This window comes from Endozoicomonas sp. ALD068 (assembly GCF_049310145.1).
GTDB lineage: Bacteria > Pseudomonadota > Gammaproteobacteria > Pseudomonadales > Endozoicomonadaceae > Endozoicomonas_A.
The window spans coordinates 1,038,087-1,499,459 of sequence record NZ_JBLYNU010000004.1; the positions used below are offsets into that span (position 1 = coordinate 1,038,087).

At 46.5% G+C, this 461,373-nt stretch carries 396 protein-coding genes, 4 tRNA genes, 1 other RNA gene and 8 pseudogenes (2 of these 409 running past the window's edge); 213 read left to right on the forward strand and 196 right to left on the reverse strand.

From position 1 onward, the window contains the following. From ACO6V5_RS03125 to ACO6V5_RS03135, 3 genes are all read left to right on the forward strand, one after another. Positions 1-1,503, forward strand: partial view of an F-box protein gene (locus tag ACO6V5_RS03125; RefSeq protein WP_422413349.1) — the 3' portion only. 303 nt of this gene lie to the left of the window's left edge; only the last 1,503 of its 1,806 coding nucleotides appear in the window; the start codon falls outside the window, past its left edge; it ends in the stop codon at positions 1,501-1,503. A 178-nt stretch (positions 1,504-1,681) separates the two neighbouring features. Beyond that, a complete protein-coding gene (locus tag ACO6V5_RS03130; RefSeq protein WP_422413347.1) occupies positions 1,682-3,520 on the forward strand; it encodes an F-box-like domain-containing protein in 1,839 nt (612 codons plus the stop codon). 152 nt (positions 3,521-3,672) lie between these two features. Continuing rightward, positions 3,673-5,562, forward strand: coding sequence for an F-box/WD repeat-containing protein (locus ACO6V5_RS03135; RefSeq protein ID WP_422413345.1), 1,890 nt, complete (start codon positions 3,673-3,675; stop codon positions 5,560-5,562). Here the strand turns inward: ACO6V5_RS03135 and ACO6V5_RS03140 are convergent. Genes ACO6V5_RS03140 through ACO6V5_RS03165 form a run of 6 tightly spaced genes read right to left on the reverse strand, consistent with a single transcriptional unit; the run spans position 5,537 to position 12,745 of the window. Beyond that, entirely contained in the window at positions 5,537-7,267 is a 1,731-nt protein-coding gene (locus tag ACO6V5_RS03140) for a BatD family protein (protein WP_422413343.1), read from the reverse strand. The genes ACO6V5_RS03135 and ACO6V5_RS03140 overlap by 26 nt on opposite strands. After that, on the reverse strand, positions 7,261-9,285 hold the full coding sequence (locus ACO6V5_RS03145; RefSeq protein WP_422441885.1) for a VWA domain-containing protein: 2,025 nt from the start codon (positions 9,283-9,285) through the stop codon (positions 7,261-7,263). The genes ACO6V5_RS03140 and ACO6V5_RS03145 overlap by 7 nt, the downstream gene beginning before the upstream one ends. Further along, the gene (locus ACO6V5_RS03150) at positions 9,282-10,316 is read right to left on the reverse strand and encodes a vWA domain-containing protein (protein ID WP_422134376.1); all 1,035 of its coding nucleotides are present in this window, start codon (positions 10,314-10,316) and stop codon (positions 9,282-9,284) included. The genes ACO6V5_RS03145 and ACO6V5_RS03150 overlap by 4 nt, the downstream gene beginning before the upstream one ends. Beyond that, positions 10,309-10,836, reverse strand: a complete 528-nt coding sequence (locus tag ACO6V5_RS03155; RefSeq protein WP_422134375.1) for a DUF4381 domain-containing protein — start codon at positions 10,834-10,836, stop codon at positions 10,309-10,311. Before ACO6V5_RS03155 ends, ACO6V5_RS03150 begins: the two co-directional genes overlap by 8 nt. Continuing rightward, positions 10,833-11,768 carry a DUF58 domain-containing protein gene (locus tag ACO6V5_RS03160; RefSeq protein WP_422413875.1) on the reverse strand — a complete coding sequence of 312 codons (936 nt, stop codon included), beginning with the start codon at positions 11,766-11,768 and terminating at the stop codon, positions 10,833-10,835. Before ACO6V5_RS03160 ends, ACO6V5_RS03155 begins: the two co-directional genes overlap by 4 nt. A gap of 14 nt (positions 11,769-11,782) precedes the next feature. After that, positions 11,783-12,745: an AAA family ATPase gene (locus tag ACO6V5_RS03165; protein WP_422134373.1), complete on the reverse strand. Its 963-nt coding sequence runs from the start codon at positions 12,743-12,745 to the stop codon at positions 11,783-11,785. Between the two features lie 954 nt (positions 12,746-13,699). Between ACO6V5_RS03165 and ACO6V5_RS03170 the strand changes: the two genes are divergently transcribed. The 3 genes from ACO6V5_RS03170 (at position 13,700) to ACO6V5_RS03180 (ending at position 24,154) form a co-directional block, all read left to right on the forward strand. Beyond that, on the forward strand, positions 13,700-18,529 hold the full coding sequence (locus tag ACO6V5_RS03170; RefSeq protein ID WP_422492055.1) for an NAD-glutamate dehydrogenase: 4,830 nt from the start codon (positions 13,700-13,702) through the stop codon (positions 18,527-18,529). Between the two features lie 88 nt (positions 18,530-18,617). Continuing rightward, positions 18,618-21,317, forward strand: coding sequence for a hypothetical protein (locus ACO6V5_RS03175; protein ID WP_422413381.1), 2,700 nt, complete (start codon positions 18,618-18,620; stop codon positions 21,315-21,317). A gap of 92 nt (positions 21,318-21,409) precedes the next feature. After that, positions 21,410-24,154, forward strand: a complete 2,745-nt coding sequence (locus tag ACO6V5_RS03180) for a hypothetical protein (protein WP_422413379.1) — start codon at positions 21,410-21,412, stop codon at positions 24,152-24,154. Here the strand turns inward: ACO6V5_RS03180 and ACO6V5_RS03185 are convergent. Continuing rightward, on the reverse strand, positions 24,147-28,130 hold the full coding sequence (locus ACO6V5_RS03185; RefSeq protein ID WP_422441883.1) for a hypothetical protein: 3,984 nt from the start codon (positions 28,128-28,130) through the stop codon (positions 24,147-24,149). The genes ACO6V5_RS03180 and ACO6V5_RS03185 overlap by 8 nt on opposite strands. A gap of 154 nt (positions 28,131-28,284) precedes the next feature. Here ACO6V5_RS03185 and ACO6V5_RS03190 point away from each other — a divergent pair, with 154 nt between their 5' ends. Further along, the gene (locus ACO6V5_RS03190; RefSeq protein WP_422134368.1) at positions 28,285-29,361 is read left to right on the forward strand and encodes a quinone-dependent dihydroorotate dehydrogenase; all 1,077 of its coding nucleotides are present in this window, start codon (positions 28,285-28,287) and stop codon (positions 29,359-29,361) included. 117 nt (positions 29,362-29,478) lie between these two features. On the opposite strand, the gene rmf is transcribed toward ACO6V5_RS03190, so the two are convergent. Continuing rightward, positions 29,479-29,691: a ribosome modulation factor gene (rmf, locus tag ACO6V5_RS03195; RefSeq protein ID WP_257281103.1), complete on the reverse strand. Its 213-nt coding sequence runs from the start codon at positions 29,689-29,691 to the stop codon at positions 29,479-29,481. A 272-nt stretch (positions 29,692-29,963) separates the two neighbouring features. Between rmf and rlmKL the strand changes: the two genes are divergently transcribed. From rlmKL to ACO6V5_RS03215, 4 genes are all read left to right on the forward strand, one after another. Further along, the gene (rlmKL, locus tag ACO6V5_RS03200) at positions 29,964-32,150 is read left to right on the forward strand and encodes a bifunctional 23S rRNA (guanine(2069)-N(7))-methyltransferase RlmK/23S rRNA (guanine(2445)-N(2))-methyltransferase RlmL (protein ID WP_422410266.1); all 2,187 of its coding nucleotides are present in this window, start codon (positions 29,964-29,966) and stop codon (positions 32,148-32,150) included. Between the two features lie 1,072 nt (positions 32,151-33,222). After that, entirely contained in the window at positions 33,223-33,492 is a 270-nt protein-coding gene (locus tag ACO6V5_RS03205) for a hypothetical protein (RefSeq protein WP_422410268.1), read from the forward strand. Between the two features lie 77 nt (positions 33,493-33,569). Continuing rightward, positions 33,570-33,791 (forward strand): hypothetical protein, encoded by a 222-nt coding sequence (locus ACO6V5_RS03210; RefSeq protein WP_422410270.1) that lies wholly within the window; start codon positions 33,570-33,572, stop codon positions 33,789-33,791. Beyond that, complete coding sequence (locus tag ACO6V5_RS03215; protein ID WP_422410313.1) at positions 33,791-34,108, forward strand: hypothetical protein; 318 nt, start codon at positions 33,791-33,793, stop codon at positions 34,106-34,108. The genes ACO6V5_RS03210 and ACO6V5_RS03215 overlap by 1 nt, the downstream gene beginning before the upstream one ends. 349 nt (positions 34,109-34,457) lie before the next feature. Here ACO6V5_RS03215 and ACO6V5_RS03220 read toward each other — a convergent pair whose 3' ends face one another. Next, complete coding sequence (locus tag ACO6V5_RS03220; RefSeq protein ID WP_422134364.1) at positions 34,458-34,829, reverse strand: hypothetical protein; 372 nt, start codon at positions 34,827-34,829, stop codon at positions 34,458-34,460. Positions 34,830-35,009: 180 nt separating this feature from the next. Here ACO6V5_RS03220 and ACO6V5_RS03225 point away from each other — a divergent pair, with 180 nt between their 5' ends. The 3 genes from ACO6V5_RS03225 to ACO6V5_RS03235 all read left to right on the forward strand — a co-directional run bounded on the left by ACO6V5_RS03225 (position 35,010) and on the right by ACO6V5_RS03235 (position 38,502). After that, on the forward strand, positions 35,010-36,254 hold the full coding sequence (locus tag ACO6V5_RS03225) for a lipoprotein-releasing ABC transporter permease subunit (protein ID WP_422138389.1): 1,245 nt from the start codon (positions 35,010-35,012) through the stop codon (positions 36,252-36,254). Continuing rightward, positions 36,247-36,942: an ABC transporter ATP-binding protein gene (locus ACO6V5_RS03230; RefSeq protein ID WP_422410272.1), complete on the forward strand. Its 696-nt coding sequence runs from the start codon at positions 36,247-36,249 to the stop codon at positions 36,940-36,942. Before ACO6V5_RS03225 ends, ACO6V5_RS03230 begins: the two co-directional genes overlap by 8 nt. Before the next feature lie 195 nt (positions 36,943-37,137). Then, on the forward strand, positions 37,138-38,502 hold the full coding sequence (locus ACO6V5_RS03235; RefSeq protein ID WP_422134361.1) for a leucyl aminopeptidase family protein: 1,365 nt from the start codon (positions 37,138-37,140) through the stop codon (positions 38,500-38,502). 302 nt (positions 38,503-38,804) lie between these two features. On the opposite strand, the gene ACO6V5_RS03240 is transcribed toward ACO6V5_RS03235, so the two are convergent. Beyond that, positions 38,805-39,431 (reverse strand): hypothetical protein, encoded by a 627-nt coding sequence (locus ACO6V5_RS03240; protein ID WP_422134360.1) that lies wholly within the window; start codon positions 39,429-39,431, stop codon positions 38,805-38,807. A gap of 200 nt (positions 39,432-39,631) precedes the next feature. Between ACO6V5_RS03240 and ACO6V5_RS03245 the strand changes: the two genes are divergently transcribed. The 3 genes from ACO6V5_RS03245 to ACO6V5_RS03255 all read left to right on the forward strand — a co-directional run bounded on the left by ACO6V5_RS03245 (position 39,632) and on the right by ACO6V5_RS03255 (position 40,733). Further along, positions 39,632-39,790, forward strand: a complete 159-nt coding sequence (locus ACO6V5_RS03245; RefSeq protein ID WP_422134359.1) for a hypothetical protein — start codon at positions 39,632-39,634, stop codon at positions 39,788-39,790. Positions 39,791-39,884: 94 nt separating this feature from the next. Continuing rightward, entirely contained in the window at positions 39,885-40,427 is a 543-nt protein-coding gene (locus ACO6V5_RS03250) for a hypothetical protein (RefSeq protein ID WP_422134358.1), read from the forward strand. 9 nt (positions 40,428-40,436) lie between these two features. After that, on the forward strand, positions 40,437-40,733 hold the full coding sequence (locus tag ACO6V5_RS03255; RefSeq protein WP_422410275.1) for a DUF6482 family protein: 297 nt from the start codon (positions 40,437-40,439) through the stop codon (positions 40,731-40,733). On the opposite strand, the gene ACO6V5_RS03260 is transcribed toward ACO6V5_RS03255, so the two are convergent. The 3 genes from ACO6V5_RS03260 to ACO6V5_RS03270 form a co-directional block, all read right to left on the reverse strand. Beyond that, a complete protein-coding gene (locus tag ACO6V5_RS03260) occupies positions 40,699-40,992 on the reverse strand; it encodes a hypothetical protein (protein WP_422441882.1) in 294 nt (97 codons plus the stop codon). The two genes, ACO6V5_RS03255 and ACO6V5_RS03260, sit on opposite strands and share 35 nt — an antisense overlap. 220 nt (positions 40,993-41,212) lie before the next feature. Continuing rightward, on the reverse strand, positions 41,213-42,544 hold the full coding sequence (locus ACO6V5_RS03265) for an acetyl-CoA hydrolase/transferase family protein (protein WP_422134355.1): 1,332 nt from the start codon (positions 42,542-42,544) through the stop codon (positions 41,213-41,215). A 195-nt stretch (positions 42,545-42,739) separates the two neighbouring features. Further along, the gene (locus ACO6V5_RS03270) at positions 42,740-43,786 is read right to left on the reverse strand and encodes a helix-turn-helix domain-containing protein (RefSeq protein ID WP_422138386.1); all 1,047 of its coding nucleotides are present in this window, start codon (positions 43,784-43,786) and stop codon (positions 42,740-42,742) included. A gap of 849 nt (positions 43,787-44,635) precedes the next feature. Between ACO6V5_RS03270 and sstT the strand changes: the two genes are divergently transcribed. Next, the gene (gene sstT / locus ACO6V5_RS03275; RefSeq protein WP_422134353.1) at positions 44,636-45,886 is read left to right on the forward strand and encodes a serine/threonine transporter SstT; all 1,251 of its coding nucleotides are present in this window, start codon (positions 44,636-44,638) and stop codon (positions 45,884-45,886) included. 72 nt (positions 45,887-45,958) lie between these two features. On the opposite strand, the gene katG is transcribed toward sstT, so the two are convergent. From katG to ACO6V5_RS03290, 3 genes are all read right to left on the reverse strand, one after another. Further along, on the reverse strand, positions 45,959-48,139 hold the full coding sequence (gene katG / locus ACO6V5_RS03280; RefSeq protein ID WP_422410276.1) for a catalase/peroxidase HPI: 2,181 nt from the start codon (positions 48,137-48,139) through the stop codon (positions 45,959-45,961). 503 nt (positions 48,140-48,642) lie between these two features. Continuing rightward, entirely contained in the window at positions 48,643-49,293 is a 651-nt protein-coding gene (locus ACO6V5_RS03285; protein WP_422410278.1) for a DJ-1/PfpI family protein, read from the reverse strand. 134 nt (positions 49,294-49,427) lie between these two features. Further along, on the reverse strand, positions 49,428-50,366 hold the full coding sequence (locus tag ACO6V5_RS03290; protein WP_422410280.1) for a hypothetical protein: 939 nt from the start codon (positions 50,364-50,366) through the stop codon (positions 49,428-49,430). Between the two features lie 426 nt (positions 50,367-50,792). On the opposite strand from ACO6V5_RS03290, the gene zigA reads away from it, so the two are divergent. The 3 genes from zigA to ACO6V5_RS03305 all read left to right on the forward strand — a co-directional run bounded on the left by zigA (position 50,793) and on the right by ACO6V5_RS03305 (position 52,938). Further along, the gene (zigA, locus tag ACO6V5_RS03295; RefSeq protein WP_422410282.1) at positions 50,793-51,992 is read left to right on the forward strand and encodes a zinc metallochaperone GTPase ZigA; all 1,200 of its coding nucleotides are present in this window, start codon (positions 50,793-50,795) and stop codon (positions 51,990-51,992) included. Next, positions 51,989-52,420, forward strand: coding sequence for a TraR/DksA family transcriptional regulator (locus ACO6V5_RS03300; RefSeq protein ID WP_422134348.1), 432 nt, complete (start codon positions 51,989-51,991; stop codon positions 52,418-52,420). The genes zigA and ACO6V5_RS03300 overlap by 4 nt, the downstream gene beginning before the upstream one ends. 149 nt (positions 52,421-52,569) lie before the next feature. Beyond that, a complete protein-coding gene (locus tag ACO6V5_RS03305) occupies positions 52,570-52,938 on the forward strand; it encodes an STAS/SEC14 domain-containing protein (RefSeq protein ID WP_422134347.1) in 369 nt (122 codons plus the stop codon). 64 nt (positions 52,939-53,002) lie between these two features. On the opposite strand, the gene ACO6V5_RS03310 is transcribed toward ACO6V5_RS03305, so the two are convergent. Both ACO6V5_RS03310 and ACO6V5_RS03315 read right to left on the reverse strand, forming a co-directional pair. Further along, the gene (locus ACO6V5_RS03310) at positions 53,003-53,290 is read right to left on the reverse strand and encodes an antibiotic biosynthesis monooxygenase family protein (RefSeq protein WP_422410285.1); all 288 of its coding nucleotides are present in this window, start codon (positions 53,288-53,290) and stop codon (positions 53,003-53,005) included. 250 nt (positions 53,291-53,540) lie between these two features. Further along, complete coding sequence (locus ACO6V5_RS03315; RefSeq protein WP_422410287.1) at positions 53,541-55,715, reverse strand: carboxy terminal-processing peptidase; 2,175 nt, start codon at positions 55,713-55,715, stop codon at positions 53,541-53,543. Positions 55,716-56,179: 464 nt separating this feature from the next. Here ACO6V5_RS03315 and ACO6V5_RS03320 point away from each other — a divergent pair, with 464 nt between their 5' ends. Continuing rightward, positions 56,180-57,157 carry an NAD(P)H-quinone oxidoreductase gene (locus tag ACO6V5_RS03320; RefSeq protein WP_422410289.1) on the forward strand — a complete coding sequence of 326 codons (978 nt, stop codon included), beginning with the start codon at positions 56,180-56,182 and terminating at the stop codon, positions 57,155-57,157. Positions 57,158-57,238: 81 nt separating this feature from the next. Here ACO6V5_RS03320 and ACO6V5_RS03325 read toward each other — a convergent pair whose 3' ends face one another. From ACO6V5_RS03325 to minC, 4 genes are all read right to left on the reverse strand, one after another. Further along, the gene (locus ACO6V5_RS03325; protein WP_422134341.1) at positions 57,239-57,415 is read right to left on the reverse strand and encodes a hypothetical protein; all 177 of its coding nucleotides are present in this window, start codon (positions 57,413-57,415) and stop codon (positions 57,239-57,241) included. Between the two features lie 426 nt (positions 57,416-57,841). After that, on the reverse strand, positions 57,842-58,099 hold the full coding sequence (gene minE / locus ACO6V5_RS03330; RefSeq protein ID WP_422134340.1) for a cell division topological specificity factor MinE: 258 nt from the start codon (positions 58,097-58,099) through the stop codon (positions 57,842-57,844). Beyond that, complete coding sequence (gene minD, locus ACO6V5_RS03335; RefSeq protein ID WP_317142193.1) at positions 58,096-58,911, reverse strand: septum site-determining protein MinD; 816 nt, start codon at positions 58,909-58,911, stop codon at positions 58,096-58,098. Before minD ends, minE begins: the two co-directional genes overlap by 4 nt. A 47-nt stretch (positions 58,912-58,958) precedes the next feature. Beyond that, complete coding sequence (minC, locus tag ACO6V5_RS03340) at positions 58,959-59,741, reverse strand: septum site-determining protein MinC (protein ID WP_422410292.1); 783 nt, start codon at positions 59,739-59,741, stop codon at positions 58,959-58,961. 275 nt (positions 59,742-60,016) lie between these two features. On the opposite strand from minC, the gene lpxL reads away from it, so the two are divergent. Both lpxL and ACO6V5_RS03350 read left to right on the forward strand, forming a co-directional pair. After that, positions 60,017-60,964, forward strand: a complete 948-nt coding sequence (lpxL, locus tag ACO6V5_RS03345) for an LpxL/LpxP family Kdo(2)-lipid IV(A) lauroyl/palmitoleoyl acyltransferase (RefSeq protein ID WP_422134338.1) — start codon at positions 60,017-60,019, stop codon at positions 60,962-60,964. Positions 60,965-61,069: 105 nt separating this feature from the next. Beyond that, the gene (locus tag ACO6V5_RS03350) at positions 61,070-61,294 is read left to right on the forward strand and encodes a CopG family ribbon-helix-helix protein (protein ID WP_422410294.1); all 225 of its coding nucleotides are present in this window, start codon (positions 61,070-61,072) and stop codon (positions 61,292-61,294) included. A gap of 217 nt (positions 61,295-61,511) precedes the next feature. Here ACO6V5_RS03350 and rapA read toward each other — a convergent pair whose 3' ends face one another. The 9 genes from rapA to ACO6V5_RS03395 form a co-directional block, all read right to left on the reverse strand. After that, positions 61,512-64,382 carry an RNA polymerase-associated protein RapA gene (rapA, locus tag ACO6V5_RS03355; protein WP_422410296.1) on the reverse strand — a complete coding sequence of 957 codons (2,871 nt, stop codon included), beginning with the start codon at positions 64,380-64,382 and terminating at the stop codon, positions 61,512-61,514. A 370-nt stretch (positions 64,383-64,752) separates the two neighbouring features. Beyond that, positions 64,753-65,040: a YebG family protein gene (locus ACO6V5_RS03360; RefSeq protein ID WP_422134334.1), complete on the reverse strand. Its 288-nt coding sequence runs from the start codon at positions 65,038-65,040 to the stop codon at positions 64,753-64,755. Positions 65,041-65,195: 155 nt separating this feature from the next. Then, positions 65,196-66,107 (reverse strand): 23S rRNA pseudouridine(2605) synthase RluB, encoded by a 912-nt coding sequence (gene rluB / locus ACO6V5_RS03365; RefSeq protein ID WP_422138369.1) that lies wholly within the window; start codon positions 66,105-66,107, stop codon positions 65,196-65,198. A gap of 117 nt (positions 66,108-66,224) precedes the next feature. After that, entirely contained in the window at positions 66,225-67,142 is a 918-nt protein-coding gene (scpB, locus tag ACO6V5_RS03370; RefSeq protein ID WP_422138368.1) for an SMC-Scp complex subunit ScpB, read from the reverse strand. Next, a complete protein-coding gene (locus tag ACO6V5_RS03375) occupies positions 67,142-68,005 on the reverse strand; it encodes a segregation and condensation protein A (RefSeq protein ID WP_422134331.1) in 864 nt (287 codons plus the stop codon). The genes scpB and ACO6V5_RS03375 overlap by 1 nt, the downstream gene beginning before the upstream one ends. Positions 68,006-68,147: 142 nt before the next feature. After that, positions 68,148-69,362, reverse strand: coding sequence for a tryptophan--tRNA ligase (locus ACO6V5_RS03380; protein ID WP_422134330.1), 1,215 nt, complete (start codon positions 69,360-69,362; stop codon positions 68,148-68,150). Positions 69,363-69,777: 415 nt separating this feature from the next. Next, positions 69,778-70,401, reverse strand: coding sequence for an L-threonylcarbamoyladenylate synthase (locus ACO6V5_RS03385; protein WP_422137123.1), 624 nt, complete (start codon positions 70,399-70,401; stop codon positions 69,778-69,780). A gap of 430 nt (positions 70,402-70,831) precedes the next feature. Next, positions 70,832-71,314 carry a hypothetical protein gene (locus ACO6V5_RS03390; RefSeq protein ID WP_422410300.1) on the reverse strand — a complete coding sequence of 161 codons (483 nt, stop codon included), beginning with the start codon at positions 71,312-71,314 and terminating at the stop codon, positions 70,832-70,834. Positions 71,315-71,748: 434 nt separating this feature from the next. Then, positions 71,749-72,378: a GNAT family N-acetyltransferase gene (locus ACO6V5_RS03395; protein ID WP_422134328.1), complete on the reverse strand. Its 630-nt coding sequence runs from the start codon at positions 72,376-72,378 to the stop codon at positions 71,749-71,751. Between the two features lie 784 nt (positions 72,379-73,162). On the opposite strand from ACO6V5_RS03395, the gene ACO6V5_RS03400 reads away from it, so the two are divergent. Then, positions 73,163-74,935: an RING finger domain-containing protein gene (locus ACO6V5_RS03400; protein WP_422410302.1), complete on the forward strand. Its 1,773-nt coding sequence runs from the start codon at positions 73,163-73,165 to the stop codon at positions 74,933-74,935. Positions 74,936-74,992: 57 nt separating this feature from the next. Here ACO6V5_RS03400 and ACO6V5_RS03405 read toward each other — a convergent pair whose 3' ends face one another. Further along, positions 74,993-75,913 (reverse strand): PHP domain-containing protein, encoded by a 921-nt coding sequence (locus ACO6V5_RS03405; RefSeq protein WP_422134326.1) that lies wholly within the window; start codon positions 75,911-75,913, stop codon positions 74,993-74,995. 180 nt (positions 75,914-76,093) lie between these two features. Between ACO6V5_RS03405 and ispZ the strand changes: the two genes are divergently transcribed. The 3 genes from ispZ to ACO6V5_RS03420 all read left to right on the forward strand — a co-directional run bounded on the left by ispZ (position 76,094) and on the right by ACO6V5_RS03420 (position 77,769). Continuing rightward, positions 76,094-76,669, forward strand: a complete 576-nt coding sequence (ispZ, locus tag ACO6V5_RS03410) for a septation protein IspZ (RefSeq protein WP_422134325.1) — start codon at positions 76,094-76,096, stop codon at positions 76,667-76,669. Then, entirely contained in the window at positions 76,670-76,969 is a 300-nt protein-coding gene (locus tag ACO6V5_RS03415) for a YciI family protein (RefSeq protein ID WP_422134324.1), read from the forward strand. A gap of 101 nt (positions 76,970-77,070) precedes the next feature. After that, positions 77,071-77,769, forward strand: coding sequence for a TIGR04211 family SH3 domain-containing protein (locus tag ACO6V5_RS03420; RefSeq protein WP_422410305.1), 699 nt, complete (start codon positions 77,071-77,073; stop codon positions 77,767-77,769). Positions 77,770-77,837: 68 nt separating this feature from the next. Here the strand turns inward: ACO6V5_RS03420 and ACO6V5_RS03425 are convergent, their stop codons facing one another. Further along, positions 77,838-78,116 carry a SelT/SelW/SelH family protein gene (locus tag ACO6V5_RS03425; RefSeq protein WP_422134322.1) on the reverse strand — a complete coding sequence of 93 codons (279 nt, stop codon included), beginning with the start codon at positions 78,114-78,116 and terminating at the stop codon, positions 77,838-77,840. A 207-nt stretch (positions 78,117-78,323) separates the two neighbouring features. Between ACO6V5_RS03425 and ACO6V5_RS03430 the strand changes: the two genes are divergently transcribed. Next, positions 78,324-78,959 (forward strand): O-methyltransferase, encoded by a 636-nt coding sequence (locus tag ACO6V5_RS03430; RefSeq protein WP_422134321.1) that lies wholly within the window; start codon positions 78,324-78,326, stop codon positions 78,957-78,959. Between the two features lie 174 nt (positions 78,960-79,133). Next, positions 79,134-79,754, forward strand: coding sequence for a phosphoadenosine phosphosulfate reductase family protein (locus tag ACO6V5_RS03435; RefSeq protein WP_422410308.1), 621 nt, complete (start codon positions 79,134-79,136; stop codon positions 79,752-79,754). 54 nt (positions 79,755-79,808) lie between these two features. Here the strand turns inward: ACO6V5_RS03435 and ACO6V5_RS03440 are convergent, their stop codons facing one another. The 4 genes from ACO6V5_RS03440 to ACO6V5_RS03455 form a co-directional block, all read right to left on the reverse strand. Beyond that, positions 79,809-80,495 (reverse strand): DUF3313 domain-containing protein, encoded by a 687-nt coding sequence (locus ACO6V5_RS03440; protein ID WP_422134319.1) that lies wholly within the window; start codon positions 80,493-80,495, stop codon positions 79,809-79,811. A 179-nt stretch (positions 80,496-80,674) separates the two neighbouring features. After that, positions 80,675-81,166, reverse strand: a complete 492-nt coding sequence (locus ACO6V5_RS03445; RefSeq protein ID WP_422138364.1) for a hypothetical protein — start codon at positions 81,164-81,166, stop codon at positions 80,675-80,677. A 57-nt stretch (positions 81,167-81,223) separates the two neighbouring features. Next, a complete protein-coding gene (locus tag ACO6V5_RS03450; RefSeq protein ID WP_422134317.1) occupies positions 81,224-81,538 on the reverse strand; it encodes a BolA family protein in 315 nt (104 codons plus the stop codon). Positions 81,539-81,632: 94 nt separating this feature from the next. After that, the gene (locus ACO6V5_RS03455; RefSeq protein WP_422410310.1) at positions 81,633-82,565 is read right to left on the reverse strand and encodes a 2Fe-2S iron-sulfur cluster-binding protein; all 933 of its coding nucleotides are present in this window, start codon (positions 82,563-82,565) and stop codon (positions 81,633-81,635) included. A 367-nt stretch (positions 82,566-82,932) separates the two neighbouring features. On the opposite strand from ACO6V5_RS03455, the gene ACO6V5_RS03460 reads away from it, so the two are divergent. After that, positions 82,933-83,133, forward strand: coding sequence for a hypothetical protein (locus tag ACO6V5_RS03460; RefSeq protein ID WP_422441880.1), 201 nt, complete (start codon positions 82,933-82,935; stop codon positions 83,131-83,133). 264 nt (positions 83,134-83,397) lie between these two features. On the opposite strand, the gene ACO6V5_RS03465 is transcribed toward ACO6V5_RS03460, so the two are convergent. Both ACO6V5_RS03465 and ACO6V5_RS03470 read right to left on the reverse strand, forming a co-directional pair. Further along, positions 83,398-84,225 (reverse strand): type II CAAX prenyl endopeptidase Rce1 family protein, encoded by an 828-nt coding sequence (locus tag ACO6V5_RS03465; protein ID WP_422414228.1) that lies wholly within the window; start codon positions 84,223-84,225, stop codon positions 83,398-83,400. A 502-nt stretch (positions 84,226-84,727) separates the two neighbouring features. Then, the gene (locus ACO6V5_RS03470) at positions 84,728-84,895 is read right to left on the reverse strand and encodes an RING finger domain-containing protein (protein ID WP_422492192.1); all 168 of its coding nucleotides are present in this window, start codon (positions 84,893-84,895) and stop codon (positions 84,728-84,730) included. A 39-nt stretch (positions 84,896-84,934) separates the two neighbouring features. Here ACO6V5_RS03470 and ACO6V5_RS03475 point away from each other — a divergent pair, with 39 nt between their 5' ends. Next, positions 84,935-86,452: an IS1182 family transposase gene (locus ACO6V5_RS03475; RefSeq protein WP_422132798.1), complete on the forward strand. Its 1,518-nt coding sequence runs from the start codon at positions 84,935-84,937 to the stop codon at positions 86,450-86,452. A 117-nt stretch (positions 86,453-86,569) separates the two neighbouring features. On the opposite strand, the gene ACO6V5_RS03480 is transcribed toward ACO6V5_RS03475, so the two are convergent. Continuing rightward, positions 86,570-87,538 carry a hypothetical protein gene (locus ACO6V5_RS03480; protein WP_422414026.1) on the reverse strand — a complete coding sequence of 323 codons (969 nt, stop codon included), beginning with the start codon at positions 87,536-87,538 and terminating at the stop codon, positions 86,570-86,572. A gap of 150 nt (positions 87,539-87,688) precedes the next feature. Continuing rightward, a complete protein-coding gene (locus ACO6V5_RS03485) occupies positions 87,689-88,366 on the reverse strand; it encodes a hypothetical protein (protein WP_422138360.1) in 678 nt (225 codons plus the stop codon). A gap of 222 nt (positions 88,367-88,588) precedes the next feature. Here ACO6V5_RS03485 and ACO6V5_RS03490 point away from each other — a divergent pair, with 222 nt between their 5' ends. The 3 genes from ACO6V5_RS03490 (at position 88,589) to ACO6V5_RS03500 (ending at position 91,401) form a co-directional block, all read left to right on the forward strand. After that, positions 88,589-89,812 (forward strand): hypothetical protein, encoded by a 1,224-nt coding sequence (locus ACO6V5_RS03490; protein WP_422414024.1) that lies wholly within the window; start codon positions 88,589-88,591, stop codon positions 89,810-89,812. 72 nt (positions 89,813-89,884) lie between these two features. Beyond that, the gene (locus tag ACO6V5_RS03495) at positions 89,885-90,094 is read left to right on the forward strand and encodes a hypothetical protein (RefSeq protein WP_422492056.1); all 210 of its coding nucleotides are present in this window, start codon (positions 89,885-89,887) and stop codon (positions 90,092-90,094) included. After that, entirely contained in the window at positions 90,094-91,401 is a 1,308-nt protein-coding gene (locus ACO6V5_RS03500; protein ID WP_422492193.1) for an IS1182 family transposase, read from the forward strand. The genes ACO6V5_RS03495 and ACO6V5_RS03500 overlap by 1 nt, the downstream gene beginning before the upstream one ends. A 236-nt stretch (positions 91,402-91,637) precedes the next feature. Here the strand turns inward: ACO6V5_RS03500 and ACO6V5_RS03505 are convergent, their stop codons facing one another. Then, positions 91,638-92,387, reverse strand: coding sequence for a hypothetical protein (locus ACO6V5_RS03505; RefSeq protein ID WP_422134311.1), 750 nt, complete (start codon positions 92,385-92,387; stop codon positions 91,638-91,640). Between the two features lie 942 nt (positions 92,388-93,329). Here ACO6V5_RS03505 and ACO6V5_RS03510 point away from each other — a divergent pair. Further along, positions 93,330-94,847: a fumarate hydratase gene (locus ACO6V5_RS03510; RefSeq protein WP_422134310.1), complete on the forward strand. Its 1,518-nt coding sequence runs from the start codon at positions 93,330-93,332 to the stop codon at positions 94,845-94,847. Positions 94,848-95,079: 232 nt separating this feature from the next. Next, a complete protein-coding gene (locus tag ACO6V5_RS03515; RefSeq protein WP_422134309.1) occupies positions 95,080-95,439 on the forward strand; it encodes a hypothetical protein in 360 nt (119 codons plus the stop codon). 303 nt (positions 95,440-95,742) lie between these two features. Here the strand turns inward: ACO6V5_RS03515 and ACO6V5_RS03520 are convergent, their stop codons facing one another. The 5 genes from ACO6V5_RS03520 to ACO6V5_RS03540 all read right to left on the reverse strand — a co-directional run bounded on the left by ACO6V5_RS03520 (position 95,743) and on the right by ACO6V5_RS03540 (position 101,643). After that, a complete protein-coding gene (locus ACO6V5_RS03520) occupies positions 95,743-98,598 on the reverse strand; it encodes a valine--tRNA ligase (protein ID WP_422413055.1) in 2,856 nt (951 codons plus the stop codon). A gap of 103 nt (positions 98,599-98,701) precedes the next feature. After that, positions 98,702-99,097 carry a hypothetical protein gene (locus ACO6V5_RS03525; protein ID WP_422134307.1) on the reverse strand — a complete coding sequence of 132 codons (396 nt, stop codon included), beginning with the start codon at positions 99,095-99,097 and terminating at the stop codon, positions 98,702-98,704. Between the two features lie 56 nt (positions 99,098-99,153). Continuing rightward, the gene (locus ACO6V5_RS03530) at positions 99,154-99,585 is read right to left on the reverse strand and encodes a DNA polymerase III subunit chi (protein ID WP_422134306.1); all 432 of its coding nucleotides are present in this window, start codon (positions 99,583-99,585) and stop codon (positions 99,154-99,156) included. Between the two features lie 136 nt (positions 99,586-99,721). After that, the gene (locus tag ACO6V5_RS03535) at positions 99,722-100,015 is read right to left on the reverse strand and encodes a hypothetical protein (protein WP_422413058.1); all 294 of its coding nucleotides are present in this window, start codon (positions 100,013-100,015) and stop codon (positions 99,722-99,724) included. A 146-nt stretch (positions 100,016-100,161) separates the two neighbouring features. After that, on the reverse strand, positions 100,162-101,643 hold the full coding sequence (locus ACO6V5_RS03540; RefSeq protein ID WP_422134304.1) for a leucyl aminopeptidase: 1,482 nt from the start codon (positions 101,641-101,643) through the stop codon (positions 100,162-100,164). A gap of 507 nt (positions 101,644-102,150) precedes the next feature. On the opposite strand from ACO6V5_RS03540, the gene lptF reads away from it, so the two are divergent. After that, complete coding sequence (gene lptF, locus ACO6V5_RS03545) at positions 102,151-103,260, forward strand: LPS export ABC transporter permease LptF (protein ID WP_422134303.1); 1,110 nt, start codon at positions 102,151-102,153, stop codon at positions 103,258-103,260. Beyond that, a complete protein-coding gene (gene lptG, locus ACO6V5_RS03550) occupies positions 103,253-104,311 on the forward strand; it encodes an LPS export ABC transporter permease LptG (RefSeq protein ID WP_422134302.1) in 1,059 nt (352 codons plus the stop codon). Before lptF ends, lptG begins: the two co-directional genes overlap by 8 nt. Positions 104,312-104,435: 124 nt before the next feature. On the opposite strand, the gene ACO6V5_RS03555 is transcribed toward lptG, so the two are convergent. The 3 genes from ACO6V5_RS03555 to ACO6V5_RS03565 all read right to left on the reverse strand — a co-directional run bounded on the left by ACO6V5_RS03555 (position 104,436) and on the right by ACO6V5_RS03565 (position 106,130). Beyond that, on the reverse strand, positions 104,436-104,918 hold the full coding sequence (locus ACO6V5_RS03555) for an RDD family protein (protein WP_422413060.1): 483 nt from the start codon (positions 104,916-104,918) through the stop codon (positions 104,436-104,438). Positions 104,919-105,006: 88 nt separating this feature from the next. Then, on the reverse strand, positions 105,007-105,555 hold the full coding sequence (locus ACO6V5_RS03560) for a GNAT family N-acetyltransferase (protein ID WP_422413062.1): 549 nt from the start codon (positions 105,553-105,555) through the stop codon (positions 105,007-105,009). Positions 105,556-105,596: 41 nt separating this feature from the next. Then, positions 105,597-106,130 (reverse strand): methylated-DNA--[protein]-cysteine S-methyltransferase, encoded by a 534-nt coding sequence (locus ACO6V5_RS03565; protein ID WP_422138353.1) that lies wholly within the window; start codon positions 106,128-106,130, stop codon positions 105,597-105,599. A gap of 530 nt (positions 106,131-106,660) precedes the next feature. Between ACO6V5_RS03565 and ACO6V5_RS03570 the strand changes: the two genes are divergently transcribed. From ACO6V5_RS03570 to ACO6V5_RS03580, 3 genes are all read left to right on the forward strand, one after another. Continuing rightward, the gene (locus ACO6V5_RS03570) at positions 106,661-107,674 is read left to right on the forward strand and encodes an IS110 family transposase (RefSeq protein WP_422132667.1); all 1,014 of its coding nucleotides are present in this window, start codon (positions 106,661-106,663) and stop codon (positions 107,672-107,674) included. 404 nt (positions 107,675-108,078) lie between these two features. Beyond that, positions 108,079-108,300 carry a DUF433 domain-containing protein gene (locus ACO6V5_RS03575; protein WP_422134298.1) on the forward strand — a complete coding sequence of 74 codons (222 nt, stop codon included), beginning with the start codon at positions 108,079-108,081 and terminating at the stop codon, positions 108,298-108,300. Next, a complete protein-coding gene (locus ACO6V5_RS03580; protein WP_422412551.1) occupies positions 108,300-108,629 on the forward strand; it encodes a DUF5615 family PIN-like protein in 330 nt (109 codons plus the stop codon). The genes ACO6V5_RS03575 and ACO6V5_RS03580 overlap by 1 nt, the downstream gene beginning before the upstream one ends. Positions 108,630-108,930: 301 nt before the next feature. Here the strand turns inward: ACO6V5_RS03580 and yghU are convergent, their stop codons facing one another. Next, the gene (gene yghU / locus ACO6V5_RS03585) at positions 108,931-109,770 is read right to left on the reverse strand and encodes a glutathione-dependent disulfide-bond oxidoreductase (RefSeq protein WP_422134296.1); all 840 of its coding nucleotides are present in this window, start codon (positions 109,768-109,770) and stop codon (positions 108,931-108,933) included. 196 nt (positions 109,771-109,966) lie between these two features. Between yghU and ACO6V5_RS03590 the strand changes: the two genes are divergently transcribed. From ACO6V5_RS03590 to ACO6V5_RS03605, 4 genes are all read left to right on the forward strand, one after another. Then, a complete protein-coding gene (locus tag ACO6V5_RS03590) occupies positions 109,967-113,044 on the forward strand; it encodes a hypothetical protein (protein ID WP_422412549.1) in 3,078 nt (1,025 codons plus the stop codon). A 129-nt stretch (positions 113,045-113,173) separates the two neighbouring features. Further along, the gene (locus ACO6V5_RS03595; RefSeq protein ID WP_422412547.1) at positions 113,174-113,323 is read left to right on the forward strand and encodes a hypothetical protein; all 150 of its coding nucleotides are present in this window, start codon (positions 113,174-113,176) and stop codon (positions 113,321-113,323) included. Positions 113,324-113,550: 227 nt separating this feature from the next. Then, positions 113,551-116,901: a hypothetical protein gene (locus ACO6V5_RS03600; RefSeq protein ID WP_422412545.1), complete on the forward strand. Its 3,351-nt coding sequence runs from the start codon at positions 113,551-113,553 to the stop codon at positions 116,899-116,901. 195 nt (positions 116,902-117,096) lie between these two features. Beyond that, positions 117,097-120,444 (forward strand): hypothetical protein, encoded by a 3,348-nt coding sequence (locus ACO6V5_RS03605; protein WP_422134293.1) that lies wholly within the window; start codon positions 117,097-117,099, stop codon positions 120,442-120,444. Between the two features lie 149 nt (positions 120,445-120,593). Here ACO6V5_RS03605 and ACO6V5_RS03610 read toward each other — a convergent pair whose 3' ends face one another. The 4 genes from ACO6V5_RS03610 to ACO6V5_RS03625 all read right to left on the reverse strand — a co-directional run bounded on the left by ACO6V5_RS03610 (position 120,594) and on the right by ACO6V5_RS03625 (position 123,637). Then, positions 120,594-121,136 (reverse strand): DUF3833 domain-containing protein, encoded by a 543-nt coding sequence (locus ACO6V5_RS03610; RefSeq protein WP_422138347.1) that lies wholly within the window; start codon positions 121,134-121,136, stop codon positions 120,594-120,596. Next, complete coding sequence (locus ACO6V5_RS03615; protein ID WP_422138346.1) at positions 121,123-121,872, reverse strand: hypothetical protein; 750 nt, start codon at positions 121,870-121,872, stop codon at positions 121,123-121,125. Before ACO6V5_RS03615 ends, ACO6V5_RS03610 begins: the two co-directional genes overlap by 14 nt. Beyond that, positions 121,866-122,384: a DUF2878 domain-containing protein gene (locus tag ACO6V5_RS03620; protein ID WP_422412542.1), complete on the reverse strand. Its 519-nt coding sequence runs from the start codon at positions 122,382-122,384 to the stop codon at positions 121,866-121,868. Before ACO6V5_RS03620 ends, ACO6V5_RS03615 begins: the two co-directional genes overlap by 7 nt. A gap of 293 nt (positions 122,385-122,677) precedes the next feature. Continuing rightward, positions 122,678-123,637, reverse strand: coding sequence for an integron integrase (locus tag ACO6V5_RS03625; RefSeq protein ID WP_422134289.1), 960 nt, complete (start codon positions 123,635-123,637; stop codon positions 122,678-122,680). A 277-nt stretch (positions 123,638-123,914) separates the two neighbouring features. Here ACO6V5_RS03625 and ACO6V5_RS03630 point away from each other — a divergent pair, with 277 nt between their 5' ends. The 5 genes from ACO6V5_RS03630 (at position 123,915) to ACO6V5_RS03650 (ending at position 126,717) form a co-directional block, all read left to right on the forward strand. Further along, positions 123,915-124,088, forward strand: a complete 174-nt coding sequence (locus tag ACO6V5_RS03630; protein ID WP_422412540.1) for a hypothetical protein — start codon at positions 123,915-123,917, stop codon at positions 124,086-124,088. Between the two features lie 111 nt (positions 124,089-124,199). Further along, complete coding sequence (locus ACO6V5_RS03635) at positions 124,200-124,589, forward strand: hypothetical protein (RefSeq protein WP_422412538.1); 390 nt, start codon at positions 124,200-124,202, stop codon at positions 124,587-124,589. Between the two features lie 100 nt (positions 124,590-124,689). Beyond that, a complete protein-coding gene (locus ACO6V5_RS03640) occupies positions 124,690-125,061 on the forward strand; it encodes a hypothetical protein (protein WP_422412536.1) in 372 nt (123 codons plus the stop codon). Positions 125,062-125,197: 136 nt separating this feature from the next. Beyond that, a complete protein-coding gene (locus ACO6V5_RS03645; protein WP_422134288.1) occupies positions 125,198-125,812 on the forward strand; it encodes a class I SAM-dependent DNA methyltransferase in 615 nt (204 codons plus the stop codon). Between the two features lie 566 nt (positions 125,813-126,378). Beyond that, positions 126,379-126,717: a hypothetical protein gene (locus ACO6V5_RS03650; protein WP_422412534.1), complete on the forward strand. Its 339-nt coding sequence runs from the start codon at positions 126,379-126,381 to the stop codon at positions 126,715-126,717. A gap of 52 nt (positions 126,718-126,769) precedes the next feature. Here the strand turns inward: ACO6V5_RS03650 and ACO6V5_RS03655 are convergent, their stop codons facing one another. Beyond that, a complete protein-coding gene (locus ACO6V5_RS03655) occupies positions 126,770-127,117 on the reverse strand; it encodes a phage protein NinX family protein (protein ID WP_422441879.1) in 348 nt (115 codons plus the stop codon). A 117-nt stretch (positions 127,118-127,234) separates the two neighbouring features. Here ACO6V5_RS03655 and ACO6V5_RS03660 point away from each other — a divergent pair, with 117 nt between their 5' ends. Continuing rightward, the gene (locus tag ACO6V5_RS03660) at positions 127,235-127,723 is read left to right on the forward strand and encodes a hypothetical protein (RefSeq protein WP_422492057.1); all 489 of its coding nucleotides are present in this window, start codon (positions 127,235-127,237) and stop codon (positions 127,721-127,723) included. 692 nt (positions 127,724-128,415) lie between these two features. On the opposite strand, the gene ACO6V5_RS03665 is transcribed toward ACO6V5_RS03660, so the two are convergent. Then, a protein-coding gene (locus ACO6V5_RS03665; RefSeq protein WP_422138110.1) for an IS3 family transposase occupies positions 128,416-129,977 on the reverse strand; the annotation gives its coding sequence in 2 pieces (ribosomal slippage) (positions 128,416-129,515 and positions 129,515-129,977; 1,563 coding nt in all). Between the two features lie 363 nt (positions 129,978-130,340). On the opposite strand from ACO6V5_RS03665, the gene ACO6V5_RS03670 reads away from it, so the two are divergent. From ACO6V5_RS03670 to ACO6V5_RS03680, 3 genes are all read left to right on the forward strand, one after another. Then, positions 130,341-130,754, forward strand: a complete 414-nt coding sequence (locus tag ACO6V5_RS03670) for a hypothetical protein (protein WP_422414034.1) — start codon at positions 130,341-130,343, stop codon at positions 130,752-130,754. A 124-nt stretch (positions 130,755-130,878) separates the two neighbouring features. Then, positions 130,879-131,154, forward strand: coding sequence for a hypothetical protein (locus tag ACO6V5_RS03675; protein ID WP_422133982.1), 276 nt, complete (start codon positions 130,879-130,881; stop codon positions 131,152-131,154). 99 nt (positions 131,155-131,253) lie between these two features. Beyond that, positions 131,254-131,793, forward strand: coding sequence for a GNAT family N-acetyltransferase (locus ACO6V5_RS03680; RefSeq protein ID WP_422414032.1), 540 nt, complete (start codon positions 131,254-131,256; stop codon positions 131,791-131,793). Between the two features lie 66 nt (positions 131,794-131,859). On the opposite strand, the gene ACO6V5_RS03685 is transcribed toward ACO6V5_RS03680, so the two are convergent. Beyond that, positions 131,860-132,144, reverse strand: a complete 285-nt coding sequence (locus ACO6V5_RS03685) for a hypothetical protein (protein ID WP_422414030.1) — start codon at positions 132,142-132,144, stop codon at positions 131,860-131,862. A gap of 117 nt (positions 132,145-132,261) precedes the next feature. On the opposite strand from ACO6V5_RS03685, the gene ACO6V5_RS03690 reads away from it, so the two are divergent. From ACO6V5_RS03690 to ACO6V5_RS03715, 6 genes are all read left to right on the forward strand, one after another. Continuing rightward, positions 132,262-133,425: a toll/interleukin-1 receptor domain-containing protein gene (locus ACO6V5_RS03690; protein WP_422414028.1), complete on the forward strand. Its 1,164-nt coding sequence runs from the start codon at positions 132,262-132,264 to the stop codon at positions 133,423-133,425. Positions 133,426-133,513: 88 nt separating this feature from the next. After that, the gene (locus ACO6V5_RS03695; protein ID WP_422492057.1) at positions 133,514-134,002 is read left to right on the forward strand and encodes a hypothetical protein; all 489 of its coding nucleotides are present in this window, start codon (positions 133,514-133,516) and stop codon (positions 134,000-134,002) included. Between the two features lie 554 nt (positions 134,003-134,556). Then, positions 134,557-135,477: a hypothetical protein gene (locus ACO6V5_RS03700; protein WP_422413983.1), complete on the forward strand. Its 921-nt coding sequence runs from the start codon at positions 134,557-134,559 to the stop codon at positions 135,475-135,477. A 106-nt stretch (positions 135,478-135,583) separates the two neighbouring features. Further along, positions 135,584-136,408 (forward strand): restriction endonuclease, encoded by an 825-nt coding sequence (locus ACO6V5_RS03705; RefSeq protein ID WP_422413981.1) that lies wholly within the window; start codon positions 135,584-135,586, stop codon positions 136,406-136,408. Between the two features lie 85 nt (positions 136,409-136,493). Beyond that, positions 136,494-136,733, forward strand: coding sequence for a hypothetical protein (locus ACO6V5_RS03710; protein ID WP_422413979.1), 240 nt, complete (start codon positions 136,494-136,496; stop codon positions 136,731-136,733). Positions 136,734-136,757: 24 nt separating this feature from the next. Then, a complete protein-coding gene (locus ACO6V5_RS03715; protein WP_422413977.1) occupies positions 136,758-137,252 on the forward strand; it encodes a hypothetical protein in 495 nt (164 codons plus the stop codon). A gap of 69 nt (positions 137,253-137,321) precedes the next feature. On the opposite strand, the pseudogene ltrA (ACO6V5_RS03720) reads toward ACO6V5_RS03715, so the two are convergent. Then, positions 137,322-138,524, reverse strand: a pseudogene (ltrA, locus tag ACO6V5_RS03720) (group II intron reverse transcriptase/maturase); the annotation flags it as partial. A gap of 921 nt (positions 138,525-139,445) precedes the next feature. Here ltrA (ACO6V5_RS03720) and ACO6V5_RS03725 point away from each other — a divergent pair. The 4 genes from ACO6V5_RS03725 (at position 139,446) to ACO6V5_RS03740 (ending at position 141,329) form a co-directional block, all read left to right on the forward strand. Further along, a complete protein-coding gene (locus ACO6V5_RS03725) occupies positions 139,446-139,946 on the forward strand; it encodes a hypothetical protein (RefSeq protein ID WP_422414170.1) in 501 nt (166 codons plus the stop codon). 115 nt (positions 139,947-140,061) lie between these two features. Continuing rightward, a complete protein-coding gene (locus ACO6V5_RS03730; protein ID WP_422414168.1) occupies positions 140,062-140,532 on the forward strand; it encodes a hypothetical protein in 471 nt (156 codons plus the stop codon). Positions 140,533-140,709: 177 nt separating this feature from the next. Beyond that, entirely contained in the window at positions 140,710-141,033 is a 324-nt protein-coding gene (locus ACO6V5_RS03735; RefSeq protein WP_422414166.1) for a type II toxin-antitoxin system RelE/ParE family toxin, read from the forward strand. After that, the gene (locus ACO6V5_RS03740; protein WP_422414164.1) at positions 141,030-141,329 is read left to right on the forward strand and encodes a helix-turn-helix domain-containing protein; all 300 of its coding nucleotides are present in this window, start codon (positions 141,030-141,032) and stop codon (positions 141,327-141,329) included. The genes ACO6V5_RS03735 and ACO6V5_RS03740 overlap by 4 nt, the downstream gene beginning before the upstream one ends. A 261-nt stretch (positions 141,330-141,590) precedes the next feature. On the opposite strand, the pseudogene ACO6V5_RS03745 reads toward ACO6V5_RS03740, so the two are convergent. The 4 genes and pseudogenes from ACO6V5_RS03745 to ACO6V5_RS03760 form a co-directional block, all read right to left on the reverse strand. Continuing rightward, positions 141,591-142,642, reverse strand: a pseudogene (locus tag ACO6V5_RS03745) (IS91 family transposase). Further along, positions 142,639-143,541, reverse strand: a complete 903-nt coding sequence (locus ACO6V5_RS03750; RefSeq protein WP_422413636.1) for a site-specific integrase — start codon at positions 143,539-143,541, stop codon at positions 142,639-142,641. Before ACO6V5_RS03750 ends, ACO6V5_RS03745 begins: the two are co-directional and overlap by 4 nt. Before the next feature lie 198 nt (positions 143,542-143,739). Further along, complete coding sequence (locus tag ACO6V5_RS03755; protein WP_422134271.1) at positions 143,740-144,267, reverse strand: hypothetical protein; 528 nt, start codon at positions 144,265-144,267, stop codon at positions 143,740-143,742. Positions 144,268-144,275: 8 nt separating this feature from the next. Then, a complete protein-coding gene (locus ACO6V5_RS03760) occupies positions 144,276-144,608 on the reverse strand; it encodes a site-specific integrase (protein WP_422138325.1) in 333 nt (110 codons plus the stop codon). 235 nt (positions 144,609-144,843) lie between these two features. Here ACO6V5_RS03760 and ACO6V5_RS03765 point away from each other — a divergent pair, with 235 nt between their 5' ends. Further along, a complete protein-coding gene (locus ACO6V5_RS03765; protein WP_422413633.1) occupies positions 144,844-145,356 on the forward strand; it encodes a hypothetical protein in 513 nt (170 codons plus the stop codon). 708 nt (positions 145,357-146,064) lie between these two features. Then, on the forward strand, positions 146,065-146,661 hold the full coding sequence (locus tag ACO6V5_RS03770; protein ID WP_422413631.1) for a glutathione S-transferase family protein: 597 nt from the start codon (positions 146,065-146,067) through the stop codon (positions 146,659-146,661). A gap of 670 nt (positions 146,662-147,331) precedes the next feature. Here ACO6V5_RS03770 and ACO6V5_RS03775 read toward each other — a convergent pair. Beyond that, a complete protein-coding gene (locus tag ACO6V5_RS03775; protein WP_422413629.1) occupies positions 147,332-147,616 on the reverse strand; it encodes a DUF2829 domain-containing protein in 285 nt (94 codons plus the stop codon). Between the two features lie 440 nt (positions 147,617-148,056). Here ACO6V5_RS03775 and ACO6V5_RS03780 point away from each other — a divergent pair, with 440 nt between their 5' ends. Then, on the forward strand, positions 148,057-148,434 hold the full coding sequence (locus ACO6V5_RS03780) for a hypothetical protein (RefSeq protein WP_422413627.1): 378 nt from the start codon (positions 148,057-148,059) through the stop codon (positions 148,432-148,434). Positions 148,435-148,545: 111 nt separating this feature from the next. Continuing rightward, the gene (locus tag ACO6V5_RS03785) at positions 148,546-149,337 is read left to right on the forward strand and encodes a restriction endonuclease (protein WP_422413625.1); all 792 of its coding nucleotides are present in this window, start codon (positions 148,546-148,548) and stop codon (positions 149,335-149,337) included. A gap of 422 nt (positions 149,338-149,759) precedes the next feature. On the opposite strand, the gene ACO6V5_RS03790 is transcribed toward ACO6V5_RS03785, so the two are convergent. Continuing rightward, a complete protein-coding gene (locus ACO6V5_RS03790; RefSeq protein WP_422413623.1) occupies positions 149,760-149,999 on the reverse strand; it encodes a hypothetical protein in 240 nt (79 codons plus the stop codon). A gap of 109 nt (positions 150,000-150,108) precedes the next feature. On the opposite strand from ACO6V5_RS03790, the gene ACO6V5_RS03795 reads away from it, so the two are divergent. Continuing rightward, entirely contained in the window at positions 150,109-150,546 is a 438-nt protein-coding gene (locus ACO6V5_RS03795) for a hypothetical protein (RefSeq protein WP_422413621.1), read from the forward strand. On the opposite strand, the gene ACO6V5_RS03800 is transcribed toward ACO6V5_RS03795, so the two are convergent. After that, positions 150,535-152,096 (reverse strand): IS3 family transposase gene (locus tag ACO6V5_RS03800; protein ID WP_422138110.1). Its coding sequence is split into 2 segments (ribosomal slippage): positions 150,535-151,634 and positions 151,634-152,096, totalling 1,563 coding nucleotides; the frame shifts between segments, so codons are not numbered across the junction. The genes ACO6V5_RS03795 and ACO6V5_RS03800 overlap by 12 nt on opposite strands. A gap of 152 nt (positions 152,097-152,248) precedes the next feature. Here ACO6V5_RS03800 and ACO6V5_RS03805 point away from each other — a divergent pair. The 4 genes and pseudogenes from ACO6V5_RS03805 to ACO6V5_RS03820 all read left to right on the forward strand — a co-directional run bounded on the left by ACO6V5_RS03805 (position 152,249) and on the right by ACO6V5_RS03820 (position 157,039). Then, positions 152,249-153,813: pseudogene (locus ACO6V5_RS03805) on the forward strand (IS3 family transposase). 21 nt (positions 153,814-153,834) lie between these two features. After that, complete coding sequence (gene istA / locus ACO6V5_RS03810) at positions 153,835-155,337, forward strand: IS21 family transposase (RefSeq protein ID WP_422492194.1); 1,503 nt, start codon at positions 153,835-153,837, stop codon at positions 155,335-155,337. Between the two features lie 10 nt (positions 155,338-155,347). Beyond that, positions 155,348-156,106, forward strand: coding sequence for an IS21-like element helper ATPase IstB (gene istB, locus ACO6V5_RS03815; protein ID WP_317146525.1), 759 nt, complete (start codon positions 155,348-155,350; stop codon positions 156,104-156,106). A 192-nt stretch (positions 156,107-156,298) separates the two neighbouring features. Next, complete coding sequence (locus ACO6V5_RS03820; protein WP_422414005.1) at positions 156,299-157,039, forward strand: carbon-nitrogen hydrolase family protein; 741 nt, start codon at positions 156,299-156,301, stop codon at positions 157,037-157,039. Between the two features lie 68 nt (positions 157,040-157,107). On the opposite strand, the gene ltrA (ACO6V5_RS03825) is transcribed toward ACO6V5_RS03820, so the two are convergent. Next, positions 157,108-158,370 (reverse strand): group II intron reverse transcriptase/maturase, encoded by a 1,263-nt coding sequence (gene ltrA / locus ACO6V5_RS03825; protein WP_422414007.1) that lies wholly within the window; start codon positions 158,368-158,370, stop codon positions 157,108-157,110. Between the two features lie 193 nt (positions 158,371-158,563). On the opposite strand from ltrA (ACO6V5_RS03825), the gene ACO6V5_RS03830 reads away from it, so the two are divergent. Further along, the gene (locus tag ACO6V5_RS03830) at positions 158,564-158,689 is read left to right on the forward strand and encodes a hypothetical protein (RefSeq protein WP_317142120.1); all 126 of its coding nucleotides are present in this window, start codon (positions 158,564-158,566) and stop codon (positions 158,687-158,689) included. Between the two features lie 269 nt (positions 158,690-158,958). Continuing rightward, complete coding sequence (locus tag ACO6V5_RS03835; protein WP_422414009.1) at positions 158,959-159,546, forward strand: arsinothricin resistance N-acetyltransferase ArsN1 family B; 588 nt, start codon at positions 158,959-158,961, stop codon at positions 159,544-159,546. Between the two features lie 261 nt (positions 159,547-159,807). Here the strand turns inward: ACO6V5_RS03835 and ACO6V5_RS03840 are convergent, their stop codons facing one another. The 5 genes from ACO6V5_RS03840 to ACO6V5_RS03860 form a co-directional block, all read right to left on the reverse strand. Beyond that, positions 159,808-160,860: an IS91 family transposase gene (locus tag ACO6V5_RS03840; RefSeq protein ID WP_422441873.1), complete on the reverse strand. Its 1,053-nt coding sequence runs from the start codon at positions 160,858-160,860 to the stop codon at positions 159,808-159,810. 233 nt (positions 160,861-161,093) lie between these two features. Beyond that, positions 161,094-161,621 (reverse strand): hypothetical protein, encoded by a 528-nt coding sequence (locus ACO6V5_RS03845; protein ID WP_422441871.1) that lies wholly within the window; start codon positions 161,619-161,621, stop codon positions 161,094-161,096. A gap of 8 nt (positions 161,622-161,629) precedes the next feature. Continuing rightward, positions 161,630-161,962 carry a site-specific integrase gene (locus ACO6V5_RS03850; protein ID WP_422441869.1) on the reverse strand — a complete coding sequence of 111 codons (333 nt, stop codon included), beginning with the start codon at positions 161,960-161,962 and terminating at the stop codon, positions 161,630-161,632. Positions 161,963-162,065: 103 nt separating this feature from the next. Continuing rightward, a complete protein-coding gene (locus ACO6V5_RS03855; RefSeq protein ID WP_422411672.1) occupies positions 162,066-162,839 on the reverse strand; it encodes a hypothetical protein in 774 nt (257 codons plus the stop codon). A gap of 1,101 nt (positions 162,840-163,940) precedes the next feature. Further along, complete coding sequence (locus ACO6V5_RS03860; protein ID WP_422411670.1) at positions 163,941-164,405, reverse strand: site-specific integrase; 465 nt, start codon at positions 164,403-164,405, stop codon at positions 163,941-163,943. 242 nt (positions 164,406-164,647) lie between these two features. On the opposite strand from ACO6V5_RS03860, the gene dhiT reads away from it, so the two are divergent. Both dhiT and ACO6V5_RS03870 read left to right on the forward strand, forming a co-directional pair. Next, positions 164,648-164,917, forward strand: coding sequence for a type II toxin-antitoxin system toxin DhiT (gene dhiT / locus ACO6V5_RS03865; protein WP_422134267.1), 270 nt, complete (start codon positions 164,648-164,650; stop codon positions 164,915-164,917). Positions 164,918-164,925: 8 nt separating this feature from the next. Beyond that, a complete protein-coding gene (locus ACO6V5_RS03870) occupies positions 164,926-165,183 on the forward strand; it encodes a DUF2442 domain-containing protein (protein ID WP_422134266.1) in 258 nt (85 codons plus the stop codon). 172 nt (positions 165,184-165,355) lie between these two features. On the opposite strand, the gene ACO6V5_RS03875 is transcribed toward ACO6V5_RS03870, so the two are convergent. Then, positions 165,356-165,688, reverse strand: coding sequence for a phage integrase N-terminal SAM-like domain-containing protein (locus ACO6V5_RS03875; protein ID WP_422134265.1), 333 nt, complete (start codon positions 165,686-165,688; stop codon positions 165,356-165,358). A gap of 950 nt (positions 165,689-166,638) precedes the next feature. Between ACO6V5_RS03875 and ACO6V5_RS03880 the strand changes: the two genes are divergently transcribed. Continuing rightward, the gene (locus ACO6V5_RS03880; RefSeq protein ID WP_422411667.1) at positions 166,639-166,962 is read left to right on the forward strand and encodes a hypothetical protein; all 324 of its coding nucleotides are present in this window, start codon (positions 166,639-166,641) and stop codon (positions 166,960-166,962) included. 29 nt (positions 166,963-166,991) lie between these two features. After that, positions 166,992-167,651, forward strand: a complete 660-nt coding sequence (locus ACO6V5_RS03885) for a hypothetical protein (protein ID WP_422411665.1) — start codon at positions 166,992-166,994, stop codon at positions 167,649-167,651. 393 nt (positions 167,652-168,044) lie between these two features. Here ACO6V5_RS03885 and ACO6V5_RS03890 read toward each other — a convergent pair whose 3' ends face one another. Beyond that, positions 168,045-169,052 carry a hypothetical protein gene (locus tag ACO6V5_RS03890; RefSeq protein ID WP_422138320.1) on the reverse strand — a complete coding sequence of 336 codons (1,008 nt, stop codon included), beginning with the start codon at positions 169,050-169,052 and terminating at the stop codon, positions 168,045-168,047. A 1,130-nt stretch (positions 169,053-170,182) separates the two neighbouring features. Between ACO6V5_RS03890 and ACO6V5_RS03895 the strand changes: the two genes are divergently transcribed. After that, positions 170,183-170,626: a hypothetical protein gene (locus ACO6V5_RS03895; RefSeq protein ID WP_422411663.1), complete on the forward strand. Its 444-nt coding sequence runs from the start codon at positions 170,183-170,185 to the stop codon at positions 170,624-170,626. 68 nt (positions 170,627-170,694) lie between these two features. Here the strand turns inward: ACO6V5_RS03895 and ACO6V5_RS03900 are convergent, their stop codons facing one another. Then, positions 170,695-171,225, reverse strand: coding sequence for a hypothetical protein (locus ACO6V5_RS03900; RefSeq protein WP_422134261.1), 531 nt, complete (start codon positions 171,223-171,225; stop codon positions 170,695-170,697). A gap of 716 nt (positions 171,226-171,941) precedes the next feature. Here ACO6V5_RS03900 and ACO6V5_RS03905 point away from each other — a divergent pair. Beyond that, positions 171,942-172,703, forward strand: a complete 762-nt coding sequence (locus ACO6V5_RS03905; RefSeq protein ID WP_422134260.1) for a DUF6309 family protein — start codon at positions 171,942-171,944, stop codon at positions 172,701-172,703. Positions 172,704-172,774: 71 nt separating this feature from the next. Here the strand turns inward: ACO6V5_RS03905 and ACO6V5_RS03910 are convergent, their stop codons facing one another. Next, on the reverse strand, positions 172,775-173,353 hold the full coding sequence (locus tag ACO6V5_RS03910) for a hypothetical protein (RefSeq protein ID WP_422138317.1): 579 nt from the start codon (positions 173,351-173,353) through the stop codon (positions 172,775-172,777). A gap of 597 nt (positions 173,354-173,950) precedes the next feature. Between ACO6V5_RS03910 and ACO6V5_RS03915 the strand changes: the two genes are divergently transcribed. Continuing rightward, entirely contained in the window at positions 173,951-174,643 is a 693-nt protein-coding gene (locus ACO6V5_RS03915) for a hypothetical protein (protein ID WP_422134258.1), read from the forward strand. 129 nt (positions 174,644-174,772) lie between these two features. Here the strand turns inward: ACO6V5_RS03915 and ACO6V5_RS03920 are convergent, their stop codons facing one another. The 8 genes from ACO6V5_RS03920 to ACO6V5_RS03955 form a co-directional block, all read right to left on the reverse strand. Next, on the reverse strand, positions 174,773-175,633 hold the full coding sequence (locus ACO6V5_RS03920) for a hypothetical protein (RefSeq protein WP_422134257.1): 861 nt from the start codon (positions 175,631-175,633) through the stop codon (positions 174,773-174,775). Between the two features lie 714 nt (positions 175,634-176,347). Next, the gene (locus ACO6V5_RS03925; RefSeq protein WP_422411658.1) at positions 176,348-177,523 is read right to left on the reverse strand and encodes a Wadjet anti-phage system protein JetD domain-containing protein; all 1,176 of its coding nucleotides are present in this window, start codon (positions 177,521-177,523) and stop codon (positions 176,348-176,350) included. Beyond that, positions 177,507-180,923 (reverse strand): ATP-binding protein, encoded by a 3,417-nt coding sequence (locus ACO6V5_RS03930; RefSeq protein WP_422411656.1) that lies wholly within the window; start codon positions 180,921-180,923, stop codon positions 177,507-177,509. Before ACO6V5_RS03930 ends, ACO6V5_RS03925 begins: the two co-directional genes overlap by 17 nt. A 3-nt stretch (positions 180,924-180,926) precedes the next feature. Continuing rightward, positions 180,927-181,673, reverse strand: a complete 747-nt coding sequence (locus ACO6V5_RS03935) for a DUF4194 domain-containing protein (RefSeq protein ID WP_422134254.1) — start codon at positions 181,671-181,673, stop codon at positions 180,927-180,929. 4 nt (positions 181,674-181,677) lie between these two features. After that, entirely contained in the window at positions 181,678-183,174 is a 1,497-nt protein-coding gene (locus tag ACO6V5_RS03940; protein ID WP_422411654.1) for a DUF3375 domain-containing protein, read from the reverse strand. Positions 183,175-183,438: 264 nt separating this feature from the next. Further along, complete coding sequence (locus ACO6V5_RS03945; protein ID WP_422134252.1) at positions 183,439-183,672, reverse strand: hypothetical protein; 234 nt, start codon at positions 183,670-183,672, stop codon at positions 183,439-183,441. 666 nt (positions 183,673-184,338) lie between these two features. Continuing rightward, complete coding sequence (locus ACO6V5_RS03950) at positions 184,339-184,719, reverse strand: hypothetical protein (protein ID WP_422411652.1); 381 nt, start codon at positions 184,717-184,719, stop codon at positions 184,339-184,341. Beyond that, the gene (locus ACO6V5_RS03955; RefSeq protein ID WP_422134250.1) at positions 184,716-185,210 is read right to left on the reverse strand and encodes a hypothetical protein; all 495 of its coding nucleotides are present in this window, start codon (positions 185,208-185,210) and stop codon (positions 184,716-184,718) included. Before ACO6V5_RS03955 ends, ACO6V5_RS03950 begins: the two co-directional genes overlap by 4 nt. Before the next feature lie 1,055 nt (positions 185,211-186,265). Here ACO6V5_RS03955 and ACO6V5_RS03960 point away from each other — a divergent pair. Together ACO6V5_RS03960 and ACO6V5_RS03965 are read left to right on the forward strand one after the other, a co-directional pair. Next, positions 186,266-186,688, forward strand: coding sequence for a hypothetical protein (locus ACO6V5_RS03960; RefSeq protein ID WP_422138307.1), 423 nt, complete (start codon positions 186,266-186,268; stop codon positions 186,686-186,688). A 136-nt stretch (positions 186,689-186,824) separates the two neighbouring features. Continuing rightward, positions 186,825-187,337: a hypothetical protein gene (locus ACO6V5_RS03965; RefSeq protein ID WP_422134248.1), complete on the forward strand. Its 513-nt coding sequence runs from the start codon at positions 186,825-186,827 to the stop codon at positions 187,335-187,337. A 13-nt stretch (positions 187,338-187,350) separates the two neighbouring features. Here the strand turns inward: ACO6V5_RS03965 and ACO6V5_RS03970 are convergent. Continuing rightward, positions 187,351-187,437: transfer RNA gene (locus ACO6V5_RS03970), tRNA-Leu, on the reverse strand. A 295-nt stretch (positions 187,438-187,732) separates the two neighbouring features. Here ACO6V5_RS03970 and queA point away from each other — a divergent pair. The 6 genes from queA to ACO6V5_RS04000 all read left to right on the forward strand — a co-directional run bounded on the left by queA (position 187,733) and on the right by ACO6V5_RS04000 (position 194,199). Continuing rightward, entirely contained in the window at positions 187,733-188,758 is a 1,026-nt protein-coding gene (gene queA / locus ACO6V5_RS03975) for a tRNA preQ1(34) S-adenosylmethionine ribosyltransferase-isomerase QueA (protein WP_422134247.1), read from the forward strand. A gap of 140 nt (positions 188,759-188,898) precedes the next feature. Next, on the forward strand, positions 188,899-190,011 hold the full coding sequence (tgt, locus tag ACO6V5_RS03980; protein ID WP_422137121.1) for a tRNA guanosine(34) transglycosylase Tgt: 1,113 nt from the start codon (positions 188,899-188,901) through the stop codon (positions 190,009-190,011). 67 nt (positions 190,012-190,078) lie between these two features. Next, positions 190,079-190,417: a preprotein translocase subunit YajC gene (gene yajC, locus ACO6V5_RS03985; RefSeq protein WP_422134246.1), complete on the forward strand. Its 339-nt coding sequence runs from the start codon at positions 190,079-190,081 to the stop codon at positions 190,415-190,417. A 219-nt stretch (positions 190,418-190,636) separates the two neighbouring features. Further along, a complete protein-coding gene (gene secD, locus ACO6V5_RS03990; RefSeq protein ID WP_422411649.1) occupies positions 190,637-192,499 on the forward strand; it encodes a protein translocase subunit SecD in 1,863 nt (620 codons plus the stop codon). 10 nt (positions 192,500-192,509) lie between these two features. Next, entirely contained in the window at positions 192,510-193,460 is a 951-nt protein-coding gene (secF, locus tag ACO6V5_RS03995; RefSeq protein WP_422134244.1) for a protein translocase subunit SecF, read from the forward strand. 199 nt (positions 193,461-193,659) lie between these two features. Beyond that, complete coding sequence (locus tag ACO6V5_RS04000) at positions 193,660-194,199, forward strand: hydrolase (protein WP_422134243.1); 540 nt, start codon at positions 193,660-193,662, stop codon at positions 194,197-194,199. Between the two features lie 212 nt (positions 194,200-194,411). Here ACO6V5_RS04000 and ACO6V5_RS04005 read toward each other — a convergent pair whose 3' ends face one another. Beyond that, positions 194,412-195,227, reverse strand: coding sequence for an inositol monophosphatase family protein (locus tag ACO6V5_RS04005; RefSeq protein ID WP_422134242.1), 816 nt, complete (start codon positions 195,225-195,227; stop codon positions 194,412-194,414). 411 nt (positions 195,228-195,638) lie between these two features. Between ACO6V5_RS04005 and trmJ the strand changes: the two genes are divergently transcribed. From trmJ to iscX, 10 genes are all read left to right on the forward strand, one after another. Continuing rightward, entirely contained in the window at positions 195,639-196,439 is an 801-nt protein-coding gene (gene trmJ / locus ACO6V5_RS04010) for a tRNA (cytosine(32)/uridine(32)-2'-O)-methyltransferase TrmJ (RefSeq protein WP_422413454.1), read from the forward strand. 55 nt (positions 196,440-196,494) lie between these two features. Continuing rightward, positions 196,495-197,301 carry a serine O-acetyltransferase gene (gene cysE, locus ACO6V5_RS04015; protein ID WP_422134240.1) on the forward strand — a complete coding sequence of 269 codons (807 nt, stop codon included), beginning with the start codon at positions 196,495-196,497 and terminating at the stop codon, positions 197,299-197,301. A 402-nt stretch (positions 197,302-197,703) separates the two neighbouring features. Next, positions 197,704-198,180 (forward strand): Fe-S cluster assembly transcriptional regulator IscR, encoded by a 477-nt coding sequence (gene iscR / locus ACO6V5_RS04020; RefSeq protein ID WP_422134239.1) that lies wholly within the window; start codon positions 197,704-197,706, stop codon positions 198,178-198,180. An 84-nt stretch (positions 198,181-198,264) separates the two neighbouring features. Beyond that, entirely contained in the window at positions 198,265-199,479 is a 1,215-nt protein-coding gene (locus ACO6V5_RS04025) for an IscS subfamily cysteine desulfurase (protein WP_422134238.1), read from the forward strand. 27 nt (positions 199,480-199,506) lie between these two features. Then, positions 199,507-199,893: a Fe-S cluster assembly scaffold IscU gene (gene iscU, locus ACO6V5_RS04030; RefSeq protein ID WP_422134237.1), complete on the forward strand. Its 387-nt coding sequence runs from the start codon at positions 199,507-199,509 to the stop codon at positions 199,891-199,893. A 54-nt stretch (positions 199,894-199,947) separates the two neighbouring features. After that, positions 199,948-200,271: an iron-sulfur cluster assembly protein IscA gene (iscA, locus tag ACO6V5_RS04035; RefSeq protein ID WP_317142071.1), complete on the forward strand. Its 324-nt coding sequence runs from the start codon at positions 199,948-199,950 to the stop codon at positions 200,269-200,271. 207 nt (positions 200,272-200,478) lie between these two features. Beyond that, entirely contained in the window at positions 200,479-201,021 is a 543-nt protein-coding gene (gene hscB / locus ACO6V5_RS04040; protein ID WP_422134236.1) for a Fe-S protein assembly co-chaperone HscB, read from the forward strand. A gap of 9 nt (positions 201,022-201,030) precedes the next feature. Next, the gene (hscA, locus tag ACO6V5_RS04045) at positions 201,031-202,896 is read left to right on the forward strand and encodes a Fe-S protein assembly chaperone HscA (RefSeq protein ID WP_422134235.1); all 1,866 of its coding nucleotides are present in this window, start codon (positions 201,031-201,033) and stop codon (positions 202,894-202,896) included. Positions 202,897-202,899: 3 nt separating this feature from the next. Further along, positions 202,900-203,238 carry an ISC system 2Fe-2S type ferredoxin gene (gene fdx, locus ACO6V5_RS04050; RefSeq protein ID WP_422134234.1) on the forward strand — a complete coding sequence of 113 codons (339 nt, stop codon included), beginning with the start codon at positions 202,900-202,902 and terminating at the stop codon, positions 203,236-203,238. A gap of 83 nt (positions 203,239-203,321) precedes the next feature. Then, positions 203,322-203,516, forward strand: a complete 195-nt coding sequence (gene iscX, locus ACO6V5_RS04055; protein WP_422413458.1) for a Fe-S cluster assembly protein IscX — start codon at positions 203,322-203,324, stop codon at positions 203,514-203,516. 46 nt (positions 203,517-203,562) lie between these two features. On the opposite strand, the gene ACO6V5_RS04060 is transcribed toward iscX, so the two are convergent. After that, a complete protein-coding gene (locus tag ACO6V5_RS04060; RefSeq protein WP_422413460.1) occupies positions 203,563-204,807 on the reverse strand; it encodes a serpin family protein in 1,245 nt (414 codons plus the stop codon). Between the two features lie 446 nt (positions 204,808-205,253). Here ACO6V5_RS04060 and ndk point away from each other — a divergent pair, with 446 nt between their 5' ends. The 12 genes from ndk (at position 205,254) to ACO6V5_RS04120 (ending at position 219,237) form a co-directional block, all read left to right on the forward strand. Further along, the gene (gene ndk, locus ACO6V5_RS04065; protein WP_422134231.1) at positions 205,254-205,685 is read left to right on the forward strand and encodes a nucleoside-diphosphate kinase; all 432 of its coding nucleotides are present in this window, start codon (positions 205,254-205,256) and stop codon (positions 205,683-205,685) included. Positions 205,686-205,974: 289 nt separating this feature from the next. Next, positions 205,975-207,123 (forward strand): 23S rRNA (adenine(2503)-C(2))-methyltransferase RlmN, encoded by a 1,149-nt coding sequence (gene rlmN, locus ACO6V5_RS04070; RefSeq protein ID WP_422134230.1) that lies wholly within the window; start codon positions 205,975-205,977, stop codon positions 207,121-207,123. A gap of 143 nt (positions 207,124-207,266) precedes the next feature. After that, positions 207,267-208,025, forward strand: a complete 759-nt coding sequence (pilW, locus tag ACO6V5_RS04075) for a type IV pilus biogenesis/stability protein PilW (RefSeq protein WP_422134229.1) — start codon at positions 207,267-207,269, stop codon at positions 208,023-208,025. After that, on the forward strand, positions 208,015-208,989 hold the full coding sequence (locus tag ACO6V5_RS04080; RefSeq protein ID WP_422134228.1) for a helix-turn-helix domain-containing protein: 975 nt from the start codon (positions 208,015-208,017) through the stop codon (positions 208,987-208,989). Before pilW ends, ACO6V5_RS04080 begins: the two co-directional genes overlap by 11 nt. A gap of 192 nt (positions 208,990-209,181) precedes the next feature. Beyond that, the gene (hisS, locus tag ACO6V5_RS04085; RefSeq protein WP_422138302.1) at positions 209,182-210,462 is read left to right on the forward strand and encodes a histidine--tRNA ligase; all 1,281 of its coding nucleotides are present in this window, start codon (positions 209,182-209,184) and stop codon (positions 210,460-210,462) included. A gap of 3 nt (positions 210,463-210,465) precedes the next feature. After that, the gene (locus tag ACO6V5_RS04090; RefSeq protein WP_422413284.1) at positions 210,466-211,131 is read left to right on the forward strand and encodes a YfgM family protein; all 666 of its coding nucleotides are present in this window, start codon (positions 210,466-210,468) and stop codon (positions 211,129-211,131) included. A gap of 3 nt (positions 211,132-211,134) precedes the next feature. Then, entirely contained in the window at positions 211,135-212,289 is a 1,155-nt protein-coding gene (bamB, locus tag ACO6V5_RS04095; RefSeq protein ID WP_422134225.1) for an outer membrane protein assembly factor BamB, read from the forward strand. A 224-nt stretch (positions 212,290-212,513) separates the two neighbouring features. Next, positions 212,514-213,980 (forward strand): ribosome biogenesis GTPase Der, encoded by a 1,467-nt coding sequence (gene der / locus ACO6V5_RS04100; RefSeq protein ID WP_422134224.1) that lies wholly within the window; start codon positions 212,514-212,516, stop codon positions 213,978-213,980. A gap of 215 nt (positions 213,981-214,195) precedes the next feature. Continuing rightward, positions 214,196-214,657, forward strand: coding sequence for a PaaI family thioesterase (locus tag ACO6V5_RS04105; protein WP_422134223.1), 462 nt, complete (start codon positions 214,196-214,198; stop codon positions 214,655-214,657). Then, a complete protein-coding gene (locus tag ACO6V5_RS04110) occupies positions 214,654-215,103 on the forward strand; it encodes a PaaI family thioesterase (protein ID WP_422134222.1) in 450 nt (149 codons plus the stop codon). The genes ACO6V5_RS04105 and ACO6V5_RS04110 overlap by 4 nt, the downstream gene beginning before the upstream one ends. Before the next feature lie 316 nt (positions 215,104-215,419). Next, the gene (locus tag ACO6V5_RS04115; RefSeq protein WP_422413287.1) at positions 215,420-216,427 is read left to right on the forward strand and encodes an Asd/ArgC dimerization domain-containing protein; all 1,008 of its coding nucleotides are present in this window, start codon (positions 215,420-215,422) and stop codon (positions 216,425-216,427) included. Between the two features lie 401 nt (positions 216,428-216,828). After that, positions 216,829-219,237, forward strand: a complete 2,409-nt coding sequence (locus tag ACO6V5_RS04120) for a FimV/HubP family polar landmark protein (RefSeq protein WP_422441866.1) — start codon at positions 216,829-216,831, stop codon at positions 219,235-219,237. Between the two features lie 246 nt (positions 219,238-219,483). Here ACO6V5_RS04120 and ACO6V5_RS04125 read toward each other — a convergent pair whose 3' ends face one another. Next, positions 219,484-220,743 (reverse strand): hypothetical protein, encoded by a 1,260-nt coding sequence (locus ACO6V5_RS04125; protein WP_422138298.1) that lies wholly within the window; start codon positions 220,741-220,743, stop codon positions 219,484-219,486. Between the two features lie 380 nt (positions 220,744-221,123). Here ACO6V5_RS04125 and truA point away from each other — a divergent pair, with 380 nt between their 5' ends. The 7 genes from truA to accD all read left to right on the forward strand — a co-directional run bounded on the left by truA (position 221,124) and on the right by accD (position 228,096). Further along, the gene (gene truA / locus ACO6V5_RS04130; RefSeq protein ID WP_422134218.1) at positions 221,124-221,927 is read left to right on the forward strand and encodes a tRNA pseudouridine(38-40) synthase TruA; all 804 of its coding nucleotides are present in this window, start codon (positions 221,124-221,126) and stop codon (positions 221,925-221,927) included. 472 nt (positions 221,928-222,399) lie between these two features. After that, positions 222,400-223,572: an RNA-guided endonuclease InsQ/TnpB family protein gene (locus ACO6V5_RS04135; protein WP_422412426.1), complete on the forward strand. Its 1,173-nt coding sequence runs from the start codon at positions 222,400-222,402 to the stop codon at positions 223,570-223,572. 458 nt (positions 223,573-224,030) lie between these two features. Continuing rightward, entirely contained in the window at positions 224,031-224,165 is a 135-nt protein-coding gene (locus ACO6V5_RS04140; protein WP_422412428.1) for a KTSC domain-containing protein, read from the forward strand. A 269-nt stretch (positions 224,166-224,434) separates the two neighbouring features. Then, positions 224,435-225,046, forward strand: coding sequence for a phosphoribosylanthranilate isomerase (locus ACO6V5_RS04145; protein WP_422412430.1), 612 nt, complete (start codon positions 224,435-224,437; stop codon positions 225,044-225,046). Next, positions 225,043-226,257 carry a tryptophan synthase subunit beta gene (gene trpB / locus ACO6V5_RS04150; RefSeq protein ID WP_422412432.1) on the forward strand — a complete coding sequence of 405 codons (1,215 nt, stop codon included), beginning with the start codon at positions 225,043-225,045 and terminating at the stop codon, positions 226,255-226,257. The genes ACO6V5_RS04145 and trpB overlap by 4 nt, the downstream gene beginning before the upstream one ends. A gap of 17 nt (positions 226,258-226,274) precedes the next feature. Then, positions 226,275-227,078: a tryptophan synthase subunit alpha gene (gene trpA, locus ACO6V5_RS04155; RefSeq protein ID WP_422412450.1), complete on the forward strand. Its 804-nt coding sequence runs from the start codon at positions 226,275-226,277 to the stop codon at positions 227,076-227,078. A gap of 88 nt (positions 227,079-227,166) precedes the next feature. Continuing rightward, positions 227,167-228,096, forward strand: a complete 930-nt coding sequence (accD, locus tag ACO6V5_RS04160; RefSeq protein ID WP_422412434.1) for an acetyl-CoA carboxylase, carboxyltransferase subunit beta — start codon at positions 227,167-227,169, stop codon at positions 228,094-228,096. Positions 228,097-228,171: 75 nt separating this feature from the next. Here accD and ACO6V5_RS04165 read toward each other — a convergent pair whose 3' ends face one another. Then, positions 228,172-228,606, reverse strand: coding sequence for a DUF29 domain-containing protein (locus ACO6V5_RS04165; protein ID WP_422412436.1), 435 nt, complete (start codon positions 228,604-228,606; stop codon positions 228,172-228,174). A 101-nt stretch (positions 228,607-228,707) separates the two neighbouring features. Between ACO6V5_RS04165 and folC the strand changes: the two genes are divergently transcribed. The 19 genes from folC to ACO6V5_RS04260 all read left to right on the forward strand — a co-directional run bounded on the left by folC (position 228,708) and on the right by ACO6V5_RS04260 (position 253,285). Further along, complete coding sequence (gene folC, locus ACO6V5_RS04170) at positions 228,708-230,006, forward strand: bifunctional tetrahydrofolate synthase/dihydrofolate synthase (protein WP_422412438.1); 1,299 nt, start codon at positions 228,708-228,710, stop codon at positions 230,004-230,006. Between the two features lie 820 nt (positions 230,007-230,826). After that, a protein-coding gene (locus tag ACO6V5_RS04175; RefSeq protein ID WP_422412440.1) for an ISNCY family transposase occupies positions 230,827-232,250 on the forward strand; the annotation gives its coding sequence in 2 pieces (ribosomal slippage) (positions 230,827-231,271 and positions 231,271-232,250; 1,425 coding nt in all). A gap of 266 nt (positions 232,251-232,516) precedes the next feature. Further along, positions 232,517-233,818: a flippase gene (locus ACO6V5_RS04180; RefSeq protein ID WP_422412442.1), complete on the forward strand. Its 1,302-nt coding sequence runs from the start codon at positions 232,517-232,519 to the stop codon at positions 233,816-233,818. 41 nt (positions 233,819-233,859) lie between these two features. After that, positions 233,860-234,672 (forward strand): phytanoyl-CoA dioxygenase family protein, encoded by an 813-nt coding sequence (locus ACO6V5_RS04185; protein WP_422412444.1) that lies wholly within the window; start codon positions 233,860-233,862, stop codon positions 234,670-234,672. After that, complete coding sequence (locus tag ACO6V5_RS04190) at positions 234,672-237,005, forward strand: polysaccharide pyruvyl transferase family protein (protein WP_422412446.1); 2,334 nt, start codon at positions 234,672-234,674, stop codon at positions 237,003-237,005. Before ACO6V5_RS04185 ends, ACO6V5_RS04190 begins: the two co-directional genes overlap by 1 nt. Further along, complete coding sequence (locus ACO6V5_RS04195; protein WP_422412448.1) at positions 237,002-238,234, forward strand: glycosyltransferase; 1,233 nt, start codon at positions 237,002-237,004, stop codon at positions 238,232-238,234. Before ACO6V5_RS04190 ends, ACO6V5_RS04195 begins: the two co-directional genes overlap by 4 nt. A 148-nt stretch (positions 238,235-238,382) precedes the next feature. After that, positions 238,383-239,900, forward strand: coding sequence for an IS1182 family transposase (locus ACO6V5_RS04200; protein WP_422137198.1), 1,518 nt, complete (start codon positions 238,383-238,385; stop codon positions 239,898-239,900). Positions 239,901-240,098: 198 nt separating this feature from the next. Further along, positions 240,099-240,932, forward strand: a complete 834-nt coding sequence (locus ACO6V5_RS04205) for a glycosyltransferase family 2 protein (RefSeq protein WP_422410476.1) — start codon at positions 240,099-240,101, stop codon at positions 240,930-240,932. Beyond that, entirely contained in the window at positions 240,929-242,137 is a 1,209-nt protein-coding gene (locus ACO6V5_RS04210; protein ID WP_422410478.1) for a hypothetical protein, read from the forward strand. The genes ACO6V5_RS04205 and ACO6V5_RS04210 overlap by 4 nt, the downstream gene beginning before the upstream one ends. A gap of 17 nt (positions 242,138-242,154) precedes the next feature. Next, on the forward strand, positions 242,155-243,222 hold the full coding sequence (locus ACO6V5_RS04215; protein WP_422410480.1) for a glycosyltransferase: 1,068 nt from the start codon (positions 242,155-242,157) through the stop codon (positions 243,220-243,222). Positions 243,223-243,385: 163 nt separating this feature from the next. Continuing rightward, entirely contained in the window at positions 243,386-244,507 is a 1,122-nt protein-coding gene (gene gmd / locus ACO6V5_RS04220; RefSeq protein WP_422410482.1) for a GDP-mannose 4,6-dehydratase, read from the forward strand. Between the two features lie 108 nt (positions 244,508-244,615). After that, positions 244,616-245,578, forward strand: coding sequence for a GDP-L-fucose synthase (fcl, locus tag ACO6V5_RS04225; protein ID WP_422410484.1), 963 nt, complete (start codon positions 244,616-244,618; stop codon positions 245,576-245,578). Positions 245,579-245,623: 45 nt separating this feature from the next. Then, on the forward strand, positions 245,624-247,057 hold the full coding sequence (locus ACO6V5_RS04230; RefSeq protein WP_422410486.1) for a mannose-1-phosphate guanylyltransferase/mannose-6-phosphate isomerase: 1,434 nt from the start codon (positions 245,624-245,626) through the stop codon (positions 247,055-247,057). 353 nt (positions 247,058-247,410) lie between these two features. After that, positions 247,411-247,725: a hypothetical protein gene (locus ACO6V5_RS04235; RefSeq protein WP_422410488.1), complete on the forward strand. Its 315-nt coding sequence runs from the start codon at positions 247,411-247,413 to the stop codon at positions 247,723-247,725. 123 nt (positions 247,726-247,848) lie between these two features. Then, entirely contained in the window at positions 247,849-248,607 is a 759-nt protein-coding gene (locus ACO6V5_RS04240) for a glycosyltransferase family 2 protein (protein WP_422410490.1), read from the forward strand. Positions 248,608-249,032: 425 nt separating this feature from the next. After that, positions 249,033-250,001 (forward strand): UDP-glucose 4-epimerase family protein, encoded by a 969-nt coding sequence (locus ACO6V5_RS04245; protein WP_422410492.1) that lies wholly within the window; start codon positions 249,033-249,035, stop codon positions 249,999-250,001. Position 250,002: 1 nt separating this feature from the next. Beyond that, positions 250,003-250,560 carry a sugar transferase gene (locus ACO6V5_RS04250; RefSeq protein ID WP_422410494.1) on the forward strand — a complete coding sequence of 186 codons (558 nt, stop codon included), beginning with the start codon at positions 250,003-250,005 and terminating at the stop codon, positions 250,558-250,560. Between the two features lie 133 nt (positions 250,561-250,693). After that, complete coding sequence (locus ACO6V5_RS04255) at positions 250,694-252,634, forward strand: polysaccharide biosynthesis protein (protein WP_422410496.1); 1,941 nt, start codon at positions 250,694-250,696, stop codon at positions 252,632-252,634. A 78-nt stretch (positions 252,635-252,712) separates the two neighbouring features. Next, positions 252,713-253,285: a Uma2 family endonuclease gene (locus ACO6V5_RS04260; protein WP_422138276.1), complete on the forward strand. Its 573-nt coding sequence runs from the start codon at positions 252,713-252,715 to the stop codon at positions 253,283-253,285. Here the strand turns inward: ACO6V5_RS04260 and ACO6V5_RS04265 are convergent. Further along, complete coding sequence (locus tag ACO6V5_RS04265; protein WP_422134184.1) at positions 253,282-253,716, reverse strand: DUF29 domain-containing protein; 435 nt, start codon at positions 253,714-253,716, stop codon at positions 253,282-253,284. The genes ACO6V5_RS04260 and ACO6V5_RS04265 overlap by 4 nt on opposite strands. Positions 253,717-253,785: 69 nt before the next feature. Next, positions 253,786-254,220: a DUF29 domain-containing protein gene (locus tag ACO6V5_RS04270; RefSeq protein WP_422134183.1), complete on the reverse strand. Its 435-nt coding sequence runs from the start codon at positions 254,218-254,220 to the stop codon at positions 253,786-253,788. A gap of 410 nt (positions 254,221-254,630) precedes the next feature. Here ACO6V5_RS04270 and ACO6V5_RS04275 point away from each other — a divergent pair, with 410 nt between their 5' ends. The 5 genes from ACO6V5_RS04275 to purF all read left to right on the forward strand — a co-directional run bounded on the left by ACO6V5_RS04275 (position 254,631) and on the right by purF (position 258,312). Next, complete coding sequence (locus tag ACO6V5_RS04275; protein WP_422134182.1) at positions 254,631-254,879, forward strand: type II toxin-antitoxin system HicA family toxin; 249 nt, start codon at positions 254,631-254,633, stop codon at positions 254,877-254,879. Continuing rightward, positions 254,876-255,265 carry a type II toxin-antitoxin system HicB family antitoxin gene (locus ACO6V5_RS04280; protein WP_422134181.1) on the forward strand — a complete coding sequence of 130 codons (390 nt, stop codon included), beginning with the start codon at positions 254,876-254,878 and terminating at the stop codon, positions 255,263-255,265. The genes ACO6V5_RS04275 and ACO6V5_RS04280 overlap by 4 nt, the downstream gene beginning before the upstream one ends. A 465-nt stretch (positions 255,266-255,730) precedes the next feature. Beyond that, entirely contained in the window at positions 255,731-256,015 is a 285-nt protein-coding gene (locus ACO6V5_RS04285; protein WP_422134180.1) for a ComEA family DNA-binding protein, read from the forward strand. 112 nt (positions 256,016-256,127) lie between these two features. After that, the gene (locus ACO6V5_RS04290; RefSeq protein ID WP_422134179.1) at positions 256,128-256,625 is read left to right on the forward strand and encodes a CvpA family protein; all 498 of its coding nucleotides are present in this window, start codon (positions 256,128-256,130) and stop codon (positions 256,623-256,625) included. Positions 256,626-256,800: 175 nt separating this feature from the next. Next, positions 256,801-258,312, forward strand: coding sequence for an amidophosphoribosyltransferase (purF, locus tag ACO6V5_RS04295; RefSeq protein ID WP_422410500.1), 1,512 nt, complete (start codon positions 256,801-256,803; stop codon positions 258,310-258,312). 60 nt (positions 258,313-258,372) lie between these two features. On the opposite strand, the gene ACO6V5_RS04300 is transcribed toward purF, so the two are convergent. Then, a complete protein-coding gene (locus ACO6V5_RS04300; RefSeq protein WP_422410504.1) occupies positions 258,373-259,161 on the reverse strand; it encodes a 5'-3' exonuclease H3TH domain-containing protein in 789 nt (262 codons plus the stop codon). Between the two features lie 368 nt (positions 259,162-259,529). Between ACO6V5_RS04300 and ACO6V5_RS04305 the strand changes: the two genes are divergently transcribed. The 4 genes from ACO6V5_RS04305 (at position 259,530) to ACO6V5_RS04320 (ending at position 264,731) form a co-directional block, all read left to right on the forward strand. Continuing rightward, positions 259,530-260,726 carry an O-succinylhomoserine sulfhydrylase gene (locus ACO6V5_RS04305; RefSeq protein ID WP_422410506.1) on the forward strand — a complete coding sequence of 399 codons (1,197 nt, stop codon included), beginning with the start codon at positions 259,530-259,532 and terminating at the stop codon, positions 260,724-260,726. A gap of 114 nt (positions 260,727-260,840) precedes the next feature. After that, positions 260,841-261,740, forward strand: coding sequence for an AAA family ATPase (locus tag ACO6V5_RS04310; protein WP_422410508.1), 900 nt, complete (start codon positions 260,841-260,843; stop codon positions 261,738-261,740). A 5-nt stretch (positions 261,741-261,745) separates the two neighbouring features. Continuing rightward, positions 261,746-262,738 carry a DUF58 domain-containing protein gene (locus ACO6V5_RS04315; protein WP_422410510.1) on the forward strand — a complete coding sequence of 331 codons (993 nt, stop codon included), beginning with the start codon at positions 261,746-261,748 and terminating at the stop codon, positions 262,736-262,738. Beyond that, positions 262,728-264,731 carry a transglutaminaseTgpA domain-containing protein gene (locus tag ACO6V5_RS04320; RefSeq protein WP_422410512.1) on the forward strand — a complete coding sequence of 668 codons (2,004 nt, stop codon included), beginning with the start codon at positions 262,728-262,730 and terminating at the stop codon, positions 264,729-264,731. Before ACO6V5_RS04315 ends, ACO6V5_RS04320 begins: the two co-directional genes overlap by 11 nt. Positions 264,732-264,733: 2 nt before the next feature. On the opposite strand, the gene ACO6V5_RS04325 is transcribed toward ACO6V5_RS04320, so the two are convergent. Then, positions 264,734-265,912 (reverse strand): macro domain-containing protein, encoded by a 1,179-nt coding sequence (locus ACO6V5_RS04325; RefSeq protein ID WP_422410514.1) that lies wholly within the window; start codon positions 265,910-265,912, stop codon positions 264,734-264,736. A gap of 249 nt (positions 265,913-266,161) precedes the next feature. Here ACO6V5_RS04325 and ACO6V5_RS04330 point away from each other — a divergent pair, with 249 nt between their 5' ends. Next, positions 266,162-266,416, forward strand: a complete 255-nt coding sequence (locus tag ACO6V5_RS04330) for a hypothetical protein (protein WP_422134171.1) — start codon at positions 266,162-266,164, stop codon at positions 266,414-266,416. A 32-nt stretch (positions 266,417-266,448) separates the two neighbouring features. On the opposite strand, the gene acnB is transcribed toward ACO6V5_RS04330, so the two are convergent. Then, entirely contained in the window at positions 266,449-269,040 is a 2,592-nt protein-coding gene (acnB, locus tag ACO6V5_RS04335) for a bifunctional aconitate hydratase 2/2-methylisocitrate dehydratase (RefSeq protein WP_422134170.1), read from the reverse strand. A gap of 563 nt (positions 269,041-269,603) precedes the next feature. On the opposite strand from acnB, the gene solA reads away from it, so the two are divergent. Continuing rightward, entirely contained in the window at positions 269,604-270,734 is a 1,131-nt protein-coding gene (gene solA, locus ACO6V5_RS04340; protein ID WP_422410519.1) for an N-methyl-L-tryptophan oxidase, read from the forward strand. Positions 270,735-270,782: 48 nt separating this feature from the next. Here the strand turns inward: solA and ACO6V5_RS04345 are convergent, their stop codons facing one another. Together ACO6V5_RS04345 and ACO6V5_RS04350 are read right to left on the reverse strand one after the other, a co-directional pair. Further along, positions 270,783-271,496, reverse strand: coding sequence for a hypothetical protein (locus ACO6V5_RS04345; protein ID WP_422410521.1), 714 nt, complete (start codon positions 271,494-271,496; stop codon positions 270,783-270,785). A gap of 222 nt (positions 271,497-271,718) precedes the next feature. Continuing rightward, entirely contained in the window at positions 271,719-272,126 is a 408-nt protein-coding gene (locus ACO6V5_RS04350; protein WP_422134167.1) for a hemerythrin domain-containing protein, read from the reverse strand. A gap of 223 nt (positions 272,127-272,349) precedes the next feature. Here ACO6V5_RS04350 and ACO6V5_RS04355 point away from each other — a divergent pair, with 223 nt between their 5' ends. Beyond that, positions 272,350-273,063: a Fic family protein gene (locus ACO6V5_RS04355; protein WP_422410523.1), complete on the forward strand. Its 714-nt coding sequence runs from the start codon at positions 272,350-272,352 to the stop codon at positions 273,061-273,063. A 273-nt stretch (positions 273,064-273,336) separates the two neighbouring features. On the opposite strand, the gene ppnN is transcribed toward ACO6V5_RS04355, so the two are convergent. Further along, on the reverse strand, positions 273,337-274,716 hold the full coding sequence (gene ppnN, locus ACO6V5_RS04360; RefSeq protein WP_422410525.1) for a nucleotide 5'-monophosphate nucleosidase PpnN: 1,380 nt from the start codon (positions 274,714-274,716) through the stop codon (positions 273,337-273,339). Positions 274,717-275,249: 533 nt separating this feature from the next. Here ppnN and yfcD point away from each other — a divergent pair. After that, positions 275,250-275,789, forward strand: a complete 540-nt coding sequence (gene yfcD, locus ACO6V5_RS04365) for an NUDIX hydrolase YfcD (protein ID WP_422134164.1) — start codon at positions 275,250-275,252, stop codon at positions 275,787-275,789. A 9-nt stretch (positions 275,790-275,798) separates the two neighbouring features. Here the strand turns inward: yfcD and ACO6V5_RS04370 are convergent, their stop codons facing one another. Both ACO6V5_RS04370 and lon read right to left on the reverse strand, forming a co-directional pair. Next, positions 275,799-279,158, reverse strand: coding sequence for a hypothetical protein (locus ACO6V5_RS04370; protein ID WP_422410527.1), 3,360 nt, complete (start codon positions 279,156-279,158; stop codon positions 275,799-275,801). Between the two features lie 402 nt (positions 279,159-279,560). After that, entirely contained in the window at positions 279,561-282,044 is a 2,484-nt protein-coding gene (gene lon, locus ACO6V5_RS04375) for an endopeptidase La (RefSeq protein WP_422134162.1), read from the reverse strand. 149 nt (positions 282,045-282,193) lie between these two features. On the opposite strand from lon, the gene ACO6V5_RS04380 reads away from it, so the two are divergent. The 6 genes from ACO6V5_RS04380 (at position 282,194) to ACO6V5_RS04405 (ending at position 287,460) form a co-directional block, all read left to right on the forward strand. Continuing rightward, a complete protein-coding gene (locus ACO6V5_RS04380; RefSeq protein ID WP_422134161.1) occupies positions 282,194-282,781 on the forward strand; it encodes a DUF924 family protein in 588 nt (195 codons plus the stop codon). Positions 282,782-282,874: 93 nt separating this feature from the next. After that, positions 282,875-283,450, forward strand: coding sequence for a chalcone isomerase family protein (locus ACO6V5_RS04385; protein ID WP_422134160.1), 576 nt, complete (start codon positions 282,875-282,877; stop codon positions 283,448-283,450). Positions 283,451-283,665: 215 nt separating this feature from the next. Further along, complete coding sequence (locus ACO6V5_RS04390; protein WP_422410530.1) at positions 283,666-283,944, forward strand: hypothetical protein; 279 nt, start codon at positions 283,666-283,668, stop codon at positions 283,942-283,944. 280 nt (positions 283,945-284,224) lie between these two features. Further along, positions 284,225-285,400, forward strand: a complete 1,176-nt coding sequence (locus ACO6V5_RS04395; RefSeq protein WP_422410532.1) for a thiolase family protein — start codon at positions 284,225-284,227, stop codon at positions 285,398-285,400. A 125-nt stretch (positions 285,401-285,525) separates the two neighbouring features. Continuing rightward, a complete protein-coding gene (locus tag ACO6V5_RS04400; RefSeq protein WP_422134157.1) occupies positions 285,526-286,683 on the forward strand; it encodes an acyl-CoA dehydrogenase family protein in 1,158 nt (385 codons plus the stop codon). Between the two features lie 3 nt (positions 286,684-286,686). Next, positions 286,687-287,460, forward strand: a complete 774-nt coding sequence (locus ACO6V5_RS04405; RefSeq protein WP_422134156.1) for an enoyl-CoA hydratase — start codon at positions 286,687-286,689, stop codon at positions 287,458-287,460. A gap of 36 nt (positions 287,461-287,496) precedes the next feature. On the opposite strand, the gene ACO6V5_RS04410 is transcribed toward ACO6V5_RS04405, so the two are convergent. From ACO6V5_RS04410 to ACO6V5_RS04430, 5 genes are all read right to left on the reverse strand, one after another. Continuing rightward, positions 287,497-287,778 carry a peptidylprolyl isomerase gene (locus ACO6V5_RS04410; RefSeq protein ID WP_422134155.1) on the reverse strand — a complete coding sequence of 94 codons (282 nt, stop codon included), beginning with the start codon at positions 287,776-287,778 and terminating at the stop codon, positions 287,497-287,499. Positions 287,779-287,782: 4 nt separating this feature from the next. Next, positions 287,783-288,298, reverse strand: coding sequence for a ProQ/FINO family protein (locus ACO6V5_RS04415; protein ID WP_422134154.1), 516 nt, complete (start codon positions 288,296-288,298; stop codon positions 287,783-287,785). A 102-nt stretch (positions 288,299-288,400) separates the two neighbouring features. Next, positions 288,401-288,784 (reverse strand): DUF2237 family protein, encoded by a 384-nt coding sequence (locus ACO6V5_RS04420; protein WP_422410536.1) that lies wholly within the window; start codon positions 288,782-288,784, stop codon positions 288,401-288,403. 332 nt (positions 288,785-289,116) lie between these two features. Beyond that, complete coding sequence (locus tag ACO6V5_RS04425) at positions 289,117-289,374, reverse strand: hypothetical protein (RefSeq protein ID WP_422409201.1); 258 nt, start codon at positions 289,372-289,374, stop codon at positions 289,117-289,119. Between the two features lie 369 nt (positions 289,375-289,743). Further along, complete coding sequence (locus ACO6V5_RS04430) at positions 289,744-289,908, reverse strand: hypothetical protein (RefSeq protein ID WP_422138255.1); 165 nt, start codon at positions 289,906-289,908, stop codon at positions 289,744-289,746. Here ACO6V5_RS04430 and ACO6V5_RS04435 point away from each other — a divergent pair. From ACO6V5_RS04435 to recR, 5 genes are all read left to right on the forward strand, one after another. Then, positions 289,903-291,264: a L,D-transpeptidase family protein gene (locus ACO6V5_RS04435; protein ID WP_422134151.1), complete on the forward strand. Its 1,362-nt coding sequence runs from the start codon at positions 289,903-289,905 to the stop codon at positions 291,262-291,264. The genes ACO6V5_RS04430 and ACO6V5_RS04435 overlap by 6 nt on opposite strands. 98 nt (positions 291,265-291,362) lie before the next feature. Then, an RNA gene (ffs, locus tag ACO6V5_RS04440) (signal recognition particle sRNA small type) lies at positions 291,363-291,459 on the forward strand. Between the two features lie 126 nt (positions 291,460-291,585). Further along, entirely contained in the window at positions 291,586-293,595 is a 2,010-nt protein-coding gene (dnaX, locus tag ACO6V5_RS04445) for a DNA polymerase III subunit gamma/tau (RefSeq protein WP_422409203.1), read from the forward strand. Positions 293,596-293,686: 91 nt separating this feature from the next. Beyond that, a complete protein-coding gene (locus ACO6V5_RS04450) occupies positions 293,687-294,013 on the forward strand; it encodes a YbaB/EbfC family nucleoid-associated protein (RefSeq protein WP_317146116.1) in 327 nt (108 codons plus the stop codon). 98 nt (positions 294,014-294,111) lie between these two features. Next, positions 294,112-294,711, forward strand: a complete 600-nt coding sequence (recR, locus tag ACO6V5_RS04455) for a recombination mediator RecR (RefSeq protein ID WP_422409206.1) — start codon at positions 294,112-294,114, stop codon at positions 294,709-294,711. A gap of 28 nt (positions 294,712-294,739) precedes the next feature. Here the strand turns inward: recR and ACO6V5_RS04460 are convergent, their stop codons facing one another. The 17 genes and pseudogenes from ACO6V5_RS04460 to ACO6V5_RS04540 all read right to left on the reverse strand — a co-directional run. After that, entirely contained in the window at positions 294,740-295,651 is a 912-nt protein-coding gene (locus ACO6V5_RS04460) for a hypothetical protein (protein WP_422409208.1), read from the reverse strand. Between the two features lie 68 nt (positions 295,652-295,719). Continuing rightward, the gene (locus tag ACO6V5_RS04465; protein WP_422134147.1) at positions 295,720-296,328 is read right to left on the reverse strand and encodes an acyloxyacyl hydrolase; all 609 of its coding nucleotides are present in this window, start codon (positions 296,326-296,328) and stop codon (positions 295,720-295,722) included. A 325-nt stretch (positions 296,329-296,653) separates the two neighbouring features. Next, the gene (locus tag ACO6V5_RS04470) at positions 296,654-297,943 is read right to left on the reverse strand and encodes a capsule biosynthesis protein (RefSeq protein ID WP_422134146.1); all 1,290 of its coding nucleotides are present in this window, start codon (positions 297,941-297,943) and stop codon (positions 296,654-296,656) included. A 149-nt stretch (positions 297,944-298,092) separates the two neighbouring features. Further along, a complete protein-coding gene (gene hepT, locus ACO6V5_RS04475; protein ID WP_422409211.1) occupies positions 298,093-298,620 on the reverse strand; it encodes a type VII toxin-antitoxin system HepT family RNase toxin in 528 nt (175 codons plus the stop codon). Positions 298,621-298,700: 80 nt separating this feature from the next. Beyond that, the gene (gene mntA / locus ACO6V5_RS04480) at positions 298,701-299,021 is read right to left on the reverse strand and encodes a type VII toxin-antitoxin system MntA family adenylyltransferase antitoxin (RefSeq protein WP_422409213.1); all 321 of its coding nucleotides are present in this window, start codon (positions 299,019-299,021) and stop codon (positions 298,701-298,703) included. Between the two features lie 694 nt (positions 299,022-299,715). After that, positions 299,716-299,958 (reverse strand): hypothetical protein, encoded by a 243-nt coding sequence (locus ACO6V5_RS04485; protein ID WP_422134142.1) that lies wholly within the window; start codon positions 299,956-299,958, stop codon positions 299,716-299,718. A gap of 265 nt (positions 299,959-300,223) precedes the next feature. Next, a complete protein-coding gene (locus tag ACO6V5_RS04490) occupies positions 300,224-302,221 on the reverse strand; it encodes a capsular polysaccharide biosynthesis protein (protein WP_422409215.1) in 1,998 nt (665 codons plus the stop codon). Between the two features lie 187 nt (positions 302,222-302,408). Further along, on the reverse strand, positions 302,409-302,711 hold the full coding sequence (locus ACO6V5_RS04495) for a nucleotidyltransferase domain-containing protein (RefSeq protein WP_422409217.1): 303 nt from the start codon (positions 302,709-302,711) through the stop codon (positions 302,409-302,411). Continuing rightward, positions 302,711-303,130 carry a nucleotidyltransferase substrate binding protein gene (locus ACO6V5_RS04500; protein WP_422409219.1) on the reverse strand — a complete coding sequence of 140 codons (420 nt, stop codon included), beginning with the start codon at positions 303,128-303,130 and terminating at the stop codon, positions 302,711-302,713. Before ACO6V5_RS04500 ends, ACO6V5_RS04495 begins: the two co-directional genes overlap by 1 nt. A 117-nt stretch (positions 303,131-303,247) precedes the next feature. Continuing rightward, positions 303,248-303,508 (reverse strand): adenylyl-sulfate kinase, encoded by a 261-nt coding sequence (locus tag ACO6V5_RS04505; protein WP_422409221.1) that lies wholly within the window; start codon positions 303,506-303,508, stop codon positions 303,248-303,250. Between the two features lie 248 nt (positions 303,509-303,756). Next, positions 303,757-304,071: a nucleotidyltransferase domain-containing protein gene (locus ACO6V5_RS04510; protein ID WP_422134137.1), complete on the reverse strand. Its 315-nt coding sequence runs from the start codon at positions 304,069-304,071 to the stop codon at positions 303,757-303,759. Then, complete coding sequence (locus ACO6V5_RS04515; protein WP_422138243.1) at positions 304,064-304,498, reverse strand: nucleotidyltransferase substrate binding protein; 435 nt, start codon at positions 304,496-304,498, stop codon at positions 304,064-304,066. The genes ACO6V5_RS04510 and ACO6V5_RS04515 overlap by 8 nt, the downstream gene beginning before the upstream one ends. 318 nt (positions 304,499-304,816) lie before the next feature. Further along, the gene (locus tag ACO6V5_RS04520; RefSeq protein WP_422409223.1) at positions 304,817-305,122 is read right to left on the reverse strand and encodes a HigA family addiction module antitoxin; all 306 of its coding nucleotides are present in this window, start codon (positions 305,120-305,122) and stop codon (positions 304,817-304,819) included. 156 nt (positions 305,123-305,278) lie between these two features. Further along, positions 305,279-305,545 (reverse strand): DUF2442 domain-containing protein, encoded by a 267-nt coding sequence (locus tag ACO6V5_RS04525; protein ID WP_422409225.1) that lies wholly within the window; start codon positions 305,543-305,545, stop codon positions 305,279-305,281. A gap of 43 nt (positions 305,546-305,588) precedes the next feature. Then, positions 305,589-305,711: pseudogene (locus tag ACO6V5_RS04530) on the reverse strand (DUF4160 domain-containing protein); the annotation flags it as partial. Positions 305,712-305,751: 40 nt separating this feature from the next. Then, on the reverse strand, positions 305,752-305,976 hold the full coding sequence (locus ACO6V5_RS04535; RefSeq protein ID WP_422409227.1) for a CopG family antitoxin: 225 nt from the start codon (positions 305,974-305,976) through the stop codon (positions 305,752-305,754). Next, positions 305,973-306,230 (reverse strand): annotated as a pseudogene (locus tag ACO6V5_RS04540) (BrnT family toxin); the annotation flags it as partial. The pseudogene ACO6V5_RS04540 and the gene ACO6V5_RS04535, both read right to left, overlap by 4 nt. A 456-nt stretch (positions 306,231-306,686) precedes the next feature. Between ACO6V5_RS04540 and ACO6V5_RS04545 the strand changes: the two are divergent. Continuing rightward, positions 306,687-306,851, forward strand: a complete 165-nt coding sequence (locus tag ACO6V5_RS04545; protein ID WP_422441862.1) for a hypothetical protein — start codon at positions 306,687-306,689, stop codon at positions 306,849-306,851. Between the two features lie 53 nt (positions 306,852-306,904). Here ACO6V5_RS04545 and ACO6V5_RS04550 read toward each other — a convergent pair whose 3' ends face one another. The 9 genes and pseudogenes from ACO6V5_RS04550 to ACO6V5_RS04590 form a co-directional block, all read right to left on the reverse strand. After that, entirely contained in the window at positions 306,905-307,930 is a 1,026-nt protein-coding gene (locus ACO6V5_RS04550; protein ID WP_422409229.1) for a hypothetical protein, read from the reverse strand. A gap of 81 nt (positions 307,931-308,011) precedes the next feature. Next, positions 308,012-308,794: a 3'(2'),5'-bisphosphate nucleotidase CysQ gene (gene cysQ / locus ACO6V5_RS04555; protein WP_422409231.1), complete on the reverse strand. Its 783-nt coding sequence runs from the start codon at positions 308,792-308,794 to the stop codon at positions 308,012-308,014. Between the two features lie 112 nt (positions 308,795-308,906). Further along, on the reverse strand, positions 308,907-309,527 hold the full coding sequence (gene cysC / locus ACO6V5_RS04560) for an adenylyl-sulfate kinase (protein ID WP_422409233.1): 621 nt from the start codon (positions 309,525-309,527) through the stop codon (positions 308,907-308,909). Between the two features lie 102 nt (positions 309,528-309,629). Continuing rightward, entirely contained in the window at positions 309,630-311,351 is a 1,722-nt protein-coding gene (locus ACO6V5_RS04565) for an SLC13 family permease (protein WP_422409235.1), read from the reverse strand. Positions 311,352-311,517: 166 nt separating this feature from the next. Beyond that, the gene (gene cysN, locus ACO6V5_RS04570) at positions 311,518-312,957 is read right to left on the reverse strand and encodes a sulfate adenylyltransferase subunit CysN (RefSeq protein ID WP_422409237.1); all 1,440 of its coding nucleotides are present in this window, start codon (positions 312,955-312,957) and stop codon (positions 311,518-311,520) included. 111 nt (positions 312,958-313,068) lie between these two features. Beyond that, entirely contained in the window at positions 313,069-313,524 is a 456-nt protein-coding gene (locus ACO6V5_RS04575; RefSeq protein ID WP_422409239.1) for a four helix bundle protein, read from the reverse strand. Between the two features lie 15 nt (positions 313,525-313,539). Continuing rightward, positions 313,540-314,457: pseudogene (gene cysD, locus ACO6V5_RS04580) on the reverse strand (sulfate adenylyltransferase subunit CysD); the annotation flags it as partial. A gap of 217 nt (positions 314,458-314,674) precedes the next feature. Further along, positions 314,675-315,556, reverse strand: a complete 882-nt coding sequence (gene galU / locus ACO6V5_RS04585) for a UTP--glucose-1-phosphate uridylyltransferase GalU (RefSeq protein ID WP_422409241.1) — start codon at positions 315,554-315,556, stop codon at positions 314,675-314,677. A gap of 39 nt (positions 315,557-315,595) precedes the next feature. Continuing rightward, positions 315,596-317,677 (reverse strand): glycosyltransferase, encoded by a 2,082-nt coding sequence (locus ACO6V5_RS04590; RefSeq protein WP_422409311.1) that lies wholly within the window; start codon positions 317,675-317,677, stop codon positions 315,596-315,598. A 566-nt stretch (positions 317,678-318,243) separates the two neighbouring features. Here ACO6V5_RS04590 and ACO6V5_RS04595 point away from each other — a divergent pair. Next, positions 318,244-318,462, forward strand: a pseudogene (locus tag ACO6V5_RS04595) (integrase core domain-containing protein); the annotation flags it as partial. A gap of 148 nt (positions 318,463-318,610) precedes the next feature. On the opposite strand, the gene ACO6V5_RS04600 reads toward ACO6V5_RS04595, so the two are convergent. The 14 genes from ACO6V5_RS04600 to ACO6V5_RS04665 all read right to left on the reverse strand — a co-directional run bounded on the left by ACO6V5_RS04600 (position 318,611) and on the right by ACO6V5_RS04665 (position 330,688). Then, a complete protein-coding gene (locus ACO6V5_RS04600) occupies positions 318,611-319,366 on the reverse strand; it encodes a sulfotransferase family 2 domain-containing protein (protein WP_422409243.1) in 756 nt (251 codons plus the stop codon). Further along, positions 319,366-320,082, reverse strand: coding sequence for a CatB-related O-acetyltransferase (locus tag ACO6V5_RS04605; RefSeq protein WP_422409245.1), 717 nt, complete (start codon positions 320,080-320,082; stop codon positions 319,366-319,368). The genes ACO6V5_RS04600 and ACO6V5_RS04605 overlap by 1 nt, the downstream gene beginning before the upstream one ends. 18 nt (positions 320,083-320,100) lie before the next feature. After that, on the reverse strand, positions 320,101-322,950 hold the full coding sequence (locus ACO6V5_RS04610) for a glycosyltransferase (protein WP_422409247.1): 2,850 nt from the start codon (positions 322,948-322,950) through the stop codon (positions 320,101-320,103). An 18-nt stretch (positions 322,951-322,968) separates the two neighbouring features. Further along, positions 322,969-324,078, reverse strand: a complete 1,110-nt coding sequence (gene rfbB / locus ACO6V5_RS04615) for a dTDP-glucose 4,6-dehydratase (RefSeq protein ID WP_422409249.1) — start codon at positions 324,076-324,078, stop codon at positions 322,969-322,971. A 90-nt stretch (positions 324,079-324,168) separates the two neighbouring features. Next, positions 324,169-325,056, reverse strand: a complete 888-nt coding sequence (rfbD, locus tag ACO6V5_RS04620) for a dTDP-4-dehydrorhamnose reductase (protein ID WP_422409251.1) — start codon at positions 325,054-325,056, stop codon at positions 324,169-324,171. Between the two features lie 2 nt (positions 325,057-325,058). Beyond that, positions 325,059-325,637 carry a dTDP-4-dehydrorhamnose 3,5-epimerase gene (rfbC, locus tag ACO6V5_RS04625; RefSeq protein WP_422409252.1) on the reverse strand — a complete coding sequence of 193 codons (579 nt, stop codon included), beginning with the start codon at positions 325,635-325,637 and terminating at the stop codon, positions 325,059-325,061. Positions 325,638-325,649: 12 nt separating this feature from the next. Next, a complete protein-coding gene (gene rfbA, locus ACO6V5_RS04630) occupies positions 325,650-326,573 on the reverse strand; it encodes a glucose-1-phosphate thymidylyltransferase RfbA (protein WP_422409254.1) in 924 nt (307 codons plus the stop codon). 232 nt (positions 326,574-326,805) lie between these two features. Next, positions 326,806-328,233 carry a mannose-1-phosphate guanylyltransferase/mannose-6-phosphate isomerase gene (locus tag ACO6V5_RS04635; RefSeq protein ID WP_422409256.1) on the reverse strand — a complete coding sequence of 476 codons (1,428 nt, stop codon included), beginning with the start codon at positions 328,231-328,233 and terminating at the stop codon, positions 326,806-326,808. A 133-nt stretch (positions 328,234-328,366) separates the two neighbouring features. Beyond that, positions 328,367-328,666 (reverse strand): nucleotidyltransferase domain-containing protein, encoded by a 300-nt coding sequence (locus ACO6V5_RS04640; RefSeq protein ID WP_422409258.1) that lies wholly within the window; start codon positions 328,664-328,666, stop codon positions 328,367-328,369. Further along, complete coding sequence (locus ACO6V5_RS04645; RefSeq protein WP_422409260.1) at positions 328,663-329,157, reverse strand: hypothetical protein; 495 nt, start codon at positions 329,155-329,157, stop codon at positions 328,663-328,665. Before ACO6V5_RS04645 ends, ACO6V5_RS04640 begins: the two co-directional genes overlap by 4 nt. Positions 329,158-329,255: 98 nt before the next feature. Further along, on the reverse strand, positions 329,256-329,540 hold the full coding sequence (locus ACO6V5_RS04650; RefSeq protein WP_422409313.1) for a nucleotidyltransferase domain-containing protein: 285 nt from the start codon (positions 329,538-329,540) through the stop codon (positions 329,256-329,258). A gap of 22 nt (positions 329,541-329,562) precedes the next feature. Then, complete coding sequence (locus tag ACO6V5_RS04655) at positions 329,563-329,988, reverse strand: nucleotidyltransferase substrate binding protein (RefSeq protein WP_422409262.1); 426 nt, start codon at positions 329,986-329,988, stop codon at positions 329,563-329,565. A gap of 9 nt (positions 329,989-329,997) precedes the next feature. Beyond that, positions 329,998-330,390 carry a PIN domain-containing protein gene (locus ACO6V5_RS04660; protein WP_422409264.1) on the reverse strand — a complete coding sequence of 131 codons (393 nt, stop codon included), beginning with the start codon at positions 330,388-330,390 and terminating at the stop codon, positions 329,998-330,000. After that, entirely contained in the window at positions 330,377-330,688 is a 312-nt protein-coding gene (locus ACO6V5_RS04665; protein WP_422409266.1) for an AbrB/MazE/SpoVT family DNA-binding domain-containing protein, read from the reverse strand. The genes ACO6V5_RS04660 and ACO6V5_RS04665 overlap by 14 nt, the downstream gene beginning before the upstream one ends. A gap of 380 nt (positions 330,689-331,068) precedes the next feature. Between ACO6V5_RS04665 and ACO6V5_RS04670 the strand changes: the two genes are divergently transcribed. Together ACO6V5_RS04670 and ACO6V5_RS04675 are read left to right on the forward strand one after the other, a co-directional pair. Next, positions 331,069-331,299 (forward strand): hypothetical protein, encoded by a 231-nt coding sequence (locus ACO6V5_RS04670; protein ID WP_422409268.1) that lies wholly within the window; start codon positions 331,069-331,071, stop codon positions 331,297-331,299. A gap of 27 nt (positions 331,300-331,326) precedes the next feature. After that, positions 331,327-331,764, forward strand: a complete 438-nt coding sequence (locus ACO6V5_RS04675; RefSeq protein ID WP_422409270.1) for a type II toxin-antitoxin system VapC family toxin — start codon at positions 331,327-331,329, stop codon at positions 331,762-331,764. Positions 331,765-331,925: 161 nt separating this feature from the next. On the opposite strand, the gene ACO6V5_RS04680 is transcribed toward ACO6V5_RS04675, so the two are convergent. The 6 genes from ACO6V5_RS04680 to ACO6V5_RS04705 form a co-directional block, all read right to left on the reverse strand. Beyond that, positions 331,926-333,527 carry a polysaccharide biosynthesis/export family protein gene (locus ACO6V5_RS04680; protein WP_422409272.1) on the reverse strand — a complete coding sequence of 534 codons (1,602 nt, stop codon included), beginning with the start codon at positions 333,525-333,527 and terminating at the stop codon, positions 331,926-331,928. Between the two features lie 94 nt (positions 333,528-333,621). Beyond that, positions 333,622-334,875 (reverse strand): hypothetical protein, encoded by a 1,254-nt coding sequence (locus ACO6V5_RS04685; protein ID WP_422134113.1) that lies wholly within the window; start codon positions 334,873-334,875, stop codon positions 333,622-333,624. A 20-nt stretch (positions 334,876-334,895) separates the two neighbouring features. Beyond that, positions 334,896-335,549, reverse strand: a complete 654-nt coding sequence (locus ACO6V5_RS04690; RefSeq protein WP_422138213.1) for an ABC transporter ATP-binding protein — start codon at positions 335,547-335,549, stop codon at positions 334,896-334,898. Further along, entirely contained in the window at positions 335,546-336,325 is a 780-nt protein-coding gene (locus ACO6V5_RS04695) for an ABC transporter permease (RefSeq protein ID WP_422409275.1), read from the reverse strand. Before ACO6V5_RS04695 ends, ACO6V5_RS04690 begins: the two co-directional genes overlap by 4 nt. 1,100 nt (positions 336,326-337,425) lie before the next feature. Beyond that, on the reverse strand, positions 337,426-337,869 hold the full coding sequence (locus ACO6V5_RS04700) for a helix-turn-helix domain-containing protein (protein WP_422409277.1): 444 nt from the start codon (positions 337,867-337,869) through the stop codon (positions 337,426-337,428). Between the two features lie 229 nt (positions 337,870-338,098). Further along, a tRNA-Pro gene (locus tag ACO6V5_RS04705) sits at positions 338,099-338,175 on the reverse strand. 215 nt (positions 338,176-338,390) lie between these two features. On the opposite strand from ACO6V5_RS04705, the gene ACO6V5_RS04710 reads away from it, so the two are divergent. The 3 genes from ACO6V5_RS04710 to ACO6V5_RS04720 are packed head-to-tail and all read left to right on the forward strand — an operon-like array spanning position 338,391 to position 342,189. Continuing rightward, a complete protein-coding gene (locus ACO6V5_RS04710) occupies positions 338,391-339,008 on the forward strand; it encodes a peptidylprolyl isomerase (RefSeq protein WP_422409279.1) in 618 nt (205 codons plus the stop codon). Between the two features lie 57 nt (positions 339,009-339,065). Next, the gene (locus ACO6V5_RS04715; protein WP_422409281.1) at positions 339,066-339,995 is read left to right on the forward strand and encodes a sulfurtransferase; all 930 of its coding nucleotides are present in this window, start codon (positions 339,066-339,068) and stop codon (positions 339,993-339,995) included. Then, entirely contained in the window at positions 339,988-342,189 is a 2,202-nt protein-coding gene (locus ACO6V5_RS04720; RefSeq protein ID WP_422409283.1) for a tRNA(Met) cytidine acetyltransferase TmcA, read from the forward strand. The genes ACO6V5_RS04715 and ACO6V5_RS04720 overlap by 8 nt, the downstream gene beginning before the upstream one ends. 4 nt (positions 342,190-342,193) lie before the next feature. Here ACO6V5_RS04720 and ACO6V5_RS04725 read toward each other — a convergent pair whose 3' ends face one another. Then, a complete protein-coding gene (locus tag ACO6V5_RS04725; RefSeq protein ID WP_422409285.1) occupies positions 342,194-342,436 on the reverse strand; it encodes a hypothetical protein in 243 nt (80 codons plus the stop codon). A 317-nt stretch (positions 342,437-342,753) separates the two neighbouring features. Between ACO6V5_RS04725 and ACO6V5_RS04730 the strand changes: the two genes are divergently transcribed. Continuing rightward, positions 342,754-343,011 carry a GrxA family glutaredoxin gene (locus tag ACO6V5_RS04730; protein WP_422134098.1) on the forward strand — a complete coding sequence of 86 codons (258 nt, stop codon included), beginning with the start codon at positions 342,754-342,756 and terminating at the stop codon, positions 343,009-343,011. A gap of 67 nt (positions 343,012-343,078) precedes the next feature. Here the strand turns inward: ACO6V5_RS04730 and ACO6V5_RS04735 are convergent, their stop codons facing one another. From ACO6V5_RS04735 to pdxH, 3 genes are all read right to left on the reverse strand, one after another. Further along, the gene (locus ACO6V5_RS04735) at positions 343,079-343,510 is read right to left on the reverse strand and encodes a hypothetical protein (protein ID WP_422134097.1); all 432 of its coding nucleotides are present in this window, start codon (positions 343,508-343,510) and stop codon (positions 343,079-343,081) included. A 162-nt stretch (positions 343,511-343,672) separates the two neighbouring features. Next, positions 343,673-344,569, reverse strand: coding sequence for a DNA replication terminus site-binding protein (locus ACO6V5_RS04740; protein WP_422134096.1), 897 nt, complete (start codon positions 344,567-344,569; stop codon positions 343,673-343,675). Beyond that, positions 344,566-345,201, reverse strand: coding sequence for a pyridoxamine 5'-phosphate oxidase (pdxH, locus tag ACO6V5_RS04745; protein ID WP_422134095.1), 636 nt, complete (start codon positions 345,199-345,201; stop codon positions 344,566-344,568). Before pdxH ends, ACO6V5_RS04740 begins: the two co-directional genes overlap by 4 nt. 683 nt (positions 345,202-345,884) lie before the next feature. Between pdxH and ACO6V5_RS04750 the strand changes: the two genes are divergently transcribed. The 7 genes and pseudogenes from ACO6V5_RS04750 (at position 345,885) to ACO6V5_RS04780 (ending at position 354,723) form a co-directional block, all read left to right on the forward strand. Then, positions 345,885-347,444, forward strand: a complete 1,560-nt coding sequence (locus tag ACO6V5_RS04750) for an AbgT family transporter (protein WP_422409288.1) — start codon at positions 345,885-345,887, stop codon at positions 347,442-347,444. A 552-nt stretch (positions 347,445-347,996) separates the two neighbouring features. Beyond that, a complete protein-coding gene (locus ACO6V5_RS04755; protein WP_422409290.1) occupies positions 347,997-350,798 on the forward strand; it encodes an insulinase family protein in 2,802 nt (933 codons plus the stop codon). 135 nt (positions 350,799-350,933) lie between these two features. After that, positions 350,934-351,167 (forward strand): CopG family ribbon-helix-helix protein, encoded by a 234-nt coding sequence (locus tag ACO6V5_RS04760; RefSeq protein ID WP_422134092.1) that lies wholly within the window; start codon positions 350,934-350,936, stop codon positions 351,165-351,167. Next, positions 351,157-351,447, forward strand: a complete 291-nt coding sequence (locus tag ACO6V5_RS04765; RefSeq protein WP_422134091.1) for a type II toxin-antitoxin system RelE/ParE family toxin — start codon at positions 351,157-351,159, stop codon at positions 351,445-351,447. Before ACO6V5_RS04760 ends, ACO6V5_RS04765 begins: the two co-directional genes overlap by 11 nt. A 143-nt stretch (positions 351,448-351,590) precedes the next feature. Then, positions 351,591-352,634: pseudogene (locus ACO6V5_RS04770) on the forward strand (2-hydroxycarboxylate transporter family protein); the annotation flags it as partial. 134 nt (positions 352,635-352,768) lie between these two features. Continuing rightward, positions 352,769-353,869, forward strand: a complete 1,101-nt coding sequence (locus ACO6V5_RS04775; RefSeq protein WP_422409292.1) for an enoyl-CoA hydratase/isomerase family protein — start codon at positions 352,769-352,771, stop codon at positions 353,867-353,869. Between the two features lie 122 nt (positions 353,870-353,991). Next, positions 353,992-354,723, forward strand: a complete 732-nt coding sequence (locus tag ACO6V5_RS04780) for an SDR family NAD(P)-dependent oxidoreductase (RefSeq protein WP_422134089.1) — start codon at positions 353,992-353,994, stop codon at positions 354,721-354,723. Positions 354,724-354,900: 177 nt separating this feature from the next. On the opposite strand, the gene ACO6V5_RS04785 is transcribed toward ACO6V5_RS04780, so the two are convergent. The 3 genes from ACO6V5_RS04785 to ACO6V5_RS04795 are packed head-to-tail and all read right to left on the reverse strand — an operon-like array spanning position 354,901 to position 357,783. After that, entirely contained in the window at positions 354,901-355,578 is a 678-nt protein-coding gene (locus tag ACO6V5_RS04785) for a type 1 glutamine amidotransferase domain-containing protein (RefSeq protein WP_422134088.1), read from the reverse strand. Between the two features lie 18 nt (positions 355,579-355,596). After that, the gene (locus ACO6V5_RS04790; protein ID WP_422134087.1) at positions 355,597-356,754 is read right to left on the reverse strand and encodes an iron-containing alcohol dehydrogenase; all 1,158 of its coding nucleotides are present in this window, start codon (positions 356,752-356,754) and stop codon (positions 355,597-355,599) included. Between the two features lie 18 nt (positions 356,755-356,772). Then, complete coding sequence (locus ACO6V5_RS04795; RefSeq protein ID WP_422409295.1) at positions 356,773-357,783, reverse strand: NADP-dependent oxidoreductase; 1,011 nt, start codon at positions 357,781-357,783, stop codon at positions 356,773-356,775. 98 nt (positions 357,784-357,881) lie between these two features. Here ACO6V5_RS04795 and ACO6V5_RS04800 point away from each other — a divergent pair, with 98 nt between their 5' ends. Together ACO6V5_RS04800 and ACO6V5_RS04805 are read left to right on the forward strand one after the other, a co-directional pair. Continuing rightward, positions 357,882-358,826 (forward strand): LysR family transcriptional regulator, encoded by a 945-nt coding sequence (locus ACO6V5_RS04800; RefSeq protein WP_422134085.1) that lies wholly within the window; start codon positions 357,882-357,884, stop codon positions 358,824-358,826. 102 nt (positions 358,827-358,928) lie between these two features. Continuing rightward, positions 358,929-359,243, forward strand: a complete 315-nt coding sequence (locus ACO6V5_RS04805; protein ID WP_422134084.1) for a hypothetical protein — start codon at positions 358,929-358,931, stop codon at positions 359,241-359,243. A gap of 159 nt (positions 359,244-359,402) precedes the next feature. Here the strand turns inward: ACO6V5_RS04805 and ACO6V5_RS04810 are convergent, their stop codons facing one another. Further along, entirely contained in the window at positions 359,403-359,867 is a 465-nt protein-coding gene (locus ACO6V5_RS04810; protein ID WP_422134083.1) for a hypothetical protein, read from the reverse strand. A gap of 212 nt (positions 359,868-360,079) precedes the next feature. Here ACO6V5_RS04810 and ACO6V5_RS04815 point away from each other — a divergent pair, with 212 nt between their 5' ends. Then, a complete protein-coding gene (locus tag ACO6V5_RS04815; protein ID WP_422441859.1) occupies positions 360,080-363,025 on the forward strand; it encodes a TatD family hydrolase in 2,946 nt (981 codons plus the stop codon). A gap of 122 nt (positions 363,026-363,147) precedes the next feature. Here ACO6V5_RS04815 and ACO6V5_RS04820 read toward each other — a convergent pair. Together ACO6V5_RS04820 and ACO6V5_RS04825 are read right to left on the reverse strand one after the other, a co-directional pair. Next, positions 363,148-363,238: transfer RNA gene (locus tag ACO6V5_RS04820), tRNA-Ser, on the reverse strand. Positions 363,239-363,322: 84 nt separating this feature from the next. Next, a tRNA-Ser gene (locus ACO6V5_RS04825) sits at positions 363,323-363,413 on the reverse strand. 238 nt (positions 363,414-363,651) lie between these two features. Here ACO6V5_RS04825 and ACO6V5_RS04830 point away from each other — a divergent pair. The 5 genes from ACO6V5_RS04830 (at position 363,652) to ACO6V5_RS04850 (ending at position 365,750) form a co-directional block, all read left to right on the forward strand. Continuing rightward, positions 363,652-364,323: a Bax inhibitor-1/YccA family protein gene (locus ACO6V5_RS04830; protein WP_317146175.1), complete on the forward strand. Its 672-nt coding sequence runs from the start codon at positions 363,652-363,654 to the stop codon at positions 364,321-364,323. 67 nt (positions 364,324-364,390) lie between these two features. Beyond that, positions 364,391-364,783: a sulfurtransferase complex subunit TusD gene (gene tusD, locus ACO6V5_RS04835; protein ID WP_422134081.1), complete on the forward strand. Its 393-nt coding sequence runs from the start codon at positions 364,391-364,393 to the stop codon at positions 364,781-364,783. Between the two features lie 2 nt (positions 364,784-364,785). Beyond that, positions 364,786-365,145 carry a sulfurtransferase complex subunit TusC gene (gene tusC / locus ACO6V5_RS04840; protein ID WP_422134080.1) on the forward strand — a complete coding sequence of 120 codons (360 nt, stop codon included), beginning with the start codon at positions 364,786-364,788 and terminating at the stop codon, positions 365,143-365,145. Continuing rightward, positions 365,145-365,432 (forward strand): sulfurtransferase complex subunit TusB, encoded by a 288-nt coding sequence (gene tusB / locus ACO6V5_RS04845; protein ID WP_422134079.1) that lies wholly within the window; start codon positions 365,145-365,147, stop codon positions 365,430-365,432. The genes tusC and tusB overlap by 1 nt, the downstream gene beginning before the upstream one ends. 3 nt (positions 365,433-365,435) lie before the next feature. Continuing rightward, the gene (locus ACO6V5_RS04850; RefSeq protein ID WP_422134078.1) at positions 365,436-365,750 is read left to right on the forward strand and encodes a TusE/DsrC/DsvC family sulfur relay protein; all 315 of its coding nucleotides are present in this window, start codon (positions 365,436-365,438) and stop codon (positions 365,748-365,750) included. 95 nt (positions 365,751-365,845) lie between these two features. Here the strand turns inward: ACO6V5_RS04850 and ACO6V5_RS04855 are convergent, their stop codons facing one another. From ACO6V5_RS04855 to ACO6V5_RS04895, 9 genes are all read right to left on the reverse strand, one after another. After that, on the reverse strand, positions 365,846-367,072 hold the full coding sequence (locus ACO6V5_RS04855) for a hypothetical protein (RefSeq protein WP_422409301.1): 1,227 nt from the start codon (positions 367,070-367,072) through the stop codon (positions 365,846-365,848). Between the two features lie 170 nt (positions 367,073-367,242). After that, positions 367,243-368,517: a hypothetical protein gene (locus ACO6V5_RS04860; protein WP_422409303.1), complete on the reverse strand. Its 1,275-nt coding sequence runs from the start codon at positions 368,515-368,517 to the stop codon at positions 367,243-367,245. Positions 368,518-368,668: 151 nt separating this feature from the next. Further along, the gene (locus tag ACO6V5_RS04865) at positions 368,669-370,150 is read right to left on the reverse strand and encodes a hypothetical protein (RefSeq protein WP_422134075.1); all 1,482 of its coding nucleotides are present in this window, start codon (positions 370,148-370,150) and stop codon (positions 368,669-368,671) included. 93 nt (positions 370,151-370,243) lie between these two features. Then, positions 370,244-371,521, reverse strand: coding sequence for a hypothetical protein (locus tag ACO6V5_RS04870; protein WP_422409305.1), 1,278 nt, complete (start codon positions 371,519-371,521; stop codon positions 370,244-370,246). A 96-nt stretch (positions 371,522-371,617) separates the two neighbouring features. After that, positions 371,618-373,186 carry a hypothetical protein gene (locus ACO6V5_RS04875; protein WP_422409307.1) on the reverse strand — a complete coding sequence of 523 codons (1,569 nt, stop codon included), beginning with the start codon at positions 373,184-373,186 and terminating at the stop codon, positions 371,618-371,620. Positions 373,187-373,356: 170 nt separating this feature from the next. Next, positions 373,357-374,835 carry a hypothetical protein gene (locus tag ACO6V5_RS04880; RefSeq protein WP_422441858.1) on the reverse strand — a complete coding sequence of 493 codons (1,479 nt, stop codon included), beginning with the start codon at positions 374,833-374,835 and terminating at the stop codon, positions 373,357-373,359. 190 nt (positions 374,836-375,025) lie between these two features. Then, a complete protein-coding gene (locus ACO6V5_RS04885) occupies positions 375,026-376,285 on the reverse strand; it encodes a hypothetical protein (protein WP_422413824.1) in 1,260 nt (419 codons plus the stop codon). Positions 376,286-376,477: 192 nt separating this feature from the next. Next, entirely contained in the window at positions 376,478-378,892 is a 2,415-nt protein-coding gene (locus tag ACO6V5_RS04890) for a hypothetical protein (protein WP_422413826.1), read from the reverse strand. A 264-nt stretch (positions 378,893-379,156) separates the two neighbouring features. After that, a complete protein-coding gene (locus tag ACO6V5_RS04895; protein WP_422441857.1) occupies positions 379,157-380,605 on the reverse strand; it encodes a hypothetical protein in 1,449 nt (482 codons plus the stop codon). Positions 380,606-380,888: 283 nt separating this feature from the next. Between ACO6V5_RS04895 and ACO6V5_RS04900 the strand changes: the two genes are divergently transcribed. Further along, complete coding sequence (locus ACO6V5_RS04900) at positions 380,889-384,143, forward strand: ankyrin repeat domain-containing protein (protein ID WP_422441856.1); 3,255 nt, start codon at positions 380,889-380,891, stop codon at positions 384,141-384,143. On the opposite strand, the gene ACO6V5_RS04905 is transcribed toward ACO6V5_RS04900, so the two are convergent. Next, entirely contained in the window at positions 384,030-384,437 is a 408-nt protein-coding gene (locus tag ACO6V5_RS04905) for a hypothetical protein (protein WP_422492058.1), read from the reverse strand. The two genes, ACO6V5_RS04900 and ACO6V5_RS04905, sit on opposite strands and share 114 nt — an antisense overlap. A gap of 251 nt (positions 384,438-384,688) precedes the next feature. Between ACO6V5_RS04905 and ACO6V5_RS04910 the strand changes: the two genes are divergently transcribed. From ACO6V5_RS04910 to ACO6V5_RS04930, 5 genes are all read left to right on the forward strand, one after another. Continuing rightward, positions 384,689-386,395: a mechanosensitive ion channel domain-containing protein gene (locus tag ACO6V5_RS04910; RefSeq protein WP_422412784.1), complete on the forward strand. Its 1,707-nt coding sequence runs from the start codon at positions 384,689-384,691 to the stop codon at positions 386,393-386,395. A gap of 529 nt (positions 386,396-386,924) precedes the next feature. Beyond that, positions 386,925-389,264, forward strand: coding sequence for an ATP-binding protein (locus ACO6V5_RS04915; protein ID WP_422134065.1), 2,340 nt, complete (start codon positions 386,925-386,927; stop codon positions 389,262-389,264). Between the two features lie 61 nt (positions 389,265-389,325). Further along, a complete protein-coding gene (locus ACO6V5_RS04920) occupies positions 389,326-390,036 on the forward strand; it encodes a TetR/AcrR family transcriptional regulator (protein ID WP_422134064.1) in 711 nt (236 codons plus the stop codon). A 174-nt stretch (positions 390,037-390,210) separates the two neighbouring features. After that, complete coding sequence (locus ACO6V5_RS04925; RefSeq protein ID WP_422134063.1) at positions 390,211-391,356, forward strand: efflux RND transporter periplasmic adaptor subunit; 1,146 nt, start codon at positions 390,211-390,213, stop codon at positions 391,354-391,356. Between the two features lie 2 nt (positions 391,357-391,358). Then, a complete protein-coding gene (locus ACO6V5_RS04930) occupies positions 391,359-394,415 on the forward strand; it encodes an efflux RND transporter permease subunit (protein WP_422412788.1) in 3,057 nt (1,018 codons plus the stop codon). A gap of 68 nt (positions 394,416-394,483) precedes the next feature. Here ACO6V5_RS04930 and ACO6V5_RS04935 read toward each other — a convergent pair whose 3' ends face one another. Further along, complete coding sequence (locus ACO6V5_RS04935; RefSeq protein WP_422412790.1) at positions 394,484-395,380, reverse strand: hypothetical protein; 897 nt, start codon at positions 395,378-395,380, stop codon at positions 394,484-394,486. 172 nt (positions 395,381-395,552) lie between these two features. On the opposite strand from ACO6V5_RS04935, the gene ACO6V5_RS04940 reads away from it, so the two are divergent. Beyond that, a complete protein-coding gene (locus ACO6V5_RS04940) occupies positions 395,553-395,960 on the forward strand; it encodes a hypothetical protein (protein ID WP_422412792.1) in 408 nt (135 codons plus the stop codon). A 285-nt stretch (positions 395,961-396,245) separates the two neighbouring features. On the opposite strand, the gene ACO6V5_RS04945 is transcribed toward ACO6V5_RS04940, so the two are convergent. Continuing rightward, complete coding sequence (locus tag ACO6V5_RS04945) at positions 396,246-396,551, reverse strand: RNA recognition motif domain-containing protein (protein ID WP_422134059.1); 306 nt, start codon at positions 396,549-396,551, stop codon at positions 396,246-396,248. An 87-nt stretch (positions 396,552-396,638) separates the two neighbouring features. Continuing rightward, positions 396,639-396,830 carry a hypothetical protein gene (locus ACO6V5_RS04950; protein WP_422138175.1) on the reverse strand — a complete coding sequence of 64 codons (192 nt, stop codon included), beginning with the start codon at positions 396,828-396,830 and terminating at the stop codon, positions 396,639-396,641. A 287-nt stretch (positions 396,831-397,117) separates the two neighbouring features. Here ACO6V5_RS04950 and ACO6V5_RS04955 point away from each other — a divergent pair, with 287 nt between their 5' ends. From ACO6V5_RS04955 to ACO6V5_RS04975, 5 genes are all read left to right on the forward strand, one after another. Then, complete coding sequence (locus ACO6V5_RS04955; protein WP_422492059.1) at positions 397,118-398,161, forward strand: C45 family autoproteolytic acyltransferase/hydolase; 1,044 nt, start codon at positions 397,118-397,120, stop codon at positions 398,159-398,161. A 113-nt stretch (positions 398,162-398,274) separates the two neighbouring features. Then, positions 398,275-400,707 (forward strand): DNA translocase FtsK, encoded by a 2,433-nt coding sequence (locus ACO6V5_RS04960; RefSeq protein WP_422412795.1) that lies wholly within the window; start codon positions 398,275-398,277, stop codon positions 400,705-400,707. 6 nt (positions 400,708-400,713) lie between these two features. Further along, positions 400,714-401,427, forward strand: a complete 714-nt coding sequence (gene lolA / locus ACO6V5_RS04965) for an outer membrane lipoprotein chaperone LolA (protein WP_422134055.1) — start codon at positions 400,714-400,716, stop codon at positions 401,425-401,427. A 62-nt stretch (positions 401,428-401,489) separates the two neighbouring features. Beyond that, positions 401,490-402,767 carry a replication-associated recombination protein A gene (locus ACO6V5_RS04970; protein WP_422137118.1) on the forward strand — a complete coding sequence of 426 codons (1,278 nt, stop codon included), beginning with the start codon at positions 401,490-401,492 and terminating at the stop codon, positions 402,765-402,767. Positions 402,768-402,874: 107 nt separating this feature from the next. Further along, complete coding sequence (locus tag ACO6V5_RS04975) at positions 402,875-403,189, forward strand: hypothetical protein (RefSeq protein WP_422134054.1); 315 nt, start codon at positions 402,875-402,877, stop codon at positions 403,187-403,189. A 3-nt stretch (positions 403,190-403,192) separates the two neighbouring features. Here ACO6V5_RS04975 and ACO6V5_RS04980 read toward each other — a convergent pair whose 3' ends face one another. Continuing rightward, on the reverse strand, positions 403,193-403,900 hold the full coding sequence (locus tag ACO6V5_RS04980; RefSeq protein ID WP_422134053.1) for a class I SAM-dependent methyltransferase: 708 nt from the start codon (positions 403,898-403,900) through the stop codon (positions 403,193-403,195). A gap of 30 nt (positions 403,901-403,930) precedes the next feature. Here ACO6V5_RS04980 and ACO6V5_RS04985 point away from each other — a divergent pair, with 30 nt between their 5' ends. Next, entirely contained in the window at positions 403,931-404,122 is a 192-nt protein-coding gene (locus ACO6V5_RS04985) for a hypothetical protein (protein ID WP_422134052.1), read from the forward strand. A 39-nt stretch (positions 404,123-404,161) separates the two neighbouring features. Here ACO6V5_RS04985 and ACO6V5_RS04990 read toward each other — a convergent pair whose 3' ends face one another. Then, positions 404,162-404,443, reverse strand: coding sequence for an addiction module antidote protein (locus tag ACO6V5_RS04990; RefSeq protein WP_317146204.1), 282 nt, complete (start codon positions 404,441-404,443; stop codon positions 404,162-404,164). Between the two features lie 257 nt (positions 404,444-404,700). Here ACO6V5_RS04990 and crcB point away from each other — a divergent pair, with 257 nt between their 5' ends. From crcB to serS, 9 genes are all read left to right on the forward strand, one after another. Next, positions 404,701-405,090, forward strand: a complete 390-nt coding sequence (gene crcB, locus ACO6V5_RS04995; protein ID WP_422134050.1) for a fluoride efflux transporter CrcB — start codon at positions 404,701-404,703, stop codon at positions 405,088-405,090. Positions 405,091-405,202: 112 nt separating this feature from the next. Beyond that, positions 405,203-406,666 carry a hypothetical protein gene (locus ACO6V5_RS05000; protein ID WP_422412837.1) on the forward strand — a complete coding sequence of 488 codons (1,464 nt, stop codon included), beginning with the start codon at positions 405,203-405,205 and terminating at the stop codon, positions 406,664-406,666. A gap of 191 nt (positions 406,667-406,857) precedes the next feature. After that, on the forward strand, positions 406,858-408,456 hold the full coding sequence (locus tag ACO6V5_RS05005; RefSeq protein WP_422412839.1) for a hypothetical protein: 1,599 nt from the start codon (positions 406,858-406,860) through the stop codon (positions 408,454-408,456). A gap of 118 nt (positions 408,457-408,574) precedes the next feature. Then, positions 408,575-409,681 (forward strand): hypothetical protein, encoded by a 1,107-nt coding sequence (locus ACO6V5_RS05010; protein ID WP_422492060.1) that lies wholly within the window; start codon positions 408,575-408,577, stop codon positions 409,679-409,681. A gap of 68 nt (positions 409,682-409,749) precedes the next feature. After that, positions 409,750-410,928, forward strand: coding sequence for a hypothetical protein (locus tag ACO6V5_RS05015; RefSeq protein ID WP_422412843.1), 1,179 nt, complete (start codon positions 409,750-409,752; stop codon positions 410,926-410,928). Between the two features lie 196 nt (positions 410,929-411,124). Next, the gene (locus ACO6V5_RS05020) at positions 411,125-412,174 is read left to right on the forward strand and encodes a hypothetical protein (protein WP_422412845.1); all 1,050 of its coding nucleotides are present in this window, start codon (positions 411,125-411,127) and stop codon (positions 412,172-412,174) included. 143 nt (positions 412,175-412,317) lie between these two features. Then, entirely contained in the window at positions 412,318-413,865 is a 1,548-nt protein-coding gene (locus ACO6V5_RS05025) for a hypothetical protein (RefSeq protein ID WP_422412847.1), read from the forward strand. Positions 413,866-414,011: 146 nt separating this feature from the next. Continuing rightward, positions 414,012-415,520 carry a hypothetical protein gene (locus ACO6V5_RS05030; protein WP_422441853.1) on the forward strand — a complete coding sequence of 503 codons (1,509 nt, stop codon included), beginning with the start codon at positions 414,012-414,014 and terminating at the stop codon, positions 415,518-415,520. Positions 415,521-415,697: 177 nt separating this feature from the next. After that, positions 415,698-416,981, forward strand: a complete 1,284-nt coding sequence (gene serS / locus ACO6V5_RS05035; RefSeq protein WP_422412851.1) for a serine--tRNA ligase — start codon at positions 415,698-415,700, stop codon at positions 416,979-416,981. A 34-nt stretch (positions 416,982-417,015) separates the two neighbouring features. Here the strand turns inward: serS and ACO6V5_RS05040 are convergent, their stop codons facing one another. Then, positions 417,016-418,407 (reverse strand): MATE family efflux transporter, encoded by a 1,392-nt coding sequence (locus ACO6V5_RS05040; RefSeq protein WP_422134041.1) that lies wholly within the window; start codon positions 418,405-418,407, stop codon positions 417,016-417,018. Between the two features lie 509 nt (positions 418,408-418,916). Here ACO6V5_RS05040 and cysG point away from each other — a divergent pair. Further along, entirely contained in the window at positions 418,917-420,305 is a 1,389-nt protein-coding gene (gene cysG, locus ACO6V5_RS05045) for a siroheme synthase CysG (RefSeq protein ID WP_422413989.1), read from the forward strand. A 59-nt stretch (positions 420,306-420,364) separates the two neighbouring features. Here the strand turns inward: cysG and ACO6V5_RS05050 are convergent, their stop codons facing one another. From ACO6V5_RS05050 to ACO6V5_RS05075, 6 genes are all read right to left on the reverse strand, one after another. Beyond that, positions 420,365-422,092, reverse strand: coding sequence for a hypothetical protein (locus ACO6V5_RS05050; RefSeq protein WP_422134039.1), 1,728 nt, complete (start codon positions 422,090-422,092; stop codon positions 420,365-420,367). A gap of 470 nt (positions 422,093-422,562) precedes the next feature. After that, entirely contained in the window at positions 422,563-423,831 is a 1,269-nt protein-coding gene (locus ACO6V5_RS05055) for a hypothetical protein (protein ID WP_422414070.1), read from the reverse strand. Between the two features lie 5 nt (positions 423,832-423,836). Then, entirely contained in the window at positions 423,837-424,292 is a 456-nt protein-coding gene (locus ACO6V5_RS05060) for a hypothetical protein (protein WP_422414068.1), read from the reverse strand. 418 nt (positions 424,293-424,710) lie between these two features. Then, positions 424,711-426,645, reverse strand: a complete 1,935-nt coding sequence (locus tag ACO6V5_RS05065) for a hypothetical protein (RefSeq protein ID WP_422492061.1) — start codon at positions 426,643-426,645, stop codon at positions 424,711-424,713. Positions 426,646-426,746: 101 nt separating this feature from the next. Beyond that, complete coding sequence (locus ACO6V5_RS05070; RefSeq protein ID WP_422492062.1) at positions 426,747-427,394, reverse strand: hypothetical protein; 648 nt, start codon at positions 427,392-427,394, stop codon at positions 426,747-426,749. Positions 427,395-427,776: 382 nt separating this feature from the next. After that, positions 427,777-429,114: a hypothetical protein gene (locus ACO6V5_RS05075; RefSeq protein ID WP_422441849.1), complete on the reverse strand. Its 1,338-nt coding sequence runs from the start codon at positions 429,112-429,114 to the stop codon at positions 427,777-427,779. 266 nt (positions 429,115-429,380) lie between these two features. Here ACO6V5_RS05075 and ACO6V5_RS05080 point away from each other — a divergent pair, with 266 nt between their 5' ends. After that, positions 429,381-430,538, forward strand: a complete 1,158-nt coding sequence (locus tag ACO6V5_RS05080) for a hypothetical protein (protein ID WP_422492063.1) — start codon at positions 429,381-429,383, stop codon at positions 430,536-430,538. 306 nt (positions 430,539-430,844) lie between these two features. Here the strand turns inward: ACO6V5_RS05080 and ACO6V5_RS05085 are convergent, their stop codons facing one another. The 9 genes from ACO6V5_RS05085 to ACO6V5_RS05125 form a co-directional block, all read right to left on the reverse strand. Next, positions 430,845-432,356, reverse strand: coding sequence for a hypothetical protein (locus ACO6V5_RS05085; RefSeq protein WP_422412907.1), 1,512 nt, complete (start codon positions 432,354-432,356; stop codon positions 430,845-430,847). A gap of 214 nt (positions 432,357-432,570) precedes the next feature. Next, the gene (locus ACO6V5_RS05090; RefSeq protein ID WP_422412905.1) at positions 432,571-434,070 is read right to left on the reverse strand and encodes a hypothetical protein; all 1,500 of its coding nucleotides are present in this window, start codon (positions 434,068-434,070) and stop codon (positions 432,571-432,573) included. Between the two features lie 164 nt (positions 434,071-434,234). Next, a complete protein-coding gene (locus ACO6V5_RS05095) occupies positions 434,235-435,761 on the reverse strand; it encodes a hypothetical protein (RefSeq protein WP_422412903.1) in 1,527 nt (508 codons plus the stop codon). Positions 435,762-435,849: 88 nt separating this feature from the next. Beyond that, positions 435,850-437,913 carry a hypothetical protein gene (locus tag ACO6V5_RS05100; RefSeq protein ID WP_422138152.1) on the reverse strand — a complete coding sequence of 688 codons (2,064 nt, stop codon included), beginning with the start codon at positions 437,911-437,913 and terminating at the stop codon, positions 435,850-435,852. A gap of 93 nt (positions 437,914-438,006) precedes the next feature. Then, entirely contained in the window at positions 438,007-439,500 is a 1,494-nt protein-coding gene (locus ACO6V5_RS05105) for a hypothetical protein (protein WP_422412901.1), read from the reverse strand. Positions 439,501-439,728: 228 nt separating this feature from the next. Then, complete coding sequence (locus ACO6V5_RS05110; protein ID WP_422412899.1) at positions 439,729-441,291, reverse strand: hypothetical protein; 1,563 nt, start codon at positions 441,289-441,291, stop codon at positions 439,729-439,731. A 220-nt stretch (positions 441,292-441,511) separates the two neighbouring features. Continuing rightward, complete coding sequence (locus tag ACO6V5_RS05115; RefSeq protein ID WP_422412897.1) at positions 441,512-443,122, reverse strand: hypothetical protein; 1,611 nt, start codon at positions 443,120-443,122, stop codon at positions 441,512-441,514. Positions 443,123-443,243: 121 nt separating this feature from the next. Then, a complete protein-coding gene (locus ACO6V5_RS05120; protein WP_422412895.1) occupies positions 443,244-445,010 on the reverse strand; it encodes a hypothetical protein in 1,767 nt (588 codons plus the stop codon). Positions 445,011-445,154: 144 nt separating this feature from the next. Next, entirely contained in the window at positions 445,155-446,759 is a 1,605-nt protein-coding gene (locus ACO6V5_RS05125; RefSeq protein WP_422412893.1) for a hypothetical protein, read from the reverse strand. An 883-nt stretch (positions 446,760-447,642) separates the two neighbouring features. Between ACO6V5_RS05125 and ACO6V5_RS05130 the strand changes: the two genes are divergently transcribed. Beyond that, positions 447,643-451,617, forward strand: a complete 3,975-nt coding sequence (locus ACO6V5_RS05130) for a hypothetical protein (RefSeq protein WP_422492064.1) — start codon at positions 447,643-447,645, stop codon at positions 451,615-451,617. 47 nt (positions 451,618-451,664) lie between these two features. Here ACO6V5_RS05130 and ACO6V5_RS05135 read toward each other — a convergent pair whose 3' ends face one another. Beyond that, entirely contained in the window at positions 451,665-452,711 is a 1,047-nt protein-coding gene (locus tag ACO6V5_RS05135) for a hypothetical protein (RefSeq protein WP_422134022.1), read from the reverse strand. A 118-nt stretch (positions 452,712-452,829) separates the two neighbouring features. Then, entirely contained in the window at positions 452,830-454,434 is a 1,605-nt protein-coding gene (locus ACO6V5_RS05140; protein WP_422411134.1) for a peptide ABC transporter substrate-binding protein, read from the reverse strand. A gap of 395 nt (positions 454,435-454,829) precedes the next feature. Here ACO6V5_RS05140 and ACO6V5_RS05145 point away from each other — a divergent pair, with 395 nt between their 5' ends. Then, the gene (locus tag ACO6V5_RS05145) at positions 454,830-456,425 is read left to right on the forward strand and encodes a hypothetical protein (protein WP_422411136.1); all 1,596 of its coding nucleotides are present in this window, start codon (positions 454,830-454,832) and stop codon (positions 456,423-456,425) included. Between the two features lie 27 nt (positions 456,426-456,452). Here the strand turns inward: ACO6V5_RS05145 and ACO6V5_RS05150 are convergent, their stop codons facing one another. Continuing rightward, positions 456,453-457,247 carry a DMT family transporter gene (locus ACO6V5_RS05150; RefSeq protein ID WP_422134019.1) on the reverse strand — a complete coding sequence of 265 codons (795 nt, stop codon included), beginning with the start codon at positions 457,245-457,247 and terminating at the stop codon, positions 456,453-456,455. A gap of 149 nt (positions 457,248-457,396) precedes the next feature. Beyond that, complete coding sequence (locus tag ACO6V5_RS05155; RefSeq protein ID WP_422411159.1) at positions 457,397-458,545, reverse strand: pyridoxal phosphate-dependent aminotransferase; 1,149 nt, start codon at positions 458,543-458,545, stop codon at positions 457,397-457,399. 356 nt (positions 458,546-458,901) lie between these two features. On the opposite strand from ACO6V5_RS05155, the gene uvrB reads away from it, so the two are divergent. Then, on the forward strand, positions 458,902-460,908 hold the full coding sequence (uvrB, locus tag ACO6V5_RS05160; RefSeq protein WP_422411139.1) for an excinuclease ABC subunit UvrB: 2,007 nt from the start codon (positions 458,902-458,904) through the stop codon (positions 460,906-460,908). 89 nt (positions 460,909-460,997) lie between these two features. On the opposite strand, the gene ACO6V5_RS05165 is transcribed toward uvrB, so the two are convergent. Beyond that, positions 460,998-461,373 carry the 3' portion of a hypothetical protein gene (locus tag ACO6V5_RS05165; RefSeq protein ID WP_422138143.1) on the reverse strand. The gene runs 374 nt beyond the window's last position, so 376 of the gene's 750 nt are visible here — the last part of the coding sequence; its start codon lies beyond the right edge, outside the window — the gene reads right to left on this strand; its stop codon occupies positions 460,998-461,000.

A 461,373-nucleotide genomic window follows, 5' to 3' on the forward strand; every position in this document is an offset into this window, starting at 1 on the left:
CAATATCAACTAAAGAAAATTCTACCTATAGAGGATAAAGAACAGCTCCGTAATTGGCTGCTACCTTTTACGAAGGATGAAGCGTTAGTCGAATCAACAATAGAACACCGAAGTTATGATTATTTTCCTGCTCTGTTTTATTTCACCAAAGCTCGACTGATGTCTCAATGTAAAACGTTTAGTGTTGATACAGAAGTTGTTGTTTACCATAGTCATTATGTCAACTCAGCTGCCTTTAACCCCGATAGCAGCTATTTGGTGACCGCCAGTGTCGATCAAACGGCAAAAATCTGTTGTCAGAAGGCTAATGGATTCTGGGTAGAACAAGCCAAAATTTCTCATGATAATTTTGTCGACTCGGCGACCTTCAGTGCCGACGGCTGTCATCTGATGACCGTCAGTTGGGATTATACGTTGAAAATTCATAGTCAGGACGATGATGGATCATGGCAAGAAAAAGCCACCATTCCCTATGATCCCTGGATCAACTTAGCCACCTTCAGCCCGGATAGCTGCTATCTGGTGACCGCTACCAGGGATAACAAGGCAAAAGTTTATGGCCAGGGAGTCGATGGGTCATGGAAAGAAAAACTCAGCATTTCCCATAATGACTCGGTCATCTCAGCCGCCTTCAGCGCCGATAGTCGCCATCTGGTGACCACCAGTTACGATAGCACGGCAAAAATCCATGGGCAGAAGACCGATGGATCATGGCAAGAAGAAACCACCATTTTCCATGATCGCTTTGTCAAGTCAGCCATCTTTAGCCCCGATGATCGCCATGTGTTGACCGTCGATGATGATTACAAGGCAAAAATCCACGGCCAGGAGGACGATGGATCATGGCAGCAAAAAGCCACCATTTGCCATAAGGGGGGAGTCAACTCAGCCACCTTCAGCGTCTCCGATGGTCGCCATGTGGTGACCGCCAGTAAAGATGGTACAGCGAAAATTTATGGTCAGAAGACCAATGGCTCATGGGAAGAAGAAGCCACCATTTACCACGATCACTGGGTCACCTCAGCCACCTTCAGCGCCAACGGCTTCCATGTGCTGACGGCCAGTGACGATAACACGGCAAAAATTTATGGCCAGAAGGGCGGTGGGGTATGGGAAGAAAAACTCATTATTTTCCATGATGGCGATGTCATCTCAGCCATCTTCAGCCCCGATGGCTGCCACGTGTTAACCTCCAGTAAAGATGGCACGGAGAAAATCTGTAGCAGGAAGGCTGATGGATCATGGACTGAAAAAGCCATCATTTCCCATAAAGATTGGCTCATGCCAGCCACTTTCAGTGCCGATGGTCGCTATGTGCTGACCACCTGTAAAGATGGAACGGCAAAAATCCATGGTCTGGAGCTTGATGGATCATGGGTCGAAAAAGTCATCATTTGCCATGATGATCCGATCATATCAGCCACCTTTAGTACTAATGGCCTCTATGTGGTGACGAGCTTTAGCAAACACGTGATTGTTAATAAACTTCAGATGCATCATTGACTGCCTTGTTGTGACAAATAAAAGAGAGACCATTCTGCATGGTCTGAAAGACAGAAGTTTCGATAACTGCAATTAACACCCTGTAATGAACTTTTATTTCCAAACCGACTCTAACTGGTCACATCAATTTTCCAACTTCTCTGTTAATTAAAATGGACTAACTCAGGAGCAGCCAGACGTGCATTCCAGTAATAACCTCGGAGTAATTGATTCACCCTTACGGCCACCTGTGAGCACTCCATTGGAGAGAGAACCATCGGGTGCCAGTGCCGGCAGGTCCATCACCATACCTGACAAAGAAGTCGGGAAGACAGCTTTATTGCAGGATTTGCCCGAGGAAATAACCATCAAAATTATTCGCTTGTTGGCGTTTCGGGATATTGTCCGTTTACAGCAGGTATCTACTCATTTACACGGGGTTATCAAAAGCGATCATGCTCTGGCGAAGGCCTGGTATCAACGCTTTTCTTTATCACATCAAAATCAACTAGAGAAAATTCTTCCTGCTGAAGATAAAGAACAACTTCGTCATTGGCTGCGACCGTTTACGAAGGATAAAGCGTTAGTCGAAGCAATCATAGAACGCCGGGATAGGCATTACTTTGCTGCTCTATTCTATTTCACCAAAGCTCGACTGATGTCTCAATGCAAAATATTTAACGTAGATACAGAACTCGTTATTGATCATGATTACTTTGTCAGTTCAGCCAGATTCAGCACCGATGGACGCTATATGGTGACCAGCAGTTTTGATAACACGGCAAAAATCTTTGGCCAGGAGGATGATGGATCATGGGATCAAAAAGCCATCATTGAACATGAAGGTTCAGTCGAGTCAGCGAGATTCAGCCCTGAGGGTAGCCATGTGGTGACCGCCAGCAATGATGGCACAGCGAAAATCTATGTCCAGAAGGACAATGGATTATGGGAAGAAACGATCACCATAACCCATGATGATCAGGTTGACTCAGCCATATTTAGTCCCGATGGGTGCCATGTGTTGACATTCGGTGACGATAACAAAGTAAAAATCTGCAGTCAGGGTTTCGGTGGTTCATGGGAAGAAAAACTTATCATTTCTCATGAAGCTAAAATCAACACAGTCAGATTCAGTCGCGATAGCCGTCGTGTGGTGACAGCCAGTGACGACTATGATGCGAAAATCTTCGCTCAGCAGGATGATAAATCATGGGAACTTCAAGCCACCATTTCTCATGATAACGATGTCAACTTTGCCAGGTTTATTGACGATGGCCGCCTTGTGCTGACCGTCACTGAAGATGATGAGGTGAAAATCCATGCCCAGGTGGCCGATGGGTTATGGGTAGAAAAAGTCACCATTTTCCACAGTGGTGCAGTCAACGCAGTGAGCACCGGTGATGGCCTTGTGGTGACGGCCAGTAGCGATAACACGGCGAAAATCTTCGGCCAGAAGAGCGATGGATCATGGGAACAAAAAGCGATCATTTCCCATGGTTGTCAAGTCAGGTCAGCCGATTTCAGTCCCGATGCCCGCCATGTGGTAACCGCCAGTTTTGACAACACGGCGAAAATCTATGGCCAGAAGGCCGATGGATCATGGGAAGAAAAAGTGACCATTCCCCATGATGACTGGGTTACAGAAGCCTCTTTCAGCCCCGATGGCCGTCATGTGGTGACGGCCAGTGTAGAGGGCGTATGCACACTCTTTGATAAGAATAAAGGCGGCACGGCGAAAATCTATGGTATCAAAGCTGATGGATCCTGGGTCGAAAAAGCCATTATTTTCCATAAGCTTTCGGTCACCTCAGCTACCTTCAGCGACGATGGCTGCCTTGTGCTGACCACCAGTAACGATGGAACGGCAAAAATCTATGGTCAGCAGACCGATGAATTATGGGTCGAAAAGGCGATCATTTCACATGAAGATCCAATCAAATTAGCCACCTTCAGCACCGATGGACACCATGTACTGACTACCAGTAGTGGTAATAAAGTGCGAATTAATAAATTGCAGATGAATGATTGTTTGCTGTGACAAATAAAGGGGATGCCCTTGTAAATGTGCTGAAAGGCAGAAACTTTGTTATTTGCGCTTAACAACATGTTATGAACTTTTATTTTAAAAACACTTCTAAGTTATGTATCAATTTTGAATTTCCTGAAATAGTCATTTAGGAGAAACCAGAAGTGGATTCTACAACTAATAAATCCGACATGGTTGGTTCATCCTTACCCCCAACCAAGCACGCACGATTGGGGGAAGAACCATCGGGTGCCAGTTTGGGTAGATCCATCGCTATACCTGATACCGAGATAAAGAAAACAGTCTTATTGCAGGATTTACCCGAGGAGTTAACCCTCAAAATTATTCGCTTGCTGGAGTTTCGGGATATTACCCGTTTACAGCAGGTATCTGCTTACTTACATAAGGTTGTTAAAAGCAATCATGCTCTGGCAGAGGCCTGGTATCACCGCTTTACTCCAGAGCACCGATATCAACTAAAGAAAGCGCTTCCTACAAAGGATGAAGAACAACTCCATAACAGGCTACGACCGTTCACGAAGGATGAAGCATTAGTCAAATCACTTATAGAACTCCGGGAGAGTGATCATTTTCCTGCACTATTCTATTTCACCAGAGCACGACTGATGTCTCAGTGTGAAACGTTTAATTTGGAGCCAAAAGCCACCATTGTTCATCGTCATTATGTTGTCTCAGCCAAATTCAGTGCCAATGTCCGCTATCTGCTGACGGCCAGTCTTGATGGAACGGCAAAAGTCTACGGTCAGAAGGCGGCTAATGGAATATGGGAAGAAAAACTCACCATTTCTCATGATGATGAGGTTCATTCAGCTACGTTCAGTCCCGATAGTCGTCATCTTGTGACCGCCAGTAGAGATAATACGGCGAAAATTTATAGTCAAAAGGCTGATGGATCATGGGACAAAAAAGCCGTCATTTCCCATAAAAGTACAGTCATCTCAGCCACCTTCAGCCCAGATAGTCGCTATGTGGTGACTGCCAGTAAAGGTGGCAAAGCGAAAATCTATGGCCAGAAGAGCAATGGCTCATGGGAAGAAGAAGCCATCATTCACCATCATCACTATGTCAACACCGCCACCTTCAGCTCCGATAGCCGTTATGTGATGACCTCCAGTAGTGATAAAACGGCAAAAATCTATGGCCAGAAGGACGATGGATCATGGGAAGAAAAAGTCACCATTTGCCATGAAGGCTGGGTGGCGTCAGCCATCTTTAGCCCCGATAACCGTTATCTGTTGACCATCGGTCTCGATAACAGGGTGAAAATCGTTTACGGATCATGGGAGTCAGAAGTCACCATTGATCATGATGACACTGTCAACACAGCCATCTTTAGTGCTGATAGTCGCCATGTGTTGACAGCCAGTGACGATAACACGGTGCAGATCTATGGTCGGAAGGACGATGGATCATGGGGAAAAGAAGACGAAGACAGCATTTCCCATGGTGACCATGTCAACGCAGCTGCCTTCAGCCCCAATGGCCGCTACCTGGTGACGGCCAGTGATGATGACATTGCGCTAATCTGTGGTCAGAAAGACGACGGATCATGGGAACTAGAGCGTACTATTAATCATGATGACGCTGTCATCTCAGCCATTTTCAGCCCCGATGGTCGCCATGTGGTGACGGGATGTGTGGATGGCTCGGTGAAAATCTATGGTCAGAAGGCTGATGGAGTATGGGTCGAAAAAGCCAACTTTTCCCATAAAGGTTCGATCATCTCAGCCACCTTCAGCCCCGATGGTTGCCATTTGGTAACCGCCAGTGATTACAGCAACATGGCGAGAATCTTTGGCCAGAAGGCTGATGGATCATGGGTTGAAAAAGCCACCATTCTCCATGAATTTGGGATCACTTTCGCCAGCTTCAGTGGTGATGGCAGCCATGTGGTAACCGTCTGTTGTGGTAACAAGGTCCAAATTAATAAACTTTGCATGAATGATTCATCTCTTTCACTCACTCGGCCAGAATCATCCGGCCGACAAGAGTTTTCAGAGCTCAGAATTACTGGCCCGGATAAAGACTGTTAAGGCCATTGTTTGGTTCGCTGCTCTTTTGCTCTTTACGCAGTTGCGTGCACACCATAATCAGCTCCCTTGTATCGAGCTTTTGTTCATGACCTGAATAGAGACTGGCTTCAAGCTGGTTGAACGAAGCCACTAATGGATCACTGTTGAGTTTTTTCAAACACCTGTCCATGGTCGACAATCCTGAGTTGCCAGACAGAGCTTGAACCCATTCAATAAAACATCGGCGGATCTGAATCAGGTCATCGGCATTGCAGGCATTTTCAAATTTTTGCCAGGCTTCTTTCTCATTGAATCCCTGAGGCTCAGTGGTGGCAGAAGACTCAATCGTCGGCTTTCGGGAAGACCTGCATCGCCATAATGCCAATAAAGTGATCAGCCAGAGTAATCCAAACAAGGCAGATAAAGAAGGCCAAAGCCAGCCTGGTCCTTGTGTGGTGAGATTGGCAACCACTGGTGGACAAACTGTTTCTTCATTCTTTTCGGTAGTCCGGGTTGGAATGTCTGGAGTCGTTGTTAATACTTCGCCGTTTTCCGACGGCAGCACGGTAATGGTTTTGGCAGGAATGGTAGCGACTTTCTCGGTCCGGGTTTTGGTATCAAACCATTGATAATGCAACGGAGGGAGTTCAATTTTTCCGGGACGGGTTGGAATCAGGGCGATGGCTTCTATTCGGCTGCCAATAACACCCGTGTCTGTCGCCTTGTCATCGGTCGCAGACTTGTCCGGGTAAGTGTTGATGCCCTCGAGTCTGGGCATAGTAATGGCAGGCAACTGAACACCGGTGAGTCCTTCAGCTTCCACAACAATGGTTCGAGTGATGGCGTCGCCCACTTTGACCTTGTCCAGAGGTGCACTCCAGCCATCGGTCAGGGTCAGTTTTCGAGCAGGCAGCCAGACCGGACCTTTAAAGCTGTCTGGTTGTGGCCGGACATTGAGGGTGATTTCAGCAGATCGGGCTGCAACGGGCTTGCCACTCATTGAAAAAATACTGCCAAAAGTATCCCGGCGGTCTGGCATGGTGGCTGAAAAAGTCAGGCCCGGAATGTCCATCGGACCTGGTTTTTGCGGATGAATCGAGAAGTTCAGTTCAAAGACACCGTATCGGGTACCGTCCATAACCGTATCATAGTTCCGGGTTTCCCCCAGTTGTTGCACAATAGCACCGTCGATATTTACGGGTGAAAGTCGACGGTCGTCGTAAAGCTGTTCCCGATAGTAAATCTTCAGGGTCAGGATCACTTCTTCCTGAACATAAGGTGTTTCATTACTGATTTCAGTTCGGATGAAAACCGGGCCGATCCCACCTGATCCGGCTTTTTGTTCAGTGGGCGTGTTGGATACTTCCAATCGAATAGCTTTTGAAGTCATACCTTCTAATTGCAGGCTGGGTATCAGCAAACGACCGGACTTTTTAGGTGACAGCGTGATAATCCAGTCACGCCAGGATTCATTTTTACCGTTAATAATTCGAACCTGACGACTTTGGCGGGTCCCCAGTATGTCAAAGTCATTTTCCAAGGGTGACAAATCGGGGGCAGCACTGGTATCACTGTCTGTTCTGAGGGTGAGTTCCAGAGTCTCGTATTCTGCCAGATGAGTCCGGTCAACAGAGGCAGTCAGTGCAGCCATCCCCTGTGCAGTGAGAAACAACCCTGTCAGCAGGATCAGTACTTTACTGAGTTTGAAAAAAATTGACTTCACCATGACTGCTCCTGTTGTCTTTTTTGCTCTCTCTGTTGTTGAAGGAATTTGCGCCTGAGTAGGCCACCGGGGTCGTCCGGTATGGTTTTTAACCAATTTTCAATGGCTTGCTGGTCCGGGCTGGTGGTTTGCTGTTCTTCAGGATATCGCAGTGCTTGCTGCGCCTGATCACCCTGTTCCTGAGGCTCTCCGGCACTGGCTTGTTGTTGCTTGCTCTCAGCTGGATTCTGTTGTTCAGACTCCTGATCCTGCTGACCAGAGTATGAGCGTTCTTTCTGATCTTCCTGTTGCTGTTGGCCTGGCTGGGATTGAGAAGATTGTTCTTGTTCCTTATTCTGTTGACCAGAGTTCTGCTGTTGCTGATTTTCCTGACCCTTGTCGGAACTTTGTTGTTGATTATCAGAGTTTTGTTGCGGGTTCTGTTGACTCTGACCCTGCTGGCTCTGATCTTTTTGCTGATTCTGCTGATTCTGCTGATTCTGCTGATTCTGCTGATTCTGCTGATTCTGCTGATTCTGCTGATTCTGCTGATTCTGCTGATTCTGCTGATTCTGCTGATTCTGCTGATTCTGCTGATTCTGCTGATTCTGCTGATTCTGTTGATTCTGTTGATTCTGTTGATTCTGCTGTTGGTTGTTGTTCTGGCCCTGTTGCTGTTGCTGCTTTATCAGTTCTTCAATCAGCTTTTTATTGGCGGCGGCATCTTCCATGGCAGGGTTTAGCTCAAGGGCTCTGTTGTAGGCTGCTACCGCTTCATCGAGTTTACCGGCTCGGGAAAGAGCATTGCCCTGATTGTAAAAGCCGTCAGCGGTATCGGAACGGGCAAACTCAGTGGCTGCTTCTTCGTACATACCTGCCTGATAGAGAGCTTCAGCTTTCCAGTCCGGTTGGGTGAATTTTTCAGCGGCCTGTTCGGGCTTTTTGTTGTTGAGTTCTTCCATAGCCTGTTGGTTGCTGTTTTGCCAGAGACTATGCCATTCCAAAGCTTGTGCCGGGGGCGAGGGGAGTATCGCTGCCACCAGAAAGATAGTTAACCAGCCTTTTCTGAAACCGGCCATTGCCAGAGGCAAAATCAGCAGTACTAACCAGAAGCCGACATCCTGCCATTGGTCAAACTGACTCTCAACTCTGACTGAGTTGTCATTCAGTCCCGCTTTTGGCAGAACGGCTTGCAAATCACTATCATCCAGAGTCATGTCGGCATAAACGCCACCCGTCGATTGTGCAAGCTGACGCAGTTGCTGACGTTCCTTCTTCGGAATAATAATGGTGCCTTGTTTGTCTTTAAGGAAGCCGCCTTCGGGCAGGCTGATGGGAGCGCCTTCCTCGCTGCCAATGCCCAGAATTGAGAGAGTGCTGCCGCTATCCTTCAGCAGTGAGCGTATCTCGCTGACCTGCGTATCTGGAACCTGGTCGGTAATCAGGAGGATATCGCCCGCTTCTCCTGCCCCCTGCTTGAGTAATTCAACGGCCTCCTCAAGGCCCTTCAGGGCATTATCTCCCTGTTCCGGCATGATCTGGGGGCTCAGCGCCGGAACCAGATTGGCTAAAGTACGATTGTCGTCTGTTAAGGGCGCCGCAGTGTGGGCTGAGCCTGCGTAGGCCACCAGAGCTGAAAGCCCGTCCTTACGCATTTTAAACAGGTCCAGCAGTTTGTAACGAACTCTGGAAAGTCGATTGGGTGTAACGTCTTTAGCAAACATTTTGTGGGACATATCCACCACGACTACCATGGGCTGAAGGCTCTTGTTGACAGGAGTGGGGATTTTTTGCCAGGTTGGGCCTGCCAGTGCCAGAACAGCCAGTGTCCAGCCTGCCAGAAGCAGGTAGACTGGGAGTCGGTTCTGTTTCTTATTGCGACCCTGCAAAAGGTGTTGCAACAGTTCAGGGGCGATAACCCGTTTCCAGTCTCCGGACTGCAGCTGTTGACGCCAGAGAGCGATCAGCAGAATCAGACACGGGATGAAGGCCAGCAACCACAGTGGGCGTAGAAAATGGAATTGACTGATAAACGCATTCACTGGCGATTCCTCCCTGTCTGGCTAATAGATGCTTCAGGAAAGACTCTCAGTGTTGCCATAATCAGGCTGAGAATCAGGGCCAGTGCCAGAGGCCAGAAAAACAGCGCTATGCTGGGCCTGAAGCGTTCTTTGTTCTGCTTTACAGGCTCCAGGTTGTCGAGTTCGTCGTATATTTTTTCAAGCCCTTCGGTATTTTTTGCCCGGAAATACTGTCCACCCGTGAGCTCTGCAATTTCTTTCAGGGTTTTTTCGTCCAGGTCTTCAGAAGGGTTGATTCGACGTGCGCCGATGGATGAACCAAAGAGGCCTGGCTGAATCATTTCATCCGCTCCCAGGCCAATGGTATAAATGCGAATGTTTTCTGAAGCGGCCAGCTTTGCAGCCTGAACAGGCGTAATCTCTCCAGCAGTGTTGGCACCATCGGTCATTAGTATGAGAATCCTGCTGTCCTGGGGGCGTTTACGAAGATGCTTTACTGCCAGACCCAGGGCATCACCAATGGCGGTTTTGTTGCCTGCCATGCCAATCGTAGATTCATCCATGAGAGTGCCAATGGTTTTCAGGTCAAAGGTAAGAGGTGCCTGCAGGTAGGCCTGGGTTCCAAATAGAATCAGCCCAAGTCGGTCCCCTTTGCGTTGGTCAATAAAGTCGTTGAGGACGTGTTTGGTCACCACCAGACGATTCACTGCCTGGCCATTCAGTTCCATGTCGGCGATTTCCATACTGCCGGAGAGGTCGACGGCGATCATCAAATCTCTTCCTGATCTCTCTATTTGAACCGTTTCTCCCAGCCAGACCGGTCTTGAAGCGGCGAGCACCAGCAGCATCCAGATCAGCCAGGGGGTCAGGCTCTGCCAACGCTTAAGTGTTTCCCGGTGCTCAGAATGCTCACCGGCAATATCGGCCAGATCTCGATAAAAAGGGACCCTTAAAGCTGCACCAGCGGCACGGGGGGCGGGGCTTACAAAACGATAAACCAGCCAGGGCAGGGGGGCGGCCAGTAACATCCAGGGCCATTGCAACTCAAGCATGGTGTTTCCTGATCCAGCGGACTGTCAGTTTATGGAGCTGGTTCACATCAACCTCTGATTTGTCTTTCGCGGTGGACGTTTCTTTTTCTGTGGACATTTCGTTTGCCACAGGCATTTTTTGAAAACGGGCGTCGCCCAGAGACTGTCCGGGTTCCCCGCTGAATGCAAGGATGCCACTCTTTCGGGAGAGAAACTCCAGCCAGGGGGTCCCGTGAAGAGAAGCAACCTTTTCGGCCGGGTAGGCATGCAGTGCTGTCTGTTTTAGTAAACGGTTGCAGTCGTTAGCAAACTGCAGTGAATTCTGGTGATTCTGATAGGCGCTGAAAATAATATGGGCCTGTTTGCGTGCCTGCCTGCGGTAACGATTTCGACGAATGTAGCGAACCACAAATAAGGTCGTCAGGGTGACAACCACTATTATCAAAACGGCGGATAGCCACCAGCCGGGAGCCAGCGGCCAGAAACTGACCGGGTCGGGTAGACGATTGGGTCGGAGTTGATCCAGAGGATTGGGTGTCATACCGACCTCCGGGGGGTTATACGGGAGCCAAACCAGGCTTGAAGTTGTGAGCCTGTATCCTGATCAGCCCCAAGCTCCAGTAGCGGCACCTTGAGACTGGCAAGCTGGTTTTTCAGAGAGTTCTGAAAACGATGATGCCGGGATCGGTATTCCTGGCGAAGGTGTCTGGAGCGGGTGTTGATGGTTTGCTGATGCATGCCATTGGTAATGTCGTAGCGTCCGGGTCTGGGTAACTCAGATTCCAGCGGATCTGTCACTTGTATGGCCATTAACTCACAATGCCCTGAAAGCCGGGAAAGATGGCGAAAGCCTTCTTCGTCAAGCTGCTGAAAATCACTGATTACGAAAATATGAGTACCCGGATGAGCCACCCTGCGAGCGTGTCGCAATGCTCTGCCCAGATAGTTGTCCTGTGGTTGGTGAGGGATGGTTTCAGCCTTCAGGCTTTTATTATGATGTTCAAGCTTGTTGAGCAGGTGCATCAGGGTTTTTTTGGAACGCTTGGGACGAATCTCACTGAGTCCCTGTTCATCAAAAATCAAACCTCCGATACGGTCACTGTGCTGGAGAGTGGCCCAGGCCAGCAGAGCACCGGCTTCGACAGCAGTGACAGACTTGAAGTTCAACTGACTGCCAAAAAACATCGAATGACTCTGGTCAACCAGAACCAGAACCGGGCGTTCTCGTTCTTCCCTGAAAAGTTTGGTATGAGGTTTCATCCTGCGTGCTGTGACGCGCCAGTCAATGGACCGGATGTCGTCACCAGGTTGATAAGCCCGCACTTCCTCAAAGTCGATTCCTCTGCCTTTGAAAGGCGAATAGCCTGTACCTGCCAGCAAACTGCGGGCGTGGCTTTGACGGAAAATGGCCAGTTCCCTGGCCTGAAAACGCAGGCCGACCAGTTCTTTTAGTTGCGAGTATGCTCCACTCATTCTTTGCTCCTGGCTCAGGCAACAGGAACCAGATTCAGTAACTGATCAATGATGTAATCAGCGTCTTTTCCTTCGGCCTCTGCCTCAAAACTCAGCAGAAGACGGTGCCGAAGGACATCGTGGGCAACCGCCTGTACGTCATCCGGGCTGACAAAATCCCTGTCGTTCAGCCAGGCTCTGGCGCGGGCACAGCGATCCAGGGCAATCGTACCACGGGGACTGGCACCGTAATCGAGGTATTCACCCAGACGATCATTGTAGAGGGCCGGGTGACGGGTGGCATTGATCAGCTGAACGATGTATTCCTCAACCACAGGCTCCATGTGAACGGCCAGGGTTTCCTGTCTCGCGGCCAGAACGTCAGCCTGGCTCACGGGCGTAACCGGTTTTACCGGAGACTGCTTCATGGCTTCACCGCGGGCGAGCCTGAGAATCTGCCGCTCGGACTCTACATCGGGGTAACTGACCCGGACGTGCATCAGGAAGCGGTCCAGCTGGGCTTCCGGTAGAGGGTAAGTACCTTCCTGTTCAATCGGGTTCTGAGTGGCCATAACCATGAATACTTTAGGGAGTGGATAGGTTTTTCGACCCACGCTGACCTGGCGCTCAGCCATGGCTTCCAGCAAAGCGGATTGGACTTTGGCCGGAGAGCGATTGATCTCATCGGCCAACACCAGATTCTGAAAGATAGGACCAGGCTGGAAGTGGAAGCTGCCGTCTTCAGGGGTATAAATATCGGTACCGGTAACGTCTGCCGGCAGCAGGTCCGGTGTGAACTGGATACGGTGGAATCCAGCCTCCAGACCGTCGGCCAGGGCCTTGACGGCCCGGGTTTTTGCCAGGCCCGGGGCGCCTTCGACCAACAAGTGTCCATCGGCCAGCAGGGTGATCAATAAACGGTCTACCAGATGCTCCTGTCCGATAATACTGTTACACAGGTACTGCCTGAGTTCATTCAATACTGAATTGTTAGACATAGAATCTTGAATCCCGGATAGCTTCTGGCGGCTGAGCGGTGGACATGCCTGACAGCTGCCTGTGATTATATGAGTTCGTTACCGTATCCGAACAGCGACAACAGATACCTTATTCATCTTGCTTTTATAAGATGCCTCTAGGAGCCTGACCGAGAATAGACTGCCCTACTGCGGCGGCAGCAAATTGGTCTGAAAATCCGCTTTTGTTCGTCAAATAGCTCGCTATTCTCCTCACAAAACCGAATTTTCATCCTCAATTTTCTGCCGTCCTCGCTACGGGCGCTATTCTCGGTCAGGCTCCTAGGAGGCTGACCGAGAATAGACTGCCCTACTGCGGCGGCAGCAAATTGGTCTGAAAATCCGCTTTTGTTCGTCAAATAGCTCGCTATTCTCCTCACAAAACCGAATTTTCATCCTCAATTTTCTGCCGTCCTCGCTACGGGCGCTATTCTCGGTCAGCCTCCTAGTAAGGCTTTGATAGTGTTAGCCGGTTCGGTTCACCCTGTTCTACCTGTTGCATTTGGTTTCATCGTTGGGTCCAGCCAGCATTCTCCATGTTGAAAGTCCGGTTGGGCAAAGCCCACGGTCTTTACCTACAGTCAGGTAGAGAATTTGTAATATAGGTTCAGTAGCCGCTCAGGTCTAGTCGTCCATGGGAAGCTGTCCGTTATCTGACAACTTCTTTTCGAATTCTGGACAGAGAGACTCAAGACTCTTTTATAAGAGTGCAAAGGCCGATAAGTTAGTAACAGGTCGGGTGAATTCACTTTAGACAGCGTCTTTCCCTGAAAAGTTTCCTTTCAGGCTATAAACCTGTTCATTGTGCTCATCCCTGCCAAAAGATTTCTCGAACGGAACCGCTATTATTCAGAAGCTGTTGACTTAGTCGTTTTCAGGCTGACAAGGATGTCAACGGGCCTTGGCAATACATTTTTCTTAACCGGAGATGCCAGCATGGGTCATCACGAGACTTTGGAACGAAAGGAGTATTTGGACAAAATTATTGAGGAGTTAAGCCCCCAGATACCCGAACAGCAGAAAGAACCTCTTCGTGAGTTTGTATATCAGTACTATTTCATGGATATCCGACGGGAGTTGAACAAATGTCGGCGTCGGGACCTTCTGGGCTCAACCCTTTCGTTCTGGAAGTTTATCCAGCACCATGATCCTGAGCGTCCGGAAATAGAGGTATTGAATCCGGATTATCCCCATCACGGCTGGCACTCAACCCATACCATACTCAGACTGATTCACCGGGATATGCCTTTCCTGGTGGACTCCCTCAGAATGAAATTGAATGAGCGTGGCCTGACCATACATAACCTGCGCAATACCGTCATTCATAACCGCAGGGACAGCCAGTTTAACCTGGTGTTCGATATGAACACCGAGGCCACGGTTCACAGGGAAGCGATTATCTTCGTAGAGATTGATCGCCAGGATAATGAAGAAGAACTGGAGGCTATTGCCGAGCAGGTGGCTGCGGTGATGGCTGATGTAGCCAGGGTGGTTGAAGACTACCGGTCCATGTCAAGTCGTGTCGAGCAGTTGGCAAGCTCTATGGTCGGGGGGCAGGCAGAGCAGGTTAAGGAGTTTCTGAACTGGCTGTTGAACAACAACTTCACGTTTCTCGGTTACGAAGAGCTCAAAGTGTCAGAAAGTGAAGGTCAGCGCCAGATTATTCGTCCTTCCGATTCATTGCTGGGACTTTTGAGAACCACCCACAAGGGGGAAATCGGTCAGCACGAACTGGAGCCTTTTATAGAAAAGGACTTCTTTGAGCAAAAAGACTGGCTTTCCTTCTCCAAGGCGGCTGTCCGATCCAGTGTTCATCGTCCCGCTTATCCCGATTTCATCACGGTAAGACAATTTGCAGAGGATGGCTCGGTGGTGGGTGAGACCAGAATTGTGGGTCTGTATACCTCTCCGGTTTATCGTCAGAGCCCTTTCTCGATTCCTTATATCAATCACAAGGCCCGGGAAGTGATTGAGCGTTCCGAGCTGGATCCCAAAAGTCACCATGGCAAGGATCTGGAACAGGTTCTGGAAGTTTTCCCCCGTGATGAACTGTTTCAGACACCCAGAGAGCAACTGTTCACCACGGCAATGTCTATCCTCAGGATTCAGGAGCGCAAGAAGATCCGGATCTATATCCGTCAGGATCCTTATGGCACTTTTTGTTCCGCACTGGTGTTTGTCCCCCGAGATGTCTATAGCACCAGCCTGCGGCTCAAGATGGAAGAGATTCTCTGCCAGCGGCTCTGTGCGGTTGACTCGGAGTTCACCACGTATTTTTCCGAGTCTGTTCTGGCCAGGGTGCATTTTATATTCAAGCTGCGTGGGCGAATTGAGTATGATCTGGAGGCGATCAATGATGAGCTGACCCTGGCCACCCGCTCCTGGATTGATGAGTTTCGTTCAGCGCTTCTGGAATCCAATGGCGAAGCCAAGGGCAATCAGCTGGTTGCCAGATATGCCTCAGGATTTTCTGCCGGTTACAAAGAGGCATTTTCGCCAGAGTCAGCGGTTGTTGATGTTGAACACTTTGAGCGCATCAATGAAAAATCATCACTGTCTATGGGATTCTACCGCTCTCTGGACGATGAGCCTGGCCGTATTCATTTCAAGCTGTATCACTATATCGAACCACTGCCACTGGCTGACCAGATCCCGATTATTGAGAACCTGGGGCTGAGGGTGCTGGCTGAGTATCCCTACCTGATTCGCAAGAGCGATGGTCAGCTCATCTGGATTCATGACTTTCTGTTGTGCTATGACCCACAAAAGTCGATGGATATCCAGAAAGTTGACAAGACCTTCAAGGAGGCATTTGAAAAGGTCTGGTTCGGGGAAGCTGAGAATGACCGGTTTAATCTGCTGGTGCTGGCCTGTGGTATGAGCTGGCGTCAGGTAGCCATGCTGCGATCCTATTCCCGGTACATCAAACAGATTCGGATGGGGTTCAGTCAAACTTACATTGCTGAAACCTTATGCAACAATATAGAAATTACTCGCATGCTGGTGGCGTTGTTCGAAACACGCTTTAACCCTGAGTTGTCTCTGTCCAACTCCCAGCGGCTTGGACGACAGCAGCAGATTCAGCAAGCGATTCTTGAGGCTCTGGATCAGGTGACGGTGCTCACTGAAGACCAGATTGTTCGCCGTTTTCAGAGTGTGATCATGGCCACCCTGAGAACCAATTTCTACCAGCTTGATTGTGATGGTAATACAAAGTCGTATATTTCCTATAAATTGTCACCACGGGAAATTCCTGATATTCCAAAGCCAGTGCCACTTTACGAAATTTTTGTTTACTCGCCCAGGGTAGAAGGTATCCATCTCCGGGGTGGCAAGGTCGCGCGGGGAGGGCTGCGATGGTCTGACCGGGTGGAAGATTACCGGACTGAGGTTCTGGGTCTGGTCAAGGCTCAGCAGGTCAAAAATGCCCTGATTGTTCCGGTGGGTGCCAAAGGAGGTTTTGTTGCCAAACAGCTGCCGGTAGATGGTCATCGCGAAGCCATCATGGAAGAAGGGGTGGCCTGTTATCAGACGTTTATTCGTGCTTTGTTGGATATCACTGATAATCTTTCTGAATCCGATGTTATCCATCCGAAGTCTGTCGTATTTTATGACGATGATGATACTTACCTGGTGGTGGCAGCTGATAAGGGAACCGCCACTTTCTCAGACGTTGCCAATGAGATTGCTCACGAATACGACTTCTGGCTGGGCGATGCTTTTGCCTCCGGAGGCAGTGTCGGTTATGACCATAAGAAAATGGGTATTACCGCCAAAGGGGCCTGGGTTTCGGTACAGCGTCATTTCCGTGAGCGGGGAGTGAATGTTCAGGAAGATCCCATCTCGGTCATTGGCGTCGGGGATATGTCCGGGGATGTTTTTGGTAACGGTATGCTCTCTTCTGAAACGTTGGAAATGGTCGCTGCCTTCAACCATCAACACATATTTGTGGATCCAAACCCTGATGTAAATCGCAGTTATCTTGAACGGCTGAGGTTATTTAATCTTCCCCGTTCCAGCTGGCAGGATTATGACAAGTCTCTGATTTCCAGGGGCGGTGGGATCTTCTCCCGCAACGCCAAGTCCGTAACCATTTCAAACGAAATGAAGGAGCGCTTTGATATCAAAGCAGGCCGAATGACGCCTAATGAATTGATACGTTCGCTGTTAAGGGCTCCCGTCGATTTGATCTGGAATGGTGGTATTGGCACCTATGTGAAAGCCATTAATGAAAGTCATGCCGATGTCGGTGACAAGGCCAATGACCCACTACGTATCAACGGCTGTGAGCTCAGGGCCAAAGTGGTAGGTGAAGGTGGTAATCTGGGTCTCAGCCAGTTGGGAAGGGTTGAGTATTCCCTGCAGGGTGGCGCACTGAATACAGACTTTATTGATAATTCTGGTGGGGTTGACTGCTCTGACCACGAAGTAAATATCAAGATTCTTCTCAACGATATTGTCGCCAGTGGTGACATGACTGTGAAACAGCGCAATGCATTACTGGAACGCATGACCGACGATGTTTCCAGACTGGTTCTTTCCAATAACTATCGCCAGACTCAGGCGCTCTCCCTGGCAGAATTAGAAGTCCGTAATCGCATGGATGAATACCGACGCTTCATGGAGTACCTGGAAGGGGAAGGCAAACTTGACCGGTCTATTGAGTTCCTGCCTGATAATGAAGCCCTTGCAGAACGGTTGTCAGCGGGTCAGGGGTTAACCCGTCCGGAATTGTCGTTGTTGATCTCATACAGTAAAGCGGACCTCAAGGAAGCACTGATCAGTTCGGATGTGATTGATGAGCCCTACATGACCCGTGAGTTGCATACCTCTTTCCCTGATACTCTGGTAGAAAAGTTTTCAGAACAGATTGATCAACACCGTCTGAGAAGGGAAATTGTAGCAACCCAGACAGCCAATCATATGATTGACATGATGGGGATCACTCACGTGCTCAGGGTTCATCAGACCACCGGTGCCAGTGCGGCGGAGATTGCCCGGGCCTTTATGGTCAGTCGGGAGGTTTTCGGTATCTCTGATTACTGGCAGGCCATCGAAAATATGGATAACCAGATTCCCAGCAGTCTGCAGCAGCAAATGATGGTGTCGCTGATCAAACTGACCCGTCGTGCCAGCCGCTGGTTTATCCAGCTCAAACGTCAGGATCTGGTAGCAGCAGAGTGTATTGAACATTTTGGTCCACTGATCAGTAGCTTTATCGAGTCGTTTACTGAATACCTCAGTGAGTCCGAGAGAGAAGAGCTGGATAGCAAAATGGCTGAGATGAACAGTCATCAGGTGCCAAAAAATCTGGCCAAAGTCGTTTGTAGCCTGAGACACCTGTTGAGTGCCCTGTCAATTATTCAGGCCGCCGATCAGACCGGGCAACCTATAGAAAAGGTCGCCCGGACTTACTTTGCAGTGGGTGAGCGGCTGGAGCTGAACTGGTACAGCGTACAGTTGGGCAATATAGAGGTGACCAATCACTGGCAGTCATTAGCCCGTAATAGTATTCGTGACGAGTTGACCTGGCAGCAGATCGCTTTGACGGTTGCATTACTCAATACCGGCAGTGAAGAGGAAGACCTTACTCTGAAGCTGGATGAATGGATGGTGCAGCACCAGGGGCTGGTGGCTCGCTGGCAGGCTATGTTATCCGAAATTCGTAATGCCAGTGTGCACGAAATGGTGATGTTTACTGTGGCCAATCGGGAGCTGATGGGGCTGGCTCAGGCCAGCAGCCTGCCGGTACAAACTATTAAGTGAATGATCTATCACTCAGGCACGGAGGCCAGGAGCAGTGAATATAGAAGGCACGGGTGGACCAGGATCGGGTTCTCAGTTCGCTGATTTAATGAAAAATGTCTCAGAGCTTGAGGCGATTCATAAAAAAGGAGGAGTGGGCCGGATTGAAGTGACTGAATGTCCTGAGACAACAGAGCAGGGCTCTTTGACGACTTTCAGAGGGAGAAAGGTTGTCAAGGTTAAACCCCGTAAGAACCTGTTCAAAAGGCTGCTTGACTTTTTTACTCTCAGAAAGTCAGTAAGAGAGATCAGAGCCATACAAAAAAGAGATGCCGAGGCTGTGTTGCACGACCAGGTCTTGATGGCGCTTCGTGACAAACATCTGGATACACAGGATAGAAACCGTCTTATCAATGCTGTTGCCACTGGTGTTATCCCCGGGTTCAGCCAAGAGGAGAGGCAAGGGATGAGAGAAAAAACTCTCAGCCACCTCGAAAGCCTCAACGTGTTTCAGGGACCTGAATCCATAGGAATGATGCTCAATGAGGCAGAAGACGGAGTAAAAGCCTTTCCAAAACTGATTGACACCATTTCGTCCGTCTCTCTCTATGATGCCCGCGAGGCTATTAAAGGTTATTACACGACTTTGCTCCTTGCCCCTGAGCGAATACCGGTTAACAGCAGACTGCATCAGGATATTGCCAAGCTGGAAGAGCATTTTAAAGTTACCCGCCAGTTAGATGGCTTTCGGCATTTGGTCAATGAGGTCATTGAGGAGGTTATACACTCTTTGCCTGAACGCCTGTCAGACGATGAATATTCGCAGTTATTGGCTAACTGGAGTCACTTTCCTGATACAAACCGTGACAGGGCCCTGGCTAGAGTTATCGATAAAACGTTCACTAATGTCACCCGCAAAGAACCTTCTATTCACGGCCACCCACGAGAGTTGGTGCAGGAGAAAACTGCTCGCTTTATTGACGCAATGCGCCGTGATCCTGAACTCGAATCGCGATTCGGTCTTGACAGGATTCAGCAGTTGATCATGCAGTTAGCTCAAGATAAAGCTCAGGTGACAGCGGAGCTGGAGCGTTTGAGTGATGAAGTAACCCGGTTAGATGTAGAAGCCATCAGAGAACGCTTGAAAGCTGGTGAGGCGTTGACCAGAGAAGAAAGAGAGCTGATAGCGGAATCAAGACGTGTACTGCTGGATATTCAGTTGACGGCGGGCAGGCGGTGGGACATGGCAATGCTCCTGCAGCCTGACATCTGGATAGCTCAGGAGGAGGAACACGAAAAACTATTGAAGATTCAGGAAATCGGTACTCTGAGGGGAGAAGAGGTTGATCTGGCGCAGCTCGACTGGCTGATCAGGCAGCATGATGAGGCCAGAACTCATCCTCGGGTAGCTATTGAAGGAGCCGGCCCCGCAGGGCTGACGTTGGCCTTGTCACAGTTCGAAGCCGGTGCCAATGTTGCCATCTTTGAGAAGAGAAGTACTGAATACGACAGAGTTCAGGTGGTCAGGCTGGACCCCAAATGGTTGGATATGCTGAAGTTTTATCTGGGTGAGCATTATTACGAGCTTTTTGGTGCAGGTGAAGAAAGCAAGGGCATCATTCGTCCCGATGGCTTTGGCGAGATAACCATTCATCGCTTGGAGGAAGCATTACACGACCGACTGACTGAGCTGATGGGCAGGAATTATGATAAGACCAGTGAGACTGACCAGCCTCTCAGTCTGGAAAGAATGGCTGCCTATGAGCTTGAAGAGGTAGAGTCGGGGGAGGAGGGTTTCAAAGTCAGGGCTCGTTATAATCCCGAATATGATGTGGCGCAACAGGGCAGGGCAAAAGATCACACTCCGGAGGAAGCGGTCAAGTATCGGCCTGTAGATATACTGATCTGTGCTGGAGGTAAAAACACCCAGCTGCGAGGCAAGTTCATGGAGGACAAAGTGCTTGTCCGTGCCGAGCCTTACGGTGTCTGTAGCTGGGAAGGTAAAAAAGGTGCAGAGTTACCCAGCCAGAAGCTGGACAGGTTTCAGGATTTCAGGGAGATGGTGGTTTTTGACAAGGAATTTCATGAGCACTTCAGGGAGAGCCTTTCCAAAGAGCTGCTTCTTTTATCAGAACCTGCTGACTCAATAAAGGGTGTCGTCGACCCTAAGGATCTGCTGGAGCTTGAGTTCAAGACTATGAATCGGGTTATGCAGACTCGCTGTTTTGAGAACAAGAATCTGGTTTACATTGGCATGGAGTTGCCAAAGTCCTTTGGTCAGTATTGTAAAAAACTGGAGGGGAAAATTAAGCGGAATCTGTCGGTCAGTGTGACTCCGGGATCGGGTATTATTAATCCGGAAGAGGCTAATAAACAGGCTGAGAAAAAAGCCAGAGAGGCTGTCAAGGCAGTTCAAAAAGCCTGGTTCCAGGCGGTTGCCCATTATTACGGAATCGACGACTCCAGATCACTGGGCGCTACATCGGACAAAATCAATCACAAGTTTGCTTCGGCCTTTTCGGTGCAGCAACACAGGGTTGAGAAAAGTGTTGTAACCAGGCAGGCAGACGGACATGAATTAACAGTAACAGTAGCCGGTGATGCCGCAGTCAGCCCTCATTTTATGAGTTACAGTGGGCTGACCGGAGCCAGAGAACATGTTTTGCAATTGCAGGAATTTACCCAAAAAACGGCCAATGATGTCAATCCTTCTGATAGGTTGCTGCACCGGGAAGAGCTTGAGCAAAGGCAGCGGAGAACCGCTGACTTTGTGATTCAGCGAGGCAAAGCGTTCCTGGGTCGCAACTGAAGACCTGATTTTGACGGTTGCATTGATCAATAACGGAATTATTTGTTCATCGTTGTATTTGTTTAATCACTCAGGCAGGGAGGCCTGTAACTATGAGCGTTGGAGGTGCAGGTGGACGAACGCTAGCGAGTTCTCAGTACGCTGATTTAATGGACAATGTTGGGAAGCTTGAGACGTTTTGCAGACAACGAAAAACAGCCCGGCTTGAAGTGATTAGCGAGTCGGGGGCACCAGGGCAGGACACTTCCGCTAGTTTCAGGGGGAGAAAGGTCATCAGTGTCAAACCCCGTGGAAACCTCTTCAAAAGGCTGATTGCCTTTTTTTCTCCTACTCGCAGCGCAAAAGCGCAAAGGGCCCGTGAGCGTGAAGCAAAGGTTTTGTTGCATGACCAGGTGATGAAGGCTATTGAAGGCGGGGAGCTTAGTAAACAGGACAGAAAACGTCTGGTAGATGATGTGTCTGGTGGGGTTATTCCGGGTTTCAGCCGTTCGGAAAGAGAAAGCATACGGGGTAGAATTCTCCACGCTGTTTTGAGGTCTGAGAACATAAACACGATGCTCAGTGAGGCGGAAGAGGGAATAAAATCCCTGCCAGCACTGATCGACAAGATTCCAGCGGTATCTCTACACGATGCTCGTGAGGCCGTTAAAGGCATCTATAAGGCTTCACTCCTCAAACCAGGTCGAATATCGAATGACAGCAAGCTGCAGCAGGATCTTGGCAGGTTGGAGCGGCATTTTGCTGGTAGCGCTCAATCAGGGGATTTTCGGTGTCTGGTCGAAGAGGTGATTCGGGAAACGCTTCATTCGTTGCCCGAACGGCTGTCACAGGATGAGTATGACGATTTATTGTCTATCTGGGGTGAGGAATCAAATAGTTTTATAATTCCAGACCATGAGTTGCCCCTCCGCACAGTGGTAAAACAAATATTTTTGAGTGCTGCAAGCGCAGAGTCTTCCATTCACAGCGACCCACGAAATTTAGTACTGGAAAAAGACTACCGTCTTATTCAAGACCTGAAGCGTTATCCGAAACTGAAAATTGAAGTCAATCGTCGCAGCGAATTTTCTTATCTGAAGCGACAGTTATCTGCGGATAAAGCCAAGGTGAGAAAAGCATTGAATCAACTGAGTGCTGAAGTCACCAGGTTAGATGTAGATAACATCAGAGAACGCCTGAAAGCCGGTGAAAACCTGACCAAAGAAGAGGGGCAGCTGATAGCAGAATCACGACGAGCACTGTTGGATATCCAGTTGACAGCGGGCAGACGATGGGAACTGAGTATACTCTCGCAGCCTGAACAATGGCCAGGTCAGCAGGACACTCTCACCAAGCTGTTAAAGATTCAGGAAATCGGCACTTTGAGGGGGCAGGAGATTGATCTGGCGCAGCTCGACTGGTTGATTAAGCAGCATGATGATGCCAGAACTCACCCCCGGGTAGCGATTGAAGGCGCGGGTCCCACCGGGTTGGCTCTGGCCTTGTCACAATTTGAAGCCGGTGCCGATGTTTCCGTCTTTGATAACAGAAGTACTGAATACGACAAGGGTCAGGTGGTCAGGCTGGATCTCAAATGGATGGATATGCTGAAGTTTTATCTGGGTGAGCACTACTATGAGCTCTTTGGTGAAGGTGAGGAAAGCAAGGGCATTGTTCGTTCCGATGGTCTTGGCGAGATAGCGATTCAGCATCTGGAAGAAGTCTTGCAGGATCGACTGAACGAGTTGAGGCAAAGGAATAATCAAACCCATGAGGGTGACGGGCCTGCCAGTCTGGAAAGGATGACTGCTTTTGAGCTGGAGGGCGTTGAGTCGGGAGAGCAGGGCTACAAGGTCAGAGCACGTTATAACCCTGCTTATGACGCGGCGCAACAGGCCGGGGCAAAGCATGACACCCTTGAGGAAGCGGTTGTGCACCGACCTGTGGATATGATCATTTGTGCCAGCGGGAAAAATAGCCGGCTCGGAAACAAGTTCCTGAAGGATGGCATGGGCAACTATGGCAGGTCATACACTGCCTGCAGCTGGGAAGGTAAACAGGGTGAGGAATTACCCAACCAGAAGCTGAATACCTTTCAGGATTTCAGGAAGACGGTGGTCTTCAACAAAGATTTTCATCAGCACTTCAAGGAACAGCTTTACCAGGAGTTGCAGATGTTAAAAGAGTCTGATGACACCATAAGGAACGTCGTCTTCCGAAAGGACCTGGAAGAATTGGAGCGCCGGACACTGGATCAGGGTATGCAGACCCGCTGTTTAGAGAGCAAGAATCTGGTTTACATTGGTATGGAGTTGCCAGATCCCTTAAATCAGTATTGTCACAAACTGAAGCGAGACATCAGGGATCAGTTACTGAAGAGTTCGACTTCAGGATCGGGTCCCGGCAATTCAGAAGAGGCTTATCAACGGGCTACAAAAAAAGCCCTGGAGAGTGTCAAAAAGGTGGTTCACAAAGCCTGGTTGCAGGCGGTTGCCCACTATCATGGAATTGATCAGTCCGGGTCAATAGGGGCTACATCGGACAAAATCAATCACCAGTTTACTTCAGTCTTGTTTGCGCGGCATCAACGGCGCGAGCAAAATTTTGCGATCAGTGAAGCCCATGGACACCAGTTGGCGGTGACGGCAGCTGGTGAAACTGCAGTCGGTGATCATTTCATGCTTGACAGTGGACTGAGCGGTGCCAGAGAAAATGTTCTGAGTCTGCAGGACTTTACCCATAAAACGGCCAAACATACCGATCCCTTTGATCCAGACTTGCATCGGGCAGAGCTTGAAACCAGGCACCGCAGAATCACTGACGATGTCAGTGAGCACGCCCGGGTATTTCTCAGGTGAAGGCCCGGGTTGATTCTCCGGGCAGGGCAATAACAGCCTGATCAATAATCAGAGCCTGCTCTTCTTCGGTCATATTCCGAAAATCAGGGTTCTCTTTCAGTTGCTGTCGGAAACGGGCAACCCTGAGCCTTTCAACGTCTTGCATGGTCCGACCCTGATCTTCCAGCCGGTTGGCCAGTGCTGTACTCATCTGTTTAAGGTTGACTTTTCGACCCTTGCCAAAGTCGTCCTCAACGCTTTTTGCGGCCGTGTGAACCGCCAGCTGCAGTCGCTCCAGCGCCGCCGATGAAATGTCCTTCTCCAGACGATCATACAGCTGACTCATGACATGGTTTTTGATGGTCAGCAGGTCATCACGACTGAGAGATCGGTGCGAAACACTACCATCCTCGTCTAAAACCCTTTTGACCGGTCTGCCAAGAGCAGCCATTTTCAGCAAATAGTGACCCCTTATCGTTTGCCTCAAAGTGTCTTCCAGAGTCTTCTCAATGGCTGGCAGGGTGGTGCCGGGGGTGGGGGTACCGCAATGGCGGTTGATGGCCAGAGGAATCTCCAGTAATTGATCCTGAATGTAATAACCAATGCCACGGCTGATCTCCGGAGGATGAAGCCCCAATTCCCTGAGTTTTCTTCTGAAGGTGTTAAAGGCTTTGTGATCTTTGGTCAGGGTATCGATCCTGTCTTTATAGCTTTGGAGGATCATCAGGGCTTTCTGGTTTTTCAGAATGCTTTCTGCCAGTTCTTTCCTGGAGTCAGCTAATTCGCTGACTTCCATTTCCACCCCGGCGTTAACGCTATCAACCAGATGTTTGTCCTCTTCGGTTTGACACCATGGCTGCCAGTAAGTATTGGCTACTTCGGCGGTGATGGTTTCCCGCAGGTATTGCTTGAACGAGCTCTGGGCGGTCATTTTAGCCATCATCCGTTTTGATGATTCCATGCAATGCGCTTCAATACGGGCTCTTTCATCGGAGCCTTCCGGCAACAGCATCTGGTAATAGTGAAGGCCGTCTTTGTACGTATAAACCAGGGCTTCGACATGATCCAGAGAGTTAGATAGTCGACTGATGACGCTGCCGACAGTCAATGTCGTGACAATCAGTTCGAAGCTGGAGGCGACTATGGGCCATAATGCCGCACTCAGAAGGCTCCCGTAGAAAGCGCCACCAGCTACCAGAGCTCCGGTTGTGACTGAGCCACCCAGAACGACCAGGCATTTGGCACCTTCAGCGGCGAGCCGACTAAAGGCTCCGGCTTCCTTTTTGTTGTAGGCATGGATCGCTTCTGTCAGTCGGTTGTAACGGACTCGAAAGGGGTTGAAGTAGATGTTACAGAAGCTTTTGGCCAGACCGCCCTCTTTAGAAACGCCTCTGGCAATCTGTGCCAGCTGATCCGTGGGGCTGGATGTGTTGGCAAAGGCTGGTCCATAGTTGATCAAACGATTCAGGACTCGAACCTGACGACCATCCAGTTGATTGACGCCTTCACGGATCGCAACGGCTCCCGTTGCATGAGTTGTTGCGGTAGCAACCGCTCCAGCCAGTCCGCCAACGGTCCAGCCCATTACGCCACCTGCGGGTCCGGCAAGCAGGGCGCCTGCTGTCAGTCCGAGAAGATTACCCAGTCTGGAACCTGCCGTATGATTGGCAAGGTCGGCAAAGAAGTTCAGGGCGATAGAGCCTTTCAGGGCCAGGTCTGATACCTGCAGCAGAAATTGGAACCGTTTTAACAATGCCGCCTGTTCAGGGTGGTTGGCATAGCTGTCTGTAGGGTCGAATGTTTCATTAACGGCTTTATCTCCTGCAAAGCAGGAGGCTGCTGATTCAGCCGACATTCTTGCCTGAAGTTGTGAAACCAGTCCTGAATTGCCGGCGCCCACCAGTATTTTTAACTGCTCAATAGTCTGGACAGAGTCTCCGACCAGACGACGGAACATTCGTGGATGACTCTGGGCGATTGCCACTACGCCCGAAAGTGTCTCACAGGCCTGCTTTTCCAACTCTGTGTAACTGCCTTGTACTCCGGTCAGTACACTCCAGGCACTGCCTTTACCGCTATACCAGTCCTGAAGCGTGGTCGCGGTGGGCTGCACAATATTGGACACTCGGTTAATAATACCAGTGGTAGAACCCGGAATGGCCTCGCAGGTTTTCAGAAGCTCTTCACTGAACGAGTAGCCAACGGCTTTCAGATCTTTAAGGTGCTGAAGTTCGGCCAGTTTGTCATCAAAGGATTTTCTATGAGGCCAGATGATCTGATACCCCACCGCCATCATCGCTTCTTCGCCCGAATTGACGGGCCTGACCGGGGCAGTTTCCTGCAGTGCCTGATCCATCACTTTCAGTAGTTGCAGGTTTTCCTGATAATCACCGGAACTCATAACGGGAGGCATTTGAGGGTGTTCTATCAAGGCTCTGGTCTCTGCCATCAACTGCTCTTCCTGAGCCAGCCTGAGGTCATGATGTTTCTGCTGATAAGCGACTATAGATGAGTAGCTTGGGTTTTTATGATAAGCCTGCAGGTGATCACTGTATTGCTGGATGGCGTGATACAGCTTTATTTCTGCATCGTCCTTATGCCTGCAGTTATTCAGCTTGTGCATGAGATGCCGGGTGGCAGGGGGCTTGAGCATAAAGATCCGTTCTGAAACTGGAATTTCCAGCTCCAGTTTCATAAAACGAACCAGTTGAATGGCGTGATGGAAATGCTCTAACTGTGTCAGCATGTCAGCAGGTATTTCCTCATGCTTTTCCATCGCCAGCATATGGCCAACCTGCTGCTCTGTTTCATTCAGCTCGTCGATGGAGAGTTCCGATAACTCTATCGACATTAAGTGTTGGTAGCGCTGTTCGAAGTAGAGCTTTCGGCATTCCATTTCCAGAAAGTCCTGAACCTCTTTATGATCGGGGTTTTCAATGAAGTCCGTCAGTTTTTCGGGCGTGCAGGGCATCTCGGCAAGGCACTTGAGACGGTTTGATAATAACTGCAGTTGCTGACGACTTTGCCACTGTCCGGAGCGCATCTTGTTTCGTGCTTCATTAATATCAGCGCTGCAACGATCCAGCAGCAGTTCGTGAACAACTTGTGGTATTTTCCAAATCATTGTTCCGGTTAACTGTGAGCGGTTGTTCCAGTCACCGGGTGGTGGAAAATAGAGTCCCTTCAGGGCTTTTTGAGCGTTCATTTTTTTCAAGGTTCCGGCAGCTGGGTTGGCGCCGGCATTCTCTGGTTTGAAGGGGTCGGTCTTTACCTTTTGCACGAAGCACTCTTGAAGCCCAAGGTAAAAAGGTGTCTTGCCATGCTGTGTTTCAAATTCAAGTAACTTTTCAAGCAGAGCATGGTAATCATGAGCTGCTAACAGGTCGAATAAAGCCTCCAGCTGCTTTCTGGCTTCCGGTCTGCTGGAAGTGATGCCCCACCAGTTTTTTTCTATGTCCTCAGCCAGTGCCAGCAATCTCTGTTGTAACAGGGCAAAACCGCTTTGCGGGCACTCATCCAGAATCCGTTCGAGAATGCCATAGGGATGCAACATAGAGATGATTTCAGCAGCCATACCTTCTTGTCTGAACCTGTCCAGCAAGTCGGGATACTCACGAATCAGGGTTTCCCGGTCGTGAGCCGAGAATTGCCAGTGATCCTTTTGGGGGATGGGAGGGGGATTTGCAGTTTCCGCCATTCTGGTATCGTAATCTTTCATCCAGTCCGGGTTGTCGTCGGCATCCTCAAAGACTTCATTCTCGTCATCAATATCAGGCGCAGAAATGGACGTTTTTCCGATGAATGCGGTGGGGTTAGATTGAGTGACCTGGTGTTCAGAGAGAGGTCTGGAGAAAGGTATAGCATTGCTTCCGGCCTCCTGACGGGGAATATAGGTTCCTGCATCCGCCAGAGGGTTCTGCGCAGGGCTCAGGCAAGAGTGAGGCTTGTCTGGGCAACCTGTGCTTTTTGGAACACTTCCCATCAATACTTCTAACATATCTGGCCTCCTGCCAATATCAGTTAAATGGGTCCCTTATTAAGTAAGACCCTCGGAATGGCAGAAAATTTCCATTTTGGTCAGAATAACTGTCCGTCTTGTTAGTGCCAGTCAATTCGGAATTATAAAAAACCCTGCGACACTGGTTTTCAAAATGAAGCTGCGTATAATTTCGCAGGTTTATCTACATTATCCGGGGCTTTTCATGTACCAACTGGGCCGAAAGTTGTTATTTTGTCTCTCTGCTGAAAATGCACACGATGTGGCACTAGAGATGATAGGTGCGGGCCAGCGGCTTGGCCTGACCGGTGCTTTTGTGCCATCTGTGCCTTCCCGTCCCAGGGAAGTTATGGGGCTGACCTTTGAAAACCCTGTCGGCCTGGCAGCAGGTCTTGATAAAAATGCAGATTGCATTGATGGTCTGGGCAGTCTGGGTTTTGGTCATATTGAGCTGGGCACCGTGACACCCCGCCCTCAACCCGGCAATCCAAAGCCCCGGTGCTTCCGGATTCCAGAGCGTCAGGCGCTGATCAATCGTATGGGGTTCAACAACAAAGGGGTTGATCACCTGGTTGAAAATGTCCGCAGGTGTCATTACCAGGGCATCATTGGCATTAACATCGGTAAAAACTTTGATACTCCAGTAGAAAACGCTGAAAGTGATTATCTGACTTGCCTGCGAAAAGTGTATCCCCATGCCAGCTACATCACGGTTAATCTCTCATCCCCTAACACTCCGGGGCTGCGTAAATTGCAGTTTGGTGATGCCCTGAAAAGTCTGCTGGATGCCCTGAAAAAAGAGCAGGCTTTATTGACCGACAAATACGGTCGCAGGGTTCCGGTAGCGATCAAAATTGCACCGGACATGAATGAAGATGAAATTGCTGACATCGCCCGTGAACTGGTTTCCTATGAGATGGACGGGGTTATAGCGACCAATACCACCTTGTCGAGGGATGCTGTTGAGGGTTTGGCCAACGCCGATGAACAGGGTGGGCTCAGTGGTGCGCCGTTAAGCGATCGCTCGACAGAAGTGATTAAACTCTTGTCTTGCGAACTGTCCGGAAAACTGCCTGTTATTGGTGTGGGCGGTGTCATGGATGCCAGAACCGCAGCGGACAAGATCAAAGCAGGGGCCAGCCTGGTTCAGCTCTATTCAGGTTTCATTTACAGAGGTCCTTCCCTGATTCGTGAAGCGGCAGAGGCCGTTTATTCTTGTGATCATGGTTGAAACACTTTTAAGCAGGCTCTGACTCAGGGATATGCTTCTGCGTTCATGTGGTTGTTGCACGAGATGAAAGAAGCCCCGGAGATCCGGGGCTTATATGGGCTTTAACAATAGGGTAACTTATAGAAAGGAGGCATTACTGGCCCGTTGCAGGCCGGAAATGCCAATCAAGCCATCCCAGTTGTCTACGCGACCCTCGCGCCAGCCCGTTAGCCAGGCTTGGCGAAGTTGGGGGTCCGTATGTGGGCAGATATCCTTCGAACGTCCAGACGCACCTGTCCGATATCCTTTGGTAAAGGCTCTGTCTGTCATATCCCTTTTTTGTCTTTTCATCATGTGGTACTGCCTCTTGCTGATTCGTTTATCAATGCCTCCCTGGCACCCTGTTACAGCACTTGGAAAATTCCCTGATCCGGCCTGTTGTGATAACTCCGGAAGCCCACCAGGTTATATGCAAGTTACATGCAACGAGGGAACTGGGAAAAAACCAGAGAGCAAACGTACAGGGAAAGTCTACGGTTTAATTTCTAACGAAGTTTGAACAGGCTGTCGAGAAATCAATCCTAATAAGTATTGAGTTTTTAAATTTTTTTGGAATATAAGTTATGAATACGCCTCTTACAGAGCGTTCTCTGGAACTCTTCGCCAGCTGCCCCAAGGGGCTGGAAATTCTGCTGGCCAGAGAGTTGACGGATCTGGGTGCTGAATCTGTCCGGGAAACTGTCGCTGGTGTGAGTTTCAAGGGCAGTCTTGAGGTTGCTTATCGCAGTTGTCTCTGGTCCAGACTGGCAAGCCGGATTTTACTGCGGCTGGGTGAGATCCGATCCGAGAATAAAGACAGCCTGTATCAGGGTGTCAGAACGTTTGAGTGGGATGATCATCTCGACAACCAGAGCAGTTTTCGGGTCGACTTCAACGGCTCCACGCCAGATATTAATCACACCCGATTCGGTGCCCAGGTCGTTAAAGACGCCATCGTTGACCAGTTAAGAGATGACCATGGCTGGCGGCCCTCTGTCAATGCCACTAACCCCGATATAAGAGTCAATGTTCATGCCAGGGGAAAAACAGCGTTTGTGTCGATTGACCTGTCAGGTCAGAGTTTGCATCAACGGGGCTATCGTCAGGAATCAGGTGAAGCGCCTCTGAAGGAAAATCTGGCAGCGGCCATTCTGATAAGGGCTGGCTGGCCTGAAATGGCGGCACAGGGCAAACCGTTAATGGACCCCATGTGCGGCGCCGGTACTCTGTTAATAGAAGGTGCCATGATGGCGGCTGATATTGCCCCCGGTCTGCTCCGGACCCGTTTCGGTTTTGACCGTTGGATGGGGCATGTGCCAAAGGTGTGGGTGAACGTGCTGGAGGAAGCCAGGGAGCGTCGGCAACAGGGGCTGGCTACCCTGAGTTCGGATATTACTGGCTTTGAAGGTCTGGGTTCTGTTGCTCATCGTGCCAAATCCAACCTGGAAAGGGTAGGGCTGTCGAAAAGGGTCAGGATACGACAGCAGGAGCTCAAGGATTTGGCGATGGATTCTGACGTAGATGCCGGATTGGTGGTTTGTAATCCTCCCTACGGTGAACGTATGGGCGATGAAGCCAGTCTGGTCTACCTTTACAAACATCTGGGTGAAAAACTGAAGGAGCATTGCCCGGGTTGGCAAGCAGGCATATTCACTGGTACGCCCAGTCTGGTGAAAAATCTCGGAATGGGGCCAAGAAAGAGTTATTCACTCTTTAACGGTGCACTGCCCTGTAAGCTCTTTCTTTATGATATTCGCAGCCGTGAAGCGAGAGAGGCCGTTGCAGAAAAACAGGAACGGAATCAACCAGAGGCCAGAACGGTTACCTATATTTCTGAAGGGGCTAACATGTTTGCCAATCGTTTGAAGAAGAATTTCAGACAGATGAGCAAATGGGCCAGAAAAAACAACATTGACTGTTATCGCCTCTATGATGCCGACATGCCGGAATACGCTGTAGCGGTAGATGTGTATCGTGATTGGGTGCATGTTCAGGAGTATGCAGCGCCTAAATCCATCAACGAAGAAAAAGCTCAGGAGCGGTTAATCGAAGCTCTGGCAGTGACGCCTGAGGTGCTGAATATACCGGATGAAAATATTGTCCTCAAACGACGTGAGCGGCAATCAGGTTCCAGTCAATATGTAAGACAAGACGAACAGAAACAGATGATGGAAGTTGAAGAGGGCGGATGTCGTTTATTGGTTAATCTGCATGATTATCTGGATACGGGTCTGTTTCTGGATCACCGACTGATGAGAATGAGACTGCAGAAAGAAGCGGCGGGCAAACGTTTCCTCAACCTGTTCTGTTATACCGCCACAGCAACCGTTCATGCCGCCATGGGGGGAGCCGTGTCTTCTACCAGTGTGGATCTTTCCAATACCTATCTCGACTGGGGTAAAAAGAATCTGGCCCTGAACGGTCTGAGCGAGCGGCGTCACCGAATGGAGCGGGAAGATTGCCTGAAATGGCTGGAAAAAGATATCAGCGAGTATGATCTGATTTTTATGGACCCTCCCACCTTCTCCAACTCCAGAAAGCTAAAAGATGTTTTTGATGTTCAGAGAGACCATTTCAGGTTAATTGAACTGGCAGTAAAGAGGCTGAGCAAGGGCGGTGTTCTCTATTTCTCAAACAATTTTAGAAAATTCAAACTGGATGAGCGTGTTGAGTCAGAATTTGTTGTCGAAGAGATCACCCGTCAAACCATTGATCGTGATTTTCAACGCCGAAAAGGTATTCATCGAAGCTGGAAGATTATGAAAAAGTAAATCGCACTGATATTTGGCAAAAACGCCGTGATCCCACAGTTTGCCTGAGATGGTTGGTAAAGGATATCAGTGAGTATGAGCTGATTTTTATGGACCTCCCCGCTTTTTCCAACTCTAGAAAACTTAAAGGTGTTTTTGATATTCAGGAAGATCATTTCAGGTTAATCAGGTGGTAGTAAATCAGAGCTATAATTTCCGGTACGATGCAGACGACAACAGGGTATGAGGCTTCATACCCTGACTGCCTGGTTAACTCATCAGTAGGTGAGAAGTATGAAGCTGATTTCCAGACTGGCAGGGTCAACGATTCTTGCGCTCGCGTTCGGAAGTGTTCACGCACTGGACAGGTATATTTACTTTATAAGAAATTATGATTCCGATCATAGCGTGTCCTACTCTTTCAGGGCTGGGTCAGACAGTTCTTGCATGTACGGGGTATATAATCCGAAGACTGACTCAATGCCACCCGATTACTTAAACATCAGCAAACTTGGCCTCCATTATAAGAATGTCATACTTACAGAATGTTCCACTGGCGATAAACCGCGATATCAGGATATCGTCATATCCCGGGACACCCCGCCCAAGGCAACCGCTGTCGTTAGGTGGCATATGCCAGCATGTGATGACAGCACATGTGAACCCTATGCCAAGACGAAATCTGATCCTGCCAACCTATTAAAGTGTCCCTTTGACCATTACGGACATAGCACTGATGTAATGCTCGTTGTGGGTCAGAATATGGCCGGTTCAGGTGGCAGTTGCAGGCACGACAATTTTCGTGAATGACATTGGAAGAGGTCACTCGTCAACTCATCAGTAGGAGAGAAGTATGAAGCTGATTTCCAGACTAGCAGGGTCAATGATTCTTGCACTTGCGTTCGGAAGTGTTCACGCACTGGATCAATTTATTTATTTTATAAGAAATTATGATTCCGATCATAGCGCGTCCTACTCTTTCAGGGCTGGGTCAGACAGTCATTGCATGTACGGGGTATATAATCCGAAGACTGACTCAATGCCTCCCCATTACTTAAACATCAGCAAACTTGGCCTACATTATAAGAGTGACGTGCGTACAGAATGTTACAAAAGTGAAAAACCGCGATATCAGGATATCGTCGTATCCCGGGATACCCCTCCCAAGGCAACCGCAGTCGTTAGATGGTATATGCCAACCTGTGACGGATGTGGACCCTATGCTGAGAAGAGATCTGATCCTGCCAACCTGGTAAAGTGTCCCTTTGATTATTACGGAGATACCATTGATGTAATGGGCGTTGTAGGTCAGGATGTGCCCGGTTCAGGTGGCAGTTGCAGGCACGACAATTTTCGGGAATGACAGCGTAACAGTTTATGGTTGACTTATAACTGAGGGCTCTCTGAAGGTGGTGTTCTCTGTTCTTCAAACCATTGATTTTGATTTTCAACGCCAAAGATGTGTTCGTCGAAGCGAGAAGATTATGTAAAAAGTCATCGGTAAAAGCCATCAGTATGCCAGCCAAGTATGCTATGGGTATGGCCCTGACATCAGGGAGCTTTTTTCTGATTCCTCTGGCTTCCCTGTTTGCCAGCGCTAAGGGGTTGGTTGCTTCTGGATTGTTGGTACTTATCCGGCTCAGGCGCTGGGGGAGCTTCTGATTAGTGGTCTTGGCCTGGCGATGGTGGCTCAGCTGGTGCCTGAGCGTATGCATGGTTTTATTATGGGGGCCTGGTTTCTGACGACTTCTGCAGCCTCTGCAGTGGCTGGTTATGTGGCGAGTTTGACCGCTGTTGATTCCGTTCAGTCGGCGACCGCACTGGTTACTCTGCCGATTTACAGCCATTTCTTCGAAGTTATGGGTGTGATTTCAGCAGTGGTTGCCCTGATCATGTTTCTGACGACACCTAAACTGAACAGGTTGATGAATCCGGTAGAAAAAAGTCAGGAGAAATTGGCAACGGCCAGATTGTTCTGACATTTTAGTGTTATGAAAAGGGGGCTGTTTAGGTGGAGTGCGGAAGATATTGTTGATCATTACCAAAGTTTTAGACAAACCTATTTTTCAATGAAAAGGAGAATAAAAAAGAAGCTTTGTTCTACAGTGCCATGATAAGACTGGTGATAAGTCTTCGATAACTGCTGAAGATAGTCAAAAAATTGTGTAAAACGATAGTGCATGATTATTGCTATCCATCTGGAAAGATTGATAAACCCACAAGATAAAAGCCAGACGAAATTGGCAATAGCCTGATTATGAAGACCTTTTGGTGTTATAAAAAGACGACTGTTTAAACACGGTCGCCTTTTTTGGTGGTTTGCTCTGCTCAGGGCTGTCTGACAGCCGAATCAGTGGCAACAGCGGTTGGCTCGGCTTTTTGGAAGTTGGGGTGAACAACTGCTCGCAGAACGGTTTTATCTTCAAAATATATGGTCATGTCCTGGTACTTCCACTTGGTAATTGCGGGTTTTCCAACCGTTTCAGATATTTCAGGTGCTCCCAGACGATCCTTGACGGACTCCATGCTTTGACCTCTTTCCGGCAACAGAACTGTACTGCGAAGTTCAGCCGACTGACTGCCAACGGGCACCGCAATGGTGTCACCGGTTTCTGCTGCAAAAGCATTCTGGTTGAAACTGACAAGACCCAATAAGGTCATGGATAGGGCTAATGACGGTATTGATAACAGATGTTTCATGACAGGCATACTTTCTCGCTACTTTCTTATTCTCATGGGTTGGCTGCAACAGCTCTGCAGCCCCGGTTATCGTTGTGGGAGACTGTCGCTTTTGCAAGGAAATGCAAACAGCCTTATTGTACCGGGCCGTTGGGGTTATAATAGCGAACTTCGCAACTATTGACGCCTCATAAATTTTAAATGTTCAGACCATTACCGTTTTTTGTCGGCCTCAGATATACCCGGGCCAAACGAAGGAATCACTTCATTTCCTTTATTTCACTCATGTCGATGGTTGGGCTGACCCTGGGGGTCTGTGTACTGATTATTGTCATGTCAGTCATGAACGGTTTTGACCGGGAACTGAAACAGCGCATTCTGGGTATGGTTCCCCATGCCACCATTACGTCAGCATCGGGCGGTATGCAAGACTGGCAGAATATTCTGGAACAGGTCTCCGGACAGGATGGGATTGTTGCTGCAGCTCCTTTTGTGGATGGTCAGGGGATGCTGACCAGTGGCAGCCAGGTTCGTGGGGCCATGGTTTACGGGATTGATCCGGCCTACGAAGAGCAGGTTTCAATTGTTAATCAGCATATGGAGCAGGGATCTCTCGACAACCTGAAACCCGGAAGGTTTGGCATAGTGCTGGGTGAAATCATGGCCCAGTCTCTGGGGGTCACAACCGGTGACAAGGTGACCATGGTTCTACCCGAGGCGAATGTGAACCTTGCCGGTGTTTTCCCCAGACTCAAGCGTTTCACTGTGGTCGGTATCTTTTCGGTAGGTGCTGAAGTGGACGGCAGTCTGGCTTATATCAACATTCAGGATGCTGCACGATTCATGAGAGTCCCTGAAGGTGTTGAAGGCATTCGGCTGAAAATGGAAAATCTGTTTGCTGCACCCAAACTGGCCTGGGATGTAGCTATTCAGCTGCCCGGTCGTTACTACGTGCAGGACTGGACTCGAACCCAGGGGCAACTGTTTCAGGCGATCCAGATGGAAAAAACCATGGTGGGCCTGCTGTTGACGTTGATTGTTGCGGTAGCGGCATTCAATATCGTCTCTACTCTGGTGATGGTGGTGACTGACAAGCAATCAGATATCGCTATTCTGAGAACACTGGGCGCCAGTCCGAAAACTATCATGGGTATCTTTATGGTACAGGGCTCTCTCATTGGTGTTGTGGGCACATTACTGGGGGTTGTACTCGGTATTATTGCTGCCTTGAACGTTTCTGAAATTATTTCAGCTCTTGAGTCCTCACTGGGTATCCAGTTCCTCAGTCCGGACGTTTATTTTATCAGTTATCTGCCTTCTGAATTGCAGTGGCGCGATGTTGCTGTCATCAGTATTGCAGGTCTGTCCATGAGTTTCCTGGCTACTCTGTATCCTGCCTGGAGAGCGTCTAAAACCCGGCCAGCAGAGGCACTTCGTTATGACTGAGTCCGTAAAAGTAATATTGGAGTGCAGGGCACTTGCCAAAAGTTTTGATGAAGGCCCTGAAAAGCTGGAAGTATTGAAAGACCTGAATCTGGTAGTCGCTCCCTCTGAAAGGTTAGCGGTGGTGGGCAGTTCCGGTTCAGGGAAGACGACATTACTGCAACTGCTGGCCGGACTGGATTGTCCTTCTTCCGGTGAAATCAAAGTCTGCGGCCATGACCTGTCGACGATGAAAGAGGCCCGGCAAAATGAGCTGAGAAATCGCCACCTCGGTTTTGTGTACCAGTTTCATCATCTGTTACCCGAGTTCACCGCCCTGGAAAATGTCTCTATGCCGCTGCTGCTGAGAAAGAAAATGCCCATCAGGCAGATTAAGGAGAGCGCCGAACGGCTGTTGGAAGCAGTGGGGTTGCTGGCAAGGGCCAAACATAAGCCCGCAGAATTATCCGGAGGTGAGCGTCAGCGTGTAGCCATTGCCAGAGCCCTGGTCGGCGAACCTGATCTGGTGTTTATGGATGAACCAACGGGTAACCTTGATCCTAACACTGCTGAAAAAGTGCACGGTTTAATGGCGACTCTCAGCAGAGAGTTCAAGACCAGTTTTATTGTGGTAACCCATGACATGAATCTTGCCAGGCAGATGGATCGAGTTTTTCGACTGGAGTCTGGCAGGTTGATTATGGATTCTTAAGCCTGCCGCAGCTCCAAAAACGCTATGCCCACTGGCATGGTTAATGTGGCTCTGATAGCATGGGGCAAACGGCAATATTGCGGTTTGCCCCATGCATCTGCTACCGCACAGGGTGTGCAGGCTGCCTCGATACTGAGTACCTTCTTTCGATATTGTTGTCTTTTAATTCCTTTTATTCCCAAATGGTAGAGACCTATGCTTTCCTATTTGCTGGCTGGTGACCACGGTATTCCTCTGACTCTGATTGAAACTTCAGATTATGATCGTTGGTTTGATGAGCAGTCAGAGCCTCTTCAGAACTGGCTGACCTGCACAGACTACAAAGGAAAAGGCATCAGTCTGATCCCCGGTGAAGAAGGTGTCATGGGGCAGGTCATTGTGGGGGTTGAAGATCTCTCCAGTCACTTTATCTGCGGTGATCTGGTCAATCAGCTGCCAGCCGGAGACTACAAACTTCAGGGGGATGAAAACCTGCTCAAACTGGCTGCATTCAGCTGGGGACTGGGTGCCTATCAGTTTAACCGCTACAAAAAAACTGATCAGAAAGAGTGTCCAAGGTTGATTCTGCCGAGCCAGGCTCAGGTTGAAGAAGCTGAAAAGTATGTTAAAGCGGTGGCTAGCGTTCGTGATCTGGTAAACACCCCGGCAGGTGATATGATGCCTGAGCATTTGGGCGAGGCAGTGGCAAAGCTGGCTGAAGAGTTCGGTGGCAAAGTCAGTCAGATTGTAGGTGATGAGCTGTTGGCCCAAAATTACCCCACCATTCATGCGGTAGGCCGTGCCAGTAGCCATGCGCCACGACTTATCGATATGACCTGGGGTGACGAGAAGCATCCATTGATTACTCTGGTGGGTAAGGGCGTCTGCTTCGACAGTGGTGGTCTGGACATGAAAGGCTCAGCGGGTATGCGCTTGATGAAAAAAGATATGGGCGGTGCCGCTCACGTCATTGGACTGGCGCGTTTGATTATGGACTTCAATCTGCCTGTTCGTCTGAGAATGCTGATTCCAGCCGTAGAAAATGCGGTTGCCGGCAATGCCCTGCGTCCCGGCGATGTTGTGAAAACCCGCCAGGGTCTGACAGTAGAAATTCACAACACCGATGCAGAAGGTCGTCTGGTTTTGTGTGAGGCTCTGACCGAGGCCAGTGCCGAAAATCCTGAAATGATTGTCGATTTCGCCACGCTGACTGGCGCCTGCCGTATAGCCCTGGGTACTGAAGTGGGTGGCTTTTATACCGACGATACGGCTTTGGCGTGTGAACTGATGCAGGCAGGTGATAAAACGGAGGACCCGGTCTGGCGCCTGCCGTTGCACAAGGGCTACAAATACATGCTTAAAAGCGAAATCGCTGACATGACCAACTGTGCCAGGGAGCCTTATGGGGGTTCTATTACTGCGGCACTCTACCTGCAGGATTTTGTCGGCAAGGACATTCCCTGGGTTCACTTTGATATCATGGCCTGGAATATTCGTAATCAGCCAGGTCGTCCTGTAGGTGGAGAAGCTTTCGGGGTTCGTGCCATGTTTGAAGTACTGCTGGATCGCTACGGCCATTAATCTGACTGTTTGTCCCGTCCTGCAATCAATTGATTCAGGACGGGATAGCGGACGAGGTAATCTGTATTTTTGCAAGGCGAGGCTATCTGCCAGGCTGCCTTCTGCCAGCAGGCGATCAGTAGGAACCCTTCCAGACTGCCTCCCGGAGAATAAGCAACAAGATACAGTGCGCTAGCCCCTGACTTTGGCACGGGTTGCCCGGCCAGGGCGACGCCCGGCAGTGCCCAGGCAACAATCTTCGATAAGCAGGTGTGGCAAGATCGATCATGTTATTGCTTCTGTCAGGTGCTCAATCGTTCATTCTACAAGTCAATTTCTTCTGAGCGTATAGATTTCTGGAATGCTAATTTATCTGTATTTAACCAAGCTGTTGATTCACAATTCCATCCCGGAATACAAAAATCTTCTGTGCAATGCACAGCATCAAACTCGGTAGCTACTCGTTCCCAGTCGATATAATCATCATTTTCTGCATGGGGGAAGTTTTTCACTAAATTTTCATATTTTTCAAAGGAATCAATCTTTAATATTTTTGCCGTTTCTGAAACTTTAAACTGAGCAGCATCGTTTCCTAACCAGAATCTCAAACTATTTTCTCTACACCACTCTATCCAGGCAGTTGTACTTTTACTGCTTGTGGCGTCTTTTTTTAGAGTGGAGGTCCAAAAAGCATTATCAGGTTTATCTGATGGTATTCTCAGCCACAATGGGATTGCGTTATTTTTAGTGATAGAAGAACTAAGTATGTGTCCGTTTTTTACTTTTGCCACTTTTCTGGTGGTGATTAATCTTTGCAAATCAAAGTATTCATTACCTCTGGGTATAAACACCTGAGATGAATGATAATCTTCAGACGTCGTAACTTGACTGGTTGCAGCACAGGTTTGAAAGTTTGTTGACCCAAAGGGCTGGATAGGGGCTGAATTCACAGTATATTCCTTTCATGTTTTCTTTCTAGAGTGCTCATTCATCATAAAGTTCATAACAATCTTGTTAGCGCATCTAACGTATGCTTCCAGTTCGTTCAGGTGCTTCGCCTTCATCACCCGACGCCCCTCTGGCTCAGGTTTGAATTGAGCGTTGAATTTGAAACCAGTGTAAGAATGAAGACGATCGTGCTATAACCCCAATGTCTGAGCCCATCACGCAAAGTAAATACCAAATCTTTGTACCTTTAACTGAGTCGGTAAAACTGGAAATTGTCATGGTCTGGCGAAAAAAAGTGACCTCTCTGGCCGACCGAACCTTCAGGGAGTTTGTCAAGGAAAGGTGCGCCAAAAAGCCCTGATGCTTTCTAAGTGATCCAAATTCGCCAATCATCCGTAATAGCTCTAATATTGAGTTTTGAGACCTTACTTAATCACCGCAAGAAGGTGTTTTGTATGTTAAGAGTACTCTATCGTCTGCCTGACCTCGCCTTCGCCCAAAAGCTGAACGACCTTGCCGAAGCTGAAGGGGTCTCTCACAATCGAATCCACATCGCTCACAAAGATCATCTGGCGACGCAGAAAAAGCATTTGAATGATCTGTCCTTTATCGAAGAATACGACACGGTTCGTTCAGGTGAGAGAGGTTTTCTCATTGGTATCCTGCTGACAGTACTGACCGGCCTTGCGGTCCATGAATTAATGGCGGCGCATCCGGTTGCCCCGGTGGTCACTTTTTTCGCATGCATGGTGGTACTGGGTTACTCGACTTGGCTGGGGGGGTTGATCGGCGCTTCCAGTGACAACTTCAGGCTCCAGCCTTTCCATGATCACCTTGAACAGGGTGGCTCTGTAGTCATGCTGGATGTTGAATCCAATTCTGTTTCTAAACTGATGCGCGTCATCGCAATTCACATTCCTGAGGCGGAACCGGCTGGCAGTAGCCAAAGGCTGGACAACCCCTTCATGGGATCCTGGTTACTCAGAAAACATTCGTGAGGCAAGGTTATGAATCTGAAAACACTGACTGCCGTTGTTCGCCAAAAGCAGACACATCTGGAGCTGATTTCGGCTGAAGGTGACATCTATTTGTGCCGGATTAACGACAGGGAATGGCTTACCGAGCGTGCAGAAAATAAGCCCAAAGTCTTTCACAGCATTTTCGAGGCCAAATACACTTTAGGCAAGGATCTGTCGGATCAACTGGATATGGTGATGTCTTCAGCCTATGACGAAATGATCAGCTCAGGCGATTCCGGTGAAGGTAAAACTATCCGTCATGGGCTTTTAAAAATTGATCGATAGCCCGACACCATTGATCGCTTGATCGATCAGGCAACAGGTTCTGATCTCGTAAGTTGAGTCTGAATTCCACAACTGAGCGCCATTCCGTGGAGCCGGGATCAGGGCCGTGTCCCATGCCATCGCCTGTGGGTACTCTCGACTCTGCATACTCATACCAGCTTTCGGTACACATCGACTTTTCTTCTGGTCGACCATGATAAGAACACCCCGTCAGAAACAAGCCGATGACTAGCCCTGCCAGAAGATTGTGAGACTGCATCGCCTGCCCTCCTCCGTTTATTGAATCCCCGCTAAAAACCCCGTAATCATCACCGAGGACGTGAAGGCGGGGATCTGAGCCAGGCTTGCAAAGCAAGCCTCTGGAGCTATTCTACAATGGTCGTCTCTTCAGAGACGATAGCATTCTCCAATTTAAAAGCCTAAGCATCGATCGACCTTTGCAGAATTAATCAAGGTTCGCAGAAGAGAAAATGTCCGTTTTAGTCGATCAGACCTGCTTCACGTGCCTGGGCAGTGAGGGGCTCGCGGAAATCCGGATGAGAGATGGCAATCAGGGCTGCAGTACGGTCTTTGAGGGGTTTGTTGTGCACGTCGGCAACACCGTACTCTGTGACAATGAACATAGCGTCACTGCGTGGTGTGGTCACCGGTGTTCCGGCGGGCAGGGTCAGTTGAATGCGGGATTCCAGGCCGTTTTTGCCTTTGAAGACAGACGACAGGGCGATAAAGGACTTACCACCTTTGGACATGCCAGCGCCGCGAACAAAATCAAGCTGACCACCTGTGCATGAAATCTGGTTCAGACCAACACCTTCAGCCGCAATCTGGCCGGTCAGGTCGCACATCAAAGCTCCGTTGATGGAAATGAAATTATCCTGTTTAGCTATTTCTTCCGGCCTGTTCAGCGTTGACAGGGGCATGACATGGGTGTCGTCGTTGTTATCCAGAAAATCCAGAAGGTCCCGACTTCCTACAGCCAGTCCGTAAACCAGTTTGTTTTTGTCAATGGTTTTATTGCTGTTATCAATAGCGCCAATTTTAATCAGGTGCAGCAGGGAGTCTGTCATCATTTCCGAATGCACGCCCAGATTCTTTTTGTTTTCCAAACCATAGGCAACCGCATCTGAGAGTCCGCCAAAACCGATCTGAATGGTGTCTCCATCATTAATGTAAGGCAGAATGTGGCTCGCAATACTCTGTTCCAGTTCGCTTGGCTGGGCCTGTGGCGCGAAGGGCAGTTCGTGATTGCATTCAACCAGTTTGTCAATCTGGTCTACATGAACAAAGTTACTTTCACCTTTAAGATAGGGTACCTGGTCGTTAACAACCACGATCACCTTTTCGGCATTTTCGACCACGCTGTCGCCTAACAGGGCACCGATATGACCCAGACTCATAAAGCCATTTTCATCAGGTCGGGAAACTTCCATCAACAGAACATTCGGCTTCATGATGTTTTTCATAAAGCTCTGCGTCTGGGAAAAATGCACAGAATTAATCTTTATATTGCCATGAGGTCCCAGAAATTTTCTCTCCAGTGGCCCGGTAAATAAACAGTTGTAATTGATGTGGCCTTTAAATTCTGCCTTGAGAAAATCAAAAGGAAACATTAATAGTGCGCCGAACAATTCAACGTCTTTCAATTCATCTTTACGATGACAAAGCTGTTTAAGAACCGGGATAGCAACACCATTGGCACCACCAATCCAAACCCTGTCCCCGGACTGGATTTCATTTGCCGCACTTTCCAGGGGTGACCATTTACGATCGTAGGTTGATTGCCAGTTTTTGATATCAAATTGAGCAGTCATAGTGACTCCTTTTTTATTTGCACAGAGTGACCCGCCCCGAAAATATCTGTAACTCAGGGTCTTGTCTGGTAACGTTGAGGTCTTCACTTTACATCAATGTTCCATCAAAAACTTGGCAGAGTGCGCCATGTGCTTGTTTGTTACCGACTGTCAATAAAGGGTTTGATTTGAGCCATATTTCGTACCGTTTTATTTTTAAACGTTGAAGGATTGGACATTGTGGTACTGCCTTGGCGACAAACCTGTCCAGCTTTTAAACGCTCTGGAAAAACTGCTCAAATCGCCAAACCCTAACTCATAGGCGACAGTGGAAAGGGGCGTATCGCCGGACTCAATCAGGGCAATCGCTTTTTCATGGCGTATTTTGTTAACCAGTTCCCGGTAACTCAGCCCCAGCTCTGTCAGTTTTCTCTGGAATGTACGACTGCTCATATTCATCAGGCTTGCCATTTCACCAGTCGTTGGCGGTATAAGCGGGCTCAACTCCAGGAGTGAGCGACTGACTTTTAAAACAAGGTTGCTTTTTTCGATCATTAACAGCTTTTTCTGAACCAGTGACTCATTTGCCTGAAGCAGCTCTGGGTCAGAGGTGCGCAGAGGCTGATCCAGTGCATCAACACTGAATTCTATGCGAAACTGAGACATGGAGAATTTCAGAGTACTTTCCAATTTCCCCTCAAGTCTTTTGTGGTATGTCGGTTGTTCAAATGGCAGGTGTATCGTGATTTTGGCTTCATTGTCCCAGCGTATTACCCTGGTAACAGCTGAAACCAGGGCCATCATGCCATGTGTGGTCAGGTTGACCTGTTTATCGAGAGCGTCACTGTCAATTAATAATAATGTGGCTGTCCCGGCTTTTTCATTGAAGATGATTCGGGTAGTTGTCGTGACCAATGATTGATACATCTCCAGTTTTTCAATTCGTTGCCTGAGTGATGCAGCACTCCATAAGACGATACCCAGCGACTTGATATCAAGCGGTTGGAGTGAAAGCCCCAGATCGACCGGTAACAGCGGGTTATCAGTTTGCTCCACGGCCCAGTAGAGCAGCCTGCGAGCGCCATCAACCGGGACTGGCCTGTCGCAGTATGACCAGCTTTCAAGAGGAATATTGAAATGCTCGGGAGGTAATGGATCCACCCCATGTTTCTGTAATTGCAGATTAATCAGGTCAAACCAGCGTCCACTGACCGTTCCGCGGTATTTATTAATCACTTCCGATGATGAATCGTTAAAAGACATTTTACGGTACATAAATTTCCGGTTCGTTGAAGAGGTGTGCTGGTAAACGTGCAAACTTGATGGATTAAACTTTCAACCTGGTCTGGGGGGCGACTGGCAGTCCAGCGACGAAAGGCGCATGAAGTTCCGGCGTGTTTGCCATTGTGGTAATGTTTGCATCACTGTCGTTCGGCACTTTTAATGCCTGTTTCAGATTATACCGCTCAAAAAGAGACTTGAAACGGATACTTTCGTGATTCAAACAACGAGCTAACTTCCTTTGGCTGTGATTGCTTTTTCGGCAGAAGACAGTGTCAGAGAGCGAATATACCTATTGTTCATGTGATTTACTGATTAATGTCTCGAGGGAAACCCTTCCCATTACCGTTCAATCCACAATGACGTGTCATCCCGGACTCTCTATCCTCACTGCTGAGTTCAATAAATGAACAGGAAAAAAGCTTTAAAGGCCAATAAACGATGGGTAAAGCTGATTTTTATCCCACGCATAAAGATCAACAGGGTCAGGGGCAAAGTGACGCAATGCCTCCACTGAAATGACCACTGAGCCAGCTGGCGGAAAAGTAATAGTGAACTTACTCTGTAGAATAACGGTCTAAATATATAACTTATATCAATAATGCAGAGGGCCTGATCCATTAGTTTTGGGCACTTGATTTGTGTGAACTGCTTATAAAATGATCGCCCGATAGGTGATTTCCGTTATATCCAGGGGCCTTTCAGACGAGGGGAATGGTACGGAAAGATTGATGAGCAAACAGCCAAAAGCCGGGAGCTCAGCCTTTCCCCGATCGTCAACTGATTGTCTGAAAGGGCGTCAATTTCATTATAAATAAAGTGGGGTATGGTATGGGTGAAACTCAATCTCTATTCGAACGCATGGCCAGCACGAGCCTGGTTCTGAGGATAATCGCAGGTATTGTAATGGGGGCAGGCCTTGGGGTCGTCGCTCCTGATACCGCTATCTCTTTCTCTTTGCTGGGTTCTCTGTTCGTTGGTTCCCTCAAAGCAATAGCACCTGTTCTGGTCTTTGTACTAGTGGTGGCTTCTATTGCCAACCAGAAGAAAGGTCAGCACACCAACATGAGGCCCATCATCAGCCTCTACCTGATCGGCACCCTGGCGGCCTCTCTGACGGCCGTTGCCATGAGCTTTGCTTTTCCGGTTACTCTCACTCTGGTCACTAATGAAGCCAGTGCCAACCCGCCCCAGGGCATTGGTGAAGTTCTGAACACCCTGTTGTTCAACATTGTCCAGAATCCCGTTGAAGCTCTGATGACCGGTAATTTTATCGGTATTCTGACATGGGCTATCGCACTGGGGCTTGCTCTGCATCGTGCTTCTGATAGCACCAAGCGTTTTATTCATGACCTTTCCGATGCGGTATCCAACGTCGTTCGGTTTGTTATCCAGCTGGCACCTTTTGGTATCTTCGGTCTGGTCGCCAACACCATAGCCCAGACTGGTTTCTCTGCTCTGGCTGAGTACGGGCAGCTGTTGATGGTTCTGATCGGTTGTATGCTGATTATTGCGCTGGTCGTGAACCCGCTGATCGTGTTCGCCAAACTCAGGCGCAACCCATACCCACTGATTTTCCAATGCCTGCGTGAAAGTGGTGTAACCGCATTTTTCACCCGTAGCTCCGCCGCTAACATTCCAGTGAACATGGAGCTTTGCAAAAAGTTGAACCTGCATGAGGATACATACTCTGTATCCATTCCTCTGGGAGCGACCATCAACATGGCGGGCGCTGCCATCACCATCACTGTAATGACTCTTGCTGCTGTCAATACTCTGGGTATCCAGGTGGACATGCCAACGGCTCTGATTCTGAGCCTGATTGCTGCTGTGTCTGCCTGCGGCGCCTCAGGTGTGGCAGGTGGCTCTTTGCTGCTGATTCCTCTGGCTTGCAGCCTGTTCGGCATCTCTGCTGATGTGGCTATGCAGGTTGTTGCCGTTGGTTTTATCATCGGTGTTATCCAGGATTCCGCTGAAACGGCATTGAACAGTTCAACCGACGTTTTGTTCACTGCTGCAGCCTGTATCTCTGCTGAAGAGAATGGTCAGGCTGTCGATGTCATCCGGCAAGCTAATGCCTGAGACTGAAGTATTTTTCAGTACTTAAAAAAAACCGCCAGCTGATTCTGGCGGTTTTTGTATTGGTTGAAGCAATCAGGAATCCCTGAGGTCGAACCGGTCAAGATCCATCACTTTCAGCCAGGCGGCAGCGAAGTCGTGAACAAACTTCTCACCGGCGTCGTCCGAACCATAGACTTCGGCTACTGCACGGAGTTCGGAGTTTGAACCAAAAATCAGATCTACCCGGGTTGCGCTCCACTGACTGGCCCCGGTTTTACGATCGTGTCCTTCAAAAATATTTTCATCCACCGATGTAGCTTTCCACTCAGTGTCCATATTCAGCAGATTGATAAAGAAATCATTGCTCAGGGCATCTGATTTAGAGGTGAAAACCCCATGCTGACTCTGGTCACTGTTGGTATTCAGAACACGCATGCCAGCAACAAGTACCGTCATTTCAGGGATAGTCAGGGTCAACAGCTGAGCCTTGTCGATTAAAAGTGCTTCCGCAGGAACATCCATAGTATTTTTTTGATAGTTTCTGAAGCCGTCCGCTAGAGGCTCCAGTAGCCGGAAGCTCTGAACATCCGTTTGCTGCTGTAAAGCATCCATACGACCAGGGTTGAATTTCAGGTCAATAGTGTAGCCTGCATTTTTAGCAGACTGTTCAACAGCGGCACAACCACCCAGGACAATCAGGTCGGCCAGGGAAATCTTTTTGTTACCTGATTGAGAACCATTGAACGCTTGCTGGATATCTTCAAGCTGCTGCAGAACGCGAGTAAGTTGTTCTGGCCTGTTGACCTCCCAACTTTTCTGGGGCTCCAGCCGGATTCTGGCGCCATTGGCGCCACCACGCATATCCGAGCCTCTGAAGGTTGAGGCAGAAGCCCAGGCGGTTGATACCAGTTCACTGATTGAGAGAGTAGAACCCAGAATCTGTTGCTTGAGCACAGCCTGATCCTCCCTATTGATCAGTTCATGATCAACAGAAGGAATGGGGTCTTGCCAGATCATTACTTCGCTGGGCACTTCCGGACCCAGGTAGCGTGAAATGGGTCCCATGTCCCGATGAGTCAGCTTAAACCAGGCTCGGGCAAAGGCATCGGCAAACTGATCCGGATGTTCATAAAAGTTTCTGGATATCTTTTCATAAGCTGCGTCAAAACGAAGTGACAGATCGGTAGTCAGCATGGTGGGCTGATGACGTTTTGTTGGATCATGGGCATCAGGAATAGTGTCTTCACTGTCTTTGGCCACCCATTGATAGGCTCCGGCCGGACTTTTGGTCAGTTCCCATTCGTGTTGGAACAGATTTTCAAAATACAGGTTGCTCCACTGGGTTGGCTGGCTGGTCCAGGTCACTTCCGGACCACCCGTAATGGTATCGCCGGCTTTTCCAGATCCATGGCTGCTGCTCCATCCCAGTCCCTGCTCGGTTATGTCTGCTGCTTCGGGTTCAGGACCGACCAGAGATGGGTCACCCGCCCCGTGACACTTGCCAAAAGTATGGCCACCTGCAATCAGGGCAACGGTCTCCTCATCGTCCATCGCCATGCGTGCAAAAGTACTCCGGATTTCCATAGCAGCAGCTTTTGGGTCAGGATTGCCATTAGGACCTTCGGGGTTAACATAGATCAGGCCCATCTCGACGGCGGCCAGTGGCTTTTCCAGATTACGTTCACCGATGTGGCGCTCGTCTCCCAGCCAGGTTTTCTCGTTGCCCCAGTAAATATCTTTTTCTGATTCCCAGATATCTACTCGCCCGCCGGCAAAGCCAAAGGTTTTAAAGCCCATTGTTTCCAGAGCCACATTACCTGTCAGAATCAGCAGGTCAGCCCAGGACAGTTTTCGGCCGTATTTCTGTTTAACAGGCCAGAGCAAACGACGGGCCTTGTCGAGATTGGCATTATCTGGCCAACTGTTAAGGGGGGCAAAACGCTGGCTACCCGTTCCTGCACCACCACGGCCATCAAGATTGCGATAGGTTCCGGCACTGTGCCAGGCCATCCGGACAAAGAGAGGACCATAATGACCAAAGTCGGCGGGCCACCAGGACTGGGAGTCGGTCATCAGTGATGTGAGGTCGGTCTTGACCGCCCCGAAATCCAGGCTGTTGAACTCAGCCGCATAATCGAAATGCGCACCCATCGGGTTTGAAGCACCACCGTGTTGACGCAGAATTTCCAGATTTAATCGATTGGGCCACCAATCCTGGTTGGAAGTACCACTGCCAGCGGCATGATGCATAATCGGACATTGATTAACAGACATACAAAGCCTCCGATTCGTTCCTGTAGAAACGCAGAACAAACTTCTTAAGGTCAAGGTAGCCGCTCAGAAAGTGTCAGAGAGGTCGCCTGACTAGGAGCCTGACCGAGAATAGACTGCCCTACTGCGGTGGCAGCAAATTGGTCTGAAAATCCGCTTTTGTTCGTCAAATAGCTCGCTATTCTCCTCACAAAACCGAATTTTCATCCTCAATTTTCTGCCGTCCTCGCTACGGGCGCTATTCTCGGTCAGGCTCCTAGGACGAGGCCACCCAGATGCAGTCGGACTTAAGTCAAAAGGATCGGATGATTGTGAAGTTTAAGAGCCATTGGCTGTGTAAGCAAATGAAACAGTGACTTCATTTGAGTAAGGTTTTAGTCTCAGTCAATCACTGCTTCAATAAGTTCCGGATCAATGATCAAAGTCCCTGAGCAAGCTGAACTGACCGAGGCATGAAACTTTGCGATCAAACGACCAGATGGTTTTGCATCGAAGCCCGTAAGTACTCAACCATAGGAAATCATATTTTCTGACTCATTGCTCAGGTGCTCGCGGCAACTGCTCCTGCGTTGCTCTGGCTCCTGCATCCATACAAAGTCCATCTGTCTTGCAGTTTTCTCAGCAAGTTCCTGACTGTGCAGCAAACTCACCAGGGAAAGACTCATATCGATTCCGGCGGTAATACCGGCTGATGTCATAATAGAGCCGTCTTTTACCCAGCGCTGGTCAGAGACCACAAGCAGTTGTGGATAATGTTGCCTCAGGTCAGGAATATCTTCCCAGTGAGTAGTGACTTTCTGATCGGTTAGAATGCCCGCTTCGGCCAGGATAAAAGCGCCAGTGCAAACGGATGTTGTCATGTGTGCACTGGCTGAAAAAGTTCGAAGCCAGTCCAGTACCTGAGGCTTTTTCAATTCAGCATGATAGACACCGCCAACCACCATCAGTAAGTCAACAGGGGGGTGATTGTAGAACCCATAGTCAGGGTTCACGCTGTATCCGGCTCGGGCAGTAACGGTTTCACCAGTCTCTCCTATCAGAAAGACATTAAAAGGCTCGCCGTCTGCACAGACCCGGCTGGCTGTTGAAAACACTTCATAAGGACCGGAAAAATCCAGTACTTCTGCATTGTCGTATATATAGATAGCAATGTTCATGGATTCTTATTCTTGATTTGAGTGCTATTCAGTTTCTCGAATATAAAGAAACCCGGCCAGCGAGACAAGCGATAAAGCAGAGAAATATGTCTCGGAGAATTTCGAACCCCTCGCAGCACTCAAAGTCACTGACTTCAAAGCCCATCTTTTGTCACCAGATTTTTGTCTGAATTTCGGCTCAAAAAGGACATCAGTTGTTCTAAATTCGGATTTGCGAACAGGGTAAACAGGACGCGTTCACAGGATTCCCCTGCAACCAGACTCATCTTGTTCACTTTGTGTTCCGACCAGAGGTTCTCGAAAAAAAAGCAGCCACTTTCTGGATAGGAATACGTTTTGACCGTTTCAGGAATGTAGCTTGGCGTATAAAAAAACTTAGAATAAAGTCTGGAAAAAAACGTTTCTTGTGCGCGTTCAGCAAAAGACAGCTCTCCGCCGGAGTATGTACCGTTTTCCTGCTCGCATGGCGAAACGACTGTTAACATTGATAAACTGGTCCAGTCATAATGCCAACCCAGATGCGATATTTCCGGGAAGTCTGAATTGAGCGTATATTTTAGTATGCTGGCGTGAAATGGCACTCTCTGATCGGACCAATTGCCTAGTTGAGCCATTTTTTCCAGGCTGGAACAGGTGAAATCAGCCACTGATTCAGTGACATTTTTTTTCTCAAGATAGGCTCTCACCTGATCTTCGTCAGCTAATTTACAAGACCTGTCAAATGCGATAACGGGTGCCAGCATTTCACCTGAACAAAATGCCCCGAGCACTGGCACATTATAGCGATCCTTGTGGGGACTGCTGTCCAGGAAATTTGGGTAGTATTTCATTTCTTTTTCATGGGCCAGATACTCTAATCTGTTATCGGCAAAGGCATCAAAGCTTCTGGCTTCTTTTGCGTCCTTGTATACCTTAAGCATTAAGTTTTTATCTAAAAAGTTATCGTATCTGGCAATAAACCGGCCACTAAATGTTGGTTGAGTGGTATCCCCTGTCTCTTGACCGATTTTAGCGCGCCATTGGTCGAGCAGTCTGTTATTGTTTCCTGGCTGAATCCATGCTTCTCTCATCATCAAGTCCTCCTTGAAAAATTAAATGGTCAACCTCTCTAACTTGGTACAAAAGTTCTGATCATTCTTTAAATTAGACATTGGCAGTTATGAAAAAGTTCCATGCTGATTTCAACGGCATCTTGCATCTCTTCCATGGGCTCGCCCTGATGGGACTCAGAAAATGCAATTGATATAAAAAAACCGGCATCGGGGTCGGTTGTGAGAGGCACTGATGTTTACCCACGACAAGGGTAAACACCAGGCAGATGTTGGCGCCGCCAAAGCCGAATCTTTTGGAGATAGGTTGTCATTTCCCGATCATCATGACCGGGGCTCAGGTTAAAACAAGCATTCAGTAGTAGTTGACTAAATTTAAATGGTTATAATATAACATAACAATTCAGGGCGTACTCAACCGCATATTCACTTGGACCGGAACTATCCGTCATGACTCAACTACCCGTCACTGTGCTGTCAGGCTTTCTTGGCGCAGGAAAAACCACTGTACTGAGCCACATTCTTAACAACCGTCAAGGTAAAAAAGTGGCCGTTATCGTTAACGATATGAGCGAAATCAATATCGATGCAGCACAGGTAAAAAACGAAGTCTCACTGAGTCACCAGGAGGAGAAGCTGGTGGAGATGAGTAATGGCTGTATTTGTTGTACCTTGCGCGAAGATCTGTTGCTGGAGATCAACAAACTGGCACAGGAGGCACGTTTTGATTACCTGGTGATTGAATCCACCGGCATTTCCGAGCCTTTACCCGTCGCTGAAACCTTTACCTTTGCTGATGAAAAGGGTGAATCACTGTCTGATGTCGCCACGCTGGATACAATGATCACTGTGGTAGATGCGGTGAACTTCCTCAAGGATTATGACGAGGCGAAATACCTTCAGGAAACCGGGGAGTCTTTAGGTGAAGAGGATGAACGCAGTGTCGCTGATTTATTGGTAGATCAGGTTGAGTTCGCCGATATACTACTAATCAGCAAAACCGATTTGATAGAACAACCCGAACTGGAACGTTTGACTGCGATTCTGAAAACACTCAATACCAATGCCCGAATCATTCCCATTGCTCATGGTCAGGTAAATGTTGACGAAGTATTAAACACTGGGCTGTTTGACTTTGAGCGCGCACAATCAGCGCCAGGCTGGCTTAAGGAAATGCGCGGGGAACATTTGCCGGAAACCGAAGAATACGGCATTGGAAGTTTTAGTTACACCGCCCGCCGACCCTTTCATCCAGAAAAGTTTTACCAGTTTCTCCACTCGGCAAGAGACTATGGAAAACTGATTCGATCCAAAGGCTACTTTTGGTTGGCCTCCCGTCCGGAATTTGCAGGCCAATGGAGTCAGGCTGGCGGTATTGCACGTTATGGTTTCGCAGGGATGTTTTGGAAAGCTGTCCCGAAAGAGAACTGGCCCACCGATGAAGATTCCCTCGCCTCCATCAAGAGTAACTGGGTAGAACCTTTCGGCGATATGCGTCAGGAGCTTGTTTTCATTGGTCAGGGTTTGGATCAACACGCCATCACTAAAGCCCTCGACTATTGCCTGTTAACAGAAGACGAGGTTCTCAAAGGTAAAGAGTACTGGGCAAGTTTGAGTGATCCTTTTCCTGGTTGGGGAGAAAGTCAATGAAGACAACATCACTGGGACAATGCACGTTGACTGAAGATCAGATCAAACAGGCTGCAGAGTCTGACTACATGAATACTGAGCAACTGGATTTCTTCAAGCACCAACTGTTACTGCTTCACGAATCGACAGAAGCTCGGATTCAGGAAGCCAAAAGTCAAATGGCCAGCCCACCGGAATTGAACGATGACAGTGATAGAGCATCCTGGGAAGAAGAGTGCAGTACTTCGTTGCGGATTTTAGATCGAGAACAAAAATTGCTGTCCAAGATCAGACAGTCACTGGAGCGTATACGATCAGGTACCTATGGTTACTGTCTTGAATCAGACGAGCCTATAGGAATCCCCCGCCTTCTGGCAAGACCCACAGCTGAATACTGTGCTGAAGTGAAAGCCCGGATGGAATACAGGGAACAGTCATACCGGGACTGAAGGTGTCAGTCATTGAAATAAGCTGCCGTAAAGATTCAACAAGAACGTTGATTTCATGCCATCAGGACATGGATTGGAGAAGACAGTAATCCGACCTATAGTGATTGCAGTACAATTCTATTTCATTCATACGGAGGCTGGGATCGAATATGCTTTCTATTGAAATGGGCAGGAAAGACGGCATTGCTCTTCTGGAACCTCATGGACCTCTTTCAAAAGAGGATTTTATTTCTGCCGCTCGACAAATTGATCCTTTGATTGAAGAGAGAGGAGGGCTGGCCGGGTTGATTATCCATACTGATCACTTTCCCGGCTGGGAATCCTTTGGTGCACTGGTCAGCCACATCCGGTTTGTGAAAAACCATCACAAACATCTGAGAAAAATTGCCATTGTGACGGATGCAAAAGAGATGGGGGCAAGGGAAAAAATGGCCAGCCACTTTATTGCCGCAAAAATCAGGCACTTCAAATACGAGCAGCTGGAGGCGGCAAAGCTCTGGATTCAGGAAGAGGATTGAGTTGTAAGTGAGCAGGCTGATTTCCTTGAGCATTGCACTTCAGAGGTGTTAGGGCATTTGATTTTTAGCCACAGTATTTGTGAAGGACTTCAACAATTTCCACTTGGTAGTCAAGGTACCAGAGTGCTTTGCCTTTTTTTTGGGCTATCAGGTGTTCGGGGTTGTTCTTCCAGGCATGGATGCTGTTTTTGTCTGGCCAGTATGAGATGGCCAGCTCCTGATCACCTTCAGTAGAGGCTATAAACTCAATACAACCGTATTCATCCAGGGCCAGCTCACGCATGCGCTGGGCCAATTCAAGGTACTCTTGATCCAATTGTTTGACTGTAGCTCTGAAAATGACAGCGTACATGGTCGTTCCCTGATTGGAGTTTTTGAAGACTCCTGAAGTGAATGGGCATTATTAACAGAGATCACTGCAGAAGAGGCCAGGCATTCAGTGGACATTGCAACAAATCCCGGAATAGCTTCCTGTTTAGAGCACTTTTGTTTTATTAAGCGACATTGTACCAGTGTTTTTTATCGAAAGGTATAATTAGTAGCTCTCAGGAGGCTGAGCCCTTCAGGCTGGCAGGGCCTGAAAATCAGGCCCTGAGAGGTTATTAACGGTTGGCTGTTTTTTGTTTTGTCTGAATTTGAACCAGATCCACCAGAACCATTCCGGCTTCCTTGATAAAGGCGTCTGTTTCTTTCTTTTTCTTTTTGGTTTCTGAAGAAGATTCTTCCTGCTCGGCTGCTTCCAGTTCATCCAGATTGTTTAACAGGGGTTCCCCTTTGGCCTTTCTTAGCCGGTTCTCAATAGCCAGCCTCTGGCTACGCATGGTCTGGATTTCGTGCTTGCGCTTTGCTTCGTTCAGCGACACTTTTTCCTGATTTTCGTAGCGGGACAGGTACTCCTTCATTTCGTTCAGATAGACGAAATCCGGGTCCTCATCTGTCCGCTTGCGGTGCTTATCATCGAGAGGTTGCAGATAAGGTTTCATATCTGAATACTTTCTGTAAGGGATTGGCTTGATGGTGTCCCAGGGCAGGGCGTCAGGCAGTTTGCTTTCGCCGATATCACGTCCGTCATAGAGTGATGGAAAGGCAATGTCGGGCAGCACACCCTGGTTCTGGGTGCTCTGACCGGAAATACGGTAGAACTTGGCCAGGGTCAGTTTCAGCTGTCCATGGTTAAGCGGCTGAATGCTTTGAACGGTACCCTTTCCGTAAGTCTGACCACCAATCACCAGTGCCCGTCCATAGTCTTGCATGGCACCGGCAAAGATTTCTGAAGCGGAAGCACTCAGGCGGTCAACCACAACGGCCATGGGGCCACTGAAGACCTGGGTTGGGTCCGGGTCCTGCTGACGCTCGGTACGACCTCTGCTGTCCCGAACCAGAACTGTTGGGCCCTGATCAATAAACAGGCCAGTCAGCTCATTGGCTTCCTGCAAAGAGCCACCACCATTGCCACGAAGGTCTATGATCAGGCCGTCCAGGTTTTCTTTCTTGAGCTTTTCAAGCAGCTTGCGCACGTCGCGCGTCGTGCTCTTGTAGTTGGGGTCACCGGACTGAGCGGCTTTGAAGTCTATGTAAAAGGTAGGAATTTCGATAACCCCTATACGCTTGTTTTTATTATTCTGTTTAAATTCCAGAATGTGACTTTTCGCGTCTTGTTCTTCCAGCTTGACCTTGTCACGAATAATTTCGTAAATACGGGTGTTGCTGCTTTTGCTGGACCCCGGAATAACTTCCAGTCTGACCAGGGTTTTCTTTTTACCACGGATCAGTTTAACCACATCATCCAGACGCATTCCTACGACATCTTCCAAGGCGCCTTTCTGGCCCTGGCCTACGCTGATGATTTTATCGCCGGGCTTCAGCTTGCCTGCTTTATCGGCAGGACCACCGGGAACTATGCTGACCACTTTTGTGTATTCATCCTCGGCAGACAGTACTGCACCAATACCTTCCAGAGAAAGGCTCATATTAATGTCAAAGTTCTCGGCAGTCTGAGGCGAAAAATACTGGGTATGGGGATCGAAAATCCCGGTGAAAGAATTAATGTAGGTCTGGAAAACGTCTTCACTTTTACTCTGATGCAATCGGCGTAAGAGGTTGGTGTTACGTCGTTTCAATTGATCTGCAATTTCTTCATCGGTTTTGTTGTTCAGCTTTAAGGTCAGTACGCTGTCCTTGAACTGCTTTTTCCAGAGGTCACGCTGGGCCTTTTTATTGGCCAGCCAGGGCTGCTCCTTGCGGTCAACAATCAGGTCTTCGTTCTTTTTCAGGTTCAATTTGTCGACTCCCTGCTTGACCTGAGCCAACATGTAGCGGGCACGTTCTTCTGCCCTGACTGTGTAGCGATTGAATATTTCAAAAGCAGGTTTCAGGTCGCCGCTCTTGAGTGAGCTGTCGAGCTTTTCTTTGTAGGGGGCAAACTGATCAATATCGCTTTGCAGGAAGAAGCTGCGGTTGGGGTCCAGACGATCGAGATAGCGCTGAAATACTTTTTCACCACTCTCTTTGTCCAGCTCAATTTTACGGTAATGGTTACGTGACAGCAGTTGCACCACATTAACACTGGCAATGGCCTGCTGCAGGCTGGGCTTAAGTTCTTCAACCGGGCGCTCAAGATTCTGGTCAGTGGCAAAAACCGAGCTGGTGGTTAAACAGAGCGCGGTGAACAGGGCAAAAAAAACCGATGGTATTTTCCTGGCGTTTAGCAGGGTCGGTATCATGGATTGTGAAGCTCCGTGTCGTTTTTCGATATCGGGTGTGCCGCCTCGGCTCATGAAGGATTACGTCCTTATTACAGAGTGCCTAAGACGACGTTCATCGACTATAGGACACTCCATCCCACTGTGCCTGAAACACTTGTACCAAAATATTCAGCACGTGCGTTTCAGCCTATTTTGCACCGGAAATAGTCCAGAGCCTGTCAAAGCTTTGTTACCGGGTGATACTGCGTTTGGCGCATTTGGCACTGCTGGCTCCCAGACAGTTGGTCCATAGACCCATCCCAAAGCATTGGTTGACCTCTATTTTTAAGTTACCAGTGCTTTGGGGGCTTTCTCAATCAGTTTTCTTTTGTGATTGTGAATATCCCCTGAGACATAATACAGTCTATAACTGAATGCAGCCAGTCAGTGGACTGTCAGAGTCGCTTCAGGTTGGTAAACCCTCATTCAATGAAGCTCGATAATGGAGGTATTTTCATGATACCTGTATCGGCTTGATCAACGAGGATTGAGTAAAGATGCAAGAGAGCAAAAACTTTCACGGACTTATGGCTATAGACATGGCGTTGCAATGGCGATCTTTTCCCGATAAGCCTCCGGGTAAAGATCAGGTAAAAGTTCGCGTAGTGGCCGCAGGTCTTAACCGTGCCGACCTGTCGCAACAGGCCGGAACTTACAATCCACCAGAAGGTGTAACGCCCGTTATGGGACTGGAATGCTCCGGGATTATTGAGACGGTTGGAGCCAATGTCAGCCAGTGGTTGCCGGGTCAGCAGGTGTGTGCGTTGTTGCCGGGTGGAGGACTGGCGACCAGCGTAGTGTGTGATCAGCGGCTGTTGCTGCCGGTTCCCGGGTCGCTGAGCCTCGTGCAGGCAGGTGGCATTGTTGAGGTTTACACAACCGCCTGGCTAAACCTGTTTCATCGTGGCAAGGTCAAAGCCGGAGACAAGGTTCTGCTGATGGCGGGTGCCAGCGGTGTGGGTACTGCAGTTCTTCAATTATGCAACCATTTTGGCATTGATGTAACGGTAGTGGTCGGCAGTGATGAGAAGCTGCAATTCTGCAGAGAGCTGGGAGCAAAAAATGGCCTGAACAGACATCGGCAGGATTGGCAAGTTCTTAATGCCTTTGGCCCCTTTGATATGGTGTTGGATTGCTGTGCCGGAGACTGGCTGGAAAGATACCTGCCTTTAATGAATAACGGCGGAAGAATTGTCACTATAGGTTTAATGGCAGGCCGAAAAGCACAATTGGATATGGGGCTGTTGTTAATGAAAAGAATTCAGGTGATGGGATCAACCCTGCGCTTTCTGCCAATTACCGAAAAAGAAAGGTTGTTAACCGAATTAGTGGAAAAGGTTTGGCCTTTATTTGCTCTGGGCCAATTAAAACCGATTATTGATACGGTTCTTCCCATAGAGCAATATCAGAAAGCGTATGATTTAATGGCATCCAATAAAACAACAGGCAAGGTGATTCTTTCCTTGCCTGCGTAATGATTTTGAGTCGCTTTAAAACAGTCATAAAGGCCTATGATTATTCTGCTTTGGGCTTTGGAAGGCGCTCGGCAGAATGTATCAGTTATAGCCGAGCTCAAAGCATTCGTTGCCTTCAGGCTTGCTGGCTGGCAGCTGGCTGCTGTTTTTCATCAGAGGCTTCAGGTTTTTTGGGTAGGCAGTTGCATTGTATGCGCGAACCTGTGGGCGAATAGTGGTTTTCCGACTTTTAAATGGCGCAGAGTAGTGATGTTTCATAGTCTTTCCTGACCGTGCTGGCTTTTGCATGGATACCATTTAAGAATAACAGCAACTCAATCATTCGGTTAGTCTGAATTTGTACTTAAGTGAGAGTTTCAATTGCAGTTTGCAACGCTGTGTTATTAAAACGTTGCAAACTGTTGGAGGCGTCAAATTCTGGTGAGTTATACCAATCTTGCTTTCTAACTCCTGTGATGAGCATGGAGATTTGAGCCTTAAGACAAGGAGGTGTGAGGAGTCATAGCCTTAGCTGTGGCGACGATCGCCAACGCAGGATTAAGGCTCAAATCTTCAGCTCAATGGGGAGTTAGAAAGTTTGATTGGTATTAAACAGCTGTTTGATTCAACGCTGGAAAGATACTGGCATAGAAGTAATCTATGCCAGTACTGTATGTGCACAAAGATAGGTGGTGGCTCTGACTGTCAGGAGCTTTCAGGAAGCTGAACGTTGACTTCCAGGGTGGAGCAGTCACCATCTTTGTCCAGTCGGACGGAGATGGTGTTTTCAGCTACCTGAAAATACTTTTCTACGACTTTCAGTATGTCCTGTCTCATGGCCGGAAGAAAATCGTGGCCAGAACGGTTCAGTCTTTCGTGAGCAACCAGTATCTGAAGACGTTCTTTGGCCACTGATGCACTGCCTTCGGATTTGCTGGATTTAAAAAATTGCAGCAGACTCATGCACGACTCCCAAAAACTTTCTGGAGAAAGCCTTTTTTCGGAGGTTCAATAAACCGGTGGGGTAATTCAGCGCCCAGAAAACGAGCGACCATATCATTGTATGCCTGGCCGGCATCGGTGGTCTGCTGATGAATAACCGGAACACCGTGATTTGATGCCTTCAGTACGTCTTTGGATTCAGGAACAACGGCCAGCAAAGGGATGGCAAGGATTTCCTGAACGTCTTCAACATTAAGCATATCGCCCATTTCTACCCTCGTCGGGTTATAACGGGTCAGCAACAGATGCTCTTTAACAGGATCAAGCTTTTTTTCAGCTCGCCGGGATTTGCTTTGCAAAATACCCAGAATCCGGTCTGAATCCCTGACGGAAGAAACCTCGGGGTTCGTCGTTATGATAGCTTCGTCTGCGAAGTACAAGGCCATGAGCGCACCATGCTCAATGCCGGCAGGTGAGTCGCAGATAATGTATTCAAAATCTTTTGCCAGCTCGTCAAAAATTGCTTCAAGGCCTTCGAGAGTCAGTGCTTCTTTGTCCCGGGTCTGTGATGCCGGTAATACGCTCAGATTTTCAGTGTGCTTGTCTTTAATCAGCGCCTGATGAAGAGCTGCTTCGCCATTAATAACGTTCACAAGATCATAAACGACTCTGCGCTCACATCCCATGATAAGATCGAGATTTCGCAGCCCGACATCGAAATCAATCACGACGGTTCTGTGTCCTTTCATGGCCAGACCCGTGGCAAATGAAGCGCTGGTTGTGGTTTTACCAACACCGCCTTTTCCTGACGTTACAACAATTATGCGTGCCAAGTTCAAATCCTGTGAATAGTAAGTGGTGGTTAATGTTCAAGTATTTATTAAAGCCTGCTGATGTGCAAGTGATCCTCAGTAAGCCTTATTAAGACAGACTTACCCCAGTGGCGGCTCCAGGATGATTCTTCCGTCTGATCGGTGAGCTTGTACTGACCGCTGATGGAAATCAGTTCGGCTTCGAATCGATGGCAGAAAATTCTTGCCTCAGGATTGCCATTAACCCCGGCAAGCGCCTTGCCTCTTAAAAGTCCGTAGACGTGTATGTGCCCGCCAGCCAGTAATTCTGCACCCGGACTGACCTGTGATAGTACAACCAGGTCGCCCGGGGCATAGACTTGCTGACCAGAGCGAACAGGTTGATCGATAATTTTTGTTTCTGAGTCTGAGGTGGCTGAGGTTTCTTCTTTTTGCTCAAAGCGAGCTGGCTCATGACGTTCGACCGGCATCGGTTGACCGTTCTGTTGCATCATGACCACATTTTTCTCTGACTTTGTCTTCTGAAAGGGTAGCCAGGCTATGCCTGCACGCTCCGCCGTATATCTGAACTGCTCGCTGCCACGGACGGCTACCAGAATCATACCGGACTCCCTTAGTCGCCCGGCAATAGCCCTCAGATCAGAGGCATCAATGGTTGCTGGTAACTTCTCCAGGGCCAGTACCACCGGTGTCTCCTGAAAGAAGTGGGGGGCTTTTTCCGACATCGCCTGCAACTGCCTGCTAAAGCTGATCAGACAGCTGTTGTGCAATTCAAGCGTAGTCAGCGTATAAATGCCGCCTTTGAGCTGGAATGCGGCTTTTGATGGCTTTGAGGTCAGAGTTGAATTCATGGCGGCCATGTTATTTACGGAAGTTAGGTCAGCAATGTTCTTGCTGTATCTGACGGATAATAGGAAAAAGTTACAATGCCTTTCATTTTCTGGCCTATCGCTCCGCATTGCTTGTCAGGCTACGATCAAAAGCAATATTTCTCAAGTCATTTTACAAGCTAGCCCCTGAGAAACATGACCTCGGTCCCGGCAGCTGAGATAATAGTGCCGGACAAGGGCAGGCTGATGCTTCGCTGATTATGCAAGTTTATTGAAACAGGGTTTCTGGTGAATAGATGAAGTCGGATGAATTAAGTAACACTACGGAAGCCGATCGCTTTCAGTGGTCCTACCTGAAACCAAAGTTCTGGCCAGTATGGCTGGGACTGGGGTTCACCGCTCTGGTGGCATTGCTTCCTTATTCTGTCATGGTGCTCCTCGGGCGTCTGGTAGGTCGTCTTTTATTGCGTTTTGGTGGTAGCAGGGTGCGTATTACCCGGGTCAATCTGGAAAAGTGTTTTCCCCACATAAGTGAGGCGGAAAGGGACGCCCTGTTGCAGAAAAACTTTGAGTCGGTTGGCATCGGTCTGATGGAAGTCATCATGGCCTGGTGGTGGCCAAGAAAGCGACTTGAACGACTGGTGACCTATAAAGGTCTTGAAAATCTCAATTCAGAGACTGGCCAGGGTAACCTTTTGTTGATTCTGCATTTTACAACCATAGAAATATCGGGCGCTCTGATTACGCTAAGGCACAGTGTCGACGCGACCTATCGTGAACACAAGAATCCTGTTTTTGAATACATGCAGAGAAGGCAACGTCTGCGTTATGACCGGGGGAGTCGTCTGTTAGGCCGAAGGGATGTAAGAGGTATGCTGAGATCCCTGAGACAGGGAAAAACCGTCTGGTACTCTCCCGATCAGGATTATGGTCCCAAGCAAAGTGTTTTTGCTCCTTTCTTTGGTGTTCAGACCGCATCGGTGACTGGCACTTCCAGAATGACCAAAATGGGTAAGGCCAGAGTGGTGCCCATGGTGGTCACCCGAAAACCGGGTTCCGAGGGCTATGTTCTTGAGGTGTTTGAGGCCTGGAAAGACTTCCCCCGGGGCGATGATCTTCAGGATGCGATCCGGGTCAATCAATTTGTAGAAGAGCAGGTAAAGAAAAACCCGGATCAGTATATGTGGTTGCATCGCCGATTCAAGACCCGGCCTGAGGGTGAGGTGGGTTTTTATAAAAAGTAATTGCTATGATCTGATGGCATCCGAGTCTGAAACGATTTTTTAACTTAATCAAAATTAATCATTATTTTTCATTGTTATTAATATTTCATTAAGAGTGAGATTGTCATGGCTCAAACAGATGCGAAAGTACTTGCTGCCAATTTGCCTGTACTTTTGACTGAAAAAGTGGAACAGTTTGCACAGCATCTTGAGCGATCACCCGGGTCGATCATTAAACAAGCTCTTGCAGCCCCGATTGATCAGGAAGAAGAGCGGGACAGGCTAACTCGGTTGGCATTGGCAGATGTAGACGAAAATGCGGTTATTGATCATCAGACCGTGCAAGATTGAGCAGAAAGTCTCTCAACAGACAACCCTTTACCGATACCTCGATAATTAAAATTAACTGAACGAGCAAAGCCCTCTCTGACTTATATTTTGAGGCTTAGGTGCACTCGTCAAGACCGAAAAAACAGAAACGTGTTGTCAGCTTATAAACAGGACAAAAAAGACACAACAACCAATGGCACTGAACACGAAAAAAATCGCGCCAGTGCCCTATGCGTTGTTAACCGGCGATCATCAATCGCAAACCATCCAGCCTGAGCATCGCTTTCTGAAGACATTGATGACCCAGGGCGGCACGCAGTTTGAGGTGTTCAATCTCTTCATCACGTACGTTCGGGTTCACTGCTTTCAGGGCAGCCAGCCGCTTGATCTCTTCCGTAACATGGCTTAGCAGGTTTTTGCAGGCTTCGGTCACAATCGGGTTAACCTGTTCCTTCGCCGCTTGCTCTGCTCTGGCCAGCATGGTCAGAATTGGCTCCCGTTGCGCTTTCACCAGTTTCTTCGCCATACCTTTTTTGACGGGCTGAAGTTGGGCGTTCAGGGTGTCGAAGGCCACTTTTTCCGAGAGGTTGTTCATGCCGGGATCGATCAGGCAGCGAATCGGTGTTGCAGGCAGGTACCGATCCAGCTGCAGTTTTTTCTCCCCTGTGGCTCCAAGGACATAGATCGCTTCCAGCAGCATGGTGCCTGGTTTCAGTGCCTTGTTTTTTAACAGAGCTACCGAGGTATTGCCCATTTCACTGGTGAGCAGCATGTCCATGCTTTCACGAACCATGGGGTGCTCCCAGGTGAGGAAGTGCATGTCTTCCCGGGAAAGAGCCATATCCCGATCAAAGGTGACGGTCATGCCATCAGCCGGAAGGCCCGGGAAGGAGGTCACCATATGGCTGCCCGGGCGCACAACGAGGCAATGTTTGGAATGATCTTCTGACTCGACGCCAAATCCTTCAAACAGCTTTTCCATATAGCGCTTGAGCTGCCTGGGTTCTTCCTGTGCTTCGATGTCGTTAATCAGATCTTCACTGGAGAGGGTGCCACGGGAGTTGATTTCCAGCAGGCGATCCCGACCATTGTGAAGGTGTTTATTCATTTTTGCATTAAGATCTGCGGTTTCTTCGATCAATGGTTGAATGTCTGCCAGTGTCGTTTTCTTTTCAGGCGCCAGCGCTTCAGTGAATGCTTCACCCAACTTTTCAAAGACCATGCTGCCAGACGGGCAAGTATCGGCGAAGGCATTGAGGCCCTGATCATACCAGTGAAACATTAATTCCTGTCCGGTGCCCTCTATAAAGGGAACATGGATTTTGATGGTCTCAGTCTGGCCAATGCGATCGAGTCGTCCAATACGCTGTTCCAGCAGATCCGGGTGAGCAGGCAGATCAAAGAGCACCAGGTGGTGGGCAAACTGGAAGTTGCGACCTTCACTGCCAATTTCGGAGCAGACCAGAACCTGGGCACCGTATTCCTCATCAGCAAACCATGCAGCCGCTCGATCCCGCTCTACGATAGTCATGTTCTCGTGGAACACTGCCGTGGGTATGCCAGACAGAATTCTGAGAGCGTCCTCGAGATCCAGAGCGGTATTGGCATTGGCACAGATCACCAGCACTTTCTGTTTTTTAAGCAGCTTCAGCAGGTTAATCAGCCAGTCGATGCGTGGGTCTACCTTCCACCAGGGGTCCATATCATCAACACAGATATGGGATTGGTAAGCCAGTTCGGGGTAGAGCGAACCACGGGCTTCGGTTTCTTCTTCCTGGGCAATCTGATAAAGCTCGGGCAGCTTCTGGGCGTATCCCTGAACAACACGGCCGGGGAATCCTCCCACCGCTGCACGGGTATTTCTGAACAGAACCCGGCCAGTACCATGGCGGTCCAGGAGGGTTTTTAGTAGCTGTTCGCGGGCCGTTTCTTTTTGTTCAGAAGAGCCATTATTGATCAGGTCGATCAGAGGCTGACAATCGTGACCCAGGAAACCGGTCAGGTGCTGACAGGCGACTTCCGGCAGGTGGTTATTTTCCAGCAGCTCCTGAACCGCTTCGGCCACCGGCTCATAGTTTTTTTCCTCTTCCTGATAGGTCACCAGATCGTGGAAACGATCAGGGTCCAGCAGACGGAGCCGGGCAAAGTGACTTTCGGGTCCCATCTGTTCAGGTGTTGCTGTCAACAGCAGTAGGCCGGGAATTTGTGACGACAATGTTTCCACAACCTGATATTCACGGCTGGGGTTTTCTTCTGACCAGACCAGATGGTGAGCTTCGTCGACGATCAATAGATCCCAGTCGACCTCAAGAGCTTGCTGAAAACGATGTTCGGACTGGCTCAGGAAGTCCAGGCTGCAGAGAATCAGTTGCCCTGTGTTGAACGGGTTTTCATCTTCAATCGCACGGCAACGCTCTTCATCAAACAGTCCGAAGTGCAGATTGAAACGACGCAGCATTTCAACCAGCCACTGATGCTGAAGTGTTTCCGGTACCAGAATCAATACCCGACTGGCTCGTTCAGTGATCAGTTGCTGATGCAGGATGAGACCGGCTTCAATGGTTTTACCCATGCCGACTTCGTCAGCCAGCATCACTCTGGGAGCATGACGTCCAGACACTTCACGCGCTATATGCAGCTGATGAGGTATCAGGCTGGTACGGGCACCGAGCAGCCCTCTCACAGGAGAGCTGAGTAGTCGACAATTGTTCAACAGAGTTTTGTATCGCAGGGAAAAGTTGCTGTTTTGGTCTATTTGACCCGCCAGCATTCTGTCCTGCGGCTTGTTGAAATGAATAAAGTTGCCCAGTTCCGATTCGGGAAGCTCTTTGGGCTTACCGTCGGGAAGAACGCCTCTATACAGTAGCAGACCATTCTCTTCGATGACTTCTGTCACCGTCATGGTCCAGCCCTCGTGACTTTCTATCTTGTCACCAGGATTAAATTGTACCCTTGATAGCGGGCAGTTATTAATGGAGTAGAGCCGGGTTTCACCGGTGGTGGGGAACAATAGGGTTACCATGCGACTATCGAAAGTCAGAACGGTACCCAGCCCTTGTTCAGTTTCGGTGTCACTGATCCAGCGCTGTCCAGGAACGAAGCTCGTCATGTCGTGACTACATACCTTGCCAGACAAAAAGGCCGATATATTAGCGGAATTCGCTGTATTAGCAACCAGTACAAGTGCTACTTGGCGGGCTGCTTCACTAGTGTCTTGGTCTGATTATGGGAAAAATGACCTTTAGAACCGCTGTTTTTGGTAAAAAAAAGGGTTTCTCTATCAGGAATGAAAGAAAGACTTTTTTTCACAAAGAGCTATTTTAAAGCTGAATCTGAAGTGAGTCAGAGGGAAATGGATGATTGTTTTTACCCATGCTCTTTATTCCTGATTCGTTCTAAATGGGAGGGGATAAAAAAGGGTTTGTGGCAGAGCGGATCAGGGCTTTCCGCTCTTGGTTATCGGATATTGGCAGGCCAGCTCAGGCCGAAGTCTGATCCTCATTTGGGTCATTGTCTTGCTCAGCAGTCTGGCCTATCTCGAGCACCAGGTCCGGTTTGCCTTTAAAGGCTTTGGCGAAGGCTTCCTTGTTTTTGGCGAACATCAGGCCGATCTCTTCTGCCAGTTGCTCATCAATTTCAAAGTGATCTTCCAGCAGGCTGGTGATATTCCCGGCCAGTTCCAACATGCGATCGTATTCTTCAGCGGCTTTTTTATCTGTAAACATGCTTCCGTCCCGGTCAACTCGCCACATGGGGGTAATAGACATGGGCCTCTCCTGTCAGGTGTGGTTTAGATATAACTGTATATAAGTACAGTTAATCTGTCCAGTGAGAACCCGGTCAGGGCCAGCATGGAAACTCATTAAAGCATATTCAGGGTATCACCAAGAACTCCAACTCGATGGCTGGAGCTCAGATAACATCAGCGATGCCTGTTCTTTTTGAAAGCACCAGGCTTTTTGTGAGGCGAGGGCCGCTTCTTGTTGATAGCAGGTTTACCACGGGTGCCTCTGGTTTTCAGGCCGGTTTTGGTGTGTCTCGGATCGACTCTGCGAGTTGGTGTGTTGGGTGCGGGTGATAGCTGAACGGCAGCCGCCAGTTCGTCGATGTCAGTTTTTTCTACTTCTTCCCATTGACCCATGCGCAGGTGGTCAGGAATGATGACATTGGCAAAACGAACTCGTTTCAAGCGGCTTACTGTCAAATCCTGTGATTCCCAGAGTCTGCGCACTTCACGGTTACGGCCTTCCAGAAGGCAGACATGAAACCAGCGGTTGATACCCGAACCGCCTGAGTCAACAATATCGGTGAAACGGGCAGGGCCATCTTCCAGCTCGACGCCATCGAAGAGGTTTTTAACTTTCTGCTCTGTTGTATTACCCATCACTCGAACAGCGTATTCACGTTCAACCTGGTAAGAAGGGTGCATCAAGCGACTGGCCAACTCACCATCGGTGGTGAACAGCATCAGTCCGGAAGTATTGATATCCAGACGGCCAATGGCAATCCAGCGTTCGCCCTGAAGTCTGGGCAGTTTGTCAAAAACGGTCGGGCGGCCTTCCGGGTCGTGGCGGCTGCAAATCTCGCCTTCCGGCTTGTTGTAGGCGATGACACGACGGATTCCGGAAGCATAGGTTTCCAGTTTGACCGGGCGGCCGTCGACAGCAATCTTGTCTTCAGCTGAGGCTCGGTCGCCGAGGCTGGCCTGTTCTCCGTTGACGGAGATTCGACCTTCGCTGATCCAGCGTTCCATCTCACGGCGCGAGCCCAGGCCGGCGCCCGCCAGGATTTTTTGCAATTTCTCACCCTGGGGAGGAGTGGTTTCAGTTGTCATGGTATTTACGGCTATGCCGCTCTGTTTCTCAATCAAAGGGGCCAAAGTATAGCGATTCAGGATAGGTTAAGACAGCGTGGATTTCCGTGGCTGTTCCATCGGGTCATCATGCATTGCTCAGGGGTTAGTTATTTCGTTTGATATTTCCACGGGTGTTTCTGCTTCGGAAGCAGGCTCTTCTTCAAAGGATGGATTTGTCGCCTGGTGTGCGACTTGATCCTCTTCAGCGAAAAGTCCTACCGACGAATCCGATATATGGGTGTCCTGTTCAGCCTCCTGCTCAACCAACGGTTGTTCAGGTTCTGGTTCATCGATGTTCTTTTTACGGATCAGATCGTCAAAGTTATCTGGCAGATCAGCTTCCAGTTCATCCAGTTCGGCAAATAGCTCATCAGAGGATTGCTCTTCCACCTCAGTGTCCTCCTGAACTTCAGAGTCCTCTGTCGCTGATCTGCTCTGATCGTTATCTTCTGCCAGTTCCCGGGCTGCTTCTTCCAGATTACGAATCTCGGACAGGGGGGGCAGTTCATTGAGATTTTCCAGATTAAAATAATCCAGAAATTGGCGGGTAGTGGCAAACATGGCCGGACGCCCCGGGACATCCCGGTGACCTACCACCCGAACCCATTCGCGGTCCTGAAGGGTTCGTATAATGTTGCTGCTGACGGCCACCCCGCGAATGTCTTCGATTTCCCCCCGGGTGATGGGCTGCCGGTAGGCGATCAGGGCCAGGGTTTCCAGCAGTGCTCGTGTATAGCGCTGTGGTTTTTCTTCCCAGAGTCTGCCAACCCAGGGTGACAATTCCTGTCTGACCTGGAAGCGGTATCCCGATGCCACTTTTTTGAGTTCAAAGCCCCGTCCTTCACAGGCTTCAGAGATAGCTACCAGAGCCTCACGAATCTGGTTGTCATCCGGGCGCTCTTCCTCAGAGTAAAGGTCTTCGGGGAACAGTGCGGCCAGCTTTTCTTCAGTCAGGGGTTTCTGGCTGGCCAGCAGGGCTCCTTCCAGGATACGTTGCAGTTGTTCTGTTTCCATCAGTCAATCCGAGCCTTTACGTGAATAGGGCCAAAAGGTTCATTCTGAATGAGTTCGATCAGGGATTCCTTGATGAGTTCCATCACCGCCATAAAAGTAACGACAACGCCGAGTTTGCCTTCCTCAAGCCGGAACAGGGCAACAAAGGGAGTGAAACGCTCAGAGGTCAGCATGGAGAGAACTTCACTCATCCGTTCACGGGTGGACAGGGCTTCCTGTTCAACCTGGTGACTGACGTACATTTCTGAGCGGCGGAGTATTTCTCCCATGGCCAGCATGATCTCTTTGAGATCCACTGTCGGGTGGGGGCGTTCCTTTTCCAGGTCGGGTGGGGCCGCACTGGCTTCATGCAGATCCCGGGTCATTCTTGGCATTTGATCAATATCTTCTGCGGCTTTCTTGAAGCGCTCATATTCCTGCAGTCGACGAATCAGCTCGGCACGAGGATCTTCTTCCTCGTCTTCGTCCTCAGAGACCCGGGGCAGCAGCATTCGTGATTTGATTTCGGCCAGTGTCGCGGCCATGACAAGGTATTCAGCTGCCAGCTCAAATTGTCCTGATTCCATCAATTCTACATACTGCATGTATTGCTCTGTAATGACTGCCACCTGAATGTTCAGGATGTCCATGTTGTTGCGCTTGATCAGGTAGAGCAGCAGGTCAAGAGGCCCTTCAAAGGCTTCCAGAAAAACTTGCAGGGCATCCGGTGGGATGTAAAGGTCGTCAGGCAACTTGGCCATGGGCTGACCCATAACCCGTATCTGGTGTTCAATGAGTTCAGGCTCAGAGTCCGATTGAGCTGGCGTTGTCAGCTCTTCAGGGGGTTGTTCTCCGGGCTCAGCCACGGTTTCCGTGGAGGTCATTGATGCTTCACCCTGTTTCGAATCCTCTAACTGAAAAAAAGCAGTTTGACCGACAAACGGTAAAACTGCTTTTTATGATGATCAGGCTCGAAGAACCTGACCTGTAGTTTGTAATAGCTGATACTTCACTGAAACACAGTGTTCAACGATAGTCCAGTCCTATGGCTTCCCGAACCTCCCTGAGGGTGTCCTGGGCTTCGTCCCGGGTCTTTTCGGTCCCTTCGGCGATGATACTTTTTACGACATCGGGATTGTTTTCCAGTTCCCTGGCTTCTGAACGAATGGGCTCCAGTTCAGCCTGTACCGCTTCGATCAGGGGCTTTTTGCAGTCAAGGCAGCCGATACCTGCTGAGCGACAGCCTTCCTGAACCCAGTCTCTGCGTTGTTGATCTGAATAGACCTGATGCAGTTGCCAGACCGGACATTTTTCCGGCTCGCCCGGATCATTCCTGCGAATGCGAGCCGGGTCTGTAGGCATCTTTTTCAGTTTTGACGCAATACTGTCTTGGTCTTCCCTGAGGCCGATGGTATTGCCGCAGGACTTGGACATTTTCTGACCATCCAGACCCGGCATGCGGGGCTGTTCAGTCAGCAAAGCCTGAGGTTCCGGCAAGATAACCTTACCTGTCCCTTCCAGATAGCCAAAAAGTCTTTCCTGGTCGCCCAGGGTGATATTGCTCTGTTCTTTGAGCAGCGCCTTGGCCGTGGCAAGAGCTTCGTCATCCCCGTGTTCAAGGTAGGCGCGACGGAGCTTGCGGTAGAGGTTGGCAGTTTTTCTGCCCATTTTGCCGATAGCGGCCTCGGCATTATCCTCAAAGCCGGGCTCCCGACCATAAAGGTGGTTAAAGCGTCTGGCGATTTCCCGGGTAATCTCCACGTGGGCTTCCTGGTCAGCACCGACAGGAACCAGACCTGCACGGTAGGCAAGGATATCGGCGCTTTGCAGGAGTGGATAGCCAAGAAAGCCGAAGGTAGAGAGATCCCTTTCCTTCAGTTTTTCCTGCTGATCCTTGTAGCTGGGCACTCTTTCCAGCCAAGAGAGCGGGGTAATCATGGAGAGCAGCAGATTCAGTTCTGCATGCTCCGGAACTCTGGATTGTATGAACAGGGTGGCCGAACCGGGATTGATGCCAGTCGCCAGCCAGTCAATGACCATGTCCCAGACTGAATCTTCGAGTTTTTCCGGCTCTTCATAGTGAGTGGTCAGCGCGTGCCAGTCAGCTACGAAGAAAAAACATTCATACTCATGTTGCAGCCGAAGCCAGTTTTTTAATACCCCATGATAATGGCCAAGATGTAATCGGCCAGTAGGTCGCATGCCAGATAGAACACGCGACTGTGAGTCTACAGCGCTCAAGAGGCTCTCCCGTTAGAATCCTGAGTGAACAGGGTACGACAGTTTGCACGACGGTAAAAGCGTGTTTTTGCCAGCAGTGAATAAATCAGCCATGGTGACTGAAACAAATTTTTGTCGCCCCCGAAGATGAAAAATGTTTCACAGTAAAAAAAATCTGTCATGAAGTCGGATTTCTCTAGCAGCCTGTCGGACTTAAGCGTCCGTAGCGAGGATTGCAAGAAATTGAGGATAAAAATCTCTGTTTCTGAGGAGAATAGCGAGCTATTTGACGAAGAAACAGGGATTTTTAGACCAATTTGCTGCCGCCGCACGACTGCATGGATGCAGGAGCTAGAGCAACGCAGGAGCAGTTGCCGCGTAGGACAGTCTTAAGTCCGACAGGCTGCTAGCAACAGATTAGTGCATTGGATCGGATTCAGTTGAGAAACGGTTCCGGATTGCCTTTACCTTTGCGTAGGACTTCAGGCGTTTCTGCCAGCAAACTGATCACGGTGGTTGGTTCCATACCTCGATAACCTCCATCAATGACCAGGTCCAGCTGGTTTTCAAGTGTTTCACGAATGTCGTATGGGTCCAGCATGGGTTCATTGTCACCTGGCAACTGCAGAGTACTGCTCATTAAGGGCGCGTCCAGTTCATTGAGCAGGGCGCTTACAATACTGCACTCTGGTACTCGTAAACCCAGGGTTTTTCTCTTGGGATGCATCAGGCGGCGAGGCACTTCACGGGTGCCTTTGAGAATGAAAGTGTAAGGGCCGGGTGTATGGTGTTTCAGTAGACGGTATTGAACATTGTCGACCTGAGCGTAGGTGGCCAGTTCAGAGAGATCTCTGCACACCAGTGTGAAGTTATGCTTTTCGTCCAATCGACGAATCTGGCGAATGCGCTCAACCGCTTTCTTGTCACCGATCAGGCAGCCCAGGGCATAGGCTGAGTCAGTAGGGTAGGCAATCACCCCTCCAGCCCTCAGAATTTCTGCGGCCTGGCGAATCAGACGAAGCTGTGGCGTCTCGGGGTGGATCTGGAAAAACTGACTCATGGCTGTTGTATACATGGAACCTGCACCTATTGAACCGTCTTTTGGATACTGTGTTCAAAGGGATGTCGACAGGTTGCCATTCTCTTGCAGTAAAATTGGAGTGCGCATCATACCACCGAAGCAAGCCGGTGCAACGTTTGCGTTCAATTCGGGACGATACTAAGGGCTTTGGTTTAGTGATAAGGTTTCACGATCCTCAGTAAGCTGCGCAAGGGTTATGAGGAAGAAAAGTATAGATTTATGGGTATAAAATGATTTTTGTTTTCAGAAGAGTAGTAATAAGTACTTTCAGTATTAATGAGCTTTTTATCAAAATCGGTGTTTTTAAAAGAGTATGCAGAATCTTTTCTGCGGTCAGTGATGCGAAACTGGTGACGCCCTTTGTTTAATAGTTGCAACTCGTAAATAACGCCTTCCTTGCTATCAAATATTAAATTGGTATGTCTTTTTTTATTGCCCGGAAAAGTTTGTTTAACAGGAATGCTTTTTTCAGCAAGATATTTTTCAGCAAAATCAAAAAATTGCCAGTGTCTCTCATCCGTTCAACAATGCCACCAACAATAAATGTCTGTCTATCTTTAACGGGTGCGTACTGGGTTATTTTCGCAAGCATGAAGTCAAAAGAGGGCTTGCACATATCGTTTTGCAAAAAATGAGTCATTATGGCCGTTTGCGTTTTTTGATCCCAGAAGACTTCAGTATGACAATCATTAACACATGTTGTCGTTAAAAATCTTGGTTGCCCGGGCTTTGAAAGTGATGTCAATGCAGTTTGAAACATGGCTACATGCATACAAGTGTGTTCGTATTCATTTGCTGATACTGACAAGCGGGCAATGGGTAAAGAGTCGACAATGACACCGTCAATAATGTTTTCATCAAGCCGGTGGCTTTTCAATAGAGTGGGGGTCATTCTATTGCTTCCTGAATATTTGAAGGGCAGTAAACAGTGAAGAGGGATTATTTTTTTAATTTCTCTATCAGATGTGATTTTAAATTCAGTGAATAAATGGTCTTCATCAGTTGAGGGTTCAATCAGTAGCTAGCTATGGCGGAGTTGATATTAAATATTGCAATCTTCTAAAACATTAATAACTCTTGGGTTGAAACAAGTGGGTGTCTCTACCTCTTTTAGTTTTAACTTCTCAGAAGTCAGCTTTGAGATTTCTTCGTTTTCTGAGGGATATTGCCTGGTTGATAAAGTATTAGTAAAATATTGAGCATCCATGCTAGGTAACCTCTTCCTGAACTAATTATTATGGCAGAAAATATTAGAAATAGTTCATAACACATATGTTACTCTTTCTTACTTTTTCATAAGTACCGACATATGTGGCTTTTGTGGGATTAAAAAGAAGAAACATGAAAATAGCCTTTTTCCTCGGTTTGTATAAGCTTGAATTTTGAGAGTACTGGGCTGAAGTGTGTTTTGATATCGTTATATCTTGGATGAGAATACTCTAATTCAGAATTATTAGTTTCAATCATTCCAATTTTTTTGATATAAAACTGTCTCGCACTGCCCTCAGGGTTAAGTTTAACAGTTGTAATATTTCTTTTAATTGCAACATCAATGGCGCAGCGCATAAGAAATTGACCAGCTCCACGACCTTTATATTCATCCTGAGTAGCCAGCATTTTCACAAACAAAGATTTTTTGTTATCTTGCATAGATATAAAAGCTATAAGATTAGATGTTTGAGAATCTAATAACTCAATAATGACCAAATTGCATGCCCTATCAGAAAGCCTTTTGTTAGAAAGTTTTTCGAATTCTTCTTTCATCTCTTCTATTGGGTCAATGGGAGTAATTTCTTTTAGAGAAGAAAAATACATTGGTAAATATGGGAGGTCTGAGCAATTACATATCACTTTAACCTTGAAGCCCATAAAAGCTGAAGCTTCTTTTAAAGTAGGAGAAATACTAATCTTAGGCTTATTCTGAACGCTCGCTGAATCTATCATTCCATGAATCATAGGAAGACTCCTTTTTAAATACAGAAATTAGACATTCCTAAACCTTGGTAGTTCAATTTTGCCGTAGTGTGTTTCCGAGAGTGCCACATAACCCAGGGATAGAACTCACACGGACATACAGGTTCCGGTAATTCTTGACCAGCGCCATGAAATTGAGTTGCGCGTTGGGGTATTCTGAAACAGATGGCCTGCACGTGTCTTCATTGAGTGCCGAAACAATCTGTATCACGGCCAGGAAAAAAGCAACAAAAATACCCAGCCCATAATAATAGTTGGCCGTTTTTTTAAGGGGCGTTGACGGTGTGCTCATGGTTAACCTATTGCATTATAACCAGGCGCTAGCTTACCGAAAAACACCGAACCGTTCATCCGCACAACCACCTGCCCTCCAGCGGTTGCAAAAGATAGTCTTCGGTCGTGTACCCGCTACTGTCCAGGGGATGGCTGACCTTGTTCAGTATCGATACGGGTTCGACGAGCTCCGGCCACTAATGAAGCGTTGCCCGGCAGGCCAATAAAGATTATTCAGCCCTTAGTCACTCAAATATATGGATTTTCCCCGAAAATGGAGCACTCGGCTACCAGGGCCAAGTTCTGACGGCAGACTGACTTTTCCGATGTTTTACTTTTGCAGTAGCCTGTGGAATGTGTGAATGAGTTAAAAAAATGTTAATTGCAGTTAAGAAAATTTGAACTTTTATTACTATGCAGGTTCTAAGTCACATGGTGAAATGTTGATTCTTTTGACAATCGATAGTAGTTAGTGACTTTGGAGAAATAAAACATGGATGTAACAAGAAACAGTAACAGTATTGCAGGTTCACTCTTACCAGAACCTAAGCGAACTCGAATGAAAGGAGGGTCTTCTTGTGTCAGTGCAGGAAGATCTACCACAATAGTACCCGAAAAAAAACAAGATATTTACATGGATGTCAGTGCCTTTCGCGATAATGCATTTAATGTGGAACGTGTGAAAGTTAATGATAGGGAGTGCTCAATTTGTACTGATCCCATTAAATGGTCGAGGTTATTGCAAACCCCCTGTGATCATCTTTTTCACCTGAGGTGCTTTAATGAGTGGCTGAAAACCAGTCTGGCAGACGGTCGGGTTGAAAACTGCCCTTCGTGCCCGGAAGAATTTAATGGCCTGGGCGAAAAGCTGAACGAATTTGAAAAACTGTTGAATGAGTTTGGTGATTGCAATTCTTTAGCTGTTGCAAATAGGGCGATTTACGATCGGAGTATAAAGGAAACACTTAAAGCAGAAGTAAGTTATGAAACCTTAATTCATTATATCCAGCTTTGCAGGTATAACAGCCAGGAAACAAGTGTATCAGAGGCTGTCAATGTTTTAGGAAAAACAATGCTTCCAGTGACAGTATCCAGTGTTGCTCACAAATCCTGGATCAACTCAGCCAGCCTTGGCCCTGATGGCCGCCATATGATCACCGCCAGTGACGATGGAACGGCGAAAATCCACGGTGTGAAGGCCGACCAATCATGGGCGCAAGAAGCCATCATTGTTCATGATGATGTTGTCAACTCAGCCAGCTTCAGCCCTGATGGCAGCTATGTATTAACTGCCAGCATGGATCATACGGCGAAAATCTATGGCCAGAAGGATGATGAATTATGGGTAGAAGAATTCGTCATTACCCATGGTGATGGTGTCAACTCGGCCAGCTTCAGCCCCAATGGCTGCCATCTAGTCACCGCCAGTATGGATCATACTGCGAGAATCTATGGCCAGAAGGATGACAAATCATGGGTAGAAGAAGCCATCATTGCTCATGACGATGTTGTCAACTCAGCCACCTTCAGTCCCGACAGTTGCCATGTACTGACCGTTGGTGAGGATCATACGGCAAAAATCTATGGGCGAGCGGACGATGGATCATGGGAGCCAAAAATGTTCATTAACCATAATGATTCGATCAGTTCAGCCACCTTTAGTACTGATGGACGCCATGTGGTCAGTGTCGGTAACGATAATACGGTGAAAATCCATGGTCTGCAGGCGGATAAATCATGGAAAACAGAAATCGTCATTGTCCATGATAACTCTGTCAACTCTGCCAGCTTAAGCCCGGATGGCCGCTATCTGGTGACAGCTGGTGATGATCATAAGGCAAGAATCTATGGCCGGGAAGACGATGGAACATGGAAAATAAAAGCGATCATTTCCCACGAAAAAAGTGTTATCTCAGCCGTCTTTAGCCCAGATAGTAGCCGTGTGGCGACCGTTGGTAGAGATGACAAGGTGCAAATCACTGGTAAGAGGACCGATGGATCATGGTGGAAAGAAACGACCATTCATCATAATAATTCGATCAGATCAGCCACCTTCAATGCCGATGGCGATCATTTGCTGACTGCCAGTTTTGATCGCAGAGCTCAAATCATTGGTCGGAAGGCTGACGGATCATGGCAACGAAAAGCCACCGTTTCCCATTCTGAAAAGATCTTATCGGCCAGCTTTAGCAACGATAGTCGCCATGTGGTGACCAGAAGTTCCGGTCACTTAGCAAAAGTTACCGAACTATGGAGGGATGGTTAATTGAGCAAGGGAGCGTGAGAATCAGTGTTTTCTGGCACTCAGGCATTAGTAAATTATCTACCAGTTCTCCCAGACGGGCAGAGCACCCTTGGGAAGTTCTGGCGCTCTGCCCAGTTCTACCCAAGGTTTGGCGGGGGTATGAAAGTCACTGGCTCTTGAGGCTCTGAGTTCAAAGTCCTGGCAAAGGCTTGCCAGTGCTTCCCGCTGTCCGGGAGGTTGTTGGCAGCCACTGACTTCCAGGGCATGGCCGCCAGCCAGTTTGAAGTCTTTGACCAGAGCTCTGAGCTTGGTGCGGGTCATTTTGTATTTTCCGGGGTGAGCTAACACAGCCGTACCATTCAGGGCTCTGATCCAGGCTACGGCCTGACCCATGGGAGGCCAGAAGGCCTTCAAGTTGCCTATTTTCTGGTGCGACAGATGCCTGTCAAAAGCTGCTTGCATCTCTTTGACGTAGCCTTTTTCAATCAGCCATTGGGCGAAATGAGGTCGGCCTGTCTGGATATTTTCTCTGGATAAAACAAAGCCGTCAGGCGATTGTTTCTGCCGGTTCAATGCCAGATCAATGACTTCATTCATCAAAGTGTCAGCGCTGATCTTCAGTTTCAGTTGTTTCATCAGACGGCTGGCGATCATCAGAGATCGTTGCTTTCTGGCGGAGCACTGGTGATGGATGATTCGTTCAAGATCCGGGTTCGACAGGGAAAAGTTAAGGCCGACAATATGGATTTCCATGGCAGACCAGGTGGTTGATAATTCCGTCCCGGTGATCAGCCTGGGGCCAGAGAGTGTTTTATTGGAGAGAAACTGGTGTGCAGCCACCGAATCATGGTCCGTAATAGCCAGTATATCGACACCTTTATCACGTGCTCGTTCATAAACTTCCAGTGGTCCCATGGAACCATCGGATGCGGTGGTGTGACAATGGAGGTCGACATTCAGGGTCATTGCGATACAAATAAGTAGTAACTGTCTGTACACTCTACCACCAATGGAACTGTAAAGGCTTTTAAAAAGTTGGCAGGGTGGAGTCGACCAGACATGGCAATGCAGCCGTTCCATAGTAAACTACAGGATGATTTAACGAGCTCTGAACTTGGTTAGTGAGAAACCCTGAGCGAAATATCGAAGTAAATCACAAGGTAACCCGACTGGTTTAATATGAAGCAACTGATTGATTTTATTCCACTTATTATCTTTTTTACGGTCTACAAGATGGACCCCAGAATGGTGGATGTAGCCGGATATTCCCTTGAGGTCGGAGGTGCTATCAGTGGCACTTTCTTCCTGATCATTGCCTCTGTCATTGTTTATGGTGGCAGCTTTATCAAGAACAAAACCCTTGAAAAGAGCCAGGTGATTACGCTTATGGCCGTGGTTTTATTCGGTGGCATGACCCTGGCCTTTCAGGACGAAAACTTCCTGAAATGGAAAGCGCCGATTGTAAACTGGATCTTTGCTGCCGCCTTTCTGGGCAGTCAGTTTGTTGGCCAGAAAAGCCTGGTTCAGAGAATGATGGAGCATGCCATCAGCCTGCCGGATGAGATCTGGATTCGTATGAATCTGAGCTGGGTTGTATTCTTTGCACTGCTGGGTGCCGCTAACCTTTATGTGGCTTTCACCTTCCACGAGTTCTGGGTTGACTTTAAGGTGTTCGGTAGCCTGATTCTTACTTTTGTCTTTGTTGTCTTGCAGTTTCTGGTCATCTCGAGACATATACAGGCTGAGGAAAAATAAATGCTTTACGCAGTCATCAGTGAAGATGTTGACAATAGTCTGTCTCTGCGCAAGACAGCCAGACCTGCTCACCTGGAAAGGCTTGAGGTATTGAAGTCTCAGGGGCGTCTGATCCTGGCAGGCCCCTGTCCTGCTATCGACAGTAACGATCCGGGCGAAGCCGGATTCAGTGGCAGTATTGTTATTGCTGAATTTGACAGCCTCGAAGCCGCACAATCCTGGGCTGATGATGATCCCTACGTGGCCGCCGGTGTTTATCATTCTGTAAGTGTGAAGCCATTCAAGCGAGTACTGCCCTGATTTTCCTTCCGGAAGTCTGTCATTTTTATAATTAAGTTTTGCAGGATGCTGCCCTGTTCGAATAATTCTGATAACAGGGCAGCCTGGTTAAGAGAGAAAACGTGAAACAAACCTTACCCAAACTGTTTTTATCACTCACCGGTTTAGTAATGCTGGGTTCAATGGTTCAGGCTGAACCAGTACAGGCTGAAACACGTTATGTTACGGATGTCGTTTATGTGCCAATGCGGTCAGGGCCTGGTAATCAATACCGGATTTTGCACCGGGGCCTGAAAACAGGGCTGAAAATGACTGTTCTCGAAGCTGACGCCGGAGAAGGTTTCAGCAAGGTCAGAATGGCCGATGGATCAGAAGGTTATATCCCCCGTCAGTACCTGGTGGCCGAGCAGCCTGCCAGAGAGCGTTTGCCAAAAGTGCTGGCAAACGTTTCGCGGCTGAGCAAAGAAAATACGGCTCTGAAGTCTGAGCTATCTGCCACTGAGAATGAGCTGAAAAGTGTAAAAGGTTCTCTTCAGGAAACTACAGGATTGCTGGATGACAAAACCTCTCAGTTTATTGCCCTGAGAGAAGCCACCGCCGACCCTCAGGCACTGGATCGACGGAACAAACAATTGATGGAAGAAAATTTGCAGCTGAAAAACCGGATTGAGGTGGTTGAGGCTGAAAATAACCAGCTGATTCGCAGCAGCACTATGCGTTGGTACCTCTATGGGGGTGGTACGATAATCATAGGGATTCTGCTGGGGCTGTTCCTGCCAATGATCCGATTCCGCAAAAAGCCGGCGTCAGACTGGATTTAAATGTCGTAAATATTTGAAAAAGGCTCTGGTTGATCGTCAGAGCCTCACTTTGATCGGAGTAACATAAATCAACGGTCGTTGTGGCCGAGATTCCGTTCCGGATCTATCAGGTCACGAACTTTCTGTTTGATCTGCTTGGGCTGAGGAAAGCCGCCGTCCTGTTTTCTCTCCCAGATCTGTTCACCGTTCAGGGTGATGATAAAGATACCACCTGTTCCGGGCTTCAGTCTCACCTCCCCGAGGTCAGTACTGAACGTACTGAGCAGTTCCTGAGCTAGCCAGGCAGAGCGAAGCAGCCACTGACACTGGCTACAATATTCTATTTCTATAATGGGTTTTTCTGTCACAGTCTACTGCCTTGGAGGGGTTGGGTGAGTGATGGATTTTTTTTATTTTTTTGATTGAGCCCCTTGTTCCTGTCTGACTTGTTCAGAGGGTTCGGGAAGCTACTTCAAATCCTACCATGAGTTTATCAACCGGGCATGGTTAAAAGGCATTTTTTACTCAGCAGGCTGCTGATAGAATCAGCCCGTTAATGCAGTGAAGGAAGGGCCATGACGGTCATTGTAAATCCCGATATTGAACAATATTGCCATGACATTACCGGCGGTGAATCGTCACTTCTGAAAGAGCTGGCCCAGGCGACGGAGGACCGGACCCGCTACCCGGGAAACATGTCAGGAAGAATGGTGGGACAAACCTTGAAACTGCTGGTGGCCCTGAGCAATAGCAAAAGAGTGTTGGAAATTGGCATGTTCACCGGCTACGCGGCTTTATCCATGGCAGAAGCACTGCCAGAGGATGGGGAAATTTATTGTTGTGAGACCAACCCGCGAGCCATTGCTATTGCAGAGGAGTTCTTTGATCGATCACTTCATTCTCATAAGTTGAAAGTACTGTTTGGCAAAGCGTTGGAAACCATCCCTAGCATTGAGGGCGAGCTCGACTTTGTTTTCATTGATGCCGACAAGAAAAAGTACTTTGAATACCTGGAGCTTATACTCCCCATGCTCAAGCAGGGGGGGCTTATTGTCATTGACGATGCCCTCTGGAAAGGTGGTGTTTTGAATCCTCAGGATGAGCGGGACGAGGTGATTGCAGAGCTTAACCGTTATCTGTCTTCCAGAGAGGATCTGGATAATGTTCTCTTACCTGTCAGGCATGGTCTTCATGTGGTACGGAAGATCTGATTTTTATCATTCTTTTGCAATTCTCTTAATTCTGACCTGGGGCATTAGTCCAACTCACTATTTGCAAAGAAAGATATGTTCTAGACGATGCATTGCTTCCCGGGAACTTCATCACCTATAGTTCGACTGAATCAAGACGTAAGTGTTAAAGAAGAAACATTTCGGGGGAAGTCAATGGATCTGGAGACCATAAACCGTGAGCTTGCCGAGCGCTCGCCACTAGAGATAATCCGCTGGGCTCTGCAAAAGGCCGTTAAGCCGCTGGTTACCACCAACTTTGGTCCCCATGAGGCTGCCATTCTGCATATGGCTACCCGAATTCAACCTGATTTGCCGGTTATCTGGATTGATTCAGGCTACGGGACGCATGCTACGTACCGCTTCGCCCGGGGTTTAATCCAGAAGCTGGAGTTGAACATTCAGATTTATCATCCAGAGTACAGTCGTGCTTACCGCGATGCCATTATGGGCGGTGTGCCGGAGGTGGATACGCCTGCTCATGACGAATTTACCCGTCAGGTCAAACTGGAGCCTTTTGGACGGGCCATGCAGAGTTTCTCTCCGGACTATTGGTTAACGGCCATCAGGAAAGACCAGACCGCTTTTCGTCAGGGGCTAGAGGTCGTCAGTGAAACCAAAGATGGTTATTACCGGGTGGCCCCTCTGTTGAACTGGTCAGAGCTGGATGTTGAAGAGTATCTGGTCATGAACGACCTTCCTATTGAAGAAGATTATTACGACCCTACCAAAGTGATTGGTAACCGGGAGTGTGGGCTGCACACCTCGGTGTCCTGAGTCGTTAAGGGCTGGCTGCCTGATGTTTCTGACAGGCAGCCATGTTGGTGGGTTTTACTGCTCTTTGTTGGTTAGCTTGTCCAGACCACGGTTGTAGAATTCCAACCAGTCATCCAGAACCGCTTTGACATCTTCCTTGGTGACTTCATCATTATCCGATTGCTTATTGATTCCTTTACGCAGCACTTCACCCTCGAGCTTGCCCGTTTCGCCGTCTCTAAGTTGTACTTCCAAATAGAGGGCTACTATGTAATCCAGTCGGTCGGTGGCTGTTTTGATCAGTGTTCTGGCAACGGCGACGGGGAGAACGAATTGTCTGGGTCTGAGGTCCTGCATTTCTGACACAATGCCGGTAATGGCAGGCTGAATGACCAGGACGCCCGGTCCCGGCTTTTCTGCCAGCATCCCACGCTGCTTCAGACCTTCTCTGAAACCATTGTTCAGGTAGTCAGCGACTTTAGTAGCTACTTCCCGCTGGGCATCATTGGTTGCATTGTAATTCGGGAACAGATTAACGGGTTCAACATAGACCTTTTTATACTTTTTCAGATCACCACTGACCCAGCGCATGGCAGTATCGTCATCAAAAGCAGTCAGTCTTTCATAGTTTTCCAGATAGCCGCTGAAGGGTTGTTCTTCAGTATCAATTTTTTGCTGCGTTGAACAGGCTGTTAGAAACAAGGCGCTGACCAGCATAAAGGGCAGGGCAAAAAGTCGGCGAGTTTTTTTATAAGCTGTCATGGTTTGTGTCGTCGTTTGATTAAGGTATTTGCTTTAACTGAGGTAGAGTGTCTATCAATGTTTGTCTGCTGAAAAGTATGATTTACCGAGATAATCATTGCACTACAGTGTATAACGCAGTGATGAGCTGAACTGATGCCAATAATCGAGACAAGAAAGGAGGGTGGTGCGAGCTGCTGCTAAAAAAGTCCCCCTGATGCGGTTCTGAGGGGTTCCGGTGCATCCATTACTCTGGGCCAACGGTGACTCTTGTGGCAACTTTGTTCGTTCTCTTCTGTTACGACATAAAGCCGGGTAAAAGGGCCATCAGTAGCGATCAGCCCTTGTATAAACTGTTGGTTTTCCAGGAGAAACCAATGACTTTCGCCTGCTTCATCTTTTTCCATAAAGGCATCGACACTTATTTTGACGGGTTTGGGGCTAAACCGATTCCAAATACCCTTTTTAATGGATTCCAGTCTTGCCCAACCTCCTTGTGGTGTGTGACCAGGCTGACCCTCACGGCGTCCCCAGGGAACCAGAATCTGCTGGCCCTGCCGACTCAATACCGGCAAACGGGCTTTGGGATTTGGGAAAAAGGTTTTGATGGTCTGGCCATCCAACTCGAACTGAACACCGCCGCACACGTCCTGGGGCTCTCCATTACCAATTGTGAAATGCCTTTCATCCATGAAGGTGGCAAAACTTACTTTTAGCGGCCTGCTCTGGCTGTGGCCGTTTGAGAGAGTTCAGTGCTTGCTGCCGCCTTTGCAATCCGGACTGACAGGAGCCAGGCCCTTACGCTCGTACCACTCACCGGGGGTATAAGTATGAAGGGCCAGAGCATGAATGCCCCCTTGCATCTCATCAGACAGAATTTTGTAAATCAGCTGATGGCGTTTAACCGGCATCTGCTCCTCAAACGACTGGCTAACCAAAACCACTTTAAAATGAGATTCAGAGCCCGGCGGCACATTGTGCATATGGCTTTCATTGAATATTTCAAAGTGTTCAAGCTCCAGGGCAGTGGTCAGTTTGTCACTGACACGATCTTGCATAGTCATACTTCCATTTCCACCTTTTAAATCATGCTTGGACGATCAGATATATGATTTTAGATTAACAGGAAGACGCGAGGGTTGCGAAGAGAAAAGTGGATCAGGAAAATTCACTGTTCAAGGCCGTGTAGTTAATACCTGGGTGCTGTGAGCAAGATTCCTCAATAGGTTTACAGAATGATGCCTCGCCGGCACAAATAACTCTAATCGATGAAGCTTCTGGTAAAGCCGAGTCCAGCCATTGCCCATAATCCTGTCTTCCGGTTGTCAGGGCATAACTGAATTGATCCATTTGTGAAAGTGCTTCCAATCGTTCTATACCGAAGTGATCGTTGCTGTTGGATGCCTCGTGGATCAGATGAATTCTAAGTTGTGATGAGGACCCGGTATTGTTCAAAGCTTCACGGACATAAGCCAGTATGGGGGCCAGTGCCACTTCCTGAGCGATCAGTATCTGGTCAGGGATATCCAGTAGGCTTCCACATAGATTGATTCCGCGGGGGCTGCTGATGCTGATTTTTTGTCCTGTTTCGGCAAAGTCGTGCGCCCATGTGCTGAAAGGATCTGCCACCTTGCGCTGGACCTGGATGACCATCGTTTGATCCATTGATGGCACTGAGGCCAGATAGCACTCTTTCTTAAGCCGCAGCCCTGTATCAATACAGACATGCTGGCCGGGAAAATAGTTCATCGGATGCCTGGGGGCGAGAGTCAGAGCCACAACGGTAGGGCATAAGAACTGTTTTCCGGTAATGATGGCCTGGGTGTGGCTCCTGCCGGGCAGGGAGACAGTCATATCATTTTCAGGCAGACACTGGCAGGCAAGAAAATACCCCTCATGAACTTTTTCACTGCTCAGCCCAGCCTGGCTCCGCTCGCTGAGATGACCTGTGTCAGCTTTCATCAGGCAGGCATGACAGATACCTGAACGACAGGAGAAAGGTATTTTTTCACCCTTTGCCAGTAAGGAGTCCAGCAGGTTTTGGTTTTTATCGACCGGGTAGGCCCGGTTAGACAGTGTGATAACAGGCATGGTGGTATCTTACCTTAATGCTTTTTATTACGGAAACACCCATGTTTTTCGTGGGTGCTGTTGTATTTAAGCAATAACGAACTTGTTGTGTCCCCGTGTCCCATCAGATTATAACAAGATCTTCGAATATAGATCGCCTGAGGGTAGTGTGGGAAAAATACTGTTATATAGAGGAAAATAAAGTGCATCTGTAACGATGCAGTTTGCTCAACCTAAAAGTATGCAAACCAAAAAATAGGAAAAATAGCTAATAGCCTATTGGTTATTAATGGCTTTATGACAAACTGAAAGGTTTGGGTATACTCAAATGAGTTTATTCTCCCTTGCTTAGAGGGTGTCGCAAAACTCTCTCCGGCGTGGGAACGCGTTGACTCCCGTCATTGCCAGCTTCATTCTCGTCATTCCCGGCTTCATTCTCGTCATTCCCGCGAAGGCGGGAATCCACACTGACTCTCCACCAGAACCATACTGCCCGGTGTCCCCCTGGCCTTGTCATCCCCGAGAAGGCAGAGATCCACCGTTGGCGATGGATTCCCGCCTTCGCGGGAATGACGACTTCAGAGCGTGAGAACGAGCTGTTGAAGTTTTGCGACACCCTCCTTAGGAGCCTGACCGAGAATAGCGCCCGTAGCGAGGACGGCAGAAAATTGAGGATGAAAATTCGGTTTTGTGAGGAGAATAGCGAGCTATTTGACGAACAAAAGCGGATTTTCAGACCAATTTGCTGTCGCCGCAGTAGGGCAGACTATTCTCGGTCAGGCTCCTTAGGGGGGAGACGCGTCTGAGTGTCATAACTAATGTCACTCGTTTGACTGCTAATAACTGTTAGTCGCTAAAAGTGCTCTCGTCCACTATAGATGTAGACTAAATAACACATAGAGTTTAAAGTAACATGAGCTATAGTCGCACTTAGTAAACCATAATGTTTAGTAAATTGTCCTCTTACGAATGAGTTGATCATTGATATCAGGACTTGTGCCATTAATGGGTTCTTGTTGGGAAGGTGTAAAAGTCCAAATACTGTGGATTTGATGATGTTACTCATAATAAATATTTTTTTATCATGATGGTTGTCACTTAAAGTAAATATTTTTTCATCAAACTTGGTGCTACTGTTAGTTGCCAATTCTATAGAGTAATTGATTAAAGGGAGTAACAAACCATTAAATATAGCCTCTTCAATGATAGCTCCTGTAACAGCCTCTACAAATGTTAATTCTCCATCGTATGGGTCATGTACTAATGACAGAGGGCGTAAAATGCAAAAATACAAAATTCGATACTGTGTAAAATGTATTGCACCTAATAATAATCCATAATAAATTTGCTTATCAATATTATACCTCTTTATAAAACCGACTATTTTGTAAGGCTCTTTATCTTCAGTATTCACTGAATCTGAATCTGTGAGGCTCATATTTGTTACTGCGTGTAAAGTGCTCAATTCATCCTCTGTTTTTAGGAGAGGTGCATCCGACTTTGTAAGAACGACCGTTATATTAGACTCTTTATCTTCAATAGTTACTGAATCTGTGAGGGTCATATTAATTAATGCGTGCAAAGTGCTCAATTCATCCTCATTTTTTGGGAGAGGGGCTGACTTTGCATATTGAGTTACTAGTGAGCAACATATTGCGATTATTAAAGTATATTTTTTCATTGTACTTATCTCCCTAAAAAACAAGCATAGATGCTAACAAATGATTCCAGTTTCTTCCGAGACTTCGTCCATCCACATGTCTCTCCTTCGGGAAGTGGCTGAAGCAGGCTTTATAAACTTCGATCAACATGCTCATCTGACTTAAAATTATCTGTATTTAAAGTAAACTTTTTCCATATCATTGCACTCAGGGTTTTCTATAGCGCTGCTTGAGCTATCCCTAATATTTTTATTTTGTTCTCTTTAAGAGAATCGATTTGATCGTTAATGATTAGTTAGACTGTTCTGTTGCCAAAGAGTTCAATGAATAGTAACAACTGTGTTAGGAATACTAACTGTTCGCGACCAGTAAAAATAAAAATACCAGCAGGGTGATTGAAGTGCATACCGCTTCTCTGTTGGGATAACTGTTTATTTATTATTATCTGATTCAGAGGATATAAACTGCATGAGTGTAATATTCAATATCAATTACTGGAGTTCTGAAAGCTGTTACCTGGCACTACCTATTGCAATATGGGCACCTTCCAGAGCCATGTTGTGCCCATTGACGCAGGCATAAGGTACAAAAATAATGCCTGTGACAGCCAGCCATCGAAAATTTTCCTGCGATCATGTTTTTATGGCAAATAGCACACTCTCCTAGGAGCCTGACCGAGAATAGGCTTATCTGTTATGATAAGCCTTAAACCAACTCTGATTATGCCAAATGTCACCACCACCAAAGTTTAAGGACAGTCCTGTTGAGTTTGATCAGCATCTGCTGTTCCCAACCAACGTTTTCGATTTGCTTCCCAAAGATCATGATTGTTTTATTTATGAAAGCATTTTTCAGAACATTAATACGTCTGAAGTCGAAAAAAAATATCACCACCTTGGTCAGCACGCATACCCTCCAAAGCTCATTGTCGCTATTCTGATCTACGCATACAGCCATGGTGTTTTCAGTTCCCGTGAGATTGAGCGACGGTGTCGACAAGACTTGGCGTTCATGTATATCTCACAAATGAACTGCCCGAATTTCAGGGTTCTTGGTGACTTTCGTAAGGATAATCTGTCGTTTTTCCATGACTGCTTCAAACAGTCAGTCAAACTGGCCATTGAACTCAAAATGGCATCACTGGGTCATATCAGCCTGGACGGCTCCAAGTTCAAAGCCAACAGCTCAAAACACAAGGCCATGAGCTACGGGAGGCTCAAAGCGAAAGAGGCAGAACTCAGTGCCGAAGTGGATGAGCTGATCAAAAAAGCCAGTCAGTGTGATCAGGAAGAAGATGACGCCTACAAAGCAACCAATGGTTACAGCATTCCTGAAGACCTCCAGTTTAAAGAAGAGCGCCTGAAAAAAATCAAAGAGGCCAAGAAAGCACTTGAAGAACGTGAAAAAGCTTTAAATCCAGACAAACCAATAGACGACAAAAAGCAGATCAGTTTTGCAGATCACGATGCCCGCGTGATGAGCAAGAAGGGGTATTGTGAGTACAGCTACAATGCTCAAATTACAGTTGATTCCGATAACCAGATCATTGTTGGCCAGCATGTCAGCCAACACGCCAACGATGTACAGGAAGTGGAGCCGGCGCTGAGGGCATTATCAGGAGCCACTGATGGCGCGGCTGTAGATAAGTGGAGTATGGATAATGGTTACTTCTCAGGGTCAAACTTACATACAGTCGAGCGACATGAGATTGATGCCTATATCGCAACCGACAAGGCGGAGAAGCCTGCCGCTGACGACCTTGAAAGCTCTGACAGGAAGTTTGTCAAAGCGGATTTTGCGTATGATTCCGAAGCTGATGTATTTATCTGTCCGGCAGGGGAAAAGCTGGTAACGAACCCGGCCAGCAAAAGCAAAAGAAAAAGCTACCGGGCAAACAAGACGGTATGCAGGGAATGCCCTTATCGTCGGAATTGCAGTGATTCAAAGAAAGAGGCTGGCAGGGTTATCCGTACCGATAAGTTTGAAAAAGCACGTCAGGCTATGAATAAGAAAATGGAGACAGCCGGTGCGAAAGCCATATATGAGCGTCGTAAAGTTATTGCGGAGCCACCATTTGGACAGATAAAAGAATCTGGTTTCCGAGGGTTCAGTCTCCGCGGCAAAGAAAAAGTTTCAGCGGAATTTTCACTGGTATGCACTGCGCATAATATCAAAAAATTTGTAAAAGCGGCTTCCACGAGGTCAATCCGTCTTGAAGATTTGAAAGAGGCTAAAAAGGCAGCATAGAGGCTGTGAGAAGGCATAAATATGCAAAAATGAGCAAAATCCCACTAATAATTGGATATTTTTTGCTCATTTTAAGATTTGGGAAAACTTCTGTTGGTCTGGTTGCGCTATTCTCGGTCAGGCTCCTAGGAAAAAATCTTCAAACAACCCGTCAATTGTCGCGATAAGAACAATATGTTCAAGCTGTTTAAAAGCTAATTTTATGGTATACGCAAGCCACCCTTCAGGCTGAAAAGATAACTTTTCTTTAAATTCGAAAACTAAAGTTTCATTAGAGAAGTTCAGTTGGTTGCTTTTTATTTGCAAAGTATCAGTTTGAGTATTACATATAGAATAAGAAACGATATCGGACTCTATCCGTTGTATTTTTGCTACAACAAACTCTTGACTAACTGAAAAGTCAATCCCTTTGGCTCTGCTAAAATTGCTGCCTGAAGCCAGAAAATCATAGTTACCATCTAAAAAAATGACTAACTCATCGACCACTTCTTCTGACAGTACACTTAGTGGTGTTGAGGAAGAAGAATTACAATCAATATATTTGCTGCAACAAAGTTCAAGCCAATAATAGCTGTCAGAATTTAATTTAGGGAAAGAAATATCAAAGAATATTTTATCGTTTTTGCCAATCTGTGTTAATTCTCCTAAAAGATGCATTTCGTCGTCTATTTTGGAAGAGGTGAATATAATGCTGTTAACACCACGGCTGCGTAATGGTTTTGATATATTCTGAAGAGCACTGTTTTTTGATAAGCTCGAAAGCTCTATTTTAAAAGCAGGGGAACCATTAATTTTACGTGTTTTTATTTTAGGAATATCACTATCACCTGAGGCTGTTCTATCTTCTAAAATATCATAAATAAAATTCGCAGGTATAATTGCAAGCGAAAATCTTAAAAGCCAACGAGTTATTCTATCATCAGCTCTTCGATGTAAATAAAATTTATAGTAGTTTCTGTATCCCATTGCTAATACTGATGACAAACGAAAGATACCTCTTGGACTTATGTAATAATCCACTGGTATATAGATGTAGTAATACAATGACTCTTGAAAAGTGTGATACCAAAAATTTTGATCTTCCATAGTTACTTCATTCTCATCATGTCCTTCATAATTCGAGAAGCAAGCTGATGAGAGACATAAGATTGTGATGGATAGTAAAATTAGCCTCGTCCAAGATTCAAATTTATTCTTCAATTAAGGACCTTCATTTAATCGGACAGAATTAGAATGCTACGAATGTACCGAAGTAGATTCAAGAATGGTGTATTCGTATGTGCCAAGATTTCTTATTTCTAAAGTCCCCTGACCAGATAAAGTCAGATAGGGGATCAGAAAGGTTGCTTGATATCTATTGGTTATTTTCTTGCCTCTGCGAAAGCCGGATTCCTTGAAATTTTGATACGAGGATGAGGGCAGTGACCACAAATGAGACTCTGTTGAGCCCTGAGCCAACATACCGACTCCTGTAGCATGTTTGGAGATAAGTGACATTAACCTATTTCCTGCTTCGGCTTGATCGAAGCTACTCGCAACCTGGCCTGGTGCGGACAAAAAATCAAAACTAAGGAGAGCTGTTCCATCATTCAAAATGACAATAAAACCAATGTTTTCAATCTGGTCAACAAGGCCATCGGGATCAGCTGAAAACTGAATAACGTAAACTTTACTTATAATTCTCTCTTTGAGATTTTTATCAACTCTCAGGGTGGTTTCAGACATGGAAGTAGCCAGTTGTAAATATTGATCAACATTCTCAGGCCTGGTGTGGCCAAGAATTTGTCGAGTTTTTGTACTACCTGTACTATCTGTATAGGTGAAAGTGTTTGGCCCAATGACTTCTACGGTCGCCCAAGTCAAGGAACAGAAAGAAAATATAAAAAATAGTAAAAGATACAGTGTATTAAACATGATCTTACTCCTATAAAAATATTTTTAGTATTTTGTGGCTGCAAAGTACAACAGGTAAAGCATTCCAACATAGTCATAATCCCGCAAACTAACAAATGTTTCCAAAGGAATGCGCTGATGCGCAGCACTTGAACCAGAGGTTATGTGCTATTATAAGTGGCCAATTGGTCATCATGGATCAGCCAGAATGTTTCTGTCTGGTAGTAAATCAGGTAACAAAAGATGCTTTTCTCTAGTCTTTTTGCAAGAACATTCTTTACACTTACGCTTGGGTTTACAGTAATCAATGCTTGTGCAGATGATGATTTTGTTGATAGCACCACCGAATATAGCATTGTTATTAATGAAATATATGACGAAATTGTCGTCGCACATCGGCAAGGGGATAATTGCCACCTTATTATTTCACATACTCTTGGTCCCTCACTTAATCAACAGCCACCACAACCAAGTGCTGCAATTATCTTTCCTGAGTCTTTTTACAGTCAAAGTCCACATTTTGTTGCAGAGCTCTGGCCGCCTTCTTACTCCTCAACTCCGGATCGCTTGTTCTCTCCTTCTTTAGAGGAAGGGGTAATGGCTCTTGATGCTCTTCAGATGCTTACGCACGAGAATTTAATTCAGATGACCGCTGGGGCTGGCCAACAATCTGGTTTCGCAATCGCTCTCCCGATAGGGCCTATTGAAATTGAAATTGAAAACCGGAATCAGTTATATGTGATTGATCCAATACTTCATGATCCAATAGTCACTACTTGCGGAAGCACTGCTTCATCCAGCACTGAAAATAAACCAGCACCAGAAGAACAACCAGCTTCCGACAGAAGCGCCAACAAGGAGACCTCGCGATCAAAGCGGAAAAGAAAAGCGCCTTCTGCCAACACATTGCCTGAGACCACCCCTCGACCGCCACCTGCAGAAGAAGGACCCTCCAATGCAGCCGCTGCCTCTGAAAGCTCCGCTACGAATGAGCAGGATCACTACCAATTTCGTATCACAGGGCATATTAATCTGGGCATCGAAGTCCCACGTACATCAAGAGCAAAGAGCAACAGGAAGAGAAAAGATACGGTTGATGTTCCAGTAACAATGCTTGTCAGCACCAACACAACAGAAGGCACAGTCGAGATAGACTCTCTTTCATCCAGAAACTCAAAATATGCAATTAATATATCTCGCAAACCGTCGCAAGCCAGCTCGTCAGCCAAGGCATTACCAGATAAAAGCCTCCGGGAAGTTTGGGAGATAATACAAAGGCGGGCAATACAAAGAATCATAGGTGAGCTTGAGGGCCCACAAATTTACGGTGTAAGGCAGATAATAAATTCCTCACCACCATCAGACGCCAAAACAGTACCGTGGATTCCAAAAATAAATTTACAGGTAATCGATCAAGCTGATTCCAAGGTCCCATCAGTAGATATGTACATAGAATCCAGCCCCTGACTTCACTAGGAGCCTGACCGAGAATAGGCTTATCTGTTATGATAAGCCTTAAACCAACTCTGATTATGCCAAATGTCACCACCACCAAAGTTTAAGGACAGTCCTGTTGAGTTTGATCAGCATCTGCTGTTCCCAACCAACGTTTTCGATTTGCTTCCCAAAGATCATGATTGTTTTATTTATGAAAGCATTTTTCAGAACATTAATACGTCTGAAGTCGAAAAAAATATCACCACCTTGGTCAGCACGCATACCCTCCAAAGCTCATTGTCGCTATTCTGATCTACGCATACAGCCATGGTGTTTTCAGTTCCCGTGAGATTGAGCGACGGTGTCGACAAGACTTGGCGTTCATGTATATCTCACAAATGAACTGCCCGAATTTCAGGGTTCTTGGTGACTTTCGTAAGGATAATCTGTCGTTTTTCCATGACTGCTTCAAACAGTCAGTCAAACTGGCCATTGAACTCAAAATGGCATCACTGGGTCATATCAGCCTGGACGGCTCCAAGTTCAAAGCCAACAGCTCAAAACACAAGGCCATGAGCTACGGGAGGCTCAAAGCGAAAGAGGCAGAACTCAGTGCCGAAGTGGATGAGCTGATCAAAAAAGCCAGTCAGTGTGATCAGGAAGAAGATGACGCCTACAAAGCAACCAATGGTTACAGCATTCCTGAAGACCTCCAGTTTAAAGAAGAGCGCCTGAAAAAAATCAAAGAGGCCAAGAAAGCACTTGAAGAACGTGAAAAAGCTTTAAATCCAGACAAACCAATAGACGACAAAAAGCAGATCAGTTTTGCAGATCACGATGCCCGCATGATGAGCAAGAAGGGGTATTGTGAGTACAGCTACAATGCTCAAATTACAGTTGATTCCGATAACCAGATCATTGTTGGCCAGCATGTCAGCCAACACGCCAACGATGTACAGGAAGTGGAGCCGGCGCTGAGGGCATTATCAGGAGCCACTGATGGCGCGGCTGTAGATAAGTGGAGTATGGATAATGGTTACTTTTCAGGGTCAAACTTACATACAGTCGAGCGACATGAGATTGATGCCTATATCGCAACCGACAAGGCGGAGAAGCCTGCCGCTGACGACCTTGAAAGCTCTGACAGGAAGTTTGTCAAAGCGGATTTTGCGTATGATTCCGAAGCTGATGTATTTATCTGTCCGGCAGGGGAAAAGCTGGTAACGAACCCGGCCAGCAAAAGCAAAAGAAAAAGCTACCGGGCAAACAAGACGGTATGCAGGGAATGCCCTTATCGTCGGAATTGCAGTGATTCAAAGAAAGAGGCTGGCAGGGTTATCCGTACCGATAAGTTTGAAAAAGCACGTCAGGCTATGAATAAGAAAATGGAGACAGCCGGTGCGAAAGCCATATATGAGCGTCGTAAAGTTATTGCGGAGCCACCATTTGGACAGATAAAAGAATCTGGTTTCCGAGGGTTCAGTCTCCGCGGCAAAGAAAAAGTTTCAGCGGAATTTTCACTGGTATGCACTGCGCATAATATCAAAAAATTTGTAAAAGCGGCTTCCACGAGGTCAATCCGTCTTGAAGATTTGAAAGAGGCTAAAAAGGCAGCATAGAGGCTGTGAGAAGGCATAAATATGCAAAAATGAGCAAAATCCCACTAATAATTGGATATTTTTTGCTCATTTTAAGATTTGGGAAAACTTCTGTTGGTCTGGTTGCGCTATTCTCGGTCAGGCTCCTAGGTGCGATGTTGCGATGGTGCGGTGTTGAATCAGCTATTTGATCGCTTCGATATAAGGCCAGAATCCAATAGCTCTCTCGGGTGTTGCCAGATCAGATCCTTATTTATTCAGTGAAATCCATAAATACGCATTTTTTCAAGATTGTCGGGATTTATTTTCTGTTTCAAGTTCTTCCAACAATATAAAAGTAAGCTGTATGCTTCTGCATTTTCAGAGTTACAAGTTATAGCTATCACTGCTGAATTTACTGCAGAGTTTACAGTCGATTGATTTATTCCCCTATCTTCTCTGTTTGTAAAAAATAAATAATAATAATGAATTGCATCGTTATGGTTGCCCATCAAAGAGTGAACAAATGAAAGTTCATAGTAAATTTGCAAATTTCTGAGATTTGTTGGGTGGGAAAACTTTGTTTTTACCAGGCATGTATTTAAAGTGCTCAACGCTTGTCCTAGTTTTCCCATATTTCTTAAAGCTACTGCGTGGGCATACAAAAAGAATAAATCATCTTTATGTTCTGAAAATTTACAGAGGTAATCAATATCACGCCATAAGGCTGAAAACCTTCCTTCTTTCCTTGCTCGTTCAAGCAATCTTCTCAAATGATAATGTAGAGATGTGTTGTGTTTATTATTTGTACTGATTCCAGAGCTGATATTTTTTCCAATTGCCATTCTGGCGACAGAGTCTTCTCCCCTTAGGCAACCAGTTGGTAAAAGTTGTAATGAAATTTGAAAACCACAATTAGGGCAAAAGTTGCTTGCTGCATTAATTTCAAATTTACAATTATTGCATCCTACTGACCAAGCTTGACCTGTAATGATGACTGGTATCAAAGTTATAAATAAATATCGCATAACGAAATACTAACGTGAAAACTTCGATAATTTGGCAAACTTTTCTGATCTGCACATTTAAGGTAGCCAAATGATAGCTGTCAGGTGAAAAGGTGCAAGTATCATTTTCCATTTGTGAGTTCAGAGTTTCTGGTTATTGGTTTGAGAACGATCAATCAGAACTGATAATGAATACTATCTCTGTCGTTTAGATCAAGGTCTCAGAAGGCCGGACAGGTGTCTTTCAGTAAGAAGAACTTAATGACTTTTTATGTTCTCAGCAGTGGTAACAATCTCTGCTTCTGTGCAGAAATAAATCATGCTCTGGTCTCGACGTGGTCCAAGTTTTTCAGATTTGTACCCTGTCAGGCTTGAAACAGTGCAGCTGACAACTAACAGCCGACTGGGTATTATGACTCCCGATGGAAGATAAGGTAGACCTCTGAGTCGGTAACCGATTCAATTCCAAAATATCAGCCTATTGCACTTGTCGTTTTTTTCCAGTCTGCTCTGTTCTGAAGAGAAATCTGCTTTGCAATGCTGTTGTGTTTTTTACTTTTTTGCGTATTAACCGAGAGCATTATTCAGTTGTGGCTCGTGTTATCAGGTATTGTCTGTCGTTTTGTTTCGGTAATCCGTGACAAAAAGTGATAGATCCTGTTTTCAATCCATGTTTTCTGATGCAAAGCATTGATATACTGGCAGGACAAATGAGGAGGGGAAGCTCATGGGAAACCGATAAAACTGTCGTGTTTCGAAGGGTTCTTCATTGATGTTCTGATCTATATGACAGAGGTTTCTGTTCAGATCAGAACCAAACAACAGAGCCGGGGAACCGGCCAGGGTCCTGAAGGCTGTTCTTCAGAGATCGCAATAGATTGAAGCTTGCAAATCCGGGGTCTGTTGGAGCTGTGCTTTGAGTCCGACAGGTTTCTGGACCGAACATGGGAGTTGGGGAGCGCAATGTCACTAATTCGTGAAGAGGATCTGATTGAGAGCGTAGCTGACGCTCTGCAATTTATCTCCTGTTATCATCCACTGGACTTTATTCACGCTGTTCATGATGCCTGGAAAAAAGAGCCCTCCAAGGCTGCCAAAGACGCCATGGCCCAGATTCTGATTAATTCCAGAATGTGTGCAATGGGCAAGCGACCTATTTGTCAGGATACCGGTATTGTTACGGTCTTCCTGAAGATCGGTATGAATGTCCGCTTCGAAAGTGACCGAAGTGTCGAGGATATGGTGAATGAAGGTGTTCGCCGTGCCTATACGCATCCGGAAAATGTTCTGCGTGCCTCTGTTCTGGAAGATCCGGCAGGTGCCCGCAAAAACACTAAAGACAACACACCTGCTGTCATTCACATGACTCTCGTGCCCGGAGATACTGTTGATGTCCAGGTGGCAGCCAAAGGTGGTGGTTCCGAGAACAAGTCCAAGCTCGCCATGCTTAACCCCTCTGATGATATTGTTGAGTGGGTCAGGAAAACCGTACCGACGATGGGTGCGGGCTGGTGTCCTCCGGGCATGTTGGGTATTGGTATTGGTGGAACAGCTGAAAAAGCCATGGTGCTTGCCAAGGAATCTCTGATGGACCCCATTGATATCCATGAACTCAGAGAGCGTGGACCCAGTAACCGGGTTGAAGAGCTGCGTTTGGAGATCATGGATGCTGTCAACAGTCTGGGTATTGGTGCACAGGGTCTGGGTGGTCTCACCACGGTGCTTGATATCAAGATCAAGGACTATCCTACTCATGCCGCCTCTCTGCCCGTGGCGATGATTCCAAACTGTGCTGCCACACGACATGCGCACTTTGTACTGGACGGCAATGGCCCTGTTATTCAGGAAGCTCCGAGCCTGGATGATTACCCTGAAGTCGCTCTGGATATGAGTGAAGGGGTGCGCAAGGTTAATGTTGACGATATCTCCAAAGAAGAGACCAAGAGCTGGAAGCCGGGCGACACAGTATTGCTGTCAGGAAAAATTCTGACCGGTCGTGATGCTGCCCATAAGCGCATGGTTGACATGATGTCCCGTGGCGAAGAGTTGCCTGTTGATCTGAAAGGTCGTTTTATCTACTACGTAGGACCTGTTGATCCGGTTCGTGACGAAGTGGTGGGTCCGGCAGGTCCAACCACTTCTACTCGTATGGACAAATTTACCCGTACTATGCTGGAGCAGACCGGTCTGGCTGGAATGATTGGCAAGGCTGAACGGGGTGACGCTGCGATTGAGGCGATCAAGGATAACGAATCTGTCTATCTGATTGCTGTAGGTGGAGCCGCTTACCTGGTTTCCCAGGCTGTCAAGAAAGCAGAAGTCGTTGCTTTCCCTGAACTGGGTATGGAAGCTATCTACGAGTTTGAGGTTAAGGATATGCCTGTGACCGTAGCAGTCGATCACACGGGTAATTCTGTCCACAAAACCGGACCACAAATCTGGAAACAAAAGATAGAAGAGCAGGTTCTGGATATTAAATAAGTTTCCAAGAGCCTGTATCGGGTCAGCCTCTCGGGGCTGGTCCGGCTTTATTCGCTAGTTTATTCAACTGTTACCTCTTTTTTGATGGCCTTTTTTCTCCTTTAGTGGGTTCTTGTAGCGCTCCTTCCTGCCTGATTAAATGGACATAAACACTGCCAAAATCTGGATATTCGGCGAGATATAATCAGGCTTCTATAATCAGTTTATTAGAACAGGCAGTAAGGACGCACCAATGGTTGACGATTCTGATCAGGGTCAGGAGCCCGCCTCCGGCCGGAACAATCCTGAAAATACTGAGTTTCTTTTTTTCTGGCAAAACCTTTTTGCAAGGATTAGACGCTTTGTCTCAGACAGGCAAGATGTTATCAGGATGGATTCTGATGCCAGAATCGTCCGGTCTAATCTATTGAACCTCCAGATTGAAGGTCGATTCGAGCATTTCTGGATTGCAGAGCATCCGGAGGAGGTTGTAGAAGACAATCAATGTGAGTCGATCGTTGATGATGAGCTGTTTTCAGAGTTACTGGCTATTGAAGAAGAGTGGATACGCTTGCAGCAGTTCAGGGATCAATTTCGGAAAAACACTGATTAGATGCCCCCACAGGAATATTGTTAGTCAGACTGACGCTCTGGTTAGTTCTTAATCAGTTTTATCGAATAAGCATAAAGCCCCGTACTTTGAGGACGGGGATGTAAGCTCGGCTTGCAAAGCAAGCCCCTTGTGCTGGTTTCCTATCCGTAAGGTGCTTTTAGCGATTACGCTACCTGACAGGAAAAGTAATAAAGGCATATCAACAGCCCCTGAGAGACCCGTAAAAAGGCCTGGCTGCTATTCGCACCCAGGCTTTTTATGTTTTCAGAACTCAATAAAATATAAACTCAACAGCTACCGGATTCACAGAGCCCGAATCGCTTTGAGCTGTTCATCGAGCCGTTCTCTGGCAGCCAGCGCTTCTGTCAACTTTTCGCGTTCCTTTGCAACTACTTCAGGTTTGGCGTTGTTGATGAACTTCTCGTTGGCCAGTTTGCCTTCAAAGCGCTGAACTTCTTTATTCAGTCGTTCAACTTCTCTGCTCAGACGAGCTAGTTCCTTGTCTTTGTCGATCAGGCCCGCAATAGGCACCAGAACTTCCATCTTGCCGACCAGTTGAGTCGTCGACATAGGTGCTTCCTCGTCAGAGCCCAGAAGACGAATGTCTGACAATTTCGCCAGAGACTTCAGAAAAGCGCTGTTTTCATCAAGGCGACGTTGGTCGTCAGAAGAGAGGTTGCGCAGCAGAACATTGAGTTCACGGCTGGGGCCAATATTCAGTTCAGCACGAATATTACGGATACCGGTAATGAAGCCTTTCAGCCATTCGATGTCTTGCTCGGCAGTTTCGTCCAGCTTGCTTTCGTCCAGAGTCGGGTAACTCTGCAGCATCAGGGTTTCACCTTCAACGCCAGCTTCTTGCTTGATGTTCTGCCAGATCTCTTCAGTAATAAACGGCATGAATGGGTGAGCCAGACGCATAATGGTTTCCAGAACCCGGACCAGTGTTCGACGGGTACCCCGCTTCAGGGCTTCGGAAGCATTTTCACTCCATAGAACAGGCTTGGACAGTTCCAGGTACCAGGCACAGTATTCATTCCAGATGAAGTCGTACAGATTCTGGGAAGCGTGATCCAGACGGAAGTCTGCCAGATTCTTTTCAAGCTGGGCTTCAAGACGTTGCAGCCGGGAAATAATCCACTTGTCCGCCAGAGTCAGCTCAACGTCGGTATTGCTCTGACCACAGTCTTCACCCCTGGTGTTCATCTGAACATAGTTGGCTGCATTCCAGATCTTGTTACAGAAGTTTCGGTAACCTTCCAGGCGCTTCATATCCCAGTTGATGTCACGGCCGGTGGAAGCCAGTGAATATAGGGTGTAACGCAGGGCATCCGTACCGTGCGCCGCGATACCTTCAGAGAAGGTTTTACGGGTTCGTTTTTCAATTTTTGCCGCCAGCTGTGGCTGCATCATATTGCCGGTGCGTTTTGCAACCAGATCTTCCAGGCCGATGCCGTCGATCATATCCAGCGGGTCCAGTACGTTACCTTTGGACTTGGACATCTTGTCGCCATTCTCATCTCGAATCAGACCGGTCATGTAGATATACTTGAACGGTACCTGGGGGTTGCCGTCTTCATCTTTGATGAAATGCATGGTCATCATGATCATCCTGGCAACCCAGAAGAAAATGATGTCAAAACCGGACACCAGAACATCTGTCGGGTGGAAGGTTTTCAGGCGCCCGGTGTTTTCAGGCCAGCCCAGGGTGGCAAAAGTCCAGAGGGCAGAAGAGAACCAGGTATCCAGTACGTCGTCTTCCTGTTTAAGGCTGACTTCGGCCGGGATGTTGTTTTCCTGTCGTACGTCTTCTTCACTGCGGCCTACATAAACATTGCCCTCTTCATCGTACCAGGCAGGAATGCGGTGGCCCCACCAGAGCTGGCGGGAAATACACCAGTCCTGAATGTCCTGCATCCAGGAGAAATACATGTTTTCGTATTGTTTGGGGACAAACTGAATGCGGCCATCTTTGACGGCTTCAATGGCGGGTTTTGCCATAGGCCCGGCACGGACAAACCACTGGTCCGTCAGCAGAGGTTCAATAACAACGTCAGAACGGTCACCGTAAGGCACCATCAGTTCGTGATCTTTAACTTCTTCCAGCAGCCCGGCCGCTTCAAAGTCGGCGATAATGGCCTTACGAGCAGCAAAACGCTCCATGCCACGGTATTTCTCGGGGATGGGGGCTTCCATGTCGTGATTGCTGGAACCATCAATGTTGAAAACTTCACCCTGTTCACTGATATGACCTTCCAGAGTCATGACATTAATCATGGGCAGACCGCAGCGCTTGCCGACCTCGTTATCGTTGAAGTCGTGAGCCGGAGTGATTTTTACACAACCTGTGCCTTTTTCCATGTCAGCATGTTCATCGGCAACGATAGGAATACGACGGTTGACCAGTGGCAGGATAATGTCTTTTCCGATCAGGGCCTTGTAGCGCTCGTCTGCGGCATTAACGGCAACACCTGTGTCACCCAGCATGGTTTCGGGACGGGTTGTGGCTACGACAATGTAGTTTTTGCCTTCAGCGGTTTTTTCGCCGTCAGCCAGAGGATAACGCAGGTGCCACATGTGCCCTTTGATTTCCTTGTTCAGCACTTCCAGGTCAGAGATGGCGGTATGAAGTTTGGGGTCCCAGTTGACCAGGCGCTTGCCACGATAGATCAGATCGTCTTCATAAAGGCGAACGAAGACTTCCTGAACGGCTTTGTAGAAGCCTTTATCCATGGTGAAACGTTCATTGTTCCAGTCAACAGAGGCTCCAAGACGACGCAGCTGACGGGTGATGTGACCGCCGGAATCTTCTTTCCATTCCCAGATCTTGTCGGTAAAAGCTTCACGGCCATAATCGTGACGTGTCTTGCCTTCTTCCGCCTGGACTTTACGCTCTACCACCATCTGTGTGGCAATACCGGCATGGTCAGTACCCACCTGCCAAAGAGTATTGCTGCCTTTCATGCGCTGGTAACGAATCAGGGCGTCCATAATGGAGTCCTGAAAAGCGTGACCCATGTGCAGACTGCCGGTGACATTGGGCGGTGGAATCATGATGGAGTAGGGAGAACCTTCGCCGGAGGGGGCAAAGTAGCCTTTTTCTTCCCAAGTCTGATACCAGCTGCGCTCAATCGCGTGAGGGTTAAACGTTTTTTCCATAACTACAGAGTTCTGACAGGTTCTGATCTAAACGACGCAGTATACACGGAACCGACAGGGCAGTGTTAATAGGAGAAGCCACCTGTCTGAATGATATCGGACGTTAATCCGATAGACCGTCGGGCATCTGATCGAGAAGGTGATCCAGATAGTTGTTAAGCTCACGGTTCAGCTGAGCCTCGACCCTGACCAGCTCTTCATCGATGATCTCCTGAATCAGCAGTCGGGCCTGTTTGCGTAGCCGGGTTTTCAGTTCAGACTCCGTGACACCGGGGTTAAGCAGGGGGCTTAGAATAGGCGGTTCCTGCGAGTTATTCTGTTGATAATCACCGGTGACATTCAGAACTGTGACGGTCTGTCTGGCCCCTTCATGCTCAGCAAGGTCGGTAAGAACAGGAATGTGTTGGTTGAGATGATCATTGCGGTCTATCTCTTCCTTCAGTAGGCTTTTTAATCTTTCCTGTTCATTCAGCAGACCTTTCGTTTTTTTCTGACTCATATTTTCTACCTGCTCATTTTTTTTGCCAGCGGATGGCTTTTTGCCAGCTAATGGCTTCAATCCCGGATTTGATGGGTTTCCGGCTGGATGCCATCCGCAACATAAGTCCTGAATTTTTCACGGAGAACCTCAACCGGGCCCGGACTCTGGTCAACAATTTCACAAGTTCGGACAAAATTTTTGTAAAAGTTCGGAATTTGGCTGGACAGATTGATCAGCAGGGTGTTGTCGTGCAACGATTCCGGTGGTTTATATCCCAGCGTGATTGGCGCTATTACTGCTTCGCTGTTGATGATCTGGTGTGGCAGAAAACTGTCCTCACGCCACTCCCAGAGCAGTCGGTCCAGAGTTTCGCACTGGATGTCATTATCCGTATGAATATGTACAGGCATACCACTCCGCCATGCCTTGTCGGTCAGTCGACAGGCGAACTTTTTAACGGCTTGGGCAGACTGCTGTTGCAGTAAATAGAAGGTAACTCGAGACATGACGTTGAGTGTAATGGGAAATGATGCTGGTTTAAAGGTCGTTAACTGTCAACGCTTGGGTTAGCTGCGCGCCGAAGGCGCGTCGGGTGGAGCCCTTAAGGACGGAGCCTACTCCACCACTTGTCAGGTAGCCTGGTTATTGGCGGGAAAAGAAGGTCTGGAGCATTTCTTTGATTTCACTGATTTCAGAGCCTTGCCGGTCAACTTTCTGTTCGAGGCCGTCAAAACGGACTTTAACCTCATGAACCTCATGTTCGAGGCCGGCAAACCGCTGATTAACTTCATGTCTGAATTGACTGTGTTCTTTTTCTTGCTGGTCAAACCTTTGGTGCATTTCACCACGGGTCTGACCCAAACCATCAACTACGTCAGTCAAGGTGTTGCGAATATGATTAATCTCTGTCGGCTGAGGCTTTGCTCTTGTATTCACTGGCATAACTCCAATCAATATGAGTGAATGACACAGATTAGCAGAGATTTACGGCAAGACACCTGACAGCAGCTTCACGAATGTTGCGTTGATGATTTTCGGAAACAGGGGTTGTGAGCCTCCAAAGATCCACAACCCTGAGAATATTACAGCTGGTTCAGCAGATATTGAATCAGCATGGGCACAGGGCGACCGGTAGCGCCTTTGGCTTTACCGGAGTTCCATCCCGTTCCGGCGATGTCCAGATGAGCCCACGGGTAGCTTTCTGTAAAGCGCGCCAGGAAGCAGGCCGCAGTGATGGTGCCAGCCGCACGGCCACCGATGTTGGCCATATCAGCAAAGTTGGAATCCAGCTGGGCCTGATACTCTTCACCCATTGGCAGCTGCCAGGCCAGATCGGAAGCGTCTTTGGAAGCTTTCAGCAGTGCTTCGGTCAGCTCATCATTGTTGCTCAGAAGACCGGTGGTGTGGTGACCCAGTGCAATGACACAGGCACCTGTGAGAGTGGCAACATCGATCACTGCTTTTGGCTTGTAACGCTCGGCGTAAGTCAGAGCATCACAGAGTACCAGTCGGCCTTCGGCGTCAGTATTAAGGATTTCAATGGTCTGGCCCGACATTGAAGTGACGATGTCTCCCGGACGGGTAGCGTTGCCACTGGGCATATTCTCGGCGGCGGCAACCATGCCTACAACGTTGATGGGCAGGTTCAATGCCAGAATGGTCTGCATGGCGCCAAAAATGCTGGCTGCACCACACATGTCGAATTTCATCTCGTCCATGGCTGCACCGGGCTTCAGGGAAATACCACCGGTATCGAAGGTAATGCCTTTGCCCAGAAGTACAACGGGCTTCTCACCGCGCTTGCCACCTTTGTAGTCCATCAGGATCAATTTGGATTCCTGGTCTGAACCCTGGCCTACGGAAAGTAGGGAGTTCATACCCAGATCGGACATCTGTTTTTCACCCAAAATCTTGGCAGTCATCCTGGCATGGGATTTTGCCAGAGCTTTAGCCTGATCTGCCAGATAAGTCGGGTGGCAGATATTGCCCGGCAGGTTGCCCAGAGTACGAGCCAGGTTACGACCTTCACCAATGGCTTGACTTTCAGCAATAGCTTGATTCAGAGATTTTGCCTGCTTGCGATCAGCCAGAAAGGTGACCTTCTTCAGTACCAGTGCATCGGCGCTTTTACTCTTGAATTCGTCGAACTGGTAGAACGCATATACAATGGCTTCTACCAGCTGACGTACTTTCCAGCTATGGTCCTTGCCGTGCACATTGATATCTTCCAGGGATACCAGGGCGTCTTTGACAGAGGTAGCTTTCAGTTCACCAGCAACGGCTCTGGCCAGTTTGATGAATTCACTTTCCTTGAGGGCGGCTTTTCCTTCGCCGGTCGCACAGAGCAGAATCCGCTCAGAGGGCAATTCCGGAACATGCTGGAGCAACAGGGTCTGACCTGCCTTGTACTTGAGGTCGCCTCGTTTAAGGATGCTGTTGATGGCACCCTTGCTGGCTTCGTTTACGGCTGCGGCTGCGGCGGTAAGCTCTTTCTTCTGCACACCCAATACCAGGCAGGCAGTTTTCTGCTTCTCTACCGCTCCGCTTTTTACGATAAATTGCATGGTTGCTCCCATAGGACACTTGTCCGGTTCTAACTCTCGGGGATGACCCGATTTCCTGTTAATCTTTCTGACAAATTCCTGATAAATACTCCTAATCGGGCTTGTGGCTCTGGTAACCAGGAGTCGGGATTTCGAGGGAACCGACGGACACCTGAGTCAGCCCTGAATGCCCCTGGGGGACACACCCTTTTTTAGCAAAAGGCACGTAAATGATGAGACTTCTTTCATCCGGGCTATAAACTCGAAGAGGTTTGTTGGATAATTGTCAGATCGGGTATTTGAACAGAGCTTGCACGAGAAGTGAATTCCCGCAAGGCTTTCAGAGATAGATTTTAGTCCGTTTATTGTATCAATGTGTCGACAACTGATTTTTCGGGCAGAAAAATCATGTTTTGATGGTCGACAAATGTTCAGGATTACTGTCTGTCTTGAAGCGTCATACTTACCGGACCTCTCGGGTAAGTGAGTTTTACTTTTATGAACTATCGGAAACAGTAACTCAAGATCATGCCTTCGATCCTTTTTCGATACCTGGCCAAAGAAATGCTCAAGGTCACATTTGCTGTGACCGGCGTTGTGCTCCTGATTATCATGAGTGGCCGTTTTGTGAACTATCTTGCGCAGGCTGCCAATGGCACGCTGAACGCCGATATCCTTTTTGCCATTATGGGCTACAGAATGCCCGAATTCCTGGTAATGATTATTCCCCTGGGGCTGTTTCTGGGCATTATCATGGCATATGGCAGGCTCTATGTAGAAAATGAAATGACGGTTATGGGGGCCTGTGGTGTCAGTCAGGGCCATCTGCTGCGCATGACCATGATTCCGGCGCTGGGCGTTATGCTAGTGGTGGCTCTTCTAAGTATTCTGGTCGCCCCCTGGGGGATAAAGAAGGTAGAAACCATTCTTCATCAGCAGGATTCCATGACTGAGTTCGACACCCTGGTACCGGGTCGTTTTCAAAAGTTTGAGGGGGCAAATCGGGTTACTTACACCGAATCGCTGACGGATGACAATCAACAGATGGAGAAGGTGTTTATTGCTCACCAGTCATCCGGGCGGGGCAGTTCAGAGATGTCTCTGGTGCTGGCAGAGCGTGGTCGTATATCTACCACAGAGGAAGCCGGTCAGCGCTATCTTATCCTGAGTGATGGTTATCGCTACGATCTGACACCCGGTGGCAAAAAAGTCAGGGTGACTCAGTATGGAACCTATGGCGTCCGAATGGAAGAGAATGCAGTCGCAGATGAAATCAGCAAAGAGCAGGCGCTGCCGACTTCTACATTGTTAGGCTCTGATAATCCCACCTATATAGCTGAGTTGCAGTGGCGTATCTCACTGCCATTATTGATTCCAATTATTGTGTTGCTGGCTGTACCGCTCTCAAAAGTGAGCCCCAGACAAGGACGCTTCGTCAAACTCTTGCCCGGTGTATTGCTCTATCTGCTGTATCTGGCGTTACTGATTTCAACCCGTGGAATGGTTGATGATGGTCGCCTTTCTCCAAAGGTCGGTGTCTGGTGGGTGCATGGGGTTTATCTGCTGCTTGGATTGGTCGTTTATTTTCAGGAGCCTTTGCGGGTCATGATTGCCAAAAGGAAAGTTGCTCATGCGTAAGCTGGACCGTTACATCGCATGGAACGTATTGGCTTCCATGGTCGTGGTGCTTTTGATTCTGGTGGCGCTGGAATCCATGTTCGCGTTTTTGGGCGAGCTGGATAATATTCGTGGCAATTATCAGATGGTGGATGCGGTCGTCTATATTTTGCTTCTCATCCCCAAGAAGATTTATGAGTTCATCCCGGTGTCAGCCTTGATTGGATGTCTTGCTGGCCTCGGCAGTATGGCCTCAAACAGCGAGCTGGTGGTCATGAGAGCCGCAGGTGTTTCGCTGTGGCGGATGGTCTGGTCTGTGATGAAGCCGGCCCTGGTGCTGATTTTCATAGGCATCGTATTGGGTGAATATGTGGCGCCCGCCACAGAGCAGATTGCTGAAAGCCGGAAGAATATCGCCCGATCCCACAATGGCGAGTATTCCGGAGAAGGGGTCTGGCATCGTGAAGGCAATGAATTTATGTATTTTAATGCCGTTGAGCCAAATGGTGTGCTCTACGGTGTGAGTCGATATGTTTTTGATGATGATATGAGACTCAAGGAGAGTTCGTTTGCCAGAAGGGCGATCTATCAACAGGACCACTGGCTGCTTGAGGATGTCACCCTCAGTCGTATGGAAGGCGATAAAGTCGTTTCAGAAACAGTGAATACAGAGCCCTGGGATACCAACCTGACAACAACGCTTTTGAAAGTGGTGGTGGTTAAGCCCGATGGCTTGTCTATATCAGGCCTGAATACTTATACCCGTTATCTGGAAGAGCAGGGACTGGATACGGGTGAATATGCGCTGGCGTTCTGGACAAAAGCACTGCAACCCTTGTCTATTTTCTCCCTGGTGCTGGTGGGAATCTCTTTTGTCTTTGGTCCTCTGCGCTCGGTCAGTATGGGGCTGAGAATCTTTTCGGGCGTGATTACCGGGGTTGTATTTATGATTGTGCAGAACCTGCTGGGGCCTTCCAGCCTGGTGTTTGGTTTTCCGCCAGTCTTCTCTGTTCTGCTGCCGGTTCTGATCTGTATTGGTATAGGGTCATTGTTGCTACACCGGGCTGCCTGATGACAGAGTGCTGTCTTATTTCGGAAGATGGCTGGCTGTATTGAGAGAGTATGAATGGTGTTAAATCCAGGTGCCTGAGGCAGTCATTGAGCTAACATAGGCTGACTGCCTGTGATTTATCCGGTCAGGACTTTTGTTTAGGAATATACAGCGTTCTGGATCGGGACAAGCGATCTTGCCAGCTGAGATGTTCCCGATCCCAGAGACACCATAAGACTCCCAGTCCGCAGAGTAACAGGGCAGGGATAGCGGTCAGTGTGCGAATCAGACATTGGCCGATAGAGATATAACCTCCTTCCCGATCCACAATCTGAATATTCCAGGCCTGCATGCCCAGTGTCTGGCCACGACGAGTCCAGAAAAAGGCAAAGAAGCTGAAAATACTCAGAAAAAGCGCAGCGTAAAAGAAAGGTCCGCCAATGGATTGTCCGTTCTCTGTCATGGCCTTGAGTTCTTCAGCGCCATATACCTTCATCTGAATGCCCAGGTTGATAAAACCCACCAGAAACATAATGGCCAAAACCAGAAAACTGTCGTAGATCATGGCAGCCAGTCGCCGCCAAACGGGTGCGGGTTGAGCCTGCTTCTTTTGAGATGTGCCTGACATAAAAACTCCTGTAACAGGCTGCGGAGTTTATCAGTTTCTATCTTGTTGGGCAGCTTTGACATAAAGACGCCCATAAAAAGTAAGGCTGTTAATGATCCGCAGGATTGATTCTGGATGTCAGAATATGATCCTGCCACTTTCCGGCAATCTTGAGGTAAGACCGGGCTCTACCTTCTACTTCAAAGCCCAGCTTTTTGAGTAATGCAGCACTTCGATGGTTGTCAGGAATATAGTTGGCCATGATGCGATGAAGCTTTGCTTCCTGAAAGATATAGTCCATGCCCGCAGAAACAATCTCCTGCATTAATCCCTGGCCCTGGTATTTTTTCGAAATAGAGTAGCCCAGGTGACAGGCTTGAAAAGCACCATGGACGACATTGTTAAAATTACACAGGCCAATGATTTCTTTTCGGTCAGGTGTCAGTGCTGTGAGCTGGAAACCTGAACCTTCCTCGAAGCTTTTGTACTGTTCGGTGAGCTGGTGCTCACATCGTTCCAGTGTATAAAAACCTTTGCTTCGTACAGGTTCCCAGGGGGTAAGATGATCCCGGTTAGTCAGTCTGTACTCCAGCAGCAGTCCGGCGTGTTCGGGCTCAAGCAAGGTTAATTGAGTTCTGGGTGTTTTTATATTGATCATATTTTTATGATGAGCCGGAGGGAGCCTCTGAGTCCTGCCTGTTAATCAAACAGTGAACCCTGTTGATCCGGTAAGCCACCTTCGAGATCTAGTAGCTTTTGTTTAGCCGGTTTACCGCCGGCATAACCTTGAAGTTCACCGTTGCTGGCAATAACCCGGTGGCAAGGAATCAGTATTGAAATGCCGTTTGCACCATTGGCATTGGCTACGGCTCTCAGGGCGTTCCTGTCTCCCATGGATTCTGCCAGTCCGGCATAGGTGGTGGTCTCTCCATAGGGAATATCCATAAGAGCTTGCCAAACCTGCTTTTGAAAGGCAGTGCCAACCAGAAGCAGAGGCACTGAAAAGCTATTCCGCTCTTTACGAAAATACGCTTCCAACTGCTGTCGGGTGAGTGCCATCACTTCGTTGTCCTGCTCGACATACTCTGCTTTGAGCCCATTTCTGACACGCGCGTCAACTTGCAATCTTTTCTTTCGATAGCGCCAGTCACAGAGGCAGAGCTGCTGGTCATAGGTGCCCAGCATCAGCTCACCAACGGGGGATTTGTAGTATTGGATGTTGATGGTGTTCATGGTGAAGGTTTATAACATATTTTGAGCTGAGGTTGTTTGGTTGAGGTGGAAAATATGTCACTGGCTTGCTCCTATGCTTCGCACTGGAGTATATACATCCCGATAAGCGGACCCCGAAACTCAAGACAAAGTGCTGGTTTCCAGGTCTGGAACCAAAGGGCCTGAAGGCGAGGAAACCAGGATTTTTTGGTAGCCTCCATACCATGGGAACAAGCTAAAAAACTGGGTGCATAATATTCGCCAAGAAAATTAATTCCCTGGAAGTTACTGCTAGGAGCCTGACCGAGAATAGACTGCCCTACTGCGGCGCCAGCAAATTGGTCTGTAAATCCGCTTTTGTTCGTCAAATAGCTCGCTATTCTCCTCACAAAACCGAATTTTCATCCTCAATTTTCTGCCGTCCTCGCTACGGGGTCGCCTAGACGGGCGCTATTCTCGGTCTAATGGGATGGTCCGCCCCTCCTAAACGGCTTCAAATGAGCCAAAATGGAGTTAACCATTTAAACAGGATTAACCGGAGCGAACCACCCATGACTATTTCAGTACTTGGTATCGATATTGGCAAGAACAACTTTCACCTGTTTGGTGTTGATGACCAGGGTAGCAAAGTCATCAGAAAGAAGTTGTCCAGGAAGAACCTTTTGGAGTACGTGGCAAATCTGGAGCCATGCATTATCGCTATGGAAGCTTGTGGTGGTGCTCACTATTTGGCTCGGTTATTCAAGAACTATGGGCATACTGTCAAGCTGATTTCACCTCAATTTGTCAAGCCTTATGTCAAGACCAACAAAAATGACTACAACGATGCTGAAGCGATTGCAGAAGCAGCTTCACGGCCCAGCATGCGTTTTGTACCTGTTAAAACGTCAGAGCAGCAGGCCTGGCAACTTCTGCACCGCTATCGTCAACAAGCGGTTGATCAGAGAACTGCCCTGGTTAACCAGATCCGGGGGTCACTATTGGAAGAAGGTATTGTGGTTGCCCAGGGTATTGGTAAAGTTCGTGCACAGCTTCCACGAATTCTGGAAGATGCTGAAAATGGACTCCATTCGCTGACTCGTGAGCTGCTACATGGTTTATCAGAAGAGTTGGCCAGTCTTGACAAGCGTATTCAACAGTATGACCAGAAAATTCAGGAGCTGGCTGAAAACGACGACGAATGTCGTCGAATGATGACTATGCCGGGTATCGGAGCCATCACTGCCACAGCATTGAAGGCAGCCGTTGGTGATGCGACGTATTTTAAATCTGGTCGACACCTTGCCGCATGGTTGGGATTAGTTCCAAGACAGCATTCCACAGGCGGTAAGTCAGTCCTGCTGGGCATCAGTAAACGGGGTGATAAATACCTGCGCACATTATTGATACACGGCGCACGTTCGGTACTCCACTGCCTCAAAAATAAGGATGACCGCTGTAAAAAATGGGTTAGCCAACTTAATGAGCGCAGCAATCACAACGTTGCCGCCGTTGGTCTGGCTAATAAAATGGCTCGGATTGTCTGGGTCATCATGACCCGAAATGAAGTTTACAAGGCTGCATAATGAGGTAAAGGCGGCAGCGGCAAAGTAAAGCATAAGCTTAATCAAAGGGGAACCCCCCCGCAGATTGCGATGAGCATGTACAGTTGATGGCAAACAGGTAAAAACCGGCAACCTGAAACCTGATAGGAGTCTTGGCCCTTGAGGCCGTCGGACTGATAAGGCCAGGTTGCGCGGATACCCATCAGGGCCAGAGGGTTAGACCTCATGAATAGGCCGTATATATGATTGCAGTTATCTTTGTTTGCTAATTAACAAAACAGGCTCTTGCAAAACGGGGCGGACCATATAAGGCTCCTAGAATGTTGAGGCTGTGTAGATGTGCAGATTTGTGTTTTAAATATATAGAGGAAATACACGCTACTGGCCCGTTGTAGAATGTTTACGGGCTTATTCGGGAGTGAATTATGATTAAAGAAGATTATTTAAAGCATATTGAAGTTGATCAGGCAAAACGTTTTGGAAAACCTTGTATAAAAGGGACCCGAATAACGGTTACAGACATACTGGAAATGCTGGCAAGTGGTATGACGCAAGCAGAAATACTTGATGAACACCCTAATCTTCTGGCTGAACATATTAAGGCTGCATTGCTCTACGCAGCCAATCAACTATCTGGTGCCGCCTGATGCTATTGTTGGATGAAACCCTTTCACCAAAACTTGTTGCCAGAATCAATGATACATACCTCGGAAGCTTGCATGTTTTGGATTCAAAGCTGGATAACTCACCTGATATTGAAATCTGGTGTTATGCAAAAAAACAGCAGTTAACCATTGTCACCAAAGACAAAGATTTTCTTCGCTATGCAATTCAGTATGGCCATCCACCAAAATTGGTTTATCTGACAACAGGAAATGCAAAACTGGCTGTTATAGAAGCCATTCTTTTAGAAAATGAAGCGATCATAAAATCATTTGCCACATTGGACAAAGAAGGTGTCTTGAAAATGGGCTAGTGATACAAAAGTTTAGCCACTACCTTACAGGTAAATTATCATGCTACATAGATTCTGCTTCAGCTCCCACTTCAGAGCGACGCATTGTAGGTCTGTCGTGCGCAGGACTGACTTTGTCATGCCACAGGTCATATCCACCTGAAGCAGAATCTTTGACTGCACTTTTTACCCCCCCCCATATCTTCTCTATCTTTTGGCCCGTATCCAAGCTCCTGTCTGAGAGTGCATTTGGGACTAAGAGAGTGAAAATTATAAGACCGGCCTCAACTTGCTGAATTTATTAATTACAAACAGCTCTCAATTATTTGAAGTCAGTCTTATCATGTCGTTCAGGCAACTGTTCCTCGGGTTCTCCCCAGGTTCTGTTGACCATCTTGCCGCGTTTAACTGCGGGTCGTGAAGCCATCTGTTCTGCCCAGCGTTTAACGTTTTTATAAGAGTCCACGCTCAAAAACTCTGCCGCGTTGTACAGCTGACCCAAGACCAAAGCACCGTACCAGGGCCAGATAGCGATATCGGCGATGGAGTATTCATTGCCTGCGATATAATTGTTTTTCGCCAGTTGCTTATCCAGTACATCCAGCTGGCGTTTTACTTCCATGGTGTAACGATTAATCGGGTATTCAAATTTCTCGGGTGCATAGGTATAAAAATGGCCAAAGCCTCCACCTAAAAAGGGTGCACTGCCCATCTGCCAGAATAACCAGGACATGATTTCTGCACGACCCTCTTTTTGCGGCAAAAATTCGCCAAACTTTTCTGCCAGGTGAACCAGAATGGCACCGGATTCAAAAATACGAACCGGCTTCTCGCCACTGTTATCGATCAATGCCGGAATCTTCGAATTGGGGTTGATATCGACAAACCCGCTACCGAATTGCTCCCCTTCCATGATCTTGATTGGATAAGCATCATATTCGGCTTTATCAATGCCTTTCTCTAACAACTCTTCGAACATGATGGTGACTTTTACTCCGTTGGGAGTGGCTAGTGAGTAAAGCTGGAAACGATGCTCTCCCCTGGGCAGTTCTTTATCGTGTGTTTTACCAGATACCGGACGATTGATATTGGCAAATTGACCGCCGGATTCATCGTCCCAGGTCCAGACCGCCGGAGGGGTGTATTTGTCTTGTTCGCTCATGTTCTAAATCCTCAGATTAGTGGACCCATACTAGCTTTGAATGCTTTTCTTGAACAGACAGTGCAGCGGATAAGGCTATTTTACAGAGTGAGCAGGGGTTATACCGCAATTTGTCGGTTGCTGCCCGGGAATTGGAATTTTTTTTCGTTCTCATTGTCAAAAGGTAAAAATGACATTTTGATAAGGGTGCGCATATATGGATGTAACAGGCAAAAATACCAATACCATGACCGGATCTGGCCTAATTTCCAAAGCCAGTGATAGTGAAGGAATAGGGAATTATAAATCGCTCTCAGTAAGATCCACTGAAGGCAACGAGAGACTCTTCAATCCTGGCAATGTTGTATCTGGCAACACAGGAGTATCTGGAACCGGATTTCAACGCATTGACAGCTCGTTTAATCTTACCGACTGTAATGTCAGTCATCCCAAGCCTTGCAGCCCGAAAACCATCGGTATAGAAGGTGGGGCAGAAGACAACCACAAAGTAGCACCCGGTTCTGGCCATGGTCAGGTAAAGCAAAAAAAGTTGCTGGAATTACTTACTTCAGAAAATGTTAACGAACAATGTGTAAAAGAAGAATTAGAGAAACTTGTCCAACAATTTGATAAATTACATGTCGGTATCAGTTTAATGGATGAAGTCAATGAGCTGAAAAAAGAGATTAAGGAATATATTGATACGGGTACTTGCAGCTACATAGGGAAAGAATTTGAAACTATAAATGATGCTCAATCAAGAAAAAAAATAGCGGATAAAATTAAAAAAATAGTACGGGATATCGCTATTTGGTCGGGGGTCGAAAAAGACAATCTGAAAGTGCTCACCTATATTATTGAACAAGGGGTTCCTATCGAAAGAAAAGCTGGCTGTATTGATCTTGATCCTGAGTCTACTGTATACCTCCCTTTTGACACGATGAGAAAGCTGGTAGATAACTGCAAGCCAGACTTTCCAGATCTGTTATTTGTCAAGGGTATTTTTGCTGATACTGATCCTCGCTTTGACGTTCTTTCCGAGGAGATTTTAACTTCCAGATACATTAAAGATGAATTATTTCAGCAGGCAATCGCACAATCAATACCAACGGTTTCATTTAGAAGGTTAATGATTTTTTTTAACTACCTTCGTCGTAAATGTAATGCCAGAGGCATGATTAAAGACCTTAATAGGCATAGTTTCGAAAATCACCGCATTACCAATTGTCACAGGATGGAAAGATACAGTAAAAGCATAATAATGGTATTTGTTCTTGAAGCCATGGCTCAACAATCACAAAAAGAAGCAAAGGAAGAAGTCTGTAATCTTATTGGATCATTTTATCAGGATGAGCAGCAGATGATTGCAATGATTGCACTTTTGGGAGGACTGCACCAATGCTCCGAACTATTGACTGAAATGGGTATTACCGTCTCCAGGCAGGCGTTTAAAAAAGCCTCGGTTAATCTTGAAAATTCTCCTTTTCTTATGGCTAAAGAGGCGGGTCTGACGAATGAACGACTGTTTGCCAATACAGTGAATCGAATAGCTCCGTTTTTATGGTCCTTGCCCAATAAATTCGGGCTATATCTGCACCAGGAACACTGGCTTTTAGATAAAAAATCACTGTCGTTTATTCATCTTGTCATGGATCAATTGTCGATTTGTCAGGAGGGGAGTTATGAATCGAAAAATGGTTTAGCGCCGAAGCATGGAGCAGCATTGGTTCCGGGAGATGTAAGCCTGTGGGCAGCAAAAATTTTTAAGGGAATGAGTGATGCTACTTTGACAAACAGTGCAGGTCTTTTACAGGAAGATGCCCGCTATAGTGAGACATGGAACATCTTAATCAGCCAGGTTAAATGCTGCAATGGTCTGGCCCGTTCCGATGATTTCAAGAAATTCATGGACTGGCTTTTGATGGATGGTTTGTCATGGGTACGGGGGGAATCGAAATACCGTGAGAAAGAGGCACCCTTTACAACCAGACTGAAAAGTTACCGACCGGACTTGTGGCCGGACCCGGGTAATGAGGATTCGACAACATCACCGGCATTATGTGATCAACTTGAAACATATAGCAATCGTGTCACTAACTTACATTTTAACTTCATTGAATCATTTCTACGGCTTGCCCCTCCAGGCCATCGAATTTATGTTCTAAATAACTGGTTAAACAATCCTGATTGCGCAAAGCAGCGGGAAACCCTGTTTTGCAGATCTGTTCATCCCCTCAATACTATGGGAAGTCCTAACATTTGGCAGTTGTTGTTATCACTGGATAAAGATTATCAGCCACAGGGAAATCAGTTTGAACATGATTGGCAAAAACTGGACAATCCACAGCAATGGACAGCGCCCCCTCCGATAACATCGTTAATAGGCAAGTCTATCGAGGTGTATGGGCGTACGCTCGTCATTCAGCGAACGGACGGTGACTGGGATTATCTGAAATTTCTCAGTGATACGGAAAAGCCTGAAGAACTGGCAAAAGAGGGTAATAAAATCAGCCTGATGGCAATCATAGCCAGCCAGCATGGCTTGAAAAGTTCAATTCCCGATGTGGTTGGCAGATATTGCTGGGAAAATGTGCAGACTGACCTGGCGACATTAATACCTCCCACCATAAAGACCAAACTGGAGGAAAAGTGTCGCTACATTGATGACAAGACAGGTTATTGTCTTCATCTGAAATCGTCAAAAGATGCGCCTTATCATTTATACCCTTATGTTCTTGATCCAGTAACAAAGGCGGATCAGATTTTCGAGGGACTCTATAAGTATGCACACGATTGCGGCGTTTTATTCAGTTGCGGATTATATGCTCCTGCGGTAACAGCGGCAGATCATGATTCTGTGACGAACCGAAAGCACCATGTGCTTTCGTCTTATGTGAATGCCTCTAGCGAGGGGAGGATGCTCCAGTGGAAAAAAGCCTCAGAACATCCCAATGTGGGTCCCGTAGGCATGCGGGACTCCGGTGATACGAAAAGTATGCATGAGCTGGGTGAAGATTATTTTTTCTCCAGCAGGTGTCAGAAATTTCTTGATTTTGAAAAATCAGAGGATCGGGCCAAGGTGGCCTTTTCTGAACTGGCAAAAAATGCCCAGGGGCTGGTATTGCAGTATGCTCTCTGTTTTCAAAAACAGTTCGACTCTGGCAATAGAGAGTCCACACTCAATCATGAGCATAAAATAAAGGTAATGCTGGCTACCCTGTTTCACAAGGCGTTTCCCCGATTCACAGAAGAGTGCACGGTTCAGGCCATGGACGAAGATGGGTTGCTGTCCTAGGCTGTTAGAGAGATTGTCTACTGGTGTAGTCATGACGCCAGATTCGTTAACGATATCAAACATAACGTTATACCGAAATCGACCTACCCAGACTGTCCAGAAACGACCAATATCTTTGATTATTGCACATTGGAACCTCGTGAGCTGGTCCCCGGTGTTGGTTTTGTTACACGGGATAACCAGCCAAACCTTGGCGTTTCTTTTGGTGTCAATCCATTGGTTACGCTGAATGCAGTGATTGTAAAGCTACTGGCCAGGGGCGCTCTGACCTCCCTGTGAGTTTAATCTTTTCAGGATAAACTCACCACTGGATTAATGAGTGCTGATATCGTAGCCCCATACCAGCTTTGAAGGCTTTTCTTGAACAGAGAGTGAAGCGGATAAGGCTATTTCACAGAGGAAACCGGGGTTATACCGCAATTGTCGGTTGTGGCCCGGGAATTGGAATTTTTTTTCGTTCTCATTGTCAAAAGGTACAAAGGACATTTTGATAAGGGTGCGCATATATGGATGTAACAGGCAAAAATACCAATACCATGACTGGAGCTGGCCTAATTTCCGAAGCCAGTGATAGTGAAGGAATAGGGAATTATAAATCGCTGACAGTAAGATCCACTGAAGGCAAAGAGAGACGCTTCAATCCTGCCAATGTTGTATCTGGCAACACCGGAGTATCTGGGCCCCGATTTCAACGCATTGACAACTCACCTGATCTTACCGACTACAGTGTCAGTCATTCCACAGTTTACAGTCCGAAAAACATCGATATAGAAGTTGGGGCCGAAGGCAACCAGAAAGTAGCCCCCAGCTCTGGTCATGGTCAGCTAGAGCAAGCAAAGTTGCTGGAATTACTGACTTCAGAACATGATAAAGAAGAATGTGTAAAAGACGAATTTGAGAAACTTTTCCAACAATTTGATAAATTACATGTCAATATCAGTCTAATGGATAAAGTTAATGAGCTGAAAAGAGAGGTTAAAGAATACTTTGATAATGATACTTACATCGTTGGCAGGTATAAATTTGAAATTACAAGCGGTATTGAATCAAGGAAAAAAATAGCAGTTGATGTTCAAACAATAGCACGGGATATTGCTACATGGGCCGGGGTCGAAAAAAACAATCTGAAAGTACTTACCTATATTATTGAGCAAGGGTTCCCCATCAATCCTCTATCCAGCTGTCTTGATTTTAACCTTGAAACTACCGTATACCTCCCTTTTGATACGATGAGAAAGCTGGTCGATAACTGCGAAGATCATTGCCCGGACCTGTTATTTGTCAAGGGTGCTTTTGCTGATCCGGACTCTCGCTTTGACCTTCTTTCAGAGGAGATTCTAAATTCCCGATCCATTGATGGTATGTTATTTCAGGAAGTAATTGCACAATCAATACCAAAGGTTTCATTGGCCAGATTAATGATTTTCTTTAATTACCTCCGTCGTGGATGCAATAGCAGAAACATAATCAGAGACTTGAATGAACATCAATTTCGATACCACCGATTTACTACTAGAAGAGAGATTCACAGATACAAAAAAAACATAATAATGGTGTTTGTTATTGAAGCTATTGCACAACAATCACAAAAAGAAGCCCGCAAACTTATTGTTTCATTTTCTCAGGAAGAACAGAAGCCGATTGCAATGATTGCTGTTTTAGGAGGACTTTACCAATGCTCCGAGTTATTGACTGAAATGGGTGTTACCGTCTCCAGGCAGGCGTTTAAAGACGTATCGGTTAATCTTAATAAATCTCCTTTTCTTATGGCCAAAGAGGCTGGTTTGACCAATGAGCGCTTGTTTGTCAATACAGTCAATCGAATAGCTCCGTTTTTATGGACCTTGCCCGACCAATTCGGAATGCAGATGCACGAGGAACACCTGTATTCAGAGAAGGATGAGCTGCCATTTATCCATCTTGTCATGGAACAAATGTCCATTTGCCATAAGGGGAGTTATGGATCGGAAAATGGGTTATGGGCGTATCATGGGAAATCTTTGGATCTGAGAGATGTAAGCTTGTGGGCAGCAAAAATTTTTAAGGGAATTAATGATACTATTTTGGCAAACAGTGCAGGTCTTTTACAGGAAGATGTCCAGTATAGTCAGACATGGAACACCCTTATCAGCCAGGTCAAATGCTGCAATGGCCTCACCCATCCTGATGATTTCAGGAAATTCATGGACTGGCTTTTGCTGGATGGCCTGTCATGGGTTCGATCGGAATTGCGCTACCGTGAGGCTGAGGCAAAGTTTACAACCAGGCTGAAAAGTTACCGTCCAGACCTGTGGCCGGACCCGGGCAATGAGGCTTCGGCAACACCACCAAGATCATATGCATATACTCAACTTGTGACGTACACCACTGGCGTCACTAACTTACATTTTGACATCATTGAATCATTTCTGCGGCTTGCTCCTCCAGGCCATCGAATCCATGTGCTAAATAACTGGTTAAACAATCCTGATTGTGCAAAACAGCGGGAAGCCTTGTTTTGCAGAACTGCTTACCCCCTCAATGTTGTGGGAAGTCCTAACATTTGGCAGTTACTGTTATCACTGGATAAAGATTATCAGCCACAGGAAAATCAGTATGATAATGATTGGCAAAAACTGGACAATCCGCAGCAGTGGTCAGACCCTCCCCCGACAGCATCGTTGATGGGTCAATCTATCGAGGTGTGCGGGCGAACGCTGGTCATTCAGCGAACGGATGGTGGCTGGGATTATCTGAAATTTCTCAGCGATACAGAAAAACCGGAAGAACTGGCAAAAGAGGGTAATAAAATCAACCTGATGGCAACCATAGCCAGCCAGCATGGCTTGAAAAGCTCAATTCCTGAAGTGGTCGGCAGATATCGCTGGGAAAATGTGCAGACTGACCTGACGACATTAATATCTCCCACCATAAAGGCAAAACTGGAGGAAAAGTGTCGCTACATTGATGACAAGACAGGTTATTGTCTTCATCTGAAATCAACCAAAGATGCGCCTTATCATTTATACCCTTATTTGCTTGATCCAGTAACAAAGGCGGATCAGATTTTCGAGGGACTCTATAAGTATGCCCATGATTGCGGTGTTTTATTCAGTTGCGGATTATATACCCCAGAGGTAATGGCGGCTGACCATGATTCAGTGACGAACCGGAAGCACCATGTTCTTTCCTCTTATGTCGATGCCTCCAGCGAGGGGAGGATGCTTCAGTGGAAAAAAGCGTCAGAACATCCCAATGTGGGTCCAGTGGGTATGCGGGATTCCGGTGATACGAAAAGTATGCATGAGCTGGGTGAAGATTATTTTTTTTCCAGCAGATGTCAGAAATTTCTTGATTTTGAAAAGTCAGAGGATCGGGCCAAGGTGGCCTTTTCTGAACTGGCAAAAAATGCCCAAGGGCTGGTATTGCAATATGCTCTCTGTTTTCAAAATCAGTTCGACTCTGGCAATAGGGAGTCCACACTTAATCATGAGCATAAAATAAAGGCGATTCTTGTTACTCTGTTTCACAAGGCGTTTCCCCGATTCACAGAAGAGTGTGCGGCTCAGGCAATGGATGAAGATGGGCTGCTGTCACAGGCTGTCAGAGAGGTTATCTACTGGTGCGGTTATGACGGCAGATTTGTTAACGACATTAAACATAATGTTATACCGAAGTTGACCTACCCAGACTGTCCTGAAACGACCAATATCTTTGATTTCTTCATATTTGAACCTCGTGAGCTGGTTCCCGGTGTTGGTTTTGTTACGCGGGATAACCAGCCAAACCTTGGCATTTCTTTTGGTGTCAATCCATTGGTTACGCTGAATGCAGTGATTGTAAAGCTACTGGTCAGGGGAGCTCTGACCTCTCTGTGAGTTAATCTTTCAGGATAAACTTACCACCGGATTAATGAGTGCTGCTATCAGTAGCCCCATACCAGTTTTGAATGTTTTTCTTGAAAGAGGGAACAGGGGTTATATCGCAATTGTCGGTTGTGGCCCGGGAATTGGAATTTTTTTTCGTTCTCATTGTCAAAAGTAGAAAGGACATTTTGATAAGGTTGCGCAAATATGGATGTAACAGAAAAAAATACCAATACCATGACCGGATCTGGCCTAATTTCCGAGGTCAGTGATAGTGAAGGAATAGGGAACTATAAATCGCTGACAGTAAGACCCACTGAAGGCAAAGAGATATACTTCAATCCTGCCAATGTTGTATCTGGCAACACCGGAGTATCTGGGCCCCAATTTCAACGCATTGACAACTCACCTGATCTTGCCGGCTACAGTGTCAGTCATTCCACACTTCACAGTTCGAAAAACATCGATATAGAAGTTGGGGCCGAAGGCAACCAGAAAGGAGCCCCCAGCTCTGTACATGGTCAGCTAGAGCAAAAAAAGTTGCTGGAATTACTGACTTCAGAACATGATAAAGAAGAATGTGTAAAAGAAGAATTTGAGAAGCTTTTCCAACAATTTGATAAATTACATGTCAATATCAGTCTAATGGATAAAGTTAATGAGCTGAAAAGAGAGGTTAAAGAATATTTTGATAATGATACTTACATCGTTAACAGGAATAAATCGGAAATTACAAGCGGTATCGAATCAAGGAAAAAAATAGCGGTTGATGTTCAAACAATAGCACGGGATATTGCTATTTGGGCCGGGGTCGAAAAAAACAATCTGAAAGTACTTAGCTATATTATTGAGCAAGGGTTCCCCATCAATCCTCTATCCAGCAGTCTTGATTTTGACCGTGAAACTACCGTATACCTCCCTTTTGATACGATGATAAAGCTGGTCGATAACTGCGAAGATCATTGCCCGGACCTGTTGTTTGTCAAGGGTGCTTTTGCTGATCCGGACTCTCGCTTTGACCTTCTTTCCGAGGAGATTCTAAATTCCCGATCCATTGATGGTATGTTATTTCAGGAAGTAATTGCACAATCAATACCAAAGGTTTCATTGGCCAGGTTAATGATTTTCTTTAAGTACCTCCGCCGTGGATGCAATACCAGAATGATGGTTAGAGACCTGAATGAGCATCAATTTCGATTCCACCGAATTTCTAATAGGAGACAGATTCACAGATACAAAAAAAGCATGATAATGGTATTTGTTCTTGAAGCTATTGCACAACAATCGCAAAAAGAAGCCCGCAAACTTATTGTTTCATTTTGTCAGGAAGAACAGAAGCTGATTGCAATGATTGCTGTATTGGGAGGACTTCACCAATGCTCCGAATTATTGACTGAAATGGGTGTTACCGTCTCTATACAGGCGTTCAAAGACGCATCGGTTAATCTTAATAAATCTCCTTTTCTTATGGCCAAAGAAGCTGGTTTGACCAATGAACGATTGTTTGTCAATACGGTAAATCGAGTAGCTCCGTTTTTATGGACCTTGCCCAATGAATCCGGAATGCAGATGCACGAGGAAGAGCTGAATTCAGAGAAGTATGAGCTGCCATTTATCCATCTTGTCATGGAACAAATACCCATTTGCCATAAGGGGAGTTATGGATCGGAAAATGGATTATGTGCGGATCATGGGAAATATTTGGATCTGAAATATGTAAGCCTGTGGGCGGCAAAAATTTTTACCCTAATGAATGATACCGTTTCGGTAAACAGTGTAGGTCTTTTACAGAAAGATGATCATTATAGTGATAGATGGAACACCCTGATTAGCCAGGTCAAATGCTGCAATGGCCTCAACCATGCCAATGATTTCAGGAAATTCATGGATTGGCTTTTGATGGATGGCCTGTCATGGATTCGATCGGATTCGTACTTCCGTGAGTGTGATGCAAAGTTTACAACCAGGCTGAAAAGTTACCGTCCGGACCTGTGGCCGGACCCAGGCAATGAGGCTTCGGCAAGACCACCAAGTTCATCTGCATATAATCGATTTGTAGCGTACACCGGCGTCACTTACTTACATTTTAATATCATTGAACTATTTCTACGGCTTGCCCCTCCAGGCCATCGAATTTACGTGCTAAATAACTGGTTAAACCATCCTGATTGCGAAAAACAGCGGGAAACCCTGTTTTGCAGATCTGTTCATCCCCTCAATACTATGGGAAGTCCTAACATTTGGCAGTTGTTGTTATCACTGGATAAAGATTATCAGCCACAGGAAAATCAGTTTGATAATGATTGGCAAAAACTGGACAATTCGCAGCAGTGGTCAGACCCTCCCCCGACAGCATCATTGATGGGTCAATCTATCGAGGTGTGCGGGCGAACGCTGGTCATTCAGCGAACGGATGGCGGCTGGGATTATTTGAAATTTCTCAGTGATACGGAAAAGCCGGAAGAACTGGCAAAAGAGGGTAATAAAATCAGCCTGATGGCAACCATAGCTAGCCAGCATGGCTTGAAAAGCTCAATTCCTGAAGTGGTCGGCAGATATCGCTGGGAAAATGTGCAGACTGATCTGGCGACATTAATTTCTCCCACCATAAAGGCAAAACTGGAGGAAAAGTGTCGCTACATTGATGACAAGACAGGTTATTGTCTGCACCTGAAATCAACCAAAGATGCGCCTTATCATTTATACCCTTATGTGCTTGATCCAGTAACAAAGGCGGATCAGATTTTCGAGGGACTCTATAAGTATGCCCATGATTGCGGTGTGTTATTCAGTTGCGGATTATATGCCCCAGAGGTAATGGCGGCTGACCATGATTCAGTGACGAACCGAAAGCACTATGTTCTTTCCTCTTATGTCGATGCCTCTAGCGAGGGTAGGATGCTTCAGTGGAAAAAAGCGTCAGAACATCCCAATGTGGGTCCCGTAGGCATGCGGGATTCTGGTGATACGAAAAGTATGCATGAGCTGGGTGAAGATTATTTTTTCTCCACCAGGTGTCAGAAATTTCTTGATTTTGAAAAATCAGAGGATCGGGCCAAGGTGGCTTTTTCTGAACTGGCAAAAAATGCCCAGGGGCTGGTATTGCAATATGCTCTCTGTTTTCAAAAACAGTTCGACTCTGGCAATAGGGAATCCACAGTCAATCATGAGCATAAAATAAAGGCGATTCTGGCTACTCTGTTTCACAAGGCGTTTCCCCAATTCACAGAAGAGTCCATAGGGCAGGCCATGGATGAGAATGGGTTGCTGTCACAGGCTGTTAGAGAGCTTATCTACTGGTGTGGTCATGACGCCAGATTCGTTAACGATATAAAACAGAACGTTATACCGAAATCAACCTACCCAGACTGTCCAGAAACGACCAATATCTTTGATTTCCACATAATGGAATCTCGTGAGCTGGTCCCCGGCGTTGGCTTCGCTACAAGGGATAATCAGCCAAACCTTGGCATTTCTTTTGGTGTCAATCCATTGGTTACGCTGAATGCAGTGATTGTAAAGCTACTGGCCAAAGGAGCCCTGAGTTCTCTGTGAGTTCAATCTTTCAGGATAAACTCATTAGTGCATTACTGAGTGCTCCTATCAGTACAGAAGCCCCACACCAGCTTTGAATATCTTTCGCGAATAGATATTAAAGCAGATGAAACTACTGCATGGATCGAATGCCCAAACGGAAACTATCTTCAGCTGCCGGTATCATTCCCGTCTTTGATGATCGTCAGAGTAATATAGCCCAAGTCGACACCGAACTTGGTCATGATGGATTCATTGATGATGACTTTATCGCTGACCAGGTACATTTTGTCGTCTATCGACACTTCGAGAGGTTCACCCTTGTAGAAGATGTTCAGTACATACGCCATAAATAAGGCATTGCCAGATGTTTTCACAGGCACGGCTTCTTTAACGTCTCCTGCACTGGCCAGGTAGCTGCCCTTGCCATCCGGTGTGAATGTCCAGATACGTTTTTGTTTTTCACCGTCGTCAAAAATAAAATCCTCATCCAGAGTGCCAATCCCCTCTTCGTCCCAGCTCCCTGTCATGGTGGCGTTAAAGTAGCGTATTACCTCGCCGCTTCGATTCTTCAGAATCCCGTGGGCTGTCAGAGGACCATTGAAAAACTCCGGTAATGAGAGAGTGGGTTGGTTATCTTGATATTGGCTGATATCGACGGAGCTGCAGCCAAATAAAAACAGAACCATCAGCAGAGTGCTAATTCGCAACATAACTAATCTCTTGGTTTTTAATAGGTGTATGGAATTGATAGCGAATAGTGACGTCTTGATAATCACCGTTCTTATCGCTGATATTAGAGCGGCCAGAGAAAATCATCAGCTTTTGGCTTTGCTTGTCATAGCTGAGTGTAAGTGACGACGAGAGCATGCGATATAACCAGCTGTCTGCGGCAATATTGAAGCAAATATGAGTCTTTTTCAGGTCTTTCTTGCATTCAACTGTTTTTATGCGGAGATCGATTTTTCGTTGGTGGCTTGGTATCAGGTATTGAATCACTGTTTCTTTTTCTGCTATGAGGGCGTCCCAGTTTAAACGAATGTAGTGATCGAAGCCGGCATCGATCACCAGGTCAGGGGAAAAGGCAATGTCTGATTGTTGAGTGTCTGCACCGAAGCTTGTTCTGTAAGAAACTTTGATTGCATCGTCCACGAACTCGGTTTTGATCAGTTCTCCATTACGCTGATTTGTCTGGATGATATCAGGCGCAATATAGCTATCGCTGTAGTCGATGGTTTTGCTGGCGAAAATACTTCCGTCAGTCTCTTTATAAACAACATGATGAGACAGGAAGTCCGGGAATGTGTGCTCTTCAGTGTATGCCAGTTGTTGTGTTCCCGAATGATATGCATACCCGATAACTGCCGGATGATCTGCTTGAGCGAACGGAGAGAGTAGTAGAACCGGGCTGAATATAATGATCGATTTTGGGGTTAAAGACGCTAGCATAAGGATTGTTCCTGTTTTCTTGTTGTATGGCCAATCAGAGTCAATAAAACAGCCCAGACCAAGCCTTCCAGCAGCAGTAGCCTTTCCATGGGGATCAAAAGCTGAGCCCCTGATAATTTAATGCCTGCCCAATAACTGAATGGCACAACCAGCAAGCCCACCAACGGAGGTAACCAGAAGGTCTTAAATACCCAACTCATCGAATGTTTAAGAGTAGTCGCGAACGCAACCCACAAAACGCATAGCCAGATAGGAATAAGAAAATGATCAGTACTCTGATACTCAATCCATCCTGCATTCATAATTAAAGTGTCAGCAACGATACCAACGACTGGTACGGCAAAGATCAGTCGTAACTCCTGTGCGTCCGGTTTCATTAGCGAGAAGTGCATAACAAGCAAGAAGAGTAATGCCAATAGCGCATACAGATTGTCACCTTGCACAGCAATAAACCAAACCAGCTGAAACAACACGGCGTTAAGGACTAATAAACGCTTGCTTACTTTAGCCATAATATATTGACCCTGCCTGCATCAATCGCCGCTCCGGTAACCCATATAACTTCACTCCTTGTCGTGCCTGCCAGCCAATCTATTGTTATGCCTTTTTCTACGTATAGGCGTGGTGAATGGATCACGAAAAATATAAGACAGCCATAAATAGGCACTACTACCTACCCTTCAATAGAGAATACTGGCACAATGTCGCTCAATAGAATGTATTCACTCAGGCAGGAAGCTATTGAGCCAAAGGGATAAGTGCTCTTCAGCTGTCTCGGGGAGGTCCCCGTGCGGTAGCGTGCCTGTTATATTTTGCACAAAGGACTCTTTACTGCGTGGCCACCACGGTTTAGCACATGAGTGTAGATCTGGGTTGTCTTCAGGTCTTTGTGTCCAAGAAGCTCCTGAACCGTTCGAATATCGTAGCCATCATCAAGCAAATGCGTGGCAAAAGAATGTCTGAAAGTATGGCAGCTTCCTTTCTTTTCTATACCGGATAACTCAATGGCTCGTTTTACTGCTCGTTGCAAAGTACTGTCATCAATATGATGGCGTCGCTCATGTCCATCCCTTGGATCGATTGAACGCTTGTGAGAACAAAATAGATACTGCCAATGAAGGCTTTTTGCTTCAGATGGGTATTTTTTTGCCAGAGAATCCGGCATCCATACTTCACCAAAACCGGCCTCTTTATCCATGATATGGAGAAGGCGAACCTCGCTTATGCGAGCTTTTAGCTCAGGAATAAGCTGGTCTGGCAAGATGGTTACCCGGTCCTTATTGCCTTTACCACTGCGAACAATAATGGCCATACGGTTGAAATCAATGTCCTTAATACGCAGGCGAAGGCACTCCATTAGCCGCAACCCGGAACCATACATCAGCTGAACCGGTAACTTGTGTGTAGGGCTGATCACTGTGAAAATTGCATTCACTTCATGTCGTTCAAACACCACAGGAATCTTTGTGGCCTTTTTGGCTTTGACCAGATTGCTGACATCCCCCAAAGGTCTACCTAAAACTTGTTTGTATAAAAAGTTCAGAGCATTCAATGCCTGGTTTTGTGTTGAAGTCGCAACCCGACGCTGAACGGCAAGATAAGTCAAAAATTGTCTGACATGATCAGGCCCTAAATACTGAGGATGCTTCATGTGTTGATAACGAATGAAGTACTTGATCCAATAACAATAGGACTGTTCAGTTTTATAGCTATAGCGCTTCACTCTGAGGGTGTTGCGTACTTCAGTCATAAAAGGAGATGGCATGGTAAACTCAAAAGCTGTTTATTTGTACAGTATTATTGAAGAAAATACTAAAAATGCAAATAACTCACTTGCGGTCTATCTGGGGCGGTAGGTAAAATGGCTTATAGTCTGTTGATAATTAATGACTTTATGACAGGTTGGAAAGTCGGGATATATCTCAAGCGAGTTGATATTTCTTGATTTAGGGGGATATGCCGCGTGTGAGTGTAATATCTAATATCACTCGCTTGAGATCTAATAGCTGTTATGAGTCTCTAGAGATAAAAGCATGAGCACAATGAAAGGCCCTACGGAAGGAGGCAGTGGCGGTAAACGTGGCCATTCCAATATGGAGCATTGGGTTACGACTGAGGAACTCAAAGAATCGAGCAAGGTTCGCCGTCGCAACAACGAGAAGAAAGAGATAGCCAAAGAACTCGAAAATCACGCTAAACACAGCATCAAGGAATAGGGATTCCCTCAATGTCTAAGCACAAACTCATAACAAGTTTAGGCAATCGGACCAATTACTCCGCCTTTGGCTCCGTAATTGTCCGTTGCTAAAGGCGTTATGTGCACCAACATGAAAGCTCTATTTAAATTTTCTACTATCGCACTGTTATTGATCGTACTGATTGGCTTAGTACTTTTCTTTGCCATCGGCCACAGTGTGTATTCGGGCAAAGGAGCATCGGTAAAGTTTGTAAACTCTTCTGGCCAGCATATAGAGTCAGCTTATATATCAGTTGCGGGGCAGTCTTGCAGTGTCAAGCAGCTTGGGGTTGGCGGTGAAATAGAGTGCCATTTTGAAAATCTTCATGACAGTAGCTACTCGGTATCCGTAACTTTGCAAGGTGGCACCGTATACTCTGAGCCAAGTCTTGGCTATGTCACTGGCGGCATGAACTTTAACGACACCATTACAATAAACCAATCGGGGGCAATTGAGCTTGTTTCTAGTCCCAGCACATAACAAAGCCAAGCACGATCGCCAGCAAAGCTGGCTGGACCTCCATTTCGCGGCTTCGCCGCTACATTGCGGCCCGTGTTGGCGGCGTTAGGTGCCCAAGTACATGATGAAGGATCTAATAGATACAGCAAGAGATATCGAAGAAGAGGACTATATACGAGTCGATGCGCTAAAAGCGATCCTTCTAGAGCTTGACGATGTTTCAGAGATAATTGCTGAAGTAAGGGCTTTGTTAACTTTGATAATTACTAACCGCGATGATGATATCTTGGTTCGCCAGCATGCAGCGTGTGAACTTTACTATTGCTTAGGCGACAGTGTTCCTGATGGTGAGATATTAACAATAATCGCGGATATTAATGAAGATATCGATCTTCGAGTAAATCTATGCGAGGCTTTTAGAGGTAAAGAAAGCCTAATACAAGAAGTAATACAAAACTTGAAATCGACCGATGAACTTACAAAATACACCTAACCAGCAGCGTCACCAACGCACGCAAGCGTGCTGGAACTTCGCTTCGCTCGTCCGGTGCGCTGGGCGTTATGTCACTTCATCAATATCGACAAAGTTCATCAAATAAAGAAAAATAAGCAAATTAACAGAGGTAGTAATGGGTACTGATTTCTTTGCTCAAAAAGCAAGTAGTTATGAATTAACAAAAACTCGAGTTGCTAATGTTGAGAATATTGCGAACTCTATTCTTCGCAATGTAAAACTAGATGAAACAATGCATCTAATGGACTTTGGGTCAGGAACTGGTTTGCTACTTGAAAGGATTGCTCCACATGTTAAAAAAATAACCGCAATAGATATCTCGCCATCAATGAATCAGCAGCTTGAACAAAAAAGAAATAAAATTCACTGCCAGCTAGATATCCTCGAAATTGATCTTGAAAGACGAGATATGGATCACCAATATAACGGTGTTATATCTTCCATGACAATGCATCATGTGAAAAACATTGAAAAAATGTTCCGTAAGCTTCACTCAATGCTTGAGTCTGAGGGTTTTATCGCAATCGCAGACCTTGATAAAGAAGATGGTTCATTTCACACAGAGGATACAGGTGTTCATCATCATGGTTTTGATCGCAAAGCCATTACAAAAGCAGCAGTTGATGCTGGATTCATCAAAGTTAAAGTAACTTCAGCTAGCGTTGTACATAAACCACATGGAAACTATCCTGTATTTCTTCTAACAGCCACAAAATCCTCTAGCACGTGACATAACAAATGGTTCCAGTTCGTTCCGGGGCTACGCCCCTCCACCCGACGCCGCCGTCGGCGGCGCGGCTGAACCAGGCGTTAGCAGGCAGCAATAATAGAGAGTTTCTGGTTGTGAAAAGACCAGTTTTCAAAAAGAGCTTTTGGGTTCACTGCCTATGGTGGGTTTCGAGTTAGAACCTCCCAGCAAAAAGACACTGTTACACTAACTTTTCAGTAGTTCTCAGCAGTTCATGTCTGTTGGTGTGAAGTCTGTCGCTGAAAAATCTGCGGTGTATCGTTGGGCATGTCAGCGTTGGTTTTCAGTTTATCGGTACTTTTTGCTCAGTGGCCCTATGCCAGTTCAAAGTTGCATCAGCTTCTTTATCGCCTGGAAGCTTTTAAATATCAGAGATTGTGCGCTTCAATCAGTTCAGCAAGAAGGCTGCCAATCCTCCGCATCATTCACCATTTGCCCTTGCGGGTGGGCTGCCATGCTAACAAGTTGCTGGTGTCGCCCCTGAAGGGGCTGGGACACCGCTGTGCGGCGCCCCACAGCATGGCGTTATACATAATTGAGAAAATCTAATGAAGAAAATTCTAATTCTAGCGGTAATTTTATCAAATCCAGTATTTGCTGGTTATGCTACCGTCGGAAAGATAAGTAACCTATATTTTATGAAAAATGGTGCATTACTTTTTACACATTCTGGAAATCGTACACATTTAAATACGGATCAGCAATGTGTGACCTCTCAACCGACAAGGTGGGCAATTGACGGCTCGACTGATTTAGGGAGAACACAAATTTCAGGACTATTAATGGCATATTCTATGGGAAAAGAGATTACTGTTTATGGGATCGGAGGTTGCCTCGATTCAGTTCATACGTCGCGAGAAACAGTAAATTATTTTTATACTGATTAATGTATAACAAAGCCAGCCATTGGGACACGTTCCGTGCCCCTGCTGGCAGGCGTTAGCTGCCTTTAATTTGTCCTGCAATTATTGCGAGCATGGCTGCTTTTAATGGAGTCTCAGCAACTTTTATGCTTACTGTATATCCATTGAATTTCATTGCTTCCCATAATGTGCCGTGCGTTTCATCTTCAAGAATATCTAATGTGACTTTGTGTTCTTGGAGTAGCGGCCCTCCATGCCCCCAATCTGTTGCCGGTTGGAAGTCAAAATAAATTGACTTCTGGTTAGACACTAATTCACGAACACGCACGTATTTGACTTGCTCGCGATAAACAGTTTTTTCTGCTACCTCAAAGCAATAATTTTCTATCTCTGCGATTCTTTTGTTTATTTCAAAATTATCCATTCTTCGAGTCCCGTGCATACCGGCAGCTAACAACACGCCAGTCTGGGACGCACATACTGTGCGCCCGTCAGCTTTGCGGTTAAGTGACTCCATCACAAGAAATAAGTACGTTAAAAATTGAAATATATCATCGCAGTTTTCTTTGTCATAATGTCGTCTGGAATGTTTTATGTTTCCTATTTAGCAGGTGAAAGCTCATTTAAGTGGTTTAAATGGAAAACTGATGGAGCAGAATCTCAGATTGTAGAGGGCAGCTTTCATGACATTTACTATTCCAGAAGTTGTAAGTGTTATCGGCTTTTAGCAAAAACCAAACATGGAACTATTAACTTCGGCACTAGTATGAGTAAAAGCAGTGTAAAAGTACTCAAAAATAGTCAGATCCATAGTTTAGTTATTGGTTACTATCACAAAGGTTTTGACGAGTATCAGACAGAGTTTATTGCTGATAAATTTAGTGGCGAGTTATTCTACGAGACCGAAGTTTATAAGGGTAACACTCTAAATTTCTTCGTACTATTTATTGCCTTTGTCTCTTTTATCGGCGGACTTTATCCCCTAGTAATTATCTTTAAATTATTCACTTCTAAAGAGGCTAGCACTTAACAAATTGCTCGTGTCGCCCCTAAAGGGGCTGGGACGCCGCTGTGCGGCGCCCCACAGCATGGCGTTAGTCGGCAGCAGTATGAAAGTTTTTTCTATTTTTCCAATAGATGAGTCACGAACCAAAATCTACGCCAGCAATCAGTCTGGTCAATTCCAGTTCTGAGTAATTCTCAGTAATGCATGTCTGTAGATTCTGTGTCAGTCGATGAAAAATCTGCGGTGTCTTGTTGGGCATGTCAGCGTGGGTTCACGGTGTTTATGAGTATTTGGTCCGGCGCACTAAACCAGTTAAAAGTTGTATCAGCATTGGCGTTGCCTGCAAGTTTTCCAGCGGTAACTTTTATGCACTTCAATCGGTGCAGCAGGTGCAGGTTTTACTGAAACTCCTCTGCATCTATCAACATTGTCCCAGGCGGCAGGGCTGCCGGGCTAACAAATACAGGCAAAGGGATGGCTCACTGCGTTCGCCACCCTTGCTGCAAGCGTTAGCCGGCAGCAGTATGAAAGTTTTTTCTATTTTTCCAATAGATGAGTCACGAACCAAAATCTACGCCAGCAATCAGTCTGGTCAATTCCAGTTCTGAGTAATTCTCAGTAATGCATGTCTGTAGATTCTGTGTCAGTCGATGAAAAATCTGCGGTGTCTTGTTGGGCATGTCAGCGGTAACTTTCAAGGTAGATGTCGCCTCAACTTATGCAGCTAAATCACAATGCTGCTGATTCTCTGATCGCTCAGGGTTAAGCCACACCTCTACCGGTAATTGCCAGTTTCTGGTTTCACGGCTTCCCCATCGCTCAGGGTGTTGCTCTTTTGCTTTACGGTAAACTCTTTCACGATTCAGAACCTTTTTCTGAGCCTTCCCTGTGTGTCTGTCGTAGGGGGTCTGGAACTTGATGCCACTGTGCTTATGCTCCATGTTGTACCAGTTTACGAACCCATACACCCACTCTCTGGCTGACTCCAGACTGGAGAAGTGATTCGGATACCCAGGACGGTATTTCATGGTTCTGAAGCCTGACTCTGAGTATGAGTTATCGTTACTCACGCGTGGCCTGCTGAACGATGTCTGCACACCCAGCTGCTGAAGAGTACTCAGCATGGTCGCCCCTTTCATTGGGCTGCCATTATCGGAGTGCAGAACCAGTGGTTGCTCCTGAAGGCTGATTTTATTCTGCATGAAGGCTTTGCGGATCATCTGAGCAGCCAGATCAGAGGACTCCCTTTCATGGACTTCCCAGGTCACAATCATGCGGCTATAGACGTCCAGAACCAAATAGAGATAATAATATTTACCCCTGATGGGCGACCCCAAGAATGTTATATCCCACGACCAGAGCTGATTCGGTGCCGTAGCCCGATGCGATGTTGGCTTCCGCTTTGCGGGCTTCTGACTGCGACCGCGGTGATGCTGTTGATTATGGGCCTTCAGCACTCGATAAAAGCTTGACTCAGAAGCTATATAAACACCTTCGTCGGCCAGTGTCGGTACAATCTGGCATGGCGACTTACTTTTGAATCGCTCGCTGTTACAGACTTTCAGAATCTCGTTTTGCTCACTCTTGGTTAGTTGGTTGGCAGGCATTGGCCGGTCTGCGTATTGACGCTGATCTTCCCGCACCTGTTCTACATCTTTTTGCCAGCGCTGAACCGTGCGTATCGACAGGTTGAGCGCAGCACAGGCTTTCACTTTACGTGCACCCTGTGAAACAGCTTCCTGGATTAAAGCAACGGCTTCCTTGCGATCAGGGAGAGGAATCAATCGTCCTCGCGCTCCCCCCAGATCGCGTTTGCCTTTTTTGTTAGAACCAACAGTGCTGCGGTTTCAGCAAGTGCTTTGTCTTTGCGTTTGAGTTCTTTTTCCAGTTTCTGGATGCGCTTCTTGTCATCTCGTCTGGCAGCGGCCTGTACCTGACGGGATTCAGCAGGCTTTGTGCTGCCTGCGATAAAATCAGCTTTCCACTGCTGCAGGTCTTCATAGTAGAGACCCTTCTTACGACAGTATTCGGATAGCTCTGTTGTGTTCATGTTGGCGGTTTCCATCAGAACCGCGAACTTGTTTTCAGCACTCCACTGCTGAGGATTCTTACCATCACCGGGCACGACTACACCTTGCGCTTTTGCCTGTTTGCGCCAAGTATACAGGGTCGCATCAGTAATGCCGGTTTCTCTTTTAAGCTGAGCCACGGAAACATTATTTGGCGGCATCATCTTCTGGATAATGGACTCTTTCATTTCTTTGGAATAGCGAGCCATAACAGCCTCTTTCTAAATGCTCTCAGTTATTGAGAGTCATGAATCAAAAGAGGCGACATCTATTCTGACACAGAGGGTCAGCGTGGGTTCACGGTGTTTATGAGTATTTGGTCCGGCGCACTAAACCAGTTAAAAGTTGTATCAGCATTGGCGTTGCCTGCAAGTTTTCCAGCGGTAACTTTTATGCACTTCAATCGGTGCAGCAGGTGCAGGTTTTACTGAAACTCCTCTGCATCTATCAACATTGTCCCAGGCGGCAGGGCTGCCGGGCTAACAAATACAGGCAAAGGGATGGCTCACTGCGTTCGCCACCCTTGCTGCCAGCGTTAACTCTACATTCGAAGTCTAAAAAAAGGAATTTACGTGAGCACTTTAGTTGAGGCATTCAATCTATCAAATCAGGATCTTGTCCTTTTGTGGACTTGCCCGCTTATTGCTAGCATCTCAAGTTTAATTCGAGCCTGGACTAGTGAGCTTGATCTAACCAAACCACCAGCTTTTGAAGCGGCTCCTGTCGAATTGCCTGAAGCGAGAACAAAACAGACTAAGGAAAATAGCCGTGCAAGAGGTTATTGGGTGGGCGGTATGTTTCTAGCCGGGCTAGGAATAGGCTTCGGTTTAGCGTTTCTGTTTTTGGGCTCAATTCAACCGACTCCCGGTGCCGTTGGTCGCATATGGTTTCTATCCCTTATTCTGGGCTTCACAACGCCGGTAGTACTTAAGAAAATCGATGGCAAGGTTAGCAAAGCATTGGATGAGGGCATCGATAAAACTTAAATCCCGAGTTAACAAAGCAATCTACCGGACATCCACTGCGTCGCTTAAAGTGTGCTTAAATAGCACACTTTAACCAACTCCGTTCCTACCGGTAATTGCGGCGTTATGTTTTCAAAGTAAACCTATGACTACAATCGTAAAAATAATTGGTGCGCTGGCAATCATTGCTGCTGCATCAGGCCTCTGGATGACTTTCTTTACAGAGCTTTCTGGTCCAGGTGGCAAAACTGCGTTAGCAAGTATGTACACATTCCAATTAATCATTAGTTCGTTTCTAATTTATGGAGCACACCTTAAAAAAGTAGGCAGTGATCTTGCTCAAAAAGTATATCCGTCAAGCATTGCAGCCATGGCGTTATATACAGCATTTGCTTATCGGTGGTTTAGCCATGGAATATAAACATAACAAGGCCAGCCAGCATCGCTCCCTGCGGTCGCTGGACCTCGTTTCACTCGGCCGCTGCTGGCGGCGTTAGCTGCGTTCAACCATCGAGTTTTTATGCTTAACGGAAAAAATATCAAATTACGTGTGATACGAGAGCAAGACATAGATCAATTAGCAGAGTTATCTGGAAATATTGAAAGCCTTGGCGAATATCTACCCACATTAATGGTTTCTGCGGCAGACTTGAGGAAAGAGCTTCATAAAAGTGGATTCCTTTCAGAATCATTATCGAAATTTATCATTGCAGATAAACACGAAAATATTATCGGCTCTACTTGGGCCTTTAAATCAGTTCCATACTTCGATGCCTTAGAGGTCGGATACCACATATTCAGTAAAGAAGATCGTGGAAAAGGTTTTGCTACAGAAGCGCTCCTTTTGCTCACTAACTATCTATTTCAATCAAAACAAGTAAACCGGATTGAATTGCGTATTTCAACGAAAAATATCGCCTCAGAGAAGGTCGCGAAAAATGTTGGTTTTGTACACGAAGGAACCAATAGAGAAGCTGCTTTTTCCATGGGCAAACTTCACGACATGCATATATATGCACTCATTCGTAGTGAGTGGCTGGCCAACCATGCAAGCAGCTAACAAGTTGCTGGTGTCGCCCCTAAAGGGGCTGGGACGCCTACGGCGCCCCACAGCATGGCGTTAGATTCACTCTTCAACTTCAGAGTGCTTCATAGCTTCAATGCTCTTTAGAAACTCATCTCCCTTCTTTCGTATTTCAGTCCTTCGCTTTTTGGCTAATTCAAGAAAAGGCTGGAATGCAAATGAAACCACATGAAACAGAGTTCCTGTATTTTCATATTCCCCATGCTCTTCGCTCAAGGCATAAAATCGCCAATCGTGTCCGACTTTTGAAAGCTGGACTTCCTCACAGTATTCATGCAAAAACCAAAGCATGGCGGAAAGATCAAAACCCGCATAAGTTCCTGACATTATTTATTCTCCAGTTCTGTGCAATCGTAAATCTAACAACACGCTCAACAGGGACAACTACGTTGCCCGTCAGCTTTGGGGTTAAATTTCTCCAACCATCAATATCGAGTTGTATAAATGGTAGAAAATCCAAAAGTATTTATTTCATACTCTCATGACAATGAAGAGCATAAGGAATGGGTTTGCAGGCTTGCAACTGAACTGATGGGTAAAGGTATTGAAACCTTGCTTGATCAGTGGGATTTAGAGCTGGGAGCTAACCTTCCAAAGTTTATGGAACACGGTCTTACTGACTCGGATCGTGTTCTTGTTATATGTACTGATCCCTATATTGACAAGTCAAATGAGGGTGTTGGTGGCGTAGGTTATGAAAACAATATTTTAACCGCCAGCCTGCTAATGAATCAGCAAACCACGAAGTTCATTCCTGTGGTTAGGAATGTTACAAAAGCAATGAAAACACCTATTTGCTTAGCAAGTCGGATGTATATTGATTTTTCTGATGATAATGAATTTGAGAACTCTCTTAATCAACTGATTCATGAAGTTTACGGCCTAAAAATCAAGCCAAAACCAAAACTTGGTGAAAATCCGTTTAAAAAAAAAGACCCTAGACCAACCTTAAACGAGTCAAGTACATCATTCTTTTCGATGCGGTTTAGTTCAGCGTTTCCTGGCGTGAGAGGTGTTGAGTGGTTTGATGGAGAAAACGCAGCGAAAAGACTGGAAATTCTTTTAAAAGAGCCTCTCGACTTCTCGAATGCCACACCTATTTGGTGGTGGGGTTATGGTGATCTTCACATTAAAAAATTCAAAGTTATAAGTGATAACTTTGTACGTATGGACATAGATGAGCTTAAGATTAAGAAAATTGCCGCTGTCAACAAAGGCTCATACTATCAATCATTCGTCTATGTTGAAGCTGAAGCGATGGAGCCAACAGGGCTCTACAATACAGAACACCTTGAAGATTCAAGAGAACAGTTAGGGTATTGTTCAGAAGAGTTCGCCATCTTCAAAGATCGATTGATCTCTAGGGCTGATTATGATGATGGAGCAACAGTAATTGATAATGTTCCAGTAGAGCTTAACGGTGAGGCTGAACTGAGATGTCGGTATATCACTCCTTACAATTTTATTATTGCGCCTCAAGCATCGCCTATAAATAATCACCATTTTGATCGTCAGCGTAGAGTTTACCTCAAAGCCATAATGCAAGACTCAAGTCAAATCGATGATCTTGCAGATATAGTTATCAAACTCCCAAAAAATCGAGACTGAAATTTAACAAGTGGTTCCAGGTGACGCCTACGGCGCACCTGAACCAAGCGTTAAGTGACTCCATCACAAGAAATAAGTACGTTAAAAATTGAAATATATCATCGCAGTTTTCTTTGTCATAATGTCGTCTGGAATGTTTTATGTTTCCTATTTAGCAGGTGAAAGCTCATTTAAGTGGTTTAAATGGAAAACTGATGGAGCAGAATCTCAGATTGTAGAGGGCAGCTTTCATGACATTTACTATTCCAGAAGTTGTAAGTGTTATCGGCTTTTAGCAAAAACCAAACATGGAACTATTAACTTCGGCACTAGTATGAGTAAAAGCAGTGTAAAAGTACTCAAAAATAGTCAGATCCATAGTTTAGTTATTGGTTACTATCACAAAGGTTTTGACGAGTATCAGACAGAGTTTATTGCTGATAAATTTAGTGGCGAGTTATTCTACGAGACCGAAGTTTATAAGGGTAACACTCTAAATTTCTTCGTATTATTTATTGCCTTTGTCTCTTTTATCGGCGGACTTTATCCCCTAGTAATTATCTTTAAATTATTCACTTCTAAAGAGGCTAGCACTTAACAAATTGCTCGTGTCGCCCCTAAAGGGGCTGGGACGCCGCTGTGCGGCGCCCCACAGCATGGCGTTAGCAGGCAGCAATAATAGAGAGTTTCTGGTTGTGAAAAGACCAGTTTTCAAAAAGAGTTTTTGGGTTCACTATCTATGGTGGGTTTCGAGTTAGAACCTCCCAGCAAAAAGACACTGTTACACTAACTTTTCAGTAGTTCTCAGCAGTTCATGTCTGCTGGTGTGAAGTCTGTCGCTGAAAAATCTGCGGTGTATCGTTGGGCATGTCAGCGTTGGTTTTCAGTTTATCGGTACTTTTTACTCAGTGGCCCTATGCCAGTTCAAAGTTGCATCAGCTTCTTTATCGCCTGGAAGCTTTTAAATATCAGAGATTGTGCGCTTCAATCAGTTCAGCAAGAAAGCTGCTAATCCTCTGCATCATTCACCATTTGCCCTTGCGGGTGGGCTGCCATGCTAACAAGTTGCTGGTGTCGCCCCTAAAGGGGCTGGGACACCGCTGTGCGGCGCCCCACAGCATGGCGTTATGCTGCTAAACGGAAATCGTACATATGAAACCAGAAGTGTGGTGGAAAAATTTTGGGTTAGGAATGGAGTTAGATGCTTCAGGAACCTTCATATATAACGGAATTAAAACATTAGATACATTAGAAGGATTGAATCACTCTGTTGATATATTTGAAGTCTTATATTCTCTATCTGTTGGTATTGAACGATTATTTAAAGTAGCTATTATTTTAATCGAGCATAACGATGAAATTAGTATTGAAGAGTTTGAGGAAAGCCTCATAACTCATAATACGATGGACTTAGCAAACAGAGTAGGTAAACAACTGACTGATAAGCTTTCCTCTCCACACAAAGAATTCTTATCACTCCTATCAAAGTTTTATAAAACACATAGATATGGACGTTTCTCATTATCTTCTGTTCCAAACATTGATTCTGAAAAAAAACTATTTTTGGAATTCTTGCATAAGCAGTTAAACGTTGAAATTCATGATGATAGTCCTCTAGCGTATATTCATAATACAATTCAAATAAAGAAATTCATTGGCAAAGTTGTGAAAAAAATTGCCAGTGAAACATTTAATATCATTCAACGCAGAACGACAGATCTTAATATTTATACTCATGAGTTGAGATCAGACTCAAAGGCAATTAAGGTCTTTTTAGGGTTAGGTGAACGCTTGGATTTCATAGATGAAAACCAAGTAAAGCGAGAACTTTTGGCTTTTTTAATGAATCCTGATAACACTGGAGAGCACATAGATATTGTGCGTTCCTTTGGTTCTGTCGAGCTTGATGAGTGCTCTGCTCCGTTGTACATAAAAGCTCTTCTTAATGATGTTCATATTCATCTAGTTGAAGGTGAAGTGGATTATGCATATGAAGAGGTTGATAAGATAAAAGAAAGGTTTCAACTGTTAGGGTTAATGGATTCTGAGCATTTATCCTATTCAGAGGAGTAGCAGCATAACAAATGCTTCCAGTTCGTTCCGGGGCTTCGCCCCTCCACCCGACGCGCCTGTCGGCGCGCGGCTGAAGCAGGCGTTATACGCCTCAATAAAGTTCATCATGAATAACGAAAACACCGAATATGAAAAGCTTGCTCAAGAAATTTATCAAGCGATAAATGAGCAACATGAAACAAAAAACATTTCCGTTCAGCATAATGTGAAGCTGGAGGGAAAATCTGGTTGTAACCATCAAATTGACGTTTACTGGGAATTCGAGTCGATGGGTGAAACTCACCGGGTCGCTATAGAGTGTAAAAATTATACAAGTGAGGTTTCAGTTGGAAAAATTCGTGACTTTTTTGGTGTTCTTCATGATATAGGGAACATAAAAGGGATTTTTATAACAAAGAAAGGCTTTCAATCGGGTGCAAAAAAGTTTGCAGAATACTATGGGATTAGTCTCAAAGAAATGAGATTTCCAAATGAGTCTGATTGGGAAGGGCGAGCCAAAACAATTGTTTTCAACATAAGTGCATTAACAAAGAGAGTGACAGAGCGAAGAGTAATTCCCGATCAAAAATGGGCTAAAGAAAATGGCTTTGATCTAACTCAGCAAGTATCAGGCATGAGTGATGATTTGAAAATAGTTTCAGCATCAGGAGAAGTCATGCATACAATGCATGAGCTAGAAAATGAATTACCCCATGATGGGGTTAGAGCATCTGGTTTATCTCATTCATATAGATTTCCTGATGCCTTTTTAACTTCACCAAGTGGACTGAAACTAAAAATTCATGGAATAGATTACATTTATGATGCTCTTGTCTCTGATGAGCAGATGACAATTGAGGGTGAAGCAATCGCAAAAGCCATTTTGAAGGATGTAAAATCTGATAAATACTTCTTTTACAATAAAAGTAACGAAGTTTATGATGTCGGGTAAAGAGTAACCGGCGTATAACAAGTGGTTCTAGGTGACGCCTACGGCGCACCTGAACCAAGCGTTATGCGTCATAGGAGAGTTCACAGTGAATGATATTTTAAAAAAACATAAGACAAATATTGAAGTTGAAGCTATCGACATCAATACGATGGAAGCTTTAACTCCTGAAGAGTATAAACTCTACTTGGAAAGCGAAGGATTATTTATGGTGGATCACCATGAAATATTAAGATCGTCGTGTGCAGGTTATCCTATAGCGGCAACCAAAGAGCAGGTTGATATTTTGATTGAAGAACTTTCAAAAATAAGGCATAAACTCAGATAAATTAACATTGAAAGGGATTGCTGGATGGGTTTTTTAGATTCATTAAAAGCTTATATTGAATATGTATTGAGCATATCAGGAAAATTTCATCCAGTAATCGCAATGATTATAGAGTTTCTCGTAGTGGTTCTCGTAATATTGAGCTTGATATATGCTATAGCCTATATTTTCACCACTTCTCCTATTCAAAAAATAGTCCAAGGACTGAAATGTATTTTTTCAGTTATTGCTAAATCAGCGCGCAATGGAATAAATGATCCAATAAAATATCCGAAGTTAAAGAAAGGGTTGCTTTACCTTGAAATATTCCACTCATACATAACTTCAGTATTGATGTTTGTATTCGTGATTGCCATTTCATATGGTTATGCAATATCAGCAGCAAAAATTAACATTTATCAGCATTTAACTTTTATTGGATTCTTAACCTTGTTTTTTTACTTTTCAGCTTTCTTTAAAGCTCAAGGTGGAAGGGGTAGAGTTGAGTTAAGAGAGATGAATCAATCAAATGACGCATAAATCGGGTAAGAGCTGGTCTTTCTCAAGCTCTCCCCACACCACCCGGCATGCGGGTCCGCACCAGGCGGTTCACCGAGGATAGTGAAACCGGGTCCACAAATCTTTCAGAGAAACAAGCCCAAGTTTTGTAAGGTAACTGTCGTTGAGTGCCAGCTGTACTGCGAAGGTTTTGCTCAACCGATAATACCCTTTGCTGCTGGCTGCAATCGAAGCGGCCTTGATATGATCAACGCCTAACTTGACTAAATTTCGATAACGGGTTTTCGGCTTGCGCCACTGCTTAATAAAGCAGCAACGGATGCGCCGACGTATCCATTGATCCAGCAGCGGTATAGGACGGTAATATTCGGTTATTCTGAAATAACCCATCCAGCCCCGGATATATTCGGCAAGCTTTCGCAGGCGGTAGTCCATCGAGACTCCCCAGCTGCGGCTGGTGAGTTTGATGATTGTCCGCTTAAAGCGAAGCAGGCTTTTCTGTGACCAGCGGATTTTCTTCCCTGTGAAGGTAAAACTCAGGAACTCGACCTCAGTGGATTTCACCACCTTGCTTTTGGTCGGGTTGATTGTCAGTTTCAGTCGACGCTCAAGGTATCGGGTGATACTTTCCATCACCCTTTCCCCTGCCCGTTGGCTGTGAACCAATATCACGAAGTCATCGCAGTATCTTGCGAAACCGTGACCCCGGTATTCCAGTTCCTTGTCCAGGTCATCAAGAAGTACATTCGACAGCAGCGGTGAAAGTGGACCGCCTTGTGGCATACCCACCCGTGTCGGGTAGCATTGCCCATCAATCATGACGCCAGCACGGAGGTAGCAACCAATCAGTTTTAGCAGGCGCTTGTCGTTAATCTTACGAGCGACTCTCGACATGAGTACATCATGGCTGACGGTATCAAAGAACTGACTCAGATCAACGTCAACCGCCTGATGCAGCCCCTGTTTGATATAGCGTTTAACCTGTTGCACAGCATCATGTGCAGATCTTCCCGGTCTGTAACCAAAGCTGCTGTTTGAAAATCCGGGATCAAAGATGGGGGTTAACACCTGCACCATGGCCTGTTGTATAACCCTATCCTGAACGGTAGGAATTCCAAGCAACCTTTCTCCTCCATCGGGTTTCTCAATGATAGCCCGAAGCAACGGAGACGGCTTATATGTTCCATCCAGTAAGGCTTGGCGCACTGAGGGCCAATGCTGTTTAGCAAGGTCGGGGTAAGCCACAATGGTGACTCCATCAATGCCGGGAGCACCCTTGTTGCTTCTGACCTGTTTCTCGGCTCTGACTCCTGCTTCGCCCTAGCTCCTGCATCCTTGCAGTCGCATGCCTTCAGTAAGTTGGCAGGCTCCAGTGCACAACTTAGTAGATCGTGGTTCAAAGCTGGTTAAAGATTCTGTCGCCAGACACAGTGTTTCGCCGGTCGGCTGCACTGCGCTGAGGGAATCAGTCTCCTCTTTGTCATCGGTGTTCAGTCCTTCGCTGACGACTCCTGTCGAACAACTACGCGGTAACTGCTCCTGCGTTACTCTAGCTCCTGCATCCATGCAGTCGTATGACTTCTGCTGACTTCTGTTCAATCACCACACAGGATTACTCCTTTGGGCGCTATTGGTTGTCATCGGGTTTGCTCGAACAGGGTGATGAATCTTGCTCGCCGAGCCTGTTGTAACCAGTGGCTGAGAACTGGGAATAACCAATCGCATGTTGAACAGACCTCCCCGGATAAGAACATGAACTGTCAGTGCACAAAGCTTCCGCGTCCTGCTCACGCTCCTCACCTGCATCCATGCAGGCGACCGCCGCATTTACCGTGTCTCTCAAACCAGAGGGCTTTGTGATCATTGGCTCACTCGCCCACGAGACTCGGCCTTGTATGCGATTTCTGGGGGACGCCCAGTCTCCGTCGGCTCGCACCTTTGCAGTCAGACTGCCTCCGCACAATCCCTCGCGGGATTGCACTTGCCTTAAGCTAGTGGTTATCATCGGTTGGCTTATTAGGCGCAAGATCCGATGCTGGTTTACCCACAGGGGACTTTCACCCCATAAGTTCATGCCCATGCCGGGCGTACCAAATGCTTCCAGGTGACGCCTTCGGCGCACCTGAAGCAGGCGTTAGCTCCCTTGAGTTCATCAAGCACAATCAGTAACCTTTAGCGGTAGCCTTCTTTGTCGTATAACTTCTGGAGGAAGTGATGGATCTTGCCGCTATACAAGCCGCAATCTCAAGCCTAAAAGCCGCTACCGACATATCCAAATCTCTTTTGGAAATGAAAAATATGTCAGATGTACAGGGAAAAGTGATCGAACTCCAAAGTGCTTTGCTTGAAGCTCAGAACAGTGCCTTAGCTGCTACAACTTCACAATTTGAGCTTCAGGAAAAGCTCAGAGAGCTGGAGGCAAGATTAAATGCGAAAGAAGATTGGAGCAATGTAAAGCAAAGGTATCAGCTTGTGTCACCCTGGAGGGGGCCAGCACAAGCTTATGCACTGAAAAAAGCTGAAGCCAATGGAGAAAGTGCACACCTTGCATGTGCAAACTGCTTTCACAACAGTAAAATAGTCATTCTAAACCCAGTAAAGCCTCGAGGCAGCCATATAAACATGGTATGTCCCAAGTGTGATGCAAAATTAGATACTGGTTATAACGGCATTGGTCCTGCAGAGTACGTAGAAGATTATGAGAGCATGAGCTAAGTTTTAGATACCAATTCCACCCCCAGAGTCTTGAATTTGCTCTCTGGGGTGGTTCGCTTATAATTCCAATGTTGTCTATTGAGGAAAACAAACTGTACTATTTTAGGAGACTGGAATGGATTTTAGTTCGCTCAAAGGTGCTTATGATGGCTTCAAGCATGCCAAAGATATTTTTCAACTACTCTTAGACGCCAAAATTGATAGTGAAGCAAGAGAAAAAGTCAATGCAGCTATGCGGGCACTTACTGAAGCTCAGGATAGCCTTTTCAATACTCAATCCTTACTATTCGCTCTTCAAGAAAAAAATAAAGAGTTAGAGTCGAAGCTAGCCGAGAATGATGCTTGGGAAAGAAAATCTAGCGAGTATGCGCTTGTAGAGACAAATGGCAGAGCAGTTGTTTATCAGTATAAAAAAAGCCCCAGACATTTTGCTTGCCCTGCTTGCATGGAAGAAAAACGAATATCTATCTTGCAAGATAACAAGGTTTACTCTGGTACTTTTAGTTGTCCCTATAAGCAGTGCTCGGCAACCTATGGTATTAAAAATGTTCCAATGCTAGAAAGCAGTGCTACCTTTCAGGACTGAATTCAAATGCTAGACGGGAGCTAACAAAAATTTCCAGTTCGTTCCGGGCTTCGCCCTCCACCCGACGCACCTGGCGGCGCGCGGCTGAAATTGGCGTTATGTTGCAGCAGGCAAGCTCATCACAAGTTTCAGGGAACTATTTCTTGCGATAGTTATCAAATATGATAACCTTTATGTATGAAGTGGCGAATCACGTTTTACAGCAAGAAGATAGAGGAAGAGACACTGAGCTTTCCTGAAGGAATCTTGGCTAACTTCATCCATATAGCTGAAATGATTGAAGAATATGGTCCTGCACTCGGCAAACCATACACAGCTCCGATGGGTGATGGTCTCTTCGAAATTAGAGCAAAAGGCAAAGAAGGCATAGGTCGTTCTCTGTTTTGTCAGATAAAGGGGCAAGAGGTAGTCATCCTCAACTCCTTCATTAAAAAAACTCAGAAAACATCCAAGAAAGAGCTGGATCTTGCCAAAAAGAGGATGAAGGAGGTCAAAAAATGACAAGACCAACATTTTTTGATTTTAAGAAGAAGGCTCTCAAAAATCCAAATGTGAGAGCAGAGTACGAAAAGTTAGAGCTTGCCTATCAATTACGGAAACAGCTTATAGCACTTCGTAAAGAAGCAGGGTTAACCCAAGAAGAAATGGCGGAAATTTTGCATACACAAAAGAGTAATATATCCCGCTTGGAGAATGTTAATTCAAAAACTTCTCCAAAATTGTCAACCATCGAAGATTATGCAAAAGCAATTGGGTACAAAGTAAAAATTAGTTTTGTCCCACAAGCTGCAACATAACGAATAAGGATAGATTGCGCCCAGCCGCAATCTTATCCTGTTGTTGCACAAGCCCAGGTTGAATTCTGGTAAGAAAGGTCTATTGAAGTTTACTTATCTGGCGGACCTTGAATCAAAACGTTTTTTCTGAACGCTATTTATTCAGGATGAGTGTCTCCAGACCACTGCATTACGGTAGTCTTGGATATGTCGGATCTGTCTGGCTGAGCTTACATTTTCTCCTTGCTTGTGAATGGCGGTGTTTGTTGATGTGACAATAGCTCAGGTCGGTTTCAGGAAACTGAACGCAATGTGTTTCATAGACTCACCGCAATGCCTGCATGTGAATTTCGGGCGAATGACGGGTTCGACTGCTTTCACCATCACATTTAAAACCAGTTGCACCAGTGATAATTGTTTTTTTGCGTTGCTGTGTAAAATCCGTAATCCCGCGATCGTCGAAGTCGCCTGGGTAATACATGTTTCAGTACCAGCCACAGGAAGTCTTCTCCTGGCAGGGTTCGCTTCTCCTTTTTGCCTGTTTCACTGTTGAGGTAAGAAAAGGTCACCTTTCCTCGTTTGCTGGTCAGGATGTTGTTGTCACTGATCACGCCTCGGTACAGATAGCGGGATAGATATTCAAGTGCTGGTAATCCTTTGCCTACCCGTTTGCAATTGACGACCCACTCATTGGGCAGCCTTGTTTTCAGGCTCGGAGATAGTAGTCCCTGTTCGTCCAGGGCGCGAAGGAGTTTGGCTCGAAAGACCATGGCCAGGTTCTTGCCATTGAACAGATAGTTGCCTGTGAGTTTGCGCCACTCTTTTCGTCGGGTATTGATGCCGCCACCTGGCACGACAAAGTGTATATGGGGATGGTAATCCAGCCGTCGGCTATGAGTGTGCAGAACGCCGGTCATTCCCAGGTCTGCATCCAGTTTTTTGGAATTGCTGCCAAATTCTTTCAGGGTGTCAGCTGCCGTTCTGAACAGTAAATCGTACACCTGTCGTTGATGTTGCCACGCCAGGTTTCGAAGTTGCGCTGGCAAGGTGAAGGTCACCATAAAGTATTCAACGGGCAGTAGTTTCTGTCTTTGCCGCTGCAGCCACTCGCTGGTATCGGTGTTCTGGCAGCGGTTGCAGTGGCGATGCCCGCAGGACATGGGCTTTTGATCCCGTGTCCCTCAGCCGTTGCATTCCAGCAAGGTCATACCGGCTGCCGACGTTCGACAGTGCTGTATCGCTTGCAGTGCTTTGATATGGCGAGGTAAAAGACATTGACTGTATTTTTCCAGAAACCGATCACCGTATTGCGCTGCTATATGGGAAAGCTTCATTGATCATCTCCTTTCAGCTTGAGTTCATTGATCAGATGATTCATCACTTTCCTGGTATTAAGTTGGGCGGTTTCTGTTAATTGGGTATAGATAGCGGTGGTTTTTGGGCACATGTGCCCGAGCAGTGTCTGAATAGCCCTGAGACTTAAACCCTGTTCAAGAAGGTGCGTGGCAAAGCTGTGTCGTAAACTGTGAGGGCTGACCTTTTTATTAATCCTGCATTCTTCAACCAGCTGTCTCATGGCTTTCTGGGTGCAGGAACGGCTCATGGGCTGAGTCGCCCGGTGCCGTTGCTGTGCGCTCTGGCCTTCAGGAAAAAGAAACTTTGGGTTTCGGTGAGTGGCCCAATAGCGGCGCAGGGCCTTAAGTGTTCGACTGGGAAGATCAACATAGCGATCCTTGCCGCCTTTGCAGTTGCGCAAATGGACTCTCATGAGTTCGGAATCAATGTCGGCAATGGTCAGGTTCAGGCCTTCGGCCAGCCTTAAGCCCATGCTGTAAAGTATCAACAGAATGGTGTAATAGCGCAGTTTCCGTGCAGTATTGAGCAGTCGTTCTACCTCAGCAGGCGTCAGGATAACGGGCAGTCGCTTGACGGTCGGTGGTTTGATGATTTCAACAAAGTCCCAGTGTTTGCCCAGAACATGTTTCCAGAAAAACTGCAGGCCATTACGATCGGTTTTGACCGTGCTCCAGGAATGGCTTTCCACCAGGGCGGCAAAATAGGTTTTTAAATCCTCAGGGCTGAGTCTGTCAGGAGAACGATCAAAGAAGGTTGCCAGCCGCCGAATTGGTCTGCTGTATAGATCAATGGTTGATTTTCTTTTGCCCTGAAGTTTCAGTGTGGTGATGTGTTTTTGATACAGTTTGTCAAACCGGATTTGCTCAGAACGTTCCATGTTGCTTCCTTATATAAGCCGCGCCGGAGTGGTACGGATATCAGGAAGTATTGGCAATGTTGGGGTGGCTGGGATGAACGGTATTTTTTTGCCGCGTTAGCGGCTTGGTTCAACAAAGCAATCAAGTTCGTCCCGGCCTTCGGCCTCCACCTGACCTCGCCTGCGGCTCAGCGGCTTATTGCGGCGTTATGCCTCAAATCACAAAAACAAATAAGCATGTCTCGACGTGAGGATGTAGATCAGCTGATCTAGCTCGCTAAGCAAAATCGTAGCTATTGCTAACCCCAGAGCCGAAGCAGAAAGAGTTAGATTTAAAATCATTTTTAGATCTTTTTCTATCATTAAAAGTACATCTGAAATTTCGATTGAAAGCGAACTCATTTTTACAATGTAATTAATATTTTCTCCTATAAGAATTGTTGCTTTTCTAATTAACTCAGGTGAATTTGCTACTGTAACACCTGCTAAATATCCAATAGATCCACCGAGGGCGGCTAATAAAGCATTTGCTGTTGTAATTGTGTTGTAATAACTATCACTTCGATTTATTAAAGTGGGCAAAAATAAGCAGGCGAAAGCAAGACCTACGTACTGCTTATAATCAGTTAGTTTTGATGTGAAGTTCTCAATCACTCCAATATCGTAAAATTCATTGTTAGCAGAGACGTTAATAGAATTTATAGTTATCAGAATACTGAATAAATAAATTTTTAGCTGTGTCTTCATACCAACTTTCAACCTTCGAAAATATATCGAAGTATAGGCATAACAAAAATTTCCAGGGGACTGCGCCTGCGGCGCATGCCCAGAACATGTTTCCAGAAAAACTGCAGGCCATTACGATCGGTTTTGACCGTGCTCCAGGAATGGCTTTCCACCAGGGCGGCAAAATAGGTTTTTAAATCCTCAGGGCTGAGTCTGTCAGGACAACGATCAAAGAAGGTTGCCAGCCGCCGAATTGGTCTGCTGTATAGATCAATGGTTGATTTTCTTTTGCCCTGAAGTTTCAGGGTGGTGATGTGTTTTTGATACAGTTTGTCAAACCGGATTTGCTCAGAACGTTCCATGTTGCTTCCTTATATAAGCCGCGCCGGAGTGGTGCGGATATCAGGAAGTATTGGCAATGTTGGGGTGGCTGGGATGAACGGTATTTTTTTGCCGCGTTAGCGGCTTGGTTCAACAAGAGCATCCAGCGGACGGCGCTAGACGCGCCGCCGCTTATGCAGGCGTTAGGCTTCAGTACAAAATTTACGCATTTGATTTTATAATTTGAGAAGTTTTTCTTTATAGTTGGAGGATTTAATGGAGCCTGTAACATGGGGTTTTGTTGGAACTCTTTTAGGTGTCATCGTAGGCGCTTCATCAAGTATTTTAACGACAATCATCACTGCAAGAAATAATAGAAAAATTCAGCAAGATAAAAATTCTTATGAACGTTCTGAAAAAGCGAGGGAGTTTCAGAGAGAAAACTTCATTAAACTGCAAGACTCTTTAACAAATATTGCTCGACTAATAACAAAAGCACACCTTGAAGATGTTCAATATTTCAGGAAAAATCCTGATAGTAAATCAAGACCAATGTTAAGTAATGAACTTGATAATGAAATTCGAGTTTCAAACACAAATGTTGCTATTTTAATCGAAAGAGTTGCAAACGACATGCTTCGAAATAATATCAATATGTTGCATAGTGAAATGACAAATGTATTAATGACAAAAAATGAAAGGGATAGTACGTCCGCACTGAATCAGGCTCATTCATTATTTCAAAGTGTGATGAAAGATATTGGTTCTGCTCTAAGACAGCATTATTAATCATCGAGATGAAGCCTAACAAATGCTTCCAGTTCGTCCCGGGGCTTCGCCCCTCCACCCGACGCGCCTTCGGCGCGCGGCTGAAGCAGGCGTTATACGTTCATAAACAAAAAACACTACTCAATACAAAGGAAGGATTACTGTGAGGCATGAGAAAAAAACCGGAAGAGAAAAATATGCTATAGCTGTTGCTTTTGTTCTGGCTCTTTTCTCGTCATTGGTATCGCTGTATTTTCAAATTCAACATCCATATATGAAAAAAGAAGTGATTTTTTATTCTCTGTGTATCTGTAGTCTGTCGGCACGATATATATTCGTAAAAAGCACTCAAAGATATGTTCGAGCCTTATCAATAGTACCAATAGTGTTAACATTCTGGAGTCAATTAAGCTTAGTTTGGCCCTTTTTAAAGTTTATAGCTCTGCTTATATTTTTCGGTATTGTAGGTCATTTTCAATCTTAAACTAACCTCACTATTAGTAACCAAATTTGAACACAGCCAAAAATAACAATTGCAATTAAACCCAATTTCAAAGCAACTTTAGAGCACACGTATAACAAATGGTTCCAGTTCGTTCCGGGCTTTGCCCTCCACCCGACCGCCTTCGGCGGCGGCTGAACCAGGCGTTACACGGCTAAATCAAGCAATAAACTAACATCACGTTGGGTAGAAACAAAACAACGATTACGTGAAGAAAGGAGAAGTAAGTGAAAATCTACGGAGATATTCAATCTGGAAACTGCTACAAAATTAAATTGCTCGCATCGTTACTGAATATCGAACACGATTGGATTCATTTAGACATTCTCAAAGACGAAACTCATACAATAGAATTTCTAGCTAAAAATCCAAATGCAAAAATTCCGGTTCTGGAATTAGATGATGGACGTTGCATATCTGAATCAAATGCAATTTTAAATTATTTGGCATCAGGAACAGAATTTCTATCAAGTGATCCATTTGAATATTCAAAAATTCAACAGTGGCAGTTTTTTGAACAGTACAGCCATGAGCCATTCATTGCAGTAGCCAGATTTATCGCAAAATATCTTGGTTTGCCCGATGATCGTAAAGCAGATTATGAGTCAAAGCAGGAAGGTGGGCACAAAGCACTTCAAGTAATGGAGCAGCAACTGCAAAAAACACCTTACCTTGCAGGAAACAAACTTACCACAGCCGATATCTCATTGTATGGTTATACTCATGTTGCCGGTGAGGGTGGCTTTGATTTAAAAGAATATCCAGCAATTATGCAATGGATAGACCGCATACAATCACAGCCCAAATACATAGGCATGGAGTAATCGCCGTGTAACAAGTGGTTCCAGGTGAAGCCTAAGGCGCACCTGAACCAAGCGTTAGCTTCTCAACAACATCAGCGCTATATAGCACAAACAATTTTATTACATGCCACCTATTGAGGGCAGGGAAAATAAATGAAAGCAAGGACTTATGGGAATTTCCTATGGATGTTAAATATATTTTTCTATCTATTACCAACACTAATTTTATTTTTATTCTATAAAACAAATGCAATTCAATCTGTTGTAGTAAACTTTAATGATCTCCTAATATCATATCAGCCAATAATTCTAATCCTCTACAGTGTTATAACAATGATTTCAATATTCTATAGCATTTCTTTTCATAGAGAGGCGAAATTATTTTTAGAAAACGGAGAAGGTAAAAATGAAATACGAGAGTTAGGCTTTGACTTAAAAGTAAAACTAACCAAACTCATAAAATTATTTTCTCTAAGTACAGGTCCTATATTACTTTCTGTACTCTCAGGAATGGAGATATACTATATCATCATACTCCTAGTACCTGGTTTTATATTTCATTTTTCATGGAAATCCTATTCACCAATAATGCTAGTGCCACGAAGCTAACAAGTGCGTGGAATTCGTTCCGCCCTTAAGGGCTCCACCCGACGCGCCTTCGGCGCGCGGTTCACGCAGGCGTTAGATTGCCTTATCCGAGAATTACCCAGTCGTCGGTTAGCAGGTCAGTTTGTGAAGCCAGCCACGGAACAACATTACCCTGGGCTGTCTTCATAGCGATGTAAGCACCGTAAGGAACCATATCCCCGAAGCAATCTTTAGCTGCGTCGGTTCGCGCTGGGTATTCATTCGCCGGGACGTGATACAAGAACATGCCTCGACCATTCCAACCATCGCGGCAAACTCTTTTACCTTCCTTCAATGATTCCAGTGCTACGCTAAATGATGTTTTTTCAGTGTTTATAGTGTTTTCCAACTTGTAAGTAATACTTGATAGTTCAGTGCCAGCGGCAATCTAACAACACGCCCAACTGGGACGCACATACTGTGCGCCCGTCAGCTTTGCGGTTAGATTCACTCAGCGAGTGTTCGGTCTTTGCCAACATTCAGCGATAGTTTTGTTCACATAACGAACGCCTGAGATAACCTGCGAAACGATGCACATGTTGAACCAAGCTCTACTCAATTCAAGCCATGTAACCTGTAATATTCCTAAAACACATATAACTGGGTAAAGTGGAGTGATTATGAAAACAAGCAGTGTGCGCCTGATTATGTCGCTTTCAATACCTGCAATATCTTTTTTCATCTTTGCTGTTGGCTCCTATGCAATCGCAAATCTAACAACACGCCGGTCTGGGACAGCTACGCTGCCCGTCAGCTTTGCGGTTATGTACCAAATCAAGTTAAGTTACTATGAATGAGATCCACTTTCTTAACATAGATCTAGATATAGAATCGTCGATTGATATATCTCCCATCATCAAGGAATGGGGGGAGCGTATTTGCGTGTTTCGTAATGAAGAGATTGATGGTATTTATTATGGATCCTTTGAAACAGCCTGTAGCGGGATCGATGAGATAATTGCTGAGTATGTTTCTTTAATTGATGGTTTGTCCAAATCATCAAGAGATATCTGGGACAAAGCACTAAGGAGAGATTTTGACTTTGGCTATGAAAGTGGAACTACACCAAAAAACTTTCATTCAAGAATAGAGTCAGACGCAATAAAAAAGTTGGCTGGGGTCGGCGGTAGTGTTGTTGTTACTATTTATCCAGTACCCCGCACATAACAAGTGCAGGCAACGGACAGCCAAAATTGGCGGTTGTTTTGCCCAAAACCTGGCAAAACAACCGCCAATTTTGTCTGCCGAGGCTGCTGGCGTTAAACGGAATTTCAACATATGAGTAATGGCAAAGAGTTAGAAGAATACGTAAGAAATACATATCAGTTCCTTCTCAATATGAAGGACGAAGGACTAAATGTAGAAAAAGATAAAAAATTAGTTGGTAAGTCTGGAGCGGTACATCAAATTGATGTTTATTATGAGTTTGTATTTGGCAATAGAATTCATCATGTTGCAATTGAATGCAAAGATTACTCATCTGCTGTTGACAAAGGTAGGGTTCAAGAATTTGCCTTGAAACTTCAAGATATTGGTAATATCTCAGGTGAAATGGTTTCTGCAAATGGATATCAGTCTGGTGCGAAAAAAATTGCAGAGCACTACGACATAAATCTAAAAACCATAAATGATTTACCAACTATGCCCCACTTGCTAGGAATGCGGTTGTCATCCGTTGCTTTGCCTGATGAAAGCTATAAAGCAGAACCATTCTGGACAATCATGGAGCTGAGAAATGATAAAGTAACAGGTTCATATTTTGGTCATACTCAAGATGGCAGAAAGTTCATACCACTTTTCTTTTCCAAATATCATGCATTGATGTACTTCCAAGAAAGTAATCTTGACACTAAATCGTGGGGGATAAGAGGGCTACCAAGACATGCTTTACGAGCCTTCATTCTTATGCTTGATCTTTTAAAGCGTCAAAGCGTTGAACCCATGATTATGTTCAGGCCTCCTGGCGATACAAGTAATTCAGGCTTTGCAGGTTTCGTTACGGATCGTAAACTACTCGCAAAGGAGTATTATTGTGGTGAGGTTCCAGAGCCTGTGCCAGATTCCGTTTAACAAATGCTTCCAGTTCGTTCCGGGGCTTCGCCCCGCCCTGCGGCGGCACAGCTGAAGCAGGCGTTAAGTGGTAGGGAAGAATAGATGGGAGCAAGAGCAACACTTTTATTAGGCTGGGGAATTGGGGCTGTTCTGTTTATTACTGCAATGCTTACCCATTTAGCTGTATTAGGCTTGTTCTTTGTTTGGGCTATCTATTCATACGTAAAACTATTGTCTTGTGTTTGCCCTGTATGTGGTACAAATCTCGGCTCGCATTTACAAAACATGGATTTAATAAGTGGTAAGTGCGTAGAATGTTCAAAAAAGTAGTAACACTTAACAAGTGCCGGCAACCGACTGCCAAAACGGTCACTTGTTTTGCAAAACCCCGCAAAACAAGCGCCCATTTTGTCAGCAGCTGCGGCAGGCGTTATATTGCCTTAATCACTTCTTTCAAAATCGTTGAAATCTGCTTCGGTCATTTCTTGCCAACCAGTAATAATTACATGCTCAGGCTTAAACCTATCGTCGGTTTTAGTTACCTGCTCACAAATACTTTTATTGCTTGGGAATCGTTCGGCTTCTTTAACCCAGATGTTCCCAAACGCACTATCCATTCCATTGCTTAGGTGGTAGAAGAACACAAAATATCTGAGTTTAGTGTCGTTTTCTTTTTCCATGTCTCAACCCTGTGCAAATCGGCAACATAACAACACGCTCGGCTGGGACGCACATACTGTGCGCCCGTCAGCTTTGCGGTTATGCGGCTCATAAAATTTGGAGTAAATAATGAAAAAAATTTGGAAGGTTGATGCTAAAAATAAAAAATTCCTTCTGTGTTCTGAAGAGGTTCAATCAATCAAATGGCATAAATCAGTATTCAAAGGACATGGTAAAGGAATAGTTGATTGCGGTGGCTCTCAAGAACTTGCTGATTTAGTTAGTTGGAATGAAGTCAATGATATACATGAATTTATAAAAGAAGACCCAAACCTATTTTTTGATACTCCAACAGCTATTTGGTGTTATACAGGCAAAGTTGGTGAGGCAGCTGATTTTATCGGATTCAAAGGTGACTCAGTATTAATAGGAGAAATCAAGTGGCAAGAAGGCTGGTCAAAAAGGCTTAGAAAACAAATACCCCGCTATAGCAGTTCTCAACTGTGGTCGGGAGATGTTAGTAACGGTAACTTTCAAGGTAGATGTCGCCTCAACTTATGCAGCTAAATCACAATGCTGCTGATTCTCTGATCGCTCAGGGTTAAGCCACACCTCTACCGGTAATTGCCAGTTTCTGGTTTCACGGCTTCCCCATCGCTCAGGGTGTTGCTCTTTTGCTTTACGGTAAACTCTTTCACGATTCAGAACCTTTTTCTGAGCCTTCCCTGTGTGTCTGTCGTAGGGGGTCTGGAACTTGATGCCACTGTGCTTATGCTCCATGTTGTACCAGTTTACGAACCCATACACCCACTCTCTGGCTGACTCCAGACTGGAGAAGTGATTCGGATACCCAGGACGGTATTTCATGGTTCTGAAGCCTGACTCTGAGTATGAGTTATCGTTACTCACGCGTGGCCTGCTGAACGATGTCTGCACACCCAGCTGCTGAAGAGTACTCAGCATGGTCGCCCCTTTCATTGGGCTGCCATTATCGGAGTGCAGAACCAGTGGTTGCTCCTGAAGGCTGATTTTATTCTGCATGAAGGCTTTGCGGATCATCTGAGCAGCCAGATCAGAGGACTCCCTTTCATGGACTTCCCAGGTCACAATCATGCGGCTATAGACGTCCAGAACCAAATAGAGATAATAATATTTACCCCTGATGGGCGACCCCAAGAATGTTATATCCCACGACCAGAGCTGATTCGGTGCCGTAGCCCGATGCGATGTTGGCTTCCGCTTTGCGGGCTTCTGACTGCGACCGCGGTGATGCTGTTGATTATGGGCCTTCAGCACTCGATAAAAGCTTGACTCAGAAGCTATATAAACACCTTCGTCGGCCAGTGTCGGTACAATCTGGCATGGCGACTTACTTTTGAATCGCTCGCTGTTACAGACTTTCAGAATCTCGTTTTGCTCACTCTTGGTTAGTTGGTTGGCAGGCATTGGCCGGTCTGCGTATTGACGCTGATCTTCCCGCACCTGTTCTACATCTTTTTGCCAGCGCTGAACCGTGCGTATCGACAGGTTGAGCGCAGCACAGGCTTTCACTTTACGTGCACCCTGTGAAACAGCTTCCTGGATTAAAGCAACGGCTTCCTTGCGATCAGGGAGAGGAATCAATCGTCCTCGCGCTCCCCCCAGATCGCGTTTGCCTTTTTTGTTAGAACCAACAGTGCTGCGGTTTCAGCAAGTGCTTTGTCTTTGCGTTTGAGTTCTTTTTCCAGTTTCTGGATGCGCTTCTTGTCATCTCGTCTGGCAGCGGCCTGTACCTGACGGGATTCAGCAGGCTTTGTGCTGCCTGCGATAAAATCAGCTTTCCACTGCTGCAGGTCTTCATAGTAGAGACCCTTCTTACGACAGTATTCGGATAGCTCTGTTGTGTTCATGTTGGCGGTTTCCATCAGAACCGCGAACTTGTTTTCAGCACTCCACTGCTGAGGATTCTTACCATCACCGGGCACGACTACACCTTGCGCTTTTGCCTGTTTGCGCCAAGTATACAGGGTCGCATCAGTAATGCCGGTTTCTCTTTTAAGCTGAGCCACGGAAACATTATTTGGCGGCATCATCTTCTGGATAATGGACTCTTTCATTTCTTTGGAATAGCGAGCCATAACAGCCTCTTTCTAAATGCTCTCAGTTATTGAGAGTCATGAATCAAAAGAGGCGACATCTATTCTGACACAGAGGGCCCGCTGTGTCAGGATAGTTGTCCCGCTCACTGATTAACCAATAAAAGCTAGACAGTGGGCGATGGACGTTGAATATGCCTCGTTTTTCAGAGGAACGTAAATCAGCTGTTTTGAAAAAACTGTTACCACCACACAATCGCTCTGTGCCGGATGTTGCCAGAGAGGAAGGTATCAGCGAACAAACCCTGTATAATTGGCGTAAAAAACTACGGGACAAAGGATTACCTGTGCCAGGGAACGAACAAAAATCAGAACAATGGTCTGCTGAAAGCAAGTTTGCCGTGGTCGTTGAAACCGCTGCTTTGTCAGAAACAGAGTTAAGTGAATACTGCCGTAAAAAAGGGCTTTATCCTCAACAAGTCAAGGAGTGGAAGCACGCTTGTATTTCAGGTGCTGATCAGGCTTCTCAGCGTGCAGACCAGGAAAGCAAGCAATTAAAACAAGAGCGTAAGCGCAATCAGAGCCTTGAAAAAGAGCTTCGCCGTAAAGACAAGGCGTTGGCAGAAGCTGCAGCCCTGCTGGTGCTATCAAAAAAGCTCGATGCCTTCTACGGGATAGACAGCGAGGACAACTGACACCTGCCGATAAGCGCCGCCAACTGCTGACATGGTTTGATGAGGCTATAGCAAACGGCGCTTCTCGCTGGAAGGCTGCTGAAGAATTGGAAATATCCCTGAAAACACTGAATCGCTGGCGCGATGACAATGGTGCAGTGTTAACGGACAAACGCCCGGATGCCTTGCGCCCGGTACCCTCTAACAAACTGACAGAGGAAGAGGAGCAACGTATTCTGTCTATCAGTAATGAAGATGAGTATGCGAGCCTGCCACCATCGCAGATCGTACCAGCCCTTGTAGACAAGGGAGTATACGTTGCTTCTGAATCTAGCTTTTACCGTGTTTTGAAAAAGCATGGTCAGTTGCACCACCGCGGTCGTTCAAGAAAGCGATCGAAAAGCAACAAGCCGACAACCTATGTTGCCACCGGCCCTAACCAGGTCTGGTGTTGGGACATCAGTTACATACCGTCCAGGGTACGCGGCCAGTTCTGGTACCTCTACCTGATACTGGACGTTTACAGTCGTAAGATTGTTGGTTGGGAGATTCATAGCCATGAGTCTGGTGAGTTAGCCAGTGAACTGATTAACCGGACAATGGTGGCTGAAAAATGCACTAAAACACCGCTTGTACTGCACTCAGACAATGGGGCTCCAATGACGTCGAGTACCTTTAAGGCCAAGCTTGAGGAATTGGGCATTATTCCCTCTCATAGTCGCCCAAGGGTGAGTAATGATAACGCATTTGCAGAATCGATCTTTAAAACGGTGAAGTACTGACCTCAGTGGCCATCTCAAGGTTTTCTGACGTTAGAACACAGTCGACAGTGGATGCTGAAGTTTGAGCGGTTTTATAACAATGAACACCGTCATAGCTCAATCCGTTTTGTGACACCAGCGCAACGCCATGAGAAAAGAGATCAGGAAATCCTGAATCACCGGAAACAGGTGTATACCAAAGCGCGAGAAGCTAATCCAACGCGCTGGTCAGGAGTTATCAGGAACTGGGAGCCTGTAGGTGCGGTTGCACTGAATCCTGAGCGGTTGTCTGAAGCAAGAATTAACGAGAAAAAGGCAGCCTAAAATTCAGTTTTCGGGACAACTATCTTGAAAAACTCCGTCAGCATCCGGCAAATAGCTCGCAGCACGCGGGTCAGTGTTGGCACTGTGTCCAACTACGTTCAGGCCTTTGAGCGGTCCCCACTGAGCTGGCCTCTGTCCTCCGATTGCTCTGAGGCTACCCTGGTGCAAACATTGTTCCCTGAGGCCCCACTGTCGAGCCGCCAGGGGCTGGTCGACCCGGACTGGGGCGTTATACACCAGTCACTCAAGCGCAAGGAGGTGACCAAGCAAACACTCTGGGAGGAGTACTGCCAGGAGAGCACTCTCAATGCCTACAGCTACTCGCAGTTCTGTCACCGCTACAACCAGTGGCTGGGCTGCCAGAAACGTTCCATGCGACAGCATCACAAGGCGGGTGAAAAACTGTTTGTAGACTACGCCGGTCTTACGGTCCCTGTCGTTAATCCAAAGACCGGTGAGATCGCCCATAACGCCCAGATTTTCGTAGCGGTGATGGGAGCCTCTAACTACACCTACGCAGAAGCCACCCTGTCCCAGAAGTCCGAAGACTGGCTGGGTTCTCATGTTCGGGCCTTTGAGTTCTTTGGAGGTATTCCAGCTGTCGTGGTACCAGACAACCTCAGGAGCGGTGTCAGTAAGGCTTGCCGTTATGAACCGGACCTGAACCCGGCCTACCAACACCTGGCCAACCACTACCAGGTGGCGGTCATTCCAGCTCGGCCCTACAAGCCCAAAGACAAGGCGAAAGCCGAAGTGGGTGTGCAGTTGGTTGAACGCTGGATACTGGCCAGACTTCGTCATGAGACCTTCTTTACCCTGGCAGAACTGAACAGTCGTATACGGGAGCTGTTGACTGAACTCAACCTTAAGCCCTTTCAAAAACTGCCAGGTACACGACGAAGTACCTTTGAGCAACTGGACGAACCCGCTTTGCGACCTTTGCCCAAACAGGCCTTTGAGTACGCTGAGTTCAGCAAAGCCAAGGTGAACATTGACTATCACATTCACTGTAAAGGCCATTACTACTCAGTGCCTCATCAGCTGGTCAAGAAAGAGGTTGAAGTTCAGGCAACAGAACATACGGTCACTGTCTTCTGCAAAGGTGAAGTTGTGGCCTGTCACCCCCGCAAGTTCACAACCGGTTTTACCACTCAATCAGCCCATATGCCTGAACGACATAGCAAGCACCAGGAGTGGACACCGGAACGACTGCTGGAGTGGGCAAAACAGCTGGGCCCCGATGTTCACTGGATAACTCAGTATCTGTTGAACAGTCGTGAGCATCCGGAGCAGGCTTATCAGTCTTGCCTGGGGTTATTGAACCTCAAACGGGATTACGGAGCTGACCGGTTAAACAATGCTTGCGCCCATGCCCGGAAAATCAAAGGTTACCGACTCAAGAATATCCGGGCGATCCTGCAATCAGGTAAAGACAAACAGGCTCTTCAACCTGAGGTGAAACAAACGACACTACCTCTTCATGACAGCCACGAAAATGTTCGTGGTGCAGCCAGCTATCAGTAACTGGAGACGTATCATGATGAATCAAACTCTGACCCGTCTGCGGTCACTGCGCCTGACAGGCATGGCCGATGCCCTGGCTCAGCAACTGGAGCAGCCCGGCACCTACGACAGCCTGAGCTTTGTGGAGCGGCTGGCCCTCCTGACAGAACAGGAAGAGACCGAGCGCAATAACAAACGTCTTGCCCGGTTACTGAGGGCGGCCAGGTTTAAACTGGCTGCACGGGTAGACGACATTGACTACGAACATCCCCGGGGGTTGAAGAAAGTCCAAATAGCCACACTGTCCAGCGAGGACTGGTTAAACAGGCACAGGAACCTGCTGATTACCGGACCTTGTGGCAGTGGTAAAAGTTACCTGGCTTGTGCACTGGGACACCGGGCCTGCATACAGGGTTACAGTGTCCGCTATTACCGACTCTCGCGCTTACTGGAAGAGCTGAGCCTTGCCCATGGTGATGGCAGCTACAGCAGGCAACTCAAGCAACTGGCGAAGGTGGATTTGTTGATACTGGATGACTGGGGGCTGGAACCTCTGACCCAGCAGCAACGCAACGATTTACTGGAAGTGATGGATGACCGTCACGAACAAAGTTCAACGTTGGTTACCAGCCAGCTACCGACCCGGCAATGGCATGGCAGCATCGGTGATGAGACTCTGGCAGACGCCATTCTGGATCGCCTGATGCACAACGCCCACAGGATTACGCTGAAAGGGGAATCCATGCGCAAGAAGCTGGGAAAACTGGAAACACTTGAACACTTGGACTAAAAATCAGACTGGGTGATGCGTAGGAGATCCAGGGTGTTCAAATGAACCAGAATAGGTGTTCAAGCTGACCAGAGTATGCATCGTTTTCTTTTTCCATGTCTCAACCCTGTGCAAATCGGCAACATAACAACACGCTCGGCTGGGACTGCTACGCAGCCCGTCAGCTTTGGGTTACATTTCTAAAGGAACATTATGCATAACTTCAAAGTTGCAGTAGCACAAATTCCTTCTGTTAATGGAGATGCCAATAAAAACATCGAAAGTCATCTCAAAGCAATAGATGTTGCAATTGAGCATCAAGCTTCGATAGTTATTTTCCCAGAACTTTCTTTAACAGGTTATGAGCCAGAATTAGCTTCTGATCTAGCATTTGTGATCGATGACGATAGGCTTCATACGTTTGTATCAACCGCATCAAAGAATAACATTTGGATTGTGGTTGGAGCGCCAGTGAAATTTGGCAGTGAGATTCATATTGGTTCAATCATCTTTAGCCCTGATGGAGCTGTTTCAACCTACTCTAAGATGAATCTTCACCCTGGTGAGGAAAGATTCTTCTCAGTAGGCAAAGAACCAAGAGTACTTGAGATAGATAACCATAGAGTGGCGCTTGCTATCTGTGCTGACACAAACAACCCTTTACATGCTCAAGTTTATGCAAAAGATCGGGCAACAGTTTATGCAGCTGGTGTTCTTATAACTGACGGTGGGTATGCGTTAGATACTGAAAAACTTCAATCCTATGCAATTGAGCACGATATGTTGGTTGTCATGGCAAATCACAACAAACCTACAGGTGGCTGGCAACCGATAGGTAAAAGTGCAGCATGGGATAAAAATGGTCGTTTATCAGCTGCCAGTGAAGACAAAGACTCTATTATCATCTCACAGCAAAACAATGGAACTTGGGAGTCCCGAGTAATCGAAATGTAATCGGGTAAGAGCTGGTCTTTCTCCAGCTCTCCCCACACCACCCGGCATGCGGGTCCGCACCGGGCGGTTCACCTAGGATAGTGAAACCTAATCCATAAGTCTTTCAGCGAAACAAGCCCAAGTTTTGCGAGGTAACTGTCGTTGAGTGCCTGCTGTGTTGCAAAGGTTTTGCTTAACCGGTAATACCCTTTGCTACTGATTGCGATCCCGGCGGCTTTGATGTGATCAACGCCCAACCTGACCAAATTTCGATAGCGGGTTTTCGGTTTACGCCACTGCTTGATAAAACAGCAGCGGATACGCCGACGTATCCATTGGTCCAGTAGCGGTATAGGACGGTAATATTCGGTTATTCTGAAATAACCCATCCAGCCCCTGATATATTCGGTAAGCTTTCGCAAACGGTAGCCCATTGATACACCCCAGCTGCGGCTGGTGAGTTTAAGGACTTGCCGCCTGAAGCAGCGCAGGCTCTTCTCTGTCCACCGGATTTTCTTACCTGTAAAGATGAAACTCAGGAACTCTGCTTTGGTGGCTTTCACCACCTCGCTTTTGGTCGGATTTACCGTTAATTTCAGCCTTCGTTCAAGGTAACGGGTAATGCTATCCATCACTCGCTCCCCTGATCGTTGACTGCCAACGAGTATCACAAAATCATCACAGTAACGTGCGAAGCAATGACCCCGGTATTCCAGTTCCTTGTCCAGATCGTCGAGAAGTACATTTGACAGTAGCGGCGAAAGAGGGCCGCCTTGTGGCACACCTACCCGAGTCGGGTAGCATTGCCCATCAATCATGACGCCAGCACGAAGGTAGCGGCCTATCAGTTTTAATAGACACTTGTCGTTAATCTTACGAGAGACTCTCGACATAAGGACATCATGGCTGACGGTATCAAAGAATTTACTCAGATCAACGTCAACTGCCTGATGCAGCCCCTGTTTGATATAGCGTTTAACCTGTTGCACGGCATCTTGTGCAGATCTTCCCGGTCTGTAACCAAAGCTGCTGTTTGAAAATCCGGGATCAAAGATAGGGGTTAACACCTGCACTATGGCCTGTTGTATGACCCTATCCTGAACGGTAGGAATTCCAAGCAACCTTTCTCCTCCATCGGGTTTCTCAATGACAGCCCGAAGCACCGGAGACGGTTTATATGTTCCATCCAGTAAGGCTTGGCGCACTGAAGGCCAATGCTGTTTAGCAAAGTCAGGGTAGGCCTCAATGGTGACTCCATCAATGCCGGGAGCGCCCTTGTTGCTTCTGACCTGTTTCCATGCCTTCAGTAAGTTGGCAGGTTCCAGTGCATAACTTAGTAGATTGTGGTTCAAAGCTGGTTAAAGATTCTGTCGCCAGATACAGTGTTTCGCCGTTCGGCTGCACTGCTCCGAGGGAATCAGTCTCCTCTTTGTCTTCGGTGTTCAGTCCTTCGCTGACGACTTCCGGTCAGTTAATGACTTCTGTCGAACAGCTACTATGACGTCTGCTGACTTCTACCCAAAACACAGACAGGATTACTCCTGAATGCGCTACCGTGTTTCATCGAGTTCGCTCATTCCGGTTGATGAAGCCAGAATGCCAGACCTGTTGAACCAGTGGTCAAACTGGATATTATTCACGGTCGCCGGTTGGGCAGACCTCCCCGAATAAGAGCATGGACTGTCAGTACACAACCGCTGCATTTACCGTATCTCTCAAACCAGAGGGCTTTGTGATCTTGTGCTCACTCGCCCACAAGACTCGGCCTTGTATGCAGTTTCTGTCCGTCGGCTCGCACTTTTGCGCTCAGGCTTCCTCCGCACAATTCCTCGCGGAATTGCACTTGCCGTCGGCTAATGGTTATCATCGGTTGGCTTATTGGGCGCAAGATCCGATGCTGGTTTACCCATAGGGGACTTTCACCCCATAAGTTCATGCCCATGTCGGGCGTACACAAAAAAATCCAGGTGACGCCTACGGCGCACCTGATTTTGGCGTTAGGTGTGCTCAAACCTTCAGCATATACAGTGAAAATTATGATAAGAGATGTATTAATTTCCGATGCAAGAGCTATTGCTGAAATTTATAACTACTACGTTGAGAACACAGTAATAACTTTTGAAGAGCAAGCTGTTTCAGCTTCAGAATTTAAAAGCAGAATTCAAAGTGTTCAAAGCTTAGGTTTACCGTGGCTTGTAGCAATAGAAAACTCATCGGTAGTTGGTTATGCCTATGCTACAAAGTGGAAAGATAGAAGCGCATATCGGTTTTCGGTTGAAACGACGGTTTACCTTTCTCAAGAAAGCTGTGGTAAAGGTTTGGGTTCAAAGCTATACAACGCTTTATTATCTGAATTGAAAAATAGAAATGTAAAATCTGCAATCGGTGGCATAACTTTGCCAAACCCATCAAGTGTGTCTCTACACGAAAAAATGGGTATGAAGAAAGTCGCACACTTTGAAAAAGTAGGTTTTAAATTCAACCAGTGGCAAGATGTTGGTTACTGGCAATTGAGCATGCACACCTAACGAATAAGGATAGATTGCGCCCAGCCGCAATCTTATCCTGTTGTTGCACAAGCCCAGGTTGAATTCTGGTAAGAAAGGTCTATTGAAGTTTACTTATCTGGCGGACCTTGAATCAAAACGTTTTTTCTGAACGCTATTTATTCAGGATGAGTGTCTCCAGACCACTGCATTACGGTAGTCTTGGATATGTCGGATCTGTCTGGCTGAGCTTACATTTTCTCCTTGCTTGTGAATGGCGGTGTTTGTTGATGTGACAATAGCTCAGGTCGGTTTCAGGAAACTGAACGCAATGTGTTTCATAGACTCACCGCAACGCCTGCATGTGAATTTCGGGCGGATGACGGGTTCGACTGCTTTCACCATCACATTTAAAACCAGTTGCACCAGTGATAATTGTTTTTTTGCGTTGCTGTGTAAAAATCCGTAATCCCGCGATCGTCGAAGTCGCCTGGGTAATACATGTTTCAGTACCAGCCACAGGAAGTCTTCTCCTGGCAGGGTTCGCTTCTCCTTTTTGCCTGTTTCACTGTTGAGGTAAGAAAAGGTCACCTTTCCTCGTTTGCTGGTCAGGATGTTGTTGTCACTGATCACGCCTCGGTACAGATAACGGGATAGATATTCAAGTGCTGGTAATCCTTTGCCTACCCGTTTGCAATTGACGACCCACTCATTGGGCAGCCTTGTTTTCAGGCTCGGAGATAGTAGTCCCTGTTCGTCCAGGGCGCGAAGGAGTTTGGCTCGAAAGACCATGGCCAGGTTCTTGCCATTGAACAGATAGTTGCCTGTGAGTTTGCGCCACTCTTTTCGTCGGGTATTGATGCCGCCACCTGGCACGACAAAGTGTATATGGGGATGGTAATCCAGCCGTCGGCTATGAGTGTGCAGAACGCCGGTCATTCCCAGGTCTGCATCCAGTTTTTTGGAATTGCTGCCAAATTCTTTCAGGGTGTCAGCTGCCGTTCTGAACAGTAAATCGTACACCTGTCGTTGATGTTGCCACGCCAGGTTTCGAAGTTGCGCTGGCAAGGTGAAGGTCACCATAAAGTATTCAACGGGCAGTAGTTTCTGTCTTTGCCGCTGCAGCCACTCGCTGGTATCGGTGTTCTGGCAGCGGTTGCAGTGGCGATGCCCGCAGGACATGGGCTTTTGATCCCGTGTCCCGCAGCCGTTGCATTCCAGCAAGGTCATACCGGCTGCCGACGTTCGACAGTGCTGTATCGCTTGCAGTGCTTTGATATGGCCAGGTAAAAGACATTGACTGTATTTTTCCAGAAACCGATCACCGTATTGCGCTGCTATATGGGAAAGCTTCATTGATCATCTCCTTTCAGCTTGAGTTCATTGATCAGATGATTCATCACTTTCCTGGTATTAAGTTAGGCGGTTTCTGTTAATTGGGTATAGATAGCGGTGGTTTTTGGGCACATGTGCCCGAGCATGAGTTCGGAATCAATGTCGGCAATGGTCAGGTTCAGGCCTTCGGCCAGCCTTAAGCCCATGCTGTAAAGTGTCAACAGAATGGTGTAATTGCGGCGTTATGCCTCAAATCACAAAAACAAATAAGCATGTCTCGACGTGAGGATGTAGATCAGCTGATCTAGCTCGCTAAGCAAAATCGTAGCTATTGCTAACCCCAGAGCCGAAGCAGAAAGAGTTAGATTTAAAATCATTTTTAGATCTTTTTCTATCATTAAAAGTACATCTGAAATTTCGATTGAAAGCGAACTCATTTTTACAATGTAATTAATATTTTCTCCTATAAGAATTGTTGCATTTCTAATTAACTCAGGTGAATTTGCTACTGTAACACCTGCTAAATATCCAATAGATCCACCGAGGGCGGCTAATAAAGCATTTGCTGTTGTAATTGTGTTGTAATAACTATCACTTCGATTTATTAAAGTGGGCAAAAATAAGCAGGCGAAAGCAAGACCTACGTACTGCTTATAATCAGTTAGTTTTGATGTGAAGTTCTCAATCACTCCAATATCGTAAAATTCATTGTTAGCAGAGACGTTAATAGAATTTATAGTTATCAGAATACTGAATAAATAAATTTTTAGCTGTGTCTTCATACCAACTTTCAACCTTCGAAAATATATCGAAGTATAGGCATAACAAAAATTTCCAGGGGACTGCGCCTGCGGCGCATGCCCAGAACATGTTTCCAGAAAAACTGCAGGCCATTACGATCGTTTTTGACTGTGCTCCAGGAGTGGCTTTCCACCAGGGCGGCAAAATAGGTTTTTAAATCCTCAGGGCTGAGTCTGTCAGGACAACGATCAAAGAAGGTTTCCAGCCGCCCAATTGGCCTGCTGTATAGATCAATGGTTGATTTTCTTTTGCCCTGAAGTTTCAGGGTGGTGATGTGTTTTTGATACAGTTTGTCAAACCGGATTTGCTCAGAACGTTCCATGTTGCTTCCTTATATAAGCCGCGCCGGAGTGGTACGGATATCAGGAAGTATTGGCAATGTTGGGGTGGCTGGGATGAACGGTATTTTTTTGCCGCGTTAGCGGCTATTGGTAATGTTTTAAGCTGCCCTCAAAAAATCGTTTCATTGTATACCCTTCTGGAGGAGACACTTGATTCTCGCCTTGTGGGTATATATTAATAATCAAGTCTGTTTCATTAGCAGATTCTGTAAATACCAAATCATCTGTTAAATAGTTCTCAGTATTAGCAGTTAATTGTAATAAAGGAATTTGTATTGCTTGGCTGCCTGCGAGCCCTGTCAAAATATTCTGATCAAGATAATTCAAAAAATCACTCGAGAAAAATAATATAAGTGGATGAACTCCTGGGATTTGACAGCCAGATTGATAAAGCAGGTTGTCTTGATTTAGATGAGAAAAAACCACTTGCCAATCCATCATGTCAATAGCTGGCGTTCTTAACAATAAACTAGGTGCGTTAGCGAATGATAAAGTAAAATTCTTAGAATATTCGCGTTCAGCAGTCATACTCATAATTCCTGTCCTGTACAAAGAACGCGAAAAATTCTCTAGAGCTGTAAAGAAGGAATGTGTCCCCAGCCTGCCCCTTACTGTATCTGATAGTAATGATCTGACAATAATTTTATCGGGGACTATATTTCTAGTCCTAGATGCTTGATGATTATATTTGGCTGTGATTTCAAGTACTGGTATTTTGTCAGATTTAATGATTATTCTTTCAAATGCTGCTTCAGGTTTTAGTACAATAAAAAGCAGTAAGGTTAATATGCAAAGCCTAAAATATTTCATTTCGTTTTGAAAACGCCATAACAAGAAGTAGGTTTTAATATAGTTCATACTTAAATAGCTGCCATATTAGTTATAAAGTAATTCTCGTTTAGAATAACCGCCGCATAACGAATAAGGACAGATTGCGCCCATATTCGCTACTCCTGAAATAATGTTGAAGTGGTTGTAGTATTCCACAGCTCTAACACTTTACACGCCTTGAGACGTGTAAATGTTAATTTTTACTAACTGTGTAGGCTTAGGCAGACAGTGAACTGAATATTCCTTTAAGTATTATATTAAACGAATTTCAAAGGCGAAGTTTGCGAACAGCATCGATCATGTTTATATCTTGAACAAGTAAACGACAGTGGAAGTCAGGGGTGCCAAGGGATTTAGTTCTGCTTTTTTTATACTCTCGCAAACATTTTTAGCTATGAATTTATGTAATCAGTTATATACCTTTACAAGCTCTGGTACTAAAGGGGAATATTTTTTCCATGCCAACTTACACGCTAGATCGTATAAGTAGCGGGATCTGCTGGTAGTATTCACGTACTCAGAGTGTAAGTATTGGCATGAAGTGATAGCTTCGTTTATCTTATGCCTAAACTCAGAGTTCAATTCGTAGTAGATAAGCTTATGAAAACCGCTCGGGTATTTGCTTTACTTGCCAGCTTATCGACTGCTACAGACAGTTTCGCTGTACAGTTTCAAGATGAGGAGCAGACAATAAGTTGGGCGAAAACCCTATCAATTTGGGGACTCTATACTGGCATATTTTGTCACTGTTATCTTGCTACAGACGGGCTCGATGAACAACATAGAGGAATAAATATTGGTTTTCTCTACACTCCTGTAACTCTTGGAACAATTGGCTACAACATCGGGTGTCTAATAGACTACCTTGCTGAATAGAGAGTAATAAAAAAACGGTAATCTTCACAAAGAACAATGAACGACAAGCAAGCATGTTGGAAAAGAAGCGATTCTAAAGCAAAGTACTTCCTAACTGGTTAACGCAGATAACGAATAAGGATAGATTGTGCCCAGCCGCAATCTTATCCTGTTGTTGCACAAGCCCGGGTTGAATTCTGGTAAGGAAGGTCTACTGAAGTTTACTTTTCTGGCGGACCTTGAATCAAAACGTTTTTTCTGAATGCTATTTATTCAGGATGAGTGTCTCCAGACCACTGCATTACTGTAGTCTTGGATATGTTGGATCTGGGAAGTCTTCTCCTGTGTCAACAGAATGGTGTAATCGGGCAGTTTCCGTGCAGTGTTGAGCAGTCGTTCTACCTCTGCAGGCGTCAGGATAACAGGCAGTCGCTTGACGGTCGGTGGTTTGATGATTTCAACAAAGTCCCAGTGTTTGCCCAGAACATGTTTCCAGAAAAACTGCAGGCCATTACGATCGGTTTTGACCGTGCTCCAATGGCTTTCCACCAGGGCGGCAAAACAGGTTTTTAAATCCTCAGGGCTGAGTCTGTCAGGACAACGATCAAAGAAGGTTGCCAGCCGCCGAATTGGCCTGCTGTATAGATCAATGGTTGACTTTCTTTTGCCCTGAAGCTTCAGGGTGGTGATGTGTTTTTGATACAGTTTGTCAAACCGGATTTGCTCAGAACGTTCCATGTTGCTTCCTTATATAAGCCCCGCCGGAGTGGTGCGGATATCAGGAAGTATTGGCAATGTTGGGGTGGCTGGGATGAACGGTATTTTTTTGCCGCGTTAGCGGCTTGGTTCAACAAGAGCATCCATCGGCGCCAGCGGCACAGCCCCTGATTTTAGCGTTATGTGCTTCTGGTAAACCTATAGCTGATCAAAATATTTCAGTGGGTTATAATCAGTTGAGCTATTGAACTCAGGATTAATAAATGCCTACTATATCAATGTTTTATGGTCTGATTGTTCGAATGTATTACTTCGATAATCAGAAACACAATATGCCTCACATTCATGTTTTTTATCAGAATTTTGAGGCAATTATCGAAATTCCTACAGGCAAAATACTTGAAGGAAATCTCCCTAAGAACAAGCAAAAACTTGTTGATGCCTGGATAGAAATTCATAAAGAAAGTCTCATGGCTAACTGGGATTTAGCAATAAATGGAGACTCAGTATTCAAAATTGATCCCTTAAAATAGGTGTAAATATGAATCCTGCGGTGAAATCAGTACAAGCTTTAGAGAATTACAAACTCCATATTGAGTTTGAGAATGATGAAGTCAAAGAGTTTGACGTTTCTCCATACTTGGAAAAAGGTATTTTTGTAGAACTTAAAGATATTAATTACTTTAAGCAGGTAAGAGTTTCATTTGGTTCTATAGAATGGCCCAATGAGCAAGACTTCAGCAAAGATACTCTGTATCTTCTTAGCGTAACAATTCAGCCTTCCTCTCAAAGGCATTAATCGGCCACGCACATAACGAATAAGGATAGATTGCGCTCAGCCGCAATCTTATCCTGTTGTTGCACAAGCCCGGGTTGAATTCTGGAAAGGAAGGTCTACTGAAGTTTACTTTTCTGGCGGACCTTGAATCAAAACGTTTTTTCTGAACGCTATTTATTCAGGATGAGTGTCTCTAGACCACTGCATTACGGAAGTCTTGGATATGTCGGATCTGGGAAGTCTTCTCCTGTGTCAACAGAATGGTGTAATAGCGAAGTTTCCGTGCAGTATTGAGCAGTCGTTCTACCTCTGCAGGCGTCAGGATAACAGGCAGTCGCTTGACGGTCGGTGGTTTGATGATTTCAACAAAGTCCCAGTGTTTGCCCAGAACATGTTTCCAGAAAAACTGCAGGCCATTACGATCGGTTTTGACCGTGCTCCAATGGCTTTCCACCAGGGCGGCAAAACAGGTTTTTAAATCCTCAGGGCTGAGTCTGTCAGGACAACGATCAAAGAAGGTTGCCATCTGCTAACTATATTCGAGACACCCACGGGTATTGTCAGCTTCGCCAGTAAAACTCGTGGTGAAATACACCAAAGGTTCGATCAGCAAGAGAAACGTTTTGACTGTCAAGAAAGAGAGATTGCTGCACTGAAAGCAGACAGTGTAAGTACTCAGCCATACGGAATCGAATATTTCTGGCTTATTTGGCAGGTGCTCTGCAAGACGCGACGACGGGAACATAGCAAGCTATGTGACCAGAATTGCAACGCAGTCAGAGTGCCTGAACAATAAGTCAGAAAATATGATTTCGTATGGTTGAGTACTTAGTGTTGAAAGCTGACAATGCGGAAATCAAAGAAGCCTTAAAGATCATTCTGTCCAGGGTTCCTGGGTAACCGCCGCATAACAGGCAAGTGAACGAGATAAGCTCGTTAAGCAAGAAGTTATGTGCCATAGGAAACGAGAGCAATCAATATGAACCGCCACTTCAGGTTAGTATTCAAAATCATGTTCGGTGTCTTGGCACTGGCTTTGATCCTGGGTGTTTTGATTTCAATAGTTGCACCATACTTTTTCTCTGAAGACGAAGTATATAATTGTCTGGATACAGATGGTAGCTTTAATTACGATACATGTGTCTGTGATTATGAAAATAACCACCAGTTCAAGGCAGATCATCAATGCAAGTAACCATACAAAGACGGTTATCCGGGGCAATTTACTTCCTGTTAATCTCAGGGGCACTACGAGTAAATGGATTTGCGAGTTAGAACGACGTAGGAACTAAAGTCGAGTCATTGATCGGTTAACCGTTAACTCAAGAAGATTTATCTGTCTAGTGATGAACAACTGGACAGAAAGATGAAAAATGATACTGTTAAGATATAAATGATTCGAATTTTAATAGATGGTGGTGTTTCAGGTTTTTGTGAAAGGAAAATACCTGAGGTCGCTCTCAATAAAGTATCAGTATGAACCTGGAAGGGGATATTTTCTTTGCAATTACCTTCTCTACAGGATACTCAGGCGCAGTCAAATTAATACACAAGGTAAACATGGATATTTCAGGAAAAAAACGATCTTCAATTAATACAATAGATGAATCTCTATCTGATAAAAAACTGAAAAACGGGTGTGATGAGAAGCCCAAGGAAAAAGTAATTCCTGATAAAAAGGCTGAACCAGATTATGGATTAGCACTGAAAGACAGGAAGATTAACGAAATATTTTCACTTGCTAGAGAAAAAATAAAACTCTTTGTATTACACCAGAAAATCTATCAGAAAGAGGAGTAGTTATAGGCAATGAAGATGATCAGGAGTTAATGTTGAAAGTTGCAAATCTGATTTTCATGGCAATGAATAATACAGATAATCCTTTGTATACATATTCATCAGGAGGCAATACAGTAACAGCCAGAGATAAAGCTCATAGGATAAAGTCTCAGAACTCACTAGAATCTTATGATGAATTAGATCTTTTTATTATGCTTCATTCTGATGGAAAAAGACTAGATACAATGACATTAGTTTGCCATGAAGAACTTAATAGCACCTTTGAAAAGTATGGTGTTGTAATTCTAAATGGACTGAATCCAGATAAACATTCTACTTTAATGCTTGGCTGTGGTCATAAGAATGATCATTATAATCATTACGGTGTAGATACTTTAGATATAAGGGCACGTATTAAACCAGATGTTTTGTTACAATGGGGAGATAAAAGAGCAACTGAATATCTTAGTAGTCTCAATAAATATAAAGAAATTGTTGATGAAGGGCCTTTGTTTTTATTTATGAAATACTCTGATGAATATTTTTCAGCAGTAAGGTCATGTTTGGTTGCAAATGGTAAATTACGACTGCCAAGCTCTAACCTCGATGAAAGTAAAATTCCATTAGACTTTATAAAAGAAGATGTTTCGAAGAGAAATGATTTTGGTTCACGTCATTTTTGTACTACCTATATTTACTCCCCTCGTTGATAACGTCTAGCAAGTGATTAGGCTGCCAGCAGCTGATTATTTGCTGCTTGGGGGAAACAGTGAACCTCGACTCTGACCATTTAATATGAGTTCGTTGTTTAATATTTTGTTATGAAGTTTAACATTCTTGAGATTAATGCTAATGTCATCGGGAGGAGCGGATAACAGAGCCTTCCAGCTGACCCTACCCCTCCGTTTTGATTCATATACCTGGAATAACAGAACCTTGATATCTGACAGCAGTCCGATATGAAGTTGTTAAAGAAAATGACTCCTCTGCTTATAAAATACAAAGATCGTTATTCATCCGATGAATTTTCAAGGTTCTCAATCTACAGGTACTCATGTGAAGAGAAAGCTGCCCCATAATTTGATGTTATACTTTTTTCCATATTAGTTTTCGGTAATTTGTAATTTATCCATGTTAGGTTCACGCGAACGGTTCACTATTTTAAAGATTAAAATGGAAACGTGACGGAGTTCTTCGTTACCGGCATGAAGTAGATAAAATAGGAACTGCCTTAGAGAATCAAGAGACAAGTTCGTGTCAAAGCCTCTTTCCTGGTCAATTCCATGAATTTGTACGACTGGCAAGGCAGCGAATGTATTCTGCAAAATGTTTATGTGCAACATAATAAATGGGTTGTCTTCTGTATAAAATGCAATAAATACTTGATTGTTTTGTAAGACTGCATTCATCAAAGTATCTAAAGAGTTATCAAAAACGGGTTGTTCTGATGTAATATCCGGAGGCCAAATACCACAAAAACCGAGCTCTTCACAGAGTTTGGCCAATCTCTGATTATTAGTAAGTTGCCTGTTTCTGGAAAGATTGGCCCAAGTCAGAGCAAAACGCCTTAATAAAAAATAACTGGAATCACTGATGAAATTTAGCTCAGTATGTTTTCGCTGGTTCACTCCAAAATCTTTTAGCAGTACTTCAAGTGTATTTCTTAGTTTAACGATTGGCGTTTGCAAATGGTCTGTTGTCATAAGCTGACCGGACCCGCTGTATCGGGTAGTCTCATCAGGGGGTGGATTTGAAGTAGTAGAGGCTAAAGCCATTTGTTGAGTTTGCGGGGCTTCCTGAACTTGCGGGGTTGGTGGGGCTTGTTGGATTGGAAGGATTTGCGGGATTGTTGGCGTTTGCGGGATTGCTGGCATTTGCGGGATTGCTGGCATTTGCGGGATTGCTGGCATTTGCGAGATTGTTGGCATTTGCTGGATTGATGGCATTTGCGGGATAGGCGTGATTTGGGGGATTGTTGGCATCTGCGTTTGAACAGATGTTTGGTGGGCCAGAAATGGAATGACTCGCAAAGAATTCAGAGCTGGTAAGCCTGCCCCTTTACAAGAAAAACTAAAATCGCGTGTTTCAATATTGAGTTCTAGATTTCCCATAGGAGAAGCCATTCTATTCTGAACGAACAGGGGGCAGAATGGGTATGTGCATCCATATCGTCCCATTGTAAAACTCATTGGGTAGCAACAATGAGGGCAGTCTATAGCGAGAACTTTAACAGAATAAAGAAGCATGAAAAAAACAACACATTCAATGTACTTTAGCTTTACAATAGTATCCATAAAAATGAGGCTCTGTGATTAGTATTTGCATATATTAGCACTTGAATTTTCACATAAGGGTTATTTTAAGTTTTGTTACTTCAATAGTTGTGAATAACAAAAAAAACCAGAGTTTTTTGCTCTCGCAGTGCCCCTGAGTTTGACGTTGGCTTACGATGTAAGCGAGTTTTTTCTCTTTTGCCAGTGGTGAGTGACCGCTAATACCTATGTCAGCATTTTGTCCGATCAAAACCATTTCTGAGTAGCTCTTAGCAGATTACGTCCGTAAGTTACGAGCTGCTCAAATAACAGTCGTAGGTGTAGCGATGGGCGTTTGTATCCGATTGCTGTGGGTATTTGATCTGGTACTTTATTTCAGTTTAAAAGCTGCATCAGTATTGTCACCAAGGCTTCAACAGGCAAAGTTCAGGATTAATAAAAAGTACAGAAGCAATGATTGCAGGTTATGTGTTTCAATCAACATTATCCCTGACATTGGGGTTCCCACCACTTGATAAGTATCTGTCCTTATGTGTATTGTCGCTGAGACGGACAACAAAACTGATGATTATCAGCAGGAAGATTGTAAGTACTCAGCCATATGGAATCGAATATTTCCGGCTTATTGGGCAGGTGCTCTGCAAGGCGCAACGACGGGAACATAGCAAGCTATGTGACCAGAGTTGCAACGCAGTCAGAGTGCCTGAACAATAAGTCAGAAAATATGATTTCGTATGGTTGAATACTTATGCTGATCGCTCAATTGAAATCTGATTAGGCTCTAAAAATGGTCTATGTTCCTAACTATTTTGTTAGAAAAGGAACGAATCTGGAATACAGCCATCTAACTATTCATTAAACCGGAGTTACGCAGATGAATTCTATGTGGAAAGTCGAATAAAGTCAGGATATTTGTCTAACTAAATTCCGAATCTGAAAATTATTGTTTTTAAGTCTTGGAGTACATAGTGGATAAACCGAGTTGTAGCTCTTCTTCCTCTCCTTACTATGGAGCACAAGAGCCTTATATCGTTGATCGCCCTGATGAGTCTAAATATCCTGATGATTCTAAATGTTTTGGAATGAAAATAGATGCAAAAACGACAAAAGTTAAGAAAAGAAAAGTAACAGAACAAGATAGACAAAAATATATTGAAGAAAGAAAAATAAAAAATAGAGTAGCAGCCGCATTGTCAAGAGGAAAGAAGGAAAAATACCTGGAAGGCTTGGAAAAAGAAGTTAAGACATTAACTCAAGAACTTAAAGAAAAGAATCAAAAAATAAAATTACTATCTTTTGAATTGGAGGAGAAAGATAAAAAAATTAATAGCCTTGAAGAAGAGTTAAAAAAGACTAGAGAAGAAAAGGAATATTTCAAAAATAACTTTTTTTCATCTGCAAAAAATAAATAAAAAAAGTAAAATCAAAACCTTCTAACTGGTTTTCCTTTTGAAGGCGGCTCATAAGCTGGCTTTATGTTCTAATCAAATTCTGTGTTTCTATTTTGAGCCCAAGGCTGGGTGAATCGCGATATTGCCTCATCTAAGCCATATCGCTGGATCATATTGGAAAAAATAAAACCTATGGAAAAAGCACCAAACGCTGCTCCAAAAGTTGCCCCCAGAGTCCAACCAATTGATATTCCACTATCCAAAGTGCTGAGGGCAGCTGACATCTCAGATGATGTAGCAACAATAGATATTCCATAATCAGTGGCATGAATACCAAAACTATCTGAGGGCAATGAATTAAGAACATTAGCATCTTGAAGGAAACAGGCTCCTAAACCACCAAAAAAGCTACCCAATACTGCACCAGATAGTGTTACCGGTAAATTGTATGCTATTGCGGCCATCATCACTCGTGGAGTCAGTACATGACTAATGGGCACATCCCTCAGCACTAATAAGCGCCCTTCCTTTTTAAACACTTCTATGGCTGAACTTATGGGAACATATAGGGTATTTACTATGATCATTATTGCTAAAATGCATTTTAAATAAGTTTTCATATAAGAATTAATTATACTCTTTACCTACAACAAGTCTCAGTTTTAGCATAAAAAGTGCTTTCAGGTGAGGTCTTTGGTGACACCCACTGCAAATTTGAATCAAACGATATACGCTGCAAAATCATTCCTATGTATTTGGACTATTGTTATTCCTGATTTTTGGTTGTAACAGAGAATTTTCATGTGCAGTCGGTCGCTACGTAATTTTGTTCTATTCTCAACGTTGTCAATGCTTTGCATTTTAGGCAAGGCTGATATTCATGATATTTATATAAAGAACGGTTATAAAAATGTTCATTTATTTCATATCGTTCAATTTCCCTTCGTAAATGGTCTCATTGAATATTTAAATGTAATCTCCCACGACCTTTTGGTTCCAATGCTTGACTTTGTGGTTTCAAGTCAAACTGACCTCCGAGATCTGGAAGACTTAATCTATTTAGAAGAAGAACTTGCAACCACTTCCAGTGTTCACTCTGAAATACTTAGATGGCTTAATAAATGGTTGTTTTCTTATTAGTTTTGTTCCAGTCACGCATAATAAGCCCTCCATGAGGCTACAGCTGCGGGGCAGCCTCTGAAGGTGGCTTTATATTTTAAAAAAACAGGTAGATTAACATCGTCAATTGCAGTAACAATCTTGTCAGTTGTTTATGGAACAAATGAGAATATTTTGCATCTAAGTTATTGATAGTAAAATGAAAAGGAGATTGATTATGGATGCAATAAATTTATCTGGAATGAGTACGAATTGTCATTGCAATTCGAGTTTTTTGAAGCAGAAAGATAGCACCGAAAAACAAATCCCGAGCACTACTCGGTTGACTCAAAATAAACCGATCAGTGAATATTCAGTAGCCAAGGATTCAAAAGATTCCTTGTTTGGGGGGGCAAAAATTGTCAGCTTTCAGGAAGTACTGGATAATTTTGAAAAAGAGCATGGACAATATGGTGATACTAACTTTATTGCCAAAAACTATATCAAGACAGCACACAGAGAAATTGTTTTACCAAATCATGGAGGTTGGCTATTCGCAGAACTTCCATTTGAAACAGCGATGAAAGTATTATTGCCAGGGCACACACATGATGGTGAGCGAAAAACCCTTCTTCCAGAGTGTGGTCTAACAGCTAAAGATGCAGCAAATAGTTATAAAGTTTGGACTGAACAAGATAAGCATAATAATCCGTTATGCTCAGGGTCTCTAAATTATCATTTAGGAAAAGACCCTGCTGAAAAGCCAATCTTTTTAACAGTAGAGCCCATCGATATTCGTTACGATTATGGAAAAATCATAGACGATCCTAAACTTGCTGAGGGAAGATTAGTTCATCTGGATGGTTTGCATCGTTTGGTGTCATTAGCAATAAAAGATGACCCGAAAAGCACTATTCCTGCTTTTATTGCATGTAAAAAAACAGCAAAGAAAATTGATGGTTTAGGGGTAATTAGCGGAAGTGGTATCGAGAACAACTAATAAAACTTAATCTGACAAAGAATCTCAGAGGACTGCGCTTTCGGCGCAGTCCCTGAGTTCGGAATTATATTCTAAAGCTCATCTTTAAAGGGGGCATCTTTTTTCATTACAGTAAAGGGGTCATCTTTTTTCATTACAGTGCAGCTTTTATAACTCCCCTTTTTATACTCAATCATACCAATAGAATAAGTTTCATTAATTAACGGCTGAATATTTAAATTGTAAGCTGCTGTCAAAACCTTTGTAGGTAAGTCTTTATTATCAAATTCTTTAGAGTCATCTAAATCGGTTAATAGCAGCATTTTTTGTGTGCTGATTTTATCTTTTCGATCAATGGCATCTATATAAAACCATAATTTATAATACTGGTAATCAATTACTTTATTGTTAGCTTTATCAAAAATTTGCAAAGAATATTGCCCGTATTCACCCGAGCGAAATTTTTCAACAATAATACCCTCCGATAAAGGTACGTAAAAAAAATGATCTTGTGAATATTCAAGTTTGGATTGATATGTAAATAATACATTACAAAAAAAGTCAGTTTTATCTTGATGTCCTTGCCATTCTCCCATGAAAGAGGGTTCAGAGGAAAATGCAGAACAGCCAAAAAACAAAAGCGATAGTGCAGATACTTTTGTAGACAACATAATACACAAGCTCGTGTCAGTGAATTGTCAGTCTATATCCTGGAAAAACGAATATAGACATTGAGAGAATATATACGATATTTCGAGGTTGGTCTGTTATGCTTGGATTTTTTTAAACGACACTGGGTTGTTTGAAAGATGGTCTGACCAAGTAAGACAAAAAAGTCTACCTTAGAGTGTTACCAAACCAATGGATGTAGATTACGAAATGCTACTAATGCTTTCATTAGCCGCTTCGTTTTCCATCTCGATAATTACAAACATAGGTTCTATATAGTTATTGACTTTTTTGATTTTGGTTATATAAATTATTTTTATCCAGAAGAAAGGCCCGAGAGCATGAAGCGATTTATCTGGTTAGTGTCAGTCTTGTGTATATTGACACTGCCCCGTACAGTGTATTCTGGAGATAACAGATTTTCCGATTTACTGCCTTTAACAGCATTCCAGCTCTCTCAAATGCTCCGAGTCTTTATAGAAGGAACATTACCGAGATACCTTTTGAATCTAAAACAGGTTAGAGTATGGTCGTTTAACAGGGATCACTACTCATCCGATGGCAGAGTTGACGAACAGACTGTAGATGGAGTTTTGACTGTGACTGCCAGCTTTCGAACTCCTCTGTTAGATGTTGATGTTGGTCCACAACCCCAGTCCTTAAAATCCTATGCTGTGAGTGCCATCATTAACGCCTCCTTTTTATCTATTTTGCCATTATTGACTGAGTATTTTAGAGTTCATTTTAACCCTGATAAAAATTACTATCTGGGCCGGGCCAATATTGAACGCAGCCAAGGATCAGCAGCGGACGCTGACCCTGACGATTCTGGTGATGAGTTTGATCAGAATCCTGATCTCAGCAATGATGAAGGCGAAGCTGCAGCTGCAGAAATAGATAATGGGGCCAGAGCAATCCGCCGAAAATGTGGATGTTTTGAATGTTCAAATACTGTTTGTGATCCTGTATTCGAATCTCCACAATATTGGCATGCTCATCTGCTCAGTGACAGGGAACAAGGCACTATCACCTATGAAGCCACATTCTATTATTCAGGGTTCCTTAAACCTGTCTCTATTGCAGAGTCGTGTGGAGAACCAGGCTCTAAACAAAAGGATCGAGACGAGTGGCAAAGTGAGGAAGATGACGAAGCCCTGATTACACAGACACGTCAATGTATTGATCTATATGATGAAGGTCTTGATAAAGGGCTGAGTAAGCATCTGTTTTCTAACTCTGACCCCTCATGTCAGGAAATATGTCGCCCCTTTTTGATTCATGACTCCCAATAACAGAGAAAGGATTAGCGTAATTGTGTTAGCTGACAGCTAACTCAGTTAATCATGGATTTTTTCAGAACTTGCTTCGATCAGTTAAAGCCTCTTAATCACCATTGATCCAGGCACTTCAGGGCTTTAATGTTAGTTTATATAGGATGGTAGTTTTTTTGAATCTAGTTCCTGTTCTTCAAATCTGATCTGCGCTTCGTATGATTCGTACTCATCTTTAAACATCAGAGTTTGCAGAAAATAACTAAATATTTCTGTGCGATCTGATGATTTTGCTGTTCTTGAGTGGGTTAAAATATCTTTAGAAAAATCATCTAAATTCAACGATGAAATAAAATTTTCGATTTCAGACTCACTCATGTTTTGTATTAAACAACTCCAGGTTGGTGCCAACCTTACTAAACCAGCTCCCCATGCAGTAAAGCCGGTATAACAACATTCTGAATTAAAATAGAAGGCCGAGCCATCAATCAATTCACCAAATACATGCCATATGTTGTCAGCTCGTGGACCTATCCAAACATAAGAAATAACGAATTTTATGTTTTCTATTGCGATACTCACCAGAGGTTTATACTCAATCATTCCAGGCATTGGTACGCCCCTGATATGATCATTGATCTCCTGATCATCATCAAAGTCATCTTCATACTCACTAAACCAATATGTAAAAGCTCTGTAGTCATGCCAACCTTGTTCCTGGTCTTCGCACTCACGCCATAAAGCAGGAGGAATATAGTCAATATTTAAAGCATTAACTTTATCGCACAAATCGTTTTTTATATGCATACTAACGCTTTGATATACCCCAATATTAAGCGCTTCCATTAGAGATAAAAGATCTTTAGCAGAAAGATAACATAGGATTAATACCCTGATTTCATACAGGTTTAATATTCGAAAATCACCTGCATGAACCTTTGTTGTCGCATTTAAAGCTAAAGCTGTTGTAAGAATTACAAATATAAAATATGACCGTATATTAATAAGCATTATCATTATCCTTATTGAATTGAGCTTTCGAGTATAGCCTCCTAGTTAAGTGACTGGAGTAAATTCCACTCTGAAAGTCTTCAACCGACGCACCTGAGGGGCTCGGCTTGCCCTTTCGTTATGCTCTGGCATTGAAACTTCAGCTGAATAATACACTCTGATGATTTGGAATGGGTTGATCTATAATTGTTTCGTCAAACTTTAGGTTTAGTACCTCATTAGATACGTGGGTTTGTTTTATGAAAAAGCTAATTTCATGTCTATTCATTTCCTCCTGTCTTCTTACCGGTTGCAGTTCGAACAGCCCGGAAGAACAAGATTTCCAACCTTTAGTTGGGTCTGATCGGGATGAGCACGGGTGCATTGGTTCTGCCGGCTATCTTTGGTGTAAGCGTACAAACAGCTGTGAGAGATCCTGGGAACTCGCAAAAAAAGCTGGATTTGAAAACTCGGAAAAGGGCTTTTCAAACTATTGCAAACAGCCGCAAAATCAATAAATCTGAACTTGTCCGGAAATACCTGCGTTTTTCAAGATTAAGAGATACGCCACGAATAATGGTAACGTCCAGACACTCCGGCAGGTAGACCAATCTGCTGATGGTCCACCGACTTCGCCAATGAAGAGCAGAGTCAGACACTGACCAGGCAATCGAAGCTTGGCTGCGGGCCTGTCTGGGACAAATATCCTAACACAACCGGCACCCATGGTTAGTATTATTGACTTGAGGAGGATGCAAACTTTTCCTGGCTCGACAAGTGCCATTGACACAATGCCCTATGAACAATCTCCATAGGTATAAACTCCTGCTCAAGTCTCCCTTTTTCGTGGAGCCTGAGAGCTGTCAGGAATTTCTGTTCTTCATCCTTCAATGCTGTAGAGTCTTCATTTACCGATGGGTTTGGCTCTGCAACTGCTTTATTTTCCTCGTACTGATTGAACAGCGCCTGATTCATTAAAATTGCCGAAAGCTCTGGATGATATTTGCGTGCCCTGGCCAGCATGGTCAGTCCCCAGGTGTCCATATCACCCCAGTAAGCCAGGGCTTTCGACGATAGCCAGGCAGCTTGCATCCATGACAGGTTAAGCCCTGCGCCCAGGATGGCAATGGTATTGGACAGTGCAGGTAACAGGTGCAGGCATTGTTCGTTTTCCACAATCAGGATATTGTCGGCCGGTAAAGGGGTGGTGACGAGTTCCTGATCTCTGACCCTCAGCTGTTTGAAAGGCAACAGTGCCCCATCAAGGTCTGCGATTAATAACCAATGGTGACTGTCGTCCGGAGCGTCAAGAAACTCCTCAAGCCCCAGTCTGCTTGCCAACCCATCAAACCGGATGTCCAGCAGTTGCCGGATCAGCAGGTGATTGCGCTCGAAAAATTTGGTGTCGGTATTGGCCACCCCGAGAGAGCGCAGTGGCACGCCCTGGGCAAAACCAGGTGTGAGGATCATGGCCAACCTGGCGGCTTTGATCACTTCGTCTGCCGGTTTCGCCAGCCAGCGTTTCTGGCGCACGAAGTATGGATGAAAAATCGGGTCTACCTGACTGATGATGGTCAGTAGTTGTTGATATTCATGTTTGCTGTTTTTACAACCACTTGCTTCAATCCATTCACTGGGTTTTGACAGCACCCAGTGGGCAGGAACCTCAATAGAGGCGGCAGCTCCCCGATAGTTAACCGGAGTCCACACTACTTCACCGATGTTTATTTGCCGCCATTGCTGGAAGTGCTGCCTGATTTTGTCCGGCTGCTGGTTGATGACCTGCGATGTTGGCCTGCCAATTCTGATTTTCAGGGGCCAGCTGTCCGCCATCAGCAGGCGTGTTTCCCTGATGTTGGCGTTATTCCACTGTCTGGTCAGCTCCCGAGCTATGTCATCTGTTGATTTCATGATTGGCTGGCTCATCTGTAACAACAGGTGATTGGCTTGCGATCAGGCTTTTTTTGTTGGCGTGTTGTGCAAGGGTTTCCCACCGCATGGGCGTCAGCGTGGCTTTCATCCCTTTACGGTGAACCAGAATGGCTGATCGGGTATGTGCCCGTAGCAGGCGGATCTCTTTATTTGGCGTGACAAAGAGTGGGTGAAGACCAAACTCATTGAGGGCAGAGATTATTCTGCCTGCCACCGCCTGGGAGCTTTTGGAGAAGGCCTCATCAAGCACAATTGTACCAAACAATGGGCGGGCTGCTCCTGCAGGACAGAGTGCATAGCTCAGGGAAGCGGTCAGAATGTAGCTGGCGAGAATTTCTTTTTCACCGCCACTGCCACTCTGAGACCCTTTAAGCCGTTCAATAATGGTGTGATCCGTACGGTCGCATACTTCAACCGTGAACTGCAGTCGATAGCGGGGATCAAGCAGTGCCCGGGCCCCCAGAGTTCTACGATTGTCACTGGCCTCCCGCAGTAAACTCACCATGTTCACCAGGGCCTGGTAATGGCTTTCACCATCGTCGTCTTTCAGGGAGGCTGCCCGCAGATGGCGACGGGCCGACTCCAAAGTGCGCAGACTCTCATGGACGACGCGCTGGGGTTTTAACTGAAGATATTGCCCGGGCTTGAAATCCACCCGTTGCAGGGTACGGTTCAAGTCTTCAATGCGCTCTTCCACCTGACTGACTTCGTTATCAATAGCATTCAGCAGCTGTGTGACACCCTGATCAGAGGATTGGTTAAGGTAGTTTTTAAAACGCTTCTGTTTCTCTGGTAACGCTTCTTCGGTCAGAACTTTCAGTCGTTCGAGGTATTGAGGCATATCCATTAGCTCGGTGCCCGCTTCACTGAGGGCGCCGGTATCCTGTTTCTGGGCCTCGTTCATTTGCCGGATCAGTTTTCCTTCGGTGGTTTTTATTGCCTCCTGCAGCTCCTTAATTCGGGTCGTTGACTTGTTCTGGGAGTCTTTTTCCCGGTCGGGCAGGTCGTCAGGGTTAACTGCAGAGAGATCAGGCAGTCGTCTTGGGGCCAGTTCCATTTGCTCATTGGTCAGGCCAGGACCAATGGCCGAAAATGCTTTGCTCTTTTTCTGCTCGGCAGCGTTCAGTTGATTGTCCAGTGCACCCAGTTGTCGCCCTTTCGCATCTATTTGTGCCTGTACTTCCTTCTTTGCTGCTCTGACCTGATCCAGCTCCACTTTGGCTTTGGCGGCATCGGAATCGGGTGCTAACAGGGTGGCCAGCTGTTGCTTAAGATGGCTCAGTTGCTGTTCGTATTCCGGCAGGTTGATCTCTTCAAAGCTAATCTCTGATAGCCTGCTTAATAACTCTAGCTTTTGTTGTATCGCCTGTTTCTGCCCCTCGGCTTCTGTATATTTCTGATTGAAGTGCTTTTCTTCCTGCCGCAGTGTCTGAATTTCTGTCTCCAGACTGGCGAGACGATCGCGGTTGTCAAAGCCGGTCATCCAGTTCTCATGCAGGGAGCGTTGATCCTGCTTTTCATAGCGACCGCCGGAGCCAGACATCAAGCCCTGTTGGGTCATGGCGTGGGGGGTTATTTTTAACTGCTCCGGTGAGTCGACACAATGACGATCAATACTGGCCAGAAGCATTTTTAGTGCTTCCCGGTGAGAGTGGTCTTTAAAGTTGAGTTTGCGGGTAAAACCATCGTCATAAAACCGGGGTTGTGTATCCGGTTTCCTGGCATCCTGCAGTCGCACATGGACCCGGTTATGGCGACTGTTGATCCAGCGAAGTGCCGCTTTCATATGCTCTGAAGGGACCAGAATCCGCTCCCGATGGCTGCCAATGGCACGCTCAATCGCTCCGCGCCACGCTTTTTCTTCAGCCTTGACTTCTACCAGCTCTGCCACAAAAGGCAGGGATTCCTCTTGTAGCTGCAGTGCTTCAGCCAGATCGCTACGAAAGCTCTGCAGTGATCCCTTAATATTGGAGCCGGGTCTGGCTTTAACACTGTCGTATTCCTTACTGGCTTCTGTCAGCTGCTTTTCTCTGGATACCAGCTCAAATCCCAGTTCTTTTACTTCGTTTTCCCGTTGTTCTGCCTTTAACTGCAATTCTTGTTGCTGCTGGTCTATCTGCTGTTGGTTGGCGGTGAGTGCTTTTGCCGACAGGGTGTCATCAAGGTTGAGATTACGGGCCAGTTTCTGGTAATTGTTGGCTCGTTGACGACAATTGTCGGTCAGTCTTTCGTGCTGTTCAATTTCACGGCCTAAGGACTCGATGCTGGCCCCTCCCGCCTTCAGATAGACTTCATTTAACCGGTCTTCCTGATCCTGAAGCTGGTTATGTTGCTTCTGACCCGTTTCAATGGCGCTACGGACATCGGCTATTGATGTGTTCAATGCCTCAATCCTGGCTGTCCAGAGTTGGTGGCCTGCTATAGCAAACCAGATGGGAATAATGCCCGACAGTTCCTGCTGCTCGGATAGCTTAAGTGTCTGCTTCTGATAGTCTTTATTGAGACTCAACAAGGGCTGGAGTGAGCTCTGCTGACGGCGGGCAGTGTTCAGCTCTTCATGGATGATGGCAAGATCATCAAATTCCGTAGCCACTTCACCGGCCCGCACAAACATTGAACGGTCTTCAAGTACCAGCTCCCGGAATATCTCGTCAACGCTGTTCAGTTGTTTCAGACCTGCTGCGCGGTTCAGCAGCGGAAAGGCATTTTTACCCACTTCAAAAAAGCGCTGAATCTTATCCAGGTAAGCTCTTTTACTGTCAAACAGTTTTAGATCGGGCGTACTGCGCTCAAACTGCCTCAGTGCGCGTTTACCGCCTTCGTGCAGTCGGGTCAGCCACTCCTCCAGGGTTTGATCGTTGCGTTGGCTAAATAGCCAGAGTCTTTTCAGGTCTGTGGAAGCATTGCCTGGCACATCAATCCAGAACAGACCGCCAATCTGCACCACCTGATCGCGGTGTTCAAAGCGGGCTGCCAACCCGGTGATGGTCCTACCGGGGCGGGCGATATGGTTATTATCGCCAGAGTTGTTACCGGCACCTGTCACCCCGCGAACGTAGGAGATCAGATCCCGGTCGCTTTCGTGCCCGCCAGTGGAGGCCAGATTGTATTTGGGTTGAGCGACGATCAAGGTCATCAGGGCATCAACCAATGTGGTTTTACCACTGCCTGTTGGGCCAATAATAGCGGTGCCATTCAGGTCAAACGTAGCCTGGTTGTTTCCCTGGAACGGTCCCCAGTTATAGAGGCTCAGTTCCTTCAGAACAAAAGCGGTGTCCGGTTGATCTGTTGCTTGAAAAAGATCAATGCTTTTTGTCGGGCTATTCTTGTTTTTCGGTGGAAGAGCGTCGTCGTGTTGTGAATTGTTAAGGTCACTCATGGCTTACTGCTCTGCCTCATCACGGACAATGGTCGTGGAAACGTCATCAGACGGACTGTGTAATTGTTTGAAGTGGTTCAACAAGGTTTGTAGGCTCTCAGGATTCGCCAGATGTGTGATGATGGGTCGAATGGTTACTGTTTGCTGTTTGTCGTCTACTGAAACCAGTCCGTGGATGGAGAGTTTGTCCAGCAGATTATCCAGTCGCTTGCGTTCACGGGAGTCGCTCCCCATATCACCCAGGTAGACCTGAAGCTGGGAAAGCAGTTCTTCAATGTCAACCCGTGCATCACTGGCACCAATCCCGGCTTCTTGTTCATGGGCGATATACTGTTGTCGCAGTATGGCGATCAGGAGAGATTGTTCCATAGTAATCCGTTGTCGCCTGACCAGTGGATGTGTCCATTCATCACTGTCTGCCCCGTCTTCTTCCTGGTTTTGCCAGAGGTCGCTAACCACCAGAAATGCAAGGCCACGGATATCATCAATGGTGAGTTTCAGATCCAGAGGTTCCAGAATTTGATTGATCTGCTCCCGGGAGACGACGGACTGTTGATAGAGATTGGGTCGACGGCTGGCTTCAAGATAACCGAATTTCATCAGCTCCTGTACAGCCTTCTTTATGTTTTTAGCCGTTACTGTGGTGGAGTTTTCATGCTGCTGGCTGGTGGACTGGTCTTCTGGAACATCTGCCGGGGGCTGCTGTTTCTGCGTCCCGGAAGCAATCAGTTGGTCAAAAAAATCGCTCATAGTTTTACAGTTCCCAATTAATGGCGGACAGGGTTTCCCCTTCCAGATTAGCTTTTGGCAGATAGAATCGGAGCCAATGTCCATCGCGGTCCTGAATATCCAGTTGCTCCTCATCCTGATCGATAATCAGTTCCGCTTCCCTGGCCATGCTTAACCAGAGTGCCAGGGTTTCCAGGTCGTGCGTCGGGGGCAGGTGTTCTGCCAGCTCGGCGATGGTCATGGGGGTGCCCCGGCGCTTTAACAGGGCAATGGTCTGTTCCAGAAGGGCTTCTCTGTCCAGACCATCAAAGGCGTCCCAGAAATCATCGTCCAGCTCATTCAGATCGACGGCACCATGAGTGAGCAATAGCTCCCGGGACTCCAGCTGCTCAAGGGATTTGAACGTCAGTCGTTCAATCAGAGGCAGTCCGGATAAGGGGATGGCCAGCGGTTTGAATGGCGCGGGGGCGCGTCGTAATTTCTGGCTCTGCCAATCCAGATTCAATGCGCTTTCCATAATGTCGTTCAGCAGCTGTCCCACGCGATGGTGCTCGGTTGCCAGTCCGGATTTCAGAAAACCTTTCACATCGCGTTCGCTGCGGGCCCTGGCACGAATTACATATTCGGACTCCCGGACCAGGCTGGAGGTGAGCCAGCGCAGTTCGGCGGACTGCGGTTGTGTCAGGGCCTTGCGGCAGGGGGCACTGCCAAGAATACTCCGTAATTGATGCTTCATATTCTCCAGCTCAACCGAGTGGCTTAGCTGCTGATAAAATCCGTGGAAAACCTGGCCTTCGGGTGTGTTCAGGAGGTGGTCGTGGCTATCGAGCAGGCGGTCGACGATCTCTCCCCGGTGGTGCTGTTCACTGATAATGGATTGGCGGAGGTGTCGGTCTGCCTCCCGATAGGAATCTTCAACTCTGCGAAAGTCCGACTTCAGTGTCATGGCCAGGTTATAAACTTCCCGTATATTTTCCACTGCAGATGGCCCGTCAAGCACTTTAAATTCACCACGATTAACCCGTTCCAGCTCCTGTTGCAGTGCATCGATCTGTCGTTTCAGTGCATTTGCCCGACTTTTCTGATCGGGGTTGAGCTTGGCTTCAAGATTATCGATCTCCCGTTGAACGGTGGCCAGACGGGAAGCAGTAGACGTCATAATGCGGTTATCCATGCCGTCAATAAACTCCATGGCCTGTTGCAGGGCGTCCGTAGCAAACAGCTGACCTTCCCGTTCTACGATCAGCTTGCGTCGACGCCACTCTCTCATTTCCTTTTTGGCTAACAACAGAAAGTCTTCGGTATCGATATCGAACTCATCGTGATTGACAAACTGACTGAGAATTTCGGCCAGAAGGTGGAGGGCTTCTTCTTCTGATACTGCTTCCCGTTCCTGCTCGAACAGAGTCTTAAGGCAGCTGATCATCAACGGACCACGCCGGGATGCCAGCAGTTGCCAGGCTGGATTCTGGTTGCGGGCCAGCACAAGGTCGTTGCTGAGTTTACTATCGGGGGAGAGCATTTTTGTAGTCCCGTCAGGTGCTGGAATAGGGGCTGTTTTTATAATAGTTGGCGATATTATCGGACTACAGAACTTTTTAAAAGTTCATCGTCTTGATATGTCCTTGCCCTTTCCCTTTCCTTGACGATGGTTGCTAACAAAAGCCCTGAATTTTGATGCGGAGTTTTTCAACAAGGTTTGCAGGTTCTCGGGATTCGCTCCCCATATCCTTTAAATCAGTGGTTGCCGACAGGCAATCCACTGGTTTTGTTGTTAAGTGGCGTGTTACTTGCTGGCCAGGTGGTTCACGATCTGGATCAGAAGTTCTTCGCTCTTGTCGAAACGACGATCAACCGCTTTGAACTTCTCATCAACCGCTTTGAACTTCTCCCGTTGTTCATTGAGGATCAGAGAGACCACCCCGTGAGTAGTTTCAAGAGTTTTGTTGTTTTCTCGGAAGGCATACTCAAGGTGTTCAACCTTTTGCTCTAGCCTGGTAACTCTTGCCTCTAGCGACATAGGTACTACCCATTTTTATTGAATGAGCCATCAGAATAGCAGACTTTGAGAGATGGTACAGAGACACCTGACATCCAGACAGACTTGAAACTGGGAAAGCAGTTTTTCAATATCAATCTGTGCATCACTGGCACTAATTCCGGTTTCTTGGCCCGTATAAAACTGTCGAGTAGGCTAATTTTGATCACATGTATGCCTATTCATCAAACAAAGCATTCTTAAGTCATCAGTTAGCTGGTGATATATGACTTATCAATCCTTTGAAAATGACCAGATCATTGATACCGAACGGGGCGCATAATTGTTCCGTTCCACCTGCCATAATTCAGGGTATCTTGAACGGTAGCCAGAACACTACATGAGATTCATGGATTCATACTTCCCAATCAGTTCATTAATATTATTATGTTTCCAATAGTCATTACCAATATGGAGTTTTATTGAATTAGATCCAAGATCACCTGTAAACGTAATGATCGTTTCTCCATTTTTCGACTCCATTTTAACCCTGCCATTCTTTGAACTGGCCAAGGGAATAAGTACTCAACCATACGAAATCATATTTTCTGACTCATTGTTCAGGCACTCGCGGCAACTGCTCCTGCGTTGCTCTAGCTCCTGCATCCATGCAGTCGTGATGCGTTGCAACTCTGGTCACATAGCTTGCTATGTTGCCGTCGTTGCGCCTTGCAGAGCACCTGCCCAATAAGCCAGAAATATTCGATTCCGTATGGCTGAGTAGTTAATACTAACACCAACAAATTCTGTGGTTGGGATAATATTGATGCGGCATTTCAACAAATCTTTAAAAACCAGACATCCGACAATTTTATTTTTTGTATCGCTGGCATCCACTTTCAGGCGCACAGAAGGGTGATGTATTTTTTCCAAACGAGCTATCCTTGCACCTTTGAAGTCGAAAGAGTAAGGCGGTTTTCTATGCTTGTTAACTGTAAAGCCCCGGAGATCGGAATGCCCTTCATGGCGAATGGATTTCAAGGTTGGTGGCTGGGTGTCCTGATTTTGCACTTCATAAATATCATTCATTCGTCCTCCAGTTCCCACCCTGTATCATATCTATCCAGCGTATCAAGGTATTGTCTCAGCTCGGAGATTTTTTGTTCAATGGCTTCTCTTTCACTGGGGAATTTTTCTTTGTACCTAGGAAGATGTGCCAATGTAAAGTGTGTCACAGCTTGAATTGTAACTTTATCGCCTTTTGACCAGTTATTGTTGAGGGGATGGGTGAGTAAGTCATTAGCGACTTGCAGCACTTCATCGAGGCTCAGTGAGAGACAACCAGGAGCCTGCTTCTTCATCTGATTAACATGATCCCCGTAATACAAACTAACGGTTCTTTCCTGAAAAGACCGAAGACAATACCCCCTGTTTTCTGGCCAGCAATGAGAAAGTTTGTTACTAATATCACTGGTTTTAACCTCCATGCTACCAGCAAAAGCATGTCCGGCTTCTTCAGCAGTTGACTGGGGTACATCCACTTCTTGAGGTGGAGTATTGGTTCGAAATAAGCTAATCATTCCTGTTCTCCTCTTTGTTAGCGCATAAATTAGAGATTTTCTAACACATATATACTTTGACCAAAAAATCAGAAAATAGTTCAAGTGACCCACCTGAATGCTCAAGAAATTACTGAACATCTAAAGAATCTAGAGCCAGAATAACCTGACCGGCTTCTATCAGCAGCTGAGCCACTCGATTGAGCTGGAAAATATGAACCATCAATTACGGAGTATTCTTGGCAATTCCGCCTCCCGCAAGACCCTGACACAACAGCAGTCCGCCGAACTGTGCTGGCTCATCTCCAGCCTGGTCCGGGAGTCCGAATAGGTGATTCGTGCCAGGGCCCGCAGCGAACGGGATATGAAAAGGTTTCTGAAATCCGGACTGGCAGCCGAGCATCATCCTGTGGGACAACTGCTGAATGACATTTTGTAAAGCGCATTGAATCTGGATTGGGCGAGCCAGTAATTACGACGCAGCCTCGCGCCGTTCAAACCGCTGGCTATCCCCTCATCCGAACTGCCCCTGATCGAAAGACTGACGTTCAAATCCCTTGAACAGCTGGAGTCCCGGGAGCTTATGCTCACTCAAAGTGCCGTAGATCTGAATGAACTGGACGATGATTTCTGGGACGCCTTTGATGGTCTTGACAGAAAAGCGTTACTGTGAAGGGACCATTGCCTTCTTAAAGCGTAGGGGCACATCCATGACCATCGCTGAACAGGCGGAACACCAGCCCCCAACTCACGACCTGGAAACCCTGGCACTCTGGTTAAGCATGACAAGGAAGCGGAACTGATTATCGATCAGGATTAAGCATTTAGAAGTCATTCTCGATAGATTGCAGGCTTTCGATAAAATTCCACGGTCTATGGTAATGATCGATAGTGAGTATTTGATGAGTGCCGAGGTAGTTACCGAAAGTGATGAAAAGAAGATCAATAAATATTGAACTTTCAGTCAATTTACTTGCCCAATGTTTATTGGACTGAATGTTGTCAAAATTAAATCTTAAATAGGACTCTCACCCCATTGATTGATATTGGGTAAGTAATGAAAAGTAGTATTATCAATGAATCCACTTAGTAATAGTGTTGGCCAGTCCGGTTGCAGTGGTGGTTATAGCAATTCAGATGACGGATTGCCCCATAAAAATGAAAGCGCAGGCTCATACGTCAATCGCTCCGTTTCTCGTCAAAATCAGGACATCCAGCCTTCAATACAGAAACCCACTGGGCATGAAGAGCATTCTGATCGAGAGGGCTATTCCGATGCCGGAGGCTTTAGTGTTTTCAAGCATGAAGCACCACCTCTCTATTTTGGACACGACATAGTCAGAGCGGCAAGGATAGCTCGTTTGGAAAAATTACATCACCCTTCTGTACATCTGAAAGTGGATAGCTATCTTAAAAAGACAGTTGTCGGATGTCTGGATTTTAAAGAATTGTTGAAAGGCCGCATCGAAATTCTCCCAACCATATCAATTACTGATTGAAACGTATAAATCCAAGAACCTCATGTAGTTTTCTGGACCATCCAGTAGGTCATTTGAACTATTTTCTGATTTATTGGTCTTAACAACAGAGTTTAGAAAATCTCTAATTTATACAATCAAAAAAGGGAAAAAAGGAATGAACAGTATACCTCAAATCAGTACTGCAACTTCAGCAGTAAGCGGTTTGCCGCCAACAGATGATGAAGAAGTCGTCCGTGCTTTTGATGATAACAAGGAGGTTAAACCCAGTGATATTGGTAATGAACTTTCTCAACGTTGGCCAGAAAATGCAGGGTGTCTTCTTCAGGAAAGAAGCGTTGCTTTGTTTTGTGGGGATCGGGTCAAACAGATGCGTAGAGAAATCGAAGCTTTCTTGAGGTCTCTCGACTCTAATCATCATGGTTACTTTACAACCAAGTTCTATGATTTGCTAAAAGTTGCTGATGACACACTCTCTCACCCCCTCAACCAGGACTGGTCAAAGATTGATGCAGATATGATGAGTGGCCTGGCACATATGATAATTGCCCATCTTATTCATTATGGCAACGAACTCCCTAGTGAAAGAGTAATCATTGAACATAAAATAGAAGAGCTGAGACAATACATTGATACGATAAAACGTAACACTGTTGAAACCAGTGTATGAATGGGCTTACTTCTGGTACCGGTGGGCGGACTCGAACCGCCACGCCCGCAAAGGCGGGGGATTTTGAATCCCCTATGTCTACCAATTCCATCACACCGGCACTGTTTTCAGGACTGGGCTGTCCCGAGAAGATGTGGCGTAGTATACATAAGCCCGAATCGTTTTCAACAGCCGTTTTGCCCTGAGAGCTGGTATTCGGTATTTCTGATTATTTTTTCTTCCTTACGTAGTAACTGAAACCAAAGTGCATAGAATGTCGCCTGACAGAGTTGGAGTTTTACAGTATATTGTCCTGCTTTTTTTGAGAAATGGCCCTGTTTGCCCGTACTCGTGATTCGAATCGGTTGAGCTGTCTAAGGCTGTTTAGTTTTCAAGTACCAGGTCACACACCCACTATGCGCGTCAGTGATTTTGATTTTGAGCTGCCCGACGAACAGATTGCCCGGTTTCCTGCCAGGGAACGAACCGGTAGTCGTCTGTTGCGGCTTGATGGTCCGACAGAAACCATTACCCATGGGCAGTTTGCCGATGTAGAAAGTCTTCTGGAGCCCGGCGATCTACTGGTTATGAACAACACCCGGGTGATTCCTGCGAGGCTGTTTGGCCAAAAGGAGACCGGTGGTAAACTGGAAGTTTTGATAGAACGTGTTTTGGAAGAACGAAAAGTTTTAGCGCACATACGTTCCAGTAAAGCGCCTAAGCCCGGCAGCCGTATCTTTCTGGCTGATGGTTGTGTGCAAGCAGAAGTGACAGGTCGGCAGGGGGCTCTGTTTCTCATTGACTTTGATATGCCCGTGCTGCCTCAGTTACAAGAGCATGGTCATATGCCGCTTCCTCCCTACATCGACCGTGAAGATGGTAGTGCGGATCGTCTGAGGTACCAGACGGTGTTTGCTCAAAAAGACGGTGCTGTGGCAGCGCCAACGGCCGGCCTGCATTTTGACGAAGCCATGTTACAACGCCTGAAAAATAAAGGTGTTGAGCAGGCTTTTGTTACTTTACACGTAGGTTCTGGCACTTTTCAGCCAGTGCGGGTTGAGCATATCGCCGACCATGAAATGCATTCTGAGTACATAGAGGTGCCGGAAGAAGTCTGCGAAGCAGTCAATGCCGCTCGTGCCCGGGGTAGCAAAGTGGTGGCTGTAGGGACTACATCGGTACGTTCCCTGGAGTCAGCGTCCAGAGATGGGGAAATCAAACCCTTCTTCGGTGATACCGATATCTTTATTTTCCCGGGTTATGAATTCCGTTCTGTAGATGCAATGATCACGAACTTCCACCTTCCACAGTCAACATTGCTGATGCTGGTCAGTGCCTTTTCAGGCAAAGACGCCATACTTCGGGCTTATAACGAGGCGGTGAAAGAAGGCTATCGATTCTTCAGTTATGGCGATGCCATGTGGCTGACCCGCAAAGCCTGAATATGAAAGTCGGTCGTCGGGCTTGAAAAAAACGGATCCGTTCCCACCTTAAACTTGATTTTATTTTAGATATGACTCCGACGAATGCAGTCTGCTGTGTCGTCTGAATTGAGAGGCTCATGAGTAGAGAAGAGTGCTTCATGCAGTTCCAGGAGCTCGCCACTGATGGTGAAGCTCGACGTGGACGGCTGACCTTTCCCCGTGGCACGGTTGAAACGCCCTGTTTTATGCCCGTTGGTACCTATGGCACCGTTAAAGGTATGATGCCCAGGGATATTGCCGACACCGGCGCGGAGATTATTCTCGGGAATACTTTCCATCTGATGTTGCGTCCCGGCACTGAAATTATCCGTGAGCATGGGGATCTGCACGATTTCAATCAATGGCAGGGGCCGATTCTGACCGACTCGGGTGGTTTTCAGGTTTTCAGTCTGGGCAAATTGCGCAAGATCACTGAAGAAGGTGTTTCTTTCAAGTCGCCTGTGGATGGTTCTCCTGTATTCCTGAGCCCGGAAGTCTCTATGCAGGTTCAGCGTGAGCTGGGTTCAGATATTGTCATGATCTTTGACGAGTGTACCGATGGCGAGGCTTCTGAAAAGGAAGCAGAAGCGTCCATGGAGTTGTCCCTTCGTTGGGCCAAGCGCTCCAAACAGGCTCATGGCGACAGTCCTTCGGCTCTGTTTGGGATTATCCAGGGCGGCATGTTTGAGCATCTGCGCGATCGTTCTCTGGAAGGGTTGACCGAGATTGGCTTCGATGGTTATGCCATTGGCGGTCTATCTGTGGGTGAGACCAAGGCGGATATGATGCGTATTCTGTCGCATATTACCAATAAGGTGCCCGAAGGTTATCCACGTTACCTGATGGGCGTAGGCAAGCCGGAAGATATTGTTGAAGCCGTACGCCGTGGTGTGGATATGTTTGACTGTGTGATGCCGACCCGAAATGCCCGCAACGGCCATCTTTTTGTAGACGAAGGTGTCATTAAAATTCGTAATGCCGTTCATAAGCGGGATAACCGGTCATTGGAAGAGGGTTGCGACTGCTATACTTGCCAGAATTTCAGTCGCTCCTATCTGCATCATCTGGACAAATGTGGCGAGATCCTGGGCTGTATGCTCAATACAATCCACAATCTTCGCTACTACCAGAGGGTCATGGCAGGTTTGCGAGACGCCATTGAACAAGGTAAATTGGACGACTTTGTCGAAGAGTTCTACCGAAAGCGTGGTCAGGCAGTGCCGGTACTTTAATTGGTCGGTAAGATCCTGTTTTTGATCTAACGGAATTTAACTGTGTATTGTTTTAAGGAGCATTTGAATGATCCCATTCATCAGTCCGGCATTTGCTGAAGCAGCTGGAGCAGCCCCAGCGGGTCCTGGCATGTACGGTCAGCTGATCATGCTGGGTGGTTTTGTCCTGATTTTCTGGCTGCTGATCTGGCGCCCACAGTCCAAGCGGGCCAAGGAGCACAAAAACCTGCTCAGCAATCTGTCAAAGGGGGATGAGGTCGTGACCACTGGTGGTATCGTTGGTAAGGTCGTAAACACTACCGATGAGTTTATTACCTTGAAGGTTGCTGAGAACATCGAACTGAATTTCCAAAAATCTTCAGTAGCTGCTTCTCTACCCAAGGGCACTATTAAAGCTATTCAGTGATAGTTATGAGCTAATTAACAGCCATGAGCTGTGGAAATTGTTTTTCTGAATCGTTGATGATGAAAAATTTTTTCAAGATAAAAAGCGTGACCGGGAATCGAGGATGGTTTCCGGTTATTTCTGGAGAAACGGACTTTGCCTGAGCATCAGGGAGAGTTTTGTTCCTTGAACAGGCTTCTGATCCAGGCATTTAAAATTTAGAACAGGAACCGGTGGGCCATGCTCAATCGATATCCGCTGTGGAAGTACCTGCTGATTGCAATCATCGTTGCCCTTGGCTTTGTGTACGCTCTGCCCAACTTGTACCCCGATGACCCTGCTATTCAGATATCGGGCGCCAGTTCATCTGAAACCATCAATGCTGGTGTGCAGGATAAGGCACAAAAAGCGCTTGCTGAGGCCAATATTGAGGTTAAGGCCAGTGATAATAATAACGATGCCTTGTTGATTCGACTGAAGCATGCTGATCAACAGCAGTTGGCTAAATCGGTGATTAAGGATGCCTTGGGCGATGACTACATCGTAGCGCTCAATCTGGCTCCGACGACACCAGAATGGCTGACATCCATGGGCGCCTACCCCATGAAGCTGGGTCTCGATTTGTCGGGGGGTGTGCACTTCCAGCTGGAGGTGGATACGGATCGGGCTGTTAAGACCAAGCTGGATATTTCGAATACTGAAATTCGTACACTGCTCCGAAAGGAAAGGTTGCGCTATCGCACTATGCCTGATCGTGTTGACGGTGCCCGTCAGCTGGCATTCCTGGATGAAGCAACCCGTGACAAGGCAGAGCGTCTGATCAAGCGCGAGTTTCCTGATTTGCTGGTAGAGGCTGAAGACCTGGGGGAGCGTTATGCTGTTTCCTATCGCTACTCCGAACAGTATATTCGTGAACTGGAGGATTATGCGGTCAAGCAAAACCTGACGACTGTTCGTAACCGTGTTAACGAGTTGGGTGTTTCTGAACCTCTGGTGCAGCGTCAGGGGCGTAATAGCATTGTTGTTGAGCTTCCGGGTGTTCAGGACACCGCAGAAGCCAAGCGTATTCTCGGTAAAACCGCTAACCTCGAGTTTCGTCTTGAGGCGCTGCCAAATGCTTCCCGCAGTAATTCGGAGGCTTTCAATTACCAGGGGCGTACTGTTAACCTGGAGCGCGACATAATTATCACCGGTGAGCGAGTTTCCAGTGCTCAGTCGAACTTTGATACCGAAAGTGGTCAGCCTCAGGTAAATATTAGTCTGGACAGTACCGGTGGCAAGAAGATGAATAACGCCACGCGGAATAATGTCGGGCGCAGCATGGCGGTCATCTTTATTGAGCAGAAGCCTGTCACTCGAACCGAATCCCGTGAAATTGACGGAAACCTGATCAAAGTTAAAGTGCCCGGTTTCCGTGAAGAAAAACGAGTGATCAGTCTGGCTACTATTCAGTCGGCACTGGGTAACCAGTTCCGTATTACTGGTCTGGATTCTTCGGGTGAAGCCTCTGAGCTGGCCCTGTTACTGAGAGCTGGCTCCCTGGCGGCGCCAATGTATTTTGTTGAAGAGCGAACAGTCGGCCCAAGCCTGGGTGCCGAGAATATCAAAATGGGGTTGGACTCCACTCTGATGGGATTGGGTCTTGTCGTCATGTTTATGGTGGTGGTCTACCGGGTTTTTGGTTTGCTGGCGAATATTGCCCTGGCAATCAACCTGATGCTGTTGATTGCTGTCATGAGTATCTTTGGTGCTACCCTGACAATGCCCGGTATTGCCGGTATCGTTCTGACACTGGGTATGGCGGTGGATGCCAACGTGCTGGTGTTCTCGCGTATTCGAGAGGAGATTAAGCTGGGGCGTCCGGTACAGCGTGCGATTCATGATGGTTATGACCGTGCTTTTGTATCAATTTTTGATGGTAATATTACTACGCTTTTGGTCGGTCTGATTCTCTTTGCCGTGGGAACCGGTCCAATCAAGGGCTTCGCTGTGACTCTGTCTATCGGTATCGTCACATCCATGTTCACCGCGATTATGGTGACCCGCTCACTGGTGAATCTGGTGTACGGCGGACGTCGTGATCTGAAGAAACTGAGTATCTGAGGTGGTCACAATGGCAGACAAGAAAGCAGCCTTGAGCGAAAAAGCAGCCTTGAGCGATAAAACCATTAATTTTATGAAGTTGCGTACCTACGCAACTATTCTTTCCGTTGTGATGATCCTGGGCTCCCTGGCTTCCCTGGCCACTAAAGGAATTAACTGGGGTCTGGATTTTACCGGCGGTACCTTGATCGAGCTGGTTTATGATCAGCCTGCTAACACGGAAGAGATTCGTAACCAGCTGGGTGAGGCTGGTTATAATGACGCCGTCGTGCAGGAGTTCGGTTCTGTACGTGACATTCTGGTTCGTATTCCCGGTGATGATCCGGCTCTGGGCCATAATATTGCCAGGCTGCTGGATCAGAATCACGATGGTAGCGTTGTCGTCAAGCGAGTAGAGTTTGTTGGTCCTCAGGTAGGTGAGCGACTGAGAGAGCAGGGTGGCCTGGGGATGCTGATGGCTCTGGGTATGGTTATGCTTTATATCGCTTTTCGATTCCAGTTCAAATTTTCTGTCGGTGCCGTTCTGGCGTTGACCCATGACACCATTATCGTTCTGGGATTGTTCTCCTTTATGCAATTGCAGTTCGACCTCACCGTTCTGGCGGCGATACTGGCGGTCATTGGTTACTCGTTGAACGATACCATTATTGTGTACGACAGAATTCGTGAAAACTTCAGGAAACTGAGGAAGGGTGATGCGGATGAAATCATCAATGTTTCCCTGACTCAGACACTGGGCCGGACATTAGCAACCTCGGGTACTACCTTGATGGTGCTGCTCTCGCTGTACCTGTTTGGTGGTGAGATGATCAATGGTTTTGCCACAGCGCTGATTGTAGGTATTGGTGTGGGTACTTATTCCTCCATCTATATTGCCTCCAATCTGCTGATCTACATGAAGATCAGTCGTGAAGACCTGATTGTTCCTGTTAAGGAAGATGACGCTGATCACAGACCTTGATGGCTGTCGTCAACAGGTATCTTTATTGAGACACCTGTCAGTCTGATGAAGAACCGGCCGTATAAAGGCCGGTTTTTTTTGCGCTCTGACTCAATATTTTAAATCTTGTCACGCTGCATAAAAAGCAATCTGTGCAATGGCTTTGGTTCAGGTCCCAAATATTATTAAACTGTTTGTACTACCGCGTTGAGGTGTCAGTATGCTGAGTCAGAATAATACTGCTCTGGTTGTTGTTGATGTTCAGGGTAAGCTTGCCACATTGATGTATAAGCAGGAGAAAATGCATGACGCTCTGGTGAAAATGATCAAAGGGGTTCGAATGCTGAATTTGCCTGTTTTATGGCTGGAGCAGTTGCCCGAAAAATTGGGACGAACGACTCCAGAAATTGCAGATGAGTTGGAGGGTGTGGCCCCCATAGCCAAGACAACATTCAGTGGTTGTGGGCAGCAAAAGTTTATGGATTCATTGATGGCAACTGGAAAAACATGCATTTTACTGGCAGGTATTGAGACTCATATTTGTGTCTATCAGACGGCTCTGGATTTAATGGCTTCAGGCTACGAAGTCGAAATAGTGGCTGATGCGACTTCATCCAGATCTAAGCACAGCAAGCGACTGGCGTTAGATAAATTGGCACGCAAGGGTGTTGAGATGACCAATGTTGAAATGGCACTGTTTGAACTGATGAAAACCGCCGGGAGTGATGTTTTTCGAGACGTGGCGAAACTGGTGAAATGACTTTGCCTGAAAAGCGAGCCTTAGCCCGGAAGGGTAAGGCTCTAGGAGCCTGACCGAGAATAGCGCCCGTAGCGAGGACGGCAGAAAATTGAGGATGAAAATTCGGTTTTGTGAGGAGAATAGCGAGCTATTTGACGAACAAAAGCGGATTTTCAGACCAATTTGCTGCCGCCGCAGTAGGGCAGACTATTCTCGGTCAGCCTCCTAGGAGGTTAGCGTCCCATGTTTTCGTGGGCAAATGGGCGAATACGTTGCAGTACTTCCTTGAAGCATTTGGGGTTGGCGGCAACGACCTGTCCCTTGTCCAGGAAGTCGTGTCTGCCATTGAAATCGCTGCACAGACCACCGGCTTCCTGGATTAATAGTATGCCAGCTGCCATGTCATATTTCTGCAGACCGAATTCCCAGAATGCGTCCAGACGGCCGCAGGCAACGTAGGCCAGATCCAGTGCAGCAGCCCCTGCGCGACGAATGCCGGCGGTATCGCCCAGTAAGGTGCGCATCATGTTCAGGTAGCCATCCAGATAGTTCAGGTTGTTGCCGGAGAAAGGGATGCCTGTCCCGATTAATGCACCTTCAAGGCTTTTGCGACTGCTTACGCGAATGCGTTTGCTGTTCATTGTGGCGCCTTGTCCACGACTCGCGCAAAATGCTTCGTCACGAATGGGGTCAAGCACAACAGCGTGTTCAATGCGGCCGCGATATTGACAGGCGATGGAAATAGCAAAAGTGGGGATGCCACGGATGAAGTTGGTGGTGCCATCCAGTGGGTCAATGATCCAGAGGTAGTCCTTACCTTCACCTTTTCCTTCAATAGTACCGGACTCTTCACCAAAGAATCCGTGGTCGGGGTACGCCTTCTTTAATGCGCCGATAATGGTTTTCTCGGAAGCTCTGTCGACTTCAGTGACAAAGTCGTTCCGGTCTTTTGCCTGCACCTTGAGACTCTCGAGGTCTTGATGGGCGTGAAGGATGATTTCGGCGGCCGAGCGAGCTGCTCGCAAGGCCATATTCACCATGGGTTGCATAGGCTGGACTACGTCTGACTGTGAAAGATCGAAATGCTGACCGAGGGGGTCGGCAGCCTGGTACAGACTGGTTTCCTACACGGAAAATAAAGTTCCGGGTATTGGGCCAGTGACTGGGAAAACAAGCGGTGTAGTATAACAGTGTTATTTAAGGCTGGAAACCTTTCATTGTGCTTGTGTGTAGCCTCTGATTTAACGCTGATGATCAGGATGGAGGTATTGGTTGTTAACTATATCGGTTTTAAGGCCAATCGAAGCTTCCCTTACGTGGCTGTCAGTCATTGTTTGGGTTAAACTCGTCGGCTTGATCGTATATATCATAAAAATCATCCGTTACAGATTTTGGATGGGTTTTATGGCATTTAATGAGCTTCTGGCTCCTTGTTTTTGGTGCAAACGAGATATCCCCCAGTGAGTGACGCAGTCGCAATTGAGCCTTTGGTGCTCGACAATATTTCCATTGTTCTGATTAATACCACTCATCCCGGTAATATCGGGGCGGCAGCAAGGGCTATGAAGACCATGGGGCTTAGTAAGCTGGTGTTGGTGGAGCCGCAGGAGTTTCCTTCAGGCAAGGCTAGTGCGCTGGCTTCCGGAGCGGATGATCTGCTGGCTCATGCCAGCGTGGTGAGTACTTTGGAAGAGGCAGTAGCTGACTGTCACTTTGTGGTCGGTACCAGTGCCAGAGTCAGAGGGGTGTCACTCCCTCTCGTTGATCCACGCGCCTGCGCTAACCAGATTCTTTCTGAAGCGAGTTCAGGAAATATTGCTATGGTTTTTGGCAGGGAGGATCGCGGAATGACTAATGAAGAATTACAGATGTGTCATCTTCAGGTGCATGTTCCGACCAATCCGGATTTCAGCTCGCTGAACCTCGGAGCTGCTGTCCAGGTTATGACCTATGAGTTGAGAATGGCATGGCTGGCTATAACTCGGGGTGAAGTTCCGCTACCTTCACCGCGAACCCATGAGCTGGCATCCCAGGATGATGTAGAGCGTTTTTATGAGCATTTATATAAGACGCTGATTCAAATCGGCTTTCTTGAGCACAGTAGTCATGAGAAGATTATGGCCAAGCTCAGGCGAATGTACGGTCGCATTCGTCCAGATCGCGTCGAGCTGAGTATCCTTAGAGGCATTTTGTCAGAGACCGGGAAGTTTGCAGGTTGTTCCGGCAGAACTGAAGAGGCTGAGGAGACTCAAAAGAAGTAAAAATGTACATTCAATAATAATAACAGCACCCAGAAAACAAGTGACGAATTGACCCATGTTTGAACGTTTAAAAGAAGACATAAGAACGGTCATGATGCGTGATCCGGCTGCCCGGAGCACCTTTGAAGTTCTTACCAACTATCCGGGGCTTCATGCTTTGTTGTTGCATCGTGCAGCGCATAAAATCTGGAAGTCCGGTTTCTGCTGGTTGGGCCGATCGCTGTCTACATTCAGTCGCTGGTTAACTGGTATAGAAATACATCCTGGTGCCAGCATTGGTCGACGTTTTTTTATAGATCATGGAATGGGTGTGGTGATCGGCGAAACGGCCATCATTCACGACGATGTGACTCTCTATCACGGTGTGACGCTGGGAGGAACTTCGCCGAATAGAGGTAAAAATCACCCTTCGAATCAGGGTAAGCGTCATCCGACACTTATGGAGGGAGTTGTGGTTGGTGCAGGTGCCAAGGTGTTGGGTCCCTTTATTGTTGGCGCAAATGCCAAAATTGGTTCCAACTCGGTGGTGGTTCGTGAAGTGCCTGAAGGTGCTACGGTGGTTGGCATACCGGGGCGTATCGTCAAAAAGCGTGAAGAAGTGGATTCTCGGCGCCAGAAAATGGCGGAAAAGATAGGTTTTGATGCCTATGCAGTGACAGAAGATATGCCGGATCCTACCGCAAACGCTATATCTGCGATGCTGGATCATATGCAGGCAGTGGATAGTCGTATAGAAGAGCTCTGTATGACGCTCAGGGAGCGTGGGCTTGATTGTGGTGACAAGCAGCTGCCTGAATTAAGAAAAGAAGATTTTGCCAGCGTAAAATCAGGCACGGAGGGTGAAGTGCTTACGCATCCATAATTTGCTTGGATGCGGGGTGCTGCTTGTATACAATAGCGTCGGCTTGCAGGTCGCTGAGTTTTTTAATGGTGCTTTCGTTAGTAACGTTTCCAGATGGTTGAGCAACAGGTCCTTAATTCAGATGATCTTTTTCGGTTGGCTTGATCTCGACTTCGCCTGATCCCTCTCTGAACCCCTCTCCTCGCAATGGCTGGCTTAAGGCCAAAGCAGGGCTCTCGGACTATTATTTATAATACTTGACTAAATTACTAGGGTATTTCATAATTCGCACGAATACTGATCCTGTGATGGTTTTATTACGTATGCAGGATAGGGCTGCTGTCTGGACAAGCAGCAAAAACAGTAGATTGGATTCTTTTGATAACACCGGCTCTGGTCGGCTAGTTCGGAGATATTGCCAGCATGCGATTAACAACGAAAGGGCGTTATGCCGTGACCGCTATGTTGGATCTGGCTCTTCATGCTGGAGAAGGGCCTATAGCACTGGCTGATATTTCCGATCGTCAGGGTATCTCTCTATCCTACCTGGAGCAGCTGTTTTCTCGTCTCCGTAAGGGGGACCTGGTATTCAGTGTTCGGGGGCCCGGAGGTGGTTACCGCCTGAGTCGTGATATTGATGAAATCTATGTGGCAGAAGTGATTGATGCGGTTAATGAGTCGGTTGATGCCACACGATGTCATGGCAGTGGTTCCTGCCAGAAAGGGGCTAAATGCCTTACCCATGACCTCTGGCATGATCTTAGCCAGCAGATCCACGAATTCCTCAGTGGTATCAGTCTTGCTGAACTCGTAGCCAGACGTGAAGTTCAGAGTGTTGCGATCCGTCAGGATGAGCAGCAGGGACTGAAAAACAAGAGCGCGATCAATAGCCTTCTTTGATGAGGGAGGGCAGTTGATCGCAGGGACAAACAGCCTTGAGTGACTCGAACAACACCAATGTCCGAGCGCCTGGAGATGTACGGGATGAAACTACCTATATACCTGGATTATTCAGCAACAACACCCTGTGATCCGCGTGTTGCTGAGAAGATGAGTCAATGCCTGTTGTCTGAAGGCAATTTCGGTAATCCTGCATCCCGTTCACATGTATTTGGCTGGAAGGCAGAAGAAGCCGTTGAAAATGCTCGTAGACAGGTTGCGGATCTGTTGAATGCTGACCCCCGTGAAATTGTCTGGACTTCAGGTGCCACAGAGTCTGACAATCTCGCCATTAAAGGCGTAGCGCACTTTTACAGCAAGAAGGGTAAGCACGTCATTACTTCCAGGATTGAACACAAGGCGGTTCTGGATGCCTGTCGTCAGTTAGAGCGTGAAGGCTATGAGGTGACTTACCTCGAGCCAGATTCTCAGGGGATGATTACACCCGAGCAGGTAAGCAGTGCATTGCGTGAAGACACTGTTCTGGTCAGTCTCATGCACGTCAATAATGAAATTGGTGTGGTCACAGATATCGCAGCCATTGGCGAAATTACCCGAGCCAACAAGGTTTTGTTCCACGTTGATGCTTCGCAGAGTGCGGGTAAGCTGCCTATTGACCTGGCCAGTCTCAAAGTGGATCTGATGTCTTTATCGGCTCACAAAATGTATGGCCCTAAAGGTGTGGGCGTGCTGTACGTGCGTCGTAAGCCGCGCGTTCGTATCGAGGCTCAAATTCATGGTGGCGGTCATGAGCGTGGAATGCGTTCAGGTACTCTTGCTACACACCAGCTCGTCGGCATGGGTGAAGCTTGTCGTATCGCCAAAGAAGAGATGGCTGTTGATAACGAGCACAGCCTGAAGCTGCGTCAGCGCTTTATGAACAGTATTGCAGATATGGAAGAAGTCCATGTCAATGGCAGTCTTGAACACCGTGTTGCCGGTAATCTCAATATCAGCTTTGCCTTCGTAGAAGGTGAGTCCCTGATTATGTCTCTGAAAGATATTGCTGTCTCTTCCGGGTCGGCCTGTACTTCAGCCAGTCTGGAACCGTCTTATGTGCTGCGTGCGCTGGGCGTCAGCGATGAGCTGGCACACAGTTCCCTGCGTTTCAGCTTTGGTCGTTTCACAACCGCTGAAGAGGTAGATCATGCCGTTGCCCAGGTAAGAGAGGCTGTAGGAAAACTGCGTGAACTTTCACCTCTTTGGGATATGTACAAGGATGGCGTAGATCTGAGCACTGTTCAGTGGGTAGCACACTAATATCGAACCGGGTGGGAGGAAAATATCATGGCATACAGTGAAAAAGTAATCGATCACTACGAGAATCCCCGTAATGTCGGCAAACTAGACGACAAATCTGACAAGGTAGGTACGGGTATGGTCGGTGCGCCCGCCTGTGGTGATGTAATGCGTCTTCAGATTCAGGTTAGCGATGAGGGTGTGATTGAAGATGCTCGCTTCAAAACCTATGGATGTGGTTCTGCTATTGCCTCCAGCTCTCTGGCAACAGAGTGGATGAAAGGCAAGACGCTGGATCAGGCAGCAGAAATTAGAAACACAGATATTGCTGAAGAGTTGGCGCTTCCCCCTGTGAAGATCCACTGTTCAGTGTTGGCTGAAGATGCAATCAAGGCTGCAATCGACGATTATCGTACCAAACACGGCGGGTCATAAGGTTGGTGATATTCCATTGACCTGCTGGATTTATGTATTGAGTTGGAGTATTTCATGGCGATCACCATGACGAAAGCCGCAGCCCGGCATGTAAGGGATCAGCTGAAGAAGCGCGGCAGGGGTCTCGGTATTCGTGTAGCGGTGCGAACTTCTGGCTGTTCGGGCATGGCTTATGTGCTGGAGTTCGTGGATGAAACTGCCAAAGACGAGCTGTCTTTTAAAAGTCAGGGTGTCTACATATACTCGGATCAGAAGAGTCTGGTCTACCTTGATGGCACTGAGCTTGATTTTGTCAGGGAAGGTTTGAACGAGGGTTTTCAATTCAACAACCCCAATGCAGCCAGCGAGTGTGGTTGTGGTGAGAGCTTTAACGTTTGAACTTTGACGTACAGTGATACCCATGCAGCCTGACCCTCGTTCCTTTTACAATGCATTAAAAAGTCTTTTATCACGTGAGTGGTGAAAGACTTTTTGACATTGAGAGAGAGTTGTAATAAAGGCTGCGTAATGAATAAGTTTCGGGATTTCTGGTATTTTATTTGTTGATGGAATTCCGGCCTTCACCTATTTGGAATGTTCGGTATCGTGGTCGATTTAACCAAGAATTTTTTCGAGTTGTTTCAGTTGCCTGTCGAATTTCAGGTCGATCAGGCGTTGTTATCCGAGCGATATCGCGAATTGCAAAAGTCGGTTCATCCTGACCGGTTTGCCGGGGAAGATGAGCGTCAGCAAAGGTTGGCGGTTCAGTATGCGGCCTATGTTAATGAAGGGCTCGAAACACTGAAGTTGCCTCTCAATCGCTCACTTTACCTACTGGATCTGGCTGGCCATTCTGTTGATCTTGAAAATAATACGATTATGGACACGGCCTTCCTGATGGAGCAGATGGAGCTGAGAGAAGCTGTCAGCGAAATTCGTGAACATCAGGATCCTGAGTCTGAACTGGATCGGCTGATGGCTCAGGTGGACCAATCTGTAACGGATTATCAAAACGAATTTGCCTCTCTCTGGCAAAAGGGCGATGAGGCTTCTCTGGAGCAGGCTGCGGCTGTCGTTCAAAAAATGCAATTCATGGTTAAGCTGTCTATCGAACTGGAACAGCTGGAAGCCGAGCTCCTGGATGATTGAGAATCGAATATGGCACTTCTTCAGATATCTGAACCCGGGCAGGCTCCGGAACCTCATCAGCAAAAACGTGCAGTAGGCATCGATCTGGGAACGACCAACTCCCTGGTAGCGACCATTCGATCCGGCTCTGTGGAAACATTACCGGATCACGAAGGCCATCATATTCTGCCCTCAATAGTCCGATACGCAGACCAGGGTATCGAGGTGGGGCTGGCTGCGAAACCTTACGTCGTAGAGGATTCCCTGAATACCATTGTCTCAGTTAAGCGACTGATGGGGCGCGGTCTGGAAGATGTCAGCACACTGGGTGAGGTGATGCCTTATCACTTCACACAATCAGAAAGCAGTATGCCTTTGATAGAAACCCGTCGGGGTGCTGTCAGTCCGGTTGAAGTGTCTGCTGAAATTCTTCGTTCATTATCAGAGCGTGCCAGGGAAAGCCTGGGTGGTGAGCTGGATGGTGCGGTCATTACCGTGCCTGCTTATTTTGATGATGCACAACGACAGGCAACTAAATATGCAGCCAGGCTGGCAGGTTTACATGTATACCGTCTTTTGAATGAGCCCACTGCAGCTGCTGTTGCCTACGGACTGGATGACGGGGCTGAAGGGGTTATTGCTGTCTTTGACCTGGGTGGTGGTACCTTCGATATTTCTGTGCTCAGGTTGAAGAAAGGCGTGTTTGAAGTCATGGCTACGGGTGGAGATACAGCCCTGGGTGGTGATGATTTTGACAAAGCCGTTGCCCATTGGATTCTGGAGTCTGCTTCTGTTTCTGAAGCGGAACTTGACAGCGGGCTTTTCAGGGCCGTAATGACAGAGGCCTGCAGGGCTAAAGAAGCCCTGACTGACCTGGATAGCGTCCCCGTCGCCTTTGCTGGCTGGCAGGGTGAGCTGAGCCGTGTTCAGTTTAATGGGCTGGTTAAGCCACTGGTTTCCAGAACCATCAGAGCATTCAAACGAACCCTGCGTGATGCAGGCGTTAAGGCGGCTGACATTCGTGAAGTGGTTATGGTGGGTGGTTCTACCCGTGTACCCTTTGTTCGAGAGTCTGTGGCTGAATTTGTCGGCAAGCAACCCCTGACGTCTATTGATCCGGATCGGGTTGTAGCAATGGGCGCTGCGCAACAGGCCAATGTTCTGGCAGGGAACAAGTCTGCTGAAGAAATGTTGCTGCTGGATGTTATTCCTCTTTCGCTCGGTCTGGAGACCATGGGCGGATTGATGGAAAAAGTCATTCACAGAAATACCACTATTCCGGTCAGTAGGGCCCAGGAGTTTACAACCTATAAAGAAGGCCAGGCCGCAATGGCCATACAGGTTCTGCAAGGTGAGCGGGAGCTGGTGAGTGATAATCGTTCGCTGGCTCGCTTCGAGTTGCGCGGTATTCCACCACTGCCTGCCGGTGCTGCCAAGATTCGTGTGACTTTCCAGGTTGACGCGGACGGCCTGCTGGATGTTTCAGCGGAAGAAATGGCTACGGGTGTTAAAAGCAGTGTACAGGTCAAGCCCTCATTTGGTCTGACCGATGATGAAATCGCCCGTATGCTGAAAGAGTCCGTGAGTAGTGCTGTTGAAGACAGGGATGCCAGAAAACTGAGGGAGCAGGAAGTAGAGGCTGATCGTTTGACAGAAGCTCTGACAACGGCACTTAAAGCCGACGGGCGTGAACTGCTGAGTGAAGATGAATTTAACCGCCTGGTGGCTGATCTGGAACAACTCGGAACTGTAAGGCGTCTGGGGGATGCCGATGCCATCAAGCTTGAAATAGAACGTATCAGTAAGGCCACTGATGAGTTTGCTGCCCGTCGAATGAATTCGGGTATACGAAAAGCACTCTCGGGTCATAAGATTGACGAATTCAAGGAGTCCTGAACAATGCCGCAAATCGTATTTCTGCCCCATGATGAAATCTGTCCGGAAGGGGCTGTGATTGAAGCTGAGGCGGGGGTGACCGTATGTGATGCGGCTCTGGCTAATGGTATTGAGATTGAGCATGCCTGCGAAAAGTCCTGTGCCTGTACCACCTGTCATGTTGTTGTTCGTGAAGGTTTTGACAGTATGGAAGAAGCTGATGAGCTGGAAGAAGATCTGCTCGACAAGGCCTGGGGTCTGGAGCCTGAATCTCGTTTGAGCTGTCAGGCGGTGGTTGCTGAAGAGGATCTGGTGGTAGAAATACCCAGGTACACGCTAAACCAGGTGTCAGAGAAACACTGATCCTGATGTGTTTTCGCTACAGAGGCTCCAATGAGTCTCTTTCTTTCCATAGAGTGGATCATCGAATAGGAGGAAGAAAGGCAATGAGATGGACAGATGTTTTCGACATTGCTGCTGAGCTGGTCGATGCCCATCCGGATGTTGATCCAAAATTTGTCAATTTTGTTGATCTGAGAGGCTGGGTGATGGCTCTGGAAGATTTTGATGATGATCCAGAGCGTTGTGGGGAAAAGATTCTGGAAGCAATTCAGGCGGCCTGGATAGAAGAGCATGAGTGACCAGCCCGATGAGAGCTTTTAGCAATGATTGATTCTATTCTTCCAGTTAACGATAGTTAAGGTCTTCAGGGTGAAGTATCTGCCCGATAAAGAGTATTCTCTCTGTTTTCTTATGTCGTAATATATAAAGAAATGGCCTGTTAAAATTAATTTTGATATTTTTTCTGATACCATCGACAAACATAGTTTGAGTGACTGCTGAAGCTTCAGTCCCTAATTCGTTGACTTTTATGGCGCAATTTTGTTGAACACCGCTTAAAAAGATCTCTTTCGAAGAACCCACTAGCATGCCACCTAAATTGACTCTGCCTTGCTCAAACAAACATCCCAGACCCGTGTTTTGTAAGGCGGAATACAAGTCACTTTTGGAACGGGTCTCAAAAGCGGGTAAAGTAAGATCCACTTCTGGTACAGTTTGTATTGACGCAAGTAAATTGGCCATTAATCCAGTGGATATTCCTGAAACTGCTGTTCCTTCCGGGGGTAAAACCAGAACCATTTCATAGTTACCCCGGTAGGGAACCGTTACTGCTTGCCACTCATTGTGGGTAGCGTACCCTGTGTGTTGTATTTCCTGATGTAAAACTCTTCTGAGATGCACTCTTCCGTTTGCTAAAGTAAACATTCCTCCTTCCTGTTTACGATAAAAAGGTTGTTTCCACAGCCCTCTGAAGTAAACAGAATTGATGAGAATAAGTGCAGTCTCTGTGTTCCAATCATCAGCATTGCAAAAAGATCGAATCATGCCATGGGTTAAATAGCAGAACTCTTCGTTAAGATACCTTGCGAGTGCTTTCACGGATGGTCTGTTAGTAAAGTCTATATTCTCATGAACAATCGTATTCATCTTTTCAGCTTCCCTTCGATAGGTATCCTGAAGCTGGTGTCGGGAGGCCAATAATAAAGCGTTAGCTACAGAATAGACCTCGCCTCGCCCTGAACCGGCACATGGTTCTTCTGTTGTGGTGGGGAAAGCACAGCTTTCCAGAAATTTTGCGAGCAACTCCCGGGTGGTACCAGAGGCTCCCGCGAGTAGGGCCGACAGGGCGTGAAAAAGGCTGTCAGGGGAAAAAACAAAATTTGAATCTGGATGGGCCTGAGCTGCCAACATAAAAAGTCGCATCACCACTTCCACTTGTTGGGAGTGTTGTGTTGCTGGTTGAGTTACTGGATCTGGTGTCGTGCAGCTGGCGATAGGCGGATTGGCAGTTGGCAAGGACTTAGCTGGATAGTTAGCTGCCGGGTGGCAAACTGGGCAGACCAGAAAGACATCATCATTGAAAGCAGACATACACTCCTCGCATGTTTGGGGGGCGGCCCGAAGCGGAGGTGATGTTAATAAGAAACACAATGTCAATAGTGAAAGCTGTATTGCAGCGCATCGAGAGGAACGGTTGCTCAACTTATTTGTTAAAGTCAATTTTATGCCTGCCTTAGTGAGTGAGTTATTAAGCTTGAATAAATAGAAATGTTATGGCACTTGCGGGAGTGCGTAAGAATTGTAGACACACATTAGCTGCACTGCTGATCTCTCAAATGAGACAAGCGTGGTATTGGCGTTTTGAAATGCAATGATATGAGTTTGTTTTTTCTCTTGTATGATTTTTACGGATATGACTGACACAGGGATAGTGATCGTTTACAATGCCGACCAAGCTTCCCCAATGACTGGAGGTGGCGCATTGAATTATAAACTTGACCCTTAATGGGCCAATAAAAGAACATTTGGAGAGTGTAATGGCCGTAGAGCGCACTTTATCAATTATCAAGCCTGATGCCGTTGCTAAAAATGTCATCGGCGAGATATTTAGCCGCTTTGAAAAAGCCGGCCTGAAAGTTGTCGGAACCTGCATGGTTCATCTGAGCAAAGAGAAGGCAGAAGGTTTTTATGCAGAGCATAAAGAGCGTCCTTTCTTTAAGGATCTGGTCGCTTTCATGACGTCGGGTCCGGTCGTTGTGTCGGTTCTGGAAGGTGAGAATGCGGTCGCTCATCACCGTGAGCTGATGGGCGCTACCAACCCGGCCGAAGCCGCTGCGGGAACTATCCGTGCCGATTTTGCTCAGACTATTGATGAAAATGCAGTGCATGGTTCGGATTCTCCGGCTTCTGCTGCCAGAGAAGTGTCCTACTTCTTTGAAGATGCAGACGTTTGTCCTCGCACCCGATAATGACATAACGGGGCATTCTTTCTGCAACCTGAAATCAGGGGTAGGCGTATGCCCTGTATTTTTATCTATAAAAATGCCGTGGCTATTGTGGTTTAATAGCGCTCATGTTTTTATCGTGAATCATTTTTCATTGGCTCAGTGTCGACGACTTTTCTCTATAGTCAATCATGGCAGTTAGTGAGAATGCAGCCATTTCAGGTTTGCATTAAATTCCGGCGAGGGATAATGCGAGTCCACCCCATGGCTGTTGGGCGGCTTATAGCGCTCATGGCTTTTTGAGGTATTAAGAATGTCAGAATTAATCACCGTAAGCGCTGAGGCCGGTGAGGTTCAAAACACACCTGTTAACCTGTTGGATCTGTCCCGCAGCAAGATGGTGGATTTTTTTCTCAGCATAGGTGAAAAGAAGTTTCGTGCTGAGCAGATGCTCAAGTGGATTCACCACTTCGGCGTCGATAATTTTGATGAAATGACCAATATCAGCAAAACTCTCAGGCAAAAGCTGAAAGAGGTGGCTGAAATTCGTGGTCCCCAAGTCGTCAGTAGCCAGTTTTCTGAAGATGGTACCTGCAAGTGGGTGGTCAGAGTCGCTTCGGGCAGTTGTGTCGAGACAGTCTATATACCGGAAGGAAAGCGCGGCACCCTCTGTGTATCCTCCCAGGCAGGGTGTTCACTGGACTGCAGTTTCTGCTCCACCGGTAAACAGGGTTTTAACTCCGATCTCACTGTGGCGGAAATTATCGGTCAGGTCTGGATTGCCGCGCGTCACTTTAATAATGTTCCCGCAAAGAAAGATCGTTCTATCACCAACGTCGTAATGATGGGGATGGGTGAGCCTCTGATGAACTTTGACAATGTCGTTGATGCCATGAACCTGATGATGGATGACCTGGGTTATGGCCTGTCCAAGCGCAGGGTAACACTGAGTACTTCGGGGGTTGTTCCCGCCCTGCGTAAACTGGGTGAGGTGACCGATGTGTCACTGGCAGTGTCGCTTCATGCAGCTAACGATGAATTGAGAAATGTGCTGGTTCCGATTAACCGTAAGTATCCGTTGTCAGACTTGCTGGATGCGATCGAACAATATATGAGTGGGCTTCCAGACAAACGTGTCGTAACCATTGAATATACGCTGCTGGCGGGAGTGAATGATCAGCCTGAGCATTCCATTGAGCTGATTCAGTTGTTGAAGAATGTCCCCTGTAAAATCAACCTGATCCCCTTTAATCCGTTCCCGCATTCCGGTTATGAACGCCCCAGCAACAATGCTGTACGTCGCTTCCAGGAACAACTTCAGGAAGCCGGCTTTAATGTCACCGTGCGCAAGACTCGTGGTGACGATATTGATGCTGCCTGTGGCCAGCTGGTGGGGCAGGTTGCAGACAAAACACGAAGAAGTGAACGCTATATCGCTGCTCGTCAGGTAAATGTTGGCTGATCAGAGTATCCGGTTTCCAATTCATTGATTCTGGTAAAAGCCTGTTTGAGCTGAAAATTATGACCGCAGGGGCCAGATTTCTGTGGCCTCGACTATCCCGGTTCACTTACTATGTTCAAAATAATTAAAAAACGGGGAGAAGTATGATCGCAAAACTGGGAATCAGTGCAGTTTTGTTCAGTATCATCCTGAGTGGTTGTGTGACAACCGGCGGGCCTGAACCCGTCAATGAAGGTGAAGCTGTCCGTAGCTACCTTGAACTGGCCAGGGGGTATGTGCAACAGGGTCTAACCGAAAAGGCAGTCAAGCCGATTAATCGGGCGTTGGAGATCCAGCCCCGATCAGCCGATGCCTTCGGCATGCTTGGGTTGGTTTATCAGCTTCAGGGAGAAGCCAGCCTGGCAGAGACATCTTTCAGGAAAGCCCTGTCTTTTAATCCTGACTCTTCTGAAATCCACAATAACTTTGGTGTATTTCTCTTCAGTCAGAACCGCCTGAGTGAGGCTTACCGTGAATTTGAGCAAGCCGCCGGTGACGTTCGTTACAGTAGCCGCAGCCGAGCTTATGAAAACCTGGGGCTGGTGGCATTAAAACAAGGCCGACGATCTCTGGCTGCAGAGCATTTTGACAAAGCTCTGAAACTGAACAGTAATTTACCTCGTGCAAGTCTGGAATTAGCGGCGATACTTGAAGAGCAAGGCCAGTTTCGTGAAGCCTGGAAGTACTATCAGGTCTTTACCCGTCTTTCCCGTCAGAATGAGCGATCCCTGAGGCTGGGGGTTCGCTTGGCCAGAGTTAATGGCGATCAGGATGCTGCAGCCAGTTATTCTTTGCAATTAGGGCGTTTATTCCCTTCTTCCACTGGAGAGGGAGTGCGGAGTAGAAGCGGTTATGAGTACTGATGAGCAAAACAGCCAGGAAGACCAGGAGGAGGCTTCTGCTGTCGCTCCTGGTCAGTTACTGAGTGCTGGAAGGCAAAAAGCAGGTCTTTCAATAGGTGAGGCTGCAGACCTTTTGAAGTTGCCAGAGTCTTATATTCTGGCGTTGGAAAGTAATGAGTTTGAGACACTGCCAGGTCTGGTTTTTGCCCGGGGGTACGTCAGACGCTATGCCCGGGCTCTCGGATTGGATGGTGATGAACTGGTGGATCACTTTGATCGTTTCACCGGGCACAGTGGCGCCGAAACCCCTCATTTGAAAGCAGGTGCTCCATTGACAACCTGGCGTCCAATGTCTTCTTTTTTTGCCTGGGGAGCAAGCCTTCTCACGGTTATTCTGGTGGGGGCGGGCAGTTATTATGGATGGAATCTGGACAAACGTTCTGCTTCGCAATCGGAAGTGATTTTTCGGCAGCAGCCCTCCGTTGTTATCGAGTCGTCAGAAGATGTTTCTGAAGCAGAAAAAGTGATGCCCGTGCAGGTTGACTTTGATGATTCTGAAATGGAAGTGACAGAGCCTGAGAACGAATCAGAAAATGATGATATACCTGCGGTTGGTCAGGACAGTGAAGAACCTCTTGGTCAAACTGAACGGGTTCTTCCCGAAGTGGGCAGTTCTCTTTCCGATGTTGACGGCTCTCTCTCTGGTGCTGAGGGCTCTCTCTCCGACAATGGCTCCCCTGTCAGGCTGGCTATTGACTTTGTTGAGGACTGCTGGATTGAAGTCAAGGATATGAGTGGTCGTGCTCTCTATACCGATGTTCAGAGGGCAGGCTCAAACCTGGAGCTTGAAGTACCCTCATCCGTTCAGGTCCGCTTTGGGAATGTGAAAGGTGTGGCGGATCTAAAATTTGATGGCAAAAAAGTCGCGGTCAAGACGTCTGGCTCGGGTCGCAGGGTAGCAAGCCTGTTACTGAAAGCTGGCTGATTGAGAATCCGGTTCTGCGACAAGCCAGTCTGCCTATACTCAGGGCCCCGGAAAAGTTATAGTTGGCGCTTTTGTCGTTGGAATAAGCCTTTTTGAGCAATTTTTGCCGGTTGATAGTAATGCTTCAGGCATTATCTGCCATTATTACCTGCTCACCAACGTTCATTTAGAGGATTGAGAGGGCGTCAGAACTTGGCAAAGCAACTTCAAGCCATTCGCGGGATGAATGACATCCTGCCAGATCAGAGTCCTGCCTGGCAGTACCTGGAGTCCAGACTCCGTAACCTGATGGCGACTTACAGTTATCGCGAAATCAGGATGCCTGTGGTTGAGCCCGGTCCACTATTTAGCCGGGGCATCGGTGCAGGTACAGATATTGTAGAAAAGGAAATGTACACCTTCGAGGACCGCAACGGCGAGAGTCTCTCTCTGCGTCCCGAAGGGACAGCCGGTTGTGTTCGAGCCGGTATCCAGCACGGTTTGCTCTATAACCAGACACAAAGACTCTGGACTATGGGGCCTATGTTCCGTTATGAGCGTCCACAGAAAGGTCGTTATCGTCAGTTTCATCAGTTTAGTGTTGAAACCTTCGGCATGGCTGGCCCCGACATTGACTCGGAACTTATATTGTTGACTGCCAGACTCTGGAAAGAGTTGGGTATTGATCAGCATGTGCGTCTGGAACTCAATACTCTGGGTACGTTGGAAGCTCGGCAGAATTATCGTGAGGCTCTGGTCGAGTATTTATCCCGCTTCGAACAGGAATTGGATGAAGACAGTCGGAATCGTCTGGGTATCAATCCTCTGAGAATTCTTGACAGTAAAGATAAACGCACCCGGGAAATTGTTGCGGATGCACCGGTATTGCACGATTATCTGGACGCTGAATCGGCCGAACATTTTGAAACCCTGAAAAGTATTCTTGATGCGGCAGGGATTTCTTATGTCGTTAATCCACGTCTGGTGCGCGGGCTGGATTACTATAGCCGGACCGTGTTTGAATGGATAACAGACAGTCTTGGCGCACAGGGAACCGTTTGCGGTGGTGGCCGTTACGATGCTCTGGTTGAACTGCTGGGTGGCAAGCCAACCCCGGCAGTAGGATTTGCCATGGGGCTGGAACGCCTGGTACTGATGCTGGAAACGTTGAATCTGATTCCCGAGTCGGTTCAAAAGACAGTTGATGTCGCTGTGGTCACCCGTGGAGAGGGTGTCAGTGCTAAAGCTCTGCCCCTGATTGAGCAAATAAGAACAGCGGTTCCGGATGTGCGCATTCTGGTCAATTGCGGTGGAGGCTTTAAAGGACAGATGAAAAGGGCCTTTAACAGCGGAGCTGACTTCGCCTTCATCATTGGAGAAGATGAGTTGGCCAGTCAGTCGGTAACCGTTAAGTCTCTGTCAATAGATGGTGAGCAGGAAAGCATGGATATTCCTGCTGTGGTTGAATTTTTGAAAAAGCGAATTCAGGAGTAAAGAGTGAGCCGTACAGATGAAGAAGAAGTAGAACTGCTTAAGAACCTCTGGCAGGAATACGGCAAGCCGGTTGTTGCTGGCGTTGCTATCACTGTCGTAGCTATTTTCGGCTACAAGGCTTACCAGAAGAATCAGCTGGAAACGGCAGCTGCTTCATCACAGCTTTATCAGAGCCTTCTGGAAGTCACTACTCAGGGGCAGTCGCTGTCAGAGCAACAGAAATCCACCGTTAAACACGTGGTGGAAACTCTGCAGTCTGATTACGAGAGCTCTGATTATGCGGCTCTTGCAACACTGCTTCAGGCCCGTGAACAGGTTCTGGATAATGATCTTGATGGTGCCCGTTCTTCCCTTGAATGGGTGCTGGCTCAAAAGCCCGATCTGGAAATTGAGCTGGTGACTCGTGCCCGACTGGCGCGAGTGATGCTGAGCCAGTCTGACGATAACGCACAAGCGGCGCTGGATGTTTTGGCCAAAGCCGATTCGGAAGCCGGTTTTGTAGCGACTATCGAGTCCGTTCGAGGCGATGCACATCTGGCAATGGGTCAGAGAGACAAAGCACGTGAATCCTATGAAAAGGCACTGGAAGCTGCCCGTACTAACGGAGAGTCCCGGCCTCTGCTGCAGTTCAAACTGGATGATCTGGCAGCTAACGTAAAAGAGGGCTAATGGATGGAGAGGATAATAAGATCACTGCTGATCGTTTCCCTGACGCTGGGGCTGGCTTCCTGTAGCCTGTTTTCCGATGACGAGGATATAGTACGCAAACCAAAGACCCTCACCGGGTTTGAGCCGGATATTGAATTGCAAGAGGTCTGGTCCAGAAGTATCGGTAAAGGTGTCGAAGACAGCTATGAGCGACTGGTGCCTTCTGTGTCAGGCGATGTGATTTATGCTGCAGGCGCTCAGGGTGATGTCATTGCCCTGAACCTTGAGACTGGTAAGGAGATTTGGAAGAAAAGTCTGGAATTAGCTGTCGGTGGTGGCATTACTGCTGACTTCGGGATACTGCTTCTGGGAACCCTGGATGGGCATGTCATTGCCCTGAAAGAGGAAGATGGCAGTGAGCTCTGGAAAGCCAGAGTAAGCAGTGAAGTGATTTCTTCTCCCCAAACCAACGGTCGTGTCGTCATGGTTCAGAGTATTGACGATACGATTACGGCTCTCGATGCTGAAACCGGCAAGGAGCTTTGGCATCAGGAAAACCTGCAACCTGCACTGACTTTGAGAGGCTCCAGTACGCCGCTTATTGAAGGCGAAGCGGTGTTTGTTGGGCTCTCCAATGGTGAGGCGAAGGCATTCAGGGTGAATGATGGTGGTCCTCTCTGGAACAGTCGGGTTTCTATTCCGAAAGGTTCTTCCGAGCTGGAAAGAATGGTCGACATTAAGGCGGAGCCACTGATCGTAGGTGACAACCTGTTTATGGTCAGCTTTCAGGGTAATGTAGCTGCCATGGATATGTACAGTGGCCGTGTCCGCTGGAGTCGGGAATTATCCAGCTACAAGTCGATTGCAGAAGGTTTCGGCTCCCTGTATCTGACGGATGACAGCAGTTATGTCAGTTCTCTGGATCAGCGTAGTGGTGCGGTCAGCTGGAGGCAGGATAAGCTGGAATATCGTTTGCTGACAGCGCCAACGACATACAGCAGCTATGTAGCTGTGGCTGATCTGGAAGGCTATGTTCATCTATTGTCTCAGGTTGATGGTGTTATGGCAGGTCGGTTCAAGGCCAGTTCATCAGCGATCAAAGCCCCTCCTGTGGTATCGGGTGACTTCCTCTTTGTGCTCAGTGCCGAAGGTACTTTGACTGCGCTCAACCAAAAATAATTTGCTGAATCAAACAGTGACTTTGGCAAAGGATTAAAGTCGGGCTGAATCTTGGAAGGTTCAGCCCTTTTTCTGTTATTTGAATGCTGGGAATCTGTTGCAATTGACCCGTCAAGGTCTGTCAGGACAGATTTCATGACAGACTGCTCCCACTTAAACGGCAGTTTGTCTGTAACTGGTTTAAAGTTTTGGGGGTATTCAATAGCCCCAGTGGAATGAAGTGTATGGTTCCTGTAATTGCCCTGGTGGGGCGTCCCAATGTTGGCAAGTCTACGCTGTTTAATCGTCTGACTCGCTCTCGTGATGCTCTGGTTGCCAATGTAGCCGGTCTTACCCGTGATCGTAAATACGGGGAAGGCAGAATGGGCTCCAGACCTTATATTGTTGTTGATACCGGTGGAATCAGCGGTGATGAGGAAGGCATTGATTCAGCTATGGCTGAACAGTCCCTGGCGGCCATCCGGGAAGCTGATATTGTTCTGTTCCTGGTCGATGCCAGAGCCGGATTGACTGCCGCTGATGAAATGATTGCTGGTCATCTGCGTAAGCAGAACAAGCAGTACCATCTGGTGCTTAACAAGACGGATACCGTTGATGCTGATCAGGCAGAAGCCGATTTTGCCATTCTTGGCTTTGGTGAAGCCTTCCATATTGCTGCTGTTCATGGCCGTGGTGTCAAAGGCATGATTGAAGGCGTTCTCGAAGAAGTGATGGGGCCAGAGTCCGATGAGTTTGAAGAAGATGAAGACGACCCGGAAACGGTCAAGGCCAGAGGTATCAGGATTGGCATTGTAGGACGACCCAATGTGGGTAAGTCGACACTGGTCAATCGTTTGCTGGGGGAAGAACGTGTTGTCGTTTATGATCAGGCCGGAACAACCCGCGACAGTGTTTACATACCTTATGAACGCTGGGGTCAGGATTACACTTTGATCGATACGGCAGGTGTTCGCCGCCGTGGTAAAGTCCATGAAGTGGCTGAAAAGTTCTCAGTAATTAAAACCCTTCAGGCTATTGAAGATGCCAATGTTGTGGTACTGGTTGTGGATGCCAGAGAAGGAATTGTGGAACAGGATCTGCATCTGCTGGGCTTTGTGCTGGAAGCTGGTCGTGCCGTTGTGATAGCCGTAAACAAGTGGGACGGCATGAAAGAAGAAGAGCGAAAAAAGGTTAAAGAAGAACTGTCCAGAAGGTTGGAGTTCATCAATTTTGCCCGTATTCACATGATCTCTGCCAAGCACGGAACCAATGTCGGTCATCTCTATGATTCTATTGATGAAGCCTATGAGTGTGCTACTCGCAAGCTGTCCACCAACCAGCTTACCCGAATTTTGGAAGATGCGACCAAGATTCACCAGCCACCGATGGTTCGAAACCGTCGTATCAAATTAAGGTACTGTCATGCGGGTGCCATGAATCCACCGACTATCATTATTCATGGTAATCAGACGGAAGAAGTTCCTGCTTCCTATAAGCGCTATTTGGAAAATACCTTCAGAAAGGTGCTAAAGATCATGGGAACACCCATTCGGATTGAATTCCGTTCTTCAGAAAACCCTTATGCAGAACGCAAAGCGGTTCACAAGAAGAGCTCTGGGGGTGAGCGGAAGGTAACTCACAAGCGTCGTGTTATTGAACTGAAAGGCAAGAGGAAGGATGATAAAAAGAAAAAACAAAAATCTCGCCGCTAGATAGACTACGTGGGCTGATAAAAAGCTGGGTGCAAGCGTTGCACTCAGGCCCATTCTCTTCAGTATTAAATGGATTTGCATCTGTAACATTCCGATTAACGACGATTTTCTCTCCTTTAGGGGGGCAAATCTTATAGCTGCCAGTAAATTAAACAGTTGTTTGAAAATGGTTATGCTGTACATTGGTACTTACTATGATTTGAGATTGCATTGACATGAATAGCGATGAGCAGATAGTAAGCATTGTTCAGCAGTTTTTCCAAGCAGTTCCCCATTGTCGTGTATTGGAGATGAAGCCGGAGCATGCCTCTTCTGAAGGTGTTGTCATTAACATGCCGTTTAGTGACGAACTGGAAGCCAACCCGGGAAGTGGAATCATTCATTCAGGTGCGATAACAACCCTGATGGATAGCGCTTTCGGTATAGCCGCCTGTATAAGTCTGCCAGGCTTTGAGACTTGTCCTACCATTGACCTGCGAATTGATCATCTGGGTTTTCCGGCTCCTTTCAAGCCGGTTCGCTGCTTTGCTGAAGCCTATCGGGTTACTAAAACCGTTGTCTTTACAAGAGGGGTAGTCTATCAGGGCAATCGTGACGAGCCTTTTGCGCACGGCGTGGGAACCTTTATGAGATCCGGGCGAACCTTGAGCCAAATGGCTAAGGGGTTGGCAAAATGAAGATTCAGAACGACTTTCGTGAGGTTCTGCTTCAGGCCAGAGCGACCAGTGATTACAGTTATCTGACGGAGCTCTTGCCCTACGCCAGGAAAATTGGCATGAGTTGCCAGTCTCTGGGTGATGATGCCCTTTTTGTTCTGCCTGAAAACAGAGATAACACGGGTAATCCGGTGTTACCAGCACTCCATGGTGGTGTGCTGGGTGGTTTTATGGAAATGTCGGCAGCCATTCACTTGATGTTGTTTATGGATGAGCCAAAAATTGCCAAGATTGTGGATTTTTCTATTGATTATTTAAGAAGCGCAAAAATTCAGGATGTTTTTGCAGAATGCGATGTGGTGAGACAGGGTAGCCGGATCGCCAATGTTGCGATCACCGCCTGGCAGAGCCGCAGGGAAATACCGGTGGCAACAGCAAGAGCACACTTTCGGCTTGATAGCTTATAAGTACTCAACCATACGAAATCATATTTTCTGACTTATTGTTCAGGCACTCGCGGCAACTGCTCCTGCGTTGCTCTAGCTCCTGCATCCATGCAGTCGTGATGCGTTGCAACTCTGGTCACATAGCATGCTATGTTCCCGTCGTTGCGCCTTGCAGAGCACCTACCCAATAAGCCAGAAATATTCGATTCCGTATGGCCGAGTATTTAGAACCTGATCTCATGAGCTCGGGCATGACTGCAATTCATGCCTGAGTGATGCTTTCCTGAATACTTCCTGATACATTTCCCGACAATTTTGTACAGATGCAGAGAAGCTCATGAGCGGAACCTTTGATTTAGCGATTTATGATGCACAGAGTCTTGCCGGGGAAGCAGTCTTGGCTATTCTGGAAGAGAGCCATTTAACCCCCGGAGTTGTCTATCCGCTGACAGGGCCTGAAGAGTCCAATACGCCTGGAGATGAGACTACAGTAGCTTTCAAAGGCGCTGAAGTCGATGTGATTAGTGCGTTGACGTTTCATTATGCCGATGCCGATCTTCTGATTATACCCGCTGGCTCACAAATTAATCCTGAGGTTCTGAATCTGGCCAGTGAGTGTGGCTGTCGTGTAGTTAATGGTGCTATTGGTGCCGAGGCCGAGATGTACCTGCCGGGTCTGTCTGATGCTGCGGAACTGTTAGGCTTGCAGGAGATCGCAATTCCTGCCAGTCCTGCTGCCCTGATGCTTCAGGTCATGAAGCCGCTTCAAGATGCAGTCGGCATTGATTCTATCAATGTCATGGCCAGCCTTTCACTGGCTGAAGCTGGTCAGAGAGGGATTGAAGAATTGCGTGGGCAAACGATTGATTTGCTCAGTGGCAAGCCAGTGAAGAAAAAGCTTTTTGAGCAGCGAATTGCTTTCAATGTCCTGCCGCAGGTGGGTGTCGTCACTGAGGCAGGTTTTACATTACCGGAGCGAATGATTGCTAAAGAACTCATGAAAGGGCTGGATCAGGATGATCTCAGGGTTAGTGCTACCTGTGTGCGTGTGCCTGTATTCTTTGGTGACAGCCTCGCAGTTCACCTGGATCTGGACCGTCCAGTTGATGAGCAGACTGTCAGGGATCTCCTTGCAGGGGTTGCTGGTATTGAGTTGGCGGCCGATGATGAAATGCCTTCTGTTGAAACTGTGGCAGGAAAAGATGTCATTGTCGTTGGTCGGATTCGTCAAAATCCGGATCATGCCGATCAAATATGTCTCTGGATTGTTGCTGATCCGGTGCGATGTGGCGCATTTCAGGCATTGGCAGTGGCAGAGATATTGCTAAAAGACTTTTTAAAATGATAACTTAGCTTAGAATAGTGACAGTTCCTTATTGAAATTGTCAGAATAATAAAAATTTTATCCTGAAGCCTTGCTTTGACTAGAGCAGCGTAGGGCTTCAGGTAATCAGGAACTGTTAGCCGTACCGGTTTTATGGCTATGAGTGATCATAGCTTTTGGTGTATTCCATGTTGGAGTACAGATTGGGCACCTGTCTTCTGTTTGAGGGTGCAGCACACATCTGGAAAGCTGTTTGTTATAAAAAGTGTCGTCAAAGAAAACTTCATGCCCCGAAAGGCGGGGGTTGAGAATAGTTGACGACCTGAATTGTTCAGTTTTTAACTCGGTTCTGCTTCTGGCTGTCGATGTAAGGTGTGTTTACGGGCGGGTTTTCTGATTCGTGCAGATAACAAGGACTCATAATGAAACTGCAAAAGCTTGTAGCAGCTATGGTCATATCAGGAGCAATGGGTTCCGGTCTGGCGAATGCACTGGGGTTGGGTGAAGTGCGCTTGAATTCTGCGCTCAATCAACCGCTGGATGCCGAGATTGAATTGCTGCAAGTCAGAGAGTTGACCCGGAACGAGATTCTGCCCAATCTTGCCAGTCGTGCAGATTTTCAACGGGCGGGGCTCGACAGGCCTTTCAGTCTGACTGGCCTGAATTTTAAAACCATTCTGAGAGAGGACGGTACGGGCTATATTCATGTCACCAGCAGTCAGGCGGTTCGTGAGCCCTTCCTTAATTTTCTGCTGGAAGTGCACTGGCCCAGTGGTCGCCTGCTCCGGGAATACACCATGCTGCTGGATCCGCCAGCCTTTAGCCAAGAGGCAGCGGCTCCGGTAAATCCTGCTTCTACCCAGACATACAACAGTGGTTTTCCTGAGCCTTCACGTGGTCAGAGTGTGAATCCGTTCGATCAGAGAGGGTACTCTGAGAGTCAATCTTCATCCTACCAGCCAGAAGAATCATCCAGGCCGATCCAGGTCAATCCGGTCAGGGAAGAGCCTGTTCGCACCGGTGTCCGTAGCTATTCTGGACCAGGCCAGCGAGATACTTATGAAGTGCAGCCTAATGATAGTCTCTGGAATATTGCCAGAAGTGTCAGGCCTGCCAGTGATCTGAGTATTCAGCAGACGATGCTGGCTCTGCAGAAAAAGAATTCACAAGCCTTTGTTCAAAATAACATCAACCGTCTTAAAAAAGGACAGGTGTTGCGCTTGCCTGACAGAGATGAAATTGCACAAGTGAGCTTTCAGGATGCTGTTAGTGAAGTGGCTCGACAGAATCGTGAGTGGCAGGCTCGTCTGGAGCAACTGGATGCAACACGACGCAGCTCAGCCGAGTCGGGTGGAGAAGGTGCTGGAAACAATGGGCGTTTGTCGATTGTTGCCACAGATAATAGCTCCGGTGCGGGCAGTGATCTGGGAAGAGGGTCTGCAGACACGGCAACCACGGCGCTTCAGAATGAGTTGGCAATGACTCGTGAGAAGATGGATAACCTGACTCGCGAGAATGAAGAGCTTAAAAGCCGTTTAAAAGATCTCGACGATCAGATCAGTACCCTGAAAAGACTGATAGATCTGAAAGATGATCAGATGGCCGCACTGACACAACAGCCTGCCGGGACACCAGCGCAAATAGCGCCAGAAACCAGGCCGCTTCCTGTGGCTGAGCAACCAGTACCAGAATCTGAGCCTGGCTTTCTGAGCTTCCTGTTTGGTCACCCTCTTTATCTGGTCTTGTCAGCTCTGCTGCCATTAGGTCTGATTGCGGCCCTGTTAGTTTACCGGCGTCGCAAGCAGGAAGAAGAGGACGAGATCGAAGTTGAGGAAGCGTCCAGCCTGGAGCCGATGTCGCTGATTCCTGATGAACCTCAACAGGATGATCAGGAAGAGTTCGAGCTGGATGAGACACTCGAAATCGATGAAGACAGTCTGCTTGAAGATGAAGAGCCAGAAGAGACGACTCAGCAGACCGAGGATGCAATCAGTGAAGCCGATATCTATATTGCCTACGGCAGATTTCCGCAAGCTGTTGAGCTTCTGGAAAAAGCCATTGCAAATGAGCCGGATCGTTCGGATCTGAGACTCAAGCTGCTGGAAGTTCATGCTGAAAATAATGATCTGGATAACTTTAAGGCAGCTCTGGCAGGTGTTGAGTCGCTGGATGATCAGGATGCCTTGCGTCAGGCTGATGCCTATAAAGCCCGGTTCCCGGCTGAAGCTTTCTTTGGAGATGTTACTCAACAAGCGGCTACTGAAGAGGCAGATGACGATTTTGAGCAATTCGACCTGAATGAAGCACTCAACGATGAAAGCGATGTTGATTCTGATGGCGAGCTGGGTGATTTGGAGTTTGATCTGGATGACCTGGAGTTCAATGATGAGCCTGCTGAGTCGGCTGATGATCTGGACTTCCAGCTGGATGATCTTGATCTGGAGCCAGAACAGGGCGAAGACGATACTTCTGAGGCACTTGAAGAACTGGAGCTGCCTTCAGAATCGGACGTAGCTGCTCAGGAAGCGGTTCCTGCTCCAGGCGATAATCTTGATGATCTGGAGCTTGAACTGGATGAACGCTATGCCGATGATGACGAACAGTCGCTGAGCTTCGATGATGGCCTGCCTGACCTGGAGTCGGTTCTGGAAGACGATGATCTGGAGTTCCTTTCTGATGACGATGAAGCAGCAACCAAGTTGGATTTGGCAAGGGCCTACATTGACATGGGTGATATAGAAGGTGCCAGGGACATTCTCCAGGAGGTGCTTGAGTCTGGCTCTGATGAGCAGAAGCAGGAAGCTCAGGCACTGATGGAGCAAGCGGTTTAACATTCCCCAGCCTCAATTCAATAACCAACAGGTTAGGTACTTAAAGCCCGGAATGGTTCACATCGGGCTTTTTTTTAGCCATCGGAATCAGGGTTGAAGCAACGCGACGAGTGTCTGTCAGAAGTTTAACCAGCATTGCAGCAAAGGCAAAAAAACAGACATTTTTTGCCCTGTTAAAAAATCCAGATAATATTTGAGCTGCCTGTTCATTCTGGAAGTGTCTTTTAATAGAGGCTGAAAGCTGGATCACTCTTTGCTTTCTTCTGAAGGGTTTAAGTCATTTTCATTCTGCTTTGTATCAGGAAGTTGCTTGCCTTTTCGATGCGCTTCTGTCTGATAGGGCAGCTGTTCACAGTTCTCGAAGGTTGTTCCACATGACTGTTGTTGATCATCCTCTCCGAGCGCTGGCTCATCATAAGTTTGTGACCCTGTGTGGAATCTTTTTTTGTGACGCTTGAGGGCTGAAGCGCTGACTGAGACCCGATCGCATCGGTGCTCCTTGCCATCCGCCCTGACCACTGTCTCGTTACAATGGTGTTGCTCGAAGAGACTGGATCTTCTTCTATTCAGACTGCTGACTGTGCTATGTAAGCGCTTGGGTTGCTTCTTGTAGGCTCTTCTTTGCTCCTGCGGTTCATTTTCCGGCTTGATAAACGATGCTGTAAGGGCGTACGGCTGAAGATCGTGCAGGGCTTGAATGAGATCACCCATTCGTGCGTATTGCTTGCTTTGTTCTGGTGTCACTGCAGTTTGGTTTGTTGGAGTTTCTGCGGCATTCAGCGACCTCTCTTCTGATGACTCGCCGCTATCAGATGATTGTCGTAGTTTACAAACGCCATTACAGGAGTCGACGTGACAATTTAAACCCAAAGTGTGCTGTTGTTGTTCGGGGCCTTTGTTGCCGTCACCGGAGCCCGAACGGTAGGTGAGAGTGGCTTTAAGCAGCGTGGTTGAATGAGAGGCTTGCTGACCGGGTGATGCTGATGGCTGGTTTGGTTCCTGGCTTTTTTGTTGACCACGTCCGGGGAGCATCATCGTGGTGATCACAAACGGATCATCCTGACTTGCCTGCAGTTGCCCTATCGGATTGAACAGCGGTGAATCGGTGTTCCAATAGCTTTGCAAAAGTGAGCCGACAGCGACAAGCGCTTCTGCAGGTACCCCTGAATAAGGTTTGGCGCTCAGCATAGCATCACTGGTGGTTATAATCAGTTCGTAAGCAACCAGAAAATGAGTGGCGTAAATCAATTTCCACGAGATCGACTCAAATAAGGAGGTTTTTACCCCGCAGCCAAGTCTGTCTGCTTTCTCTTCTGGCGGCAAAATTGCTTCTGCATAGTCGTTTATATCAGTAAGGTATGACGGGGTGCTCATTAAGGTGTGCGGGTCTTGCAGTATAGAAAAGCTGCCTGTTGGAGAGCTTTCATCCTGCTGCAACTCGACAACAAAGCCTCTTTTAAATGATTCGGCCTGGCAAATAGCGGGCAATGAGAGTAACAGCAGCATAAGACCTGCAGAGAGTGGTTTTCTGAAAACTCTGTCATTGCATCTATTGGAGAGTAGGTTTTTCAAAAATCTATCCTTACATCTATTTGTGTTTTTGTAGGGAGTAAAGATAGACCAGGAAAGTGACGCATCTGGAAAAGAAACGTGTTTTTCATTCGAGTACCAAAAATTGCGTCTCAGTGTCTAAAAACCAGGCGGACCCTATGTTTATTCGGCTTGCTGCCCTACCAATTGTTTCTGCCTCCTGATAAATTTCCCTCCTTTTAGTGGCTGTTGTAAAACTCTGGCACCTATGCTCAAAGGCTCTCCTGGTCCCAGCGTGGAAATGAGTTATTGGAGTTTTGCAGCAGCCTCTTTAATGGATGGAGTGAGTATTTTTCATGCCGCGATTAGCTGCCAGTGTTCAATACGATGGTTCCCGTTACCATGGTTGGCAGAGTCTGAAGTCAGGGCTTCCCTCGGTTCAGGCTGCTGTAGAAAAGGCGTTGTCGAACGTAGCCAATCATCCTGTCTCTGTCGTTTGTGCAGGAAGGACGGATGCCGGGGTGCATGGTTGCAACCAGATTATTCATTTTGATACTGAGTCCGTTCGTAGTGGTTATGGTTGGACATTTGGAGGGAATACCAACCTGCCGGATGACATCTCCTTCAACTGGGTTCAGCCTGTCAGTGAAGACTTTCATGCCCGCTATTCTGCACTGTGGCGCAGATATCGCTATGTGATTCTTAATCGACCGGTGAGACCCGCTCACCTGCCTAAAGGTGTCACCTTTTACTACCGGCCACTGGATGTAGAGTTGATGAATATTGCCGGGCAGCAGCTTATTGGTGAGCATGATTTTGATGCTTATCGGGCGGTACAGTGTCAGGCGAAACATGCGGTTCGTGAAATTCAGCATCTGAATGTCTACAGACATGGCGATATGGTGGTGATTGATGTCAGGGCGAATGCTTTTCTTCATCATATGGTAAGAAACATCACGGGTGTTCTTCTGGAAATTGGTGCGGGCAGAAAACCACCGGTCTGGGCAAAAGAAGTGCTGGAGGCCCGAAAACGTTCTGAAGGAGGTACTACAGCCAAGCCCCATGGTCTTTATTTTGTTGATGTGGGTTATCCGGCAGATTTCGAACTGCCAAAAAGTGAACCGAATCCTTTCTTCGTAGCCTCGACGCTGCCCTGGTGACCTGAAAGTCACTTGACAATCGGGCTGGCAAGAGGTCTTTTTATTATATAAAGCATTTGTCTTTATCGATTGATATTTTTATAGCCAAGGAAATAGGCAACCAGGGATGGATTATGAGAAAACGACATCGGTCTACAGCAGGCTTTATCGTCTGTGTTTTAGCAAAATCGTCGTAAACCCTCGCCCAATCGAGGGTGTCGCAAAAGGGTATGGTCAGCAGGATATATCAAGATTGTCGTTCCCGCGCAGGCGGGAACCCACCACGAGCAGTGGATCTCCGCCTTCGCGGAGATGACGGTTTGAAGCTTGAAGCGTTTTAATTGACCTTTTGCGACACCCTCAATCGGGTGGGGATATAAGACGGGAACTCAGAGCGTTCCGCCTGCAAGCTGGTACGCAGTCAATTGAAATAACCTGTAATAAGTATATTATTTCAGGCATTGTAATAATGAGCACTTACTTGTAAAGAGTTATGTTGAAAGCCACTAAAGTACGCATCTACCCAACACCAGAGCAGGCGGATTTTTTAAACCGTCAATTTGGTGCTGTGCGTAAGGTTTGGAATAAAGCTCTGGTCATCAAGAATCATTACTACAAGGTGCGAGAGCAGAACCTTGCCCCGAAAAAAGACTTGAAACCCTTGTTGGTAATTGCCAAGAAAAGCCGAAAGTACTCATGGTTGAAAGAAGCTGATTCGGTTGCCTTGCAGCAGTCCATTATCAATCTGGACAAGGCATTTCAGAACTTCTTTAATCCGAAGCTGCAAGCTCGTTTTCCTCGTTTCAAGTCAAAGCATGGTAAGCAAAGCAGCTACCATTGCACTTCTGTTTCCACAGGTGACGACTGGATCAAAGTACCCAAGTGCGCGCCAATTAAAGCAAGGATACACCGGGAGATTAACGGACAAATCAAGTCGATTACCCTAAGCAAAACACCGACAGGTAAGTTTTACGCTTCTGTACTGGCTGAAGATGCTAAGCCTGAAACAAAACCAATAACCGATCTTCAAGGCTCTCACATAGTTGGTGTAGACGTCGGTTTGACAGACATTGCCATTACCAGCACTGGGTCAAAAATCAGTAATCCACGGTTCATAGAAAAGGCCCAACGCAACCTGAAGCGAAAACAGAAAAAACTATCACGATGCAAAAGAGGCTCTAAAGGCAGAGCCAAAGCCAGATTATTGGTAGCAAAAGCGCATGAGCGTGTCGCTTTTGCCCGTAATGATTTTCAGCACAAACTGTCCAGACAACTCATTGACGAAAACCAAGCGGTGATTGTGGAGACGCTGAAGGTCAAGAACATGCTCAAGAACCATTGCCTTGCCCGATCCATTGCTGATGCAGGTTGGCACTCCCTTGTGACTAAGCTCGACTACAAAGCAAAACAGGCCGGTAAACATCTGGTGAAAATTGACCAGTGGTTTGCCTCATCAAAAACCTGTTCCTGCTGCGGTCGCAAGCGAGAGGAAATGCCGCTCAAAACTAGATCATGGACGTGTGAATGCGGTGCTTCCCATGATCGGGATATTAACGCCGCTATCAACATAAAACATCAAGGCATTTTGAAGTTAAAGGCGGAAGGTCTGTCCGTCTCTGCTGATGGAGGCAAGCGTAAATCCGGCACATTGCTGGTTGCTGCCTGAGAAGTCAGAAGCCTCGCCCGACAGGGCGGGGAGCAGTCACCAGTGGAAGGATGGTCTATTCCCGTTCTTGTGATCAGAGCAGACTGCAGGACTGGGAGGTAGATGAAGAGGAGGTGGTTTCTCTAGAAGGCAGAACGCTGAATGTTTTCAGATGGCGCAAAGAGTTCTATCCGGTAGCGTCTGAGCGCAGATTCGGAATACTTTATCCTGTTCAGTACCTGCAGCAACGTTTGAGTTTTCAGTTTCGAGGTAGTCGCTACTGTCTGATATTGAACAATAACAAGCGCTTTGAAAGTCTTTCCTGGGAGCAATGTCTGCAATCTGTCGAAACCCGCTGGTTATTTGATCTGCCACCCTATCCTGGTGAGGATGTCTTGGTAGGTTTAGCAGGAACAGTAATCAAGATGGTGTTCGTGATGATATTGAGCGGTTTATTGAGAAAGCATTAAATCCAGTTTGTGGGTAGTGACAGTCTCTATCGATATTATGATGTACCTGAGAGCGTTTACCAGGATTTGCTGTCTGCCGAATCTGTCGGTCGCTATTACAATCTGGTCATCAGAGGACAGTACCCTTCCAGGCGTTTGAATTGAAGTGACTTTTACTCCTGATTTGGCTCTTGTCTCTTCACTATGAGACAAGGGTCGGCTGTTTCTGCTAACATCCACGTTCTGCTTTCTGATCCTGTTTAATTTCCTTCTCCTTGAGGAGGGGTATGGAAGCATCCTGTTCAATGACTCCCATCGCTCACTCATCAAAGAAGCCGTATTTAACCGGTTTGTCTGATGACCGGGAGAGTTCACTGTTATCGAATGCTTTAGGCGTTCTTTACTGGAAATAGGCACATACGGGAGAGGTATCGTTGAAGACTCGGATCAAGGTCTGTGGAGTCACCTCTGTAGAAGAAGCACTTGAAGCGGTTAATGCGGGTGCCGATGCACTGGGTTTGGTGTTTTATGCGCCCAGCAAGCGGTTTGTTTCCGTTGGTAAGGCTCGAGAAATTGCCAGTGCGGTCCCACCCTTTATCACTCTGGTGGGTCTGTTTGTTGACGCTGAAGAAGCGGTTATCCGGAACGTTCTGGATCAGGTCCCCCTGGATCTGTTGCAGTTTCATGGCAATGAGACCGATCAGGAGTGTGAGCGATGGCGAAGAAGATATATCAAGGCACTCAGAGTACGTCCCGGGACGTCTGTTGAGGAAAGTGCTGCCGCTTATCCCGGTGCCTGTGGTCTGCTTTTGGATTCTTATCGTAAAGGTACACCCGGTGGAACCGGTGAGGCCTTTGACTGGCAGTTGATACCCGACAGTCTGGATAAGCCTGTTATTCTGGCGGGTGGCCTGAATCCTGAGAACGTTTCGCAAGCCATAGAACAGGTTGCGCCCTTTGCTGTCGATGTCAGCAGTGGTGTAGAGAATGACAGGGGTAAAGACCCCGAAAAGATGAAAGCCTTTGTCGAGGCGGTAAAACAATGACTGTAGATTATAAAAAGTTGCACGAACTGCCGGATGAATCCGGCCATTTTGGTCGTTTTGGTGGACGTTATGTGGCTGAAACGCTCATGTGTGTCCTTGAAGAGCTGGAATCGACCTACAAGAAGCTTTGGAATGATCCGGATTTTCAGGCTGATTTTGACCGTGATCTGGCTCATTACGTAGGCAGGCCTTCACCGCTCTATCATGCTGAGCGCTGGTCTGAAAGTCTGGGTGGTGCTCAAATCTACCTGAAGCGTGAAGATCTGAATCATACCGGTGCCCACAAGATCAATCATGCCATTGGTCAGGCTCTGCTGGCCAAACATATGGGGAAAAAGCGGATTATTGCTGAAACCGGTGCCGGTCAGCACGGTGTGGCTACCGCTACTGTTGCTGCCAGACTGGGTCTGGAGTGCATCGTTTACATGGGCGCTAAAGACGTAAAACGACAGGCGCTGAATGTTTACCGAATGAAACTGCTTGGGGCCACTGTGGTACCGGTCGAAAGTGGCTCTCAAACACTGAAAGATGCCATCAACGAAGCACTGCGTGACTGGGTAACCCGTCCTGAAGAAACCTTCTATATTCTGGGAACGGTTTGTGGTCCACATCCGTATCCGGAAATGGTGCGTAATTTTCAGAGTGTTATTGGTCGTGAGGCTCGCAGGCAATGTCTGGAAATGACTCAGCGTCTGCCTGATGCACTGGTGGCTTGTGTGGGGGGCGGCTCTAATGCGATGGGATTGTTCTATGAATTCCTGCAGGATGAAGACGTCAAAATTTACGGTGTTGAAGCCGGTGGTCATGGTGTCGAATCTGGAGAGCATGCCGCAAGAATGTCTGGTGAAAGACAGGGCGTTTTCCAGGGGCAGCGCAGTTTCCTGATGTGTGACGACGATGGTCAGATAACAGAGAGCTATTCTGTATCGGCTGGACTGGATTATCCGGGAGTAGGGCCAGAGCACAGTCATCTCAGAACTGTGGGTCGTGCAGAGTATCCTTGCGTGACAGATGATGAGGCCCTGGCGGCATTCAGAAGCCTTACACGTATGGAAGGTATTATGCCGGCGCTTGAGAGTTCTCACGCCCTGGCTTTTGTTGAGCAGCTGGCTCCCACCATGGCAAAGGATCAGATTATTCTTGTCAATCTGTCTGGTCGGGGTGACAAGGATATTCACACCGTGGCCGAGATTGATGGACTTACGTTCTAAGCATTCAAGGAGAAATCATTATGAGAATTAAAACATGCTTTGAGCGATTGTCTTCAGAAGGTCACAAGGCTCTGATGCCTTACATAACAGCGGGTGATCCGGCCAGTAAGACCGTAGACATTATGCACAAGGTGGTAGCCAGTGGTGCTAACCTGATTGAGCTTGGGTTTCCGTTCTCTGACCCCATGGCTGACGGGCCGGTGATTGCCGAGGCGCATGAGCGAGCATTATCACAAGGTGTTACATTGAATGACGTTTTTTCAATGGTAACTCGCTTCAGGGAAAACGATAATAATACACCGATTGTCCTGATGGGCTACCTGAACCCGGTTGAAATCATGGGTTATGAAGCGTTTGCTACCCGGGCAGCTGAAGCCGGTGTAGACGGTGTACTGATTGTTGATCTGCCCGCAGAATTTGCCGGTGATCTGGTTGAGCATTTAAAGCCCAGGCAGATTGATATGATCAACCTGATTACGCCGACTACCACCGATGAGCGCATTCAAAAGATCTGTTCTGTTGCTTCAGGATTCGTATATTACGTTTCTGTAAAGGGAGTCACAGGCTCGAACAAGCTGGACCTGGACAGCGTTCAGTCCAGAGTGGCTCACATCAAAGGGTTTACCGATCTGCCTGTAGGAGTAGGGTTTGGTATTCGTGATGGTGAGTCTGCCGCCGCTATTGCTTCTGTTGCGGATGGTGTGGTAGTAGGGTCTCTGCTGGTCTCTGAGCTGGCTAATTATGAAAGCCAGGGTGAAGGTGCTATCGACCGGGTTTCTGGCCATCTGGAAGCCATGCGTCAGGCAATGGATAAAGGTTAACCCAATGAATTAAGGCGATAGAAAATGGGGGATTGCCCTGAATATTCAGGTGCCCCCTTTCAGTCTTGCTAACAGACAGGAAGCGTGAATGAGTAACTGGCTAGTCGACAAACTGATACCTTCGCTGTCACGTTCTGCGAGTCAGCAGAAGAGCAGCAATGTGCCAGAAGGATTGTGGCGCAAGTGTGTTAAGTGTGAGTCGGTATTATATCGTCCAGAGCTTGAGAGAAATCTGTACGTTTGTCCAAAATGTAATCATCACATGCGCATCGGTGCCCGAAAGCGTCTGCAGTATTTTCTGGATAAAAACAGCACAGAAGAGCTGTTCTCTGAGATAGAGCCTGTCGATAAGCTCAAGTTCCGGGATTCAAAGAAATACAAGGATCGCCTGGCATCGGCCCAAAAGCAGACGGGTGAAAAAGATGCTCTGGTGGCCATGAAGGGCCAGCTTGACGGTCTGCCTGTGGTCGCTGTGGCTTTTGAATTCAGCTTTATGGGTGGGTCAATGGGTTCCGTTGTTGGCGAGAAGTTTGCCCGTGCTGCAGAGCTGAGCCTGGAACTCAAGATTCCTTTTGTGTGTTTTTCTGCCAGTGGCGGCGCTCGTATGCAGGAAGCCTTGTTCTCCCTGATGCAGATGGCTAAAACCAGTGCGGCATTGGAGCGTATGAAACAACACGCGGTACCTTATTTCTCAGTGCTGACAGATCCCGTTTATGGGGGTGTGTCTGCCTCTCTGGCAATGTTGGGTGATGTGAATATTGCCGAGCCTGGTGCCTTGATCGGTTTTGCCGGTCCGCGGGTGATCGAACAGACCGTTCGTGAAAAATTGCCGGAAGGCTTCCAGCGCAGCGAGTTTCTGCTGGAGCATGGTGCCATCGATATGATTGTTGATCGAGGCGATATGCGTTCGACGGTTGCTCGACTTTGTAGAAAAATGCAGGGGATGGGCCCTGCGCCTGCTGAGCCGGATTCGGACTTTAGTGCAGTTAAGGAAGAGGTGATTTCAGCGGCTGGGTGAGGTGTGATTAGAATAAAGAAAATCATGCCTTCCTTGAGGGAGGGGGTTGAAAGTCTCTAGAAATGAATCGATAAGTTAGTCTGGCCAAAATTCATCATTGATCACCTGTTCAAAGCGCCACTCGCATTGTGTTGGGAATGTGGCTTCTTGCAGGCCAGTTTCTTTAAATGCTGTGATCTTCGCGACGTTGTAAGCCTCAGCAAAGATCTCAGGGAATTTGGGTTTGAGTCCGGGGTTTTCCTTGATGAGTTTTTTCAGACGGTACCGTTGTTCTTCAACTGAGCCTTGCCAATATGTGCTCCTGTTTACGGGTTGATATTTCCACTTCAAAAGATGCATGAGCAATACGTCCAGTCGATGACTAAGCTGGCGATATTCACTTCTGCCCATGCTTTCGATTTCCTCGAGAATGTTATCCAAATCCAGTTCTCCCAGTCGACCCTGACGGATTAAGTTGGCTTGTTGCTGCGTCCAGCTATAAAAATCAGTTTCGTAAAGCTGCTGAGTCATCGAATTGCCTCATAAAGGATTCATCCAGAGCCAGATATAGAATGATTTGGGCAAATATGCAACCATTCGTCCTTCACGATGTACTACCAAGGAATCCCTGCATGACATACCAGCAAAACAGTCGGCCTCCCTTCGAGCAGCTGTCTGATTGGCTTGACTGGTTGGAAAACACCCGGCCTGAACACGAAATGGAACTTGGGTTGGACAGAATCAGAAAGGTGGCCGAAAGACTGGATCTTATCAAACCCGCTCCTCTCGTAATCACGGTAGGTGGTACCAATGGCAAGGGATCAACGGTCGCTATTCTAGAGTCCATTCTCCTGGCGGCTGGTTATAAGATCGGTGTTTACACCTCTCCGCATCTGCGCAGATTCAATGAGCGAATTAAAGTCAATCGTGTTGAAGCGAGCGATGAAAGCCTCTGTGACTCTTTTCAAAAAGTAAATGACGGGCTGGGTGGTGACTGGCTATCCTATTTCGAGTTTGCAGTCCTGTTGGCCGTCGATGTGTTCCGGAAAGAAAAAGTAGATATCGCTCTTATGGAGGTTGGACTTGGCGGTCGTCTCGATGCCACCAACATGATTGAGCCCGATATTTCAATTATTACAACAGTAGGGTTGGATCATCAGGACTGGCTGGGTTACAGTATTGAAGCGATAGCAAAAGAAAAAGCAGGAATTTTTCGCTCTGAAAAACCAGCAATATTTGGTGGTGTGGAGACGCCAAACAGTATCGTCGATCAAGCTGTCAGACTGGAGTCAGCTCTTTACAGAAGAGATAAAGAGTTCGAGTTAACAGAAGAAGACAGAACATGGAGTTGGAAAGGTTTGAACAAAACGGGTGATTGTATTGATTATGTTGGCCTCCCTGTGCCTGCGTTAGTCATTGATAACGCTGCTACTGCTCTGCAAGCGATTCAGTTTTTACCTCAAGTTGTAAACCGTGATGCCATCGTAGAAGGTTTAAAAGCATCGCACCTCCCTGGTCGCTATGAAAAAGTCCTTGAGACTAATAAAAGCGGGGAGGAAGTTCAGATTGTTTTCGATGTTGCTCATAACCCTCAGGCAGCAGCAAAGCTGGCGGAGTGCCTGAAGTCAGACCCGGTATCAGGGAAGACTCGTGCATTGATAGCTATCTATAAAGACAAGGATTATCACGGAGTGATTGAGTCACTGTCTGAAGTGGTAGATGAGTGGGTTGTTGCTGATTTCGACTCACCCAGAGCACTTAATAAAGTCGATCTCAGTGAAGCAGTGGCCAGATATTCTGGTCTGCCTGTCATCGCTGAAAATGCAGAACAAGGTTTCCAGCAACTTAAAGAAGAGTCAACAGCCAGTGACAGAGTGCTTGTTGTTGGTTCGTTTTTGACGGTTGTTGCAATTTTGAGCATTGACAGTTAGGTGTTCCTTTTTAAATAAGAATTCTGGCATGAGTGTTACGTGCTCATGGGTATTTTTATAAAAATATTTGTATTTAGACGTGTGTTTTGGGTGACAGGTACTTGTCAGTGTATGTATAACTGGTACTCTTGTTGTGCTACTTCATGACATCTAGAGAAGGCTCTTGGCTAACGGTTGCCTGGTTTTTGCGTGCCCGTCAGTGGTTGTGTGGTGAATAAAAATTAGACGGTTTTTAAGCTGCTTTTCAGAGGGAGGTGTTATCTGGAGGGCGGTAGCGTTTCTAAAAACAATGATTGAGAGAGAGCACAGTGCGATTGACTGAATCGTAGCAGCAAGCCATTGTGACTTTTATTCGACAGATTGATACTGATCGTTTTGCCTGTATTAGTGACATTCGTTACAAAAAATATTCCGCCTGATTGATACTATTGACCTTGATGATGTCGGCACCATCAGAGACAGAATCAACTGTTGCAGCTACACTCACCCTGCTGGATATTGCTTGAACGGGTATGAAAAGACTGCCTGTGGTATGAGCCCTGAAAATTCCGGAATGCTTGCTTAATAGATAATAGCGAGAGGTCAATACCATTGAGAATCACAAGCGAACATGCAGAGCATATTTGCAACGTGCTTCAGCATTACTTTGGTGCAAAAACTGATATCTGGCTTTTCGGCTCCAGAGTTGATGATAATCAGCGTGGCGGTGATATTGACCTCTATATAGTGCCTGTCCGAAAACCCTCAAGCACTTGAATACAGAAGCCTTCAGCCCCATATAGTTCTCGAAGATTTACCAAAACAGGCTGTTTTCACATTTATGCGCCAAACCATCAACCCACAAATGCAGCTGGGAGAGGTTGATATCTCTGCCATCACCTTCGATGCTAAATCAAGGGACGATATTCCACGATTGTTGCGGGCTTTACAGCTCATATGGACAAATATCGAACTACGCAATCAGGTCTTTCAAGTACTTGATACCATGACCACCACTGACCAGAACAATGGTCGCCCTGGCATGGAGTTCTGGAAAATCTTAGTACTGGGTACACTCCGGCTGGTCACTAACTGCGATTTCGACCGACTGAGAGAGCTTGCCAATGAACATGGCACCCTTAGACAAATGCTTGGCCACGGCCCTTACTGTACGCACTCTTACCATATACAGACATTGCAGGATAATATCAGCCACTTCACCCCTGAAATACTGGATCGGGTGAACCAAATCGTCGTGGCAGCAGGCCACATACTGGTTAAAAAAAAGACGAGCCGTTACATGGCCGTGCCGATTCGTTCGTAGTCAAAACCGATGTTCATTTCCCTACGGACATCAACCTGTTGAGCGACGCTTGCCGTAAAAGTATCGAGTTTGCGTCAGCCCTTGCTGACCAGTACCAGCTTCCGGGGTGGCGCCAGCGTGAATATCTCAAGAATCAGCACCGTAAGCATTACCACAAAGCACGAAACCTGAAACATTCCGGTGCTTCCTGTGAGCTGAAAAAGCGCCTGCGACAGCACGACATTGAGATGGCTCATATAGAATACATCAAGTACAGCACCTCCGTTCTTTACAAAGTAGAAGTGACCTTATCTTTGCTGGTGAAGAAACACCCCGATGAACCAAGGCTGGAAAATCTCAAATACCACATCGCTCACGGCAAGCACCAGATAGCTCTGATTTATCGGCGAGTAATTGAGCACGAACAGATTCCCCACAGCGAGAAGGTATTCTCGATTTTTGAACCTCACACTGAATGGATCAGCAAAGGCAAGGCCGGTACGCCAGTAGAACTGGGGCTACGAGTGTGCGTGCTACAGGATCAATTTGGTTTTACCCTGCATCATCGGGTCATGCAAAGGCAAACAGACGACCAGGTTACTGTGCCTATGGCAGAAGGTGCTAAAAAGCGATTCCCAGCACTGAACCAGGTGAGCTACGACAAGGGCTTCTGGCGCCCGGACAATCTTGAAAAGTTGGAAGTCTTCCTTGAGCGTCCGGTTCTGCCAAAGAAAGGCAGGCTGTCAGCCAATGACAAAAAACGAGAATTCCATCCTGAATTTATCCGGGCAAAAAGAAAACACTCAGCCGTGGAGTCAGACATCAATGCACTGGAAGCCAATGGCTTGGACAAATGCCCGGATAAAGGCATTGTAGGCTTTAAGCGGTACGTTGCGCTGGCTGTTGTTGCCAGCAATCTAAAGCGATTAGGTGAAATTCTTCTGAGTAGAGATCGTCAATAGCTTTCCAGCCTGTTACCGGTCAGTTTTTGTTTTATCGTGCTATGCATGAGGGTTTTGCACGATTTGGAAATGGTGTTTTTGTTTATATTTCACACAAATGAGTACAAGAAATAGCTTTTGCTTGCCGTAGCAGTAAAGTTCAGTCGCTATGAATGGATGTCAGTTAGAATTCGCTGTGAATTTTCTGGGGTTTTCTGACAGGCACTATTTAAGAATAGGTAATACATTGTTTCATTTTTTGATTAAGGAGTTTATTAGTTCTTATTATGGTGGTTAAGAATACGCTTTGGGTGATTTCAGAAAAATTATTTAGACTCATTTTGTCAGTGTTTGTCAGTGCTCTAGTAGCTCGGCATTTAAAGCCGGAAGGTTTTGGGGTTTTAAGCTATTATTTGGCAATTATTGCTGTTTTCACAATAATAGCATCCCTTGGTTTTAATAGAATTATTGTCAGGGAAGTAGCTAAAGATAATAGTTTTTTAGGAAAAGCTGAAATTATTTCTACTGCTTTTATCCTGCGATTCTCAGCTTCTCTTTTAATTTCACTAGTTTGTTTGGTGTTATCTTACTTTTTTGTTGAACAGTCGGCACTACTTTCTATTATTGCTTTTTTATGCGTTTTATTTAATGCTTTTGATGTTTTGGATTTTTATGAGCAAGGGGTTGGCTCATTTCGTATAGTAAGTGTTTTGAGAGCGCTAGCTTTCTTTTTATCTGCTATTTCAAAAGTTATTATGGTTTATTTTGGGCTTAGTATTACATCGTTGTTCTTGGGAACTTTGTTAGAGTATTTTTTAATTGCTGTTCTTTTTATGAGGTTTTGTGCAAGAGAAAATGAAACCTCTTTAATAAGTATTGACTTTTTTAGAGTTAGAAAGGCGAAAGAGCTTTTAAGTGAGTCTTGGCCTGAAATAATTGCTGGATTTTCTTCGATTCTTTTCATGAAACAAGGTCAATTGATGCTCTTCTATATGACTTCGGAGTCTGAAGTTGGAATTTATTCTGCAGCTCTTAGGATAAGTGAGGCTTGGTATTTTGTGCCTGTTGCAATTGTTGCTACAACTTTTCCAAAGCTGGTTGAGCTCAGAGAAATATCTAATCAAGGTTATATCAAAGCGATAAGTTATCTTTTCAGCGTTGTCATAATTCTTTCTCTAGCTGTTTCCTTTTTTGTGACTCTTTTTGGTGGATGGTTGATAGATACAGTATATGGGGATTTATACAGCCAAAGTTCAACTGTTCTTATTATTCATGTGTGGGCATCCGTCTTTTTATCAATGGGGCTGGTTTCAGGTTCTTGGCTGGTTGTAGAGAAAAAATTGAAACTTAATTTGTATAGGAATATTTTTGGCTTAATAGTTAATTTTGTATCGAATATGGTTTTGATACCTAGGTTTGGTGCCAGCGGTGCTGCAATATCTATAGTGCTCAGTTTTCTCTCTGCTTTCTTGCTATTTGATTTTTTTGTTAAAGAACTTAGGTGTTTGGGTAAAGAAAAATTACTTTCATTTCGTTATATTTTTGATAGTAGATTTTGGGTCTATGTTAAGTCTGAACTTAAGTTTTAGTTATGCGGTTAGTCTCATCTATAGCCATAGCAGGAGGGGGAATGGAGTTTGGATTTGAAAAGTATGGGTTTGTAGTAATACGTAATGTATTTACAGAAGAGTTTCTTTCGGAAAGACGAGTTTTTTTGGAGTCCATCATCTCATATGCTGAAAAGAATTACGCTGACCCATTTGAGAAGTATTATTTAAAGCATAGGGCAGATCAAGGTGTACTATACGATTTGGTTCAGAGATACCCGCTTTTCAATGATATGGTACGTAACAAGAAGATCCTTGATGCTTTGTCTACGGCACTAGGTGATAATATTTTTATGTATGAGAACAGTCTTGTTTACAAACCAAAAGGAAAAAAAAACGGTGTGCCATGGCATCAAGACTTTGTATCAAGGCCTGAAGAACCGATTAAGTATATAGCTTGGTGCGCAATAGACCCAGTAAAAAAGAGCACTGGTGCATTAAAGGTTTTCCCTGGTAGTCATAAACTGGGATTTCTTCCATGGTATAGAGTTGAGGGTGAAACACATCACGATAGGATAGACTTAAGTCAACTTGAACTTGATGAAGTAATATACGTCGAATTAGATCCTGGTGATGTTTTGGTTTTTAATCAACTTCTTGTACATGGTAGTGATGAAATGAGTACTAGTGATAAACGTTTAGTTTTTCGTGCTTCATTTCAAAACTTTGATGAGATTTACACGCCAAGAGGAACACCGATTGTTGTTAAAGGGGCTTGTGGTGAAAGTTTGGAAAGAATATTTGATTCGCCTAGAGTTGCTGATAAAAGAAGCTTGTTAGTTAAGGGTGTAAACAAGTTGGGTAGATATTTGTCTACTTTGGGATTAGAGAGATAATGAATATTAAAGCAGTGTACAATCATTTTTATAATTCATTATTTGAAAGTAACTTAACACTTAAAAAGCCAAGAGTAATTCAGTTTCCAGTTATTGATATTTGTAATTCTCGGTGCCAAATGTGTCGTATTTGGGAAAATAAACAAAGCAGAGATATTACTTCTGATGAGCTTAGGAAAGGATTTGAAAGTGACTTGTTCAGTAATGTAGAGGGCATTGGGTTTAATGGGGGTGAGCCTACCCTTAGAAAAGATCTAATCCAGCTTGTAGAGATTGCTCTAGAAAAACTTCCCAAGCTACAATACGTCTCTATAATAACCAATGCTTTTAAACATAGACAAGTTATAGAGCAGCTCGAAAATCTGGGTAAACTCGTTAAGTCATTCGATAGGAATTTTGATGTAATGGTATCACTAGATGGTTTTGGTGATATTCATGATGCTGTTCGTGGAAGAAGTGGTAACTTTGAAAATGCAAAAAAAGTACTTTCTTTCCTTTCTGAGTTTAGTTCTGTAGATAGTGTAAGGGTTGGCTGTACAGTCGTCCGAGAGAATGTTTTTGAACTACCTGATTTATTAGAATTTTGCATTCATGAAGGATTTTATATTAAATTCCGGCTAGGTATTCCACATCAACGATTATATACTGAGAATCTTCTTGACCCCTATGCCCTAACGTTTGAAGAGAAGTATGAGTTTGTTGAATTTCTGGAGGGAGTGGTTAAAAATTATGAAACTAATCCAATGCAGATATTTTTTTATCGCTCATTGATTGATCAAATTCTTTACAATAAACCGCGTGCAGCGGGGTGTGACTGGAAAGATAGGGGAGCTACTATAACAGCTAAAGGTGAGTTAGCATATTGTGCTGTAAAGAGTAAGGCACTTATGGATAATATTGCTGAAGGTGACCCAATGCAGGCATATTTCGGTAATAGTAAACACTTAAAAGATATAATTAATAATGAATGTGATAATTGTCACCATGATTATACTGGATTACCAAAGCCTGTGTTCTATAGACGAATCTTGTTAGAACGTTTGGATGAGAAATTTTCACTGAAAGAAAATATTCGTAAGCTTCCAGGGTTTATCTTTCTAAACAATATTCGTAATCGTCGTAGATTTCTAAAACAGATAGAATATTTTCGTACAAAGCCTGAAACTATTGATATACCGAGAGAAACAAATAAGAAGATTCTAATATGTGGTTGGTATGGCACAGAAACGCTTGGGGATAAGGGAATATTAGGTGGTGTAATTAATACCTTCAGTAAACTCTTAGGTGAACCTTTAAAGTTTACAATAGTTGCTCTAAACCCTTATGTCACTGAAATGACCCGTCGGCAAATGCAAGAACTACGTAATGTTGAAATTGTTACACCTGAAGAGGGTGTAGGGCTAGTTAAGCAGATGAATTACGTTGTGTTTGGCGGCGGGCCACTAATGGCTCTTGATTCGTTAGCACCGATGCAGGCAATTTTCGAACGTGCCAAATCACATAAAGTATGTACAGTAGTGACTGGCTGTGGTATAGGTCCCCTAGGGAGTAGCTGGCACAATAATAGCGTAGCCTCAATACTGCGACTAGCAAATATACGAGTATATCGTGATGCAAGATCACTTGCTTATGCGAAGCAACTGGGAATAGAAACAGCCAATGATAGTATCGCCGAAGATCCTGCATTTACTTGGTTGACTCAGCTTAATGGGAATCTCCCTAAGAAAAAAAAGAATAATGCAAATAAAGTTTTGTTGCTTGGCTTGCGTGACTTTCCTTATAAGGAGTATGCGCGTCATATTCCAGAAAAAGAAGCATTACGGATAAGAGATAACTATGAAAACGTTGTTGTAGATGCTTTAATTGATCTCAAATTAAGTAATCCTGATATAATAATTAAGCCTTTGCCAATGTGTACAAATCACTTCGGTTCTGACGATCGTTGGTTCTATCGCCGTCTTTTTAGAAATAAAACTATATTAGTAGAATCTCTTGATTACTCGCTTTTAGGTAGAGAAATGGAGCCAACAGTCTATTGTAAAGAATTCAGAACAGCTGATGCTCTTTTGGCAATGCGTTTTCATTCTTTGGTTTTTGGTTTGGGGCTTGGAGTTAATTCAGTCGCTCTTGATTATACCCTTTGTAAAGGTAAGGTTCATTCATTAGCAGAGCGGTTTGATGTTCACTCGCTATCTATAAGTGAATTGAATTCGGAAGAATTGGTTTATGCACTCGAAGTAGCACTTGATGCGCCTTCGATAGATCCAATTGATAAAGAAGATTTATTATTCGAGTCGAGCTTGCGGAAGAAGCTGAAGGAAGTGGAGTTATGAAAATCCTGCACTTATGCTACAGCGACTTGGAGGGTGGAGCTGCCCGTGCAGCCTATAGGCTGCATCAGGCACAGCGGAGCGTAGGTCTGAACAGTCATATGCTTGTAATTAATAAGTGTTCTGATGATCCTTATGTGCATACAGTAAGTTTACGAAAGAAATTAAGGATTAAAGCTGCTGCGACAGTTGCTAGAAGGATACTAAAGTTTCAGAAAACGCGTAACCCAATTCATCATTCGTTGAATCTTTTTCCATCTGGATTGCCTAGCATTATTAATGAGCTTTCACCAGATATAGTGAACTTGCATTGGGTTGGTAATGAAATGTTATCAATAGGTGAGATAGCTTCACTGAAGCAGCCTATTGTATGGACATTACATGATATGTGGTCTTTTAGTGGTTGTGAACATTATGATGATGACCTTCCATCTGAACGTTATTCTGCAGGTTACAGTCATGAGTCGCGTCATACTGAGCATAGGGGGTTAGATTTAGATCGATGGATTTTTCAGCTAAAGAAGAAAGCTTGGTTTAACAAACGTTTTCATATTGTAGCTCCAAGTAGTTGGTTAGCAGTTTGTGTTCAAAGGAGTACTCTATTTGCTGAGCAATCTGTCAAAGTTATTAATAACTGTATTGATCATTCAGTATATAGACCGTTATCTCGAAACTTGGCCAGGCAAGCGCTTGGTTTAACTCAGGGTAAGAAGTATTTGTTGTTTGGTGCAATGTCGAGCACATCTGATCCTCGAAAAGGTTATCATTTACTAGTACCAGCATTACAGAAGCTAAAAGAACTGGGAGGGGCTGAAAATATTGAGTTGCTTATCTTTGGTGCTAGTGACGGACGAGTTGAACAAGAGACAGGTATAATTACTCACTATATGGGCAGGCTGCATGATGATATTAGTCTTTGTCTTTTGTATAACGCAGTAGAGCTGTTTATAGCTCCTTCACTACAGGATAATTTGCCAAATACACTGGTTGAAGCTCTTGCTTGCGGCACTCCTTGTGTTGCATTTGATATTGGTGGAATACCCGACTTATTATCATCACCATTATTAGGTCAAAAATGTAAGAGTTTGGATTATCAGCACTTAGCTCAATCCATACTAAGTGAGCTTAAGAAAAGTAATGAAAGAGATCAGATTGTTCATGATAGCAAAGAAAAGCGTTCCCAGAAAGTAATAGCCGATTCTTATAAAGATTTGTATGTTTTTTTGAAATGAATTCAGCATCTCAAATACTAACGCTATTGAGGGTTACAAGTCCGAAGTCGAATGTTACAGCATGGCATAGCAGCTATTCCCCTAGGAGCCTGACCGAGAATAGGCTTATCTGTTATGATAAGCCTTAAACCAACTCTGATTATGCCAAATGTCACCACCACCAAAGTTTAAGGACAGTCCTGTTGAGTTTGATCAGCATCTGCTGTTCCCAACCAACGTTTTCGATTTGCTTCCCAAAGATCATGATTGTTTTATTTATGAAAGCATTTTTCAGAACATTAATACGTCTGAAGTCGAAAAAAAATATCACCACCTTGGTCAGCACGCATACCCTCCAAAGCTCATTGTCGCTATTCTGATCTACGCATACAGCCATGGTGTTTTCAGTTCCCGTGAGATTGAGCGACGGTGTCGACAAGACTTGGCGTTCATGTATATCTCACAAATGAACTGCCCGAATTTCAGGGTTCTTGGTGACTTTCGTAAGGATAATCTGTCGTTTTTCCATGACTGCTTCAAACAGTCAGTCAAACTGGCCATTGAACTCAAAATGGCATCACTGGGTCATATCAGCCTGGACGGCTCCAAGTTCAAAGCCAACAGCTCAAAACACAAGGCCATGAGCTACGGGAGGCTCAAAGCGAAAGAGGCAGAACTCAGTGCCGAAGTGGATGAGCTGATCAAAAAAGCCAGTCAGTGTGATCAGGAAGAAGATGACGCCTACAAAGCAACCAATGGTTACAGCATTCCTGAAGACCTCCAGTTTAAAGAAGAGCGCCTGAAAAAAATCAAAGAGGCCAAGAAAGCACTTGAAGAACGTGAAAAAGCTTTAAATCCAGACAAACCAATAGACGACAAAAAGCAGATCAGTTTTGCAGATCACGATGCCCGCATGATGAGCAAGAAGGGGTATTGTGAGTACAGCTACAATGCTCAAATTACAGTTGATTCCGATAACCAGATCATTGTTGGCCAGCATGTCAGCCAACACGCCAACGATGTACAGGAAGTGGAGCCGGCGCTGAGGGCATTATCAGGAGCCACTGATGGCGCGGCTGTAGATAAGTGGAGTATGGATAATGGTTACTTTTCAGGGTCAAACTTACATACAGTCGAGCGACATGAGATTGATGCCTATATCGCAACCGACAAGGCGGAGAAGCCTGCCGCTGACGACCTTGAAAGCTCTGACAGGAAGTTTGTCAAAGCGGATTTTGCGTATGATTCCGAAGCTGATGTATTTATCTGTCCGGCAGGGGAAAAGCTGGTAACGAACCCGGCCAGCAAAAGCAAAAGAAAAAGCTACCGGGCAAACAAGACGGTATGCAGGGAATGCCCTTATCGTCGGAATTGCAGTGATTCAAAGAAAGAGGCTGGCAGGGTTATCCGTACCGATAAGTTTGAAAAAGCACGTCAGGCTATGAATAAGAAAATGGAGACAGCCGGTGCGAAAGCCATATATGAGCGTCGTAAAGTTATTGCGGAGCCACCATTTGGACAGATAAAAGAATCTGGTTTCCGAGGGTTCAGTCTCCGCGGCAAAGAAAAAGTTTCAGCGGAATTTTCACTGGTATGCACTGCGCATAATATCAAAAAATTTGTAAAAGCGGCTTCCACGAGGTCAATCCGTCTTGAAGATTTGAAAGAGGCTAAAAAGGCAGCATAGAGGCTGTGAGAAGGCATAAATATGCAAAAATGAGCAAAATCCCACTAATAATTGGATATTTTTTGCTCATTTTAAGATTTGGGAAAACTTCTGTTGGTCTGGTTGCGCTATTCTCGGTCAGGCTCCTAGTTAAATGTATTTTTTCTTATTCTTTTACTTGCCTCAAATAATATGATTTTTTGTTGAAGTCGATTTCTTATGGAACATTATCCTAGCAAAACTCTGTTAACTATTGTTACATCTACTTATAATTGCGCTGATTATCTTTCATCTACGGCAGAATCAATTAAGAACCAAACGTACGATAATTTTCAATGGATTGTCATTGATGGTGCTTCATCAGATGGTACGCTAGATGAAATTATTCGGTTCCAATCAATCATCGATTTCTGGATAAGTGAGAAAGATGATGGCATCTATAGTGCCTGGAATAAAGCGGTGCGCCATATTAAAGGTGACTGGGTGTTATTTTTGGGTGCAGGAGATACATTCATTAATAACGAGGTTTTATCTAAGTTTATTGATTACCTACTTGATAAAAGACCAAAAGCTAAACTGCTTTATGGTGATGTACTTCTTTACATCAATGATAAATTAGCTTATCGTAATTCTAAAATTCAGGTGGGTTTGTATGAAGATTATCGACCAGTCTTGCCAGCTCATCAAGGGGTTTTTCAGCATAGAGATTTATTTAATACCAATGATAAGGCTTTTGATGATAGTTATAAGGTCGTAGCAGATTCGAAATTTTTATTACAATCTTCTGTTAAATCAGAAGGTGGTTTTGAGTATCTTAAATTTGAAGTTGCAATAATGGACGTGGGAGGGGTAAGTCAATCACCAAAGAACTCTCTTAGAGTAATGAATGAGTTTTTTATCCTCGAAAAAGATCTGGGTTATCAATTGCCAAAGATTGGCAAATGGAAATATTTTTTAAAATGTCATTTGAAATTTATTTTGGCCAAGTGCTTTGGCGACAATAATATACTTCAATTTACTTGTTTTTTAAGACGCTGTTTCAGAATAATATGATTGGGAAATGTTTAGCGAATTTTTTTCTGTTTTTTTCACTTTTTCCTTGGTTATCTTTTGGTTTTCTTTCTACTGATACCCAACCCTACTTTATTATTCTCTCCATGGCTTTGGTTTTTTATTTTGGAGCTTTTAACAAAAAAATACTCCCCCTAGCCATAATCCCTATTGGAGCATCTGTTGTTGCAGTTTATTATGGTGTTTTTGATTTTTTTACGGGTCGTGCTTTGTTAGGTTACTCAAGTGTTTTTTTTACTTGTGCTGCCTACTATTTAACTAGAAAGCATTATGTTAAGGATATAAAAAAATGGATTTATTTCGCTAACATTGTCTGGCTATCTGTTGGATGTGTTCAGTCTCTTATTAATAAGAATGTTTTTGATTTTTTGGTTGCTGTGAGGACTACTCCCGATAGAGGTGTTACTGGTCTTTCACCAGAGCCGACTTATTATGGTATATTCTTGCTATTCATTTCTTGGATTATTCTAAATATTAATAATTATAATTTACGACAGAGATACGTTTTACTTTTATTATTACTCAATGTATTGGCTATTGTTTTTTTGGCAAAGTCAACAATGGTTTTGCTCATTCTATTTTATTTGTTATGCTTTTACGCATTTTCTTCTTTGTTTAAAAGTTATGTGAATATCTTGTACCTGCTACTGCTGAGTCTAATCTCTCTTTTGGTTTTTGTTAACTCTGATCTGATTTTTGATGGTAGTCGTATGGGGGGTGTAATAAATCAGATCAAAGATTCACCATTTGATGTAATATACGATGATGCAAGTATTAATCAGCGAGCCAGGGATCTGGTATACCCTATTTTAGGTGCTTTAGATAATTTCTTTTTGCCAAATGGATTTCATAGCTACGCTGAATATTCAAATATGCTAGATGCCAAACTTAATCATTTCTTTTGGTGGGGAGGTGGGCAGAATGTAATTATGTCAGCCTCTGGTAGTATTTTGTATGAGTTGGGTTTTATTTCAATTGTTTTTTTTGTTTTCAGTTTTTTCTGTTTCTGTAGAAAAAAATCTCTAACTGGATTTTTTGAATATTTTGCCTTTTCTGGGATTTTGTTTTTGGCAATACCTATATCTTTTCCATTGATTTATATTCTGATGCTAGAAAAGCGATTTTCTAGAGAATTCCCAAAACGGAAAATGCTTGTTTATAATAATCACACAAAGTCACAAATTTAAGAAACTTATTATTTATTATGAAGCCTAATATACAGTTGCACCTGAGTAATCTTGTTGGGACTGGCGCTGTTCAGCTTGCAAAATCTTTATTACCAAACTTATTAGCCAACAATGAAGTTTTTATTTCGACTGTGATTTTGCCTGGTCGTGGTGATTTAAGTGACTTCGAATCATCAAAACCATCAACCAATTTTATTGTACTTAAGCGCACTTTACCTAATTTTTTGTCACGTTTTTTTGAATGTATACTTCCACATGGGTTGCCAAAAAATACAGAATTATTGGTGCTAGGTGACATACCCTTGAATACCAACGGTCATCAGACTGTATTTGTGCATACCCCTAACTTGGTAAAATATTTTAAACCATCTTTGTCCACTGATTTTTTTAAATATCGTGTTGCACAATTCCTTTTCTCCAAAAATGAAAAGCATGTTAATCAATTTATCGTGCAGACAGATGTCATGAAACATAAGCTGGAAACATTTTATCCCTCTGTGTGCGGACGTGTTTTTGTTCTTCCACAACCTGTACCAAACTGGTTATCAAAATCTTTTGTTAAGAGGGTTACTAGAGCCCGTGATGGTAAGCTACATCTTTTTTATCCGGCTGCTCATTATCCACATAAAAATCATTTACTACTGTCTAAAATTGATGAGCCAGAGACTTGGCCTGTTGAGCAATTAACCTTAACGATTGATCCATTGAAAAATCCTGATAATACATGGAGTGCTATTACTTGTGTTGGATTGATCAACTCTGATCAAATGCTGTCTTTTTATCGATCTTGTGATGCATTATTGTTTCTCTCAAATGAAGAAAGTTTTGGCTTTCCTCTCGTTGAGGCTATGTTTTGCGGACTACCAATACTTTGCCCAGACTTACCCTATGCAAGAACCCTCTGTGGTGATGACGCTATTTACTTTGAGGCAGATAATGTTGAGTCATTACAATCGGCAATAATCGAGTTGACCAATAGACTTGATGCTGGATGGTGGCCGAACTGGGGGGCTGCATTAGAGTCAATACCTTGCTCCTGGGAACGTGTTGCTGAAGAGATGCTGAAAATTACTACTAACAAATAGTGTGTAATCATTCTTTTTGTTACTTGCAGAACATATCTTGAATGATGGTGATGGAAGGGTCATTGCTGTTCATCTCATGTTTTGATGACATTAGGCATTTTTTAAATAACTTTGATTCAGTTGTCAATAAATTCAGTTTTATAGTAATTTAATGAGTATTCTTATGGATAAAAAAGTTGCATTAATAACGGGTGTTACTGGCCAGGATGGTTCTTACCTTGCCGAATTCCTGCTCAATAAAGGTTATGAAGTTCATGGCATCAAACGGCGGGCATCGTCGTTTAATACTGAACGTGTCGATCATATTTATGAGGATCCACACACAGATAATCAAAATTTCAAACTGCATTACGGCGATTTAAGCGACAGCTCTAACCTTACACGCATTATCAGTGAAGTCCAGCCAGACGAAGTGTATAATTTGGCGGCACAGTCCCATGTTGCGGTTTCATTCGAGTCACCGGAATATACGGCGGATGTCGATGCATTAGGCACGCTGCGGCTGCTGGAAGCTATACGTTTTTTAGGGTTGGAAAAGAAAACCCGGTTCTATCAAGCCTCAACTTCTGAACTTTATGGTTTGGTTCAGGAGATTCCTCAAAAAGAAACAACACCATTTTACCCACGTTCACCCTACGCTGTAGCAAAGCTTTATTCTTACTGGATTACCGTCAACTATCGTGAGTCTTACGGCATGTATGCCTGCAATGGCATTTTGTTTAACCACGAGTCACCCCGGCGTGGCGAAACCTTTGTCACACGCAAGATTACCAGAGGACTGTGTAATATCGCCCAAGGGCTGGAGCAGTGCCTTTATTTGGGTAACATGGATGCCCTGCGGGACTGGGGCCATGCCCGTGATTATGTAGAAATGCAATGGTTGATGTTACAGCAGGCGCAACCGGAGGATTTTGTGATTGCCACCGGCGTTCAATATTCCGTTCGTCAATTTGTAGATTTCACCGCCAAAGCTATTGGTATTCAGTTACGCTGGGATGGGAAAGGTATTGATGAGTGCGCTTATGTTGATAAATTTACTACTGATCGAGCTCCAGCGCTTTCTATTGGTCAGAAAGTAGTTGCAGTAGATCCACGATATTTCCGACCCGCAGAGGTAGAGACCTTATTGGGTGATCCAACCAATGCCAAAACTAAACTAGGCTGGGAGCCAACAACGACGCTTGAAGAGATGGTTGCCGAAATGGTTGAGTACGATCTGGCCAAGGCCAGACAGCATGCTTTGTTGAAAGAGCATGGGTATGAGGTGAAAGTACCCAGAGAATAGATCTGCCAGTTGCGCTGACTCTAGTATTATCTAGTTACTTTGTCGTTTAGTTTGGCTTTCATCGACTTCACCAGGCTCTGTGCTGGTGCATTTAATTGAAGATTTTATATGAAAAGAATTTATGTAGCTGGACATCGGGGTATGGTTGGTTCGGCTATTGTCCGCTATTTATCACAATCTGATGATTATAAGATCATCTGCCGTGAGAGAGCCGAACTTGATCTGACTAACCAAACTGCTGTGCGTCGTTTTTTCGACTCAGAACAGATCGATCAGGTTTATCTGGCAGCCGCTCGGGTTGGTGGTATCCATGCTAACAATACATACCCTGCCGAGTTTATTTATGAAAACCTGATGATTGAGTGCAATATTATTCACCAGGCACATTCTGCAGGTATCCAGCAATTGCTGTTTTTGGGTTCCAGCTGTATTTATCCAAAGTTGGCCTCGCAGCCTATGATGGAAGGTGCGTTACTCAGTGGCCATCTCGAACCGACTAACGAACCCTATGCCATTGCCAAGATTGCCGGTATCAAGTTGTGTGAGTCTTATAATCGTCAATATGGCGTGGATTACCGCTCTGTCATGCCTACCAATCTTTATGGTGTGAACGATAATTTTCATCCGGAAAACAGTCATGTCATCCCGGCGATGATGCGCCGTTTCCATGAGGCCAGGATTCGTGGTGAAAAAGAAGTTGTAGTTTGGGGCACCGGTAAGCCTATGAGGGAGTTTCTCTTTGTTGATGATATGGCGGCAGCCTGTGTCCATGTCATGAATCTGGATAGCTTGACTTTCAGTCAGCACACTTCGACCATGATGTCACATATTAATGTGGGTACTGGCGTTGATTGCACCATTCGTGAATTAGCTGTGACCATGAAACAAGTGGTAGGGTTTGATGGCGAGATCGTATTTGATTCAGCAAAAGCTGACGGAACACCGCGCAAGCTGTTGGATGTTTCTCGGCTTGAACAGTTGGGTTGGAAATCAACAGTCTCTTTGTTTGATGGTCTTAGGATGACTTATAAATGGTTTCTGGAGCATGAGGACGAGCTTCGTTCAATATAAGTTAACAGGTGAAAGGACTACTCACACATCTCGAAGTTTATAATTATGAACCTGATTCCCATTATAATGTCCGGTGGCTCTGGTAGCCGTCTTTGGCCTCAGTCTCGCTCCTTATACCCGAAGCAGTTTCTGCCATTGTTGAACCAACAAACTATGTTGCAGAATACCTTGACCCGCTTGGATGGCTTACCTTCCTTTGGTGCACCAATGGTTATTGCCAATGAAGAGCATCGTTTCTTGGTAGCCGAGCAATTCCGGCAGGTGGGTCATAAACCGTCAACGATTATTCTGGAACCGGTTGGCCGTAATACTGCTCCCGCAGTAGCTCTGGCGGCTCTGAAAGCGCAGAGCTTACAACCCGCAGCTGAGAACGAACCATTGTTATTAGTGTTGGCCGCAGATCATGTAATTCAGGATGTTCAGGCTTTTCATCAGGCAATTTTGGCCGCTATGCCTGCAGCACAAAATGACAAACTGGTTACGTTTGGCATTGTGCCTACTCAGGCAGAAACCGGGTATGGGTATATCAAGGCGAGTGAAGCGTTAAGCGGGAATAGTGAACAGCTTGCACCGGTGGAGCGCTTTGTTGAAAAACCAGATCTTGAAACGGCTCAAGAATACATTGACTGCGGTAATTATTACTGGAATTCCGGTATGTTTCTATTCAAAGCCTCACGTTATCTGGAAGAGCTTGGCAAGTTTCGCTCGGATATTCTGACAGCTTGTAAACAAGCTATGGAGTTGCAGAAAACCGACCTGGACTTTGTTCGTGTTGATGAGGCCTCTTTTATAGCCTGCCCTGATGAATCCATTGATTATGCGGTGATGGAAAAAAACACTGATGCGGTGATAGTTCCCCTCAATGCGGGTTGGTCCGATGTCGGATCCTGGTCTTCTTTGGCAGATATTGCTGAAAAAGATTCATTCGGTAACTCCACTCTTGGGGATGTCTTGCTGGAAGATAGCCGGAACACTTATGTTCGCAGTGAGAAAAAGTTGATTGCCACTCTAGGTGTAGAAGATCTGGTGATTACCGAAAGTGATGACGCTATCCTGGTTGCTCATAAGAGCCATGTGCAGGATGTGAAAAAGATAGTAAATCGACTCAAGGCAGAAAACCGACCCGAGGCCAGACTGCATCGTAAAGTTTATCGCCCTTGGGGAGCCTATGACTCTATTGATATGGGTGAGCGCTTTCAAGTGAAACGCATTACTGTTAAACCCGGTTCCCAGCTTTCTCTGCAAATGCACCATCACCGAGCTGAGCACTGGATTGTGGTAAAAGGGACAGCACGAATTACCAATGGTGATCAGGAACTTCTGCTAACAGAAAATCAGTCTATCTATATCCCAATTGGTGTCGTCCATCGACTGGAAAACCCTGGTAAGTTTGACCTTGAATTGATTGAAGTTCAGAGCGGCAGCTATTTGGGTGAAGATGATATTGTACGGTTTGAGGATACGTATGGGAGGGCATAAGTTATGAGTCTTTTCATAATTGGCGATTCACCGTTCACCCATAACTAAAATATAGCGTTTTTCTATTTTGGCGTTTTTGATGACTGCTCTAAACTGCTTTAAAGCTTACGACATTCGTGGCCGTATGCCCGATGAATTGAACGAAGATATTACCTGGCGAATTGGTCGGGCTACAGCGTAGAATTTGCAGTCAAAGACCATGGTGGTTGGTGGGGATATTCGCCTTTCTAGATCCAGTCTGTAAGCACTGTGAGTGATGGCTTGCAAGCCGGTGGCGTTGTAGTCATTGATATTGGTTTGAGTGGTACTGAAGAAATCTATTTTGCGACAACACACCTGAAAAACTCCGCATCATGGTAACTGCCAGCCATAACCCTAAAAACTATAACGGGATGAAGCTGGTGCGGGTATTGAGTAAACCTATTTCTGGCGATACCGGTTTGCGGGTGATTCAGGGGCTGGCTGAAGAGGTCTTTGTTAATGACCTGTTTCCATCCTCTGACGAAATCAATACTAAGGTGGAAAATCCGCAGGCAGTTATTGAGCGGGTACTGCCTATCTATGAAAAAGATTCGATAGCGGAAGGCCATACTGGTGGTATCTCACTGGATAAGGGAGAGTGGCGTTTTAACTTACGTATTTCCAATACTGAGCCGGTATTCGTTTGAATGTGGAAAGCCGGATTAATAATAAATTAATGCATGAGAAAGCATCTGAAATAGTTAGTTTGCTTAGAAGCAGATAAGTGCTTCGATTGTTTTTCTATTTATGCATTATGATGAAGCAGGCGCATGAAAGTATCTATAATTACCGTATGTTTTAACTCAGCAAATACTATCGAAGACACTATTCGTTCAGTGATATCTCAGACCTATCAAGATATTGAATATATCATTGTAGATGGTGGCTCTAATGACCAAACGCTTTCTATTATTGATAAATATGAAGAGAATATAGATCAGCTGTTATCTGAACCAGATGAAGGTCTTTATGATGCTATGAATAAGGGCATTAAACTGGCAACCGGTGATGTCATTGGTATCCTCAATTCTGACGATGTTTTTCAGGATGATAATGTAATCTCTAATGTTGCTGCTGGTATTTCCAGCTCTGATATTGATGCTTGTTACGGAGACTTGGTGTATGTTTCAAAGGATAACTTAAGCCAAATTGTCAGATTTTGGAAGTCCTGCGAATACCACGAAAGTTTGTGGGGAAAAGGCTGGATGCCAGCACATCCTACCTTTTTTGCAAAATCTTACGTGTATAAGAAATACGGTTTGTTTGATACTTCAAATAGACTTGCTGCAGATTATGAATTTCTTATTAGAGTTATTGGTAAAAACAAAATTAAAGTTAAATATATATCCGGGGTTTTTGTAAGGATGCGCCTTGGTGGTGAAACGAATAAAAGTGTTCGCAATATTATTAGACAAAATTATGAAGTTATCAGGGCTGCTAGAATAAATGGATTTTATTTTTCAATTATTTTTTTTATTATGAAAAAGCTTAGGATTAAGTTTGATGAGTTTAGAAAGTTTGGTCTGTGATTGTTGGTTATGCTTTTAAATGTAATCTTATCGGTGTTTTTTTAAAGATGAACTCTTTTGGTAATGCTGTTATTCTTTTTTTTGATGATGGAAAAGTGTTTTTGAACTTAATTGATGATTGATTGTTATTAATAGGGTTTTGATAAGTAAGTGGACGGGTTGGATTTCTATAGATTACGTTGAGGTGTGCTTTTTGATTATTCTAATTTAGCGGTTTTAATTATCGGTACCGGTGTGGTTGTTGACTGGAAATAAAACAATAGAGGCAATTGCATCAATCTTATGGCTCAGGTGCTCGAGTTCTTGAAAGTTTCCTAGCCATAAGTGCCTGTAAAAGCTAGTTTCCTCAGTCGTTTGGGTTGAGTTAACTAAGAAGTTAATTCTATTAAAGTTGGTTGCTTGTATAACAAGCTTTAGGATAAATCATGCGTGTGTTAGTAACGGGAGTAAACGGTTTTGTTGGATCGGTACTGCATAAGAAACTAAAAGAAGAGTGTTTACTCGATGTGATTGGCACAGTACGTAATATTGATAGTTTGTACAAGCAGGATATATTATCAGTCGGCTCAATCGACTCTGTAACAGATTGGACCGAAGCGTTAGATAGCGTTTCTGTTGTTGTCCACTGTGCTGCTCGTGCTCATATCATGAAGGATGAAGTCTCCGATCCAATAGCAGAGTATCGTAAAGTCAATACCGATGGAACACTGAATTTGGCACGACAGTCTGCATCTGCAGGAGTTAAGCGTTTCATATTTATCAGCACAATAAAAGTTAATGGTGAAACAACCTCTGGTTCTTCAGCATTTACTGAACAGGATTTACTTATACCACAAGATGCGTACGGTATTTCAAAGAAAGAAGCTGAGGATGGGTTAGGCAAAATAGCTAGAGAAACTGGTATGGAAGTTGTAATCATTCGTCCACCTCTTGTTTATGGGCCAAACGTAAAAGCTAATTTTTTGTATTTGATGAAGCTAGCTGATACTAATATACCACTTCCTTTCAGCATGATTAGAAATGTTCGTAGCATGGTGTATGTTGAAAATCTTGTAGACTTTATAATCACCTGTATAGAACACCCAAGGGCAGCAAATCAAACTTATCTCATCTCTGATGGAACAGATCTATCATTGCCAGAATTGATTAAAATAATGCGATCTTCACTTGGAAGGCCAGAAAGACTGTTACCCATACCAAAATTTTGTTTTCGTTTTTCTGGAGTTGTAGTTAGAAAAAGTACAATTGTTGATCGATTAATAGGTGATTTGCAAGTAGATTCTTCAAAGGCAGAGGAAAAATTGTCTTGGAAACCACCTTATACAGTTCAGCAAGCTATAAAAGCGACAGTGGATTCTTATATTGAGGGTAAAAGATCTGGAGGTAATAGCTAACGTGCTGCGTTTTTTTGATTTTGTTTTAGCTTTTTTTGGATTGATCTTTGGCTTACCCATCATGATTGTGATTTGTATCATAGGTCTATTTGATACAGGTTCACCTTTATTTCGTCAGGAAAGAGTGGGGCGCAAAAAAAAGCCTTTTATTTTGATTAAATTCAGGACGATGAGTTTAGAAACTGCCTCAGTTGCTAGCCATCTTGCCTCTACAAGTTCTATAACCCGACTTGGTAAGTTCCTTAGAAAAACGAAATTGGATGAACTGCCACAGCTATGGAATGTCCTGAAAGGTGAAATGAGTCTGGTCGGTCCAAGACCCAACTTATTTAATCAGAAAGAGCTTATTGAACATCGTGATGGATTAGGAGTTTACGATGTGAGGCCTGGAATTACAGGTTTAGCCCAAGTTTCAGATATTGATATGTCAATGCCTGAATTACTGGCTAAAACAGATGCGGAAATGATTAAAGGTATGTCTTTTTCTAACTACTTTCGATATATTTTCATGACTCTGGCTGGACGTGGTCAGGGTGATAGAGTAAATCAGTCTAAATGATAGAGTTTTGATAAAGTAATTTAAGTTTTACTTCAGGTTACACATGCGCAAGACACTGCTCTCACTCCCACGCTCAGGCAAACGGCTGGTTACATTGCTATTCGATTCAATAGCAATAATCTTCTGTCTATGGATGGCGTTTTATATTCGCCTGAATATGGTGGACTCGTTCACTCAATATTATCCTGCATTCATCATTGCTGTAGTAGTCACCTTGCCCTTCCTGGTTAAGATGGGACTTTATCGGGCTGTCCTCCGTTACATGGGCTCAGACTCTCTTATCGTTATCTTTAAAGCCTGTTCCTATGCTGCTATCTGCCTGATGTTGGCTGGGTTTCTTTCCGGTCAGGCTCATCTTCCCCGGTCCATCCCTTTTATATATTGGCTCCTCTTGCTACCGACAATGATTATCTCTCGCTATCTGATCAGAAGCTGGTTATTGGAGGAATCTATAGCAGATATTTTTCCTGAGTTTTTTCCACGCAGGGAACGCCACTCACGCAGGGGAGTTCCTGTCGCCATCTATGGCGCAGGCGCTGCAGGTGTGCAGGTAATGTCCGCTTTAGACAAAGGGATTGAATACCAGCCAGTCGCTTTTTTAGATGATAAGCAGGACAATGCTGGTCGTGCTATTCAAGGGAGGCGCATTTATCGACCATTATGTTTTGAGCAGATGGTTCAGGAGACAGGTGTTCAGGAGGTGTTACTGGCTATACCCTCTGCGAGCAGGCAAAGGCGAATGGAGATAGTTCATACTCTTGAACAACATGGTCTACCTATTAGAACTATACCCGCCATGGCTGACCTGGCCAGCGGGCGCATGAAAATGCAGGAAATTCAGCCAGTTGATATTGGTGATGTGCTCGGAAGAGACGAGGTAGAGCCAAGGCAAGAGCTTCTGGAGAAATGTATCACCGGTAAGGTTGTCATGGTGACTGGGGCAGGAGGTTCTATCGGCTCTGAACTCTGTCGTCAGATACTTAAAAAGAAACCTTTATGTCTTGTGCTATATGAGCACAGTGAGTTCAGCTTATATTCTGTCGAGCAGGATTTAATTAAGACGCAAAATAGTTCGAATGACTGTAAAGCGGTTCAGCTTGCGGCAGTCCTGGGTTCGGTCAACAATCCGGATCGATTAATTGAAACCTTGCGAAGATTCGCAGTGAATACGGTTTATCATGCTGCTGCCTATAAACACGTGCCTATCGTTGAACAAAATATTGAAGAAGGTTTACGCAATAATACTTTGGGTACGCTTTATACGGCACAAGCCGCCATTGTTGCTCAGGTAGAACGCTTTGTTCTTATATCTACCGATAAGGCAGTTCGTCCCACCAATGTTATGGGTGCCTCAAAGCGTCTGGCAGAGATGGCTTTGCAGGGATTGGCTGATGAAAGTTCAGTGAATCTGTTCCATTCCGACAGGTTTGGCTTTAGGCCAGAAACAAAAATACCCGTTAATACCTGTTTTACAATGGTGCGGTTTGGAAATGTATTGGGCTCGAGTGGTTCAGTGATCCCCGCGTTTCGCGAACAGATTCGGGTCGGTGGTCCTGTGACGGTGACTCACCCAGACATTAATCGTTATTTTATGACGATTCCTGAGGCTGCACTTCTGGTGATTCAGGCCGGTGCGATGGCCAGCGGAGGGGAGGTTTTCGTGCTGGATATGGGGAAGCCTGTCAAAATAGCCAACCTGGCAAAGCGTATGATTAATTTATCTGGCTTGACCCTGAAGGATGAAAGTAACCCTGAAGGCGATATTGAAATTGTCTACACAGGATTACGCCCAGGTGAAAAGCTCTATGAAGAATTGCTGATCGGAGACAATGTGACAGGTACCAGTCATCCTAAAATCAGTATGGCCATGGAAAGCAAAGAATTATGGAGTAACTATAGGCTGGCCCTGGAAACTGTTTTCGAAGTAGCAAGAAATGGACGTTTTACCGATCTGAGAAATCTGCTTTCCAGCTGTGTGAATGGTTTTAATCCAACCTCTGATGTGGTGGATTGGATGGATCAGTCCAGACAAGCTGAATCAAAACCAGAGCGAGAAGTTTTGAACTACCATTGAGTTGTCGTTTGCTATGATGTCTGCCTAATCCCTGTCTATATTGAACGGCTCATATTTCTGAAATGATCGGTGGGCCAGATGCAAAATGCTATGAAAAATCCACTGCTATCCGTTGATGAATATATAGAGTCTGAAAAGACGGCTGAATCGAAAAGCGAGTACATCAATGGATATGTCTTCGCTATGGTGGGTGGCAGTCGAAAACATAACTTGCTAACGGTTTCTCTTGCCACGAGACTTCATCAGCATCTATCGGGCACTGGCTGTGATGTCTTTGCTTCTGACATGAAAGTCAGTGCAGGTTCTGAAAGCGATAATATCTTCTTTTACCCTGACATAATGGTGTCCTGTGGCAGTGGCTCTGGTGATGATTATATTGAAGAGAATCCAAAACTGATTATTGAGATCCTTTCAAAATCTACAGAACAGCATGATCGTTTTGCGAAACTTGAGGCATATACTCAAATAGCAACTCTGGAAGAATACATGCTGGTTTCTCAATATGAGCTTCTGGTGGATCTATACCGACGGGAAGGAGGACAATGGTGTTCACAGCGTTACGGAGAAGGAGACTCTTTGCTGTTGCGCTCAGTCGGTCTCGAACTTTCTGTTCTGGATATCTACAAGGATATTAGAAGAGTTGAGCATTAAGGCCAGAATTCCGGATCCATTGCCTGCTCATAGCTCCAGGGGCATTCTTTTGGGAAAGTAGTGGAGGGGAGTTCTGTTTCATCTGAGGCATCTTCCATAGCGTCGGAGTAGGCTTCAAGCAGAATTTCTGGCAGCTTGCCTTTCAGTCCTGGATTTTTTCTTAGAATCCGTCTGATCTGCTTGCGTTGCCCCCGGATAGTCCTTTCCCAGCTGTGTCCGGTTTGTCTTTTTTCAGGCTGGTACCGCCATTTCAACAAATGCATGAAAAGCAAACATATTCTGGATTCCAATGCCCTGTAGTCACTGCGCCCCATGCTTTCGATTTCCTCCAGGATATTTTCCAGATCGAGTTCTGCGAGTCGGCCCTCACGGATCAGTTTTGCCTGTCTCTGGGTCCAGCTGTAAAAGTCGGTATCATATAAATCACGCACAAAGATCACCTGCTGTTTTTATAAGATTTCATAGTCACCTTTCAGTTTATATTATTGCCTGGAGAATTATCAGGGCCAGAACTCAGGGCTCATAGCTTGCTCATAGCTCCAGGGACGCTCTTTGGGGAAGGTTGAAGGTGATAGTCCAGTTTCTTCAGTAGCATCTTCGACGGCTCTTTTATAAGCGACAGGAAGCATGGCATCAATTTTGTTTTTGAGGCCCGGAGAATCCTGGAGAATTCGTCGTGCCTGTTTTCGTTGCTCACGAATGGTGCGTTCCCAACTGTGACCCATCTGCCTTTTTTCTGGCTGATACTTCCATTTCAACAAGTGCATGTAGAGTATTTCCAGCCGGGATTGTAAAGCTCTGTAATCACTGCGACCCATACTCTCAATTTCCTCAAGGATATTTTCCAGATCGAGTTCTGCGAGGCGACCTTCACGGATCAGTTTTGCTTGCCTCTGGGTCCAGCTGTAAAAGTCGGTATCGTACAAGTCACGCATATAGGCCACCTGCTTTGTCCATTATCACACTTTCCTACAGTCTATCTTACCTACTTTGTACCTTACGAATCTAAACTGCACCAACAACGATAGTGCAAGTTTCATTTATAGGGCTGTGCGTAGTTTAATGAAGAGTCATTAGGTGATACTGGTTGCAGCCATGAGTGCACTCAATACTTCGGCTCGTTTTGTTCTGAAATTTATACTCGAAGTCATCAATCCGAAAGGCTCCTGACGGTTTGTTTTGCTCTTGACTTTTTTGTTGTCAGAGCCTGAAGAAATAGTTTTATTCATGCTTTTATCGAACTTCAGCGTAAGACCCCCACCGAAATGGGTGGGGGATGTAAGCTCGGCAGTTGCCACAGAGAGCCAAGCGACTATAATTAGTCGCATACTGGAGAGCAATTATTGTGGCTCAGAAAAAGAACATTGAAAAACTGAAGGAAGGCCCGAACACCTTTCCATGGAAAGATGTCTGCTCACTATTGAATTATTTTGGCTACAAGCAGGAGGAAAAGGCTGGCTCACGGGTACGATTTTACAACAAAAACACGAAACGAATGATAAGACTGCACAGGCCACACCCGGACAAAAATCTGAAAGGGGGAGCCCTGAAGGCACTTATTGAGTTTCTGGATAACGAGGGGCATCTGTCATGACTCAATACCTCAAATACAAGGGCTATCAAGGCACAATAGAGCCACAGATTGATGATGGTACGCTGTTTGGCAAAGTAGCCTTTATCCGAGATCTGATTACTTATGGAGCGGACACGCTGCCAAAGCTGATAGAGGAATTTCAGCAGTCAGTAGATGACTACCTGAAAGACTGTGAGGAACTAGGCAAAACCCCTGATAAACCATTCAAGGGCTCGCTGAATGTTCGCGTCGGTGAGGAACTTCACAAGGCCATGGCCATAGCCATCCTCGAAGCACCACTTAATCACACAAGGCCAAAGTCTATCAATGCGTTCATTTGTGAGGCGATAGAGGAAAAGCTAAGCAGGGAAAGAAGCAAAGGGATTAGCACCGACACGATTAATTAATTATCGAATGAGCGTAAAAACCCGTCCCTTAGGACGGGGCGGACATCAAGTTTCATTTATAGGGCTGGGCGTAGTTTAATACAGAGTCAGAAGGTGATACTGGTTGCAGCCATGAGTGCACTCAATACTCCGGCTCGTTTTGTTCTGAAATTTATACTCGAAGTCATCAATCCGAAAGGCTCCTGAGGGTTTGTTTTACTCTTGACTTTTTGTTGTCAGAGCCTGAAGAAATAGTTTTGTTCATGCTTATATATTGTCAAAACATTGGCTTCGCTGTCTGAGTACTTATTTTGGAGACTGTCCCGACTTCTTTATAAAATCAGTCGTTTACACCAAATGGCTCTGTCATAGTCATAGTTTTTTTTCAATGCGTTTGGTTTTTTTTTAAAATCCGTCTAGAACTGAAAATAACGGTTTTAGAAATATCTAAAGCCAAACTCAAATAATCAATAAGGAAGTTTGATTATGAATAATTTTTTCCCAGCTATCGCTCTTTCCAGTCTTTTGATGTTCTCTGCAGGCTCATTTGCCAATAGCGACGAAAAAGAATGGGTCGTTAATGTCAACACAGCCACTGTTCAGGAACTGGACGAAAAGCTTATAGGTGTAGGTCGACGAACAGCAGAAGAGATAGTAAAACACCGAAAAGCCCATGGTCCTTACAAGAATATGGATGACCTGGATCAGGTGAAGTTCATCGGTGAAGCCTTTATGAAGAAAAACGAATCCAGAATAATTTTTGAAGAGTAGGAATAATACACACAAAAAAGCCCGTCCATAGAGACGGGCTTTTTTGTGTGTTGAGTAGCTGTTCCAAAACCGATAATCTGACCCGAATAAAGACTAATGCAGGAGTTTTCCTTTGACGTTTACCTGGATCGACTGGGTCATTGTGGCCATAGTGGCTGTGTCCTCTCTTATCAGCCTTAAACGTGGCTTTTTTAAGGAAGTTCTTTCTCTTCTGACTTGGGTAGTGGCCATTTTTGTGGCCTGGACTTTTAATGGCAGTGTTGCCAGCTTGTTGACCCAGTATGTAGAGACCCCATCTGTTAGAGTAATTTCCGCATCAATCCTGCTTTTCGTCGCAACTCTACTGGTGGGGGGGTTAGTGAATCGTTTGTTTGCAGAATTGGTAGAAGCCACTGGCCTTACTGGGACTGACAGGGTGTTGGGTATGGTTTTCGGAGGACTCAGAGGCTGCCTGCTTGTAGTGCTTGTGGTGGGACTAATGACATTTGCCCCATTAGAGAATGACGAAGCATGGCAAGATTCGGTATTATTGCCCCACTTTTTGCTGCTTGCAGACTGGTCCAGGCAAACAGTGGTCCAGTGGGTTGAACCATTGATGCAAGCCGGTTGAAATAATCTCTGAAAGCTTCCCGGGAACAGGCAAACGTCCAGGGAGTGCTTTCAATGAACTTTTGAGAAAAAACAGGCTCTAAAGCCAACCAAAAGCATAAAATGCGGGGAGAGCCGATTTTCAGGTTACCCTGCCATAGCTTTAGAGCCGCTGATCCAGCCTGAGGATGTGATAAATGTGTGGAATTGTCGGTATTTCGGCGACAGTGAATGTTAACCAGCTGTTGTTCGATGCGCTGACCGTGCTTCAGCACAGGGGGCAGGACGCAGCCGGAATGGTCACTTTGGGGGGAGGGCATTTTTATCTGAGAAAAGATAACGGGCTGGTCCGTGATGTCTTCAGAACCCGGCATATGAAAAAACTGGTAGGGAATATGGGCATCGCTCATGTTCGGTATCCTACTGCAGGGACTTCGAGCTCAGCCGAAGCCCAGCCATTCTATGTGAACTCTCCCTACGGGGTTGCCCTTGCCCATAACGGGAATCTCACCAATGCCCAGAGCATTAAGCAAGAGCTCTTTGAAGCAGATCTTCGTCATATCAATACCAGCTCTGATTCAGAGATTCTGTTGAATGTCTTTGCCCATGAACTGGAGCAGTCTGGCAAGTTGCAGCCCAGTCCGGAAGATTTTTTTCAGGCGGTTCGTCGCGTCTATGAGCGTTGTGAAGGAGGTTATGCTGTCGTTGCTATGATCAATGGTCACGGTATCATTGGTTTTCGTGATCCTTATGGTATCCGCCCCCTGATTTACGGTAAGCGAGAAAGCGAGAAAGGCACAGAGTATATGATGGCTTCTGAATCCGTCGCTCTGAGTGCCTCTGGTTTTGAAGTGATCCGTGACGTTGAACCAGGCGAAGCCGTTTTCATAGACTCAAACAATCAGCTGCATACTTTCCAGTGTGTTGAGGGCGCCAAGCACCCATGTATGTTTGAATACGTCTATCTCGCTCGGCCTGACTCAATTGTGGACGGTATTTCGGTCTATCAGGCGCATCAGAGAATGGGGCAGATCCTGGCCAACAAGATTCTCAGAGAGTGGCCAGAGCACGATATCGATGTGGTCATGCCTATTCCTGACACCAGCCGAACATCGGCACTGGAGATTGCCAACCGGTTGGGGCTTCCTTACAAAGAAGGCTTTGTTAAAAACCGTTATATCGGTCGAACCTTTATCATGCCTGGTCAGGAGGTCCGCAAGAAGTCCGTTCGTCAAAAACTCAGTGCTATACGTCAGGAATTTGAAGGCAAGAATGTGCTGTTGGTGGATGACTCTATCGTCAGGGGCACAACCTGTCAGCAGATCATCGAGATGGCCAGAGACAGTGGTGCAAAGAAAGTCTATTTTAGCTCTGCTGCCCCTGCGATTCGTTACCCCAATGTTTACGGGATCGATATGCCGACATCAGAAGAACTCATAGCCTACAATCGGACAGATAAGGAAATTGAGCAGGAAATCGGGGCAGATCGTCTGATCTTCCAGGATTTGGATGATCTGAAGAAAATTGTTTCTTCGTTGAATCCCGAGATTACCGACTTCGACTGTTCTGTTTTTGATGGTAAATACATTGCTGGCGGTATCGACAGTGAATACCTCAGTCGTCTTGCTGCCAGCAGGAACGAACAAACCCGGGCGAATAAAGGAAGTGATTCGATCATTGACCTTCACAATGATGAAGAGCTTGCCTGATTTATCCCTCAACAGCGCCAGTTACCAGAGTCAAGCCCTTGTTAGCTTTGCTAACAGGGGCTAAGCTGGGTCTGGTTTAGATACAGTTTCATACCTCAAATCTTTCATCCTCACCCCAATCTCAAGATCACAAGCCAAAGTTGCCAATTTCAGGCTTAACAATGCCTGTTCTTTCTGCTTCACTACTTTTCCCGCCGCCCCTTTAGCCTCCTCTCCCAACAAAAAGATATTGCTTATTTCCTGATGTTCCAGAATCAGGGAGGTCGCTCCCTTATCGCCTACGCCCTGAACGCCGGGCACATCGCCCACACCGGCAATTGCCCAGAACTGGGTTAGCTTTTCAGCCCCGAAGCCGTAAAGGTTCTGTACACTCTCTCCCTGATAATCAATATTCTGGAAATGATCACGCAGTTTTATCTGCGGAACATTCAACAGTTGCAGGAAAATACGGTCGGTTGAAAGGATGGTGGTTTCGGCGTTGGCTTTTGATGCCTTGGAGGCTATAGCGGCAATGACATCATCCGCTTCCAGACCTGTTTTTCTGAATGTTTTTACCCCCATTTTCAGAAAAGCTCTGTTAAAGTCGCCAAGTCTTTTTCTCAGTGCTTCGGGCATGGGCTTGCGACCCTTTTTATAGTCAGGAAAAAGCTCATGTCGCCAGGTCGGAGGGTTGCCATCAAAAACCATCAGGCAATGCGTTGGCGATGTTTCCTTAATGGCCCGAGTTAGCGAAGCAATGGTAGCTGAAATTGCTCCGTCTATCTGGCTGTTTTCATCCGGGGCCCTGACAGCAGCGTGTACTCTTCGGATAAGATTCAGAGCATCAATCAAAAGCAGGTGAGGGCGCATTCTGTTTTTCCTGAACAGCCATGGATGTATAAATCAACACTAAACATTTAATAATCGTGTTCCCAGATTACCACATTCAGGGGCCGGGAATTTTCTTTTATCTTTCTAAAACCGAGCAGTGAGGGTGGTTATTTCTACTGTCAACTGCCGGTTTTTTTCGCTATCTTTGGCATCTCAGCCATCCGGGATATGTCAGACTCAAGGTTCTTTCAGGCCGGGTAGAAAACCTCAGCATGACATATAATCGAAGCCTTGGAATTGTAGGCTCAGAAACAGCCATGAGTGAAAAAAAATGCAGCGTAATATCTGAATAGCAGAACAAAATATTATTCATGGTAAACTGCCCTCAGCGGTACAAAGGACCAGAAATGAAAGACAACGAATTGAGTAATCAGGATCAATGGGCGTTTGAAACTCAGGCTATCAGGACTGGCGTCATACGCAGTGGTGAAAGAGAGCACAGCGAAGCTATTTATCTGACTTCCAGCTTCACTTATGACAGTGCTGAGCAGGCTCAGGCTGTTTTTGCCGGAGATGAACAGGGCAATGTTTATTCACGGTATACCAACCCCTCAGTAAAAATGTTTGAAGAGCGTATGGCGGCCCTTGAAGGGGGAGAGTTGGCCTGTGCCGCCTCTTCAGGCATGGCGGCTATCCTGGGTATGTGCATGGGGTTGTTGAAAGCCGGTGATCATGTGATTTGCTCTCGCAGTGTTTTTGGTACGACGGTCACCATATTTGCCAAATACCTGGGCAAATTTGGCGTAGAAACCACTTTTGTTGATTTCACGGATTACCAGCAGTGGCGAGATGCAATGCGTTCTGAAACACGTCTTTTGTTTCTGGAAACGCCTTCGAACCCTCTGGGCGAAGTAGTGGATCTGGAAATCATGGCCGCCATTGCTCATGAGAATGATGCTTTACTGATGGTAGATAACTGCTTCTGTACACCGGCTCTGCAGCAGCCTCTGAAGCTTGGGGCAGATATTGTCGTCCACTCTACCACCAAGTTTATCGACGGTCAGGGACGCTGCATGGGGGGAGTAGCTGTCGGCAGCAAGGAACTGATCAGTGAGATGCATCTCTGGCAACGAGCGGCTGGTGCTTCAATGAGTCCTTTTAATGCCTGGAATTTCTACAAGTCCCTTGAAACACTTAGTCTCAGGGTCAATGCTCATTGCCGCAATGCAATGGCTCTGGCCCAATGGCTGGAAGCGCATCCTGCTGTTGCAAAGGTTCACTACAGTGGTCTTGAGTCTCATCCCGGTCATAGTTTGGCAAAACGGCAGCAGAAAGCCTTTGGCGGTGTTCTTGCCTTTGAAGTCAAAGGCGGTCGAGAGCAGGCCTGGAAAGTGATGGATGCGGTAACCTTTATTTCCAGAACCGCTAATCTGGGTGATACCCGCACAACGATCACCCATCCGGCCACCACAACGCACTGTCGTCTTTCTGATGAAGACAAAGCAAGAGCCGGTATTACCGAAAATCTGATCAGGGTGGCTGTAGGCCTTGAGAACCTTGAAGATCTCAAGGCTGATCTGGAAAAAGGATTAGCTCAACTTTAAATAAGCCCCCCGGAACAGAAAAGGAATTCTGTTCTTTTGTGTCGATTGACCGATAAAACAGCCTTGAGTACAAAAAAGCAAAGTCTTCAAAATAATAAGAATGGTTCCCAATCAATGAATGAAGTCAATCAATGTATTCATGCGCTGAATACGATTATCCGTGGCAAGGATCAGGAAATTCGGCTTGCGGTATGTTGTCTTCTTGCCCGGGGCCACCTGCTCATCGAAGATCTGCCCGGCATGGGTAAAACAACGCTGGTTCATGCACTGGCGCGGGTCATGGGGTTAGATTATCAGCGAGTGCAGTTTACCAGTGATTTGCTACCTGCTGATATTATCGGGGTCACTGTTTTTGATAAAAATAGTGCCAGCTTTGCTTTTCACCCCGGGCCGGTTTTTTCCCGGCTGTTGCTGGCGGATGAAATCAACAGGGCTTCACCCAGAACGCAAAGTGCCTTGCTTGAAGCCATGGAGGAGCGTCAGGTTTCGGTAGATGGTCAGCCGCACTCCCTGCCCGAACCTTTTTTCGTGGTGGCCACCCAGAATCCTGTCTATCAGGAAGGCACTTTTCCCCTGCCAGAATCCCAGCTTGACCGATTCTTGATGAGATTAGAGTTGGGCTATCCCGACCCTGAATCAGAGAAAGCCATTTTGAAAGGCGAAGCCGGCAGGGCAGAACTGAATGCACTGCCTGTCATCTTTAATGCAGATCAATTGATCAAGGCTCAGAATGCATCAGCCCGGGTACATGTCGGGGAGATGTTATTGGATTATGTCATGAGGCTGATTTCTCGTACCAGGGAGGCGGGTTGCTTCCATGTTGGACTCTCGCCACGGGCGGGACTGGCGTTAATGGCGGCTGCAAAAGCCTGGGCCTGGATGGAAGGTCGGGACTATGTTATTCCCGAGGATATTCAGGCTGTGTTTGTCTCTGTTGCCGATCACCGATTACAAGCAAAGGAAAAAGGTCAATCGGTCAGGGAGTTGCTGACTAGCACTCAAGTGATGGGTTAACGGGTATGTCAGAAGGCGCTGTAAAACGGCGATATCGTCAATGGCTGGATCGACGGATTCCTCCGGCTGCCCGGGTGACTCTGGATCAAAAACGGATATTTATCCTGCCCACAAAAGGGGGCTACACATGGCTGTTTGTTGCTGCCCTTATTTTTATTCTTGCTGCCAATTATGCTAACAGTCTGGCGTTTGGTCTGTCCTTTTTTATGGTCAGTCTGTTTATGCTGTCCATTCTTCATACCTGGAGAAATCTGGCGGGCATCACTCTGATTTCAAAGTCTGCCGGTTCGGGACATGTTGGGGACCTGATACCCGTTCATCTGCAATTGCAGACAGGTGGGCGGGGTCGGCAATCTGTGAGATTAGGCTGGCCCGAAAATGAGCAAGTGACCTATTCATTCGAAACGGATCTGGACGTGAGTCTGAGGGTAAAAGCAACATCCAGAGGCTGGTTTCGTCCGGGAAGGATGAGACTCGAGAGCCTGTATCCTCTGGGATTTTGCAGGGCCTGGAGCTGGGTTGAACTTGAAATGCAGACACTGATCTATCCCCGACCTGATTACACCCACCCTGTTCCAAGCCTACTGGGCGCGGGGGAGGAAACCGGTGTCCAAACACGATCAGGGCAGGATGATTTTGCCGGCTTTCGCCGCTTTAAAGAGACGGATCTTGCGGGTCATGTTGACTGGAAAGGGTATGCGAGAACCAGTGAGCTGAATACCAAGCTGTTTGAAGAGCCTATTGGTCATCAGGTTAAGCTCTCCCTGGAGCATAATCCCGGCGTAAGTCTTGAAGATAAACTGTCTGTTCTGGCTGGATGGTGTCTGAGATGCGAAGCCACTAACAAACCTTTCAGCTTGTCTGTTCCCGGGACAGAGTTGGCAGCCGATGGAGGGCGCAAGCATTTAAAACAGTGCCTTGAGACTTTGGCTCTATTTGCTTCTGGCTCTGACAGGGCTTCGGGCAGTGTAAAGTCAGGAGGTGGTCGTGCTGAGTAATGCTCAGGTGAGCAGAACCTCAACACTGTGGTTAACTGCAGCCCTTCTGTCAGTCCTGTTGCCCATTTGGAAGCAAGTTCCGACGCTGATTATTTTACTGGGTTGTCTTTCAGCAGGCTGGCGGATTACTATTTTGCTGGGTAGAGGGCAGTGGCCACCTTTTTTGTTGCGTCTGGGACTGATTCTGATTGCACTGGTTACGGTGATAGTCAGTTTCAGGCCGTTGATATCTCTGGAATCATCGGTCTCTGTTCTGGCAGCAGGGTATGCACTCAAACTGTTGGAAATGAGAAGCCAGCGTGATGCGCTTATTGTGGTTTACATCGGCTATTTTCTGGTGGCGACAGCCGTTCTTTTCTCCCAGTCGTTACTACAAACACTCTACCTGATGTTTTGTCTGGTGATGTTGATCGCTGCCCAGCAGGGCTTGTTCCGATCAACGAATGCGGCACCTGTTGTTTCCAGTATAAGGTTTGCAGGCCTCCTTGTTTTGCAGGCAGCTCCTTTAACCATTCTCCTGTTTGTCCTGGTGCCACGGATGGGGCCGCTCTGGTCAGTACCCCTTCCCGATAATAGTGCCAGAACTGGCTTAACCGATGCCATGACGCCAGGCGATATAGCAAGACTCAGTCGTTCAGATGAGCTGGTGTTTCGGGCACGCTTTGCTGGTGATGTACCACCACCTCGGCAAAGATACTGGCGGGCTGTGGTTCTGGATCAGTTTGATGGCAAGACCTGGAAGCAAACGGACAAGCCTTTTTCTGTTGCCGCCATGTCGCAGAAAGATTGGGTCAGCAGGCAACCTGAAATTGAAGGCTGGTGGAAGAATCGTCAGGGAAGCTATCAATATGAAGTGATGATGGAGCCTACCGGAAAACCATGGATGTATACATTGGGAGCTGCTGGCACAGTGGCTGAAAACAGCTTTTTATACAGAACAATGAGACTGGCATCGGAACGACCGATTGACAGCCGATTGTTGTACTCACTGGATGGGATGTTGCCTCAGGCTCGATCTGTCTTAATGCCTGACTGGCTTGCTGCCTTGAATACTCAGATTCCGGATTTTGGAAATGACCGGAGTCGACAATATGCCCTCAGGCTGTTCAACCAGGCAGGTCAGGATCCCGTCAAAATGGCGGCTCGATTGCTGTCGCTGTTCCGTCTGGATGATTTCTACTACACCGTTGCACCGCCTTTGTACGATCAAAACTCTACGATTGATGAATTTCTGTTTGAAGGTAGGCGAGGTTTTTGTGCCCATTATGCCGGAGCATTCGTTTATCTGATGAGGGCTGCGGGTGTTCCGGCCAGGGTCATCGGCGGTTATCAGGGTGGAGAGTTTAAGGAAGCTGATAACCTGATTCAGGTTCGGCAGTTCGATGCTCATGCCTGGGCTGAAATCTGGGTGGCAGGGCAGGGCTGGCAGAGGTTTGATCCAACTGCTGCAGTTTCACCCCAGCGCATAGAGGCGGGTCTGGAAGCGGCTATTGGCAACTCCGGAACTTTTTTGCCAGACAGTCCTTTGTCTCTCTATCGTTACCGTGATTCAGGCATTATTAACAGAGTCAGGCTGGCCTTTGAGAAGGCAGAATATCAATGGCAGAGATCGGTCGTGAATTTCAAGCAGGATCAGCAGGAAGCGTTTCTGAGAAGCCTGTTGGGTGATGAAGATTTTTATTGGCGACAAGGGGTGGCTCTGACGATAGGGGTAAGCGTGATACTGGCCATACTGTCCCTGACTTTACTGTATCGCCGACAGACTCTGCCTCCGCTTCAGAAACTCTATGCTCGCTTCCTGAAAAAAATGGCCAGAAGAGGCTTTGTTCCTCGAAAGGGTGAAGCAGAGTTGAGTTTTGCCCGTCGTATTTCCCAATCGGATGACTCGCTTGCAGAACCTGTAATGTCGTTTTGTGAGGCTTATATGCGAGCGGCTTACGGAGAAAAACATTCGGAAATGGACGAGTTGAAGCGGCTTTTGGCTAATTTTTAGGGCTAGATGATTTCTCGTTTAGGTGGCTTTGGCATCTTCTGGCTCAGATAATGGTTAATATATCGCTGGGTTTCCTGACCTTTTTCAGTGCCGGGGCAAACCAGATACACTTTTGGCGGTTTGGTTTCATAAGGGTGACTGCTCATGTATCGGCTGATGGCTACACAAACAATGGTCGCTGCTCTTTGTGGGGAAAGGTTCATTTCAGAACTGAAAATGGGGATGGCTATGCTCGACAGATTTTTCCTGTGAGCGGCTTCGATGGTGGATTGGTAGGCGGCGACCAACTCTGAATTAATATTCCCGGAATCGACATGTGGAAGCATGGCATGAACCATGTGACTGAAGCCCCTGTCCTGCAGTGCAGGGCTGGGTGCAATGACGGCCAGTCCTGGTTGCACCTTTTTAATAGCTTCCAAAAAACCTTTTTTTGCCAAACCGGTATCAATTTCGGAAAGCTGCTTCAGTAAAACCGTCTCATTTTTTGATCCCTTGGGGGTGTACGGGCAGGCAATGGCTTGAATAGGCGGGGTTTGTAATTCATTCATTCGGCTGATATCCCCGGACATCAAAAAGACCTCTTTTCCTAGCAGTTGGTCAGCAGGTATTCTGACATCCGTTTGCATCAGAGTGTCCGTAGATGGTTGTGCTGAAGCAGTGATAAGAAGCTCAAGAGGCCTGACAAAATCGGCAAGTTTGTGAGCCTCTCCAGCAGGATGCCTCAGAGTCAGATCATTCAAAACAGCTGGCCAGTTAGCGGCGCCCACCTGGTTCACAAGTTTGGAAAAAGCCTGCATGTCTTCCAGCGTTCCCTGTTTGTAGGTTTTGATTTGAAGGCGCCTGGCTTGGGTTAGCAGTTTGTTCTGAAGTTCAGATAAAAGGTCGGTCTCTTCAGTGACTGAGCTGACATCAATACCAATGCGGGCAAAGTCATTCCTGAAGTGTTGAGCGGCTCTATTAATCCGGGACCTGGGATTATCATGGCGTTTGATGTCTCGAAGTCTTATGCGCGAATAAGGATTGTCGCCCCTGGCTCTGGCTTCCTGGAGCAGGGCGGCAGGGTCTTCCAGTACCCGGGTTTTCCGGTTCCAGGTAAAGGCTGAGCGCAGTTTGTGTTTTACCCAGCTTTTGAAAATCTGCCAGTTGGATGCCGAACTGAACACGTCAGACGTTGGAATCATGCATAAGCCAGAAAATCTACTGATAGTCTTCAGTATAATCAGTTCATTCCTGATCTGGATTTACAAGGCTAAAAGGTATCTGGCAAGGCTGGCTGACAACGTCAGCCGGATAAGTTATCGACTTTCTGACGAGTCTTTCTGCTGGCTGGAAATAGGCTGTCAATTTTCCCACTCTGGCAACCAGGCTTAGTAAAAAAAATCCCCGCACAATGGCGGCTGTCGCAAAACTCTCTCCAGCGTGGGAACGAGTTGACTCCCGTCATTCCCGGCTTCATTCTCGTCATTCCTGGTTTCATTCTCGTCATTCCCGGTTTCATTCTCGTCATTCCCGCGAAGGCGGGAATCCACACTGACTCACCACCAGAACCATACTGCCCGGTGCCCACCTGGCCTTGTCATCCCCGAGAAGGCAGAGATCCACCGTTGGCGCTGGATTCCCGCCTTCGCGGGAATGACGAGCTTAGAACGTGGGAACGAGTTGTTAAAAAAATCCCCGCACAATAGCGGGGATTTCAGGTGGACAATCAGGTTACTGATCAGCTTGCTTTGGCGATAACATCATCAGCTGCCTTCTGGTAGGACTCTACCTGATCAAAGTTCAGGTAACGGTAGACTTCACTGGACATGGAATCCAGATTTTGAGCGTATTCCATGTACTCATCAGCTGTAGGAATCTTACCCAGAATCGCGCCAACAGAAGCCAGCTCGGCAGAGCACAGGTATACGTTAGCCCCGTCACCGAGACGGTTCGGGAAGTTACGGGTAGACGTTGACAGTACTGTAGCACCGGGTTCTACCCGTGCCTGGTTACCCATACACAGTGAGCAACCCGGGATTTCGGTACGTACACCGCTGTCCTGATAGATGTTGTAATAGCCTTCTTCTTCCAGTTGGGCCTTGTCCATCTTGGTGGGAGGAGACATCCAGAAGCGGGTTTGCAGAGGGGCCTTGTTCTGCTCCAGCAGTTTACCGGCTGCACGGAAGTGACCGATGTTGGTCATGCAGGAACCCAGGAAAACTTCGTCAATCTTGTCGCCAGCCACGTCAGACAGTGTACGGGCATCGTCCGGATCGTTGGGAGCACACAGGATAGGCTCTTTGATTTCAGACAGGTCGATTTCAATCACTTCAGCGTACTCTGCGTCAGCATCAGCGCGCATCATAACCGGGTTGGCTAGCCACTCTTCCATCTTGCGGGCACGGCGCTCCAGAGTACGAGGGTCGCCGTAACCTTCGCTGATCATCCAGCGCAGCATAGTCACATTCGACTTCAGGTACTCAGCAATGGACTCTTCAGACAGAGTGATAGTACAACCTGCAGCGGAACGTTCAGCAGAAGCGTCTGACAGTTCGAAGGCTTGCTCGGCTGTCAGGCTTTCCAGACCTTCGATTTCCAGGATGCGGCCGGAGAAGGCATTTTTCTTGCCTTTCTTCTCAACGGTCAGCAGGCCTTGCTTGATACCGTACAGTGGAATGGCGTGAACCAGATCACGCAGAGTGATGCCGGGTTGCATTTCGCCTTTGAAACGAACCAGAATGGACTCCGGCATATCCAGAGGCATAACACCGGTGGCCGCAGCAAAGGCGACCAGACCGGAACCGGCAGGGAAGGAAATACCCAGTGGGAAACGGGTATGAGAGTCACCCCCTGTACCCACAGTGTCTGGCAGCAGCATACGGTTTAGCCAGCTGTGGATGATACCGTCACCCGGGCGCAGAGATACACCACCGCGGTTCATAATGAAGTCTGGCAGAGTGTGGTGAGTTTCAACATCAACCGGCTTTGGATAAGCCGCCGTGTGACAGAAAGACTGCATCACCAGGTCGGCAGAGAAGCCCAGGCAGGCCAGATCTTTCAGCTCATCACGGGTCATTGGGCCCGTGGTGTCCTGAGAACCGACGGTGGTCATTTTTGGCTCACAGTAAGTACCGGGACGAACGCCTTCAACACCACAGGCTTTACCGACCATTTTCTGAGCCAGGGTAAAGCCTTTCTCGGAGGCTTCAGGAGCAACAGGGCGACGGAATATCTCGGAATGTCCCAGACCCAGAGCTTCACGGGCGCGGTCGGTCAAGCCACGACCAATGATCAGGTTAATACGGCCGCCAGCTTGTACTTCGTCCAGGATGACATCGGATTTGAAGCCAAATTCAGACAGTACTTCACCGGATTCGGACAGGATTTTGCCGTCGTATGGACGGATCTCGATCACATCACCCATGCCCAACTTATCAACGGGGGCTTCGAAAACCAGTGCGCCAGCATCTTCCATCGTGTTGAAGAAGATGGGTGCTACTTTTCCGCCAATACAGATACCGCCTGCACGCTTGTTAGGTACGCCCGGAATATCATCACCGAAGAACCAGAGTACAGAGTTGGTCGCGGATTTACGGGAAGAGCCGGTACCTACTACGTCGCCCACAAAAGCAACGGGCAGGCCTTTGGCCTTGATGTCGTCGATCTGCTTCAGAGGGCCGGTAACACCGTGCTCTTCAGGTTCCAGACCGTCGCGGGTCATTTTGTACATGGCTCGGGCATGAACTGGAATGTCTGGTCGAGACCAGGCATCAGGGGCAGGAGAAAGGTCGTCGGTGTTGGTTTCACCGGACACTTTGAAGACGGCAACCTTGATGCTTTCCTGAACCGCTTGACGCTGAGTGAACCATTCGGCGTCTGCCCAGGACTTCAGGACAGCTTTAGCATGGGCGTTTCCGGCCTTGCTTTTCTCTTCGATGTCGTGGAAAGCATCAAACACCAGCAGGGTGCTTTTCAGTTGTTCTGCGGCCAGCTCTGCCAGTTCGGTGCTGTCCAGCAGTTCAACCAGCGTCTCAATGTTGTAGCCACCATGCATCAGGCCCAGCAGTTCAACCGCTTTTTTCTTGTCCAACAGTGGGGATTCTGCCTCACCTGTAGCAATCGCAGACAGGAACCCGGCTTTCACATAGGCAGCTTCGTCCACGCCGGGCGGAATGCGGTTTTCCAGCAGGTCCAGCAGATACTCTTCTTCACCGGCGGGTGGGTTTTTCAGCAAGGCTACCAGTCCGGTGACTTGCTCAGCGCTTAATGGCTTTGGTGGGACACCTTCTGCTGCACGCTCTTCGACATGTTTTCTGTAGGCTTCTAGCACGGATCAACCCTCATCATCTGTGCGGCCTGCCCGTTCACCCTTGCTGTAATGTTTACAGTGATGGGGCGGACAGTTGCTGATGTTCCTGTGAATATAGGTCCTGCACGGTATGGCTGGGCGGGTAAAGAAGAAAGCTCTGCCGGATACTTCTGCTCCTCCTCTAGAACAGGAGTTTACTTTAGATCACTTTCATGCCCATGACGATGTGTGCAGGCATCGTAAACCGGTCGGAATTATTCTGTATAGATTAGCAGTGAAAAGAACTGTAACCTTCGCTTATTCAGCCAACCGGCGGCGCGGGCAGTATAGCGGATAGCGTTATTCAAGTTAAGGGAAGCCCGCAATCTTTGATATAAATTTGGTGAATACTGGTTGAATCGGTCGGAAAAGCCCTTGTTGCGCCGGTTTTTTTCGTATATCGCTGATTATTACCGCAAATGATGAATGCCATCTGGTCTGAATGAACTTCGATGTCTATTCATTGAAATGACTTAACCCAACTGATCAAGTGATCGGTTTAAGTAGGTCAAGTTCCCATAAAGGTGGGGCAGGGGCATTAGAATATGATGCACTATGATGCCATTATTGTGGGTATGGGGATTATGGGATGCGCTGTTGCAGCCCGACTGACCCAAGCTGGTTTAAGTGTGCTTTGTCTGGAGCAATATGAGTTAGATAATAAAAGAAACAGTTCTCACGGCCAGACCAGACTCTTTCGACTCTCTTATTTTGAAGACTCTCGCTACGTTCCCCTGCTTAAAGAAGCTCTGGTCGACTGGCAGGATATCAATCGTGTTACAGACGGGAAGATACTCTCTCTGAACGGGCTGCTAATTGCTGGTGATCTGATGTCAAGCCAGACTTTAAAGGGAGTTTTAAGCAGTGCCTCTGAGTATGATCTGGACGTTAATATCCTGAAAGGCAGTGAATGCAGCGAACTTGTTTCCGGTCTGAAAGTCCCTTCAGTCTGGACAGGCATACTGGACCGGCAAGCCGGGTTTTTGGATCTTGATAAGTCATTGCAATATTTCCTTGAAGTATTGAGAAGTCACTCAGGTCAGATACTGGAGAACACTTTAATGGAGTCATTTAAGGAGCATGATAGTGGTGTTGAGGTTACAACCAGTAAAGATGTTTTTTCCTGTTCACACCTGGTCGTAACCGCAGGCTCCTGGCTGAACAGCATTGTCGGTGGAAAGTATCCGCTGGAAATTGAGATGAATCTTCAGTATTGGTTTAAGAGCAGAAACAGTGAGAATTTGTCAGCGGATGCGCCAGCTTTTGCTTTCGACACTCCCGATGGATTTTATTATGGTGTGCCTCAATATGGTGCTGAGCGACTGGTGAAGATTGGCAGACACAAAACGGGTTTTCTGTTGGATAATCCTGAACAGTTGCTTCAAGATTCTCGCAGAAACCTTTCAGAGATCCAGTCAGTTATTGAAAAGTATTTGCCAGGGGTGGTGCCTGAAGTTATCAGGGAAGAGCCATGTCTTTACACTAATAGCCCCGATGGGCATTTCATTATGGAGGCATTACCAGATCACCAGAGAGTCATTGTAGCAGGGGGCTTTTCAGGTCATGGCTTCAAGTTTGCCCCTGTGGTGGGGAGTATTATCAGAAAAATGGTTTTGGAGGAGCCACTGCCTGAAGTATTGGAGCTTTTTAAGCACTCAAGGTTTCAGAATATGTAAAGAAGCAAAAATAAACTATGGCGCTTTGTTTATTTATGAGAAAGGCAGTTATGTGCTTAGATCTTTAACAACCCTTAGACTTCCTTTTTTCCATAGTTCAAAAGTATCTAATATTGATTCAAGATCCTGAATGTAAATATCTTCCTTAGAAAGCTTGTTAATGTATTTTCCATTACCGATATAAACCACACTATGAAAAACTAAAGGTTTTCTTTCAGTGTGGGAAGTATTGTTTGTTATTTGCACAATGTCTCCAAAGTCTAAATCCTTTTCTCCAGTAAATTCATAAATTTTTATGTTCGAAAGCGATTCGTAAAAAGAATCATGAGTGTTATCTCTCGTAGATATTAAAACTGAAAGCCCAAAGCTCAAATAATAAGCAAAGTCGTGACATACACCCTCTATTTTTGATTTATCATCTGGATAGAAAACAGTGCAAACATTTCTAAAGCCTTTTGTTATGATGTCAGAGAGTCTCTTTATTAATTGTTGGTTTTTCTCTTCTTGTTGTCCTGCACAATGTTCTATAAAAATCTCATCATTTTCTGAAACGGAGTCACAACCTGAGGCTTTGTCAATATGGTAATAAGTCTTGCCGTTTAGAATAAATGGATAGACTTTAAAGTCTCCCATATTGTCTCTATTAGTTACTTTATATTGGCATATCTCCAGTTTTCGATTTACTGGCTGATCAGTTTGAGAGATGGATGGGATGTCCATTGCTGGTTGAATTGATGCCGTGCTATTTTGAAATGGTTGCATGGTTCTTCCTTGATAACAGATTGAATGATTAAATAAATCTGTATAAAAAGAAGATGTCACTAACATTCGAGTCAGCGAATATAACAAAGAACTAAAGGGAACATCGGTTATGTCATACTTCGTCTTTGGGATGATTCGGTGGGTCGTGCTATCTGGATTTGTATTCTTCTGGAAGGGAATGATGATCGGCCGGGAACCAGCCGATCATTTGTGCTGGTGGTTTCAGAGACCTTTGATTTTGTCGTAAGTCTTGTAGAGAACGGCTTCTTCTTTGGAAATTCGCTTGCTTAACGCCCTGATGATATTGTTGCAGTCCTGCTGAAAGTTTTCGATGGTATTATCACCATTTTCATAAAGGTTGAAAAAAATCATCACTTTGGCAGAAATCTTATCCATATCAAGCGCGTAGTCAGTCAGAGTCGACTTCAGGCTTTCATCGTTCTCAGCGGCTTCTCTTAATACGGGATACAGGAGCTTATCTTCTTTGTTTAAATGTGCCAGTAGTATTTTTTTGGCGGACAGTATTAAATCCCGACCTTTCTGGTTACCAATGCCAATATCACGTGCTTGTAAAAGTAAGTCACTGATTTGCACATGTTCGCTTTTGAATTCCTCAATTAACTGAGACATTTTTGTTCGCTCCTGAACATAATGGTTACTAATAGTTTAGGAGGTGATTGCCAGATTTGTCTCAAATCATTAATTATTTACCGTTATGTGTGACTGACTTACCATCCGGGAGTTTTTCATGGGGGCGTTATCTGTTATTGCCCAGACTCTTCGAGCTGCATGACGATAAGAACTCGTGCAGATATAATGTGGAAATTTCAACCACAACTTCTGGGATGAGCCAATGACAACGGCAAAAGATACTGTTTGGGGTATGAACCCTGATCCTGCGATGGCCAGGCAGCTTGCCGTTCGTGATATTCCTTCCCTGGTTTATGACGCTGTCAACCTTGAAGGGGTTGCGATGACTCTTCCAGAAATTCAAACATTATTAGATGGGATTACTGTTGGAGGCCATAAAATAAGTGACCAGAATATGGCTCTACATCAGGCAGAGGCTTGGAAATATTTGTTTGCTCTGGCTGCTGAAGGAAAGTTCTCTTTTTCCAAAGACGTTGCCTTGGCAATTCACAATATTGCGGGTAAAGCAGAAGCTCTGGTGTGGGGGGCTTTTCGAACTGGTAACGTCACGATAAGTGGATCAGCATACGAACCTCCCTCGCCCAATGAGCTGGATAACGTCTGGGCTGAGATTGAGTCGGAAATCGCTACCTGTAACGATGTTTATGATATGGCATTTACCGCTTTTTTGAGAATGGCGAGAGCACAGTTCTTCTGGGATGTGAATAAGCGTATGGGGCGATTTATGATGAACGGTATTTTGCTTTCTCATGGGTTTCCCATTGTCAATGTTCCAGCAAAACGTCAGAAAGAGTTTAACCAGTTGATGCTTGATTTCTATGCAACGGCAGACACAATCCTGATGAATACATTTCTGAGATCGTGCCTTAATGAGAAAATTATTGAAAATTTCAAATCCGATCCATCGAACGGCTAAAAAAAATTCATGGGATTGCCTTTGGATGAGGCATTAAATGGTTGGGTAAGAGTCATTGTGCTAAAAAAGGAGAAAGCGAAGATGTAAGTACTCAACCATACGAAATCATATTTTCTGACTTATTGTTCAGGCACTCTGACCGCGTTGCAACTCTGGTCACATAGCTTGCTATGTTCCCGTCGTTGCGCCTTGCAGAGCACCTGCCCAATAAGCCAGAAATATTCGATTCCGTATGGCTGAGTACTTATCACTTCGCTTTCCAGAGCTACTTTTTTAGCTTTCGCTTTCGATCTCGTAACAGGGGACATAATGACTGCCCGGCAGCTTCATTCTGAATTGTTCTACAAAAGACTGAAGCAGGCTATCGACCTGTTTCATCAGTTCAGGCTCTCCCTTCAATTGATAGGGGCCTTTTGCCCTGATCTGGCAAACGCCTTCTTCTTTTATATTGCCTGCCACAATACCTGACATGGCGCGTCGAAGATTGGCCGCCAGAATATGGGGAGGCAGCTGGGTATTTAACTCGAGGTTCGCCATGTTTTCGTGGGTTGGGTCAAAGGGGGTTTGAAAGTCCTCGTCAATTTGAAGCAACCAGTTAAAGTAGTAGGCGTCGCCATGCTTTCTGCGATAGCGCGTAACCTGCTCCAGTCCACTTCTCATCACCCGGCTGACTTCCAGCGGATCATCAATAATAATCTGGTAGCGTGACTGGGCTTCTTCCCCCAGTGTGTTGCCGATAAATTCATCAATTTTTTCAAAATATTCCCTGGTGGCTTCTGGCCCTGTAAAAACCAGTGGGAAAGGGATTTCCCTGTTGGCAGGGTTGAGTAAAATGCCGAGAATATAGAGAATTTCCTCACAGGTTCCCGGTCCACCCGGAAAAACGGTGATACCATGACCCAGACGAACAAAGGCCTCCAGACGCTTTTCAATATCCGGCAGGATAATCAACTCGTTGACAATAGGATTGGGGGATTCGGCCGCAATAATGCCAGGCTCTGTTAAACCGATGAATCGTCCACGGGACATTCGCTGTTTGGCATGACCGATATAAGCCCCTTTCATGGGGCCCTTCATGGCACCCGGACCACAACCTGTGCAAATGTTCATGCTTCTCAGGCCCAGCTGGTAACCCACTTTCTTGGTATATTCATATTCATGTCGGGCAATGGAGTGTCCGCCCCAGCAAACCACAATACTGGGAACCTGTTGGGTAATAAAAGCGTCAGCGTGTCTGAGAATCTGGAAAACCAGATGCGTGATATCCGTGGAACTGTTTATAGCAAAGCGCGGGTCTTCTGTGATGCGAGACGACACATAAAGTATATCTCTGAGGACAGAAAACAGGTTTTCCCGAACGCCGCGAATCAGTTTTCCAGCGACAAAGGCGTCGGCAGGAGCATTAATTAATTCCAGTTTTAGTCCGCGGTGTTCCTGAACAATACGAATGTCGAAATCCTGGTATTGCTCCATGATTTCTTCGGTGTCATCACCTTCCTGTTCACAGTTGAGTATGGCCAGGGCGCACTGCCGGAACAAACGATGCAACCCTTTCTGACTGGTGTCCTGAAGGCTGCTGACCTCATGGTTTGAGAGAACACGCATGGAGCCTACAGGGTTAACAATAGTGGAAACAGTATTTCTGGCGGTCATGGCACCCCCTGGTTTTTTTATCGTGAAAATCGTCCAGCGATTTGGATAGCAAAGTGGTTCTGACCTTGTGGCCATGTTATTTAATCGGCCACAGTCTGATTATATGTGGATATAAGACATTTTTTCAGTCTTGACGGATTGTCCATCCTCTGACAAATTGGGAGTGTTAACACCTTGTTGAGAGCCGAATGGTTGACTCACTGGCTCACATTTCATTTCGGCTCTTTCAGGCTTTGCCAGAGGTAGTGAAAATGGCTAAACAAAGAGTAGTGGGCTATCTGAATCATCACCATGTGACCTTTTCAACCCATCGCCAGCCATCCGCTTTTACGGCTTAGGAAGTTGCCGAACAGGCACAGATCAGTGGTCATAATTTGGCCAAAACAGTGATGATATCTCTGAACTTTTGATACTGGGTTGGCAAGACTTTCAGGAGCTCGTGCATCCGGTTGTGCTCTCGAAGAGACAGAGAGATACGATTGCGTGAAAATGTCTCACGGTAAAATAAAACGAATATCCGGAGCCTGGTATTTATGCCATCTAACCCAGAACTGCAGCCTGCATCAGAAAAGGTCATTATTGTCGATGAAAGTAACCAGGTGCTTGGTGCTTTACCCAGAAGCCAGATGAGAGAAAAGAAACTTTGCCACCGGGCTACTTACGTCTTTGTTTTTAACAGTAAAGGGCAGCTCTACGTTCAGGAAAGGACGTTGAGCAAGGATATTTACCCGGGTTATTTTGAGCCGGCAACGGGAGGCGTAGTCGCTGAAGGTGAGAGTTATGACGTGGCTGCCGTCAGGGAACTGGCGGAAGAGCTTGGCATAGAAGACACACCTTTGGAGCCTCTGTTTCACTTTTACTTTCAGAATGATGACTGCAAGGTTTGGGGGAGGGTCTACAGCTGTCAATATGAGGGGGAGCTGAGGTTGCAGGAAGAAGAAGTGGCAAGGGTAATCATGGAGTCGCCTGAAGAGATTCGGTCAAACCGCTTCAACCGGACATACACACCAGACAGTCTCGTGGCTCTTGAACGTTTGATGAATCTCTATGGTGACAGAGAAATATCTGCCTGAACTTTCCGGTCAAATCGACATCATCTTAAGTATTGAGGCCCACTCACGCTTGAGCCCCGGGTCAAGAAAACCTTTCGAAGATCTGGAAAATACAGGTTGGCTAAGCAGCGATGCATAGCTTGAGAAAGAGTTTGAAAGCAAGAAGTTCTCTTCTTCCAGATGGCCCATTTCATCGGTTGGAGAGATCCTTATCTCCTTATCTTCATCATCGATTGCTACAGGCAAGTCTTCACTGACGGCAGTGGACTTTTGATCAATCGTTGGGTTGTAGGGTGTATCCAAAGCATCGAAAAACTCATCATCTTCTTCCATGCCAGATATTGTCTCAGAGGCCGTGTTGTTTTCGATGCTGGTTTCGGCAACCGGGCCTTGAGATGTCAGCATGGTCAGCAGGTTGGGCTCAACAGGTCCCCTTACTTTTATCAGTAATTCCATAACCCGATCAACCTGCTGATTTGCATCCTGAATCTTCTTCAGCAGCAGAGGTTTGCTTAAGTAGGCTGACTCATCAGTTCGGGCAGTTTTCAGATGCTGTTCAACCTGATTCAGGATTCTCACGCGATCATTCAGACTCAGCGCTTCTCCCTTTTGAAGGTTAAACAGCTTATTGACTGCTTTCACGAAAGAAGCCTTTTTTTCCTCTGTCATCAAAAGATCTTCTGTGAAAATCCCTGCAAGTTCCGGATGGGGTTCTTCTGTAACAAGATCAGCCAGGACGGAAATAGCTGCCTTTCTCATGACCTCCGGGGTTGTGGGAGTCTCTATCAAATGCCTGAGGCGACGAACTTCCTTTTCTAACGTTACACCTTCAGCTAGCTCATCCCTTACCGCCAACTCCACTTTCACCTTAAGAGCTGATGGGTTGCCCTGCCTGATACCAAGGTCAAGCATTCTTGCAGCCTGTCTGGGATCCCCTGACTCAATCAAAAGGTCAGCGGCTTCTTTAAAGCGACCATGCTTGATCAGCAGGATTTTAAGATAATTCAGAGTGCTATGAGCTTGAATGTTGTCATCTGCCCAGAGGTTTTGAAGAAGAGTCTGTATCGGAAAGTGTTCCAGTGAGCGGGCAACGATGTCCGGATGGCTTTGGTCAAGCAGGTTTAATAATGAGATGAGATGATGAGGGTCTGCAAAGTAGGGATGGTGACTGACCAAGTCTTGAATAAGATCATTCAGCTGCTTTGTTTTATAGAGATTGTTTATATTGCAGTCGATAAGCAGCTTGATCACTTCTTCTGCTTTTTTCGGATTGGATTTATAGGCAAACTCGGCTAAGCGGAAGGCAATGGCTTTTTCCTCGGGCGTGTTTTTAGGGAGGTTTTTTGCCAGATGGATCAGCCATTCAGTGTCAGTCACCAGTTTACTGGCATTTTCGATGTCTTTTCTTTTCAACAGCTGTCTGTATAGCTCAAAGGCTTTCTGTCGTTCAACGACAATCAGCCTGTGTGCGACACTCTCAAGCCATAGCCATTGCTCATCATCTGCTTCTGCAGCTTCCCTGGCATAGAAAGCTTCAGGGATAGCCTGCAGGGCGATCATGCAGTCACTTTCATGCTTAAATCTTTCCTGATCCCGGACAAAGCGGAGCAGGATCCGGCAGGCGGCCTCGTCACCTCTTGCCGCTTCTATGCAACGTTTTTCCATTAATCTTGGCACCATCCTTACTGGCTGGGCTAAAGCCTGGTCTTCTGAGATGATGTCACTGAGCACTCTACTGAAGGCATCGGGTACAATGAGTACACCCTCTTCTTTTTTGAGTGCTTCTATATGCTGGTGGTGAAGTGCAGGTGACGCTTCATCTGACGTATTGCCTGATTGAGATTGCTCTGGTATTGGAGCATCTTGAGTGTGCATCTGATTCAGTCGCTCATAGGTGACCTGATCGTGATCTTCTATTCTGGTTGCCGGTTTTCCAGGGAGCAGACCGGGTATCTCGATTTTGCATGCGATAAATTCAAACGGCCAGCCTATTTGCAGTCCTGTTCCACCTTCGTAGGGAACCAGGCGTGTTTCTTTGGCTGTTAGCGCTTTTTTTACTAACCACCCAGCCAGGCTTCCACCTGAAACTCTGATACCGTGTTTCAAATCTTTTATCCTGACTTCGCCGTGCTGCATAAAAGCGAAGATATCGAGATGAACAGGTTTTGAGAAGAGAGGAGCTAATAGCCAACCAATGTAGGGGATGTTTCGAATGGTTTTGGGGTGAATGATCAGTGAGCTGTTGAAGGTTCCATTATGAGTATCATCGAAGTGCTGAATGTTGACTTTCTTAACCTCCAGCAGGGCAGGCCGGGCTGACTCGTTGACAAGCTTTAACGCATCGAAAGCAAGTATGGATGTTTGTTTTGTTGAAGCTTTAAGCAGATCGAGAGGTTTGCAAAAGCGGACGCCTTTCATGGTCAGCTTTCCTCTCTCATAACCTACTATGCAGTCTGATTCTTTTGAAGGGTCAGGTACTGCCGTCAGCTCTTCATAAGAGTCCAGATTTTCATATCGGACTTCAACTCTTTCAGCGGAAAGTTGCACCGCTGTTCGATCCTCGGAAGAGGAAATGAATGAGTTTTTCAATATCTGGGAGATGCTGATATCGGTGCCGACTGAGATAGTCGTGTTCTCGAGTCTGATTTGCAACGTCAGTGGAGGTTTATCTTTAACCGGAATTTCAACCGTACAGGAAAGATCCCCTACTTCAAAATGGTTTTTTGTGGCTTGTCCATTGATTAAATAGCTCTCTGATGCCTGGACGACTCTTTTCGAGTCGAAGTTCAGCGCTGTAATTCTAACGGGCAGATCATCGCCATTCTTTATGAGTATCTCATTAAAGTTGAATGGAGTTTGCTCTCCGTCGACAATGACCGCCGTATAACTGCACAGCAAGTCATATAATAAAGAGCGCCACTGGCGTCTTTCATCCTCACGGCTGATCTCAATGCCAGCCTGATGATTGACGAAATTATCAAGCTTTGATGCGACTTTCTCGAAACCTGCACCAGGAAGGTTCGCCAGTGCTCCGACAGCTCTGCCTGGAAGATCTTTCAGTAAACCAAGGTAACCGGTCTGCTTTTCCGCTTCTTCAGGTTCAAAATCCTTAGTAGGAGGAAGTGTCGAGTTTTTCTTGCCGATGTAACTTTTGTACCATCGCCGGAAGAACCAGGGGCGTCTTTCAGCTTTTCGCTCATTAATCTGAGGGGATTGAGGTGCCCGTTGATCAGATGATTCGTGGCTCAATTGACTCCTGGTGCTTGTCTCACTGATTTGTCTGCCCAGATGGTCCTGTCCAGTGAGTGGAGAAGAGGGCGGATTACGATCGCCAGAAGATCTGGAGGAAGGGGGCGAGTTGTTGCTGCCAGGTGTAAGAGGTGATGACATGTCGCTGCAGTCCGTTATGAGCTTTCGGGTTCATCAGCATTTCAGTATTTATTAACACAGCTTAGCTGATAGCAATAGAGCTTGGCAGCTTGGTTGAGGCGGTAGGAGAAATTGTGTTTTTGCGCTGCTAAAAAGTGTCGAATGAATGGCAGACTGTCAAAGGAAATGGCTGGCATTTTGCAGCGTGACGAAAATTGACTTAAAAAAAATTCTTATGCTTCAAAATTCTTGATTGCAGATGGACAGCAATCTTTAAGAAGTCAATACTTAGCTCGCTCACTAATGTGTCCTAACGGGGGTCTCCCTCGTTGTTAGAGCATTGAATCATGTGCCGCCCCCTAAGGGGCGGCACAGTTCGTTGTGGGGAAAGAAATTTCCAAGTCCGGGTCGATCTGATTGAACTCAACGCTTTCTCACAGGCTTTTTACGTGCAGTTTTCTTTGTGCTTTTCTTTACAGGCGATGTCTTTACAGGCGATGTCTTTTCAGGAAATGCTGCTTGGCGCACATCTTCGAAGGTTGTGGCAAAGTGAATGGTCATATCTTCTCGAATATAATCCGGCAGTTCATCGTAATCTCTTCGGCATTCTTCCGGAATGATCAGGGTATGAATACCTTGTCGTTTGGCGGCTATGACTTTTTCCCTGACCCCGCCAACAGCCAGAACTTTTCCGGTTAGAGTCAGCTCTCCGGTCATGGCTAGAGAGGCGGGCTTTTTGCTCGTGGCAAGAGATAATAGTGCGGTTGCCATGGTAATCCCGGCTGAAGGACCGTCTTTGGGAGTTGCGCCTTCAGGCACATGAAGATGGATAAAGGCTTTTTCAAAATAGGCTTCCGGAATGCCTAATTTTTCAGCCTGGCTTGAAACAAAGCTATAAGCTATTTCAGCAGACTCCTTCATGACATCCCCCAACTTACCGGTCAGTTTGAAGCCAGCTCGCTGATGATGAATAAGGCTGGCTTCTACTGGCAGGGTTGCGCCTCCCATGGCAGTCCAGGCCAGACCTGTCACTACACCAATGCCTTCAATGCGCTTCTCTTTTCTGAAGTAAGGTGCACCCAGATAGTCAGATAGATTCCTGGTAGTCACACTGAGACTCTTACCGGTGCCTTCAAGCAGTTGAACAACGACTTTGCGAATAATTTTATGAAGCAGTTTTTCAAGGTTTCTCACGCCAGCTTCCCTGGCATAGCCCTCAATGACTGCCTTAAGAGTGAGGTCGGAGAGCCTGATCTGGCTCTTTTTTAAACCCGACTGTTTCAACAGTTTTGGCCACAGGTGATTTTTGGCGATAGCCATTTTTTCTTCTGTGATATAGCCTGAAAGTCTTATGACATCCATTCGATCCAGAAGAGGGCCGGGAATCGTGTCCAATTGATTGGCAGTACTGATAAACAGCACTTTTGAAAGATCGATTCTCATGTCCAGATAGTGATCGAGAAACTCACTGTTTTGTTCCGGGTCGAGCACTTCCAGCATTGCGGATGCGGGGTCTCCACGATAAGAGGCACCGATTTTGTCAATTTCATCCAGCATGATAACGGGATTGGCAACATCGACTTCCTTAAGGGCCTGAACCAGTTTGCCCGGCAGTGCACCGATATAGGTCCGGCGATGACCTTTAATTTCTGCTTCATCCCTCATGCCGCCCAGGCTGAAACGATAAAACTTTCTGCCTAAAGCACGGGCGACGGATCGTCCTATGGACGTCTTACCAACGCCGGGAGGGCCTGCCAGTAACATGATAGTGCCTGATATTTCCTGTTTGTAAGCACCAACAGCCAGAAACTCGATGATTCGGTCTTTGACGTCTTCAAGCCCATCATGATCTGCATTTAAAATTTCTCTGGCATGGGCAAGATCAAATATGTCTTCGGAGTATTTGCCCCAGGGGACCGAGGTAGCCCAGTCAAGATAGTTCCGGCAGATGGCATATTCAGGGGAGCCCACTTCGAGAATCGAGAGCTTTTTCATCTCGTCATTGATCTTTTTAAGGGGCGTTTCCGGAATAGCCAGCTCGGCAATCCGTTTTTCAAATGCCTCAATTTCAGCCGTTCTGTCGTCTTTCGAAATGCCAAGCTCTTTCTGAATGACTTTCAGCTGTTCTTTTAGAAAAAATTCACGTTGATGCTTGCTGATCTTGCGGTTCACCTCAGCGTTAATCTCACCCTGAAGGCGGGCCACTTCCTGTTCCTTGCGGATGAGAATCAATACTTTCTCCATTCGACGCTGAACAGAGAATGTTTCAAGGACTTCCTGCAACTCCTTACCCGGCGCAGTGGTGATGGCGGCTGCAAAGTCCGCCAGTGGGGACGGGTCTTTTGGACTGAATCGATTGAGGTAATTTTTCAGTTCTTCGCTGTAGAGCGGGTTCAGCGGGATTAATTCTTTGATGGCCTGAATCAGTGCCAGTGCGTAGGCTTTGATTTCATCGGTGTCATCTTCGATATTGTCAGGGTACTCTACCTGAACCAGGTAGGGTGGGCGTTTTCGAAGCCATTGCTTGATACGAAAGCGCTGCATGCCCAGAGCGATGAACTGGATCTGGTCGCCTTCCGGAAGGATATTGTGAATTCTTACGGTGCAGCCCACCTGCGGAAAGTCTCCCGGACTGACCACATGGCCAGCTCCTGTCATGCCAGCAACATAACTGAGTCCTACTACTTTATGTGGGCTCTGGGCGACCCGATGAAGTGTTTCTTCCCACTCCTGACTACTGAATACCAGAGGTTGAACCTGTGCCGGGAAAAACGGCCGGTTTGAGACAGGGATGAGGTAAAGCTTGTCAGGCAGAGCGTGTTCCGGGAGCACCAGTCCGGTACCCATATCCTCTACCTGTTCATCAGCTGAAATAACTTCGGGTTCCTGATTGTCCTGATCTGTCATAGTCTTTTCGGATAACGTCTCGGAATGAATAGTAAGCGGATAATGACTATCTGGAGTCATCTCCAGTGATTTCAATAGGCGATGTAATTAAGTATGGTTGAGTAAAATCTGCGTGCCACTCAACTGACGCGATCAAGGGAGTTAATAATATGAAAAGTTTTCAGGAAGTTTTGGGTTTCTGGTTTGAAGGTGAACCCCTTGGCGATGTGCAAATGTCTCGCTGGTGGAAGAAAAGTGAGGCTCAGGATCAGCAGATCCGCAATCAATTTGCTGGCTTGCCGGAGGCGATAGAGTCCGGAGAGTGCGACGAGTGGCTGGAATCCGCTGAAGGGCGGTTGGCAGCGATTATTGCGCTGGATCAGTTTCCCCGGAATATGTTCCGGGGCGATCCCAGATCCTTTCAGTACGATCATACTGCTCTGACGATTTCCAGAGAGGGTGTAGAGCTGGGTCAGCTGGATCAGCTGACAGAGCTGCAACAGGCTTTTTTTGTCATGCCTTTCATGCACAGTGAGTCGCTTGAAGATCAGGAGCAATGTGTGAGGCTGTTTGAGAGCATTCTTGGCGGGGCTGGAGATGGCTATCAACAATACCTCGCAGGTTCACTGGATTTTGCTGTCAGACATCGTGATATTGTTGCCAGATTTGGACGCTTTCCTCATCGCAACAGCCTGCTGGAACGTGAGAGTACCGATGAAGAATTGAGCTTTCTTCAGCAGCCTGGATCATCTTTCTGAGCTTTTTTCGCCATGTCCGTGGTAAAAATGGGAATAAAGTATCAGCTGCTGTAATATGTCGCGACAAACAATAATAATACCCAAAGGATACTTATGAAAAAGTTGTTTATTGTCGCATTTGGGATGGCCCTCTGGCAGTCAGCTCAGGCTCTTTCGATGAAGGGTGTGGAGATCCCTGATGTTGTGAAGTCAGACGACACTGTTTTGCAACTTCAGGGTGCAGCAGTTCGAACATGGTATTTGGTGGTAGACGGTTACATTGGTGCACTCTATCTTGAAAACCCCACCACTGACGTATCCCGCATACTCTCTGAAGAAAGTTATCAGAGAATGAGCTTCACCATTCTGTTATCGAAAATGAGTGCGAGACGTATGGCCAATGCCTTTTACGAAGCGATTCAGATTAATACATCTGAGGAAGAGCAGAAGGAGCTGGAAAAAGGTATCGCTCAGTTTATGGGCATGATTGATGGTACTCTGAGCAAAGGAGAATCTGGAACCTTTGAATACATCCCTGGTAAGGGAGCCAGAGTCATTATTGCCGGGGAGGAAAAGGGGATCATACCCGGCAAGAAACTATTCAACGCAATACTTAAAGTTTGGATTGGTGAAACCCCGCCCAACCAGAAGTTTAAGGAAGGTATTCTGGGTTTGAATGCCAAGGGGTAGAGCTTTTCACAAGATAGAGCTTTTCACAAGATAGTGCTTTTCACAATAGGTTGCTTTCGGTTTTGTCTTCGGGGCTGCTCACAAGGCCACTTTCCTCTGCTGCTAATGTCGAAACTAACCGGTCAGGTATTTATGACCTGAATTCAAGCAATGTTTTTCTCTTCTCAGCCGATGCATGGATAGAGGTGCCTTCGATCAGCCAAGAGGAGAAACTGATGAGTAAGTCTATAGAAAAAGCTGTTCTCACCATGACTGAATCGACCCAGGGGGAATATGTTATCCGGGTAACCCAGGGTGGCACGATTCTCTTTGGGGATGTCATTCTCCGCCTGCCAGCAGGTTTGGGAGAGTCGCTAAAAAGTGATCTGGCTTCAGTCATGGCCAATGCTGTCCTGAGGCACATCAGTTGTGCTGACAAAGAAGCTATCCGCGAAGTTGAAGGCCTCTTCCTCGAGTGGGGATGCTTTGATATTGCGGATGATAGCTGCATCTAACTGAATTAATATTCCCCCCCAAACATCTTGCCTTCTCAGGTTAGAGGTGCCTGTCACAGAAGTGCAATCACGAGTCTAAATGTTCAGGGTGGTATTTTTTGTCCTCTCTTGCAGTAGAATGTTTGAGAGTCGGTCAGTTCTGTCGGATACTGGCTGTATTGTATCGCTGTTCTGCCGTAATCGTTTCAGTGCGATGAAGTGCAGATGAAGTGCAGATGTATTGTACAATGGAGCTTTTTGCCGTATGTGCATTTAGCATCAACAAAAACAAGAGATTACCATGTCTGATCAAGTTAGTATTGTCATCGTTTCAGCTTCACGTACTCCCATGGGAGGTTTCCAGGGGAGCCTTTCAGACGTCTCAGCGCCTGAACTGGGCGCTGTTGCTATCCGTTCTGCCCTTGAGAAAAGTGGCCTTTCTCCCTCCGATATCTCTGAAGTTCTGATGGGCTGTGTGTTGCCTGCAGGCTGTCGTCAGTCTCCCGCCAGACAGGCAGCCAGAGGAGCAGGTCTGCCGGACTCTACTTGCACGACAACTGTCAATAAAGTGTGTGGCTCAGGCATGAAAACCGTCATGATGGGCGCGGCTCAGCTAAAATTGGGCGAGGCTGACGCCGTGGTTGCAGGCGGTATGGAGAGTATGACGAATGCGCCCTACTTTCTGGAAAAAGCTCGCTCAGGTTTGAGATTAGGGCACGGAGAGATTAAAGATCACATGTTCACTGACGGGCTGGAAGATGCCTATGAAGGCCAGGCCATGGGCGTTTTTGCCGAGCAAACCGCCAAACGATTTGAAGTATCCAGAGAATCGATGGATGACTATGCTCTGGAATCACTGAGAAGAGCCCTGGCTGCCAATGAGGAAGGGGCATTCGCAGATGAAATTGCTCCGGTGGAAACACGTCGTAATGGTGAAGTTACGGTGGATGAACAGCCCGGCAAGGCCCGTCCTGAAAAGATTCGGCAGCTGAGACCCGCGTTCGAGAAGGACGGGTCTGTCACAGCAGCAAACTCCAGCTCTATTTCCGACGGTGCGGCGGCCCTCGTTTTGATGCGTGAAGAAGATGCTTTGGCCAAAGGTTTGGCACCTATTGCACGCATCAAAGGCTATCAGAGCCATGCCCAGTTCCCGGCGGAGTTTACTATTGCCCCCATTGCTGCTATCAGTAAATTGCTGGAAAAGGTGGATTGGCAGGCAGAAGATGTAGACTTGTTTGAAATCAATGAAGCTTTTGCGGTTGTCACCATGGCGTGCATGCAAGAGCTGGGTCTGGATCACAGCAAGGTCAACGTCTACGGTGGCGCCTGTGCGCTGGGCCATCCACTGGGAGCCAGTGGCGCCCGAATTATTGTGACGCTTCTTAATGCCCTGAAAAAGAAGGGGGGCAGCAAAGGTGTTGCATCCCTCTGTATTGGTGGTGGTGAAGCTACTGCTATCGCACTTGAGCTTATTTAATGTGTCTTGAGCTCAGGATTTTTGACGACTTGGTCGTTTATTAATCGCCACAAGCAAAAGGAGTCTGTAATGGTTTTCTGAAGTCCGGCAGGCTCCTGAGGCTTACAAACAATAAGAGGCCGTTAATGAACTTTACCCTGACAGAAGATCAAATCGCTTTCCGTGATCTTGCCGCCCAGTTTTCCCGGCAAGAGCTGTTACCCCATGCGGCTGACTGGGATAGAGATAGCACTTTTCCCGTTGAGACCCTCAGAAGAGCTGGCAAACTGGGATTTTTATCCCTGTATGCACCTGAATCAATGGGGGGGATGGGGTTATCACGGCTCGACTCAAGTCTGGTTTTCGAACAGCTTGCCATGGGATGTACGTCAACCACGGCTTATATGACCATCCATAACATGGTCGTCTGGATGGTAGGACTGGCTGCCAGCGATGAGGTGCTGTCCGAGTGGAGTGAGGCTCTGGTGACGGGTGAAAAACTGGCTTCTTATTGCCTGACAGAACCGGGTTCCGGGAGTGATGCTGCTTCTCTGAAAACCCGTGCCGTCAGGGAAGGAGACGAGTATATCCTTTCCGGTTCGAAAATGTTTATTTCAGGTGCGGGCAGCACCAGTCTGCTGTTGGTCATGGCCCGAACGGGGCAAGAGGGTCCAAAAGGTATCTCTGCTTTTGCGGTTCCTGCCGACAGTGAAGGAATTACTTATGGTCGTAACGAAAAGAAAATGGGTTGGAAAAGTCAGCCAACCCGGCTGGTAAGTTTTGACAATGTCAGGATTCCCGCCAGCTCTCTTCTGGGTATGGAGGGAGAAGGCTTCACTCTTGCTATGAAAGGTCTGGATGGTGGTCGAATTAACATAGCCACCTGCTCTGTCGGTACTGCTCAGCAGGCGCTGAATACTGCCAGAGAATACCTTAGGGAGCGTAAGCAATTTGGAAAAGCTCTGGCCGAGTTTCAGGCGTTGCAGTTCCGGTTGGCCGATATGGCCACAGAGTTGACGGCAGCCAGGCAGATGGTCAGGCTCGCAGCCTTCAAGCTGGATCAAAAAGACCCTGAAGCCACTGCCTATTGTGCCATGGCTAAACGATTTGCCACGGATGTTGGTTTTAAAATCTGTGATGAGGCGCTGCAACTTCATGGGGGGTATGGTTACATCAATGAATATCCTCTTGAGCGGCATGTTAGAGACACTCGGGTGCACCAGATTCTGGAAGGGACCAATGAGATAATGAGACTGATCATTGCCCGTAGAATTCTGGCTGATGAATACGCAGGACTGGAATGAACTATGTCTGATCTTTTGAAGCTTTCTCTCGAAGGCCATATCGCCACCATCCAACTGAATAACCCGCCGGCCAACACCTGGACACTGGAAAGTCTGAAGCTCCTTCAAGAGATGGTTGATGACTTGAATGAAAATCCGAGGGTCACCGCCCTGATTATTTTCTCTGAAGAAGAAAGATTTTTCAGTGCCGGAGCCGATCTTAAGCTGTTTGCCGATGTTTCGCCTGAGCAGGCCCGGCCCATGGCGGAAGCATTTGGCATGGCTTTTGAAACACTGACAGAATTTAAGGGCATCTCTATTGCAGCAATCAATGGGTTTGCCCTGGGGGGTGGGCTTGAAGTGGCGCTGGCCTGTGATCTGAGAGTGGCTGAAAGACAGGCCTTGTTGGGGCTGCCAGAAGCATCAGTGGGTCTGCTGCCTTGTGCAGGTGGTACTCAAAATTTAATGTGGCTGGTGGGCGAAGCCTGGACCAAGCGGATAATATTGCTGGGTGAGAAAGTGGACGCAGAGAAAGCCTGTCAGATTGGTCTGGTGGAAGAAGTCGTAGAGCAGGGGCAGGCCTGTTCAATGGCTCGGGAGCTTGCTGAAAAGGTGAGTCAGCAAAGCCCTGATTCTGTTGTCGCCAGTAAAAAGCTGATTCAAATGAATCGGCTTTCCTCAAGCAATAGGTACGCTGTTGAGCGAGATCTGTTCCTGAAGTTGTTTAAAGGTCAGAATCAAAATGAAGGTGTTAAGGCTTTTCTGGAAAAGCGCTCACCTGATTGGCGCTACGAGTAAAGCCAAACCCGGCTTGGCCGGGTTGCTATTTGAGTGTCAGTCGTTGCGAAACAGTGTTTGTACCAGGTGGAAGCCGAATTGAGTTCTGACCGGACCATGAACCTTAAGAACTTCTTTTCGAAACACCACCTGGTCAAAGGCTTTTACCATTTGTCCCTGACGAAATTCTCCAAGGTCTCCTCCCTTCTTGCCAGAGGGGCAATGGGAGTGTTTTTTGGCCAGCTGGCCAAAGTCAGCCCCTTTGTCCAGCTGCTTTTTGAGCTTTTCTGCTTCTTCCTGCGTTTTAACCAGGATGTGTCTGGCACCGGCAGTCGCCATAAGATTACTCCTGAGTGGTTGAATTTTGGTTAGTGGCCGTTTTGCAAGTGTCACTTTGAGCGGGTTGTCCGGTCACTACCAGTTTGAGTTGCCCCACAAAGACTCGTTCGTTCTTTTTCTGGCGAGTCAGTTGTCTCTGATACAGAAGAATTTCGGCGTTGACAGCTTCTTTCAGTTTGACTTTGCCGGCAGGTTTGCCATTCAGGTCGACGCGGTTTCTGCCTTCCTTGATCGATGATAGGTAGCGATCCTGCTGAGTAAAGAGTTTCAGGGCTTTTTTGATGGTGCTGGCCGGAAATTCACCGGTCTGATTCATTTCATTATGGATGCCGACTTTAAGGGGGCGCGGTGAAGCCACCCGAAAGGCTTCAGGCCAGCGTTCCCTGATCAGGCGGAGTGCTTCAGAACTGGATATTTCATCTCTATCGTTAGCTGAAGTCTGTTCATCAGAAGAAGAAAGGTTACTGCATTGAGTATCTGCCCTTGAAATAGTCAGATCTTCTCTTTCTGCATTGTGCATATTGTGCTCATGACTGATTACTTGGGATGTTTGTTCTGTGCAATTGTACTGCATTGTGGACTTCTAATGATATGTTTTGAAACCGAACACTTGTGTCGTTTATTAATGAATATCAAGGGCTTTAGATTTCAATACACCAAAGCTGATCATTTCAAGAGCCTTTTCGTGTGTCGATCTCAAGTAGACTGGAGGGGCGACGCCGACTTCATAGGCTTGTATCCACCTCTGTGCACAAAGACACCATTGGTCGCCTTCTTTGAGTCCGGGAAAACGGTAGGCCTGATTGGGGGTAATCAGGTCGTTACCCTGTTCGAGGGAAAACTCCAGGAAATCCTTAGTGACTCTGGCGCAGACAACGTGCTGTCCAATGTCATTCTTGTCAGTATGGCAATACCCATCCCGGTAGATTCCGGTAACAGGATCAAGGCAACAGGGTTGAAGAGGTTCCCCGAGAACATTTTTTTGATCAGAAGCCGATGTGCTCATGCCGTTTTCCGCAGACAGTCCTGAGGTGAGAGTTAACAGCAGGTTGCTTCGGCAGTCAATGAAGAATTTTCAGTAATACCAATCGTGCTTTCTAACTCCCGTGATGAGCATGGAGATTTGAGCCTTAAGACAAGGCGGCGTGAGGAGTCATAGCCTTAGCTATGGCGACGATCGCCAACGCAGGATTAAGGCTCAAATCTTCAGCGCAATAGGGAGTTAGAAAGTTCGATTGGTATAAGATCCTGACGGTAAAGAGAGGAGTATCAGGACCTTGATTCTTATTGCTGTTTGTAGACACAGTCGTTTACTTTGTTAAGGCATCACTGCTTGTATCAAGGTCTGATAGAGGTGTGGTTTTTTGCCTGTTTGAGAGTCATTTGCAGGGCCTGTTCTCTTGGCAGGACTTTATAAATACTTCTCAGATATTCGGCTTCAAGCGCTAAAGAGTCTTTAGCGTTTAAAGAGCCTTCTGTCTTGACAGTTTCTTCTAATCTGAGGTTGTTGATTTCTTGATGTTTTTCTTTCAGCTGCACATTGGCTCTGAGGTATTTCAGATAAGCTTCCATGTGACTTTGTTCAGGTTTGCTCATTCTTGTTCCAAATCGCCTTGGTCGAAAAGTGCGTGTTTAGCTAAAAAGTGATCTGTTCGAGCTAAACGTACTTTCAACATTAAAAATAACGAATCCTATTCACCTGTTGTCCTGACATCTTGCTTCGGACGGGCTGCTCTTTGTCGGAAGGTAGCATGCATAGTGCGTGCCAATGATAGGGGGGATGGGTATTAATACCTATTCTGGTGCGTTTCCTTTACGTGGGGTGAGTGCTTAAGTGGCTTTTTTTGAGTTGTTCTTCGTAGTGCTACGTTACGATTGGGATCGCGGGTTACACATTGTTCCGGGGTGAATCCCGTCGGCGAGTGCTTTTTCTCATTGGTTTGACAGATTTTTGTCACTCGAAGCTCAGGGGTAACCACCCATTAATGAAATCTGCTCTTTGTCGGCCAGCCAGGCCTCCTCTTTGCCTGATCGTTTGTAGCGCTCTTTAGTCTTCATATAGCTACCAATTTTGTTTCCCCAGACATTCTCTGTCTCCAGAGCGCAGCTGAAAACGAGGATATTATGCATAGATGGGTTGTCATGCTGATTGGGTTCACGCTTTATGCCAAGGCCGATAATACTGCTTATATCAACTGGATTGCCGGTTTACCAGAACAGGGTATTCCTGTGGAGGACCCGGACTGGCAGCGCCTGGTTGCCAGTCCTTCTTCTGCAGCACTTCAACAAATAGTTCGTCGGTACGCTTTGTATGTTGATAGAGGGCGTCTTGATAAAAGATTGTTTCAGCCAGGCTGGCAGATAGATGACCAGCCACGTAAAGAAAAAGATCAATCGCAACGCTATTCCATTGATGACCTTAAGGGTCTTGAGCCTGACCTTCCCCAATATCGTGCTTTGATCAACAGTCTGAAAAAACTCAAGAACTGGAGCCTGGTGGCTGCTCAGGAATTTCCGGATGATCTGATTTTCTTCAAAGACGATCGGCACTCTGCTGTTGTCCGCCTGAATCAGTGGTTGATGGATCTGGACCTTGCAGAGCATTTGGAAGGAAGTGTTTACACTCAAGCGCATAAGGATGTCCTGACGCAAGTACAGCTTCAGTTTGATCTGATGCCGGATGGCAGGCTGGGGGTCATGACGCGTCAGGCATTGTTAGCCATAACTCACGAAAGAATCAGAACGCTTAAGGCTAATCTTGAGCGTCTTCGCTGGTTGCCATCGACACTGCCATACCCTCACATTCGTGTGGATATTGCGGGTTTCAATGTTGCCTGGGTCAAGAATAAAACCAATCAGAAGATTCATAAGGCGATCGTTGGAATGCGTCATAAGCAGACGCCGGTTTTCAATGATCAGGTCGAAAGTGTGACATTCAATCCCGTCTGGAAAGTTCCTCATTCTATAGCCGCCCATTCGATGTTAAGGGCTGAAAGGAAAGAACCGGGATTTTTAAAGCGTGAAGGTTTCGTCGTCTATGAAAGCTGGGAGGACCGGGCACCTGCTGTTGCTATCGATAAAGTCAATTGGCGATCCTTGACGCCCGGAACATTTCGTTACCGGCTTGAGCAGCAACCCGGTGAGAAAAACCGATTAGGGCGCTTTAAGCTGGATCTGCCGAATCCGTTCGGTGTCTATCTCCACGATACGGATAAGCCTGAGCTGTTTGCAGAGGAAAGGAGGATGTTTAGTTCAGGCTGTACCCGGGTTGAAGGGATTGCCGATTTGATCCAAACCATCTTTCATCAGCAATCTATGGCGTGGGTGCACAAAACCACCCCTGGAGAGCTGACGTACAAAAGAATGCTTTTCCAGCCTGTGCCTATCTATTTTGTTTACTTTACAGCCTGGCCCGATGAATCGGGCAGAGTCCGGTTCAGAGAAGATATCTATCAGCAGGACGCTGCCATGACCAGCTGGTTTTGAACATCTGGCAGAGAGACACTATAAGTAGTTGACGGAGTAGGGCGTTTTGTGGAAAATGCGCTGCATCCAGACGAGACGTCTGTTTTTTTGGTGGGCCCTGTCGGTCCCCTCGCAATGATCAGCTGTGAACCCCGCCAGGCCCGGAAGGGAGCAACGGTAGCAGTGACATCATGTGCCGGGGTGTGGCTGGTGGGGTTTGCCTCCATCTGTATTGCCCTGTCCTTGAAATATCCTTATCAGATCCCTGTGAATCGTGCATTCTTTCGCTTTCTTGGTTAGCATAGAGTCCTCAGTTTCAGTTACCGGTATTTAAGCTTTTCAATGAGCTATCAGGTTCTTGCACGCAAATGGCGACCCCGTTCTTTTAAAGAGCTGGTGGGCCAGACTCACGTATTACAGGCTCTGGTCAATGCGTTGGACCAGGATCGGCTGCATCATGCTTATCTGTTCACGGGCACACGAGGCGTGGGTAAGACAACGATTGCCAGAATTCTTGCCAAGTGCCTTAACTGTGAAACAGGTGTCAGCTCTACTCCCTGTGGGCAGTGCGCTGCCTGTTGCGAAATTGATGAAGGTCGTTTTGTTGATCTTATTGAAGTGGATGCTGCTTCCAGAACCAAGGTGGAAGATACCAGGGAGCTGCTTGATAATGTCCAGTACGCTCCTACCAGAGGGCGTTATAAGGTTTATCTGATTGACGAAGTGCACATGCTCTCGGTGCACAGTTTTAATGCGTTGCTAAAAACCCTGGAAGAACCACCTCCCCATGTAAAGTTCCTGTTGGCTACCACTGATCCTCAGAAGTTACCGGTCACCATCCTGTCGCGATGTCTACAGTTTGGGCTGAAAAATATGACGCCGGAAAGGATTGTCGGTCACCTGGAAAATATTCTCGGCCAGGAAGCTATCCCTTTTGAAGGTCCGGCCCTCTGGCAGCTGGCCAGAGCAGCCGATGGCAGTATGAGGGACTCTCTGAGCCTGACCGATCAGGCCATCGCATTCGGTAATGGTCAGGTAACCGAGCAGGAAGTCAGTGTCATGCTCGGTACCATTGATCAGGGCCAGGTCATGAAGATGGTCAGGGCACTTTCTTCGGGTGGGGCTCCTGAAGTCCTGGCCGCTGTTGCCAGCCTGGCTGAACATGCACCGGACTATGGGGCAGTGCTGGACGATATGCTTTCCATGCTGCATCGGATTGCCATTGCCCAGGCAGTTCCAGAGGCAGTGGACAATAGTCAGGGTGATCGTGAGCAGGTTCTGGAGCTGGCGGGTAATATGCTGGCTGAAAACGTTCAGCTCTATTATCAGGTCGGTCTGGTCGGGAAAAAAGATCTTCCGCTGGCGCCGGATCCACGGGGCGGCTTCGAAATGGCTCTCTTGAGAATGCTGGCATTCAGACCTGAGCCTGTTGCCATTCAGGTGCCACAAAGTGCCCGGCGTGAAGTGGAGGCTCAGTCAACAGAGGCTTCAGAACCTGTTGTATCATCTCCTGATCCGGAACCTGAGCCTGCTGCAGTATTGCAGTCCGAAAATCAGCAGCAGAGGGATACTGAAACAAGCGAGCCTGAAAGTCCTCTGTCATCGCCTGTGACTGAAGAATATCAACCTCAGGCCTCAGCTGAGCGGCCTGTTACCGCTATTACAGAAAATTTCTTGCCGGAAGATTTTTCTCCTTCAACGCCATCCAGTCTGGAGCCAGCTCAGGTATGCGGGCCTGATCAAAATGTCGATGAAGAAGTTCCGCCAACGGTTGAAGCTTCTCAGAAACAGCAAGTGGAGGAGGATGGAGTTCCGCCATCGGTATCCACTTATGAAGCTTATGCATCTGAGCAGGCATCAAGAGAGACGGTCGCTCAGCCAGAGCCAGAGTCAGCACAGGTGATAGAAGAACCTGTTCAGAGTTCTGCTCCTGAAGAAAGAATTTCTTTTGCTGATCTGAATGTTCAGTCCTGGGTGCCTGTTTTCAGAAGTCTTCCTCTGGGTGGTGTGACCCGAACGATTGCCTCTCACTGTGAGTATGTCAGTCATTCAGCAGGTAGAGTCGATCTGCGACTGGATAGTGGCAGAAGTACTTTGTACAACGACACGCATCGGCAAAGGGTTGAGAAAGCGCTGAGCGACTATTTTGGTCAGCCGCTCAGGGTTCAGGTGGAAATTGGTCAGGTTCAGGCAGAAACGCCTGCCGCCTGGCGAGAGCGCAAAATGGCTGAACGAATGGCTGATGCTCGCTCCAGTATTTTTAATGATCAGCATGTGCAAAGTCTGATTGATAAATTTTCTGCTGTCGTCATCGAAGACAGTATTCAGCCAGTTGGCAATGTCGTTAAGTGATGAATAGCCGGGTATTTCAATCATCCGGCGGTTGTATTTGTGTTTAGTTCGTCGCTTTTAATAAGCCAAAAGATAACGTAAAGGAGTTTTTATGTTTAAGGGCGGTATGGGTAACCTGATGAAGCAGGCCCAGAAAATGCAGGAAGACATGCAGCGTATCCAGGAAGAGCTGGCGAACGCTGAGGTGACTGGTGAGTCTGGTGCCGGTCTGGTGAAAGTGATTATGAACGGTCGTCATGATGTCAAGGATGTCCAAATCGATCCAAGCCTGATGCAAGAAGACAAGGAAATGCTGGAAGATTTGCTGGCGGCAGCAGTGAATGATGCGGTGCGTAAAGTAGAAGAAAACAGCAAGGATAAAATGAGTGGTCTGACCGCTGGTATGGGTCTGCCGCCTGGCTTCAAGATGCCTTTTTAAGCGTCATTTTCTTGCTCGTTCAAAACACCTTTGGATAGTCATTGGCTACCAGGGTCTACTTAAGGTGAGTGGGCCCTGACCGGAATTTGAGTGCATTTATGTTCAGTCCTCTGATCAAGGAATTGATAGAATCCCTGCGTTGTTTGCCCGGGGTCGGGCCCAGGTCATCCCAAAGAATGGCGTTGCATCTATTGGAAAAAGACCGGGAGGGTGCACTTCGGCTGGCTAAAGCTCTCACCGAAGCAGCAGAAGGGGTTGGGCGCTGCAAGTCTTGCAGAACATTATGTGAGAGTGAATTGTGTGATATTTGCAGTCATCCGGGTCGCGAGAAATCAACACTTTGTGTGGTAGAAAACCCTTCTGATGTAATGGCCCTGGAACAGGCCGGTGGCTATTCCGGACGCTATTTTGTTCTTATGGGGCACCTTTCACCGATCGATGGGGTTGGTCCTGACGAAATCGGTGTGACCGACTTGCTGGAGCGAGTGTCCGATTTTCAGGTTAAAGAAGTCATTCTGGCAACTAACCCGACGGTTGAGGGTGAAGCCACGGCTCACTTTATTGCAGAAGAGCTCAAAAATATGGGCGTTGAAGCCAGCCGGATAGCACATGGTGTGCCCTTGGGTGGTGAGCTGGAATACGTTGACGGCGGCACTCTGGCCCACGCATTGGCAGGCCGACGAAAGTTTGAGCTTTAGAGCAGCAGAGGCTGGGAGATGTCGTAGTTCATTTAGGACAAAAGTACTGAATTCGATTTACAAGGCCCGTGGTTTTCGCTTCACCTGTTCGTATTCGGGTATACTGGTCCGTAGTCATCCAGTCAATGGTTTTCTGTGTGCCTGGTAAAGAATCCGGAAAATAAGTGTTGATATAGAGGGTGAAGCCGCCATTATCTGTACCAAAAGCGGTTTGCCAGCTTGTGTTACTATCGAGCTGCACTCGATAAAAGCAATTTCTGCTGAAGCTGCTGGCCTGAAGCTTTCTGCCTCTGGCTTCATGAATCACTTTTTTAGTTGAATCCGGATCAGGAAACTCTTTCCATTCAATATTCTGACACTGGCTCAGTATTGTATGGGTCGGCACTTTGCTGGCTTGTCCATCCGCTTTCTGAACAAGGGTAGTATTTTTTCTGTCCGACTGAATATGGGCTTTCAGTACGGTTTTCTGGTCGCCGAAGTCTTCGGGTATCAGTTCAAGCCGGGTTTTGTTGTAACAGGTGGACAGGTAATTGTAAAAAGCCTGTTCTCCATTGATCCAATGGAAACAGTCAGGATTAAAGCTGCTGTTGCTGTTGAGATCCAATTTCTCTGGAACAGAAGGGCACCATCTGCGAATGGATTCAAAGCCAAGAGGTTTTTCACTGGTGCCGTCACTGCTTTCAACGATCAGAGTGTTTTTCTGTGCGGCAGAAATTTTGAGTATATAAGTCTCGGCATTTTCCAGGCTGCCGTAGGGGGTAAGCAAGAGAGCATCTTTATTGACGGCGGCTGCAAAGAACCAGGCTTGATCGAACTCAACCTGATAGTGGCAATTAGGGTTGAAATCCTCCGGGGTGTCTGTTGCTACATCCACCCAGGGAGATTCCAGAGGCATCCAGGCAGCAAAAAATCCAAAAATTGTCGATAAGCCAACAGCCATTGGAATACACCATAACACTATGATGTATCCATTCTAGTTATTGTTTTAGAAGGCTGCCGACTAAGTGATTACCAGTTGTAGCCAAATGTCACCGAATGAAAATCAATGGATTCATTCATGCTGTGCAGTCCGGCATTGGAGTAATGGAACCAGCCATAGCTGAGTTCAAATTGCTGATTAGCTCCAAATTCAATACCTGCCATGAGCCGGATCTCGAATTGGGAGTGACCGCCCATATTAATAGGTGATCTCTTTTCTTTCTCCAAATCTTGTTCAGACAGGTAGGCGGCACCCACCCCAAGATCTATAAACGGACGCACGCTGGCGTTGGGGAGAAATCCCATTCTTAATACCGGCGAAAAACTAATAGTAGTTACTTTGTCTTTGCCGTCAGGACTGGGATTGTCACTGGCTGAGAGATTACTTTTCCATGAGCTGGCAGCCAATTCAAAATAGCTGCTGAGTACAATGCTATCAGACTGATAAAAGTCCTTTTTCCAGTCCCAGGTGATGCCCAGGCGCAGATTGGTGTAATCCGCTGAACGACCTGAAACAAGGTCAAGGTACTGGCCATAGCTAACATTGATACCATCTGGAACAAAGTCCTCTGCGTGAACGCTCTGTGTTTGGATCAGCAGCGACGCTGATAAGCACAGGCTGGCAATAGCACTCTTCATATACTTCCCCTTGATATTATTCTCTTAGTGGTTTCCACGCATTAGCTATCGGCCGATAAAAATGAAACTTTATGAGAGATTTTCAGACAGCTTATTGCCGGGGGGATTTGATGAGAGAAGAGGGCTAAAATCCTTTGCGCATTGGTCACGCAGACTTGTTTGTAATAAAGAGTAGTTCTTCCACAACTGTTCTCAACTGGCTGGACATTTCAAGTGACTAACAGGAATCTCCCACCGATATTAGGTAGAGAAGGGTGTTGAGCAGAGGTGTATACAAAGAGAAGGAGAGCCCTAAATGAATATGGCTCGGGTGGTCAATGCTGCTCTACGCAGCACTGCTATAAGAGGAGGGCAGGGGTTTGGCTTGTTCAGAGATCAGGACAGGCGCTTGTTCTGATGGTCTGAATGTTGAAGTGGGTTTCAGAAATTCTTCGTAAAAGCGCAGACTGCTATCACAGGTAAGCCGGTAGTATTTGAAAAAACTGCCATTGATCTGGGTTTTCTGAAACAGGTAGGAATGCAGTTGTTTGAATAAATGACGGTCAACAGGCTCCGGACTTTTCCAGAATGACTCCAGAGATCCCTGATGGGTAATGCCGTCGATATCATAAAAAGCTCGTCCCATGACCTTGGTAGGCAGGTGGTGCAGAAGGGCGGAGATCCCAACGGTACTGTTAACGGTTACTACGCCACAGGTGTGATGATATAAATCGGGTAAAGGGATGTCGTGGCAGTACAGCACTCTGTCCTGGATGCCCAGATTTGTTGCCAGGTCTTCAATAAACTGCCCGTATTCTGTGTAGCCTCTGTCCATCGGGTGGTGTTTGAAGCACAACACCTTGTCTAAATCTGCATGCTTCCAGAAGGAGACTATGACTTCCTGAATAAAAGCTTTCACTGACTCATAAGGAGAGTGAAAAATCATCTGGGAGTCGTCGTGAACTTGCAGCGGAACCAGATAAAATCTCTGATCAAACTCATTATCCAGACGAAATTGCGTTTGCTTGTCATAACTTTTAAACAGCAGTTTTCTGGCAAACCCTCTCAACCAGTAAAAGCCTTCTTTGACTGGATTAGTAGCCCTGTGATGCCTGTACTCAGAAAATTCATCCCTTGAGAAAGAACTGGCCCAATAATAAAAAGCAGCGTAGCGGGTCCTTCGTTTCATGGTGCCGCCGATTGTCTGGCTGGATTTAGCTGAGCATGGCGTTATTCTCTCCAGGCTTTCGCGGCTGAGATCCATCTGGCTCAGTGAATTAACGCCTCCGGACTCCAGTGTAATGGTATCAGGTCGTAAGTAACCTTCTTCGAAGACACAAAATTGAACCCCCAATGCATCACAGACCGGCTTTGCAGTTCTGTGATAATAGCGGCAGTCACCAAGGAGAAAAACGGCTTCGATACGATGTTCGGTGAGGTACTGTTCAAGAAAAGCGGCCCAGTCAGCTGGTTTTCCCTTGTAGTGGGTCTGAACATTAGCCCATGAAAAAAACCGGTCGCCGCCATTAAAGTTGATTTTGTGGGTGGTGTAACCCGCTCTGGAAAAGGTGCGTGCCAGCCGCTTGAAAAATGGCCCCAGTGGGCCTTGAAGAAAAAGTACGGCAGATTTGGTCATAGCCTAAATCCGATCCTTGTGTATGACCTTGGTCGCTTATCGGTGGTTGTGTGTTGTGCAAATCCTAGCATAAGCCAGTCTAAAAATATAACTGAATGTAATTGAATTGCCGTAGCAAGCAAACTGGTTTGGGTTTTAATATGGTTGCCTTAAACAATACTAGGTTCTGCATTGGGAAGGCTATACGTATAGTACGTGGTAATGATTAAACTCACCTTAACACTGGGTCCTGAAGTGGTTAAACAATTTAAAGTTGACGCAGCCAGCCAACAGAGCCTGTCCAGGCAGGTAGAAAATTGCCTGAGATCACTGTCAATGTCTTGAGAGCGCGATGAAATAAAGTTAGAGGGAGAGGTTGCAGAGCTGTCAGGAGTGATATGCGAGAACGATTCGATCATTCTCATCATGCTATCTGCCAGCGCAAGAGGCACATAACCATGGTCTGACAACAGGGAAAACGAGTCCCGACTTCCCTGAGGGATGCCCAACTGTTTCAGGCGAATTACCAGGTTCGCCAGGTCCAGTGCGGCCTGTGATGCTCGCTGGATATTTAAAATAATGGAGTCCTGGCGGGTAAAATTCGTCGTCAACTCATCTTCGTACCCGACATACTCTTCTTCGATACGGGCAAGGCACCGTTGAATAATACTGTATTTGTTCAGAATCACATCATCCATTTTTAATCCTGCTCAATAAGTCATTAATAATCTCGCGGCGATCTTCCTGAAGTTGCTGATAGTGTGAAAAAACATGCGTTTCAAACAGGGTCGCATGCCATTTCATCTATCCTGGCCAGCCAAACACCATGCTGAAATACTTCTTTCTGGAGCACGGTAGTCGCGCCTTTCAAGTCAATCAGGTCAACATCCTTACCAAAGTGGCAAGCGAGCTCCTGTGCTTTATCCCACAAAAGTTGTTGAGAGGTTTTTCCGGATATAAAGACCACCAAATCTATATCGCTTCCAGATGTTGCCTGCCCAGTTGCTTGGCTGCCATACAAAACGACTCCCAGCAAAGTTTTACCAAATGCCGCTCTAAGTGACTCTTCGATATAGGAAGCATCCAAATCTGCGTGCATACTTTCTCTTTGAGTGATGTTTGAACCATTAGAATAACACTGCTCAAAGCAAATTGGACATAATACAGTGGGCAGATGGTTAAGTTGACACTGGTTCTCTTGCCTTTTTCAGGCCCTGTTGGCCCCTGCGAGGGAAACCGGACTTTATATTAAGGTGAAGAGGAGAAACCCCGGAAGGAATCAGCAGTATTTGATAGAGATTACAGTTGCCTTAGATGATTGATATTAATGGCCATTACTTCGTGATATGCAAAGTTGTTATAAGCTCTCAGATCATCTGTTAAAATTAAACATTTCAAACTCTTTGCTGCCAAAATGATGGATGTATCAGTAATCCCAATATGGTTAAAGCCATATGTACTAATCACTTCATCTTTATGAATATATTCTTCATTCACTAAATAGAGTGTTGGGAGAATTGAATCTAAAAAGACCTTGAATCTGTGTTCAGGTATTTTTTCCAGAAATTCCAGGCTTCAGCTAAAACCTGAGGAGTAACGACAATTTTTGAAAACTGAGACACATAACCATTAAGCCAATGGGAATCTTGTTCAGAATACATTGTGGTACGTTTGAACTTTGGTACATATGTAGGTTGATATTTACCAATTAGATATAGAATAAGTAAATTGGTATCCAAGAATGCATCACCGTTCCTGTACTCTATCAATAAATCAGTGAGCATTGTGAAATACTAGATTTTACGAATTTTCATAGATATTACTTCACCTGTGTTAGCATCGACTTTAAATATTTTATAGCTTGTTACTTTATTTCCTATGCTTCCAAGTGCGTAAGAATCAGACATACCAAGAGTAATTAACCAAAAACCATCTTCCAGTTCAACTTCCTCAATTGACAATCTTACCCTCTCTGATGACACATCTTCGAAATACTTTGCTGCTGCTTGAGCCGCTTCTTTTGGGCTAATAGCCATTATATTTTCCCATAGATTATTAATGTTGAGCAGAATAGCGAAGAATCTACTTAAAAACCAGCATCATCTTTAAGTTGATTAGAGAACTCATCTACATACCCAAAAATAGCTGGCTTTGCAACTTTGGAGCTGAATATGCAGAGGATCTCATACACTGAACAGTTGATTAAGTTAAGTTTTCTGGCTACAACATGGCCCTTCAGGAGGGAATCGTGAATACCAATTCAGCTATCTCAGAGAATGCCACTGAATGTATAAGGAATATCTAACTAAACAGAGCCTCTATTAAATAGCCCACCTTTCGTCGTTTTCTGCTCAACCATCGGTTTATAAAGTGCCCACTCTCTGATGTTGAACAACGTTCTTGCTCGATAGCAGCAATAACCCTCTCTGGTGTCGTATACCTTCGGGTTTGCCAGTTGATATACATGGGGTAATAACAGTGCGCAAAATAGATCAGTTCCTCCAGGTTTCTCGTACGATAACGCCTGTTGCTGGTTAAATGATCAACGGTTACCCCCCATCCCCCATAAAAAGGCTGGCCCCAGCAGTGAACTGTTTTTCCGAGTGTCAGGGCTTCAAAACCTGCCAGAGAGGTCATGACGTGCAACTCATCACATTGCTCTATGCAATCAAAAATATCACCATTCGCCACAACATGGTCAACCCAGTTCAAGGCCAGACTGTCAGGAATATGTCCCTCTCTTCCTGCTAAAAGAACATCAGGGTGAGGCTTGTAAACAATAAAAGCATCAGGCGCACAGGTTCTGACCGCCTTGATCAATTCAAGATTGGATGAGATCTCGGGGCTGCCCCATTGAATGGAAGCATCGCTGTCTACCTGACCGGTAATCAGTATCTTGCGCTGATCCGTTCTGGCTGACACAAACAAGGATTGTTCTGAGCCTTGCAGATTATATTTGCTGATTCTTTGCTCTTTCAGCGTTTTACGCAAAGCCTTCGCCTGTTCGAGCTGCTTATCATTGAGCTCAATGGTATTGATCGCAGTTTCAAGATCAGAAGGTCGTGAAGCATCAAAATAGATACCCGTCTGATCCAGAATCAATGAACTGGGTCTTCGCAGGTCTGCGCCCAGACCTACTGAACGAATAAACGCGTCTTCTGCTCTGAAAAGCTTAATATTTGATGGAGGTTTATAATCATGATGTTTAGCACCCCAAATCAGAACGCCATCTCCTGATTTAGCCTTTGCTTCAGCCTGCTGAACTGATTTTACAAACTGAACCTTCTCTGAAATTGCCCGGGTAAAACTCTTTAAAAAGGCTCTTTTCCATAGGCTGAAGCCGACCGCATAGAGTGTTTTGACGGGTTGGCAGCGTGATCTTCTCTGCAGGGGGATAAGCTCAAGAATAGCTTCCAGCTCACACCGTTCAGACGTTTCCGGATCGATATAACGAGTGTATTTCAGGCAGGCAGCAGCAAAGAGGCTTTCAATAGTATGCGTTTGTTTCCGTCGAGGGCAGGGAACCCGGTCATCGGTTAACCCCCAGCCACTGTAAAAGGGGACACCAAAACAAACGACATTTTTCTTGTGCCAGAGCGCTTCAAAACCTAATTGAGAGGTAACAACGTAGACTTTTTCAAAATAGGGGAAAAGCGACTGGGCATTAACCTTGTCGGCAAGAATGCGTATCCTGGGATTATCAGGAAGGTTGCTGCCGAGATAGCCCTTTTTGGTACCCAGAACAACATCGGGATGAACTTTTATCCAGACTTCAGAATCCGGATTCTCCGCAAGAGCTGCATTCAGCATTTTATTGAAGCTGGAGTCATCGGCTAACCCAAATTTGACGGAACAGTCCCCGTAAGTCTGATCAACCACAAGAACACGTTTCCGTTCTCCAGCGTCAGGCTTCCAGCTATCAACTGGCTCATGATTATATTTAGTGATTTTGTTTTCAGTAATCAGAGCCAGAAGGTTTGAAGACCGCTCTTTTAATGCTGAGCTGAACCAGTCTGGATGGTTGAGAAGATCTTCAATATCTGAAGGGCAGGTAGCATCGTAATAAATGCCCCGTTTATCAACGATCAAAGCAAAGCGTTTGTCACCCAGGGCAGGGTGGCCCAGGTAGCTGATAAAGCCGTCTTCAAGGTGCCAATAAGGGACCTGGTGTTTTTCTGCAAGTTTTACAGCCTGTTGTGTGTTGGCTTTTTTACCCCAGCCCAGAACAACGTGAGATGGCTGTATTTTTGTGTAAGGCTTTTTCTTTTCTATGCCATCGCAGTGCAAGAGAGCGGTCAATTCTCTTGCTTTACTGATCCCGCGAGAAAGGGTGATAAAAGCTGGTTTTGGTTTTGGAGAAGACAGCAAGGTAGTCACTGATAGTTGATTGAAATAAATAACCTGGAATCTGAAAATCGATAGGTCTGAAGTGAAAATGTATAAGACAATGTGTTACTGTGGGTAGTACAAGACTTGCCTACGGTACCTACCTCTCCAAAATCAGAGGTTTTGCCTTATCATCAATATGAGCCTTCAGAGGCTCATGAGTGATTGTTCCATAATCCACCACATCAAACAAATAAGGTGTTGGAAGTTCATCCAGGGCTTTAGCAATACGAGCTATTGTGTGAGGGTTATCGTTGGTTAACCAAATTACGATATCAACATCAGATCCTGCCCGATATGTGCCCATAGCACGGGAACCAAAAATAGCCGCCTGACTGATTTCAGCGAAGCCGGACAAGCAGGCAATAATTTGTTGCAGGGTTGCTTCAGGAAGCCCAAACATCAGGGTGTCACTCGCCCGGTAAAGTAATCTGACAGCGCCACTAAAGCTGGGTGATAACTGCGCTGTATAGCCTTGGCAGCTTGTTGCGCCTTCTGGTTGTCATAGGCATGACTCATGGTATTACGGGCTTCCAGCATATCTATCCATAACTGGCCATCTGATATTATCTGCTGTTGAAATGCCTGCTTAATAACCTGTCTGGGCGACGGTTGAACCTCGATACCCTCATAGTTCAGGTAGTCTTTCATTACTTTCCAGCCAAGCTCCCAACTGAACTTGAAAGACTGGATCAGGGCGATTCGATATAAAATATCTTCGGGTGCTGCCTGAACAGCAGCTACAGCGGAGTCCAGAACAGCAAGGGCATTCTGATAGTTCTCGAAGCGCTGTTTCCAGCGATTATCAGGCGTTGGGGTCATGTGGATAAATCAGCAATGATAAAAGGATTAAAATAACAGAAAAACGTACATCAGGTGAATTTTTGGATTGTAGTGCCCAAGAACGCTTACCCGAAGCAGCTCTGGTTATTAAACGTCTTATAAGGCAGCACAGAGCCGCAATGATTGGCCCAGTTCTGCAAGAGGTGCTAACTTGTTCAAACGATGCCGAACATTATCACCATCCAAGACGTAGGTATGATAACCCTGTCCATGCAGGAGACCGTCAACTGCGTTGGCAACGGTAGACTTACCTGAGCCACTCAGGCCAGTGAACCAGATCAGGCAGGGCTTTTGTGATTTCAGGTTCGAACGTGCTTCTCTGGAAACCCTGTGAGTGTGCCAGGCAATATTTTCCATAAGACGAAGCTCCGGTTTCGGAGGCTGTAACATGGCAAAATCATGAAAGTGCCAGTTCAGCAAGAGCCTGAGCGAGGAAGTGTGTACTCTTTGAATTCGACACTGATTTTCTCATCGTAACATCAAACTTCAAGTTAAGCTTATACTCGATGTGCTAATGTTTCCCGACCGGCCTTACCCAATTGCTCTGTCGTTAAGTCTGCCAGGCTGATGAAAGAGCAGGGGAGGGGGTTAATCTTTCCCTGTCTTCAAACCAGGCAAAGCTCTTGATAACAGGATTTAATATTAGTTTTAAAAGACTCTGGTATCGCAGACCAGGACAGTGCCTGCACAATTATGGGAATGTTGGAGTCACGTAAGGCTTCATTAAACGCCGCTAGCTGAGCGAAGCTATCATTCTCATCTTGCTCATCAGGAAAGTGAACGACAATGTCCAGGTCACTGGCATCATAATTAGTACCTTTTACACGGCTTCCATAAGCCCACAGCATGGTACCAACGGGGAATATCTGCGATGCCAGATCACAGACGGACTTGCGATCTTTTTCTCGTAAATCAATCATCTCTGACTCTTCCTAGATGCTGCACTATAGCTTTCTCCAAGGTAATGGCATCAGCGATAAAACCTGGCAGCAACGTTAGCGTGTATTCAGCAAATTTCTTACCATAATCGTGGGCCGTGTTATTACGATTATCCCGATAAATCAACCAGCGTTCGGTTTCCTCAACAGACAAAAGGCTATGTTGCCCCGCCTGCCTGAAGACTTCTTTGAACACAAGGCGATTTATCGCCTTGGGGCTATGAGCAAAATCCTTCAGACACTTGCGGAGAAGTTTACCAGCCTGTTCGAGGATGATTTCAAACTCTTTCACACAGGCTGAACGGTACATATCGTACTCTATACTGCCTTCTTCACAGCCGAGTAAACGGTTATAAGCAGTATCCAGTGTCTTGATGCAACGAGAAAAAAAAGTAGTGTCTATAGTCATGTGTCTTACTGACAATTGATATTTAGACCATCATATCTCAGAAATTTGATTAGTACAGTCAGTGAAGCTTATTCTCGATGTGTCAATATTCCCGGATGGCCTCACCAATTGTTCAGCAGTTAGCTCTTCAGAGCTGATGTAATGGTGAATGCAGACATCATTCAGGCTCACTAGCTCACTCTCAAGTTATCACCGATAAATTACAACCCAATAATTACGACACATTCAAGTCAATCAAAAAGGCAGGGAGGAATCCGGAGTATAACAGAGTTAAAGGATGTCAAGAATCAAGATCTGACCCCGCTTACTTCTCATTCGCTACGCTACCTGATTAAAATCAATGCGTTCAAGGCTTGCTGTATCAACCACTTGCCTGGCTTTCCACAAGTCAAAGCTTTCCTGAAGTGTCATCCAGCTTTCAGCAGAACCACCCAGTACTTCGGACAATCGAATGGCCATTTCCGGAGAAACACCTGCTTTTTCATTCAACAAACGATTGAAAGTACTTCTGGCCACGCCCAGTTGGTCGGCAATTCTGTTAGCAGTAATTGAGGTGAACGGCTCAATGTAGGTACGGTAGATCAATGCCCCCGGGTGAGGTGGGTTAAATGGTTGTATAGCCATCAGTGGTAATCCTCATAGTTTACGATATAGGCATCACCGTCTTTAAATTCAAACACAATGCGGCGGTTACCTGAGACGTATACGGCTCAAACACATGACACCGGTTTTGTGTTGCCGGGTCTCACCGCACGGGTTTCTCCGAGTTTCTTCTTTTGGTTACGCGGCATCAAACCTGACTAGCTTACCTGCCTTATCCAGTTTCTCATGCAAGCTACCTGGACTCAGCTCAAAACCATTAGGCCAGCACAAAGCGCCCAACTCAAGGAAAAAACGGCAAAAATACTGTGAACTCTCCAAGGGTAATGTCATAGCTGTTTTTTTAGACAACAACGGAGAAAAATCCATCACTCCGTGGGAACCATCAGAGAAAGAAAGTCGAATTTCTTTATCGTATAACCACTCAGCTTTTATCAATTTAATCATAATCAGCTCCCGGAATACGCTCTGGCGGCTGAAGCTCAACTGCTTATTGACAGTTATCAAGTAGTGATGTTTTATGGTCACCACACCAGTCAGATACCAATCTTGCGGCCTTCTTTGGAAGATGGCCATTGAGAACTGTACCATCATTAATACACACTAAAGCCTCGTGACCTTGGGCTGAGGGTTAGATATCTCCGACTACCAATTTATGTCCTGGCTTGCCATGTGATGTCGATTTTACGATGCTGTATCATACAATCTTTGAGATAGAGATTGATCAGACTTTGATAAGGTACACCCGTTTCTTCTGCCATTTTTTTGAAATATTCAATGACATCTTCACTAAAGCGCATTGTTACTGATTTTTTCAGCTTTGAAGCGTAAGGGTTTCTAAGGGCTTTCATTTTTGAAAAATCATATTCATCTTTCATGATAAGCTCCCTTCATAGTAACTGCGCTCAGTATTAGTGGCTCTCCTTAATGAGATAATACGGATGGCCTCACCATCGTCTCTCTCGCAATGACAAACCAGTAAAACACGGGATTGTTGACTCACACCAACCATCAAAAATCTATCTTCGGCCTCAGAACTTTCCTCGTCATAAAACTGAATAGCATATTCATCATAAAATATACTTTTTGCCTCCTCGAAGGAGATCTCGTGTTTTTTGCGGTTGGATCGGTTTTTAGTCTGATCCTATTCAAATTTAATCGTATGTACACTGTATGTGCGTGTTGGGATCTGTCAAGTTTTATTGAGGCGTGACGCGCAGCAAATCATGCAATTGCCTCCTCAGCAAGGACTTCAGCGAGAGGGCCTGTACTCATATTGGCAATAACTCTTGCCTTGAGGGAAGCAGGACACCGGGTGATGTTCATGAGCCTTAACAAGCTGATGGCCACGCTGGAAAAAACACAAGAGGAAAACTGGCTTGAGAGATAAGTGCAGCAACTGATGTATTCAAGTTGACTGATATTGGATGAAATCAGTTACTTTCTCATGCATCAGGATGAAGCGTCCGTGATACAGGACTCATTACTGCATTACGCAACCACTCTGAATTATCAAGGGTCAAAGCTGCTATGAAGGAGAAACGAAAAGCAGGACTTCTGAAAGACTCTCCCGGAAAGAAGTAACCAATTGAAAGAAAAAGGAATGAACTTAACCGTTGAGTTGAGGTCAAAAACACTGCTGAAAACGGGTTACCGCAAACCGGTGGAAGAAGGTCATTTTAAAGGGGAGTTAACATCGCAGCCAATCAGTTATCTTGTGCCAGGAAAAGGGCAAGGGAGTCACTGTTATTGAATTGAAGTTTGGAAATGCATATCCAACAACTAACTGTTTAAAATCTGAAAAGATCAAACCGCTTCGTTCAGAGTACGGCTTGAAGATTCCACATTCAGGATCAGTTGGTTTGCGTTGTTCAGCATATCCTGTTTATCCAACTGTATAAGATGTTCAATAGCCTCAACCCATGAATCCACCCTGTCATCAACAATCAAGCCTGCGTTACTTTCCTTTATTTTTTTCGACAAGGGAAAGCGAGCAGAGTATATACCCACAGCATTCTGACGACAGATATCAAGCATTTTGGTATGGGATCGTGAATGATTAAACGAGGTGTTCATCAGAGGTGCCAGACCAATATCCATGGTTCTTGATGCAGTCATGGTGAGATAGTCTGGCCAGGGCATGGGATGGAGGATCTGCACACGTGGAATACCTCTTGCTGCTTTATACAGTGAATGGTCACCGATGAGTTCAAACCAGGTATTCAGGTTGCGTGACTGGACTTTTCTGATAACGCTTAAAACAAAACTCCAATCTTCCTTATGAGAGCTGCTACCGTGATAAAAACATCGAACTAAAGGCAGTCTTTCTGTTTCTATCTGGGTGGGAGAGAGAACAGCTTCTGCCGGTAACTGATATTTTTCTGCCAAGTGAGTTGTGGAAACCCAGACCCTGTCACACACCTTAGTAAGCAGAGGTTTTGTTTTTTTGTACCAGGAAGAAAGACGTTTGCGATAAGAACTTGGTAGCGTGACATCAAGGTGAGCGCCTGGAATATCGTCGTCAATAAACCAAATCACACCAGTTGGCATAACAGTGGCATCAATAAGGTATTTTAAAGTATTGAGAGGAACGTCTCTGACTAAAATGATCAGGCAACCGGTAGTGATTGAATTGGATAGCTGTGCCTGAAAGTCATCGCGGCTAATATCAATCTCTGTATATTTTTGAACTTGGTGACTTCTGTTGCGAAAGTAGAAATCAATTGTTGGGGTACTGGCTTTGCCTACTACAACGACTTCCCCGTTCCAGTCATGGGTATATTGAGCCTCAGGCTTAAACAGTTTTGGGCTTCTTTTAAAAGCTTTTAGCATAAGGGTTGGAAAAGTCGGAGTATAGAGAGGTGAGGCAGTTTGTGCTGGTGAAAAGGCCTGAGAACTCAGGCCCTGATAATACTAGGCGCCAGACAGTTTTTTGATTTTCTCGAAAGAACCGCCACAAACAATAAAGAAAGGGTTAAGAATATCTTCCTTGGTGTTGTAAAGAAGAGGTTCAAAATCAGTGGTTACTACCTGACCTCCGGCTTTCTCTACTACGCATTGAGCAGCTGCAGTATCCCATTCACTGGTCAATGCAAAGCGTGGATAGACATGAGCCTTGCCTTCAGCAACCAGACACAGTTTTAGCGAACTCCCCATAGATACCAGTTCTGAAGCACCCAGTTTTTCAACGAAATTGCTTGTTTCCTCACTCATATGAGAGCGGCTGGCAACAACATTCCATATTTCATCGTCGTGATGTTCAGCTACTTTGATGGAAACCGGAGATTCTCCAACAGCCATCTTGAAAGCACCCTGTTCATCAGCAAAATAAAACAGCTTCAATACCGGTGCATAGACAACAGCCATAGCCGGTTTGTTATCAACGATCAGCGCAATATTGACGGTGAATTCACCGTTACGCTTGATGAATTCCTTGGTACCGTCCAAAGGATCTACCAGCCAGTAGGAGGACCACTGACTGCGTTCTTGCCAGTTAATATTGGCAGACTCTTCAGACAGAACAGGAATTTCAGGCGTCAAACGATTCAACCCCGCAACAATGACTTCATGAGCTGCAAGATCAGCTTCTGTCAAAGGGCTTTCGTCTTTTTTTTCGTAAGTAGCAAAATCACGCCCATAGACAGCCAGAATGGCGTCACCTGCATTGCGGGCAATTTCAATAATACTATCAAGCATTTTTTTTCCTTTGAAAAAGCTGGAGGCTGGAAGCTTGAAGCTTGAAGCTTGAAGTCAGAGGCAGATAGGAAATACTCTGCCAGCTTCCAGCTTCCAGCTTCCAGCTAAAAACTCAAGCAGAATGTACACTCAACTCTGTTTTCTGAAGCAGTTTCTTCTCAACCAGATAATCAAGAACCATTTGAGCACATTCCTTAAGGTTCATTTCTGCCGTATTAATGAGAATCTCCGGATTCTCTGGAGTGTCATAACCGGAATCAATACCCGTAAAGTTTTTGATTTCACCCGCTCTGGCCTTTTGATAAAGCCCCTTGGGGTCACGCTGCTCACAGACTTTCAAAGGTGTATTGATAAAAACTTCAATAAACTCACCTTCAGGAAGCATTTCTCTGACCATTCTCCTATCAGATGTGAACGGAGAAATAAAAGCACTCAGAACAATCAGGCCAGCATCAACTAACAGATTTGAAACCTCACCAATACGACGAATGTTTTCAACCCGGTCGCTATCACTAAACCCTAGATCCTTGTTCAGACGATGACGAACATTATCACCATCCAGCACATAGGTGTGATAACCCCGCTCATGCAGAAGATCATCCACTGCATTAGCAACAGTAGACTTCCCCGAACCACTCAGTCCAGTAAACCAGATCAGACAGGGCTTCTGGGATTTCAGCTTAGAACGTGCTTCTTTAGACACCTTATGGGGGTGCCAGACGATATTTTCCATAAACACAAAACTCCGGCTTTGGGAGCTGGAAGCTGGAAGCCGGAAGCTGGAAGTACCTGCTTCTGTCATTTAGCTTCCAGCTTCAAGCTTCCAGCTTCCAGCTCAAAAAGGAAAAAACAAAGGAATAAGTATCAAAACAACCAGGCTGTACAACACAGAAAGCGGCAAGCCCAGTCGAACATAATCCTGAATTCGATAATTACCAGCGCTGTATACCATCAAATTTGTGGCATAACCAAAGGGTGAGATAAAGCTGGCACTGGCGCCAAAAATAATAGCGATTATAAAAGGCAGTGGTTCAGCATTCCAGCGGCTGGCAACTTCAATGGCTATCGGGAAAACAAGGGCTGCGGCAGCATTGTTATTAATGATCTCTGTGAAGATCAGAGTCATGAAGTAAACAGCTATCAATGCGCCCATGACACCCCAATGCTCCGATACTGAAACCAGAGTGTCTGCTATCAGGTTGGCTGTTCCGGAACTGATAATGACTTCTGCAATAGCAAGAGTTGCAGTAACAATGGTCAATAGTTCGAAAGGAAACCGTCTCCTGATCTCATCCAGAGAGAGTACTCCACTGATGAGATAGCCACCTAACAGAAAAGCCAGGCCCTCAGCCATCGGAATAAAACCAGTCAGAGACACTAACAACGTCAGCAGAAAGCTCAGAATGGCCAGAATACTGGTATTTCTGGACAGATAGCGTTTGGCTCTCAAACCATTAATCAAATAAAAGTTTCGATCCAGGTTGTTGTGCTGCTGAAAGTCATCACCTGTAGCCAGAATCAGACTATCACCTGTTCTCAGTCGAATCTTGCCTATAGATCCACCCAGTCTTTCATTGCCTCTGCGAACAGCTACAACAGCAGCATCGAACTGTGTGCGGAAATTGACGTCACGGATCGTCTTACCTAGCAGTGATGACTGATGACTGATGAACACTTCAGAAAGATTATGGGTGAGATTTTCGCTGGATTCATCAAAAAGCACCAGCCCCTTGAACTGGTTCAAAAGATGAACCGAACGAATATCACCCGAAAACACCAATACGTCATCAGCGTGAAGTTTTTCTTTGGGCGAAACAGGACTGATCAACTCCCCTTCACGAATCAATTCAGCCAGAAAAAGGCTACCCAGATTTCGAAGACCGTTATCTGCGATGCTTTTGCCAACCAGAGAGGAGTTTTCTGTAACCCTGGCTTCAATAAAATAGTGCTTGGTGTCTACAACGTGGGTCTTTCTGTCAGGTAAAGCTCTTTTACCCAACAAGGCAATGATAAGGCAACCCAATATTGCCATGACCAACCCCAGCTTGGTAAAAGTAAAGAATCCCAAAGACCCTATACCTTCCTGAATAGCCAGGGAGTTCACAATCATATTGGTACTGGAGCCTATCAGGGTAAGACCACCGCCAAATATAGACGCATAGGAGAGTGGCAGTAAGACCCTGGAAGCCGAGTAATGCTTATTCTTTCGAACCGTGCTCAAAAGAGAAGCAACAACCGCCGTATTGTTGATCAGAGCCGAAGTACTACTGACAAGAGCAAACATCTTAACAATTGAACGACGGTAACCAGATTTAAAAAGTCTGTCACTCAACCCAGTAACAAAGGGAGTCTTTTCTAATGCCAGTGAAACCAGAATCAGAAGCACCAGGGTAACCAGAGCTGGATTCACTACTTTATTCAAAGCACTTTCCAGACTGATATAACCCAAAGCAATGAAAAGACCAACAGCAGACACAAAGGCAACAGCAGGACGCAACTTGTTAAACAGCAGAGCAGCAACAAGAAGCGCCAGAATTAAGGGTACGATGTATGGCATAGGCAGGGGGGAGAGAGCTGGAAGCTGGAAGCTGGAGGCTGGAGGCTGGGGACCACGTGTCTCAAGCTCCAGTCCATGTCAGCTATACCAGCCATAGTTGCTTTTCAGCTTGAAGCTTCAAGCTTCCAGCTTCAAGCTTCCAGCTTCCAGCTTCCAGCTTCCAGCTTCAGGCTTCCAGCTCAACTTTAACAGCTTCCCAATGAGGAAAGTACTCACGCACAAGCTTATTAAGCTTAACCTCAAACTCCTTCATGCGTTCAGGCGTCATCTCCCGGCTTTCAGCTTCCAGCTTCAAGCTTCCAGCTCCGGCACAGCCGGTAATCATACCCGCCCCAACCGTGACATTGGTCATACGATCAATCACGATAAAATTGCCAGTGCCACGAATTTGATCGTATTGGTCAAAGACAATAGGGTCGTTCGACTCTATCCGGCAGAGGGCAATCTCGTTTAGTGCCAGTTGATGAGCTTGTTCCTGCTCAAGCGTATTCACATCAAGCCGGTGTTTGATATCACTGATGCGGCCATAGGTACTTTTGGTAGCGAACTTCAGTGCGTATTCACGACCGGGTACCATAGCCTGCTCACTCATCCAGACGATATGGGCTTCAACCGCATCGCTCACTTGTGGCAGATGATCACTGTGAACCAGCATATCCCCACGGGATACGTCAATCTCGTCGTCCAGAGTCAGCGTGATCGCCTGACCTACAAAGGCTTCGGTTACTTTGCCCTGTGGTGCATGTATAGACTGAACAGTGCTTTGTTTACCGGAGGGCAGGGCAGTGATCGCATCACCTTTCTGAATTTTGCCAGCGGCCACAGTGCCACAAAAACCACGGAAATCCAGATTTGGACGGTTAACGTACTGAACAGGCATACGGAAGTCAGTGGTATTCAGGTCGTCTGCAACCGTGACTGTTTCCAGCAGTTTCATCAATGTCGCACCCGGATACCAGGACATGTTCTTGCCAGATTCCACAACATTGTCACCCCGCAAGGCTGAAATCGGTACGAAGCGAATATCAGAAAAGTTCAACTGATCAGCAAAAGACTTGTACTCGGCCTTGATTTCACGAAAACGTTCCTGGGAATAATCCACCAGATCCATTTTATTAACAGCAACAATAACGTGCTTGATGCCCAGAAGGCTGGTAATAAAACTATGACGACGAGTTTGGGTTTGAACACCGTAGCGGGCATCAATAAGAATAATCGCCAGATCACAATTAGAAGCACCGGTAGCCATGTTCCGAGTGTACTGCTCATGCCCCGGACAGTCGGCAATAATAAACTTGCGTTTTTCAGTCGAGAAGTAGCGGTAGGCTACATCAATAGTGATACCTTGCTCACGCTCCGACTGAAGACCATCAACCAGCAAAGCCAGATCAAACTCTTCATCGGTGGTATTAAACTTCTTGGAATCGTTTTTGATGGCCCCTAACTGATCTTCAAAAATCATTTTGGAGTCATGCAACAACCGACCGATCAGGGTCGATTTACCATCGTCAACATTACCACAGGTCAGGAAACGCAACATATCCTTGGATTCGTGTTGCTTGAGATAGCCCAGGATGTCTTTTTCAATAAGTTCGGATTGATTCATTGTTTTAGCTTGAAGCTTGAAGCTTGAAGCTTGAAGCTGATTTCTGAAAGTTGAAAGCAACGTGCCATGGCACCCCCTGCTTCCAGCTTCCAGCCTCCAGCTTCCAGCTTCTTACCCATCAGCTTTTATCTTGTTCATTAAGCTGGTCAGCATGGCCGCTATTTCACGAGTTTCGACAAGCCAGGTTTGACCCTGATTCCTACCGATATAGCCAATATCCATGCCAATATAAATTTGAGTGCGAAGCTCTGCACAGGAGCCCTTAGCGATAGTGAGAAAATGATGTTTTTGCTTATTGCTGGACAAAGACATACCTTCAGCAATATTACTCGGAACCGACAACCCAGCCCGGGTAATCTGATCACGAAACCCAAAATCCCTCAATTCTTTCAAGCCCTTATACAATTCAGCCGAAAGACGCGCAGATTTCTTCCAAACACCCAACTTCTCAAAATTCATAACCCAGAACCCAAAACCCAAAACCCAAAACCCATTAGAAAGGGAACCCCCAAAAAGGTTCCCCCAAACAGCTTCCAGCCTCCAGCTTCCAGCTTCCAGCTCTCCCAAAATTCCTCCGGAATTTTAGAAGTACCCCTCCATCTTCTTCTTCTCCATAGACCCCGCCGAGTCATGATCAATCACACGCCCCTGCCTCTCAGACGTCTTGGTCAACAACATCTCCTGTATAATCTCTGGCAAAGTGTTGGCCTGCGATTCCACAGCCCCTGTCAACGGATAGCAACCCAAGGTACGAAAGCGAACCCATTTCATCTCAGGCTCTTCACCTTCACGCAAAGGCATACGATCATCGTCTACCATAATCAGAGTGCCGTCACGCTCTACCACTGGACGCTCAGCCGCATAGTACAAAGGCACGATTTCAATATTTTCAAGGTAGATATACTGCCAGATATCCAGCTCAGTCCAGTTTGAAAGTGGGAATACACGAATACTCTCGCCTTTCTCAACTTTCCCGTTATAAGTATTCCAAAGTTCCGGACGCTGGTTTTTCGGGTCCCAACGATGGTTTTTGTCACGGAAAGAGTAAACCCGCTCTTTAGCTCGAGACTTTTCTTCATCCCGACGCGCACCACCAAAAGCGGCATCAAACTTGTACTTGTTCAATGCTTGCTTGAGTGCCAGAGTTTTCATGGTGTCAGTGTATTTGGCAGACCCATGATCAAATGGATTGACATTCGCTGCACGACCTTCTTCATTGGTATGAACCAGTAGCTCCATACCGTACTTTTTAGAAATACGATCGCGAAAACTGATCATGTCCCGAAATTTCCAGGTAGTGTCCACATGCATCAGAGGAAAGGGTGGGACACCCGGTGCAAAAGCTTTCGCTGCCAGATGCAACATTACGGCAGAGTCTTTACCAATCGAGTACAGCATAACCGGGTTCTCAAACTCGGCAGCTACTTCACGGATGATATGAATAGACTCGGCTTCAAGCTGTTTTAAGTGTGTTAATCGTTCTTGGGATATCATAAATAAGCTCTTTGGAGAGCTGGAAGCTGGAAGCTGGAAGCTGGAAGCAGTTCAAACCTACTTCCAGCTTCCAGCTTCCAGCTTCCAGCTTTTAACGCGCTACCGCCCATCGATTATGGGCAATATTCGAAACAGCGATCAATGGGTTGTGGATCGCTAGGTTAATATAAGACTCTGGATTAGTAGATAAGGGAATTCTCTATACTTACACAGTATTGTCAGCTCAGGCCTCAAGAGGCAGTTCTTGCAGGTACTTTGTGAATCTGTCTTTAAGCTCAGGATGTCTCAAGGCGTATTCAACATTCGCCTGCATATGACCCATCTTACTTCCGCAGTCATAACGAACACCATTGAAACGATAAGCGTGAACATCCTGTTCTAACAGAAGAGCAGCAATGGCATCCGTCAACTGGATCTCACCGCCAGCGCCACGTGGTGTGGTTTCAAGAAGTTCAAAAATTCTGGGTTGCAGTACATAGCGGCCTACAATCGAAAGATTAGAGGGGGCTTTTTCGACGGGGGGCTTTTCGACTACCCCCTTGAGTTTGTAGACTCGTTCGCTGATTTGCTCAGGGTCAATGACACCATACTTGTTTACCTGAGCCATAGGAACTTGCTCTACCGCTACAATGGATGATTCCGCTTCAGCTGACATCTCTATCATAGTGTCCAGGCATGGTGTTTCATCACAGTAGATCATATCGTCTGCTAAAAGCACGGCAAAAGGCTCATCGCCTATGATGTCCTTAGCGCAAAGGACAGCATGACCAAGACCTAAGGCTTCGGGCTGGCGAACATAAAAGCAATTAACACCTTTAGGGAGGATGTTTTGAACTGTACTAAGCAGCTCTTTTTTACCAGCCATTTCGAGCTTGTATTCGAGTTCGAAATTTTTGTCAAAATGATCTTCAATGGGTCGCTTTGTCCAGGATGTTACAAATATTAGGTCTGTGATACCTGCGCTAATAGCCTCTTCAACTGCATATTGTATCAAGGGCTTATCAACAACAGGGAGCATTTCTTTTGGTGTAGCTTTTGTTGCTGGAAGAAAACGGGTTCCCATACCGGCTACGGGAAATACGGCTTTACGAACTGAATTTTTCATTAGATGTAACTTTGTATTTATGACAATTAACAGTAGCAGTCAGGCAGTTTTCTTATGCACTGGTGTAGTTCCGAGCTGATAGTAATCAGAGACTAATGAAGGGTATAGATTACCCATGTTTACCTCTAATGGTTCAAAGTTTTCTGATAGGTCAATCAATGCTTCACAAATTTTTTGGTCAGAAGCTTCCAGGGATAATACTCGGCCAACTCCAAGCTTTTTTATTCGTTCTGCATAAGCTCCAATATCGAAGGACAAAACAGGCATACCAGCGTTAACGGATTCAGTGAGTGTGTAGCCATAGGTTTCTGGCCATAAACTGAAAAGTACAGAGACGTTGCACTTATATTTTCTGGCAATAGAAGAGAATTGATTTCGTTGATATCGCCCTGTTATTGTAACGTTTGGAAGTTTTGTTAATTTCTTATCATCGCAGCTATAACCAATCACGATGAAATCAATAGGTAGATTGTTTTCTGCTGCGTATGAAGCGCACGATATCAATTTGTCAAAACCCTTATTACGACTAATCCCACCAGGTACAGCTACTAATAAATTTCCTGATTTTTTTAGGTCGCCAATCTTGATATTAACTTCAGGCTCGGGATGATAGAGTGCTTGAAGGTTATCAAGATTTAAAAAGCTATTAATTCTCTCAGCCGTATCATGGCTGGGAGCATAAACCTGTCTGGCTGAGTCAAGGAACTTCTGCTGATTTTTTCGCCATGTTTGAATACGCAAACTTTGACGGTTCAGAGCTAGTTTGTTTTCGCTATGAGGTGGGTTTTTAGCCAAGCAAGCATTACAGACAGTGATATTGGCTGAATCACAAAAGCGGTGTGTTTCAGTCACCATGTTGACTCTTGGGCAAACAGTGTAATAGTCATGTAAAGTGATATCGAACTGCTTATTAAGCAACTTGGGCAGGTTACATATTCGATTGTCGAATCCTAACCAGTGATGGTAATGGATATGCTCAATATTCAAGGTTGTTAAATCTTCGACCATCTCATCAAACTGACCACTGTTCCAAGATACAAAGATTGTCTTACTGGCATTTTCTAAGCAGAAACGACCTTGTGAGTCTGGTTTTAAAAGAAGAACCTCAATGTTTTCTTTTTCTAAACGTTCTGCCATGTAGTTGGTATGAACTTCAGTACCACCACCAAGCGAATGAGAAATGAATAAGTAAAACTTTGTTTTAAGCCGAATACAGCTGTCTTTGAGCAAAGAAAGAGCCACTTTATTACGAAGAGAAAAGAGTGGATCGCCAGCAATGAAATGATGAACATTAACCTCATAGTCGGGATAAAGGAGGTTAAGTTTTGCAAGGTTTTTTTGGATACGGGCATGAGCAGAGCTGCTGAATGATACAGAGCCTACATGTTGTACAAAAGTGTCGGCTGCAAGAACGTTCCTCCAACCTGCTTGCGCTGCACGTAAACTGAAGTCATTTTCTTCAGCATAGCCGCGCCCCCAAAGCTCTTCATCAAAGTAACCAATTTGGTTCAGTGCAGCTCTTCTAATGAACATACAGTAACCATGTGCGGTGGGTAAATCCGTAATAATGCCCGTATTCTGCTCTTTAAAATGATGATCAACTTCCTGTATTGTGAATCCTGTAGGTAAAGAATTTTCATAACATGGCTTAGGGAAACTCAGAATAGATGCATTGTTAGAAAAAGGTGTGACAGTTGCAATATGCTTATTGCGGTAAGCTGCATCTTTCAGGCGATCCAGCCAATTATTGGCAACGATAGTATCAGAATTTAGCAATATTACGTCTCGTTTAGGGTGTAGTTTCATACCCTTGTTGACGGTGCCCACAAATCCCAGATTTACTGAATTTTCATAAAGGGTTATTTTTTGTTGATTGGCTAAATCACGCAACCATTCATTTAAAGTGCTATCTGGTCCTGCATCATTGATAACAATAATTTCATAGGGCGTTTTGTAAGTAGCATTCAAGACACTTTGAATACAATTCTGAGTTTCTAGTAGGCCGCTATAGACAGGTACTATGATATCAACTTCAGATGCTAAACTCGGCGCTTTTTCAGTGATAGGTCGGGATTTCAGGGAGGGGATACGAACTTTATTTGATGAGCGAATATTTTGCATTAAGCTAGGAATAACCTGCTTTAATAGCCACTCTGAAGCAGGGCCTTCCAAACCATCTATTTGACCACTTCTTAAGGCTTTTTGTACACTGAGTAGTGAATTTATCTGTTCTGTGGTCTGATCTGCAATATAACGGCCACTGAAAACAAGTGACCCGCAGACCTTTGATAAAATTCTAAAATCAAATGCTTTAGCAACAGCTGCTTCTGGTAATACAAACTTGAAGCCAGCTTGGCCTGTAGGTAGCCCATAGTCAAGCAAGTCTTGTCTAAAGATATTTGCTGTTGTCTCGAACGATGATCTTCCATTAACTACCAAGGTTAAAGCGACTGGTGTTTTCGTGTCAGAATAAAGCCAACCAGAAATAACATTGCTGCATATTTCATCAATATGACCCTGGTATTGATGATTGCAGACTTTTAAGCCAGTGATGGTCGGGTGTCGTCTTGGCTTTTCACCTAATAAAGCTCTCAGGCGTAGTGATTGCTTAATAGGTAGTGGTTTTATTGACTGGGCTAAGTATAAATTTAGCCTTCTAGTACTTAACTTGGCTAAACGTCGGATTTTTTTTAACACAATCTTTTCTGGCACCCTTGCAGGAACGGGAAATCAAGATCAGTATGGTCGGCAAAGGCCGGGCACTGTTTTTTGTAGAAAGGCTCTGCCGTTCCGTCAAGTACGAATGGCTGTGTACACATGAGTTACAGACAGTTCCTGAGCTTTACGCAGGGCTGGATGAGTACTTTGAGTTTTACAACACTGAGCGATTACATCAGCCGCTGGATTAAAAGTCACCGAAGGCAATTCACTTTGCATGCGGGAATTTTGTAACCACTGCCAGGACTTAACTTAAATATGTTGAATTTCTGTCTTGACAGTGGGGTCCACCATACTTTCGTTGCCTATAGTAATATACTTAAATCATGCTGGCTCTCAGTTTGAAACGGACTCTACAAAATTATAAAGGTAATTATCTAGTGAACACATTTTCTTTATTTTAGATATGGCTCTTTCACATTCGCCAATTTTAGTAAGCTCATTTATACGATCCTCTGTACTTAATTTATCACCTATGTTGACATGTTTTATATCAGATGGTTTGAATTCATTGAAGTGTTTGCAAAGATCAGTTGGTAGTTGATGTAAGCGTGAAATTGTATATATTTTATCGATTTTTGATATATTTTTTAAAGCCATCCCCAATAACTCTTCATCTGAGTGTTTCTCTCTTAAATTTCTATTTCCAGAGTATTTCATTGATGCGAAAAAATATGTGTAAAAATTATCATAGTGATCATCAATAAATCTTGAAAAATCAATGCTGTTGTTTAAAAAATATTCGTCAGGTGATAGGTGTAGAGCATTCTTCATTCCTAAATTTTCAGGATTGTTAAGCTCTTCATTATTAAGCTTTCTGGCTTCACTCCTGAGGTAATGATAAAAAGATAGTATTCTATCCAATGGCTTTCTGAGTACCGTAAAAGTGAATTCAGCATTACCACCTAGGTTCATTGTTGCCCAATCAATATGGCCAGAAATAACATCATATTCTGAGACGGATGATTTTCCTAATTTAGGATACTGCGAATTAACCCTCAAAGGTGACACTGAGTCAAAACCATCTACCAAAAGTTGATGCACAGATTGGCCGGCCGTTTTTGGAATGTGAAGAAAATGGACCTTTTTCATTAAACTATATCTCCAAGTCTCATATGTGAAAATTGCTTTCTTTCTAATTTGGATATTTCATCGAGGATCTTGGGGTTTTCTTCCAAATTTGAAAAATTAAAGTTTCTTAAATCACTTGGTGATAGTTCCCACCACTTTGATTTAAGTAAGAGGGGAATTAGTTCTTTTTTGACTCTATATCTTATGTGTTTCGCAGGATTGCCTGCCATGATAGAATAAGGCTCAACATTCTTGGTTACAACTGAGCCTGCAGCAATAATTGCACCTGTATTAATTGTGATTCCAGGCTTTATAAATGCGCCATGGCCAATCCATACATCATTTCCTATCTTTGTTGTTTTTAGCTTAGTAGGTGCTTTTGGCAGCTTTGGCACAATATCAAAGGCTCTATCAGTACTATCGACGGATGATAGAATATTTTTCCCAGCCATATAGAAAAATGGACTGGTTGACATCCAGTCGATAGGGTGGTCTTGCCTACCAATTTGAACATTCTCACCAAATGAGCAATATCGGCCTATCTCTACACCAAACAAGTAACCACTAACTACATAGCTAAATGCTCCAATCTTTACTTTTTGGTCGATATTGCAACCTTTAAGACCACATGGTCTCTCAAACTCTAAGTCAAGTGGTATTCTTCTATTGGCTCCAAAGATCTCCAAACCATGACTGTTTATTTTATCAACTTCTTTTTTATTTAAAATCTTAAACATATTACCCTCATAATCTTTTTAAAAAGAATAGTAGTTGTTAATTAGGCTTTCATATATGAAGCCTGTCTTTATTTTTTTTGTTACGGGTCTGGAGTTAATTAAATAGTCGCATATTTTGGATGCAGATGAGTCTAGGTCGATTGTTATTCCAATATTATTATTTGAGATTCTTTCTGAAATAGCACCAATATCATATGCAATAGGCAGTAAACCTAATTTATATGATTCCGAGAGTGTATAACTAAACGTTTCAGGCCAAACACTAAATAATGCAGATATGTGGCATCCATGACTTCTAATTAGGTTTGGTAGTTCATCTCTTTTATATTTCCCTGTAATGGTCACATTAGGTAATTCTTTGAGTAACTCATCATTACATGTATATCCAATTACAGTAAAATGTAAAGGAAGCTCGAACCTTAATGCATGCTTTGCACATTGATACAACTTATTAAACCCTTTGTGCTCTCCAATAGCTCCGATAAAAGCGACATTAATAATGTCTGTTTTATCAAAATTAATTGGATTAGATGTTGATTCAGGTTCAGGATGGTATTTAGCTTCAATGTTTTTCAATGCAAAGTGGCTATTAATACGTTTTTTTGTATCTTTGCTAGGAGTAATAACCTTTCTGGCTCTTTGTAGAACATTATTATGATGAAGGCGCCAACCTTCTACTGTACCTCCTACATCTTTAAGTCTAATTAATGATGATTCATAAACACCATTTTGCTCAATACACTGCTCACAGCCACCTACCGGAGGTTCACCACAATAACTTTTTGTATCATCAATCAAGTTTACGCGTGGGCAAACTGTGTAATAGTCGTGCAAAGTAACATCATAGTCAATACCAAGCCAACTTGGCAGATCCCAGATCTCTTTAGGGAATTGAACAGTATGATGAAAGTGGATATGCCAGATATCAAGACTTTTTAAGTCATTAAGCATTTTTTGCTTTTCTTGTGGCCATTTGTACTGAATGACAGCATTTGTTTTATGGCTACTTAACTCCCAAAGACCAGGCTCTGGGGAAGTTAACATTAATGCACACTGACCCTCTTTTTCCAATAATGATGCGAGGTCATCTGTAGCTACTTTGGTACCACCTCCAAAAGATAGAGAGATGAAAAGTATGCCTTTGCCTCTTGTTTTTTTATTTCCAACAGTCTCGTTAATTTCTTTTTTAAGAAGAGACATAGAGACATTGTTTCTTAAAGGCCTAATGGGGTCTTTTCGAATGAAAGATTCAACGTTGAGAGGGTAATCTGGATAAATAGAATTCAACATTTGCAGGTTTTTAGCGATAAATGTTTCAGCATTTTCTGCAAATGAAACTGAACCAAGATGTTGTACAAATGCATTACCCGCCAGAATGTTTCGCCAGCCCCTACTAGCTGCTCTTAAAGAAAAATCGTTTTCTTCTGCATACCCTTTGCCCCATTTCTGTTCATCAAAATACCCAATTTCTTTTAGGACATTTCGCTTTATAAACATACAGAAACCATGTGCTGTGGGAAGATCAACTTTTAATCCTTCATTTTCACTGGCGAATAATTCACTGATTTCGTTTAGTTTTAGTCCTTGGGTCATACGATTATCAATGCAAAATCTTGGAAAGCTGCAAATCGTTGCATTGTTTGAGAATGGGGTAACGGTGCCTACGGTTTCATCACTATAAGCGGCATCAACAATCCTGTCTAACCAGTGATCAGGGGTTAGTGTATCTGAGTTAAGTAATAATACGTCACGCTCCGGGTGCAAGCGCATGCCTCTATTTACTGTACCTACAAATCCTTTATTCTCCTTATTTTCCATGAGCTTAAATGAACCTGTCCTGCTCATAGTTCGAAGTTCTTTTGTCAGCTCTGTATCTGGGCTCTTGTCATTTATAACAATCAGCTCATATGGCTGTTTCACGATTGCTCTTTGTACACTTTTAATGCAGTTGATAGTTTCTTCATAACCTTTGTATACAGGTATTATTATATCAATGCATTTTTTGTGTTGTTTTTCTATACCTGCAATAGGTGAATCTGATGCATTGTCAAAAAATAATTCACCTTCGTTTCTTAGCTTACTCAAAAGTGCAGGTACTACTTTACTATTCAGCCAGACGAGCTTAGGGTCTAAGCCGTTTGCAAATGTTTCTTTACGAATTATATTCTGCAGTTTTGTGAGTGCATTAACTTTGGTCGATATTGGCTCGATTACCCATTCCTTTGAAATGATATTCTCATCGGTTCCAGCGAGCTTTAGCTCAACCTTTGAGAAGGTATCTTTTGCAATAAATGGTGACACGTCAATACTGAATCCACAATTAGCATTATTAAAGCCAGAGTCAGTCAAGTCTTGTCGATATTGATCTGCTTTAAACGTCTGTTTTAGTTTTTTATTGATATATAGATCGAAGCAGACTGGTGCTTCAGGGTAGCTATCATTTATCACCCAACCTGTCATTCCTTGCAGATTAAGCTGATCGACATGCCCCCTTATTTTTGTTTTTTTAACGGTTATTGGAGATCCAATAAGTCTCTCACCGTTTGATTTGTCGATAATGTCTATTATGTTTTCTGACTCAAAGTTGAAATCATTCAAAAAATTATGTACGTTAAGCTCTACTAAAAATCCAGCTTCGCCATTAATAGCTTTACCTGCGTCCTTAAGGTCTTGTCGAAATTGATTTGCAATAATTTCTTTTCGCTTTTTCCCGTTAATAATAATTTCTAGCTCAACAGGCTCTATAATGTTTCTTTTTACTGCCCAACCCCAGAGGTTAGCTCCATTCCAGCCATCTACATGACCCTCGATCAACTTTGCTTTCTTGCTTTTTTTTCTAGTGGCTTTCTTAATTTTTTCGATAATCATTACTTTTTCCATGGATCTTTAATATGGCACAGCCATCCAGTTTTGATAACTTCCATCCATAACAGTCAGCCACCATGTTTGATTGTTTAAATACCACTCAACGGTTTTTTGAATACCGGTTTCAAAAGATTCTTTAGGTTCATAACCCAACTCTGAACGGGTTTTTCCTGCATCAATAGCATAACGGCGATCATGACCGGGGCGATCCTTTACGTATTTGATCAGTGATTCTGAGTTGCCGACGATTGCAGACTTTGCGGTGGGGAAGCGTTGTTTGAACTGGAGGCTGGAAGCTGGAAGCTGGAAGCTTTTATTCATTAGGTTGCAGATGAGGTTGACTATGTCGATATTGTGCCATTCGTTGTGGCCGCCGATGTTGTAGTTTTCACCGATTTTGCCCTTGTTGAGAACCAGCTCGATTCCACGTGCGTGGTCTTCTACATAGAGCCAGTCGCGGATTTGTTTGCCGTCGCCGTATATAGGGAGTGGCTTATCGTGCAGGATGTTCGTGATTACCAGAGGGATCAGCTTTTCCGGGAAATGGTATGGGCCGTAGTTATTGGAGCAGTTACTAATAGTGGTCTTTAGGCCAAAAGTTTCCTGATAGGAGCGAACCAGGTGGTCACTGGACGCTTTGCTGGCTGCGTAGGGTGAGTTCGGGGCGTAAGCGGTTTCTTCAGTAAAGGCTGGGTCAGTTAACGACAGAGTGCCGTATACCTCATCAGTAGAGACATGATGGAAACGATGCTCTTTACCTTGTAAATGGTCTTCGTCCAACCAGACTTTTTTTGCCGCTTTGAGCAGGCTATGGGTGCCTATGATATTAGTTTCAAGGAATGCGTCAGGTCCGGTTATGGAACGGTCTACATGAGATTCAGCTGCAAAGTGGACTAAAGTGTCGATTTTATGGTTTCTCAGTAAACCTTCCACCAGTTCTGTATCCAGAATATTCCCGTGTACAAAGGTGTAATTGGGGTGTTCTTTGATGGGGTCAAGGCTGGCTAGGTTTCCTGCATAAGTCAGGGCATCAAGAACGACAATGTTATGCTCGGGGTATTGCTTTATCCAGTACTGGACAAAGTTTGAGCCAATAAAACCGGCTCCACCGGTGACTAATAGTGATTTCATGAGAGTGCTGTTAAAAAATTAGGTGTTGGGCGTTTGTAAATGAGTATGGCTCTGGTCGATGGCTAATGAGTAGTTGAATACACGTCGTACTCAATGGTTTGACTTAAGCTCTTTTAGCATGGACCTGAGAGCAATACGCCAATGCTCAATGGGAAGCTCTAACTCAGAGTAGGTCAGTTGTTTGTCCAAAACGCTGTATTTGGGACGTTCTGCCGGGGTAGGGTAGGCAGACGCGGGTATTGGTTTTATTGGGATACTTTTTTGTAGTATGCCTAGGGATAGTGCTTCTTCCTGGATGGCTATGGCGAAGTCGTACCAGCTGGCTACACCGGCGTCGCTCCAGTTGAAGATTGCTTGAAGCTTGAAGCTTGAAGCTTGAAGCTTTTTTAATGATTGCCAGCAGCATAGTGCTAGTGACTTGGCGGAAGTAGGGGTGCCAATTTGGTCAAAAACGATACCTAGCTGATCTTTTTCTTGCATCAGTTTGAGCATGGTTTTTACAAAATTATTACCGTGTGATGAGTAAACCCAGGCTGTACGAATGACAACGGCTTTATTTCCGAGTATCTCAAGAACTTGCTTTTCGCCCTGAAGCTTGCTTTCTCCGTAGACACTGACAGGCTTGGTTTTGTCAGTCACTTTATAGGGCGTTGATTGAGCACCATCAAAGACAAAGTCTGTCGATACCTGAACCATGGGGATGTCATGCTTTGAGCAAGCTTCTGCCAGGAAAGCGGCGCCTTTGGTATTTACTGCGAAAGCTGAATCACTGTCTGTCTCTGCTTTATCAACCGCAGTATAAGCCGCAGCATTGATAACCGCTTCAGGCTGATGAGCAACGAAGTAAGTATTAACAGATTCCTGAGAGGTAATATCCAGTTGATACCGATCAGCACAAAGCAGCTCTATGCCCTCAGGCACAGTCCTCTGCAACTCATACCCCAATTGACCATCACAACCCGTAATTAAAACCCTCATCTTCAAACTTCCCTCGCCCAGCTTCCAGCCTCCAGCTTCCAGCTTCCAGCTCCAAAAAACGCGATAGCATTCTCGTCCTTGCCAGACAGCAAAGGCGGCTCACCATTAACCAACGGCCATTCAATCCCCAGTTCAGGATCATCCCAGGCAATACTCAGATCATACTCTGGCGCATAATAATCTGTACACTTGTAAACGAAATCAGCACTTTCACTGGTGACATAAAAGCCGTGAGCAAAACCTTCGGGCACCCAGAACATACGTTTATTTTCTGCGGAAAGATAAACACCGTGCCATTGTCCGTATGTGCTAGAGTCTTTTCTCAAGTCTACAGCGACATCAAAAACTTCACCCTGTATCACTCTTACCAGTTTTCCCTGGGTGTGTTGAGTTTGAATATGAAGGCCTCGCAATATTCCTTGTTTAGAGCGACTGTGGTTGTCCTGAACAAAGTGGGTTGGAAGACCCAGTTCTTCAAATTTTTTGGCTTGCCAGGTCTCCATGAAAAAGCCGCGTTCATCACCAAACACTTGAGGCTCAATGACTTTCAGGCCTTCAATACCTGTTTCCAGTACTTCCATTATTCTGATACCTCAGGCAACCTGAATCTTGCGTTGTTCAAACCAGCTGATGCCTTCCAGTTCTTCAATAATATTCATCAGGTAAACACCGTAGCCGCTCTTACGCAGTGGCTCGGCAATATCAAGCAATTGCTCTGCACTAATGTAGCCCATTCTGTAGGCGATTTCTTCAGGGCAGGCAATCTTTAGACCTTGTCTGGATTCAATAGTTTCTATATAGGCAGCAGCATGAAGCAGGCTCTGATGAGTGCCTGTGTCCAGCCAGGTTGAGCCTCGGCTGATGGTGGCAACATTCAGGCTGCCTTCCTTAAGGTAGCAATCGATGACAGAGGTGATTTCCAGTTCACCCCGTGGTGAAGGTTTTACCGATTTAGCAAAATCTACTACCCGGTTATCAAAGAAATACAAACCTGTTGCTGCATAATTCGACTTGGGTTCTAAAGGTTTTTCTTCAATGGACAAAGCTTTGTTATTTTCATCCAGCTCAATAACACCATAATCTTGGGGATTGCTGACTCGGTAACCGAAAATTGTAGCCCCGTGTTGTTTGTCAGCTTTTTGGAGCAGTCTGGAAAACTTGTGACCGTAAAACAGGTTATCACCCAGTATCAGGGCGCAATCGCTTGAACCGATAAACTCTTCTGCCAATATAAAGGCTTGAGCAAGACCGTCTGGTGAAGGTTGAACCAGATATTCAAGTTGTATTCCCCACTGCCTGCCATCACCTAGCAATTCTTTAAAGCGATGTTGTTCTTGAGGTGTGGTGATAATTGCTATTTCGGTAATACCCGTCAGCATTAATGTTGCCAGTGGGTAATAGATCATGGGTTTATCATAAACAGGCATTAGCTGTTTGCTGACAACTCGGGTTAAAGGATAAAGCCGGGTGCCAGAGCCTCCAGCCAGGATAATACCTTTTCTATTAGATTTTCCCATCTTAGATCCTAATGGTGGGTTGTTAGAGTCTTAAAACTACAGCAGCACTCATGGCTAACTGATAGATAATCTGCATAATATCGCTGGTATATTGCTCTGACGTTAATTCTGCAAAGCTGGTACAGTAGCAAAAGCAGACATCATTCAGGTTCACCGGCTTATCCTGAATTACTAGCGATGACGGTGCTATTTCCGAGCTTTTTAAACCCGGCGGGTCAGAGGTGAGATCTCATCACGCCCTGCCGTATGTATCCTCAAACCGGACAATATCATCTTCGCCAAGATATCCGCCGCTCTGTACCTCAATCAGCTCAAGGTCAAACTTGCCGGGGTTTTCCAGTCGATGCACGACGCCAATGGGAATATAGGTAGATTGGTTTTCGGTCAGCAGAATTTCCTGATCGCCATTGGTGACCAGCGCTGTGCCTTTCACAACAATCCAGTGTTCGGCTCGGTGATGGTGCATCTGCAGGGAGAGCTGCGCTCCGGGCTTAACGGTAATGCGCTTAACCTGGAATCGGTCGCCCATATCAATGGAGTCATAAGCCCCCCATGGACGATAAACCTTTCGGTGTAATTTAGCTTCAGAACGGTTTGCTGCCTTTAACCGTTCAACAATTTTTTTAACATCCTGCACCCGGTCCTTATGGGCCACGAGAATGGCGTCATCGCTTTCGGTGATCACCAGGTCGTCGACGCCGACGGTGGCAATCAGTTTTTTTTCACTGCGCACATAGGTGTTGCGGGTATCCTGCAGCAGAACGTCACCCTGGCAAGCGTTACCGGATTCATCTTTTTCACAGATATCTGCCAACGATGTCCAGGAGCCCACATCAGACCAACCAGCATCAAGAGGCACCACAACGGAGTCTGTGGTTTTTTCCATCACCGCATAATCGATAGATTCATCTGGGCAAGCATGAAATGCCGTTTCATCCAGCCGGACAAAATCCAGGTCAGTGCTTTCAGCCGCCATAGCCTTTTCGCAAGCTTGCAAAATATCAGGACAGAACTTGTCCAGCTCTTCCAGGTAACGAGAAGCTTTAAACAGGAACATTCCAGAGTTCCAGTAATAGTCACCGGAAGCAAGGTAGCCCTGAGCGGTTTCCAAGTCGGGCTTTTCCACAAAATTGTCTACCGGAGCAGCCTGTACACTGTTCCCTGTTAACGCTTTACTGGCCTTAATATATCCATACCCGGTTTCCGGATGAGTGGGGACGATACCAAAGGTCACCAGCTTGCCAGTTCTTGCCGCTGGCAATGCAGCTTCGATTGCCTGATGAAATGCCTGATTATTCTGAATCACATGATCCGCAGCCAATACCAGGAGTATGGGGTCTTTCTCTTCAAACAGAGATTGGGCTTTCAGGGCCGCCAGAGCCACGGCGGGTGCCGTGTTTTTACCGACAGGTTCAAGAATAATGGCTGAAGCCTGCCGCCCAATCTGGCGGATTTGTTCTGCTACCAGAAAACGGTGCTCTTCATTGGCAATGACCAGCGGCGCAGATACCGAATCCAATCCATTAAGCCGGGAAAGCGTGTTCTGCAACATGGTTTGCTCATTCACCAATGGCAGAAATTGCTTAGGGTATAAAGATCGGGACTGAGGCCAGAGGCGACTGCCGGAGCCGCCGGACATGATAACGGGGATTAAGCTCATTTGTGTTTAGCGAATAGATTGTTAGTTAATCGGGGTTAGTGACACGGCAAAATCATGAAAGTGCCTGTCCAGCAAGGACTTCAGCCAGATAACCTGTGTTTATAGCGGCTTTACTTTTTTCTCTTCAGGTCGATCAAACCAACCGGACGCCTTCCAATTTGGCAATTTGGTGGATAGGCAGTTCCGGGTGCTGTGTATCGTGAATCAAAATATCTACTTTTTGCTCCCCCCATCGATCTTCCAGGGCGAGGCGTAGGTTGATTTTCTTCTCGACAGTGTTGCTTAAACCATCGACTTCAATCAACAAGTCAATATCGCCACCTCGTGCGTCATTTCTGGCCCTTGAGCCAAAGAGCCAGACCCGGGCCTGCTCGCTGAGCTCTTTCCTGACCAACTCTATGATGTCGTTTTTCTGTACCGGACTGATTCTCAATTGTCACCACCTAACTTTAAATTGTGGAGCTTGAGTAGGTAAGCTTCGATCTGATCGGTGATTTTAATCAGTTCGGGTGCCACAGCCCATGCCATGTTGAGAGCTTCAGCCCGTTGTGATTCAGCTTCCGGGTAGTCGTGAGAGAATACATTGCGAATTTCACGCATTTTCCGCCAGCTGTCAGCAGAACTGAGGATATGTCGCTTTTCCATCCGTGATAACGTATCTGCCATATTCAAGCCCTCTTCATCTTCCATTAGTAGTAAGTTTCTGAAGAGCTTGTTGCCAATACAGTCTTGCAGGCCTGCAAATCGAACTCTGAAAGCGTCGAGTTTTTCAAATAGCGCTTCATCTACCGACTTGAGAGCTTGAGCTGTCAATGGAAAGTGCTGTTCAAGCCTTCTGAGCGAGACTTCCATACGTTTAACGGCTATTTGAGATTCAGACCAATTTTGCTCAAAAAGAGATAGATATTTTGTATTGAGTTGCATTGTTCGTCTCAAAGATCAGAAAGCTTTGAAGTCAGTATGTTGCCAAGAGTGTCCACTTACCAGTTTCAGCGTACAGCAACCCCTGATAGCTGGGAGAGTCAGCTCTGATAAAAAAGCTGCCCCACCCGCTGTATATGCTCTACCAGCGCCGGGTTATCAATGTCTTCCAGAATCGAGAGAGCAAAACTGTAAGGCAATAGCAGGTTATCCAATGCATCATCAATTTTGAACAGCAGGTTTAAATCCAGTGTTTCACCCTCTGCGGCCACCAGGGTTAGATCAATATCTGAGCCTGTGCGGTAGTTTCCTTTTGCCCTGGAACCATAAATAATGGCGCTCCCAACTTGCTGGTGTCGGTTTAATACGTCTTGAATGGCTTCAATGTTTTATCACTTAAGCCAAATTTCATGAGTTATCGTCACCTAGCCTTTTTAACATCTGCTCCAGTGCTTTGAATTCAAAAAAATACTGGCTGATGATGTTTTCATAGATTTCCTGAGCAACTTCTTCCCGATAGGTGTGAGATGTCAGGTTTCTGCTTTTAATCATACTCATCCAGATTTCACCCTGCTCTATAAGCCCTTCTTTGAAGGCGAGGCGAGTGACGTCCCTGGAACCGTAAATTTTTTCAGCCCCGCGCTCAATCAAAAAGCCTTTCAGGGTATTGCAGGCCAACTCATGGGTAAACTCAAAGACTTTGATCAAACCCAGTTTTTCAAGCTCACTCAACACACGATGGTTGGCCAGACTGACAGCTGCCTGCAATCGGCCTAAGGCACGCTGGTAGTTATCAAATCGTTGCTTCCAGCGACTATCTTGTTGCTTTTCCATCCTGTTATTTCAGTGATCTGGTTGAATCAGGCTAAAGGCTGGCAGTCTTGATGCTTTTCGGTCAAAGGTCCAAGTCTTTTTGCATTGATGACTGAGGTTATAGTGGCCAATCATTGCATCTGCAAAGTCATACCCTTGTTCATAGTCATCCAGTGCAGCCATGACCGCTTGCCGGTCATCGGTGACAACGCCCTGTTGGCAAATAAAAGCCTTTAATATCTCGCACTGTCGTAACCGCTTGACCTGATAGAAATGACTGAGTACCCATACCGTTTCTACCAGCACGATGGGGGAGAGATAAACCTTCGGCATTCCGATAAACAGTGACAGTGCCTGTTGGTACTGCTGCTGGTCATCTTTGACCAAGAAGCGGATAAGTACATTTGTATCAATCCCTTCCATTGTCAAGCTCCTTGTTCTGCCCCCAATCCTTAGTGGCGCCCTCCCTGATAGCGGATTCCATATCTTCAAGGGATGCCCGGCGTCCGCCCACATCGTCGGCAAGGCAACCGGCCAGGTGGGTAATATCCTGTTTCATGGGTACCAGGGTGATTACCCCGTCTTTTTCTAAAAACAGCACCTTATCGCCCGGTTCCAACTGGAATTTCTCCCGCAAGGCGCTGGGGATGGTCACTTGTCCCTTGGTGGTAATAGAGCTGCTGGCCATGGCTGACTTCCCGAAAATAAAGGCATTACTCAAAGTAATACCTGGAGGTCTACGTGTCAAAGGGCGCAAGCCGATGTTTGGCACTCAGTGGATACCATGTCATTTAGGAACATCATTTCACCATAGACTCTCACCAGAACGGTATTGTTTTGCATATACATGGTCATTTATCAAAAAGCAAAGGTTGCACTGAAATTATCAGGATTAACCGTGTAAACAGACGACGGATTTATTATATATTAACCAGTCATTTGCAAACCGTTCCATTAATAATCAATAGCCCCTGCTATTGACTGGATACTACTGGAAAGGTGAGTGTCCAAAATCGGTTCTGTTAATGATGATTTGCCAATGCACCATGATGCACTATTATCACATTCATGATGTATCAAACTAAAAAAAGGGCTTAAACCATGAGAACAACACTTGATCTAGAGCCGGGCTTGCTTGCTCAGCTCAAAGAGCAAGCCGCCAGGGAGCGCACAACCGTGAGCCAGTTGGCAAACCAGCTCATTCGCATGGCTATTTCCACACAGCAGAATAAACCGGAGCAGGTGCCTTTCCAGTGGCATGTAGCAAAAAATGGCAAACCTGCCGATGGTTTTGATCCATCAGATCGCAGCTACCTTGATGACCTGGCTTAATGCCCTATGAATTGAGCGGAATAAGCCATGAAGCTGATTGATACCAATATTCTTGTCTACGCCAGCATTCCTTTTTTTGATGAGCACAAGGTAGCCAGGGGGCTCCTGGAGCAGGTTGCCTCGCAGAAAACCCGCCACTGCATTACCTGGATCAATATCTTTGAATATATGAGAGTGGTCACCCATCCAAAGCTAATCAAGCCGAAGCCACTGAGCATTGAACAAGCACTTGCCAATATAAAGAATCTTCTTGATCAGCCAGTGGTATCACGGATTGATCCGGGCCCTGACCATTTGCAGTATTTTACAGAAATTATCCAACAAGTGGCGCCTGTCAGAGGTAACTTTGTTCACGATTGTCGTATTGCAGCAGTGATGAAAGAGCATAGTGTCCGTGAGATTATTACCCGGGATACCGATTTTATGAAAATCCCCGGTTTTTCTGTGACTAACCCTTTTGATTGATGAGGTACCTCAGCATCGAACGCAGGCAAATTTCTGCCCGGAAAAGCCATACAATGGATTTTACCCACATTACCAGTCATTCCGATTTGATCGGCTTTTCTACGGATAAGCATGAAAGGTTACTACCTAAAGTAATACCCTTTCATAACCGCAAAAAAGTGCTACAGCCTCAACACCACCGCCGCACTCATAGCCACCTGATAAATGACCTGCATAATATCACTGGTATATTGCATGGTTTTTTCATCGACCTGTGGCATCACCAGGATTTCGTCTCCGGGTTTAACGTCGTATTTCGCTAAACCACTACTGAACAGACCATCGTTGTATTCAATGCGAGAAATCGTTCCATCCTGATGCAGGACCAGCACTCGGGATTGATCGGCTTTTTGAGAGTAGCCCCCTGCTGCGGAAACGTAGTCGTTGATGGTTTTTTCATTATCAAAGACCATGGCATTGGGGAACATGACTTCGCCATGCACCTGAACCAGAACGGTGTCATTAGGAATAACGATTCTATCCTGGTCTTTCAGCATGACATCCATGCGGGTTTTATTCTGGCCCAGCAGTACCTGACCACGAGGGACTGCCTGTCTGGCTCTTTCTACAAATTGCAGGATCGATTGTGCATCGGCCTTTCTCAAGTTGGCTTCGCCTATGCTTTTGCTTCGTGCCGAGAGTGCCGCTTGCTCAAGCTGTTTTAGCTGCACATCAAGCATGGCTTTCTGGCGTTTTGCTACAGACTCTCTGAAGAGTTGCATGGCTTCCATATTGGACCGGTCGTTAGGGGAGAGCCGGGCCATCAGATCTTTAATGGTGCTGCCGTAAGGAAGGATATAAATAGCCTGTCCGTTGTGTTCCCCCTCGACTGATACACTGATGGTTCCCGGCATTTTGTCAGAAACAACGGTGACTTCATCGCCACTATGAAGTTGTACGTCCGCTGTTTTGGCAATAGGCAGGTATTCCACGTTGCGCTTGGCCATTTGGTTTCTGGCAATCCGAACGTGGGTGGCCTCGGGTAACACACCGACCATATCCAGAGCGTCTTTCAGAGCCGTCTGGCCGTTGGCGAATTCAATTTGAACCGGGTTTTCAACCAGTCCATCAAAAGCGGCTACCCCTTGTCGTGTGTTGACAACCAGAGTGTCACCGTCGCCCAGTTGAACTTGTTCAATGGTACCTGTGAGAAGAAACTCATAGAGGTTAAAAATGGCTCGGGTCTTGCCGTTCCGTTTTAGCTCAACGTTCAGATAACTACCAGACTCTGGGCGTATACCCCCGGCTTTTGCCAGAAAGGCCAGTATTGAATCCGATGAAAAACCGCCATAAAGGCCGGGTGATTGAACAAAGCCGGTGACAAACAGTTTAACCGGTTCTGCTGCATTCAGGCTGGAGTAGACGTTGACATTTTTTTGGTAAACACTGCGAACTTTTTTCTCGATAACCTGGTTCAGGTCTTTGTTGGCAACACCTTGCAGCTTTACGGGTCCTACCTGTGGAATAAAGACATTACCTTGTGCATCGACCGTAAGTTCTACGGCCACTTCATAAGCTCCCCACATTTGCAGGGTTACTCTGTCGCCAATGGCCAGAGTGTACTCAGGGTTGAAGCCTTTAAACTCGGCCTGTTTGAACCCTTCAAATAAATTTTGACCGAATACCGGATGTTGCGTGACGGTTTCAACCAGTTCCGGGCCCACTGTTTCCGTTTCAGTAGATTCGGGGATCGGTGTGTTTGCGTAAGCAGCTACACTCAGCATGAGTACAGCTGTTGAAGAGATGAGTTGTTGTTTCATAAATTCATAGTCTGGGAAATCAGGAATGCTTTAACGATGCTGTTTTCTTGATCTTTCGTCAATCACGATGCTCATGGATAGTGGCGCGAATCATTCGTGCCAGAGCAAATATCATCAGCAAAATCAGCAGTATGTTGATAAGTGAGTAGGCCACCCTGGGGTATTTGGCATCCTGCGCCTGGTATGGACTGCTGACGACGACCAGCTGCTTTAATTTTCGGCTTGCCTCTGTGCGTGTTGTTTCCAGGGCAACCAGTGCCGACGTATAGGCCTGGGTAGCCAGCTCCAGATCCAGTTGTAACTCTTGTTGTTGAGCAGCAAGTTCGTTCAGTGAAGTAGCATCACTATCGACCAGCTTGTCCTTTTCTGTGGTGATCTGAGATTGAAGAGCACTGATCCGTTGTTTTAATGCAATGACTTGAGCGGAGTTTTCGTTCAGATAAGACGTCAGGGTCTGTAACTCGGTCTGGCTTCTGATCAGTTCAGCCTGAAGTTCATTCATTATGCCGCTCAGTGCAGCTCCTTGCTCTTCGACGCTCAGTAATCCGGTTTCGTTCTGGAAGTTTAATAATCTTCGCGTGAAGTCCTTCAGTCTTTGTTCAGCTCGCTCGACTTCGGAACGTACAAAGGTTAATTGTTCATTGGCCAGGTTGTGACTGATGTCATTTACAAAGCTCTCGCTCTTTAAAAGGATCAGGTCGGTGACTTTTTTGGTGTATTCAGGCTCAAATCCCTGAACCTCCATATCCAGCATGCCATTGGTATCGTTGTATCGCACATTGATATGGCTGCGATAAAAGTCGAGAAAATCTTCCTGACTGGCAGATGGGGAGAGTCTGGAAATCCAGTCGGCAGATTCAATGTAATGCTGTTTCAATGAAAGCTTTTGATCCAGGTGCTCCAGCATATCGGGCGACTGTATAAAGGTCTCCAGAATCTTCTGGTCATTGCTGGCTTGTGGAGTCACGCCAAACAGACTGAGGCCTTCAATAGAGCCGCCGCCTGAGTCACTTCGCTCAATAAGAAAGCTGGCCTCGGACACATATCGGTCCGAAGCGATCAGGGTAAAGTATATTGCACAGAGTGCCCAGGGAATAAGAACAATAGCGGTAAACCACTGCCCGGTTTGATGAGTCAGAAGTGCTGACTTGAGTTTATGGGCAAGGTTAAGCTGTTTTAGCTTTTTCTTGATGGTATATGCAGGGGCGACAGTCTGTTTGTGCTCCGGTGGAGTTCGAAGAACTTCGCTTTTACTGGCTGGTTTTTCTTCTTTGGGCGGTGTTTGAGGTGGTGCTTGAATAGTGTCTGGCATGTCGATAGGGTCAGGTCAATTTACATCGAGTTATAGGCGGCAATGGCATCATCTATGCTGTCATGAACATGGATTGAGCCGTCTTTTATATAAATGCCAATGTCACACTGCCGCTTTAGCTCATTGATGTTGTGTGAAACAAAAAGAAAGTTGGCTATCCCTTTTTTGGCATCAAAGGTTTTACGACATTTTTCTCTGAATCGCTTGTCACCCACGGCTGTAAGCTCATCAATCAGGTAGTAGTCAAAGTCAAAAGCCATGCAGACGGCGAATGAGAATTTGGATCTCATTCCGGAAGAGTAGCTTTTGAGAGGCATTTCGAAAAAGTCATTCAGTTCAGAAAAGTTTTTGATGTATTCGATCTTATCCCTGATCTCATCTTTGTTTTTTCCGTAAATCCGACAGATAAATTCGGCGTTCTCACGGCCCGTCATACTGCCCTGGTAACCGGAAAGTCCCAGGGGCCATGAAACATTGCCTGCTATTTTGATACTGCCTTTGTTGGGGTGGTCGACACCTGCCAGCAGTCGCATTAGAGTGGACTTGCCACTTCCGTTGGCTCCAAACACTCCGATGTTTTTATCACCGGGCAAAACAAGGTCTACATCTTTGAGTATGTAGTGGCGGCCTTTGGGAGTCGGATAATATTTTGTGACGTTGTTGAAAGTGATCACTGTGTCAGCATCCTGCGCCAGTTAGCCCGGAGCATCAGAAGGCCTAAAGTTAAGGTTGTTAAGGCCCACATCTCTACGTATTCAAGACTGAGCAGGCTGGTATCATAGTCGTATGAAAAACCCGAGCGCATAAATTCAAAAATATGGATCAGTGGATTCCACAGCAATATTTCCTGTGCAGCAGAAGGCAGCTCGTTGATGGAGAAGAATGTGCCAGAGATGAACATCAGCGGTCTGAGCAAGGCGGGTATAAATTTTCCAGGCTCAGGGTAAAGCGTATTGATGACGCCAAAGATCAAACCCAGCCCGAATGCAATGATGCTGAGCAAAAGGTAGGCATACATGATGATCAGACTGTTGACGAGGTTGACTTCATAACCAACCCACCAGGTGATCAGAATAATCCCGGACAAGACGAAAAAAGAGGTGATGAACTCAAGTATAAAGCGACTCAAAAAGGTATCAAAGACCCTTACCTGACGGTATATGAGGAGATTTTTGTTGGCGCTGACTGCATTCAATGATTGTGTTACGACTTTCTTGAAATACAAAAAAGGTGCAATACCGGTGGCTAGAAATAGCGGTATTTCGAGCCCTCCGACAGAGCTTCGACCGCCAAAGTAAAACAGCCCCATGAAAACAGCTATCTGCAGCACAGGTTCAATAAAGGCCCAGGCTATGCCAAGCCGGTAAGCTCCAAAGCGGGTTTTAATCTCACGTATGAGCAGCGCATGCAGTACAGCATACTGAATTTGTAAGGGTGATCTTGATTGCATCAGAAAAATGAGGTCAGTCAGCTCGAGCCATTAGCAGGTTTGAAACTTGGATTTGCATCGATTTATATTCAGGCACGCTACCGCCCTTCGAGATTTGCTTCATGAATTGTCATAGGACAGGTACGAGCACGCATATACTGAAACAGCGTGTTAGGAAATTTGGCTGAGTACTATAAGCTTTGTGTTTTATTCAGGTAATTGTGTATTGTCGCACTTGATTATTTCGTTTTTGTTACACCGATTATTGCGGCTATGTTCTTGTACAGGTGCGAAGACAAGGAAGGCAATAAACTCTGGGTATAAAGGCGGATCAGGTATCTCGATTGCTGTTGTTCATATTCATGCTTTGTTCATAAAATGTCTGGTTTTGTAGGCTTTTTGTAATTTATATGGCACTAATGTTTCATGCAATAGGTAGTATACCTGCTTGGAGAAATAAGAAAAGCATGATAATCGCCAATGTCCTATTGGATGACCATGTTAGTGTATTTTAGTGTTTATCCAGTTATGAAAGACTTGGTGTAGGGTTAGTGTCGTTTAAAGAGTCGCCAGCATCGCGCAATCCAATCGCACTTTCTGTGCGGTAATGTCTGTGGTCATTTTGCTCAGCGGTGCTGGGTGATTTTTCGCCCTGGTTTCCTTGCTTTTAGGCCCTCTTTGTAACTGAGTTGCAGCTCTTCTTTTATCTGCTACGTTCCAATCTCGAATAAAAAACCATTGGGGTAAGTAGTATGAGTCTTGAGGCAAGAGCCACGGCATTGGAGGAGAATCGAGAGCATTGCGACAAGGTCCTTGTTGGTATTGAAGGCACTCTAGGGTTGATTCTCAGGGAACAGGAAGGGATGAAGTAAGAGGTCACCGGGGTGAAGAAAGAGATGGACAGGCGCTTTAGTGAGCACGATCAGATACTCACTGGCCTCAAAGGCACAGTGGCCTGGATTCTGAGGGGGCAAATATGAGTGAGGGAAGAATTGGCGGATCACAGTAGGCGCTTCGACAAGGTTGAAGAGCTGCTGGTCCAGATCGTCAACAACCATGCCTGCAAGTAATCAACTTGTTTCCATGCATGGACCAATAGAGCCTTGAAGCGCACGAACAAGTCAAATCGCTAACGACCACTGATTATTTTCAGCCTTGAGCGTCAGCTGCTTGATGGCCTGAGCCTCTTCGCTCTGTGCAAGAAGGTTGAGGAAAAAGCTGATTTTGCTGCTCGTGTTTATGGTTTCCAGATAGATAGATCGAAGTACTGCGTCCGAGGTTCTTGGTATAGCGATTTGATCCTTCTTCCAGCGAGCAACTGTTTGGCTATTAACACCCAATATTTCCGCCATGTTTTTTTGAGACATGCCACACTCGATTCTCAAAAATCGCACCTCCTCACCCAGGAGCGGGGTTTTCTTTTCAGTAATATATTTGGCAATGATTCGGTGAAGACCATGAACATCTTCCACGCCCACATAAGTCTCACCATCTATGGTTTCAATATCGTACCCATCAGCAAGGTAAATGTAAGATAAACCACACTCTGTATAGTGATATTTCATATCTCAGTCCTTTATTCTCGCTGAATGAAAATTGTGCGCGGTTTTTTCGAACTTACCTGCGAATGATTATTTTGAAATTTGTCATCATGATAGACAGTTTTTGAAATTCAGAGTGGGCAAAAGAGAAAAATTCAGGAGGGTGAAAAACTAATGAAAGACTTGCATGTCCCAGACGTGTCCCGCCCTGTTTTTTGAAATGGGCGAAAAACTCTGGAACACTTGATATAACTGGTCGGAGCGAGAGGATTCGAACCTCCGACCCCCACAACCCCATTGTGGTGCGCTACCAGGCTGCGCTACGCTCCGACGTGCCGCTCTGTGCGGCGGAGCTGTATATTACCTTTCTAATGCGGATTTGCAAGTCTTAGTCTGATTTCCTTCTATAGCAACCTCTACAACAACAATGGATTAGCAAACAGAAAATGAAGAAATGTTTACTTTTTCTCCGTGTCAGACTATAGCCTTAACGACGAATCCAGTAGGATAACGACCTTAATCATCTTTCTTATGGGTTAATGCCAGTGTTAAATGCAATCAAAAGGGTTCTGACGCTATCTTTTTTACTCTTTGCCAGTCAGCTGCTGGCAGAGCAAAAAACAACAGCTCCAGATAAACCTGCTTCAGAAGCTGTGCAGCCTGTTGATGTAGTGATCAAGACCAGCAAAGGTGATATGACAGTTCGCCTGAATCCCGAGAGGGCCCCCGCCACCGTAGAGAACTTTCTCGCTTATGTAGACCAAGGGTTCTATGAAGGTCTGGTTTTTCACCGAGTGATGCCTGGCTTTATGATTCAGGGCGGTGGCATGACCGCAGATATGAGTCAAAAGCCGACGGATGTACCTATCACGAATGAGTCTGGTAATGGCCTCAGGAACAGTCGTGGCACTGTCGCTATGGCAAGAACCTCTGACCCGGACAGCGCTACCTCTCAGTTCTTCATTAATCTCGTTAATAATGATTTTTTGAATGATCGTCCGGGTCGTCCGGGCTATGCAGTGTTTGGAGAGGTGATTAAAGGTGACGAGGTTATGGATTCTATAGCTTCCGTGAAAACCGGGAATAGAGGGCCTCATGCAAATGTTCCTGTTGACCCGATCACCATTCTGGCAGTTGAAAGAGTCAGAACGGCCCCCAATTAAGTAAAACAGCTATAAGCGTCGCTGTTACCCCAATAACTATCAGGTAAATAAGGTTCCATGAAGCGTTGGGCAAAAAATTGTCTGTTAATCATCTTGTTGCCGGTTATCACAGCCTGCGACAGCTTTTGGAATAGCAGGCTGGCATTAAAATCTGTTGATCAACCTGAGATGGAAGCATTGGTCCGGGAGCAGGGCTGGGTCCTGGTCGATGTTCGAGACAGTAACTGGTACAACGGGTGGCCTTCGGGTAATGATCCGGATGGGGGGCATATTCCGGGTGCCCGAAACTTTGACCTGGCTTTGATGACAGCCGACCCTGAACCTGTTCAGAACCTTTTGGCCAGTAAGGGAATATCGCCTGACAACAATATCGTTGTTTATGGTCGCGACAAGCAGGATGCCCAGGTGCTCGCCCAGTGGCTGGTGGATGAGCAGGGCTTTAATGAGGATCGGATTCGTGTGTTTGAAGCAGGCTTTTCTTCCTGGCTGACCCAGGGTGGCAAGCCTGCCAAGTTGCCGGGTTATGAGCGACTGGTTACACCTGAGTGGCTGGATGAGCAGCTTAAGGCAAATTCCGATCTTATGGTACTGGATGTCTCCTGGGGCAGGGGGGCTCGCTATGTCGTTGAGCATATTCCCGGTGCCCTGCATGTTGAAACCGGCAGCCTGGAGTCGATTATCAAGGAGTCAAAAAAACTGGTGTCGGTCCTGCTCAGGCTGGGTATCACTAAAGATACGCCTATAGTCGTTTATGGCGATGATATGATTGCCGCTGCACGAGTTTTGTTTGTTCTTCAATATGCCGGTGTCAAAGATGTACGACTTCTCAATGGTGGACTTAAAGCCTGGACGGGTTCAGGCTTCCCGGTGGAAAGAGGCATTAACCACGCGACACCTGCCAGACAGTTTGGTAGCCGTATTCCTGCTGATTCTGAACTATGGATAGTGACGTTGGCATTAGAAAAAATTGCGGCGGCAAATGGATAAAGTTGAGTCTATCCTGAGGCAGGCGGCTGAAAACAATCATCGTGCTCTATTGGTTTTATCCGGGACAGAAGTCTGGGCACAGCAGCAGGCTGAATGCCTGTTTCAAAATGCGCTCCTGTGCTCAAATAATCCGGAGTTACAAGCTCTTTGGGTAGGTGAGCGCAAGCGGGGAAATGAAAACTCGATCTCTGCATCTAAAGCTACAAGCTGGTTAGGGCGTGAGATTGACTTCCTGGTATTTAACGCCTTTTCCGGTTTTGATGTCGATGCCTTTGGTCAACTCAGTGGTGCTTTGAAAGGGGGAGGGCTTTTCGTACTTCTGGTGCCAGACCTGGATAACTGGCCAGATTACTGCGACCCGGACCATAAAAGACTTACTGTTTACCCCTATCAGCCTGAGCAGATCGGGGGGCTCTATCTGAAAAGGCTGGCAAACCTTATCAAGTCTGAAACGACGCTCTCTCTGTTATGCGAGAACAGCGATGCTCGATGGCAACAAACTGTTTGTTACACCGATTTATCTGATTCTTATCAAGCTGGATCAAAAGGCGACAGTGCTTGTAGAACATGGGATCAATCCGGGGCTGTTGAAGCTATTCTTCGCGTGGCAAAAGGCCATCGGCGTCGTCCATTAGTGCTGACTGCAGATCGTGGTCGGGGCAAGAGTGCTGCACTGGGTATTGCCTCCGCCCGCTTACTGCAATCGGGGCTTTCAAGGATATGGGTAACGGCACCCTCTCTGACTTCTGCCGAAGTCGTCTTTAATACCGCTGAATCATTGCTTGATGGGTGTGAAGTCCACCGGGGAAAACTGCTTTGGGAAGGCAGTATACTTGAATTCAAAGCACCCGACGAACTCCTGCATCCTGATGATGACTCTGGTTGCGACCTAATGCTGGTCGATGAAGCCGCTGCTATCCCGGTGCCACTGTTGACCCAATTGTTAAGGAATCATTCCAGAATCGTTTTCTCATCCACCCAGCATGGCTATGAAGGAACGGGCAGGGGTTTTGCCATCAAGTTCAAGTCAACACTGTCTGAACTGACGCCAAAATGGCAGGGTCTGCATCTGAAACAGCCGATCCGTTGGGCTGGTAATGATCCTTTCGAGGCGTTTGTTTTCAGAGCGTTGATGCTGAATGCCTCACCTGTTTCGGAGGAAATGATAGAGGGTGCAGGTATTGAGAACTGTTCATTTGATCGTCTTGAATCGACTCAACTGATTCATGACGATCAGCTGCTGACGGATGTGTTTGGTCTGCTGGTATTCGCCCATTATCGAACCCGTCCTTTTGATCTCAGGCATTTACTGGATGGCCCGAATATCGAGGTGCACTGCCTCAGGTATCAGGAACGTGTCGTGGCAACGGCGTTAATGGCGCTGGAAGGTGGCATTGAAGACAACTTGCAGGAAGCGGTCTGGCTTGGGCAGCGCAGGGTTCGGGGTCATCTTATTCCACAGTCTCTCAGTAATCATTGTGGTTTTCCGGAGGCTTCAGGCTTTAAAGGTTTGAGGGTTATTCGAATTGCGGTACATCCTTCATTGCAGGGGAATGGGCTCGGCACTCATCTGTTGAAATGCATTGAAGAGCAGGCAAAGCTCAGAAAACTGGATTATCTGGGCAGTAGTTTTGGTGCAACCTCAGAACTGGCGTCTTTTTGGGGAGGTTCGGGCTATCTTCCTGTTCGTGTGGGTATTACCCGTGAAGCGGCCAGTGGCTGTTATTCAGTGATGGTTTTGAAGTCACTGAATGAAGCATTTTGTCTTCTTGTTAAAGAAATGCAGTGTCGTTTTACTTCAGGTTTTCTGATCCAGCTGCCCGGGGTATTCAGAGAAATGGCTCCTGATCTGGCTCGAGTGATACTTCACTTGAGTCATTCAAACATTGAATCGGTTCTGGATCAGCGAGATCAGATGGATCTGAAATCTCTTGTCTGTTCGGATCGTCTGTTTGAAAGTTGTCTGTCTGCCATTCGCTCCCTCCTTTTATCAAAAATTTCTGACAGCTCTGTCTCTAAGGTCGCTTTGAATGTCTTAATAGCCAAAGTACTTCAGTTGAATGACTGGTCGGAGATAGCCAGGGCGAATGGCCTGACGGGCAGAAAGCAGGCCGTTCAATTTTTAAAGCAATGTGTCCGGGGCTTATGTACGCAACAAAAAATCGCTGAAAGCCAGAGTAGCTCCCAGCTTTAAGGAGTCAATCAGAGAAATTTGAGCATTTAACCACGCCGCCAAAGTTCTCTTTCTTGCAAAGCTTAACGTTTCCGTTTTCAGAATCCAGAACCCATATTCTGTGATCCTGATCTTTACTCTGGACGGGGTAAGCTACAAACCTGCCTGTAATGATGCTTCTTAAAGAATCCGCCGCCCAGACTGCGCCACTGAATAAAGCGGCAGCCAAAATAATCATCAGATAGTTCTTTGGATAGTTCTTTTTCATAAATGATACTTCCTCAGCTCTTGAAAATGGTTGACATCAATGCAAGCTCATTGGCCAGGTACTTATATATAGACAACAAAAAAAAGTAATCGTTCACCGCTGAAAGTCCAGTCTGCTCTATGAGAGGCGTCTGGGAGAACGGGGCAATCCGTTGTTGAAGCCGGACTGACAGGCAATAAGGAGGTTCGGCAATGACGGATAGACTTTCTCTATCAAACCGTTAAAAAATACTGATTTCAGGCATTACACTGACTCGTTTATAGTCAGTGGCATCCTTTTATATGAATTTGAATCCTGATTAGAGTTAGGTGGATTTTATGGATCGTTTTACCGTTTTTGGACGTCCGGGCTGTGGCTACTGTGTACGGGCTAAAGAAGTACTGGAAAGCCGTGGACTGCCCATGCTGTATGTGGATATTCATGCGGAAGGTATCACCAAGGCAGATCTGGAAAAAACCGTTGGAAAGCCGGTTGAAACCGTGCCTCAGATCTTTCACGGTCAAAAGTACATTGGCGGTTACACAGAGTTGGCTGCCTATTTGAGAGAAGAGTTGGTGGAATCCCTGCAAGGCTGAGGTCAACAGTCAGCCGCTGGACCAGCGCCAGCTGCTGCACAACCACTGCAACCAATGAGCCTTTGCGCTAGTGAAAGTGCCAGTTGATGATAAAGACGCTGACAATAGTGGTTATCAAACTGAGAAAGGTAATGATGTATTGCCGGGTGAAGGAACCCATTTCGGCTCGAGCATCGGTAATTTCAGCACGTACACCGGCTATCTCTTTATGCAGCTCAGTACGCACACCGGCTATTTCCCTATGCATCTCAGTGCGCAAGGCACTGATATCCGAACTCAGTGACTGATAATTGCGCTCACTCTGCAGCTGTATCTGCATAATGGCTTCCTGCATGATCAGGATATCCTTTTTACTGGCATTGTATTCCGGATCAAGGGAAGCACTGACCTTACTGGCCAGTTCTTCATCAATGCCAATACGCTTGAGCTCTGAAAATAACGACTTTTCCATAACCACCCCGACAAAAACTGAAAAAACAGCATAGATCAGGGATGACATTATGACCAGCTGGCATGACTAGACCGCAGACCCATTTTTCAACAGGCCGACGATGCCGAAAAAGAACGTCTGTGCAACCATTACCGGGATCAGAATCTGGCCCCTGCCATTGCCATGGAAAACCGGGCCGGAGCGAAAAGCATTTTTGATGAGCAGGCACGTTCAGGCATATTTATAAATTCGAGAGTGCGGGTTTTCCGAGATTTTCACCAGTCTGGTGTCACTGCGTGTGAGTCGCTCCTGTTTGGCAGAGGGGTCAAAAGGTTTGATCCGGTTGAACTCTGGTAATGGCTGGCCTTTTTCCAGCTGGACAAAAACAGGCAGGGGCGTATTGATCTGGCCAGGATAGAGTTTGCGAAAATCTTTATCCGTTTTTCTCAGTTGCTCAATATCCTTTGCCCAGGTCAGGTTGGCACGCAGATGAGGGCTCAGCATTCTTTTAATAATAACGGTCTCAGCGGCAGGCATCTGCTCAAGCATCTGGATGTCTGTCTGGATGGCGTTGGAAGTCAGGTATTTCTTGCGCAGGTGATCAATCGCCTCATTTGCAGAAAGCTTCACAGAGCCGCTGTGGTGGGCTGCCCAGCTGAAGCCAATGCGACGGGGTGGAGTCTCAAAGAGTTTTAGTTGACGGTAACTCTGGACGAAATGTATGTGGGCAAACTGCAAGCCGCCGAGCATTTTTTCCCTGATCTCGTCCGAGGTTTCTTCAATGGCCTCAATACTGTCTCCGTAGAGTTTCCTGAACTCGGACATAGCCTGTTTGAAGTTTTCCCGGGCTTCGTTAAGTTTTATACCCGTCTGCAGCGTTTCTTTGGCAATGCCAACTATTCCGGGCAGTCGGGCTGTTTCCTGTTTGTTTTGTTGATCGGTATAGATCAGTCGGGTGCTGGTTTCTGCCGCCAGAGCACGGTCATTCTTGTCTTCGTCCGGGGATTTCATAACCCAAACGGGCAGGAGCTGGTCATCATAGACCTGATCACGAAACTGTCTGTTGACGGTCACCATATGAATCAGGGTGTCTCTGACGGCAATCCTGGCCGCCGTCTTCTGACTCATGGTGACAGCCTTTCTATTGACCAGTTGGATTCTGTTCGTTTAAACAGGAAACGGTCGTGCAGACGATTGGGGCGCCCCTGCCAGAATTCTATGGCTTCAGGGATGATCCGATAGCCCCCCCAGAAATCCGGTAAAGGAACCTTGCCTTCCTTGAATTTTCTTTTCATTTCTTCCAGCTTCATCTCAAGCACTTTTCTGCCAGTGATGACTGAACTCTGCTGTGAAACCCAGGCTCCTAACTGGCTGCCGTGAGGGCGGCTGGCGAAATATTTTAGCGAGTCGGTTTTGGAAATCTTTTCGGCCCGACCCCGAACAGTGACCTGTCTTTCCAGGGCAACCCAGGGAAACATAATGGCTACATTGGGGTTGTCGGCAATGTCCTGAGCCTTGCGACTGCTGTAGTTGGTGAAAAAGACAAAGCCTTCGGGGCTTACGTATTTCAGCAGGACGGTGCGCAGGCTGGGTAAACCATCTCTGGATGTTGTTGCCAGGCTCATGGCGTTGGGTTCGGGCAGTTGTGCTTCGACCGCTTGTTGAAACCACAGGTCAAACTGTTGGAATGGATCGGGATCAAGAGAGTCCAGATCGAGACCCGCCTGAGTGTAATTCTCTCGCAGATGGCTGATATCCATGTTCATACTTCGCTGATGCAGTGAGTTTATTGTATATGAACCGGTCAGGTCGTGAAACCGCTGTCAAATCTGGTCAGTGGAGTTGTACTTAAGACCTGAATCCTTGCATTGGGCTTGTCGAAGTGCGATACCATTTTGGGTATTAATTAATAGAAAATGATTAACGACACCGTTAACCTAATGCCCTGATTACACGTGTTTTTTTAAAAGGCCGCATTTGTGAATAGGGTATTACTTTGTTTTTATTTGAAGTTCTGGTTTATTTCTCGTTGTGCGAGTTTTTATTGGTTGAAAGTACTGTGTTCATTGGTATTAATACGATTTGTTGAGCTGGTCTATATCAATGAGAATACAGCCTCTTGTTCAAGATTATAATAGTGTGTGGGGGCAGATGCTTGAAGGTGGAAGAGTTTCATCTCTGAGGGTTTTTCTCCGTCGATGCGGTGAACGGACCACAGAACTCACTTCATGCCCTGTCCCTTGAGGTAGGGTAATTGATTTAATCCAAGTCATTCTGACTGAAATTAAAGTCAAACATACTTAATACCTTAATCCTGTCTTTCCAATTCCTTTCAGAAGGGAAGGGCCCTCAGGCCATTGGCTTCCTGTACCCTGAGAAAGGGCAAATGAAAAATACAAATACCTGGTTAGGTATTTAACTCTTGTTAAACAGGCTGGTTTTAATGAGCACAACGTCAACGGTCGCACCTTCTGCCAATGACGGCAAGAAGTCCATTATTGAAAGAATCGGAAAAAAAATACCTGACCCGGTCATCATCTTTATCTGGTTATTCGGCCTGACTCTGGCAGGTTCTTTCCTGATGGGAGGCCACAGCTTTGAAGTTATGGGCGCTGATGGTGGTCAGATTGTTCATACTGTCAAAAACATGCTGACCACAGAAAATGTCCGCTGGATGTTTGAAAATGCCATTCTGACAAACTGGTTGTCCTTTGGTCACGGCGTTCTTGGCATCATCCTGATTGTTATGTTGGGGGTCGGTGTTGCAGAAGACTCTGGTCTTCTATCCACCCTGATCAAGAAGGCCGGTCTTAAAGTGAACGATAAATACCTGCCTGCTTTGCTGGTATTCATTGGCATCATGAGCAGTGTAGCCACCGATGCCGGTTATCTGGTTCTGATTCCACTGGCAGGCCTTTTGTATGCGGGCCTCGGCAAGAATCCTCTGATTGGCATGGCGGCTGCGTTTGCCGGTGTCTCTGCCGGGTTCAGTGCGAATCTGCTGCCTGCTACTCCGGTGGATGTTATCGTTGGTGTCAATGCTCAGATTTTTGCTGAATCTCAGGGAGTGCCTTTCACTAACGCAGCCGGTGAAGCACTAACGCCTGCCACCATGCACTATTTCTTTATTTTTGCATCGACTTTTATCCTGGCGACTGTGGGTGCCTGGGTGACCCACAAGTTTGTTACTCCCAAACTTGAGAAAATGGATTATCAGATACCTGAAGATCTGGATATCACCAATTTCGAACTCACCAAAGCTGAGAACAAGGGCCTGAAGGCCGCATTTTTTGGCCTGCTGGTTTCCATTGCCATTATGACAGGTCTGGCAATGGGGCCGCTGGCTGAATACACCAATGAAGCCGGTAAGGTGGTCAACCCATTCCTTAATAACATCATCCTGATGATTACCATGACTTTCCTCATTGTGGGTGTTTGCTATGGCAAATCGACAGGTAAATTCAAGGTTATGCAGGATGTTATCAGTGCCATGGTCAAGCAGATGAATACTGTCGGCTATGTACTGGTGTTGACCTTCTTCTGCTACAACTTTCTGGCCCTGTTGAGCTTTACCGGACTGGGGACCTACATTACCTTTCTGGGAGCGAGTTTCCTTCAGTTCCTGGGGTTGGATAATTTCCCAATTCTCTTGATCATTGGCTTCATTATCACCACTGCAGTCATCAACCTGTTTGTCGGCGGCCTGACATCCAAGTGGATGCTGCTGGGTCCAATCTTCGTACCTATGCTTTACCAGGCTAACCCGGCGATGACTCCTGATCTGGTGGCCGCAGCATTCCGTGTTGCTGACTCTTCCACCAACATTATTACACCGATGATGACTTATGCGGGTGTTATTCTGGCCTTTATGAGGAAGTACAAGCCAGATCTGTCCATTGGTGACATGATCGGAATCATGATGCCTTATTCCATTGCCTTTATCACTATCTGGACGACTGCATTGATAGGGTTCTTCGCCTTCAATATTCCCCTGGGCTTCTGATCCCTCAAAGAAGAAAACCAGCCTTCAGGGCTGGTTTTCTTTATTTTCAAATCTTCAGCGCAACAGGGCGTTAGAAAGTTTGATTGGTATAAGTACTCAACCATACGAAATCATATTTTCTGACTTATTGTTCAGGCACTCGCGGCAACTGCTCCTGCGTTGCTCTAGCTCCTGCATCCATGCAGTCGTGATGCGTTGCAACTCTGGTCACATAGCTTGCTATGTGCCCGTCGTTGCGCCTTGCAGAGCACCTGCCCAATAAGCCAGAAATATTCGATTCCGTGTGGCTGAGTACTTAATACTCGAACCTTTAATCCTTTCTGTGGTACAAGTGTAATTAGATTACGACTGCTACTTTTGTACTCTGGTTTAAAATCTTGACGAATAGAAAAATAGATATAAATACAGGCACCCTTTGTACGTGCGTCTATACGGACATCTTTGCGAACAGTAAAAGGATGGTAAATTGGCTGTCTCAGTGCTTGATAATTAGCCCTGTCTGCAGAAAGTATTCAGCTGGGATCAAGACCTTTAGAAGGTGTGGGAACTTTTATGCTACGAAAGCACATGTCTCTGATTGTGGGAGTGCTGGCAACGATACTGGCAAGTGGGTGTACAGTGACAGCTGAACGAGATGCAATGGAAAAAAGTCGGGTGGTGGTGAAAAGTCCAGCGGATGATCGGGACTATCGTTTTGTCGAGTTGGACAATGGTCTCAAGGCTCTTCTGATTTCTGATCCGGATACCGATAAGGCCGCTGCCGCAGTGGATGTGAAAGTGGGTAGTTTCCAGGACCCGGACAATCGTCTGGGGCTGGCTCATTTTCTTGAACATATGTTATTTCTGGGCAATGAAAAATACCCGGAAGTGGATGGGTATTTTGAATACATCCGTGCCAATGGCGGCAGTGCCAATGCCTATACGGCTGATACCCGAACCAATTATTTCTTCGATATTAACAGTGACAAGCTGAGACCTGCGCTGGATCAGCTGGCACAGTTTTTTGTCTCCCCTACGCTGGATCCTGCTTATGTTGATCGTGAGCGTAATGCCGTTGATTCAGAATATAAGCTTCATGCCAATGAAGATGGCTGGCGTCTGATGACAGCTCAGAATGCTACTTCAAATCCGGCTCACCCTCGCAGTCGTTTCAATATCGGCAGTCTGGAAACCCTTGCCAATGAAGACGGCAGGTCACTCTGGAAAGACCTTAAGAGGTTTCACGATGCCTACTATGTAGCCGAGAATATCGGAGTTGTTATCTATGGCAGGGAATCAACAGATGTTCTGGAAAATTGGTTAAAAGAGTCTTTTGCCGGAGTACCTGAAGGCCAGTCGCCGGATACTCATATTGGTCTTGCTCCCTATACACCTGAGCAGCTGGGTGTTCGTATTGATCTGGTACCTCTAAAAGACGTCCGGGTACTCTCTTTGAGCTTTCCAATGCCCAGTCAATATGAGAATTACCGCAAGAAGCCTCTGGGCTATCTGGCGAGAATACTGGGTTATGAAGGTGAGGGCAGTCTGCACAGTTATTTGAAGGAGCGTGGTCTGATAGAGTCGCTGTCTTCTTATTCCAGCCATTTACCCGGAGAGTTCAGTGAGTTCACGGTTCGAATGGAGTTGACTCCAAAAGGTCTGGAGCAGGTCGACGAGATGACTGCCCTGGTGTTTGATTATCTGGATCTGGTTCGCAAACAGGGTTTGGAGCTCCGGATATACGAGGAAGCTCGTCAGCTGGCAGAACTGGGATTCCGTTACCAGGAAGATGCCAATCCACAGCAGACCGCATCCGGACTGGCTTCTCGCATTCACGATATCCCGCCTCAGGATATTTTGCGGACCAGCTACCTCTACGAAGACTTTGATCGCGAGCTGATCAGTGATCTGCTTGATCAAATGAAGCCTTCGAACATGAGGCAGGTTGTTATTGCCAGAGGCATTGAAACGGATCAGGTCGAGCCCTATTTCAAGACTCATTACAGTATCAAACCTCTGTCTGATACCCTGGTGAAGCGACTTTTATCGCCTCAGGTTCATGCAGAAATGACCATTCCCGAGCCTAATGACTTTATTGCCCGGGATTTGAAGCTGCGTGAAAGCAGTTCCGGTGATAAGCCCGGGGTGTTACTGGAAGAGCCCGGCTTTCAAGTCTGGAGTATGACAGACAGCAGCTTTGAAGTGCCCAAAGCCAATGTTCGCATCAAGATATCCTCCGGGAAGGCTTCCGAAACAGAAGCCGATCTTGTAGAGATGCAACTCTACAGCGTCCTCCTGAGACGAAGTCTGAATGAATACGGCTACCCAGCCAAAGAAGCGGGCCTGAACTACGGTGTTTCATCCAGCCGGGAAGGGCTGACCATTGCGCTGTCTGGCTATCAGGATAAGCAGGAGCTTCTGCTAAAAGACATTCTCAAGGCCATCAGGCAGTTCAACCCCGATCAGGCCGGTTTTGACCAGGAGAAGGCGCTGCTGATCAGAAGGCTCAAAAACAAGCAGTTCCAGCCACCCTATCGACTGGGTATGGATCGTTTGAGCCAGGAACTTTATCCCACCTATCGTGACGATAAGACGTTACTGGCAGCCGCTGAAAAGGTGACCTTCAGTGATGTTAAACAGTTTGCCAGTGACTTCTATCGTTCGATTTATATCCAGATGCTGGTCCATGGAAACCACAGTTCACAAGAGGCTATGAAGCTGGCTGAGCTGGTGGAAAAAGCTTTGTTAACGAAAGACAACCGTGGCCGTCAATTCAGGCAGCCTCTTAATCTTCTGAAGGATAAGAAGCGCACCATCAAGACTGACTTTAACCACAATGACTCTCTCTATATCACTTACTACCAGCGCCCTGGTACTGATGACAGAGATCGTGCCGTATACTCCCTGCTGGGCAGACTGCTGGCGACTCCCTTCTTCAACCAGTTGCGGACAGAGCAGCAGCTGGGATACATCGTCTTTGCCGGTCCCCGTCCTGTTGAACGTCATCCTGGCTTAATCTTTGTGGTGCAGTCTCCTGTGCTGGGGCCGGAAGGTATCGAGGAGAAGGTAGAAGTCTTCCTGAAGGGCCAGAAAGAGAAGATGAAATCCCTGACCGATGAAGAGTTGGAGCAGTATCGTCAGGGCCTGTTGGGTGATCTTTTGAAGAAAGATGCCAACCTGGATGAGCGCAGCTCCCGTTTCTGGCAATCCCTGGATGGTCAGGAAGCCGGTTTTGATTTCCAGAAGCTCATTGCTGAAGAAGTGAAGACCGTCTCTGTTGAAGAGATTCAGCAGGCGCTGGATACCGTTCTAGAAGATAAGGGAAGATTGACCGTTGAGTCTGTTGGCAAGGCCCAGACGGACCGGGAAAGCTGAGTTCTCGTATCCAGGCCAGACGATTTATCTGGTTTGGATTTATCTCAGAAAAATAATTGGCTATGGACTTTTCTTGCAGGTGTACTATTTTGTGTACATGCGAACACAATGGAGGCACACAATATGAATTCCACTATGACAATCAGGCTTGAAGACAGTCTCAAAGATCGTTTGGAAAAGCTTTCTGAGGCCATGCAAAGATCAAAATCCTTTCTCGCAGCGGAGGCAATCAAAGATTTTGTGGAACTCAATGAGTGGCAGGTGGATGAGATAAAGCTTGCTGTTAAGGAAGCAAATTCAGAAGAATTCGCTAGCGATCAAGAGGTTCAGGGGCTTTTTGATCGCTGGGGGCTAGAGAATGGAGAGTAAGTGGCTTAGAAAAGCACTAGAAAGTCTGAATAATGAATTAGATTACATTTCACATGATGATCCAGCAGCGGCACAAAAAATTTTGGAGAGAATACACAAGGCCGTTTTAAGTCTTGCTGATAATCCTTCAGCGGGTCGAGCTGGAAGGGTTTCTGGGACAAGAGAGTTGGTTGTGCCAAACACAAGGTATGTTGTTCCTTATCGTGTTAGGCTCGACCTCGAGAGAGTAGAGATACTGAGGGTTTTCCATTGTTCACGCAGGCCACCCAAAAATTGGTAAAAATAGGTAAGAAGTAATTAGTGTCGCCAAATTATCCTCCACAGCCACACTTTTCTTAAACCCCACCTTAAGAATCTACCGGTTTTTCTGCCTGAAAGAAATGTCTCCCCGAAAGAGCGCCACTATCCCCCTGTGACAGCGTCTCTGATTTTGTCCGAAATCAGGGTTTTCTCACTTTGTTTATATCAGGTCTTATTACCGGCAGTTTGTTCGGTATGGACAGGCAGCTGCTGCTGCGATCAGCACTCTGGTATTTACCGGTGATCGTCGGCGGTTTTCTGGGTGCCATTACTCTGGTGGTGCTGGCAGGTATGCTCATTGGTACTGGCTTTGTTGAAGCGGTCTTCTATGTTGGATTACCCATCTTGGGTGCCGGTATGGGCGCTGGAGCTGTCCCGCTGGCAGAGATCTTTGCCAATATTCTGAACTCCGACGCTACGACGGTTTTGTCAAAAATGGTTCCGGCGGTTGTACTGGGTAATCTGGTCGCCATTATTGCAGCGGGGTTGCTGGAAAGGCTGGGAAAGATCAAGCCCGGTCTGACAGGCAATGGCAAACTGATGAAAAGTCAGAAGGCCACTCTCCATGAAGAGCCCCATGAAGAGCCTCATGAAGAGCGCCATGAAGAGCGTCATGAAGATAAAGTCGAGCCTGTTCCCGATCTGGCGAAGATAGGGATCGGACTTTTTGTTGCGAGCGGTTTCTACGTTTTGGGTTATTTGCTCAGTCTGTTCATTTCTCTGCATCCTTACGCCTTAATGATTTTCTCTGTCGGCCTTGTCAAAGCGCTGGGAGTGTTTCCTTCCAGCGTTGAAGAAGGAGCTGCTCTGTGGGGCGATTTTATGGTGATGTCTCTTACGCCTGCTTTACTTGCCTGTATAGGAATAGGCTTTACGGATCTTCATCAGATTGCACAAGTGATCTCTTTGCAGTATTTCATTCTGGTAGTGACGACTGTCACAGGGGCCATACTGGGTGCAGGACTGGCTGGAAAAATACTGGGTTTTTATCCCATAGAAGCCTCTGTAACGGCGGGGCTGTGTATGGCAAATATGGGGGGAACCGGAGATGTGGCGGTATTATCAGCCAGCCGTCGTATGTATCTCATGCCTTATGCACAGGTCTCTTCAAGAATAGGAGGGGCCTTTATTTTGCTATCGGCAAATGCACTGGTGTGGTTGATGTAGATCAGATCAGGTTTGAAAAGCCCACGTTGGTCTCATATAGTGGATCAGTGAGAGAACTACCTATCCAGTGACCCTGGGTGAGCACAGAATAACGATTGAACGGTTTATCGCCGGTCATTGCAGGAGAAGAAGAAATGACCAAAAAGGTCCTATTTGACAGGCTCGATACAGCCTCCGGGCATAAAGTTGGTGTTATCACTCTGAATGCTGAGGGCAATCTTAACTCTCTCGACAAAGCGATGTTAGACAGCCTTTATGAACAATTCAGTGAATGGCAGGAAGACAACAAAATCGTCTGTATTTTTCTTCAGGGGGCTGGGGAAAAAGCGTTTTGTGCGGGTGGAGATGTCCGTTCTCTCAGGCAAAGTGTTCTTGATGGGGATACCAGTGCCCCGGGGCAGTTTTTTGAAAAAGAATACCGTCTTGACTACCTGATTCATACCTACCGAAAACCCGTGATCTGCTGGGGTAACGGAGTCATTATGGGGGGCGGTTTTGGCCTCATGGCCGGGGCAGACTTTCGTGTAGTGACCGACACTTCTGTTATGGCCATGCCTGAAATTACGATAGGACTTTATCCGGATGTCGGTGGTTCATGGATCTTGAATCGCCTGCCCGCAAAAATTGGTCTGTTTATGGCTTTGACCGGGTGTCGTTTAAATCCTGCGGATGCTATGTACCTGGGTCTGGCTAACCGATTTATTGATCATGCCTTTAGAAAAAATGTGCTGGAATCACTTCAGGAGGCTGACTGGTCCGGAGACCATTATCAGGTGACCTCTGATGTTGTTCAATATTATGCAGATAACAGTGCTGGCTGGTTGCCTTACTCCAAGATCAGGGAACACCGTGATTTAATAGCCCGAATGATGGACAAGTCAAACTTTTCGGCGATCATTGCTGATCTGAAAGCGCTGGAAACAGAAGACAGCTGGCTTGAGCAGGCACGTAATATAGCTCTGACGGGTTCGGCTCTGTCGGCTGTGGTTGCCTACGAGCAATTTAAAAAGAGTCGGCATGTCTCTTTGAAGGAAGTCTTTCAGAGTGAACTCTTGCTCTCCATCAACTGTGTGCTGAAAGGCGATTTTCAGGAAGGGGTCAGAGCGCTTCTGGTGGATAAGGATAATCAGCCACAATGGGCTTATCCAGTGATTGAAGAGGTTCCTCAGGAAAAAGTAGTCGAAATGTTTACCCCTCCCTGGGGAGAGTCAGCCAATCCATTGTCTAATCTCTGATGAATGTCGGTAGCAGGTTCCCATGTGGAGCGCGGGAGCCAGTTAAATTGATTATTGCGATAAAATGTGATCCAGATTCACCGGAATGCGTAGGATGAGTGACGCATCTAATTGAGGCTTCTATGAAAATACTGGTTGCTGGTGGCAGTGGTGGAATTGGTCGGGCCTTTGTCGAAGAGATCGTGCATGAAATGCCAGAAGCGCAAGTACATGCCACTTTTTTCAGAAGCTCTCCGGATTCCAAAAACTCTCCAGAAAATAATAATTCCGTAAACTCCGTTCAATGGCACAGGTCAGACCTTACCGATGCCGATTCCGTTGAACAGCTTGCCGATAGCGTTGGGCCAATTGACTGGATTATCAATGCTTCGGGAATGCTGCATACTCCCACTCAGATGCCTGAAAAATCGATTACTCAGATAGATTCAGATTTTTTTCACAAAACAATGGCAGTGAATGTTCTGTCGACACTTTTTTTGGCCCGTTACTTCCTGAAAAATTTTAAGGGCAGTGAATGCCCCCGGTTTGTTGCACTGTCTGCAAGGGTGGGTAGTATTGAAGATAACAGGGTGGGGGGTTGGTACAGCTACAGGGCATCGAAATCGGCTCTTAATATGGTGTTGAAAACACTCAGCCATGAGTGGCGAAGAAAAAAGCCCGATGGTTGTATTGTGGCCATTCATCCCGGAACGGTAGATACTCAGCTTACCGAGCCATTTAAAAAAAATGTTCCACCGGAAAAGCTCTTCTCTTCGCAGCACTCAGCCCAGAGGATGTTGGAGGTGATTCTTCGTTTAAGTTCTGAGCAGACTGGTCAGTTTCTGGCATACGACGGCTCCCTGATTCCCTGGTAGTTAATTAGTATTGATTTTCCCGGATAGTCAGAGGCATTGATAGTCAGAGGCATTGTTGGTCAGAGGCATTGTTGGTCAGAGGCATTGTTGGTCAGGTTACTTCATAAGAGAAGAGAGTGGCTGTTTCCAAAGCCTGCTTTGAAAAGAGAATACCAAAGCAGGCCCTGAATGCCAGCGTCAGCTAAGCATCGACAGGACAACTTCTGCAACAGCTTCTGAAGAAGCTGGATTTTGCCCAGTTACCAGTAAACCATCGGTAATACAGTAGGGTGACCAGTCATCTCCCTGGCTGTATTGGCCTCCCTTGTTTTTGAGCTCATCTTCCAGAAGAAAGGGAACCACATCGGTTAAACCTACAGCGGCCTCTTCGCTGTTGCTGAAACCGGTGACTCTCTTGCCACTGATCAGTGGTGTATTGTCTCCTTTCTTTGCATTCAGCAAAACGGCTGGTGCATGACATACGGCAGAGACAGGCTTCCCCTGTTTCGCGAATGCTTCTATCAGGGCTATAGAGTTTTTGTCATGGGCCAGATCCCATAAAGGGCCATGGCCACCCGGATAAAAGATGGCATCGTATTCGTCAGCAGAAACCTCAGACAGCTTTAAGGTATTTGACAGCTTGTTTTTCAGGGCACCGTCCGAATCAAACCTTTTTGTGGCTGCAGTCTGAGAGTCCGGCTGGGCACTTTTAGGGTCAATGGGCGGCTGGCCACCCTTCGGGGATGCGAGGGTTACCTCGGCATTGTGATCCGCAAACACATAGTAGGGCGCTGCAAACTCCTCGATCCAGAAACCCGTTTTCTCACCTGTATCTCCCAGCTTGTCATGGGATGTCAGGACGAATAACACCTTCATAAGTTCATCTCCATATGGTCAGGCGGCATGCCTGAGAATTTTGGTGGCAACTTCAGGAGTAATATTCTGCTTTTCTCCCAGTGCAGTCATTTTGTGCCGTTTCAGCTGATCAACAAGGTCAGCGATGGCGCTTTCCTCAATGCCATAATCGGACAAACGCGTTTTAATACCCATCTGTTCAAAGAATTCGCGGGTTTTGCTGATGGCTGAATCCATCTTCTCCTGGTCGTTGCCTTCCTTAATACCCCAGATCCTGTCAGCATACTGAAGCAGCTTGGACGCTTTCTCTTCTCTCATGACATGCATCACTGAGGGGAGCACGATGGCCAGTGTCTGGGCATGGTCGAGGCCAAACAGGGCAGTGATCTCGTGGCCAATCATATGAGTAGACCAGTCATGGGGCACACCCACGCCAATCAGACCATTCAAGGCCTGATTTGCAGCCCACATGATGGTGGCTCTGGATTCATATTCCTGGGGTTGTTTGAGTACAACCGGGCCTTGCTCAATCAGGGTTAACAGCAAACCTTCGGCATAGCGATCCTGAACAGGGGCATTTTCGCGGGTCGTCAGATACTGCTCCATTACGTGGACAAAGGCGTCTACGACACCGTTAGCGGTCTGGCCTTGCGGAAGGCTATAAGTGGTTTCCGGATCCAGCACAGTAAATTGTGGAAAGACTTCGGGGCTGCTAAAAGCCAACTTGTCATTGGTGGCTCTGCGGGTAATAACTGACCCTGAGTTACTTTCCGAGCCTGTTGCCGGAAGGGTAAGAACGTTGCCAGCAGGTATGGCCTGATGAATCCTGGCGTGCTCACTGAGAATGGTCCAGGGATCTCCTTCAAATGGAATGGCTGCGGCAATAAACTTTGTGCCATCAATGACCGAGCCACCACCTACGGCCAACAAGAAATCAATGTTTTCCTGTTTTGCCAGAGCAACCGCTTCCATCAGTGTTTCAAAGGAAGGGTTAGGCTCAATACCGCCAAACTCGGTAATGGACGTATGCTCTTTCAGGGCTTCCCTGACTTGATCAAGAGTGCCGTTCTTTTTAATGCTACCACCGCCATAGGTGATCAGAATTCTGGCATTACGAGGGACTTCATCAGCAATACGGGCGATCATGCCTTTGCCAAAGTGAATGCGTGTTGGGTTGTGAAATGAAAAGTTTTTCATGATTAAACCTAATACTGATTAGCTGAGTTTAACGAGCATTTTGCCGGTATTAATGCCAGAGAAAAGCCCGAGAAAAGCTTCAGGGGCCTGCTCGATACCTTCAAAAACCGTTTCTTTCCAGGAGATCTTGCCTTCCTGTATCCAGTGGCCCATCTGTTGGACAAACTCGGGGTAATGCTCCCAATGTTCGAACACAATAAAGCCCTGCATTTTCAGTTTTTTTACAATTATCTGAGCCAGATTGGCTGGTCCGGGAACAGGAGCAGTTGAGTTGTATTGATCGATCATGCCGCATACAGCTATACGTCCATGATCGTTCATTAGATTGAGGGCGGCTTCAAGTTGCTGGCCGCCGACATTGTCAAAATAGACATCAATGCCTTCAGGGCAGGCTTCGGCAATGGCATTCGCCAGGTCAGGTACGGTCTTGTAATTGACCACTGCATCGACTTTCAATTCTTCCTGCAGGTAACGGGCTTTATCATCGGAGCCAACACTGCCGACAACATAACAACCCTTGAGCTTTGCAATCTGGCAGACGGTCGACCCTACTGCTCCGGATGCAGCAGAAACAAAAACACGGTCACCTTTTTTCAGTTCTGCAATTTGTGTTAATCCCACCCAGGCTGTCATGCCAGGCATACCCATTATTCCCAGGAAGGCCTGATCGTCAATTTCTGTCTGGGGTAGCAATTGAAGGTCTTTATCATCAGAAATGAAATACTCGCGCCAGCCTTTCATGCTGGACACTTTGCTACCTGTCGGCAGGGATGGATTTCGTGACTCTATGACTTCGCCGATGGCTGCACCTTCGAGGGTGGCATCCAATGCAAAGGGTGGCACATAGCTTTTGCGATCGACCATGCGTCCACGCATGTAGGGGTCAACAGACATCCAAAGGTTTTTAACCAGAACTTCACCCTCTTTCAGCTCTGCAACGGGCTGAGAAACCAGTTTGAAGCAGGTGCTGTCTGGCAAACCTTCGGGGCGTCTGGCAAGATGAATCTCGCAATTTTTCTCTATAAACATGAACGAATGTCCTGAAACAGATAGTTCAGGGGATAATTTATCGTTGTACTCAATATGACTCCAATGCATCATTGTTATATTGATCATGATTGTGAGTAATGAGTTTGCCTGTTGATAATCTGTCGTCTTCCGACTTAAATTTGCTGCCGGTGTTGCAGGTCCTGATGGAAGAGCGAAGTGTGACCCGTGCTGCTGGTCGATTAAATCTGACTCAGCCTGCCATCAGTCGAAGTCTGGCCAGACTTCGGGTACTTTTTGATGACCCTTTGTTCACCCGGACTCCCCAGGGGCTGGCACCGACACCACGGGCCCAGGGTATAGCCCTGGACTTGCAAAAATCATTGCAAGACATCAGCCAGTTAATTGAGCCTCCCCGTTTCATAGCGGCAGAGTCTGAGCACAGCTTTCGAATGGCCTCTTCAGATTATGGGGCTCACGTATTACTGCCTGAAGTCATCAGGAGGCTAAGTCGTGAGGCTCCGGGAATTTCGCTCGAAATTGTGCCCTGGCGTTCGCATTTGCTCCATCAGATGGATCAGCAGAATGTCGATCTGGCTGTCTGCTCTATCACTGACGCGCCGGCAATGATTCATGGGCGAGGAATAGGTCAAGACAAGTTTGCCTGTGTTGTCAGAGATTCACACCCTCTGCTGGAGCAGGGCATGGATATTGAGCGCTATGCCAGCCATTCCCACGCACTGATTACCATGGGGGGGGAGCGTAAGGGTGCTGTTGACTACCTGTTGGAAGAGCGGGGATTGTCCAGGCGAATTGCCCTGAGGGTGCCGCACTTTATTGCCGCACTGGCTCTGGTAGCCAATACCGATTATATATTGACAGCACCTTATGGGTTGGTGAGAAGCTGTGCCAGTCACTATGGATTGGCGATACTGCCTTTTCCCATGGAGCAAAAGCCTTTTACCTACTCAATCATCTGGCATGAGAGGTATATGAAAGAACCGGCTCATATCTGGTTCAGGCAGCTTGTTTATGAAGAGCTGACTCAAAAGATCAGTCGGCTTCAGCTTGAGTGCACGGTTTGAGCAGCTATGGTTGATAACGCAAATTTGAGAAGAAAAATTTCATTTCTTTGTTAATTTTCTGTCAATATGGGAAGCACACATAACAAACAGGGAGTGTTTGACATGAAGGCTAAGGGATTAGCACTATTGCTGATTTTATTGCCATTGCATTTGATGGCTGAACAGGTGGTAGATAATAAACGCTGTTCATCAGGTCTGGCCATCTATATCGCAGGTGATTATGCCAAAGCGTTTGAGGTACTCAAAGTAGAAGCCGACAATGGGCTGGACTGTGCTCAGCATTGGGTGGCCAGAATGTACCAGATGGGTCATGGTATTCCCATGAACAAAGAGCTTTCTGAAACCTATTATAAATTGGCCGCCGGTCAGGGATTTGAACAGTCCATTTTGCAGCTTGAGTTGTTGAAGAACAATTGAGAAGTGTTGCTGAAGAGTGTCTGGCGCAGCATAAGCATTTTCTCTGCAGCAGTGATAGCACGGAGTTATTGAAATGAAAAAAGCCTCTGACCACTTTTTATGCTGGTCAGGGGCTTTTTTTAATGGCGGAGGGTCAGGGGGCGAGTCTGTCCAGCTATCTCAATAGCTTAGGGCAATAGTTGTAGAGTAATATCCTCCCCGTGACACACTGTCATCATGATACGTCGAATACCAGTCTTTAATAAGATGGTCGGGGTCGGTACGTATCCATAAAAAAGGTAATTCGCTATCTGCGTGCTTGTACCACCTTATGAGTGCCTTATGTCCATGGACATCACTGACAGTGAAATCGAACCAGGACTGATGCCATGCGCAGTGAACAATCGACGAGGAATAGTATATATGTGTCACTGCTCCCGGCGGAACCCGGGTTCTAAGTCCATTGAAACCAATATCATCCATAGGATTATCATCCATACACTTACCGTCATCCGTGTGGATGGCCCAGTAGCTGTTATCTGTATTGCTTTTAAAATATAAAACAGCGGTTTTTGCCTGTGCAGCCGAACAAATTACCAGTGCGACAATCAATACAGCACAGCGTACATATTCTTTCTGTATCATGGTATTGACTCCAAAGAACAGGTTCATTGGGAAAATTTAGCATAGGGTGATACAGAAATATGAAGCCATTTTTGGGGGACCAGCGTTTTCTGACAGGTACGAAAATAAAAGGAAGATAAATTAAATATCTTCAAATTTAGGGTCTATTGTTATGTCTCAATTAATAAAGCCTGCAGGCAAATCCAATTATGAAAACAGCAAGATTTCTCACTATGACTCACCTGTTTCTCTTGTTCGTAGTGTCTGTCATTTTGCCGTTTGTTGCTCACAGTGCTGAATTTACCAACCTATTGAGCTGGACTGGCTGGTTGAGTTCCTCCAAAGCCATTAAAAAAAAGAGTGAGGCATCGGAAGGGATTAGCAAACTGTCATTTATAGGTGGCAGTCCGCCTCTTCATCTTAGTTATGATCGCAAGGCGTTTGACGAGAACATCAAAACAATTTCTGAACTGGAGAACAATCAGCTTTATATCATCCTCAATGGCCAACCAGGCGACTTGTTTAATTTTTGTTTCAGGACGCCACCTGCATTTTCAACGGGAAACTTGCCTTACCCCCCGGTAATTGCAGAGGCTCTGACGGGCCAGGCTATGCCGGATATACAAAACGGGGGAGTGAGGCTGGTTCCATTGGCGCCAGACAGTGATCGCTGGCAACATGAGTACTCGGCCAGTTGGCGCTTGCCGACAGGTAATAAGTCGCTGGTTCTGGCCATTGAAAACAATGACAATGGATGGGTTTTAGAGCCGGAATGTAGCGGTATAGTTTCAGAAAGCACTGGTTTACCGTCGCCTTCGAGAAGCAATATGTATGGCAGTATTACTTACGGAAACAAAAAAGCATCATTTGTCGAAATTTTTTTCCGAAGCAAACAAACTGTTAAAAATGGCCCTGATTATCTTGATGACAAAACGCGTTTAGATGGCCCTTTTTTAATACCCGGAGCCGCTGATAATGCTGATAACAGCCAGCCATTCGCAAGCTCTTCTGGTGGTAGCGGTTTTGGCGGTGGTGATGATTTAGACGATTTATTCAAGAAAAGGCCGGGAAACGGGTTGGCTCCACTTTACTCTTTTGAATGGGTGAGTGAACTGGTCAGCAGAATGGTGCTGGTGCCTGTCCCTGATACTGACGGTCAGACTGTTAAAAAACAGGTCTGGGATAACCGGATTGTGCTTAAAATCAGGCAGGGTTGGAATGAGCAGGCGATCATAATTTCGCAGGAACTGTGGAACAGGATAAGGGCGGCAAATCTTGAACGGAGTTCAGAACTTTTTCTGGCATTGTCCGGAAATCCCGCTAATCCGGAAGCTGCATTTGATCATTACCTGGGCAGCAACCCGGCACAATCGCTGCAACCAGAAGACTACAGTCGCTATGCAAAGCAAGAGTTCATCCTAAGTCCTAAACAATTACGAAGTGTATCTGTTTTTCCGGGCCATTGCCCCTCAGTGATCGGTTGCTCCGGAGAAACCGCTCAGGTTGAGAAGGCAATGGCTGACCTTAGTGTGAAACCACCGACCAATGCCCAATCTCAAAGAGGTTATGGTCGGCAAAATCAAGGCAGCCGCAGTGGAAGAAGGAGTGGAGGAGATGATGGGTCAGGAGGGTCACCCAACACCGGGTTATGCCAACATTGTAATAAACCTGCTGTAGCCTCCAATAAGTGTCTCAAATGCCTGAATCGTGAATCTCAACTCGATGAGCAGGAAGTGACTAAAGGATCGCCTCCTGTAATGAGAGGAGAAAAGAAAATACCGGAGCTTGTGGCAAAAGGTGTTGATAATTCAGCAGCGGCACATCCCTGGTATCAGTCATCAGAAACAAGCAAACTGAGCTCTGTAACTACGGACTCCGACGCTCACAGGAAAGATGTACAAAATGCCAGGCATCATTCTGACGGAAAGGGTTCGCAAGGAGACTGGGTGTTGGTCGCTGATTCACGGGCACGGAAAGGCAAAAAGAAAAAGCGCTCTGGTTTCGCGGGTAAGTCTGTTGCCGGGTATCCACCCTGTGCTACCCGTCATCGTAATAACCCAAGTCCGGGTGCAGCTCAGGGGCAGCAGGCTTTGGTTGACATAGGACTTAAGTTCCGATATCGCAAGAACTCAACCCGGGCCGGCTTGCAGCTGACTGATTCTGGCAGAGGTGATACTTCCACTGGTTTTCAGTTAACTCCTGCAAAAGAAGGGGCAAAAGTAAAACTGAAATCTCTGCTGGAGAGACCCCGGTATGATACTCCGCTGATAGATATTGGTGCCAATCTGGTCGGGAATAGTAGGTTTCAAAACTTGCACGCAGTTGTTGCTGATGCTGCCCGTTCGGGGGTCGGCACTATAATTTTAACCGGTGCATCTATCCCGATATCCAGACAGACCCAAAATGAGGTCATGAAATGGGGGAAATCCTCCCCTGTGCCAGGCAAAGCAACTGATCAGGCAACAGCTATTGCCGATTCCTCTGATGCCTCTCGATGTTCTTTATACTACACCGTGGGTTGTCATCCTCACGATGCCAAAGACTTTTTAAAAGAGGGTGGCATCCCGGCGATGAGAAAAATGCTCAAGAAGGATCGCAATCGCTGCGTCGCAGTGGGTGAGTGCGGGCTTGATTACGATCGAAATTACTCGCCTGAGAAAGATCAAAAAGAAGCTTTTCGGCAGCAGCTGGCACTGGCTGTAGAAATGAAAAAACCGTTGTTTTTGCATGAGCGTGACGCTCATGACGATTTCAAGGAAATTCTGGTGGATTATATTGAGCAACTGCCCGCGAAAAAAATGGCCTGCGTTCACTGTTTCACCGGCAATAGCGAGGCTCTGCAAGATTACATCGATCTGGGGTGCTCTATTGGAATTACAGGATGGATTGCTGGTGGCTGCAACAGAGATCTGGTGGAAGCATTGCGTACTGTTGGATGGGATGTTCTGCGGGATCGTCTGATGATTGAGACTGATGCACCATTTTTATGCCCCTTCCAGGTGATGCCCCGAAAAGATAATCCTGTGAAGGGTAGTAAAAAAAGAGTTGATAATGTTCCTGCTAATCTGCCCTATGTGGTCCATGCACTGAGTGTAGTACTGGGTGTAGATGCTGAAGAGATTGCTGCTGCAACCACCCGTAATGCCAGGGAGATATTCACTCTATTTGATGATGATTGAAAAATTCCGAAGATCTGGAGTCTTAAATAAAGCGTTCAGATAAGGATGTCTGAAGCAATAAGGTTTCAAACAAATGAAACTCGCAAACAGACCAGCATGATTCCAGACGTTTTCGTGATAGATGGCGGTGGGTCAGAGATTCGAACTCTGGGTAGGCTATTAACCTACGCCGGTTTTCAAGACCGGTGCTTTCAACCACTCAGCCAACCCACCGTATCAGGTGAAAATTCACAGTAAAGGCAAGCTGTCACCCAAGTAACTGCCTACAGATATCTGATTTCAAAGGAAATTTAAATATGGCGGAGGGACAGGGATTCGAACCCTGGGTGGGCTATTAACCCACGCCGGTTTTCAAGACCGGTGCTTTCAACCGCTCAGCCATCCCTCCGCAGCAACGGGAATGAATATTACCTGAAAACGATCAACTGTCAAACCCTTGAAAACCAAAGGATATCTCCTGAATGGAAAAATATTTATGGCAAAGCATCGGAAAAAGTAACGATTGTTACGATTTTGTAACGCCATCAGGGTACTGTGGGCATCATGTAAAACGAAGTTTTGGATATAGCCGACATGTTCAGCTCTGGTATACTCCTTATATATCTCCCAACGTGAGGAATAAAAAGATGGAACGAAAATCTACCGTTATAGCGTCAAGGCCGACACAGGTTGGCAGCGGCATTGAGATCAACAGTGTTTTGCGCAACACCTACCTGTTGCTGGGTATGACACTGCTATTCAGTGCATTTACTGCTGGTGTGGCCATGGCGCTGGAAATCAGCCGTATCACTGCCCTGGTGCTCAGCCTGGTAGGTTTTGGTCTGATTTTCGTTGTCAATAAAACCGCTGACTCAGGCAAAGGTCTGGTGGCTGTTTTTGCTTTCACCGGTGTTCTGGGCGCAGCCCTTGGCCCAATGCTGAACTTCTACCTGGCTCTGCCTAATGGTCCTTCTTTAGTGATGCAGGCTCTGGGTGGAACAGCCGTCGTATTCTTTGCCCTGTCAGCCTATGTGCTGGTTACCCGTAAAGACTTCTCATTTATGGGTGGTTTCCTTATGGTTGGCCTGATTGTGGCCGTAATCGCCAGTATCGCTCTGATCTTCTTCCAGATCCCGGCGGCATCTATGGCACTGTCTGCTGCCATTGTATTGCTGATGTCCGGTTTTATCCTGTTTGATACCAGCCGTATCATCCACGGCGGCGAAACTAACTATATCCGCGCTACCGTCTCTTTGTATCTGAATATCTACAATCTGTTTACGGCTCTGCTTTCTCTGCTGGGCATGTCTGACGACTAAGTATTCGATGGCCCATATAAATACCCCGGTATCCCCGGGGTATTTTTTTGTCGAAGGGAGTCTTTGAATGAAATACGCACTGGCTGTATATGGTGCTTCCGGCACCGGGCAGTCTTCACTGACAGCGCTTTCTTTTGCCAGGGCCCTGCTGGCTTGTGGCCATGAGATTATTCGGGTCTTTTTTTATCAGGAGGGTGTGCACAATGCTTCCAGCCTGGTTTCTCCACCACAGGATGAGGTGAATCTGCCAGAGCAATGGCAAAAGCTGATAACAGAGCAGGGTATTGATGCCGTTGTCTGCGTCGCAGCGGCTTTGCGCAGAGGTGTGGTGAATACTGAAGAAGCCGAAAGGTACGAACTGTCGGGAAGCAATCTCAGAGATGAGTACGATCTCTCGGGACTGGGTCAGTTAATTGAAGCGACGATTGTGGCCGATCGTCTGGTTACTTTTGGAGACTAAGCATGAGTCAATCCATTTGTATTATATCGACTCAGGCCCCTTACCGTGGTCAATTTGCCAAAGAAGCCCTGGACGCTGTGCTGGTTTCTGCATCCTATGAGATCCCAACCCGTCTGTTGCTGATGGGGGATGGTGTTTATCAGATCCTGGATGGGCAGTCTCCCGGACAGCTGCAAAGGAAAAAACTTTCAGCCCTTTTTCAATCCCTGGAGCTCTATGGCATTGAAACAGTTTATGTGGATGGAGAATCGCTGACAGAGCGTCACCTTGATCCAGAGCAGTTATTACCCCTGTACACACTTCTGGAAGGGGACGCGGTGGCCTCTTTCCTGGCACAGCAAGATAAGGTATTGAGTTTCTGATGGCTACTCTGCATACGGTCAATAAAACCGGACAACCCCTGGAGCTCTGCCTGAGAGCCCTTAATGCCGGTGACAGTGTTCTGCTTCTGGAAGAGGGCGTTTACGCTTTGTACGAAGCCAGTGATGTGTTATCAGATCTTCTCAGGCATGTAACCGTCTATGTGCTGGAGGCGGATGTACTGGCCCGGGGAATCACAAACAGAGACGATCTGGATATTGGTATGGTGGACCATCAGGGATTTGTTGAGCTGACGGAGGCCAACGACAAGGTGGTGAGCTGGTTTTAGAATATGTCGGATTTGAAGCTTGATAAAGACGGTTATCTGGTCAACCTCAGTGACTGGAATCCAGAGGTAGCGGGTCAGTTAGCGGCTGAAGACCATATTATTCTGACCGATGAGCACTGGGAAGTCCTTAATCTGCTCAGAGAGTATTATCAGCAATTTGAACACGCTCCCAGTCAAAGACCTTTTGTTAAGTATGTTGCCAACCAGCTGGGAAAAGAGAAGGGGAACAGTCTCTATCTGATGAAGCTGTTTCCCGGCAGTCCCGCCAAACTGGCTGCCAGAATTGCAGGTCTGCCGAGACCTACAAACTGTTTCTAGAACAGCCCGGCCTGTGTATCCCCACCACAAAACCGGGCTGTCCGGTCGACAGCCCTCCGGTAGCTTCAATTTGATTTAGCCGCCTGGCTGGAAGTTTATGAGGCACTGACATCCTTGCGATAGACATGCCAGCAAAACAGCCCCAGGTTATGTATTGCGACCTCAGATTTGATGTTTTCGTAGGATCTAATCCCCACGTCCTGTGACATGGGTTCAAGAGCCGAATGGAAGATATAATCCGGCGAGTATTGCCAGGGTGCTAAGGATATTTCCCGTTCAAGCCTTTCTGTATTTATGGAGGTAAAAAACAGATAAATACCCTGCTGCGAAGGAAGTGTTGCCAGCAACTGGTTTAACCGGTAGATATCACCGTTTTCTGCGTTCATTTCTGCGGCTATTGCCTGGCGACGGGGTTCTGTCTCACGCTCCTCCAGCGTAATGCTTTGAGCGAGCGCGTGGTAATGTTTGGTGTACACCAGTTCCGGGGGAATATATTGCTGGGGTGAGGATGCGTGCGGGTCTTCGGTGATCAGGACAAAACAACCAGGATTGTTTTTTATGAGTGTGGTGAGATAAAAATCAGTTTTCCCCTGTGCAATCTCTTTACAAAGTTGTACTTCTTCCGAAGGCAAGCCGGTATAAGGGTGTATAGCGGTAAACAAAGTGGTCGCAGGATTAGCGCCAGCAATTTCCTGAGCCGGGATTATGTTGATGGGCAGCGGGTCGTCACAGTAAGTTCCATCCCGCATAGCATAAGCATTTCCGATATCTACAGGAATTACTTTGATCTGGGGGTTCAGCTCTTTGAGATAGTTTTGCATTAACAGGGATATTTTTCCAAAACCACAGCCAACATCAACAATGTATTTGATTTCGCTGTTTTTGCTTAAAAAATCAGCCAGAAAGCTGAAGTTATAGAGTTCCAAATGACTCCTGTTTGCCTCCAGGGCCTGATTAACAAATGATTGCGAAGTATCCAGTGTCATCAGTTTCTGGTTGCCGATCTGGACAGTTTTCGGTTCAGACGTACCGGGTACATTGGCATAGCTCGCACAGCAATAACGCCGGGGATTATTATCCATATGCTCACATTCCCAGTAAGTTTCAGGTGACGACGCAGAATGAGGGTTCAAGCCAGTAATGGTACGGCTTGAAAGACTGGCGGCCTGTTGTTCCTGAATTCCATCGCCGTCGGTTTGCAATTGTGGGGCGATGTTATGTTTTTGCCTGACATGATCAGGTTTGTCAGGGGGAGTTTCTCTGGTAAATTCCTGTTGTGTCGTCGGAGCCTGTATATTGGCAGTGTCCATACTTCTAATCATGACATTTCTCCTTGTCGATGAGTCATCAATAAGATCAAACATTTTATTCAGCTTGAGCCGGTTTTAGTCTGTGCTTACATATTTAGACCAAAGTACTAGTTATTAGTTCAATCCATAAACCGGGCGTTGTTGACGGCTCGTTCCCAGGCTGGAGAGGGTGTCTGGCAGCTTCAATTTGAAGAATAGGGCTCTTTCGCAGTTTCGCTGGTCACTTCTGAGGCACTGATGTCCTGACGATAAACATGCCAGCAACGCAGCTCCAGTCCATAATTTTCCAGGACAGATTTGATATGAGCGCGAGACCTGATTGCCTTATTGTCTAGCCTTTTTCCCCAGAGATAAGCATTAAAAATGTAATCCGGCGTGAATAGCCTGGGTTTTAAGTCCATTTGCCGTTGTAATCTCTCTGTAATTGCAGAAGTCATAGCGAGATAATGACTCCGTTGCTCAGGAAGTTTTGCCAGAAACTGGTTTAACCGGTCAATATCACCATTTTCTGCATTCATCTCTGCAGCTTTTGCCTCTTGAAGGGATTTTGTCTCAATATCTTCCGACGAAACGCAATTCGGTAATGCATGGTAATGTTTGGTGTACACCAGTTCCGGGGGAATATAAAGCTGGGGTGAGGATGCATAGGGATCTTCGGTGGCCAGGACATAACAACCGGGATTGTTTTTTATGAGTGTGGTGATGTAATAGTCAGTTTCCCCCCGTACAATCTCCCCGGAGAGTTTTTCTTCTTCTGAAGGCGTGCCGGTAAAAGGATGTAAAACGGTAAACAAAGTGGTTGCCGGTGTAGCGCCAGCAATTTCCTGGGCCGGGATTATGTTGATAGGCAGTGGCTTGTTGAAGAAAACTGCATAGGAACGACTGTAAAAATTTGCGATATCCACAGGAATCACTTTAATCTGACGTTCCAGCTCATTGAGATAGTTTTGCATTAACAGAGATATTTTTGCGTTACCGCAGCCAATATCAACGATGTATTTGATTCCGCTGTTTTTGTCCAAAAAATCAACCAGGAAGCTGAAGTTAAAGAGTTCCAAATACTCCCTGTCTGCCTCCTGGGTTGAATTAACAAATGATTGCGAAGTATCCAGTGTTATCAGCTTCTGGTTGCCGATCTGGGCAGTTTTCGGTTCAGCCGTACCCGATACATTGGCATGTCTCGCACAGCAATTGCGCCGGGGATTATTATCCATAAGGGTACAAGCATAGGAGCGAGTTTCAGGGTACGGCGCAGAATGAGGGTTTAAACCAGTAATGGTACGGCTTGAAAGACTGGCGGCCTGTTGTTCCTGAATTCCATCGACGTCGGTTTTTAATTGAGGCTCGATGTCACGTTTTTGCCTGACATGATCAGTTTTGTCAGGGGGAGTTTCTCTTGTAATTCCCTGTTCTGTTGTCGGAGCCTGGAAATTGGCAGTGTCCATACTTCTAATCATGACTATACTCCTAGTCGATGAGCATGTAATAAGACTACAAACGCTTACTCAGAATGAACTGGTTTAAAGGTTGTCCTTACTTTTTAGACCAGAATATCAATAGAGAGTTCCATTCATAAACCGGGCTGTCTATTAGTTTCAATTTAAAAAATCAGGGCTCTTTAGTGCCTTGCTCGGTAACTTCTGAGGTAGTAATATCCTGACGATAAACATGCCAGCAACGCATCTCTAAATTCTTTACTGCTAAGTCATATTTAATTCTAAGAAATGGTTTTACAGGCTCGAAAAGTCTCATCTGATCAAGATACGAATTGAAGATTTTCTCTGGCGAAAGTTGCTCAGGTTCTCCGGGTAAGTCCTTTTGCAACCTTATCCTGATTAGAGGGATCGAGTACAAATAAATATCCCGATTTCTAGTAGGAAATTTTGCCAGCAACTGGTTTAAACGGTAAATATCACCGTTTTCTGCATTTATCTCCGCAGCCTTTGCTTGACGATCAGACAATGTCTCATAATTGTGCGGCGAAAAGGCATTTGCGAATGCATGGTAATGTCTGGTGTACACCATTTCCGGGGGAATATAACGCTGGGGTGAAGATGCGTACGGATCTTCGGTGGTCAGTACAAAACAGCCGGGATTGTTTTTCAGGAGTGTGGTTAGGTAATAATCGGTTTTTCCCTGTGCAATTTCCCTGGTCAGTTGCTCTGCTTCCCGGTCCTCTTCGGTAAAAGGGCGTATGGCGGTAAACAAAGTGGTTGCTGGTGTAGCGCCAGCAATTTCCTGAGCCGGGATAATGTTGATGGGCAGTGGCTTGTTGTGGTTATATACATTGTCATAAGCATTGGCAATATCAACAGGAATCACTTTAATCTGAACTCCCTCTTCTTTGAGATAATTTTGCATTAACAGGGATTTTTTTCCGTCACCACAGCCAATATCAACAATGTATTTGATTTCGTTGTTTTTGTTCAAAAAATCAACCAGGTACCTGAAGTTATGGTGTTCCAAATCTTTCCTGTCTCCTTCCAGATCCGGATCAATAAATGATTGTGATGTATCCAGCGTTATCAGTTTCTGGTTGCCAATCTGGACAGTTTCCGGTCTAAACGTACGCGGTACATTGGCATAGGTCGCATAGTAGTTGCCCCAGGGGTTATTATCCATATGGGCTTCACGTCGACGCCTGGAACTACCTGGGTAGGGTTTGCGAGGAGTGTTCAGTTCTAAGGGACGTTCATCTTGTCCAACGTGTTCACTGGCCTCAGGGGCACTTTGGCTGTGCGAGGCTGTCTCAGAAGTCTTGCGTTTTTGTGATTCGCTGGGATCAAAACATTGCTTTAATACTTGTGAACTGTGTTTGTTTGCCAGTTTTTGCCTTGTCTGAGTTTTGCTGGTTACTTTTGCGTCTGCCTCGCGCGCATTGGGTAATGGGCTTTTTATATCTGCATTCAAATCAGTAACGGTTCGGCTTGAAAGATCAAGGCTCTGTTGTTGAATTTCGTTGCCGTCGGTTTTCAGATGAGGGGGGATGTCATGTTTTTGTACAACATCATCAGGTTTATCAGGGCGAGTTTCTTTAGTATTGCCCGGTAATGTCGTCGGAACGACAGAGTTTTCTATACCTCTAATCATGACTGTTCTCCTTGTCGATGAGCACGCAAAAAGTTTAAAAACGTTTATTCATTAATGGTCAGTGCTTATAGATTTAGACCAAGGTACAAGTTATTAGTTCAATCCATAAACCGAACTTTGTTCTGGGGGGCTGTATCCACAGGCTTCTGAGGTATTTATATCCTGACGAAAGACGTGCCAGCAACGCAGCTCCAATGCCTTTCTTTTTACGTCATATTGGATATCATCATAAGGCCTGATACCTTCGGTAAAGGACCTTTTATCAAGATATAACCTGAAGATCTCATCTGGCCAAAATCGATCGGGCTTTTTGACTATTTCCGGCTGTAATTGATCTTTCAATGCAGAAATCTCAGCTTGATAGCTGTTCCGCATTTCAGGAAGTTTGGCCAGCAACTGGTTTAACCGGTGAATATCACTGCTTTGCGCATTCATTTCTGCAGCTTTTGCCTGACGAATGGCTTTCTCTGTCTCACAAGCCGCTGGAACAAGGAAGTTCGGGTATGCATAGTAATGCTTGCTATACACCAGTTCCGGGGGAATATAATGCTGTGGTGAGGATACATAAGGATCTTCGGTGATCAGGACAAAACAGCCGGGATTATTTTTTATCAGTGTGGTGAGATAAAAGTCAGCGATCCCCTTTCTAATTTCCTTATTCAGTCTTCTTGCTCCTGAGCCTGAGCCGGTATAAGGGTGTGTGGCAGTAAACAAAGTGGTTGCGGGTGAAGCATTGGCAATTTCCTGGGCCGGGATCAGGTTGATGGGCAGTGCCCTGGCACCGTCAGCTTCATTGGCATAATCATTACGGACGTCCACAGGAATTACTTTGATCCGCAATCCCTTTTCATTGAGATAGTTTTGCATTAACAAGGATATTGTTCCGCGGTGACAGCCAATATCAACAATGTATTCAATTTGGTTGTTTTGGTATAAAAAATTAACCAGAAAGTCGAAGTGATACAATCCCAAAAAGCGCCTTTCTGCCGCCAGATCCGAATCAACAAATGGTTGCGAAGTATCCAGCGTGATCAGTTGCTGATTACCAATCCGGACTGTTTCCGGTGTAACTGTTTCCGGTAGATTGGCATAGGTAGCCGAGTAGTTCCCCCGGGGATTATTATCCATATAGACTGATGTACATCTGGAAGTACCGGGATATGGCCTGGAAGGAGTCTTCAAATCAGCAACGTTACGGCAGGAAAGACTGAAGACTTGTTGCTCGTGGATTTCGTTGCCATCGGTTTTCAGAAAAGGGTTGACCTCTTGTTTTTGCCTGCAATAAACAGGTTTGTCAGGGGGAGTTTTTTCAGTACTGAGCTGTTCTGTCGTCTTGACGTTTAAATGAGAAGTCTCCATATCTCTAATCACTATGGTTCTCCATGTTGATTAATAAGCAATAAGATCAAAAATCCTTATTCAGTTTGAACTGATAAAAGTTTTGCGTTTTCTCTTCAGACCAAAATATTAATACTGAGTTCCATTCATAAAGCGGACTGTCTGGTAGTTTGTCTGGTAGTTTCCATTTGAAAAATACGGCTCTTTAGCAGCCTGGCTGGAAACCTCTGAGGCATTGATATCCTGACGATAGACATGCCAGCAACGCATCTCCAATCCATTTTTTACCAGGTCATATTTAATATCACGGTATAACCTGAAACCCTTGGTAGATGCCATCTTGTCAAGATACAACTTGAAGATCTTGTCTGGCCTGGCTCGCTCAGGTTTTCCGGGCAATTCCACTTGTAATTTTTCTTTAATTGCAGGGATCGAGGCCAGGTAATGGGCCCGCTCTTCAGGAAGTTTTGCCAGCAAATGGTTTAACCGGTGAATATCACCTTTTTCTGCATTCATTCTCATGGCTTTTGCCTCTTGGTTGGGGTTTGTTTCATAATCATCCAGCTTCATGTCATTCGCGAATGCCTGATAATGTTTGGTGTAAACCAGCTCAGGAGGAATATAACGCTGGGGCGAGGAGAGGTAGGGATCTTCGGTTGCCAGGACAAAACAGCCGGGATTGTTTTTTATCAGCGTGGTGAGGTAGTAGTCAGTCATCCCCTGTGCAATCTCCCTGCTCAGTCGTCTTGCTACTGAGCCTGTGTCGGTATAAGGGTGAATAGCGGTGAACAAAGTGGTTGCCGGTGCAGAGCCAGCAATTTCCTGGGCCGGTATCAGGTTGATGGGCAGTGTCGTGGCGACGTCAGATTTACCGGCATAAGCATTGCTGACATCCACAGGAATCACTTTGATTGGTAATGTCTTTTCGTTGAGATAGTTTTGCATTGACAGGGATGCTTCTGCATTACCACAGCCAATATCGACAATGTATTCGATGGTGTTGTTTTGGCGTAAAAAATCAGCCAGAAAACTGAAGTTATAAAGTTCCGAATCAATTCTGTCTTCCACCAGGGTTGGATCAACAAATGCTTGCGACCTATCCAGCGTAATCAGCCGCTGGTTGCCAATCTGGACAGTTTCCGGATTAACCGTAACGGGTACATTGGCATAGGTTGCAGAGAAATTGCTGCGGGGACTGTTATCCATAAAGGCAGACTCGTAACTGGAATGACCAGGGTATGGTCTGGAGGGAGCGATCTGCTGTGTGGCACGTCTGTCTTGTCCAATAGGTCCACTGGCCTCAGGGACGCTCTGGCAATGCCAAGCTGTCGCTAAAGTGGGTCGCTTCGCTGATATGGCGTTAAAAAGTGGCTCAAAATACCCATCTACTTCTTGTAAACGACGATTTTTACCCACTTTTTGCTTTGTCACAGCGTTGCTTGCTACTTTTTCGACAGTCTCTTGCAGAGAGGAGGGTGATGGACTGATTTCAGGGTTGTTTGAGTCCGAATTTAAATCAGTAATCACTCGGCTCGAAAGACTTATGGTTTGTCGTTGTTGAATTCCGTTGCCGTCGGTTTTCGGGGTGATGTTATTTTTTTGCGCAATATCATCAGGTTTGCCAGAGGTTTTTTTTTCTGTACTGCCCTGTTTTGCCGTCTGAATGGGAGAATTGGCTGTGCCCGTACTACGAATCATGACTAGTCTCCACGTCTATGCAACAAGATCAATAACTTTATTCACCTTGAATGGGTTAAAATTTGTAATTGTTTGTTTAGACCAAAATATCACCGCTTAGTTCAACTCAGGCTCTTCAGGGATAACTGTGCCGTTTGGGGCCTTCAATTTAAAAATCGGGCTTTTTTCGCCTACTGGCTTGCCACTTCTGAGGGATTGATAGCCTGACGATAGACATGCCAGCAAAGCATCTCCAATTGATTATTTTCTACTTCACGTTTGATACTTTCAAAAGTTCTGCCAACTTCCGTTAATAAGTCATTATTAATATGCAACTCAAAGATGACATCTGGCCAGAATTCAGAAGGCTTTCTGAGTATTTGCTGCTGTTGACAGCTGGTAATTTTATTGATCGAAGCCAGATAACTATCCCGCTGTTCAGGCAGTTTTGCCAGCAACTGGTTTAACCGGTAAATAGCACCATTTTCTGAATTCATTTCCGCAGCTTTCTCCTGACGAAGGGCCTTTGCCTCATCGGTCTCCGACGGAATCCTGTATACGAATGCCTGGTAATGTTTGGTGTACACGAGTTCCGGGGGAATATAACGCTGTGGAGAGGAGGCACAGCGGTCTTCGGTGGCCAGGACAAAACAGCCGGGATTGTTTTTTATGAGTGTGGTGATGTAATAGTCAGTTTTCCCCTGTGTAATGTCCCTGCTTAGCTTTATTACTTCATAGTCGAGGCCGGTAAAAGGGTGTATGGCGATAAACAAAGTGTTTACCGGTGTAGCGCCAACAATTTCCTGGGCCGCTATTATGTTGATGGGCAGTGACTTGATAGCTTCATCGTCGTGATAATTGTAAACATCTACAGGGATTACTTTGATCTTGAAATTCTTTTCGTTGAGAACGTTCTGCAGTAACAGGGATATTCCTCCGCTACCACAGCCAATATCAACAATGTATTCGATGGTTTTGTTTTTATCCAAAAAATCGAGCAGGTAGCTGAGGTTAAACTCCTCCCAATTGCTCCTGTCTGACTCCAGGTCTGGATCAACAAATGATTGTGAAGTATCCAGGGTCATCAGATTCTGGTTGCCAATCCGGACAGTTTCCGGCTCAACCTCAGCCGTTACATTGGCATGTCTCGCACAGTAATTGTGTCGGGTATTATTATCCATCAAGGCAAATACGCGTCTGTAACCGGAAGTATCAGGGTATGGCGTTAAGGGAGTGTTCTGCTGTGTGGGACGTTTATCTTGTCCAATGTGTTCACTGGTCTCAGGGACGCTCTGGTTGTGCAAGGTCATCTTAAAAGTTTTGCGCTTCTTTGGTACGTTGGGATCAAAACGTTCATTGACTTCTTGTGCACTGCGTTTGTTCGCCACTTTTGGCTCTGTCTCAGTTTTGCTGGCTACTTTTGCATCTGCCTCGCGCGGTTTGGGCAATGGGCTGGTGTCAGAGTTGTTTATACCTGAATTCAAATCAGTAACGGCTCGGCTTGAAAAATCGACAGTCTGCTGTTGAATTTCGTTACCGTCGGTTTTCAGATGAGGGGTAATGTCATGTTTTTGAGCAACATCATCAGGTTTACCAGGACGAGTTTCTTTCGTATTGCCCTGTTTTGCCGTCGGAACGAGAGAGTTGAAAGTGTCCATACCTCTGATCATGACTGTTCTCCTTGTCGATAAGTATGCAAAAGATTAAAAACGTTTATTCAGCTTGATCCGATAATGATCAGTGCTTATCTATTTGGACCAATGAACAAGTTAATGGTTCAATCCAAAACCGAACCCTATTCTAGGGGGCCAGCATCCATAGGATTTCTGAGAGCTATACATCCGAACCTGCCTGGTAGCTTCAATTTGAAAAAGGGGGTTCTTTAACAGCCTGGCCGGAAACTTCTGAGGCATTGATATCCTGACGATAGACATGCCAGCAACGCATCTCCAATCCATTTCTGGTGAGTTCATATTGGATGCTTTCGAAAGGTTCGATAGCTGCCTTAAATAATGTATCTTCAATATGCAACTTGAAGATGTTATCTGGCCAGAATTCCTCTGGCTCTTCGAGTATGTGCTCTTTTATATTATCTGTAATCTTGGAGATTGAAGCCAGATAACTATCCCGCTGTTCGGGAAGTTTTGCCAGCAACTGGTTTAACTGGCTAACATCACCGTTTTCTGAATTAATTTTTGCGGCTTTTTCCTGACGAACAGACATTGGCTCAGAACAGACCATGCCAAAGCAAATCGGGTAGGCATGGTAATGTTTTGTGTACACCAATTCCGGAGGAATATAACGCTGAGGGGAGGATGTGTGCAGATCTTCGGTGGCCAGGACAAAACAGCCGGGATTATTTTTTATCACTGTGGTGATGTAATACTCAGTTTTTCCCTGTGTAATCTCCCTGCTCAGTCTGTTTGCTGTAGACCCCAGCTCGGTAAAAGGGTGTATGGCGGTAAACAAGGTAGTTGCCGGTGAAGCACCAGCAATTTCCTGGGCCGGAATTAAGTTGAAGGGGATTGGTTTGTTGTCGTTATATTCAGTGTGAGAATTGTTGACATCCACAGGAACGACTTTGATCTTCGATCCAAGCGCCCTGAGGTGATTTTGCATTAACAGGGATATCTTTCCGTCACCACAGCCAATATCAACAATGTATTCAATTTTGTCGTTTTTTTTCAAAAAATCAACCAGGAAGTTGAAGTTAAATGAATCCAAAAAGCTTTTTTTCTCCGCCAGATCAGGATCAATAAATGATTGCGAAGGATCCAGTGTCATCAGTTCCTGACCACCAATTCGGACCGTTTCCGGTTTATCCTTATCCGATAGATGGGCATAGGTAGCAAAGTAATTGCCAATGGCATTATTATCCATAATGACATTAATCGATCTGGATGAACCGTAATAAGGTCTGGAAGGCGTCTTCAACTCAGTAACCGTTCGGCTTGAAAGATCGACGGTCTGTTGTTGAATTTCTTTGCTGTCGGTTTTCAGATAAGGGGTGATGTCATGTTTTTGCGTAACATCATCAGGTTTACCAGGGGGAGTTTCTTCAGTATTGCCCTGTATTGTCGTCGGAACGACAGAGTTGAAAGTGTCCATACCTCTGATCATGACTGTTCTCCTTGTCGATGAGTATGCAAAAAGATTAAAAACGTTTATTCAGCTTGATCCGATAATGATCAGTGCTTATCTATTTAGACCAAGGTACAAGTTTTTGGTTCAATCCATAAACCGAATCTTCTTCTGTAGGGGCTGCATTCACAGGGTTTCTGAGAGCTATACATCCGAACCTGTCTGGTAGCTTCAATTTGAGCAAGAGGGTTCTTTAACAGCCTGGCTGGCAACTTCTGAGGTATTGATATCCTGGCGATAAACATGCCAGCAAAGCATCTCCAATTTATTATTTTTTACTTCACGTTTGATACTTCTGAGAGTTCTGCCAACTTCTTTAAACAGGTTGCCATTAAGATGCAACTTGAAGATGGCATCCGGCCAGAATTTAGAAGGCGTTCTGAGTATTCGCTGTTGTTCCCGACCTGTAATTTTGTCGATCGAAGCCAGATAACTCTGGCGCTGTTCAGGCAGTTTTGCCAGTAACTGGTTTAGCCGGTAGATATCACCGTTTTCTGAATTCATTTCCGCAGCTTTCGCCTGACGAAAGGTCCTGGCCTCATCGGTCTCCAACGGAATCCTGTATACGAATGCCTGATAATGTTTGGTGTACACCAGTTCCGGGGGAATATAACGCTGCGGTGAGGAGGCACAGCGGTCTTCGGTGGCCAGGACAAAACAGCCGGGATTGTTTTTTATGAGTGTGGTGATGTAATAGTCAGTTTTCCCCTGTGTAATGTCCCTGCTTAGCTCTCTTGATTCAGTGTAGAGGCCGGTAAAAGGGTGTATGGCGATAAACAGAGTGTTTGCCGGTGTAGCGCCAACAATTTCCTGGGCCGCTATTATGTTGATGGGCAGTGACTTGACAGCTTCATCGTCGTAATAATTGTAAACGTCTACGGGAATTACTTTGATCTTGAACTTCTCTTCGTTGAGAACGTTTTGTACTAACATGGATGTTTGTCCGCCACCACAGCCAATATCAACAATGTATTCGATGGTGTTGTTTTTACGTAAAAAGTCAATCAGGTAGTCGAAGTTAAACTCTTCCCAATTGCTCCTGTGTGACTCCAGGGCTTTGTCAACAAAGGGCTGCGAAGTATCCAGCGTCATCAGATTCTGGTTGCCAATCCGGACAGTTTCCGGTTCAACCGTCACCGGTACATTGGCATGTCTCGCGCGATAATTGCGCTGGATATCATTATCCATCAAGGTATATACGCGTCTGTAACCGGAAGTATCAGGGTATGGCGTGGAGGGAGTGATCTGCTGTGGGATATGTTTATCTTGTTCAATGTGTTCACTGGTCTCAGCGAGACTTTGGCTAAGTGATTGGCTAAGTGACTGGCTACATGACTGGCTACGTGAGGCTGTCGCAAAAGTGCGGGGCTTCTTAGCTGGTATGGTGGGTTCAGAATGCTCTTTTACTTCTTGTAAACGGCGCTTTTTCGCCACTTTTTGGTTCTTCATGAAGGCCGTTGGGCAGCTGTGTTCACAGTCTGAGGGACCTCTGGTAATGGGCTCGGTGCAAATATGACAATACTGGCGTTGCTGGTTTATCTGCTCTTGCCTTCCATTCCTTACGGTAGATGCTGTGCAGGGCTCCGGGGTTTGTTCTGAGCTGCGTTCTGAGTGACCCATTGCGTGAGTGTCAGAACCCGTTGATCCATCGTTTCTTTCATTATTTCCACCTGCAGGATTTAAGGGCCTTTGAGCACCAGAACGGATATTGGCATCCTGTTCAGGCCTCTCATGGGGATGAAAAGGCTGCTTGCGAATGAAGCGGCTCCATTCATGCCAGCCACCACCCGCTGGCAGCGACGGGCCGAAAATCTCCGGATACAGCGACTCAAGAAAACTTTGGCCATACTGACTGAACCTTAGGCAGGCTTCGAGCCTGCTGATGAATAACAGCTTGCCGTTTTGTTGGATGATGTATGACACTTGTCCATGACTGTCCTGCACATGAAAGGCTACCCCGTGAATGAGTGCGATAAATCTTAATAAAGGGTCATCAGATAACGAGTTCAGCAGCCATTGATTAGCCCACCTGAAGACAGATCTGACACCGCCGGTATCACTGTAAACAGACTCAACGGCAATGAGTTGCGGCCAGTTTTCATCGGCCATATCGCTGACTTTCGCCACGGCAGGAAACTCCGCAGGCACAAGAGCCAGCGATTCTTCCTGATTAAGCCTTAGCCAGATTGAATCCTGAAATAAAACCGAAATGCCGGGCTCAGCGTAACGGATTGACAGGGGGAAGGGAGCAGGGAGGAGGCGGGTTAACGGTTTTTTTACCGGGTCAAGGTCATTGTTATCCGATCTGTCATGGCCATTGCTCGCAAAAAACCAGGGTCGGTGACAATGTTCAGTTGGATCAATGTATTTTACGACGTTGTTCAGATAAGACGGATTCTGTTCTGGCAACAGGTTCTTTGCTTCGGGAATATTCCGGTAAACAGTGGCCATCAAGGGTAGCAGCGAACTCAGTGAAATGGGCTCACTGAGACTACCCACAGCCATTGCCTGCTGTATTGTCGCCTGCATCATAAGACAGAATAAGAGCAGCCTGCAAATAGCCAGTGTGCAATGTATTTTGTTCATGTCACCCCAATATCTGTCTTTCACAATACCGGTCAGGAAGCCATTGATAAGTAACTATGACAGAACATAAAAATTATTGCCGATGGGCTCTCCGTAATACCAACTGTTCCATTACTTTCGTTGTCCAGATATGGATCAGCCCTAACGAATGCGATGCCGGATAAAGGGTAGACTATCTGACAGAGAGTCATCGCCAACAACAGAGCTTAATCTCAATTTATGCTTTCAACAAAATCGGGCTGCATTGTAGCTTCAATCTGAAAGTTAGGGCTCTTTCCCTGCCTGGCCGGAAACTTCTGAGGCATTGATATCCTGGCGATAGACATGCCAGCAATGCATCTCCAATCTATTTCTTTTTATCTCATCTTCGATGCTTTCGAATGTGATACATTCGGAAGATTTGTTAGTTGCCATGAATAATGTGTCATTAATATGCAAGTTGAAGATATTATCTGGCCAGAATTTCTCTGGCTCTTTGAGTATGTAACTTTTTATTCGATCTGTAATTTGGGAGATCGAAGCCAGATAACCATCCCGCTGTTCGGGAAGTTTCGCCAGTAATTGGTTTAACCGGTGAATATTACCGTTTTCTGAGTTCATTTCTTCAGCTTTTTCCTGGTAAAAAGGCACCCTGTCATCATCCTCCAGCCACTTTATCCAAAAGCTATTCGCGTAGGCGTGATAATGCTTGGTGTACACCAGTTCCGGGGGAATATAACGCTGGGGGGAGGATGAATTAGGGTCTTCGGTGGCCAGGACAAAACAGCCAGGATTGTTTTTTATGAGTGTAGTGATGTAATAGTCGGTTTTCCCCTGTGTAACCTCCCTGCTCAGTTCTTTTACTTCATCCACGAAGCCAGTAAAAGGGTGTATTGCGGTAAACAAAGTAGTTGCCGGTGTAGCGCCAACAATTTCCTGAGCCGGGATAATGTTAATGGGCAGTGGCTTGTCGTCGCAATATACATTGTCATAGGTATTGGCAATATCAACAGGAATCACTTTAATTTGAATTCCCTTTTCATTGAGATAGTTTTGCATTAACAGGGATATTTTTCCGTTATCACAGCCAATATCAACAATGTATTTGATTGAGCTGTTTTCGTTTAAAAAATCAACCAGAAAGCTGAAGTTATAGTATTCCAGATCTTCCCTCTTTGCCTCCAGAGCCTTATCAACAAATGATTGCGAAGTATCCAGCGTAATCAGTTGCTGGTTGCCAATCTGGACAGTTTCCGGTTCATTCCCAAGCGGTACATTGGCATAGCTCGCATAGTAGTTGCCCCGGGGGTTATTATTCATATGCTCCCAATTCTTACGCTCGGAACTGCCCGTGTACTGTTTGGAAGGAGCATTCGTGGGTCGCTCCGCCAGGGAATGAAAAATTGCCACAAAATACTCATCTACTTCAAGTAAACGACGTTTTTTTGCCGTTTTTTGTCCTGTCTCAGTTTTGCTTGCTAATTTTGCGATTTCCTCTTGTGGAAGGGGCGGCGGGCTGATGTCAGAGTCGTTTAAGTCTGAATTCAAATCAGCAACCGTTCGGCTTGAAAGATTGACGGTCTGTTGTTGAATTTCGTTGCCGTCGGTTTTTAAATGAGGAGTGATGTCATGTTTTTGCGAAACATCATCAGGTTTACCAGCGGGAGTTTCTCTAGTGTTTCCCTGTATTGTCGTCGGAACGAGAGATTTGAGAGTGTTCATACTGTTAATCATGACTTTTCTCCTTGTCTATGAATAAGTACCTAACCAGTTGGTTTCGCATATTCTGGACGGCGGCTTTTTCCACCCTTCTGCGTTCCAACTTTGGTTGCGTAGCTATGGCTACGCGCCCGTCGTTGCGCCTTGAAGGATGAAAAAATCCACTCGCCAGAATATGCGAAACCAACTGGCCAGGTACTTATGCAATTAGATTAAAAACGTTTATTCAGCTTGTAATGATTAAAGTCTGTTCTTTTTTATTTAGACCAAAGTACCAGCTATTAGTTCAATCTATAAAATGAACCTTGTTACGGTGGGCTGCATCCAATACGAAGATACACTTGGTGAGGCTGTTCTGGTATCGAATAAAAGTTTCCTGAGTCTGAACTTCCTTATTTATCAGTTGTCAAAAAAAAGACAGCGTGCATTAAAAAAGCTGGCTGATGCTGGCAAGATTTTCAGGAGGGAAACAACAATGCTGCCAAAAGGAGGGGCATCTTCCAATCCAGTAAACCTGAATGGTGGTGATAAAAACACATCTGAAAAGCACAATCCCGTAACAGCCCCGGCTACCGGAATACCTTCTGTCCAGAGCGTGGCATTACGGCATAGTCAAAGCTTTATGCCATCTGAAAGCTTACGCGCTACAAGAACAGTAAGACTGATCCAGGCTCGCTCCATTCTTGGTCATCCTTACTCCAGACCCGAAAGTAAAAAAGCACTCCCGGAATCATCTGGTAATGTGCTGATGCAACAAGTGATGATGGAGATGGCGGAACTGCAAGTCTCTTCGAAGGAGGCACCATGGCGTCAGCGCAATCTTGCGGATAACTCCTCCCCGCAAGTCCTGATAAACCTGATAAGGCAGGGGGATACAGAAAGCGTAAAAGAATGCATTAGCAAAAACCCCCTTGCTTTAGCTATTAGAGATGAAGAAGGTAACTCCGTCCTGCATCTGGCGCTGCTACACGGCCATGATGACTTATCTCGGCTGTTGGTTAGTAGAGTTCAGCAGCTGTTGCAGGCAACAAATAATAACGGCGAACGACCTCTGCATATCGCAGCCAAAGAAGAACAAAATAATTTTTTGAGATTTTTTCTGGATAATTGCCCCAACTTGTCATTATTGGAAAAAGAACTGCTGGCAACAGACAAATCAGGAGCCACACCGGTTCATCTGGCAGCGCAACACGGCAATAAAGCCGGCCTAATGGCCATGCTTGAGTATGAAAGTATCCGGAATCTGTTTGTTGGCAATTATTCCCTTATTGGGTTGGCGATGGAAAATGGTCATAAGCAGTGTGCAGAAGTTATTATCAGCAGTGCAAAAAACGCGGGTACTTTTTTTCGACCCAATAGCCTTCTTCGCCATGCGGTAAAGTGTGGGCATTTGGATTGTGTAAAATGGCTCGTTCAAACCTGTCCAGATACTTTCACACCTGACGAGGTTTATTTAAATGACTTGGAGCCGCTAACTCAGCTGGCTATAAAACGTGGCCATGATGAAATTCTAAAATATCTTCTCGAGCAGCCGTTCTTCATAAATCGACTGACGAAAATGGGATATGCCTCTGAATTTCAGAGTAAAGAAAATGGTATCTGTGCAAAACTGATCAGAGAGGCCCGGGAGAAAGTGAAGTTGCCGTTTTGCCCGGTGAAGAATTTCGATAAAACGCTATTCCAACAGACCTTGCAGCAGGAAGAAGATAAAATTTTCAATAAAAATATCAGGGGAGAAAATTTATCGGATCAGCCCGACAACAGTTTTGCCGAGAGATCATCATCCGACAAATATTTGCCACAGGTTAAAGCCTTGTTAAGTGGGTTGCAGGAAATAGGGGTGTATGTACATTGTATCATTGAAGAAAATTTAGATAAAAAAAGTCAATTCATGTCTATGGGTGATACCGTGGCATCGGTTGGACTCATTAAAACCCTTGTTGACCTGGGCGCCAAAACTATTCATGCGCAATTGTCACCCCCGGATTACAGTGATTTCATTACACGACAAAAATTTAATCATAAAGAACAGGCAGGATACTTAAAGAAACAGCGAATAGCATTATCAATGTTGGCTTACTTGCTGCCAGGAATAAAGATTAATCAGGACATTCAGGAAATTTATATAAAAGACACCAGGGTTATCATTTCCAGCTGTAATCTTCGAAGCGAGAATAAAATCAATGCAGCCGTTACCCTTTCATTTTTTCGACCCGAAATGCTTTACTGGCAATTGGGATGCATACAAGAATCCTACATTACTTTAAAACCCTATCGTTTTTTCATTGAGCATGAAACGATGTATTTGGATACCAAAACATCGGTTAAAATGAATGATGAAAATAACGAATACTCTCTATGGTCACAGCCTTGCAACGTTTCGAAATCCACTTTCACCGATAAATCACCCACAACTTCCATTTACGACAAGGATGCAGTGTCTGATTGTAATATCGTCTCTTTGCATCTACCGGCAAACGCCATTATTCCCGGCGAAGATCTGCAACCACAGGGAACGGAAACAGCCATCGAATCCGTCGATAGCCATCGAGCAACATTAATCTCTGCTATTGATGATCTTTGTGATTTATCTGCCAACGGAAAAATACAAATTGCAGTAGTTTATGGTTTGCACACTGTTCTGCGCCAGAATAAAGCAACGATACTAAGCAATTGGCTTAGTGCTATTAAAATAAATCAGGGTCAGGCAGCAGACGCCCTCCCGGTAGTGGTGACCACCACGGTCAGCGCTTTTAGGGATAAGGATAGAGAGGGAGATGAATATATGGATGAAAATGGAATGAGTTCGTTAAAAGAAATCACCAGAACCACGGGCTTTACACTGGTTGACTTTCGGGATCAGCAGGACCGGGCCTCTTTGATGGCCTCGGGCAGGAGCCAATGGTTACTGTGTCTTATGCCCAGTCTGCCGCAGCAAAGTTTCAATAAGCTGGTGCAAAGCACCCGGTTCCCGGTGTTAAGTGAAGGTGCCAATCTGACCACGACTCTGTTGCAAAGTGGCCAACCCCATCTTTCTCTCCTTCCCTATGGAAATACGCCAGTGGCCCAGGACATGGGAGTGCCACTGGAGGCTTTAAAGGCCCTGGCCTTTTCCTGCAAGCTACAGATGGAAAGGGAAGGCACCGGGATTGAAGTCCTTAAAAAGTTGTCCAATTTTGTCAGGGAAGGTCGCTATGCAGAGGCAGTTTCTTATATTGACAAGATAAAGACCAACGAGTTTGAATTTGAAAATGAGGCGTTGGATTTTGTATGGGCAGACCCCCAGCCATCGCCTTTGCAATTGCGGCCAGTCACCATTATGAGCCTGTTACATAAAGCAGAAAAACTGGGCGGGATTGAAAAAAAGGCGTTGCTCGCAGCGCTTGATCCTTCTGAGCAAGCCCTGGCTGATTATATTGATAGCTGCCTGGACAAGGACTCAATAACAAACCATCACTTCAGGCTGCAGCAAATGCATGTGAATAAGCCTTTCAATAACAAGGTGGTGGCAGCGCTGCTTCAATTTGGTCGCTATAAAAAACTGCTGCCATAGAGGGTGTCGCAAAACTCCAACAGCTCGTTCCCATGCTATGAGGTCGTCATTCCCGCGAAGGCGGGAATCCAGCGCCAACGGTGGATCTCTGCCTTCTCGGGGATGACAAGGCCAGGGGGGCACCGGGCAGTATGGTTCTGGTGGTGAGTCAGTGTGGATTCCCGCCTTCGCGGGAATGACGAGAATGAAGCCGGGAATGACGAGAATGAAGCCGGGAATGACGAGAATGAAGCCGGGAATGACGAGAATGAAGCCGGGAATGACGAGAATGAAGCCGGGAATGACGGGAGTCAACTCGTTCCCACGCTGGAGAGAGTTTCGCGACACCCTCAGAGCGTGGTAACGAGTTGTTGGAGTTTTGCGACAGCCTCCATAAGGGTAATCATGAAGTAGTTTACCGGAGTGAATCAGGTTATACTTATAAACGACGACTGACGACTATAAGGCAAGACCGGAATTCAAGTTCAGGTGCCAAATTTTCACATAGGGAATCCCATCACCACCTAAACTGGAACAGAGACTCTTGTTCTTTTCGGAGATTTCCGATGTTCAGAAACCTTATCTGGATATTCCTGTTTTTTTCTTTCAGCGCCTTAGCAGAAAACACCACTAGCCAGTCCCTGCCAGCAACCGAGCTTGTTGCTTCACAGGCTTCGGTCATCAGCAATATTGAAGCTGCCAGCAAACGGGTGGTTCAGATGGAGGCCAACTGGGAGGATACCAGTTCTGAGATGACCCGCGATTTAATTCAGCAACAAGTCGTTTCCGATATTCGCACCACTACTGGTCTGGTTAATGATTTCCTTGACCAGGTTCAGGCTATTAATACCCCAGAGACCATAAAGCTGGGTGAAGAGGTGGTGAACGCAGAAAACCGCTTTTTTGAAGCCCGGCTAACCCCCGCCTCAACTGATCTGCGCAAACTGTTTGAACAATATGAGAAAGCCAGTGCCGATGAGCAGTTACTGGTGTTGTTCAACATCAACGACTTCTACGCCTACATAAACTGGCTGTTGAATGAACGGCTGGATAACCTGAAATTACTGAAAAGCTGGAAGGTCAATAGCGCCGCTGCGCAACAGCAACTTGACCGGGAGATAACCCTTTACGCTGAGTTTATGGCTACCTATCTCCGTAATAATAACCGCCAGAAAGAGTTGTTACAGACGGAGCTGAAATCCCTTCCTGCAGATGCCCGAAGTTCTTTGGAAAGTAAAATTGCCACTCAGGACCGTCTGGTTCGCAGTGCCGTGGCGAATCTGAAACAGATCGTGATAATGATGCAAGAACAGGGACTGCCGGTGGAACAGTATAATGAACTGATTTTCAAAACTACCGGTAATCTGGCAGAAGCCGTCGTTAACATCGAAACATTGCACACGGTCATTGCCGGACTCTGGGGTGATTTGATTCATTGGTTTAAATCCAATCTGGGCGGCATACTCTCCCGCCTCTTACTGTTTGTCGCTCTGATGGCAGTCACCATAATGCTATCTCGTCTGGTTCGGCGGGGGATATCCCGGGCCGTTACTCTAAAGAAAGCTCGTTTCAGTACATTGGTTCAGGATTTCTTTATCAGTGTTGGCGGTAACCTGGTGGTGGTTTTCGGCCTCCTGTTTGCCCTGGCACAGGTGGGACTGGATTTAACACCGGTACTGACCGGTCTGGGTGTGGCCGGTATCGTTATCGGTTTTGCCCTGCAGGATACCCTGTCCAATTTTGCCTCCGGTATGATGATCCTGATCTATCGCCCTTTTGATGTGGGTGACTATGTTGAGGCCGGAGGTGTTGCAGGCAAAGTGGGCAAAATGAGTCTGGTCAACACCACAATTCGCACTTTTGATAATCAGGTCTTTATGGTACCCAATGCCAAAATCTGGGGAGAAACCATTAAGAACATCACATCGGAGCGCATCCGCCGGGTCGATATGGTCTTTGGGGTTGCTTATGGAGACAATGTTGAGCAGGTTGAAAGCCTTCTTGAAGATATTGTCTGCAGCCACCAGAAAATACTGAAAACACCGGAGCACATCATTCGTCTGAATATTCTCAACGAGTCATCTGTGGATTTTGTGGTTCGTCCCTGGGTAAAAACTGACGACTACTGGGATGTATACTGGGACATCACCCGTGAGGTGAAAGTCCGGTTTGACCGGGAAGGTATCACCATTCCATTCCCGCAACGGGAGCTTCATTTTTATAGCAAGGCGCCAGCAGACCTGCCGGGCGAGCAGGTAACAGGCTGTCAGTGAGCAATTCTGTAGGCCATGGTTCAAACTCCTGAACCGAACACCTCCATTTAGCAATGAACTAAATCATTTCTTCGTTGTCAAAGATATTAGGACTTTAGTGTCATATTTATACAAGCACGCTCTCCTGAGATTACCTGAAATACTCTCAGGCAGGATTCAACGTGCTGACTAAATATGCTGACTTCAAAAAGGTATTAACAGCAAGCATAAGAAATGGAGGATAAGAAATATGTATACTGAACCTGCAAGCTTTCAACCCGGCACAAATCTCCAATTCCCGGCAGGAGAGTCTACTGAAAGAGTTTCTGAAGTAGGGAATACCAAAACATTTTTGGGTAACCCCTCAAGGCTTGTATCATCTTTGTCATTAGATTATGAAGATGATTCAAAACTTTTTAAACCAATCGATATCAATGGGAAACCGATACAGACAGCTATTACGTCCAGGTGTGTATTATCTTCTGGTGCGGAGTTCACTCATGACGACCCTAATGAAAAGGTGGATTCATGCGTGCAGAAGTCGAATATAATGAATGGGGGAAACGATGGTGTTGGAATTGGCGCAGGCTTTCCTGTCCTCTTTGACTCAATTTTTAAAAAAGTCTCATACCACGATAAGTGTGTTTTTAGAGATCATATCAAATCTTTACACCAGATAACCCCCCCTTACAACGCCTTCCCGAAAAGTCTCAGTACTAAACCCTTTGCTGAGCAGTTCGCCGAAAAAACAATTCACTGGCTCCAGCTTGTTAACACACCATACGATCAACGGGGCTCAGTCACGACAAGCTTTTGTCACCAAGCGGATAATTGTTGGGCAGAAGAAGAAAAACGTCTGGGTATTTTTTATCGGGAGGATTATCTGGCCCTCGAACTTCGCAAGCTGACAAAAAGTATCTACCTCGGGGCGCACTCACTACCGGAATATTTTGACACGATGAACAGGCGTAGCTTTGTAGCAAGGGATAATGGGCATAAACCAAGTGAGTGTCTGAATGCTTTTTTTCATGGCCCCACCACTGCAGACTGTGCAATGACCCTTTTGGCCTGTCAGTATCGGGCCATAGAAACCATCATTGGCACAGACGAATTCGACCGCATCTTTGGCGCACCGATCTCAAAGTTTAGAATTTCCTGCGACCTTTTCAGTCACATCAGCCATGTTTATGAATCCTTCCAAGAACTCGCAAAAGAAGGCGAATCTTTAAAACTGACCGATTTTAGCAACCCTCTCCATCATCTGTTTAATTATCTTGAGTTTTACAAAGGTTCAGGGAGCACTGAGCAGTCAGAACAGCAGATAAAAAAAGGTGATTTCCTCTATATTCAGGGCGTAGAGGGCTACGATTTGAAGCACGCAAATGGTCGTTCTGTCGGTTTCAATCTGGTATGCACCGGGCAAAACAGCAGCGGACAGAATCTCTATCTGGGGTTTGGTCCGGGTGTATTTGATGAGCCGAAAACCTACGATCAGGTCAAAAAAATACTGATTGATGGCTACAATAAACCACAGACTCCTGAGACAATTTTTGCCATTAAAGAGGGGAGAACGAACTATACAGAGCGGGCCAGCGATATCCTGCCCTATGACCACCCTATTGGTGGTATCCTTATTGCGGCTCGCTTTAATACTGAGTTCTGGGAATATTTTTTGTCCCAGTGCGATCAAGTCTGGCACCGTCAACCGCTTTTGTCTGTCACTGCGACTATGGAACCAAAGCCGGTGCATTACGGGTCAGAGCTCCACACTGAAAATCTTGATGCTGATATAGATCAATACAAACCCTATTCAACACAGCAGGAACTCATGCATGAGAAGGCCCTGAAGTTCACGCACGCTGTGATTAATAATCAGGGTGAAGCCCGGTGTAAAAAGTCCATGGGACTATTCCTGACCGGATCACCAGGAATAGGAAAAACACATCTTTGTGCAGCTGTTACCAAAAAAGCAGCCAAGTATGGTGTCAACACCCTGTATCTGGACGCAGATAAGTTAGGTGAGCTTTATCAGCACTTACAGGCTGATATAGTGCGATGGTATGTAAAGATCGACGAAATGCTTGCCGGTAAAGATTTGGTGGTCATCGATGATGCCCGCAGCGATGGCTTTAGCAAACAACTTCTGGCAAAAACAATGAAACATGTGATGAATTATGATAAGGCCATCATGGTCAGTTCAAATCATCATATTCCTGTCAAAGCTGCATTCCCTTGCAATATCGATCCCTTAACCGACTACGCACATAATTTTCTTTATCTGAGCGATTTGCAGGGAGACAGTCACCGTTCCCGATGGTGGCACAGCCCTGAAGTACAGGCTGCTGATGCAATATCGCAACTGGCTCAGTATCACGGCCGCAATGCGGCAGCAGTGATCACTGAACACGCAGTATCAATAGACGAATTGGTCAGAGTACTCAGTATTCCGGCCGAACAGATCCGCCAGGTGGGGAGCCCCTTTTTACCCGGAAGATATGTTGTAAGCCCGGATTACGATCTCAGAGATTTAACCAAAACACAGCATCAGGCTGTTTTTATGGAGTGTGATGTTATTGATGATGATACTCATATCAAGCAGTTCTTAAATGTTATTCAGAGAGTACACAACGAAGGCTTGAAGCTGGTGGTCAAAACCAATGACCGCTTATTATTGTTAAAATCTGTACGGGTTTTTTTAAATCAGCCATATTTATCTCTTAACTATAATGAGGTCTGTGTCAGGGAGCGGCTAGCGCATATGTTCCCGGACTTTGCGGAGTTCGGACTGCAGGATCAGCTCAAACAGCAAAGTTTGCCGGGAGCGTTTGGTGGGAACCCATTCAGCAATGTGAAAAATCCGGATCGTGGCTCCTTCCAATCTAAAAAATAACTTGTGTCAGTTGAGCAAAAACGAATATTATTCGTTTTTATTTCCAAGTATTAGCGTCCTTATGTCCAGACAGCAGAAACGTATTCAGAGAGAAGCCGAGATCGTTGCTGCCACACTCCTTCTGATGAAAGAGAAAAGTTTCCTCGATCTGCGAATGTCCGATGTTGCCCAGGCGGCAGAGTGCTCCATGGGAGCCATCTATTCTCATTTCTCCAGTAAAGAAGATCTGCTTCTGGGGTGCGCTTATTTTCTGGCCCGGCAAAAAATTCAGGTGCTGCATCGTGTTCTGGATACGGATCTGGCTTCAGTCGAAAAGATGGTCATGATCTGTCTCTGCCTCTGGCAAGTGAATCAGGATAATCCGGAGCACTTTTCACTCAGTCAGCTGGCCATGAACCCGAGTATCTGGCAAAGAGCCTCTGCCAATCGCAGCAATGCCATGAATGAGTTGGGTAACTATATTGACAATCAGCTCAGGGCTCTGGTTCGGCTGACGCTTGTTGAGAATGGCTATGAAGGCGTTTCTGATGCGCTGGTTGCTGAGCTGTTGATGGGGCTTTGGGGCTTGTCCTGCGGTCTTTATCAGATTAAGGAGTCAGGCTTTGGCGTTTTCAATGCAGACTTTCGAGAAGACGACGGAGTGGATCTGCACTTGTCAAATATTGAACGTTATCTGGCGGGTTGGAATCTTCATTCTGTCGTTCCCAGATCACGGCTTAATCAGCTGGTGGGCGTTGTGACTAGCTATACAGTCCTTGAAGCAGACTACTGAAAGTCTTACTTTAACACGGTTTGATTTGCCATTTCTGAAATGTGCAGCTGGCACAGAGTGTTTTTCTTTGCTTATTGCTGTTTATGTTGATCCCCTCACGCAGGGGATTTTTTAGGCTGTTTTGCGAATGATATTCGGGGTTGGGATGCCCTGTGTCCGCGAGGGAGAAAGTTTATGAAATCGATGTTCAGCCTGCCCAAAGGTAAGGCTTCAATCAATAACAACAAGTTGGGTTACTCGCCATTCCTTCTGACGTCACTGGTCGCTGCGGTTCTGGTTCTTTCAGGTTGCTCGCAGCCACAGGAAGAACAGAAAGTGGTGACTCGTCCAGTGAAGCTGTTCAAGGTGGAAGATTCCAATGCCGGCAACTTACGACAGTTTCCGGCCAAGGTCTATGCCAGCAAGGAAGCCGAGATTTCTTTCCGTATTCCCGGCGAACTGGTGGAGTTTCCTGTCAAACAGGCTGAAGAGGTTAAGAAAGGGCAGTTGCTGGCCAGGCTGGACGACCGTGATATTCGCAATGAGCTGGCTGCCCGACAGGCAGATTTTGATCTGGCAGAAACGGACAATAAACGGATTAAATCGCTCTATCAGAAAAAAGTGGTCTCTCAGTCCGAGCTGGATAACTCCAACGCCAAACTCAAGTCAGCCAGAGCCGCCCTGGAGTTGGCCAGGGATAAATTGAAGTACTCTGTACTCAAGGCGCCGTTTGATGGTCGGGTTGCCCAGACTCTGGTAGAGAATTATCAGTTTGTTCAGGCGCAGCAGGCCATTCTTATTCTGGAGGGCAGCAATACCCTGGATGTCAGTATTCAGGTTCCGGAGAGTATTGTCGCCAATGTCCGGGAAGAGGAGGTGGATTTCAGCTATCAGCCGACGGTCACTTTTGCCGGAAGACCCGGTACGGAATACAAAGTCAGTTACAAAGAGCACGCCACCAGAGTGAGCCCCGGTACCCAGTCCTATGAAGCCGTTTTCACCATGCCTATTCCTGAAGACTTAACGGTTTATCCCGGCATGGGCGCAACCCTGACAATGGATTTGGCAAAAGTTTCACCGGGAAGCAACGGCGGTCAGCACTTTATTGTGCCTCTGTCGGCGGTTTTGAAAGACAATACCAGCGGCAGGGAGCAGGTCTGGATATACGATGAGCATAATAACACCGTGAATCCGGTTGCAGTGACCACAGGTACCATTCTCCAGTCGGGTATCGAAGTCACTTCAGGGCTCAAAGAAGGTGAGCGCATTGTTTCAGCCGGTGTTAATCGGCTGCGCCCCGGCATGACTGTCAAGCCACTGCAGCGTGAGCGGGGGCTGTAAGCATGAATATTGCTGAGTATTCGATTCGAAACAAAGTGATCAGCTGGATGTTTGTGGTCCTGCTGCTGATTGGCGGTACGGTATCCTTCTTTGGTCTGGGCAAGTTGGAGTTCCCGGAATTTCCGATTCCCCAGGCGATGGTCAACACGGCGTATCCCGGAGCTTCACCCCAGCAGGTTGAAGAAGAGGTCACTTTACCTTTGGAACGGGCCATTCTGGAGATGGAATACGTGAAGAATATCGATTCTGTCTCCAGTGCCGGTCTCTCCCAGATCATGATAGAGCTGAAAGATGAGTTCACGGCCAGCGATCAGCCGCAAATATGGGATGAGCTTCGCAGTAAGGTCAATGATACCCAGTCGTCTATGCCTCCGGGTGTCTTGCCTTCGAGTGTCAATGATAACTTCAGTGATGTCTTTGGCATCATGCTGAACATCAGTGGCCGCGACTTTAATTATCGTGAGCTGGAAAGTTATGGCGACTTTCTTCAACGTGAACTCTCTCTGGTCGACGGCGTCAAGAAAGTCAGCCTGGCGGGTACGGTCGATGAACAGGTGGTTATTGAGATTTCTCAGCCCAAAGCCGCCGCCCTGGGTGTCGATCCGGCCTATATCTTCAGTTTGATCCAAAATCAGAATGTTGTGTCCAATGCCGGAAAGATGTTTATTGATGGCTTTTCGGTACGTATTCATCCCACGGGAGAGTTCAGGGACATCAGTGAGTTGAAAGAATTGCTGGTCAGTTCACCCGGCACCACTGAACTGATCTACCTGGGTGATATTGCTGATGTTCACACTACCTTTGATGACACGCCTCAAAACCTTTATCGAAGTAATGGTGAGCAGGCGATTTCTCTGGGCATCTCATTTGCCAAGGGCGTGAACGTAGTGGATGTGGGAGATGCCGTTAATGCCCGTCTGGCCGAACTGGAGTCAAGCCGGCCTGTAGGGATCGATGTTACCACTGTCTATGACCAGCCTGAAGTGGTCAGAGCTTCAGTAAATGGCTTTCTGATCAGTCTGGCTGAAGCTATTGCCATTGTCATAGTTGTCTTGCTGTTTGCCATGGGTCTGCGTTCCGGTCTGTTAATGGGTGGTATTCTGTTGCTGACCATTCTGGGCACTTTCATCGGCATGAACTTGCTGGGAGTCGATTTGCAGCTTATTTCACTCGGGGCATTGATCATTGCCCTGGGGATGCTGGTGGATAATGCTATTGTGGTCACCGAAGGGGTTCTGGTGGGTTTGCACAGAGGGCTTTCCCGAATGGACGCCATCAGGCAGGTGGTGGTTCAGAATCAGTGGCCTTTGCTGGGCGCGACAGTGATTGCCATTATCGCCTTTGCGCCCATTGGTCTGTCACCTGATACCACCGGTGATTTCATGGTTTCCCTGTTTCAGGTGCTGTTTTTGTCCCTGATGATCAGCTGGGTTCTGGCTCTCACTTTGACACCTTTTTTCTGTCATCTGGTATTCAAGGAACCGTCCGAGGCCATGGTGGGCAGTGAATCTGATCCCTATAAAGGCGCTCTGTTCTCTTTTTATCGCTGGTTTCTGAACAAAGCCCTGAAGCACAGAATTATTTCTCTGTTATTGACGGTGGCCGCTCTGGTCACGGCCATTGTCGGTTTTGGTTATGTTAAGCAGTCTTTCTTTCCTCCTTCAAATACACCGATCTTCTTTGTCGATGTCTGGATGCAGGAAGGCAGTGATATTCGTGCCACTGAAGAAGCCATCAAGCAACTTGAGCAGGATGTACTGACTTACGAGGGCGTCGTGAATGTCACTTCGGTGATGGGCAGGGGGGCTCAGCGTTTTATTCTGACATATGCTCCGGAAAAGAGTTACAGCAGCTACGGACAGCTGATTATCGAGGTTGATGAAAGGGATCGGATGAAAGCGCTGATTGGTCCCATGGAAAAGGCTATGAACGCCAAATACCCGGGCATTGAATTCAAGTTCAAGCTGTTGCAGAACGGTCCTTCACCCGCCGCCAACATAGAAGCAAGGTTCTACGGCTCAGACCCCGCTATTCTTCGGGAACTGGGCGCCAAAGCCATGGCCATCATGGAGGAAGAGCCCTCAGCCGTAGACGTGAGACAGTCCTGGAGAGAGCAGGTTACCATTGCCCGTCCTCAGTTTGATGAAGCGGCAGGCCGCCGAAGCGGTATTTCAAAACAGACGCTGGATGAAGCCTTGCTGGTGAACTTTACCGGCAAGCAGGTGGGTGTGTATCGGGATGGCAGTCATCTGTTGCCGATCATAGCCAGAGCTCCGGAGGAAGAACGCCTGAACGCCAATACCCTGACCGATCTTCAGGTATGGAGCCAGGAGCGTAATGCCTTTGTGCCAGTAGCTCAGGTCGTGAGCAGCTTCGAATCGGCTACAGAAAATCCGCTGATTGTGCGTCGTAACCTGAAGCGTGTTCTCACGGTCATGGCAGACGCAAGACCCTTCACAGGTGAAACCCCCGAATCGGTTCGATTGAGGCTCAAGGATAAAATTGAGTCCATCAGCCTGCCAGAAGGTTACACCCTGGAATGGGGCGGTGAATTCGAAATGTCCAGTAATGCCCAGAGCAGCATCTTTAAGTCATTGCCGATGGGTTACCTGATAATGTTTATTATTACGGTTTTGCTGTTCAGTACGGTTCGGCAGCCACTGGCTATCTGGTTTACCGTACCTCTGGGTGTCATCGGGGTGTCGGCAGGTTTGCTGTTACTGAATATGCCTTTCACATTCACAGCGCTGCTTGGTTTACTGAGTCTTTCAGGTATGTTGATCAAGAATGGCATTGTCCTGGTGGAACAAATCAACATTGAAGAAGAGAAAACCGGCAACCTTGCCAGGTCCATTGTTGATGCTTCTGTCAGCAGGGTACGCCCGGTTTGCATGGCTGCATTGACCACCATGCTGGGTATGATACCGCTGGTGTTTGATGCTTTCTTCAGTTCAATGGCGGTGACTATTATCTTTGGTCTCGGCTTTGCAACCGTTTTGACACTGATCGTACTGCCTGTGACTTATTCGCTGCTTTACAAGGTTCGCTATGACGGATAAGGCCGTTGCTCTCTAAAAAAACGAGCCGTGACTTTCAATAGCACGGCTCTTTTTTTATACAAGGATGTTCAGTTTTGAGTCACCACTGGCTCATGAATACTCTGGTCATTTCGAAGGGCGTAGTAATAAAGGTTGTTAAAAACCTCCGGGTAATCCACACCGGCAAATTCCAGAATTTCAGCCAGCTGACGTGCAGTGTAACCCTGACCCAGTAAAGTGCTCACGCTCCCTTGGAAATCTTCTTTGGAAGTAATAAATGCCCGGTAGTAAGGACGACTGGATACATCGATTAAACCCTGGGCATAAGAGGGAATCAATTTCAGCATGGCGCTTTTCAGCGATTCAGGGTCGATCAGTGTACTGGATTCAATTCTGGTCAGGGATTCGGCCTGGTGGCAAGAGCGACGTTTGGCGGGATCACTGGAGGGTTGAGGCGTCATTCTCTTGCAGGCCTTAATCTGCTGTTCGAGTTTGGGCATGATTTCAGTGGACTCCAGGGAAGGCGTAATCTGTCCTGACAGGCTTTTCTGGCTCCACTCGGCCAGTTTGTCCTGCATGCCATTTTTGATACTCAGGAGTGTCTCAGGTCCAAAACCTTCACGGCCCAGCCTCATCATCCACTGTGCCAACAGTGTCTCATTAATTTTTTCAACGGTATGACCCGGCTCCGCCAGCATCTCTTTCAGATAAGACAGGTAGAGGCTTCTGATTTGAAAACGATAGCCTTCTGTCACCATCCCACTGGGGCTGTTCAAATAAGCACTGGCCATCATTCCATAGCGCACCGCAGCAGAAACCAGTGGCAGAGGAGATTTATCTGAGAGTTCGGGTTGAGTGGCAGATTCAACGGTCATTTCAGCCTTTACGGGGTCAACCGGTTTTATAGGTTTTTGGTTAGCTTGTATGACAGGAGAGAGAACCAGAGCAAGGGAAAGCAAATACTTTTTATTCATCACATTATTCATCTGGACATCCATTAATCAGTTGCAGGGAGACGTTAGATTTGTATCGGCAAAAGTGGATAGGGATGAGGCTTGCGAAAGAGGTTTTTATTTATTTTTTTGTAAGGAGTGAACGAAGTATCGTTTTGTTGGTCTAACCTATATCTGGTTTTTTTTAGAGTGTTCAGATTAAATTATGTTGTTAAGAAATAGTCATCGAATTGCCGGTCTATCACTACTGGCCGTCACGCTGCTGCAGGCAGGCTGTGCAGGCAGGAATGCACATCCGGTTGCTGTACGACAGTACGGGGATATCAATCGCTCTTGTGAAGCTCTGGAAAACGAAATAGTCTTTATCGAGGAGGAAATCAGAAGGCTGGTTCCCAAGACCGATAAAACCGGTAAAAACGTAACCCTGGGGGTGGCCGGTGCGTTTCTCTTGGTTCCCTGGTTCTTTATGGACCTCAGTCAGGCAGAGCAGATTGAAATTAATGCCTTTCGTCAACGTTACAATTACCTGCTAGGTCTGGCACAGAATAAAAACTGTAGCAGCACTTCAAGAGTGCCCATTCCTGAATTCAGTAATTCCGGTTCAACCCGATAGCAAAAGCCATTCAACAACCGCAAATGCAGATTCAACGAGCGATGGATCTGCAAGTGCCGAGAAAATACCCATCAACCCGATGAAGTGACAGCAGGGAATGATGAAAAATTCTGGAGAAAAAAGACAGGGTCATGATCAGGGAAGCCGGGAACCATTTCCCGGGCCCTTCTGATTGAAGCCAACCAGAGCTGACCAGGTGCACGGAAAGCATAGCTTTCATCACTGTCATATCGGGTACTGAAATTAAATGACCGATCTGTTTCCCTGTCAGGTTCGTCGCCTTAATCAGACATTGTTTCTCGTAGGAGTTTGATTGCGGGACTTGCCACGGGTCTTTCCAGCATTGCGTTCGGTAGCAAAATTGACTCGAAGGGGTCTGCCATTCAATTCTTTACCATCCATAGTTAAAGCAGATTGAGCGTTATCACTTTCTGCAAAAGTAATAAATGCAAAACCTCTGGAGCGACCGGTTTCCCTGTCGGTAATCACGCGAATTTCATCGATCTCACCAAATTGCTCGAAGGCTTGCTGAAGGTCACTTTCATCACTGCTGAAAGGAAGGTTACCTATAAACAGTTTATTCTGTTGCATGGTAAATAGGTCTCCAATTATCCAAAGCTACTGTAACCCGGAATCGAGACACACAACTTGGCTCGAACAAGGCATTGGGCAGCATCATTATTTAAATTCAGGACGACATCTAAGGGCTTTCAGCAGAAACCCGGCAGAAACATTTTGATCTCTCTTGTTGTTATGAAGGGAGGGGCCAATGGCCTCTTTGCACAGGGTTTCCGGAATCATATCCTGAATGTTCTGGTTTTCGTGAACGGAGCACTCAGTGCAGCCAGACAGTCCATATTCTGACGTCATGAGTATCATTATTATCATGGCCTGTCAGCCAAGCCATGCATCCAGATTATAACCTCATTGCTTTATGTCAAGTATGAAGTTGAAACGGATGATATTTAGTGACATCAGTGAAGGTAAAGCTGCAAGGCTCAATAGCTTGATATCGAAAGATACTCTCTGTCGGGGATTTTGATACAGGAGCGACTCCTGAAATCATATGATCCTGATTTTTTTCTTGGCTTTCTGTTGTGTTATCTTCCACGAAGAGTGACACAAGAATCGAGACCAGCAGCGTCAACGGAAGCCCATTGAGCATTGGGCTGTTAATGAATCGGGACATTTCGGGGCTCATATTGATGAAAAAACTGGCGCTCAATGGATCAGCCAAAAACCGGGGGCGTATCCATGGTGAGCAGATGCGCGATGAAATCAGCGCAGTGCTGGATTACTACCGGTCACGTTTTCTTAGAGACAGGGAACGTTTACAGTCTCATCTTGATCTGCTGATGCAGAAAGTTCTGTCATTCAGACCGCACTATAAAGTGGAGATGGATGCTATTGCCGAAGCCGCAGACATTGAGCCTTTCTGGATTTATTGCATTAACGCCCGCAGTGAGCTTATGTCCTCGCCCATTGAGTGTTCTTCTGTCGCATTCCCAAGGCAGGGGCTGATAGGGCAAAACTGGGACTGGGCTGAAGCACTTGCAGGCAAGTTGGCCCTGGCAGATGTTGAACTCGAAAACGGTCATCGATTTCTGACCATGACCGAGCCGGGTATGCTGGCCAAAATCGGAATGAACTCTGCGGGGCTGGGCGTCTGTCTGAATATTCTGCCCGCCACTCGAAAACTGACCGGCTTACCTGTTCATATTTTACTGAGAGCATTGCTGGAATCTCAAAGCCTTCAGGAGGCCCGTTCCCTGATCGAGGCTCACGGGGCAGGCAAGGCCAGTCACATTATGGTCGCGGATAAAAATGAAACCATAGCGGTTGAGTTGGCACCTGATCAGCCCTGGTTCCAATCCACGGAACAGGCTACTTATCTGCATACCAATCATTACTTTCAGCCGGGCCAGGCCCAGCCAACTTCATCAAAGCCGTGTACTGAGACCCGGCTCAAACGGCTAGAGGATGGGTTACTGTATAACCCTCAACTGAACCTTAAGACCATGATGCAAATGCTTGATAATAATGAAAAACCTTTTCCGGTTCTCAGGCCCTACAGTTATCATGAGCTGACCGGAAATGCGGGAACTCTGGTGACCCTGATAATGAATCTTGGTAAACGACAAATGTTGTTGAGAGAGGGGCACGACCCTGAGCAGGGTTTTGAGAGTTACCGTCTGGCGTAATATTCAATGCTGGGACCCTGTGTGGGTTGCATGGTATCTTGAAATAAACCGTCAGCTGCTCTGCGCGCAGAGCAACTATTGATGAGACTGTCAGGAGATTAAACGGGAGTCGAATGTCCGAACCGATCACCAAGAAGCGTAAGCGAGCCGCAAAAGAAAAGCCGATGCTCAAAGCCATAACGGGTATTCGTGATGCGGACTCTGGCGCAGGGACTGAAGAAGCCAGTGCTCTGGTACTGAGACTGAGAGAAGCGGGTATGTTATTCCTGCTGGTGCTGGCTGCTTTTACTGCATTGGCGCTGTTTTCTTACAGCCCTACAGATCCCGGCTGGAGCTACGTGGGCCATGAAGGAGAAGTGGCAAACAGCACAGGCAGAGCGGGAGCCTGGTTCAGTGATGTCCTGTTTTCCCTGTTTGGTGTATTTGCCTGGTGGATACCGGTTCTGCTGGTCATCAAAACGGTGCTGGTTTTTCAATATCGATACAGTGCCTGGCGCTGGCAACCCGGCTGGTTTGTTATGCGCTCACTGGGATTACTGCTGGCTCTGGCTACAGGGGCAGCATTGGCTGCTATTCATCTGGAAACAGTCGGCAGAGGCTTGCCTGCCCGCAGCGGTGGTATTCTCGGTCGCATGATTATGGAACAGTCACTGCCTGTTTTTAATCTGGTCGGCAGCACATTGATTTTGCTGGCCATTTTTCTGGTGGGATTCACTTTATACACCCATCTGTCATGGTTTCAGGTTCTGGATACAATCGGGCGGTTATTAAAGATAACTTTTGCCAGAACAGGCAGGGGTATTATCCGGTTGGTTGCAATCATCCGGGCTCGCATCGCTGATTGGAAAGAGCTACGTGAAAGGGATCGTGAAGCCTTTCAAGCCGCTCAGCCTGTGCCGGAGCCTGCCGACTTTGCTCCAAGGCAGCGTCAGGAGCCTGTAGTGGTTCTCCCGGCTCCTGAGCCCGAATCAAAACCCACCAGACTCGGCAAAATTGCCGTGCCCGGGAAAAGCCCTTTAGCCGATATAGAAGATGCCATTGAAATACCGCCGGAAGGTGAACTACCCGGCGTGGGCTTACTCGACAAAATCAAAGATCATGGCAACGGTATTAACCAGGAAGAGCTGGACATTGTCTCCCGCCTGCTGGAAGCCAAGCTGGCAGACTTTGGTGTTAAAGCTGAAGTGGTCGCTGTGCATCCGGGTCCGGTGATTACCCGTTATGAGATTCAGCCTGCGCCCGGAGTCAAGGCCAGCAAGATTTCCAATCTGGCCAGGGATCTTGCCCGTTCTCTGGCTGTGGTCAGTGTCCGGGTGGTTGAAGTGATTCCTGGCAAGTCAGTGATGGGCATCGAAATTCCCAACGACGACCGGGAAACGGTGTTCTTTGCAGAATTGATTGCTTCCAGAGCTTACGAACAAGCCGCATCCCCTCTCAGTCTGGCGCTTGGACATGATATTGCCGGTCAGCCGGTGGTGGTAGATCTGGCAAGAATGCCGCACCTGCTGGTGGCAGGGACTACCGGTTCCGGTAAGTCGGTTGGCGTTAATGCCATGCTGCTCTCCATGCTCTTCAAATCCGGGCCGGAAGACGTTCGTCTGATTATGATTGACCCGAAAATGCTGGAACTGTCGATTTATGACGGTATTCCGCATTTGCTATCTCCCGTAGTGACCGACATGAAAGAAGCCGCCAACGCCCTGCGCTGGTGTGTGGCGGAAATGGAACGTCGCTACAAGCTGATGGCGGCTCTGGGGGTCAGGAATATTGCTGGCTACAACAAAAAGGTCAAAGATGCGGCGGCTACGGGCGAGCCTTTGCGTGATCCATTCCATGAAGCCATGACCCTTGGTGATCTGGCCCCTGAGCTTGAATCACTGCCGTTCATTGTCGTGGTGGTGGATGAGTTTGCTGACATGATGATGATTGTCGGTAAGAAAGTCGAAGAACTGATTGCCCGGATTGCCCAGAAAGCCCGTGCGGCGGGCATCCATTTGATACTGGCAACCCAGCGTCCTTCGGTGGATGTCATTACCGGCCTGATCAAAGCTAATGTTCCGACCCGAATCAGTTTCCAGGTGTCCAGTAAAATTGACTCCCGCACCATCATTGATCAGGGTGGGGCAGAACAATTGCTGGGTCATGGCGACATGCTCTACCTGCCGCCGGGAACCAGTGTTCCTATTCGTGTTCACGGTGCTTTTGTCAGCGATGATGAAGTGCACCGGGTGGTTGCTGACTGGAAGAAGCGGGGCAAGCCTGATTATGTGGAAGCCGTTCTCAGTGGCGCCGATACGGCCTCTGACGGCAGTGCTTTCAGTGGTGGACTGGATGAAGATTCAGAGCAAGACGCCCTGTATGATGAAGCGGTCGCCTTTGTGACTGAAAGCCGAAGAGCGTCAATTTCGTCAGTGCAGCGTAAATTAAAGATCGGTTATAACCGCGCTGCGCGTATCATAGAAACTATGGAAGTAGCCGGTGTGGTGAGTCCGGCAGGTCATAATGGTAATCGTGAGGTGATCGCACCACCTCCCGTGAAGGGTTGAAGTTGAGTGTTTAATAAAATTTCCCAAGTGGTTGTAATTACTGCTATTTTCAATGTCTCAGCGCAGGTCATGGCTACCCCGCTGGAAAATGTTTCAGCCACTACCCTGAAGGCTCAACCAGTCAAGAAGCTGGATGTCAGCAAGGAGCTGAACGATGAGAAAGCCTCTCAGGCTCTCGCCAAAAAACTGCAGTCCATAAAAAGTCTGAGTGCTCATTTTCAACAGCAAGCGGTCTCTTCTGATGGTCGTACCAAGACAGAATCCGGGGAGATGCAAATGAAACGTCCTGATCTTTTTCGCTGGCTAACCAGGGAACCTTTTGAACAGGAGATCGTTGCCCAGGGCAATAAAGTCTGGATGGTAGACCCTGAACTCCAGCAGGTGATCATCCAGAAGCAGGATGCGCGCATGGCCAATACGCCAGCCAGACTGCTGACAGGGAATGCCCGTGAGTTGCTGAAACAGTACAAGGTTTCTGTCTATAGCAAGGATCGCAATGAGAGATTCACTCTGACACCCAAAGAGGCGTCAGACCTGTTTGAGAAGCTGGATATTGATTTTCGCCAGGGGAAGCTAAGCGCTATTGAGTTGTCTGATTCTCTGGGTGGCAAGCGCAGAATCCTGTTCACCGGGGTAAAGGAAAACACGCACCTGAATGACAGCCTGTTCAAGGTAAAACCTCCCAAAGGTTTTGATGTCATTGATGAGACCCGGGGTTAGCTGTGTATTCTGCCGGTTTGTTTGACGACGAGTCATCCCGATATGAGCCCCTTGCCGCGCGCATGAGGCCCCGCAATCTGGATGAGTACCTGGGGCAGGAGCATATACTGGCCAGGGGCAAACCTCTGCGTGAAGCTTTGCAGCAGGGTGCCATTCACTCCATGATTTTCTGGGGGCCACCGGGGGTCGGGAAAACAACCCTGGCCCGGTTGGTTGCCGGTGTCTGCGATGCCCACTTTGAAACACTGTCTGCGGTACTCTCTGGTGTCAAAGACATTCGGGCTGCGGTCGCCAGAGCCCGGGATGAGCAGATGACCCGTCAGCGCAAAACCATTTTGTTTGTGGATGAGGTGCATCGTTTTAACAAGTCCCAGCAGGACGCTTTTCTGCCCCATATTGAAGATGGCACCATCACCTTTATCGGTGCTACTACCGAGAATCCTTCCTTTGAGTTAAACAACGCCTTGCTCTCCAGGGCCCGGGTTTATGTATTAAAACCGCTGACGGAAGATGCCCTCAGAGAAGTGCTCCATCAGGCTCTGTCTGACGAACGGGGTTTTAAGGGCAGTCCTGTTTCGCTGGAGCCTGAAGCCGAAGATATTCTGGTGCGTTATGGCGATGGCGATGCCAGACGGGTTCTGAATACTCTGGAAGTAGCGGCAGATCTCAGTGAGGATGGCCAGATTAAAGTGGCAACGGTGACCGAGATTCTCGCCGACAGTGGCCGACGTTTCGACAAGGGCGGTGATGCATTTTACGATCAGATATCAGCCTTTCATAAATCCGTAAGAGGTTCTGATCCCGATGCCGCACTTTACTGGGCTGCCAGAATGGTGGATGGTGGCGCTGATCCACTCTATATCATTCGCAGACTGGTAGCGATTGCCAGTGAAGACATTGGCAATGCTGACCCAAGAGCGCTGGAGATGACCATGAATGCCTGGCAGGCTTATGAGCGGCTGGGCAGTCCGGAAGGGCTGCTGGCTCTGGCCCATGCCACGGTTTATTGTGCCTGTGCGCCCAAGAGTAACGCCGTCTACCTGGCCTGGAAGGCGGCGATGGCCGATGTCAAAGGAAACCCTTCCTTTGACGTTCCGAACCATCTCAGAAATGCTCCCACCCAGCTGATGGGATCCCTGGGCTACGGTTCTGAATACCGCTATGCTCATGACGAGCCCAATGCCTATGCAGCCGGTGAATGCTATTTTCCGGAGAATATGGAGGCCCGAAAGTACTACCAGCCCAATGATCGCGGGCTGGAAATCAAAATTCGGGAGAAGCTCGAGAAACTGGCGCAATGGGATCAGCAGAGTCCTGTTCGCCGACGTCAGGAAGACTGACCCATACTGATTCTCGTAACAACTGAAAGATAGCCAGCATGGGGCCCGATGAACCTCACACATGATGAAGGTACTCTGCAAGCGCAAAGTTTCCCCGGGTATTTAAAATGAAGTTCTGGATATTCCTGTCCAGCCTGCTGATGTCAGGCATAACCCTTGCCGGTGAATATCGCACCTGCTCAATCAGTCATGGTCAGATCAGCCAATGTGGTGGCAAGTATACCGGTGCAGCGGTGATTGAAAATAATGGTGCCTACCGTCAGTGCGAAATCATTCAGGGAAGGGTTTCTGGTTGTGAACAAAAATACAGCGGGTCGGCTATTGTTCCGGATAAGGGTATTCACCGCCAATGTAAAATCACCACAGGGTCTGTTTCTTTCTGCAGTGACAGGTTCAGTGGGACGCTACCGGTTTACAGATAATACTCAAATCGCCTGAAAAACCATGATCGCTGCCGGATAGTCCGGCAGCTCTTTCACTATCTGGTGATCCAGCAGCTGCCACCGAGCCTGCTCACCTATTTCACAAAGCTGCGCAATACTTTCCGGGAAGTCGAACTGGCTGACGTGATCCAGAACAAGGTTCTGCCAGTCGCCCTGAAGTTCCGAAATACTTTTGAAGTACTGGCCAACTTTTTCGATGTATTGATCCCGACTCTGTTGATCAAGCCTGATGGCATCAATCATCACAAACAGGCTGTTGGGGTCTGCCTTGTTCCTGAGTTCCGAGAAAAGCGCCTGTTTTTCCGACAGGGAGCCATGATGAATGGCGAAACTGCTGAAGATCAGGTTGTAGGAGCCTCTGCCTGGCAGGGGTTCGAAAATATTACTGAGAAAGAACTGTGAATCAACACCGGGTTTTTGCATGTTTTCTTTGGCCATGGCTAAAACAGATTCAGCAAGATCGACTGCCGTGTAAGAGGTTAGCGATAGCTCTCTGGTCATCTCTGCTGCCAGTGACGCATCGCCACAGCCAAGATCAAGCAGATTTACTTTTTGATCGCCGTAGTGCTGCATGAGTTTACGGGTAGCAAGACGCATCAGCTGCTGGTGGCCCATGACATTGTTATCGACCAGCCAGCGGTAGCACTGCCATTGTTCATTAAAAATATCGACTTCTGAACGATGTTTCATCGGCTTACCGGGGTGTACTCTGATGATGGAATGAAAGACGGGAGACCCACTGTTATTGAAGCAGGTCAGAGATATCTGTCCAGTCGGCTGACCTGTTTGTCCCACTGCCAATGCCTGGGAGCTCGCGGAATCTGGAAAACATGGAATAAGGCGCACTTCCGCTGCAAATCAGAGCATCAGGCGCTGGTCGAGATCAACCTTGAAGCTCATGGTCGTCGATGACATCGATCATATAGAGCACATAAGAACCGCGTTGGCGATTCAAGCTGCAACAGTGAGCTTAACACCCAGTGATTTCAGCAGGCGGTGAACCGTATCCCAACGGGGCTGCACCCTGCCATTGAAGGTTTTGTAAAGGCTCTCCCGGCTCAGCCCGGTTTGTCTGGCCAATTGAGCGACCCCTTTTTTCTTAACCACATCACCCAGAGCCAGCACGAAAACAGCTGGGTCGTCGTCCAGATAAGCTTCAGCCAGAAAGTGTGCAATCTCGTCATCGGTTTCCAGCATTTCCACAGGGTTAAAAGGTTCAAGTTTCAGTGCCATCGTCATCCCTCATTTGTTCTATCAATGTGTGGGCTTTGAGAATATCCCGCTTTTGGCTGCTTTTTTGGTGAACCGTTCTGGCAGTTCAATTGAAGCAGGTCAGAGATATCTGTCCAGTCGGCTGACCTGTTTGTCCCACTGCCAATGCCGGGGAGCCCGTGTTATCTTGGCACAGATCAAACACTATTAGTCTGGTCACGCCTGACGTAGCAAAAGCGGCTACGGGCAGAACTGTGACCAGAAAACAAACAGGAATTATGATGCAAGCTACACACTGGATAGCCGTCGCTGCGGGTGGTGCACTGGGAGCCCTTCTCAGAGCATTTGTCTATGAGCTGTTTGTGCTGACCCGTAATCCTCATCTGCATCATTTTCCGACGCTGACGGTTAACCTGGTGGGATCAGTTATCATGGGAGTTTGCTGGTACCTGCTGACAGAAAAAGCCATGTTATCACCCACCTGGAAGGTCTTTGTGATGACCGGTTTTCTGGGCGCACTGACCACTTTCTCAACCTTCTCTCTGGATCTGATGAGATTGCTTCAATCCGATCAGCTTCTGACTGCCCTGGCCTATGGGCTTGGCAGTGTTCTTGTTTGCCTGCTGGGAACCTGGCTGGGTTATCAGGGGGTCCGCTGGGCGCTTTAGAACCTGGATACAGGCTCAACCGTTTATCGCTATTTCTGCACCTGCCAGTAGATTGTCCTATGCTTCCGGGGTTTGTTAAGGAAAATATTCTTTAAAGAAAAGGAGGTATAGGATGTATCTTTTTCGAATAATTAGTTCCGTTTTTGTCAGTCTTGTGTTGGTTGCTTCCTGTTGGGGCAGTGTTGATTCACCTGAGCAGAAAGCGCTCAGGTACGCCCGGGAAAATCTCAACAGACTCTATTTTGACTACGTCTTTGCAGAAGAAAACGAGAAGCTGTTAAAAGCCATCATGGTTTCTGTAAGGCGACTTTATGACCACTATGAGCTGGATCATTGGCTGGAAGGCCACTCTGCAACAGGCAATCAGACCGAAGCCCGACAGCAGCTTCTCACCGGGCTGGTCCAGCAGGCAACCCGGCATACTATCGCAAAAATCAATGGTGACGAGGAGCTGGATGGCAGTGATCGTTCCATGTTTCATCTCCTGGAGGCAGTCAGCAATGCGCCATCCATGCGGGAATCCCAGGATGTTGCTCACTGGTTCCACACCCGGCCCTTACTGCTTCAGGGGGTTCTGGCTGAAGATCGCATGGATTCCATGGAAAGCCTGATTCAGGAGGCTGTGCAAAACAGTTTCAGAGAATTCCCGTCCAACCAGCTTTCCCGGGAGCAATTAGCTCAGCAAATCGGTTTTATTCTCCTGGAAATGCAGGAGCGTTTTCTGCGTGGCAAGGTGCTTCGTTCTCTAAGCCACAAGGTAGATCGGCAAAAGCAGAACCCGAAGATTGCCAGAGACCCGGCATTTAGCATTTACCTGTCCCTGCTGACTAAAACCTTTAACAGTCATCCCACCCTCTGGCATACAGACAGCAAACGTCGTCAGTATCAGGAAAATCTCTCCGCGCTGTTTATGAAAGCCACAGATCGTGAAGATTATGGTCATGAGTGGTACCAGCAGATCCGCAGGATTCTGGCTGTTGAAAAGATGGTGCCTGTTACACCACCACCGCCGCCCGTTCAGAATCCGGGCAGCCATCACAATCGGCATGAAAGTAATGGGGAAGCCTGGTATCAACCCACTGTGTTAAAAGCAGCGCTTGGGATGGGGGCTATGCTTGGCGTGTTGACCTGCGCTGCGGTTTACATGGCGATCTCCTTCGAATATGACACAGAATCGGGCATCGACAAACCCGGGCGGAAAGGTCCCCAGGGAAGGAACTTGAGACCTAACAGCGCTGAAGGGAAGCAGGTCAGTTTCATGCAGTCTCCACAGCCAAGGCTATACATCTATTCGTGGGAAGAAGGCGATATCTGGGCAGTAGAAGAGGAAAGACGCCTGAGAAGACAGGAGGAAGAGGCTAAAAGACAAGCCACTCAATCAACTCATCATCAAGACGGGTCAGGGGAGGCATTTGGCTCCATTTTCAGTCCTCCAGGCAGCGGTAATGGCGGCAGTGGTTATGGCAGCTCTGGTGGTTATGGCAGCTTTGGTGGTTATGACAGCTTTGGTGGTTATGACAGCTTTGGTACACCCTCTACTGAACAAGTTCAGAGTCGGGATGCGGTCTGGGAATGAAGTCATGTATCTGTTTGATTCTACGTCTGTGTGCCCGACATTGTTCCTGTCTGCCTGCCGGGAGCCAGTCTGGGTTATCAGGGTATCCGGCCGCTCTTTAAACCGAACGCAGCCTGAGCCAATAATTTTTTCAGAACCTGCAAGATGGTTGTCCTATGCTTTCTGAATTTGTCAGGGCGCAGGGGTGGCAGATGTTTTTTTTTCGCGGTTTGTGGTCCGTGTTTTTCAGTCTGATGCTGGTAGCTTCCTGTTGGGGCACTGTTGATTCACCCGGGGAGAAAGCTGCCAGGAATGCCCGGGACAATATTAACAGACTCTATTTCGATTACGTCTTTGCAGAAGAAAATGAGAGGCTGTTAAAAGCCATCATGGTCTCAGTGCGGCGAATCTATGACCGCGATGAGTTGGATAAGAGGCTGGAGGGTCAGTCTGCATCTGGCTATCAGACAGAAGCCCGACAGCAGCTACTCACCGAGCTGGTTCAACAGGCCACCCGCCATGCTATTGCGAAAATCAATGGTAACGATGACACGGAAGACAGTTATCTTCCCATGTTTCATATTCTGCAGGCACTGAGCAATGCGCCATCCATGCAGGAATCCCTGGATGTTGCTCATTGGTTCCAGACCAGGCCGGTGATGCTTAAGGGGGTTCTGGCTGAAGATCGTATGGACTCCATGGAGAGCCTGATTCAGGAGGCTGTGCAGAACAGTTTCAAAGAATTCCCGTCTGACCCGCTTACCCGGGAACAGTTAGCCCGGCAACTCGGTTTTATCCTGGTCGAAATGCAGGAGCTGTTTCTCCGGGGCAAGGCGCTTCGTTTACTCAGTTACAAGGTAGACAAGCAAAAAAAGAACCCGCAGATTGCCAGAGACCCTGCATTTACCATTTACCTGTCCCTGCTGACGGAAGCCTTTAACAAGCATCCTACTCTCTGGCATACCGACAGCAAACGTCGTCATTATCAGGAAGACCTCTCCGCCCTGTTTATGAAAGCCGCTGATCGTGAAGGTTATGGCAATGAATGGTACCAGCAGATTCGCAGGATTCTCGATGGTGAAAAGCCAGTGCCTGTTACCCGACCAACGCACGCTCAGAAACCGCACAGGCATTACTACCGGGATGATGATGAGTGGGAAGGCTGGTTTGAACTCACTCCCTTTAGAGTGGTGCTTGGGATGAGTGTAATGTTTGGCGCATTTGTCACCACCATGGTCTGTCTGGGAATGTCTGAACATGAAGCGGAGCAGGGCAGGCAGGAGCGGCGGCAGGAGGAGAATCTGCAAAGGAAATTGGGCAAAACACTCAACAAACCCGGGCGGGAAGATCCGCAGGGAAGGGACTGGAAACCCAACGAAACTGACAGGAAGGAAGTCAAAGAAGCTGCGGAAGGCTTTGAAGAAAAGATCATAAAAAATGTACTGATCCAGGCTGGGGTTCTGAATCCCCTTTTCTGTAATATGGATATAGCTGATATCTACATGCAGATATCGCTGACAGAGCTCTACAGGTATTTGAGGAAAGAACGCTATATCTGGACAGAAAAAGATGAAATTCGCCGAAAAAGGGAGCAGGAAGAATATAAAGAACGCCGCAGAAAAGAGCAGGAACAGGCTAATGAAAGAGCCTGGACGCCCTCATACACTGAAACAACCTCGCAACAAAACGGGTCGGAGTCTTTATCGAGCTTCACTTATAATTTTCCAGGCAGCGATGACGACAGTGGTTATGTCAGCTTTGGTACTGCCACTGCCACTGAGGTTCAGGGACGGGATGCGGACTGGAATTGAGGTCATTTATGTGCCTGATTCCATGTTTGGAGGCCCGGCAGTGTTCTCATTTGCCTGCCGGGAACGTCTGAATCTGAACCATTAATTAGTTTTTCGGCACTTGCCAGTGGATTGTCCTATGCTCCCTGAATTTGTCAGGACATTGGGGTGGCGGATGTTTATTTTCTGCGGTTTATGGTCTGTGTTTTTGAATCTGATGCTGGTGGCCACCTGTTGGGGCAGTGTTGAATCACTCGAACGGACAGCTCTCATAGATGTCCATTACGACATCAACGGTCTTTATTTTGGTCACGTCTTTGCCGAAGAAAATAACAGGCTGTTAGAAGCCATTATGGTTTCAGTACGGAAAGTTTATGACCGCTATGAGCTGTATCAGTGGCCGGAAAGTCATTTTGCTCCTGACAATCAGACAGAGCACCGGCGGCAGCTGCTCACCAGACTTGTCCAGCAGGCTACCCGCCATACTATTGCGAAAATCACTGGTAACGATGATATAGATGACAGTTACCGGGACCGTTCCATGTTTCATCTCCTGCAGGCATTCAGTGGTTCTCCTGCCATGGAGGAATCCCGGGATGTTATTCATTGGTATCGAAACCAGCCGGTGTTGCTTCAGGGGGTGCCGGCTGAAGATCGCAGGGACTCCATGGAGAGCCTGATTCAGGAGGCGGTACAGAACAGTTTCAGAGAATTTCCGTCCAACCCATTTTCCCGGAAACAGTTAGCCCGGCAACTCGGTTTTATTCTGCTGGAAATGCAGGAGCTTTTTCTCCGTGGCAGGGGGCTCCGGTCTCTCAGCTACGAGATAGAGCAGCAAAAACAGAACCCGAAGATTGCCGGTGATCCTGCATTTATTCTTTATCTTTCCTTTTTGACTGAACTTTTTAACAGCCATGAAGCCCTCTGGCATAGAAAGAGCCTGGGGAGCAAATGGCGTCAGTATCAGGAAGACCTCTACGCCCTGTTTATGAAAGCCGCTCATCATGAAAATTATGGTATTGAGCGGTACCAGCGGGTTCGCAGAATTCTGGATGGTGAAAAGCTGCTCCATGAAAAGCCGGCCAGGAAATACTACTCGTACTGGAATGACATCAAATACTACCTGTACTGCATTGAAGTGGGCCCAAGGGAGAAATTTACCCTTTGGCTTGTGGTTGATTGGCTGATGATCGTTATTGTGGAAGATTTTGCGTACCGTATACGCCTTCACCAAGGGCAATTCTAATGATTTTGTCTGCACCCACTAGTCGATTGTCCTATGCTTTCTGAATTTGTCAGGGCATAGGGGGGCGGGTGCTTCTTTTTCGTGGTTTATGGTCTCTGCTTTTCAGTCTGATGCTGGTGGCTTCCTGTCGGGGTAGTGTTGAGTCAGTCGGGCGGAAAGCTCTCATAGATGTCCAGTACGACATAAGCAATCTCTATTTTGGTTACGTCTTTGCCGGAGAAAATAAGATGCTGCTAGAAACCATCATGGTTTCCGCACGGAAAGTCTATGACCGCGATGAGCAGTATCAGTCGCTGGAAAGTCATTTTACTCCAGACAGTCAGAAAGAAGATCGGCAGCGGCTGCTTACCAGTCTTGTTCAGGAGGCCATCCGTCATACTATTGCAAAAGTCACCGGTGACAATGGTATGGATGATAGTCGCCCTTGCAGTCCCTCGTTTCATTTTCTGCAGGTATTCAATAGTATTCCTGCTCTGGAGGAATCCCGGGATGTTATTGATTGGTATCAAAATCAGCCGGTGTTGCTTCAGGGGATTCTGGCTGAAGATCGTACGGACTCCATGGAGAACCTGATTCAGGAGGCGGTAAAGAACAGTTTCAGAGAATTCCCGTCTCACCCACTTACCTGGGAACAGTTATTATCAAGATTTGTGGTGAAGAGGGCATTCTATTTTGAGCCACTTACCCGGGTACAGTTAGCCTGGCAACTCGGCTATATTCTGCTGGAAATGCAGGAGCTTTTTCTCCGTGGCAGGGCGCTCCGGTCTCTCAGCTACAAGATAGAGCAGCAAAAACAGAACCCGGAGATTGCCAATGATCCTGCATTCACTCTTTATCTTTCCTTTTTGACTGAGCTGTTTAACAGCAATGACACCCTCTGGCATATAGAGAGCCTGGGGAGCAAATGGCTTAAGTTTCAGGGAGGCCTCTCCGTCCTGTTTTCGCAAGCCGCTAATCATGAAAATTATGGTTTGGAGTTTTACAAGCTGGTTCGCAGAATTCTGGATAGTGGAAAGCTATTCAATAATAAGCCGGTCAATAATAAGCCGGTCAATAATAAGCCGGTCAATAAAAAGCCGGTCAATAAAGAGCCAGTCAGGAAAGACTACGTGAACATGATCAGCGATTTACTGGATCGAAAGATCGGACTTGAGCTGATTGCTATTTTTAGCATGCTGATGATCAACGCGGTGGCTCATCTTTTGAGAACTGCACATGTATATGAAATGTTTGTACCAAGGGTATGAGTAGCTGTTTGAGGATAGGCTGCAAAGGACATCAGGCAGAGCGCTCAACCTAATTTACCAGCTTCAGTTGGGATTTTTTGACTCGTTCCCATGCTCCAGCGTGGAAACGAGTTGTTGGGGTTTATTTTAATGACTTTTTCAGCCTCCTAGTTGATTGTCCTATGCTTTGTAAATTTTTCAGGAAATAGGGGGGCAGATGCTTCTTTTTCGTAGTTTATGGTTTCTGTTTTTTAATCTTATGCTGGTGGCTTCCTGTTGGAGCAGTGTTGAGTCACCCGAGCAGAAAGCTCACAGGAATGCCCGGCTCAGTGTCAACGGCCTCTATTTTAGTTTCGTCTTTGCCGAAGAAAATAAAAGGCTGTTAGAAGCCATCATGGTTTCAGTGCGGCAAGTCTATGACTACTATTATCAGGATCTTTGGTCGGAAGGTCACTCTGCAACAGAGAATCGGACAGAAGCCCGACAGCAACTTCTCACCAACCTCATCCAGCAGGCTATCCGGCATACTACTTCGAAAGTCATTGGTAGCGAAAAGGTGGTTGACAGTCACCCAGACTGTTCCATGTTCCATCTCCTGCAGGCATTCAGTAATGCTCCTGCCATGGAGGAATCCGGGGATGTCGTTCATTGGTATCGAACCCGGCCTGTGTTGCTTCAGGGGGTCGTCGCTGAAGATCGTATGGACTCTATGGAGAGCCTGATTCAGGAGGCTGTGCAGAACAGTTTCAGAGAATTCCCGTCTAACCCGGTTTCCCGGGAACAGTTAGCCCGGCAACTGGGTTTTATAGTGGTGGAAATGCAGGAGCTTTTTCTCTGTGGTAAGGCGCTCCGTTCTCTTAGCCACACGGTAAACCGCTTCAAACGGATACCGGAGATTGCCAGTGATCCTTCATTTGCTTTTTTTCTTTCCTTTTTGACTGAACGGTTTAACAGCCATGACACCCTCTGGCATACAGAGAGCGGGGGGAGCAAATGGCGTCAGTATCAGGAAGACCTCTCCGCTCTGTTTATGAAAGCTGCTGATCATGAAGATTATGGTATTGAGTGGTACCAGCAGATTCGCAGGGTTCTGGATGAAGAAAAACCGGTCAGTGAAGAGCCTTTCGGGGCTGACAATGATTGGGAACATTGGATCAAACCTGTGATCATGATTCCGTTTTCCTTGGTGGTCATCTTCACGGTGGTATCAATAGTGAAAGATATATGTGAACCGGAACCTCCGCGAAGAAGAGCTAAAAGAGGATAGGCTGCAAACGTCAGCCAGGGCCCCCGTTTCGCTAAACAATTTCCACAATTAAACGTTCTGCCCTGAATTCATTGGTTTTTTCTCTGCAGCTGCCATTACCTTGTTCTATGCTTCCTTAATTTGTCAGGACACAGGGGTGTTGGATGCTTGTTTTTCGTGGTTTTCTGTTTTTGTTTCTCAGTATGATAGCGGCGGCTTCCAGCTGGAGCAGTGTTGAGTCAATCGAGCAGAAAGCTGAGAGGAATGCCCGGAAGAACCTCAACAATCTCTATTTTGACTATGTCTTTGCCAAAGAAAATGAGGGGCTGTTAAAAGCCATGATGGTATCTGTCCGGCAAATCTATGACATTTATAAGCCGAATCAGTGGCCGCAAGACCAACTGGTTCCAGACAATCAGAAAGAAGCTCGACAGCAGTTTCTTACCAGACTCGTCCAGCAGGCTGCCCGCCACACTATTGCGAAAGTTAACGATAAATTGGACGACAGTGACCCGGACCGTCCCATGTTTCATCTCCTGCAGGCATTCAGCGATGCTCCCGACATGAAGGAATCTCAGGATGTCGTTCACTGGTCTCAAACCTATCCGGTCATGCTTCAGGGGGTGATGGCTGAAGATCGTCTGGACTCCATGGAGAGTCTGATTGAGGAGGCTGTGCAGAACAGCTTCAGAGAATTTCCCGCCAACCCGCTTTCCCCGGAGCAGTCAGCCCGGCAACTCGGTTTTATTCTGCTGGAAATGCAGGAGCTTTTTCTCCGGGGCAAGGCGCTTCGTTCACTCAGTTTTAAGGTTGAAAAGCAAAAACAGAACCCACGGATTGCCAGAGACCCTGCATTTAACATTTACCTGACCATCCTGACTGAAGACTTTAATAATCATCCCACCCTCTGGCATAAAGACAGCAAACGTCGTGACTATCAGGAAAACCTCTCTGCCCTGTTTATGGAAGCGGCTGACCGTCAGGATTATGGTCTTGGGTGGTATCAGCAGGTTCGCAGAATTCTGGATGGTGAAAAACGGGTCAGTAAAAAGCTGGTCAGTAAAAAGCCGATCAGGCAAAGCCATCAGGATGACAATAACTGTGAACGCTGGTTTAAAATTGGGGTGATCGCTTCGGCAGGCGGCATGGTCATCAGCATGATCAGCATAATGGCCTTTTTGATGGTCGATGAATATAAAATGGAACGCAAGTGGCGGCAAGAGGAAAAGCTGCGAAAGAAGCTGGGCAGAGCACTCAACAAGCCCTGGCGGAAGGATCCGAAAGGAAGGGACTGGACACCTAACAGAAGGGACAGGAAGAAGGTAAGAGATATCATCGAAGGCTTTGATCGAAAGATTTGGGAAAAAGTCATGATCAGAGCCGGGGTTCTGGATCCCCATTTCTGTGACATGGATCTGGATGATCTCTATATGCAGTGGTCGCTGGCAGATCTTTATAGCCATTTGAGACAAGAAGAATATATCCTGACAAGAGAAGATAAAATACGTCATGAACAGCAGCGGCAAGAAGCGGCTGAAAGAGCCAGAGCAGCCGCCTACACTGCAACAACCCATCAACAAAATAAGCGCAATACCCTATCCAATTCCGGCTTCAGTTGGGATTCTTCAGACAACGATGGTGGTTTTGGCTTTTCCAGCTGGGATACACCGACCACTCTTTCAGTTCAGGGGCTGGAGGCTAGCTGGGATTGATTATTTAAAGCTTTGTCAGCTGATTTATTTCAGTAAACAATTTCCGCCATTAAAGGTTCTGGCCATGGATTCATTGTTTTTATTCCGCAGCAACCACAGTTGCTTGTCCTATACTTTCTAAATTTGCCGTTTGACAGGGAGGTCAGATGTTTTTTCTTCGAGAATTATTGTTTGTGTTTCTCAGCTTGATGCTGGTGACTTCCTGTTGGGGCAGTGCTGAGTCACCCGAGCAGAAAGCCGCCAGGAATGTTCGGGATAACCTGAATAGTCTCTATTTTGATTACGTGTTTGCCGAAGAAAATGAGAAGCTGTTAAAAGCCATCATGGTTTCGGTTCGGCAAGTCTATGAGCAGGATCAGGAGGCGCAGGACCGCTTTTTCCCAGGCAGTCAGACAGAAAACCGACAGCAGCTTCTGACCAGACTCGTCCAGCAGGCTTTCCGGCATACTATTTCGAAAGTCACTGGTAGCGACAACCCGGACCACCCTATGTTTCACCTTCTGCTCAATAAAGCACCTGGCATGGAGGAATCCCCGGATGTTGCTCGTTGGTATCGAACGCGGCCTGTGTTGCTTCAGGGGGTTTCAGCTGAAGACCGAACGGACTCAATAGAGAGCCTGATTGAGGAGGCAGTGCAGAACAGTTTCAGAGAGTTTCCGTCCAACCCGCTTTCCAAGGAAGAGTTATCCCGGCAGCTCGGTTTTATTCTGGTAGAAATGCAGGAGCTTTTTCTCCGTGGCAAGGCGCTTCGTCATCTCAGCTACAGGGTCGATGAGCAAAAACAGGACCCGGAGATTGCCAGAGACCCAGCCTTTGTTCTTTACGTTTCCTCTTTGACTGAACTGTTTAACAGCCATTCCACCCTCTGGCGTACAGACAGTGAACGTCGTCATTATCAAGAAGATCTTTCCGCCCTGTTTATGGACGCCGCTGGTCTTGAAGGTTATGGCACTGAATGGTACCAGCAGGTTCACAGAGTTCTGGAGGGTAAAAAGCCGGTCACCTACCACCCACGCAGTGGTTATAACCTTGATGGTCTCAATTATAAAGTACTGTTCCTTTCAGGCGCCTTGCTCGGAGGTTTTTTAACCGGCGTGATGGGTATAGTCATTGCTCATGGCCAGAGGCTATCACAAAGAGAGCAATGGACATGGGAGATTGAACAGGCGGAGGAGTTGCAAAGAAAGTTAGGCAAGGCACTTGAGCTGGAAGATCAGGAAGGAAGGGACCGGAAGCCTGACAGGAGAGACAGGAAAAAGATCGGAGAGATTATGGAAGGCTTTGATAGAAGGGTTACGGAGAAAGTACTGATCAGGTCCGGGGCTCTGGATCCCTATTCCTGTAACGTGGATATTAATCTCAGCATGCAGATATCGCTGATAAAGCTATACGACTATTTGAAGGAACGCAGGTATCTCTTGACAAAAGAAGAGAAAAGACGCCGGGAGATGGAGATGGAGATGGAGATGATGCAGGAAGAGGCGGATGAAAGGGCCCGAACAGCCACCTGCAGCGGAACTAGCCATCAGCAGGGGAGGGCGACCACACATTCACCCTCCAGTAGTTCTTCAAGTCAACAAAGAGCAAGTGGCTGTTCCAGCTGGCGTACCCCAAGGACTTCTGAGGTTCAGTGTCGCAAGGCGACCTGGAGCTGAATGGCACCATTAAAAAGACTCCCCAATAAACAATTTCCGCAATTGAAGGACCTGCCCCTTGTGAATTTACAGACTTTCCTTATTATTGATGTTTCACGGAGATCTGCTCAGGATCTCTGCACTCGTCCTGGTTCAGGACCCTCAGAATTGTTCAAGACATAAGGTTACGGAATTCACATGCTGGATCCCAAATACGTTCGCAGCCACCTCGATGAAGTGGCTGCCTTGCTTCGTAAAAAGCATTTCGAGCTGGATGTAGAGCGACTGAACGCTTTGGAAGAGCGTCGCAAGTCCCTGCAGATGCGCACCGAACAGCTTCAGAGCGAACGTAAATCCGGGTCGAAGGAGTTCGGCAAGATCAAATCCCGAGGCGGTGATATCTCCGAACTCAAGGCTCGTATGGACCAGCTCTCTGCGGAGGTGAAAGAGTCCGAGCACCAACTGTCAGCCCTGCAGGTAGAACTGAATGACTTGTTACTGGGGGTTCCCAATCTGCCCCATGAATCAGTACCGGAAGGAGCTGATGAAGAAGACAATGTTGAAGTGCGTCGTTGGGGAACCCCGGCTGATTTCCAGTTTGATATCAAGGATCACGTTGATCTGGGTGAGCCCCTGGGTCTGGACTTTGAAACCGGCACCAAACTGTCTGGTGCACGTTTTACACTGATGCGTGGTGGCATTGCCCGACTGCATCGTGCCCTGGCTCAGTTTATGCTGGATGTTCAGGTTCAGGAACATGGTTATGAAGAGGTCAATACACCGGCTCTGGTTCATGATACCGCTCTGCTGGGGACTGGACAGCTGCCAAAGTTCAGTGAAGATCTGTTCAAGACCGAATGCGCTGAAGCTGAGAAACCTTTCTACCTGATTCCAACCTCCGAAGTGACCCTGACTAACGTCGTGCGCGAAAGCATTCTGGATGCCACTGAACTGCCACTGAAACTGACGGCACACTCTTGCTGTTTTCGCAGCGAAGCAGGCAGCCATGGTCGTGATACCCGTGGCCTGATCCGCCAGCATCAGTTTGAGAAAGTGGAAATGGTTCAGGTAGTGCATCCGGAAAAGTCGTTCGAGGCCCTGGAAGCCATGACCGGTCATGCTGAGGCTATTCTGCAGAAACTGGGACTGCCTTATCGCGTAGTCGCGCTCTGCGGCGGTGATCTTGGCTTTGGTGCCGCCAAAACTTACGATCTGGAAGTCTGGCTGCCGGGTCAGGGCAAGTACCGTGAGATTTCTTCTGTCAGTAACTGTCTGGATTTCCAGGCTCGCCGCATGCTGGCCCGTTTCCGTAATCCCGAAACCGGCAAGCCGGAACTGCTGCATACCCTCAATGGTTCGGGTCTGGCAGTGGGCAGAACGCTGGTGGCTGTTCTGGAAAATTATCAGAATGAAGACGGCTCCATTACTATCCCGGAAGTGCTTCAGCCTTACATGGGTGGCGTCACTGTCCTGGGCAGATAGTTCTGAAACAGATAGTTCTGAAACCAGAGCACCTTCAGGTGCTCTGGGTCACAGGCTCCGAGACCAGGTTCTTCAACCACCGTCGTGAGAATACTCTGAACAACACCATCATAGCCTTAAACAGCTCTTCAAACAGGCTGAAAATAAACACCAGGTACAGCGGCAGTCCCCAGTGCGCTGCGAGCCAGGCCATGGGGATGCCAATCCCCCACATGGCAAAGGTGCTGATGATAGCGGTGGCTTTGACATCGCCGCCACTTCTCAGCAGACCAAGAATTCCCATCAGGTTGATAACCCGGATACATAAGCCCACACTGGCTACGATCATTGCCTCCTCGGCCATAGTCATGGTAGGGCCTTCAAAGTTTCCGAACAGGGTGACTACATCCGTCCGGAAAACGATCAGCAGAGTACCAATAAATAGCGCAATAAAGGGTGACATGATCAGCATCATCCAACCCTGTCGCCAGGCTCTCTCAAAACGGCAGGCTCCCAGTTCCTGACCCAGAATAATAGAGCCGCCCACACCGAATCCGAGAAACAGTGAAATCAGGATGGCCTCGATAGAGGAGATCGCTGACATGACTGCAAGCTCATTGACACCAATACCGGCATAGATGACGCTGTATATAATCAGACCAAAAGCCCAGGAACCGTCCTGGAGCACGATGGGAACACTGACTTTGAAATAGCGAATCAGCTCTTTCGTTTTCAGGCCCAACTCTAAATCCTGTTTTTCGGGAATCAGGTAGCTTCTGAATTGTTTGATGTACCAGAGCAGAAGGACTGTCTGGAAGAGTCTGGACAGGGTTGTTCCCCAGGCCGATCCGGCAACGCCCAGTTCCGGGAATCCAAAGTGCCCAAAAATCAGCACGTAATTCAGGAATACATTCACCAGAATGGCATAAAAGCCAATGAGGGTGGGTGTTCTGGCATCGCCAGATGCTCTCATCGCGGCTTCCAAAGGTACGACAATTGCCGCACAGATAATCGAAGGGGCGGTAATCAGGAGGTATTCAATAGCCAGTCGGGTTAGCTCAGGGTCGCGGGTTGAAAGCCCGATCACGACATCAGGCAGCAGCATGTAAAAGGCCACGATAGGTACCGTGATGAGTACTGAGGTCAGCAGCGATTGCACCAGCGTTCTTCGCAAGCCCGCAGGATCGCCCGAGCCGATAAACTGTGAGGCCAGAATACTCATACCGCTACCCAGAGAGGCAGTCAGAATCAGGTTAAAGAAAAAGATTCGGTTTCCCAGGCCCACCGCAGCAACGGCTGTCTCACCCAGCTGACCGACCATCAGAATATCGATGAGTCCGAGCAGGGAAAACATCATGGATTGCAGGGAAACAGGCAGGGCGAGGCGCCAGAGTTTATGAAAAAACTCCCTGTCCGCACTAAAACTTAGTGAAGCGGATGTATTCATGCAGTTCCTGATAAAAAGGGTATTAAGTACTCAACCCTACGAAATCATATTTTCTGACTTATTGCTCAGGCACTCGCGGCAACTGCTCCTGCGTTGCTCTAGCTCCTGCATCCATGCAGTCGTGATGCGTTGCAACTCTGGTCACATAGCTTGCTATGTTCCCGTCGTTGCGCCTTGCAGAGCACCTGCCCAATAAGCCAGAAATATTCGATTCCGTATGGCTGAGTACTTAGACTGTTCTAGATTCAGTCTTGAATTATTCGGCGTAGATTATATGAACTAAAGTATCGCTCATCTGCTGGGAAATACCGAACTCTGAAGTGAGACAACCAGGCATTGGATTTTAAGGCTTTAAAAGAGGGTATAAGGATCAAATTTATTCTTATTAAAGGATAAGCATTCACTGGTATAATGCCGGACAATGAGAGGAACAGGTTCAGTATCAGGTTAAGCCGCTGAAAAAACCGTTTCCCGGATACAATAATGATAACTGAAAGAGAGTCGTCCGAGTGGATTATTTGCCATTATTCCTCGAAGTTCGTGATCGTCCCTGTCTTCTCGTTGGGGGGGGGGACATTGCCTTGCGCAAAGCCAGATTACTGTCTGATGCGGGTGCGATGATTCAGCTGGTAGCGCCCGAAATTCACCCGGACCTGATGACATTGATCAATGCCGGAGATCATCAGTTCCGGCAGAAAGCCTTTGAGCTTTCTGACTTGAAAGGCGTTTGTCTCGTGATTGCAGCAACCGATGATCCTGAAGTGAACTCGGAAGTGGCCCGGCAGGCAAAGCTGCAAAATTTGTTTGTCAATGTCGTCGATGACGCTCAATCCGGTAATGCCGTAATGCCTTCTATTGTGGATCGCTCACCGGTTATGGTGGCTTTCTCAACGGGAGGAAAAGCACCTGTTTTAGCGCGAATGCTGCGACAGCGATTGGAATCCATCTTGCCGGCGGGCTATGGCCGTCTGGCCGAAATGGCGGGGCAGTTTCGTGCAGAAGTGTCCCGGAAATTCAGCCATATTAATGATCGCAGATATTTCTGGGAGCGCGTGTTAACCGGGAGCGCTGCGGAAAAAGCCATTTCCGGTGATGTTGAAGCAGCCCAACGTTTAATGGCAGAAGAGCTGGCCAGCTCCGAACCGGTAACGACCGGGGAAGTCTATCTGGTGGGTGGTGGGCCAGGCGACCCGGACCTGCTGACATTCAAAGCGCTGAGGTTGATGCAGCAGGCTGATGTCGTGTTGCATGACCGACTGGTTTCAGAACAGGTATTGTCACTCTGTCGTCGGGATGCGGATTACATTTACGTAGGCAAGAAGCGCGATCGACACACCCGCCCCCAGGAAGAAATTAATCAGCTACTGGTGGATCTGGCAAAAGAAGGTAAGCGGGTGTTGCGTCTAAAAGGAGGAGATCCATTTATTTTTGGTCGGGGAGGTGAAGAGATTGACACTCTGGCTGAAGAGAATATTCCTTTTCAGGTGGTGCCGGGTGTTACGGCGGCATCCGGCTGTGCCAGTTATGCGGGCATTCCCCTGACGCACAGAGATCATGCTCAGTCTGTAAGGTTTGTAACCGGTCATCTTAAAGACGACAGCTATAACCTGAACTGGCAAGAAATGGTTGACACTTCCCAGACTCTGGTTTTCTACATGGGTCTGATGGGGCTGCCACGAATCTGTGAAGAGTTACACAAACACGGGCGCAGTTCAGACACACCCATTGCTTTGATTGAGAAAGGAACCACCCAGAAACAAAGGGTATTCACCGGAACTCTGGAGACGATCTGCAGTATTGTTGAAGGGAATGCTGTAAAGGCACCCACTCTGATAATTGTTGGCGATGTGGTGCAGCTCCACGACAAGCTTAAGTGGTTTAATCCTCAAACTTCTTAGTTCAAACAATACATCCCCCACCCACTGCATTCCCGCCCTTTGCGCGGGAATGCATCAGGTTATAAGTTCGACAATATGGCCAGAGTGGCCATGACACCCAGAGCAGTCGTCACTGCGGCTTTACCTGCTGATGAAGTGGGCAGGACTGTCATATTTGTAGTTGATGAAGTGGGTACGACGGTCATATTTGTATTTGATGAAGTTGGGAGTGCTGTGGTCGTAACTGTGTTTGATAAATTGGAGGCCGCTGCCGAACTCATATTGACGGCATTGAAGAAGGCTGCGAAACCTGCAGCTGAGTCAAGGGGCGGACTGACTGGCTGGCAGACTTCTGAAACAAAGAAGAGCTCACCTTCGAGGTTGACCAGCCCGGCGCAGGCAGTGGCCGTGGAAGCATTCATGGCGGTCCAGATATTCACGGTTGTTTGAGTGGGAATTGGCCAGACACTGGGTGAACTTACAACTTTTTCGCACAGTTTTTGTTTTTCCGCGTCGTCCAGTGTTATGTGTGCTGCTTTCAAGCTGAAGCGTTTCAGAGGTTGCCACCATGGTTTGACTGCCTGAAGGTGGTTACAAACCAAATTCAGAGCAAGCAGTCCACTGACGGTCAGAGCGGTCTGTGTTGTTTTGATCTGATTACCAATCAGGTAAAAAAGAGGAAACTTTGTTTCCTTATCTGCGGTACCAACAAGTACAAACCCTCCCTTGCGAAGAGGGTCGAGTCGTGTGATACCCTCATTGGAAATATCAACAGTGTTTTTGAACACATCCATGGTGATTCTGGGGCCTAGTCTGAACTCTCCCGCCTCTGCCATATCGCCCCGGAATGTGTTCCCAGTCACAGTCAATAACCTGGACTGGTACTTGATGGCGGGAAGATTGATTAATATTCCCTGATCGGGAATAAGATTGGAAAGAATGCCGTTGTGAAGCCCGGTGTATTTTTTCCCAATGACCGTGTTATTGGCGAACTGTAGACCTGGACCTCGATACCAATAAGTGGCGGATAAATTCAAAGGTAACTTGCAATCCAGGTTAACTGCTGCCCGAACAGGAAGATGGAATACGTTTTCTTCTAATATCAGTCTGCGGTTATAACACTCTGCAAAAACAATGGAGTCAATTTTGGGGAGGTTATTCTCCCAGGTTGGCCGGAAAGTAATGTGTCGTATATTACTTTTTCTTCTTTCTTCGAAGAGGAAGTTATCAGGGGCTCCAATCCTGATCATACTACTGCCTGTAAATCCTGGCCGATTCTCGATAACGATTTCATGATCGACCTCGGCAGGTCCAAGAATGTCCTGACCGTCTTTCAAACGAATTTCACCGTCAATAAAGTATTTAGCGGTAATTTTACCAGGCGCCGAGGTCGTTGACGGAGGCGGCATCGCTGTGGTGCTATTTGACTGAACCATTGAGGAAGAGGTCATATTCATCGAAGAGCTGGTGGTGACATTGGCAGTGGTTGGGGCAGTGGTTGAGGTCTGCACGGTTTCGGAGGAGAGCAAAATAACAGTGTTCTCGGGAATCCGTTCGATCAGCTTGTTTAAATTCTCTGTCGGGTCAGCTTTGAGAACAATACACTGTCGATTGTAAACAAGGTCGCTATAAAGGTTCACTACTGCATCAACCCCTGAAAGACGGTCGCACAATTCAGTCGGAAGGAGGGGGGGAGCAGAAGGGGTTACACTGGGTGATCGAGTTGTGTTCTGTGCCTGCAGAATCAGAGCCTGTGACAGGAGTACAAGAGCGATTAAGCAGGTTGAATAATACTGTAGCTTGGTCATGTTAAGGACTCCCGATAAGCCTAGGAGCCTGACCGAGAATAGACTGCCCTACTGCGGCGGCAGCAAATTGGTCTGAAAATCCGCTTTTGTTCGTCAAATAGCTCGCTATTCTCCTCACAAAACCGAATTTTCATCCTCAATTTTCTGCCGTCCTCGCTACGGGCGCTATTCTCGGTCAGGCTCCTAGATAGGAAGCCTAGACTCCGCATTTATACTTATCCATTAATATGGTTAAGATGTTTCAGGAAAAACAGTTGGATTTTTCTTACTACCCTCTCTTCAGTGCTCTTGCCCGGACAGCCAGCCCTGACTCCAGAGCTATTTCATATCACTCGTTTTGCCCTCGACGGGAATGTCTATCTCCCGAGATGATGTGCGGATTCCCGGGCCGGGACCACCCATAGTACCTGAAAGCACGGGAATCAGAATAAACGCAGGGTACATTTATGTCAGGGCCTGGTTGCATAAGACTATAGATTCAACAATACAGCCAGAGTGGTTATAACACCCAAAGCAGTCGTCGCGGCGGTTAAACCTGCAGTTGAAGTGGTCACAAAATCAGAGTCGTCTATACCTGCTGATGTGGTGTCAATAACAGCAGGGGCAGCAACTGTCGGGCAGTTTGCATCATTATCAAAGTAGAGCTGACCCTGGATATTGGTCAGCCCGGTCAGAACAGAAGCTGTGGAATAATTGATGGGAGTCCAGGTATTCACGATCTGGTTGAGTGTCGGTCTACTGGTCGTTGCCATGCCGGCGGTTGAACTCACGGATCTTTGGCACTCAGTTCCGAGCGGTATGGGGTCAACTGCTATCACTGGACGAAATTCGCTGTATTGGTTCCACAGAGCCGTTCCCAGAAAGTCGTTACAGGCCAGGGCCAGTCCAATGCTGTAAGAGATGTTTATATTTTTCGTTGTGACGTAGATATAATTACCAGCCAGTTTAAAGCGAGAAACTTTACCGCCAAACCGATCACCTATAAGAGCGAATCCCCCTCGTCGGCCTGCATATCCTGTTGCAATTTCGTAACGCGTTATGCCTTCAGTATCAATGGTAACCGTGTTTCTGAAGATATCAATACTGTTTTCGGGCCCAAGCTGAATCTCAGCCAATTGTGAGGTTTTGCCCCGGACTGTGTTCTCAATTATTTCGAGTTTGTTTGACTGTCTGGTGATGTTACCAAGATTAATGATTATTGCTGCCTCGGGAATCATACTGTGCTGTGTTGTGCGGATGGTTTCACCTATGACCTCGTTCTTGGCGAAACGCAAGCCTGGACCCGTTTGCAAATTGTTGGCGGATGCATCCAGAGATGTAGAGCATCTCATGTCGACTGCGGCAAAGGTAGGGAGATATAAAACGTTGTTTTCTATAGCCAGTGTCCGGTTATAACAGTTTGTGTGAAAAATAGAGTAGATTGGATTATCGGGATTAGCTCCGGTTGGCCGGAAAGTTATGTGTTTTATATGATTGTCTATTGTTTCGCTAAAATTGAATCCGCCATTGTATTCAACTCCAACCTCGATCATGTTTCTGTCTGCAAAACCTGGATGAAGCTTGATAACAATTTCATAACCGTCATCAGCAGCCCCGATGATGTCCTGACCGTTCTTCAAAGTTATTGCATTGGCGATAAGATATTCAACAGTGGGCTTACCTGTCACGGGGGCAACGGTTGGAGAAGTTGTTTTGGAGGAAAGCAAGATAATGGTGTTATCAGGAATCCGTTTAATCAACTCACTTAAATCATCTGCAGGGTCGGCACTGAGAACAACGCACTGTCGTCCGCTAACAAGACCAGGGTACTGCTTAAGCCGTTGTTCAACCCCAGTCGTTTGACCTCTGAGAGAGCTACATAATTCCCTTGGAGGGGGAGTTGCAGTAGTAGGAGCTGCAGTTGACGATTGAGCTGTAGCTGTCGATTGAGCTGTAGCTGTCGATTGAGCTGTAGCTGTCGATTGAACTCCAGCTGTCGATTGAACTCCAGCTGTCGATTGAACTGCGGCTGACGATTGAACTGCGGCTGACGATTGAACTGCGGCTGACGATTGAACTGCGGCTGACGATTGAACTGCGGCTGACGATTGAACTGCGGCTGTCGATTGAACTTCGGCTGTCGATTGAACTGCGGCGAACGGTTGAACTGCGGCGAACGGTTGAACTGCGGCTGTCGTTTGAACTGAGGCTGTCGGTTCAACTGCCGTTGTCAATTGAACTGTGGTTGTTGGATGAACTGAGGTTGTCGATTCAGCTGCCGCTGTCGGTTGAAGTGCTGCTGTCGGTTGAGCTGTGGTTGTTGGATGAACTGCGGTTGTAGGTTGAGTCGTGTTTTGAGCCTGAAGGTTCAGGGGCAGTAACAGAAATACAGGAGCGATGAACAGGGCCGAATGGTGCCGCAACTTAATCATTTTCAGGACTCCTTGGAAAAGTCGTTAGGAAGACTAGACGCTGTGTTTATACTTATCCATTAATGTGATGATGGTGTTGCAAGAAAATAGATGGATCTTTTTGTCAATCCTCTCTTTAGTGCTGCTAATCAGAGTATTAGCCTTGATTCCTGAGCCTTTCATATACAGGGTGCGGGCATGCTCTTTTAACCGAGGAATCAGCTCAGGCTATAGATTCAACACTATGGCCAGAGAAGCTATGACCCCCAAAGCATTGGTCACTGGAGTTGTACCCGCTGATGAAGCAAAGGATTGAGGCTCTGTCATGCAGACAGCTGAGTCAAAGTAGAACTGACCCTCGACGTTGGTCAGTCCAGTCAAAGCAGTGGCTTTGGAATCATTGAAGGGAGTCCAGGTATTCACGATCTGGCAAAGTGTCGATGCATTGGTCGTTGCCATGCCGACGGTTGAACTCACAGACCTTGGGCACTCATCTGCCAGTGGCAATGGATCAACGGCTTTCAGGGGGAAATCTTCGTTGTCTACTTTCCACAAAGTCATTCCCAGAAAGTGGTTACAGGCCAGCGCCAGATCAAGCTTGTCATAGATAGTTAAAGCTGTCGTTGTGACGTTGATGTTGTTACCAGCCAGATTAATGAGAGGCGCTTTTCTATAGGCAGAAACGAAAAGACCTTTTAAAGCGAACCCTCCTTCAATTCCTGTACGAATTTCGCCAGGTGTCTTGTCTTTATTATCAATATCAACAGTGTTTCTGAAGATATTAATATTGCTTCCGGATCCAATTGCAATCTGAGCCAATTCCGAGATTTTGCCCCGGAATGTGTTACCAATTATTTCGAGTTTGTTTGACAGGTTATTGATGTTGCGAAGATTAATGAATATTGCTTTCTCGGGAATCATACTGAGTTTTGTTGTGTGGATGGTTTGACCAATGACATGATTATCAGCGAAACGTAAGCCCGGGCTCGTGTGCAAATCACTGGTGGATGCATCCAGATTCGCAGAACAATTAATGTTAACTGCGGCCCGGACAGGGAGATAAAAAACGTTGTTCTCTATAGATAATGTCCCAGAATAGCAGTTTGTGTGGACAATAGCGTCAGTTTGAGTATCTGGATTAACTCCGGTTGGCTGGAAAGTAATGTGTTTTATATGACTGTCTGCTGTTTCTCCAAAATTGAATTCGTCATCGTAGTGAACGCCAACTCCGATCATGTATTTACTTGTAAAGTTATCATGAAGCTTGATAACAATTTCAAAACCGTCATCAGCAGCCCCGATGATGTCCTGACCGTTCTTCAAAACGATTGCATTGGCGATAAAATATTCAACAGTGAGCTTACCTGTCACGGGGGCAACGGTTGGAGAAGTTGTTTTGGAGGAAAGCAAGATAACGGTGTTATCAGGAATCTGTTTTATCAACTCACTTAAATCATCTGCAGGGTCGGCACTGAGAACAACGCACTGTCGTTCGCTAACAAGATCACTGTCGTCGATAAGCCGTTGTTGAACCCCCGTCGTTTGGCCTCTGAGAGAGCTACATAATTCCGTTGGAAGGGAAGTTGCGGTAGCGGCATTTACCAGGCAAAACGATAAATCCAACGCATCCCGAAATTCAGTTCTCGAAGAGCAATTGGCTGTTAACACACGTGGGTCTGCATTTTGGCAAAAAAGTTGATCATTGGGGATAGATCCAAAATTCCTTATATTGCCATTGACATAGCTGTTCACCGCATTGGTCTTGGTAACCTTTGTTCCACTATTTCCCCCAGCCCCGATCCCGGCTTTTGAAAATCCACGCTTGGTGGCTCCGACATGGCTGTTCACCGCCATGGTGTTGGCAACCTTTCCTGTATTTGTAACAAACGCCCCCCCGATGCCGACGTCTGCATACCAACCCTCGGTTTTGGCATTGCTGTTCACCGCAGTGGTTTTGTCAACCGTACCGTGAACCTCCCCCCCACCGATGCCGGCATCTGCATTCGAACCCGAGGTTTTGACCGAGCTTTTCACCGCCGTGGTGCTGTCAACCTTTCCCCGGTAATACAACAACCCCCCTCCGATGCCGGCTTCTGCTTGATTACCCTCGGTTTTGACATGGCTGTTCACCGCCGTGGTGTTGACAACCGTTCCTTTAACCACCCCCCCACCGATGCCGGCGCATGCCTTGAAATTCTTGGTTTCGACCCTGCTGTAAACCGCAGTGGTGTTGGCAACCGTTCCTTCAACCCACCCCCCCGATGCTAGGCATGTGCATGCTGACCCGAGGTTGTGACACTGCTGTTCACCGCCATGGTGTTGGCAACCTTTCCTGTATCTGTAACATACCCCCCCCCGATGCCGGCGTTTGAATCCGAAGCCTTGAGTAAGACATGGCAGTTCACCGCCGTGGTGTTGTCAACCATTCCTTTAACCACCCCCCCACCGATGCCGAGGCGTACACGCCCCCCCCCTGGGTTGTCAATACGAACATCTTTCGCCCGGATATTACTGACTTTGCCAGTATCATCAACAACACAGGCTGCTAACCCGGTCGTCTTCCAGGAAGTTATATTGGCACCCGTAAAGTGAAGGTTCCTGATGCTGCCTTTCAGAGTGTCAATAAAACAGTCAGACAGGCCGCTGATGGTACGGCACTGCCCATAGTACTCCCCGGTGAATGGATGGGTATCATTGCCAATGGATTGATAGTCTTTAGTGACAACAATATCCGCTGTCTGTTGATAGGTACCGTTTAGTGGATATTCTCGACCAATCTTGCTCAGGTCTTCTGCATCATTAATCTTTATGGGGGCTGTTAACGCTGTAGTGGGTGTAGATTGAATGGTCAGGGCCAGTAACAGAAATTCAGGAGCAATGAACAGGACCGAATAGTGCCGCAACTTAATCATTTTCAGGTCTCCTTGAAAAGCCGACAGAAAGCCTAGTCGCTGTGTTTATAGTTATCCACTAATAGGATTAAGGTGTTGCAAGAAAACAGATGGATCTTTCTGTCAATCCTCTCTTTAGTGCTACTACTCAGGGTATTAGCCATGACTCCTGAGCCGCTCATATAAGTACCTAACCAGTTGGTTTCGCATATTCTGGACGGCGGCTTTTTCCATCCTTCTGCGTTCCAACTCTGGTTGCGTAGCTATGGCTACGCGCCCGTCGTTGCGCCTTGAAGGATGAAAAAATCCACTCGCCAGAATATGCGAAACCAACTGGCCAGGTACTTACAGGGCAAGGGCGTTGCAACAGCCTCTTTATAAACGAGGGGATGAAACACTCAGGCTATAGATTCAACAATATGGCCAGAGAGGCTATGACCCCCAGAGCATTGGTCACTGGGATTGTATCCGCCGATGAAGTGGAAACCGGGTTGATATTGAAAGTCGCATTGTTGGTAGTCGCATTGGTAATAGACGCAGAGGACTGGTTGATATTGAAAGTCGCATTGTTGGTAGTCGCATTGGTAATAGACGCAGTGGACTGAGGGTCTGTCATGCAAACAGCTGAGTCAAAGTAGAACTGACCCTCGACGTTGGTCAGTCCAGTCAAAGCAGTGGCTTTGGAATCATTGATAGGAGTCCAGCTATTCACGATCTGGCAAAGTGTCGGTGCACTGGTCGTTGCCATGTCGACGGTTGAACTCACAGACCTTGGGCACTCAACTGCCAGTGGCAATGGATCAACGGCTTTCAGGGGGAAATATTCGTTGTCTACTTTCCACAAAGTCATTCCCCGAAAGTGGTTACAGGTCAGTGCCAGATCAAGCTTGTCATAGATAGTTAAAGCTGTCCTTGTGACGTTGATATTGTTACCAACCAGATTAATGAGAGGAGCTTTTCTATGGGCAAAAACGAAAAGACCTTTTAAAGCGAACCCACCCCTTCGGGTTTCAATTCCTGTACGAATTTCGCTACGTGTCTTGCCTTTATTATCAATATCAACAGTGTTTCTGAAGATATTAATATTGCTTCCGGATCCAATTGCAATGTCAGCCAATTCCGAGATTTTGCCCCGGAATGTGTTACCAATTATTTCGAGTTTGTTTGACAGGTTATTGATGTTGCGAAGATTAATGAATATTGCTTCCTCGGGAATCATACTGAGTTTTGTTGTGCGGATGGTTTCACCAATGACCTTGTTATTAGCGAAACGTAAGCCCGGACCCGTGTGCAAATCACTGGTGGATGCATCCAGATTCGCAGAACAACTAATGTTAACTGCGGCCCAGACAGGGAGATAAAAAACGTTGTTCTCTATAGATAATGACCGATAATAGCAGTTTGTGTGGACAATATCGTCAGTTTGAGTATCTGGATTAACTCCAGTTGGCCGGAAAGTAATATGTTTTATATGATTGTCTGCTGTTTCTCCAAAATTGAATTTGTCATCGTAGTCAACGCCAACCCCGATCATGTATCTATTTTTAAAGTTATCATGGAGCTTGATAACAATTTCATAACCGTCATCGGCAGCCCCGATGAGGTCCTGACCGTTCTTCAGAGTTATTGCATTGGCGATAAGATATTCAGCAGTGGGCTTACCTGTCACGGGGGCAACGGTTGGAGAAGTTGTTTTGGAGGAAAGCAAGATAACGGTGTTATCAGGAATCTGTTTTATCAACTCACTTAAATCATCTGCAGGGTCGGCACTGAGAACAACGCACTGTCGTCCGCTAACAAGATCACTGTCCTCGAGCCGTTGTTGGACCCCCGTCGTTTGACCTCTGAGAGAGCTGCATAATTCCGTTGGATGGGGAGTTGCAGTAGTAGGAGCTGCAGTTGACGATTGAGCTGTAACTGTCGATTGAACAGCGGCGGACGGTTGAACTCTAGCTGTCGGTTGCACTGCGGCTGTTTGTTCAACTGCGGCTGACGATTGAACTGCGGTTGTCGGTTCAACTGCGGCTGACGATTGAACTGCGGTTGTCGGTTCAACTGCGGCTGACGATTGAACTGCGGTTGTCGGTTCAACTGCGGCTGACGATTGAACTGCGGTTGTCGGTTCAACTGCGGCTGACGATTGAACTGCGGTTGTCGGTTCAACTGCGGCTGACGATTGAACTGCGGTTGTCGGTTCAACTGCGGCTGACGATTGAACTGCGGTTGTCGGTTCAACTGCGGCTGACGATTGAACTGCGGTTGTCGGTTCAACTGCGGCTGACGATTGAACTGCGGTTGTCGGTTCAACTGCGGCTGACGATTGAACTGCGGTTGTCGGTTCAACTGCGGCTGACGATTGAACCGCGGTTGTCGGTTCAACTGCGGCTGACGATTGAACTGCGGTTGTCGGTTCAACTGCGGCTGACGATTGAACTGCGGTTGTCGGTTCAACTGCGGCTGACGATTGAACTGCGGTTGTCGGTTCAACTGCGGCTGACGATTGAACCGCGGTTGTCGGTTCAACTGCGGCTGACGATTGAACCGCGGTTGTCGGTTCAACTGCGGCTGACGATTGAACTGCGGTTGTCGGTTCAACTGCGGCTGACGATTGAACTGCGGTTGTCGGTTCAACTGCGGCTGACGATTGAACTGCGGTTGTCGGTTCAACTGCGGCTGACGATTGAACTGCGGTTGTCGGTTCAACTGCGGCTGACGATTGAACTGCGGTTGTCGGTTCAACTGCGGCTGACGATTGAACTGCGGTTGTCGGTTCAACTGCGGCTGACGATTGAACTGCGGTTGTCGGTTCAACTGCGGCTGACGATTGAACTGCGGTTGTCGGTTCAACTGCGGCTGACGATTGAACTGCGGTTGTCGGTTCAACTGCGGCTGACGATTGAACTGCGGTTGTCGGTTCAACTGCGGCTGACGATTGAACTGCGGTTGTCGGTTCAACTGCGGCTGACGATTGAACTGCGGTTGTCGGTTCAACTGCGGCTGACGATTGAACTGTGGTTGTCGGTTCAACTGCGGCTGACGATTGAACTGTGGTTGTCGGTTCAACTGCGGCTGACGATTGAACTGTGGTTGTCGGTTCAACTGCGGCTGACGATTGAACTGTGGCTGTCGATTGAACTCCAGCTGTCGATTGAACTGCGGCTGTAAGTTGAGTCGTGTTCTGAGCCTGAAGGTTCAGAGGCAGTAAAAGAAATACAGGTGCGATGGACAGGGACGAATAGTGCCGCAACTTAATCATTTTCAGGACTCCTTGGAAAGTCGATAGGAAGCCTAGTCGCTGTGTTTATAATTATCCATTAATAGGATTAAGGCGTTGCAAGAAAATAGATCGATCTTTCTGTCTGTTCTCTCTTAAGTTTCTGTTATTCAGGGTGTTTGCTCTGACTCCTGAGCCATTTATATACAGGGTTTTGCAACAACCTGTTTAAACCGAAAGGATGAATCAGTTCATGTCTATAGTTTCAACAATATGGCCAGAGTGACTATGACACCCAAACCATTGGTCACTGCGGTGGTACCTGATGATGAAGTGGGAACCGGACTGGTACTGGTACTGAAAGTCGTATTGGCAATAGAAGAAGAGGACTGAGCGTCTGCCATGCAAGCAGCTGAATTAATGTAGAACTGACCCTCGACGTTGGTCAGTCCAGTTAAAGCAGTCACTGTAGAATCATTAATAGCAGTCCAGGTATTCACGATTTGGCAGAATGCAGGCAAACTTCCAGTTGCCATGCCAATAGTTGAAGTCGCTGGGCTTCCGCACTTATCTGCCAGTGTCAATGGGTCAACGGCTTTCAGGCTGTGTTTTGTAAGTTGTCGCCACGGACTGCCAGCCTGCAGGTGGTTACAGGCCAGAGCCAGTTTAATGGTGTCAATAACGACTATAGCTGCTGCTGAGCCCCGGATCTGATTGCCTGCAAAATTATAAAGAGGAGGTTCTTCAATCTTACTGGTATGACCTATGAGAATGAATCCCCCTTGTATTAATTTTCCTCGACCAGAAGCTTCCTTGTAGGTCTTGCCGACATTGGAAATATCGACCCTGTTTCTGAAAACATCCATACTGGTTCCGGCTCCAAGCATTATTTCACCCGCTCCTGCCATTGTATTTTGAAATATGTTCCCTATGGCAGCGACCCTCTGTGTCTGGTTCTTGATGGATTGAAGATGAATACGTATCCCTCTCTCAGGAGTTAATTCGTCTATCTGCATTGGGATAGTGTTACCTATAACTGTGTTATTGACAAACATCAGGCTCGGGCCCGGACGACTGTCATTTTGGGCCGCATTCAGGTGTTCTCTACACTCAAAGTTAACCGCAGACTTATAAGGAAGATAGAATACATTGTTGTCTAAAATCAGTCTCCGGTTAAAGCACTCTGCTAAAACAATGTCATTAATGGGCCTGGGTAGCTTAGGTCCGGTTGGCAGGAAAGTAACGTGTCTTATATGACTGTCTTCTGTTTCTCCAAACTGGAAGTTGTCAGTGATTCCAACCCTGACCATCTGTGTATCTGTATAACTTGCGTTATTCTTGATGACGATTTCAAAACCGTCATTAGCGGCCCCAAGAATGTCCTGACCGTCTTTCAAAACGATTTCACTGCCAATGAGGTAGTCAATCGGGGTTATGCCCGAGGCAGGGGCAGGGGTGACCGATGGTATAGGCGTCGTTAGGTTAGTGACAGCCTCTGAGGAGAGCAGTATCACGGTGTTTTCAGGAAGCCGGTTTATCAACTGAGCTAAATCTTTTGTCGAATTGGCACCGATAACAATGCATTGCCGCCCGCTGACAAGGCTACTGTAGAGGTTTAGCCGTTGTTGAACCCCTGTCGTTTGTCCTGACAAAGAGTCGCACAGTACCCTTGCAGGATCATTGGCTGGAGTCTGAGCCTGCAGACTCAGAGTCAGTATCAGGCATACAGTGACGATTGATCGCGCAAAATAAAGTAGCCACTTAATCATTATCTGGACACCGCATAAAAGGCGATAGTAAGCCTGGACTCTGTATTAATACTTATTCATTAACGAGACCAGAGTGTTTTTATAGAATAGGTGATCTTTTCTGTCTATTGTTCCTCTGGTGCTTTTGGCCAGAGTTGAAGTCCTGACTTCTGAGCCATTCACAGGCGGGGTTTTGCAACGGCCTTTGTAAACCGAAGGGATGAATTAGCTCAGGTTATGGAGTCAATAAAATGGCCAGAGTTGTTATGACAGCCAAGCCAGTAGTCAACAGGGTTGTAACTTCTGAAGAACTGGCGATCGCGCCGTTAATGCAAGTCGTGTCAGTAATAGCAGCAGGGGATGCGGTTGCTGCCTGGCAGCTGTACGACTCAAACAGGAACTGGCCTTCGACGTTGATCAGTCCGCTGCAGGCAGTCGCCGTGGAGCCATTTATAGCCGTCCAGGTATTCATGATATGACCGATTGAAAACGGAATAGATGTTGCCATGACAGCTGCAGAGCCTGAAGTGGGCATTGCAACGGTTGAACTGACGAAGCCTTGGCACTCACCTGCCAGTCCAGGTTCTAATGGATCTTCAGCTTTCAGGATGAATTGCGGTTGAAGTTGTTGCCAGGGTTTAACTGCCTGCAGTTGATTACAAGCCAGAGCCAGCGCAAGGGGTGTGCTGACGGCTATAGCCGTCCCTGTTACATAGATCTTATTGCCGACCAGATTAAAGAGAGGACGTTCTGCGTCGGTATCTGCAAAACCAGTAAGAACAAAACCTCGTTGAGGTTGTCCTTCGACAATGTAAATCACCAGTGTATTTCTGAAAACATCCATACTGGCTCCGGGTCCAAGATTAAACTCACCTGCGTCTGCCATTTCGCCCACGAACCGATTCCCAATAACTGCGACCCTCTTTGAATGGTTCATGATGTTGGGAAGATTAATATAGACCCCTTCCTCGGGAATAGTACCGTGGTGCATCGCACTGGTGGGGTCAACTCTGAGCGTGTTATTTTCGAACAGCAGACCCGGGCCGGGCCGTGTGGTATTGTCCGATGCATTCAGGGGTTCTTTGCAATCAATATAAACTGCAGCCAATTCAGGAAGAAAGAAAACGTTGTTTTCTACAATCAATCTCCGGTTATAGCACTCTGCGAAAACAATGGTGTTAACCGGCCTGTGGTGCTTAGGTCCGGTGGTCAGGAAAGTAATGTGTTTTATATGACTGTCTCTTGTTTTTTCAAACTGAAAGTTGTCAGTGGTTCCAGCCCTGATCATCTCTTTCTTTTTATAATTTGAATGAAACGTAATGACGATTATAAAACCGTCATCAGCAGCCCCGAGAATGTCGTGACCGTCCTTTAAAACTATCTCTCTGCCAATAAAGTACTTAACCGGGATTTTACCTGTCGCTGGGGTAACGGTCGGGGCCGTGGTATTGGAAGAGAGCAATATAACGGTGTTTTCGGGAATCTGTTTTATCCGCTCACCTAAATCATCTGCAGGGTCGGCCGTGAGAACAATACACTGTCGTCCGCTGACAAGTTTACTGTACTGGTTTAGTCGTTGCCTAACCCCCGTCGTCTGTTCTTTAAGACTGTTGCACGCTCTTGGAAGGCTCGTTGTGGCTGAAGATTGAGTCGTTATCCGGGCCTTTAAACTCAAAGTATGAAACAGGAATACAGGGGCGATTAACCAGATCGTATAATGCTGCAACTTAGTCATTTTATGAGCCCTTTTAAAAGAGTGGATAGGAAGTCCGGGCGCTGCGTTTAAACTTGCCGTCAGTCTGTGCTCCTGATGGGACCTGCCGAGCCTGAAAGCAAGAGAGCCAGAGTAAGTGAATTCATGCCTCTGGCTTTTAAACCGAAGGGACGGATTCTCTCGGGTTACAGATTCAACAATAGTGTCAGGGTGGTTATGACACCCAAACCCGTTGTTACTGAGGTTGTAGCTGTTGATGAATCGGGGTCTATGTCAGCGGCAGGCCTGCTGCTGTTGCCTGGAGATAGTGTAGTCGTTTTCAGGCAGTCTTCCCGGCCAAAGAAGAACTGTCCTTCAAAGTTGGTCAGTCCACTCAGGGCCTTGATCCTGCAGTCACTGATGGCTGTCCAGCTATTCTCGATCTGGCTGATTGTATAGGAACCGGTAGTGGGTGTTGGCATAACTAAGGTTGAACTCACGAAGTTTTTGCACTTACTTACAAGTTGAAATGGATCAGCGGCTTTCAGGGTGAATTCTTTGTATAGTTGTCGCCAAGGGCTGGATCCCTGCAGGTGGTTACAAGCCAGGGCCAGTTCAAGGGGTGGACTGACGGCCAGAGCCATTCCTGTTACCTGGATCTGGTTGCCTGCCAAATTATAGAGTGGACGTTCTGCATCACTTTCTGAATGACCTTTGAGAACGAAACCACTCCTTTGTGTTATTCGAAGGCCAGTGGTGTCGCGAACAGTGGGGCCAGCATTGGTAATGTTGACCGTGTTTCTGAAGACATCCATACTGGTTCCGGGTCCAAGTTCAAACTGACCTGCATCTGCTATTACGCCCAGAATTGTGTTCCCGGTAAGCGCGACTCTCTTTGACTGATTCTTGATGGCAGGAAGATTAATAAATATTCCTTCCCTGGGAATGGTGATTCTGTTGTCTATTGTGCTGATGATCTTACCGATAACTATGTTCTTGGTGAACAGCAAGCCAGGGCCCTGCTGCGAGTCATTGTCAGACGCATCCAGACTTTTTTTGCAATCAAGATCAACCGCAGACCAGTCAGGAAGATGAAATACATTGTCTTCTATAATCAGTCTCCGGTTATAGCACTCTGCGAAAAGAATGGTGTTAACGGGGTGCTGGTCCAGAGGCCCGGTGGGAAGGAAGGTAAGATGACTCAGACGATTTTCATGAGTTTTGCCAAAATGGAAGTTGTCAGTGGTTCCAACCCTGACCATATTTTTATCCCGAAAACGTTCCCAAAGCGAAATAACGATTTCAAAACCGTCATCAGCAGCCCCAAGAATGAACTGACCGTTCTTCAAAACTATTTCATTCCTAATATAATAGTGAATCCGGGTTTTACCCGTCACAGAGGGAGTGGTTGGCACAGAGGGGGTGGTTGGTGAAAACGTGTGTGAGGAAAGCAGTATAACTCTGTCATCCGGAAGCTGTTTTATCAACTCACTTAAATCTTCTGCAGGGTTAGCGCTGAGAACCGTGCAATGTCGTCCGCGAATCAGGTTGCCGTATTGGGCCACCCGTTGCTTAACCCCCGTCGTATGCTTCAACGCAGGCAATAGGACAGAGTCGCACTCGATCGGGTCAAGTTTATTAGGGCGATGAGCGCCCGGAACCTCCTGGTTCAGAGCCTGTAACAGAAACAAAGGAGTAATCAACCAGACCAGATAATGTTGCAGTTTGATCATGCTGGGTCATACTCCTGAACGCTGCAATTTTACTCATCTATTAATCAAAACCGGTTGCCACGCTTGCGTAGGGATGAATAAGCTCAGGTCAAGGAGATAACAATACGGCCAGAGTGGTTATGATTCCCAGGCCAGAAGTAGTCAACAGATTTGTGCCCGCTGACGAAGTGGGGACCATAGAGGTAATGATAGTCTTGACGGTATCATGAGTCCTGCTGTTAATGGATATCGTATCGGTAATAAAAAAAGCGTGGGTCATGGCAACTGTCAGGCAGTCTTCTCTGTTAAAGAAGAACTGACCTTCGAAGTTGAACAATCCGCTGCAGGCGTTGGCGGTGGAATCATGGATGGCGGTCCAGGTGTTCCTGATCTGGTTGATTGTATAGGATTTGTGTGTTGGCATGACAACGGTTGAGTATGGAGTTGGCCAGTCAAAGGTTGAGTTTGGTGTCGGCGTGCCAATGGTTGATTCCAGACCTGACATGACAGAGGTTGAGTTTGGAGTTGACATGCCAACGGTTGATCCCGGACTTGGCATGACAGAGGTTGAGTTTGGAGTTGACATGCCAACGGTTGATCCCGGACTTGGCATGACAGAGGTTGAGTTTGGAGTTGACATGCCAACGGTTGATCCCGGACTTGGCATGACAGAGGTTGAGTCTGGAGTTGACACGCCAACGGTTGATTCCAGACCTGGCACGACAGAGGTTGAGTTTGGAGCTGACATGCCAACGGTTGATTCCAGACCTGGCATGACAGAGGTTGAGTTTGGAGTTGACACGCCAACGGTTGATCCCAGACCCGGCACGACAGAGGTTGAGTTTAGCGTTGACACGCCAACGGTTGATTCCAGACCTGGCATGACAGACGTTGAGTTTGGCGTTGACATGTCAACGGTTGATACTGGAGCCTGTCTGGAAACGGTTGAGTCAGGAGTGAGCATGGCAATGGATGAACTCATCACACTTGGGCACTCTTTTCCCAGTGGCAATGGATTAGCAGATTTCAGGCTGAATTCTGGTTGAAGTTGTAACCAGGGACTGATTGCCCGCAGGTGATTGCAAGCCAGGGCCAGTTCAAGGGGGCCTCTGACGGTTATGGCGGCTGTTGTTGTCTTAATCTCATTGCCCGCCAGATTAAAGCGAGCAGGCTCTGAGTCGCTGTCTTTGTGACCTATGAGAGCAAAGCCTCCCAGCAATGATTGTCGTTGTCGACGGGCGCTGCGAAGTGTGATACCGATATTGGAAATGTAGACCCTGTTTCTGAAGACATCTAAATGGGCACCGGGTCCAAGAACAAATTCACCGGCTTCAGCCATTCTGCCCAGGAATCTGTTCCCAATAACCTTGAGCCTCTTTGACTGGTTCTGGATGGCTGGAAGGTTAATGTGTATCCCTTCCTCGGCAAAAAAGAGGCCGAACCGCGTTCTGATACCACTACCGATGATCAAATTATTCGCGAACAGGAGGCCCGGGCCCGTGTGATCATCATTGGCGGATGCATCCAGAGGTTTTTTGCAATCAAGGTCAACTGCCGTCCAATAAGGAAGAGAAAACTGGTTGTTTTCTATAATCAGATTTCGGTTATAGCACTCTGCTTTAACAATTGCGTATACTTGGCTGCGGTACCCGTGGCCTTTTGGCGTGAAAGTAACGTGCCTTATATGACTGCTTCTTGTTTTTTCAAACTGGAAGTTGTCACGGGTTCCAACCCTGACCATAAATTGCTTTTTATAACTTTGCTTAGGCGTAATGACTATTTCAAAACCTTTATCAGCTGCCCCAATAATGTCCTGACCGTCCTTCAAAACGATTTCACTATCAATAAGGTAGATAATCAGGGTATTACCTGTTGGGGGGATAACGGGTTGAATCGTCGTACGGGACGAGAGCAGTATGACAGTATTTTCAGGAATTTGATTGATCAGCTGAGCGGTATCCACCGTTGGGTCTGAAGTGAGAACAACACACTGTCGTCTACGAATAAATTCACTATTGTCGTCAAGCCATTGATGAACCCCCGTCGTTTGTCCTGAAAGAGAGGCGCAGTCTGTTGGAAGTGGCGGCTGAGTCGCTTGAGCTTCCGGATTCAGAGCCTGTAAAAGGAATACAGGAACGATTAAACGGGCTAAATAATACTGTGACTTGTTCATATTAAGGACTACTACCGATAAATCTAGATAGGAAGCCTAGACTCTGCATTTACAATTAGCCATCAGTCTCTTTGCCGGAGACATGACTTCAGATTAGTTTTTTAACAAAAGGAATAAAGAGGTCACGACGCCTAAAGCCGTTGCTGCGAGGTTTGTGCCCTCCGATGAAGGGGTAGATGGTGTGGTGGCAGGAGCAGAGGTCGAATTGATTGCCGGGCAGACTAGCGGGTCAAAGTTGAACTGACCATCGACGTAGGACAGTCCACTCAAGGCAGAAGCTGTGGAATTATTGATGGCAGTCCAGGTATTGACAATCTGACAGAGTCTGGGCGGCCGGGTCATTGCCATGGCAACGGTTGAATTTACCGAACTTTCGCACTCACCTGCCAGTGGTAACGGATCAGCAGCTTTGACGGGGTGTTGTTGTTTGTCTTGTTGCCAGGGTTTATAGGCCCGCAGGCGGTTACATGCCAGGGCTAGTTCAAGTTTTGCCTCGACACTTATAGCGGTGTCTGTTACATAAATCTGGTTGCCTGCCAGATTATAGAGAGGCGGTTCTGAAGCGCGTTCACTATGACCAATAAGAATGAAACCACCTTTTAGTATTTTTCCTCCTAAATTCATTTCTCTATGTGTCAAGCCTGAGTTGTCAATATCGATAATATTTCTGAAGATATCCATACTGCTTCCGGGTCCAAGACCAAAGCGACCCATGCTTCCCATCTTTCCCCGGGAAGTGTTCTCAATAACACTGACCCTCCCGGACTGGTTCTCGATGCCACGAAGATAGATTTTTAACGCATGCAGAGGGATATGCATGTGACCGTGAGCGTTGATTGAGTCGGCCAGTACTGTGTTATTGATGAAGTGCAGACCAGGGCCCGGACGCAAATGATTGGCAGCTGCATCGAGAGGTTCTGTGCACTCAAGTCTGACTCCGATCCAGTTTGGGAGATAAAATACGTTGTTGTCCAGAAACAATCTGCGGTTAGAGCACTGAGCGAAGATAATCGTGTGAATGGGTGAGCTGTTGTCAGGTAGAATGGGTTGGAACGTAATGTGCTTTATATGACTGTCTCTTGTTTCTCCAAACTGAAAATCATCATAGGAACCCATCTTGAGCATATAATTTTGTCGGAAACTTGGCCAAGGCGAAATAACGATTTCAAAACCGTCATCAGCAGCCCCTATAATATCCTTACCACTTTTTATAAGTATTGGACTGTCAATGAAGTAGTTAACCGGTTTTTTACTTGTTGAAGGGGTCATGAAGGGAGTAGGCGTCACTCCATGGATAATGTTGGAGGAGAGCAGTATCACGCTGTTTTCAGGAGCTCGATTAATCAGCTCTGCGGTATCTTCTATCGGATCGGCACTGAGGACAATGCACTGTCGTCCACGAACAAGGTCATTATACTGGTTGAGCCGTTGCTGAACCCCCGTCGTTTGTCCTGTAAGAGTGTCACACAATGTTGATGGCAAGGATGTTGTGGTTGCAGGCTGAGTTGTCTGGGCGAACAGGCTCAGGGCTTGTATCAGAAATGCAGTAACGATTAACCGAGCTGTAGAACGCTGCAACTTAATCATTTTCAGGGTTCCTCGGGAAGGTCGTTAAAAAGCCTAGACGCTGTATTTGTAGTTATCCATTGGTCTGTGTTGAGAAAGTACAACTTGTTTCCATGCTCTGCTTATCCGAAAACCGGTCTCAATAACTTGAGATAGCCTGTTGTTTCAAACTCCGGATCCCATAGAGCCTGAAAGGGAACCAGAGTTTTCTAAAAGCCTGCCTGAACCGGAAGGGTGAATCAGCTCAGATTAATTAGTGCACATCACAGCCACGAGGGTCAGGAGAAAACACACACTAAAAAATTGGACGGTATGCTCTGGTAATCTACCGCAGTTCATGCAGATACTTTCAGTGGTAGTGCTACTGTCAGTTTTATTATTACTGCCAGTTTTAGTGGGACTGTCAGTTTTGCGGGTTCTGGAAACAAAGGATCGAGTGAAGGACTGGCAGTTTTCTGAGTCATAGAAGAGCTGGCCTACATAGTTTTCCAAACCGGAGCAAGCCGTATCAGAGGAATAATGTGTCGCCGTCCAGGTATTATCAGCCCGGTTGTTTTTATGTGGAGTTGGCATAACATCGTTTGAACTCACAAGGTTTTCACACTGTCTTCCAATATCACCAAATGTTGCAGGGAGTGCCTTGAATTTGTATTGCGGTTGCATTTGCCACCATGCATTGAAGGCTTGCAGCTGGTTGCAAGACATAGACAGTTCAATCAGTCCCCCGATAGTTATAGCTGTTGCTGTCACCTGGATCTTATTGCCAACCACATTAAAGAGAGGCGTTTTTGCACTGATATCGGTATGACCTAAAAGAGCAAAACCACCTCTGCGGTAAGCGGGGCGACCAATGCTGCCGTAATTGCGAATATCAACCGTGTTTTTGAAAATCTTTATATCGCTTCCGGAGCCAGGTTTAAACGCACCTGCCTCTGCCATTTTGCCCCGGATTGTGTTCCCGGTAACAGTTAATGCCTCTTGCTGATTTCTGATGGCAGGCAAATTAATAGATAGGCCTATTTCGGGAACAAGCGTTTTGGTGAGCTTTTTGAAGTTTGTACCTATGAGTGTGTTTCCGGCGAACAGCAGGCCCGGCCCCTGGTGTTTGTCATTGTCTGATGCATCCAGAGATTCTTTACAATCAAGGACAAGTGAAGCCCGGAGAGGAAGGTGAAATACGTTTTCTTTTAAAATGAGTTTCCGGTTATAGCATTCTGCGAAAACAATGGAGTCAATTGAGGGGGAGCCATTTTCCCGATTGGGCTGGAAAGTAAGGTGTCTGATGTGACTGTCTTCGGTTTCGTCAAACCTGAAGTTGTCAGTGGTTCCGACCTTAACGAAATGTTTATCTACAAATCCCGGCCGATCTCTGATGACGATTTCATGGCCATCATCAGCCGCCCCAAGAATGACTTGACCGTTTTTTAGACGTATTTCACTGCCAATAAGGTACTCAACCCGGACTTTGCCCGAGACAGGGTAACCTGATGGAGAAGGCGTCTTCACAGCAGTTTCGGAGGAGAGCAGTATCACGGTGTTTTCAGGAATTTGATTGATCAGCTGATCTGCATCCACTGTCGGGTCGGCACTGAGAACAGCGCACTGCCGACCGCGAACGAGGCTTTTATGCTCGATAAGGCGACTCTGAACCCCTGACGTCTGCCCCGAAATAGCCTCGCAGGACATCGTCGGAGGGGGTGTTGAAGGAGAAGGGGGTTCGGGTATAGTCGATTGAGTTGTCGTTTGGGCATGGAGACCCAGAGCCTTTATAAGAAACACAGGCGCGATTAATCGGGTTAAATTATGAATCACTTTAAAAACTTCCGGAAATCCTAAAATAAGGAAGCCTAGACTCTGCATTTATAACTATCCATTAATATTATTCGATCTCATGTAATTCGATCATGAAAAAATTGGCAAGAACGTATCGGTTCCCAGGTTGCGGCTCACAGGGCCTGAAAGCATGGGAGCCAGGGTTCTGCAATGCTGTTTTGCGGGGAATGATGGTGTCAAAAGGATGAATTAACTGAGGTTACAGATTCAACCATATGGCCAGACTAGCCAAAACACCCAAACCAGTAATCTTTGCGGTTGTTCCCGCTGCTTTAGTTGGGGCCAGAAGGGAACTGGATGTTGTATCAGCAACAGAGACAGAAGAAGCAGAAGCAGAAGCAGAAGCATAACGTAAAGTGAATGGTTGGCAGATTTCTGAGTAAAAAAAGAACTGACTCTTGGAGTTAACCAGACCGGCACAGGCAGTGGACGAGGAATTGTTTATGGGAGTCCAGGTATTTGCAAACCGGATGCTTCCATGTGTAGTGGGAGTTGGTATGGCAACCGTTGAATTTACAGCGGGAGTTGACATGGCAACGGTTGAATTTGCAGTGGGAGTTGACATGACAGTCGTTGGGCCCACAAGGCTACCGCACACTCCTGACACTTTTTCCAAAGGTGCCGGCATTGCTCTAATGCTGGATTGTTTTAAGGGTTGCCACCATGGATTGAAGGCCTGCAGTTGGTTACAAGCCAGAGTCAGTCTAATGTGTCCCCTGACGTTTATAGCGGTCTGTGTTACCTTGATTTGATTGCCTGCCAGGAAAAAAACAGGCAGTTTTGAAGGGCTATGTGCAGGCCCAACCAGAACGAAACCTCCTTTGCGAGCAGAGCTTCGAATTGTGAGGCCAGCATTGAATATATTGACAATGTTATTGAAGACATTGATTTTAGATCCGGGTGCAAGTCTGAACTCAGCCGCTTGTGCAATATAGTACTCAAATGTGTTGCCAATAACCGATAGTCGATCTGACTGGTTAATAATAGAAGGAAGATTAATAAATATCCCTTGTTCCTGAGTAACATAGTAAAAAGTATAATCGGGAATCCAGCTGTATTTTCCTCCAGAGATTTTGTTATTAACGAACAGCAAGTTTGGGCCCGGGTTCCGGGTTGAGTCAGAGGCATCGAAGGATTTTTTGCAATCAAGAGCGAAGGCGGCCCTTGCAGGACTCATGAATAGGTTATCTTCTACGATCAGCTTCCGGTTGAAGCACTCTGCAAAAACAATGGAGTCAATGGGATGGTGAAAACTTTTCTGCCATGGCGAGAAAGCAAGGTGTCTTATATGGCTGTCTTTCGTTTCTTCAGGTTTGAAGCTTTCAGGGTATCCAACTCTGAGTATGTGTTTGTATTCAAAATATGACCGATCCCTGATGACAATCTCAAAACCGTCATCAGCCGCTCCAATAATGTCCTGACCGTTTTTCAAAACTATTTCAGTGTCAACAAAGTACACAGCCGGCGTTTTATCTGTCACGGGGAAAGGGGACGGAGAAAGTGTCGCGCCAGGTGCAGTGGCGGAGGAGAGCAAGATAACGGTGTTCTCCGGGATCTTTTTTACCAACCTACCTAAATCCTCTGATGGGTCGACACTGAGAACAACGCACTGTTTTCCATTAACAAGTTCTCTGTATTGCTTCAGCCGTTGCTCAACCCCTGACGTCTGTCCCATGAGAGTGTTGCAAGGTGATATCTGAAGGCATGATATATAAGAAGAGACTATCGGCACATGGGCCTGAAGAATCAGAGCTTGCAAAAGGAATAAAGGCGCGATCAATCTGGTCAGATAATCTGGCAGCTTGTTCATGTTTCGGGCTCTTTAGGGATATCTGTGGGTCATTGAACCCACAAGACCTGAAAGCACCTGAACCAGAGTTTTGCAACAGACGCTATGTGGGGAATGATCGCCTCGAAAGAATTCGCTCAGGTTATAGATTCAACCATATGGCCAACGTAGCCAAAACACTCAAACCAGTAATCTCTGCGGTTGTTCCCGCTGCCGTAGTTGGGACCAAAAGGGAACCGGACGTTGTATTAGCAACAGAAGCAGAAGCCAGAGTGAATAGTTGGCAGATTTCTTTACGAAAAAAGAACTGACCCTCGAAGTTAACCAGACCGGTACAGGGAGTTGACGAGGAATCGTTTATGGGAGTCCAGGTATTTGCAAACCGGGTGCTTCCATGTGTAGTGGGCGTTGGTATGGCAATCGTTGAATTTACAGCGGGAGTTGACATGACAACGGTTGAATTTGGAGTGGGAGTTGACATGACAGCGTTTGAATCTGGAATGGGAGTTGACATGGCAAGGGTTGCATTCGGACTGGAAGCCGACACAACAGCGGATGTTGACATGACAGCCGTTGAATCTGGGGTGGGCGTTGACATAACAAAGGTTGAATTTGTACCAGATATTGGCATGACAGAAGTTGGACCCACAAGGCTACTGCACACTCCTGACACCTGTCCCAAAGGTGCTGGCATTGCTTTAATGCTGAATTGTTTTAAGGGTTGCCGCCACGGGTTGACGGCCCGCAGGTGGTTACAAACCAGAGTCAGTCCAAGCTGTCCCCTGACGGTTATAGCGGTTCGTGTTACCTTGATTTGATTGCCAGCCAGGAAAAAAACAGGCAGCTTTGCAAGGTCATATGTTGGCCCAACCAGAACGAAACCTCCTTTTTGAGTGGTGCTGCGAGTTATGGGGCCAACATTGGATATATTGATAATGTTATTGAAGACATTGATTTTAGATCCGGGGGCAAGTCTGAACTCAGCCGCTTCTGCAATATCGTCCTCAAATCTGTTTCCAATAACCGATAGCCGACCTGACTGGTTAATGACAGAAGGAAGATTAATAAATATTCCTTGTTCCTGAATAACATGGGAATAAATTCTGTCCATAATCGAGGTGTATTTTCCTCCATAGATTTTGTTATTAGCGAACTGCAGGTGTGGGCCAGGGGGGTGGGTTGGGTCAGAGGCATCGGAAAATTCTTTGCACTCAAGCTTGAAGGCGGCCTTTGCAGGAGTGCGGAATAGGTTATCTTCTATGATCAGCTTCCGGTTGAAGCACTCTGCAGAAATAATAGAGTCAAGGGGAAGGCGTGGATTATTCAGTGATGGCCAGAAAGTAAGGTGTCTTATATGGCTGTCTTTGGTTTCGTCAGGTTTGAAGCTTTTAGGGTATCCAACTTTAAGTAAGTGTTTGTGATTGAAAGTTGACCGATCCCTGATGACAATCTCAAAGCCGTCATCAGCTGCTCCAATAATGGACTGACCGTCTTTCAAAACTATTTCACTGTCAACAAAATACTCAACCGAGGTTTCAGCTGCCTGGGTAGCGGGAGAAAGCGTTGCGCTGGGTGCAATACTGGATGCGGGGGTAGCGGGAGAAAGCGTTGCGCCGGGTGCAGTTTTGGAGGAGAGGAAGATAAAGGTGTCCTTTGGAATCTGTTTTATTAAATCACCTAAATCCTTTGAAGGGTCGTGATCGAGAACAATGCACTCTTCTCCATTAACCAGTTTCCTGTATAGATTTAGCCGTTTTTCAACCCCACTCGTTTGTCCCGTGAGAGTGTCGCATGTCGAAAGGCTTGATGTAGTAGGAGAGACTGTCGGCATCTGGGCCTGAAGAATCAGAGCTTGCAAAAGGAATAAAGGCGCGATCAATCGGGCCAGATAATATTGCTGCTTGATCATGTTCCCGGCTCCTGGCGAGTCTAGATAGGAAGCCTAGACGCTCCATTAATAGTTGGCCATTATCAGGTATTAAGAAAATAAACAGGACTTCCCTTTAATCGTTCCCATGTTCCCGGAATGCCTGCGAGGATAAACAGGCTCTGGTTATAGATTCAACAATATGGCCAGAGTGGTCATGATGCCCAGAGGGGTTGCCACTGTAGCTGTAATTGTTGATGAGGGAGGGACTGCTGTCGTGCTGGTATCGGGAGCAGAATGGGAAATGACAGGCTGGCAGACTTCTGTAGCAAACAAAAACCGACCCTCGAAGTTGACCAGACCCTTACAGGCAGTGAAGAAGGAACCGTTGATGGCAGTCCAGGTATTGGCAAACCGGCTGCTTATTGCAGGTGGAATGGATGTTGACCTGTCATGGGCTGAACCTGAAGAAGTGGGCCTGACAGTCGTTGAACTCACTATGTCATTGCACCATTCTGGTTCTCTTCCCGAGGGCAATGGCAGTGCTTTCAGGCTGAATTGTTTTTGGGGTTGCCACCATGGATTAACTGCCTGCAGGTGATTACAAGCCATTATCAGGCCGAGCTGCCCCCTTACGATGATAGCTGTCCGTGTTACCCTGATCTGATTGTCAGCCAGTAAAAAAACAGGGGGGATTTCCGTGTTATCTGCAGGCCCCGCGAGAACGAACCCCCCTTTGCGAACAGAGTTGTGCTCTGTGTCGCCCTCATTGGAAATGCTGATAGTGTTATTGAAGACCTCCATGCGGGTCCCGGGTCCAAGCGTGAACTCAGCCGCTTCTGCAATATAACCTTCGAATATATTCCCGGAAACAGCTATCTTGTCCTGCTGATTCACGATGCCAGTAAGATTAATAAACAGGCCTTGGTCGGGAATAACATAGGGAAAAAGTTTGTCGCTAATCGAGTCGAACTTTTCACCGATGATCTTGTTATCTGCAAACTGCAACTCTGGGCCCTGGAGCCATTTGACAGATGCATCCAGATTTTTTTCGCAAGCAATAATAACGGCGGCCCGGAAAGGAGGCTTATGTAAATCATTTACATCAATAATTTCGGCCAGGATAGGGGGATAAAATACATTGCTTTCTACAATCAGTTTTCGGTTATAACACTCTGCGTAAATAATGGATTTAATGGAGTCGCGCTTTTTTTTTCGGGTGGGCCGAAAAGTAATGTGTTTTATATTGCTGTCGTCTGTATGGGCGGGCTGAAAGTTGGCAGATCCAAACCTGAGCAGATATTTGCCTTCAAATACTGGCCGATCCCTGATGACGATCTCAAAGTCGTCATCAGCTGCGCCAATAATGTTCTGACCATTCTTTAAACGTATTTCATGGTCAGCAAAGTACACAACCGGCGTTTTGCCCTTCAAAGAGGTAGCTGTTGGCGAGGGTGTCACGATAGGGTCAGTATTGGATGAGAACAATATGACGGTGTTCTCGGGAAACTGCTCTATTAACTCACTTAAATCTTTTAAGGGGTTGGCACTGAGAATAACGCACTGCTGTCCCTTAACAAGTTTGCTGTGCTGGTTCAGTCGTTTTTGTACTCCTTTCGTCTGCAGTGCAAGATTCGTCGGCTTCAGAAGATCGTCGCAGGGTGTCGTCTTATTTATGGCAGAAGGGGTTGCTGTTGAAGATTGTAATCTTGTTTGAGCCTGGGTATTCAGGGCCTGAAACAGTAATACAGGCACAATTAAACGTGCCAGATATTGCTGTAGCTTCATCATGCTCTGAACTCCTGAGAAATTTACCGAAGCCTAGACGCTACATGTATGGTTAGCCATTGATCGAGGTTAAGAAAACGGTGCGGTTTTCCAACCACTCCAGCCACCGACCGGCACATCTGTTCTGTATTTCTTATACCAATCGTATTTTCTAACTCCCGCAATGAGCATGGAGATTTGAGCCTTAAGACAAGGCGGCGTGAGGAGTCATAGCCTTAGCTATGGCGACGATCGCCAACGCAGGATTAAGGCTCAAATCTTCAGCGCAATAGGGAGTTAGAAAGTTCGATTGGTATTACAGGTTCGAAGAGCAAAGCCTGTGCTTTGGCCTTATCCATTGTCCATCTGGGCAATTTGTGAAAAAAGATCTATGTCAATAGCCAGATATAATAAGTACCTAACCAGTTGGTTTCGCATATTCTGGACGGCGGCTTTTTCCATCCTTCTGCGTTCCAACTCTGGTTGCGTAGCTATGGCTACGCGCCCGTCGTTGCGCCTTGAAGGATGAAAAAATCCACTCGCCAGAATATGCGAAACCAACTGGCCAGGTACTTAAGACAAATGTTGTTCTTAAAATGGGGCTCCAGCCCATTTTTGGTGCGTTTCATTAGCTGACAAATCAACCTCTACTCTGGAGCCTGAAAGTCTTGTCGGTTATTGTGGCTTTGGTGCATGAAAATCTACGAATTCATCTTTCCCTAAAGCCGTTCAATGTAAAAAATCCCACATCTATTTCAAACTATTTTAATTGTTGGAAATATTTTTCCTAACTTATTAACTATCAGTTTTTATAACTGAAGTTACACGACTAATTACTCAAACATTCTGTCATTGAAGATGCGTTTGATTTTTTATTAATTTTTATAGATATGGCTTACTCATTATTATGAAAAGTTCATGTGCAACTATTTGTTATCCGTCGTATAAAATACGATGTTTTTTATCGGTTTTTTTTCTGGCATTCTGCGCTCTGTCTCTTTCCGCTTATAGTGTCGGCAGTGGCGCTTCCCCAGACACGACTACGCCCCCACCAGACACCCCGACTGATACGACTGCTCCCTCACCTGATAATCTGACTGACACGACTGCTCCTCCACAAAGCACTCCGACCGGCCTGTTACCAAACAGTACTTCACCAGAGGCGATGACCAATCCCTGCAATAGCTTAAGTCATGAGCCTATTGCCTTTAAGGCCTGTAACGACTTCCTTAACAATGAAAAAGCTTCGCGGGGGCGTTTTTCTACGGCTGTGGTGGTCAGTAATGCCAGGGAACTGGATGAAGCCGTTACCGGCAAGTTCCCGGAAGGCAATCCGGATGCCAGCAGACTGGTTGTATTAAAAAATGAAGAATATCGCATCACCCGAGCACTGGATATTTCTCACAAAATAGCCTTGGTCGGAACCGTTAAAGACAACAAGTATCCAGTTATTCGTATCCATGATGAGTTCAAATCTGAAAACAATTCTATCGCTTATCTCCATCATGACTCGAAGGTAGCTGAAACCGGCTTCTACAGTTATCACATTCACTGGATCGCCAACCTCCCCTCTCCTGAAAACAATGGAGTCATTTATAGCGATTCCTATCGAGGTGAATTGCGGATTTATGAAAACAAATTCTCGGATGAATCATGGCAATGGACCAATCATTTTATTCAGTTAAAAAATGCCATTGGCGATGCGCTTATAGGAAACAACCATTTTGAAACCGATTATTTAACCGCCTCAGCTATTATGGCCCGTTGCGAGAGCACCCTTTGCAAAGGCGCAGAATCACAGCTGGAAGTTGTCAACAACCATTTTTATAGCAAGTTTACCAACAGCAGCGACCAACTGAAATTATTAGACGTTCTGGGTTACATGCGCTTCACGATCGCTGATAACCGGCAGGAGAACGAAGACGCAGCAGGCACCATTTATATAAAGGACCATCGCAATATAAAACACATGGCTGGTTACGTAAGGAATAACGTTGCCCATAAAGATGCACCTGAGCTTCAGCGCAGAATTATCGTCGAGTCTTCCCACTCTGCCGATCATGATCTGAGGGTTACCGGTGAGCTTATTGTTCGCGACAATGATCACTACACTTTTCATGAAGCCGGACTTCCCCCGAGATTTATTGATTACTTCCCGGGCAAACAGGTTATTATGCCTTCACAGACAACTGCAGCGTCATCGACGGTAAAAGCGGCCTCATCAGTCAGTGTGTCTCCTGATGCCATTACGCCAACCGGTTCACTGATAGCTGCCACCGCCTCTGTTCGCCCGCTGCCTGCAAAAACGGAACCCTGTAACGATATCCGGGATCATCCAACCGCATTTGCTACTTGTAAGGCATTTCTGCAAAACGAACTGGCCTCGGGGCCTGCTGCCAATAAGCCTGCCTTTTCACATGCCTTTGTGGTTGCAACGGTTGCGGAGCTGCTCAAGGCCATCAATAAAACGATTGGCGAGGATGGCAGGGCTATTCGCGGTAGAATTATTTTATTGAAACCGGGTGATTATGAACTGCCAGGGGAGATGAGAATCAGTCAGCGGACTGCAATGGTTGGTTTAGAAGGTAGAGCTGTTGGGCTGCCTGTAATAAAGCCATCGGGTCATCACTTCTATAGTCCCAGCCATAGAGGAAACCCTTCATTGCTGTACCTGAGTACTAGCCACGATTCTTCGGATGCCGGTTTTTACAGTTGGAATCTGGAGTGGCAAACCCAGCGGCCTTTCAGTTCTGATGGACATCCATTTAAATCTCATATCTCTGCAAAAAGTTATAGCGGGGATATACGGATTTACCAAAACCGCTTCAGTCATTATGAATCAAGGATCCGGTCTGAACATGCTGTAGCACTGGAAGATAACCCGGGTTATAAGTATTACATTGGTCATAGTACGTTTGATTCATCGTTAACACCGGTTAGTGTGATCAGGTCCAGTGCCAGCGCAAATCCTCAGGCTGCTATTGAGGTCGACAGTAATGTTTTCGCTACTGCCCGTAGTACGGATCTTTCGCAACCCAGTGCTATCGCTCTTTCTGATTACCAACACCTGAAAATTAACAACAACCTTCAGGCAGACCGTCATGCTGCAGGTGCGATAAAGCTTAAATTTGCAAATTACCAGCATATCGAAAGTGCTTCCATAAAAAACAATACCGCCAACAAAGATGCACCGGAAGATGCAAGAGTTATTGAGCTAAAACTTGAGAAGAGCCTTTTTGACCCTGCAAAGGTATACGGTGATGTGAATGTATACAGAAATGATTACTATGGGTTAAAGATTCTGGATTTTACTAATTATAGCTACACTGCAGGCCTTGAAGTGTCTACTTCAACGCCAACTTCGCTGACGCCTTCGCAGTCTATTCAGACTGCCTCGGTAACGGACAGCTATAAACCCTTTGAGTTGGGTGCAAACAAAACCACTGTCGTATCATCTGCCACAGCGAGCTTGACACCGACCACTTCCCCCGTGTTCAGCAGCCTATGTGATCAGCGGACCGATGCAGACAAGGCTCAGCTCTGTCAGCAACTTCTGAATGAGCTTCAGAAAGAGGGGGTAAAGACTACGTTTTCTGAAGTAGTGATTGTAAAAAACATCGGGGAACTGCTCTACGCAGTAGACACGGCTTCAGAGTCTGGCAAGGTTATTTTGCTTGAAGCAGGCAGTTATGAACTGAATAGGCCACTGCGTATGCTCTGGCCCGTGGCACTGGTCGGTGTTGGCAATACGGTGATTAAGCAATCCATTGATTATCCTGCCGAGGCAGAATCACTGGTTCTGCTGGATAGTAACAGTTCAGCTCAGGGTTTCTTCAGCAAAGGTATAACCTGGGATATTTCCGCTGTAGACAATATCCGGGGCAAGCCTCTCTACACGGCAGTCAAGGCGGTCGACTATCGTGGAAAACTCCTGATGAGTAGTGATGAGTTTCAATATAACGTCAACAGGGAGAACGAAAAAGCACCTTCACACTATGTTGAGGTACAGGACTCATCAGGTGATGTGATAATTACTGGCAGTACGTTTTTTTCCGGAGGTCTGACAAAGGCCGCCATTTATGCCGATTGTAAAAATTGCCTGGAAGAAGTCCAGAAGATGGATATTTCCGGTAACCGCTTTACAGACTCAAATTCTGGCGAGTCTGCACCGGCTGCTATTGATGTCCGTCACTACAGAATCCTGAAAGTTCGTAAGAATGTTCAGGAGACCGAGTCTGTTTCGGTGAACATCAGTGTTGTACTGCCAAATAATAATGACGATATCTATGCTTTTGTCGCTGACAACATTGCCATGGGTTCAGCTATTGACGAGAAGAAAACCATTGATGTCACGGTTGCCAGACTGGCTAAAGAGCCTGCCAGAATTGATGGCCTGGTTCAGGTGTACAGTAACCGTTGCTTCTCCGTTAACCTCGATGAAATACCTTCTGATATTCTTGAGTTTGCAGAGGGTAACTGTAGCGCTTTGCCCAATATTCAGGCCTTGAGAGGGTCTCCGACACCTTCACACAATGGTCTGAGCACGGGCCAATGGGTCGGCATAGGGTTCGCTGTCGGTGCAGCTGCTGTATTCGGCGGGTGTGGTCTCTATGGTCTTACCAATCTGCCTGGACATGGGAGAGCCTGGTCGTTCTTTATCTTACCCAAAACCCTTGCACTGGCTGCCACTGCAAAAGTGCTTGCATGGTGTAACCAACGCAAATGGGGCAGTTTAAGTGAGGATGATGCAGTCAGTTTTTCGCCATCCGAAGGCGTAGAAATGAAAACAGGTTTGACGAAAGATCCTGAAATGAATTTGGGCGAAAGCGAAGGTGATCAATTCCCTTTGATTGAAAATCCGATAATGGAACCTGAGCTGTAAGTTTGATTGAGAGGGTTTTAAAAGCCCTCTCAATCAAACGTAAAGGTTCAGTGGGACTCATTTTTGGCGTAATGCTCAATATGTTTTGTGAACTTATCATGCCGATCCAGAAACGAATCATAAGCATGTTTGGCTGGAAGCGTGATGACTTTGCCGGTATGGGACAAACCGCTGATAAACTTTCCGGCAAGCGTCACCGGGTCTTTGCTGACCTTATAATGGGTTACCTTCTCGTGGGCGCTGGCCAGATTTTCTCTGGGAATGTCTGATAAAGCTGCACGACTCAGCTCCGCACTTGAGAAGCAAACCGCTTCGACTGGAGGCACCATGGAGAGTGCTGCATAGCTTGCTTCGGCTCCTCCTTTGGAATGGCCATTGAGTTTCAGAGAAAAAGGCTCGCCTTCAGGCGTTGCAGGCAGATTTTTCATAAGACTGGCGGTCAGGGCTTTGGCTTGTTTATAGCTGTCAGGGATGCCTTTTCCCGTGAGATTCTTGAGATTGGCTTGCCATTGCTTGCCTGAAAACTGCATGTTTTTTCTCGAACGTTCGATTAGCCCTCCTGCTGCCAGTCCCGATGTCGTGCCGCCAAACACCAGACGGACTTCCTTACGTTCAGGATTGGTAAGAACGTAAGCCGTGAGTCCTGTTTTCTTGTCATACAGGAATCCGGGTTCCTTGGTGCTGAGGGTCACTCCTGTCTCATCGGAAATCAGTTTTGCGATATCCTCAGAAGGTTGCCATTGAGCGGCAAAATCCTCTTTCTCTGGTTTGTGAATATCTCCGGCTTCGCTGATTTTCTCAAGCGATCGGTGGTAGGGATAAGCGGCCAACTGAGCATCAATGGCCATAGATCTGAGAACTCTGGGTTCTGTGGGCGGTTTACTGTTCATGGCCAGTTTTTTGATTTCCCGCTGCTCGAGTTTCACAGGGGCATCGTTTTTAAGAGTGGCTTTTTGGGGGGAATATTTGCCCATGGACTTGGAAATTTTGACTTTCCACCGGCCAAACACACCTGTTTTCTGAGACTTATCGAACTGTTTTTCAGAAATAGGCTTGAATTGAGTCGCTTGTGTATCGAGTCTGGATCTATCCATGATGATCTGATTCTTATGCCTGTTGTGAAACTTTTCAACTCAGCTCTCAAAGCAGAGTGTCTTTCCTCAGTATAGGGGGCGTATTCAAAGTCTGGTAACACTGCTTTTTCTCGGCGGGTCAGTCAAGTATTCGGTACAGGTGCCAGCTTTGAACCCAGCCTTCCGGATTGGAGGCGTAGAAGCCACCAATATCAGGATTGACGAGTGTTATCCGGGAAGGGTGGAGGACAGGAATCAGTGGTAATTCTCTGGCCAGAATAGCTTCGGCATTCTGATAGTTCGGTAAACGGGCTACAGTGGTTTTCTTGCTTACAGCCAGGGATAGTTCCCTGAGATAGGCTGGATCCCTGAAGGGGCCAAAGAATTGACTTTCGGTTAGAGGAATCAGGAACGCCGTGGCATCATTGTAGTCAGCTAACCACTCAAACCATGCCAGCTCGTAGTCTCCTTTGGATATATGCTCGAGGTAACTACCCCATTCCTCACTCTTACTGCTCAGGGATGTGCCCAGAGTGCTGTTAATCTGGTGGCAGATCTCTGGCAGAATATCCAGAGAATCGTACCTTGGGCTTGATAATACAGTTAGTTTTATATCACTCCCTTTAATGCCTGATTCAGCCAGTAACTTGATGGCCTGTTCCCTGCGATCCGGATTATCGAGCAGTCTTTTGCAGTTAGCCGGGTCCGGGTTGAAGCCCCGGGTATGGGGAGGCACAAAACTGCACGCTGGTGTGGTATGACTGTGGGGGTATATCTTCTTGACCAGCGCATTCCTGTCAATAGCCATCGATAGAGCCTGCCTTGCTTTTAAATTATGCAGGACCGTTACCTTCGGGCTGACCATCAGGCTGGCGGTGGCAAGAACCTGATCTTCAAACACAGACACAGGGTGCTTTTTCTTCAATTCCTGAATATGCAGCGCTGGCAATTGAGCCGTTACATCCAGTACGTGATTCTCAAATTGTTCTATTTGACGATGGACGGATGGAATAATCTGGTAATTGACCCGTTGCAGGTCAGTATCCAGATGACGGAAATAATGGGGGTTGCTGCTTAATTCTATACGGGTTTCAGGGATCACTTGACGAATTTTGAAGGGACCGTTGGTGACCGGAATGGTTGAGGTATCGCCCTTGAGATTACTCTTATGGACAGGCAGAAAGCTGGGAAAGGTCATCAGGTCCAGAAAATAAGGAGTGGGCTGATCCAGTTCGATAATGACTTTATCGTCGTATGCCTTCACCGCCAGGGCATCAAGATCGCCATTCAGAGCCTGCTCGGCTCCTTTTATTTTAGCGACTTTCAAGTACCAGCGGTAGGTGGCTCGACGTTCAGGATCGGCCAGTGCCCTGAAGCTGCGGGCAAAGTCTTCAGCCGTGAGGGCACTGCCATCTGACCATTTCAGATTTTTTCTGATGATAAAGGTATATCGGGTGCCGTCAGGGGCGCGTTCAACATCGCTGGCCACTCCGGGCACGGGTTCACCGTTTTTGTTCTGCACCATTAACCCTTCAAAAACATCCTTGAGCACCTGGGCGTTGGGTGAGCCGCCAAAATAGTGGGGGTGCAGGGATTTTGGGTTGGCCAGCAGACCCCTCTCAAGGGGCAAAGAGAAAACCTGCATGGAAGCAGTGAAGGCCAACAGGAAGCAGGGCAGGGCAAGGAGAGTTCTACGCAGCCAGCCACGAACCCTGAATGTAAGGGGCTTGAATATAAAGGACATTTAGGAGGTCAGATCAAAAAACTACACGAATCTTCTGTATAGCTTATTCATAAAGCTTCTGCCGAAAAAAGTCAGAAAGATGCGTCTGGTTTTCCATGGTAAAGGCTTTTTTGATGGCTAGCAGCCTGTCGGACTTAAGCGTCCGTAGCGAGGATTGCAAGAAATTGAGGATAAAAATCTCTGTTTCTGAGGAGAATAGCGAGCTATTTGACGAAGAAACAGGGATTTTTAGACCAATTTATTACAACCGCAGTAGGACAGTCTTAAGTCCGACAGGCTGCTAGGCTCAACCACTGGGCAGACTTCTATATTGATCTATCCTTCCTCTCTGGAAATCAGAAGGCAAGGATAAAATTATTAAACACTCCCGTTTTGCAATACTGCTGTTATTGTCGTTGTCTGTCATCTGCCTGGCCAAACCGTTGAACGGGGGTTTTATTGTCGAGCTTGATAGACCTGACAGTTACGAGATGGAAGCGCCTCCCGTTGAGTCGACCTCCTTGCAATGGCCTTACGTCAGGAATCTGCTGGTTGCTTATGAACTGATCCTGACACCCAAAGACAAGCCTCTAAGCGCCATCCCCTATTCTCTAGAAGCAGCTATCGCCGTTGGCTGGCTTTTAAAAAGCTCTTGGAACCGGGATTCACCTCTGTTTAACCCGATTGAACAACAAGAAGTGTCTCAAAATCACCCGTTTGCGGTCAGCATTACGGTGCCAGGTTCTGAACAGGACCAACCACAGGGGCAACCTCCAGAATCATCCGGCCACCAGGCAATACAGTTCACTACCCACCCTTTGGGCTATTTAACCCATTTGCTCTACTCTGACTCTGGCAAAGGTAACGAAGAGCCACAACAACACTCACATACTTTGGGCTTAAATTGTTTCGTCCACCCCTGTAATGGCGTTTGTCGATTTAGACAATCTTCCGGTTCAACCGATGGTAAAGTGCAGAATTGTGAAGAAAGTTCTACAGACAAAACGGGTAAAACATCCGAAAAAAGCTTCTCCCACCATTTGGCAAGGAGACATTGTTATCGATGTAACTCTCTGGACGGGGTCGCCTCAGACGGGGTCGCCTCAGCCTCAATAGCTACAGTGACAGACGCTATAAACACTACTGCCGGGCGATTAGCCTGCAATGTGATAGTCTTCGAAAAGGATGGCCATCTGCGACAATGCGGGAAGGTCTGTAAAAACGAAAAAAGACTATCGTGTCACAAAAGCAAATGCCATACCGGGGAAAAAACCTGTGACGTGATGGTGATCGGGGAGGATAACCAGTCGCAGCCATGTGGAACCTTCTTCAAGAATGCCGGAGCCCTGTCGGTTCACAAAGCCAGAGTCCATGGCAATCAACGAATCTGTAAATTGACCATACTCGGGAAGGGTGGCCAGCTGCGGCCTTGCGAGAAAGTCTTCAAGAACAATCGATCTTTTGCGACGCACAAATACAAATTCCACACCGGGCAAAAAACCTGTGACTTGATGGTGACCGGGGAGGGTAGCCAGCAGCGGCCATGTGGGGCAGTCTGCAAGAATGCCCAAGACCTGATGATCCACAAAAGAAATGGACACACCAAGCAAGCAAGCTGTGACCTGATTGTGGTCTCGGAAGATGGCCAGAAGCGGTCATGCGCGTTTGTCGGCAAGAATCCTCAGGCTCTGAGGTCTCACAGAAGCAAAATCCACAGTGGAAAACGAACCTGTGACGTAACCGTGATCGGTGAGAATGGCCAGCAGCAATCATGTGCAAAGGTCTGCAGGAATGCTGGAGCCCTGACGGATCACAAGAGAATTGACCACAGCGGGCAACAAACCTGTTACTACACAGTGGTCGGAGAGGGTGGTCAGCGTTGGCCATGCGGAAAGATCTGCAAGAATACAAAAGCCCTGTTGGACCACAAAAGGGCACATCGAAAACACAAGACTGTTGATATGAACCAGCACGTCGACCAGGGTTCCCAAAAAAGTAAAGTGAAGAAATAACGATCAAAAGTGATTGAGTTTTCACTGCTACTTTGTTTGGTTTTTGGCTCGCTGAACAAAAAAGTGTTTTCCTGAAATCAAGGTCAAGATACCGCCAAGTATCATCAGTGAAGACAGAACAAGTCTCATAGATAAGGTCTCGTTGGTAAACAACACACCTCCTATTGCGGCAATAACAGGAACGAGCAATTGCACGACAGCCGATTGTGTGCCAGAAAGCCCCGCCAGCGCGATATACCAGATCATGTAACCAATCCCCGATGTGACGCCACCAGATACCACTGCCAATATGACACCTTCGGTGGACAAGCGGCTGTCCTGAATGGATACAAGCCCCAAAATCAATACAAATGGTAGCGTACGAACAAAATTATAAGTGGTGTCTCCCAGCGGATTTTGTGAGCCCCTGCCAGCAAGCGTATAGAAGCCCCAGGCTACGCCGGAGACAGTCATCAGGATAAATCCCGTCAGTGACGGCGTGGACAAACCGGGTATTACCAGATAAACAAAACCCAGAAATGCAATAAAAGCACCCAACCACTCAACAGGTAAAAGTTTTTTTCCTGTAACAAGCTCAGCAACAATAATCGTAATTTGTACCGAAGCGAACAAGATTAATGCCCCTGTTCCCGTATTCAGAGAGAGGTAGGCAAAAGAAAAAGCGATGGCGTAAAGAAATAACATGAAGGAAGCTTTCCAGCTCCCTTTTGATGTTGAAACGCAATTGAATCGGGATAACTTGAGTATCAGCAGCAATACCAAAACGCCGCTAAGTAATCGAATCCACGTAAAGCTAACGGCGTCAATCTCGTTATCACCCAAAGCCAATCTGCACAGAATGGAATTTCCCGCGAATGCTATGAGGGCCAGGCTCGTTAACCAAATGGTTTTCATTTCAAGAGGTAATTGCAGCGAAAGGTAATTCTACGACCAGCATTCGGAAAGAATGCTGGCTGGGATGACGAGAAAGATCAACTGAGTGCTGCTTCCATTCGATCCAGGGCTTTTTCCAGGGCTTCATCACTGGTGGCGTAGGATAGACGCATACAGCCTTCCATGCCAAAGGCTGAGCCCGGTACCAGGGCAACGCCTTTTTCCAGGAGCATCTCTGCCAGTTGGGTGTCTTTTTCAAAGCCCAGCTTCTGCATGGCTTCGCTGAAATCAGGGAAGGTATAGAAAGTACCGTCGCTTTCAATGGTGGTAACACCAGGCAGCTTCTTCAGACGACCTACGACATAGTCATGACGCTTTTTGAAAGAGACTAGCATCTCTTTTACACACTCCTGTGAACCGGCCAGAGCTTCAGTCGCCGCAGCCTGGGCAACAGAGCAGGGGTTGGAGGTACTCTGTGACTGAATCTTTTTCATGTTTTTGATCAGCCAGGCGGGTCCACCGGCATAACCAATACGCCATCCGGTCATGGAGTAAGCCTTGGATACACCGTTCAGAACAATTGTTCTGTCGTACAGTTCCGGGCAGGCCATCAGGATGTTGCAGAAAGGCTCATCACTCCAGAGGATGTGCTCGTACATATCATCAGTAGCCACCATAACATGGGGGTGTTTCAGCAGAACAGCGGCCAGACCTTCCAGCTCTTTGCGGGTGTAGGCTGTACCGGACGGGTTGGAGGGGCTGTTCAGAACTACCAGCCTGGTTTTTGTTGTAATGGCCGATTCCAGAAGCTCCGGAGTCAGTTTGAAACGGTTCTCAAGGCTGCCCTTGACGATCACCGGGACACCTTCAGCAATAGTGACCATATCCGGGTAGGAAACCCAGTAAGGGGCAGGAATAACGACCTCATCACCCTTATTGATCAGTGCCAGACAGAGATTGAAGAAGCTCTGTTTACCACCGGAGGAAACCAGAATCTGGTCTGGCGCATATTCGTGACCATTGTCGCGCCTGAACTTATCGATAATGGCCTGTTTCAGTTCTACAGTACCGTCAACGGCAGTGTACTTGGTTTTTCCTTCGTTAATGGCCCTGATCGCAGCAGCCTTGATGTGATCAGGGGTATCGAAGTCGGGTTCACCGGCACCCAGGCCAATAATGTCGTGTCCGGCGGCGCGAAGTTCAGCGGCTCGGGCAGTGACTGCCATGGTAGGTGATGGTTTGACCATCTGAACGCGGTGGGAAGGTTGACCAGTCACGATGTTCCTCGTTAATCGTTTTTCAAACCCGTATAAAGTCAGACAATCTGGCGCAATGCTCAGCCAGTGTCCTGACTGATACTGATTCCGGTGCGAATCTTATAAGGTTGACAAGCTGACTTGTCAGGGAATCACGCATCAGCAATGCGCATCATACACAAGCCCTCTTCACTGCGCCATCTGAAAACGGAAGTCTGGTTACATTTTTGCGACACACCGATGGTGGTTGCTTTTCCTGATTAAGTGCAGTGTTCTCTGGCTGCATTTCCTGTCCTGGGCTGTTTATAATCAACAAATAATTTAAGCGCTTCTGCCAGTGGATACGTATGGGAAAGACATTCAAGGTATCATCAAAATTTCAGCCTTCCGGAGATCAGCCTGAAGCCATTGAAAAGCTGCTGTCCGGCATTCATTCGGGACTGGCCTGCCAGACATTGCTGGGGGTGACCGGTTCAGGGAAAACCTTCACCATTGCCAATGTCATTGAAAAGCTGCAAAGACCCGCTATTGTTATGGCCCATAACAAGACTTTGGCTGCCCAGCTGTATGGCGAGTTCAAGGAGTTTTTCCCTGGCAATGCGGTTGAGTATTTTGTTTCCTACTACGATTATTACCAGCCTGAAGCATACGTGCCCAGTTCGGACACCTTTATCGAGAAAGATGCCTCGGTCAATGAGCACATTGAGCAGATGAGACTTTCGGCCACTAAAGCGTTGATGGAAAGGGAAGATGCCATTATTGTTGCGACGGTTTCAGCGATTTACGGTCTGGGTGATCCCAAATCTTACCTGAAGATGATGTTGCATATTTCCCGGGGTGAAATGATTGACCAGCGGGAGGTTTTGCGCAGGTTGGCCGAGCTGCAATATACCCGCAACGATACAGAATTGAAAAGGGCTACTTATCGTGTTCGTGGTGATGTCATTGATATCTTCCCGGCAGAATCTGAAAAAGAAGCCATCAGGCTGGAGCTGTTTGATGAAGAGGTGGAGGAAATCAGTGAATTTGATCCTCTGACCGGCGAAGTGCTCAGAAAACTGCCCCGGGTGACTATTTACCCCAAGACTCACTATGTCACACCTCGTCAGACCATCATTGAAGCCACAGAAGCTATCAAAGACGAAATGGTTGAACGTCTGGAAGTGCTCAGAAATAACAATAAGCTGGTGGAAGCACAGCGTCTGGAGCAGAGGGTCAAGTACGATGTGGAAATGATGCTGGAGCTGGGCTACTGCACGGGTATCGAAAACTATTCCCGCTATCTCTCAGGCACTCAACCCGGCGAAGCACCACCGACACTGTTTGATTATATTCCTGACAATGCCTTGTGTGTGATTGACGAATCACACGTCACGGTGCCCCAGGTGGGTGGGATGTACAAAGGCGACCGTTCTCGTAAGGAGACCCTTGTGGAGTATGGCTTCAGACTGCCTTCTGCGCTGGATAACCGGCCCCTGAAGTTTGAAGAGTGGGAAGGACGACGCCCGCAAACTATTTTTGTTTCCGCGACTCCCGGCCCTTATGAAGCGGAACATCAGGGACAGATAGTGGATCAGGTGGTTCGACCCACCGGGCTGGTTGATCCGGAGATTGAAGTTCGTCCTGCCACGACCCAGGTGGATGATCTGTTGACTGAGCTTAATAAAACCGTGGCTAAAGGCGACAGGGTTCTGGTAACGACCCTGACCAAGCGCATGGCGGAAGATTTAACCGATTATCTCCATGAAAACGGTGTTCGCTGTCGCTATTTGCATTCTGGTATCGATACAGTAGAGCGGGTTGAGATCATTCGTGATCTGCGGATTGGGACGTTTGACGTGCTGGTAGGCATTAACCTGTTAAGAGAAGGTCTCGATATGCCGGAAGTTTCGTTGGTGGCTATTCTTGATGCCGACAAGGAAGGTTTCCTGCGTTCTGATCGCTCTCTGATTCAGACCATTGGTCGTGCAGCCCGTAATATTAATGGTAAGGCTATTCTCTACGCCGACAAAATCACGGGCTCAATGCAGCGGGCGATTGATGAAACCGAACGTCGCCGAAAAAAACAGCTTGCCTACAACGAAGAGCACGGGATTACCCCGAAGAGTGTCCATAAATCGGTTGCGGATATTCTTGAAGGCGCAGTCATTCCCGGCAAGAAGAAAGGGCAGCCCAGTCGCAAGGTTGCTGAGCCGAAAGCGGACTATCACCATGAGATGTCGGCTCAGGAACTGGCTAAAGAGATCAGTAAGCTGGAAAACAAGATGACGGAACATGCCCGCAATCTGGAGTTTGAAGAAGCGGCAGCTGTCCGTGATCAGGTGGCCAGGCTCAGGGATCGGGTATTGAAATGAATTGACTCTCTTCCTAAGCCAGCCCAGCATCGATTGTCTGTGGGGATCAGCGTTCTGACGCACCGGTATTAAGCCCGGTGCGACGGGTATTAATGGATAAAATTGTGAGAAAAAGCCTCAGCCATATCCATTGTAACGAGCAGTTGACCATTGTGGTTTGAAACAGTTTGTAATTCAGCTCTGACCGTCTCACCACCATTATCTATAAATACTTCTTTTACCGGGAAGTTGGGGGTATCAAAGCTGGCCAGCTGAATATTACCAACATATACATTGAATCGTTTAGTAGCGCCACTGACAGACCAGCTTAAATGAGCTTTACCGTGAATGGCACTTGCACCTCTATTGATTGGGATGATGCTGTTGGTACTTTTTTTCTGATTTGAAAATGCAGTCTGAGTTATCTGGAAATAGTGTGGCTGATTGAAAAGTGTCAAGGTTACATATTGCCCCTTGTCAGCACCC

Coding starts and splice junctions, on each gene's coding strand:
- ACO6V5_RS05155 (WP_422411159.1), bottom strand. CDS start 458,545: ATGGTCAAACCATCACCTACCATGGCAGTCACTGCCCGAGCCGCTGAA.
- ACO6V5_RS04935 (WP_422412790.1), bottom strand. CDS start 395,380: ATGAATAATGTGATGAATAAAAAGTATTTGCTTTCCCTTGCTCTGGTT.
- ACO6V5_RS05100 (WP_422138152.1), bottom strand. CDS start 437,913: ATGAACAAGTCACAGTATTATTTAGCCCGTTTAATCGTTCCTGTATTC.
- ACO6V5_RS03480 (WP_422414026.1), bottom strand. CDS start 87,538: ATGGAAGATCAAAATTTTTGGTATCACACTTTTCAAGAGTCATTGTAT.
- ACO6V5_RS03600 (WP_422412545.1), top strand. CDS start 113,551: ATGGATGTAACAGGCAAAAATACCAATACCATGACTGGAGCTGGCCTA.
- ACO6V5_RS04815 (WP_422441859.1), top strand. CDS start 360,080: ATGACTCACCTGTTTCTCTTGTTCGTAGTGTCTGTCATTTTGCCGTTT.
- ACO6V5_RS04460 (WP_422409208.1), bottom strand. CDS start 295,651: ATGGCTGTTGGCTTATCGACAATTTTTGGATTTTTTGCTGCCTGGATG.
- ACO6V5_RS04685 (WP_422134113.1), bottom strand. CDS start 334,875: ATGCCAGACACTATTCAAGCACCACCTCAAACACCGCCCAAAGAAGAA.
- ACO6V5_RS04970 (WP_422137118.1), top strand. CDS start 401,490: ATGAGGCCCCGCAATCTGGATGAGTACCTGGGGCAGGAGCATATACTG.
- ACO6V5_RS03165 (WP_422134373.1), bottom strand. CDS start 12,745: ATGTCTAACAATTCAGTATTGAATGAACTCAGGCAGTACCTGTGTAAC.
- ACO6V5_RS04800 (WP_422134085.1), top strand. CDS start 357,882: ATGAGTTTGCCTGTTGATAATCTGTCGTCTTCCGACTTAAATTTGCTG.
- ACO6V5_RS04565 (WP_422409235.1), bottom strand. CDS start 311,351: ATGCCATACATCGTACCCTTAATTCTGGCGCTTCTTGTTGCTGCTCTG.
- ACO6V5_RS04165 (WP_422412436.1), bottom strand. CDS start 228,606: ATGACTCAGCAGCTTTACGAAACTGATTTTTATAGCTGGACGCAGCAA.
- ACO6V5_RS05010 (WP_422492060.1), top strand. CDS start 408,575: ATGCTCCCTGAATTTGTCAGGACATTGGGGTGGCGGATGTTTATTTTC.
- ACO6V5_RS03785 (WP_422413625.1), top strand. CDS start 148,546: ATGAGTAATGGCAAAGAGTTAGAAGAATACGTAAGAAATACATATCAG.
- rfbC (WP_422409252.1), bottom strand. CDS start 325,637: ATGGAAGTACTGGAAACAGGTATTGAAGGCCTGAAAGTCATTGAGCCT.
- ACO6V5_RS03235 (WP_422134361.1), top strand. CDS start 37,138: ATGCTTTCCTATTTGCTGGCTGGTGACCACGGTATTCCTCTGACTCTG.
- ACO6V5_RS05140 (WP_422411134.1), bottom strand. CDS start 454,434: ATGTCCTTTATATTCAAGCCCCTTACATTCAGGGTTCGTGGCTGGCTG.
- cysN (WP_422409237.1), bottom strand. CDS start 312,957: ATGAATCAATCCGAACTTATTGAAAAAGACATCCTGGGCTATCTCAAG.
- ACO6V5_RS04780 (WP_422134089.1), top strand. CDS start 353,992: ATGAAAATACTGGTTGCTGGTGGCAGTGGTGGAATTGGTCGGGCCTTT.
- ACO6V5_RS04900 (WP_422441856.1), top strand. CDS start 380,889: ATGAACCTTGTTACGGTGGGCTGCATCCAATACGAAGATACACTTGGT.
- queA (WP_422134247.1), top strand. CDS start 187,733: ATGCGCGTCAGTGATTTTGATTTTGAGCTGCCCGACGAACAGATTGCC.
- ACO6V5_RS04535 (WP_422409227.1), bottom strand. CDS start 305,976: ATGAAAGATGAATATGATTTTTCAAAAATGAAAGCCCTTAGAAACCCT.
- ACO6V5_RS03910 (WP_422138317.1), bottom strand. CDS start 173,353: ATGTTGTCTACAAAAGTATCTGCACTATCGCTTTTGTTTTTTGGCTGT.
- ACO6V5_RS04940 (WP_422412792.1), top strand. CDS start 395,553: ATGTTGTTAAGAAATAGTCATCGAATTGCCGGTCTATCACTACTGGCC.
- ACO6V5_RS05115 (WP_422412897.1), bottom strand. CDS start 443,122: ATGAACAAGCTGCCAGATTATCTGACCAGATTGATCGCGCCTTTATTC.
- ACO6V5_RS04495 (WP_422409217.1), bottom strand. CDS start 302,711: ATGTTTGGGCTTCCTGAAGCAACCCTGCAACAAATTATTGCCTGCTTG.
- ACO6V5_RS03730 (WP_422414168.1), top strand. CDS start 140,062: ATGGATTTTAGTTCGCTCAAAGGTGCTTATGATGGCTTCAAGCATGCC.
- ACO6V5_RS04750 (WP_422409288.1), top strand. CDS start 345,885: ATGAGCACAACGTCAACGGTCGCACCTTCTGCCAATGACGGCAAGAAG.
- ACO6V5_RS03620 (WP_422412542.1), bottom strand. CDS start 122,384: ATGGCTAAAGTAAGCAAGCGTTTATTAGTCCTTAACGCCGTGTTGTTT.
- yajC (WP_422134246.1), top strand. CDS start 190,079: ATGATCCCATTCATCAGTCCGGCATTTGCTGAAGCAGCTGGAGCAGCC.
- ACO6V5_RS04865 (WP_422134075.1), bottom strand. CDS start 370,150: ATGATTAGAGGTATAGAAAACTCTGTCGTTCCGACGACATTACCGGGC.
- ACO6V5_RS04755 (WP_422409290.1), top strand. CDS start 347,997: ATGCTACGAAAGCACATGTCTCTGATTGTGGGAGTGCTGGCAACGATA.
- ACO6V5_RS03750 (WP_422413636.1), bottom strand. CDS start 143,541: ATGGAACGTTCTGAGCAAATCCGGTTTGACAAACTGTATCAAAAACAC.
- ACO6V5_RS04000 (WP_422134243.1), top strand. CDS start 193,660: ATGCTGAGTCAGAATAATACTGCTCTGGTTGTTGTTGATGTTCAGGGT.
- fcl (WP_422410484.1), top strand. CDS start 244,616: ATGAAAAGAATTTATGTAGCTGGACATCGGGGTATGGTTGGTTCGGCT.
- ACO6V5_RS04215 (WP_422410480.1), top strand. CDS start 242,155: ATGAAGCCTAATATACAGTTGCACCTGAGTAATCTTGTTGGGACTGGC.
- ACO6V5_RS04830 (WP_317146175.1), top strand. CDS start 363,652: ATGGAACGAAAATCTACCGTTATAGCGTCAAGGCCGACACAGGTTGGC.
- ACO6V5_RS04945 (WP_422134059.1), bottom strand. CDS start 396,551: ATGCAACAGAATAAACTGTTTATAGGTAACCTTCCTTTCAGCAGTGAT.
- ACO6V5_RS04240 (WP_422410490.1), top strand. CDS start 247,849: ATGAAAGTATCTATAATTACCGTATGTTTTAACTCAGCAAATACTATC.
- ACO6V5_RS05085 (WP_422412907.1), bottom strand. CDS start 432,356: ATGATTAAGTGGCTACTTTATTTTGCGCGATCAATCGTCACTGTATGC.
- ACO6V5_RS04350 (WP_422134167.1), bottom strand. CDS start 272,126: ATGTCTCAGTTAATTGAGGAATTCAAAAGCGAACATGTGCAAATCAGT.
- ACO6V5_RS03540 (WP_422134304.1), bottom strand. CDS start 101,643: ATGCAATTTATCGTAAAAAGCGGAGCGGTAGAGAAGCAGAAAACTGCC.
- ACO6V5_RS04300 (WP_422410504.1), bottom strand. CDS start 259,161: ATGCGCCCTCACCTGCTTTTGATTGATGCTCTGAATCTTATCCGAAGA.
- ACO6V5_RS03925 (WP_422411658.1), bottom strand. CDS start 177,523: ATGAAATCAACAGATGACATAGCTCGGGAGCTGACCAGACAGTGGAAT.
- cysC (WP_422409233.1), bottom strand. CDS start 309,527: ATGGAAAATATCGTCTGGCACCCCCATAAGGTGTCTAAAGAAGCACGT.
- rfbD (WP_422409251.1), bottom strand. CDS start 325,056: ATGAGGGTTTTAATTACGGGTTGTGATGGTCAATTGGGGTATGAGTTG.
- ACO6V5_RS03570 (WP_422132667.1), top strand. CDS start 106,661: ATGACTATTTCAGTACTTGGTATCGATATTGGCAAGAACAACTTTCAC.
- ACO6V5_RS03905 (WP_422134260.1), top strand. CDS start 171,942: ATGGATGCAATAAATTTATCTGGAATGAGTACGAATTGTCATTGCAAT.
- ACO6V5_RS03625 (WP_422134289.1), bottom strand. CDS start 123,637: ATGCCATCTCCTTTTATGACTGAAGTACGCAACACCCTCAGAGTGAAG.
- ACO6V5_RS05000 (WP_422412837.1), top strand. CDS start 405,203: ATGTATCTTTTTCGAATAATTAGTTCCGTTTTTGTCAGTCTTGTGTTG.
- ACO6V5_RS04875 (WP_422409307.1), bottom strand. CDS start 373,186: ATGATTCGTAGTACGGGCACAGCCAATTCTCCCATTCAGACGGCAAAA.
- cysE (WP_422134240.1), top strand. CDS start 196,495: ATGTTTGAACGTTTAAAAGAAGACATAAGAACGGTCATGATGCGTGAT.
- ppnN (WP_422410525.1), bottom strand. CDS start 274,716: ATGACCGCCAGAAATACTGTTTCCACTATTGTTAACCCTGTAGGCTCC.
- ACO6V5_RS04715 (WP_422409281.1), top strand. CDS start 339,066: ATGAAGCGTTGGGCAAAAAATTGTCTGTTAATCATCTTGTTGCCGGTT.
- lon (WP_422134162.1), bottom strand. CDS start 282,044: ATGACAGATCAGGACAATCAGGAACCCGAAGTTATTTCAGCTGATGAA.
- ACO6V5_RS03645 (WP_422134288.1), top strand. CDS start 125,198: ATGGGTACTGATTTCTTTGCTCAAAAAGCAAGTAGTTATGAATTAACA.
- ACO6V5_RS04660 (WP_422409264.1), bottom strand. CDS start 330,390: ATGGAAGGGATTGATACAAATGTACTTATCCGCTTCTTGGTCAAAGAT.
- ACO6V5_RS03440 (WP_422134319.1), bottom strand. CDS start 80,495: ATGACAGCTTATAAAAAAACTCGCCGACTTTTTGCCCTGCCCTTTATG.
- ACO6V5_RS03700 (WP_422413983.1), top strand. CDS start 134,557: ATGAAACCAGAAGTGTGGTGGAAAAATTTTGGGTTAGGAATGGAGTTA.
- ACO6V5_RS04180 (WP_422412442.1), top strand. CDS start 232,517: ATGGTGGTTAAGAATACGCTTTGGGTGATTTCAGAAAAATTATTTAGA.
- hepT (WP_422409211.1), bottom strand. CDS start 298,620: ATGGATGATGTGATTCTGAACAAATACAGTATTATTCAACGGTGCCTT.
- ACO6V5_RS04380 (WP_422134161.1), top strand. CDS start 282,194: ATGAAAAGTTTTCAGGAAGTTTTGGGTTTCTGGTTTGAAGGTGAACCC.
- pilW (WP_422134229.1), top strand. CDS start 207,267: ATGATCGCAAAACTGGGAATCAGTGCAGTTTTGTTCAGTATCATCCTG.
- ACO6V5_RS04700 (WP_422409277.1), bottom strand. CDS start 337,869: ATGAAATATCACTATACAGAGTGTGGTTTATCTTACATTTACCTTGCT.
- ACO6V5_RS03740 (WP_422414164.1), top strand. CDS start 141,030: ATGACAAGACCAACATTTTTTGATTTTAAGAAGAAGGCTCTCAAAAAT.
- ACO6V5_RS04355 (WP_422410523.1), top strand. CDS start 272,350: ATGACAACGGCAAAAGATACTGTTTGGGGTATGAACCCTGATCCTGCG.
- ACO6V5_RS04920 (WP_422134064.1), top strand. CDS start 389,326: ATGTCCAGACAGCAGAAACGTATTCAGAGAGAAGCCGAGATCGTTGCT.
- ACO6V5_RS03760 (WP_422138325.1), bottom strand. CDS start 144,608: ATGGAACGTTCTGAGCAAATCCGGTTTGACAAACTGTATCAAAAACAC.
- ACO6V5_RS04990 (WP_317146204.1), bottom strand. CDS start 404,443: ATGGCACTGAAACTTGAACCTTTTAACCCTGTGGAAATGCTGGAAACC.
- ACO6V5_RS04740 (WP_422134096.1), bottom strand. CDS start 344,569: ATGAGTCAGAAGACGGCGGCCAGGATTGCCGTCAGAGACACCCTGATT.
- ACO6V5_RS04125 (WP_422138298.1), bottom strand. CDS start 220,743: ATGCTGCTGTTACTCTCATTGCCCGCTATTTGCCAGGCCGAATCATTT.
- ACO6V5_RS03285 (WP_422410278.1), bottom strand. CDS start 49,293: ATGAACATTGCTATCTATATATACGACAATGCAGAAGTACTGGATTTT.
- ACO6V5_RS04025 (WP_422134238.1), top strand. CDS start 198,265: ATGAAACTACCTATATACCTGGATTATTCAGCAACAACACCCTGTGAT.
- ACO6V5_RS03175 (WP_422413381.1), top strand. CDS start 18,618: ATGAAAAATGTCTCAGAGCTTGAGGCGATTCATAAAAAAGGAGGAGTG.
- ACO6V5_RS03880 (WP_422411667.1), top strand. CDS start 166,639: ATGAACCTGGAAGGGGATATTTTCTTTGCAATTACCTTCTCTACAGGA.
- ACO6V5_RS05125 (WP_422412893.1), bottom strand. CDS start 446,759: ATGATGAAGCTACAGCAATATCTGGCACGTTTAATTGTGCCTGTATTA.
- ACO6V5_RS05120 (WP_422412895.1), bottom strand. CDS start 445,010: ATGATCAAGCAGCAATATTATCTGGCCCGATTGATCGCGCCTTTATTC.
- ACO6V5_RS04505 (WP_422409221.1), bottom strand. CDS start 303,508: ATGGAAAATATTGCCTGGCACACTCACAGGGTTTCCAGAGAAGCACGT.
- ACO6V5_RS03375 (WP_422134331.1), bottom strand. CDS start 68,005: ATGACCTCCACGGAAACCGTGGCTGAGCCCGGAGAACAACCCCCTGAA.
- ACO6V5_RS03575 (WP_422134298.1), top strand. CDS start 108,079: ATGATTAAAGAAGATTATTTAAAGCATATTGAAGTTGATCAGGCAAAA.
- ACO6V5_RS03830 (WP_317142120.1), top strand. CDS start 158,564: ATGCGCTACCGTGTTTCATCGAGTTCGCTCATTCCGGTTGATGAAGCC.
- ACO6V5_RS04285 (WP_422134180.1), top strand. CDS start 255,731: ATGAATAATTTTTTCCCAGCTATCGCTCTTTCCAGTCTTTTGATGTTC.
- ACO6V5_RS03385 (WP_422137123.1), bottom strand. CDS start 70,401: ATGAGTCAGTTTTTCCAGATCCACCCCGAGACGCCACAGCTTCGTCTG.
- ACO6V5_RS03260 (WP_422441882.1), bottom strand. CDS start 40,992: ATGCAGTCTCACAATCTTCTGGCAGGGCTAGTCATCGGCTTGTTTCTG.
- ACO6V5_RS04345 (WP_422410521.1), bottom strand. CDS start 271,496: ATGCAACCATTTCAAAATAGCACGGCATCAATTCAACCAGCAATGGAC.
- ACO6V5_RS04110 (WP_422134222.1), top strand. CDS start 214,654: ATGAAGATTCAGAACGACTTTCGTGAGGTTCTGCTTCAGGCCAGAGCG.
- ACO6V5_RS04485 (WP_422134142.1), bottom strand. CDS start 299,958: ATGGCTATTAGCCCAAAAGAAGCGGCTCAAGCAGCAGCAAAGTATTTC.
- ACO6V5_RS03935 (WP_422134254.1), bottom strand. CDS start 181,673: ATGAGCGATTTTTTTGACCAACTGATTGCTTCCGGGACGCAGAAACAG.
- ACO6V5_RS04405 (WP_422134156.1), top strand. CDS start 286,687: ATGTCTGATCTTTTGAAGCTTTCTCTCGAAGGCCATATCGCCACCATC.
- ACO6V5_RS03655 (WP_422441879.1), bottom strand. CDS start 127,117: ATGGATAATTTTGAAATAAACAAAAGAATCGCAGAGATAGAAAATTAT.
- ACO6V5_RS05050 (WP_422134039.1), bottom strand. CDS start 422,092: ATGACCAAGCTACAGTATTATTCAACCTGCTTAATCGCTCTTGTACTC.
- lptF (WP_422134303.1), top strand. CDS start 102,151: ATGCCTTCGATCCTTTTTCGATACCTGGCCAAAGAAATGCTCAAGGTC.
- ACO6V5_RS03465 (WP_422414228.1), bottom strand. CDS start 84,225: ATGAAAAAATATACTTTAATAATCGCAATATGTTGCTCACTAGTAACT.
- ACO6V5_RS03185 (WP_422441883.1), bottom strand. CDS start 28,130: ATGTTAGAAGTATTGATGGGAAGTGTTCCAAAAAGCACAGGTTGCCCA.
- ACO6V5_RS04680 (WP_422409272.1), bottom strand. CDS start 333,527: ATGCTGAGTGTAGCTGCTTACGCAAACACACCGATCCCCGAATCTACT.
- ACO6V5_RS04425 (WP_422409201.1), bottom strand. CDS start 289,374: ATGAGCAAACCTGAACAAAGTCACATGGAAGCTTATCTGAAATACCTC.
- ACO6V5_RS03960 (WP_422138307.1), top strand. CDS start 186,266: ATGAATCCACTTAGTAATAGTGTTGGCCAGTCCGGTTGCAGTGGTGGT.
- zigA (WP_422410282.1), top strand. CDS start 50,793: ATGACTCAACTACCCGTCACTGTGCTGTCAGGCTTTCTTGGCGCAGGA.
- ACO6V5_RS04915 (WP_422134065.1), top strand. CDS start 386,925: ATGAATGGGGGAAACGATGGTGTTGGAATTGGCGCAGGCTTTCCTGTC.
- ACO6V5_RS04255 (WP_422410496.1), top strand. CDS start 250,694: ATGGCGTTTTATATTCGCCTGAATATGGTGGACTCGTTCACTCAATAT.
- ACO6V5_RS03945 (WP_422134252.1), bottom strand. CDS start 183,672: ATGTCGCTAGAGGCAAGAGTTACCAGGCTAGAGCAAAAGGTTGAACAC.
- ACO6V5_RS03580 (WP_422412551.1), top strand. CDS start 108,300: ATGCTATTGTTGGATGAAACCCTTTCACCAAAACTTGTTGCCAGAATC.
- ACO6V5_RS03325 (WP_422134341.1), bottom strand. CDS start 57,415: ATGAAACATCACTACTCTGCGCCATTTAAAAGTCGGAAAACCACTATT.
- ACO6V5_RS04390 (WP_422410530.1), top strand. CDS start 283,666: ATGAGTAAGTCTATAGAAAAAGCTGTTCTCACCATGACTGAATCGACC.
- ACO6V5_RS04605 (WP_422409245.1), bottom strand. CDS start 320,082: ATGTTTAAGATTTTAAATAAAAAAGAAGTTGATAAAATAAACAGTCAT.
- ACO6V5_RS03255 (WP_422410275.1), top strand. CDS start 40,437: ATGAATCTGAAAACACTGACTGCCGTTGTTCGCCAAAAGCAGACACAT.
- lpxL (WP_422134338.1), top strand. CDS start 60,017: ATGAAGTCGGATGAATTAAGTAACACTACGGAAGCCGATCGCTTTCAG.
- ACO6V5_RS04315 (WP_422410510.1), top strand. CDS start 261,746: ATGTCAGAAGGCGCTGTAAAACGGCGATATCGTCAATGGCTGGATCGA.
- ndk (WP_422134231.1), top strand. CDS start 205,254: ATGGCCGTAGAGCGCACTTTATCAATTATCAAGCCTGATGCCGTTGCT.
- tusB (WP_422134079.1), top strand. CDS start 365,145: ATGGCTACTCTGCATACGGTCAATAAAACCGGACAACCCCTGGAGCTC.
- ACO6V5_RS03525 (WP_422134307.1), bottom strand. CDS start 99,097: ATGAGTCAGAAAAAAACGAAAGGTCTGCTGAATGAACAGGAAAGATTA.
- ACO6V5_RS05030 (WP_422441853.1), top strand. CDS start 414,012: ATGTTTTTTCTTCGAGAATTATTGTTTGTGTTTCTCAGCTTGATGCTG.
- ACO6V5_RS04720 (WP_422409283.1), top strand. CDS start 339,988: ATGGATAAAGTTGAGTCTATCCTGAGGCAGGCGGCTGAAAACAATCAT.
- ACO6V5_RS03560 (WP_422413062.1), bottom strand. CDS start 105,555: ATGATCAATATAAAAACACCCAGAACTCAATTAACCTTGCTTGAGCCC.
- ACO6V5_RS04730 (WP_422134098.1), top strand. CDS start 342,754: ATGGATCGTTTTACCGTTTTTGGACGTCCGGGCTGTGGCTACTGTGTA.
- ACO6V5_RS04205 (WP_422410476.1), top strand. CDS start 240,099: ATGGAACATTATCCTAGCAAAACTCTGTTAACTATTGTTACATCTACT.
- ACO6V5_RS04635 (WP_422409256.1), bottom strand. CDS start 328,233: ATGAGCTTAATCCCCGTTATCATGTCCGGCGGCTCCGGCAGTCGCCTC.
- ACO6V5_RS04790 (WP_422134087.1), bottom strand. CDS start 356,754: ATGAAAAACTTTTCATTTCACAACCCAACACGCATTCACTTTGGCAAA.
- ACO6V5_RS03795 (WP_422413621.1), top strand. CDS start 150,109: ATGAAAAAAATTTGGAAGGTTGATGCTAAAAATAAAAAATTCCTTCTG.
- ACO6V5_RS04270 (WP_422134183.1), bottom strand. CDS start 254,220: ATGCGTGACTTGTACGATACCGACTTTTACAGCTGGACCCAGAGGCAA.
- ACO6V5_RS04520 (WP_422409223.1), bottom strand. CDS start 305,122: ATGGCTATACAACCATTTAACCCACCTCACCCGGGGGCATTGATCTAC.
- katG (WP_422410276.1), bottom strand. CDS start 48,139: ATGTCTGTTAATCAATGTCCGATTATGCATCATGCCGCTGGCAGTGGT.
- ACO6V5_RS04725 (WP_422409285.1), bottom strand. CDS start 342,436: ATGAAAAAGAACTATCCAAAGAACTATCTGATGATTATTTTGGCTGCC.
- recR (WP_422409206.1), top strand. CDS start 294,112: ATGTTCAGTCCTCTGATCAAGGAATTGATAGAATCCCTGCGTTGTTTG.
- yfcD (WP_422134164.1), top strand. CDS start 275,250: ATGCCATCTAACCCAGAACTGCAGCCTGCATCAGAAAAGGTCATTATT.
- scpB (WP_422138368.1), bottom strand. CDS start 67,142: ATGGAAACAGAACAACTGCAACGTATCCTGGAAGGAGCCCTGCTGGCC.
- ACO6V5_RS03220 (WP_422134364.1), bottom strand. CDS start 34,829: ATGAAACATCTGTTATCAATACCGTCATTAGCCCTATCCATGACCTTA.
- der (WP_422134224.1), top strand. CDS start 212,514: ATGGTTCCTGTAATTGCCCTGGTGGGGCGTCCCAATGTTGGCAAGTCT.
- ACO6V5_RS03605 (WP_422134293.1), top strand. CDS start 117,097: ATGGATGTAACAGAAAAAAATACCAATACCATGACCGGATCTGGCCTA.
- ACO6V5_RS04310 (WP_422410508.1), top strand. CDS start 260,841: ATGAATGAAGTCAATCAATGTATTCATGCGCTGAATACGATTATCCGT.
- ACO6V5_RS04195 (WP_422412448.1), top strand. CDS start 237,002: ATGAAAATCCTGCACTTATGCTACAGCGACTTGGAGGGTGGAGCTGCC.
- ACO6V5_RS05020 (WP_422412845.1), top strand. CDS start 411,125: ATGCTTCTTTTTCGTAGTTTATGGTTTCTGTTTTTTAATCTTATGCTG.
- ACO6V5_RS04305 (WP_422410506.1), top strand. CDS start 259,530: ATGAAAGACAACGAATTGAGTAATCAGGATCAATGGGCGTTTGAAACT.
- ACO6V5_RS04115 (WP_422413287.1), top strand. CDS start 215,420: ATGAGCGGAACCTTTGATTTAGCGATTTATGATGCACAGAGTCTTGCC.
- ACO6V5_RS03300 (WP_422134348.1), top strand. CDS start 51,989: ATGAAGACAACATCACTGGGACAATGCACGTTGACTGAAGATCAGATC.
- ACO6V5_RS03675 (WP_422133982.1), top strand. CDS start 130,879: ATGACTACAATCGTAAAAATAATTGGTGCGCTGGCAATCATTGCTGCT.
- ACO6V5_RS04645 (WP_422409260.1), bottom strand. CDS start 329,157: ATGCAACTCAATACAAAATATCTATCTCTTTTTGAGCAAAATTGGTCT.
- tgt (WP_422137121.1), top strand. CDS start 188,899: ATGCAGTTCCAGGAGCTCGCCACTGATGGTGAAGCTCGACGTGGACGG.
- ACO6V5_RS05025 (WP_422412847.1), top strand. CDS start 412,318: ATGCTTGTTTTTCGTGGTTTTCTGTTTTTGTTTCTCAGTATGATAGCG.
- cysQ (WP_422409231.1), bottom strand. CDS start 308,794: ATGCTTGATAGTATTATTGAAATTGCCCGCAATGCAGGTGACGCCATT.
- ACO6V5_RS04850 (WP_422134078.1), top strand. CDS start 365,436: ATGTCGGATTTGAAGCTTGATAAAGACGGTTATCTGGTCAACCTCAGT.
- ACO6V5_RS04610 (WP_422409247.1), bottom strand. CDS start 322,950: ATGATTATCGAAAAAATTAAGAAAGCCACTAGAAAAAAAAGCAAGAAA.
- ACO6V5_RS03870 (WP_422134266.1), top strand. CDS start 164,926: ATGAATCCTGCGGTGAAATCAGTACAAGCTTTAGAGAATTACAAACTC.
- ACO6V5_RS04410 (WP_422134155.1), bottom strand. CDS start 287,778: ATGGCGACTGCCGGTGCCAGACACATCCTGGTTAAAACGCAGGAAGAA.
- ACO6V5_RS03685 (WP_422414030.1), bottom strand. CDS start 132,144: ATGTCAGGAACTTATGCGGGTTTTGATCTTTCCGCCATGCTTTGGTTT.
- ACO6V5_RS04435 (WP_422134151.1), top strand. CDS start 289,903: ATGCATAGATGGGTTGTCATGCTGATTGGGTTCACGCTTTATGCCAAG.
- ACO6V5_RS04895 (WP_422441857.1), bottom strand. CDS start 380,605: ATGATTAACAGTATGAACACTCTCAAATCTCTCGTTCCGACGACAATA.
- ACO6V5_RS05090 (WP_422412905.1), bottom strand. CDS start 434,070: ATGACTAAGTTGCAGCATTATACGATCTGGTTAATCGCCCCTGTATTC.
- ACO6V5_RS04885 (WP_422413824.1), bottom strand. CDS start 376,285: ATGATCAGAGGTATGGACACTTTCAACTCTGTCGTTCCGACGACAATA.
- ACO6V5_RS04450 (WP_317146116.1), top strand. CDS start 293,687: ATGTTTAAGGGCGGTATGGGTAACCTGATGAAGCAGGCCCAGAAAATG.
- ACO6V5_RS04190 (WP_422412446.1), top strand. CDS start 234,672: ATGAATATTAAAGCAGTGTACAATCATTTTTATAATTCATTATTTGAA.
- ACO6V5_RS04550 (WP_422409229.1), bottom strand. CDS start 307,930: ATGCTAAAAGCTTTTAAAAGAAGCCCAAAACTGTTTAAGCCTGAGGCT.
- ACO6V5_RS04525 (WP_422409225.1), bottom strand. CDS start 305,545: ATGATTAAATTGATAAAAGCTGAGTGGTTATACGATAAAGAAATTCGA.
- ACO6V5_RS03640 (WP_422412536.1), top strand. CDS start 124,690: ATGATGAAGGATCTAATAGATACAGCAAGAGATATCGAAGAAGAGGAC.
- ACO6V5_RS04655 (WP_422409262.1), bottom strand. CDS start 329,988: ATGGAAAAGCAACAAGATAGTCGCTGGAAGCAACGATTTGATAACTAC.
- ACO6V5_RS03400 (WP_422410302.1), top strand. CDS start 73,163: ATGGATGTAACAAGAAACAGTAACAGTATTGCAGGTTCACTCTTACCA.
- ACO6V5_RS04500 (WP_422409219.1), bottom strand. CDS start 303,130: ATGACCCCAACGCCTGATAATCGCTGGAAACAGCGCTTCGAGAACTAT.
- ACO6V5_RS03505 (WP_422134311.1), bottom strand. CDS start 92,387: ATGCGATATTTATTTATAACTTTGATACCAGTCATCATTACAGGTCAA.
- tusC (WP_422134080.1), top strand. CDS start 364,786: ATGAGTCAATCCATTTGTATTATATCGACTCAGGCCCCTTACCGTGGT.
- ACO6V5_RS04890 (WP_422413826.1), bottom strand. CDS start 378,892: ATGAACAAAATACATTGCACACTGGCTATTTGCAGGCTGCTCTTATTC.
- ACO6V5_RS03390 (WP_422410300.1), bottom strand. CDS start 71,314: ATGACCCCCACTCTATTGAAAAGCCACCGGCTTGATGAAAACATTATT.
- secF (WP_422134244.1), top strand. CDS start 192,510: ATGGCAGACAAGAAAGCAGCCTTGAGCGAAAAAGCAGCCTTGAGCGAT.
- folC (WP_422412438.1), top strand. CDS start 228,708: ATGACATACCAGCAAAACAGTCGGCCTCCCTTCGAGCAGCTGTCTGAT.
- ACO6V5_RS03230 (WP_422410272.1), top strand. CDS start 36,247: ATGACTGAGTCCGTAAAAGTAATATTGGAGTGCAGGGCACTTGCCAAA.
- ACO6V5_RS05105 (WP_422412901.1), bottom strand. CDS start 439,500: ATGATTAAGTTGCAGCGTTCTACAGCTCGGTTAATCGTTACTGCATTT.
- ACO6V5_RS04880 (WP_422441858.1), bottom strand. CDS start 374,835: ATGATCAGAGGTATGGACACTTTCAACTCTCTCGTTCCGACGGCAAAA.
- ACO6V5_RS03890 (WP_422138320.1), bottom strand. CDS start 169,052: ATGGGAAATCTAGAACTCAATATTGAAACACGCGATTTTAGTTTTTCT.
- ACO6V5_RS05005 (WP_422412839.1), top strand. CDS start 406,858: ATGTTTTTTTTTCGCGGTTTGTGGTCCGTGTTTTTCAGTCTGATGCTG.
- ACO6V5_RS04245 (WP_422410492.1), top strand. CDS start 249,033: ATGCGTGTGTTAGTAACGGGAGTAAACGGTTTTGTTGGATCGGTACTG.
- ACO6V5_RS03430 (WP_422134321.1), top strand. CDS start 78,324: ATGACGGTCATTGTAAATCCCGATATTGAACAATATTGCCATGACATT.
- ACO6V5_RS03920 (WP_422134257.1), bottom strand. CDS start 175,633: ATGCTTATTAATATACGGTCATATTTTATATTTGTAATTCTTACAACA.
- ACO6V5_RS03735 (WP_422414166.1), top strand. CDS start 140,710: ATGAAGTGGCGAATCACGTTTTACAGCAAGAAGATAGAGGAAGAGACA.
- ACO6V5_RS04210 (WP_422410478.1), top strand. CDS start 240,929: ATGATTGGGAAATGTTTAGCGAATTTTTTTCTGTTTTTTTCACTTTTT.
- ACO6V5_RS04325 (WP_422410514.1), bottom strand. CDS start 265,912: ATGATTCCAACGTCTGACGTGTTCAGTTCGGCATCCAACTGGCAGATT.
- ACO6V5_RS03940 (WP_422411654.1), bottom strand. CDS start 183,174: ATGCTCTCCCCCGATAGTAAACTCAGCAACGACCTTGTGCTGGCCCGC.
- ACO6V5_RS04795 (WP_422409295.1), bottom strand. CDS start 357,783: ATGTTTATAGAGAAAAATTGCGAGATTCATCTTGCCAGACGCCCCGAA.
- galU (WP_422409241.1), bottom strand. CDS start 315,556: ATGAAAAATTCAGTTCGTAAAGCCGTATTTCCCGTAGCCGGTATGGGA.
- ACO6V5_RS03610 (WP_422138347.1), bottom strand. CDS start 121,136: ATGTTGCGAATTAGCACTCTGCTGATGGTTCTGTTTTTATTTGGCTGC.
- ACO6V5_RS03450 (WP_422134317.1), bottom strand. CDS start 81,538: ATGACTATGCAAGATCGTGTCAGTGACAAACTGACCACTGCCCTGGAG.
- ACO6V5_RS03965 (WP_422134248.1), top strand. CDS start 186,825: ATGAACAGTATACCTCAAATCAGTACTGCAACTTCAGCAGTAAGCGGT.
- ACO6V5_RS04590 (WP_422409311.1), bottom strand. CDS start 317,677: ATGCAAAATATTCGCTCATCAAATAAAGTTCGTATCCCCTCCCTGAAA.
- ACO6V5_RS04185 (WP_422412444.1), top strand. CDS start 233,860: ATGGAGTTTGGATTTGAAAAGTATGGGTTTGTAGTAATACGTAATGTA.
- ACO6V5_RS03455 (WP_422410310.1), bottom strand. CDS start 82,565: ATGCCTGTTATCACACTGTCTAACCGGGCCTACCCGGTCGATAAAAAC.
- ACO6V5_RS03305 (WP_422134347.1), top strand. CDS start 52,570: ATGCTTTCTATTGAAATGGGCAGGAAAGACGGCATTGCTCTTCTGGAA.
- ACO6V5_RS04105 (WP_422134223.1), top strand. CDS start 214,196: ATGAATAGCGATGAGCAGATAGTAAGCATTGTTCAGCAGTTTTTCCAA.
- iscU (WP_422134237.1), top strand. CDS start 199,507: ATGGCATACAGTGAAAAAGTAATCGATCACTACGAGAATCCCCGTAAT.
- purF (WP_422410500.1), top strand. CDS start 256,801: ATGTGTGGAATTGTCGGTATTTCGGCGACAGTGAATGTTAACCAGCTG.
- ACO6V5_RS03875 (WP_422134265.1), bottom strand. CDS start 165,688: ATGGCAACCTTCTTTGATCGTTGTCCTGACAGACTCAGCCCTGAGGAT.
- ACO6V5_RS03765 (WP_422413633.1), top strand. CDS start 144,844: ATGGAGCCTGTAACATGGGGTTTTGTTGGAACTCTTTTAGGTGTCATC.
- ACO6V5_RS03840 (WP_422441873.1), bottom strand. CDS start 160,860: ATGAAGCTTTCCCATATAGCAGCGCAATACGGTGATCGGTTTCTGGAA.
- ACO6V5_RS03680 (WP_422414032.1), top strand. CDS start 131,254: ATGCTTAACGGAAAAAATATCAAATTACGTGTGATACGAGAGCAAGAC.
- ACO6V5_RS03850 (WP_422441869.1), bottom strand. CDS start 161,962: ATGGAACGTTCTGAGCAAATCCGGTTTGACAAACTGTATCAAAAACAC.
- ACO6V5_RS05095 (WP_422412903.1), bottom strand. CDS start 435,761: ATGATCAAACTGCAACATTATCTGGTCTGGTTGATTACTCCTTTGTTT.
- solA (WP_422410519.1), top strand. CDS start 269,604: ATGATGCACTATGATGCCATTATTGTGGGTATGGGGATTATGGGATGC.
- ACO6V5_RS04260 (WP_422138276.1), top strand. CDS start 252,713: ATGCAAAATGCTATGAAAAATCCACTGCTATCCGTTGATGAATATATA.
- ACO6V5_RS03270 (WP_422138386.1), bottom strand. CDS start 43,786: ATGTCTTTTAACGATTCATCATCGGAAGTGATTAATAAATACCGCGGA.
- fdx (WP_422134234.1), top strand. CDS start 202,900: ATGCCGCAAATCGTATTTCTGCCCCATGATGAAATCTGTCCGGAAGGG.
- ACO6V5_RS04200 (WP_422137198.1), top strand. CDS start 238,383: ATGTCACCACCACCAAAGTTTAAGGACAGTCCTGTTGAGTTTGATCAG.
- ACO6V5_RS04060 (WP_422413460.1), bottom strand. CDS start 204,807: ATGTCTGCTTTCAATGATGATGTCTTTCTGGTCTGCCCAGTTTGCCAC.
- ACO6V5_RS03635 (WP_422412538.1), top strand. CDS start 124,200: ATGAAAGCTCTATTTAAATTTTCTACTATCGCACTGTTATTGATCGTA.
- ACO6V5_RS03650 (WP_422412534.1), top strand. CDS start 126,379: ATGAAGAAAATTCTAATTCTAGCGGTAATTTTATCAAATCCAGTATTT.
- ACO6V5_RS03855 (WP_422411672.1), bottom strand. CDS start 162,839: ATGAACTATATTAAAACCTACTTCTTGTTATGGCGTTTTCAAAACGAA.
- ACO6V5_RS03845 (WP_422441871.1), bottom strand. CDS start 161,621: ATGAAGACACAGCTAAAAATTTATTTATTCAGTATTCTGATAACTATA.
- ACO6V5_RS04515 (WP_422138243.1), bottom strand. CDS start 304,498: ATGACTATAGACACTACTTTTTTTTCTCGTTGCATCAAGACACTGGAT.
- ACO6V5_RS03245 (WP_422134359.1), top strand. CDS start 39,632: ATGTCTGAGCCCATCACGCAAAGTAAATACCAAATCTTTGTACCTTTA.
- ACO6V5_RS03520 (WP_422413055.1), bottom strand. CDS start 98,598: ATGGAAAAAACGTTTAACCCTCACGCGATTGAGCGCAGCTGGTATCAG.
- ACO6V5_RS03140 (WP_422413343.1), bottom strand. CDS start 7,267: ATGGTGAAGTCAATTTTTTTCAAACTCAGTAAAGTACTGATCCTGCTG.
- ACO6V5_RS03350 (WP_422410294.1), top strand. CDS start 61,070: ATGGCTCAAACAGATGCGAAAGTACTTGCTGCCAATTTGCCTGTACTT.
- ACO6V5_RS03565 (WP_422138353.1), bottom strand. CDS start 106,130: ATGAACACCATCAACATCCAATACTACAAATCCCCCGTTGGTGAGCTG.
- ACO6V5_RS03495 (WP_422492056.1), top strand. CDS start 89,885: ATGTCACCACCACCAAAGTTTAAGGACAGTCCTGTTGAGTTTGATCAG.
- pdxH (WP_422134095.1), bottom strand. CDS start 345,201: ATGGATATCAGCCATCTGCGAGAGAATTACACTCAGGCGGGTCTCGAT.
- iscR (WP_422134239.1), top strand. CDS start 197,704: ATGCGATTAACAACGAAAGGGCGTTATGCCGTGACCGCTATGTTGGAT.
- ACO6V5_RS04910 (WP_422412784.1), top strand. CDS start 384,689: ATGTTCAGAAACCTTATCTGGATATTCCTGTTTTTTTCTTTCAGCGCC.
- ACO6V5_RS04765 (WP_422134091.1), top strand. CDS start 351,157: ATGGAGAGTAAGTGGCTTAGAAAAGCACTAGAAAGTCTGAATAATGAA.
- lptG (WP_422134302.1), top strand. CDS start 103,253: ATGCGTAAGCTGGACCGTTACATCGCATGGAACGTATTGGCTTCCATG.
- ACO6V5_RS04695 (WP_422409275.1), bottom strand. CDS start 336,325: ATGCAATCAAGATCACCCTTACAAATTCAGTATGCTGTACTGCATGCG.
- ACO6V5_RS04985 (WP_422134052.1), top strand. CDS start 403,931: ATGAAAGACGGGAGACCCACTGTTATTGAAGCAGGTCAGAGATATCTG.
- ACO6V5_RS03395 (WP_422134328.1), bottom strand. CDS start 72,378: ATGATTCATGGAATGATAGATTCAGCGAGCGTTCAGAATAAGCCTAAG.
- ACO6V5_RS05070 (WP_422492062.1), bottom strand. CDS start 427,394: ATGATTAAGTTGCGGCACTATTCGGTCCTGTTCATTGCTCCTGAATTT.
- ACO6V5_RS03155 (WP_422134375.1), bottom strand. CDS start 10,836: ATGACACCCAATCCTCTGGATCAACTCCGACCCAATCGTCTACCCGAC.
- uvrB (WP_422411139.1), top strand. CDS start 458,902: ATGGGAAAGACATTCAAGGTATCATCAAAATTTCAGCCTTCCGGAGAT.
- ACO6V5_RS04235 (WP_422410488.1), top strand. CDS start 247,411: ATGGTAACTGCCAGCCATAACCCTAAAAACTATAACGGGATGAAGCTG.
- iscX (WP_422413458.1), top strand. CDS start 203,322: ATGAGATGGACAGATGTTTTCGACATTGCTGCTGAGCTGGTCGATGCC.
- ACO6V5_RS04675 (WP_422409270.1), top strand. CDS start 331,327: ATGAAGCTGATTGATACCAATATTCTTGTCTACGCCAGCATTCCTTTT.
- ACO6V5_RS03170 (WP_422492055.1), top strand. CDS start 13,700: ATGGGTCATCACGAGACTTTGGAACGAAAGGAGTATTTGGACAAAATT.
- crcB (WP_422134050.1), top strand. CDS start 404,701: ATGATGCAAGCTACACACTGGATAGCCGTCGCTGCGGGTGGTGCACTG.
- ACO6V5_RS04775 (WP_422409292.1), top strand. CDS start 352,769: ATGACCAAAAAGGTCCTATTTGACAGGCTCGATACAGCCTCCGGGCAT.
- ACO6V5_RS05135 (WP_422134022.1), bottom strand. CDS start 452,711: ATGGATAGATCCAGACTCGATACACAAGCGACTCAATTCAAGCCTATT.
- ACO6V5_RS03590 (WP_422412549.1), top strand. CDS start 109,967: ATGGATGTAACAGGCAAAAATACCAATACCATGACCGGATCTGGCCTA.
- ACO6V5_RS03860 (WP_422411670.1), bottom strand. CDS start 164,405: ATGGAACGTTCTGAGCAAATCCGGTTTGACAAACTGTATCAAAAACAC.
- ACO6V5_RS03790 (WP_422413623.1), bottom strand. CDS start 149,999: ATGGAAAAAGAAAACGACACTAAACTCAGATATTTTGTGTTCTTCTAC.
- ACO6V5_RS05040 (WP_422134041.1), bottom strand. CDS start 418,407: ATGAATACATCCGCTTCACTAAGTTTTAGTGCGGACAGGGAGTTTTTT.
- ACO6V5_RS04810 (WP_422134083.1), bottom strand. CDS start 359,867: ATGATACAGAAAGAATATGTACGCTGTGCTGTATTGATTGTCGCACTG.
- ACO6V5_RS03415 (WP_422134324.1), top strand. CDS start 76,670: ATGCTTTACGCAGTCATCAGTGAAGATGTTGACAATAGTCTGTCTCTG.
- hscA (WP_422134235.1), top strand. CDS start 201,031: ATGGCACTTCTTCAGATATCTGAACCCGGGCAGGCTCCGGAACCTCAT.
- ACO6V5_RS03180 (WP_422413379.1), top strand. CDS start 21,410: ATGAGCGTTGGAGGTGCAGGTGGACGAACGCTAGCGAGTTCTCAGTAC.
- dhiT (WP_422134267.1), top strand. CDS start 164,648: ATGCCTACTATATCAATGTTTTATGGTCTGATTGTTCGAATGTATTAC.
- ACO6V5_RS04415 (WP_422134154.1), bottom strand. CDS start 288,298: ATGCACAATGCAGAAAGAGAAGATCTGACTATTTCAAGGGCAGATACT.
- rfbB (WP_422409249.1), bottom strand. CDS start 324,078: ATGAAATCACTATTAGTCACCGGTGGAGCCGGTTTTATTGGCTCAAAC.
- ACO6V5_RS04855 (WP_422409301.1), bottom strand. CDS start 367,072: ATGATTAGAAGTATGGACACTGCCAATATACAGGCTCCGACGACACAA.
- ACO6V5_RS03715 (WP_422413977.1), top strand. CDS start 136,758: ATGGGTTTTTTAGATTCATTAAAAGCTTATATTGAATATGTATTGAGC.
- rmf (WP_257281103.1), bottom strand. CDS start 29,691: ATGAAAAGACAAAAAAGGGATATGACAGACAGAGCCTTTACCAAAGGA.
- ACO6V5_RS04120 (WP_422441866.1), top strand. CDS start 216,829: ATGAAACTGCAAAAGCTTGTAGCAGCTATGGTCATATCAGGAGCAATG.
- ACO6V5_RS04735 (WP_422134097.1), bottom strand. CDS start 343,510: ATGTCATCCCTGATCTATGCTGTTTTTTCAGTTTTTGTCGGGGTGGTT.
- ACO6V5_RS04280 (WP_422134181.1), top strand. CDS start 254,876: ATGACTCAATACCTCAAATACAAGGGCTATCAAGGCACAATAGAGCCA.
- ACO6V5_RS03835 (WP_422414009.1), top strand. CDS start 158,959: ATGTCGGGCGTACACAAAAAAATCCAGGTGACGCCTACGGCGCACCTG.
- ACO6V5_RS03490 (WP_422414024.1), top strand. CDS start 88,589: ATGCTTTTCTCTAGTCTTTTTGCAAGAACATTCTTTACACTTACGCTT.
- ACO6V5_RS04785 (WP_422134088.1), bottom strand. CDS start 355,578: ATGAAGGTGTTATTCGTCCTGACATCCCATGACAAGCTGGGAGATACA.
- ACO6V5_RS03310 (WP_422410285.1), bottom strand. CDS start 53,290: ATGTACGCTGTCATTTTCAGAGCTACAGTCAAACAATTGGATCAAGAG.
- ACO6V5_RS03150 (WP_422134376.1), bottom strand. CDS start 10,316: ATGCTTGAGTTGCAATGGCCCTGGATGTTACTGGCCGCCCCCCTGCCC.
- ACO6V5_RS03435 (WP_422410308.1), top strand. CDS start 79,134: ATGGATCTGGAGACCATAAACCGTGAGCTTGCCGAGCGCTCGCCACTA.
- ACO6V5_RS03315 (WP_422410287.1), bottom strand. CDS start 55,715: ATGAGCCGAGGCGGCACACCCGATATCGAAAAACGACACGGAGCTTCA.
- ACO6V5_RS03475 (WP_422132798.1), top strand. CDS start 84,935: ATGTCACCACCACCAAAGTTTAAGGACAGTCCTGTTGAGTTTGATCAG.
- sstT (WP_422134353.1), top strand. CDS start 44,636: ATGGGTGAAACTCAATCTCTATTCGAACGCATGGCCAGCACGAGCCTG.
- ACO6V5_RS03755 (WP_422134271.1), bottom strand. CDS start 144,267: ATGAAGACACAGCTAAAAATTTATTTATTCAGTATTCTGATAACTATA.
- ACO6V5_RS03885 (WP_422411665.1), top strand. CDS start 166,992: ATGTTGAAAGTTGCAAATCTGATTTTCATGGCAATGAATAATACAGAT.
- serS (WP_422412851.1), top strand. CDS start 415,698: ATGCTGGATCCCAAATACGTTCGCAGCCACCTCGATGAAGTGGCTGCC.
- rlmKL (WP_422410266.1), top strand. CDS start 29,964: ATGAATACGCCTCTTACAGAGCGTTCTCTGGAACTCTTCGCCAGCTGC.
- ACO6V5_RS03615 (WP_422138346.1), bottom strand. CDS start 121,872: ATGCTAGCGTCTTTAACCCCAAAATCGATCATTATATTCAGCCCGGTT.
- tusD (WP_422134081.1), top strand. CDS start 364,391: ATGAAATACGCACTGGCTGTATATGGTGCTTCCGGCACCGGGCAGTCT.
- ACO6V5_RS03320 (WP_422410289.1), top strand. CDS start 56,180: ATGCAAGAGAGCAAAAACTTTCACGGACTTATGGCTATAGACATGGCG.
- rlmN (WP_422134230.1), top strand. CDS start 205,975: ATGTCAGAATTAATCACCGTAAGCGCTGAGGCCGGTGAGGTTCAAAAC.
- ACO6V5_RS03955 (WP_422134250.1), bottom strand. CDS start 185,210: ATGATTAGCTTATTTCGAACCAATACTCCACCTCAAGAAGTGGATGTA.
- bamB (WP_422134225.1), top strand. CDS start 211,135: ATGGAGAGGATAATAAGATCACTGCTGATCGTTTCCCTGACGCTGGGG.
- ACO6V5_RS03705 (WP_422413981.1), top strand. CDS start 135,584: ATGAATAACGAAAACACCGAATATGAAAAGCTTGCTCAAGAAATTTAT.
- ACO6V5_RS04430 (WP_422138255.1), bottom strand. CDS start 289,908: ATGCATAATATCCTCGTTTTCAGCTGCGCTCTGGAGACAGAGAATGTC.
- ACO6V5_RS04395 (WP_422410532.1), top strand. CDS start 284,225: ATGTCTGATCAAGTTAGTATTGTCATCGTTTCAGCTTCACGTACTCCC.
- ACO6V5_RS04420 (WP_422410536.1), bottom strand. CDS start 288,784: ATGAGCACATCGGCTTCTGATCAAAAAAATGTTCTCGGGGAACCTCTT.
- ACO6V5_RS03445 (WP_422138364.1), bottom strand. CDS start 81,166: ATGGATGAAAGGCATTTCACAATTGGTAATGGAGAGCCCCAGGACGTG.
- ACO6V5_RS03690 (WP_422414028.1), top strand. CDS start 132,262: ATGGTAGAAAATCCAAAAGTATTTATTTCATACTCTCATGACAATGAA.
- ACO6V5_RS03725 (WP_422414170.1), top strand. CDS start 139,446: ATGGATCTTGCCGCTATACAAGCCGCAATCTCAAGCCTAAAAGCCGCT.
- ACO6V5_RS04005 (WP_422134242.1), bottom strand. CDS start 195,227: ATGCAACCCATGGTGAATATGGCCTTGCGAGCAGCTCGCTCGGCCGCC.
- ACO6V5_RS03555 (WP_422413060.1), bottom strand. CDS start 104,918: ATGTCAGGCACATCTCAAAAGAAGCAGGCTCAACCCGCACCCGTTTGG.
- ACO6V5_RS04930 (WP_422412788.1), top strand. CDS start 391,359: ATGAATATTGCTGAGTATTCGATTCGAAACAAAGTGATCAGCTGGATG.
- dnaX (WP_422409203.1), top strand. CDS start 291,586: ATGAGCTATCAGGTTCTTGCACGCAAATGGCGACCCCGTTCTTTTAAA.
- ACO6V5_RS04465 (WP_422134147.1), bottom strand. CDS start 296,328: ATGAAGAGTGCTATTGCCAGCCTGTGCTTATCAGCGTCGCTGCTGATC.
- truA (WP_422134218.1), top strand. CDS start 221,124: ATGCCGCGATTAGCTGCCAGTGTTCAATACGATGGTTCCCGTTACCAT.
- ACO6V5_RS04980 (WP_422134053.1), bottom strand. CDS start 403,900: ATGAAACATCGTTCAGAAGTCGATATTTTTAATGAACAATGGCAGTGC.
- yghU (WP_422134296.1), bottom strand. CDS start 109,770: ATGAGCGAACAAGACAAATACACCCCTCCGGCGGTCTGGACCTGGGAC.
- ACO6V5_RS03160 (WP_422413875.1), bottom strand. CDS start 11,768: ATGAGTGGAGCATACTCGCAACTAAAAGAACTGGTCGGCCTGCGTTTT.
- ACO6V5_RS03485 (WP_422138360.1), bottom strand. CDS start 88,366: ATGTTTAATACACTGTATCTTTTACTATTTTTTATATTTTCTTTCTGT.
- ACO6V5_RS03265 (WP_422134355.1), bottom strand. CDS start 42,544: ATGACTGCTCAATTTGATATCAAAAACTGGCAATCAACCTACGATCGT.
- ACO6V5_RS04975 (WP_422134054.1), top strand. CDS start 402,875: ATGAAGTTCTGGATATTCCTGTCCAGCCTGCTGATGTCAGGCATAACC.
- ACO6V5_RS03250 (WP_422134358.1), top strand. CDS start 39,885: ATGTTAAGAGTACTCTATCGTCTGCCTGACCTCGCCTTCGCCCAAAAG.
- secD (WP_422411649.1), top strand. CDS start 190,637: ATGCTCAATCGATATCCGCTGTGGAAGTACCTGCTGATTGCAATCATC.
- ACO6V5_RS04960 (WP_422412795.1), top strand. CDS start 398,275: ATGTCCGAACCGATCACCAAGAAGCGTAAGCGAGCCGCAAAAGAAAAG.
- rapA (WP_422410296.1), bottom strand. CDS start 64,382: ATGACGAGCTTCGTTCCTGGACAGCGCTGGATCAGTGACACCGAAACT.
- ACO6V5_RS04470 (WP_422134146.1), bottom strand. CDS start 297,943: ATGACCAAATCTGCCGTACTTTTTCTTCAAGGCCCACTGGGGCCATTT.
- ACO6V5_RS03780 (WP_422413627.1), top strand. CDS start 148,057: ATGAATGAGATCCACTTTCTTAACATAGATCTAGATATAGAATCGTCG.
- ACO6V5_RS03290 (WP_422410280.1), bottom strand. CDS start 50,366: ATGATGAGAGAAGCATGGATTCAGCCAGGAAACAATAACAGACTGCTC.
- ACO6V5_RS04385 (WP_422134160.1), top strand. CDS start 282,875: ATGAAAAAGTTGTTTATTGTCGCATTTGGGATGGCCCTCTGGCAGTCA.
- ACO6V5_RS03225 (WP_422138389.1), top strand. CDS start 35,010: ATGTTCAGACCATTACCGTTTTTTGTCGGCCTCAGATATACCCGGGCC.
- ACO6V5_RS04805 (WP_422134084.1), top strand. CDS start 358,929: ATGAAGGCTAAGGGATTAGCACTATTGCTGATTTTATTGCCATTGCAT.
- minC (WP_422410292.1), bottom strand. CDS start 59,741: ATGAATTCAACTCTGACCTCAAAGCCATCAAAAGCCGCATTCCAGCTC.
- ACO6V5_RS04860 (WP_422409303.1), bottom strand. CDS start 368,517: ATGATTAGAAGTATGGACACTGCCAATTTCCAGGCTCCGACAACAGAA.
- trpB (WP_422412432.1), top strand. CDS start 225,043: ATGACTGTAGATTATAAAAAGTTGCACGAACTGCCGGATGAATCCGGC.
- ACO6V5_RS03900 (WP_422134261.1), bottom strand. CDS start 171,225: ATGAAAACTTATTTAAAATGCATTTTAGCAATAATGATCATAGTAAAT.
- ACO6V5_RS03950 (WP_422411652.1), bottom strand. CDS start 184,719: ATGAATGATATTTATGAAGTGCAAAATCAGGACACCCAGCCACCAACC.
- ACO6V5_RS04670 (WP_422409268.1), top strand. CDS start 331,069: ATGAGAACAACACTTGATCTAGAGCCGGGCTTGCTTGCTCAGCTCAAA.
- ACO6V5_RS05130 (WP_422492064.1), top strand. CDS start 447,643: ATGAAAAGTTCATGTGCAACTATTTGTTATCCGTCGTATAAAATACGA.
- ACO6V5_RS03515 (WP_422134309.1), top strand. CDS start 95,080: ATGGTTGACGATTCTGATCAGGGTCAGGAGCCCGCCTCCGGCCGGAAC.
- gmd (WP_422410482.1), top strand. CDS start 243,386: ATGGATAAAAAAGTTGCATTAATAACGGGTGTTACTGGCCAGGATGGT.
- ACO6V5_RS04760 (WP_422134092.1), top strand. CDS start 350,934: ATGACAATCAGGCTTGAAGACAGTCTCAAAGATCGTTTGGAAAAGCTT.
- minE (WP_422134340.1), bottom strand. CDS start 58,099: ATGAGTCTGCTGCAATTTTTTAAATCCAGCAAATCCGAAGGCAGTGCA.
- ACO6V5_RS04510 (WP_422134137.1), bottom strand. CDS start 304,071: ATGATTGATTTACGAGAAAAAGATCGCAAGTCCGTCTGTGATCTGGCA.
- ACO6V5_RS03930 (WP_422411656.1), bottom strand. CDS start 180,923: ATGAGTGACCTTAACAATTCACAACACGACGACGCTCTTCCACCGAAA.
- ACO6V5_RS04600 (WP_422409243.1), bottom strand. CDS start 319,366: ATGAAAAAGGTCCATTTTCTTCACATTCCAAAAACGGCCGGCCAATCT.
- ACO6V5_RS04370 (WP_422410527.1), bottom strand. CDS start 279,158: ATGTCATCACCTCTTACACCTGGCAGCAACAACTCGCCCCCTTCCTCC.
- rfbA (WP_422409254.1), bottom strand. CDS start 326,573: ATGGGAAAATCTAATAGAAAAGGTATTATCCTGGCTGGAGGCTCTGGC.
- accD (WP_422412434.1), top strand. CDS start 227,167: ATGAGTAACTGGCTAGTCGACAAACTGATACCTTCGCTGTCACGTTCT.
- ACO6V5_RS04925 (WP_422134063.1), top strand. CDS start 390,211: ATGAAATCGATGTTCAGCCTGCCCAAAGGTAAGGCTTCAATCAATAAC.
- ACO6V5_RS03510 (WP_422134310.1), top strand. CDS start 93,330: ATGTCACTAATTCGTGAAGAGGATCTGATTGAGAGCGTAGCTGACGCT.
- ACO6V5_RS03820 (WP_422414005.1), top strand. CDS start 156,299: ATGCATAACTTCAAAGTTGCAGTAGCACAAATTCCTTCTGTTAATGGA.
- ACO6V5_RS03630 (WP_422412540.1), top strand. CDS start 123,915: ATGAAAGGCCCTACGGAAGGAGGCAGTGGCGGTAAACGTGGCCATTCC.
- ACO6V5_RS03360 (WP_422134334.1), bottom strand. CDS start 65,040: ATGTCTATTACCCCCATGTGGCGAGTTGACCGGGACGGAAGCATGTTT.
- rluB (WP_422138369.1), bottom strand. CDS start 66,107: ATGACAACTGAAACCACTCCTCCCCAGGGTGAGAAATTGCAAAAAATC.
- ACO6V5_RS04400 (WP_422134157.1), top strand. CDS start 285,526: ATGAACTTTACCCTGACAGAAGATCAAATCGCTTTCCGTGATCTTGCC.
- ACO6V5_RS03530 (WP_422134306.1), bottom strand. CDS start 99,585: ATGTCTCGAGTTACCTTCTATTTACTGCAACAGCAGTCTGCCCAAGCC.
- ACO6V5_RS04950 (WP_422138175.1), bottom strand. CDS start 396,830: ATGACGTCAGAATATGGACTGTCTGGCTGCACTGAGTGCTCCGTTCAC.
- ispZ (WP_422134325.1), top strand. CDS start 76,094: ATGAAGCAACTGATTGATTTTATTCCACTTATTATCTTTTTTACGGTC.
- ACO6V5_RS04080 (WP_422134228.1), top strand. CDS start 208,015: ATGAGTACTGATGAGCAAAACAGCCAGGAAGACCAGGAGGAGGCTTCT.
- ACO6V5_RS03190 (WP_422134368.1), top strand. CDS start 28,285: ATGAAGCTGCGTATAATTTCGCAGGTTTATCTACATTATCCGGGGCTT.
- iscA (WP_317142071.1), top strand. CDS start 199,948: ATGGCGATCACCATGACGAAAGCCGCAGCCCGGCATGTAAGGGATCAG.
- ACO6V5_RS04135 (WP_422412426.1), top strand. CDS start 222,400: ATGTTGAAAGCCACTAAAGTACGCATCTACCCAACACCAGAGCAGGCG.
- ACO6V5_RS04230 (WP_422410486.1), top strand. CDS start 245,624: ATGAACCTGATTCCCATTATAATGTCCGGTGGCTCTGGTAGCCGTCTT.
- mntA (WP_422409213.1), bottom strand. CDS start 299,021: ATGCACGCAGATTTGGATGCTTCCTATATCGAAGAGTCACTTAGAGCG.